Source organism: Desulfosporosinus burensis, assembly GCF_054657535.1.
This window is the reverse complement of sequence record NZ_BAAHYN010000007.1, coordinates 1-324,651: the sequence shown is the minus strand read 5'-3', so window position 1 is coordinate 324,651 and position 324,651 is coordinate 1. Positions and strand designations below refer to the sequence as shown.

291 protein-coding genes, 7 pseudogenes and 6 riboswitches are annotated in these 324,651 nt (G+C 43.1%); of the genes and pseudogenes, 229 read left to right on the top strand and 69 right to left on the bottom strand.

Going from position 1 to position 324,651, the window contains the following annotated elements:
* The first annotated feature begins 795 nt into the window (after positions 1-795).
* From ACYQ3Q_RS14850 to ACYQ3Q_RS14840, 3 genes are all read left to right on the top strand, one after another.
* Entirely contained in the window at positions 796-2,931 is a 2,136-nt protein-coding gene (locus ACYQ3Q_RS14850; RefSeq protein WP_459929308.1) for an ATP-binding protein, read from the top strand.
* A gap of 5 nt (positions 2,932-2,936) precedes the next feature.
* Complete coding sequence (locus ACYQ3Q_RS14845; protein ID WP_459929307.1) at positions 2,937-4,328, top strand: sigma-54-dependent transcriptional regulator; 1,392 nt, start codon at positions 2,937-2,939, stop codon at positions 4,326-4,328.
* A gap of 248 nt (positions 4,329-4,576) precedes the next feature.
* On the top strand, positions 4,577-5,929 hold the full coding sequence (locus ACYQ3Q_RS14840; protein ID WP_459929306.1) for a YeiH family protein: 1,353 nt from the start codon (positions 4,577-4,579) through the stop codon (positions 5,927-5,929).
* Positions 5,930-6,060: 131 nt separating this feature from the next.
* Here the strand turns inward: ACYQ3Q_RS14840 and ACYQ3Q_RS14835 are convergent, their stop codons facing one another.
* From ACYQ3Q_RS14835 to ACYQ3Q_RS14825, 3 genes are all read right to left on the bottom strand, one after another.
* Complete coding sequence (locus tag ACYQ3Q_RS14835; RefSeq protein ID WP_459929305.1) at positions 6,061-6,519, bottom strand: universal stress protein; 459 nt, start codon at positions 6,517-6,519, stop codon at positions 6,061-6,063.
* 177 nt (positions 6,520-6,696) lie between these two features.
* The gene (locus ACYQ3Q_RS14830; protein ID WP_459929324.1) at positions 6,697-7,806 is read right to left on the bottom strand and encodes a YeiH family protein; all 1,110 of its coding nucleotides are present in this window, start codon (positions 7,804-7,806) and stop codon (positions 6,697-6,699) included.
* A gap of 271 nt (positions 7,807-8,077) precedes the next feature.
* On the bottom strand, positions 8,078-8,245 hold the full coding sequence (locus ACYQ3Q_RS14825) for a hypothetical protein (RefSeq protein WP_459929304.1): 168 nt from the start codon (positions 8,243-8,245) through the stop codon (positions 8,078-8,080).
* Positions 8,246-8,430: 185 nt separating this feature from the next.
* Here ACYQ3Q_RS14825 and ACYQ3Q_RS14820 point away from each other — a divergent pair, with 185 nt between their 5' ends.
* Positions 8,431-8,799 (top strand): hypothetical protein, encoded by a 369-nt coding sequence (locus ACYQ3Q_RS14820; RefSeq protein WP_459929303.1) that lies wholly within the window; start codon positions 8,431-8,433, stop codon positions 8,797-8,799.
* 653 nt (positions 8,800-9,452) lie between these two features.
* Here ACYQ3Q_RS14820 and ACYQ3Q_RS14815 read toward each other — a convergent pair.
* Complete coding sequence (locus tag ACYQ3Q_RS14815) at positions 9,453-9,848, bottom strand: hypothetical protein (RefSeq protein ID WP_459929302.1); 396 nt, start codon at positions 9,846-9,848, stop codon at positions 9,453-9,455.
* A 15-nt stretch (positions 9,849-9,863) separates the two neighbouring features.
* Between ACYQ3Q_RS14815 and ACYQ3Q_RS14810 the strand changes: the two genes are divergently transcribed.
* From ACYQ3Q_RS14810 to ACYQ3Q_RS14715, 20 genes and pseudogenes are all read left to right on the top strand, one after another.
* A complete protein-coding gene (locus ACYQ3Q_RS14810) occupies positions 9,864-10,193 on the top strand; it encodes a hypothetical protein (protein ID WP_459929301.1) in 330 nt (109 codons plus the stop codon).
* A 129-nt stretch (positions 10,194-10,322) separates the two neighbouring features.
* Entirely contained in the window at positions 10,323-11,522 is a 1,200-nt protein-coding gene (locus tag ACYQ3Q_RS14805; protein WP_459929300.1) for a saccharopine dehydrogenase family protein, read from the top strand.
* An 8-nt stretch (positions 11,523-11,530) separates the two neighbouring features.
* Positions 11,531-12,670, top strand: a complete 1,140-nt coding sequence (gene nspC / locus ACYQ3Q_RS14800; RefSeq protein WP_459929299.1) for a carboxynorspermidine decarboxylase — start codon at positions 11,531-11,533, stop codon at positions 12,668-12,670.
* Complete coding sequence (locus ACYQ3Q_RS14795) at positions 12,642-12,977, top strand: hypothetical protein (protein WP_459929298.1); 336 nt, start codon at positions 12,642-12,644, stop codon at positions 12,975-12,977. Before nspC ends, ACYQ3Q_RS14795 begins: the two co-directional genes overlap by 29 nt.
* A gap of 236 nt (positions 12,978-13,213) precedes the next feature.
* Entirely contained in the window at positions 13,214-14,416 is a 1,203-nt protein-coding gene (locus ACYQ3Q_RS14790; protein WP_459929297.1) for a coiled-coil domain-containing protein, read from the top strand.
* Positions 14,417-14,431: 15 nt separating this feature from the next.
* Positions 14,432-15,100, top strand: a complete 669-nt coding sequence (locus ACYQ3Q_RS14785; protein WP_459929296.1) for a cell division ATP-binding protein FtsE — start codon at positions 14,432-14,434, stop codon at positions 15,098-15,100.
* Positions 15,101-15,107: 7 nt separating this feature from the next.
* A complete protein-coding gene (locus ACYQ3Q_RS14780; RefSeq protein WP_459929295.1) occupies positions 15,108-16,001 on the top strand; it encodes a cell division protein FtsX in 894 nt (297 codons plus the stop codon).
* A 361-nt stretch (positions 16,002-16,362) separates the two neighbouring features.
* A complete protein-coding gene (locus tag ACYQ3Q_RS14775) occupies positions 16,363-17,865 on the top strand; it encodes an alanine/glycine:cation symporter family protein (RefSeq protein ID WP_459929294.1) in 1,503 nt (500 codons plus the stop codon).
* A gap of 448 nt (positions 17,866-18,313) precedes the next feature.
* Positions 18,314-19,155: pseudogene (locus ACYQ3Q_RS14770) on the top strand (pentapeptide repeat-containing protein).
* A gap of 195 nt (positions 19,156-19,350) precedes the next feature.
* Positions 19,351-21,270, top strand: a complete 1,920-nt coding sequence (locus tag ACYQ3Q_RS14765) for a sigma 54-interacting transcriptional regulator (protein ID WP_459929293.1) — start codon at positions 19,351-19,353, stop codon at positions 21,268-21,270.
* A gap of 236 nt (positions 21,271-21,506) precedes the next feature.
* Positions 21,507-21,791, top strand: coding sequence for a 4Fe-4S binding protein (locus tag ACYQ3Q_RS14760; RefSeq protein WP_459929292.1), 285 nt, complete (start codon positions 21,507-21,509; stop codon positions 21,789-21,791).
* 12 nt (positions 21,792-21,803) lie between these two features.
* Positions 21,804-22,949 (top strand): transketolase C-terminal domain-containing protein, encoded by a 1,146-nt coding sequence (locus ACYQ3Q_RS14755; protein ID WP_459929291.1) that lies wholly within the window; start codon positions 21,804-21,806, stop codon positions 22,947-22,949.
* 12 nt (positions 22,950-22,961) lie between these two features.
* The gene (locus tag ACYQ3Q_RS14750; RefSeq protein WP_459929290.1) at positions 22,962-23,822 is read left to right on the top strand and encodes a thiamine pyrophosphate-dependent enzyme; all 861 of its coding nucleotides are present in this window, start codon (positions 22,962-22,964) and stop codon (positions 23,820-23,822) included.
* Between the two features lie 6 nt (positions 23,823-23,828).
* Positions 23,829-24,251: a 2-oxoacid:acceptor oxidoreductase family protein gene (locus ACYQ3Q_RS14745; RefSeq protein ID WP_459929289.1), complete on the top strand. Its 423-nt coding sequence runs from the start codon at positions 23,829-23,831 to the stop codon at positions 24,249-24,251.
* A 138-nt stretch (positions 24,252-24,389) separates the two neighbouring features.
* Positions 24,390-25,544 carry an aconitase family protein gene (locus tag ACYQ3Q_RS14740; RefSeq protein ID WP_459929323.1) on the top strand — a complete coding sequence of 385 codons (1,155 nt, stop codon included), beginning with the start codon at positions 24,390-24,392 and terminating at the stop codon, positions 25,542-25,544.
* Positions 25,545-25,614: 70 nt separating this feature from the next.
* The gene (locus tag ACYQ3Q_RS14735) at positions 25,615-27,027 is read left to right on the top strand and encodes an FAD-binding oxidoreductase (protein WP_459929288.1); all 1,413 of its coding nucleotides are present in this window, start codon (positions 25,615-25,617) and stop codon (positions 27,025-27,027) included.
* Positions 27,028-27,031: 4 nt separating this feature from the next.
* Entirely contained in the window at positions 27,032-28,309 is a 1,278-nt protein-coding gene (locus ACYQ3Q_RS14730; RefSeq protein ID WP_459929287.1) for a (Fe-S)-binding protein, read from the top strand.
* 627 nt (positions 28,310-28,936) lie between these two features.
* Positions 28,937-29,968, top strand: a complete 1,032-nt coding sequence (locus ACYQ3Q_RS14725) for a TRAP transporter substrate-binding protein (RefSeq protein ID WP_459929286.1) — start codon at positions 28,937-28,939, stop codon at positions 29,966-29,968.
* A gap of 127 nt (positions 29,969-30,095) precedes the next feature.
* The gene (locus tag ACYQ3Q_RS14720) at positions 30,096-30,578 is read left to right on the top strand and encodes a TRAP transporter small permease (RefSeq protein ID WP_459929285.1); all 483 of its coding nucleotides are present in this window, start codon (positions 30,096-30,098) and stop codon (positions 30,576-30,578) included.
* A complete protein-coding gene (locus ACYQ3Q_RS14715; RefSeq protein WP_459929284.1) occupies positions 30,575-31,846 on the top strand; it encodes a TRAP transporter large permease in 1,272 nt (423 codons plus the stop codon). The genes ACYQ3Q_RS14720 and ACYQ3Q_RS14715 overlap by 4 nt, the downstream gene beginning before the upstream one ends.
* A 161-nt stretch (positions 31,847-32,007) precedes the next feature.
* Here ACYQ3Q_RS14715 and ACYQ3Q_RS14710 read toward each other — a convergent pair whose 3' ends face one another.
* Complete coding sequence (locus ACYQ3Q_RS14710) at positions 32,008-32,709, bottom strand: response regulator (protein WP_459929283.1); 702 nt, start codon at positions 32,707-32,709, stop codon at positions 32,008-32,010.
* Positions 32,710-32,752: 43 nt separating this feature from the next.
* Entirely contained in the window at positions 32,753-34,324 is a 1,572-nt protein-coding gene (locus ACYQ3Q_RS14705) for an ATP-binding protein (RefSeq protein WP_459929282.1), read from the bottom strand.
* Positions 34,325-34,550: 226 nt separating this feature from the next.
* Between ACYQ3Q_RS14705 and ACYQ3Q_RS14700 the strand changes: the two genes are divergently transcribed.
* Genes ACYQ3Q_RS14700 through ACYQ3Q_RS14675 form a run of 6 tightly spaced genes read left to right on the top strand, consistent with a single transcriptional unit; the run spans position 34,551 to position 40,336 of the window.
* Positions 34,551-35,060, top strand: coding sequence for a 4Fe-4S dicluster domain-containing protein (locus ACYQ3Q_RS14700; RefSeq protein WP_459929281.1), 510 nt, complete (start codon positions 34,551-34,553; stop codon positions 35,058-35,060).
* A gap of 57 nt (positions 35,061-35,117) precedes the next feature.
* A complete protein-coding gene (locus ACYQ3Q_RS14695; RefSeq protein WP_459929280.1) occupies positions 35,118-36,662 on the top strand; it encodes an anaerobic carbon-monoxide dehydrogenase catalytic subunit in 1,545 nt (514 codons plus the stop codon).
* Positions 36,663-36,698: 36 nt separating this feature from the next.
* Positions 36,699-37,445, top strand: a complete 747-nt coding sequence (locus ACYQ3Q_RS14690) for a 4Fe-4S dicluster domain-containing protein (protein WP_459929279.1) — start codon at positions 36,699-36,701, stop codon at positions 37,443-37,445.
* A complete protein-coding gene (locus ACYQ3Q_RS14685) occupies positions 37,442-38,083 on the top strand; it encodes a hypothetical protein (protein WP_459929278.1) in 642 nt (213 codons plus the stop codon). Before ACYQ3Q_RS14690 ends, ACYQ3Q_RS14685 begins: the two co-directional genes overlap by 4 nt.
* A gap of 25 nt (positions 38,084-38,108) precedes the next feature.
* Entirely contained in the window at positions 38,109-39,317 is a 1,209-nt protein-coding gene (locus tag ACYQ3Q_RS14680) for an NAD(P)/FAD-dependent oxidoreductase (RefSeq protein WP_459929322.1), read from the top strand.
* Between the two features lie 32 nt (positions 39,318-39,349).
* Entirely contained in the window at positions 39,350-40,336 is a 987-nt protein-coding gene (locus ACYQ3Q_RS14675) for a zinc-dependent alcohol dehydrogenase (RefSeq protein ID WP_459929277.1), read from the top strand.
* A gap of 136 nt (positions 40,337-40,472) precedes the next feature.
* On the opposite strand, the gene ACYQ3Q_RS14670 is transcribed toward ACYQ3Q_RS14675, so the two are convergent.
* The gene (locus ACYQ3Q_RS14670) at positions 40,473-41,144 is read right to left on the bottom strand and encodes a DUF3786 domain-containing protein (protein ID WP_459929276.1); all 672 of its coding nucleotides are present in this window, start codon (positions 41,142-41,144) and stop codon (positions 40,473-40,475) included.
* A gap of 259 nt (positions 41,145-41,403) precedes the next feature.
* Here ACYQ3Q_RS14670 and ACYQ3Q_RS14665 point away from each other — a divergent pair, with 259 nt between their 5' ends.
* Positions 41,404-42,564 (top strand): metallophosphoesterase, encoded by a 1,161-nt coding sequence (locus tag ACYQ3Q_RS14665; RefSeq protein WP_459929275.1) that lies wholly within the window; start codon positions 41,404-41,406, stop codon positions 42,562-42,564.
* On the top strand, positions 42,561-42,893 hold the full coding sequence (locus tag ACYQ3Q_RS14660) for an HD-GYP domain-containing protein (protein WP_459929321.1): 333 nt from the start codon (positions 42,561-42,563) through the stop codon (positions 42,891-42,893). The genes ACYQ3Q_RS14665 and ACYQ3Q_RS14660 overlap by 4 nt, the downstream gene beginning before the upstream one ends.
* A gap of 104 nt (positions 42,894-42,997) precedes the next feature.
* On the opposite strand, the gene ACYQ3Q_RS14655 is transcribed toward ACYQ3Q_RS14660, so the two are convergent.
* The 5 genes from ACYQ3Q_RS14655 to ACYQ3Q_RS14635 all read right to left on the bottom strand — a co-directional run bounded on the left by ACYQ3Q_RS14655 (position 42,998) and on the right by ACYQ3Q_RS14635 (position 48,426).
* Positions 42,998-44,194, bottom strand: a complete 1,197-nt coding sequence (locus tag ACYQ3Q_RS14655) for an anaerobic nitric oxide reductase flavorubredoxin (RefSeq protein WP_459929274.1) — start codon at positions 44,192-44,194, stop codon at positions 42,998-43,000.
* 467 nt (positions 44,195-44,661) lie between these two features.
* Positions 44,662-45,783, bottom strand: a complete 1,122-nt coding sequence (locus ACYQ3Q_RS14650; protein ID WP_459929273.1) for an ethylbenzene dehydrogenase-related protein — start codon at positions 45,781-45,783, stop codon at positions 44,662-44,664.
* 14 nt (positions 45,784-45,797) lie between these two features.
* Positions 45,798-46,322, bottom strand: coding sequence for a cytochrome c3 family protein (locus ACYQ3Q_RS14645; protein ID WP_459929272.1), 525 nt, complete (start codon positions 46,320-46,322; stop codon positions 45,798-45,800).
* 165 nt (positions 46,323-46,487) lie between these two features.
* Complete coding sequence (locus ACYQ3Q_RS14640) at positions 46,488-47,132, bottom strand: response regulator (RefSeq protein WP_459929271.1); 645 nt, start codon at positions 47,130-47,132, stop codon at positions 46,488-46,490.
* Positions 47,116-48,426: a sensor histidine kinase gene (locus ACYQ3Q_RS14635; protein WP_459929270.1), complete on the bottom strand. Its 1,311-nt coding sequence runs from the start codon at positions 48,424-48,426 to the stop codon at positions 47,116-47,118. Before ACYQ3Q_RS14635 ends, ACYQ3Q_RS14640 begins: the two co-directional genes overlap by 17 nt.
* Before the next feature lie 545 nt (positions 48,427-48,971).
* Here ACYQ3Q_RS14635 and ACYQ3Q_RS14630 point away from each other — a divergent pair.
* From ACYQ3Q_RS14630 to ACYQ3Q_RS14570, 13 genes are all read left to right on the top strand, one after another.
* On the top strand, positions 48,972-50,096 hold the full coding sequence (locus ACYQ3Q_RS14630; protein WP_459929269.1) for a cache domain-containing protein: 1,125 nt from the start codon (positions 48,972-48,974) through the stop codon (positions 50,094-50,096).
* A 410-nt stretch (positions 50,097-50,506) separates the two neighbouring features.
* The gene (locus tag ACYQ3Q_RS14625; RefSeq protein ID WP_459929268.1) at positions 50,507-50,995 is read left to right on the top strand and encodes an NADH-quinone oxidoreductase subunit NuoE family protein; all 489 of its coding nucleotides are present in this window, start codon (positions 50,507-50,509) and stop codon (positions 50,993-50,995) included.
* An 87-nt stretch (positions 50,996-51,082) separates the two neighbouring features.
* Positions 51,083-52,969 carry an NADH-ubiquinone oxidoreductase-F iron-sulfur binding region domain-containing protein gene (locus ACYQ3Q_RS14620; protein ID WP_459929267.1) on the top strand — a complete coding sequence of 629 codons (1,887 nt, stop codon included), beginning with the start codon at positions 51,083-51,085 and terminating at the stop codon, positions 52,967-52,969.
* A 24-nt stretch (positions 52,970-52,993) separates the two neighbouring features.
* Positions 52,994-54,736, top strand: a complete 1,743-nt coding sequence (locus ACYQ3Q_RS14615; RefSeq protein WP_459929266.1) for an NADH-dependent [FeFe] hydrogenase, group A6 — start codon at positions 52,994-52,996, stop codon at positions 54,734-54,736.
* A gap of 554 nt (positions 54,737-55,290) precedes the next feature.
* Positions 55,291-55,545, top strand: a complete 255-nt coding sequence (locus ACYQ3Q_RS14610; RefSeq protein ID WP_459929265.1) for a TM1266 family iron-only hydrogenase system putative regulator — start codon at positions 55,291-55,293, stop codon at positions 55,543-55,545.
* A 2-nt stretch (positions 55,546-55,547) separates the two neighbouring features.
* The gene (gene hydG, locus ACYQ3Q_RS14605; protein ID WP_459929264.1) at positions 55,548-56,963 is read left to right on the top strand and encodes a [FeFe] hydrogenase H-cluster radical SAM maturase HydG; all 1,416 of its coding nucleotides are present in this window, start codon (positions 55,548-55,550) and stop codon (positions 56,961-56,963) included.
* Positions 56,964-57,041: 78 nt separating this feature from the next.
* The gene (locus tag ACYQ3Q_RS14600; protein WP_459929263.1) at positions 57,042-58,484 is read left to right on the top strand and encodes an aspartate ammonia-lyase; all 1,443 of its coding nucleotides are present in this window, start codon (positions 57,042-57,044) and stop codon (positions 58,482-58,484) included.
* An 18-nt stretch (positions 58,485-58,502) separates the two neighbouring features.
* Entirely contained in the window at positions 58,503-59,783 is a 1,281-nt protein-coding gene (gene hydF, locus ACYQ3Q_RS14595; RefSeq protein WP_459929262.1) for a [FeFe] hydrogenase H-cluster maturation GTPase HydF, read from the top strand.
* A 63-nt stretch (positions 59,784-59,846) separates the two neighbouring features.
* Positions 59,847-60,893 (top strand): [FeFe] hydrogenase H-cluster radical SAM maturase HydE, encoded by a 1,047-nt coding sequence (gene hydE, locus ACYQ3Q_RS14590; protein WP_459929320.1) that lies wholly within the window; start codon positions 59,847-59,849, stop codon positions 60,891-60,893.
* A 333-nt stretch (positions 60,894-61,226) separates the two neighbouring features.
* Positions 61,227-61,550 (top strand): hypothetical protein, encoded by a 324-nt coding sequence (locus tag ACYQ3Q_RS14585; protein ID WP_459929261.1) that lies wholly within the window; start codon positions 61,227-61,229, stop codon positions 61,548-61,550.
* 517 nt (positions 61,551-62,067) lie between these two features.
* Positions 62,068-62,910 (top strand): ATP-binding protein, encoded by an 843-nt coding sequence (locus ACYQ3Q_RS14580; protein WP_459929260.1) that lies wholly within the window; start codon positions 62,068-62,070, stop codon positions 62,908-62,910.
* Positions 62,911-62,965: 55 nt separating this feature from the next.
* Positions 62,966-63,604 (top strand): ABC transporter ATP-binding protein, encoded by a 639-nt coding sequence (locus tag ACYQ3Q_RS14575; RefSeq protein ID WP_459929259.1) that lies wholly within the window; start codon positions 62,966-62,968, stop codon positions 63,602-63,604.
* Between the two features lie 2 nt (positions 63,605-63,606).
* The gene (locus tag ACYQ3Q_RS14570) at positions 63,607-64,386 is read left to right on the top strand and encodes an ABC transporter permease (RefSeq protein ID WP_459929258.1); all 780 of its coding nucleotides are present in this window, start codon (positions 63,607-63,609) and stop codon (positions 64,384-64,386) included.
* 190 nt (positions 64,387-64,576) lie between these two features.
* Here the strand turns inward: ACYQ3Q_RS14570 and ACYQ3Q_RS14565 are convergent, their stop codons facing one another.
* Complete coding sequence (locus ACYQ3Q_RS14565) at positions 64,577-65,212, bottom strand: hypothetical protein (RefSeq protein WP_459929257.1); 636 nt, start codon at positions 65,210-65,212, stop codon at positions 64,577-64,579.
* A gap of 597 nt (positions 65,213-65,809) precedes the next feature.
* On the opposite strand from ACYQ3Q_RS14565, the gene ACYQ3Q_RS14560 reads away from it, so the two are divergent.
* The 20 genes from ACYQ3Q_RS14560 (at position 65,810) to ACYQ3Q_RS14465 (ending at position 91,631) form a co-directional block, all read left to right on the top strand.
* Positions 65,810-66,238: a cytochrome c3 family protein gene (locus tag ACYQ3Q_RS14560; RefSeq protein WP_459929256.1), complete on the top strand. Its 429-nt coding sequence runs from the start codon at positions 65,810-65,812 to the stop codon at positions 66,236-66,238.
* 19 nt (positions 66,239-66,257) lie between these two features.
* Complete coding sequence (locus ACYQ3Q_RS14555; protein WP_459929255.1) at positions 66,258-67,523, top strand: ammonia-forming cytochrome c nitrite reductase subunit c552; 1,266 nt, start codon at positions 66,258-66,260, stop codon at positions 67,521-67,523.
* A 553-nt stretch (positions 67,524-68,076) separates the two neighbouring features.
* Positions 68,077-69,783, top strand: coding sequence for a sigma 54-interacting transcriptional regulator (locus tag ACYQ3Q_RS14550; RefSeq protein ID WP_459929254.1), 1,707 nt, complete (start codon positions 68,077-68,079; stop codon positions 69,781-69,783).
* Between the two features lie 339 nt (positions 69,784-70,122).
* On the top strand, positions 70,123-71,703 hold the full coding sequence (locus ACYQ3Q_RS14545; RefSeq protein WP_459929253.1) for an acyl CoA:acetate/3-ketoacid CoA transferase: 1,581 nt from the start codon (positions 70,123-70,125) through the stop codon (positions 71,701-71,703).
* On the top strand, positions 71,700-72,446 hold the full coding sequence (gene fabG, locus ACYQ3Q_RS14540; RefSeq protein WP_459929252.1) for a 3-oxoacyl-ACP reductase FabG: 747 nt from the start codon (positions 71,700-71,702) through the stop codon (positions 72,444-72,446). Before ACYQ3Q_RS14545 ends, fabG begins: the two co-directional genes overlap by 4 nt.
* A 175-nt stretch (positions 72,447-72,621) precedes the next feature.
* A complete protein-coding gene (locus ACYQ3Q_RS14535; protein WP_459929251.1) occupies positions 72,622-74,019 on the top strand; it encodes a GntP family permease in 1,398 nt (465 codons plus the stop codon).
* Positions 74,020-74,308: 289 nt separating this feature from the next.
* Entirely contained in the window at positions 74,309-75,502 is a 1,194-nt protein-coding gene (locus ACYQ3Q_RS14530) for an acetyl-CoA C-acetyltransferase (protein WP_459929250.1), read from the top strand.
* Positions 75,503-75,507: 5 nt separating this feature from the next.
* The gene (locus tag ACYQ3Q_RS14525) at positions 75,508-76,137 is read left to right on the top strand and encodes an acetate uptake transporter (RefSeq protein WP_459929249.1); all 630 of its coding nucleotides are present in this window, start codon (positions 75,508-75,510) and stop codon (positions 76,135-76,137) included.
* Positions 76,138-76,562: 425 nt separating this feature from the next.
* On the top strand, positions 76,563-78,143 hold the full coding sequence (locus tag ACYQ3Q_RS14520) for an acyl CoA:acetate/3-ketoacid CoA transferase (RefSeq protein ID WP_459929248.1): 1,581 nt from the start codon (positions 76,563-76,565) through the stop codon (positions 78,141-78,143).
* A 323-nt stretch (positions 78,144-78,466) separates the two neighbouring features.
* Positions 78,467-79,864 carry a GntP family permease gene (locus ACYQ3Q_RS14515; protein ID WP_459929247.1) on the top strand — a complete coding sequence of 466 codons (1,398 nt, stop codon included), beginning with the start codon at positions 78,467-78,469 and terminating at the stop codon, positions 79,862-79,864.
* Positions 79,865-80,082: 218 nt separating this feature from the next.
* A complete protein-coding gene (locus ACYQ3Q_RS14510) occupies positions 80,083-80,484 on the top strand; it encodes a cobalamin B12-binding domain-containing protein (RefSeq protein WP_459929246.1) in 402 nt (133 codons plus the stop codon).
* 121 nt (positions 80,485-80,605) lie between these two features.
* The gene (locus ACYQ3Q_RS14505) at positions 80,606-81,235 is read left to right on the top strand and encodes a TetR/AcrR family transcriptional regulator (RefSeq protein WP_459929245.1); all 630 of its coding nucleotides are present in this window, start codon (positions 80,606-80,608) and stop codon (positions 81,233-81,235) included.
* A gap of 80 nt (positions 81,236-81,315) precedes the next feature.
* Positions 81,316-82,332: an HlyD family secretion protein gene (locus ACYQ3Q_RS14500; protein WP_459929244.1), complete on the top strand. Its 1,017-nt coding sequence runs from the start codon at positions 81,316-81,318 to the stop codon at positions 82,330-82,332.
* A 13-nt stretch (positions 82,333-82,345) separates the two neighbouring features.
* Complete coding sequence (locus ACYQ3Q_RS14495; RefSeq protein ID WP_459929243.1) at positions 82,346-83,119, top strand: ABC transporter ATP-binding protein; 774 nt, start codon at positions 82,346-82,348, stop codon at positions 83,117-83,119.
* Complete coding sequence (locus ACYQ3Q_RS14490) at positions 83,119-84,264, top strand: ABC transporter permease (protein ID WP_459929242.1); 1,146 nt, start codon at positions 83,119-83,121, stop codon at positions 84,262-84,264. The genes ACYQ3Q_RS14495 and ACYQ3Q_RS14490 overlap by 1 nt, the downstream gene beginning before the upstream one ends.
* Before the next feature lie 613 nt (positions 84,265-84,877).
* Positions 84,878-85,384, top strand: coding sequence for a peptidylprolyl isomerase (locus tag ACYQ3Q_RS14485; protein ID WP_459929319.1), 507 nt, complete (start codon positions 84,878-84,880; stop codon positions 85,382-85,384).
* Positions 85,384-86,565, top strand: a complete 1,182-nt coding sequence (locus tag ACYQ3Q_RS14480) for an aminotransferase class I/II-fold pyridoxal phosphate-dependent enzyme (RefSeq protein ID WP_459929241.1) — start codon at positions 85,384-85,386, stop codon at positions 86,563-86,565. Before ACYQ3Q_RS14485 ends, ACYQ3Q_RS14480 begins: the two co-directional genes overlap by 1 nt.
* Positions 86,566-86,896: 331 nt before the next feature.
* Complete coding sequence (locus ACYQ3Q_RS14475) at positions 86,897-88,258, top strand: MATE family efflux transporter (RefSeq protein ID WP_459929240.1); 1,362 nt, start codon at positions 86,897-86,899, stop codon at positions 88,256-88,258.
* 408 nt (positions 88,259-88,666) lie between these two features.
* Positions 88,667-89,362, top strand: coding sequence for a DUF2225 domain-containing protein (locus ACYQ3Q_RS14470; RefSeq protein ID WP_459929239.1), 696 nt, complete (start codon positions 88,667-88,669; stop codon positions 89,360-89,362).
* A gap of 100 nt (positions 89,363-89,462) precedes the next feature.
* Positions 89,463-91,631 carry a Tex family protein gene (locus ACYQ3Q_RS14465; protein ID WP_459929238.1) on the top strand — a complete coding sequence of 723 codons (2,169 nt, stop codon included), beginning with the start codon at positions 89,463-89,465 and terminating at the stop codon, positions 91,629-91,631.
* Positions 91,632-91,863: 232 nt separating this feature from the next.
* Here the strand turns inward: ACYQ3Q_RS14465 and ACYQ3Q_RS14460 are convergent, their stop codons facing one another.
* Together ACYQ3Q_RS14460 and ACYQ3Q_RS14455 are read right to left on the bottom strand one after the other, a co-directional pair.
* Positions 91,864-92,523, bottom strand: coding sequence for an HD-GYP domain-containing protein (locus ACYQ3Q_RS14460; RefSeq protein ID WP_459929237.1), 660 nt, complete (start codon positions 92,521-92,523; stop codon positions 91,864-91,866).
* A 26-nt stretch (positions 92,524-92,549) separates the two neighbouring features.
* Positions 92,550-92,909 carry a response regulator gene (locus ACYQ3Q_RS14455; protein WP_459929236.1) on the bottom strand — a complete coding sequence of 120 codons (360 nt, stop codon included), beginning with the start codon at positions 92,907-92,909 and terminating at the stop codon, positions 92,550-92,552.
* Between the two features lie 127 nt (positions 92,910-93,036).
* On the opposite strand from ACYQ3Q_RS14455, the gene ACYQ3Q_RS14450 reads away from it, so the two are divergent.
* The 11 genes from ACYQ3Q_RS14450 to fdhF all read left to right on the top strand — a co-directional run bounded on the left by ACYQ3Q_RS14450 (position 93,037) and on the right by fdhF (position 105,375).
* On the top strand, positions 93,037-93,396 hold the full coding sequence (locus ACYQ3Q_RS14450) for a helix-turn-helix domain-containing protein (RefSeq protein ID WP_459929235.1): 360 nt from the start codon (positions 93,037-93,039) through the stop codon (positions 93,394-93,396).
* 514 nt (positions 93,397-93,910) lie between these two features.
* On the top strand, positions 93,911-95,062 hold the full coding sequence (locus ACYQ3Q_RS14445; RefSeq protein ID WP_459929318.1) for an amidohydrolase: 1,152 nt from the start codon (positions 93,911-93,913) through the stop codon (positions 95,060-95,062).
* Positions 95,059-96,021 carry a DMT family transporter gene (locus ACYQ3Q_RS14440; RefSeq protein ID WP_459929234.1) on the top strand — a complete coding sequence of 321 codons (963 nt, stop codon included), beginning with the start codon at positions 95,059-95,061 and terminating at the stop codon, positions 96,019-96,021. Before ACYQ3Q_RS14445 ends, ACYQ3Q_RS14440 begins: the two co-directional genes overlap by 4 nt.
* A gap of 319 nt (positions 96,022-96,340) precedes the next feature.
* The gene (tsaE, locus tag ACYQ3Q_RS14435) at positions 96,341-96,826 is read left to right on the top strand and encodes a tRNA (adenosine(37)-N6)-threonylcarbamoyltransferase complex ATPase subunit type 1 TsaE (protein ID WP_459929233.1); all 486 of its coding nucleotides are present in this window, start codon (positions 96,341-96,343) and stop codon (positions 96,824-96,826) included.
* Between the two features lie 20 nt (positions 96,827-96,846).
* A complete protein-coding gene (tsaB, locus tag ACYQ3Q_RS14430; RefSeq protein WP_459929232.1) occupies positions 96,847-97,572 on the top strand; it encodes a tRNA (adenosine(37)-N6)-threonylcarbamoyltransferase complex dimerization subunit type 1 TsaB in 726 nt (241 codons plus the stop codon).
* The gene (rimI, locus tag ACYQ3Q_RS14425; RefSeq protein ID WP_459929231.1) at positions 97,565-98,032 is read left to right on the top strand and encodes a ribosomal protein S18-alanine N-acetyltransferase; all 468 of its coding nucleotides are present in this window, start codon (positions 97,565-97,567) and stop codon (positions 98,030-98,032) included. Before tsaB ends, rimI begins: the two co-directional genes overlap by 8 nt.
* A complete protein-coding gene (gene tsaD / locus ACYQ3Q_RS14420; protein ID WP_459929230.1) occupies positions 97,996-99,057 on the top strand; it encodes a tRNA (adenosine(37)-N6)-threonylcarbamoyltransferase complex transferase subunit TsaD in 1,062 nt (353 codons plus the stop codon). The genes rimI and tsaD overlap by 37 nt, the downstream gene beginning before the upstream one ends.
* Positions 99,058-99,738: 681 nt before the next feature.
* On the top strand, positions 99,739-100,320 hold the full coding sequence (locus ACYQ3Q_RS14415; RefSeq protein WP_459929229.1) for a 5-formyltetrahydrofolate cyclo-ligase: 582 nt from the start codon (positions 99,739-99,741) through the stop codon (positions 100,318-100,320).
* 30 nt (positions 100,321-100,350) lie between these two features.
* Entirely contained in the window at positions 100,351-100,833 is a 483-nt protein-coding gene (gene nuoE, locus ACYQ3Q_RS14410; RefSeq protein ID WP_459929228.1) for an NADH-quinone oxidoreductase subunit NuoE, read from the top strand.
* A gap of 12 nt (positions 100,834-100,845) precedes the next feature.
* On the top strand, positions 100,846-102,642 hold the full coding sequence (gene nuoF, locus ACYQ3Q_RS14405) for an NADH-quinone oxidoreductase subunit NuoF (protein WP_459929227.1): 1,797 nt from the start codon (positions 100,846-100,848) through the stop codon (positions 102,640-102,642).
* 51 nt (positions 102,643-102,693) lie between these two features.
* Positions 102,694-105,375, top strand: coding sequence for a formate dehydrogenase subunit alpha (gene fdhF / locus ACYQ3Q_RS14400; protein WP_459929317.1), 2,682 nt, complete (start codon positions 102,694-102,696; stop codon positions 105,373-105,375).
* A 119-nt stretch (positions 105,376-105,494) separates the two neighbouring features.
* On the opposite strand, the gene thiC (ACYQ3Q_RS14395) is transcribed toward fdhF, so the two are convergent.
* The 6 genes from thiC (ACYQ3Q_RS14395) to ACYQ3Q_RS14370 all read right to left on the bottom strand — a co-directional run bounded on the left by thiC (ACYQ3Q_RS14395) (position 105,495) and on the right by ACYQ3Q_RS14370 (position 110,363).
* Positions 105,495-106,772 carry a phosphomethylpyrimidine synthase ThiC gene (gene thiC, locus ACYQ3Q_RS14395; RefSeq protein WP_459929226.1) on the bottom strand — a complete coding sequence of 426 codons (1,278 nt, stop codon included), beginning with the start codon at positions 106,770-106,772 and terminating at the stop codon, positions 105,495-105,497.
* Between the two features lie 29 nt (positions 106,773-106,801).
* The gene (gene thiE, locus ACYQ3Q_RS14390) at positions 106,802-107,473 is read right to left on the bottom strand and encodes a thiamine phosphate synthase (protein WP_459929225.1); all 672 of its coding nucleotides are present in this window, start codon (positions 107,471-107,473) and stop codon (positions 106,802-106,804) included.
* The gene (gene thiH / locus ACYQ3Q_RS14385) at positions 107,470-108,600 is read right to left on the bottom strand and encodes a 2-iminoacetate synthase ThiH (RefSeq protein WP_459929224.1); all 1,131 of its coding nucleotides are present in this window, start codon (positions 108,598-108,600) and stop codon (positions 107,470-107,472) included. Before thiH ends, thiE begins: the two co-directional genes overlap by 4 nt.
* Positions 108,601-108,603: 3 nt before the next feature.
* The gene (locus tag ACYQ3Q_RS14380; RefSeq protein WP_459929223.1) at positions 108,604-109,407 is read right to left on the bottom strand and encodes a thiazole synthase; all 804 of its coding nucleotides are present in this window, start codon (positions 109,405-109,407) and stop codon (positions 108,604-108,606) included.
* A gap of 3 nt (positions 109,408-109,410) precedes the next feature.
* Positions 109,411-109,611 (bottom strand): sulfur carrier protein ThiS, encoded by a 201-nt coding sequence (gene thiS, locus ACYQ3Q_RS14375; RefSeq protein ID WP_459929222.1) that lies wholly within the window; start codon positions 109,609-109,611, stop codon positions 109,411-109,413.
* A gap of 132 nt (positions 109,612-109,743) precedes the next feature.
* Positions 109,744-109,844: riboswitch (TPP riboswitch) on the bottom strand.
* 210 nt (positions 109,845-110,054) lie between these two features.
* Positions 110,055-110,363: a DUF6506 family protein gene (locus ACYQ3Q_RS14370; protein WP_459929221.1), complete on the bottom strand. Its 309-nt coding sequence runs from the start codon at positions 110,361-110,363 to the stop codon at positions 110,055-110,057.
* A gap of 353 nt (positions 110,364-110,716) precedes the next feature.
* Between ACYQ3Q_RS14370 and ACYQ3Q_RS14365 the strand changes: the two genes are divergently transcribed.
* Both ACYQ3Q_RS14365 and ACYQ3Q_RS14360 read left to right on the top strand, forming a co-directional pair.
* On the top strand, positions 110,717-111,772 hold the full coding sequence (locus tag ACYQ3Q_RS14365) for a lipoate--protein ligase family protein (RefSeq protein WP_459929316.1): 1,056 nt from the start codon (positions 110,717-110,719) through the stop codon (positions 111,770-111,772).
* Positions 111,748-112,860 (top strand): geranylgeranyl reductase family protein, encoded by a 1,113-nt coding sequence (locus tag ACYQ3Q_RS14360; RefSeq protein ID WP_045572943.1) that lies wholly within the window; start codon positions 111,748-111,750, stop codon positions 112,858-112,860. Before ACYQ3Q_RS14365 ends, ACYQ3Q_RS14360 begins: the two co-directional genes overlap by 25 nt.
* Positions 112,861-112,893: 33 nt before the next feature.
* On the opposite strand, the gene ACYQ3Q_RS14355 is transcribed toward ACYQ3Q_RS14360, so the two are convergent.
* Positions 112,894-113,940: a lipoate--protein ligase family protein gene (locus ACYQ3Q_RS14355; RefSeq protein WP_459929220.1), complete on the bottom strand. Its 1,047-nt coding sequence runs from the start codon at positions 113,938-113,940 to the stop codon at positions 112,894-112,896.
* A 103-nt stretch (positions 113,941-114,043) separates the two neighbouring features.
* Between ACYQ3Q_RS14355 and ACYQ3Q_RS14350 the strand changes: the two genes are divergently transcribed.
* The 19 genes and pseudogenes from ACYQ3Q_RS14350 (at position 114,044) to mobA (ending at position 134,791) form a co-directional block, all read left to right on the top strand.
* On the top strand, positions 114,044-116,017 hold the full coding sequence (locus ACYQ3Q_RS14350) for a sigma-54-dependent Fis family transcriptional regulator (RefSeq protein WP_459929219.1): 1,974 nt from the start codon (positions 114,044-114,046) through the stop codon (positions 116,015-116,017).
* A 171-nt stretch (positions 116,018-116,188) separates the two neighbouring features.
* On the top strand, positions 116,189-118,063 hold the full coding sequence (locus ACYQ3Q_RS14345) for a sigma 54-interacting transcriptional regulator (protein WP_459929218.1): 1,875 nt from the start codon (positions 116,189-116,191) through the stop codon (positions 118,061-118,063).
* A gap of 317 nt (positions 118,064-118,380) precedes the next feature.
* Entirely contained in the window at positions 118,381-119,526 is a 1,146-nt protein-coding gene (locus tag ACYQ3Q_RS14340; protein ID WP_459929217.1) for a hypothetical protein, read from the top strand.
* A gap of 26 nt (positions 119,527-119,552) precedes the next feature.
* Entirely contained in the window at positions 119,553-120,611 is a 1,059-nt protein-coding gene (locus ACYQ3Q_RS14335) for a 2,3-butanediol dehydrogenase (protein ID WP_459929216.1), read from the top strand.
* A gap of 287 nt (positions 120,612-120,898) precedes the next feature.
* Entirely contained in the window at positions 120,899-121,075 is a 177-nt protein-coding gene (locus ACYQ3Q_RS14330) for a hypothetical protein (protein ID WP_459929215.1), read from the top strand.
* A gap of 1 nt (position 121,076) precedes the next feature.
* Positions 121,077-122,039: a pyruvate dehydrogenase (acetyl-transferring) E1 component subunit alpha gene (pdhA, locus tag ACYQ3Q_RS14325; RefSeq protein ID WP_459929214.1), complete on the top strand. Its 963-nt coding sequence runs from the start codon at positions 121,077-121,079 to the stop codon at positions 122,037-122,039.
* A gap of 26 nt (positions 122,040-122,065) precedes the next feature.
* Positions 122,066-123,037, top strand: coding sequence for an alpha-ketoacid dehydrogenase subunit beta (locus ACYQ3Q_RS14320; protein ID WP_459929213.1), 972 nt, complete (start codon positions 122,066-122,068; stop codon positions 123,035-123,037).
* A 10-nt stretch (positions 123,038-123,047) separates the two neighbouring features.
* Positions 123,048-124,145, top strand: coding sequence for an ATP-NAD kinase family protein (locus tag ACYQ3Q_RS14315; protein WP_459929212.1), 1,098 nt, complete (start codon positions 123,048-123,050; stop codon positions 124,143-124,145).
* Between the two features lie 53 nt (positions 124,146-124,198).
* Positions 124,199-125,791, top strand: coding sequence for a 2-oxo acid dehydrogenase subunit E2 (locus tag ACYQ3Q_RS14310; RefSeq protein ID WP_459929211.1), 1,593 nt, complete (start codon positions 124,199-124,201; stop codon positions 125,789-125,791).
* Between the two features lie 18 nt (positions 125,792-125,809).
* Positions 125,810-127,351, top strand: coding sequence for a lipoyl synthase (lipA, locus tag ACYQ3Q_RS14305; RefSeq protein WP_459929210.1), 1,542 nt, complete (start codon positions 125,810-125,812; stop codon positions 127,349-127,351).
* 14 nt (positions 127,352-127,365) lie between these two features.
* Positions 127,366-127,800, top strand: a complete 435-nt coding sequence (locus tag ACYQ3Q_RS14300; RefSeq protein ID WP_459929209.1) for a glycine cleavage system protein H — start codon at positions 127,366-127,368, stop codon at positions 127,798-127,800.
* Between the two features lie 2 nt (positions 127,801-127,802).
* Positions 127,803-129,311: an FAD-binding oxidoreductase gene (locus tag ACYQ3Q_RS14295; RefSeq protein WP_459929208.1), complete on the top strand. Its 1,509-nt coding sequence runs from the start codon at positions 127,803-127,805 to the stop codon at positions 129,309-129,311.
* Entirely contained in the window at positions 129,308-130,477 is a 1,170-nt protein-coding gene (locus ACYQ3Q_RS14290) for a (Fe-S)-binding protein (RefSeq protein ID WP_459929207.1), read from the top strand. Before ACYQ3Q_RS14295 ends, ACYQ3Q_RS14290 begins: the two co-directional genes overlap by 4 nt.
* 31 nt (positions 130,478-130,508) lie before the next feature.
* Positions 130,509-130,967: a glycine cleavage system protein H gene (locus tag ACYQ3Q_RS14285; protein ID WP_459929206.1), complete on the top strand. Its 459-nt coding sequence runs from the start codon at positions 130,509-130,511 to the stop codon at positions 130,965-130,967.
* Entirely contained in the window at positions 130,960-132,066 is a 1,107-nt protein-coding gene (locus tag ACYQ3Q_RS14280) for a radical SAM protein (RefSeq protein WP_459929205.1), read from the top strand. The genes ACYQ3Q_RS14285 and ACYQ3Q_RS14280 overlap by 8 nt, the downstream gene beginning before the upstream one ends.
* On the top strand, positions 132,063-133,079 hold the full coding sequence (locus ACYQ3Q_RS14275; protein ID WP_459929204.1) for a radical SAM protein: 1,017 nt from the start codon (positions 132,063-132,065) through the stop codon (positions 133,077-133,079). Before ACYQ3Q_RS14280 ends, ACYQ3Q_RS14275 begins: the two co-directional genes overlap by 4 nt.
* 38 nt (positions 133,080-133,117) lie before the next feature.
* Complete coding sequence (locus tag ACYQ3Q_RS14270) at positions 133,118-133,792, top strand: class I SAM-dependent DNA methyltransferase (RefSeq protein ID WP_459929203.1); 675 nt, start codon at positions 133,118-133,120, stop codon at positions 133,790-133,792.
* 203 nt (positions 133,793-133,995) lie between these two features.
* Positions 133,996-134,181: pseudogene (locus tag ACYQ3Q_RS14265) on the top strand (glutaredoxin family protein); the annotation flags it as partial.
* 34 nt (positions 134,182-134,215) lie between these two features.
* Positions 134,216-134,791, top strand: coding sequence for a molybdenum cofactor guanylyltransferase (mobA, locus tag ACYQ3Q_RS14260; RefSeq protein WP_459929202.1), 576 nt, complete (start codon positions 134,216-134,218; stop codon positions 134,789-134,791).
* Here the strand turns inward: mobA and fdhD are convergent.
* Positions 134,784-135,569, bottom strand: a complete 786-nt coding sequence (gene fdhD, locus ACYQ3Q_RS14255; RefSeq protein ID WP_459929201.1) for a formate dehydrogenase accessory sulfurtransferase FdhD — start codon at positions 135,567-135,569, stop codon at positions 134,784-134,786. The two genes, mobA and fdhD, sit on opposite strands and share 8 nt — an antisense overlap.
* A 156-nt stretch (positions 135,570-135,725) precedes the next feature.
* A riboswitch (molybdenum cofactor riboswitch) is annotated at positions 135,726-135,856 on the top strand.
* Positions 135,857-135,930: 74 nt separating this feature from the next.
* Here fdhD and moaA point away from each other — a divergent pair.
* From moaA to mog, 4 genes are all read left to right on the top strand, one after another.
* A complete protein-coding gene (gene moaA / locus ACYQ3Q_RS14250; RefSeq protein WP_459929200.1) occupies positions 135,931-136,902 on the top strand; it encodes a GTP 3',8-cyclase MoaA in 972 nt (323 codons plus the stop codon).
* Positions 136,903-136,905: 3 nt separating this feature from the next.
* Positions 136,906-137,376 (top strand): cyclic pyranopterin monophosphate synthase MoaC, encoded by a 471-nt coding sequence (moaC, locus tag ACYQ3Q_RS14245; RefSeq protein ID WP_459929199.1) that lies wholly within the window; start codon positions 136,906-136,908, stop codon positions 137,374-137,376.
* 165 nt (positions 137,377-137,541) lie between these two features.
* Positions 137,542-137,976, top strand: a complete 435-nt coding sequence (locus ACYQ3Q_RS14240) for an MOSC domain-containing protein (protein ID WP_459929198.1) — start codon at positions 137,542-137,544, stop codon at positions 137,974-137,976.
* Positions 137,976-138,479 (top strand): molybdopterin adenylyltransferase, encoded by a 504-nt coding sequence (gene mog / locus ACYQ3Q_RS14235; protein WP_459929197.1) that lies wholly within the window; start codon positions 137,976-137,978, stop codon positions 138,477-138,479. The genes ACYQ3Q_RS14240 and mog overlap by 1 nt, the downstream gene beginning before the upstream one ends.
* 120 nt (positions 138,480-138,599) lie before the next feature.
* On the opposite strand, the gene ACYQ3Q_RS14230 is transcribed toward mog, so the two are convergent.
* Positions 138,600-139,541 carry a DMT family transporter gene (locus tag ACYQ3Q_RS14230; RefSeq protein ID WP_459929196.1) on the bottom strand — a complete coding sequence of 314 codons (942 nt, stop codon included), beginning with the start codon at positions 139,539-139,541 and terminating at the stop codon, positions 138,600-138,602.
* A gap of 192 nt (positions 139,542-139,733) precedes the next feature.
* On the opposite strand from ACYQ3Q_RS14230, the gene ACYQ3Q_RS14225 reads away from it, so the two are divergent.
* The 8 genes and pseudogenes from ACYQ3Q_RS14225 to ACYQ3Q_RS14190 all read left to right on the top strand — a co-directional run bounded on the left by ACYQ3Q_RS14225 (position 139,734) and on the right by ACYQ3Q_RS14190 (position 147,666).
* Entirely contained in the window at positions 139,734-140,561 is an 828-nt protein-coding gene (locus ACYQ3Q_RS14225; protein ID WP_459929315.1) for an NYN domain-containing protein, read from the top strand.
* 280 nt (positions 140,562-140,841) lie between these two features.
* A complete protein-coding gene (gene groES, locus ACYQ3Q_RS14220; protein ID WP_034143625.1) occupies positions 140,842-141,126 on the top strand; it encodes a co-chaperone GroES in 285 nt (94 codons plus the stop codon).
* Between the two features lie 34 nt (positions 141,127-141,160).
* A complete protein-coding gene (gene groL, locus ACYQ3Q_RS14215; RefSeq protein WP_459929195.1) occupies positions 141,161-142,801 on the top strand; it encodes a chaperonin GroEL in 1,641 nt (546 codons plus the stop codon).
* An 882-nt stretch (positions 142,802-143,683) separates the two neighbouring features.
* A pseudogene (locus ACYQ3Q_RS14210) lies at positions 143,684-143,944 on the top strand (HD-GYP domain-containing protein); the annotation flags it as partial.
* Positions 143,945-144,154: 210 nt separating this feature from the next.
* The gene (locus ACYQ3Q_RS14205; protein WP_459929194.1) at positions 144,155-144,817 is read left to right on the top strand and encodes a LolA-like protein; all 663 of its coding nucleotides are present in this window, start codon (positions 144,155-144,157) and stop codon (positions 144,815-144,817) included.
* A 217-nt stretch (positions 144,818-145,034) separates the two neighbouring features.
* Positions 145,035-145,577 carry a hypoxanthine phosphoribosyltransferase gene (hpt, locus tag ACYQ3Q_RS14200; RefSeq protein WP_459929193.1) on the top strand — a complete coding sequence of 181 codons (543 nt, stop codon included), beginning with the start codon at positions 145,035-145,037 and terminating at the stop codon, positions 145,575-145,577.
* A 24-nt stretch (positions 145,578-145,601) separates the two neighbouring features.
* Positions 145,602-147,134 carry a glutamine-hydrolyzing GMP synthase gene (gene guaA / locus ACYQ3Q_RS14195; protein ID WP_459929192.1) on the top strand — a complete coding sequence of 511 codons (1,533 nt, stop codon included), beginning with the start codon at positions 145,602-145,604 and terminating at the stop codon, positions 147,132-147,134.
* Positions 147,135-147,375: 241 nt separating this feature from the next.
* Positions 147,376-147,666, top strand: a complete 291-nt coding sequence (locus tag ACYQ3Q_RS14190; RefSeq protein WP_459929191.1) for a DUF3846 domain-containing protein — start codon at positions 147,376-147,378, stop codon at positions 147,664-147,666.
* A gap of 18 nt (positions 147,667-147,684) precedes the next feature.
* Here the strand turns inward: ACYQ3Q_RS14190 and ACYQ3Q_RS14185 are convergent, their stop codons facing one another.
* The 4 genes from ACYQ3Q_RS14185 to ACYQ3Q_RS14170 are packed head-to-tail and all read right to left on the bottom strand — an operon-like array spanning position 147,685 to position 153,069.
* Positions 147,685-148,335 (bottom strand): potassium channel family protein, encoded by a 651-nt coding sequence (locus ACYQ3Q_RS14185; RefSeq protein ID WP_459929190.1) that lies wholly within the window; start codon positions 148,333-148,335, stop codon positions 147,685-147,687.
* A gap of 12 nt (positions 148,336-148,347) precedes the next feature.
* Positions 148,348-149,682, bottom strand: coding sequence for a TrkH family potassium uptake protein (locus ACYQ3Q_RS14180; RefSeq protein WP_459929189.1), 1,335 nt, complete (start codon positions 149,680-149,682; stop codon positions 148,348-148,350).
* A gap of 26 nt (positions 149,683-149,708) precedes the next feature.
* Positions 149,709-150,392: a response regulator gene (locus ACYQ3Q_RS14175; RefSeq protein WP_459929188.1), complete on the bottom strand. Its 684-nt coding sequence runs from the start codon at positions 150,390-150,392 to the stop codon at positions 149,709-149,711.
* 1 nt (position 150,393) lies between these two features.
* A complete protein-coding gene (locus ACYQ3Q_RS14170; protein ID WP_459929187.1) occupies positions 150,394-153,069 on the bottom strand; it encodes an ATP-binding protein in 2,676 nt (891 codons plus the stop codon).
* A gap of 830 nt (positions 153,070-153,899) precedes the next feature.
* Between ACYQ3Q_RS14170 and ACYQ3Q_RS14165 the strand changes: the two genes are divergently transcribed.
* A complete protein-coding gene (locus tag ACYQ3Q_RS14165; RefSeq protein ID WP_459929186.1) occupies positions 153,900-155,222 on the top strand; it encodes a two-component system sensor histidine kinase NtrB in 1,323 nt (440 codons plus the stop codon).
* A 167-nt stretch (positions 155,223-155,389) separates the two neighbouring features.
* Positions 155,390-155,560, top strand: a complete 171-nt coding sequence (locus ACYQ3Q_RS14160) for an aspartyl-phosphate phosphatase Spo0E family protein (RefSeq protein WP_459929185.1) — start codon at positions 155,390-155,392, stop codon at positions 155,558-155,560.
* Positions 155,561-155,681: 121 nt separating this feature from the next.
* Here ACYQ3Q_RS14160 and ACYQ3Q_RS14155 read toward each other — a convergent pair whose 3' ends face one another.
* A complete protein-coding gene (locus ACYQ3Q_RS14155) occupies positions 155,682-158,291 on the bottom strand; it encodes a calcium-translocating P-type ATPase, PMCA-type (RefSeq protein ID WP_459929184.1) in 2,610 nt (869 codons plus the stop codon).
* Between the two features lie 266 nt (positions 158,292-158,557).
* On the opposite strand from ACYQ3Q_RS14155, the gene ACYQ3Q_RS14150 reads away from it, so the two are divergent.
* The 23 genes from ACYQ3Q_RS14150 (at position 158,558) to ACYQ3Q_RS14040 (ending at position 186,617) form a co-directional block, all read left to right on the top strand.
* On the top strand, positions 158,558-159,382 hold the full coding sequence (locus ACYQ3Q_RS14150; protein WP_459929183.1) for a 3'-5' exonuclease: 825 nt from the start codon (positions 158,558-158,560) through the stop codon (positions 159,380-159,382).
* Positions 159,383-159,474: 92 nt separating this feature from the next.
* A riboswitch (cobalamin riboswitch) is annotated at positions 159,475-159,655 on the top strand.
* A gap of 146 nt (positions 159,656-159,801) precedes the next feature.
* A complete protein-coding gene (gene thiC / locus ACYQ3Q_RS14145; RefSeq protein WP_459929314.1) occupies positions 159,802-161,088 on the top strand; it encodes a phosphomethylpyrimidine synthase ThiC in 1,287 nt (428 codons plus the stop codon).
* Between the two features lie 211 nt (positions 161,089-161,299).
* Positions 161,300-162,598, top strand: a complete 1,299-nt coding sequence (gene bzaB, locus ACYQ3Q_RS14140) for a B12 lower ligand biosynthesis ThiC-like protein BzaB (protein ID WP_459929182.1) — start codon at positions 161,300-161,302, stop codon at positions 162,596-162,598.
* Positions 162,599-162,638: 40 nt separating this feature from the next.
* A complete protein-coding gene (purE, locus tag ACYQ3Q_RS14135) occupies positions 162,639-163,139 on the top strand; it encodes a 5-(carboxyamino)imidazole ribonucleotide mutase (protein ID WP_459929181.1) in 501 nt (166 codons plus the stop codon).
* Positions 163,140-163,174: 35 nt separating this feature from the next.
* Positions 163,175-164,542 (top strand): amidophosphoribosyltransferase, encoded by a 1,368-nt coding sequence (gene purF, locus ACYQ3Q_RS14130; RefSeq protein ID WP_459929180.1) that lies wholly within the window; start codon positions 163,175-163,177, stop codon positions 164,540-164,542.
* Between the two features lie 67 nt (positions 164,543-164,609).
* Positions 164,610-166,172, top strand: coding sequence for a DUF2284 domain-containing protein (locus ACYQ3Q_RS14125; RefSeq protein WP_459929179.1), 1,563 nt, complete (start codon positions 164,610-164,612; stop codon positions 166,170-166,172).
* Between the two features lie 6 nt (positions 166,173-166,178).
* Complete coding sequence (gene bzaD / locus ACYQ3Q_RS14120; RefSeq protein WP_459929178.1) at positions 166,179-167,513, top strand: B12 lower ligand biosynthesis radical SAM protein BzaD; 1,335 nt, start codon at positions 166,179-166,181, stop codon at positions 167,511-167,513.
* The gene (locus ACYQ3Q_RS14115) at positions 167,510-169,024 is read left to right on the top strand and encodes a B12-binding domain-containing radical SAM protein (protein WP_459929177.1); all 1,515 of its coding nucleotides are present in this window, start codon (positions 167,510-167,512) and stop codon (positions 169,022-169,024) included. Before bzaD ends, ACYQ3Q_RS14115 begins: the two co-directional genes overlap by 4 nt.
* A gap of 189 nt (positions 169,025-169,213) precedes the next feature.
* Complete coding sequence (locus tag ACYQ3Q_RS14110) at positions 169,214-170,047, top strand: IclR family transcriptional regulator (RefSeq protein ID WP_459929176.1); 834 nt, start codon at positions 169,214-169,216, stop codon at positions 170,045-170,047.
* 431 nt (positions 170,048-170,478) lie between these two features.
* Positions 170,479-171,492 (top strand): TAXI family TRAP transporter solute-binding subunit, encoded by a 1,014-nt coding sequence (locus ACYQ3Q_RS14105; RefSeq protein ID WP_459929175.1) that lies wholly within the window; start codon positions 170,479-170,481, stop codon positions 171,490-171,492.
* Positions 171,493-171,510: 18 nt separating this feature from the next.
* Entirely contained in the window at positions 171,511-173,514 is a 2,004-nt protein-coding gene (locus ACYQ3Q_RS14100) for a TRAP transporter permease (RefSeq protein WP_459929174.1), read from the top strand.
* Between the two features lie 125 nt (positions 173,515-173,639).
* Positions 173,640-173,993 carry a hypothetical protein gene (locus ACYQ3Q_RS14095; RefSeq protein WP_459929173.1) on the top strand — a complete coding sequence of 118 codons (354 nt, stop codon included), beginning with the start codon at positions 173,640-173,642 and terminating at the stop codon, positions 173,991-173,993.
* 105 nt (positions 173,994-174,098) lie between these two features.
* Positions 174,099-175,214: a CoA transferase subunit A gene (locus tag ACYQ3Q_RS14090; protein WP_459929172.1), complete on the top strand. Its 1,116-nt coding sequence runs from the start codon at positions 174,099-174,101 to the stop codon at positions 175,212-175,214.
* Between the two features lie 98 nt (positions 175,215-175,312).
* A complete protein-coding gene (locus ACYQ3Q_RS14085; protein WP_459929171.1) occupies positions 175,313-176,191 on the top strand; it encodes a CoA-transferase subunit beta in 879 nt (292 codons plus the stop codon).
* A 284-nt stretch (positions 176,192-176,475) separates the two neighbouring features.
* Positions 176,476-176,577, top strand: a riboswitch (purine riboswitch).
* A 289-nt stretch (positions 176,578-176,866) separates the two neighbouring features.
* Positions 176,867-177,376 (top strand): 5-(carboxyamino)imidazole ribonucleotide mutase, encoded by a 510-nt coding sequence (gene purE, locus ACYQ3Q_RS14080; protein ID WP_459929170.1) that lies wholly within the window; start codon positions 176,867-176,869, stop codon positions 177,374-177,376.
* Positions 177,373-178,668, top strand: a complete 1,296-nt coding sequence (purB, locus tag ACYQ3Q_RS14075) for an adenylosuccinate lyase (RefSeq protein WP_459929169.1) — start codon at positions 177,373-177,375, stop codon at positions 178,666-178,668. Before purE (ACYQ3Q_RS14080) ends, purB begins: the two co-directional genes overlap by 4 nt.
* 356 nt (positions 178,669-179,024) lie before the next feature.
* Positions 179,025-179,744: a phosphoribosylaminoimidazolesuccinocarboxamide synthase gene (purC, locus tag ACYQ3Q_RS14070; RefSeq protein ID WP_459929168.1), complete on the top strand. Its 720-nt coding sequence runs from the start codon at positions 179,025-179,027 to the stop codon at positions 179,742-179,744.
* Between the two features lie 81 nt (positions 179,745-179,825).
* A complete protein-coding gene (gene purF, locus ACYQ3Q_RS14065) occupies positions 179,826-181,244 on the top strand; it encodes an amidophosphoribosyltransferase (protein ID WP_459929167.1) in 1,419 nt (472 codons plus the stop codon).
* A gap of 140 nt (positions 181,245-181,384) precedes the next feature.
* The gene (gene purM / locus ACYQ3Q_RS14060; protein WP_459929166.1) at positions 181,385-182,398 is read left to right on the top strand and encodes a phosphoribosylformylglycinamidine cyclo-ligase; all 1,014 of its coding nucleotides are present in this window, start codon (positions 181,385-181,387) and stop codon (positions 182,396-182,398) included.
* Entirely contained in the window at positions 182,395-183,012 is a 618-nt protein-coding gene (gene purN / locus ACYQ3Q_RS14055) for a phosphoribosylglycinamide formyltransferase (RefSeq protein WP_459929165.1), read from the top strand. Before purM ends, purN begins: the two co-directional genes overlap by 4 nt.
* Complete coding sequence (gene purH / locus ACYQ3Q_RS14050) at positions 183,009-184,547, top strand: bifunctional phosphoribosylaminoimidazolecarboxamide formyltransferase/IMP cyclohydrolase (RefSeq protein WP_459929164.1); 1,539 nt, start codon at positions 183,009-183,011, stop codon at positions 184,545-184,547. Before purN ends, purH begins: the two co-directional genes overlap by 4 nt.
* A gap of 26 nt (positions 184,548-184,573) precedes the next feature.
* Entirely contained in the window at positions 184,574-185,845 is a 1,272-nt protein-coding gene (purD, locus tag ACYQ3Q_RS14045; protein ID WP_459929163.1) for a phosphoribosylamine--glycine ligase, read from the top strand.
* Positions 185,846-186,071: 226 nt separating this feature from the next.
* Positions 186,072-186,617 carry a manganese catalase family protein gene (locus ACYQ3Q_RS14040; protein WP_459929162.1) on the top strand — a complete coding sequence of 182 codons (546 nt, stop codon included), beginning with the start codon at positions 186,072-186,074 and terminating at the stop codon, positions 186,615-186,617.
* Positions 186,618-186,666: 49 nt separating this feature from the next.
* Here ACYQ3Q_RS14040 and ACYQ3Q_RS14035 read toward each other — a convergent pair whose 3' ends face one another.
* The gene (locus ACYQ3Q_RS14035; protein ID WP_034140596.1) at positions 186,667-186,981 is read right to left on the bottom strand and encodes a CC/Se motif family (seleno)protein; all 315 of its coding nucleotides are present in this window, start codon (positions 186,979-186,981) and stop codon (positions 186,667-186,669) included.
* 75 nt (positions 186,982-187,056) lie between these two features.
* Here ACYQ3Q_RS14035 and ACYQ3Q_RS14030 point away from each other — a divergent pair, with 75 nt between their 5' ends.
* From ACYQ3Q_RS14030 to ppnP, 4 genes are all read left to right on the top strand, one after another.
* Positions 187,057-188,256, top strand: coding sequence for a helix-turn-helix transcriptional regulator (locus ACYQ3Q_RS14030; RefSeq protein ID WP_459929161.1), 1,200 nt, complete (start codon positions 187,057-187,059; stop codon positions 188,254-188,256).
* Complete coding sequence (locus tag ACYQ3Q_RS14025; RefSeq protein WP_459929313.1) at positions 188,234-189,208, top strand: helix-turn-helix transcriptional regulator; 975 nt, start codon at positions 188,234-188,236, stop codon at positions 189,206-189,208. Before ACYQ3Q_RS14030 ends, ACYQ3Q_RS14025 begins: the two co-directional genes overlap by 23 nt.
* An 89-nt stretch (positions 189,209-189,297) precedes the next feature.
* Positions 189,298-190,227: a 3'-5' exoribonuclease YhaM family protein gene (locus tag ACYQ3Q_RS14020; protein WP_459929160.1), complete on the top strand. Its 930-nt coding sequence runs from the start codon at positions 189,298-189,300 to the stop codon at positions 190,225-190,227.
* A gap of 225 nt (positions 190,228-190,452) precedes the next feature.
* Positions 190,453-190,770 carry a pyrimidine/purine nucleoside phosphorylase gene (ppnP, locus tag ACYQ3Q_RS14015; protein ID WP_459929312.1) on the top strand — a complete coding sequence of 106 codons (318 nt, stop codon included), beginning with the start codon at positions 190,453-190,455 and terminating at the stop codon, positions 190,768-190,770.
* A 95-nt stretch (positions 190,771-190,865) separates the two neighbouring features.
* Here the strand turns inward: ppnP and ACYQ3Q_RS14010 are convergent, their stop codons facing one another.
* Positions 190,866-191,567, bottom strand: coding sequence for a hypothetical protein (locus ACYQ3Q_RS14010; RefSeq protein WP_459929159.1), 702 nt, complete (start codon positions 191,565-191,567; stop codon positions 190,866-190,868).
* Between the two features lie 410 nt (positions 191,568-191,977).
* On the opposite strand from ACYQ3Q_RS14010, the gene ACYQ3Q_RS14005 reads away from it, so the two are divergent.
* Complete coding sequence (locus tag ACYQ3Q_RS14005) at positions 191,978-192,409, top strand: metal-dependent transcriptional regulator (protein WP_459929158.1); 432 nt, start codon at positions 191,978-191,980, stop codon at positions 192,407-192,409.
* A 13-nt stretch (positions 192,410-192,422) separates the two neighbouring features.
* On the opposite strand, the gene ACYQ3Q_RS14000 is transcribed toward ACYQ3Q_RS14005, so the two are convergent.
* The 3 genes from ACYQ3Q_RS14000 to ACYQ3Q_RS13990 are packed head-to-tail and all read right to left on the bottom strand — an operon-like array spanning position 192,423 to position 194,862.
* The gene (locus ACYQ3Q_RS14000) at positions 192,423-193,823 is read right to left on the bottom strand and encodes a nucleoside recognition domain-containing protein (RefSeq protein ID WP_459929157.1); all 1,401 of its coding nucleotides are present in this window, start codon (positions 193,821-193,823) and stop codon (positions 192,423-192,425) included.
* Entirely contained in the window at positions 193,811-194,599 is a 789-nt protein-coding gene (locus ACYQ3Q_RS13995; protein WP_459929156.1) for a FeoB small GTPase domain-containing protein, read from the bottom strand. The genes ACYQ3Q_RS14000 and ACYQ3Q_RS13995 overlap by 13 nt, the downstream gene beginning before the upstream one ends.
* Complete coding sequence (locus tag ACYQ3Q_RS13990) at positions 194,596-194,862, bottom strand: FeoA family protein (protein WP_459929155.1); 267 nt, start codon at positions 194,860-194,862, stop codon at positions 194,596-194,598. The genes ACYQ3Q_RS13995 and ACYQ3Q_RS13990 overlap by 4 nt, the downstream gene beginning before the upstream one ends.
* Before the next feature lie 256 nt (positions 194,863-195,118).
* On the opposite strand from ACYQ3Q_RS13990, the gene ACYQ3Q_RS13985 reads away from it, so the two are divergent.
* From ACYQ3Q_RS13985 to hisIE, 15 genes are all read left to right on the top strand, one after another.
* Complete coding sequence (locus ACYQ3Q_RS13985) at positions 195,119-196,951, top strand: ABC transporter ATP-binding protein (protein WP_459929154.1); 1,833 nt, start codon at positions 195,119-195,121, stop codon at positions 196,949-196,951.
* A 51-nt stretch (positions 196,952-197,002) separates the two neighbouring features.
* Positions 197,003-197,458: a pyridoxamine 5'-phosphate oxidase family protein gene (locus ACYQ3Q_RS13980; protein WP_459929153.1), complete on the top strand. Its 456-nt coding sequence runs from the start codon at positions 197,003-197,005 to the stop codon at positions 197,456-197,458.
* A gap of 234 nt (positions 197,459-197,692) precedes the next feature.
* Positions 197,693-199,621 (top strand): ATP-binding protein, encoded by a 1,929-nt coding sequence (locus ACYQ3Q_RS13975; RefSeq protein WP_459929152.1) that lies wholly within the window; start codon positions 197,693-197,695, stop codon positions 199,619-199,621.
* Between the two features lie 188 nt (positions 199,622-199,809).
* Entirely contained in the window at positions 199,810-200,112 is a 303-nt protein-coding gene (locus ACYQ3Q_RS13970) for a YerC/YecD family TrpR-related protein (RefSeq protein WP_459929151.1), read from the top strand.
* 32 nt (positions 200,113-200,144) lie between these two features.
* The gene (hisZ, locus tag ACYQ3Q_RS13965; protein WP_459929150.1) at positions 200,145-201,296 is read left to right on the top strand and encodes an ATP phosphoribosyltransferase regulatory subunit; all 1,152 of its coding nucleotides are present in this window, start codon (positions 200,145-200,147) and stop codon (positions 201,294-201,296) included.
* A 338-nt stretch (positions 201,297-201,634) separates the two neighbouring features.
* Positions 201,635-202,714 carry a 6-phosphofructokinase gene (locus ACYQ3Q_RS13960; RefSeq protein WP_459929149.1) on the top strand — a complete coding sequence of 360 codons (1,080 nt, stop codon included), beginning with the start codon at positions 201,635-201,637 and terminating at the stop codon, positions 202,712-202,714.
* 24 nt (positions 202,715-202,738) lie between these two features.
* Positions 202,739-203,221: a type I restriction-modification system subunit M N-terminal domain-containing protein gene (locus ACYQ3Q_RS13955; RefSeq protein WP_459929148.1), complete on the top strand. Its 483-nt coding sequence runs from the start codon at positions 202,739-202,741 to the stop codon at positions 203,219-203,221.
* Between the two features lie 383 nt (positions 203,222-203,604).
* On the top strand, positions 203,605-204,285 hold the full coding sequence (gene hisG / locus ACYQ3Q_RS13950; protein WP_459929147.1) for an ATP phosphoribosyltransferase: 681 nt from the start codon (positions 203,605-203,607) through the stop codon (positions 204,283-204,285).
* Between the two features lie 82 nt (positions 204,286-204,367).
* Entirely contained in the window at positions 204,368-205,648 is a 1,281-nt protein-coding gene (hisD, locus tag ACYQ3Q_RS13945) for a histidinol dehydrogenase (protein WP_459929146.1), read from the top strand.
* Between the two features lie 91 nt (positions 205,649-205,739).
* Complete coding sequence (gene hisC / locus ACYQ3Q_RS13940; protein WP_459929311.1) at positions 205,740-206,813, top strand: histidinol-phosphate transaminase; 1,074 nt, start codon at positions 205,740-205,742, stop codon at positions 206,811-206,813.
* Between the two features lie 139 nt (positions 206,814-206,952).
* Positions 206,953-207,537 (top strand): imidazoleglycerol-phosphate dehydratase HisB, encoded by a 585-nt coding sequence (gene hisB / locus ACYQ3Q_RS13935; protein ID WP_459929145.1) that lies wholly within the window; start codon positions 206,953-206,955, stop codon positions 207,535-207,537.
* Position 207,538: 1 nt separating this feature from the next.
* Complete coding sequence (gene hisH, locus ACYQ3Q_RS13930; protein ID WP_459929144.1) at positions 207,539-208,168, top strand: imidazole glycerol phosphate synthase subunit HisH; 630 nt, start codon at positions 207,539-207,541, stop codon at positions 208,166-208,168.
* Entirely contained in the window at positions 208,146-208,925 is a 780-nt protein-coding gene (hisA, locus tag ACYQ3Q_RS13925; RefSeq protein WP_459929143.1) for a 1-(5-phosphoribosyl)-5-[(5-phosphoribosylamino)methylideneamino]imidazole-4-carboxamide isomerase, read from the top strand. Before hisH ends, hisA begins: the two co-directional genes overlap by 23 nt.
* On the top strand, positions 208,915-209,688 hold the full coding sequence (hisF, locus tag ACYQ3Q_RS13920) for an imidazole glycerol phosphate synthase subunit HisF (RefSeq protein ID WP_459929142.1): 774 nt from the start codon (positions 208,915-208,917) through the stop codon (positions 209,686-209,688). The genes hisA and hisF overlap by 11 nt, the downstream gene beginning before the upstream one ends.
* 80 nt (positions 209,689-209,768) lie before the next feature.
* Positions 209,769-210,440 (top strand): bifunctional phosphoribosyl-AMP cyclohydrolase/phosphoribosyl-ATP diphosphatase HisIE, encoded by a 672-nt coding sequence (gene hisIE / locus ACYQ3Q_RS13915; RefSeq protein ID WP_459929310.1) that lies wholly within the window; start codon positions 209,769-209,771, stop codon positions 210,438-210,440.
* A gap of 280 nt (positions 210,441-210,720) precedes the next feature.
* On the opposite strand, the gene ACYQ3Q_RS13910 is transcribed toward hisIE, so the two are convergent.
* The 3 genes from ACYQ3Q_RS13910 to ACYQ3Q_RS13900 form a co-directional block, all read right to left on the bottom strand.
* Entirely contained in the window at positions 210,721-211,323 is a 603-nt protein-coding gene (locus ACYQ3Q_RS13910; RefSeq protein WP_459929141.1) for a hypothetical protein, read from the bottom strand.
* 397 nt (positions 211,324-211,720) lie between these two features.
* Positions 211,721-212,206 (bottom strand): GNAT family N-acetyltransferase, encoded by a 486-nt coding sequence (locus ACYQ3Q_RS13905; RefSeq protein WP_459929140.1) that lies wholly within the window; start codon positions 212,204-212,206, stop codon positions 211,721-211,723.
* A 157-nt stretch (positions 212,207-212,363) separates the two neighbouring features.
* Positions 212,364-213,665 (bottom strand): aminotransferase class I/II-fold pyridoxal phosphate-dependent enzyme, encoded by a 1,302-nt coding sequence (locus ACYQ3Q_RS13900; protein ID WP_459929139.1) that lies wholly within the window; start codon positions 213,663-213,665, stop codon positions 212,364-212,366.
* A 235-nt stretch (positions 213,666-213,900) separates the two neighbouring features.
* On the opposite strand from ACYQ3Q_RS13900, the gene ACYQ3Q_RS13895 reads away from it, so the two are divergent.
* The 3 genes from ACYQ3Q_RS13895 to ACYQ3Q_RS13885 all read left to right on the top strand — a co-directional run bounded on the left by ACYQ3Q_RS13895 (position 213,901) and on the right by ACYQ3Q_RS13885 (position 215,786).
* Positions 213,901-214,566 carry an NUDIX hydrolase gene (locus tag ACYQ3Q_RS13895; RefSeq protein WP_459929138.1) on the top strand — a complete coding sequence of 222 codons (666 nt, stop codon included), beginning with the start codon at positions 213,901-213,903 and terminating at the stop codon, positions 214,564-214,566.
* A 483-nt stretch (positions 214,567-215,049) separates the two neighbouring features.
* Positions 215,050-215,304 (top strand): hypothetical protein, encoded by a 255-nt coding sequence (locus ACYQ3Q_RS13890; protein ID WP_459929137.1) that lies wholly within the window; start codon positions 215,050-215,052, stop codon positions 215,302-215,304.
* A 38-nt stretch (positions 215,305-215,342) separates the two neighbouring features.
* Positions 215,343-215,786 (top strand): acyl-CoA thioesterase, encoded by a 444-nt coding sequence (locus tag ACYQ3Q_RS13885; protein WP_459929136.1) that lies wholly within the window; start codon positions 215,343-215,345, stop codon positions 215,784-215,786.
* Here ACYQ3Q_RS13885 and ACYQ3Q_RS13880 read toward each other — a convergent pair.
* Positions 215,693-215,959, bottom strand: a complete 267-nt coding sequence (locus ACYQ3Q_RS13880) for a 4Fe-4S dicluster domain-containing protein (RefSeq protein WP_459929135.1) — start codon at positions 215,957-215,959, stop codon at positions 215,693-215,695. The genes ACYQ3Q_RS13885 and ACYQ3Q_RS13880 overlap by 94 nt on opposite strands.
* A 388-nt stretch (positions 215,960-216,347) precedes the next feature.
* Here ACYQ3Q_RS13880 and ACYQ3Q_RS13875 point away from each other — a divergent pair, with 388 nt between their 5' ends.
* The 9 genes and pseudogenes from ACYQ3Q_RS13875 (at position 216,348) to larAH10 (ending at position 225,643) form a co-directional block, all read left to right on the top strand.
* Positions 216,348-217,133 (top strand): enoyl-CoA hydratase/isomerase family protein, encoded by a 786-nt coding sequence (locus ACYQ3Q_RS13875; RefSeq protein ID WP_459929134.1) that lies wholly within the window; start codon positions 216,348-216,350, stop codon positions 217,131-217,133.
* Positions 217,134-217,461: 328 nt separating this feature from the next.
* Positions 217,462-217,986, top strand: a complete 525-nt coding sequence (gene lepB / locus ACYQ3Q_RS13870; protein ID WP_459929133.1) for a signal peptidase I — start codon at positions 217,462-217,464, stop codon at positions 217,984-217,986.
* Between the two features lie 24 nt (positions 217,987-218,010).
* Positions 218,011-218,352 (top strand): annotated as a pseudogene (locus tag ACYQ3Q_RS13865) (DNRLRE domain-containing protein); the annotation flags it as partial.
* Between the two features lie 32 nt (positions 218,353-218,384).
* A complete protein-coding gene (locus ACYQ3Q_RS13860; protein WP_459929132.1) occupies positions 218,385-220,115 on the top strand; it encodes a hypothetical protein in 1,731 nt (576 codons plus the stop codon).
* A gap of 30 nt (positions 220,116-220,145) precedes the next feature.
* The gene (locus tag ACYQ3Q_RS13855) at positions 220,146-221,111 is read left to right on the top strand and encodes an MBL fold metallo-hydrolase (protein ID WP_459929131.1); all 966 of its coding nucleotides are present in this window, start codon (positions 220,146-220,148) and stop codon (positions 221,109-221,111) included.
* 100 nt (positions 221,112-221,211) lie between these two features.
* Positions 221,212-221,439: pseudogene (locus ACYQ3Q_RS13850) on the top strand (HD-GYP domain-containing protein); the annotation flags it as partial.
* Between the two features lie 169 nt (positions 221,440-221,608).
* Entirely contained in the window at positions 221,609-223,000 is a 1,392-nt protein-coding gene (locus ACYQ3Q_RS13845) for an FAD-binding oxidoreductase (protein WP_459929130.1), read from the top strand.
* 4 nt (positions 223,001-223,004) lie between these two features.
* Positions 223,005-224,288 (top strand): (Fe-S)-binding protein, encoded by a 1,284-nt coding sequence (locus ACYQ3Q_RS13840; protein ID WP_459929129.1) that lies wholly within the window; start codon positions 223,005-223,007, stop codon positions 224,286-224,288.
* Between the two features lie 71 nt (positions 224,289-224,359).
* Entirely contained in the window at positions 224,360-225,643 is a 1,284-nt protein-coding gene (larAH10, locus tag ACYQ3Q_RS13835; protein ID WP_459929128.1) for an NPN-dependent 2-hydroxyacid racemase, LarAH10 family, read from the top strand.
* Positions 225,644-226,319: 676 nt separating this feature from the next.
* On the opposite strand, the gene ACYQ3Q_RS13830 is transcribed toward larAH10, so the two are convergent.
* The 5 genes from ACYQ3Q_RS13830 to ACYQ3Q_RS13810 all read right to left on the bottom strand — a co-directional run bounded on the left by ACYQ3Q_RS13830 (position 226,320) and on the right by ACYQ3Q_RS13810 (position 230,969).
* Positions 226,320-227,015, bottom strand: a complete 696-nt coding sequence (locus ACYQ3Q_RS13830; RefSeq protein WP_459929127.1) for an ABC transporter ATP-binding protein — start codon at positions 227,013-227,015, stop codon at positions 226,320-226,322.
* On the bottom strand, positions 227,012-227,749 hold the full coding sequence (locus ACYQ3Q_RS13825) for an ABC transporter ATP-binding protein (protein WP_459929126.1): 738 nt from the start codon (positions 227,747-227,749) through the stop codon (positions 227,012-227,014). Before ACYQ3Q_RS13825 ends, ACYQ3Q_RS13830 begins: the two co-directional genes overlap by 4 nt.
* 1 nt (position 227,750) lies before the next feature.
* Entirely contained in the window at positions 227,751-228,737 is a 987-nt protein-coding gene (locus ACYQ3Q_RS13820) for a branched-chain amino acid ABC transporter permease (protein WP_459929125.1), read from the bottom strand.
* A gap of 17 nt (positions 228,738-228,754) precedes the next feature.
* Positions 228,755-229,633 (bottom strand): branched-chain amino acid ABC transporter permease, encoded by an 879-nt coding sequence (locus ACYQ3Q_RS13815; protein WP_034140413.1) that lies wholly within the window; start codon positions 229,631-229,633, stop codon positions 228,755-228,757.
* 94 nt (positions 229,634-229,727) lie between these two features.
* Positions 229,728-230,969, bottom strand: coding sequence for an ABC transporter substrate-binding protein (locus ACYQ3Q_RS13810; RefSeq protein WP_459929124.1), 1,242 nt, complete (start codon positions 230,967-230,969; stop codon positions 229,728-229,730).
* A gap of 386 nt (positions 230,970-231,355) precedes the next feature.
* Between ACYQ3Q_RS13810 and ACYQ3Q_RS13805 the strand changes: the two genes are divergently transcribed.
* Entirely contained in the window at positions 231,356-231,583 is a 228-nt protein-coding gene (locus tag ACYQ3Q_RS13805; protein WP_291299598.1) for a glutaredoxin family protein, read from the top strand.
* Positions 231,584-231,664: 81 nt separating this feature from the next.
* Here ACYQ3Q_RS13805 and ACYQ3Q_RS13800 read toward each other — a convergent pair whose 3' ends face one another.
* Positions 231,665-232,840 carry a pyridoxal phosphate-dependent aminotransferase gene (locus ACYQ3Q_RS13800; RefSeq protein ID WP_459929123.1) on the bottom strand — a complete coding sequence of 392 codons (1,176 nt, stop codon included), beginning with the start codon at positions 232,838-232,840 and terminating at the stop codon, positions 231,665-231,667.
* 36 nt (positions 232,841-232,876) lie between these two features.
* Entirely contained in the window at positions 232,877-233,851 is a 975-nt protein-coding gene (locus ACYQ3Q_RS13795; protein WP_459929122.1) for a 2-hydroxyacid dehydrogenase, read from the bottom strand.
* Between the two features lie 227 nt (positions 233,852-234,078).
* Between ACYQ3Q_RS13795 and ACYQ3Q_RS13790 the strand changes: the two are divergent.
* Positions 234,079-234,261: pseudogene (locus ACYQ3Q_RS13790) on the top strand (hypothetical protein); the annotation flags it as partial.
* A 65-nt stretch (positions 234,262-234,326) separates the two neighbouring features.
* Here the strand turns inward: ACYQ3Q_RS13790 and ACYQ3Q_RS13785 are convergent.
* From ACYQ3Q_RS13785 to ACYQ3Q_RS13770, 4 genes are all read right to left on the bottom strand, one after another.
* Positions 234,327-235,580, bottom strand: coding sequence for an NAD(P)/FAD-dependent oxidoreductase (locus ACYQ3Q_RS13785; protein WP_459929121.1), 1,254 nt, complete (start codon positions 235,578-235,580; stop codon positions 234,327-234,329).
* A 15-nt stretch (positions 235,581-235,595) separates the two neighbouring features.
* Positions 235,596-237,503 carry an anaerobic carbon-monoxide dehydrogenase catalytic subunit gene (gene cooS, locus ACYQ3Q_RS13780; protein ID WP_459929120.1) on the bottom strand — a complete coding sequence of 636 codons (1,908 nt, stop codon included), beginning with the start codon at positions 237,501-237,503 and terminating at the stop codon, positions 235,596-235,598.
* A gap of 1 nt (position 237,504) precedes the next feature.
* Positions 237,505-237,999 (bottom strand): 4Fe-4S dicluster domain-containing protein, encoded by a 495-nt coding sequence (locus ACYQ3Q_RS13775; RefSeq protein ID WP_459929119.1) that lies wholly within the window; start codon positions 237,997-237,999, stop codon positions 237,505-237,507.
* A 198-nt stretch (positions 238,000-238,197) separates the two neighbouring features.
* Positions 238,198-238,845: a Crp/Fnr family transcriptional regulator gene (locus ACYQ3Q_RS13770; protein ID WP_459929118.1), complete on the bottom strand. Its 648-nt coding sequence runs from the start codon at positions 238,843-238,845 to the stop codon at positions 238,198-238,200.
* Between the two features lie 171 nt (positions 238,846-239,016).
* On the opposite strand from ACYQ3Q_RS13770, the gene ACYQ3Q_RS13765 reads away from it, so the two are divergent.
* Positions 239,017-239,283, top strand: coding sequence for a Fic family protein (locus ACYQ3Q_RS13765; RefSeq protein WP_459929117.1), 267 nt, complete (start codon positions 239,017-239,019; stop codon positions 239,281-239,283).
* 316 nt (positions 239,284-239,599) lie between these two features.
* On the top strand, positions 239,600-243,220 hold the full coding sequence (locus ACYQ3Q_RS13760; protein WP_459929116.1) for an EAL domain-containing protein: 3,621 nt from the start codon (positions 239,600-239,602) through the stop codon (positions 243,218-243,220).
* 59 nt (positions 243,221-243,279) lie between these two features.
* Here the strand turns inward: ACYQ3Q_RS13760 and ACYQ3Q_RS13755 are convergent, their stop codons facing one another.
* Complete coding sequence (locus ACYQ3Q_RS13755; protein ID WP_459929115.1) at positions 243,280-244,506, bottom strand: S1C family serine protease; 1,227 nt, start codon at positions 244,504-244,506, stop codon at positions 243,280-243,282.
* Positions 244,507-244,759: 253 nt separating this feature from the next.
* Here ACYQ3Q_RS13755 and ACYQ3Q_RS13750 point away from each other — a divergent pair, with 253 nt between their 5' ends.
* From ACYQ3Q_RS13750 to ACYQ3Q_RS13735, 4 genes are all read left to right on the top strand, one after another.
* Positions 244,760-245,449 carry an HAD family hydrolase gene (locus ACYQ3Q_RS13750; protein WP_459929114.1) on the top strand — a complete coding sequence of 230 codons (690 nt, stop codon included), beginning with the start codon at positions 244,760-244,762 and terminating at the stop codon, positions 245,447-245,449.
* A gap of 273 nt (positions 245,450-245,722) precedes the next feature.
* Positions 245,723-246,793, top strand: a complete 1,071-nt coding sequence (locus tag ACYQ3Q_RS13745) for a hypothetical protein (protein WP_459929113.1) — start codon at positions 245,723-245,725, stop codon at positions 246,791-246,793.
* Positions 246,794-247,284: 491 nt separating this feature from the next.
* Positions 247,285-247,974, top strand: a complete 690-nt coding sequence (locus tag ACYQ3Q_RS13740) for a TrmB family transcriptional regulator (protein WP_459929112.1) — start codon at positions 247,285-247,287, stop codon at positions 247,972-247,974.
* 123 nt (positions 247,975-248,097) lie between these two features.
* Positions 248,098-249,336 (top strand): diaminopimelate decarboxylase, encoded by a 1,239-nt coding sequence (locus tag ACYQ3Q_RS13735; RefSeq protein ID WP_459929111.1) that lies wholly within the window; start codon positions 248,098-248,100, stop codon positions 249,334-249,336.
* On the opposite strand, the gene ACYQ3Q_RS13730 is transcribed toward ACYQ3Q_RS13735, so the two are convergent.
* On the bottom strand, positions 249,326-249,526 hold the full coding sequence (locus ACYQ3Q_RS13730; protein WP_459929110.1) for a hypothetical protein: 201 nt from the start codon (positions 249,524-249,526) through the stop codon (positions 249,326-249,328). The two genes, ACYQ3Q_RS13735 and ACYQ3Q_RS13730, sit on opposite strands and share 11 nt — an antisense overlap.
* Positions 249,527-249,621: 95 nt before the next feature.
* Here ACYQ3Q_RS13730 and ACYQ3Q_RS13725 point away from each other — a divergent pair, with 95 nt between their 5' ends.
* The 5 genes from ACYQ3Q_RS13725 (at position 249,622) to ACYQ3Q_RS13705 (ending at position 254,621) form a co-directional block, all read left to right on the top strand.
* The gene (locus ACYQ3Q_RS13725) at positions 249,622-249,903 is read left to right on the top strand and encodes a hypothetical protein (protein ID WP_459929109.1); all 282 of its coding nucleotides are present in this window, start codon (positions 249,622-249,624) and stop codon (positions 249,901-249,903) included.
* A gap of 199 nt (positions 249,904-250,102) precedes the next feature.
* Positions 250,103-250,273 carry a DinB family protein gene (locus ACYQ3Q_RS13720; protein WP_459929108.1) on the top strand — a complete coding sequence of 57 codons (171 nt, stop codon included), beginning with the start codon at positions 250,103-250,105 and terminating at the stop codon, positions 250,271-250,273.
* 188 nt (positions 250,274-250,461) lie between these two features.
* Positions 250,462-251,781: a PstS family phosphate ABC transporter substrate-binding protein gene (locus tag ACYQ3Q_RS13715; protein ID WP_459929107.1), complete on the top strand. Its 1,320-nt coding sequence runs from the start codon at positions 250,462-250,464 to the stop codon at positions 251,779-251,781.
* Between the two features lie 84 nt (positions 251,782-251,865).
* On the top strand, positions 251,866-252,555 hold the full coding sequence (locus tag ACYQ3Q_RS13710) for a SanA/YdcF family protein (RefSeq protein WP_459929106.1): 690 nt from the start codon (positions 251,866-251,868) through the stop codon (positions 252,553-252,555).
* A 59-nt stretch (positions 252,556-252,614) separates the two neighbouring features.
* On the top strand, positions 252,615-254,621 hold the full coding sequence (locus tag ACYQ3Q_RS13705; protein ID WP_459929105.1) for a molybdopterin-dependent oxidoreductase: 2,007 nt from the start codon (positions 252,615-252,617) through the stop codon (positions 254,619-254,621).
* A 4-nt stretch (positions 254,622-254,625) separates the two neighbouring features.
* Here ACYQ3Q_RS13705 and ACYQ3Q_RS13700 read toward each other — a convergent pair whose 3' ends face one another.
* Positions 254,626-254,871, bottom strand: a complete 246-nt coding sequence (locus ACYQ3Q_RS13700; RefSeq protein WP_459929104.1) for a hypothetical protein — start codon at positions 254,869-254,871, stop codon at positions 254,626-254,628.
* Between the two features lie 120 nt (positions 254,872-254,991).
* On the opposite strand from ACYQ3Q_RS13700, the gene ACYQ3Q_RS13695 reads away from it, so the two are divergent.
* Entirely contained in the window at positions 254,992-256,275 is a 1,284-nt protein-coding gene (locus ACYQ3Q_RS13695) for a glycosyl hydrolase family 18 protein (RefSeq protein WP_459929103.1), read from the top strand.
* Positions 256,276-256,356: 81 nt separating this feature from the next.
* Here the strand turns inward: ACYQ3Q_RS13695 and ACYQ3Q_RS13690 are convergent, their stop codons facing one another.
* From ACYQ3Q_RS13690 to cax, 3 genes are all read right to left on the bottom strand, one after another.
* A complete protein-coding gene (locus ACYQ3Q_RS13690) occupies positions 256,357-257,709 on the bottom strand; it encodes an ammonia-forming cytochrome c nitrite reductase subunit c552 (RefSeq protein ID WP_459929102.1) in 1,353 nt (450 codons plus the stop codon).
* Positions 257,710-257,726: 17 nt separating this feature from the next.
* Positions 257,727-258,212, bottom strand: coding sequence for a cytochrome c3 family protein (locus tag ACYQ3Q_RS13685; protein ID WP_459929101.1), 486 nt, complete (start codon positions 258,210-258,212; stop codon positions 257,727-257,729).
* Between the two features lie 239 nt (positions 258,213-258,451).
* The gene (gene cax / locus ACYQ3Q_RS13680; protein WP_459929100.1) at positions 258,452-259,486 is read right to left on the bottom strand and encodes a calcium/proton exchanger; all 1,035 of its coding nucleotides are present in this window, start codon (positions 259,484-259,486) and stop codon (positions 258,452-258,454) included.
* Between the two features lie 169 nt (positions 259,487-259,655).
* On the opposite strand from cax, the gene ACYQ3Q_RS13675 reads away from it, so the two are divergent.
* A complete protein-coding gene (locus ACYQ3Q_RS13675; RefSeq protein ID WP_459929099.1) occupies positions 259,656-260,168 on the top strand; it encodes a GNAT family N-acetyltransferase in 513 nt (170 codons plus the stop codon).
* A gap of 129 nt (positions 260,169-260,297) precedes the next feature.
* Here the strand turns inward: ACYQ3Q_RS13675 and ACYQ3Q_RS13670 are convergent, their stop codons facing one another.
* Together ACYQ3Q_RS13670 and ACYQ3Q_RS13665 are read right to left on the bottom strand one after the other, a co-directional pair.
* Positions 260,298-261,218 carry a SufB/SufD family protein gene (locus tag ACYQ3Q_RS13670; RefSeq protein WP_459929098.1) on the bottom strand — a complete coding sequence of 307 codons (921 nt, stop codon included), beginning with the start codon at positions 261,216-261,218 and terminating at the stop codon, positions 260,298-260,300.
* On the bottom strand, positions 261,199-261,948 hold the full coding sequence (locus ACYQ3Q_RS13665; protein ID WP_459929097.1) for an ABC transporter ATP-binding protein: 750 nt from the start codon (positions 261,946-261,948) through the stop codon (positions 261,199-261,201). Before ACYQ3Q_RS13665 ends, ACYQ3Q_RS13670 begins: the two co-directional genes overlap by 20 nt.
* Before the next feature lie 485 nt (positions 261,949-262,433).
* Here ACYQ3Q_RS13665 and ACYQ3Q_RS13660 point away from each other — a divergent pair, with 485 nt between their 5' ends.
* Both ACYQ3Q_RS13660 and ACYQ3Q_RS13655 read left to right on the top strand, forming a co-directional pair.
* Positions 262,434-262,706 (top strand): hypothetical protein, encoded by a 273-nt coding sequence (locus tag ACYQ3Q_RS13660; protein WP_459929096.1) that lies wholly within the window; start codon positions 262,434-262,436, stop codon positions 262,704-262,706.
* A 221-nt stretch (positions 262,707-262,927) separates the two neighbouring features.
* A complete protein-coding gene (locus tag ACYQ3Q_RS13655; RefSeq protein WP_459929095.1) occupies positions 262,928-263,122 on the top strand; it encodes a hypothetical protein in 195 nt (64 codons plus the stop codon).
* 638 nt (positions 263,123-263,760) lie between these two features.
* Here the strand turns inward: ACYQ3Q_RS13655 and ACYQ3Q_RS13650 are convergent.
* The gene (locus ACYQ3Q_RS13650; protein WP_459929094.1) at positions 263,761-265,242 is read right to left on the bottom strand and encodes an ArsB/NhaD family transporter; all 1,482 of its coding nucleotides are present in this window, start codon (positions 265,240-265,242) and stop codon (positions 263,761-263,763) included.
* 730 nt (positions 265,243-265,972) lie between these two features.
* Positions 265,973-267,232: a saccharopine dehydrogenase family protein gene (locus tag ACYQ3Q_RS13645; protein ID WP_459929093.1), complete on the bottom strand. Its 1,260-nt coding sequence runs from the start codon at positions 267,230-267,232 to the stop codon at positions 265,973-265,975.
* A gap of 249 nt (positions 267,233-267,481) precedes the next feature.
* Here ACYQ3Q_RS13645 and ACYQ3Q_RS13640 point away from each other — a divergent pair, with 249 nt between their 5' ends.
* The 4 genes from ACYQ3Q_RS13640 (at position 267,482) to ACYQ3Q_RS13625 (ending at position 269,189) form a co-directional block, all read left to right on the top strand.
* Positions 267,482-267,715 carry a hypothetical protein gene (locus ACYQ3Q_RS13640; protein ID WP_459929092.1) on the top strand — a complete coding sequence of 78 codons (234 nt, stop codon included), beginning with the start codon at positions 267,482-267,484 and terminating at the stop codon, positions 267,713-267,715.
* A gap of 126 nt (positions 267,716-267,841) precedes the next feature.
* Positions 267,842-268,435, top strand: a complete 594-nt coding sequence (locus ACYQ3Q_RS13635) for an SET domain-containing protein (protein ID WP_459929091.1) — start codon at positions 267,842-267,844, stop codon at positions 268,433-268,435.
* A 139-nt stretch (positions 268,436-268,574) separates the two neighbouring features.
* The gene (locus ACYQ3Q_RS13630; RefSeq protein WP_459929090.1) at positions 268,575-268,721 is read left to right on the top strand and encodes a hypothetical protein; all 147 of its coding nucleotides are present in this window, start codon (positions 268,575-268,577) and stop codon (positions 268,719-268,721) included.
* A gap of 261 nt (positions 268,722-268,982) precedes the next feature.
* Positions 268,983-269,189, top strand: a complete 207-nt coding sequence (locus ACYQ3Q_RS13625; protein WP_459929089.1) for a hypothetical protein — start codon at positions 268,983-268,985, stop codon at positions 269,187-269,189.
* Between the two features lie 262 nt (positions 269,190-269,451).
* Here ACYQ3Q_RS13625 and ACYQ3Q_RS13620 read toward each other — a convergent pair whose 3' ends face one another.
* The 3 genes from ACYQ3Q_RS13620 to ACYQ3Q_RS13610 all read right to left on the bottom strand — a co-directional run bounded on the left by ACYQ3Q_RS13620 (position 269,452) and on the right by ACYQ3Q_RS13610 (position 272,173).
* Positions 269,452-270,228 carry a 4Fe-4S binding protein gene (locus ACYQ3Q_RS13620; protein WP_459929088.1) on the bottom strand — a complete coding sequence of 259 codons (777 nt, stop codon included), beginning with the start codon at positions 270,226-270,228 and terminating at the stop codon, positions 269,452-269,454.
* A 240-nt stretch (positions 270,229-270,468) separates the two neighbouring features.
* On the bottom strand, positions 270,469-272,037 hold the full coding sequence (locus ACYQ3Q_RS13615; protein WP_459929087.1) for a sodium:solute symporter family protein: 1,569 nt from the start codon (positions 272,035-272,037) through the stop codon (positions 270,469-270,471).
* Between the two features lie 31 nt (positions 272,038-272,068).
* Entirely contained in the window at positions 272,069-272,173 is a 105-nt protein-coding gene (locus ACYQ3Q_RS13610; protein WP_459929086.1) for a symporter small accessory protein, read from the bottom strand.
* Between the two features lie 572 nt (positions 272,174-272,745).
* On the opposite strand from ACYQ3Q_RS13610, the gene ACYQ3Q_RS13605 reads away from it, so the two are divergent.
* Positions 272,746-274,299 carry a L,D-transpeptidase gene (locus tag ACYQ3Q_RS13605; protein WP_459929085.1) on the top strand — a complete coding sequence of 518 codons (1,554 nt, stop codon included), beginning with the start codon at positions 272,746-272,748 and terminating at the stop codon, positions 274,297-274,299.
* Positions 274,300-274,761: 462 nt separating this feature from the next.
* Here ACYQ3Q_RS13605 and ACYQ3Q_RS13600 read toward each other — a convergent pair whose 3' ends face one another.
* Positions 274,762-275,850 carry an FUSC family protein gene (locus tag ACYQ3Q_RS13600; protein ID WP_459929084.1) on the bottom strand — a complete coding sequence of 363 codons (1,089 nt, stop codon included), beginning with the start codon at positions 275,848-275,850 and terminating at the stop codon, positions 274,762-274,764.
* 274 nt (positions 275,851-276,124) lie between these two features.
* Between ACYQ3Q_RS13600 and trkA the strand changes: the two genes are divergently transcribed.
* Complete coding sequence (trkA, locus tag ACYQ3Q_RS13595; protein ID WP_459929083.1) at positions 276,125-277,456, top strand: Trk system potassium transporter TrkA; 1,332 nt, start codon at positions 276,125-276,127, stop codon at positions 277,454-277,456.
* Between the two features lie 14 nt (positions 277,457-277,470).
* Positions 277,471-278,922 (top strand): TrkH family potassium uptake protein, encoded by a 1,452-nt coding sequence (locus tag ACYQ3Q_RS13590; protein WP_459929082.1) that lies wholly within the window; start codon positions 277,471-277,473, stop codon positions 278,920-278,922.
* Between the two features lie 379 nt (positions 278,923-279,301).
* Here the strand turns inward: ACYQ3Q_RS13590 and ACYQ3Q_RS13585 are convergent, their stop codons facing one another.
* Positions 279,302-279,826 (bottom strand): cytochrome c3 family protein, encoded by a 525-nt coding sequence (locus ACYQ3Q_RS13585; protein WP_459929081.1) that lies wholly within the window; start codon positions 279,824-279,826, stop codon positions 279,302-279,304.
* A 278-nt stretch (positions 279,827-280,104) separates the two neighbouring features.
* Between ACYQ3Q_RS13585 and ACYQ3Q_RS13580 the strand changes: the two genes are divergently transcribed.
* The 12 genes from ACYQ3Q_RS13580 (at position 280,105) to ACYQ3Q_RS13525 (ending at position 291,485) form a co-directional block, all read left to right on the top strand.
* Complete coding sequence (locus ACYQ3Q_RS13580) at positions 280,105-280,425, top strand: RidA family protein (RefSeq protein ID WP_459929080.1); 321 nt, start codon at positions 280,105-280,107, stop codon at positions 280,423-280,425.
* Positions 280,426-280,472: 47 nt separating this feature from the next.
* Positions 280,473-281,552 (top strand): SLAC1 family transporter, encoded by a 1,080-nt coding sequence (locus tag ACYQ3Q_RS13575; RefSeq protein WP_459929079.1) that lies wholly within the window; start codon positions 280,473-280,475, stop codon positions 281,550-281,552.
* Positions 281,553-281,642: 90 nt separating this feature from the next.
* Positions 281,643-282,275, top strand: coding sequence for a hypothetical protein (locus ACYQ3Q_RS13570; protein ID WP_459929078.1), 633 nt, complete (start codon positions 281,643-281,645; stop codon positions 282,273-282,275).
* 38 nt (positions 282,276-282,313) lie between these two features.
* Positions 282,314-282,904: a DsbA family oxidoreductase gene (locus ACYQ3Q_RS13565; RefSeq protein ID WP_459929077.1), complete on the top strand. Its 591-nt coding sequence runs from the start codon at positions 282,314-282,316 to the stop codon at positions 282,902-282,904.
* A 51-nt stretch (positions 282,905-282,955) separates the two neighbouring features.
* A complete protein-coding gene (locus ACYQ3Q_RS13560) occupies positions 282,956-283,660 on the top strand; it encodes a sulfite reductase subunit beta (hemoprotein) (RefSeq protein ID WP_459929076.1) in 705 nt (234 codons plus the stop codon).
* A gap of 91 nt (positions 283,661-283,751) precedes the next feature.
* A complete protein-coding gene (locus ACYQ3Q_RS13555; RefSeq protein WP_459929075.1) occupies positions 283,752-284,405 on the top strand; it encodes a futalosine hydrolase in 654 nt (217 codons plus the stop codon).
* Complete coding sequence (locus ACYQ3Q_RS13550; protein WP_459929074.1) at positions 284,402-285,244, top strand: 1,4-dihydroxy-6-naphtoate synthase; 843 nt, start codon at positions 284,402-284,404, stop codon at positions 285,242-285,244. The genes ACYQ3Q_RS13555 and ACYQ3Q_RS13550 overlap by 4 nt, the downstream gene beginning before the upstream one ends.
* An 83-nt stretch (positions 285,245-285,327) precedes the next feature.
* Positions 285,328-286,221, top strand: coding sequence for a uroporphyrinogen decarboxylase family protein (locus tag ACYQ3Q_RS13545; protein ID WP_459929073.1), 894 nt, complete (start codon positions 285,328-285,330; stop codon positions 286,219-286,221).
* Between the two features lie 293 nt (positions 286,222-286,514).
* Positions 286,515-287,819, top strand: a complete 1,305-nt coding sequence (locus tag ACYQ3Q_RS13540) for a phenylacetate--CoA ligase family protein (RefSeq protein ID WP_459929072.1) — start codon at positions 286,515-286,517, stop codon at positions 287,817-287,819.
* A gap of 189 nt (positions 287,820-288,008) precedes the next feature.
* On the top strand, positions 288,009-288,878 hold the full coding sequence (locus tag ACYQ3Q_RS13535; protein WP_459929071.1) for a GNAT family N-acetyltransferase: 870 nt from the start codon (positions 288,009-288,011) through the stop codon (positions 288,876-288,878).
* 78 nt (positions 288,879-288,956) lie between these two features.
* A complete protein-coding gene (locus tag ACYQ3Q_RS13530) occupies positions 288,957-289,796 on the top strand; it encodes an NRDE family protein (protein ID WP_459929070.1) in 840 nt (279 codons plus the stop codon).
* A gap of 114 nt (positions 289,797-289,910) precedes the next feature.
* Entirely contained in the window at positions 289,911-291,485 is a 1,575-nt protein-coding gene (locus tag ACYQ3Q_RS13525; protein ID WP_459929069.1) for an ASKHA domain-containing protein, read from the top strand.
* A 27-nt stretch (positions 291,486-291,512) separates the two neighbouring features.
* Here the strand turns inward: ACYQ3Q_RS13525 and ACYQ3Q_RS13520 are convergent.
* A pseudogene (locus ACYQ3Q_RS13520) lies at positions 291,513-292,304 on the bottom strand (cache domain-containing protein); the annotation flags it as partial.
* On the opposite strand from ACYQ3Q_RS13520, the gene ACYQ3Q_RS13515 reads away from it, so the two are divergent.
* On the top strand, positions 292,231-292,443 hold the full coding sequence (locus ACYQ3Q_RS13515) for a methyl-accepting chemotaxis protein (protein ID WP_459929068.1): 213 nt from the start codon (positions 292,231-292,233) through the stop codon (positions 292,441-292,443). The pseudogene ACYQ3Q_RS13520 and the gene ACYQ3Q_RS13515 overlap by 74 nt on opposite strands.
* A 169-nt stretch (positions 292,444-292,612) precedes the next feature.
* On the opposite strand, the gene ACYQ3Q_RS13510 is transcribed toward ACYQ3Q_RS13515, so the two are convergent.
* Complete coding sequence (locus ACYQ3Q_RS13510) at positions 292,613-293,020, bottom strand: hypothetical protein (protein WP_459929067.1); 408 nt, start codon at positions 293,018-293,020, stop codon at positions 292,613-292,615.
* 171 nt (positions 293,021-293,191) lie between these two features.
* Between ACYQ3Q_RS13510 and ACYQ3Q_RS13505 the strand changes: the two genes are divergently transcribed.
* The 22 genes from ACYQ3Q_RS13505 (at position 293,192) to galE (ending at position 316,407) form a co-directional block, all read left to right on the top strand.
* Positions 293,192-293,458 carry a hypothetical protein gene (locus tag ACYQ3Q_RS13505; RefSeq protein ID WP_459929066.1) on the top strand — a complete coding sequence of 89 codons (267 nt, stop codon included), beginning with the start codon at positions 293,192-293,194 and terminating at the stop codon, positions 293,456-293,458.
* A 473-nt stretch (positions 293,459-293,931) separates the two neighbouring features.
* Positions 293,932-294,897, top strand: a complete 966-nt coding sequence (locus tag ACYQ3Q_RS13500; protein ID WP_459929065.1) for an HlyD family secretion protein — start codon at positions 293,932-293,934, stop codon at positions 294,895-294,897.
* A 15-nt stretch (positions 294,898-294,912) separates the two neighbouring features.
* Positions 294,913-295,566 (top strand): HlyD family secretion protein, encoded by a 654-nt coding sequence (locus ACYQ3Q_RS13495; protein WP_459929064.1) that lies wholly within the window; start codon positions 294,913-294,915, stop codon positions 295,564-295,566.
* 15 nt (positions 295,567-295,581) lie between these two features.
* Positions 295,582-297,213 carry a DHA2 family efflux MFS transporter permease subunit gene (locus tag ACYQ3Q_RS13490; RefSeq protein WP_459929063.1) on the top strand — a complete coding sequence of 544 codons (1,632 nt, stop codon included), beginning with the start codon at positions 295,582-295,584 and terminating at the stop codon, positions 297,211-297,213.
* On the top strand, positions 297,176-297,637 hold the full coding sequence (locus tag ACYQ3Q_RS13485; RefSeq protein WP_459929062.1) for a MarR family winged helix-turn-helix transcriptional regulator: 462 nt from the start codon (positions 297,176-297,178) through the stop codon (positions 297,635-297,637). Before ACYQ3Q_RS13490 ends, ACYQ3Q_RS13485 begins: the two co-directional genes overlap by 38 nt.
* A 77-nt stretch (positions 297,638-297,714) precedes the next feature.
* Positions 297,715-297,816, top strand: a riboswitch (purine riboswitch).
* A 379-nt stretch (positions 297,817-298,195) separates the two neighbouring features.
* Positions 298,196-299,359, top strand: a complete 1,164-nt coding sequence (locus ACYQ3Q_RS13480) for a pyridoxal-phosphate-dependent aminotransferase family protein (protein WP_459929061.1) — start codon at positions 298,196-298,198, stop codon at positions 299,357-299,359.
* A 281-nt stretch (positions 299,360-299,640) separates the two neighbouring features.
* Positions 299,641-299,742, top strand: a riboswitch (purine riboswitch).
* A gap of 184 nt (positions 299,743-299,926) precedes the next feature.
* Complete coding sequence (locus ACYQ3Q_RS13475; protein WP_459929060.1) at positions 299,927-300,730, top strand: FAD binding domain-containing protein; 804 nt, start codon at positions 299,927-299,929, stop codon at positions 300,728-300,730.
* Positions 300,715-301,164 (top strand): (2Fe-2S)-binding protein, encoded by a 450-nt coding sequence (locus ACYQ3Q_RS13470; RefSeq protein WP_459929059.1) that lies wholly within the window; start codon positions 300,715-300,717, stop codon positions 301,162-301,164. The genes ACYQ3Q_RS13475 and ACYQ3Q_RS13470 overlap by 16 nt, the downstream gene beginning before the upstream one ends.
* Before the next feature lies 1 nt (position 301,165).
* Positions 301,166-303,445 carry a xanthine dehydrogenase family protein molybdopterin-binding subunit gene (locus ACYQ3Q_RS13465; protein WP_459929058.1) on the top strand — a complete coding sequence of 760 codons (2,280 nt, stop codon included), beginning with the start codon at positions 301,166-301,168 and terminating at the stop codon, positions 303,443-303,445.
* Between the two features lie 439 nt (positions 303,446-303,884).
* Positions 303,885-305,216: a HAMP domain-containing sensor histidine kinase gene (locus ACYQ3Q_RS13460; RefSeq protein WP_459929057.1), complete on the top strand. Its 1,332-nt coding sequence runs from the start codon at positions 303,885-303,887 to the stop codon at positions 305,214-305,216.
* Positions 305,213-305,839 carry a response regulator gene (locus tag ACYQ3Q_RS13455; RefSeq protein ID WP_459929056.1) on the top strand — a complete coding sequence of 209 codons (627 nt, stop codon included), beginning with the start codon at positions 305,213-305,215 and terminating at the stop codon, positions 305,837-305,839. The genes ACYQ3Q_RS13460 and ACYQ3Q_RS13455 overlap by 4 nt, the downstream gene beginning before the upstream one ends.
* 208 nt (positions 305,840-306,047) lie before the next feature.
* Positions 306,048-307,619, top strand: a complete 1,572-nt coding sequence (locus ACYQ3Q_RS13450) for an ABC transporter substrate-binding protein (protein WP_459929309.1) — start codon at positions 306,048-306,050, stop codon at positions 307,617-307,619.
* A gap of 170 nt (positions 307,620-307,789) precedes the next feature.
* On the top strand, positions 307,790-308,806 hold the full coding sequence (locus tag ACYQ3Q_RS13445) for an ABC transporter permease (RefSeq protein ID WP_459929055.1): 1,017 nt from the start codon (positions 307,790-307,792) through the stop codon (positions 308,804-308,806).
* 5 nt (positions 308,807-308,811) lie between these two features.
* A complete protein-coding gene (locus ACYQ3Q_RS13440) occupies positions 308,812-309,744 on the top strand; it encodes an ABC transporter permease (protein WP_459929054.1) in 933 nt (310 codons plus the stop codon).
* A gap of 14 nt (positions 309,745-309,758) precedes the next feature.
* On the top strand, positions 309,759-310,742 hold the full coding sequence (locus ACYQ3Q_RS13435) for an ABC transporter ATP-binding protein (protein WP_459929053.1): 984 nt from the start codon (positions 309,759-309,761) through the stop codon (positions 310,740-310,742).
* Positions 310,739-311,707, top strand: coding sequence for an ABC transporter ATP-binding protein (locus ACYQ3Q_RS13430; protein ID WP_459929052.1), 969 nt, complete (start codon positions 310,739-310,741; stop codon positions 311,705-311,707). Before ACYQ3Q_RS13435 ends, ACYQ3Q_RS13430 begins: the two co-directional genes overlap by 4 nt.
* Positions 311,708-311,918: 211 nt before the next feature.
* Positions 311,919-312,260 (top strand): MazG-like family protein, encoded by a 342-nt coding sequence (locus tag ACYQ3Q_RS13425; protein WP_459929051.1) that lies wholly within the window; start codon positions 311,919-311,921, stop codon positions 312,258-312,260.
* Between the two features lie 136 nt (positions 312,261-312,396).
* Positions 312,397-313,407: a uroporphyrinogen decarboxylase/cobalamine-independent methonine synthase family protein gene (locus ACYQ3Q_RS13420; protein ID WP_459929050.1), complete on the top strand. Its 1,011-nt coding sequence runs from the start codon at positions 312,397-312,399 to the stop codon at positions 313,405-313,407.
* Positions 313,408-313,505: 98 nt separating this feature from the next.
* The gene (locus tag ACYQ3Q_RS13415) at positions 313,506-313,667 is read left to right on the top strand and encodes a hypothetical protein (protein ID WP_459929049.1); all 162 of its coding nucleotides are present in this window, start codon (positions 313,506-313,508) and stop codon (positions 313,665-313,667) included.
* Positions 313,668-313,696: 29 nt separating this feature from the next.
* Complete coding sequence (locus ACYQ3Q_RS13410) at positions 313,697-313,870, top strand: hypothetical protein (protein WP_459929048.1); 174 nt, start codon at positions 313,697-313,699, stop codon at positions 313,868-313,870.
* Positions 313,871-314,145: 275 nt separating this feature from the next.
* Entirely contained in the window at positions 314,146-314,988 is an 843-nt protein-coding gene (locus tag ACYQ3Q_RS13405) for a DegV family protein (RefSeq protein WP_459929047.1), read from the top strand.
* A 432-nt stretch (positions 314,989-315,420) separates the two neighbouring features.
* Positions 315,421-316,407, top strand: a complete 987-nt coding sequence (gene galE, locus ACYQ3Q_RS13400) for a UDP-glucose 4-epimerase GalE (protein WP_459929046.1) — start codon at positions 315,421-315,423, stop codon at positions 316,405-316,407.
* A gap of 71 nt (positions 316,408-316,478) precedes the next feature.
* Here the strand turns inward: galE and ACYQ3Q_RS13395 are convergent, their stop codons facing one another.
* On the bottom strand, positions 316,479-318,182 hold the full coding sequence (locus ACYQ3Q_RS13395) for an acyl-CoA dehydrogenase family protein (protein ID WP_459929045.1): 1,704 nt from the start codon (positions 318,180-318,182) through the stop codon (positions 316,479-316,481).
* A 327-nt stretch (positions 318,183-318,509) separates the two neighbouring features.
* Here ACYQ3Q_RS13395 and msrB point away from each other — a divergent pair, with 327 nt between their 5' ends.
* The gene (msrB, locus tag ACYQ3Q_RS13390) at positions 318,510-319,544 is read left to right on the top strand and encodes a peptide-methionine (R)-S-oxide reductase MsrB (protein WP_459929044.1); all 1,035 of its coding nucleotides are present in this window, start codon (positions 318,510-318,512) and stop codon (positions 319,542-319,544) included.
* Positions 319,545-319,598: 54 nt separating this feature from the next.
* Here msrB and ACYQ3Q_RS13385 read toward each other — a convergent pair whose 3' ends face one another.
* Positions 319,599-319,910, bottom strand: a complete 312-nt coding sequence (locus tag ACYQ3Q_RS13385; protein ID WP_034140127.1) for a zinc-ribbon domain containing protein — start codon at positions 319,908-319,910, stop codon at positions 319,599-319,601.
* Positions 319,911-320,122: 212 nt separating this feature from the next.
* Positions 320,123-320,593, bottom strand: a complete 471-nt coding sequence (locus ACYQ3Q_RS13380; protein WP_459929043.1) for a hypothetical protein — start codon at positions 320,591-320,593, stop codon at positions 320,123-320,125.
* A gap of 456 nt (positions 320,594-321,049) precedes the next feature.
* Here ACYQ3Q_RS13380 and ACYQ3Q_RS13375 point away from each other — a divergent pair, with 456 nt between their 5' ends.
* From ACYQ3Q_RS13375 to ACYQ3Q_RS13365, 3 genes are all read left to right on the top strand, one after another.
* Positions 321,050-321,700 (top strand): potassium channel family protein, encoded by a 651-nt coding sequence (locus ACYQ3Q_RS13375; protein WP_459929042.1) that lies wholly within the window; start codon positions 321,050-321,052, stop codon positions 321,698-321,700.
* Positions 321,701-322,016: 316 nt separating this feature from the next.
* Positions 322,017-322,202, top strand: coding sequence for a hypothetical protein (locus ACYQ3Q_RS13370; RefSeq protein WP_034140125.1), 186 nt, complete (start codon positions 322,017-322,019; stop codon positions 322,200-322,202).
* Between the two features lie 310 nt (positions 322,203-322,512).
* Entirely contained in the window at positions 322,513-323,913 is a 1,401-nt protein-coding gene (locus ACYQ3Q_RS13365; protein WP_459929041.1) for a sigma-54 interaction domain-containing protein, read from the top strand.
* The last annotated feature ends 738 nt before the right edge of the window (positions 323,914-324,651 follow it).

Below are 324,651 nucleotides of genomic sequence, written 5' to 3'. Positions count from 1 at the left end.
TGTGCGTTACAAGTTGCAGTGTGACGAAAGGCTCCCCTTCGAAGTATTCCTTTGGGGTGGGTGGCTCGGCGATACTCTCCACCGGAGACTATCGTGCCTTTCGTTTCAGGGCCGATGATACTTGGGGCATAGCCCCTGGGAAAGTAGGATCCACACTGCTGGAGTTTGCGTTATAAGTTGCAGTGTGGCGATAGGCTCACCTTCGCCACGAAGTGTTCCTTTGGGGTGGGTGGCTCGGCGATACTCTCCACTGGAGACTATCGTGCTTATCGTATCTTCAGGTAAACAAGCAAGATGACTATCTCTGACGAGGTAGTCATCTTTGTGTTAGTTATACTGTGAAAACGAGGCACCGGGGTTCCACCTGTTCGGATCCACATTGCAGGAGTTTGCGTTACGAGTCGCAATGTGGCGAAAGTCTCATCCGACTTTCGTCACACTGCTGAAGCCTGCGTTATGAGTTGCAGTGTGGCGATAATCTCGTTCCGTCGCCACGAAGTGTTTCTTATGGGTAGGTGGCTCGGCGATACTCTCCACCTGAGACTATCGCGCCTAACGTATCTTAGGTAAACAAGCAAAGGCCTGTGAAAAAACAGCCTAAACCGAAAGTTTTAGGCCTTTTTGCCGTTTTTAGAAGAAATTATGGTAAAATATATGTAGAAAGAAAACGAAAAAGCAGGGCCATAGTGGTCGTCTTTCAGACGAATTTAAATCATGCAACACTATGAGAAACACAAGTAAACATATAGTTATTAAAGAATATAAAGATCAAGAACATCAGATGGGGGCCAAATGTTGGGAAAAAGCTCAATTCCTTGGTGGATGCGCCTTAAAGTTCATTTTCTTTTATTTGGAGTTACCATGTCTATTCTTCCCCTGTTCCTGCTTGGGAATTTAGGCTTTACATCGGTGCGACAAAATCTACAAAAGAATATTTTTGAACAAGACTTTGAGAAGGTAACAATAGTTGCTAGTGAAATACGGGACTTCGTCGCAAATGTTGAGAACAGTTTAATCCTTACGAAGACAACAAGTGCTAACGCGCTCGTCGGGAAAGATGCAACTTTACGTCAAATTATTTTAGAAGTACTTTTACAAAAAGAGTCCTTTATCGAAGAAATTAAGATTACAGATGCAAATTTTAACATCCTTGATCAAATCACTCGCCAAGAAGAAATTTCCCCTTCTATAACGGCAGCCAAAATTGAAAATCCAATATCCCCGGAAAAATCCTATGCTATGAGTGATGTGTTCTTCACGAGTGACCGGCGTGCGAAAATCTATTTGACTGTAAGGGTTCAAGACCCTATAACTAAAGATGGAATCGGATATCTACAAGCTAAAGTTGACTTACAGGGGATGATCAACCGATATGTTAATATACGGCTGGGTGAGGGAGAGTACGTATTTATAGTTGACCAAGCCGGAAACCTGATTGGGCATACCGACTCCAATCAGGTTTTGCAGCATATGGAAATTCGTCAAGATCCTGCAGTTCAAAGTTTTCTGGAAGGGGAGGATTATTCCTCCGGAAGTGAGTATAAAAATCTGGACGGTGTTTCCGTTATAGGGGCGTTTGCTTCCGTAGACACTCCGAATTGGGCAGTATTTATTGAACAGCCGGCCCGAGAAGCGAATAAACCAATTATAGAATTTGCTTTTCGACTTATCGTGATTGCCATCTTAATCATGGCGCTAGTCATGATTTTAAGTATTGCCTTTGGTTTAAAAGTGGTTCATCCAATTGAAAATCTTGAAGGTCAAGTTAGACGAATCATTTCAACTGGTGACTTAGAATCCCATATTCCAATTGAGAGTTGGGATGAAATCGGGAGATTAGTTAGATCCTTTAATCAGTTGTTAAATTCATTGGATCAAAAGAATGAAAACCTAAAGGATGAGAAGGAGCTGTTGACCACCGTCGTTGACGGGGTTGGCGCTGGAATGGTTCTTCTAAATCCGGATAAGAAGATTATTTGGTGGAATACGAAGTTTGCAGAATGGTTTGGACATCATTTAGAAAATCTCCCATGTGATCAAGTTGTTAAAGGAACAGGAATGGAGGACATTTATCACGAAAATAGCCGCAATATATGTTCTGTTTTTGTGAACGAGGAACGCCGACATTTCCGTCAGATGTTTTATGAATTGTCACCTGATAATCCAGAGAGTGCGGCTTACCTGTTACTACTCGACGATGTTACCCAAGAAGTGGAAATGGAAGCCCGTATGATTGAGACGGATAAAATGGCGGCCATTGGACTTTTGGCCTCGGGAGTGGCTCATGAAATTAACAATCCATTGGCTATCGTTGCCGCACACAGTGAAGACCTATTGGACCGCTTGACTGAGGAAGAGCTGGGGCCGACTCGAGGGGAAATCAAAACTGGCTTTAAGATTGTCTTGGGGCAAATTGTCAGATGTAAACAGATTACGAATCGTTTACTTGGTTATGCCCGTCAGCGCATCAATGGGAGTGACCTCATTGATATTGGTGTCGTCAGCTTGCAGACACTTGGACTTCTGGAACACAAGACGAAACAAAAGCAGATTCAGATTGAACTCCAACTGGAAAATAGTCTCTTTATCTTGGGTAATGAAAATGAATGGCAGCAAGTGTTACTCAATCTAATCAACAATGCGTTGGATGCTTCCACTGAAGGCAACGTGATCGAAGTAAAAGGATGCTGCGTAGGCGAAAAGATCCATTTTATGATTAAGGATTATGGGGAAGGAATTCCGCATATAAATCTGAAGAAGGCATTCGACCCGTTTTTTACAACGAAGTCCGTAGGGCAAGGAACCGGTTTGGGGTTATATGTAAGTTACGGAATTGTTCAGAAGATGCAAGGTGAGATGATCTTAGAAAGTACGGAAGGTCAAGGAACTTGTGTGAAGATAACCTTGCCTCTCCATAAGGGAGGAGATTAAAGCAGATGAAGCATTATCAAAGGATTCTAATCTTAGACGATGAGGAAGCCTTGCGCGCGATTATTGCGCAGCGTTTAAAGCGTAAAGGCTATGAGATAATGGAAGCCGGCACAGCTGAAGAAGGTTTATCCCTTCTCAAAGATACTTTAATCAATGCTGTCCTGTTGGATATCAAGCTACCGGACGGTGACGGGCTTATCCTTTTACCAAAGTTTAAACAATTACAACCTGATCTCCAAGTCGTTATGTTAACTGGAAATGGTACGATCGAGTCAGCCATAGAAGCCATGAAACTTGGAGCGTATGATTACTTGACCAAACCGTGTAACTTAGCTGAGCTCGAAATCACGATGCAAAAGGCCCTTGAAAAGCAGAGGTTATTGTTGGAAAATACGGGGCTCAGGCAGGTAGTGAACCGCCAAACCCCAGAACTGAAAATTATCGCCGAAAGTGCAGTCATGATAGCGCTCCTCGAGATGACCCGTAAGGTTGCCCAAACTGATGCATCGGTCCTCATACAAGGAGAGAGCGGCGTGGGTAAGGAGTTGATTGCCCAAGCAATCCATCAATGTAGCTCTCGGGTTAACCGCCCCTGGGTTCCTGTAAACGCGGGCGCGATACCAGAAACTTTAATAGAGAGTGAGCTTTTTGGACACGAAAAAGGAGCCTTCACTGGTGCCGGTTCTCAGAAAATTGGATTAGTAGAAATGGCCGATAATGGCACTCTCTTTCTCGATGAAATCGGTGAAATGCCCTTGTCTATTCAAGTCAAGCTTCTTCGGTTTTTGGAAAGCGGAGAATTTCGGCGCGTTGGAGATACCCGACTCCGGCAGGTAGATGTTCGGATTGTCGCAGCAACGAATAGAGATCTTCAGCAGGAAATAAATCTCGGAAGATTTCGTGAAGATTTGTTTTATCGCTTAAACGGCTTAACCTTAATTGTTCCCCCTCTACGCGAACGGCGAAATGATATCCTTCCTCTTATAAATCAATTCCTTGAACACCAGAACAAACAAAAATTGCTTCATCACGATTATATTTTATTACCAGAAACGAGGGAGCAATTGCTAAATTATGATTTTCCCGGTAATGTTCGTGAGCTCTTCCATCTCATTGAACGGGGACAAATCTTGTCTATCGATGGAAGTATCTCACCTAAAGATATTTGGGGAAACTCAGATCAAGTCCTGAAGACATTTCACTCTTTCGGTTCAGAAGAAGGATTCTTCGATATATTCCGTGGCAATCAATCTCCATCGTTAGAAGATGTTGAAAAACACTACATTCTAGCGACTCTTAATAGAGTGAAAGGCAATAAGACACAAGCTGCAAATGTATTAGGAATCAGCGTAAGGAATTTATATCGAAAGTTACAGAGTTATGGGGTGGTTGAATAAAGTTCTTATGTTTATAATTACTTCATAAAGTCCATTCATGTAGGAAAGATAGCGAGTATGTATTGAATGAATTAGCTAGAGAAAACCTACCCTTAATAACAAAATTTTTCGCTGGATTGCTGATTTGAATTTCAAAAAATGGCTCTTCTGTAGTGTGCTGAGGACTGGATATTCTAAGGACCCTGTATGACTTTGTCGAGTTGTACTTTCCGGGGTTATGGAGTCTTAAATAGAAGGGGGGTAAACCATTGGGCTATATATCCACCGAAAAGAAATCAACGTCTCCTACCGGGGGTTGGTCCGACCTTTGGAAACAGGAAGATTCTTGGGCAGTGTGGCTTGGCCTAACGATCGTACTTTTAGCAATCGTGTTTTGGAGTAATGGGAATAACTTTATGAATTGGATTGTACTGAAGATACCAAACTACAGTGCTTATGGCACTGCTATAAATTATCTTAGCAGCCATAAGCACACACTCTTAACACTCTATTTATTTTTTCTTATCTTATTTTCAATCGCGGTTAAAGCCCTGACTGGAGAAGTTAAACGCTTTTTAGTGGGATTCACGTTTCTTTTTTTAATGAGTGTTTTGGTTTCGGTATGGGGTTCTTGGGATGTCATGAAACGATATAACTTTGAAACCCCGCTTCTTGCGCTCGTAGTAGGACTTTTAATTAGTAACCTTTTTAAAATTCCGTATTGGCTAAGCACCGCACTCCAGACCCAATTTTACATTAAGCTAGGAATTGTGTTAATGGGTGCTTCCTTACCCTTTACTTTAATTGTCAAAGCCGGTACGACTGCTTTTGCCCAAGCAACAATTATTGCCCTCGCTACTTTCCTCACCATTTACTGGACAGGAACACGGGTTTTCGCGCTAGATAAGCGCTTTGCTGCTACACTGGCAGCCGGAGGTTCGATCTGCGGAGTTTCTGCTTCGATTGCCATTGGTGGTGCTGTTAAAGCAGAAAAGCAGCACGTGTCAATTGCAATTTCTCTGGTTATTCTTTGGTCTATCATCATGATTTTTATCCTCCCCTTAGCGATTAAAGCATTGCATATTCCACCCGGTCCAGCAGGTGCCTGGATTGGTACAGCAGAATTTGCTGATGCGCCTGGCATGGCCGCTGCGGCTGCTATCAATGAGCAAGCAATCAAAACGTTTACCCTGATGAAAGTCGTAGGTCGTGACATGTTCATTGGGATCTGGTGTTTTATTATGGCTTTTACTTCGGTTACACGATGGGATAAAAGGTATGCTGGCACCAAACCGAATGCTCTTGATGTCTGGATACGCTTTCCGAAATTCGTTATAGGGTTCTTTGTAGCCTCAATTATCATAACTTTCTTAGCTGCTTCACCGAATTTAGTGACTTCCAGAGCGCTCGATAAAAACATCATTAATCCAATTATAGAATTGAGAAATTGGGCCTTTATCTTTACCTTTCTCTCGATTGGTCTAACCAGTCGATTTAAGGAACTTGCTTCAGTCGGTTGGAAGCCGTTTGCAGCTTTTACTGCCGGTGTATTGGTAAATATTCCACTTGGATATCTGTTATCGGTTGTAATTATGGGTAACTATTGGATAACAGTTAAGTAAGCTTGTTTAGGTACACTCCATTCCATTAAGAAAACTTGGCTGGCACCAAGCCTTAGCGCAGGTGGCCGCCTCGTTCATGATAACTTTCAGACTAGTACAAGAAAAGCCACCTTTGCAGGTGGCTTTCAAAATTATTTCGGACCAATATATATGGGACATTTAACTTTTTTAGCTAAAGAATGAAGATTATACCTAAGACCAGCAGTAGCTGCCGGAGCGGTTGCATGTGGGTTCGGCAAAACCAGTATGGCGGTTTCATTCTCAACGGTGAGTTCCCCGATGAGTTTTTCCGTTTTACCGATTTTTATTTCGGTTTCCACTTGACCACCATTTCCCTTGACCTTTTCTGCAACCTCAGCTAGGATCTCTTCAGAGTGTTTATGAAGACCGTCTTCAAACCAGTGGAAGAATCGCATCCGAGTAGAGGAAGTGTTAATCCATTCATCCCCTAAAAAGTTCTTCCATCCTTCATCCAAAATGAAGACTGCCCTTAAAGGTAGCTTGAGTGCTAGAGACATCTCGGTTGCCATTTGACCGGCTGCATCCGCCGAAGGCGAACCGTCGGTAATAAATAGAATTTGACCGTTCATTTGGAACCTTCTTTCTGATGTTTAGAGAATCAAAATTATTATCATTACAAGAGCAGCACCAAAAATAGCAAATAGATCTTCATGTTTATCATTACTAAATAATGATAACTGCTTTTCTTCTTTTTTTTCAGACATAGATCGTTACCTCCTTAATATTACCCATCAATCAAACTTTTATTAAAATAACCATAGAACAACGATTAAGGAAAGTGCAGCCTTCATGAAACCTGCAACAGAGCCAATAATCAGAGGAGTTCCTCCGGCTTTTCTCATTTCAGCAAAGGAAATTTGCAAGCCTAAGCCAGTGAGACCAATAGAGAAGAACCAGCTATAAACATCACGGAATGCTTTTAAATCTGCAGAGACCGGAGAAGTAGGACCAAACGCACCGAAGGAAGTTAAAGTAACCGTTATGATGAAACCAAGTACGAATAAGGGAAATTTGCTGAAGAAATTTTTCCCCATGTTAGCGGTTGCATCTGAGGTTTTGTCATCAGACAAACGTGCATAAAGAACCGTGATCAATAGAACTACAAAAGGCAGGAAAACCACGCGAGTTAAGTTGTAGATCTCGCCCACTTTTAAGCTGATGGACGGTATTTCTTTGGTGCCGGGGTCAAAAGCAAGGGCTGCTGCTAATACTTGCCCTGAGTTTAGGATACCTGTACCAGCCCACATTCCAAACTGCTCAGGAGTCAATCCCATTAAATGCCCTAGAATAGGGAAGGTGAATAAGCAAACGATACCGAACGAAAGAATTGTAGCAATGGAGTAGGCAATGTCTTCCCCTTTGGCTTTAACAGCTGGAGCAACCGCAACGATGGCAGATACACCACATACACCAGCACCAGCGGCCAGACAAGCAGCAGACCCAGCATCCATCTTGTATTTCTTGGCTAACCAGAACACGAAGAAAATTGTTGCGAACATAAAAGAAGCAATCATGAGGATGGAAGTCGAACCCAACTTAGCCAGTTCAGCTAGGCTATAAAGTGACCCAAGTAATATTACACCCATTTTAATAAAAATTCGAGAAGTTTTTACACCCATCTGGGCCCAAGAAGGAATTCCAATCGTATTACGTATCACCATACCTATGATAATAACAATAATGACGTGATTGATTTTCAGTACGTCACCAAAAAATTTAGAGTTGGTTTTAATCCACCCCTCGATACCAGTCCACCCACCACCGATAGATTTTGTACCCATTGCTAGCATAGCAATAAAGACCATAAATAAAATTCCAGGTAATGCTTTAATCCATGTACTAGTTTTATCGTTCACATAAATACCTCCATTTTCCTTCATTCATTAAGTAACCACATTGTAATTTTTTTGAAGACCGACCAAGCTAACAAGAAAGTTTGTTAGATATTATCGATACCCTCTTGCCAAACCTTATATACACCCTCATTGCTCATCTCCTTTGTGAATTATTGTATTTAGACCATTATTTTGTTTCATAAATAATCATATAAGCAATAAGCATGCCAAGTCCCTGTACCTGTTAAAATTAGTGTAACTACAACGTTTACAGTCTTTAAAAGGGGTTTAATTATTTGAGAGACCATGACAATTTGTCTCGTATCTGACAAAACGTCATGACAATTTGTCTTGTATCTGACAATGTCTCGGTCATACGCAAGACAAGGCAAGACACTTGACCGTCTTGCTGTTCCCATGGAGGCGCCACTGGGCTTTGGGCAAAAACTATTTTCTGCATTGCAAGAAGCCTCCGCAAGTCCGGGAGTTTTTTAGTTTATGGTTGTATAAATTCTTGAGGCGTGTTACGATTTCCCCTAATCTGGAGATGTCACGATTGTTGGAAAAATAATGTTATGGCGGGAGCTAAAATACTGAGTGGGGTCTGAAATAGCAACATTGTTATCTTGAAAAGGAGACGTATCGATGGATCCGAATAATGAAACCTGTGTTCAGAGAGCGCGCTTTATCTTTAATTATTACGAAAAAAATGAGTGGTTGCCTGGCGAGAAACCTCCCCTGGTTGACATTATTAAGGTGAAGAATGTCCAGCCAGAAAATCTAAGATATTTCGCTACGTTTATCCATACTCGATTAAATCGTATAGCGGAAATGATGGACATTCTTTTAAAGGTACATGATGATTGGGCAATCACAGGATGGAAGGACCACATTCTAATGGAGACTGAGTCCTTTGATTTTAATGACTCGCTTAAGGCCTTGGAGGAACATGGTTACCATGATGATGAGTTTGTTTTGAAGGTGGAATATACGCGCAAATGGGGTGTGCTTTAATTACTTAGGGAACAAAATACCACAAACGAAGAAATGCCGAATTTAGTACAACATTTGGCTTAACAAAGTATTCTCAATAAAAAGCTGATTGTTTATCGGAAGGCAAGATATACGAAGTATTTGTAAAACAACTTAATTATTAAAGCGCTTTTTAAACTGAGTGCCGGCAAACGAATGATATAAACCAGAATTATCAAACTAACACAAATAGGGATCCAAGATAAAGACCCCATATATCCTTAAATCCAATCTGGTTAAGAGAATACGACAATGAAAATAAAATGCCCACAATGAGTCCAGATAGAATGAAATAACAAGGAAGGCTAGACTTGAGCTTTTTCCCCAAATAGATTGTTGGAATAACCGTTCCTAATGTGCTTAGGCAGAGGAAAGATTCAAAAAAAGCAAATATACTCACCAAATCAAAAATATAATTTAAAAGCAGGATTTAAAGAAAGGACAACGAATACTAATCACCGAGAGTAGACTGTCGACAAGGGTCGTTTAATTCTCTATATATTCTTTTCAAGCCCATATTTCCCTAAGTGTTGAATAATTGGGTATAGTAAGATAGTGATACTAATGTTGCTGGCGAGATGGAAACTGTGGTTTAAAGCAAGTGACTACCTCTGTGGTAGTCTTTTTTATTTGCCTTAACATTTACTGAATGTTAACTCGGTAGTAATTCTCCTCGAGCAACGTTTTGATTGTTTGTACGTGGGCCGCATCGGTGGTCTCCAACTCAATTCCACCTTAGCGTAACTAATCGGGATATCCAAGGTTTCCCGACGGTGTGAAACTGCCAGGACATTGGCCCCCCTGCTGGCTATCAACTGTAAAAGTTGCGCTAGAGCACCAGGTCGATCACTGATGACAGACGTAAGAAAACACTTTCGTCCATTTTTAACAAGTCCTTTGTCGATCGTGCGGGCAAGTAGGTTAACATCAACGTTTCCGCTGCTGAGTAGTGCGACCATTTTTCGATTTTTATAATTGCTTAGACTATGGACGATAGCGGCAGCCGGAGTTGCCCCTGAACCTTCCGCCACTATTCATGTGCTACTATGATTTTCTCAACGATTGCCAGCCCTAAGCCCGTTCCTCCTGTTTGTAATCCGCGGCTATCTTTATGGCTTGATGAAGGAATTGCTTCTTATCTATCAAATGGCAACCCACCCAGTAATCTGTACAACGATTATTATTCAGGCATTCCTACATTTAAGCAATTACAAACCAAAAGTCCAATTAAATTCAGTGATATGGGTGGCTATGATTTTGCATTTGCCTATATAGAATATCTCGATGTAACTTATGGCTGGACCAGCGTATTAACTTTGCTAAATACGTCAAACTATGAAAGAACCTTTGGGAAAAGCGCGAAACGATTTATCTAGAATGGGTTAAATTCTTGGAAACGAATTATAGTTAATTCTTTCAATTCATTTTTTGTCGTTTTAATTGATTATTTGGAGTGGTTTATGTATAATTTGCATTGTTGAAAAAGTCATTTAGGGGGTGCTGAAATGGGAAAAGCTTTGATTATCGGCGCAGGTGGAGTTGCCAGTGTTGCTATTCATAAATGTTGCCAGAATCCAGATGTATTTGAGGAGATTTGTATTGCCAGCAGAACGGTCGAAAAATGTGAAGCGATCAAGAATAAGTTAGCTGGAAGTCGCACGAAAATCCTTACGGCTCAGCTTGATGCGGATAATATAGACATGGTCATTGACTTGATTAAGAGCTATAAGCCCGATATTGTCATTAATCTTGCGCTCCCGTATCAGGACTTGACCATTATGGATGCCTGCCTCGCTACCGGGGTAGATTATCTGGATACTGCTAATTATGAACCACCTGATCTTGCGAAATTTGAGTACAAATGGCAGTGGGCGTATCAAGAAAAATTCGCTCAGGCCGGGTTGACGGCCTTGTTAGGAAGCGGCTTTGACCCTGGGGTTACCGGTGTTTTTTGTGCCTATGCCCAAAAACACTATTTTGATGAAATTCATTCTATTGATATAGTGGATGCCAATGCTGGGGATCATGGCTATCCCTTCGCTACAAATTTTAACCCTGAAATTAATATTCGCGAAATAACCGCGAATGGAAGGTACTTTGAAAACGGCTCTTGGGTCGAAACTGCCCCTCTCTCTGTGAAAAAAGTTTACGATCTTCCGGAGATAGGCCCCAAAAATATTTATCTTATGTACCATGAAGAATTAGAATCCTTAGCCATTCATATCAAGGGAATTAAGCGGATAAGATTTTGGATGACGTTCTCTGACAATTATCTTAATCATTTACGTGTCCTCGAAAATGTCGGCATGACCTCGATTGAGCCTATTGATTTTGAGGGGCAAAAGATCATTCCTTTGCAATTTTTAAAGGCTGTGCTTCCTGATCCAGCCTCCCTCGGGCCCAGAACTAAAGGAAAAACGAATATCGGATGTATTATGCAAGGAATTAAAGATGGCAAGCCCTTAACCTATTATGTTTACAACATTTGCGATCATCAAGAATGTTATGCAGAAGTCGGGTCGCAGGCTATTTCCTATACAACGGGAGTTCCGGCCATGATTGGAGCAATGTTAATGCTCAAAGGGCTTTGGAAAAAACCTGGTGTCTTCAATGTTGAAGAATTTGATCCGGATCCGTTTATGGAAGCTTTAAATAAATACGGACTACCTTGGCAGGAAACCTTCTCGCCAACTCTCCTTGATTGAGGTGTATAATGGACATTGATATCACTTCCCTGCCATCACCCTGCTATATTGTGGATGAAAGACTTCTTATAAGAAATCTTGAGCGACTAAATTCCGTACAAGATCGTACGGGATGCAGCATTCTGCTTGCTTTAAAAGGGTTTTCAATGCATTCGGCATTTCCTCTCGTGGGCAAGTATCTTAAAGGGGTCACCGCAAGCTCATTGTTTGAGGCTAGGCTGGGTTATGAAGAAATGGGAAAAGAAGTCCATATTTATGCGCCGGCTTACGTTGAGGGAGATTTCGATGAAATCCTCAGCATTTGTGACCATATTACCTTTAATTCGTTTGATCAATGGAATCGATACAAAGACAAAGTAAAAAAAATTAAAACTAAAAAGATAAGCTGTGGTATCCGTATCAATCCGGAATACTCGGAGATAGAGACGCCTATTTACGATCCCTGCTATCAATACTCAAGACTTGGCGTGACATTGTCCAATTTCCGACGGTCAGAGCTTGAGGGTATTGAAGGACTCCATTTTCATACAATGTGCGAACAGAATTCAGATACCCTGGAACGGACGATTCAAGTGGTTGATCAAAAGTTTGGTGAATTTATAAAACCTATGAAGTGGCTCAATTTAGGTGGGGGTCATCATATTACCAGACCGGATTATGATCTTGAAACCTTGGTTCGTTCCATAACGTTTTTACAGGACAAATATGGAGTAGATATTTACCTAGAACCTGGTGAAGCTGTGGCCCTGAACACTGGATTCCTAGTTGCTAGGGTGCTTGACATCGTTGATAATGGCATGAAAATTGCCATTTTGGATACTTCAGCAGCCTGTCATATGCCAGATGTGCTCGAAATGCCTTACAGACCTAATATAATCGATGCTGGAAAGCCCGGTGAGTTTCCTCATAACTACAGACTTGGTGGTCTTACTTGTCTTGCCGGAGATATCATTGGCGACTATTCGTTCAGACAGCCTTTAAAAGCTGGCGAAAGGCTTGTATTTTGTGACATGGCACACTATACTATGGTGAAGAACAATATGTTCAATGGTGTAAATCTTCCTTCTATAGCGCTTTACAACGAAGAGGAAGGCATTAAGATAGTCAGACAATTCGGTTATGGAGATTTCAAAACCCGTTTATCCTGAAAAATTGGTTGCTATGATAATATACAACCTGCTGGTGAGGAATTTTATGAATGATTTAGCGGATTATAAAAGAAAACATCATAAAAAAAAGTATGTTCAGGATTTGGTTTTTCCAGAAGGGATTTTAGATGTGATCGAGGCAGATTATCCGAGTCAATATTTTTTGATGTTAGAGGATCGAGCCCAGATAACAGCCTTGTTTTCCAATGAAGAGTGGATAGACATATTGACAAAGTCGAGAAATTCCTACAGATATCACATTCAACGAATGAATTTAAACAGAAAATATTCAGCTCTAGGAATTTGAACTGAAATCGCTTTTTTAAAGGTTGATGTATATTTTAGGGACAGGCGGTGCTCTTGCGCAGTCTGAACCTTCTTTATAATCAAATAACAAATCAAATAGATTTCAATCTCGCAAGTAGACAATACAATAATCACATAGATATATTAATTTAAAATGAAGGTACCCCACTTAACCAATATAGAAAAAGCCAGGCGTCAAAATGGTATGGGAGCATACCATTTTGACGCTCTGGCTTTTTGTTTGCTGAAGTTTTTATTAATTCAGGAGGAATAATTAGGAAACGTGTTGAATTATCAGAGAAGAATTTAAACTGGAGGTTGAGTTACATACATAAAACAATAACCTTAAGACTATTTTTAGTTTCCTGCTTGGTTATTGCTCTTGCAATAATACCGACGGGCATAGTAGTTGGACAAGAAGGACCCTTTGCTGGAATTAAAGAAAAAATGGCTAGTATTTCTGAAACCGAGCGGGAAAACCTTGAAAACCTATTTGTCCTTAGCCAACAGATTGAAGAAATGGAGAAAGAGGAAGAGCGGATTACTAGTGATATAGGAACAAAAAACCAGGAAATTGAGAGCTTGAGGGTATCTATTGCCCAGGAAGAAGTCGCCTATACAAAAAAAACGGAAGACCTTAAGCAGGTTCTCAAGAGTTATCAGAGGATGGGACCGGGGAGTTACTTAGAGATAATTCTGAATTCAGACAACTTGGCTATGCTTCTCAAGAGAATCAATACTTTGAGGGACCTCACCCGCAACACGGGAGAGCTAATGAAATTGCTAGAGGAAAGTAAAACAAGGCGGTTAACAGAAAAGGCAAACCTAGCTGAAAAAGTTAGGTTTACTGAAGAAAATCAAAAACAGTTACGAGAATCTCTAGCTAAGAAAAAGCAGTTAATAGAGGATCAAGAGCAATACATTGCATCATTGAAGGAAGAAAGGGAGTATTACCAGGATAATCTTAAAAATTTGCAGCAGAATTGGGACGAGCTTAAGACTTCTGTTCCTGTGATTATTAAAGAACTCTCTAGTATTATCGATGGAGGAAACATTCCGCCTGAAAAATTGAATATAGCTTATGATTTTATAAGTATTAAAGGATCAATAGATGAAGAAACCCTCAATCAAATAACCTCAGGACATCCGTTGCTCCCCAAGTTAGTATTTCGCTTTTTTACGAGCCACGTTGAAATCAGCATGCCTGACGAAAATCTTGTTTTAGCAGGGATCTTTGTTATTCAAGCGGAGCATACCTTGAAATTTCAGGTGAAAGAAGGTAGCTTCTATGGAATGCCACTTGATACTGGTGCAATAGAAGATTTATTCTTAAAAGGAGACTTGGTGTTTAATATTCAACTACCACTGAGCAGCTACACCATAAACTCTATCAATTCTACCGATGGATATTTGGAATTGAGGATTACACCAAACTACTGAGGAGGTAGCAACAGAATGATTGAAGCAAAAGGAGTTAGTTTGAAGTTTCCCAATGGGACAACGGCTCTAAAAGATATCGAACTGCAAGTGGAACCAGGTGATATGGTCTATATCACGGGGCCCAGCGGTTCTGGGAAAACCAGCCTCTTAAAGTTGTTCATGGGAATTGAGTATCCGACCGTTGGTTCGCTCAAGGTGCTGGGACAACCAATGACCAAAGGTCAGACAGCGGGAATCAGGCAACTGAGAAAGATAATCGGACCTGTTTTCCAGGAATTTAAACTTTTTGCAGGGAGAACTGTTATGGAAAATGTCATGCTGGGCATGCGTTTTCTAGATATACCTCCAGGTCAATTAAAAGATAATGCCAGTAATGCCTTGCTAAAAGTTGGGTTGGAGCACAAGGCACTTTCATTAGTGGAAAACTTGTCATGGGGGGAGAGCCAGAGGGTTGCCATTGCCCGGGCGGTGGCAAGGAAGCCAGTATTAATCCTGGCCGACGAACCCACGGGTAATTTAGACAAGGACAATGCCCTAAATATCTTAGAACTTTTAACGTCTTTCATTGATCAAAAAACTGCAGTAGTTATTACCACCCATGCAACCCATCTGATTAATGCAGAAAAAAATTCTAAGTATATCCGAATGGATAATGGAAGCTTGAGCTGGGAAAGGCTGGGATGAACTTAGAATGAAAACTGTTTTTTTAAATGCAGGTTATTTCCTAAAAGAAGTAAAAACGATGATCCGCTTAAGTTTAATTTCCAATATTTTAACAGTTTTAAGTACAGGCCTTATTTTCTTTATCCTCGCTATGATAATTTCCGGCTGGTGGGTAAGCAGTCATGTTGTCAATGTTGTCCAGGGGGAGGCAGAGATTAACGTTTATCTTGATGAAAGTGTTGTTAGCACTAACACGGATGTCATGCAACTGGTTGAAAGTATTAAAGGGTTAGAGGGCGCTCGTGCGGCGCGACTGGTTGATAAAGAGGAAGCCTACCGGAGGATGGTAGAAATTCTTGGCAAAGAAGCGAGTGTCTTGAAGAATTTTGAGGATAATCCATTTAGCTCCTTCGTGGAATTAAAAATTAATCTGGAAGAGATCGACCCGGTATTAGAAAGATTAAACCACATGGTGGGCGTTGAACACGTCAGGGACAACAGAGCAGTTTTGGATCGTCTGCGTAATATTGCCGGGTTATTAAGGCTTGTTGGGTTCCTAGTGGTAGTTGCTGTAGGTATATCTACCTTCGTTATTATATCTCATATTATTAGGCTTGAGATATCTAACAACAAGGAACAAATAAACACTCTAAGATTATTAGGCGCACCTGAAACCTTCATTGCATTCCCATTTATGCTCGAGGGATTGTTATTAACCCTAGGCGGAGGCATCTTGGCAGTGGCTCTAGCCGCGTTCTCGGTCTCCTACCTTTATGCTCGGACGGCAGGCCCCCTTCCCTTCATCCCTCTTCCGCCCCAGGATACACTTTTATCTGGTATAACCATAGTGGTTATGTTGCTGAGCGCAGTCCTAGGGATTGTGGGCAGCTTCCTTGGGCTATCGTCAGTCAATAAAAAGTAAGATAAAAATTCAATGGGAATAATTTCTAGTAATTTAATGATAGATTTATCTATCATTAATATTGGAATTATGAGATAATTCATTTATTAAAACTAGTCCATGATTGAAAGGGGAGTCCCTCCTAAGCGGATTATAACTCTTAACGAAGTTGTTCTTGATATAATTTGCTATTTGTTTATTTTTAATTTACTGTAAAATAAAAATTGACGTTAAATTCTTTCTATTGTAAAATCAAAAAACATAGCATGAAATATAAATTCAAATTTCACATATTTTGGTTTTTATGCAGTTTTGTGTAATCAAAACGGCCGTTTGACTAAACATGACTGCATATTAATAAAAAAATACGGGAGGTTGTTTTATGGACTTATTAAATCTATCAGCCAGTCTGGATAATTTTTTCTGGGGTAAAGTCATGATTTATTTATGCTTGGCAGCCGGTATTTATTTTTCAGTACTCATGAGATTTCCACAGGTACGCTTAATTAAAGACATGGTTAAACATCTTTTTGGAACTAAAAGTTCAGAAGAGGGCGTTTCATCCTTCCAGGGCTTTGCGATGGCTTTGGGCGGACGAGTTGGTACTGGTAACATTACAGGTGTTGCAAGTGCCATATTCTTTGGCGGTCCTGGTGCAGTTTTTTGGATGTGGGCCATAGCCTTCCTGGGTGCAGGTTCAGCTTATATAGAAGCCGCATTAGCCCAGGTGTGGAAACAAGAGATTCATGGTGAGTATCGCGGCGGTCCAGCTTACTACATTGAAAAAGGTTTAGGTAGTAGAGGCTTAGGTATGGCCTTTGCAGTTCTTACCCTGGTATCTTGCGGTATCCTTCTTCCAGGTATTCAATCCAATTCATTCGCTACTGCTGCAAAAGGGGCCTTTGGTATTGACCCGCTCATTGTAGCTGTTCTCTATGCAGGGTTACTCGGATATATCGTATTCGGCGGCGGCAAGAGAATCGCTAAAGTAGCAGGGTTGATTGTTCCATTCATGGCGGTTGCTTACATTGCTCTTGCATTAATTATTTTGATTATTAATTTTAGTACGGTTCCCTATGTTTTCGGCTTAATCTTTAGTAGTGCGTTTAACATGAACGCAGTATATGGTGCTGTCTTCGGATTAGCAATCAGTTGGGGTGTTAAGAGAGGCATATTCTCCAATGAAGCTGGTCAGGGTACAGGTGCACAGGCTGCAGGTGCTGCTGAAGTATCACACCCTGCAAAACAAGGGCTTGTTCAAGCCTTCTCAGTGTATGTTGATACATTGTTGGTATGTACTGCAACAGCAATCATGATACTTTCAACAAACACGTTCAATGTAGCTAACCCAGCGGGCGGTTTCATATCAGAATTTGTTCCGGGCTTGGAAAAAGGAAACTTTACACAAGCGGCTGTTGATTCATTTATACCTGGAATTGGCGGTGGTTTCGTAGCAATTGCCTTGGGCTTCTTTACCTTCACAACTGTGTTAGCTTATGCATTCTACACAGATTCTAATGTTGGCTATCTCTTTAGAAACAACAGTAACGGCAGCGGTTATAAAATGGCGATCACGGCTTCAAGAGTTGGTATTGTAGTTATGGTTTTCATCAGTACAATTATGTCGGCTGACGTCGTTTGGAACTTTGGCTCCGCAGGGGTTGGAGCAATGGCCTGGTTCAATGTTATCGTAATCATACTGCTGACCAAACCAGGGATTGCTACTCTAAGAGACTACGAAGCACAGAAGAAGCTGGGCTTAGATCCTGTATTCGTTCCAGAGAGAATTGGTATTAAAGGCGCTGAACTCTGGCATAAGATTGTTGCAAGATCCTATGCCAAAGAATTAGCGGCATTAAAGGAAAAAGACAAGACATTGAAATAAGACTACCATGTTTATAAAATAACCATCGACTATAATCTACCGAAACAAACAAGGAAGCTCTAAAGACCAGAAGGGACTTTAGTGATCTGCAGATCACAAGTCCCTCCTGGTCTTTCGTTTTATCCAGTTTTCAGGACCACAACTTCTGTATGTGGGGGTTAGTTCTTAGCATTTCTTTTGGGAATTCCTAAAATGCCTAAATACCTCGTCAAGTGATGCCGGAGAATACAAGGGTTGATGAAAGATTTGGAGCAGTTCTCACGGGTTAATTAGATTAGTGAGTTTTCGCCGACTGTATCGGGTAAGACTTCACTCGTGTATAATAGAAATGTAAAAACAGCAGTTGCTGTGTAAGGCAAAAATGAGGTGCATTTGAGATAAATGGTTATTGAAATATCCATATGAAAATAAGGGGAATAAGATAATGTCCGAGAATTAGGAATATTTAGTGCCTTTCCCTGATAAAAGTCGCCATAATCTGCGTGCTGACTGTGAAAACTGTTGCGGTTTGTGCTGTGTTGCACTGTACTTTTCAGCTTCAGAAGGCTTCCCAATCGACAAAAAGCTGGTCAGCCTTGCCTCAACCTACAACCGAATTTTCGCTGTTCTGTTCACAAAAGCCTCAAGGAACGGGGTCTTAAAGGCTGTATTGCTTTTGATTGCTTTGGCGCAGGGCAAAAGGTTTCTCGAGTCAGCTTCGGTAGTCGCGACTGGAGGAAAGTACCAGAATCCGCGCAGCAAATGTTCGAGGTGTTTCTAATCATGCGGCAACTCCATGAGTTACTCTGGTATCTGACAGAAGCACTGACAATACAACCAGCACGTTCTATCCATGCTGCGCTCAGCGCCATGCTCGACGAGAAAGAATGCCTCACTCACCTTAGCCCCGACTGTCTCTTGGAGCTGGACGTGGCAGAACATCGAGCAGATGTTAATACTTTGCTCCTAAAGACCAGTGAACTTGTACGAGCCGAAGCTCGTCGCGGGCAGAAAGCTTATTCGGGGCGTCAGAAGACCTTCGGTCGAGGAGCCTCCCTTATTGCTGCCGATCTCAGAAGAATTGACCTCAGTGGAGCCAACTTGAGAGGAGCTTGCCTTATTGCTGCTGACCTTAGAGGTGTCGACCTAAATGGGACTGATTTCATCGGGGCTGATTTCCGAGATGCTGACCTGAGAGGAGCAGACCTTAGCAAAAGTATCTTTCTCACCCAAGCCCAACTCAATGTAGCAAAGGGGGATACTAACACAAAGTTACCCTCGTCACTCACTTCCCCAATGCATTGGGATTAAAACTCCCCCTTTATTCAATAAAGACCTAGCGGTATCAGATAAGGGCGGATTCCCGAATAGGTTCGTAATATATTTCACTGTGGTTATGGTATGATTGTCAAATCCCGTTGAGTATTAAGTGCAGAAAAGATGTAAAATAACATAAAGAAGAAAATCATAGGGTTTTTATATATACGTAAACCGGGGGGCGTAAGAATGGCTGAAATCTTATTTATCACACCCTTACAGGAACTAGCCAGTCTGGTTAAAGAGGTTAGCCATCAGGACGGTGCACCGGAGATCGACATTAAGGTCGCTCGAATGGAGGATGGGGTTAGACTTGCCTTAGAAGCAGAAAAACAGGGGTATCACGTGCTTGTTAGCCGGGGAGTTACGGCTTGGATGATTAGAGAGTCTGGGGTTTCGCTCCCTGTCATCGATGTACGTATCGGTGGGTTAGACATATTAGAAGCTTATCTGCAGGCTAAAAGTCTCGGAAGCCCTATTGGTATTGTTGATGTGGATGAAATCATCCAAGAGATTGCAAGTTTCGAAGAGCTTATTGGAGAAAGTTTCGTGAAGTATACCTTGGCGGATCAGAAAGAGGACATCCTTAAAGGGGTAACTGCTCTGAAAGCTGCTAAGGTACAAGTAGTGATCGGTAAGATCGCTATGGCTAAAGAGGCCGAAAAGCTGGGCATGCAAGCAGTGGTCATTAGGTCTGGTCGAGAAGCAGTCCAACGTGCCCTAGCGGAGGCCAAGCGCGTTCTGGTAGTGCGTAAACTAGAAAAGCGTCGTGTTGAACAACTAAAAGCTATTTTGGATTTTACCTATGACGGTGTCATTGCCTTAGATGAGGATGGAAGGATTAGCGTATTTAATCCGGTAGTGGAGAAACTAACGGGTTGGACTGCGGAAAAGGCCATAGGACGTCTAGTTATTGACGTTCTGCCTAAATCCCACTTCCACAAGGTCTTAAAAACCGGTAAGGCAGAAGTTGGGGAGATTATGGAGATAGGTCCGGCTAAAGTTGTGGCTAACCATATCCCTATCAAAGTGGACAAAAAGGTAGAAGGAGTCGTCACTACCTTTCAATCTGTAGACCGGTTGCAAAGACTAGAGCATAAAGTGCGACGAACCCTGGCAGACAGGGGTCATGTTGCAAAACATAGTTTTAGCCATATCTTAGGGCATAGTCAAGCAATTAAAGATGCCGTCAAATGGGCTCGTGAATACGCCCAAGTAGATTCTACAGTTCTTTTGCATGGGAGGACTGGAACCGGTAAAGAATTGTTTGCTCAAGCAATTCATAATGCAAGCCCTCGGCGGTGTGAATCTTTCGTGGCCATAAACTGTGCAGCTTTACCTGAAAGTCTATTAGAAAGTGAATTTTTTGGTTATGTCGAGGGAGCTTTTACAGGGGCTCGAAAAGGTGGCAAGGCAGGGGTATTCGAGATCGCCCATGGTGGAACCTTATTTCTGGATGAGGTAGGGGAGATGGCACCCTCGCTGCAAGCTCGTTTACTCCGTGTTCTGGAAGAAGGTGAAATTATGAGATTAGGTGATAATACTATTTTGCCTGTGAACGTTCGTCTAGTGGCGGCTACACACCGTGATCTCAAGGAAATGGTTGAAAAGGCAAGTTTTCGTGAAGACCTGTTTTATCGCCTAAACGTTTTATCCTTAGTGGTTCCACAACTTGCTGAACGTGGAAATGATATTTTGCTAATTGCCCGTCATTTCTTGGATGAATTTAGTCGCAAGATGAACCGAAGTGCGGGTTGGTTTTCTGCAGAGGCTGAACAGATCCTCTTGGAGTATCCATGGCCAGGAAACATTCGTGAATTGCGTAATGCTATGGAGCGTTTGGTCATGTTGACTGGGGGGGTAGAGATTTCTGAGGATGATATAGTTCGGGCGCTTGGGCTGGACAGAAAACAGACTGTCTGTATTCCAGAAGTTCCGGAACGCAAAGAGAGATTACGAGGCGAAGTAGAGTTAGCAGAAATTCGTCTAATTAAGAAGGCTCTTAAAGAATGTGAGGGGAATAAAACCGAAACGGCACGTCGTTTGGGAATAAGTCGGACTACTCTTTGGAGGAAAATGCAAGAGGAGGATATTGATGCGTTCCAATAATGCAACGGTGTGTTTCTCTAATCGGTAATGCCGTTTCATCATTGATACTGTTGCGGAGAATTTGCTCAAATAACATAGAGTCACCTTTAAAGTTTTGATTTATGAATTTGCCACTATTGGCTTAATAAACAGAAAATTTTAGTTTTATTAAGAGCTTCGGCTCTTATTTTTTTTGTGGCATGCATATTGCATTATCTTATTAGCAGAGAAGATAAAAAGGAAAGGAGGCGAAGGTAGTGGTTAAAAATCTTCCAGTTGTCCCGACGGCTAAGGCCGGCAGCCTAGTTGAGACGCCAACGGGAATAACTTGGCGTATTCAATATCCGGTCATTTTAGAAACCTGCAATATGTGCTTAGACTGTACATTATTTTGCCCAGATGGGGCCTTAGTCCAGCAAGAGGGTAAAATCGTGCTCAAAGTAAGTTTGTGTAAAGGGTGCGGAATTTGTGCCAATGAATGTAAAGAGAATGCCATAGAAATGATCCCGGAGTATTCGGGGATTCAGGGCGTTTTCCGTTGAGGGGGGAAATGAATGAGTACAACATTGTTAACAGGTAGTGAGGCAGCCGCCTATGGGGCAAAGCTAGCCCGTATTGAAGTTTTAGCGTATTATCCGATTACACCGGCTTTTCCGGCAATGGAGAGGGTTAGTAAGTTCATCGATGATGGTGAGTTGAATACCCGTTTTGTACGAGTTGAGTCTGATCATAGTGCCTTAGCAGCGGCATTAGGAGCTAGTCTAGCGGGTAGTCGGACTTTTACAGTGACAAATTCTCAAGGATTGCTCTATATGACGGAAGTCGTTTATCATACGGCAGGGTTACGTCAACCGGTAGTAATGGCAGTAGCAAATAGAGCTCTTTCAGCACCGCATAGCCGTTTTCCTGAACAAGGGGATGCGATTTCCCAAGGGGCAAGCGGCTGGATTCAACTTTTTTGTGAAAATAATCAAGAAGTGCTTGATAATATGCTCCAGGCCTTTAAAATAGCCGAAACAGTCCGTCTGCCAGTAATGGTTAATTATGAGGGGTATATCCAATCTCATACCTTAGAGGAAGTAGGAATTCCTAATCAAGAGAAGATAGATCAATTCTTGCCTTTGAATCGAGTTCGAACTCTGGATGTCGAGAACCCACAAGCCGTAAATACTGTTGCTAGTCCTGAATTTTATATGGATTATAAGTTCCAACAAAATGAGGCTATGGAAAAAGCGCTTACAGTCATCAATAATGTTGCTTCAGAGTATGGCAAAGAATTTGGTCGGGATTGGTCTGGGTTAATCGATACTTATCAAATGGAAGATGCGGAACATGCATTTGTAGCCATGGGATCGATGGTCAGTGATGCTCGGATCGTAGTGGATGAACTACGCAAGCAAGGTCAAAAAGTTGGGTTAGTCAAGGTAAGGGCATGGCGTCCTTTCCCAGCGGAAGCACTCCGTGAGGCCCTTAAGAACGTTCAACTGATTACCGTATGTGACAAAAATATAGTCTTCGGTCTCGGAGGGGCGTTAGGAACTGAGCTAAAGGCGGCCTTATACGGGCAGGCTTGCCGCGTTAATAGTTATATTCTAGGGCTAGGGGGCCGGGATGTAACCACAGAAGAAATCAAGAAAGTACTTGAACTTTCGGAGAAAACTGAAAAACAGGCAACCGCTTCCGAGTGGTTCGGGTTATAAGGAGGGATCAACGTGGCTCAATCCATCGCAGATTTGTCGAAAGAGGACTTATTTGGTCAAGGAAATGCGGGTTGTGGGGGCTGTGGCGCAGCCATTGCAGGTAGACAAGCAATGAAGGCTTTAGGCTCCAGGACGATTATCACAATACCAGCATCATGTATGGCAACCATGGGTGGTTCAAACCTTAAGACCACCTGGCAAATTCCCTTTTACCATACCTTATTTGAAATAGCACCAGCAGTGTCTTCCGGAATCAGAGCAGCCCTAGAGGCGCAGGGAATTGAAGACGTTAATGTGGTTTCTTGGGCGGGGGATGCTGGAACTGCAGATATTGGCTTCCAATCCCTAACAGGTGCAGCGGAACGTAATGAACACATGCTGCACGTGTGTTATGACAATGAGATGTACATGAATACGGGCGGACAAACGGGGAGTCAGACCCCCATGTACGCGATTACTAGCAATATGGCAAAAGGAAAACAAGTTAAGAAGAAAAATATGCTGGCCATTATGGAGGCCCATGGAGTAGATTATGTGGCAAGTGCTTCGATCGCTTACCCATTGGATCTCATTGAAAAATTTAGAAAAGCTGCGGCTAAACCTGGATTTTCCTATATTCATCTTCTGTCACCCTGTCATCGCGGTTGGCAAATTCCACCGGAGAAAACGATTGAGTATGCTCGTCTGGCCGTGGAAAGTGGTCTTTTCGAGCTTTACGAAGTGGATGAAGGAGTTCGTACTCGGAATTTCGAGCCTACCTTTATTCCCGTTGAGGATTATCTGAGCGGTCAAGGGCGGTTTAAGAATTTGACTCCTGAAGCCATTCAAGGCATTCAAGCCGGGGTTAATAAGCACTATGGAAGAGGGGAGTGAAAAGGAATGACAGAGATTCGCTTTCATGGTCGCTTTGGTCAGCCTGTGGGTAAACTGGTTCGAGCCCTTGGCAAACATGCCTTGAGTCAAGGGAAAAATGTTCAGGTATTCGACTCTTTTGCTGCATTTCGCCCGGGTGCGCCCATGTATTCAATTTTAAGGATTTCGGATCAACCTATCCAAGTTAGATCTGCAAACAATACGCGACCGGATATGGTTGTTGTCTTAGATAATAGTCTCTTCGGAGTTGCGAATGTTACCAAAGGGTTGAAACCTTCTGGACAGGTTATGGCATTAGGGGTTGGCGAGGAAGTCCTGGGTAATCAAGCGAGTGATTTCCGTTTCGCTCCTTTGGATTCTCAATTCCAACAGATCGCCAATCTGGAAGATAACTTTATTGACTTACTCCAAAAACAAGATTTAGTTTAAAGATAACTAAAAACTATTCTATCTTCCCGAAAATCTGTAACCATAAAAGGACATTCTGTAAAATCAGCCTTCTTTCCTAGTCCTTGAGACAAGGATTATACATTCTGAACCAATTTGAGAAGGCGGTGTAGACTATTGATGGATTTTTTCTATAAAAATCTTGCTCGCAGTGCGGGAACGACGGAAATCCTTGCAGGACAGGAGATTGAGGTAGAAGTTAACTTAGTGCTGGCTCACGATGGAACTGGTCCTAAGTTGCTGAAACTATGGAATCCAGAAGAAAGAGTGCTTGATGGGCGGAACGTAGTTCTCACGGTTGATCATGCTTTTCCAGCTCCAACCCCCCAAGACCGTGCTTTTCAAAAAGAATTTGCAGCATTTTCAAAGGTTCAGGGCTGTGTACTCTTTAATCAGGGCGAAGGGGTTTTACATCAAGTTATAGCCGAAAGACTCTCTCTTTGGCCAGGTATGATTATTGCTGGGGCGGATGGTCATGTTGCAACGGCAGGAGCTTTTGGCGCCCTTGCCTTTGCATTAACCCCTGAAGAGCTGATTCCTGTTCTGAAGACTGGAGCGTTGAAACTGAAAGTACCTACTTTGCTCTCTATTCAATTAGATGGAGCATTGAATGAGGGAGTTTTACCACGAGATGTGGCTTTATATCTTAGTTGGAAACTGAGTGATCAGATTAAGGGAAAGGCAGTAGCCTTATCTGGTTCATTGGTTAATGGATTGAGCGATGCCGGGCGCATGACGATCTGTAACTTTCTGCCTGAAATAGGGGCGATCACAGCTTTCGTTGCTCCACTAGGAGAAGATGATCGACCTAACTTTACTCTCTATGCCCATGAAATAGAGGCGATGATCGCTGTCCCCCCGTCTCCCAATGAAGTTAGATTTGTCCGAGAACTCGAGGGTACGACGGTTACAATGGCTATCGCTGGTGGATGTTCGTCTGGAAGGTTAGAAGATATGGAAGTTATCGCTGAAGTATTAAAGGAACAATCAGTACACCCCGACGTTACCTTTGTGATTACTCCTGCCTCACGCGAAGTGGCCAAAGAGATGGATAACAAAGGATTAAGTGCACTAATTAGAGACCGAGGCGCAATCATCATGTCACCGGGATGTGGGCCATGCCCAGGTAAACATTTTGGAGTATTGACTGAGGGTGATGTTGCTATTACAACGACGATTAAGAATACACCTGGTCGAATTGGATCTTCTCAGGCTAATATCTACTTGGCCTCTCCTCGAACTGTAGCCCAAGCCGCAGTTAAAGGGGTAATCTGAGGGTATTTTCACGAAGAAGAGGTCCCTATTTGAGTGCGAATTGGGGGTACTAGGGAGAAGGAGTAAAAGTATGATGAAAAAAAATCAACTAGTTAACGATATGAAAGAGTTGCTAGGTCCGGAGAAAGTGCTTTCAAGTGAGCTTGAACGGTATACCTATACTTATGACAGTTCTTTCTTATCCCAGCTTAATGAATTTTATCCTGATGTTGTTGTCTGTCCCATAAACACTGAGGAAGTTCAAAAGGTAATGCGCTACGCTTTTAAACATGATATCCCTGTTACACCTAGGGGAGCGGGGTCCGGTCAGACAGGAGGGAGTGTAGCTGTAAAGGGAGGTATTGTACTAGATCTTTCGGGTTGGACTGATATTGTTGAAATCGATGAAAGAAACATGCAAGTCGTTGTACGACCGGGGATAGTACACGCTGACCTCAATGTTGCTCTATCGCCGTATGGGTTATTCTTCCCACCAGATCCAGGAAGCTCAAAAATGGCGACGATTGGGGGCATGGTTGGGAACAATGCCAGTGGGCTGCGGGCCGTAAAGTTTGGCAACACAGGTCAGTATGTCCTCGGTTTGGAAGTTGTCTTGCCAAATGGAGAGGTCATGAAGACCGGGGGATTACACTCCAGAGCCCTGAAAAGCGTTTCTGGGATCAATCTTACGAGCCTTTACGTTGGGTCTGAAGGTACTTTGGGGGTTATTACACAGGTTAGACTGAAAGTTCTACCAAAACCTCCGGTAAGAGGAATTCTGCTCACGCTGTTTTCCAGCTTAGATGATGCAGCAGCAACAGTTTTGGAAGTGTTTAAGAATGGGATTGTTCCTTCGGGTATTGAGATATTGGACGACTCTGGGATTAAAGCCGCTAATCAATTTCAACCGGATTTAAAGCTTCCGGAGGCAGAGGCTGCCTTATTCTTCGAAATTAATGGGAGCAAGGCAGCAGTCGACTTTGAGGGACAGCAAGTCAAAGAGATTGCAGAAAAGCGGGCAAGTGTCGTGGAATGGGCCACGGATGCCGAGCGTATGGGGAAACTTTGGCAAGGACGTGCTGTGATCGGTGCTGCTTCAGCTCGGGTTAAACCAGGAGCAACAAGAATTTTTTGCGGTGAGGATGTTTGTTTTCCAATGGCTAGGGTTCCTGAAGCTTTACGTAGGATTAAGGAAATTGGGGCAAAGCATAATACCCTCGTGGTCATTTATGGTCATATTGGGGACGGGAACATGCATACAGCACCGATTATTGATCCCTTAAAACCCGAAGAAGTCGCAGCAGCTCACCGCGTGGCAGACGATATTCATCAACTGGCTTTAGAATTGGAAGGCTCAACCACTGGGGAACATGGAGTGGGCTTTACTCGATCCCAATTTATGGAGGCGGAACATGGTAAGGCCTTGGAGATCATGAGAATTATCAAGGATGCCATAGACCCAAAAGGAATTATGAATCCTGGTAAGATATGGGCTGAGAGGTAAGCGTATGAAAACAACATATCGAGTTGATTTTGCCGAGGAACTTAAGAAATGCGTTCGCTGTGGTGAGTGTCGAGCGAATTGCCCTATCTTTTCCGAGTCAAAAAGAGAACCAGATTCACCACGCGGGAGACTATCCTTGGTAAAACTTCTTCAAGAAGGCAAGATCCCAGCCTCCGCAGAACTGTCTGAAAAGCTTTATGGGTGCCTGCTTTGCAAAACTTGTGCTGTCAATTGTCCGTCTGGGGTCATTACGGATGAGATTATAGTGGGAGTGAGAGATTACCTTGATGATGTTTTAGATAGAAATATCATCAAGAAGTTGGTGCTGCGGGGATTCTTGACTCGTCCAGCACTACTTCAAGCATCTTTTTCGCTCGTTAAGCTTTATCAAAAGACTGGGTTAAACAACGTTTTGACAAGATCGAAGTTAATTGAGCATTTGCCAGAAACAATGAGCGCGGGTGCCAAAATATTACCGGATGTCTCAAAACAACCAGCTCGTGGGCGGATTCCAGAAGTTGTCAAGCCCTATGGGGAAAAGCGTTTTCGAGTGGCGTACTTTTTAGGTTGTGCCACGAATTTGATATATCCTGATGTTGCGGTAAGCGGAGTGGATGTACTAGCTAGGCATGGTTGTGAAGTGGTTACCCCGGCAGTAAAGTGTTGTGGTATGCCACATTTAGCCTATGGGGATACGGATACAGTGGTACAACTAGCCAAAAACAATCTAAAGATTTTGCTATCGGCACAAGTGGACGCAGTTGTGACTGATTGTTCGTCATGTTCGGCTACTTTAGCGGAAAGCTATGAGAAGCTTTTTGAGCCTGGTACAGACGAATATAACCAAGCAAAAGAATTAGGGAGCAAGGTCTATGACCTTAATAAGTTTTTAGTAGAAAAGACGGGCATTCACCCAGGTCCTAATCCAGTTAATGTTGCGGTGACCTATCATGATCCGTGCCACTTAAAACGGGGACAAAACATCTTTAAACAACCAAGAGAGCTCTTAAAATCCATTCCTGGAGTAGAATTCCGTGAAATGAAAGAAGCGGATCGCTGCTGTGGGTCTGCGGGTAGCTTCAGTATTATGCATCACGATCTATCCATGAAAGTACTAGGTCGGAAGATGGGTAATATCGTAACTTCCAAGGCAGAGGTGGTGGCCACTAGTTGCCCAACCTGTACTATGCAGTTAACTTACGGGTTAAAGAGTCACGGTTTGGCAGGGCAAGTAGTACATCCAGTTCAGTTACTGGCTAAGACATATTTGAAAGGTAAGTAAGAATATCCACGGTTACTCGGTGGAACTTGTCGTCCGCGAAGGTCCAAAGCCTACGCGGAACGACATTTAAAGAACGCTTCATAAGCTTTCCAGTCACCAGTTGTTTTGCCGTTAATTCACTAAATATTCATAAAGATGTGAAAACAATGAAAACAATGAAAACAAATAGGACTGTTCAGAGCGGGGGTCGAATTACTCATTTATTAAAATATTTAGAATTCATTCTGTTTAAAAGTTTCATAGATGAAACGTTTTTAGACCATGAAACATATTAATGTTACAAATTAGAAACATATCGTAATGTGAGTTTTTTAGAAAATTAAATATGCTCAAAATATTTTATTTAATTTCAATTAATTAAGTGGGTGAAATATAAGCAGGGGTTAGACCTGGACAGTAATGTAATTTGCTATTAGTGCTTGAACGAAGTTTGTATTGGAAACTGGCATAGAAATTGCACTAATTAGGGTGATATCAATTTTTTTGGGGGAGAAGAACTATGTATCTCTCAAAATTAAGTGGAGTTAGATTTTCTGATTTAACAACTTTTATGGGAGGTGAAGTATAGATCATAGAACTGGTAGACTCTAAAAACCTATTCTAAAAAAAGAGAGGGGAATTATTTTAATGAAGAAAAATCGCTTTTTTAGTGCATTACTCGTAACGGTACTCTCTGTTGCACTCCTTGGGTGCGGAACGACTACAGCGGTTAAACCTGCTGATAAAGCCGCTGATACAGCTAAAAAGCCGAGTGTTACTGTTAAGCTATCCTCTACATCTAGTAAAGGTGGAGCTATGTATGAAGGGGCTGTGAAGTTTAAAGAGCTCGTCGAAGAACGCTCCAAAGGAGATATTGCGGTCCAAGTGTTTCCAGATGGACAATTAGCGAAAGACCTTGCAGCTATTGACGCCCATAAAACTGGAGCTATTCATATGTCGCTACCTTCAACAGCTATGGCTCAAATAGATCCAAAATTTGGAGTTTTCGATATCCCGTTCTTATTTAAAGATGCTGCTGCAGTGAGTAAATTTGCCCACGGAGAAATGTGGGCGAAAGAGTTCCAACCATTATTTGAAAAATATGGTATGTATGGCTTGGGCTTTTGGGAAAATGGTTTCCGTCACATCACAAATAACAAACGTCCTATTAACACTCCAGAAGATCTAAAAGGAATTAAACTTCGGGTACCAGAAAGCAAACTTCGGGTAGCCATGTTTAAAGAATTCGGTGCGAATCCTGCAACTTCAGATTTCAGTGAGGTGTTTACAGCTTTACAACAGGGAGTCTTTGATGGACAGGAAAATCCATTTGTTCAGATCGAAGCCGGACGCTTCGCAGAAGTTCAAAAATATCTGTCGCTTACAAATCATACCTATACACCTGCTTACCTAGTTGCTAGTAAGGTGTGGTTTGACAAATTAAAACCCGAGCAACAAGAAATCCTCAAAAAAGCAGCTGTCGACGCGGGCGACTATACGCGTGAATATGGAGCAAAAGTAGAGGGTGAGCTACTAGCCAAATTTAAGGCAGCAGGGATGCAAGTTAACAATGCAGATGTACCATCATTCCAAGCCAAAACAGGACCTGTCATTGATTTGCTTAAAGGATCTATTGATCCGACCTTTGTTGACAAAGTGGTGAAAGCTGCCAAGGAGTAATCAAAAATCCAAGGTAAGTACAGAAGCAACTCATGTCCCTTTATTCGTTTATTGTAGCTTTTTGATTTTTCACAGAATAAGGGGACATGAGTTTTAAATTGATAAAACTTAAAGGGGGCAGGATCAAATGCAGTTTCTAAGTCGACTTGATCGAATCATAACTGCCGGATTAAAATGGACCCTCGTCCTACTGATGATTGCGATTACGTTGAGTGTGGCTTGGGGAGTATTCACTCGGTTCATATTGCAAAATTCAGCAACTTGGACAGGCGAATTTTCGGGGTTTTCACTAGTTTGGATTACCTTTCTGGGATCGGCTTATGCCGTTTATGAAAAAACCCATATTCGTTTTGAATCATTGTTTGATATGCTTCCTCATTCAATACGTTTAGTTATTCAAACGATCTTCAATCTAGCTATGCTTGCTTTCTTTGCGATGATTGTAATTACCGGCTTTAATCTATCAATGGGTGCCATGAGTGCCGAGACTGTATCTCTGCCTATCACTAAAGGAGTCGCTTATTTAGTCCTTCCTGTAGGCAGTGCGATTATGATTCTGGGCTTTTTGTCAGATACCCTAAATTCGTTTAAAAGAGGTGATAGCAAATGATTGCAGCGGTACTAATTGGAGGGATTGTGGGGTTAGTTCTTTTGGGACTGCCGATCGGTTTTGCTTTAGCAGTCGTCGGGATAGCGTTATTTTTCATGACCGGAGCTCCTTTGGATATGTTGCCGATTATTTTATTCGATGGTACTAATAACTTCCCACTCCTGGCTATTCCGTTATTTATGGTGGTTGGAGAGTTAATGGGCGCGGTGAATTTATCTCAACGACTCGTTAATTTCGCAGGTAGTCTTGTTGGTTTTGCTCGCGGAGGATTGGCTCAAGTCACCGTGGTAACGTCCATGATTTTTGCCGAGATTTCAGGATCTGCTGTTGCCGGTGCTGCTGCACTAGGCGGTGTTTTGATACCGGAAATGAAGAAAAAAGGATACACGCAGGGTTTTGCTGCAGCCTTAGTGTCTGTAGCTGCAACCATGGCAATCATTCTACCCCCTAGCATTCCTATGATTCTGTATGGGGTTATGGCTGGGGTCAGTGTCTCGGATTTGTTTATTGCAGGTATTTTCCCAGGATTGATCGTCGGATTTGTATTGATGATCGTGAACCACTTTTTTGCTAAGAAAAACAATTGGGAAGCCGCTTCTACCTTTTCCTTACCGGAAGTTGGAAGGACCTTTAAAGAAGCATTTTGGGCACTGACTATACCGTTCATTATTCTTGGTGGAATCTGGGGCGGAATATTTACCCCGACCGAAGCTGCTGCTGTAGCATCTGTTGCCGCATTTTTAATCGGTATATTTGTCTACAAGGAACTAAAGCTGAAAGATTTACCTGATCTCTTACTCAGAGCAGCCAATCAGACTGCCGTGGTCATGATCATTATTTCCGCGTCAGCGGTTATTGGTTGGTTTTTAACGAGTGAGCAAATCCCTCAGAGTTTGGCCGCTTGGGTGACGACCATAACAAATAACCCGATTGCCGTTTTAGCGATCCTTAATGTCTTCTTCTTGATCGTAGGGATGTTCATGCATTCCGCAGCTGCGATCATTATGCTTATTCCGATCTTAATGCCATTGATTCGCGACTTGGGTATTGATCCGATTCACTTCGGTATCATTATAACCATTAACCTTGGGATTGGTCAGCAAACTCCACCCGTGGCATCTGTCCTTCTGACAGCGTGTTCAGTCGGAAATGTTCCTCTGGTTCAGACGTTTCCTTATCTAAAAATCTATATTGCCGTCATGCTGGGAATTCTAGCAGTGATAACTTATGTTCCGATCATTAGTACTTACTTGCCTTCGATAATGTAAGACACGAATATAAGTCCGCATCATTTCGGTTACAAAATAGATTGTATAATGGTTGTAAATAGAGTCTTAATCGGCAAAGAAAAAAAGCAACCAGTGTGCTTTGATAAATATCAGCGATCATTGGTTGCTTTATTACGTGGTAAAACGTGATTAGAGCATAATTAAGTAAGATTTATCCGATAACGTTTAGTCGGACGTCCGATAGTGCCGTATTCCAATTCAATGTGAACCTTACCTGTTTCCACCAGGTATTCCAAGTAACGCCAAACAGTAATCTTAGAAATGGAAAGTTCTGCTGCGATGTGTTGACAAGAGAGAGTTTGTTCCTGTTTATTCAAGAAACTCAAGATTTGATCTAGGGTCAATTGATGAAAACCCTTAGGCAGTGGAGTGGATTTACTAGGTGGGACGATTTCACTTATAGGTTCAACCGGAGTATTAAGCTTATCAAGATCATGCTGGCTTAAATCCGAGTTTTTCGACAACAGGTGTCGTTGCCTTAAATAGCTTTGCAGAGCCTGTTGGAGACGCTCCATATCAAAAGGTTTAATCAGATAGTCAACAGCACCGTAGCGTAAGGCCTCTTGGATGGTTGAACTATCCTTAGCGGCAGTCACTAATATGATATCCGTGGGGATTTTCTTTTGACGAATTTGTTTTAGAATGCTTAGACCGTTACCATGCGTTAAAAAGATATCCAATAAAACCAAATCGGGCTGGGATTCGATGATTTGTTGTAAAGAATCATTTTCATTATTGCTTATCCCAACGACTATGAAAGGAGCCATTTTTTCCGTAAATCGTTTATTAATACTAGCCACCATAGGATCGTCCTCGACAATAAACACTCTGATGGGTTCCAAATGAAACAACTCCTCTCGTAATAAAATCAGCTGGCATTAAGTGTTAGGCTAGTCTATACGGGATGACGACTCGGAAAGTCGTCCCGTGATCATTAGTGTCAAAGGTAATCGTTCCACCAGCCACGTCAACACGGTTCTTACAGTTTGGCAGACCAAAGCCTTGGCCATGTTCCTTAGAGGTAAAACCAGCCTCAAACACTCGGTGGCGGTATTCAAGAGGAATGCCCGTGCCGCTATCTGTCACCTCAATAAAAATATCTTGGGGGCTTTGTTTTATAAGCACTCGGATCAAGCGTTTTGGTTGGTGAGTGACTGAATCAAAGGCATTTTCAATCAAATTACCTAAAACCACAATCATAGCATGTTCATCAAAATACTCAGGGAGAGCTAGGAGTTGGCTTTCAAGGTCGATTTCCAGATTAATTTGTTTTTCCTGGGCTTCGCTAGCTTTACCAGTTAAGAGCCCAACGACAGCACTACACTGAATATTCACCATCAGAAAACTGACTAAGGACTGTTCTTTCAAGGTAACAGTCGAAATATAGCTTTTTGCCTCGTCATAAGCTTCCAGTTGAATGAGGCCAGAGATAACATGGAGTTTATTCAGAAATTCATGAGTACGTGCCCGGAGGGCCTCGACAATTTTCCTTACCCCGGTGAGTTCTTCAGCAATATGGCTAACTTCTGTTAAGGGGCGGAATGTGGCAATGGCACCCATGACCTTTTTTTTAATGACTAAGGGATGACGATTAGTTAGGACAATGTTGCCATTGATCAACAACTGCTCGTCTGCTAAGGGTTGTTGAGTATTCATGACCAGCGGAAGTTGGGAATCGGGGATCAGTTCAGAAATATGGCGACCTATGAATTCCGTGCCTGGTGGGAAAAGGTTCTGGGCTACTTGGTTAACGACAGTAACCTCACAATTCTGGTCAATGGCAATAATCCCTTCTTTAACGGATTGCAGCATACAGTCGCGCTCTTTGAGCAAGGTCGCAATTTCTAAGGGTTCCATGCCGAAGATTAAGTCTTTAATGTTATTAGCCAACATAATTGAAAAAAACAAAACTAAAAAAAAGCTGACTGGAATGACCACATAAAAGATTTTATAAATTTTTGAGAGTGTTAAGGAAATTCCTGGTTCAAAGTAGCCGACAGCTACAGCGCCAATCTGTTGAAAGTCCTTAAAGATGGGAGCAAAAGCTCTAATCGAGGGGCCAGATATCCCTACAGCTTTAGAGGTATAAGATTTACCCAGCAGAGCGGGTCCTTCATCCCCACCCGTGAAGGGTAGACCAATTAGTTCCTCGTTCGGATGGCTTTGGCGTTTACCATCTCTGTCCATAAAGACGACAAACGCAGCGTGCGTGTTTCGACGGATTTCTTCAGCGATCGTCTGTAGATCTTTGGCTGGTGTTTCAGAAAAATATCCTGCTTTGACATCCTCGCGTTGAGCGGCAAGTGTCGCAATATCCATGGCTTGATTAGCAATTTGCTGCTCAAAGCTATCAATAAAACTAAAATGCAAAATGCTTACAGCTAGGATTAATGGTATTAAACTACTAATTGCAGTGGTTATAAAGACTCGAACACGCAAAGGCAGTGGTTTTCCCATATTACCCTCCAAGTATGAATTACTACTTTGAATTAATGCTATAAATTCATACCCGTTTATACTACCAGATTGTTATATTTATTGCTATATGATTTATCTGAGAAGAGATAATTCAATAAATATTAAAACTATAGGTAATATTACCAAAACAATGAAAACAATGAAAACAAGTAGGAGTTCGAAAATGAAGCACGAATAATAATTCTATTGAAAGGGGGATAGCAAGATGGTGATGGAAAATCCCGCTTATAAGCGAATTTTTGTCGATCAAAGCCGTTGTTTGGGATGTAAGACCTGTGAATTAAGGTGTGCAGTACAACGTAGTTCTATCAGTAAATCTTTGACGGACGCTGTCCAGGAACAAATCTTGCCGCGGCCAAGGGTTTATGTCGAATGGGATGGGGTGAATTCAGTCCCTATTCAGTGCAGGCATTGCGAAGACGCCCCATGTTTGGAAATATGCTCAATCGGGGCAATGCAACGAGATGAGAAAAGTGGTTGTGTTTTTGTCGATGGAAACAAATGTATCTCGTGTTGGATGTGTGTTATGGTCTGCCCTTATGGAGTTATTGCTCCAGCTCATGAGAAACACTCTGCAGATAAATGTGATCAATGTTTCCAAATGCCGCAACCCTATTGTGTGGCGGCCTGCCCAACGGGAGCCTTACAGGAGATCTCCCCTAAGGACTATGAACTTAATCTAAAACAAAAAAGACAGTCCGGGTTACCTACTTGAGCAAAGATTTCTAAAGTTAAAGCCTTGTAGAGCTGAATATAGGAGGGATTTTGATTCATGCGTCAAGTTCGAAGAAAAACAATGGACACCGCCGCTAGGGACTATTTGTTGAAGGCTAAAAATGAAGGGCTTCAACTTTCTTGGAATAAATATGAGGGGATGTTACCCCAAGATGGATTTAGTCGAATAGGGCTGAGCTGTCATGAGTGTCTGCTGGGGCCTTGCCGGTTAAACCCGTTTCGCCCGGAGGAAGACAGTACGGTTTGCGGTTTAGGAAAAGATGAGCTTGTCTTAGGATGGTTGACCCGCCAAGCTAGTGAAAATCGTGAATTACTTGCTTCAGGCTCGCAACTCTTAGCAGAGCTTAGGCTTCAAGTCACAGCTGGCGAAGTTGCCCTGGACCTGCTTCAGTCCAAAGCAGCTAAATGGTCGGTCAGTGGGGAAGGCTTAGGCGACTTAGTGATGGGTTTAAGCTTAAAGTTTGCAGAGTTGGCATATCCTCAGGCCCAGTCTAAGAAGTGCATTAAACGTTATTTGAAGAGCTTAGGGTCTCAACAAATTAGCTTACTAGATTTTACCTCTGATCTGGTGGAGGTCCTCTATGGTCAGTGTGAAAGTCGGTCCCGTTTGGTTGGTTTAGCAGTAATTAAAGAAAAAGCCGTCAACATATGCTTAGACGGTGTGAGCCCTACGTTACTTGCTAGTGCCCAAGAGTTACGCACTGAACTTGAGGATGAAGCGATTCAACAAGGGGCCAGTGAGGGTCTGAACATCGTCTTAGCCGGGGATTTTTCCTCGAGCTTTGCCTTTAATACTGCCTGCAATCAGGGAACGATTGAATTTGCTATGTTAACCGGCCTCATAGATTTATATCTGATCGGAGATGGGCTTGGCAAAGCAAGGATTCCAGCCGCAGGTTATCATACGGTAGTTGCTGCCGCAGGTTCAAGCAAAGAGGCCCTTAGGGAGGTCTTTTTGCAGGGTATTGCAGCGTACGGTCAACGTGATTTAAACAAAGTAAGGGTTTCCAATCAAGTCGAAAAGGCTGAAGCAGTATGTAAGATCGATCCACAGCAGATTAAGGCGCTACTTGATCAAGGCATGGTCAAGGGGATCTGTGTTATCGGTGGAGGGTCAAACCTTAAGCTTACAGAAGATCAAGGCACTTTGGAACTTGCCGGCAGACTAAGTGCTGAGAAGATTCTCTGTCTAACCTATGGGAATTCAGCGGTAACACTTGCTAAATACGGCTTCTTAAATTTAGAGGATCTGGGAAACAGAGGCCTGGCTGGTGAGTTAGATGACGAGGTTGCACCACTGATCTATAGTATCGGTGGCGAAGGTGATGCAGCTAAGATCCTCGAAGCACTTAGGGTTGCCGGAGGGGAAAAAGCGGTAGCCGTTTTCCCTGAGCTAACGAGTGCAAGAGATTTACAAATGGCTTTAGCCATAGCCCAGACGGGGGCTAAGGTATTCACAGGTGTGCAATTACCTGTTGCAGGTAGTGTCAAGATTTCAGAGGAAATCGGTAAAGTCATTGAGTATTGTGGCCCTAAAGAATTAGCAGATACTGCGGTTAAATATTTTGCAATAAAAGAATAGCTTGACCCGAGAGTCAAGCTGAAAGGAGGGATAGCTTTGCAAATTGACGCTAATAAGTGCGTAGGATGTGGACAATGTAGGCCGTTTTGCACCATGGGTGTGATTAATTTTACTCGAAGTGGAAAAGGAACCAAAGTCCATTGCTATGTTGATGAGGATGAATGTGTAGATTGTGGAATATGCTACCGGGCCAAGGTATGCCCAGTGGAGGCCCTTCATCAACCACTGTACGGTTGGCCGCGTTCTATCAGAGGGACCTTTAGTAATCCGTTAGCTGAACATAAGGAAACTCGCGTGCCAGGCCGAGGTACTGAGGAAATGAAAACCAATGATATTACCAATCGCTTTAAACGAGGCTACGCCGGAATGGCCGCAGAGATGGGTCGTCCAGGTACGGGAGCTCGAATGCGCGAAGCAGAAAAGGTCTTTAAAGCCTTAGCCAAATTAGGGGTCGAGTTTGAACCTAATAATCCGTTGACCGGATTACTCAAAGATAAAGCAACTGGGGAGATGAACCCGGAGGTTCTCAATGAAAAGGTGCTTTCCGCGATTATCGAAATGATTATCCCCTTAGATAAGGTGATCCCTGTGCTGGAAACAATGGAAAGGGTGGCAGAGGAAATCAATACGGTTTTTTCAATCGACTTAGTGGCGAGGACAGATGAGGATTTTTCCATTCCCACGGCACGAATTATGAATGAAAATAATAAATGGTTTTCTATCAACGGAAAAATTAATCTAGGGTTAGGTCATATGAACGTCAAGGGAGCGGATGTTAAATGAGCCATACCCTTCATCGACGAGGAACCGAAGATAATTTACAGCAAGATTATATTGTTTTTTCTATGACTGCCAAAGGGTTTAATGAAGTTAATTCCAGGCATGCTTTACAGGAATTTTTACGAATCCTCGATAAATATGAACATGTCAATATGGGTGATATGAAAACCGGTGGGAAGTTTCTCGTCAATAAGGATCAAATCATCAATAATATCGCAGATACCTCGATCGTTCACGCTGTTTTTTCGGATCGCGGACAGCTCAGAGATGCTCTAAAAGAACTTAAAGAAGCAGAACTCGGAGTTTCGGTCATTGTTTCAGGAATCGTTGAGCATGTGGAACAGGCTTGTCAGGATGCTGGGATTGATCCTCACACGGTAGAATATTCAGTCGGTATTCGCGGTAAACTTACGAGGCTTCCTGAGGATGAGCTCCTTGAAATTACGACCATGTGTGGACATGGTATGGTTTCACAGCATTTAGTTCGGCAAATGCTGCTTGATCTCAAACGAGGCAAACGTACGGCTCAAGAGGCAGGGGAATATCTGGCCACTCCTTGTGTGTGTGGAGTCTTTAACCCCAAAAGGGCGCAGAGACTTCTTGAAGAATTGGCTGAAGTATGGTGCTTTGACGAAGTATAGACAGGGGGTTACACCATTGGTTTATGTGATTGTGGGTAATGGCCCTGCGGGGACAAATGCGATCGAACAGATTCGCAACATCGACCCAACGGGGAAAATTATCTTGATAGCTCAAGAGGCTAACCTTCCGTATAGCCGAATAACAACCCCGGAATATATGACAAATGAGCTTGAAGAACAAGATATTTATATTCGAAGTGCGGATTTCTATGAGAACTATGAACTAGAAACTCGCCTTGGGCACAGGGTGGAACAAGTCCTCGCGCAGGAAAACGTGGTTATCTTAGAGGATGGTGAGAAAATCTCCTATGATAAGCTTCTGCTTGCTACGGGTTCCCGGCCCTTCATTCCAAGCTGGATTGATCTGGAGGTTGAAGGGGTATTTTCCCTTTGGAATAAAGCAGATTCTGAGGGGATAAACTCATTTTTGCCCCAAGTTAAAAATGCTGTCATAATCGGTGGAGGTCTGGTGGGTTTACAGGCTGCCCGTGCTTTAAATGCCTATGGAATTAAGGTAAGTGTTGTGGAAATGGCGAACCGCCTAATGCCAGGTCAACTAGATCAAGCTGCCGGGGATATGCTATTAAAAGCCCTTGCCAACCATGGTGTACAGGTTTTCTTGGAGACAGAGGTTAAATCTTTAAAGGTTAAAGAAAACAAGGTTGAGGGAGTTCAAACAGTCGATCAACTCCTCGAAGCTGAGCTCGTGATCATAGCTGTGGGGGTAAGACCCAATCTACAGTTTTTGACTGAAAGTGGAGTTCAAATTGAAAAGGGGATTGTCGTCAACGAATTCATGCAATCAAGTGTCCCGACAATCTATGCCGCGGGGGATATCGCTCAAGCAACGAGTTTGCTTACGGGTGAATCAATGCTTAGGGCGTTGTGGCTTACAGCGGTTCAACAAGGTAAAATTGCCGGGGCTAGTATGGCCGGTTCAAGGACCTCTTATCCAGGGAGTCACGCCATGAACTCGATTCAACTTTTTGGGCTACCGATTATTTCCTTGGGGAGAATCGAAGGTGGACCTGGCGTGGAGGAAGTTATTCTCCGCCAGCCCGCCTCAGGGGTCTATCAAAAGCTTTTACTTGAAGATGGACGCTTAACAGGTCTGCTATTTGCGGGGGAAGTTCAGGAAGCCGGTGTTTTGTATCACAAATTGGGCCAGCAACTGAACCAAGGATATTGGGGTTCTTTAAGACTGCTCGATGTAGAGGATATGCTGGAGTCTTAACTAGATCAAATTTGCAAATAGGAGTGTATTTAATGGGAATAACAACTAAAGCAGCTTTACTTAATAAAGCGTACGACATTTTTCTTGTCGAACGTAAGTTAGAATGTGGGCCTGATGAGGTTATTGTAAAAAACCATTTGATTGGAATTTGTGGGTCGGATAAAACCTTTTACAGAGGACAGATGCCCCCCCAGACAGCTGAGTTTAGGCAAAAGCCTGAGTTCCCCTTCAGATTAGGGCACGAGAGCGGCGGTATCGTCGTAGAAGTGGGCTCAAAAGTCCGGGAATATAAGGTTGGGGACAAGGTAATCGCCTTTGGTTGGAATAATAACTTGGCGGAATATTTTAATGCCAAAGAATGGGAACTCCAACCGGTACCGGAAGGATTAGATATGGAGTTGGCGTCTTTAGGCGAGCCCACAGCCTGTGCGATGTATTCCGGCATGAACTCAGGTGTCCAATTAGGGGACACTGTTGTAGTCATGGGTGGCGGCTTTGCGGGTCAGATTATCGCTCAATGTGCCAAACAAAAGGGCGCGGAGAAAGTGATCGTTGTCGATGTGTTAGAGGGAAAATTAGCCCTAGCTAAAAAGCTTGGTGCGGATATTGTTATAAATTCCACACAACAAGATGCCGTCCAGATAGTTACCGAATTAACCAAAGGCCAAGGTGCCGATGTTGTGGTGGAGGCAGCGGGCAGCCAAGAATCAATTAATATGTGTACAAAGATGCTTCGACACAATGGAAAGTTTGTCTGGTATAGTTGGATTACCCAACCAGTTACATTAGATATCAGTCGCTGGCATGACGATGGTATAGAATTTATCAATACCTGCCTCGTTCATCATTCCTGGCGCGAACGATTTGTCTGGACTCCCAAAACCCTTCGGCCCGTCATTCAAGGGCTGATTGATATCAAATCCTTGATTACCCATGAGCTTAAGCTCGATCAGATTAAAGAAGCCTTTGAGTTAGTGGATAAAGATGATACAGCAATCAAGGTCATTTTGCGTCCTTAAAGACACTCCGCTCTGTAGTATAGGTATCCCTGACACCTGCGTCCTTGTAGGCTGGAAATGTTATTTGCAAATACTTTTAGATTAAAAGAAACCAGCGCTAGAACATTTTGTAATCGTTCTGGCGCTGGTTTTTTTACTAGTCATTTATATTAATCATTTTGTAGCCCCTTCGGGCTTCTTCCAATGCAAGCGTATATTGACTTAGGACTTGGTTTTTAATAATACCGCATAATGCGGCACTATCTTCAATATGCATTTGATCTCTGATAGTGCTATCAAAGAGAATTTGGCATGTTGATGGTATGTCCTCTTCGCCCTCCCAGAAGTGCAGAAGTATTGGGATTCTGGGAGCAAAGAAGCCCTTGGCAGCAATATCTGCTTTGCCTAGTAGCAAAGTGAACCCTGCTTCTATTAGACTATGACGCAAGATATCTTTATCACAGTTAGCAAAAAAACCACCTAAAGGATCAATCACATTCTTTTTAATGTTTGGGTAGAATACATTCCCGTGTGGCAAATCACGGTAAGAGACCCATTGGCCGGAGAAGGGAACGTTTTTAGCATAAGACAAATAATTAAGAAGCAGTAATCTTGCATCGAATGAGATATTCGGACCCTGACTGATGATCTGCCCTTCTGGATAGGATATTTCGATTGTCCGGCCAAAGCTTTCGATTGTAAAGCGGCCATTTGAGAAGTGGCATTGTGATCCTTCCGTAATTGATTGTGGCACCAATTTACACAGGTTTTCCCTGCTTTTCATAAATGCTGGGGCATATCCACCTTCATAATGGTTGTTGTTAGTCATACTTATTATCGACCTCCACTATTATTTCTGCCATTTTTCATAGTGTAAGTTTAATCCGATACTAGAACTAGAATTATTTCTTTATTCTTGTTTTCATCTGTGTATTCCTTTAATATGAAGTAAAAGTTTTGCGTAGCTGGTTATTAGTGATAAAATATCAAGCATGTATCGTAAACCGCGATAAGTTATATGGATACCCCTATACATAAAGTGAAGAAAATGCTAGCGAAACATTTATAGGTGGAGGTAGAACACTGAGATGATGAACCCTTTCTTTATTTTAGTTATTTGTGTAGTTTTCCTAATTTACGGTGGTCTCAATTACTACATCGGCCTGCGGGGGTGGCAGGCTGTCTTTAGCTATTTGCCTTTCTTAAGCCCTAGAGTATATTGGCCCATCTTTTCGCTGATTTCTATTTCCTATTTATTCAGTCGTTTAGCTGAGAAATATCTTCCGACGGTTTTATACGAAGGGTTGACAGTGTTAGGGGCTTATTGGCTGCCGGTTATGTTTTACTCATTATTGTTGATAACAACGCTCGATATCTTGCGCTTGCTAGATCGCTGGATTCGATTTGTCCCGATGGGCATAAAACAAAGTTTAAACCCCGCTTTGGGCTTAACTGTGTTGATTTTAGTTGTCGGTATCGTAAGTTATGGTGCTTGGAATGCCCGCCATCCGAGGGTTAACCATTACGATATGTCGATCGCTAAACAGGCTGGATCTCTTGAACAGTTGCATGTGGTCATGGTTTCCGACATCCATTTAGGGACGATCGTTCATAATGAACATCTGACGAAAATGGTTAATACAATTAATGAACTTAAACCTGACCTGATCTTATTTGCAGGAGATGTGTTCGATGAAAACATCGAGTCGTCTAATAAACAAGAAGTATCCGATACCTTTCGCCAATTAAGTGCTCCGTTCGGTGTTTTTGCGGTTCTGGGTAACCATGAGTATATTGGAGGAAATGCCGACGAAGCAATAAAATATTTGAATGAAGCAGGGGTCAAGGTATTGCGGGACAGTTTTCAGAAGATCAATGAAAGTTTTTACCTGATCGGCCGAGATGATCGATCGGGATCTCGTTTTAGCGGTGCCAAACGACAAGACCTCGTAACCTTAATGCAGGGCGTCAATCGTTCTCTTCCCGTCCTCTTAATGGACCATCAACCCTCACAACTAGCAGAGCCCGTGGAACAAGGGGTAGATTTACAAGTGTCCGGACATACCCATCGTGGACAAATGTTTCCCATTCAGTTTATTACAAGCCGAATTTTTGAAAATGACTGGGGATACCTGCGCAAGGGAGATTTCCAACTGATTGTTTCTTCAGGCTATGGTACTTGGGGTCCGCCAGTACGAATTGGCAACACTCCAGAGATTGTGGATATTACGATTAGGTTTAAGCAATAACGCCGCATAACATTTTTGCAAAATCCAAAGGTCTCTTAAAAATTGCGCGAATCGTACTGCATCATCATGAGCGATGGGATGGGAGAGAATATCCTCATTGCCTGAGGCAAGAACTTATTCCTTTAGGCTCAAGAATTATTGGGTTAGCAGATGCTGTTGATGCTATTACTTCGATAAGGCCTTATCGAAAGGCTATGTCCTGGGAAGAATGTTGGGATGAGGTACTCGCCAACAAAGGCACACAATTTGACCCTGCGGTGGTAGAAGCTTCAAAGAAATTTTGGAAACGATGGAAGATTAGATATCAAGTACCGCAGATATTATTGTGACAAATCTAAACCAGTCTTTAGAAAATCCCGTTTGTGAATTTGGAATGCAAAGAGGGAGCGTTATCTGACGCTCCCTCTTTGCATTCCAAAAAATCGCTCGTTATTTATTTAAGTGCTTCTCCAATACGCTGGCCGAATTCTTGGCAATTCGTTAGACCATCCTTATCGGGATTCCAGGTTACCCTTAGCCCTTCGTTGAGTAGCTCAAACTTGGCGTGTTCAAATTCGGTTGAAATAAGCTTAGTGTTTTCACCGCTCCAACCATAACTACCAAAGGCAGCACCTTTTTTATTTTTAAATCCTAAGCCTTTGATCATTTCCAGAATTCCGGCGACGGAGAATAGAATGCCTTTATTAATAGTCGGTGACCCTACAAGGATCGCCTTGGACTTAAAGACTTCAGTAATAATGTCATTTTTATCCGTATGGGTAGAATTGCAATTAAACAATTTAACAGTAACGTTCGTATCGCTTAATCGAATACCTGCAGCGATTTTCTCTGCCATTTTTTTGGTACTCTCCCACATGGTATCGTAAATGATGGTAATTTGATTTTCTTGGTAGTCCTTTGCCCATTCCATATACTTATTGACAATTTGCAGGGGATTATCACGCCAGATAACACCATGACTTGGGCAGATCATATCAACAGGAAGGTTAAAGCTTAAGATTTCATTGATTTTATTCTCTACAAATTTACTGAACGGAGTTAAGATATTAGCATAGTATTTAATAGCTTCTTGATATAACTCGGCTTGGTCGACTAAGTCATTGAACATATGCTCAGAGGCTAAATGTTGACCAAAACCGTCATTGCTAAAGAGAATATTATCCCCGGTCAAGTAGGTAAACATTGTATCAGGCCAATGAAGCATTCTTGCTTCAACAAAAATAAACTCTTTAGATCCAAGGCTTAGTTTATCCCCAGTTTTAACAGGTACAAAATTCCAATCCTGATGATACTGGCCTTTTAAGGATTTAATGGCATTAGCGGTACAATAAATAGGGGTGTTAGGGATTTCCTTCATTAATTCAGGTAAAGCTCCGCTGTGATCAGGTTCACCATGATTCGCAATGATATAATCGATCGAATTCAAATCAATTTCTTTCTTCAAATTTGCAACAAATTCTTTTGCGAAGGGTGTCCAAACACAATCGATTAGGGCTATCTTTTCGTCCCGGACAAGATAAGAATTATAACTAGAGCCTCGGTGTGTAGAGTATTCATCCCCGTGGAACTTTTTTAATTCCCAGTCTATTTTACCGACCCATTGTACACTCTTGTTAACTTCAAAACTCATACTAAAACCTCCTCGAATATTTACTTGGTGGCACTTTAACACTTTTTTCAGGTGCGGGTTACAAGTTAGGTAGTTAGGTAATTATTTTGTATCATACAGGTATACAAATATTGCTTAGATATAGTTTACACTAATTGAGTCCAGGCTGCAATTATAGAAATACTCATTTTGAAGTTACTCAAAATTATGATGTCTGGTCTGCAGAATTAGCATATCCCATAGCTACCCCTAGACTAATGGTTACGCTGGCTGTAATAAGTTGCCTAAGGGATTTATATTAATCTCTGATTTTATCTTCTGCGTTTTTCACCTTAATCCTGCATAAAAAAACAAATTACCCGCAAAGACCCTAAAATAAAAAGCAATCTAAGAAGGTTCTGATCAATTGAAGGTAATGCTTGCAACAACTAGAGAAAAGCCTTTGCTCGATATTCACCAAGCAAAGGCTTTGAAAACTTAGGATGGTTTTACTGTTTAAAGGCCAGTTTGTGTACTATATTCTCATAGGCATGACCGATTTGGGAATTGTCAAAGGCAGCAACTGCAAAGGCGTAAGTTTTTGCGAGATCGTCGAACTGAACATCTTTATCAGACGTTGTTTTCAATTTACGGGAAATCTCGATAGTCCATACACCGTTTTCCCATTTGCCTTTAGCTTTAATATCAGCAGGATCTCCGGTAATTTGTTTAGCAATTGGACCAGGGATGATGTCTCCCTCTTTCATTGTCTTAATATAGTCTGCTGTGAATGGCTTGGTCTTATCAAGACCCTCAACAATCACATAGGGATTTCCGTTTACCGGTGCTCCGTCAAAGACTAACATCGGTGCTGATTTGTCATCAGTCACATTGTCAGCATACTCTTTTTCGCCGGGGTCAGCGTGGCGACCTGCACCGCTCTTTTTGGCATCGGCTGGATCATACTTAACGCTATCCATATACTGGTCATGCATCAGACCAGGTTTATCTGGACCGAACAAGGAGTTCTGACGGACATACTTCCAGTGCCACATATCCAATACTTCATTCTCAGCGTTTGTCCAGTGTTTCATGACCACTTTTCCATCTTTATCGGTAGCCGTGTGGCAAGTTATTGTACAACCAGCATCATTAAAATCTTTTGTAGAGTCCTTGATATTCCAGTTAATGGCAAATTTATCCTCATAGTCTGTATTGTAAGGTTTTTTCACCAATTTGCCACCTTCTAAAACCCAAGGGCCCCGGGATTTGGAGTCAGTAGCGTCTTTGTATTGAAGCAACAAGTAAACGTTCTCGGCATCGTAGGCTGATTTCATAGTAACTTCCGTGTTGCCATTGTCAAATTTCCCACCTGTACCCCCTTGAAGAGCACCAGCATTCGATAAAGTCAACTTCATCTCTGGTGCATTACCCCAGAAAGCCTCAGAGGACTTGCCATCCAATGTTGGGGTTTCTGTCGTTTTAACGGATGTAAGAGTTTTTGCATCTGTCACGGGAGCTGGGGTTGGTGCTGGAGTTGGTGTCGGTGTTGTCTTGGTACCTGCGCACCCTGTTACGACCGCCAACGAAATCACTGTAAGTCCAATGATTTTTGCTAAATGCTTTTTCATAATTTTCCCCTTCCTTATGGTTGTGTTGTTTTACTATGACCCATATTCTGATGACAAGTCAGACACGAAGTGTTATTCTGCAACATCTCTTTATGCGGAAACATTGGCGCAAGCTCCCCGGAAGTTAGTAGAAGATTCTTCGCTAATGGATACTCGCTACTCCCGGAATGGCAAGAGATACAGGCTGCAGGGTTGACCTTCGCTTCTATTTTGTCAGGAATCTGGTTAGTAACTTGTAGATACACCTCATTCAGTCCAGCAACCTTGCGCTTGACATACCCAACTGTGCCAGGATCAGCATGACATTTTAGGCAAGTCACATCATTGTGTGGCCCAGCAGTCCAGGATACTACAGAAGGGCTAATCTGATGACAACTCGCACAAAAATTGGGTTGCGAGGTGTAATGCATTCCAACCACTGCGAAAATTCCTAGCAGAACTATGGTCAACGAGGTGAAAATAATAATTCTTTTGGTTTTTGTACTCGGCCCGCGCAATTCGCGATCAAGCATGTTTTCAGTTTCTTTGTCCGTGGCCAACGTTGTTCACTCCTACTAACAGCAACAAACTCAATTGATGTCAAGATTGTCACTTGATTTATAGTTCCCTCTTTACTCGAATTATATAATGGTAACGAAAAAAAAAAGAGGGTTAAATGTACTACTCTTCACTAGTACATTTGACCCTCCCCATTTGAGTAAGGCTTAATGATTTAGGCCCTTCTCAAAGACGTAACTTGCGAGCTGGACACGACTCGTCAAGTCCAATTTATTCAAGATACTGCTTACATAATTGCGGACGGTGTATTCGCTAAGGAAGAGATCTTGAGCAATTTTTCGGTTGCTTTTCCCTTTGGATACCTCAATGAGTACTTCACGTTCTTTGTTGGTTAAGGTAGTTAATTTATCACTCGCTTGAGTAGAATGGGTCAGTGCACGATTCATTAACTTCAAGGTTTGTATGGGATCGAAAATGATTTCGCCTTCGACAACCTTGAGAATAGCATCTCGTAAGGCCTGGCGACCAATCTCTTTGAGGACATACCCGGAAGCACCAGCTTCGATGGACTGTAAAACGGCCTCTTCATCCGCATAAGAGGTAAGCATGAGAACGCGAACCGTGGGTTGACGTAAAAGAATTTGACGACAAGCCTCTATTCCACTGCCATCGGGTAAACGAACATCCATTAAAATGACATCTGGGTTCGTTTGCATAGATTTCTCTATGGCCTCTGCAGCACTACCTGATTCGGATACAACTTCGAACTCTGAATCTTCAAGTAAGGCAGTCAATCCCATTCTAACTACGTCGTGGTCATCTACAATCATGATCCTAAAACGTTTCAACACTATGACAACTCCTCTCTACTTGCAACATGACTTGAGTGCCTTGGTCATACGTAATTTCGAGTCTGGAATGTAGATGTTTTGAACGTTGGTGCATACTATCGATCCCATGACCATGTAACCCTGAGACTGAAGATAGTTGGTTACAATTATTTCTTACAAATCCGATTCCTCTCCCGTTATCCTTAATGGTCATACTGAAGAGCAGTTCATCTCCGCAAATCTCTACAAAGATACTAGACCCTCCTGAATGTCGCGCCGCATTGGCCAAAGCTTCTTGCATAATAAAAAAAGTATGATCAACTGCATTGGGAATAAAAATGAACCATATTGGAATATTGAGGGAGGCCTCAAACTTGATGTTCGGAAACCCTTCACGATATTCATTAAACATCTGATTAAATCGCTGCTCAACAGCTGCTTGTCCATAATCATCTGATTTAAGTCCATGGATGTACCTTCTTAATGATTTAATCGTTTCGTTATAACGCTCAATAACTTTGCTTATTAACTCTTTGCTTCGGACGGGATCCTTGTCAATGAGTTCAGAGGCCCGATCTAAAAGCATCCCTGATCCGTAAATAGCTTGAATTGCCCCATCGTGGATATCATTAGCGATCCTTTGACGTTCAGAGCAAAGTGTTTCTAGCTTTTCCATTTTTTCAATGTTTTTCTCATACTCCAAGCGAAAAACGGAGAGAATTCTCAGAACATACCAACTTAAAAACATACTCGATACTGCACGAACGACCTGAACTGGGATATGGAACATGAGAAGAAAGTTTTGGTTATTTAAGATTCGGCTCGGAAAGACATCTCCAGCTGGAACGATTAGGCCTCCTAAGACGCTGTATATTAGAAGTGTGATTGAAGCATTACGAAGATTGTGACTGATTTTAACTCCCCAAACCATGAGCTCTTGCCTACGACGCCAAAGTCCCAGTCCGGACAAGATAGCACCAGGAAAGCCCAATAAATATCGTGCCCAGATCTCACTATTAACGTGCCAAATAGCTAGAGTCTGTTTATCAAAGTAAAAAATAAAGTTCACGTACCACACAACGAAAATTGCAGTCGGTACTAGCAAATAAATCTTCTTTTCGTAATATTGTGCCAGTCCAAAAGCAAGAAGAAAGGCAAAAGAAAGGGCCATAAAGGCAAGGTGAACCATCAATAAGATTAATAGATACTCTTCTCTGCCCGCTGTTTGAATTGGCACAAAAAGATAGCCCCATTCTGACATTGCATGGGTAAAGCCAAAAACAGCCAACAACCATAATGTTTTGGACAACTTCAACTGGCTTGGCTGAATAATTTGGATGGATATGGCCAGTCCCATGGTGAAAAAGGCTAAACCATAAACAAAATAGAGTACTTCATGTTGAATAACGATGTTCTGCCACCTCTTCAATAGTTACTTGATAATTAGGCAAAGTGACTAGTTTGTTAAGTTAAGGAGTCATTAAACTATTGTTAGTATAAATCTATTCGTACATAAAGTACAACAAAGGCCTGTAGTAAGATTTTGGCTTAGCAGAGTGAACTCATTTCAGCTAAAACTAAACATCGAGGCTTAGCTCACGAAAGCTTCTAGTGGAGGGTAAGGAAGTAGTTATCAGAAGGGTAAAACTATTGATGTAATTATAAAGATTAGTTACTATTTTAAATGATTTCTTTATAATGACTCAAAAAAGGTTTTTCAACCTTAACCGCGAAATTATCCCTAATTATACTAAAAAAAACCAAGTGAACTCATTCACTAACTCAAACATTGAACACTCACTTATTAAACTGAGGCTTAGACGTGGATTAGGGTATAAAGTCTTCGAAAGAGGTGAACTTGTGCGCTCGCTCAAACATCAAATTCTTATACTTCTCATAGGTTCGCTCGTCCTACTGGCAGCTAGCTTCCTACTGGTTCTTGGTTTTTATATGAAAGATCGAGTCGTGGCTGCAGCGATAATCAAAGCACAAACAGATTTGGCAACTTGTGGGGAAATAATCGATAAAACCTATCCCGGCTCGTGGCATGTGCAAGACGAGAGCCTATATAAAGGACCCGTAAAAATCAGTCTCAATAATGATTTAGTGGATCATTTATCCCAGCTTACCGGGGACACTGTGACCATATTTCTTGGAGACACGCGGGTAGCTACTACGGTACGTGGTTCCAATGGCGAACGAGCGATTGGTACCAAGGTTTCTGCTAATGTAGCACAGACAGTATTGAAAGATGGTCAGACTTATGTAGGAGAGGCTAATGTAGTTGGCCAGTGGTACCAAACCGGTTATGTTCCATTACGTGCAGAAAATGGCAACATAATTGGAATTTTTTATGTAGGTATTTCTCATGCCTATGAAAAGGAAATTATCACTCAATCTTTGATTACTATGGCGGAACTAGGTTTAGCCTTAACAATCTTGGTAGCACTTCTCACCTGGTTTTTCATTCAGAAAGTCATCATCTATCCCTTGCATACTATAGCATTAGGAACTCGGGATGTAACAACCGGACATCTTACTGAAAAGATTAAAGTTTCCGGCGCTAAGGAAATTGAGGAGCTTGAGGATGCCTTTAACCAAATGGTAGAGCAGATCCAATCTCTAACAGCGGAAATTAACCGGGTGACTAATACCAATCTCGGGAATGTCCCAACTGAAAGTGACATTAATACCGTTATAGAGCAGATTAAGGGTAATGAGGTAATATCCAGACTGGAAACTCCCTGGTGCAGTGGAGAAGAAGGGCTACCAAAGGGCTTAAATAAAGCCACTCTTGGCCAGATAGTTCAACTTTTGCAAGCAACTCGCCGTCCCATTTCTGTAGAGGAAGTCGCGGAAGGTGTTAAGATGACTCGAGTCACAGTACGCCGCTACCTTGAATTTCTAGAACTGCGCGGGGTATTAAAATCTGAACAGAAATACGGCAAAGTTGGTCGACCTGTTAAGTTATTTATCCCGATGTAAAAGGCCCCCTTGGGGGCTTTCTTTATACTAGTCAGAAAGTATAACTTATCGTTATATACTTTCTGGAAGCATAAGTGCAACTAAGGCGACCGCCGGCGACTGAAGTCTTGGCGCTAGCCAAGTTTCCTTTATATTTAAAATCCCTCTATGCCATTTTCTTAATTAGTCAAACTTTATAAAGTATTTTCTTTATTCACGAAACACTTTTTTTATGTTCATAAACATGACAGGCAGTACCAAGAACGATAAACTCATCCATGGATATCTAGCTTATTCTACTTCGAATTGTGAGCCGTTCTGTAGAGTAGGCTGAACGAGTAGAAGGGAGACGAATTTGTCCCCATAAAATAGTAATAAAAGGAGGTTGTAAACGTAGCCTAAATTTTTTACTTAACTAAAGGAGGATTTTCATGTGTGACACCGCTTCGCCCAATCAGTTTGTCCAAAAGCTAGATGACTATATCGACAGTCTGACCCACAAAAAGGAAAACCTTATTGGGGTCCTGCATTATGCTCAAGAAATATATGGGTACCTACCCGATAATGTACAGTGGCACATCGCGCAGAAACTTGATATACCTTCCGCCACAGTCTATGGCGTTGTGAGCTTTTATTCGTTTTTCACGATGATACCTAGGGGAGAACACGTTGTTAACGTATGCACCGGCACCGCCTGTTTTGTACGAGGGGCTGATAAATTAAAAGAAGAACTTGAAAACCAGCTTAAAATTAAAGCTGGAGAAACCACTCCAGATAACCTCTTTACCTTAGAAACTCTGCGCTGCGTTGGAGCCTGCGGCCTCGCTCCAGTTATGATCGTCAATGGCCAAGTCCATGGACGCATGCACACGGCACAGGAAATTCACGAGGTCCTGGTAAAGTACCGCCCGGAAAGTTAAGTCCCGGATATCAGCGAAGCACGATACGCGATATTCGAACCTCGAACCTCGACCAAAGAAGCGTCACCGAAGGAAAGGAAAAGCCATATGAAGCTTAAAAATCTTGATGCATTGAATGCCTTAAAAGTTCAAAACCGCAAAATTTTTGAAACACGACACGTAACTGACCCTGTCACAATTAAGGACGCTCAAGGCCTGCCACGGCACATTATGGTTTGCGGAGGAACTGGCTGTAGCTCCTCAGAAAGTCCCAAAATCGCTGAATGTCTTGAACAAGAACTTAATCGGCGCGGATTATCGGATCAGGTTAAAGTGTTCATGACAGGTTGTTTTGGTTTTTGTGAAAAGGGGCCGATGATTGAAATTCACCCCGATAATACCCTCTATGTTGAAGTTTCTACCAACGATGTCGTTGACATCGTCGAAGAACACTTTATTCAAGGGAAGCAAGTAGAACGCCTTCTCTATAAGGATCCGAACACGGAAAAGCGGTTTGCCTCCGATCTCCCCTTTTACCATAGTCAACTTCGTATTGCCCTACGCAACTGTAGCAAGATCACACCTGAGGACATTCACGAATATATCGCTGCAGACGGTTATCAGGCCTTGGCTAAAGTTCTGATCCATATGGATCCTATCTCGGTCATTGACGAGCTTAAAAAAAGCGGTCTCCGGGGACGTGGTGGCGGCGGGTTTCCTACTGGCTTAAAGTGGGAATTAACGCGTAAAAGCCAGGCCGATCAGCGATATATCATTTGCAATGCCGATGAAGGGGATCCGGGTGCCTTTATGGACCGCTCCATCTTGGAAGGGGACCCTCATAGTGTATTAGAAGCCATGATCATTGCGGGTTCTACGATCGGGGCAACCCAGGGCTACATCTATATTCGAGCAGAATATCCTTTAGCCATTCATCGTTTGCAAATTGCGATTGCGCAAGCCCGGGAATACGGTTTACTTGGCGAAGGGATTTTGGGCAGTGATTTTTGTTTTGACATTGAGCTTAAATACGGTGCAGGGGCCTTTGTTTGTGGGGAAGAAACAGCCTTGATTCATTCCATCGAAGGGACCCGCGGGGAACCTTCCGTTAAGCCTCCCTTTCCTGCCCAACAAGGGCTATGGGGCAAACCCACCTGTGTCAACAATGTGGAAACGTTGGCCATTATCCCCCCGATTATTTTACAGGGAGCCGATTGGTTTGCCGGGATCGGTACGGAAAAAAGCAAAGGGACGAAAGTGTTTGCCTTAGCAGGAAAAGTCAACAATGTCGGGCTTGTGGAAGTTCCCATGGGGACAACCCTCCGGCAAATTATCTTTGACATTGGCGGGGGGATTAAGCATCATAAAACGTTCAAAGCGGCACAAACCGGAGGTCCCTCTGGAGGATGTATTCCGACTAAGTATTTGGACTCCCCTATTGATTATGAATCCTTAGCCTCCATTGGTTCTATGATGGGTTCTGGAGGGCTCATTGTCTTGGATGAAAGTGATTGTATGGTCAATATCGCTAAGTTCTTCCTCGAATTCACAGTGGATGAATCCTGTGGTCGTTGTACCGCCTGTCGGGTCGGCACCAAACGGCTTCATGAAATCCTGACGAAAATTACGGAAGGCAAGGGGACGTTAGAGGACTTGGCTCAGTTGGAGAAACTGGGTAACATTATTAAGGACACAGCCCTTTGCGGACTGGGGCAAAGTGCTCCCAATCCTATTCTTTCCACCTTAAAGTATTTCCGAGATGAATATCTTGCCCATGTTGTCGACAAAACCTGTCCGGCGGGCGTATGTAAGAGTTTACTAAAGTATGAAATCACAGAGAAGTGCGTAGGGTGTACCCTTTGCGCAAAGAAATGCCCAGGCAATTGCATCACTGGCTCACTTAAGAAGCGCCACATCATCGACCAAGAACGCTGCCTGAAATGTGGGGCATGCATGGAACAATGCCGCGTCATCGGCGCCATCATCCGCCATTAAGGTACCCCTGAAGGAGGACTCCATATGGATATACAGCTAACCATTAATGATATACCCCTTAAAGTACCGGAAGGAATGTCCATCTTAGATGCCGCTCGAACCGTAAACATTGACATTCCCACTTTATGTCACCTCAATCTTCATGAAATGAGACTTAATAATCACATCGCTTCCTGTCGAGTTTGCGTGGTCGAAGTCGAGGGCCGACGTAATCTGGCCTCTGCCTGTTCAACTCCGGTGGCGGACGGCATGGTTGTTAAAACAGATTCGCTACGTGCCATCCAGGCAAGACGAGCCATGGTTGAACTCTTACTTTCTGACCATCCGAAATCGTGCCTAACCTGTGCTAAGAATCTGGACTGTGACCTTCAAGCCTTAGCCTCAGATTTGGGTGTGCGAACGATTTCTTATGAAGGGGAAGAAACTCAGTTTGCCATTGATAAATCTAGTTCAGCCATTGTTCGGAACCCTAATAAATGTATTCTTTGTCGCCGCTGTGAAACGATGTGCAATGATGTTCAGACCGTTGGCGTATACTCTGCAGTGGGGCGTGGTTTCGAGACGGTGGTTAAAACAGCCTTCGATTTACCTCTTAACCAAACCGCTTGCACGTTTTGCGGACAATGTCTGGCGATATGCCCTACTGGCGCTTTGACTGAACTGGATCAGGTCGACAAAGTTTGGCGAGCCCTCAACGATCCCAACCAATTTGTCGTCGTACAAACAGCACCGGCCGTACGGGTCGCTCTTGGGGAGGGATTCGGGTTAGAACCGGGGACGATTGTCACGGGCAAAATGGTGTCTGCTCTTCGACGACTTGGTTTTGACCGCGTCTTTGATACGGATTTTGCGGCTGACCTGACTATTATGGAGGAAGCAACAGAGCTCGTTCACCGCATAAAACATGGTGGGCGTCTGCCTCTGCTCACGAGCTGCTGCCCAGCTTGGGTCAAATTCTTTGAGCATCAATTTCCAGATCTCTTAGATATCCCATCAACCTGCAAATCCCCTCATCAAATGTTAGGGGTTTTAACCAAAAGCTATTATGCTAAAACGTTAGGCATTGATCCCAAATCCATTACCGTTGTTTCCGTGATGCCCTGCGTCGCCAAAAAATACGAAGCGGCTCGCCCAGAACTTGCGCAAAGTGCAGAGACCGCGGATGTAGACATCGTTATTACCACACGTGAACTGGCTCGCATGATCCGGGAAGCCAGCATTCATTTTGATCACCTCAAAGACGAAGAGTTTGATCAACCTCTTGGAGAATCGACTGGTGCCGCTGTGATTTTCGGAACGACAGGTGGAGTTCTCGAAGCGGCCCTGCGGACGGCCTATGAGGTTTTAACGGGTGAAACTCTGGAGAAAGTGGAATTTGAGGCTCTGCGGGGAATGGATGGGATTAAGGAAGCCGTTATCCCAATCTCTGGACGGGATTATCGGATTGCGGTCGTCCACGGTCTGGGTAATGCCCGCACTGTTTTGGAGAAGATCCAAGCTGGGGAAAGCAAATATGACGTGATCGAGATCATGGCTTGCCCGGGTGGGTGTATCGGGGGCGGCGGACAACCCTATCATCATGGCAACATGGAAATTCTTAAAGCTCGAGCTGCTGCCATTTACCGCGAAGATCGCTCCAAGCCCCGGCGCAAGTCGCACGAAAATCTGGCGATTAGAGGGCTGTATAAAGACTTTTTGGGCGAACCATACGGAAAAAAAGCACATCAATTGCTGCATACCAGCTATACGGGACGAAAGAAAATCTAGTCATTAAAAAAGGGACTCCGCAAAATCCTCTTTAGAAGCAAAGGATTATGTAAGGCGAAAATAGTATACTTAAATAAGGCATTGGAATAATGTATAACAGGCAATTTACTGGAAATCGCAAATCTAGTAAGGAACCACATGGTACAAGCATTATCCTTGTGGTTCCTAGATATCTAGGAAACTCACTTCAGATGTAATTTAGTGCACTTATCCAGAGACTTAACGCTACACAGTATCTGGCTATCCAAGGCCATAGTCCCTTCTCGCCATCCATGGCGGCGCTCTAATATCGAACGTCCTGTTCGAGTCTTGGCTACAGGGACATTCGACCATCCTTGACCAGCGCTCCAATCTTGAACATCCTTGTTCGAGTCATCGGATAAATTAATATATAATTGACGTATCTGTTGTGCTGGTTGTTTCGGGCATAGTGGATCAATCCAACTTTTACCTGATTGTTAGGATTTTTCTGAACAAACGGAGAAGGGTTAAAATCGCTGAGGAGCCTTCTTATTGTTTGTAGAAGGCTTTATTTATTTGGAGGATACAAACGTATGGAAAAGAGAATAGGGGTTATAGGCATAGTTATTGAAGAATTTGAAAGCGCTAGTAGGGTTAATGAGACGTTGCACGATTTAGCGGGCATTATAATTGGAAGAATGGGCATCCCACGTCCGGAAAGGGGCATATCAATTATTTCCTTGATCGTGGAGGGAACCTCGGATGAAATTAGTGCTATGACGGGTAAATTAGGGAAAATTCAAGGGGTAAATGTTAAATCCGCTTTAACTAAGAAATTGGAGGACTGACGATGAAAGAGTATTTGGCGAAGGACTTTATTATTGATGAAGAAATTCAGAGTTCTATGGAAGAAGGACAGGGTAAGGCCAAGGATAAAAACTGTGTAAACGCAATTCTTGAAAAGGCCAAGACTTGTCAAGGATTAACGCATAGAGAGGCAGCCGTGCTCTTAAATATAGAGGATAAAAACGTTCTGGCAGAAATGTTTAAGAGCGCCAAAGAGATTAAGGAGAAAATTTACGGCAAGAGAATTGTTATATTCGCCCCCCTTTATATTAGTAGTTATTGTATCAATAGCTGTGTCTATTGCGGATACCAAGCTTGTAATGAGAGTCTGAAGAGAAGTAAACTGACCATGGAACAATTGGAAGCGGAAGTGAAAATCTTAGAATCGCTAGGACACAAACGAATTGTCATAGAGGCGGGAGAAGACCCTGTTAATTGCTCCTTGGATTATGTGATTGAGTGCATTAGGAAGATATACTCCTTGAAGTTTGATAATGGAAGTATTAGACGAATAAATATCAACGTCGCGGCTACGACCGTAGAGGATTATCGACGCTTAAAAGAGGCAGATATCGGTACCTATACTTTATTTCAGGAGACGTATAATCAGGAAATTTATGAAAAAATGCATCCGACAGGTCCCAAACATAATTACAATTGGCATACTACGGCCATGGATAGAGCCATGGAAGCTGGAATTGGAGATGTCGGGATTGGCGTATTATATGGTTTATATGACTATCAATACGAAACCATAGCCCTGCTGATGCATGCTGAACATCTCGAGGAAGCCTTCGGCGTTGGGCCACATACCATTTCAGTTCCTAGATTGAGAGCCGCTGAGGGAGTGGATCTGAGTGATCTGCCTTATCTTGTTGAGGATGATGACTTTAAAAAGATAGTTGCTGTTTTGAGGTTGGCTGTTCCCTATACCGGAATGATTCTCTCGACAAGAGAAGGAGTTGGTTTTAGGGAAGAGGTGTTAGCCTTAGGGATTTCTCAGATTAGTGCGGGTTCTTGCACAGGAGTAGGCGCCTACTCGAAGGAACATGGAATCGATAAAACGGAAGAAAAACCTCAATTTGAAGTGGCAGATCATCGTTCACCGATGGAAGTCATTAAGAATTTATGTGTTAGTGGTTATGTACCAAGCTACTGTACCGCCTGCTATAGAGAAGGAAGAACCGGGGATCGGTTTATGGTTTTGGCTAAGGCGGGACAAATAGGTAATGTCTGTCAACCAAATGCCTTACTTACCTTTAGGGAATTTCTCCTAGATTACGCCGATGATGAGCTAAAAGAATTAGGCCATATGGTCATCGAAAAGGGGCTCCAGGATATTCCTAAAGAGGGGGCTAGAAAGGCAGCCCTTGAAAAACTTCAGAGAATCGAAGCTGGAGAGCGAGATTTAAGGTTCTAGCGGAGGTAACTCCTTCAGTTACTTTCATTACTTGGGAAAAAGGCTCAGAAATAACGGCAGTCTGGGTAGGGGGATAATATGAACTATAGACTTGAAAAGGATCTGATCGGGGAACGAAGAATCCCGGAAATAAACTATTATGGTATACACACAAAAAGGGCCCAAGAGAACTTTAATTTAGGGACCAAGAGGGTCAATCTGAAGCTAATCTATGAAATTACTTTGGTTAAAAAAGCGGCAGCCATGGTGAATAAAGAATTAAAGCAACTGACAGAGGATAAAGCAAATGCCATCATTCGAGCAAGTGAGGAAGTCATTGAAGGAAAGTTTAATCACGAATTTATCGTAAGTGCTTTTCAAGGGGGAGCAGGTACCTCCACGAATATGAATGTCAATGAGGTTATTGCAAATAGGGCTATTGAGATGTTAGGAGGAACAAAAGGGAACTATGATGTTGTACATCCATTGAACGATGTTAACATGTCGCAATCGACCAATGATGTTTATCCGACCGCACTGAGAATCACAGCAATTCACATGCTCAGGAAATTAAGTAATTCCCTTGCGCAACTTCAGGAAGCACTGCAGAAAAAGGAAAACGACTTTAGCGATGTGATTAAACTTGGCAGGACAGAGCTTATGGATGCCTTGCCTATGATGCTCGGACAAGAATTTGGTGCTTATGCCAAGGCCATAGAAAGAGACCGCTGGAGAGTTTACAAAGTAGAAGAACGATTAAGACAGATTAATCTGGGAGGGACTGCCATCGGCACGGGAGTTAATGCCTCTCAAAAATATATTTTTATGATTACGGATACCATTCAGGAGTTAACAGGATTAGGTTTAGCTAGGTCTGACTATCCTATGGATATAACCCAAAATAACGATGTTTTTGTAGAAGTTTCAGGACTCTTAAAAGCTTGCAGCACGAACCTTTTGAAAATATCCAATGATTTAAGATTATTATCATCCGGACCTAAGGGAGGGTTTGGTGAAATAGAACTTCCTCAGATGCAGGCTGGCTCGACCCTTATGCCGGGTAAGGTGAATCCGGTCATACCTGAGATGATCGGCCAAGTGGCTATGAGAGTCATGGCCAATGATTATGCTATCACGATGGCTGCCTCGTCAGGACAGCTCGAACTCAATGCCTTTATGCCCCTGATCGCAGATTGCTTGCTAGAATCACTAGAGCTTCTAGATAATGGAGTTACGATCTTTAGAGAGAAGTGTATAGAGGGAATTATCCCCAATAAAGATAAATGTCAAGCTACTCTTGAAAAGTCAGCGGTACTGGCTGCTGCTTTAGTTCATCATATGGGCTATGATCAAGCAGCCCGGATAGCCAGAAAAGCGCTAAGAGACGATAAGACAATTAGAGAGGTATTGAAAGAGGAGAGTACTTTGTCTGATTCCAGGATCGATGAGATATTGAATCCATTTGAAGTAACCAAACCAGGAATACCAGGCATACGAGGAATTAATAGTATGGCTGGTACTTCAGGAGAGCGAGAGAAGTGATTGCGCGGAGGGAAATACATGAGCTTAAATGAAACGCCCAGAGGGGTCAGAGTACATTTAGCGCTATTTGGCTTGAGGAACGCAGGGAAATCCAGCGTGATCAATGCCATTACAGGGCAGGAAACGGCTATAGTATCGGAAGTAAAAGGTACAACGACTGACCCGGTCTTTAAAACAATGGAGATATTGCCCATAGGACCATGTGTGATCATCGATACAGCTGGAATAGACGATCTAGGGGAATTAGGAGAGCTCAGGCTAAAGAAGACCTTAGAAGTTCTCGATATTACTGATGTGGCACTACTTATTGTAGATATCAAGGTGGGAATTAGTAACGAGGATCGGTTTATTATGGATAGATTTAAGGAAAAGAAGAAACCGCTGATTGTGGTTTTAAATAAGATGGATACTCTTGAGAACGAAAAAAGAAAAGAATACGAAAATGAAAATGAAGATGAAGATCGGGGAAAAATAGCAAGTAGTCTCCAAGAAGAACTAAACACCCCGGTCGTTGCTGTCTCAGCTCTTAAAAAGCAGGGAATTAAAGATTTGAAAAATGCAATTATCTCAGTTATTCCTGAGGATGAAGATAAATTTAAAATTGTAGGGGATTTAATAAACCCTGGTGATTTTGTGGTGCTTGTTACTCCGATTGATAAAGCGGCCCCCAAAGGAAGATTAATCCTTCCTCAACAACAAACGATTAGAGACATCCTAGAAAGCGATGCTATGGCGATCGTAACCAAAGAATACGAACTAAGAGAAACTTTGAATAATTTGGTCAATAAACCAAAGCTGGTTATCACGGATTCACAAGTTTTTTTAAAGGTTGCCGCCGATACACCTAAGGATGTTTTAATGACCTCATTTTCAATCTTATTTGCCAGACAAAAGGGTGATTTAACAGAATTTATTAAAGGAGCCAAGGCTATCGAAACGCTTAAGGATGGAGACAAGGTTTTAATCGCAGAAGGGTGTACCCATCACAAGCAATCGGATGATATTGGAAGTGTGAAGATACCCAGATGGATACGTCAGAGAACAGGAAAGCAGATCGAGTTTGAATTCTCTGCAGGTGCAACCTTTACGGAAGACGTCAAGAAATATGCACTTATAGTACATTGCGGAGCTTGTATGATGAACAGAACAGGGATGCTCAGCAGAGTAGAACGTGCCAAAGATCTGAAGGTACCCATTGTGAATTTCGGAATTCTTATAGCCTATATTCAGGGATTACTGCCAAGAGCTCTTGAACCTTTCCCACTGGCTAAGATGATCTTGGAAGAAGAGCTAGGCTAAAGGTCAAACATTGGGACAGGTTATATGAATTACACTGGAGGAGGGGGTGGTTTCGTGAGTATCATGCATAATCTATTAGAGAAAATCTATCTAACGAACGATCTCTCTAACGAGGAAATCACATACCTCTTAGAAAACATAACTCATGAGGATAGAGAGGTCCTCTATAACTACGCACTAAAGACGAAACAGACGTATTATGGGAATAAAGTTTACTTAAGAGGACTTATTGAGTTTTCAAATATTTGCCGTCAAGATTGCCTGTATTGCGGAATTCGAGCTTCCAATGCGAAGGTGAAACGTTACCGGTTAAACCCGGAAGAAATCTTAGGTTGCTGTGATCAAGGGTATGATCTAGGTTATCGGACCTTTGTTTTGCAAAGTGGTGAAGACCTTTGGTATACAGAGGAGATCCTCAGTTCTTTGATTCAAGAGATCAAAAGACGCTATCCAGAGGTAGCCATCACGCTATCGATCGGCGAACGGCGAGTGGGAACTTATCAAAGGCTCTTTACCGCCGGTGCAGATCGCTTTCTGATGCGCCATGAAACCGCTTCGAAAGAACTGTATGAAACATTTCATCCGACGATGCGCTTTGAGGAGCGCCGGACCTGTTTAAGTTCTTTAAAGAAGATTGGCTACCAAGTGGGAGCCGGATTTATGGTAGGACTTCCAGGACAAACGTTCGCTAATTTGGCAGAGGACTTGAGATATTTAATGGAACTCCGTCCAGACATGATCGGAATCGGGCCGTTTATCCCGCACAGTGAGACGCCTCTAGGGGCGGAAAAGGCTGGGACGATCGAGCATACGTTGGTGATGGTGGCACTGGCGCGGTTACTTATTCCGGAGAGCCTGATTCCTGCCACGACGGCACTTGGCACTCTGCATCCGCAAGGTAGGGAGCTAGCCTTGAAAGCGGGCGCTAATGTCGTTATGCCGATTATTACTCCAACGTCAGTCAGAAAACAATACGCACTTTACGAAAACAAGATTTGTGGGGACGATCATCCGGAAGATTGCCGATATTGCATAGAGCGGAGAATTCAGTCGGCGGGCTTTGAAGTGGATCTGGGTAGAGGGGATAGTTGGAGGTTTATTGAAGTGTAATCTTTTTAGTACATTAACGCTATAGAGAAAATTCGCCGATACCTGAAATGGAGATCCCTTACTCAAGGATTATAAAGGAATCCTCTCTCTCGCATTCTGCGCAATCTATTTTGTCTTAGCCAAGGGGGTTGAGAAGAAAATACCTAAACATGACGCTAACACTGTCTGGTTGTTCTATATCTCTTCGTTAACCTTCTCGTTTCTTATAATCCCTTTTCAATTCGGCTATGTATGGCTTAGTTTAGGGTGGGTGACCGAAAGTCTTATCCTTATCCTCTTTGCCCTAAAAATCAAAAGTAACCTACTTGAGCGGATGGGTTGATTACTTATCTTTTGGCGTACTGCAATTTCTTTATTAAACCCTTTTTTTATCAACAGTATTATCACATAACCTATTTGCTGATGGTGGCAAGTTCTGTTTTCTTACTATATTATTTCCTCGACTCGATCCGTGATGCAGCGACTTCCAAAGAAAAAGAAAGCTTTATTCAATCTGAAGAAGCCCCCTTTGTCATAACTCAGGTGAGAAACGATACAGTGATTACGATTGAGGTGAACCATCTTTTTGCCTTTCGCTTAGATTTAAACACTAACGACATGTTTGAACGGAATTACGCCCTTTATGGACTAAACGGTATCTCTTTCAACCCCACCTAAGACGCAACTACCGGAGAGTCCAACGAATTACAAACTGCTTTTTAACCTCACGATTTCCGCTTTAGCTTTGTTATTAATAATAGGCATTGGGTTAAGTTTAAGGAAAAAGAATCCTAAATAAGATAGAGCGAAGAATTCAGTTGGTTGGCAGTTTATCTCATGGAATAAAAGAATAATTTAACCTAAATAAGACCTCTTGGGCGTAACTGCGGGAGGCCTATCTTTTTTTAACAGGCTATTAGATACTATACGGCGCTATATTTTGAAGGATTTATCTATATTATGTAGAAGTATTTATGAAATAAATTCGGATATAGAAATAGTTGGAGGTGAAGTTTATTAGCTGATTAAGAATGTTTCTGCTTTGCCATGTGTTTTGATAGTAACACTAAATGGTCATTCTTCTTCAGAAGGAACTCAACCGTCAGATACTGAACTCAGTTAGACCCTGGTATCTGGCAAGAATTAACCACCTCGTGGTATAAGAGGATTGTATTGTGACGGAATGGAGTTTTGCATGATTACATTAAGATTCTATAGCATTGAAGATTGGGAAAGCTTTGTAAATATGAAAAGTGAATTGATAGAGTTAAAGGCACAACTACTTAACCTTCGAAGAATGGTTGATGAAAGAACAAAGGAAGTGAAGCAAGAGACTGAGAAAAGGGAACGAATTGAACATGAAGTAGCTAAACTAGAACGGCTTAACATCATCGGCCAATTGGCAGCTGGTCTTGGACACGAAGTTCGAAATCCAATAACTACAATAAGAGGCTTTCTCCAGATGCTCCAGAACAAAACTGATTTGCTTACATACAAGAGCTATTTCGACCTAATGATAGAGGAACTCGATAGAACCAACTCGATAATTACTGGTTTTTTATCTCTAGCCAAGAATAAACCAACAGAGTTGAAACGACAATGTTTAAACAAGTTGTTAGCTAACCTATTTCCATTACTACTAGCAGATGCCTATAGCCAAGGTAAGAAGTGTATCTTTGAACCAGGAGATTTAGCTGATCTGGATATTGACACAAATGAAATTACTCAACTGGTGTTAAACCTTGCCCGTAACGGTCTTGAAGCAATGCCCCCAGATGGGTGCCTTACTATTAGCACATTTATGGATGGACAAAACATAGTCTTAAGTGTTAGAGATGAAGGACCGGGTATCAATTCAGAACATATATCTAAACTTGGGACCCCATTTTTTACGACTAAAGAAAGTGGCACGGGTCTGGGCTTGCCGATGTGTTACAGTATTGCCGGTAGGCATAATGCACTAATAGAATTTGAATCTGGTCCAGACGGAACTACTTTTTTAGTCCGATTCTCTCAACCGATGGAAAAAACACAGTGAGAATTAAATATCAAAGAAATAGAAGAATAGTGACAGTAAGGAAGTGGTTGCGCGGATGTTTACGCTACGCGGAGTGAAATACAAGGATATTTTAGATATCAATGAACTGGATATTCCTGAGCAGAGGATCACCTGCATCGTAGGGGAAAGCGGAAGCGGCAAAACTAGCCTGTTAAGGCTATTAAATCATTTAATTAGCTGTGACGAAGGGGAAATCTGCTTTCAGAACACTCCACTATCTCTGTGGAATCCAATTGAATTAAGGCGGAAAGTCATGATGCTTTCTCAGTCTCCGGCAATTTTTGAGGGAACTGTAAGGGATAACTTGTTGATCGGATTTAAGTTTTGCGAAAAGCCGCCCGTAGAGGATGGTCAACTTCAGGACGTATTGGAAATCGTTCGATTTCATAAAGATCTATCACAAGACTCCAATTCATTATCTGGAGGGGAAAAACAACGCTTAGCTCTGGCTAGAGTACTGCTGCTGGAACCGCAAGTTTTTCTTTTGGATGAGCCCTCCTCCGCCCTAGATGAAGAAACAACCCAATTTGTGATGGAACAACTGGTCCACCATGTCAAGCGTTTAAAGAAAACCATGATCATGGTTACCCACTCTAAAGCTGTGGTTCAAGCCTTTGCCGAGCATGTCGTTAAAATCAAAAAAGGTAAAATTGTCATAACAAAGGGGGCCTAGCCATGCAAGGGAGCATCGACTTGTCGATTTGGCAATTGACTGCGGCCTATATTTTTATTCTTTTGCTCATTTTAATTGTTAGGCTCAAAGGGATTCCGAGAGAGAAAGAAATTCTGATTTCTTCCTTGCGGATGACGATTCAGCTGGTACTCGTAGGTTATATACTTGCTTATGTCTTCGAACATAGCCATCCCGTTTATGCTCTGGTGATTATCGCGATCATGCTCATCTTCGCCATCTATAACATCTTTAACCGGACCAAATCACCGTTGTCAACTGAGATAAAAAAGATCATCGCCCTTTCTATGACCGTGGGCATCCTTGCCAGTCTGATTTATTTCGTTCTTGTCGTGTTACAGGTGTCACCCTGGTACGAGCCAAGATATGTGATTCCGATCGCAGGCATGATTATTGGCAATTCAATGACGGGCATCTCCCTTGGCGTTAAAACGCTTGTAGAAGGAATGACGACGAATAAACAACTTGTGGAGGCCGCTTTGATTCTTGGAGCGACACCAAAAATGGCCTCCAAGCAGATCGTGAACAATGCGTTTGATGCCGCTATGCTGCCGACCATCAACTCCATGGTCGGGATGGGTATTGTCTTTTTACCGGGCATGATGACCGGTCAGATTCTTGGCGGGGCCTCGCCCGTTGTAGCGATCGAGTATCAAATCGCTGTGATGCTGGGGATTGTTGGCAGTGTTTCATTGACCGTACTACTTTTTGTACAGTTAGGCTACAAAACGTTTTTCAACTCCCGAAGCCAGATGAAGATTTGACAAAAGAATGTAATATGGATCGTCATAGTTAACATCAAATGGGAAAATCACTAAAAGAGATAATTACAAAGATGAGTGAGCCCTAAAACATTGTTCAAAAAACAGGGCAGGTAATGCATGAAATATGCATCACCCACCCCTTTGGTTAGTATAGTTGGTAACGTATAGTCTATTATATTGGAATAAAGAGTTATTTTGCTAGTTCTGGTAAGAGTTTCTCGATCAACTCTATGACAGTCGGATTCTTAATCTCGACAGGCTTTGTTGCTGGATCATCTTGAAGATCTTCATATTTTATGGCCCCGAAGCTGTGATCTTTTGTGAAATGTCCTTGGGGATCAGTTGGGTTCTTCCACATGAGTTTATCGAGGTCGAAGTTTATTCCAGCATGACATTTAGCGCAAATTTCTGTCGGCTTATCCGCCACAAGAGTAGCGCCGTTAGCATTGGCTTTATGGGCAGTAAAGTTACCTTGAGCGTCTTTGGCCGGATCGCTCTTATGACAATTCATGCATGAAGTTCTGGCGGTTTCACGGCTCAAAGTACCCTTCTTGTCAGTGGCACTTGCATGGTTTCCAGCGGGGCCATGACACGATTCGCAGGATATACTAAGATTGTCGGAAGAATTTTCAAGGCCTGGTGCATGACATTTTCCACACGCAAATTTTTCTGCAGTCCAGTCGGGCTTACCATCTTTGTCAATATCATTTTCTTTAGGAGCCTCGACCGTCCATTTGTCGTCGGTTTTCTTAAGCGCACCGACGCGATAAATTTTCTCCTTAAATCCGGCGGCGGCGGGTATTTCTGCAATAATGTATTTGTCCACCATGACTCCATAGACCTTCGCCTTGGATAAATCGAGCGTCGTGGAAGTCGGTTTTTCGGTGTTGACCGCATCAAATATTGTATATTGAAGTTAAGGGCTTGTCCAATGGATAATCAGATAGGGGTTTGAGCCGTTAATAATACAAGGGATATAATTGATACGAAGAGAGGATTCTTTGCGTTCATATCTCGACCTCCTTTTAATACTTCAGGGAAAACTAATTAATCATTATGTTGGTTTTGTGCTATTTGACCATCTCCCTAGTTAATAAATCACTTGACTCACTTTACGTTCTTAGTTTGCTTATAAGCTTATAGGAAAATGCTTAATCTACTAAAAAGAGCAACATAAATTAATGGCATTATTTGGAATATGGAGTTTTGGGAGTTGTTTCTAAGGAATGCTTAAATGGTTCGATTTCCTTCTGTCTTTTTCGACAAAATAGTCTGAATAGTTGTGATATGATTTTTAATATTCTAAGAACACAAGGAATTGTCAACTTCATCAGGAGTATACTTTTTAAGCGGGGGTTGAAAGGGTTTTGAGATCAAATGGCGGGTGGGATTCCCGCTTAGGACCGAAGAGAGGAGGGTGAACGTGGGCAAGTGGAAGTCTATAAAAGCACTTTTTCTATTGGGGGCAATAATTGTGATCATCCCCATAGCGGGTTGGGAGGCTATAGAATATACTTCGACTGATGATTTTTGTACCAAATGCCATGTCATGGAAGACTATCGTGAAACGGCTTCTCATACTGTACACCGGGCACCCCAGGTCAATTGTAAAGATTGCCACATTCCGCAGGATAATGTTGTCAGAATGATTGCCTATAAAGGGTATTCAGGCGCTAAGGATATCTACTCCAACGTGATGGGACCCCCAGATATTTTACATACAACAACCATGAGCAAAGGTATTATTCAGAAAAACTGTATTCGCTGCCATAGTGCTACGGTTGAAACTATTGCTACTACGGATGCTAAACGATGTTTCGAATGTCATAGAGCAATTCCCCATGGGAAATGATAACAGGGAGGTTCAATGAATGAAGAAGAATATTTGGATTTTTGCCGTCACAGTGGTGCTGGTCTTAGGTTTAGGTCTGATCATTGGATATGGTCTTAAACCGTCTGTTCCTGCTCCCAGTGTAGCAGTCAAAAGTATACCGGATGGATCCCTTGATCCAGCTGTCTGGGGAAAGTATTATCCAGATCAGTATGCAAGCTACCTCACCAACTCGGAAATGAAACAAGGAAACAGTAAATATGGTGGATCAGCGAAGTTTGATCGGTTGGAAAAAGATCCGCTGCTTAAAATCCTATTTGCGGGCTATGGATTTGGTATAGATTACACAAAACCACGTGGCCATAGTTTTTCCATTGAAGATGTTTTAGAGACGAAGCGGAAAAAACCGAGTGCCTCGTGCTGGACTTGTAAAGGGCCGGAAGTACCAGGATTAATCGCTGAAATGGGTGATAGCTATTATACGGCTTCTTTCGATTCGTTGAAGGATAAAATGCATTACTCTATCTCATGCGCGGATTGCCATAATCCGCAAACGATGGCCTTAACTATTACTCGTCCTGCCTTAGTTGAAGGGCTGAAAGCCTTGGGGAAGGATCCCAATAATCTCAGCCGTCAAGAGATGAGGAGTGCGGTTTGTGGGCAGTGTCATGTTAGCTATTATTTTGAAGAGAAAACAAACAAGGTTGTTTTCCCTTGGGAAAATGGGCTGAAGGTTGAACAGATGCTTAAGCATGAAAACGACGAGAAATTTTCAGATTGGACCATGCCCAATACGAAAACTCCGATGGCAAAAATTCGCCATCCAGAGTATGAAATGTTCTCCAGTAGTGTTCATGCAGCCAATGGAGTAGCTTGCGCCGACTGTCATATGCCATATCTCAAACAGGGACAGAGCAAGATTTCCTCTCACCATTGGGAAAGTCCGCTCAATTCACTTGCCCAGTCTTGCCAAACTTGCCACAAACAATCGGAAGATTATTTAAAAGACCAAATTATCGATCGACAGGACAAGGTGTATAATACTCAAATGCTGGCTGAAAAGGCGATTGTTGCCGCTATCGAGGTTTTGACCAGAGCGACTAATGATCCGAAGGCCGATCAAAAACTTCTGGAAGAGGCCCGTCAGTTGCACAGAGATGCTAATTACCGTTGGGATTTCGTCGCTTCAGAAAACAGTACTGGTTTCCATAATCCGACAGAGGCCTTGCGTGTACTTGGTGAGGCTATTGACTTGGGTCACCAGGCTGCACAAAAGGCGACCCAAGCTATGAATTCCGTTCAGTAGTCCTTTTCCGTCCTAAGAGGATGCCCCCAGTGTTGCATTCAATTTGGACAGGATTAAAGTAATCGTAAAGAACCAAACAATAACAATAAAGGATTGGTCTTTTTGTAATCTTTGTACAAGAGACCGATCCTTTTACATAAACCTTTATTTTGTAGCTTTTCATGCTTTGTTTGTTTCAGCAGTTTGTTGTACCTTAGAAGGAGTAACACTGATTGGAATTGTGCCATCAAAAAGACCACTATCTCCAAGTGTGGTTTATGATTACAGCAGTAGTAGCACCAAAGAGTGTATGTGAAACAAACTCAGTCAATACAGTCTTTGGGCCAAGAGGGCTTACTTTTGTTGCACCCATCGTCCCTAATACCCCATAGAGGAAAGTCCTTGAAAAATCCATTCGGTTTTAGATTTAGACAAACATGCTATACTTGAGTATAACAACTTTTTACAGGATCGGAAACATTATAATGATGACCGGACAATGCGGGGAAGGCGTTATTTGGCTTACGTTACTTGATTCGCGCCACACGATGACCGTAAATGGGAGGGAAAAGGCATGGAGTCTCATCAAATAATAAAATTGGATCAAATCTTTCAAGCAGTTAACGCTGGCATTATTGTGACAGATGATCAAGATGCAGTCTGTTATTGTAACCCCACTGCAGCTACATTCATTGGGTTAGATGTGGAAGGTATTATCGGTAAGAAAATAGTGGAAGTTATTCCGAATTCCAAACTTCATAGCGTGATCCAGGATGGAGAAGCCAACTCTGATCAACTGTTCATCGGGGAACGGATGTTTATTACGAACCGTTCTCCCATAAATCAAGATGGAGAAACGGTCGGTGCGGTTGCAGTTTTTCAGGATGGCAGTGAATTACAAAGGGTATTATCTCGTTTAGATCATACGCAAACTAGCCTTACAAGCTTGGAAAGTATTTTTGAGCAGGCCTATGATGGTGTTATGGTCGTAGATTCTAAAGGCATTATAACCCGGATAACGAAGAGCTACTGTCGGTTCCTTAATATTGAGCAAGAGGAGGCGATTGGTCGTCTTTGTACTGAGGTCCTACCGAATAGTCGCATGCATATTGTTGCCCAGACTGGAGTCGCCGAAATCGGAGAAGTTATGGATATTAACGGTAAGGAAGCGATGGTGATGCGCCTTCCTCGCAGAGAAGAGGGTAAACTCATTGGTGCTGTGGGCAAGGTTATGTTTCGGGATGTTCGAGACCTTCGTACTTTGGCAGAAAAGTTAGATTTGTTGGAGAACAAGCTAAAATTCTATGAGAAGGAATTAAAGCACTATCAGAAATTTCGCTACACATTTAGCAATATCGTTGGTAAAAGCCAATCCATGCTTCGGACGATGGAATTGGCAGAAAGGGCGGCGTTAGTGAAGTCAACGGTACTTTTGCGTGGGGAGAGTGGGACGGGTAAAGAGCTCTTTGCCCATGCTATTCATGCCGCCAGTAAGCGCCATGACCAACCGTTTGTACGAGTGAACTGTGGGGCAATTCCAGCGGAGCTTTTAGAGTCAGAACTTTTCGGATATGAAGAAGGTGCCTTTACCGGTGCCAAGAAAGGAGGTAAACCCGGAAAATTCGAGTTAGCCAATAAAGGTACTATCTTCTTAGACGAGATCGGTGATCTGCCACTTCCAATGCAAGCTAAAGTTTTGCGAATCTTACAAGAAAAGGAAATAGAGAGAGTAGGCAGTAATCGCTTGCAGCAACTTGACATACGGGTTATAGCTGCCACCCATCGGGACTTGGAAAAAATGATAGGAGAAGGGGAATTTCGGCGCGATCTTTATTATAGGCTCAATGTTTTTACGGTTACGATACCACCTTTACGAGAGCGGGAGGGGGATGTTTTACTTTTAAGTGAACATCTCTTGTCGAAATTCCAACACGAACTGGGATTATCCTTAAGAAAGCTTGATCGTTGGGTTATAGAACTCTTTCAGCTCTACGCGTGGCCAGGAAATGTCCGTGAGCTTCAGAATGCGATTGAAAGAGCGATTAATGTTGCGGAAGGGGGGATGATTCGGCTGATAGATCTTCCCTTATATCTTCAAGATTTAGAGGGACGGCGAAAAAACACAGCTCTTCAACCCTTAGCACTCGAACTTGCGGAGGCGGAGCGTAAGGCCATACTAAAGGCACTGAAGACAACGGGTGGAAATAAGGTTAAAACAGCGGAAATTTTAGGAATTCATCGAACGAATCTCTATCGAAAAATGGAGAAGTATGGTCTATAAAGTCGGACAATATACCTTTAGTCTTATAATGTTGTTATATCGCAACATGTAGCGAAGAAGAGACATTTAAGGCTGGGGCGGGTGGGCAAGAAGGATATTTTAGATAAACCAGGTAACATATGTTGCGTAATTGCTACATAGTGCTGCCTGATTCAATCTATAACTTTTCTATAGAACCGTGGGGGCTAAGGCTTTCAGGGTTCTATTTATTGTTGGCATGGATCTTGCTATAGATTAAGTTGCGCGTAAATTTGGACTCTTCTGCAAGCATGTAAGGGTTGAATGGAACGGCTAGGATCTTGCTACCATACCGTTATTAGATAGACAGGAGGAAAGTAGATGAAGAAGGCAGTCCTAACTGCAGATGAAGCGATCGCGCTGATTAAAGACGAAAGTATGGTGGCCATTGATGGATTTGTAAGCATTGGACACCCGGAAGAATTGACGACGGCTTTGGAAAAGAGATTTGTCGAGACGGGTACGCCCAGGAATTTGTCCTTGGTATATGCGGCCGGGCAGGGTGATTCTAAAGATCGCGGTATGAATCATTTGGCGCATGATGGTCTCATAAAACGAGTCGTTGGCGGGCACTGGAACCTTGCGCCTAAGTTAGGCAAGATGGCTGTTGAAAATAAGATAGAAGCCTACAATTTTCCCCAGGGGGTTATTACCCATCTCTTCCGAGATATTGCAGCAGGCAAGCCAGGGACGTTAACCCATATTGGTCTGGAGACCTTTGTTGATCCACGTCATGGCGGAGGAAAGTTAAATCAGGTCACCCAAGAGGATTTAGTAGAGCTAACCAGCATCAGGGGGAAAGAGTATCTTCTCTATCATACATTCCCGATTGACGTAGCCTTTTTAAGAGGAACATCTGCTGATGAATTCGGGAATATCTCGCTTGAAAGAGAAGCACTAACCCTAGAAGGTCTCTCCATTGCCCAAGCGGTTAAAAACAGTGGAGGTATCGTGATAGTACAAGTGGAGCGAGTGGTTCAAGCAGGAAGTATAAAGTCGAGGGATGTGAAAATTCCTGGTATTTTAGTGGATGCAGTGGTGATCTCGAGCAGGCCCGAATTTCATATGCAGTCCTTTGGTGAGCAGTATAACCCCTCTTACAGCGGCGAACTGCGATTTCCATTAACCGAACTTAAAACAATTCCGCTTGATGAACGAAAGATTATGGCCAGAAGGGCTTTCAAGGAAGTCAATCAGGGAACGGTCGTTAATTTAGGGATCGGAGTTCCTGAAGGGGTAGCGTCGGTTGCTGCGGAAGAAGGGGTTTTAGACCAATTCGTCTTGACGGTGGAATCAGGCCCGATTGGGGGAGTGCCTGCCGGAGGGGCAAGCTTTGGAGCAAGTTTCAATCCTGATTGTATTGTAGATCAGCCGTATCAATTTGATTTTTATGATGGTGGAGGACTGGATATAGCGGTCTTAGGGATGGCCCAGTTGGACAGACATGGTAATGTCAATGTCAGCAGGTTTGGGACACGCATTGCCGGGGCAGGCGGGTTTATCAATATTTCGCAAACTGCAAAAACCGTGATCTTTTGCGGAACCTTTACAGCCAATGGATTAAAGGTTGAGATTAAGGACGGCGAGCTCGTTATCCTCCAAGAAGGGAAAACTTCTAAGTTACTCCGAGAGGTTGAGCATATCACGTTCAGTGGCAACTATGCGCGAAAGAAAGGGCAGAAGGTGTTGTTTGTTACCGAAAGAGCCGTGTTTAGACTTGGAGAACAAGGTCTTGTTCTTGAAGAGATTGCCCCTGGCATTGATCTTCAAAGGGATATTTTGGACTTAATGAGTTTCAAACCTACTATTTCAGAATCCTTAAAAACAATGGAATCAATGCTTTTTTATCCAGAACTAATGAAAAAAAGCGATCAAATCAATGAAAGGTGTGCAGCAAAATGAAAATGAACGCTAGAGTTGCCTTAATTACCGGTAGTGGTCAAGGGATCGGCAAGGCCATTGCGGTTGCCTTCGCCAGAGAAGGAGCAAAGATCGCAGTCAATGATATTTCGTTTAATGAGCTTAAGGCCATGGAAACCGTGGAGGAACTCCGGAAACTAGGGGTGGAGGCTGAGCTTTTCCTCGCGGATGTCAGCAAGGAAGACGAAGTGAACAGGATGGTGGAAAAGGTTATCGAGCGGTTCGGAAGGGTTGATATTCTCGTTAATAACGCTGGAATTAATCGCGATGGACTACTTCATAAAGGCAATCTAGCCAACTGGGAGGCTGTCATGGCGGTCAATTTGACAGGACCGTTTATCTGCACGAAAGCAGTGCTTCCGTCAATGCGCGCCCAGGGATACGGACGAATTGTGAATCTCTCCTCGCTTACGGCCCGCATAGGGATCTTTGGAACTGGATATTATGCAACCTCAAAATCTGGGTTGATCGGATTAACAAAAGTAACGGCTGTTGAAAATGCAACCAAGGGAATTACCTGTAATGCCTTGGCGCCAGGCTATATCAATACGGACATGATGAATAAATACCCTGCAGAGCAGTTAAAGGCACTCATAGCAACCATTCCGGTTGGGCGTTTTGCTGAACCTGAAGAAGTAGCGGATGCAGCCCTTTTTTTAGCCTCAGACTCCTCGGCATACATCACAGGTGCTGTCCTGGATATTAATGGCGGAAGTTTCATCTAAATTACTTTAAGTGGGACCCTTGAGGTTAGGACAGACGTGGTAATTGTGAAGTCTCTGCCTCTTAGGACAGCAAAGCATTAGCCAGAGCTAGAGTTAGAGCACTTCATTTTAGGATAAATAAAACAGGTGTTCAGATTAGATCCAGAGGATAAAATAAGTTTGGAGGTGCATTTTATTGGCGGTTCTTGGAATTATCCTAAGCTTAGTTTTGCTAATGTACATGGCTTACCGCGGTTTTTCAGTCATCTTTTTTGCGCCGGTCTTTGCTCTATTAGCGGCAGTATTCTCAGGTATGGCTTTAATGCCAACCTATACGGAAGTATTCCTCCCCAATATGGCGAATTATCTTAAAGTCTATTTTCCATTCTTCCTGCTTGGTGCCGTTTTCGGTAAAGTCATGGAAGAATCCGGTGCAGCCGAGTCGATCGCTAAAGCAATTGTCAATAAACTCGGACCCAAGCAGGCTATATTAGCGGTTGTCTTATCAGCAGCAATTCTTACCTATGGTGGGGTTAGCCTTTTTGTTGTCGCCTTCGCTGTTTATCCCTTTGGAGCATCCCTGTTTAGAGAAGCAAATATCCCGAAGAGGCTTTTACCAGGAACGATCGCGTTAGGTGCCTTTACCTTCACCATGACAGCCATACCTGGTACTCCACAGATTCAAAACGCCATACCCATGAAGTTTTTCAATACGGATTTGTATGCTGCACCCGTGTTTGGTACCTTAGCCGCACTTATGATTTTTGGCGGTGGTATGTACTGGTTGGAATATCGTAAACGGCAAGCACAAGCTGCAGGGGAAGGATATGGTCAGCATACTCTACAAGAACCTGATCAAGTTGAAGGTAAAAACCTTCCTAGTCCCTATCTGTCTTTACTGCCTTTGCTTTCTGTCTTAGTAGTCACTCTAATTCTGCAAAAGTTTATTTTTCCTGCCTGGAATATTGCAGATTGGGTAACTCAAGCTCCCTATAATATCGCTAAAGCCGGAATCGTTGGAACCATGAATAACTGGGCCTTAATCATTGCGCTCGTAGTAGGGATAACGATCGCCGTCTTAATTAATCCTAAAACCATGAAAGGAAATCTCGCCAAAGCGATCAATGCTGGAGCAATCGGCTCTCTGCTAGCAGTGATGAATACGGCTTCTGAAGTCGGCTATGGAAATGTTATCAAAACTCTACCAGGATTTAAAACGATTGCTAATTTCCTACTGGGAATTGGTCAAGGCGGTAGTCCGCTTCCCTCAGAAGCAGCGACTGTAACTGCCCTGGCCGGGATTACAGGTTCTGCTTCTGGCGGCATGAGTATTGCCCTAGATACCTTTGGCAAACAGTATTTAGAATGGGCGACCAGGGTCAATGTAAATCCCGAACTTCTGCACAGAGTTGCTAGTGTGGCCTCCGGCGGGATGGATACGATGCCCCATAATGGTGCAGTTATCACGCTGTTAGGCATCGTTGGCCTTACTCATAAGGACTCTTATAAAGATATTTTCGTCACGTCCCTGGTAATACCCGTTGCCACAGTCTTTATCCTCATTTTCCTTCAGGGTATCATAGGGTTCCTATAAAAAAGTGAGGAACTGTCTCGATAATGGAAACTTAGAATGCGTTAATAGTTGAAAACTAAACACCAAGATCCGAAGTGTTATTGGAACTTTGGGTCTTGGTCATAATTTTTTTATACAACAAATCTTTTATAAGTGAAGATGAGAGAGCTATGGTAAAAAGAGAAGTAGGATAATGCTAGAGCCGCTGCTCCAGATAATGCCACTGGTGTTTGAAATAATATTTAGAAAAGGTTCCGTAGTGGTTTTTGATCGGGAGAACTATCGAAAATTTGACACAGGAGGTTGGGCAATGAAAGAAGTTGTGATTGTAAGTGCAGTTCGTACCCCTATCGGATCCTTTGGCGGAGCCTTAGGACAAATTTCGGCGGTCGAATTAGGAGCCTTGGTCATCAAAGAGGCCATTAGACGGGCAGGAGTAACACCCGAACAGGTCGATGAAGTGATCATGGGAAATGTCTTGCAAGCGGGCTTAGGGCAGAATCCTGCGCGTCAGGCCGCCATAAAGGCTGGTATTCCTCAGGAAGTGCCCTCGTGGACACTGAATAAACTCTGTGGATCTGGGCTTAAATCGGTTGAGAGTGCTGCTCAAGCTATTATGACAGGAGATGCAGAGATCATCGTTGCCGGTGGAATGGAAAGTATGTCGATGGCCCCGTATGTACTGGAAAAGGCTCGTACGGGTTATCGATTGGGAAATGGCACGATGATTGATACCATTCTTAAAGATGGATTAACGGATGCCTTCTACGACATTCACATGGGGATTACAGCAGAGAACATCGCTGAACAGTTTGGAATTTCCCGTGCAGAACAAGACACTTATTCAGTACTGAGCCAAAATCGAGCAGAAGCCGCCATTAAAGGAGGTCTTTTTGATGAGGAGATTGTTCCAGTTCTTATTCCGCAGCGTAAGGGGGAACCTGTAGTTTTCAATCAAGATGAATTTCCAAAGTACGCTACGACCTTAGACTCTCTGACTAAACTGCGTTCAGCCTTTAAAAAGGAGGGCACAGTGACTGCGGGAAATGCTTCGGGTATCAATGACGGCGCTGCCGCTGTGGTTGTTATGTCTAAGGAAAAGGCCCTCGAATTAGGGTTGCATCCGCTAGCTTCGATTGTATCGTTTGCTTCCGCGGGTGTGGATCCTAAAATTATGGGTACGGGTCCGATTCCAGCCAGCCGCAAAGCGCTGTCCAAAGCAGGGCTGACCATTGAGGATATCGATCTTGTAGAAGCGAATGAAGCCTTTGCTGCTCAAACGCTTGCAGTTGCCCGAGAACTTCAGCTTGAAACAGATAAAACTAATGTGAACGGCGGGGCGATCGCTTTAGGTCATCCGATTGGCGCCAGCGGGACACGAGTCCTCGTAACACTCTTGTACGAAATGAAGCGTAGGGAAGTTAAACGAGGTCTCGCCACGTTATGTATTGGAGGAGGGCAGGGTACTGCAATGGTTGTCGAACGATCAACAAAAGGAGAGTAACTAAAATGGCAGAGGTTATGGAGATTCGAGAAAGTTCAATTGCTGACCCTGGACCACTTGGTTTGGCAGCTTTTGCACTGACTACGTTTATTCTTAGTATGTCTAATGCTCATCTGGTGCCGAAAGAGTTCAGTGCGCTGTTTGTTCCTTTAGGCTTATTCTACGGTGGAATGTGCCAGGTCCTAGCCGGAATGTGGGAATTCAAAAAGAACAATGCGTTTGGCGCTACAGCCTTTACAACCTATGGGGCATTTTGGATTGCATTAGGCACTACGGTTCTTTTAGAGACCCTCAAAATCTTGAATTTCGGTGCTTTTGGGCATGAAGCCATAGGATTGTATCTGATCGCCTTTACGATCTTCAATACCTACATGTGGATCGGGACTTTTAGAATTAGTAACGCTTTGGTCGCAGTGGTTACGTGCTTAGAAATTACGTTCATACTCTTAGATTTAGCGGAATTTGGAATAATATCGAGTGTTCCAGGAGGCGTGTTCGGGTTAATCACTGCTGCTTGCGCATGGTATACCTCGGCGGCTGGTATTCTAAATCCACTCTACGGACGGGCACTTTTGCCGACCGGACCACGAGGAGTAACTGTCCAAAAGGAGACATCTGCAAAAGCGAACTATTAAGAAACTCATTAAGTTTCCTAAAAAAGAATACCAGGGCATAAGGCCTTGGATTCTTTTAAGGTGTTGGGGCACTATATCCCAAAAAAGGCATTAAACACTTGCTTAGTTGACAAGTGTAGCAATGGTGAGACATGTAGAGAGCTTGCTACATTGATGATGAATAGTAGGGAATAACAGGATTATGAAGGTTAAACGAGTAACCACATGTAGCTAAAATGCTACATGTGGTTACTCGTTTAATAACGTTTTTTCTTTACAACCCTTACGGATTAAGCCTCAAAGGGTTCTTTGCTGTTGGCATGAATCTTGCAATAATAAATTATAAATATATTCAGATTATTATGAAGATTGAGAGATGGAGAGTAATAGTTTTTCACAGAATCAGTAGGTCAATAGCTTTCAAGAGTTAGACAGGAGGGAAACTGATGAAGAAGTTGGTGCCGGTCTTAACTGCAGATGAATCGATGGCGTTGATTAAGGATGGAAGTATGGTGGCCATTGATGGATTTGTGGGCATTGGACATCCAGAAGAATTAACGACAGCCTTGGAAAAGAGATTTTTAGAGACGGGGGCACCGAGAGATTTATCCTTAGTTTATGCGGCCGGGCAGGGGGATTCTAAAGATCGTGGAATGAACCATTTGGCGCATGTTGGTCTTATCAAGCGGGTTGTAGGTGGACATTGGAACTTGGCGCCTAAGTTAGGGGAGATGGCTGTAGAAGATAAAATCGAAGCCTACAATTTTCCCCAGGGGGTCATTACCCATCTCTTCCGAGATATTGCAGCAGGTAAGCCAGGGACGTTAACTCATATTGGACTGGAGACGTTTGTAGATCCACGCTATGGCGGAGGAAAGTTAAACCAAATTACGTATCAGGATTTAGTCGAGTTAACGAGTTTTAGAGGTAAGGAATATCTCTTATATCATACATTTCCGATTGATGTAGCCCTCTTGAGAGGTACGTCGGCCGATGAAAACGGCAACATCTCGTATGAAAAAGAAGCTCTTACTCTGGAAGGTCTCTCTATAGCCCAAGCTGTGAAAAACAGCGGAGGAATTGTGATTGTTCAAGTGGAGCGAGTTGTTCAGTCCGGCAGCATTAGGGCAAGGGATGTCAAAATACCCTGGATATTAGTGGATGCAGTGGTGATCGCGAGCCGACCCGAATATCATATGCAATCGTTTGATCAGCAATACAATCCCTCTTACAGTGGCGAACTACGTCTACCTTTAACGGAATTGAAAGTGATGTCTCTTGATGAACGAAAAATTATTGCCAGAAGGGCCTTGATGGAAGTTAATCCAGAAGCCATCGTTAATTTAGGTATTGGTCTACCTGAAGGGGTTGCTTCTGTTGCTGCAGAAGAGGGCGTATTAGAGAGATTTGCTCTGACAGTGGAATCCGGTCCAATCGGGGGGGTACCTGCTGGAGGCTTGAGCTTTGGAGCAAGTTTTAATCCGGACTGCATTGTGGATCAACCATATCAGTTTGATTTTTATGATGGCGGTGGATTGGATATCACGGTTTTAGGAATGGCTCAGTTAGATAAGGCGGGAAATGTCAATGTCAGTCGCTTCGGTACGAGAATTGCTGGTGCAGGCGGATTTATAAATATTTCTCAAACCGCAAAAAAAGTTGTTTTCTGTGGGACCTTTACTGCTGATGGACTAGAGATCGAGGTTTCGGACGGTAAACTCCTAATTCAAAAGGAAGGTAAGGTTTCGAAGATAATTCAAGAGGTTGAGCATATCACCTTTAGTGGTAATTATGCTCGGAAAAAAGGGCAGAAGGTGGTTTTTATCACAGAAAGGGCGGTATTTAGCGTAGGAGAACGAGGGCTGGTCCTAGAAGAAATTGCGCCGGGGATCGATCTTCAAAAGAATATTTTAGATCTCATCAATTTTAAACCCGTTATTTCTGAATCTTTAAAGACAATGGATTGGAAAATCTTTTTTCCTGAACGTATGAACACGATCAGTGAACTGAAGGCGCACAACCCATAACGTATGCGATCGCGCTAAAGGATCGGTTTCGCCGAGTCGCTTATCACAATAGGAATGCTTCGTGGCGAAGGTGAAATTAGTCTCTTGAGATCGGGTCAGACGTGCTAATAGTAAAGCCTTTGCCTCGTAGGTTATCCGAAATATTGACCAGAGTCAGAGTGCTTTAGTTTAGGATAGAAATAACAGGGGTTCACATTGGAGCAGAGAGTCGTGACAAGTTTCTGACGTTGAAATTGAAGAAAGGGGTGAAGAGAAAGAAAAACAAGTTTTTACAATTCGGAACATGAAAGTAGCGACCATAATTAAATTGGAGGTGCATTTCATTGGCGGTTCTTGGAATTATCCTGAGTTTGGTCTTACTTATGTACATGGCTTACCGAGGTTTTTCAGTCATCTTTTTTGCGCCAGTCTTTGCTCTTTTGGCAGCGGTTTTGTCTGGCATGGCTTTAATGCCAACCTATACAGAAGTATTTCTCCCCAATATGGCGAATTATCTTAAGATTTATTTTCCATTTTTCCTGCTCGGTGCCGTTTTCGGCAAAGTGATGGAAGAATCCGGAGCTGCCGAGTCGATTGCGAAAGCAATTGTCAACAAAGTTGGAGCCAAGCAGGCTATTTTGGCGGTTGTCTTATCTGCAGCAATTCTTACCTATGGAGGGGTTAGCCTTTTTGTTGTAGCCTTTGCTGTTTATCCCTTTGGAGCTTCCCTATTCAGAGAAGCAAATATCCCCAAGCGACTTTTACCAGGAACGATCGCTTTAGGTGCCTTTACCTTCACCATGACATCAATACCCGGTACACCACAGATTCAAAACGCCATACCCATGAAGTTTTTTAATACTGACTTGTATGCTGCACCCGTATTCGGTACGTTAGCCGCTCTTATGATTTTTGGCGGCGGTATGTATTGGTTGGAATATCGTAAACGGCAAGCTCAAGCTGCAGGGGAAGGTTATGGTCAACATACCTTACAGGAACCTGATCAAGTCAAAGGTAAAAACCTGCCTAATCCCTATCTGTCGTTACTGCCCTTGCTCTCTGTCTTAGTAGTTACTTTAATCTTGCAAAAATTTATTTTTCCTACATGGGATATTGCAGGTTGGGTAACTCAAGCACCCTATAATATTGCTAAAGCTGGAATTACCGGAACGATGAATAACTGGGCCTTAATCATTGCACTTGTAGTAGGGATAACGATCGCAGTCTGTATCAATCCCAAGACCATGAAAGGAAATCTTGCCAAAGCGATCAATGCCGGAGCCATCGGCTCCTTGCTAGCGGTGATGAATACAGCTTCTGAAGTTGGCTATGGCAATGTTATCAAAACTCTGCCAGGTTTTAAAACGATCGCGAACTTTTTATTGGGCATTGGGCAAAACGGTAGTCCGCTTCCCTCAGAAGCTGTGACCGTTAACGTCTTAGCTGGTATTACAGGTTCTGCTTCAGGTGGTATGAGTATTGCCCTAGACACTTTCGGCAAACAATATTTAGAATGGGCTACAAGGGTCAATGTAAATCCCGAACTTCTGCACCGAGTTGCTAGCGTAGCTTCAGGCGGAATGGATACCATGCCCCATAATGGTGCAGTTATCACCCTCTTAGGTATCGTTGGCCTCACACATAAGGACTCTTATAAAGATATTTTCGTTACGTCCCTGCTTATACCAGTTGTATCAGTATTTATCCTTATTTTCCTGCAAAGTATCATAGGTTTCGTCTAAACTTGAGGGAGTCTTTCTCACATAAAGCATAGGATAGTGTGATAATTAAAAACTGACCATCAAGATCCGAAGTGGCATTGCAACTTTGGGTCTTGGTTTATTTTTTAGCTTACCCCTCAACATGCCGCTTAAGAATTGTTAATCAGATTGTCCTCAAAGAGGTCTTCGGGGAGTACCGAGAACGAGCCGTATTTTAGGACATTGTGGGAGGGAACGTTATGAAGAAGACTCGTATTCGTGTCTTGGTGGGTAAGCCAGGCTTAGACGGACATGACCGGGGTGCGAAAGTGATCGCCCGGGCCCTACGTGATGCCGGAATGGAAGTCATCTACTCAGGATTACATCAAACTCCGGAACAACTTATGGAAGCAGCGATCCAAGAAGATGTCGATTTAATAGGAATCAGTGTTCTATCCGGGGCACACATGACGATTTTCCCAAGAATTAAGGAACTGTTAAAAGAGCAGAACGCTGAAGACATCTTACTGATGGGCGGAGGGAGTCCTCTGTTACCCTTTTGGCTGTGCCAAGCCGAGTCATTAGATAAAGCATTACTAGTGTCATTATATCGACGAGCATTGAAAAGCACAAACATGGGGATTCTGAAAGTTAGTAAATGACAAAGCAGTCGGTTAAGAAAAATATAACGTTGAGGATTGACAGAAAACTTATAAGTGTTAAAATTAGTGAGTAATCACTCATGTTGACTCTGAGGGAGAATTCTAGATTTTGGAGGACCTTATGAAATCAAACTTAAAGACTAAACAACAGGAAATCCGTAGGAAGAAAACAGTTGAAGAGCGGCGTCAAGATATTCTTGAAGCAGCCCTCAAGGTTTTTACGATCAAAGGCTACAATGGTTCAACTACTGCTGAAATTGCCCGTGCCGCAGGTGTCGCTGAAGGGACCATTTTTCGGCATTTTGCCACAAAGAAGGAATTGCTGGTTGGGGTTCTGAAACCGAAATTCTTAGATGGGATCATCTATCTAGACAAGGAACACAAAGAAGCAACCCCTGAGGAATTTTTCCGGTCTTTTCTGAGGAATCGCTTGGAGCTTATCAATGAAAATGACGGCCTGTTTCGCTTTATGTTTGCTGAAGCACAGTATCACAGTGAAGTTAGAGAGGCCTTATTTAAAGGGATTTTAGATCAGGGTATAAGTATCGTCAAACCATGGTTTGACAAGGGAGTTGAACAGGGGGTGTTTAAACCCATTCCCTTTCTAGCCATGATGCGAAGTTTTATGGGAATGGTTCTGTTTTACGGGATATTCAATCACGTTTTCCCTGGGTTATCTCCAGAAAAAACGATCGAAGAAGCGGCGGATCACATGCTAGAACTCTTTTTACATGGGTTGCTCGTTAAGTAAAAACGTTAGAACTCAAAGCGAATCGTAGGATTTACAGAGGGAACACTAGAGTCAAAGTTCAAGGAGCGGGAGGAGAAAACATGAGAAAAAAAGCTGTAGTTGTAGTCATTGTTCTAATCCTTATTACCCTATCGGTCTTGGGGGAACGGTATCTTAATCGTTCAGCAGACTCAAACATGTATTCTGGGACGATTGAAGGAACTGAAATCCCGGTGCAAGCAGAGCTTGGCGGCAGAATCGTCGAGTTACTAGTGAGTGAAGGTCAGGTCATTAAAACAGGGGATATCATTGCTAAACTAGACGACAGTCAGGCTAAGATTTCCTTAGATGTCGCGAAGATCCAACAGACCCAGGCACAAGCTAAACTCAACGATCTTTTGGGAGGGGCGCGGGCGGAGGAAATCCGGCGGCTTGAGCACGTGGTAACTCAGGCGAAAGCCAATCTATCCGCACTAGAACCAAATCTTAAATTTGAAGAAGATAATCTTGCCAATAATCAAAAACTGTATGAGAGCGGTGCAATTAGTAAACAGATCGTGGATGCACAGGTAAATAAGCTTGCTACATTAAAGGCCCAATATCAGGGCGCTCAAGCGAGTGTAAATGCCGCCCAGGCCAGTCTAGACCAAGCTCATGCTGGTTATACTCAACCGACCATTCAGGCTCAGAAAGCGGCCGTTGATATTGCAGCTCAGTCCGTTAAAACGGCAGAACTAGGTTTAAGCAAACTAATTATTAAGAGTCCTGCCAGTGGTCAGGTGCTCTATCAGAATGTTGAATTAGGTCAAGTTGTCAATCCCGGCACAACACTAGCAACGATTCTGGATCCTAATGATTTATGGATTAAAATATATATCCCGGGAGCCAAGCTGAGTCAGATAAAAATGGGCGGGACGGTTTCTATAGCTGCGGATTCATACCCTGATAAGACGTTCAAAGGACAAATTCAATATATCAGTACTCAATCAGAGTTCACTCCGAAAAACGTCCAGACAAAGGAAGAACGAACAACCACGGTTTATGCTGTTAAAATAACTATTACTGAAGGTAAAGAACAGTTGAAAGCGGGTATGCCAGCAGATGTGACCCTGGAATAAAGGAGTGAGGAAAATGAATTTGGCGATTGATTGCCAGGGTTTGGTCAAACGGTTTGGCACGTATACGGCGGTTCAAGGGGTCAGCTTCCAACTTCCTGCCGGAGCAATTATGGGTTTCGTCGGGCCGAACGGCGCTGGAAAGACAACCCTCATCCGCATGCTATGTGGAGTTTTGGTTCCGACAGAGGGTCAGGCTACTGTGTTGGGTTATGACGTCTTGACACAACCTGAGGAAATCAAACAGCGTATTGGCTATATGTCCCAAAAGTTTAGTCTTTACGAAGATCTAACCGTGAGAGAGAATCTTGACTTCTATGCAGGGGTATACAGTCTACATGGAAAAGTAGCCCAAGAACAGAAAGCACGGGTCATTGAGCGGATCGGTTTGAGCGAGCGAACTACCCAGTTAGTTTCTTCTCTCTCGGGTGGATGGAAGCAAAGAGTAGCTTTAGCTTGTGCGTTACTTCATAATCCCCAATTGCTTATTCTTGATGAACCGACGGCTGGGGTGGACCCGGTTTCACGGCGTATTTTCTTAGATTTGATCCACCAGTTAGCGAAAGAAGGAATGACGATTTTAGTCAGCACCCACTACATGGATGAAGCAGCAACCTGTGATTACTTGGGTTTTGTTTTCTATGGACGGTTAATCGCCTTTGGTTCGCCGGACGATATGAAAAAAAGAGAGGCTAAGGATAATTTAGATGATCTCTTCATCTATTACGTGGAACATGAAGCCGCGGATGATCCTCGCAATCTCACCCTCAAGAAAGGGGGGCGAGGCTAATGGGAAGATTTTCTTGGGTGCGTTTTTTAGCAGTCTTGAGAAAGGAATTCCTCCATATCCGACGAGATCGGGCCAGCTTAATCATGGCGATTGTTATGCCGATCGGTATGCTCCTCCTATTTGGTTATGCCGTCAATACGGATGTAGACCACCTTCCTACCGTGGTTTGGGATCAATCTCAAACTACGGATAGTCGTGAGTTTATAACCTCAATACGTAACACCCAATATTTAGATCCCGATAATTATGTCCAAGGCTATCATCAGATCGAAGGCTATTTGGATAGCGGTAAGGCTCGGGTGGCAGTCATCATCCCGCCTAATTTTGGCAAGGAATTACAAAAAGATAATGGGCAGGGAGATGTACAGGTTTTAGTCGATGGATCTGATCCTACCATTGCTCGAGCGGCTATGTCCGCGGTTCAAATGCTGGGCCTTAATAAATCTTTGGAAATTCAGGGGGTACGCCTTACAGCTAGGGGTGCGGCAGCGGGTACGAACATGCCGCTCAATATCGAGACCAGAGTTTGGTACAACCCTGATATGAAGTCGATGGTCTTTAACATTCCGGCCTTGATCGGCCTAATCTTGCAAAATGTAATAGCTATGTTAACCTCGTTTTCAATTGTTCGAGAAAAGGAACGCGGTACAATGGAGCAAGTGGTCGTTACCCCTATTCGTTCACTTGAATTGCTGATGGGAAAACTACTTCCGTTTGTGTTTATCGGATTTGTCTCCCTAACCTTGATTCTGGCAACGGGGATTTTCTGGTTTGGAGTTATGCCGGCAGGAAGTATTCCCCTGCTAGTGCTTTTATCTACTATTTTTCTGTTTACGATTCTAGCCATCGGGCTTTTGATTTCCAGTGTCGCTAGGACTCAGCTTCAGGCCATGCAAATGACGTTCATCTTGATCTTACCTTCTATTTTATTGTCAGGCTTTATCTTTCCCCGTGAAACGATGCCGACTCTTTTAAAGATTCTAGGGGGGTTATTTCCCTTGACGTATTTTTTGAATATCGTGCGGGGAATCTTCCTTAAAGGGGTGGGGATGGAGTATCTTTGGCAGGATACACTCATCTTATGTGCGTTTGCCATTATCTTGATAGGAATCGCAGCTAAGAAGTTTAAGAAGAATTTAGATTAGTCGAGGGTGAGGGTGTGAAGTTGCTGCGCTCACCCACGGCGCCGTCGCTACCATACTTGATGACTCGGCGAGAACGGCAAACCTCTGGGCTATTCAGAATGTGAACCAGTGCCGTTCTGGCGCCGAGTCATCTAAGCATGGTTGACGCGACTTTGCCTAACGGGTTCGCTCCGCAAAATCACACCCTCTGGCTGGGGTCGACGTAGGTCTTAGAACAACGTAGGGCTTAGAACGACGGTGGTTGGAACGACGAGGGCGTGGAACGGTTGAATTGCTTCGCTCTCAACGCGCTGTTGGCGCTGAGGTTAGCAACCTAGTATGGGGATTGTATGCAAGTCAAGAACCTTCCCTGACTTGCATAACTTGTACTTGAAAAGATGGTATACTATTATGGGTAGATCGGAAGCTAGAGAATTATTGGAGGGAAAGAAGTATGAAAAAGCTTAAACTCGGGTTATTATTTTTTGCGTTTGTTTTAATCCTAGCAACCATTGGGTGCGGATCACAGACCCCTAATACTGTCAGTTCACCACCCCCGAATAAAGACGATACTCAAACTCAAAGTAAAGCGGAGACACCCACTGTCAAGAATAATCCAATTGTCACAATTACCATGGAGAGCGGAGAGCAGATAAAAGTGGAGCTTTATCCAAATGTCGCTCCTAATACTGTGAAAAGCTTCATATCCTTGGCTAAAAAGGGGTTTTATAACGGTTTGATCTTTCATCGAGTAATTCCCGGGTTTATGATTCAAGGCGGGGATCCCAACGGGACTGGTACTGGGGGACCGGGCTATAGCATTAAGGGAGAATTTACGAATAACGGTTTTGAAAATAATCTGAAGCATGAACGTGGCGTGATCTCGATGGGCAGAACACCGCAAAGTAAAGACTCAGCAGGCTCCCAATTTTTTATCATGGCAGCAACTTATCCGAGCTTAGACAAAGAATATGCCTCCTTTGGTAAAGTGATTAGTGGCATGGAGACTGTAGATAAAATCGTCAATACTCCGAGTGGTGAAAAGGCAAAGGATAAACCTAATCAAGAGCAGATCATGAAGAGTGTGACGGTCGACACCTTAGGTGTCAACTATGGTGAGCCGGAGGTAATTAAGAAATAATGTACAAACCAGCAAAACGTCTAGAAGGTTTAGGAGCTTCAGTTTTTACGGAAATGGATAATTTAAAAAAAGAACTTGAAAAAGAGGGTAAAGACTTAATTAATTTGAGTATTGGAAGTCCTGACCGAGCTCCAGCCATGGAAATTCGCCAGGTTCTTAGTCAGGCGGTGTTTGACGAAACACAATATGGGTATACCTTAACTCGTGGAACTGCAGAATTTCGTAAGGCTTGCGCAGCATGGTATCTCGAACGATTCGGAGTGGCGCTGAATCCCGAAACTGAAGTCCTGCCTCTAATGGGTTCTCAGGATGGACTGGCCCACATTTTCTTAGCATATATTGATCCCGGCGATTTAGCTCTAATTCCGGATCCGGGTTATCCGATTTATACCGCCGGTCTTATCCTAGCCGGTGGGGAAAAAGTTGCAATCCCACTCTTAGAGGAGAATGGCTATTTACCAGATCTTCAAAAGATTGACACAGACATAGCGCGAAAGGCAAAACTCATGCTCTTAAATTACCCGAATAACCCCACTGCAGCAGTGGCTAGTCTTTCGTTTTTTGAAAAGGTGGTGGAGTTCGCCAAGGAATACGATCTTCTCATCTGCCATGATGTCGCTTATTCTGAATTAGCGTTTGAAGGATATCAACCAGTGAGCTTTTTGCAAGCTAGGGGGGCAAAAGAGGTCGGAATCGAATTCCATTCTGTCTCAAAAACGTTCAATTTAGCTGGAGCGCGTTTAGGGTTTGTCGTTGGAAATGCGAATGTCATAGGTAATCTCTCTCAACTCAAATCGAATATTGACTATGGGGTTTTTGGTCCGGTATTAAAGGCGGGTGCGTTCGCCCTCAGTTCTAGTGCTGTGCAGGACTCAGTCGAAGAGAATCGGAATGCTTATCAAAAGCGAAGAGATATCTTGATCGAGGGCTGTAGGCAGGCAGGTTGGAACATACCCATTCCTATGGGCTCAATGTTCATTTGGGCACCCGTTCCTACCAAACAAGACTCGATATCCTTTGCTAGGGAATTGGCTCGTGAAGCAGGCGTGATCGTAGTTCCCGGACTGGCTTTTGGGGATCACGGTGAAGGATATGTGCGAATAGCCATGGTTCAAGATGAAAGCCTGCTTCAGGAAGCAATGCAGCGGATTCAAGTTTTTTTGAGAAAGAAGCATGCTTAATTTTTAAGCTCAGAGGAAGCTAACAAAGGGGGATGGTTTAGCCATCCCCCTTTGTAAAGGATATTCTATTAATTCGTGCTTTACTCTCAATAACCTTGCCTTCTGAATATTTATGGAAAAACCATTCACACAAAGATATTAGAACTGCATACTTGGGAAGATTCATTCATTTAACGGTTAGAAAAGTCGTAGATTTCCTTATAACGAGTTGTATCGACAAGTAGAAATAATTTGTCCATTATTAGGCAGGTCGTTCTTCAGGCTGTTTAAATAATAAGATTCTGGTATAATAACAAAGCACTATAAGAAGGAAAAGCTAAAGGAGATCACAATGAACCGCTCTCAACAACTTGGGGAAGAGAAGATCGGAAAGCTTCTCCTGAAGTTCTCCATACCAGCCATTATTGGAATGCTGGTTAATGGTCTTTATAATATCGTAGATCGAATCTTTGTGGGCCACGGAGTCGGCTCGTTGGCTCTTTCAGGGATTGCGATCAGCTTTCCCTTTGCGCTGGCCGTTATGGCTTTTGGGATGTTGATCGGAATTGGCGCAACCGCAGTGATCTCTATTCGCTTAGGCCAACAGAAAAATGAAGAAGCGGAACTAATTGTGGGTAACGCATTTGTCCTACTTGTGGCCATTTCTTTACTAATTACTCTTTTGGGTTATGTCTTTATGGATCCACTTTTACTCCTTTTTGGGGCGAGTAGCGACGTTTTCCCCTATGCTAAAGAATTCCTAACATTTCTCTTGTGGGGGACCGTTTTCCAGACTGTCGGTTTTGGCATGAACAATTTCATCCGTGCGGAGGGAAATCCCAGGGTTGCCATGTATACCATGATTTTAGGAGCGGTATTAAACACAATTCTTAATCCAATTTTCATCTTTGGATTACACCTTGGCATCGCGGGATCCGCTCTTGCTACGGTTATTTCACAGTTTATTACAGCAGTTTGGGTGCTGTCGTACTTCCTCGGAAATCGGGCGTTACTAAAACTTCGCCTTCGAAACCTTAGACTCAAATGGGTTATTGTTAAAGATATTCTGGCGATTGGGATTTCCCCATTTTCCATGCAGTTAGTGGGCAGTATAGTGACTATAATCTTAAATAAAACCTTGGTCAGCTACGGCGGGGATTTATCGATCGCTGCAATGGGCGTAATAAACAGTATCGCAATGCTCATATTTATGCCGATTTTCGGATTAGGACAGGGAGCGCAGCCGATTCTAGGTTACAATTATGGTGCGAGAAATTACGGTCGTGTAAAACACACCTTAAAGTTATCCATGATCGGTGCCACAGGTATCATGATTTTAGGGTTTCTACTAGTAGAGTTATTTCCGGTTGCCTTGATGGCCCTTTTTAGCCAGGACCTAGAACTTGTCCGTTTAGGGTCATTTGGACTAAGGATTTTTTTGATGATGCTGCCACTGATTGGTTTTCAAGTGATGGCGGTAAATTATTTTCAAGCTACAGGTAAACCTAGAAAGTCGTTATTTTTAAGTTTATCAAGACAATTGATTTTCTTAGTTCCAATGATTTTGATACTTCCTAAATTTTGGGGAGTAACGGGTGTCTGGTTTGCTGGGCCTGTTGCAGACTTAGCTTCTTTTGGTCTTACAGTGTTATGGTTGCGGAAGGATCTAAAGCAATTAGATCCGACTTTAAAAGAACACTCAGCCAAGGTTTAATATAAAGTATTCTTTATTAGCGATATGACGTTTGTTTGTTATCGCGCCTTCTTTATGTCAATGATCATGAAAGATTATGTTGAATCACAGATAAAAACTGAAAATTTAGCGTAAGCGTTTAATTTTTGAATTATTTTAAAGGAATAATGCTTTTTCTGTCGAATGACTAAAATAAAAACAATATTTAACAAATGTTCCATATTTTCAAGGCAGTGTAATAATGTTTAAACTATAGGAAGTTGTTCATATAATCATAGTTATAGCCTAGAAAAAGGTGTGAACTTATGGGTTCATGCCTTTTCTAGGTGTTATAATACTATAATGGTAGTTGAACTGGAGGGTGTAAATAAGCAATAGCCTGTTGTGGAATTCTGCGTTTAGACACGAACTTTAACTAGGAGGGCTCGTATGCAACCATTAGAAGCGTTTTATGAAAAGAAATTGACCTGTGTTTATTGTAGTAAGGCGTTTACTTCGCTGAGAGTGCGTTCTCGCTTTTCGGTACCTTATCAGGTCGACAGTGATTTTTGCCCTCACTACAGAGCGGGGAATTTCAATCCGCATTTTTATTATGTGAATGTTTGTCCAGAATGTGGTTTCGCTTTTTCAGAAGAGTTTTCAGATCAATTTCCTAAAGGTACAAAGGAAGTTATTAATGTTCAGATTACGGGTCAGTGGGCTAAAAGAGACTTTGGTAAAGTTAGGGATATCCAGCAAGCATTGGAATCCTATAAACTTGCAATCCTTGCAGGCTCACTCAAGCACGAGAAAAATGCTGTTCTAGCTGGACTTTGTCTGCGTTTAGCTTGGCTCTACCGGACTGATAATAATACTGATCAAGAAACACGTTTTATGGGTTTGGCGCTCAAAGCCTATGAAGAATCCTTTCTACACTCTGATTTTATGGGTACATCTATGTCAGAAATAAACGTTTTATTTATGCTCGGTGAGCTGAGTCGGCGTTTAGGGCAATATAAGAAGGCCAGTACTTATTTTGCTAAGGTCATTGAGCATAAAGAAGCCAAAGACGAACAAAAAATAATTACCAGAGCTAGAGAACAATGGAAAATCTGCGTTGAAGAAAATCGAAAGGGAACTATTTAAAAAGGCTCAAGTAATTTTGTTCATTTGGCTTAAAATGCTATAATCATTTAGGTGTAGTTTTAGTATCAACTAATGGATCTATCTAGGGAGGTAACAACAGTTGGAGTTTAATCAAGTCATTGCCAAAGAATTGGGGCTAAAGATATCCCAAGTAAACGAAGCCGTTAGCTTATTGGATGGGGGAAATACCATCCCTTTTATTGCTCGTTACCGCAAAGAAGTAACCGGGGAACTGGATGAAAATATGCTGCGCGATATCGTAGAACGGTTAGATTATTTACGACGTTTGGACCAGCGAAAGACCGAAGTAATTCGCCTTATCGGTGAACAGGGAAAGCTCACGGAAGAACTGTCTGCTCAAATCATGGCTGCAACTGTGCTTCAGGATGTCGAAGATCTCTATCGACCGTTTAAACAGAAACGCCGTACACGGGCAACGATTGCTAAGGAGAAGGGCCTTGAGCCGTTGGCGGAATGGTTGATGGTACAGTATTTCAGAGGAGATCCTCAAGCAGAGGCAGAGAAGTATCTCAATGCTGAACTAGAGGTTAATACTCTGGAGGAAGCCTTGGCAGGTGCGATGGATATCATCGCGGAGACGATTGCAGATGACGCGGCTCTTCGCAAACGGATCAGACAAGAAACCTTTCGCCTTGCTGATTTAGTAGCTGCCTCTATCGCGAAGAAAGCGAAAGAGCGGTCACCCTTTGAGATGTATTACGATTATAGAGAGCCTGTTCGAAAGATACCTCCGCATCGTGTCTTAGCACTTAATCGAGGGGAAAAGGAAGAGTTTCTCTCAGTCAAGATCGAAGCTCCTCCAGAAACCCTGCATAGACTGCTTGAACTTCGTTATGTTAAAACGGGGCCTTGTGCGCCGTGGGTTCAAAAAGCGGCACTTGATGCCTATAAACGATTGATCGAACCCTCTATTGAACGGGAAGTGCGGGCTGAACTTTCTGCTCAAGCGGAAGAGCAAGCGATTAAAGTATTTGCTGCAAATTTGCGTCAGTTATTACTCCAACCCCCAGTCCGTGGAAAAATGGTGCTAGGACTTGATCCGGGATTTATTTCAGGCTGCAAATGGGCGGTTGTAGATGAAACGGGGAAGCTCCTAAAAGTTGGCGTTATCTATCCACATCCTCCACAGAAAAAGCGACAAGACGCTAAAGCGATATTACGAAAGGCAATAGCAGAGTTTGATGCTAATCTTATTGCCATTGGAAATGGTACCGCGTCTAGAGAAACGGAAGAAGTCGTAGCAGAAATGATTCGAGAGGATGGGATCTCTGCAGAATTCATTTTAGTAAGCGAAGCTGGGGCATCTGTCTATTCCGCTTCTAAACTAGCAGGTGATGAATTTCCAGACTTCGATCTTTCCCTACGGAGTGCAGTGTCTATCGCTAGAAGGTTACAAGATCCTTTAGCTGAACTAGTAAAGATCGAACCGAAGGCGGTGGGAGTGGGCCAGTATCAACATGATGTTCAGCCCAAACGCTTAGAGGAATCCCTGCATGGAGTGGTAGAATCCTGTGTGAATGTTGTGGGCGTCGATTTAAATACCGCCTCCGCTTCATTGCTCCAATATGTAGCTGGGTTAAAGCCGGCGGTGGCTAAAAATGTAGTGGCCTGGCGGGATGAACATGGTAAGTTCAGCCGTCGTGATCAACTTAAAAAAATTCCACGCCTGGGAGCACAAACCTATATTCAGTGTGCAGGGTTTATCCGCCTTCCAGATGGGGTTAATCCCTTGGAAAATACGCCTGTCCATCCCGAATCCTATGAGCTTGCCGAAAATATCTTGAAAAAAATTGGGCACACTTCCGGGGATTTGCGAGAGCGGCTCATCGAAGTGCGCAAGAAGCTGGCCGTATTAGAAGTTCAAGAGTTGGCTCAGGAATTTGGTGCTGGGGTTCCGACGATTCGCGATATTTTAGACGCCTTGCAAAGACCTGGCAGAGACCCCCGAGAGGATTTACCACGACCGTTGCTGCGGCGAGATGTAACGCGTATGGAGGATCTTAGCGAAGGGATGGTTTTAGAGGGAACTGTTCGCAATGTTGTAGATTTCGGAGCATTTGTGGATATCGGCGTCAAGCACGATGGACTGGTTCATATTTCCCAGTTGTGTGATAAATTCATTAAACACCCGATGGAAGTGGTCGCTGTAGGGGATATTGTCAAGGTGCGTGTAATCGGAATAGATAAAGCGAGAGAACGAGTGAGTCTCTCCATGCGGGATAGTTCGACCACGATTAAGCCTGTATGAGCTGAACTTCGAGGCATTATGCTTCCAAATTTTATAAAGAAATAACCACGGCTTGATTAGTCGTGGTTATTTCTTGTTTTTAGATTCTCCAACATCACCGATAATTAGTGTAAGTGCGTCTAATAAATTAATTTTGGAAATTGGAAACTAGCTTAGAAAAATTAGCTTAGCTTATCATGATTTTGAGGTGTCTTTATAGTAAAAATAGACAGACTATTAATTATCCCCGAGTTTAGAATTGGCCTCTTTCTTTGATCATCTCGATAAAAGCTTGTCCTAAGTAAGGGTCGAACTGTCTCCCTAATTGTAGTTGTATTTCCTCAAAAGAGGTCTGAAGGGTCATAGCTCTTCGATAAGGCCTACCTGATGTCATGGCCTCGAAGGCATCAGCTAAGGAAACAATCCGTGCCGCAAGCGGGATCTCTTCTCCTCGCAGCCCACGTGGATAACCTTGTCCATCGTAGTGTTCATGATGATGAAGGGTAATGGGAATAATAGAGTCTAACGCTTTGGCTGGCTCTAAAATCTGAGCGCCTATCTCGGGATGTTTTTTAATCCTGTCATATTCATCTTCCGTCAATGTACTGGGTTTAAGCAAAATATCATCACTGATTCCGATTTTACCTATGTCGTGGAGCAAAGAACCTATACGAAGTTGTTTTATTTCTTCTTGAGAGAGGCCTAACCGAAGGCCCAACATGACAGCATATTTCGTCACCAGAACCGAGTGTTCCCAAGTTTCTAAGTTTCTTGCGGCAAGTGCCATAGCAAGAGTCTGCAAAAATCCGCTTAGAGATAGCGCTTTTGAACTTCCATGCGCAAGACTATCAATTTCAGGAAGGGATTTTTGAATCTGGTATGAATCTATTATGCTGATATTTAGTAAGCGCATGCGTCACCTCCAAAATGAGTTCAGGTTTATTTGTAAACCGTTCGAACTCTATCTATAAGTTCGTGAATATCAAATGGTTTCATCAACACACTTTGAGCTCCTTGCTTCTTTGCTTGTTCCTCTATCTCCTCTCCGCTAACCATAATCACCGGGATATCCTTTGCAAGCCCATCCTTCTTTAGCAGTTGTAATACATCTAAGCCAGAGATACCTGGCATGTTATTATCTAATAAAATAAGAGATGGTTTGTTTTCAGACAAAGCATACCCTAGACATTCGTCACCGCTGCCCACTTGTTTTGACTCATAGCCTGCGTTAGCAAGTACCTCAGCAAACAACCTGCGAATAAGCAGCTTATCATCTACTACTAATATGTACTCGACCACGACCATCTTCCTCCTCCACATATTACACATTCTATGACTAATAGTATATATTTTCAACATATTTTATTAACTATAAGTTTGTGAAAGAGTTGAATGCTGAGCTTTACAATGGTAGTGAGGTGATAATATGGAAAGTATCCGAAAAGTGGTAGGAAAAAACATACGGTTCTACCGTCTGTCTAAGGGTTTTACACAGGAATTGCTTGCAGAAAAACTTGACGTAAGTAGTACTTATATCGGTTATCTGGAGAGAGGGCAAAAATCCCCTTCGTTAGAGCTGATTTCTAGAATATCAAAAGCACTTGAAATTGAACCTGCTTTACTGCTAACCTCACCCGATAAGGGCGATGATGAAATGAAACGTTTAATATCCCTACTATCAGACAAAGCACCTTACTCTGTTGCCTTTGTCCATAATATTGCCACTGCTTACTTCAAATCCCTCGAAGACCATGACTGCCAAAAGGACCAGTTACCTCACCGATAACCAGTAAATTTTGAAAGGATCTCTCTTAACGTTGACAATATTTTTGTCTTCAGTAGTGAGCAAGAACTTGTCCACGTAATGCTTCTTGGCCGAAAATGGCACTATTTTTTACTCCCTGGCTGTGATAATAGCAATAGTCTGATATAATGATCAAATGGGCTCATCCTCGCTTTCGGAGATTGCGGGAAAGAGTGATCTTTGGCTTATTTACGCTACCTTTAACATTGTAGGGGAATTAGTATTAGCTAGTACCCCTTAGTGGCTATGTGCTTTACCTAATGGGTTTGTGCTATAGCGCTGCTTGTTATGAATGGAGACGTCATAAGTATTCCTTGGCAGAATGCTCAAACTTGGAAAATGTGCTGAGTATTGAGAGGCTCGGGGCTGATCAAGTGGCCATTCTCAAATAGGGAGTAAGTTTAGTTTTTAGGTTAATTTTTTTTATTAAACAGGAGGAGTAACGGTGAATAAAGAAGTGAAGAAGCTTTTTATCAAGAACGGTCAGATTAAAACGATGGCCGGGCGAGAATTTAGGGGTTATATTCTGGTTGAGGGATCTAAAATTGTAGCGCTCGGAGAAACCTTGGACGGGGACATTCCAGCGGATGCTGTAGTGATCGATGCTATGGACTGTCTCGTCATGCCAGGGATGATTGACGCTCATTGTCATGTAGGAATTGGCGAAGAGATTTACCGGTGGGAAGGGGAAGACTTCAATGAAATGACCGATCCTGTGACTCCGGACATGCGAGCGATTGATGGAATTAACCCAGAAGATGAGGGTTTTCGCGATGCTCGACTAGGTGGAGTGACGGCAGTATTTACTGTTCCAGGAAGTGCCAATGTGATTGGAGGAACAGGGGTCGTCATGAAGACGGTTGGTAAAATCGTGGATAAGATGATTGTGCGCGATCCAGCTGGTTTGAAGGTGGCATTTGGGGAAAATCCTAAGATGGTCTATGGTGAACAAAAGAAAATGCCCATGACCCGAATGGGGACTGCGGCACTTCTGCGTCAGGCCTTAGTGGATGCGCAGGTGTACCGAGATAAAATAATAGAAGGAAAAGAAGATTCGGATAAACTTCCGGAACGAGATTTGGGCCTAGAAACGCTTGTTAAAGTACTTAACCGCGAAATTCCACTGCGGGCGCATGCTCATCGTGCGGATGATATTATGACAGCAATTCGTATTGCCCGAGAATTCGGAGCCGATCTAGTGATTGAACATTGTACGGAAGGACACAAAATTGCCGAAGAACTTGCGGAGATGGGTTATCCGGCGGTGGTGGGTCCTCTGCTGACGAATCGTGCCAAAGTGGAACTTAAGGATAAGTCCTTTAAAACCCCAGGTATTTTAGCTAAAGCTGGGGTGAAAGTAGCAATTATGACGGATCACTCTGTCACACCGATTGAACAGCTTCCGCTCTGTGCGGCCTTAGCCTGCAAAGCAGGGATGGACATCGAGGATGCTTTACGCGCCATTACGATTAATCCGGCTGAGATTTTGGGTGTCTCCGATCGGATAGGGACGCTTGAGGTAGGGAAAGATGCTGATATAGTCATTTGGAGTGAGCACCCCTTGTTAATCACCGCCCGTCCGCTCTATGTGATTATTGACGGTAAGATCGTGAGTCCTGAACCGAGGGAAGGCGGATTAAACGAATGACTTCTAAATCATCTTCTGGACTCCCGATTGTTGCAGGCATCGGGATGTCTGTGATTTGGGGTTTCTCCTTTTTATTTACTAAGGAGACACTAGATCATACCTTTCCCCTCCAACTACTTGGCTTTCGCTTCGCAGCTGCTGCACTAGTACTGACCATATTGAAAGCGACGGGCTTAATTCGGATTAATCTGAAAGGGAAACCGATCTCATCCTTACTTCTACTCGCTCTCTTTCAGCCGGGTCTTTACTTCATAGGGGAAACTTGGGGTGTTAAGTGGACCTCGGCCTCTGAGGCGGGGATGGTGATCGCTTTGGTTCCCGTAGCCATTGCAACCATGGCCGCGATTTTTCTGAAGGAGAAACTCAATGCTAAGCAGGTACTTTCGATCGGGGCCTCTGTCGTCGGCGTGATGATCATCGTATCTGTTCAAGGGGGCCTTCAGTTTGGAGAACATCTCTGGGGAATTCTTGCTCTACTCGTTGCGGTATTGGCTGCAGGCGCGTACAGTATTTTGTCAAGACATTCTTCTCGGAGTTTCAATTCCTTGGAGATCACGTTTGTCATGATGTGGACGGGAACCGTGATCTTTAATGTGCTTGGTATCGGACAAAGTGTAATTCAAGGGGAATTGATGTCTTATCTAAAACCGCTTCAATTGACGGGTGTGCTATGGGCAATTTTTTACCTGAGCGCTATTTCGTCTGTGCTGGCTTTTTTTCTTTCAAACTATATGTTTAGTGCCTTGCCCGTTTCTCAGACTGCACCGATCTTTAACCTTATAACGGTCGTAGCGGTTTTTTCAGGAGTGTTTTTTCGCGGAGAGCAGTTTGGCTGGATTCATGCTATTGGGATCAGTCTGATTATTTTAGGAGTTTGGGGTACGAATGTTTTTGGAAGAACGAACGCAACACCCTGCTGCGAGGATCGAGGCGCGATGCGCGAGGTTCGAAATTTGTAAGTTTGTGGTTCGAAGTCTGAGCTCTGAGGTTCGTAGGATAAGATATCGGATATTGGCACAGGTTGCTGGATATGCTCTGTAAAACTTATAATGAGTTTGGATCTAGGGAACACTAATGCCAGGATCGAGGCACTTTGCGCGAGGTCGAAGTCTGTAGGAGCGGTGGACGGATATCGGGATTCATTGAGACAGGTAAGTTGATAAGCTTTGCTAAACTTGAGGTTGGATCTTAAAATAGAATTAATAAAAACTTGGAGAAGGAAAAAAATTTCATGAAAGGAAGAGGTTAGGTTTGTCCAAGTTTTCTTAATCAATTAATATGGACTATATAGTTAAGAGTACAACGGTTGAACAAACTCGGGAGTGGGGCAAACAGCTAGGATCTCGTTTGCGGGGTGGAGATGTCGTTGCCCTGATCGGGGATCTAGGTGCAGGGAAAACGGCCTTCGCTCAAGGGGTTGGTAAGTCATTAGGGATCACGGGTCAAATGACTAGCCCAACCTTCACATTTCAACAAGAGTATAGCGGCCAACTTTCTGGAACGGGGACAGGAACCAAGGTCCGGTTGATTCACATGGATCTCTATCGGCTCCAGCGTCCAGAAGAAGTGGAAGTAATCGGGGTTGAAGATGCATTTGTAGAGGATGTTGTGTGTCTGATTGAATGGCCTAAAATTGCCGAGGATTATTTACCGGAAAGTAGATTAGAGGTTGAAATCCTTGGAAGTGGAGAATCCCTGCGCGAAATAATCTTTCGTGCCCGAGGACGTGAGTGGGAGCAACGCTTAGTAGACCTGAATATTTGAGGAGAGGTTCGGAGGAGCCGATGAAGTACTTAACGATTGATACGACGACAAAAGTAACAGCAGTAGCTTTGGCTGAAGATGGAAGGCTGATCGGAGAAGGGTTTTTACATACCTCTAAGACGCAATCCGAGCGTATTATTCCAATGCTTGATCAATTGCTCACTGCCGCAGATTGGTCACAAGCGGATTTGGATATGGTCGGTGTAGTACGTGGGCCTGGTTCGTTTACTGGAATACGGATCGGAATAGCTACGGCACAAGGCTTAGCACAAGTGTTAAAGCTTCCGCTGGTTGCCGTAGTGTCCCTAGACACCCTTGCCTGGGCAGGTTTAGGTAGAACAGAAGACATTGTTCCCATCTTGGATGCGCGCAAGAATGAGTGGTATACGGCACGTTATCGTTGGACGCGAGGGAAAGAGAAGGCGGAGTGTATAACACCCCCTCAAGCGTTACCCAAGGATCAATGGTTAGAACAATTGAGGGAATTGGAGCGTCCGATTTGCTTCGTTGGAGATGCTGTGGTCAAAGCTAAGGATCAGATTGAGGCTGTGTTGGGGGAGCGAGCTTTGATTTTACCAGAGTATATTAATTTACCTCGGGGTGCTTATGCCGTCCAAGCGGTTTGGCAACGTTGGCAAGAAACGGGCAGAGGAGAACGAGTTGAACCTTACTACATCCGCTTTTCTGAAGCAGAGGTCAATTGGGCAAAGAAAGAGGAAGCGCGAAGGAGAGAGGGGCATGAATAATGGGATTGTACGTCCCATGACTATCAACGATCTCCCAGTCATTTTAGAAATCGAGGGTGATTCGTTTACCACCCCTTGGTCTATGCAGGCCTTTAAAGCAGAGCTCATCGATAATGAGTATGCGCGCTATTATTGTTTAGAGTTAGGCGGTCAAGTGATTGGGTACATGGGACTTTGGTATATCCTTGATGAGGGACATATAACGAATATTGCCATTACTCCTAGCTGCCGGGGGCAACATGGGGGGGAGTTCCTAATGCGTTATGTGATGAAGAAAATGGTGGAGGAGGGTATGGAACGAATGACTCTAGAAGTCCGCGCTTCGAACAGCTCTGCCCAGTCATTATATAGTCGATTAGGCTTTACCACGGCAGGAGTCCGTAAAAGGTATTATGCGGATACGGGAGAGGACGCCTTGATTATGTGGACGGAACTGAAAATGGAAGTGAATGTGACGTGACAGAGAGTCTGAAAAACGAGGTAATAATCTTAGGAATAGAAACGAGCTGCGATGAGACTTCTGCGGCTGTTTTAGTGAACGGGACAGAATTACGCAGTCATGTCATATCGTCCCAAATTACGACACATCAAAAGTATGGCGGAGTTGTACCGGAAATTGCCTCGCGCGAGCATAGCTTACATCTTCAACCCGTCGTACAGCAAGCCTTAGATGAGGCAAGGCTTACGTTTCAAGATTTGTCGGCGATCGCTGTGACCTATGGCCCTGGATTGGTCGGTTCCTTATTGGTCGGGGTTTCTGGTGCGAAGGCCATGGCCTATGCTGCTGGAATTCCACTGCTTGGCATTAATCACTTGGAGGCACATATCTATGCCAACTTTTTGCTGCATCAGGATATCGAATTCCCTCTCCTAGCCCTGCTAGTCTCAGGAGGGCATACACATCTTATTTACTTTGAAGCACATGGGCAGTATAAGGTTTTGGGGCATACACGAGACGATGCCGCAGGAGAAGCCTTAGATAAAGTGGCTAGAACCCTAGGTTTAGGTTATCCAGGAGGACCTCAGATTCAAAGAATTGCACAAGAGGGGAATGCGCAAGCCTTTAAGTTTCCTCGGGCTATGTTAGAGCCGGGTAGCTTGGATTTTAGCTTCAGTGGTATGAAATCGGCGGTTTTAAATACCTTGAATTCTGCCCGCATGAAGGAAGAGACACTCAGTGTTCCAGACATTGCCGCTTCCTTTCAGCAGGCAGTGGTCGATGTCTTAGTCCGAAAAACCTTGCTGGCCATCGAGGGAACCGGAGTAAAGACGCTGCTTCTTGCAGGTGGAGTAGCGGCTAACAGCTTGCTGCGCGAAACACTGAGCGAGACGTTGGGCGAGCGGAGTGTAAGGCTGGTGTATCCATCCCCCATCTTATGTACGGATAACGGAGCCATGATTGCGACGGCAGGGTATTATCATTATTTAGCTGGGGATTTCGCACCTTGGACACTAAACGCGGTTCCGGGACTGGGACTTGTGTAATTTGTACAAAAAAATCCCCGCGTCCAGGGATTTTTTTGCGCAATGTGTTTTCCGAATTGGCTCCTGCTATAAGGTAATACGTATAACGCGAGTTGCAAAATGAGGGTCATGGAAAAATTCCACAGTACTAGTTTAGAAGAAATGTTAAACAAATGAGCGAAGAATGCCGGATACGAGGGAAAAAACCTTTGTGTCCGGTGTTTTTTATTACCCTTATAGTATTTGCAAAAATAGTTCAAGGCGAGAAAGGGAAGCATATGTTCTGTGGATAAGGTAGACCTGTGGATAATGTGGATAAGTCTGTAGATAAGTCATTGGTGCGGCTTTGCAGTTTTGCCTATATTTCGTCCGTTTAGGATAACATTATCCACAGGTCCTGTGGATAATGTGGATAAGTCTGAGACAAGGCGGAAATACAAGTTTTGAAATGTGGATAATCTTGTGGGTTGAACTACGCCAAATTTAGAGATAAGCATGAATCATCTAGATAGTATGTTTGGAAAAGACTAGATTTCTGAGCCAGCAGCGGAAACCTCGAATTTTCGGGTTAAGACCTTATTGCTTCTTATAATCAGATAAATTACAAAATATTTAATTTATCTGATATTTGCAGAAGGAATTTACCTTTATTAATCGAATAATTCTTAATGCACGAGATTTTACCGAAAGGGAAGCTCTAACATGAATGAGGAAAAACAGTATTCCAAGCATGAAGTACGCAAATCGTGTTTAAAACAGCGGGCCGCTATGGGAGAGAAGGAGAGAAAAAGTAATAGTTTGCTGATTCAGCAAAAACTTGAGGATTTACCGGAATTCCAAAAAGCTCAAGCAGTGATGTTATTTCTTAACTTCCGCGATGAAGTAGAAACAACTGCCTTGGCGGAGGCCACGATTGCGTATAAGAAAAAGCTAATCTTACCTCGTTGTGCACCCCATGGGATACTTCTTCCACTTGAAGTACGCGATCTAGCTGTGGATCTTGAACCGGGAGTTTGGGGAATTCGCGAACCTAAGCTTTCAAATCAAGAAGTAGACCCTTCAGCAATCGATTTAATCATCGTGCCTGGGGCTGGTTTTGACCTACAAGGGAATCGTTTGGGGTATGGAGGCGGTTTTTATGATCGCTTCTTTATGTTGTTAAAACCCTTAACACCTAAGGTCGCTCTTAGTTTCGAATGCCAGGTTATTTCACAAGTACCCGTTGACCAACACGATGTCAAGATGAACATGTTGATCACAGAAAGAGCAGTCTATAATTTTTAGTACAATAGGAATTCAATAGGGGGAATTTATTTGAGCACCGCGTGTGAGGAGTTAGTAGACCCAAAACAACTACAGTTGGATGAAATTATTAAAAAATATCGACATGAGAATGGGCCTCTGATCCCAATTTTACAAGGAGCCCAAGAGGTTTATGGTTATTTGCCTGCCCATGTGATAAAACACATTAGTAAAGGGACACGTATCCCGTTGGCGAGAATTTACGGTGTGGTCACGTTCTATGCTCAGTTCCGTCTTACGCCTGTGGGACGAAATCTAATCAATGTCTGTTTAGGAACGGCTTGCCATGTTCGTGGAGGAGCTAAGGTCTTAGAAACTATAGAAAAAGAACTGAAGATTAAAGATGGCGCTACGACGGACGATGGACGGTTTACTTTAGAAATCGTGGCCTGTATCGGAGCCTGTGGTCTTGCCCCGGTTATATCTATTAATAATGAGGTTCATGGACGATTAGTACCGGAGAGCATTGCCGGGATATTTGCTAAATACGAGTAGGGGGATAAAGGGATGGCTGAGAACCAACGGATTCTAGTTTGTGCAGGGACGGGATGTGCCTCTTCGGGAGCACTGCCGATCATCGAAATCTTGAAAGAAGAAATCAAGCGGCAAGGACTTGAAGATACCGTAAGCGTTGTTGGTACCGGGTGTCAAGGTTTTTGTGAAAAGGGACCAACACTCGTTATTGAGCCCCACAATACGTTATATACCCGGGTCACTGGGGATGATGTGGCAGAAATTGTAGCTCAAGATATTGTGAAAGGGGAACGAGTTGAACGTCTTCTTCTAATAGACCAAACAACTCAAAAACCTGTAAGTTCGCTCTCCGAAATCAAATTTTTCGCAAAGCAACATCGAATTGTCCTTAGTAATTGCGGTGTGATTGATCCTCAGAAAATTGAAGAATACACGGCACGGGAAGGCTATAAAGGCATCCAAAAGGCGCTTGCGGAGATGTCGCCCGAAGCGGTCATGGAAGAAGTCAAGAAATCAGGGCTTCGTGGCCGTGGTGGGGCTGGGTTCCCGACGGGATTAAAGTGGGGTTTCTGCCGTCAAACACCAAGTGATAAAAAATATATTATTTGTAACGCTGACGAAGGGGATCCAGGGGCTTTCATGGATCGCAGTGTGCTGGAGGGGGATCCACATTCCGTCATTGAGGGAATGCTGATCGGAGCTTATGCCATCGGAGCAGACGAAGGATACGTATACTGTCGTGCAGAATATCCATTAGCTATTAAGCACTTGGAAATTGCGATTAAGCAAGCTCAGGAGGCTGGCTATTTAGGAGATAATATTCTGGGCTCAGGCTTTAATTTCCATCTGAAAGTCTTTGCTGGAGCTGGAGCTTTTGTCTGCGGTGAAGAAACTGCTTTAATGGCTTCCATCGAAGGTAAGCGCGGAATGCCGCGAGTTCGCCCACCATTTCCGGCTGTTAGCGGGCTATGGGGAAAACCAACCAATATTAACAACGTTGAAACCTGGTCCAATATTCCTCATATTCTGCGCAACGGGGCAGAGTGGTATGGCCAATTTGGGACTGAAAAAAGTAAAGGAACGAAGATCTTTGCTTTGACGGGTAAGGTTAACAATACTGGTTTGGTCGAAGTTCCAATGGGCACAACCCTAAGGGAGATTATCTTTGACATTGGGGATGGAATTCAAGGCGGTAAGAAGTTCAAAGCAGTGCAAATTGGAGGTCCATCGGGTGGATGTTTGCCTGAAGACATGCTTGATCTCGCTGTGGATTATGATACTTTGACGCAAGCAGGAGCAATGGTTGGCTCCGGCGGACTAGTCATTATGGATGAGACCACTTGTATGGTGGATATTGCCCGTTATTTCTTAAACTTTTCCAAGAAAGAATCTTGTGGTAAATGTACCCCTTGTCGAGAGGGAACTACGCGGATGTACGAGATTCTGGATAGAATCACCAAAGGAGAAGGAAAAGAGGAAGATCTTGATACGTTAGAGACCCTTGCCCTAACGATTAAAGAGACATCCCTTTGTGGATTGGGTCAGTTCGCACCTAGCCCCATTCTGGCAACCTTAAAATACTTTAGACATGAGTATGAAGCGCATATTCGTGACCATAAATGTCCCGCTCATAACTGCACAGCCTTGCTGAGTTATACCATTGATGTGGAGAAATGCAAAATGTGTAGTCTCTGTGCTAAAAACTGTCCGACGAATTGTATTACAGGGGATAAAAAGACTCAGACTCCGTATGTCATTAATGAAGAGAATTGCATCAAATGCGGAACCTGTATGGAAAAATGCAAGTTTGGTGCGGTTAGTCGAGCCTAAGGTAAGGGTCCTGGACGGACCCGAATGGACAAACTGAGAGGAGTGAATCACTTGGAGTGGCTTACATTAACAATTGATGGACGTGAAGTCAGCGTACCGAAAGGGACGACCGTTCTTGACGCCTGTCGAACGAATAATATCCCGATTCCTACCTTGTGTCATGCCCCGGAGCTTACCTCTGCGGGTGCCTGCCGTTTATGTGTTGTTCAAATCGAGGGGATGCGCAATCTTCCCCCAGCTTGCGTCACACAAGTAGCACAGGGCATGAAAGTAGAAACTCAAAACAAAAAAGTGCGAACAGCACGTAAAACGATCTTGGAATTAATAGTAGCGAATCACCCCTTAGATTGTATGACCTGCCAAAAAATGGGGGATTGTTCGTTAGCAGAGTATGCTTATGAATATGGGGTAACCGGTGAAGTTTACCAGGGGGAAAAACGTAACCTTCCGATTGATGATGGAAATTCTTTCATCTTACGGGATCCCAATAAATGCATCCTATGTGGAAAATGTATCAAGGCTTGCACTGAGATCCAAGGAAAAAGCATTTTAGACTTCTCATTTCGGGGCTTTGATACCCAAGTGGGTCCGGCCTTCAATTTACCCTATAACGAGTCGGATTGTGACTTCTGCGGTTCATGTGTCTCGGTCTGTCCAGTAGGGGCACTAGTAGAGAAGCAAATGGTTGGAAAGGGACGTCCTTGGGAAGTTTCTAAAGTCCAAACCACCTGCCCGTTCTGTGGGGTAGGATGTAACTTCGACCTCAATGTTAAAGATGGAAAGGTCATTGGGGTGACCTCGAATCCGGATGCGCCAGTTAATGGCAAGGCTTTATGTGTTAAAGGCCGCTTTGGGATGGACATGATTTATAGTGAAAACCGTGTAACCACTCCACTGATTAGAAAAGATGGGGTATTAGTCCCTGCAGAATGGGATGAGGCCTTAGATTTAATCGCTACGAAGTTAGGTGAGATCAAGAAGACCTATGGACCTAACTCTATCGCTGCCTTAAGTTCGGCTCATTGTACGAACGAGGAAAATTATCTCATGCAAAAATTCATGCGCGCGGTCATCGGTACGAATAATATCGATCACTGCGCAAGGACCTGACACGCTCCCACTGTGGCCGGTCTGGCCACTTCATTTGGATCCGGAGCGATGACTAACTCTATTAACGAAATTCCAAACGCCAAGGCGATGTTTGTAATTGGTTCAAACGCGACAGAGGCTCATCCTGTAATTGGGACAAAAATGAAGCAAGCCCTCGCTAAGGGTGCCAAACTGATCGTAGTTGATCCTCGACAAATTGATCTTGCTGACCATTCAGATGTTTGGTTAAGGCTTCGTCCGGGAACAGATATTGCCCTGATCAACGGAATTATGAACATTATTCTTGCCAACGGATGGGAAGATAAAGCATTCATCGAAGAACGTACCGAAGGCTTTGAAAAAGTACGTGAAGCCGTTCAAAAATACACTCCCGAAGTCGTGAGTCAAGTAACGGGAGTTCCGGTAGAACAGCTAGAAGAAGCTGCAAGAATTTATGCAACTGCCGAACGGGCTCAGATTTTTTACACCTTAGGGATTACTGAGCACACCTGTGGTACAGACAACGTCATGAGTCTGGCGAACCTAGCCATGCTGACAGGTAATCTTGGTAAAGAGAGTTCGGGTGTTAACCCAATGCGTGGACAAAATAATGTTCAGGGCGCTTGCGATATGGGGGCACTGCCGAACGTTTATCCTGGTTACCAACAAGTCATAAACCCTGAAGTACGGGCCAAATTCGAAGCCGCTTGGGGAGTTCCTCTCGACCCTAATCCCGGCTTTATGATTCCTGACATGTTTGATGCAGCAGTTAGTAAAAATCTGCGGGCATTGTATGTTTTGGGTGAAGATCCAGTGATTACAGATGCTGATGCGAACCATGTGCGCAAAGGCCTTAAGGCTCTTGACTTCCTAGTAGTCCAAGAAATCTTCTTGTCAGAAACAGCAAAATTGGCGGATGTCGTCTTACCTGGGGCTAGTTATGCTGAGAAGACAGGTACCTTCTCCAATACTGAGCGGCGAGTGCAAATGGTCAATCAAGCGATTAAACCGATCGGTAATGCTAAGACAGATGGAGAGATCATTTGTGCATTAGCAACTCGTATGGGTTACCCCTTCGAGTATCAATCTTCGGAAGAAGTTATGCAGGAAATTGCCAAACTTACTCCTCAATTTGCAGGGATTACCCATGAGCGTTTAGGAACGCAAGGCTTGCAATGGCCGGTGCCGCATGCTGAACATCCCGGAACTAAGTTCTTGCATGAAGGAAAATTCAACCGTGGCAAAGGACTCTTTGTGGCCATCGATAATCAGCTACCTGCTGAACTACCGGATGAGAAGTATCCATTCTTACTCAATACCGGGCGTAAACTTTCCCATTATAACGTTTTCACTCAACACTCTCCATCTCTCGAAACCTATTCGCCTGAAGAGTTAGCAGAGATTAATCCCTCAGATGCCAAACGGCTCAAACTGGAAGAGGGCGAAGTCGTCCAGATATCCTCCCGTCGTGGTGAACTGAAAACTAAAATCATGATCACGGAACGGGTGCCTGTGGGTATGGTCTTTATGACCCTTCACTACTTTGATTCTCCAACCAACGTACTCACCAATGGTGCGTATGATAAAGTCACTAAAACCTACGAGTATAAAGTGTGTGGCGTACAAATTTCAAAAATTAGTTAGTTGCCAAAAAAATGGGCCTTCAATACCGAAGGCCCATTTTTTGATACTTAGTTGGGGACATTCCTGTCCCGAAGAACAGCTTTTTACTTCAGCAGGTGTGTCCCCTTTCCGCAAATAATCTATTTGTCCATAATACGATTCATGAGGCGCATTGAACACATTTCCCCACACATGGTGCAGCTATCCTGATGCTCAGGGGAGGACTCTTTACGATAGCGCTCCGGTTTTTCACGGTCCAAGGCTAGACCAAACATTTTCTCCCAATCCAAATCTTGTCTGGCCTGGCTCATCTTCCTGTCCCATTCTGCGGCTCCAGGTATCCCTTTGGCGATATCCCCGGCATGTGCTGCGATCTTGACTGCAACGATTCCTTCGCGCACGTCGTCCAAAGTGGGCAAACGAAGGTGTTCGGCCGGCGTCACATAGCAGAGAAAATCTGCTCCTGCCGAGGCGGCTAAAGCTCCGCCGATCGCACTGGTGATGTGATCGTAACCGGGAGCAACGTCCGTGACTAACGGCCCCAAAATGTAGAAGGGCGCTCCGTGGCAGAGCTTTTTCGCCAACTGAACATTAGCTACAACTTCATGCAAGGGAACGTGGCCGGGTCCTTCAATCATGACTTGAACATTGCGTTTCCAAGCCCTTTGAGTCAATTCTCCCATCACGATCAATTCAGAAATTTGGGCTCCGTCTGTGGCATCGGCAATGCTTCCAGGTCGGCAAGCATCTCCTAAACTTATCGTCACGTCATATTTTGTGCAGATATCCAGGAGATCATCAAAATACTCGTAAAAAGGGTTTTCCTGCCCGGTCAATTCCATCCAGGCATACAGTAAAGACCCGCCCCGGGAAACGATGTTGGTAACTCGGGAGGTTTGACGGAAATGCTGGGCAGTTTCCCTGTTGATGCCAGCATGGATGGTAACAAAATCAACACCGTCTCGGGCGTGCTGTTCCACCACGGCTAAGAATTCCTGGGGTGTAATGTCTTCTAATTTCTTATCTAAATAGCCCAATGCATCATACATAGGAACGGAGCCGATCATAGCAGAGGACATTTCGATGAGCCGGTGGCGGAATTCAATGGTTTTACCGTAGTTGCTGAGGTCCATTATTGCTTCCGCTTTCATGTCCAAAGCCATGCGCACCTTTGCCAGCTCACTGTCGAGGTTGGCACACTCCGGAGAGATACCTAAATTGACATTAATCTTCGTCTTAAGCCCAAGACCGACGCCTTCCGGACTCAAAGATGTGTGATTGATGTTCGCGGGGATGACAATGCTGCCCGCCGCCACCCGGAGCCTAATTTTCTCAGCAGTAAGCCCCTCTTTGTCAGCGACCGTTTGCATTGCCGCCGTGATTACTCCATTTTTGGCCTGTTCCATTTGTGTACTCATTGAATCACACTCTTTCCAATAAATTTCTCTTATGTCTGTGTTTCCATAATGCGCTGTAAACGCTTAATCTTGCTCATAATATCCGGATTTCCCACAATCTCGGTGACTAAGGCGACAGTCCGGGCCCCCGCCTGGATCACTTCAGCCAGATTGTGCTCTTTGATTCCGCCGATCGCGACAAAGGGGATATCTAAATTCTTGACGACGTAATCTAAATAGTCCAGTCCCACTGGATCGCACACATCGATTTTCGTATTGGTGGCAAACAACGGTCCTACTCCGATGTAATCCGCGCCACTGCTTACCGCGGCCAATGCTTGGGCCGGCGAATGGGTAGAAACTCCAATCATGAGATCGGGGCCAACTAAATCGCGTACTTTTGACAACGGCAAGTCATCTTGTCCGATATGTACGCCATCTGCGCTCACCGCCAGAGCCAGATCTAAGTGGTCGTTGATAATTAACAAAGCGCCATATTGTTGGGTCATATCTCGCAACACCAGACACTCTTCATACATTTGCCTAACCTTCTTGGACTTCTCCCGGTACTGAAGGATCGGTACGCCGCTGGCCAAGATTTCACTGGACACCTCGATATTGCTCCGGCCTTGAGAGTGGAGCTCAGAGGTAAGGGCATAAATGCCTGCGGGAAGGGTACGCCTTTTTGAAATTCCATTTAGTCCATCTATTAATTGTTTCATTGTCCTACCGCATTCCTTTCCCGCATATTCACCCAGTCACAAAAAGCGGGTAGATAGCCTTTGGCCCGGATCATTTGTACTACTTCTGGAACGGATCGTTCGTCAGCAATTTCAAATTGGGCACTGCCTACGTTGTCTGTCCCACTATAACCACCGACGGAAGTGAGAGCACCGGCCGACATTCGAGTAATTCCGAGGGGAAGCAAATTCTCCCGCATTTGCGGGCTTTCCCGTGTGGACAAGGTAAGGCTCGCCCGGGGTAGAAATAATCTGTAAGCCAGAATAATTTGGACTAAGGCCGCATCCGTGACTGGATCAGCAGATGAGTTAAAACTGCCGGCATAGGGCCTGAGGCGAGGCACGGAGATAGCTACTTCGACCCCGGGGTAATTTCTTTGCAAGTAATCGGCATGGAGTGCCGAATAAAAGGCATCCCGCCGCCAGTCCGACAGACCTAAGAGCGCTCCGATGTTTATGGAGGAGATTCCAGCAGAGCAGGCTCGTTCTGGTGCCTCCAAGCGGTAGTGATAATCTCGCTTTGGTCCGGCAGGGTGTACCAGGGCATAGGTGCTTTCCTGGTAGGTTTCTTGAAAAAGAGTGACAGAATCAACCCCCGCCTCGTACAAACGTCGGTATTCCTCAGTGGATAGAGGATACACTTCAATACCTAGAGAGGCAAACTTGGGTCGTAAAGCACGAACGCATTGCTCGATGTAAGCGGGTCCGCTTTGGGAGCGAGATTCTCCTGTCAAGAGCAGCAAATGTTGCAGCCCAGTCGAGGAGATGGCTTCACCTTCCTTGATAGCTTGGTCGACGGTTAGCTTGCACCGTACAATTTCGTTTCCAGCGTGGAAACTACAATACAGGCAGCTATTACTACAAAAATTAGCCAGATATAAGGGAGTGAACAAACCAATCGTGCGGCCGAAATGGCGGATAGTTAAAGCCTGAGCTTTTTTGGCTATTGGCTCTAGGTAAGCTTGGGCAGCTGGGGATAGCAAGATTGCCAAATCTTGTGGGAGAAGAGTTTCACGGGCTAACACCCGCTCTACGTCCACTCCGCTGTAACTCGTCCAGCTCGATTCGGGGAGCCTTTGTTGCCATTCCGTCATTTGATCGTAGAACATCCGTTAACCCTCCTGCAAAAAGTCAGTCAAGGGGGAAGAAGCCTCGGCTGTTACTCGTCGTTCTCCTGGTCCAGCTAAATAGCCCAGCCGTCCGGCGGCTACTGCCAGGCGGAAGGCTTGGGCCATGAACACCGGATCTCCTGCTGTCGCGATTGCCGTATTCACAAGTACTGCGGCCGCTCCCATTTCCATGGCCTCTGCTGCCTCGGATGGTCGTCCGAGGCCAGCATCGACAATGATCGGTAGGGAAATTTCCTCGATCAGAATCCGGATGAGTTCTTTGGTTTGTAAGCCACGGTTGCTTCCAATTGGAGACCCTAGGGGCATGATGGCAGCCGCGCCAGCATCCTGCAGACGCTTGGCTGCCCCTAAATCCGGGCTCATGTAAGGAAGTACCACAAATCCCTCGTTCGCCAGTTGTTCTGTAGCCCGAATCGTCTCCCAATTATCCGGCAATAGGTAACGTTGATCCTGTACAACCTCGATCTTAACCCAGTTCCCGCAGCCGGCAGCCTGAGCCAAGCGAGCGATTCGTACGGCTTCATCAGCAGTGCGTGCACCGGAGGTATTCGGCAATAAAATGGTATTCTGAGGTAAGTAATTAAGAATATTCTCCTGGGGGTTTTTCCAGTCTACCCGGCGTAAAGCCATTGTTACCACTTGGGAGCCGCTAGCTTCCAGTACTCGGGGCACAATTTCATGAGACGAAAATTTACCGGTTCCTACGAACAGACGGCTGTGCAAATTGACTCCTCCGATGAGTAAACTGTCATCCGATAGATTTGCACCCTGTATGATATCGTTCACGCATTAGCCACCTCCCATAAAAATTAAAATCTCCAAACTGTCGCCAGCATTTATTACAGTACTTTGCCATAGCTCTTGTTTTAGGATTTTCCCATTGAGTTCAACAGCCGCAGCTTTTAGGGTCACAGCTTTGTCTTCGAGTAACTGGAATACGGTACATTCTTGTTTAAGCTCCTGCGCTTCACCGTTTAGAATAATCTGCAACAGACCATCCTCCTTTCGCCTGTTCTTCAGACCTTTTTGCCAGGATTCCTGTCTTACTACCAAGTCACCAGGGAGGGTATAAAACTATAAAAAAGAGAACTGCGGTAAGCAGTTCTCACTTATACTTCTATAAAGTATAACGATTAGCTTCCCTCCGCTGGTATTAACCAGATCAGGTTCAAAGGGATTGAGTTTCCTCATCTCAGCCCCGAAGGGCACCCCTAGCAAAAAGCCGTATTTAGTTGTGAGTGGGCATTACTTGTCTTGGTAGTATTACACCTGTACCCATTATATAACTAAAAGGGTATTGGTGCAAATATTTGAATACAATATATTGGAATATTTGGGTTTTCTCTCGGGGAAATTGATTCGCTATGATGTCAGGATTTCTAACGTGACAGAAAACGTTTAATGATTTATCCTTACAGTCCTTGGAGGTGTGCTTAAAATAAGAATAGATCATCCCCGCTTTTTCCGCTCAAACCAGGGTGGCTATCAAATCGCACTGTACCCACTGGAATTTTATGCTCTACAGCTTCAACGATTTTCGCCGTTCCAATGTTCCCAAATCCTCCGCATAATTCCAACGCCTGAACTCCTTCAGTAACCAGTTGTTGTGCAAGATTAACAGCTTCCTGATAATTTTGGACTCCCCGTATGAGTAGAGTAACCTGTGGGGTTTGAATCTCCGCCTGATGTTGTGAAGGATCGGCTTGAGGTGCAAGGAAAATAAAGGCGGCTTTTAATGACAATTAAATCACATCCTCTCCATACTTAAATTCATTTTGGGATTCACAGAGTAGAACAGAAAAAGACGCAGCGTACCTGTGATGACTATAATAAACATGCAATTCATATGCCAAGAAGTTTCATAGGGCTTGGCATATGAATTGCAATGATATTAAGAAAGATTAAGGATAAAAATTTAAAAAAGTAGATAATGCCGTCCTTCGTACTAAGTGAAGGCTAAAATTGGCTAAATTACTAACGTGTCTTAATAAAAAAAGGCACTATCCACTGTTCGATTTTCGTCCACTGTTCGAAAATCGAACAGTGGACATGATCAACAACATCTAAATCAAATTAAAGGAGGACTCTAGTGGTGATGAATTGGCGACTACTTGACAATAATCCATTAAATTCGGCTGACCACATGGCTTTAGACGAGGTCCTGCTTGCTTCCCGAAGCGCAGGAAAATGCCCGAATACATTGCGTTTTCTCCAATTTTCTCCCCGTTGTGCCCTATTGGGTTTGCATCAAGCAGTAGAGTTAGAAATTGATAAAGACTATTGTCGGAGAGAAAGTATTGAGATCAACCGTCGTATCACAGGAGGTGGAGCAATTTTTTGGGGACCGTCTGAACTAGGATGGGAAATTTATGCGGGTAAGGATTGGCTGGCGGGAAGAAATCTCGATGAGGTTTATAAGCTGTTGTGTGAGGTTATGGTCAAAGCATTGGCCGATCTTGGAGTAAAGGCAATGTTCCGTCCCCGTAACGATATTCAAGTTGGTAATCGTAAGATTTGCGGTACAGGGGGGGCCGAATTAGGCAATGCCTTTGTCTTCCAATGTTCTTTACTCGTTGATTTTGACGTTGAGAGCATGGTCAAGGTACTAAAAATTCCAATGGAAAAAATAAGTGATAAAAATATTATCGCGGTAGAGGACCGGGTAACGTGGCTTAAAAGAGAGCTTGGTCAGGTTCCGGATATGTCCAAGATTAAAGAGGCGATTTGTGCGGCATTTGCATCTGTTATGGATATGCAATTTATTAGAGACGAACTTAATCCATGGGAAGAGGCATTATTTCGAGAGAAGAGAATGTATTTTCATTCGCCTGAATGGATTTATAAAGTTCGTTTACCAACTGAGGCGGGAGAAATAAAGGAAGCTTGCCTTAAAACACAAGGCGGATTAATCCGGGTGGTTGCCAAGACGGAGTTAAAGACACGAGTTTTGAAGAGCGTATTACTTAGCGGGGATTTCTTTACACATAATCCGTCGGTCATCTTTGAGCTTGAGGCCCGCTTAAAGGATTGTCCTCTGGGAGGGGACAAAATTGAGGAGATAATCAGGTCTTATTTTAAGGATTACCCGGATCAAATTCCCGGTGTAAGTGCTCAGGACGTGGAGTCATGTGTGCGCAGAGCCTTAAGATGAACGCTGAGTTTGAAATTGACGAGCTTCCTATTTTGGCTAATGCAGATGTTGTAGTAATCGGAGCTGGCCCAGCAGGTAGCTCCGCAGCGGCTACAGCGGCTGCCGGTGGGGTTTCGGTGTTGATGTTAGACAAAAAAGAACAAATAGGTTTACCAGTTCAATGTGCAGAGTATGTACCATTGAGTTTAGCTGCAGAAGTACCTGTTCCAGCGGATTGCATAGCTCAAAGGGTGGAAGGTTTCGTTACCTATATTCATCGAGAACAAGTGGCTCAAACACGGGCACCTGGTTACATACTCAACAGGGATGTCTTTGATCGTTATTTAGCTGAGAGAGCGGTTCAATCTGGGGTTAAGTTATTTACTAAAGCACGGGCAGTAGCGGTTACGGATCAGGGTGTTTTAATCAATAAGCAAGGAAAATTATCCGTGGTTAAAGCGGGGATTATTATAGGTTCGGAAGGACCTAAATCCGTGGTAGCCCAGGCAATACACTGCCCACCTCAAATTTTGGCCTATGCTAAGCAAATCACGGTCAAGTTAAGGAAAAGGGCGCAATGGGCTCAAATTTACTTTAGTCCATCCATTCCCGGCGGATATGCTTGGCTCTTTCCTAAAAATGATCTGGCAAATGTCGGGGTTAGCATTGATTTAAGTTTAGGCGGCAGTGTAGCAACCGCTTTAGCAGAATTTCAACAATATTTATTCAAAGAAGGGGTGATTAGTGAAGAAGTGATACGAACGACTGGTGGAGCGATTCCTATCGGAGGACCCCGGTTAAGGATGCAACAGAAAAACATAATGTTAGTTGGGGATGCGGCAGGACATACTCATCCTATCAGTGGAGAGGGGATTTTCCCAGCAATAGTGGCTGGGAAAATCGCGGGTTCTTTAGCAGTTGACAGTATTCGAACGGGAGACATTAACGTGTTGACACAGTATCCTCGGCAGTATTTGATAAGATTTGGGGAATTTATACAAAGGGGTTTTAAAAGAAAAGTAGAATATAATACCAATTGGGAAAAGACAGATTTTTCTGTCTTAGTACGAAAAACTTGGTTTGCATTCCCAGAGTACTTTGAAACTTAGATTGGTAGTTTAACCGTCATACTGAAGGGATCATCACGCAGTTCCAGCAGCGTTTTTCCCGCTTAGGGTAAGGGCAAGATTTTTTGCCTGAAAGGGGTTTAAGACATGTGCTTCCATACAAGCTTCATTTAATGTATTAAAATCCATCTTTTTTCCGAGGAGGGAGTATTCCAACCGTCGCAAACGTAGGGGAGGGATTAAGCGATTGGAGTCACTCAAGGTTATATTGGTAATTCGTTGACCAGCGAGGACTAAACGGCATGTCAGGTCAGTACCATCAAGAGAGACTTGGTATTCTCTGATATAACAGTTTTCCGCTACTTTAATCTCCCGATAGAGGAGGCGACGCCCGGCTTCCATGAGCCATTCTTTGGATTGAAACATAGGGGTGAGTTTGCGGATTTGTTCAAGAACCTGATTGTCTAGTTGGGTTGAAGTAAGCGAGAAGGCTCCTGTGAAGTTAGTTTTGAGCCTTTCGATAACTTCCTCTTTACATACGGCTCTCCCCATTTCCGACTGCAATGTCGTGAGGTTTGCTTGCATTTGATGTAAATACTCCTGGCGGAAATCCTCTGATGGGACACGGATAATAGAAGACATAACCTCAAAATTGAAATCCATTAGAATATTCCCAACTAAGACATTACACTCTCCGATTTGACCTGCGCCATTGCCAGAAATCTTTTTGGAGTTAACAATTAAGTCACAAGGCGAGCGTATCTCCGCCGCTAAGTTGAAATCCCTAAGCGTTTGCACTACTGGTTCGAGGAGCTTCTTGTAAAATCGCTCCCGGTTGGTGGGGATGTCTGGATTTTTTCGGTGAAGAACAATTTGGAAAAAAATCTGCCTGTGATCTAAATAGACTAATCCGCCTCCAACTTCGCGACGAAATAGGGGGATCCCGAATTCTTTACAAGCTTTTAAATCGACTTCACTGGGTATATCCTGATGGAACCCTGCACAGACATAAGGTGTTGCCGGGGTACAGAGTATTAACGCCTCCCGGTTTAGGTGGGCAAGAGCGTGATATATAACCTGTGATTCAAACCAAGGAACGGTGCCAAGATTGTAAAATTCCATACTGAGAACTCCTAACTTCAAAGAGTTAAACCTTCATTTTTTTGATGCAAATCCTGTGCCAAAAATGATTTCGTGATTAAACGTTAAAGCTTTGGAGGTGCTTATGATGTACACCCAATCCGTGAAATATGTAAAAGATCCGCTTTGGGCGTGGAAAAATTTTGTCAAGAGGGGTATCACTGATGTAGTGGTTACACGTCCAGAGATCCTGGAATCTTGGCAGCGCTGTCGGGCACTTGGCGTAGATCCTTATGATGGCATAGGTAAAGATAGATCGGATCACAACGAACTACAACAACTTTTCATTTCTAACTCTCAATTAGTAGAGGTAGCCAAACCCTTCATGCATACCGTTTATCAAAGTGTTCAAGGTTCGGGATTCATGGTCGTGATTACTGACAAGGAAGGGCGGATTTTGCACACTTGTGGAGATTCTGAGATTCTGGATAAGGCTGCAAGTACAATTCGGTTTATAAAGGGTACAAACTGGTCGGAGCAGGCCGTGGGGACTAACGCGATCGGGACAGCGTTGGTCATCGATAAAGCTATTCAAATTTCTGGGCCCGAACACTTTTGCCAATCGCATCATTACTGGACGTGTTCTGGAGCCCCGATTCATAATTCTCTCGGGAAAATTATCGGATGCTTTGATATCTCTGGCCCCGCCGAATATGTGTATTTGCATACATATGGTATGGTTGTCGCGGCGGTAGAAGCCATAGAAAATCAATTGCGGAAGGAAGAAATCCAGGAGGAAAAGAAACGAGCATATGAACTATTGAGTGCAGCAACGGAGAGTGTGACTGAAGGATTGCTGGCTGTTGATAATGAAGGGAGGATTATTCATATTAATCCGGTTGCCCAAAAAATATTTGGCTTGGGCGATAAAATTGAGACAGGCCAACTTCTGAAATCGATCCTTGGCCCTAACGAGAAGTTCAGTGAAATGGCTAACCAGCTTCTCTGGAAAACGGATGTGGAAATTGTGCACGATCAAGGACGGGGTCGAATTCATTGTATATGTTCCGCCCGTCCATTTTATAAGAAGGATGGCTCAATTGCCGGTGTGATGTTTACCTTGCGGGAAATAAATAAGGTTCGCAGTTTAGTAAACAAGATGGTAGGAGCTACTGCCCGATTTTATTGTAAGGATATTATCGGGGAATCTAAAGTGATGAAAAATGCCTTGAAATTAATTTCTGTCGCCGCGAATTCCCGTTCAAACGTTCTTTTGACAGGAGAAAGCGGTACTGGGAAGGAATTGTTTGCCCAAGCGATTCATAATCATAGCGGTTGCTCGGAGGGTCCTTTTGTCGCAGTCAACTGTGCAGCTTTGCCACGAGAACTCATCCAAAGTGAACTTTTTGGTTATAATGAGGGAGCCTTTACTGGGGCTAAGCGGGGAGGAAATCCTGGTAAGTTCGAACTTGCCAATGAGGGGACCATCTTTCTGGATGAAATCGGGGATATGCCCATGGAACTCCAGGTTAACCTTTTGCGGGTATTACAAGAACGAAAAGTGACCAGGGTTGGAGGAGACAAAGAAATTCCGGTTGATGTGCGCATCATAGCTGCTACAAACAAGAATCTGCTCAAGAATATCGATGAGGGACGCTTTCGCCAGGATTTATTCTACCGTTTGAATGTATTTAGCATTCATATCCCTCCTTTAAGAGAAAGGGAAGAAGATATCGAACTCATGACCATGTATTTGATCAGAGTTTTTTCGGAGAGCCTGGGCAAACACATTAAAGGAGCAGAAACGGAATTTTTACAGGCAATCAGAAATTACTCTTGGCCTGGGAATGTCAGGGAATTGCAAAATGCCGTGGAGTTCGCCATTAATATAGCTGAAGAAGATTATCTTACCGTTAAAGAATTGCCTCGTACCGTTGTTAGCTATCCAAGGCTGGTAAGAACTGAAGGCAAAGTTATTTCTTTGTTGGAAATAGAACGGATTACCGTTGAATCCACTCTGAAGCAGTTTAACGGTAATATTACGAAAACTGCCAAAGCTTTAGGAATCGGACGCAATACTTTATATGACAAGCTAAAAAAATTAGGGGTCAGAGCTTAGACGATTAACAAGTGAATTAGTCCATACCATGGACTAATGGAGTGTAAGCTAGGTTTTTCAAATTAAAGACATTTAGAATAGTAAGTGATAATTCTGTTATAAAAAAATTCAGAATAGTCAAAAATCTAGCTTCTTTTACAGTGGGATTTTTTTACAAGGAGGAAAATATTAATGGATTTTAGCGGGGAGGAAATTAATTTACTGGATGTTATTGACTTAGAATTTTTGCAGCAGTTTCAGGACACCTTTGCTCGTGTTACGGGTGTTGCCGCTTTAACATTTGATAAGAATAACAACCCAGTGACTCAGCCGATAAATTTTATTGATATTTGTATGAAGTATAATCGAAGCTGCTCTGAAGGTTTGAAACGTTGTGAAATTAGTGATAAGAAAGGCGCTGAAGAATCAACCAGAATCGGAAAGCCTGCGGTGTACCACTGTGAAAATGGCATGGTTGATTTTGCCGCTCCTATTATGCTGAACGGTGTACGAATCGGAGCAATCCTGGGAGGACAGGTCTTATCAAAGCAACCGGAAAAGGAAAAGTTTATAAAACACGCCGAAGTGCTTGGAATAGATCCTAATGAGTATTTAGAAGCTTTAAATAAAGTCAAAATTATTCCGGAAGAAAAAATAAAGGAAGCGGCAGATTTACTTTATTTGGTTAGCTCTAAAATTTCAAAAATGATAGAAAATCAGTTACGCAAGGAAGAACTTCAAGAGGAAAAAAACCAGGCCTACGAATTGTTGTCCGCCGCGACCAGTAGCGTTACGGAGGGATTGATGGCCGTAGACAACGATGGAAAGATCATTCATATTAATCCAGCAGCTTTTGCCATTATGGAATTGTCTGACAAAGATGTCGTTGGCAAACCATTGAGTTTGATTCTTGGTCCTAACAATAAATTTAGTGAAATAGCCAAAAACTGCATCTGGAACACTGATGAAGAAATTGTCCTGGATCAAGGCGGGGAGCGCATTCATTGCACAAGTTCTTCCCGGCCGATTTTGAAGGAAAACGGTACTATCGCTGGCGTAGTGTTTACGTTGCGGGAAATAAGAAAGGTGCGCAGCTTAGTCAACAGAATGGTAGGGGCAACTGCCCGCTTTACCTGTGAAGATATTATCGGGGAAAGTGTGGGAATGAAGAAAGCATTTAAGCTGATCTCGGTTGCGGCTAATTCCCGTTCCAATGTATTACTTACAGGTGAAAGTGGAACTGGTAAAGAGCTGTTTGCCCAAGCAATCCACAATCATAGCGGTCGCTCGGAGGGGCCGTTTGTCGCAGTCAATTGTGCAGCTTTGCCACGAGAACTCATCCAAAGTGAACTTTTTGGTTATAATGAGGGAGCCTTTACTGGGGCTAAGCGGGGAGGAAATCCTGGTAAGTTCGAACTTGCCAATGAGGGGACCATCTTTCTGGATGAAATCGGGGATATGCCCATGGAATTGCAGGTAAACCTTTTGAGGGTTTTGCAGGAAAGGAAAGTAACGAGGGTTGGCGGAGAAAAAGTACTTCCAGTTAACGTCCGGATTATTGCAGCGACCAACAAGGATCTGATGAGGGCCGTCGAAGAAGGGCGTTTCCGAGAAGATTTGTATTACCGCTTAAATGTACTAAACATTCACATCCCACCCTTAAGGGAGAGAGGGAAAGATATTGAACTCTTAACCATTCATTTAATAAACATTTTCTCTGAACACTTGGGTAAAGAGATCGATGGAGCTGAGCTGGAGTTTTTAGAGGTCATTCGTAATTATTCTTGGCCTGGGAATGTAAGAGAATTACAAAACGCGGTGGAATATGCCATGAATGTGGCTGAGGGGGAATATCTCAGCGTTACGGATTTACCCCGCAGCATACACCGGCAACCGGACTTTTTGAAAGAAGTGGGGAAGGTCATCTCATTAACAGAAATAGAGCGGATTACTGTTGAGTCAACATTAAACCGATTTAATGGCAATATTACCAAAACGGCAAAAGCTTTAGGAATTGGACGCAATACGTTATATGACAAGTTGAGAAAGTTGGGGGTTAGAGCATAGACTGGATTTGACACAATTGACGTGAATGAAGTGCTCGGGAAGCGAACATACTGTTCAGTTCCCGAGCACTTCTTTTTAGAGATCGTATATAAAAAGCTGAACATTCCTTGATTAAGATAGTACTGTCTAGAGGGTTTCTTTAAAGATAGATAACATTGAAACGTTGGCATAATATTTGCAATATATTGAAAATTGGCTGGCCAAATTAATAATTAAGAGGTATCGAGAGTAAACATTAACCATGGGAGATTTTGTTTTGGAACAATTGTAAATGGAGAATTGGAAGAAAAGGCAATTTAATTGGGAGGTGTATGGGTATGGATGCTTCTACTAATGCAGCAGAGAAGGGTGGTGAGATTATTAGCACCAAGAAACAATTTGGTTTATCCGTTAATCCGATCACGTTTGCAATGGCACACCTAACAATAATTCTGGTGGTTAGTCTTGTGGTTTGGAATGTGTTTGCGGATCCAAAGCAAGGCATATGGAAACTGTACCCACAGCCCTTTGGTGCTGTCATGTTCTGGTTCATTTTAGAGGTCGTATTCCTAGCATTTAATGGTGAACTATGGCCCTTTCATCGGCTAAAGCAACCTCTATCAGGATTAGTAACATTTGTTACTGGCGCAGTTTTAGCTTTTCTAACAGTGGGAATACTTGTTTTCGGCATCGGAAGTTTTGAACCGGCTTTTAATCCAAGTGGAGCAGGTTGGACTGCAACCGGCATGATTGTCCTAGTGGGTTTTTATTTCTTCGGTATCTTAGCTACAAATATGGGGCATTGGCCATGGGTGGATTTAGGGCTAAAGCAGCCATGGGTTGGGATTATCGAGTTTTTTGAAGGGTTTTTCCTGGCGTTTTTGGGTTATCTGGTATTAATTTATCCGAGCGTAGCCAGTTGGTCCCAGAGCGGAAAAGTGATTCTTCCATTGGTCACAGCGGTTGGTTGGTTCTATTCAGTTATTGTCTCTTGGCTTACGACCGCCAATGCCTTAGATAACTGGCCGTGGAGCCAATTGGGTTCAAGAGCCAAAACTGCTCTGGCATCACTCCTTGGCAATTTTGTCATCGGTACAGGAATTTATTTCTTGTTCTTGGCTTTGCTTAAAAATTTTCTGATCCCTGTTGAGGCGCAGAAATCTCTTGGAGTTGCGATTACAATGTGGCCAGCTCAATTAGGTGTTTGTATCTTGTTTTGGGTCTTAACGTGGTCGATAGTGTTTGACAATCAACCTCTAAATACCGTCTCGAAAAAAGTTATTAGAGTAGTAATTACGTACGGCCTAGGGGTGATAACATTTTTGGTTTATACTCGGTGGTTTGCGATTTCGATACTGCATGAAGCTGAGATCAGCAAAGGGTTCGGTGGAGATCCATTAACGTGGATAGATTTAATGATTTTAGTCATGTTGATTTATGTCGTATATTTTGGTTCTTATGGCTTAATTAAAAAGAAGAAATAAGGTTTGGAATAAAGGAGAGATGATTAATGAAAGCAGCAGTGTGGTATGGAAGAAAAGATGTTCGCGTTGTAGATGTACCAGAGCCACCATCACCGGGTGAAGGGTGGGTAAAGGTTAAGGTGGAGTGGTGCGGGATCTGTGGTTCCGACCTCCATGAATACTTGGCAGGTCCGATTTTCATTCCGGTCGCTGAACCAGATGCCCTCACGGGAAGTATAGCACCAATTATTCTTGGACATGAATTTTCCGGAGAAGTGGTTGAAATTGGTCCAGGAGTTAAGAATGTTCAGGTGGGAGATCGGGTTGCACCAGATGCATGCCAAGTGTGTTGGGAATGTTATCATTGTAAACGCATGAATTATAGTATGTGTGAAAAGTTAGCGTTTACTGGGTTGATGACCGATGGTGCCTTTGCAGAATATGTCAATGTCCCAGCCTATACTATGTATAAAATTCCAGATGATATGTCCTACGAAGTAGCAGCTGTCATCGAGCCGATAGCAGTTGGAATCCATGCCGTTCGACAGGCACCAGTTATTGAAGGAGATAAAGTTGTTGTCCTAGGCGCTGGAACAATTGGGCTCGCGACTTTACAGGCTGCCAAGGCAGCTGGAGCAAGTAGAGTCTATGTGATTGAAATGGCTAAGGCTAGAAAAGAATATGCTCTAAATATGGGGGCGACGGCAGTCTTCGATCCGAGAGAAGTGGACGTTGTGGCCAAGATTAAGGAACTTACCAATGGATTAGGAGCAGATATTAGCTTCGAATGTGTCGGTAATGAGAAGACAGCACCACTGGCCATACAATTGGCCCGAAAAAGCGGTAAAGTTGTCATGGTGGGTATCTTTGAACGTGAAAGTTCGTTTAACTTTTTTGAGGTAACCGCTAATGAAAAACACATTATAGGATCCTTAGCCTATAATGGAGAGTTTGCTACAGCGATTGATTTGTTGAATGATGGGCGGCTTTCTGCAGAACCCATGATTACAGGAAAAATTAAACTCGAAGATATTATTGAAAGGGGATTTGAAGAGCTGGTAAACCGGAAAGAGGCAAATATTAAAATACTGGTCTCTCCGCGCTAGGTAATACAATTCGTCTGAAAAAACGCCTGGAATATCTAGGCGTTTCAATTTTAATAGTTATAGATTGTTGTTTGTTGTTCGAAGATCGAACGGGTGTTCAATTCGCGACCAACAGAAGGATACCGGGCAAAATCAAATATACAACTTTGATATCTTTAAATGAATTGTAAACATTGTTCCTTCAAGGAATTTTCGTATTATTCATAGTATTTTCTATACAAGTTTAGGCTGGCACAGGGTTTGCTTATATATCATTCAAGACGGGCATTCCAAGGAAAGGGATTTGTATGAATCTACATTCGTTCGGTAGAAAAGATATCAAGGAAGGGGGGATGGAAGTAGAGGTGATGTTAGCGCCGGGATTAGGCGATGGCGTTGATAGCATCCAAGTTGTTAATGTTTGTCTGACAGTCTATGTGGATTTGGACTGGAATCAAAGCTTATTCGGAAGAGGAGTGATTTAAAGTGGCGCTTAATAAAGAACAAATGCTTGACTTATATCGTCAAATGCGTACGATTCGTGAATTTGAAGAGACCGTGGCTAAATTTTTTTCACAAGGTCAAATTCCTGGTTTTGTTCACCTGTATATCGGTGAAGAGGCTGTGGCAACCGGAGTCTGTGCGAACTTAGAAAAACAGGATTATATCGCTAGTACTCATCGGGGGCATGGGCATGGGATTGCCCGAGGAGCATCGATTAACAAAATGATGGCTGAGATTTTCGGTAAGATCGACGGAGAATGTAAAGGAAAAGGCGGTTCCATGCATATTGCCGATGTAGAATTGGGATTTCTTGGCGCGAATGGGATTGTGGGTGCAGGTATGCCCTTAGCAACAGGGGCGGCTTTTGCCGCTAAATATATGAAGACCAATGGAGTCGCGATCTGCTTCTTCGGGGACGCAGCATCAAACCGGGGGACGTTCCATGAGTCGTTGAACATGGCGAGTATTCAGAAGTTGCCTGTGATTTTCGTCAACGAGAATAATATGTATGGTATTTCGATGAGCCAGGAAAGGCATCAGAACATTACAGACATTGCAGACCGTGCAGGGTCCTATGGAATGCCGAGTATGGTCGTTGATGGCAACGACGTTATGGCTGTCTATGAAGCAGCAGAAGAAGCTGTGAAGCGTGCTCGTGCTGGTGGAGGCCCCGTCTTAATTGAATGTAAAACATATCGACATCACGGCCATTTTGAAGGAGATCCCTGCGTATACCGATCCGATGAAGAAGTGAACGCCTGGAAAGCGAAGGATCCTTTGCCACGGTTCACGAACCGATTGCAAGAAATGAATATGGCTACAGAGGCGGAAATCAATCAAATCGATACTGAGATTAAAAAGGTTATTGCTGATGCGGTTGAGTTTGCTCAGAATAGTCCTGTGCCTACTCTTGATGAACTAACGAGTGATGTTTACTGCGACTAAGGAATTTGAAGGGGTGTGAGATTATTATGGCAGCAATGACATATTCCCAAGCGATTAATGAGGCCCTCGAGGAAGAAATGCGTAGGGATGAGAAAGTTTATATACTAGGAGAAGATGTTGGGGCATTCGGTGGGTGTTTTGGAGTAACAACAGGGCTTCTTGAAAAATTTGGCGGCGAAAGAGTGTTGGATTCTCCGATTTCTGAGACCGCTATTATGGGTTCAGCGGTAGGGGCTGCAGTCGCTGGCTTACGCCCAGTTCCAGAAATCATGTTTGCCGACTTTGTAGGTGTCTGTCTAGATGAGCTGATAAACCAAGCAGCCAAGATGCACTATATGTTTGGTGGAAAGGCTAAGGTACCGCTGACGTTAAGGATGGCCTGCGGGGCCGGATTGGGTGCAGCGGCCCAACACTCTCAAAGCTTAGAAGCAATGATGTGCCATGTTCCAGGGCTTAAAGTAGTTATGCCAGCGACTGCAGCGGATGCTAAAGGTTTGTTGAAGTCTGCCATTCGGGATGATAATCCGGTCGTATTCTTAGAGCATAAAGCCCTTTATGGGACAGTGGGGGAAGTCCCCGAAGGGGAGTATACTATCCCACTGGGAAAGGCGGATATCAAAAGGGAAGGGAAAGATGTCACAATCTTAGCTTATTCCATGATGCTTCATAAAGCGCTAGCGGCTGCGGAAACCTTAGCTCTAGAGGGGATCGAAGCAGAAGTGATTGATCCTCGGACCCTTGTACCGTTTGACAAGGATACGTTGTATAAATCTATAGAAAAAACCGGACGACTGGTTATTGTGCATGAAGCCGTCAAACAGGGAGGATTTGGGGGGGAAATCTCAGCATTGGTCGCGGAAGAATGTTTTGATTTTCTCGATGCTCCCATTAAAAGGGTAGCAGCACCCTTCACTCCTATTCCTTTTGCATCTAACCTGGAAGCGGCATTTATGCCGGATGAGGCAAAAATCATCGAAGCGGTGAAATCCTTTTTCTAGAATACTCCGTGTGTTAAATCGTTCTCCGAGAAGGGCGGCCGATCGTTCGGTTGCCCTTAGCACTTGGGTAGGAGGGGAAGAAATGATTGCAGGAATTATTGCAAATCCCGCTTCAGGAAAAGATATCAGACGTTTGGTGGCTCACGCTACTGTCTTCGATAATCAGGAAAAAGTGAATTTGATCCGGAGAATCTTGCTTGGGCTTCAAGCGGCAGGGGTTAAAAGCGTCTGGTTTATGCCGGACTATTTTGGTTTCTACGAGAGGGCTTTAGATGCCTTCAGCGGTGAGAATCAATTAACCATGGAGACAAAGCTCTTACCCATGCAGTGGAAGGCGAATCAAGAGGATTCGCAGTTGGCAGCAGCCAAAATGATAGAATTAGGCGCTAATTGCTTGATCACTCTGGGTGGCGACGGAACGAACCGGGTTGTAGCTAAAGGAGTTGGGGAGGTTCCGATCTTGCCTGTTTCCACAGGAACCAATAATGTTTTCTCGGTTATGGTGGAAGGAACAATAGCGGGATTGGCAGCTGGGTTAGTTGCCACAGGTGTGGTAGAACAAGAGTTTTCTCTGATTCGGACCAAAAAGCTAATTATCTATATCAACGGTAAAGCGGTGGATATAGCCTTAATAGATGCTGTTGTGCTAGCTGAGCAGTTCATCGGTTCGCGGGCCATTTGGGACATTGGTAAGATCCGGCAGATTGTGGCTACCTGCGGCGAGCCCTTTCATATTGGCATTGCGGCAATCGTCGGGGCGCTGCATCCCATTAATAAGCGGGAAGCCAAGGGGATCAACTTAATCATCGCAGAAAGTGGCGAGCAAACGCGAGATCCAACTCAAGGCTCCTCAATCCAGGTAAAAGCCGCAGTAGGACCTGGCCTGATTCGATCGGTTCCAGTTCGTTCATACGAATTAATGAGCCCCGGACAGAAAGTAGTAGTACGTCATGTCCCTTGTGTTATAGCTGTTGATGGAGAAAGGGAGATTTTGGTCGGCCCAGAAGATTGTGCCGAAGTAGAACTAGTGCAGACAGGACCGTATGTGGTCGATGTCAAAAGCACCTTAAAACGTGCTGCAGAAAAAGGCTTATTCATAAATCGTTAAATCTGCTAAAAGAGTTAAAGTTAATAAGTTGAAAAGTAGGAGGTAAAAGAAAAATGGCCAAAATTATGTTAATGCCCAAATTAGGCTTAACAATGAAAAAAGGAAAAATTGTTAGCTGGCTAAAAAACGAAGGGGAGACGGTTGCCCTGGGAGAAGCACTCTTAGAGGTGATGACGGAAAAAGTAAACATTAAAGTTGAGTCACCTTATAATGGCGTACTTTATAAGATTATTGGTGTTCAAGGTTCGAGTTACCCGATCTCTGTTCCGCTTGCTGTTTTGGCGGAAGAAGGGGAAGATGCCGCTGCATTAGAAGTCCCTCTGGATGAGGCGAAAAGTGTTTTACAAGCGGCACTAACAGGTGGGAGTGGCGACGCACAGAAGAAGAAAGAAGCAAAACCTGTTAAGCCTTTTGGGGTTTTTGCTGGTGCTGGCAAGGTATCTCCTCGTGCGGCTAAACTCGCCGATAAAGAAGGCGTTGATATTGGATTAATTAATGGTAGTGGTCCAAATGGCAAGGTTGTTGAAGAAGATGTATTAAATTACATCGTTCAGGTCAAGGGAGAGACAACTTCGGAACTGCGTCCAATTGATCCTCAGAGCATGCGGGGCGTCATAGCGGATCGAATGATTAAGAGTCGGAGAGAGGCTGCCCATGTCACGATTATGAAAGAAGTGGATATGACCTCGTTGAAAGATGTTCGGGAGCAATTAAATGCGTTGGGCGCGGACAAACGAGTAAAATTCTCCTTTACAGATTTCCTTGTTAAGTTTACGGGACAGGCTTTATCGGAATTCCCGCTTGTGAACTCGCGGAGCACCGATAAGGAAATTGAATTAGCCAAATCGATCAATGTTGGGGTAGCCGTCGCCTTGGAAGAGGGGCTTGTCGTTCCCAATCTGAAAAATGTTCCAATGCTTACCCTGGAACAGATTTCAGCCAAAATTAAAGACCTAGCAACGCGAGCACGCAATTCTGAACTCAATCCGGAGGAGATAGAACAAGGCACCTTCACGATTAGCAATCTGGGAGCATACGGAGTGGAAGGGTTTACCCCCATTATTAATCGACCGGAAACCGCCATTCTCGGTGTTGGAACGATAAAACAGAAACCAATAATGGTCGATAGTCGCTTAGAAAACCGCTTTTTTATGACACTTAGCCTTTCTCTGGATCATCGAATCATCGATGGTTCACTCGCTGCAGAGTTTTTAGGCCGTCTTATAGAAATGTTGGAGAATCCCTATCCTTGGTTCCAGTTACATCCGCAAGGCAATGACGATCTTCTCATCAAGACCGGAGGCAAAGAAACACCTCACGACCTGTTGGGGGCGTTTTCAGGTGGGTTGGAAGAATTGAAAGAAGAAGCCCCAGAATTAGCGATTGGCTTCGAAAGCCTCATGGCTCCAGTCTTTTGCGAAGGGGAACTGGGGATCATGGAAAAAGAATTAATGGCGGTGGCCATCGCCATTTATGGGAAATGTGAGTACTGCATTGCCGCTCATGTTTATAATGCCATGAATGCCGGAGCATCTGGTGATCAAGTGCTGGAGGCAGCCGGAGTCGCTGTCGCTTTTGGAGGCGGCCCTGCAATGGCTTATACCGTAACAAAAGTTCGCGAATGCATCAAAGCTTTTGGCGGTTAAAGAAAGCGGGGATAACCGATGGTTGGGTCTTTTCACCCCACGTATCTTCTTGACCTCGGGAAAGCGGACTATAAACCGGTTTGGCAACTTCAGAAAAACTTACAAAATCTCAGGATTAAGGGTCAGGTTGCGGATAGCTTAATCTTGGTCGAACACCCTCCCACAATCACGTTGGGGAAAGCCAGCAGCAGTGAACATATCTTGGTTAGTGAAGAATGGCTCGCTGCTCATGAATTCCAGGTTTTCCAGATCGAAAGGGGAGGAGATGTTACTTACCACGGTCCGGGCCAACTTGTCGGCTATCCGATCCTAGATCTCAATGAATACAATAAGGACATCCATTTATTGGTTTATAAATTAGAAGAAATGCTAATAAGAACGCTTTCTGCATTTGGAATTAAAGCGGCGCGACGTTTTGGGTTTCCCGGAGTGTGGGTTGGGGAGAAGAAAATTGCCAGCATTGGATTAGGGGTAAATCATTGGGTGACAATTCACGGTTTTGCTCTTAACGTTAACCCGGATTTGTCTCAATTTAAGACCATTGTCCCTTGCGGCTTGCCTGGTGTGCAAATGACTTCGCTTGCAGAAGAACTGAACCGCTCGATTAGTATCTCCGAGGTCAAAAATAGGGTCATTGAAGAAATGTGTGCGCTTTTTCAATGGGAAATTCGCTCTATATCCCAAGACGTGGAGAGATTGTTGGTTGTTGACGGCCTGAAAGCAAAGGTTTTTCGACCAAGTTGGTTAACGGTTCAGGCTCCTTCGTCGGGTGTGATGGAAGAAATGGAAGGGGTTTTAGCAAAGGGCCGCTTGCATACGGTTTGTGAGGGAGCACGTTGTCCCAACGCGGGCGAATGCTTTGCTCTAGGCACCGCCTCGTTTATGATTCTAGGTGACGTATGCACCAGGGGATGTCGTTTCTGCGCAGTAAGCAAAGGAATCCCCTGTTCTCCCGATTCGGCAGAAGCGGAAGCGGTGGCGGAAACCGTCAAAACCCTTCACCTTAAACACGCAGTGATCACCTCAGTGACTCGGGATGATTTACCAGACGGCGGAGCAGGGGAGTTTGCCCGAGTTGTGAGAGCCTTGCGCCAAAAGACTCCCCAAACAAGTATTGAACTGTTGATTCCAGATTTAGCGGGATCAGAACAAGCGCTGGAAACTATTGTTGCCGTTAAGCCAGAGGTCATCGGTCACAATATCGAAACGGTACCCGATCTTTATCCTCGCGTGCAGCCGGGGGCAAATTATGAGCGCTCGTTAAAAGTTCTATCAGATATTAAAAGACTGGATCCTGCGATCAAAACTAAAAGTGGTTTGATGGTTGGCCTTGGAGAGAAAACACAGGAAGTTTGTCGTGTTATGGAGGACTTGCGCAAGGCAGGGTGTGATTACCTGACCATCGGCCAATACTTACAGCCCACGCCGAAGCACCTGCCAATAATGGGATACATTTCTCCGACTATGTTTGCTTGGTACAGGGAACAGGCCCTGGAGCGTGGCTTTGAAAAAGTGGAATGTGGCCCATTAGTCCGCAGTTCCTATCATGCGCAACCATAATGGAGGTGGAAAGTATGGCAATTATTGAAGGATATAATTTACCGGATGACCTCTACTATACTGAAGACCATGCCTGGGTGAAAGTGGAGGGAAATTTAGTCAGAGTAGGAATGAATGATTTTGCCCAGAAATTGGCGGGAGATATCTCGTTTGTTAAACTACCCAAAGTCGGTAAAGACGTAACAATAGGTAAACTTCTCAGCTCTATGCAGTCGGGAAAGTGGGCGGGACGTATCGAGGTACCTGTAACCGGTAAGATCGTGGAGGTCAATAAAGAGTTACTGTATGAACCGCAAAAGATGAACCAGGATTGTTATGGAAATGGATGGATTGCGCTGATCGAGCCTAACAATTTCCAGGAGGACTTAGGCAAACTCATGGATGGTTCAAAAGCCGCAGAGTGGCTTAAGGGAGAAATTGCCCGGAATGTTCCGGGTAAGGAGGGATAGTCATGGAACATGCTTTGCAAAAAATATGTGGGAAAAGGGTCACCACCGACCCTTTTGAATGTGCCCCATATGCTAAAGATGTAGCCTATATCCCCGGTATTCTTGTCCATTTACTCACAAATCCCGTACCGAAAGCCGTGGTTCAGCCCATCTCGGCAGAAGAAATCTCGAGTTTGATCAAGTGGGCAAAGCAAGGCAAAATACCGGTCACCGTCCGGGGCGGAGGCTCTACCGCCTATTTCAATTCCGTTCCGATGCGAAGTGGTTTAGTAATTGATACGAATCGCCTCCAAGGGTTTTCCAAACTTGAGCTAAGCCAGGGGAGCAATAGAAAAATGGTCTGGGTCAAAGCAGGGATGACTTGGAAAGACCTGGATGACGGATTGCGACAGCAGGGGTGTGCGGTTTGCTCAAGCCCTAGCAGTGCCCCCTCCGCTACTATTGGAGGGTGGGTTTCCATGGGGGGGTTAGGAATCGGTTCTGTCCCTTACGGTTCAGTTCACGATCAGATTATGGCCATAAGGGGGGTGACGGCCACTGGGGAAATAGTGGAACTCTCACGACCTGACAAAGATCCTGCCAAGATACAGGGATCTGAGGAATTAGGCTTACAATTTAGTGATTTGATGGGCACTGAAGGAACCCGGGGAATTATTACGGAGATTAAGTTGTTGGTGCGTGACGTTCCAGAAAAAGAGGAACACCTGCTAGCGGTATTTAATAATGAAACGGATACTGGCTCGATGATGTCCTGGCTAGGGGGAGAAAATTTTACTTCTCTGTACAATGTTCATTTTAGTAGTCCGGAATTCATCATGACGCTCCAGGAAGCTGGATACGCTCATGAGATTCCTCTGGGAAAGTTCAGCCTGGAAATTGATCTTGAGGGCAAGCGTGACGAGGTGGATGAAGCGGTTGCTCACATCAGAAACCATGTGCAAGTCCTAGGCGGGACTTTATTGCCTGATGGGGTAGGAGCAGAGGAATGGGCCGATCGGTTTAAATCCCTCCGGCTTGAACAAACACTTCCTTCCCTACAAGCGGCAGAAATTACACTCCCTGTCAGCAATTTTGCGGCCTTTTATGAGGGGTTAAGTAAATTGGGCCAAAAGACAAAGACCCTGTGCGTTACCTATGCCCATCTCGTGTCTCCTGAAATGGCCTTGGTGATGGTTCTTTATCCCTCAGATGAACTTAACACGATCCGTTACATTGCCGATCTTAGTTTCATCAGCCAGATTTACAAGTTAGGACAAAGCTTTGGTGGTAAACCCTACGTCATTGGCCTTTGGAATACTCCTTATTTGGGAAAAGTATATGACCAGGGTGAGAGAGAACGTCGGCGCCAGCGCAAACGCGCTCTAGATCCCCAAGCTCTACTGAATCCCGGAAAGGGTTACAATCCCCCGTCAATTATTCTAAACAGCTATGTCTTTGGTTTTGGTATGATCATGATTGGTCTCTTTCGACCATTGGTCCTTAAAATCCTAAAAGGAGGAAAAGGACGATGAAAACTATCGAAGAACTTCGGAAGCAAATAGCCAAAACCAGTTATATCTGCGGAAGCTGCGGCAGTTGTCGAAGTGTCTGTCCCGTTTACCGAGAAATTGGTTGGGAATCCTCTGCACCCCGAGGGAAAATTGCTTTGGCCAAAGAGGTATTCCTGAAGAAAAAAGAGAAAAAAGCTACGGACCAATATGCCCAACGTTTGCAGGAGTGCACGCTGTGTGGTAAATGTGCGGAAATATGTGCAGCTGGGATTAATACACGTGAGCTCTGGTTGAATCTGCGGGAAGATTTAAGGGCTCGGGGAATGGAGCATCCCAACTTAACCCAGATGGCTCTGCAAATTAAAACTACTCACAATATCAGTACGTTCCCCAATGAAGATCGCCTTGACTGGGTGGACGATTTAGATGAGGTTGAGGTAGAAGTCTCAAAAGCCGGAAGTGAGGTCGCCTACTTTGTAGGATGTGTGTCTTCCTTCTATCCGATGTCGGTTGGAATTTCCCAAAGTATTGTAAGCTTATTGGACCGAGCCAACGTTAATTATACCGTTCTAGGTAGTGAGGAATGGTGCTGTGGATTCCCCCTCATCGCTTCGGGAAACACTCAACAAGTCACTGAATTAGCCAAACACAATGTGGAAAAGGTGCGCGCTCTCGGGGTCAAAACCTTAATAACGGGCTGCGCCTCCTGTTACCATACCTGGACACACGAATATCCGACGATCCTTGGGGGAAATCTTGGCTTTGAGGTGCTCCATGCTACACAGTATCTGGCTGGATTAATCCGTAAAAGACAATTAGTGCCTGGCAACTTAGATGAAACCGTCACTTATCATGACCCCTGTGATTTGGGTCGTAACAGTGGGATCTATGACGAGCCCCGAGAGCTTTTACAGGCTATAGAGGGGCTTAGCTTTGTAGAAATGCCTCATCGCCGGGAAATGGCCGATTGTTGCGGTGGTGGGGGGAATCTGGCTGCCGTAGATAAGGATTTAAGTCAAGCTATTGCTGTGAAACGGGTACGTGAGGCTGTAGCAACCGGGGCAACTATTTTTACCTCTGCGTGCCAGCAATGTGTACAGACTTTACAAATGGCGGCAAGACAGGAAAAATTTCCGCTTGAGGTCTTAGACGTTACTGAGTTGCTGTGGCGTTCCTTGGAAGAATAGTTTATGCACGTTCCTGAAATAGAATAGGATCTTGGCTACTTGCACGAACGAGAAAGAGGGTGAGGATATGAAGGTCGGAGAGTGGAATTTCCCAGAAGACTTACTCTATGATGAACACCATCAGTGGCTTAAAAGAGAAGGAGACACCATAACCATTGGCTTAACCGATTACGGGCAATACACCAGGGGGGATATTTTGTACTTGAGTTTGCCAGAATCCGGTACTCAGGTGAAGGCAAGAGAGGCGGTAGGTTCTCTGGAAACGGGAAAATGGGTTGGACGCTTTTATGCTCCCCAGACAGGGGAAATTTGTGCCGTGAACGCGGAGGTCCTGGGAAACACACGCTTGATTAATCAAGATCCCTATGGGCACGGTTGGCTCTTTAAAATAAAAGCGCATTCCTCTGAAGGGCCAATGCATATGACCGTAGAGCAACTCAAGGTGTGGTTAGAGCTGGAGTTAGAAAGGGAGAAGGCCTGTGATGTCTAACACTCACGCTTATCGTTCCCAAGGTGAACTTACCCAAGAGATCGAGGATATGGGCTTAGAAAGTCCGGAGGTTATCCAAACGAGTCTTGCGGCTGCGATGACACTCGGTTTAAAGGGCGGTATTTTTTATCGTAATGCCCAGCTAACCTGCTTAAACTTGCTCCTGACTTATCAAGAGGGCTGTCAGGGACGCTGCGGTTATTGCGGCTTGGAACAAAAACGTTCAGAAAAAACCAAAGGAACAACCTTCATCCGAGTTGCTTGGCCCACCTACTCCTTTGATCTCATTCTCGAACGGACGAAACAATATCAAAACTCTTTGAAACGAATTTGCCTATCCATGATTACCCATAAGAGAGCCTTTGAGGATTCGTTAAACCTTGTATCTCGTTTACACAATGAAGTCAATTTGCCGATTAGTATTCTTTGTACCCCGACGTTGATCCACAAGACGGAAGACCTGCAAAAACTCAAAGAGGCTGGTGCCGATCAACTTGGGGTGTCGATTGACACAGCTACCGCAGAAATCTTCCAAAAATACCGAGGAAAAGGTGTACGGGGACCTCATCGCTGGGATCATTACTGGGAGATTTTAAGAAAGGGTGTTGAGGTTTTTGGACAAGGCCAGGTCAGTGTTCATCTTATTGTCGGCCTAGGAGAAAGCGAACAAGAGATGGCCATGGCTTTGCAGCAAGTACACGATTCAGGCGCGGTGGGTCATTTGTTTTCGTTCTATCCCGAACCGGGGAGTGCTTTGGCTGAGAAAGCGGCACCCTCCATTGGTCAATACCGCCGTATGCAATTAGCCCGTTATGTAATTATGAATGATTTGGCGAGTGCCAAAACTATGTGCTTTAATAGTTCTGAACAAGTTTATGATTTTGGGATGGATGTCGAACCTTTTGTCGCTTCCGGCCAACCTTTTCGTACGTCCGGCTGTCCCGGGCAGGATGGAGAAACTGCCTGTAATCGGCCCTATGGCAATGAACGCCCAGGTATTACCCTAGCCAATTATCCTTTTATTCCCAATATACGAGATGTGGAGCAGATAAGGGGTGAACTCTACGCCGGGCTCATGGAGGGTGGTGAACAATTGTGAATTCGCTAAAGTGCTCCGAACTTCGCCAAAAGAATATGATAGGGAAGACTATTATCGAAGGTTGGACGGAATTTGATCAAAGTGCGAACTTACCTGATCTGCTAAAAGAAGCCTGGAACCTGCGCCGAAAAACCTTCCCTGATTTCATCCACTTTGCAGTTCCCGGCGGGAGGCATTATGATGGTAATAATTTTTGCAATTCAGGCCGATTCCTTATTGTGAGCATCACAGGAGTCTCTTGTGCTCTTCTATGTGACCATTGTCAGGGAAAAATGCTGAAGGGAATGATTCCAGCCCCAACACCGGAAAAACTACAGGAACTGGGAACCAAGCTGCGGAAAAAAGGAGTTACAGGGCTTCTTATAACTGGAGGATGTAATCATAAGGGCCAGGTCCCCCTTAAGCCTTTTTTGTCGGCTTTAACTTATCTAAAATCCCTGAATTTTACGATTCATGTGCATACCGGCTTAGCAGATAAGGAAACAGCAGTCGGGTTGAAACAGGCTGGGGTTGATAAAGTTTTTCTGGATATGATCGGTGATGCCGCTACAATTCGCCGGGTTTATCATCTGGACCGCAAGCCTAGTGCCTTTAGAGATGCTTTAGAAATTCTGCTAGCCGAGGAGTTAGATGTCGTCCCGCATGTGGTTCTCGGCTTAAACTACGGGGAAATCATGGGAGAAGAAAACCTTATTCAAACGTTAAGTGACTATCCCTTGGAAACGTTGGTATTGGTTGCTTTACGAGCCGTGCCGGGTACTCCGATGGGCGGAGTTATTGGACCGGATCCGGCTGAGATCATCAGGATCACCGCTCAAACTCGTCTCTTGAATCCTTCGCTTAAAATTAGTTTTGGTTGTGCTCGACCCTATACTCAAAAGGCTTGGTTGGAGAGAGGGCTCATAGCGGCGGGAATTAATACGTTGGCTTTTCCACTTGATGAAACCATAGACTTCGCTTTAGCGTGTGGGTTGAAACCTGTCATGAGTGAGATGTGCTGTGGTGGACTGTAGGGAAAAAGCAGAAAGAACTAAAGTAGGGAGTAATTATAATGCCGATTGAACTATTTGACCCGATAGCTGAAGATTATGACAACTGGTACGAAACAGAAATAGGACGAGTAGCCGATCAAGTAGAGCGGGACCTGGTTGTTCAGCTCTTTCAACCATCCGGTCCCAAGCTGTTAGAAATTGGGTGTGGAACCGGACAATACACCACTAAGCTAGCGGAACAGGGGTATCATATCACGGCTGTTGATATATCTGAAAAAATGATGGCACGAGCTCGAGAAAAAATTGCGAACTTAGGATATCAGGTTAAGTGGCTCAATGCGGATATCACTCAAATTATAGATCAGCTTGAGCAATATCATGGTATTCTTTCGATGAGTGCTTTCGAGTTTATTCCAAATCCGGAGGAAATTTTAGCTAGATTATTTGAGCATATAGAGCCCAAAGGGTGTCTGGTGATTGGAGTGATTGCGGGAGAATCTCCCTGGAGCGAGTTCTATGGTAGGAAAGCTAATGCGAAACCTGAATCCGTTTTTGCCCACGCCCGGTTTTACACGGAATCCGAAATTCGTCAATGGAAGGTAGGCGGACGGCTTGAAATTGGCAAAGCACTTTATTTTCCGCCTGAGGTGTCTTCGGTAGAACGAGCTTTAACAATGGAAAAGCAAAAAAATACGAACCCTAATTTTATAGTCGCCAAGTGGGTAAAAGAATGATCGTTGGATATCTGATAAAGGAGAGACGCAAATAATTTGCGGACTCTCTTTTATTGTAACGTGACAATAAAAGTCCTATATGGTACATTGAAGTCAGAACAGTAGTTTAATTTCAGATAGAAATCAAATAGGTTGAGGGGTGAAGACTTATAATACAACAAGAAGTGATTATGTATACTGTACCCCTTTGACCTCACTGTTTTCGCGCTAAGCGATTCCTTTCGGGTAAAGGGATTTTGTTTACAGAGAAAAATATTCTATTTCCTAAGCACTTAAAAGAATTGAGAAAAGTGACGGATGCGATCGGAGTACCCGTAACCATCGTGGGGAAACGGATTCTGACCCGCTTCTCGTCCGCTGAATACGAGGAGGTCTTCAAAAATTACTAAGCCGCTGCAGGACTTCGGAAACCAACTTCCCAAATTGCAAGCGACCGGGATTTTATTAGCCGGTGGGAAAAGCTCACGCATGAAAAAAAACAAGGCCTTCCTGGAACTGGAAGGAAAGCCCTTAGTAGAGCGGAGTCTAACTGTCTTACAAACAATATTTACAGAAGTTTTAATTAGCAGCAACAAGCCTGAATTGTATGCAGGTTATGAAGTACCTGTCATTCAAGACGAGATTCTTGAGCGGGGCCCTTTAGAAGGGCTCCATCAGGGCTTGAAATCGGCAACCAATGATTGGGTTTTCTTTGTGGCTTGTGATATGCCTTTTTTGAGAGCCGAGGTTATCCGTTTTCTGTTTACTCGGATTTCAAATTATGACGCCGTTGTTCCACAGCTACAGTCCGGCCTTCACCCTCTGCATGCCTATTATCATCGGCGTTGCCTTCCGTTTATCAAAAAAAATCTTGAGGCAGATCGCCTCAAGATCATAGATTTTTACTCGTCTTGTGCCGTGCGGTATGTGGAAGAAACGGAACTCGAGGGGTTTTCTGATTTGAGCAGAGTTTTTTGTAACGTGAATACACCAGACGATTGGTCGGCGATTCTTAATTAGTAATCCGATCATGACAGGTATATATATTTAGGCGGCGATCCCTTGCAAACCCCACGACAGTGATGTTCAAAGCGTTGGCCTGAGAAAGGGCCATATCCGTCGGCGCACCACGAGCGATAAGGATGGGCACTTTCATTTTGGCAACCTTAAGCAGGATTTCCGAGGAGACTCGGCCACTGAAGAAAATGACATGGTTTTCAAGACTAATACGAGAGCGAAAGGCACTTCCACTGAGTTTATCAAAGACATTATGTCTACCGATATCGTAGCTTGTCAGAACAATCTCACCTTGATTCCCGACTCCGCCGCTATGGATACCACCCGTCTCTTGAAAGAGTGGAAGATAAGATTCCAAGTACTTTGCATATTCATACGCTTCTTGGAGTAAGATGCTATAGGTTGACGTAATCGGTTTAACCATAAGTGCATCATTGGCATAACAGAATGAAGCCCTACTTTTACCGCAACAAGCGGAAACAAATCGTTTACTCATGAGTTCTTTTTGCAAAAGACAAGGTTTTCCTTCCACCCAAACCAAGTGGTCAACCGGATCGTGGCGAATTTCATAGACATCCTTAGGAACCTGTATAAAGCCTTCATTGATCAGAAAGCCAAGAGTAAGTTCTTCAGTTTGGGAGGGGGAGCATAAAAGAGTAGCGATCTCCTCACGGTTATAATGGATGGTTAAAGGGACTTCTCGGACCACAGTGTCTTGCAACCACTCAAGCTTTGGCCCATGGGCTTTAAGAATGGAATGGGTAACCGTTTCGTTTGGCATTGTTACCTCCTTGAAGCATTTCTTTCCTCTAGTGTACCTTAATTTAAGGTAAACCTGAATCATTTTTTAAAAAATAAGAAAAAATAAACGTATAAAAATAGATGTGGAAAAAAGGAATTCAACCATTAATCACGAACTATCTTTATAAGGTTAAATTGAATCGTCTCGCTCCGAAGCTGGAACCCCTAAAGCTTAGGCTATGGTGACCAGACTAGTGTCGAAAGACACTCGGGTATTATGGGAAACTGTAATATCTCCTGCTGGAAAGGAGTCTGTCGACAGGTGGATTAGATTCCCCGGTTGTTTACAGACCGCGGGTTTTTTTGTTTACCCAAATTTAGTCTTGAAAAGAGGAGTGGCAATGCAGGATCAATTTCTTAGGAAAATTGACTACCTTAGAATTTCAGTAACAGATCGATGCAATCTGCGCTGTAAATACTGTATGCCCGCAGATGGAGTTCAATGGATGCCTCATGAGTTGATTCTTTCTTTCGAAGAAATACTAAGGCTAATGAAGATAAGCACGCAACTAGGATTCCGTCGATTCCGTATCACAGGAGGAGAACCCTTAGTTCGTAAGGAGATTTTAGAATTTCTACGGGAAGCGGCTCAACTTCCAGGGGTTGAGGATCTTATGCTGACAACTAATGGTATGTTACTCCCGGAAATGGCCTTTGACCTAAAAGCGGCGGGTGTTCAGCGCGTTAATATTAGTTTGGATACCATGGATCCGAAGCGCTTTTCTGAAAATACTCGAGGTGGAGATGTTTCGAAAGTAATTCAAGGCATTTTCCGATCACTCGAAGCAGGTCTGAATCCGGTGAAAATCAATGTCGTGGTTGTCAGAGATTTTAATACGGAAGAGTTGCCTAATTTCCTGACCTTGGCTAAGGAATATCCATTGCATGTCCGATTCATTGAACTCATGCCGATTGGAGTCAGTTCAGATCATCGTACGGAGTTCGTCCCCATATCGGAAATGAAAGAACGTTTAGGGATCCATCAGGAGGTTCCTACCCAAGATATACTTGGAGGTGGACCGGCAGAGTATTTTCGACCGAAAGGATATAAAGGAAGTGTCGGATTTATCAGTGCCCTAAGCCGTCATTTTTGCGATTCGTGCAATCGGGTGCGTTTAACAGCGGATGGGAAACTACGTCCGTGTTTGCATAGTAAACATGAAGTTGATTTGCGTGAGACTTTGCGAAAGAATAGTTCGGACTCGGATATTATGAAGTTGTTTGCGCAAGCAGTTTGGCATAAACCCGCAGAACATCATATGAATAACGAAGCGTGGCAAGATAAGCGTGTCATGTCTCAGATCGGAGGGTAAGCAGTGGATTTAACACATTTTGATGAAGAAGGACGCGCCCGGATGGTGGATGTAAGTGACAAAGCAGAAACAGCAAGGGTTGCGGTTGCTCAGGGTAAAGTACTAATGAAGCCAGAGACACTGGAACGCATTCGTTCAGGCCTTATCGCCAAAGGAGATGTTTTGGCGGTCGCGCAAGTAGCGGGGATTATGGCAGCAAAACAAACCTCACAATTGATTCCCATGTGCCATCCGTTAGCAATCACTGGGGCAAAACTTAGTTTTAAATTAGGAGAACCGGGTGAAATTGATATCGAAGCTAGTGTCAAGGTCCATGGAAAGACTGGGGTGGAAATGGAGGCCCTCACCGCGGTTAGTGTTGCTGCCTTAACTATTTATGATATGTGTAAGGCTATCGATAAAACTATGACGATTAGGGATATTTATTTGGTCGAGAAGCTTGGGGGCAAAAGCGGACATTTCGTACGTGACTAACCGCCACTAAGCATTACAAGTTTAAAGTAAGTGGCGGTAAGTCCTGGATAAGTTCAACTAACGCTTCTGAAGCTGCGCTTCAGAAATGAAGTTTCCTAGATCGTAATTCAACATGGATGGTAAGAGAAGAGAAGGTAAGAAAAGGTGTGAAGGAGAGGCTATAATATGGGTAAAATTATCGCTGTTTGTACGAGTGAGAAAAAAGGTATGCGCAAGAAGAACGTAGGAGAAGGGATCTTGAAAGTTAATTTTGGTCTTGAAGGAGATGCACATGGTGGAGATTGGCATCGAATGGTGAGCTTACTTTCCATGGAGAGCATTAAGAAGATGACGGACAAAGGGTTGGACGTAGGACCAGGGGACTTTGCAGAAAACCTTACAACTGAAGGCTTGGAACTATTTACTCTTCCGATTGGAACTAAGCTTAAAATTGGAGAAACTAGTATAGGAGAGGTCACCCAAATCGGTAAAGAATGTCACACAAAATGTGCAATTTTCTATCAGGCGGGGGACTGTGTTATGCCAAAAGAAGGGATTTTTATCCGACTGCTTGAAGGCGGAATCGTTCGTGTAGGAGATAATATTGAGGTGATATCTTAATGATTCAAGTAGGGGTAATTACAGCTAGTGACAAAGGATCTCGAGGAGAGAGGGAAGATCTATCTGGGCCCACCCTCGCTAAGCTTGTTCAAGAGATCGGTGGACAGGTAGTGGAATATGTGGTGCTCCCTGACGACCAAGCGTTACTAGAGGAAACGATGCGCCTTTGGGCAGATGAACGCAGCTTGGACTTGATTTTAACGACGGGTGGAACTGGTTTTTCTATGCGGGACGTGACACCTGAGGCAACATTAGCCGTAGCAGACCGTATGGTTCCAGGCATTGCTGAAGTAATGCGCATGGAAAGCCTTAAAGTGACTCCTAAGGCGATGCTAAGCAGAGCGATCGCTGTCCTTAGAAAGCGAACTTTGATCATAAATATGCCGGGCAGTCCTAAAGCGGTGAGCGAATGCTTTGCAGCAATTGCCTCGGCAATTCCTCATGGAATTCAGATTCTCAAAGGGGAAGCCAGTGAATGCGCGTCAACGTTAAAGCAACCTTGATCATCGTTTAGTTGAGTATTTTTGTCAGGCGGTTCCATCACGGGTGACTTTCAAGGTTTAGTCTTATAATGCAAAAGAGATTGGCAATTATGCCAATCTCTTTTGCATTATAAGGATGAATCAAACATCCATTATTTCTGACGTCGATTTGATTCCCGCTCGATTTTCGGAAATCTGAATGAAGATAACGACCCCTAGGATTAGAAAGATACCGATAATATTACTGGGGTTCATAGTTTGATTAAAGACTATAAATCCTAAAATGCTAGCCACCACAGGGTCAAGAGAATACATAATTTGCACGTAGCTTGGTTCGATATACTTTAAACTTTTCATGTAGAGAGAATAACACCCTATTTGAGGAATCAGCCCAAAGCCTAAGATCACAAGTAACGCATAACCGTTTGTTTGACCACTTATTTCGATAATATTACTCATTACGGCTAAAGGGGAAGTGGATATTGACAAGATTAAAACTGCGATCAAGGCAACATACATCAAAATTGCGTTTCCATCGACTCCTTGTTCTAATAGATATTTCTCCAAAACCATCATTGATGACCAGGCAAGTATCGTGATAGCTATCCATATCAAGCCCTTAGAGTTATAGTGAAAACCTTGATTAAAAACATCCAAGACTAGGCAAACCCCAAAGATGGCAGTGATAGCTGCCCCAATCTTTTTTACGGTAATCTTGTTTTTAAATACAATTCTAGAAAGGATCATGATCACAAATACGTTACAAAAAATAAGTGTAGAAACGATGCCTACAGGAAAATAGCTGACAGACTTTACGAACGAAATATTAGTGACCGCTGAGGAAAGCCCGCCTATTAATAGGAAGGATAAAATTCTCCAGCCGACTTTAAACCCTGTTTTGTTAGTAACCAATAATAGAATTGAGAAAAAGACCAAGTTAAACGAGGGAGCTAGGATTGCGATACTTAATGTATCAAAACCAAGGTTGCCTAACAGAGTACAAAAGGTACCATTTGTACCCCAAAATATGGAAGAAAAAATGGCTAAAACAAATCCTATTCCTTTATTACTTAAGACAATCACCGATACTCCTCCTGAACCCAAGCTTAGTAAATTATATTTTATACAGTTCGTCAGCGTCTGATTTTTCTCCTGTAATTCGGGGATTATTCCGAACATATTGTAAGTTCAAGCACCTTTTATTGTTGAGCTTGTCACGTCTGTCCAAAGTATAGCGTAAACTATGGTAAATGAGTGGCTTGTGAGGTGAGCAATTTGAAAGCCATAGCGTTTGTCGATTACGAAAATATTTGGACCGGCTTATTAGAGCGAGGGTATGAATTATCTCCGGAACAGTTGGTGCAGTTTTTACAACTTTATGCAGAACGCAATACGATGGATTTATTAGCTATCTATCTTTACGCAAACTTCGACCGTGAAGAGTTTTGGCGGACACAAACGACGTTTGAGAAAACAAATGTCTTTACACGTCATGTCTTTGGAAAGAACAATTATTCAAGCACAGGACTTCGCCGTAATGCTGCAGATTTAGAGTTAATGCTCGAAGCCCAAGAAATCCTACTGACACGAGCAGCTACCTTTGACCTCTTTTTATTAATTACAGGGGACGGAGATTTCCTGTCCTTGCTTAGAAAGGTCCGTGCTTGGGGGAAAGATGTTAAGGTGATAGGAGTTGCCGGAAGTGTTCATCACGCTCTGCAACCTTATTGCGAGGAAGATGATCTTTTCCAGTGGGCAATCAATGAAAAACACGAAGTAGAGTATCGCCCAGAGCTTGATTTAGAACAAGGGATTCAAATCCTAGGAAATCTTCAGATACGCTTGCCTTATGTTGCGTCTACAAAAGCGAGGGCTGCCTTGACAGAATCTTTGGGGCGGTCAATCCCACAAGTTAAGGAGTTCATACGGTACACCTTAAAGCAAACTATCCTTTTTGAGAAGGAGCACCCGGATCATAATTTGAAGATTGGTAAAACCAAGATTTATCTGCTTAATCTAGAAAATAGTACAGTGAAAGAAGCTCTAGGTTCCATCTTGGAGGAAGTTTCTCAGCGGCAATTAAAATTAACTCAAGAGAATTAATCGTGCATAGAAGAGTTCAAAACTGGCAATTATAGTGTGTAGACGATATGGTGATGCGTATGGGAGGAGGCCTTAGGCATTTATTAAATATCTATTGCCTGAAAACGGGAGTAATAATTAGATTGATAAAGAAAATGCTAGTTAAATACCTGTTTTTGGAGTATTAGGGGGCTTGCTTTCCTGCGGCCCCTTGCATATTATTATAGATATATTGTTAGCACTCAATAGAGTCGAGTGCTAACAAATATTAAATAAAAAAACATAGGAGGGACTTTTCTTCATGAACATTAAACCTCTCGCAGATCGGGTGATCATTAAAGCACTCCCGATGGAAGAAAAAACTAAGAGCGGAATTATTATGCCGGATACCGCTAAGGAAAAACCACAAGAAGGCGAAATTGTCGCTGTAGGACCTGGTAAAATGGAAAAGGGTGTTCGCGTCGCTCTCGATGTTAAGGCAGGCGATCGTGTAATTTATTCCAAATATGCAGGGACCGAAGTGAAGTATGACGGTCAAGAATATCTTATCCTGAAAGAGTCAGATATTTTAGCCATTATGGGCTAGTTTAATAAGAATTATTTATAAGGAGTGAAATACGTTGGCAAAACAAATTATTTTTAATCAAGATGCACGTCACGCTTTAGAACGCGGAGTTAATGCTCTAGCTGAAGCTGTTCGTGTAACCCTAGGACCTAAGGGACGTAATGTCGTTCTCGATAAGAAGTTTGGATCTCCTCTGATCACGAATGACGGAGTAACAATTGCTCGTGACATCGAATTAGAGGATCCGTTTGAAAACATGGGAGCTCAACTTGTTAAAGAAGTTGCTACCAAAACTAACGATGTGGCTGGGGACGGTACCACTACGGCTACTGTTTTAGCACAAGCGATCATTCGCGAAGGGCTTAAGAACGTTGCAGCTGGTGCAAATCCTATGGGCATTAAACGTGGAATTGAGCAAGCTGTGGAAGTTGTGGTTGCAGACATTAAAGCTAATGCCAAACTCGTTGAGACGAGTGAAGCTATTGCCCAAGTCGCCTCCATCTCTGCTAGCGACAAGAACATCGGTGACCTTATTGCTCAAGCCATGGAGAAAGTTGGCAAAGACGGCGTCATCACAGTTGAAGAAGCTAAAGGCATGACCACCGAACTTGAAGTGGTTGAAGGAATGCAATTTGATCGCGGATATATTTCTGCATATATGATCACAGATACGGAGAAAATGGAAGCCGTACTTAATGATCCTTACATCCTGATTACTGACAAGAAGATCAGCGCCATTCAAGACGTTTTACCAGTCTTGGAAAAAGTAGTTCAAGCGGGTCGTCAACTGATGATTATTGCCGAAGACATTGATGGGGAAGCACTAGCTACCCTCGTCGTCAACAAGCTGCGCGGAACCTTCGTTTGTGTCGGAGTTAAAGCCCCTGGCTTTGGAGATCGTCGCAAAGCAATGCTCGAAGACATTGCCGTACTGACAGGCGGAACTGTGATCACAGAAGATCTAGGCTTAAAACTAGAAAACACCACGGTTGAAATGCTGGGCCGTGCCCGCCAAGTCCGTGTAACCAAAGAGGAAACCACGCTTGTTGAAGGTGCTGGTAACACTGACGATATTAAAAAACGTGTTGAAGCCCTTAAACGACAAATTGAAGAAACTACGTCTGACTTTGATCGTGAAAAACTCCAAGAGCGTTTAGCTAAATTAGCTGGCGGTGTTGCCGTAATTCAAGTCGGTGCAGCAACCGAAACTGAAATGAAGGAGAAGAAACTCCGCATTGAAGATGCTTTAGCTGCAACCCGTGCCGCTGTTGAAGAAGGAATCGTGTCTGGTGGAGGGACTACCCTGATTGATGCTATCCAGGCCTTAGATGCCCTTAATTTAGTCGGTGACGAGGCAACTGGTGTGAACATTATTCGCCGAGCTCTCGAAGAGCCACTTCGTCAGATCGCCAACAATGCTGGGCATGAAGGCTCCGTTGTCGTTGGCAAGGTTCGCGAGTCCGGCAAACGTGGAATTGGCTTCAATGCTGTAACTGAAGTCTATGAAGATATGATTGCTGCTGGTATTGTTGACCCAGCCAAAGTTACTCGTTCGGCTCTGCAAAACGCAGGTTCCATTGCTGCTATGCTTCTGACCACTGAATGCTTAGTCTCTGATCTGCCTGCCAAAGATGGCGGCGGAGCACCTGGCATGGGTGGCATGGGCGGTATGGGTGGAATGGGCGGCATGATGTAAGTCAAAGTCGTTAACCCTTGATACAAGCCACTTCCAGCGATTAAAAACCCCGAAAAATACCCTAGGGGTAACAAAAGGGTAACATTTTCTAATAAAAAAAATCATACCCCTAGGGGTATGATTAGATTAGAGGCTTTTCATGAGTTCACTGAACTTTTGGGAAGCCTCTTTTTTCATAGCTTTTGTAGTGTGCATGTAGACAATTCTTGTTGTTTCGTCATCTTTGTGCCCCAGCCGCTCCATGATCTCAGGGTGACTGACTCCAGCCTCTGCCAGAAGCGATGTGTGAGTGTGAGTCTTTGTAATACTAACAGTTCCTTCTTCGCAAAACCTTGTCGCGTTTCTGATCGGGCAACTGGGAAGGGATACGAGATATACTCAAGAGGATTTAGCTGGGAAAAAGATGCTCGAGGATTGTTATGGTTTAATAAATAGTGCTAGGGATATTGTTGGCGGAAGATTGATATTAATTGAATGTAAACCCATTGATGGATTATGCAATTATTATGAAAGCGAAGGTTTTATAGATATAACAGAAAATTCCGATGGCCTAAAACAGTACATAAGATTCTTCGAATAGGTGTAGGATTCGGGCGGAGAATGTTATTGAGGTTAGAGATAAATTGAAACAGTATGAAGTTCAAAAATTAATTACACGTAGTATGTTTTGGGATAGGATGGGGCCGTTACTTTGATAAAAGGTAGCGGCATTTTTTATGGAACGAACTATATACAAGGCCTTTAAGAACATTGAAGAACCCGATTTGTTAATTTACAAGCCTGATTATTCTCAAATCCGGTTCGCTGAATCAAAGAGGTTAGATTCACGTGATAAGCTACGAGAAAACCAAGTTCGTGGACTAGTTCTACTCTCTGTTCTACTGTGGAAAAATGGGACAAGCATTAAATTTATTGGAAGGAGAAATTCAAGAGCTGAAAACAGTTGGACTACTTCATGATATTGGGAAAATAGCTATCGATGAAACTATACTTAATAAGCCAGGCAAACTTACAGACGATGAATGGAAAGAAATTAAGCGCCATCCAGAAATAGGCTATAGAATTCTAAGTACGGTCAACGATATGTCTGACATGGCTAACTACGTATTATATCACCATAAAAGATGGGATGGGAAAGGATATTTAACTGAAAAAACAGACGTCTTTGGGGTTAGATCGAAGTGTTTATTGACATATCGAAGAAATATCGATTGCAAATTCACTGTGTAGATTTCAGGGAAATCAATCTTGCACTTTTTAGTATTGGAAATATTATGACCTTCTTGGATATATGGAATAGAGCAAGCCTAAAACACATATTGTAAGGTAAGAACTCCGCCAGGGAGGCATGATATGAAGAAAAGAGGATTATGGTTACTCATCGGTATCGGCATCGTGTTGATGGGGGGACTTCTAGGACGCTATTATTGGCAGCCAGACCCCACTTATTTAGTCACACACGGCTTAGAACGATTGAACACAGCGACCTCTTTTCGCTACAGTCTAACCCAACATCAATGGGTGGAGGGAAAAGATCGCGTACTCACTCAGATTCTAGGAGAAAAGGATGGTGGGAATACTCGAATCTTAGGACAGCTGGTCGGTAGCGAAGTGGAAATGATCAAAATTGGAGATTCTACCTACAGCAAAGATCCTTTCAGCAAGAAGTGGATACGGTTTGCTAATGCTCCAGCAGCTCAGGAAGTCTTTCTGGCGGAGCTCAACCCCCTATCTTCGCTTCAATTGAAAGAACTCGGTGAGGTGATGCTTAAAGGTCAAGAAAAGGTCAACGGTAGTAAGACTTGGGTTTTACAATTAAGACCTAGTGTACAGAATCAAATGATGGAGGTATTTTGGACCGAGTTCCAATACACGCTTTATATACGCAAATCTGATAAAATGCTTGTAAAAGCAACTATCGAAGCTAAGAATAAAGCTAAGTCCGACCCCATGACGATGACACTTGAGTTTAAAGATATTGGTAAGAAGATCGATATTCATGTTCCGGATATTTAAAGAGTTGTAGACACCGAGAGGCAGGAATAGACCACTATTAGTGGGGGATATTCTTGCCTCTTTTATTCATTTCGTCTATAAAAAATGTCTCTAAACGCAATAATAGTATAAGAAAATACAAAAATTAGTGTTGAAAACATAATGAGAGATAAAAGCGTTTGCACAATGGACTAGCCTCTGGTATAGTTTTGGCATAGTATAATGGAGGTGTCCTTGGATGGAAGAATATATTGCAAAAGTCTTGTTTTCTCGAGAGGAATTGGCCAAGCGCGTGGCCGAACTTGGGGCTGAAATTACTAGGGACTATGAAGGTAAGAATATTTTGGTCCTTGGAATTCTGAAAGGCGCTGTTCCATTTATGGCAGATCTCATTCGTGAGATCAAATTGCCTTTGGCGTATGACTTTATGGCGTTATCGAGTTATGGAGCGTCTACTCAGTCATCGGGTGTTGTACGGATCCTCAAGGATTTAGAACGTAGTGTGGAAGACGTTCATATACTAGTCACCGAAGATATCGTGGATACGGGCCTAACCTTAAAGTATTTGACCGAAAACTTGAGAGCTCGGAATCCGCTTAGTGTAAAAGTGGTTACTCTCCTTGACAAATCCGAACGTCGTAAAGTCAATGTTGTTCCTGATTACAATGGATTTTCGATCCCAGATGAATTTGTCGTGGGATATGGCTTAGACTTCAACGAAGAGTATCGTAATTTGCCCTATGTCGGAGTTTTAAAACAAGAGGCCTACGAAATTATATAATTAATAAGAATGGTGTGAATGATAGTGACTCAGGAAGTTGTCTTAGTTTTGGATTTTGGAGGACAATATAATCAACTTATTGCCCGCCGTGTACGTGAAGCTCATGTGTATTCTGAGATGATTTCCCACAAAACTTCAATTGAGGAAATCCGGGCTCGTCAACCGAAAGGGATTATCCTATCCGGTGGACCAGCAAGTGTCAATCAGCAGCATGCGCCCGAAGTTGATCCCGAAATTTATAACTTAGGGATTCCCATTCTGGGGATATGCTATGGGATGCAGCTCATGGCTGTACAACTAGGGGGTAAAGTAGAACATCCAGAAGCTAGTGAGTATGGCAAAGCAGTACTCACGGTTGATGCACCTACGGATTTATGGGAAGGCTTAGGTGGAGACCGTCCGTGTTGGATGAGTCATGGTGATTCTGTTATTTCATTGCCTGAGGGCTTTGTAGTCGCTGCTCATACTGGGCATACTCCGGTTGCGGCAATGATGAACGTAGAGCGACATTTTTATGGCGTTCAATTTCACCCGGAAGTAAAACATACTCCAGATGGTCAAGCGATGTTAGAAAAGTTTCTGTTCGAGGTTTGTAAGTGCAGTGGGGACTGGACGATGGAGTCCTTTATCGAGTTACAAGTCGCTGAAATCCGAGCTAAGGTCGGTACTGGGCATATCCTATGCGCATTAAGCGGTGGGGTGGATTCCTCTGTAGCAGCGGCATTAGTGCACAAGGCAGTAGGAGATCAATTGACCTGTGTCTTTGTGGATCATGGATTCATGCGTAAAAATGAGGCAGAACAGGTTAAAAAGATATTCATGGAGCAATTCCAACTTAATCTGGTCTTTGTCGATGTCCATGAACGGTTTATGGAAAAACTTGCTGGGGTATCCGATCCCGAAACGAAACGTAAAGCGATAGGGAATGAGTTTATCCGAGTTTTTGAAGTCGAGGCCTCGAAGCTCGGTCAGGTTGACTTTTTAGTCCAAGGAACTCTTTATCCAGATATTGTCGAGAGCGGGACGGAAACAGCGGAAACGATCAAGAGTCATCACAACGTTGGTGGTTTACCGGAAGATATGAAGTTTGAGCTGATCGAGCCGTTGCGGATGCTTTTTAAAGATGAAGTGCGTGAACTAGGTATCGAACTTGGGATGAGTGAAGAGATTGTTTGGCGCCAACCGTTCCCAGGACCAGGGCTGGCCATTCGAATACTCGGGGAAGTAACCCGTGAAAAACTAGATATTTTGCGGGAAGCGGATGCCATTATTTTGGAGGAGATTCGTCGCTCAGGCCTTTATCGAGAATTATGGCAAAGCTTTGCGGTACTTCCTTCCATCAAAAGCGTCGGCGTAATGGGTGATGGCCGCACATACGAGTACCCCATTATCCTGAGGGCAGTCACCAGCGAAGATGCCATGACTGCAGACTGGGCAAGGCTCCCGTATGAAGTCCTGCATAACATCTCTTCGAGGATTGTGAACGAGGTGCAAGGGGTCAACCGTGTTGTTTATGATATTACCTCGAAGCCTCCTGGGACGATTGAGTGGGAGTAGGGTTAAAGGGGCATATAGGAAGCTTACTGTGAAGTTTTAGTGGCGCTTAGTCACAGGATAAACTCTGTGTTTTCACAGGTTTAAGAGATATCTGAGTATTTGTTAGGTGGTTATGATTTCAGTCACTTTTTGACGTCATCATAACCACCTGGTTTTGTCTTTCTTAGCTTTAACATAAGGGTTCGCGAAAAACAAAGAGAAAGTTGCTCCAAAGCTGATATTAAAAGGGGAGAAGTAGACATTGGTTAAATGGATAACGGTTTTGGTAGTGGAGCCAGGGAAAGCTCCTGAAATACGTGAACTACCCAATAACCTTAAGGCCTTTGAATTAACGATTCAAGGTTTTATTGAAACGGTGGAAACCATCTGTCCTGGGTGCTTAATCGTCTACGATGGAAACTATCCCCTAACCCAAAAGCCTATCAAAAGGGCAGATATTCAAGGAACATTTATTATTATCCGAGTGGACAATACGGAGCCCGTATCACTTTGCAAGGCGGATATTGATAGTCTCTCAGAAGTCTATAAATAGGTTAGTGACTACCAACTGTTACTCTGGTAGCATCGCAAGAGCTTTTTTGTTGCAGACAATTACCAAAATATCTCTTTCTTCAACGACTGCGTTTGGCCCTGGCGCAATAACAATCTGATCTGCGCTTTTTTTGATCGCCACCACATTGATTTTATAAACCGCCCGCAGATTTAGTTTCCCTATTGATTTATTGACAAACTGGGATGGAGCAATTATTTCGAAAATGCTGTAATCTAAGGACAATTCTATAAAATCCATAACGTTTGTTCTAATCAGGTTGTTGGCTAAGCGAATCCCCATATCTTGTTCCGGATATACAATTTTATCTGCCCCAATCTTTTCCAATACTTTTCCGTGTTGGATCGATTGGGCCTTAGCGACAACATAGGGAATTCCCATTTCTTTAAGCATCAAAGTGATCAGGATATTTGCTTCAAGATCATCTCCGATCGCTACTATTGCTACATCTAAATTCCGCACCCCTAATGCCCGGAGTGTCACCTCCTCACGTGCATCGGCCTGTACTGCTTTGGTCACATCATTTATTATGTCATGAACGGCATGTTCGTTCTTATCCATTGCTAAAACATCATGGCCTAATGCACTGAGAGTTTTAGCCACACTGGTTCCGAATCGCCCTAAGCCAATAACCACAAATTGTTTGCGCACTAGGTTCTCCTCCTATCCAATCATGATTCGTTCATCCGGATATTTAATGTGGGCTGCTTGTTTATTTTTTTTCTGGGAAAGTACAAATGCCAAAGTTAAAGGCCCCAACCGCCCTATAAACATCGTTAAAATAATCGCCATTTTACCAACCACGGAAAGAGCGGGGGTGATTCCTAGAGAAAGGCCCACTGTCCCAAAAGCAGATGTTACTTCGAAAAGCACGGTCAGTAAATCTGAGTTTTCGGTGTGTGAAAGAATCGATAATATTAAGAAAATCAAAAATGCGGCTGAAGTTGTTACTGCCCAGGCTTTATGAATAACATCCTTAGGTAAAGTCCGCCCCTCCAAGACAACATGTGGATCACTGCGATAGGTACTCAAGACAGATAAAACAATAGATATAAACGTCGTTGTTTTAATCCCTCCGCCCGTTCCTCCAGGTGAAGCTCCAATAAACATGAGCACAATCATAGAGAGTAACGTTGTATCATACATACCTGCTATATTGATGGTGTTAAATCCTGCCGTCCGAGGAGAAACCGATTGAAAGAAGGCTGCCAGAACCTTTGTCCCTAAAGGGAGTGGCCCTAAGGTCTTTGGATTAGTAAATTCCATGATGAAGATAAATACTGCTCCTAATAAAATCAGGACTCCGGAAACCTGGAGGACTATTTTTGTATGAAGTCTAAACTTATTCCGGTGTGCCAGTAGTTCCGCCATAACAATAAAGCCCAAGCCTCCGAAAATAATCAAAAGCATGATCGTAATATTAACGACGGGATCTCCAACGTAGGCAGTGAGACTGGAAAAATTACCCATGAGATCAAAGCCCGCGTTATTAAACGCTGAAATAGAATGAAAGACACCATAATAAAGCGCTTTTCTAAAGCCAAAATCGGAATACCAGCGTAACGATAGAATGAGGGCACCAATTGCTTCAAAAGCAAAGGAAATCAGCAGGACAGACTTCGTTAATCGAACGACCCCTTCGAGTGAAACCTGGTTTAGCGCCTCTTGCAACAACAATCGTTCTTTAAGGGTAATTTTCTTTCCTAATATCATGGCAAACAGGGTAGCAAAGGTCATAAAACCTAGTCCACCCACTTGAATCAAGAATAGAATAACCCATTGGCCAAAGAGCGTAAACGTCGTCGCTGTATCCACTACCACTAACCCTGTAACACAAACTGCCGAGGTTGCTGTAAAGACGGCATTCAAAGTAGTTAATCCCAATCCATCCTGAGTTGCTTGAGGTAAGGTCAGTAATAACGCTCCAAACAGAATAAGAACAGCAAATCCCAAGACTAAAACTCGAGATGGTGTCATGATTTTCCCTAATCCGTTCAATCCCTTTTCCTCCAAGTGAGTCTGCATTACAATAAACGATATCCTACCCCTGGTTCGGTAATAATATGCCGTGGGCGGGATGGGTCACGTTCCAGTTTTCGCCTTATCTGACCAATATATACTCGTAAGTACTGTACTTCTTTCTCATAAGACGGTCCCCATACAGTACGAAGTAAATAACTGTGGGTCATAACTTTTCCTGCGTTAATCGCCAGATTTTTTACGATCTCATATTCCGTTAAGGTAAGCTTAATCTCGTGATCATCCCTTGTGACCCGGCGATGTAATAAATCAAGGGTCAAGTCTTCAAAATGCAAAACTGGCTCTTCCTCTACCCCGACAGTGTGACGCATTGCCGCTCGAATTCGAGCTAACAATTCCCCCATCCCAAAAGGTTTCGTCACGTAGTCATCCGCGCCAAAGTCCAAGGCCGTAATTTTATCACTCTCCTGTTCCTTGACCGAAAGAATGATAATAGGAACCTTAGTCCATTCTCGCAACTGACGCACTACATCTAGCCCATCGATATCGGGTAACCCTAAATCTAAGACGACTAGGTCCGGACTGAACATCGCTACTGTCTCAAGACCCTCGCTACCCGTCCTAGCATCTTTCACTACATAGCCGTGGCTGGTTAAGGCCACCCGCAAAAATCGCCGAATTTGTGTATCGTCATCAATAATCAAAATCCGCTGACCTTTGTTTTCCATCTTACTCTCCTTCATTCATCTCAGGCACAATCCCCAAAAACTGGTCGGTTAACGGCAAGGTAAAGGTAATTGTTACACCGCCAAGTTTATTATTTTCGGCCCAAATATCCCCGCCATGTGCTTCAATAAGTCCTTTACATATTGCCAGACCGAGCCCCGTTCCACTTACTTGTAAAGGGGAACTAAGTCGATAAAACTTATCAAAGACCTTGCTTAAATCCGCCTCAGGAATACCATGGCCCCGATTAGCGACCACGATCTCCAGTTGATTTCCTTGTTGCCGGATCGAGATCATGATTTTGCTAGCAGCTTCCGAGTACTTAAGTGCATTATCCAGCAAATTGATCAACACCTGCTCTATCAAAATCCCATCAGCTTGCACCAAGGGTAGGCCTTCCTGAATATCAATATCCAAAGGCCGTCGAGTTAAGGTGTCTCCAAGCCTATTGATCGCCACTCCAATGATATCTTGAAGATCGCACCATTCTTTATTTAATCTAAGCATACCGCTTTCTAGTCGTGCCATATCTAATAAGTTACTGATAAATCGATTCATTCGTTCAGCCCCATGGAGAATTGTTTTAAGCAACTCATTGCGGACCTCGGGACTATAGATGACATTTTTATCTTCTAGAAGCCCGGTAACGGCCCCAATTATGGAAGCCAGTGGTGTCCGCAAATCATGAGAAAGTGAATTAAAAAGAGCCGTGCGCAAGCGTTCAGACTCTACTAACGAAAGGGACTCTCTGGCTTGTTCCGCTAATTTCACTCGATTGATGGCTATGGCAGCCAATCCCGTAAAGGCTTCTAATAAGCGAATTCGCTCAGGGTCAAATTGCGCATTGCTTTCATTGATCTTAATCCCAAGAACTCCTTGTGTTCCCTGTTCTGTGCTTAGTGGCAAATATAGGGCCTTAGCAGTGCCTAAGGTCTCCGTTCCATGACCCGCTTTTAGTCCCCTTTCATAGACCCAGGTGGCAACTGAAAGTTCACATTTATCTAGGGAATTGTTAAGCACAGAATCCTTTCTCAGTACCAGTTGAGCCTTTTCATTAGGTAAAAGCAACATAACTTGCCCCTCTAACGTTTTGGAGACATTACTAACAATACAATCTAACACAGCATCTAGGTTATCGACTGCGGCGATATCTCGGCTTAGAGAATATAGCGCTGAAATGTTATTCTCCCGCTGCCGAGAATAATTCACCTGTTTTTTTAACCGATCCGATAGAGTTCCCGTAATCAACCCCACCAACATGAAAATAGCAAAGCTGATTAGATAACGGAGATCAGCAACGGTAAATTTAAAAAATGGAGGGACAAAAAAAAGATCAAAGGCCATTGTCCCCATTAAAGCAGTGACAATGGCGGGAAGGGTTCCCCAGAGTGCCGCACTTATAAGAATAGGCAGTAGATAGAGCAAAGAAATATTAACCAGCCCTAAATAGGGATGTACCCAGGTGAAAACTAAAGTCATCCCAATAATCATCAGACTAGATGCCAAATAAGGAACTATCTTCGGAGAATACCACAGCTGTGGTTTAGTACCTGCTTCTTCTCCATTCTTCACTGCCTTAAGCTGGGCTTTTCCTACCGCTTGTTGGCGTCCAGGGATAACATGAATACTAATGCCCTGACTTTGCCGAATCACTTTATCCACGACCGAGCCATGGATTATCTCCCAAAAGCGCGTATGCGCCGGTTTGCTAATAATTATCTGGGAAACATTGCGTTTCCTAGCCAACTCTAAAATAGCCTCCGCTACACTATTCCCGGTTAGACCAATCACTTCCGCGCCCAGTTCTTCAGCTAAGCGGAGGTTTTTGGCAATTGAATCTTTTTCAGCCTCACTACTGGGAAGTCGGCGCAGAGTTTCGACATGCACGGCAAATAATTGCCCTTGTACCTTCTCGGCCATTCTTTTAGCAATCCGAATCAACTGAGCTGAGAAGGGACTTGCACTTATACACACCAAAATCTTTTCTCCCGTCGGCCATGGCCCATTGATTCCATGGACTTGCCTATAGGATTCAAGCTGACGATCTACTCGTTGAGCTGTATAGAGAAGAGCCAACTCCCTTAGAGCGTTGATATTGCCAGGTCGAAAGAAATCTTTTAAACCCTCTGTTTCCTGATCCGAAACATAAACTTTACCATCCTTTAACCTTTGAATTAACTCTTCGGGTGGGATATCAATCAGTTGAATTTGCGACGCAGCTTCTAAGACTTGGTCGGGGACAGTCTCTCGGACGGCAACCCCGGTGATTTGGGTTACAATATCATTGAGTGTCTCTAAGTCTTGAATATTCAAGGTAGTGTAAACGTTAATCCCCGCTGACAATAATTCTTTGACATCCATGTAACGCTTTTTATGCCGCGATCCTTCCACGTTGGTGTGGGCCAGTTCATCGATCAAGACAAGCTGAGGGCGACGTGTCAGGACTGCATCCAAATCCATTTCGAAAAATATACGATCCACATATTCTTGAGATCTCCTGGGGATGACCGTTAAGCCGTTGAGCATCGCCTCGGTATCTGCTCTGCCATGAGTTTCTACTAGACCCACAACTACATCTACACCTTCGGACAATTTACCTAAAGCTGATTCTAACATTGCATAAGTTTTTCCGACCCCTGAAGCTGCCCCTAAGAAAATTGTAAGGTTTCCTTTTACCATTTATATCATCACCCTCGTTATTTCCGCGTACTTCATTATTGTCTAACAAAAGCAACCTTTCATACTGAATGCAGCCTTATTATAAATCAATTACCCATATAAAAGACGTAAAGATTATAGAGAAGAGCATAAAGAAACTATAAAGATTTTCAGTTTATCAAAGTGGAGTATTTATTAAGAAAAATGAAACAACATAATCAGAGGGCCTCAAGGTTACCTTGAATAAAAGAAATCCCTCAAAGCAGTTCATATCAGGGGTTCAAGGATTATAAAGTGACAGAATAGGGAAGTAGAAGTAGAAGTAGAAGTAGAAGTAGAAGTAGGTAAAGGCATATATAAAACTTGTCTCTATGGGAATAAATTACATACTGATTTTCAGAGATTAGGGCAACTTAAGTATAATTTGAAAAAGGAGGATGTAATTAATGGGATTTTTTTCAAACGTTATTTGGAAGTTAACTAAAGCTGGAAAGTGGCTTAAGTTAAGGTTTTTACTTCTTCGTGAAAGAATATAAACGTATGTGTAAAGGTGCTCAAATTCAAGCTAGGGTCAGATAAGAAAAATAACCTGACCCCAGCTTTTTGTTGCTATAAAAATTTAGTGAATAAATTATCTAGGTCATTTTGTAATAATACTTGTAATATGTTGGGCGTGTAGGGAGGAATATCCTTAAGTCTGCCGAAGTAAGTTCAAGGTAGTTTAAGAATAATTTTAAAAAAAGTAGTATTTTCCCATAATCCTTTTTACGATAAGAAAGTAGTAGATAGTTAGGCAATTCCCTTTTAATGTAGAAGATTACTTGAAAGACATTAGGGAGGGGAGGTTTTATATGGATCTTAGCAACATAAAACGCCGCTCTAACACAGTGAATACAACGCGGTTAATTATAGGGACTATATTACTAAGCCTTGCTATAGGGCTCACTTTAGGAATTCACGCCGGCGGCATATTGATTATAGTTGCTATCCCACTCATGGGGACTTGGTTGCTGGTTAGAGAGATTAAAAAGCAATTAACTTCATTTGCTGAGGCAATACTCCAAGATAACTTTGTTCAGATTGATACCGGATTTCTGCCAGAATTGACGCCGTTATTGTATGCAGTCAAAGCACATTCTCAGCAACTTCGAACCTTTGAAGCCATAGTAAAAAACTCCAATGATTCAATTACGACAGTTGATCTGGATTATAAAATAACGAGTATTAATCCAGCAGCGCAAAAGATGTATGGCTACACGGCTTCAGAAGCTTTAGGGCAAGAGATTACACTTTTGTCGGTGCCCGAGGATATTTTAGAATTCAAGCAAATTCTTGAGCGGGTAAAATTAGGTGAAGAAATTATCGGCTATGATATGAAGCGTCAGAAGAAAGATGGTAAGGTAATCGATGTCTCGTTGAGTATTTCACCAATTAGATATGATCGAAGTCTGATAACCGGTATCATGGGTATCCATCGTGATATTACAGAACGTAAAAAAATGGAAGCGGAGATGCAAAAGCTTGATGGTTTAAATCTAATCGGCCAGATGGCTGCGAGTATAGCCCATGAAATAAGGAATCCTATGACAACAGTCCACGGTTTTCTTCAGCTACTAGGAACGAAACCGGTGCTGCTAGAGTATAAGGATTATTTTCAACTCATGATCGAAGAATTGGATCGCTGCAATTCAATTATTACGGAGTTCCTTTCCTTAAGTCGAAACACTCCCCTAGATCTTAGAATGCAGAATCTTAATACTATCCTTAATAAACTACTACCGATGTTACAAGCTGATGCTCTAAGGAAAGAGCAAATTATTCTCGTTGAACTCGAAGAGATCCCTAACCTCGAATTAAATGAGCAAGAAATTCGACAAGTTATCTTAAACTTAGCCCGTAATGCCTTAGACTCTATGCTGGCAGGTGGGGTTCTGACAATAAGAACCTATCTAGAACAGGATTACATTGTATTAATGTTTCGCGATCAGGGATCTGGCATACCAAGGCGAGTTCTTGAAAATATGGGTAAACCTTTTTTGACCACGAAAGAAAACGGTACAGGTTTAGGATTGCCAGTGTCTTATAACATCGTGTATCGTCATGGAGGTGCGATATACGTCGAAACAGGAACCGCAGGTACTACATTTTTTATTAAACTCCCTGTTAAAAAGTAACATTTGGCTTAATAAATTATGGCCCCTTAATCAACTTGCAAAAAACATTTAAATATATCTGCCATATTACGACAAATAATTGTATATTAATGGATATTGTGTTCTTGCCATTTCCCTCAAAAAGAATTAAAATTCTTCTTGAGGATGTTAATTCAGGAGGAATCCACGTGGAAAAGAAACTTTTGAAAAGAATAGAGGAACTACGTAAGAGACTCAATAAATTCGCTCTAACTCGTAACCTCATTGATCACGAGGTTGTAGAGGTTAGTCAGCAGTTAGATCGCTTACTCAACCAATACCAAAGGATCAGTACTTATCAACAGTTAAGCTTTTGGTAATCATAGGAATAATAGTGATAAGAGACACCACAAGAAGACTTCTTGCGGTGTCTCTAACTTTTATAGTCAACTCGTTCTGGAAGCGTGGAAGTGTTGAATGTGGGAATTTTTAAGAATAGTGTTATTTTCTGCGAATTGCTTTCACAAGTTCATTGATCACTAACGGCATAATTGAGAGTACCAAAACGAATGCCCAGTCCATAAAAGTCAGAGGATAAACTTTAAATATTGACGCTAAGGCTGGCACTGTAATTACAATCACTTGGAGCAAAATCCCTAGTATTATGGAATAAATTAAGTTTTTATTTGTGAACAGTCCCAGTTGGAAAATCGATTTATCGGGATGTCTCATGTTTAAAGAATGAAACAGTTGAGAGATACTTAAGACTGCGAAGGCCATTGTTTGGGCATGCATTAAGGAATCAGGGTATATCTTGTTTCCTATGGCAAAGGCGATTAAGGTTAAAATTCCGATTAAAGAACCATTTAAGATCAGCCTTACACCAGCACCTTCTGCAAATAGGGTTGCTTTTGGATCACGGGGTTTTTTATCCATGACTGTCGGATCTCCAGAATCTACACCTAAGGAAAGAGCTGGAAGGGTATCAGTCACTAAATTGACCCATAAAATATGGATGGGTCTTAGTGGAGAAGCCCAGCCTAATAAGATCGCTAGGAAGAGAGCAATAACTTCTCCCAAATTACAAGATAATAAAAAGATGATCGACTTTTTTATATTGTTATAGATATTACGGCCTTCTTTAATCGCCGAAACAATCGTTGAAAAGTTGTCATCCGTTAAAACAATGTCGGCAGCACCCTTGGCAACATCTGTTCCTGTGATTCCCATGGCTACTCCAATATCAGCAGCTTTTAAAGAAGGTGCATCGTTCACTCCGTCCCCCGTCATAGAAACTATGTTTCCCTTGGATCGAATCGCTTTGACAATGGTTACCTTGTGCTCCGGAGAAACTCGTGCAAAGACAGATAAACGTTCGATTTTATCATTTAACTGATCTTGAGTTAGTTTATCCAGCTCAGAACCAGAGATAACTTCCTCGATATCATTAGAAATACCGAGTTCTTTAGCTATGGCGAAGGCAGTGTTTTTATGATCTCCCGTGATCATAATGGTTTTGATGCCAGCCTTTTTACAAAGGGCTATGGAGTCTTTGACTTCTAGTCGAGGAGGATCAATCATTCCGACAAGCCCAATAAACGTTAAGTTCTCTTCTATAATATCACCCTTTGAGGGAACAGTAGCGAGTGACTTATAAGCAGCACCTAGGACTCTTAGGGCACCATCGGACATTGTGTTCGAGGCTTCCAGAAGTTCGTTTTTAAGTTCTTCGGTTAACGTCACCGTTTCTCCATTTAGGTAAGCGGTCGTTGAAATTTTCAACAAACTGTCTAAGGCACCTTTGGTCATGACCATGAATCGATTTTCATGATTATGGATAGTGGTCATCAATTTTCGATCCGAATCAAACGGAATTTCTTGGACCCTTGGATGGGATTTCTCTAAAGCATCTTTAGAAATGTCAAACTTCGCTCCAGCCTCTACAAGGGCGATTTCAGTTGGATCTCCTGTGTTAGTCGTCTCTGAGTAGGTAGAATCGTTACATAAAACTAAATTTTCTAGAAGAAGTTTATGAGCATCTTTAGTCAAATCTAAGGATGCTATGTCCGCTAAAAAATTGTCAGCAAAGAAGTGGGTGACTGTCATTTTATTTTGGGTAAGTGTTCCGGTTTTGTCAGAGCAAATAATTGATACAGATCCTAAAGTTTCTACTGCAGGGAGTTTTCTGACGATCGCGTGTTCTTTGATCAGTCGTTGAACACCCATAGCAAGGACAATAGTAACAATAGCGGGTAATCCTTCAGGAATTGCTGCGACAGCCAAACTAAGAGCAATTAAAAACATTTCGTAAAGATCTCTATCTTGAAGAACTCCTACTAAAAACATAAGGGCACAAATACTTATGGCTGCGATGCCTAAGATTTTCCCTAACTCCTCAATTTTCTTTTGAAGAGGGGTTTGCTCGTCTACTGATTCTTCGAGCATGGTGGCAATTTTTCCAATTTGAGTATCCATTCCTGTAGCAACAGCGATGCCGACTCCACGACCATAGGTTGCCAAGGTGGACTTAAACGCCATATTTTTTTGATCCCCAAGAGGGGTATCCTCAGCTTCAATAAGTAAATTTGCCTGTTTATCTGAGGGAACGGATTCCCCGGTAAGTGCTGATTCCTCAATCTGAAGATTGGCTGTTTCTATAAGGCGGAGGTCACAAGGAATGTATCTTCCAGCATCGATTATCACGACATCCCCAGAGACTACTTCTTGAGAAGGAATTTCCTTTAATGTCCCATCTCTTTTCACTAATGCTTTAGGAGTCGAAAGCTTTTTCAAGGCATCGAGAGCTTTTTCGGCCTTAGATTCTTGGATGACCCCTACGATGGCATTAATAAGAATCACAATTCCAATAATAACAGCATCGCTTATTTCCCCAATAAATCCAGAAATAAGAGCAGCACCGATTAAAATATAGATCATGATATTGTTTAGTTGAGAGAGGAAAATCCTAAGTAAAGTTTTAGGCTTCTTAGTTACTAACTCATTTAAACCGTACTTTTCTCGTCGTTGAATTACTTCATTCTCAGATAAACCGGTGGTTGAGTTTACTTCCAATTCCTTTAGTACATATTCGGTATTTTTATTAAACCACATAATATCACCTCTTGATTAAGTATTCGCAGAAAAATAAAAAAAAGACTTATATAAACATTATTTTTATACCAACTTGTATAGCCTAGCAAACCTCCCTCTTCAAACGATTGATGCATCTAGCATGTCACGGATCCTCCTTGGATGATTATGGCACAATTTGTGCAACAATACCAAGACTATGCACTTTTAGAAGGGAATGATAAAACTAAGATGTGCGTTTATTCTTTGGAAGGATTATAATAAAACGAGTGACAGAGGAGGTAACAATGAACTATATAGTGTTTGATTTGGAATTCAATATGTTTTTTAAATTCAAAGAAGGGGATTATGCAAATCCAGCTTTGAAAAGTGAAATCATTCAAATCGGAGCGGTCAAACTCAACGAACGATTGGAGACCATTGGCGAGTTCAATTTAATCGTTAAGCCAGTGATTTATAAGAGAATAAACCCCTATGTTAAGAAGAAAACGACGATCAATACAAGGCAGGTTAGTCAAGGAACCCCTTTCAATCAAGCAATCAAGAGCTTTAGTTCATGGCTTGGAAAGGACTCTGTTTTATGCTCTTGGGGACATGATGATATTTTAGGTTTAAGAGATAATTGCCAGTTTTTTGGCTTTGGCTCACTATCCTTTGACAGATTTATTAATATTCAGCAAATCTATATGAATCATGGGGTTATAACAATGCAACCAAGTCTAGAAAATGCCGTGGAAGCCTTAGGGATTGAAAAAACTTTTCCCTTTCACGATGCATTAAGTGATGCTTTCTATACCTCAGAGATTTTCAAAAAGGTCTTTGATTTTTCTGAAGGGGCCATAATAAACTGGGAAAAGAACCAAATCGAAAATGAAATAAAAGTTAAAGAGTTGAAGGCTTTCCTTGACAAAGTGACTATATCATGTCCGCAATGTTCCAAACTTATAGAGAAAGATAAGGAAGTCACTAAAACAAAGAAATATTTTGCCTTTGGCTATTGTACAGAATGCAAGCACCAAATTCGACTTGTTTCTAGAATCGTGCACAGTAGTGGGGAGTACAGCATAATTTCCAAAAATTCTATCTATAAAACAGAAGAAGCATCAGAGTGAGGATGATAATAAGATAAGCTTGTAATGAAATCTTCAATAATTATCGACAAAAGACCTTGTCAACGATACGTTTATTGTTTATACTATGCTTAGAAAATTTAATTACTACAGGTGCCTCACTATGAGGAGAATAGGGAAGTCGGTGTAAGTCCGGCGCGGTCCCGCCACTGTAAACGGGGAGCAAGAAGTATATAACCACGGGGTAGTTCCCGGAAGGTGCTTCAGACGTGTTGATCCGTAAGCCAGGAGACCTGCCTGTAGTTAGTAAAGCCTACCTTGTCGAAGAACCAAGAGTAGCGTGAATGAGATTATGGAAAAGTCTCTAGTCACTGTGTGATTAGAGGCTTTTTTTGTTTTTTCACTCCAGAATGTTCTTTTCAAGGTAATGACTCCAAACATAGAAAGGAGAGTTTATGGTGTTGACGTTAATGGAAATGGCCCAAGAGGGTCGGGAAATCCCGTTGTTTACCTTGGTAGCACGAAGCGAACAAATGAATGTCCAACTACTTATGGAACGGGTTGCTACCGGACGGATTGTTATTCCCTATAACCGTCATCACAAGCCCCAAAGACCTCAAGGATTTGGGCTAGGCCTAAGTACCAAGGTTAGTGCCAGTATTGGCTTAGCTACAGACGAGGATAGTCTTACGGATGAACTATTTAAAGTGGATGAGGCCATCAGGGCAGGAACCAATGCTATCATGGATTTGAGTACAGCCGGCAATATGGACGAGGCAAGGCGGACAATTATAAAAAGAGTACCGTTGCCTTTAGGTACACTACCCGTTTATCAGGCTTTTGCTGAAGCTGTACATACTAAGGGTTCAGCCTTAGCACTTGAGCCAGATGATTTTTTCAAGGTTATGGAACGCCAAGCTGCCGATGGAGTGGATTTTATGGCTTTGCATAGCGCCCTTCACTCCGGATTATTTAAAACGGCTAAGGAAGACCAGCGGGTCCTAAATCTGGTCAGCCGAGGCGGGTCCTTGCTAATGGGCTGGATGCTTTATCATAACAAGGAAAACTTTTTGTTTACTATGTTTGACCGCATCCTGGAAATTGCCAAAAAGTATGAAGTGACCTTAAGTTTAGCAGATGCTATGCGACCAGGTGCAGGTGCCGATTCATTATGTCGTTCGCAGGCAGAAGAACTCGTTATTTTAGGCGAGTTGGTGAAGCGAAGCAGACAAGCAGGGGTTCAAATCATGATTAAGGGACCTGGTCACACTCCACCTAATCAAATCGCGACTACGGTTAAATTTGAAAAACAAGTATGTCAAGGTGCTCCGTATTTTGTCTTCGGTCCGGTATCGACGGATGTAGCCCCAGGATATGACGAAATAACAGCTGCTATTGGAGGAGCGATGGCTGGTGCTGCTGGAGCAGACATTCTCTGCTATGTCACACCCGCTGAACATATAGGTTATCCCAATGCGCAGGATGTCTATCGGGGAGTGGTGGCTTCGCGTATTGCTGCTCATGTAGCTGATCTAGCCAAAGGGTACCCAGGAGCAGAAAAATGGGACCTGAAAATGAGTCAAGCACGGCGGGCGCAGAATCTAGAGGCTCAGAAAACGTTAGCTTTAGATCGAGAAAGGCTTAAAGATTTTCACTCAAGCGAAAAACCTTTCTGCAAAAAATGCGAAAAGGGTTGTGCTATGGCTGTAGCGGGCGAGTTCTTTCAAGAACTGCCGTGGGAGTGCTGAGGCGAGGTTCGAGGTGCGTGGTTCGAAGTAGTGAACTCATTCAACTAAAGTTGAACATCGAGACTTCGGTGGGGGAGTCTCACGATTGGATGAATAACGATGATCGCAATCACATTTGTCCCTGGATAAGTTCAGCTAAGCTAAGCACTACATGAAGTTGGTAAAATTATTTTCATAAATGAAAAAATAGAATTTGAATGGAGAGATTAAAATGACACAACTTATTAAAGCAAGACAAGGTATTATTACGCCTGAGGTAGAGAGATTAGCTAAGGTAGAAGGGCTTACAGCGGATCAGTTATGTGAGAAGGTAGCTCAAGGTCGGGTCGTGATCTTAAAGAACAATCAACGCAAGAACTCGGTCGCGATTGCAGTAGGGGAAGGACTTCGCACCAAAGTGAATGCTAACGTCGGGACGTCACCGGACTGTGTAGACTTCGCGGATGAGATTCATAAAATAAAGGTTGCCGTTGCGGCTGGTGCGGATTCGATTATGGAATTAAGTATTGGCGGAGATGTTGATGCCTTCCACCGTCAAGTACTCGATAACTTCACATTACCTGTCGGTTCTGTTCCAAGCTATCAAGGTGGTATGGAGAGTATTGCTAAGCACGGAAGCGTTGTCGGTATGACTGCTGAGGATATGTTTGAAATGATTGAACGTCAGGCAAAGCGGGGCATCGATTTTATGGCTATTCATGCTGCTTTAAATATGTCTATTATTGAACGATTAAAAAATCAAGGACGAATTACAGATATAGTAAGTCGTGGAGGGGCCTTTTTAACTGGCTGGATGTTTCACAACGAGCAAGAGAATCCGCTCTATGCTCAATTTGATCGTGTGCTAGAGATTTGTAAAAAATACGATGTAACACTTAGTGTTGGAGATGCGATCCGACCTGGTTGTATCGAAGATTCTCTGGACCGTGCCCAAGTTCAAGGTTTGATTGTGGCTGGAGAATTGGTGCAACGAGCCTTAGAAGCGGGGGTTCAGGTGATGGTAGAAGGCCCGGGCCATGTCCCTGTAGATCAAATCCCAGCCACGATTTTGCTCCAAAAACAACTCTGTCATCATGTTCCGTACTATATACTTGGCAATTTAGTTACGGATATTGCGCCGGGTTATGACCATATCACAGGAGCCATTGGAGCTACAGCGGCTGCTATGGCAGGTGCAAACTTCATTTGCTATGTCACACCAGCCGAACATCTGCGCTTACCAACCGCTGAAGATGTGCATGCAGGGGTGATTGCTATTCGCATCGCCACTCATGCTGCCGATATAGTTAATGGTGTTAAGGGTGCACGGGAATGGGACTTAGCCATGGCTCATGCTCGTAAAGCATTAGATTGGGAAAAACAAATTGAACTGTCCATTGATCCTCCAACAGCTCGCCGGATCCGAGGAGAGCGTAACGAAGAGGGAGCGGAAGCTTGTTCTATGTGTGGAGGTTTCTGTGCCATGAAATTAGTTGGGGAACACCTTGGGAAAACTGGAGGAACTTGCTAACTGCGAGAAGAGGACATTATAGACAAGGAGGGTGAGGTAAATGAGCCAAATTGGGGTCATTATGGGAAGTGATTCAGATTATCTAGTTATGGAGGAAGCCCTGGAAGTTCTTCGTCAATTTGGAGTTCCTTTTGAAGTTATAATTTCTTCTGCCCAAAGAACCTTAAAACGAACAGTTGATTGGGTAAAAGGTTTTGAAGCCCAAGGTGGAAAACTCATTATCGCGGCGGCAGGTTTAGCGGCCCATTTGCCAGGGGTTGTTGCTGGTGCAACGATTTTACCTGTCATCGGTGTACCTATGAACAGTGGAGCCATGGAAGGAATCGACGCCCTTTACTCCATAGTACAAATGCCCCCGGGAATTCCTGTGGCGACCGTAGGCATCGGCGCTGCAAGGAATGCGGCGTTGCTTGCGGTACAGATTCTAGCGATCCAAGATAGTGCCTTGAGTATTAGGGTTAAAGACTATCGAACTCAGATGCAAAGGGATATCGAGGCGAAGGACGAAGCGTTGCAGAAGCGGTTAAGCGAAGAAATTTGAAGACTAAGCACTAAACTAAGGGGAGGGGGGCAAACGTGTTCGACTTTAGAGAGGATACACCGAAAGAGGAATGCGGAGTCTTTGGGATCTATGCCCCCACTCTGGAGGTTGCTCGTGTAACGTACTACGGGCTCTATGCTCTGCAACACCGAGGACAGGAGAGTGCTGGAATCGCTGTTTCAGATGGACGAAGCATTGATGTGCATAAAGGAATGGGCTTGGTATCGGAAGTGTTTTCAGACCATGTTGTGGATTGCTTGAAGGGGAAAATGGCAATCGGACATGTCAGATACTCCCCAAAGGGTTCAAAGCTGCTTGCGAATGCTCAGCCTTTGGTAGTACACTACCAAAAAGGCATGATGGCCTTGGCTCATAATGGAAGTTTAACCAATGCCTTAGAACTACGTGAAGAACTGGGGAAAAACGGGGCAGTTTTCCAAACAACGATTGATAGCGAAGTGATGATTAACCTCATTACTCGCTATCGCCGGGAGTCCTTGGAAGATGCGCTGCTTAAGACCATGATGGATCTACGTGGAGCGTATGCCGTGGTTATCTTGGCAGAGGATAAACTTATTGGACTCAGGGATCCCCATGGCGTTCGTCCCTTATGTATTGGGCGTATCGGCGATGGGTATTGCTTGGCCTCAGAAAGTTGTGCTCTCGATACCATTGGTGCAGAGTTTGTGAGGGATGTGGAGCCCGGTGAAATTGTGGTGATCGATGAAGAGGGACTCCGCTCACACCAGAGATTTTCTAAACTAGAACGCACGTCGTGTGCCTTTGAATATATCCATTTTGCCCGACCGGACAGTACAATTGATCAGCTGAGTGTCTCGGAAAGTAGACGTCAGATGGGCATTGAACTGGCCCGTGAATATCCAGTCGAGGCGGATCTTGTGATTGCGGTCCCAGACTCCGGGACTGCTTCTGCCTTGGGGTATGCCACAGCACTGGGGCTTTCCTTTGGAGAAGGGGTTATTAAAAACCGTTATGTCCATCGAAGCTATATTCAACCGACTCAACAAATGCGAGAAGTGGACGTTCGTCTGAAGCTCAATGCTAATGCAAGTGTCCTGAAAAATAAGCGCGTTGTTATGATTGATGATTCGATTATCCAAGGAACCACCAGTTCGAAACTAGTGGAAATGGCCAGAAAAGCAGGGGCCAAAGAAGTACATTTTCTAATCAGTTCTCCTCCGGTAGCCTATCCGTGCTTCTATGGGGTTGACACGGTAAAACGAGAAAAACTCATTGCCAATCAATTGGATATAAAGGGAATTCGGGAGTTTGTAGGAGCAGATTCGCTACACTATATCTCTGAGGAAGGCTTGCTTCGAGCACTTGGGACGGACTGTGTTTGCTTAGCCTGTTTTGATGGAGCGTATCCCATTCCGGTTTGAATTTAATGAGACTAAAAAAGTGACATTTAGTGGACGCAATTGGAGATCCTGAGGGGAGGTAATAAAGATGGGATCGACACCCTTTTTTCGGCATAATCCCCAGGGTGTAGGACCTCAGTATTTGGAAGACCTGGCAACAGGGTACTGGTTTTCTGAGGCACTGTTTACGGCTGTTGAACTGGAAGTCTTTACTTTTCTGGAGTCTGAAGGCATGACGACTGACGAAATTTCGGGAGTACTGGATATGCCTCCGCCTGGTCTGGAGCGTTTTCTTCAAACCCTTTGCTCTATAGGGCTCGTGGTTTGTGAGGGTAAATGTTATTATAATACCAAACTTGCCAGCGACTATCTTGTCCCTGGTAAGAGTGGGTATCAAGGAGATTCGATCCTTTGGCGTAAAGGCCTTAGGCTAGGATGGCAGGACCTTACCGAATGCCTTAAGGCTGGCGGCAGAGTGAATTTTCCAGTCGAAGAAGAGGGTCAAGAGCAGTTTGCCAAGCGGATCCGTAAGTATATCAATGCTATGGATAATATTGCTATAACTAAGGTGGCAGAGATTCTGCCCTTCTTCGAGGGGCTTGATCTGAAGGGGGCGATACTTGATATAGGGACCGGCTCTGGGGCGATTGCCGGCGGTTTTATGGAGAGTTTTCCTTCTTTATCGGCAACTTTAGTGGATATTCAGGAAGTCCTCAGCTATACACAGGAGTTGATGGACAAGAAGGGGTTGGGGAAACGGGTTTCCTACATACCGAGCAATATTTTGGAACCTTGGTCTGTTGCTAAGGAAGGGTTTGACTTGGTCATTCTCTCAAATATTATTCACGCCTATTCAGAAGAAGAGATTCCTCTAATCTTGGACCGTGCAGCAAATTGTCTCAAGTCGGAAGGGCTCCTAGTCATTCATGATTTCTTCCCTGAGCACTTCTCTGCTAAGGCTGCTCTGCTCGATCTAAATATGTTTATCAATACCTACAATGGCAGGATCTTTTCTGGAACATGGGTAAAAGAACAATTAGCCATGTCAAAATTGTATACAACCGAGCTCATCCCCTTAGCGACGGACACTGCGTTAATCTTCGCGGCTAAGGACAAAAAGAAACTGGCGAGTCTCCGTCTGGATGAGAAAACCCGTCTAATTGCTAGGGTTAAAGCGATGGGATTTAGAGAAGTTCTTCCTATCGATAGAGAAAGCATCCATGTTGCTGACTGGACGGATCTCCGCTGCCAGTTTGGCTGTGATCGGTACGGACATGCCCACTGCCCACCCAATAGTCCCTCACCTCAAAAAACGAGGGAGGTACTGCAAGACTTTTCACACGCTCTGCTTCTGGAGGGGGAACCTCCAGGAAACGTGTTTCAGAGCCGAGTCTTGGACGCTGAAAGAGAAGCCTTTTTAGCAGGATTTCATAAGGCGTTCGCTTATTGGGCCGGCCCATGCCTTCTTTGCGCAACTTGTGCTGTGGGCGCTACCGACGGGAAGTGTCGCAATACACGGGATGCTAGGCCTTCGATGGAGGGGGCGGGTATTGATGTCTACGAGACCGTTCGACGGGCGGGCCTTAATCTTCGAATTTTACGCGACAAGGGCGAGTTCGTCAGATATTTTGCCTTGTTGTTATTGGAGTGAATTAACGTGCGTGTTCTGATGATCCAAACCCCTTCAGTAGAAGACCTCTCTCAGGAAAGAGTCTATCCTATCGGGATTGTCCTTCTGGCTGGCCGCCTTCAAGGGTATGGTCATGAGGTGAGTATCTTGGACATGAACCTGGAAAGAGATCCTTATGGAGCGCTGAAGGAGAAGCTATTGACGTTTCAGCCTGAGGGGATTGGTTTATCCCTGCGTAATATTGATCCGCTGGGCAATAAAACCAGCTCGCTGATATCTCCCTTTATTGTTACGGTTCGGTTGATTGCCGCCGTTCTGCCCCATGCTTGGTTGATTGTGGGCGGCACCGGCTTTTCCCTTTTTCCAGAACGGCTGATGCTAGAGGTGCCTGAATTAGATTACGGAATTGTAGGAGAAGCAGAAGTAACCTTTCCTGCTCTGCTCCGCTCTATAGACAATCCACCGCCTTTGCCAGGGCTCTGTCGGCGAGAGGGCCTGAAGGTGAGCGTTTCACCGCCTGCCACTAATTTTGATATGGCGAACTATGTCCCAGCGAATCGACTTTTGCTGGACCCTGAGCTTTATAAAGGGATTAACAACTACGTTCCCACGATTGGAATTGAGGCCAAACGGGGCTGTGCGCTTAACTGTGCTTATTGTGTCTATCCGCAGCTTCAAGGGAGGAGATTGCGGTGCCGCCCGACTGCCGCGGTCGTGGATGAAATGGAACTCTTGCATAAGGACTATGGTATTCAGAGTTTTCATTTTACTGATCCTGTACTCAATGTTCCCCATGGTCACCTTGAGGGAATCTGTGAGGAGATACTGCACAGAAAGCTCAAGATTCGGTGGGACGGTTTTATGCGGGAAGACCAGCTTAATGAAAAGAATGTCGCTTTGTTTGAACGGGCCGGGTGTGAATGTTTTTCCTTCTCCCCCGACGGTCTGTGCCAGGAATCATTGGATGTCCTAGGCAAAAACCTTAGTGAGGCGCAAATTTTAAAAGCAGCAAGTCTCGTCGCTCAGACGGACGTTGTCAGTGTCTATCATTTTATGGTCAATGTGCCTGGAGAAACTGAAAAGACCTGTGAAAAAAGTATTCAGTTTGTCGAACAGCTTTATGAATTACACAGTAAGAAAAAGAATCTGGGAACCATTATACTGAATAATATTCGCATTCTACCAGGTACAGCAATCGAAAGAATGGCTAGGTCACAAGGGGTCATCGATGTAGAAACGGATCTGCTCTATCCTACCTATTACAACCCGAAGCCGTTTAATACCTTCAGATACAAGCTGGAAACACTTCAGCAGTGTAGAAACATATTCATGTGGCAGGAAGTGAGGAAGGAAATAAAGTGAAGATACTATTATTAGAGCACCCACGAACCGTCTGCCCGGAACGATGTAACGACATCGCTAATACTCCCCTTTCTTCATGTCTTCATTCTGGTTATGTAGCCGGTATGCTCATAAGTGAAGGGCATGAGGTCGAAATTATTGAAGGATTCCTGGATGGGCTCGACTACCAAGAAATAGAGCGTAGGGTAAAAGCTATACAACCGGACATGATAGGGGTTCATATGGTCTACCATTGGCAGACAGACACGGCCTTGTACGCTTTTCTCCATAAGGTTAAAGCGGAGCAACTCTCCTCGTATATTACGGCTTACGGGTATTATCCGACCACTGACCTTGAAGACATTTTACAGAAGTGCCCGGATATTGATTCAGTGATCCTAGGCGAACCGGAACTAACCTTTGCCATGGTAGTGGAAGCTTTAACAAAAGATTTTACAAAAACTTTAACTAACCAAGGTCTTAAAAATTTACCCGGTCTTGCTCAGAGGGACGACTCGGGTATGATTGTTTTCCAGCGGCGCGAACTGGTGGGTGATCTGAACGCTCTCCCTTTTCCCGTACGAACAGAAGCACTGTTCCGACTGCCCGAAGTAAACCTGCAGGGAAGTAGGGGCTGCTATGGGGGGTGTACTTTTTGCTACATCAACCCTTTTTATGGACAGGGATCTCAGTGGCGTGGGCGAACTCCGGAAAATATCATCGCGGAAATCGATGACTTAATTGCACAACATAAAATAAAGGATTTCTATTTTACCGATCCCAATTTCTTCGGTCCGGGTGAAAAAGGGCAACAACGAGCTTTGCGCTTGGCCACTCTCCTTAAATCCAGAAACATTAGGTTTGGCATCGAGGCCCGGGTTAATGATATTCATGAGGAAACAGTAAGTGCCTTGGCAGAAGCAGGTCTGCGCCATATTCTCATAGGACTGGAGAGCGGTAGTGACAGTTCGTTGAAGCGGATCAATAAGATGACGACGGTTGCCCAGAACGAGAGGGCGATCAGAATCCTCCGCCAATACGGGATCGAACCTAATATTGGGTTTATCATGTTTGAGCCGGATTCAACCTTGGCAGATATCCGGGTCAACTTTGAATTTTTAAAGCGCAATGACCTTATGAAGAATCTGGCGATTACGGCGAACATGCTTTATCACCACCTAATTGTTTTAAAAGGAACGAAGGCTCACCGAGATCTACAGGAGGCTGGGCGTCTGGAGGTCCAAGCATCAACGTATGAAAGTATTGTGACTCTTACTGATCCTAAGGTGACGTCTTTGGCCATGATTATGAGGAGAATTACTAACTTCCTCTTTGATCGTATGGCTGGGATATGGGGTGGGAAGGTTCTGGAACCTGAAAATGCCCAGGACCGATATACAAAGATAAATGGCTTGTTGGTCAACCTATTTGAGGATTCTTTAGTGACCTTGGAGTCTGGGGGAGAGTTTACAGAGGAGCAAGTAGAGACTTTGGTTAAGACAGCCGAAAAAGAGATAGATGGGATTTTGTGATAATCATAGTGTGTATCTCAATCAAAACCACCGCCCTTTCATTTTTGAAAGTCGGTGGTTTTGATGTCGTTTCGGGGCGCACAAGAGAACTAAGGCTTGGTGCATAACAAGCATTATTCCATACTAAAACAATCTATCTGAATTGCAATTAGATGTTCCGGGATATACAATATTATTACAAGTATAGGTATGCTGTATCAGAATGCGGAAATGAAGAATGGAAGTGCAGACATGCAAGGTGAGGGAGTACAAACGGTAGAAAGGGCTTTGGCAATACTAAATTGTTATTCCAACGAAGACGACATCTGGGGAGTCACAGAGTTAAGCAAGAAATTAGAGCTTTCGAAGAGTGTAGTACATAGGATATTGGTTACGTTGTACCGTAATGGATTTCTGGAAAAAGATTACTCTACTGATAAATACCGTCTTGGAATGAAAGTGATTGTATTAGGCAAAGTGGCTTCCAATCAGCTGGGCTTGCGTAAAATTGCACTGCCGATAATGCAAGAGATGGGCAAAGTGACCGGGGAGTCTGTACTCTTAACAAAGAAACAAGGCAAAACAGGTCTAGGATTAGAAATTGTTGAAGGGCCTTACTCAGTAGCGATTCGTGCTGCTTTGGGTATCGGTCTTCCTTTACATAGCGGTGCATCGAAAAAGGCATTGCTGGCCTTCCAAACGCAGGAATTTATAGATACTTATCTTCAAAATGAGAATTTAATTAAGTTCAGCGATAAGAGCCCAATTGATAAGGGTGTACTAAAGGATGAACTCACCCGGATTCGACGTGAAGGGGTTGCTGTATCTGTAGGAGACGTAGATCTTGGATCGTATGGAGTGGCTGCACCCATTTATGACGATAATGGAAATGTTTTCGCAAGTATTTCTGTATCAGGGCGGTCTTTTGGGTTCTTAGAGGAAAGGGCAGAGCAAATTTCGGTTCTGGTAAAAAAAGCGGCCCGCGAGATCTCGGTGAAACTGGGTTATCCTCATCATGGAATCAAGGGTGAGGATTTTGACTAAATGAAAACAAATAAAAGCCGACTCAGATCTTCCTACCTAAATGGTAGGATTTTTTTATTTGGAGAAAACTGGATCGAATTATTCCATTTAATCCTATCGGAATCCTGTGTGGCTAACTATAGTTGCACAGACCTATTCAACAACATTAGGTCAGGAGTTGGGTGGTTTCTATTAAGCAATAGAATAGTTACACTAAAATGAAAATTATGAAATTTCACATAAAGGTGTAGACGGAGAAAAGAGGGATATGTTATAATTATACATAGGAACAGTGTTCCTATTATCGGAATAGTTAACGCAAAATAAGGGAAATAATGCGCATTTCGGCGTTATCAAAGGTTAGGTAATGAACGGGAGGGAGGTCGAGAAAAACTGAGTTTTACCTATCCAAGTTTTTTGACGAAAAATTATAAGAGGAGGGCGAATCGAAAATGTTCAAAAAACTAGCTCTAATTATGGTTGCCATTGTAACTCTGGCTCTGACAGGTTGTGGAAGTCAAGGTGCCGGTGCCACTGGCGGTGCTACCCAAGCCGATACGGGAAAAATTCGAAAAGTGAACATTGCCACGGGGACTACTTCCGGTGCTTATTATCCGATAGGAAATGCCATGGCTAAAATATGGTCGGACAAGGTTCCAGGTGTTAAAGCTTCGGCCCAGTCAACCGAGGCAAGTGCAGCTAATATGAATTTCTTGCAGCAAAAGGAAGCGGACATTGCGTTTACTATGGCCAATGTTGCTGTGTACGCTTATGAAGGTCAGGATTCTTTTAATGGACGGGCCAACAAGGATCTGCGCGGTATGACTTTTCTGTATCCTAATGTGACGCAAATTGTAGTACGCAAGGATTCGGGAATCAACTCTCTCAAGGACCTTCAAGGAAAGAGATTTGCCCCAGGGGCCACTGGGAGCGGGACAGTAACAAACTCTAAAGAAGTCTTAGGAGTTTATGGACTAAATTTTTGGGAGAAGGATAAGAGTAATGTAAAAGCCGACTTCGTTGGATTTACTGAAGCGGCCGAATTGTTAAAAAATAAGCAGGCCGATGCCGCTAATTTCTCCGGTGCTATGCCTTTAGCGGCGATTATGGATGTCTCCAATTCTATTGACGTTAAGCTTATTTCTCTTGAGCCGGATATGATTAAGGAAATTATCACTAAGTATCCTTTTTATTATGAATATGTAGTACCCAAGGGCACCTATAAGGGGCAGGACGAAGATGTGCACACTGTCGCCTTAGCAAATCTATTACTTACACGGGCTGATCTCAGTGAGGATTTAATCTATAAACTAACTAAAGGCATTTATGAAAACATACCGGACTTGATGACTGCCCATGCCATAACCAAGAACATTAAAAAGGAAGATTCTAATAAAGGGATGGGTCCTCTGCCATTGCACCCTGGTGCAATTAAGTACTTCAAGGAAGTCGGTGTGATGAAGTAAAGAAGGTGGTTTAAATGCATGAGCGGCGAACAAGAAAAGACAGGCGAAAAAGCAGTCACTAGATTGTCAGCAGATGAGATTGCCTCCGAAGAAGTCGTTCAGGAAATGCTGGAAAAATACGACAAGGAATCTCAAGTTCGGAAGTTTGACACCAAATCAAAAATCGGGTTATTGGTCTCTGCCATAGCTGTTTCATTTTCCCTTTTTCATCTATGGGCAGCAGGTATTGGTACACTTGAGGCCATTAAGTTACGCTCTATTCACCTGACCTTTGTTATGGTGCTGATTTTCCTGCTTTATCCTGCTCGAAAGAAAGGCATGAAAGGCAAACCGGGTATTCTAGACTGGGTAATGATCGCTCTTAGTGTGGCAGCTGGTCTCTATATGGTCTTTGCCAACGAGCAATTAGCTTTGCGTGGTGGTCTGCCGATCACTCAGGATTACATCATGGGCGCGTTGGGTATCCTAGTTGTGCTCGAGGCGGGACGCCGGGCGTTAGGTAACGAGTTGCCGATCCTTGGCGTAATATTTCTCCTCTATGCCTACTTTGGAGAACACATGCCTGGTTCCTTTGGGCACAGCGGTTTCAGTCTTAAACGAATTATTGCCCATATGTACGTAGGTTCGGAAGGGATTTTTGGTGTCGCACTGGGTGTTTCGGCCACGTTTATTTTCCTATTTATATTATTCGGTGCTTTCCTAGGGGAAACGGGGATGGCTAAGCTGATTAATGATTCGTCAATGGCCATGGCCGGAACTTCACCGGGTGGACCAGCCAAGGTCGCCGTAGTTGCCAGCGGAATAATGGGGACGATCAGTGGTAGCGCAGTAGCTAACGTAGCTACAACTGGTGCATTTACTATCCCTTTGATGAAAAGCATTGGTTATAAGCCTCATTTTGCAGCAGCAGTGGAAGCAGTTGCCTCCACTGGAGGTCAGTTCATGCCTCCAATAATGGGAGCAGCGGCATTTATCATGGCGGAGTTTTTGAATATCCCCTATAAAAACATTATGATTGCCGCGTTGATACCTGCTTTTCTGTATTACTTAGCGGTATTTGCAATGGTGCACTTAGAGGCGCTTAAGACTGGATTAGAGGGCGTGCCGCGTGACAAATTACCGATCATGAAAGTAGTCTTAAAAGAGCGGGGACATCTCTTATTGCCCCTCGTGGCAATTGTTTATATGCTTATTCAAGGTGTAACTCCAACTTTTGCGGCTTTTTACGGAATTCTGGTTGCGATTGGGGCTAGCTTCTTACGCAAATCGACTCGGATGAGCTGGCGTGGGTTTTTAATGGCTTTGGAAATGGGGGCAAAAGGAAGCATTGGCGTAGCTATTGCCACGGCGGTCGTGGGTTTCATCGTGGGAGTATCCTCGTTGACCAGCCTGGGCATTACGCTTGGAGACAATATGCTTGCCTTTTCTCACGGCAACTTATTTGCCACCCTAGTGCTGACGATGATTACCGCCATAATCTTGGGTATGGGAATGCCTACCACGGCGGTCTACATTGTGGGGGCTACCATTGCCGCCCCTGCTCTGCTGAAACTGGGGATCGCACCTTTGGCAGCTCACATGTTCGTATTCTACTTTGGCAACATCTCTAATGTAACTCCACCAGTGGCCTTAGCTGCCTTCACAGGAGCAGGGATTGCCGGGGCTAGTCCAAGTAAAGTAGGGTGGACTGCAGCTCGCTTAGCCTCCGCTGGGTTTCTTATCCCCTACATTTGGATTTATTCCCCGGCCCTAATAGCACAGGGTAGTATAGGTGAGATTCTAGGGGCGCTCGTAACTGCTACTGTGGGGATTATTGCTTTAGCTTGCGCAGTACAGGGTTATATGCTAAAGACAACGAATATTTTACAGAGAATATTATTGTTTGTAGCTGCCTTTGGCCTGATTAAGCCCGGATTGATTACAGATACATTTGGTATTTTGGTATTAATAGTTGTGTTCCTCTGGCAACGGATTCAACGCAATTCAGAAAACACTGCTGGGTCAACGATCAGTTTAGATTAGAATGTCAAAGTCATAGTTTGCCCTATCGTTTTAAATAGGGACTGGTCAGGGAAACTTAACCGGTCTCTACTTTGTTTGAAAATATAATATAGCTATTTTTATTATCTTGATTTGGAGGCTTAATTATGGAACAGTTAAGAGACTTTTCAAAGGGCAGCGAAGATATGATTTCCAATCAAGATCTATATGTCACTATGATGCGTAAGGTATGGTTGGACAATGCCTTGAATATAGCGTGTCAGGAAGTTTGCCAATTGTTAAAAGAGATAACGAATGGTTCAGAAAGAGATCTAGGAAAACAAAAAATATTTTATAGAGAACCAAGCTTTAAAAAAGCATTAAAGCAAGAATGGAAGAATAAGGAGTTGGCTTTAGAACATTTAGCAAATGTTTTAGAAGTGGCCCGCCAACAGATTAGATTGGAAAGCCAGATAATTTGTGAGGAAGAATTATCGATTTCAAATGAGGAAATTGAATGATATACACTTCAGATGATTCTTTATATCCTGATGATTGTTACACATATCGAGCAATGGCTAGGTGACATAAAAACTCTTCCATATGGACAAGAAGGGTAGGTAACTATGTTGGATTTTAAAGAAAAGGTAATGTCCGCAGAAGAAGCTGTAAAACGTTATATTCCATCGGGTACTCACATTGCCTTTGGCGGATTTACTATTCTAAGGCGTCCGATGGCTATTGGTCGAGAAATCGTTCGCCAGGGGATAGGCGATTTATATGTTACCATGAATGGTGGAAGTGCAGTTGAAGAGATGCTAGCCGGTGCTGGCTTGATTAAATGGCTTGAAACGACCTACATTGGCCTAGAGGGCAGTATGCCTGTTGCGTACGCTATCCGAAAAGCCATTGAAACTGGAAAAATCGAACTCATTGAGGATTACTCGAACTGGAGTTTTGCTTTACGGACGGTGGCGGGGAAATATGGGTTGCCCTTTATGCCTTGTTTAGGGGATTTAGGGAGTGATCTCTTAGAATATGATTCTTTTGGTAAAGCCGGTTTACGGGGTAGAGACGATCAAGGTGAATGGATTCATCCCGGAATACCCCCTAAGAAGTATGAAGTGATCGATGATCCGTTTGAGGGTTGGGGACTCAGACCGCGCCGTTTCCGAAGCGGAGAAGATACCTGTAGTAATAAAACTAATTTATACCGAGATAAGAAGGATTGGCCGACTGCGTACACCGGAAAACCTGGTGTTAAAGTTGCGCTAGTCCCCCCCGTCTTGCCGGAAGTTTGTGTCGTTCATGCTCAAAGAGTAGCCTATGATGGTACGGTCCGGATGGAAGGCCTGATCGGTCCAGATATTGATCAGTCTTTATGCGGCCGTATACTCATTGTAGAATGTGAACGGATCTGTCACCCGGAAGAATTAAGGGAAAAACCAGAGCTTAATCAAATCCCTGCCCATGCAGTACATGCCATTGTCGAGCAGCCCTTTGGCTGTTATCCGACGGCTGTCCCCAATTATTATGATTATGATTATTCTTGGTTTAATAACTATATTAAGGCAGTGAATCACAAATCTGAAGCTGAGGTTAAGCAATTCTGGCAAGACCATGTCGCTTCTACCAAAAATGATTGGGATTATTTATTCCAAACCATTGGGATGGAAAAACTCTTTGCGTTAAGAACGGATCCACATTATCATTATAATCCTAACCTTGAGCGGTTTAAATAAAAATTTCGACACTGGGCTCTCAATGGTTCGGCTGCAGCCTAGTTGCACTTATGCACATAAACTTATACTTTCTGAGATGCGAAAAGAGGGGCGAGAATATGCCTAAACAAATGGATAACGTAAATAATGACGAAAATTCTTTTCTAAATACAGATGATCAAGCAGCGAGTGACTATACCCACGTAGAATTGTTAGCTGTTGCCACTGCTCGGGAAATAAATGACGGAGATTTTGCCTTCGTGGGGACGGGGTTACCCCTTTTAGCAGCTGGTTTAGCTCAACACACTAAAGCCCCTAATATGACAATCATTCTGGAGGCCGGTACAGTAGGACCAAGCATCAAACATCTACCGGTTTCAGTAGCTGACCCACGTGCGGGCTATATGGCCACGATCCTTTCCACGACTGCTGATGCCTTTGGGACGATCGCCAGCCGGGGTTATTGTTCGCTTGGGGTTCTTGGAGCAGCGGAATGTGACAAATATGGGAATCTTAACTCGACTGCCATAGGCGGCTATTGGCCAAATGGTGTAGAGTCGGGAACGAAGGGCTCTCGAACTCGTTTAACAGGTAGTGGTGGAGCCAATAGCATAGCAAATCTTGCAGATAAGGTGATCGTGATGATGGTTCACGAAAAACGCCGTTTCCCCGAAAAAGTTGAATATTTGACATCTCCTGCCGGAGCAAGGGGCCCAAAAGGAGAAGGGCGTCTTGACTATGGTATTTTTCGGGGAGGGGAGATGGTTGTGATTAGTGATTTAGGAATTCTGAGACCCAATCCCGAGAGTGGAATCCTAGAACTTGAACAATATTATCCCGGAGTTGACCCGCAATTTGTGCAAGAAAACACAGGCTGGCCTTTAGTCATCAATAATGCCCGAGAAATGGCAAGTCCTACGATCAAGGAAATAAACATTTTACGCACGTATGTAGACCCAGAGCGTCTCTATCTAGGGCGTAAAAGTAAGCGTTCTTAGTAAGTTCTCGAAGAGATTTAAGTACTGGATGCAGTAGCAAACAACTGCGTAATACCGGCGTGACATTTGACACTTTCTTTAACCCCCACTCGTGATCTTGTTTCACGAGTGGGGGTTAATAGGTCTCTTGAGGTAAGATAGCCCGGATAAGGCTAGAGGGGGATCTTGAAGTAAATCATTATAAAACTACCAGTCAATAGGGCTTATCGAACGTTTTTATAAAAATATACTTCAATGTTCGATTTTCTATTGACCTTAAGGATACCTTCTTGTAAAATGAACTTATCCAAAATTCATAAGGAGTTCATATAACCGCGGTGATATGGTCCGCAAGTTTCTACCAGGCTGCCGTAAATTGCCTGACTATGAGCGAAAGTGTACCTAGGGCAATTGATTATGTCCAAGTGGTACAGGTTTGATTAAGCAATCAAATCACACCGAAGGGATAAAAGCCCAGGCGGGTAGGTTTCACTCTGATAAAAGGGTGTAATCTGCTCTGGCCTGGGTTTTTGCTATGGTTAGGGGTAAGGAAAAGAGTAAAAGTAAGGAAAAGAGTAAAAGTAAGGAAAAGAGTAAAAGTAAGGAAAAGAGTAAAAGTAAGGAAAAGAGTAAAAGTAAGGAAAAGGGTAAGGATAAGGATAAACGTAAAATTAGGGAAAGAGGGGCGAAAATTAGATGAGCCAGATTGGGGTCATTATGGGCAGTGATTCAGACTACAAAATCATGGAGGACACACTGATCGTTCTCCGTCAGTTTGAACTTGATTATGAAGTCAAAATATCTTCCGCCCATAGAACATTGGAAAGAACCGTAGATTGGGTGAAAGCTTTTGAAGCTCAAGGAGGAAAACTCATCATTGCAGCGGCAGGGTTAGCTGCTCATTTGCCAGGGGTTGTGGCCGGGGCAACAATTCTACCTGTGATCGGTGTTCCCCTCAGTAGTGGTGCCATGGAAGGTATCGACGCGCTTTATTCCATTGTGCAAATGCCTCCAGGAATTCCTGTTGCCACCGTAGGCATTGGTGCAGCACGCAATGCTGCGTTGCTAGCGGTACAGATTCTAGCCATTCAGGATAAACCTTTGAGTATTAAGGTTTATAACTATCGAACCCAGATGCAGAAGGACATCGAAGCGAAGGACGAAGCGTTGCAAAAACGCTTAAGTGAAAAGGGGACTCAAGTATGATTGAACGGTATACGCTTCCTGAAATGGGGGGGATTTGGACAGACGAACATCGCCTCGCTCTCTGGTTGAAGATTGAAATTGCCGCCTGTGAAGGGTGGGCCAAACTAGGAAAGATTCCGAATGAGGCAGTGGAGGTCATCCGAGAGAAGGCTGCTTTTTCGTGGGAAAGGGTACAGGCTATTGAAGAAGTAACCCAACATGATGTGCTAGCATTCTTGACCAATGTTGCAGAGAATGTGGGAGATGAAGCAAAACACATTCATCTTGGCCTTACATCTTCAGATGTTCTGGATACAGCGTTATCCCTACAATTGGTAGAAGCGTCTGATATTTTGTTGTCTAAAATGGAGGGGTTGGAAGCGTCCTTACGCCGCAGGGCGATGGAACATCGAGATACCCTAATGATGGGGCGAACCCATGGAATTCACGCTGAGCCGATTACCCTGGGGTTGAAGTTTGCGCTCTGGTACGATGAAATTAGACGTCAAAAGAAGCGTTTAGATTTTGCCCGTGAGGAAATACGGGTAGGCAAGATTTCTGGAGCAGTGGGGACGTTTGCCAATGTAGATCCTCAAGTTGAAGCACATGTTTGCCAAGTACTTCACTTAGAGCCAGCTTTAATATCGACACAAATCCTACAACGCGATCGGCATGCCTTCTTCATGACGACGCTTGCGGGTATCGCAAGCTCGCTGGATAAAATGGCGACCGAGCTTCGTAACCTACAGCGGACCGATGTCCATGAAGTGGAAGAAGCCTTTGCCAAAGGACAGAAAGGCTCCTCAGCTATGCCTCACAAGAAGAATCCCATAACTCCAGAACGCATTTGCGGCATGGCCCGGGTTATTCGTGCCAATGCCCAAGTAGCCTTGGAAAATGTCGCCTTATGGCATGAACGAGATATTTCCCATTCCTCGGCGGAGCGGATGATTTTACCGGACAGCACCATTGCTCTCGACTATATGCTCCATAAGATGACCCAGCTTATAGAACGGTTGGAAGTATTTCCAAAGCAAATGAAGCTGAACATTGACAAGGGATTCGGCCTAATTTTTTCCCAACGGGTCATGCTGGCCTTAGTCGAAAAGGGTGCCAGTCGGGAGTCAGCATACGCTTTGGTACAACGCAATGCCATGGAAGCCTGGAATACTAAAGAGCAATTTCAGAACCTGATCAGTAGAGACTCTAGTATACGGGAATATGTAAATGAAGAAGAGATTAGCGACCTATTTGATTATGCCTACCATACTAAGCACGTAGCCGACATTTTTCAGCGCTTAGGCCTTGTTTAGTGTTAGACCCAGCCAGAGGATGTAGGGGCAATTCATGAATTGCCCTACGAGGGCACGGAGAGAAGAATCGGGTCAAGTGAATGCAAATCAAGAACCGTCCCCAACTTGCACAACTTGCACGGAATTCTCGGTCGTTCCAACCCCCGTGTGGGACCCAAGCTAGAGGAAGTTTCTTAGCTTAGGGAGCACGGAGAGAGGAATCGCGTAAATGAGCGCAGACGATAAGGCGTTAAGAAACGCAACGGTTAACATGCAGAAAGCCCAGAGGTTTTGCGTTTTAGCCTTAGCGTCAAGTGAATAGCGATGGAACGTGTGCGACCGTGCTAATAAACTGACGATTGAAAGGGGTAAGATTAATGGAAAAGTTAGAATTGCGTTATGAGGGAAAAGCAAAGAGAGTTTACGATACTAATCACAGTGACTATTTCTGGGTAGCCTATAAAGATGATGCTACAGCTTTTAATGGCGAGAAAAAAGGACAAATCGTGGATAAGGGAGAAGTCAATAATCAGTTATCAGCACTCTTCTTTGAAGAGATAGAAAAGGCGGGTATCCCAACCCACTATGTTAGATTGTTAAGCGAGCGGGATATGCTTGTGCGTCGCCTAGACATGATTCCTCTCGAGGTGGTTGTTCGTAACATTGTGGCCGGAAGCTTAGCGAAACGCCTTGGAGTCGAGGAGGGCTTTGTTCTCAGCCGACCGGTTGTGGAATTGTATTATAAAGATGATGCACTAGGAGATCCGATGGTCAATGAATCTCATGTCGCAGCGATGGGATGGGCTAGCGTAGATCATGCGAGAGAAATTCAAGCTTTAGGCTTCAGAATTAACGAAATATTAAAGAACATCTTAGTAAAAGCAGGGATCGACTTGATTGACTTTAAACTAGAGTTTGGGGTTGCGGATGGAAAAGTCTATCTGGGAGATGAGATATCTCCAGATACTTGCCGTTATTGGGATATCGAAACTCGTGAGAAGCTCGATAAGGATCGCTTCCGAAGGGATCTTGGCAGAGTGGAAGAGGCCTATCAGGAAGTCTATCGTCGGGTAAAAGACGCCCTTGCTCAGGCGTAGGGTAAAGCTGACTTTTTAGAGTTAAGGTAATTTGGATAGGAATTAATGATTTAATCACTGGGTGGGAGAGGGAGGCCGGGAATGATCGAATTTGGAGAAGATAAACCGAAAGAAGAATGTGGCGTCTTTGGAATTTATGCTCCCGATCAGGAGGTCGCACGTTTAACTTACTACGGGCTGTATGCATTACAACATAGAGGGCAAGAAAGTGCCGGTATCGCTACTTCAGATGGTCGAGGCATCACGCTGCATAAAGGAATGGGTTTAGTGTCAGAGGTGTTTTCTGACCGCGTTGTTGAAGGTCTCAAAGGAAAAATGGCAATCGGGCATGTTCGTTATTCCACGACGGGGTCAAGCTTGCTCGCTAATGCCCAGCCCTTGGTGGTACACTATCAAAAAGGTATGATGGCCTTGGCCCATAATGGAAATTTGACGAATGCCTTGGAACTACGGGAAGAACTGGGGAAAAACGGAGCAGTTTTCCAAACAACGATTGATAGCGAAGTCATCATTAACCTTATTACTCGCTATTGCCGAGATTCCTTAGAAGATGCCCTGGTCAAGACCATGATGGATCTACGAGGAGCGTATGCCTTGGTTATCCTTGCCGAGGATAAGCTGTTTGGAATGAGGGATCCCCATGGTGTTCGTCCATTATGTATTGGTCTAATGGGTGACCGCTATTGTCTTGCCTCAGAAAGTTGTGCGCTAGATACTGTTGGAGCAGAGTTTGTGAGGGATGTCGAACCCGGCGAAATTGTTGTTATCGATGATGACGGATTGCACTCGCGTCAAGGGCTTACCAAAACTGCGCAAACGTCTTGTGCCTTCGAATACATCTATTTTGCTCGACCGGATAGCACGATGGATCAGTTAAACGTTTCCGAGAGCAGACGTCAGATGGGCATTGAATTGGCCCGCGAATGTCCGATTGATGCGGATCTGGTAATCGCAGTCCCAGATTCAGGAACGGCTTCTGCTCTTGGATATGCCACGGCTTTGGGGATTCCCTTTGGTGAAGGACTTATTAAGAACCGTTACGTCGGACGCACCTTTATTCAACCGACTCAGGCTATGAGAGAAGTTGGGGTTCGCTTGAAACTTAACGCTAATACGAGCGTTCTCAAAGATAAGCGTGTAGTTATGATTGATGATTCCATCGTGCGAGGAACGACGAGTTCCAAGCTCGTAAAAATGGTCAAGAATGCAGGGGCCAAGGAAGTGCATTTCTTAATCAGTTCTCCACCAGTAGCCTACCCGTGCTATTACGGAATCGATACAGCAGAACGAGAGAAGCTTATTGCCAATCAATTAGACATTGAAGGAATTCGTAAGTTTGTAGGGGCAGATTCGTTGCATTATATTTCCGAGGAAGGACTGCTTCGGGCACTTGGCACGTCGGAGGTTTGTTTGGCTTGTTTTAACGGCGTTTATCCTATTCCACTCTCGAATTTAAACCAAAGCAAGAACAATTTTGAACAGAGGAATTCTTGCGGATAAGTTTTGCGAGGTTCGAGGCTCGAAGCTCGAGGTTCGAAGTACTTTCGAATATGGACCATGCACCTTATAAACTATTAGGTGAGATAGAGTAAATCTATAAAGAATATGCTGACGCATTGAAACTGTAAGGAGGAACAACGTTGGGATACTCATATCGAGACGCGGGCGTCGACATTCAGGCTGGAAATGAAGTGGTAGAACGCATCAAACCAGCAGTTGCTAGAACACTTCGTCCGGAAGTTCTCGGCGGTCTTGGCGGGTTTGGTGGACTTTTTAAGCTGGATTTGGCAAAATATCCGGATCCAGTCCTTGTTTCTGGAACGGATGGTGTGGGAACGAAGCTTCGGCTGGCTTTTCAGATGAATCGACATGATAGTATTGGGCAAGATGCGGTCGCTATGTGCGTCAATGATATTTTAGTCCAAGGTGCAGAGCCTTTGTTTTTTCTCGATTATCTGGCAGTTGGAAAGGTGGAGCCGAGCCGAGTTGCTGAGGTCGTCGGCGGGGTAGCAAAAGGGTGTGAAATAGCTGGTTGCGCATTGATCGGGGGAGAAACGGCAGAAATGCCTGGTTTCTATGCTGAAGATGAATATGATATTGCCGGATTCTCAGTGGGGGTTGTCAATCGTCAGCGGTTAATTGATGGAGCAAAGATTCAAGTGGGAGATGTCCTTATAGGCTTACCCTCAACAGGACTCCATAGCAATGGCTATTCCTTGGCCCGAAAAATTGTTGAGAAAATCTCCTTGGATGAAGTAATTCCTGAGCTAGGAGAAGCGCTTGGCGAGGCTTTACTTCGTCCGACGAAGATTTATGTTAAGTCCATATTGCCGCTTCTTGAGGGAGGGGAAATTTTAGGTATGGCTCATATCACGGGGGGAGGGTTAACGGAAAACGTCCCCCGGGTCTTGCCAGCGGGTTTAGGGGTGCGGATTGATTTAAACGCTTGGGAGCGTCCAGCAATCTTTACATTTCTTCAACGCCTTGGAGATGTAGCCTGGCCAGAAATGTATCGAACCTTCAATATGGGGATTGGTTTTGTGCTCGTTGTTAGTCAGGAAGATGAAAATTCCGTCCGTCAAAAACTCGCTGATTTAGGCGAGAACAGCTTTGCCATTGGCAGGGTTGTTGAGGGAGAAGGGGTGGGGTATTGAGGACGGCGATACTGGCTTCTGGTCGGGGGAGTAATCTCCAGGCCTTAATTGAGGCCTGTCAGAGTGGCTGTCTCCCCATCAAAATTGTGGCTGTGGGGTCAGATCAACCTGGGACTGGGGCACTGAAGCGATCTGAAGAGGCAGGAATTCCTACTCGTGTTTTCCCAATCATAAATTACCCCCATCGCCAAGCTCAGGAGGAAGATATCCTGATTTGGATGCGAGAAAACCGAGTGGAGCTATTACTCTTGGCCGGGTATATGCGAGTTTTAAGTCCACAGTTTATTCGTCAGGTTAAATTTCCAGTCCTGAATATTCATCCTTCCTTGCTTCCAGCCTTCCCGGGGCTCCATGCCCAGCTGCAAGCAGTAGAGTATGGGGTTAAGGTAAGCGGTTGTACGGTACACCTGGTGGATGAAGGCCTGGACAGCGGCCCAATTATTTTACAAGAAGCGGTCCCTGTTTTACCTGAGGACACTGAAGAGAGTTTAGCCCAGAGAATTTTAGAGGTGGAACATCGCCTCTATCCAGAGGCTGTGCGTTTGATGGTTTTAGGGAAAGTGCATCGTTCCGGGCGACGAGTACAGATTATACAACAGGAGGGATTAGAATGAAGCGAAGAGCTATTATTAGCGTTTCAGACAAAACGGGAATCGTTGCTTTAGCGCGTGAATTAGTAGATTTAGGCTTTGAATTGATTTCGACTGGAGGAACTTACAAAACTCTGGACGAAGCCAATATTCCAGTAAGCTATGTAAGTGAGGTTACTGGATTTCCTGAAGTTTTGGATGGTCGGGTGAAGACACTCCATCCTTTAATCCACGGCGGAATTTTAGCACGGGATTGTCTCGAACATATGGAGCAAATGGAGCAAAATGGAATTCGTTTTATTGATTTAGTGGTTGTGAATCTTTATCCGTTCCGAGAAACGATTGCCAAGCCAGGGGTGACTTTTGAAGAGGCGATCGAGAATATTGATGTAGGTGGACCGACTATGGTTCGCGCAGCGGCCAAAAACCATGGGCGGGTTATTATAGTGGTCAATCCAGAGTCCTATGAAGAAGTTATCAGCTTGCTGCGCGAGACGGGAACTGTTTCAGCAGGCATTCGCAAGCGCCTAGCAGCTGAAGCCTTTGCTCATACCGCGGAATATGATCGTCTAATTGCCGGGTATTTAGAGCGGCAACTTGAACCCACTGGCAGTTTCCCAGAAACCCTTCGTTTAACGGCTCAAAAAGTGCAAGAATTACGTTATGGTGAGAACCCGCAGCAGAAGGCTGCGTTCTATGTTAATTCAGAAGCTGGGGAAGGATCCTTGGCTAACGGAAGACAACTTCAAGGAAAGGAACTTTCCTACAATAATTGGAACGATATGGATGCAGCCTGGAAAATAGTACACGAGTTTGATTCGTGTGCAGCGGCGATTATTAAGCACTCTAATCCTTGTGGAGTTGCTTTGGGAAAGACCCCTCTAGAGGCCTATGAGAGTGCCTATGCTGCGGATCCTATCTCCGCTTTTGGTGGGATAGTTGCCTTTAACCGTGTGGTTGAAACGACCTGCGTTGAAGCACTTCAAGAGCGTTTTTATGAAGTGATTATTGCACCTGAATTCAGTCCTGAAGCTCGAGAGATTCTCAGTGCGAAGCAAAATCTTCGGCTCTTCGTAGTCGGACGAGGTGACTCCAATAAAACAAAAATTGGCCTTAAAAGCATCGATGGCGGATATCTTGTTCAAGAGATCGATCGAGGGACAACGGCGGTCACTGAATGGGATGTTGTGACAGACCATAAACCAACAGAAGAGGATCTCCAAGCGCTTGATTTTGCGTGGCGCGTTGTGAAGCATGTCAAGTCAAACGCCATCGTGGTCACAGATCATAGACGAACACTGGGTGTCGGAGCAGGGCAAATGAATCGTGTAGGTTCAGTCAAGATAGCCCTCGACCAGGCTGGAGATAACTCTAAAGGGGCTTATTTGGCCTCGGATGCTTTCTTTCCGTTCCCAGATTCTATTGAAGAGGCAGCTAGGGCAGGAATCCGGGCGATTGTCCAACCGGGAGGATCCCTTAAAGATGCTGCAGTGATCGAGGCGGCCAACCGTTTAAACATCATGATGGTTTTTACGCATCGTCGGCATTTTCAGCATTAATATCGATTGGAAGACGAGGTGAGATTATGGGTTACAGCAAACGGGTGTTAATTGTAGGCAACGGAGGACGCGAACATGCTCTGGCTTGGAAATTAGCGCAGAGCCCAGAACTTGAACAGCTATTTGTCTCGCCTGGGAATGCTGGGACTCTGTTATGGAATGTGGCAATACCAACTCACGATATTGCGGGCTTAGTCGAATTTGCGCTCCAAGAATCGATTGATTTAACCATAGTCGGGCCGGAAGACCCTTTGAGCTTAGGGATCGTAGATGCCTTTCAGGAAGCTGGTCTACGGATCTTTGGACCGAATCAGGCGGCAGCACTGTTGGAGGGGAGCAAATCCTTCGCTAAAACCATTATGGAAGAAGCGAAGATCCCTACAGCAGAGTGGCAGGTATTTGAGGATTCGGACCAAGCTAAAAACTATCTCAAAACCATTGGAGCCCCCTGCGTTTTAAAGGCAGATGGTCTAGCTGCGGGTAAGGGGGTCATTGTTGCACAAGATCTGGAAACCGCTCTCCAGGCAGTCGATGAAATTATGGACGGTGGATTTGGTTCTGCGGGTAAAAAGCTTGTGATTGAGGAATTTCTGGAAGGACAAGAAGTCAGCTTGCTTTGTTTTTCTGACGGAGAAACTGCGTTGCCAATGGTTCCCGTACAAGACCACAAGCGGGCCTTAGACGGTGATCAAGGGCTTAACACTGGCGGAATGGGAACCTATAGCCCTCCTCCGATTTGGTCGCCTGAGCTGGAAGCAAACGTCATGCGCGACCTTGTTGCTCCGACCTTGCGGGTTATGCAAGAGCGAGGGACACCCTTTAGGGGGGTACTTTTCCTAGGGTTGATGCTAACCCAGAAGGGGCCTAAACTTCTGGAATACAATGTTCGGTTTGGTGATCCTGAAACCCAAGTCGTGATGAAACGCCTGAAATCGGATCTTTTGCCGATTCTTTGGGCGTGTACAGAACGCCGTTTGTCTGAGGTTCAGTTGGAGTGGAAAGAAGAAGTTGCAGTCTGTGTCGTGATGGCCGCTGAAGGTTACCCATTAGCATACTCTAAGGGGATATCCATCCGATTACCTGAGGTAAGGGAGAATTCAGAGATATTCCATGCTGGGACGGAAATCGTTGAGGGACAACTTTTGAGTAGCGGGGGCAGGGTATTGGGGATAACCTCAGATGGGAAAACCCTCCAAGAGGCTCGGGAGAAGGCTTATGCTTTGGTGCAACAAATCGAGTTTCCCAACGCTCATTTTCGACGGGATATTGGAGTAAAAGGGCTGGAGGATAAAATTTAACAAATTCTTCACATAAAGTTCACGGAACAGAAACATTTAAGCGTTATAATCTAAACTATCCAATGATTACCTATTAGTTTGTTGGTTACTATAAATCCTTCTTCTTCTCATTTTTTCCCCTCTTCTTGCCCCTACTAGTGATAGTGGGGGTTTTTTCTTGTGTGACCATAGGAATCCTGTTTCCATATACTGTAGGCAGGATTGAAAAATTGGGGGAGGGATAAAAGTGTTCTATTATAAAAAACGTTTAATATATCCCGTACATGTTGAAGGGCCGGATCCGATCTTGGCTAAAGTTTTGTTCGAAGATTACCAGAGAGAATTAAGATCTTCTATACATTACTTAAACCGTCGATCTAATATATCAAACCGCTATGTTCGGGAACTGCTAGGGTTAATCGCCGCGGAAGAATTAGGGCACATGGAGATAATTTCGGTAGCGATTAATAAATTAGGTGGATCACCGCTAATCAGTGATAATTCTCAAAGTGCTTTGTGGGGAATGAACAATATTGACCAAACCCTGGATTCCATAGCTATGTTACAGCTCGATGTCGAGGCAGAAGCCCGTGCGAGCCAACGCTACCATCAACATATAGGATTTACGAATGATCTTCATATGAAGCGGCTGAATAAGTTTTTAGGCAACAGGGAAGAGGTACATAGACGTTTGTTGCAAAAAGCACAGACCTTAATCCATAAAATTGGTTCTCCAGATGAGTTCAACGAATTGATCTATGATTATAAAGTAAGTCTGCAGATCTTGGAATAATGTTAGGGTATGTTCTAATAACATAAAAAGTCGGCCTAAATGGCCGACTTTAATATTTAATAACCCAATCGGTAACGATTAACCCTTCTGAAAATCCCAGTATTTCAGTATCGATGGTTACTTCTGGCTTGGGAATCAGATTTCGGTCATAGTATACCGTGATTCCATTAACATTATACCTGTGAAAGTTTTCTGGTTTTCGAGGGCTTCCTTTGCGTACCTTAGGGGGAGTAGCTAGCGGAATACAACATTGTGTCAAGATCATAAGTTCAATGTAAAATTCATTTTTTTTAGCCTTGTGAAGGAATTCCATAGCTTTCTGTGTAATGTTAATCTTCATACTCGTTTTTAGGCTAGGATCCACGATGGGTTCACCTCCTTCGACATATCTTATTCTAACATTTTAGCTTCAGGTTGCAAGGGATGGGGGTAGGTAAGTTTGGATAAGTTAACGCGTCAACGAGCGATGGTCAAAGGCATTGCTACAGAACCATGGGTAAATACTTACTTAAGCTTGGCAAGGAAATTTGGGGTAAGCCAGGCAACTGTTCAAAGGGATTTCGAAGAAATGAAGGACAACGGTTTTCGATTTAAGCTGGATGGAAGGGGAACACTATATCTGATCTCGAGCGGTTGGAATGGGATTGTGCCGGTTAAGGCATCAACACTTCGACAAATGGAGATCTTGCGCATGCTTACATCCACCCCTCAAGGATTGAGCAGCCTGGAAATCTACAAGCGGTTTAATCGACGGGATGAGGAAGAAATCAGTAGTAAAACGGTGGAACGGGCTATGAAAGACTTAGAAAAGAAGAACCTTATTAAGCGCCGGGGGGATGAGTACGTAGTCTGTCTGGAGCAGGTGCTGCCTCCTATCCAGTTAGCATTGAGGGAAAAGACCCTTCTTTTAGAAGCGTTAAACGTGGCAGGTGCTCTGGCACCTATTTCAGATCAAATGAAATCCCTAGACGCCAAACTTAAACTATGGCTTGGTGAGAATAATTCATCACGAGAAACCATGTTTGTGCACGGGAGAACTCCGACTCAAGATGTACATCGCAGCCAATGTTGTTATGAACTTGAAGAGGCTGCTCGAAGTAAATGTCAAGTTGATATTCTCTATCGCAAAGAGGAAGAAGCAGCACGGTTACTTAGATTAAATCCACTAGGGATTGTTTATTACTGGGTTCTAGATAATTGGTATCTTATTGCTCAGGATGGGCGAGATCAAACGATTAAAACCTATTTAGTGAATCGTATTTTAGATGTCACCCGTTTTAAGGAGGCTTCATTTCCCCCAATTGAAGGATTTAATCTTAAGTCTTGGTATCGATATGCTTGGGGAGTTTATCGGGATCAAAAACCGGTAGAGGTTGTCATTCGTTTTCATAATCATTTTTCAACCCTTAACCGTGTAAAAGATGAACTTGCTAGCCGGACAACCTGTACCTTAATCGAGGAGGGAGAAGGTTTGTTAATGAGAGATAAGGTGGAAGGATTAGATGAACTAGCGGTTTGGTTACGTGGGTTTGGAGCGGGTGCTGAGGTTCTTGAACCTCCCACACTTAGAGAAAAGGTTAGGGAAGAATTCACACGCCTCCTGAAAATGTATGGAGGTGAATCCTTTGGAATCGATTGAGCGCATGGGGAAAATCATGGCCTTGCTTGAAGCCCATCCTGAGGGATTAAGCGGACGAACCTTGGCCGATGGATGCGGCGTTCCTTGGGGCACGATGAAACAGGATCTTAAAGTGCTAGCTTCTTCCATTGAAAATACAGTACCTTTATATACGGATCATGATGAAGGAAATGATGACGATGAGGAGGATCTTTTTCAACCGGAGGTCAAATGGTTTATGGCTGCGGCCGAAAAACGTTACACTCCGGTGCATCTGAATGTTCGTGAGGCAGTAGGGGTCTTAGGAACACTAGACTTTTTGCAGGAAGAGAATGCTCTCAAAGAGGGATTAAGACAAAAGATCTTGGCTGGGTTTGATTTAGAAGAGGAAGAGAGTTGTCGCTACATCAAAGGGGGACTTTCTCCCTTGGAGCCTATTCAAGGGAATACTTTCCCACTGATAGAGAATGCAATTTTGAAAAATAAGCGGGTGACCATCCAATTTAACGGCCGAGAGATAGCGGTGGACCCTTTGGGTATTGTCTATTATTCGCGTTTAAGGTGTTGGTATTTGGTTGCTCGACACGGGGAGTTGCTTAAGACCTATCATTTAAAGAATGTTCACGAGGTGAACGTAACCAACGAATCGTTTGTTTACCCAGCAGGTTTTTCTCTTAAGGATTGGTTCGGGCCACGTTGGGGAATGGAATATGGTGAGTTGGTCCGAGTCAAAGTACGCTTTCTCAATCGTTCGCAAACGGTTGCTAAGGTACGTAAAGATGTGGCGCATCGTTCAAGTCGACTAACTACCTTGGAGGATGGATCGATTCTTTTTGAAGATGACATCATTGGGGTTAATGAATTCATTACTTGGGTTTTAGGATTTGGATCTGCGGCCGAAATTCTAGAACCGGTGGAGTTTCGAGAACTTATTCTTAAGCGAGTTCGAGAAACTTTGGGGAATTATAGATAGCATGCAATTTCATTGATAACATAGAAAAGTCTCCCCACTCTGTTACAATATTATTATAAGGCCCTTAAGAGAAAGGAAGAGTTTATTATATGCTAAAAGATTGTAAAGCTGGGGAACGGTTTGAGGGAACTGTCCTAGTCAACGAATGGAAAGAAGTTCCCTTTCGTCAAAAACCTGGAGCATATCTCTCCTTGACGTGTCAAGACCGCTCGGGAATGATTCAAGGTAAAATGTGGAACTATGATCCGCAAGTCCTGGGATGGCTAAATGATCAAGACATTTTCCGTGTCAAAGGAGTTGCTTCTGAATACCGAGGTACACTTGATCTCACGATTGAAACAATACGGATGATTCCCCAGGAAGAGGTCGATTTATCCGACCTTTTGCCGAGTTCTCCAGTCACCGCGGAAGAATTGGAAAATCGCTTACAGTCCCTTTTAGCAAAGATTACACAACCAGAACTCAAAGCACTACTGGATCAGTTTTTAATTCACCCGGTATGGGGATCAGCCTATCGACAAGCCCCTGCCGCCCTGAAAATCCATCAAGCCTATTTGCGCGGGCTTTGGGAACATAGTATTAGAGTGGCTGAGATGGCAGCCGGGATTTCGGTGAATTACCTGAAAATGGACCGGGATTTAGTCATCACGGGTGCACTTTTGCATGACGTTGGTAAGATCGGGGAGTATTCTTACACTCGAGGGATTAAAGTAACAACAGAAGGGCGACTCCTGGGGCACATTATCTTAGGGATCGAACTTCTGAGCGAGGAGATCGCGAGAATCCCGAATTTTCCACGTGAGTTGCGATCCAAATTACTGCATATCCTTACAAGTCACCATGGTAAATATGAGTGGCAATCTCCAAAAAGGCCCAAGTTGATGGAGGCCTTGGTGGTCCATCATGCAGATGTCATGGATGCCGAACTTTTCCATTTTGAGCAAGCTAAAGAGAACCACCCTGAAGATGAATGGTCGCCGTATATTCCGAGCATGGAGCGGTGTATTTATTTGAAGTAGGGGAGGAAGTGTCTTAGCCTATTCGGTAGAGATATAAAATATTCCGAATACATTCCCAAGTACTAAAAGTGAATCAGTGAACTCGTCCAGCTAAAGCTGAACATCGAGTCTTCGGTGGAGGACTCTAACCCCACCGAAGCAGAGTACGGGGACCCACTCCCACTTGAAGAAGTGGGAGTCGTACGATTGGATAAAAAAAATAGAATAAGCTGTGGAGGTAAAGTCATGTATCAATTTGAAAAGGTAACTATAGTAAAGAAAGCAAATATTTATTTCGAAGGAAAAGTGACGAGTAGAACTGTATTATTCGAAAATGGTGAAAAGAAAACATTAGGAATTATGCTACCTGGAGAATATGAATTTGGGACCTCGGATAAGGAACTTATGGAGATCATCGAAGGAAATCTTGAAGTTCAATTACCTGAAAGTAGTGAATGGTGCACTTTTAAAGGTGGAGACTTATTTGAGGTGGCTGCAAATTCGAAATTTAAGCTGATTATAAAAGAAACGACCGATTATTGTTGTTCATATCTTGATGAGTAGAATATTTCTGATAACAAGCATCTGCTGAAGGTAGATGCTTTTAATATTATTGTGGTTTGGTGCATAAGGGGTATGGGTTAGCAACCGGGGATCCCTCATGCTTCTATGGCCTTCATTAATTCATAGTCCCAAAAGCGATTGGCGACGAGGCGAAGGCAAAAAGGATGTCGTCCCCAGATCTCGATGTTGTCGAGAGACAACATAAGGGCATAGGCTTTCTTGCAAGTGGGTAGTAGCGGGTAGTTCTTAGCTATATGCGCAAGGACTGATAGCGTAGCTTCACGTCGTTCAGCGTGGAATAAGTTGTGAATATAGCGGCGACTGTGAGGAGAGAGGCGGAAACGCTTTAAATCAGAGGTTAATGGAGCAATCTCATCAGATGAAAAGGCTACCACCTCTAATTCCGGTAGGTCTGCTAAGAGGTCAGATGTTTGTAAAAATTTTTCAAGGCACTCTTGAATTTCGATCGATGGAAAAGAGAACATTCCAGGGGTCGAGGCCAAGATTCGAATCCGCAAGAGGTTAGCTTGAATCATTTTCTCGTTTTTTATAAAACGGGGAGACGACTGCGCCATGTACTGGATGAGGGAGGCTATTACTACATTCCCTTCGCAGGCCTGTTGCTCCCAATAGGGTAAAAGGCAAAGTATATCATCAGCAAGAGGTGGACGGGGCTGATCAAAGAGTTGGTATTCAATAATCTTGCTTAAAGATTCTTGAGTTGGATTTGTCAGCAAAATACGACGCAATTGAGGGTGGACTGTTACTGAAGGATATTTTTTATCTGAGTGATCCATCGAAGGTGCCTCCTCCGTAGATTAATATCTTAAATCTGTCTGTGGTGTAGTTTATGTGATTTGAGGGGTTCTATCCAAAGAATTTAGCTCGTCCTAATAAATAAACAGAATAGTATAAAAACTATAGACTTAATTTAAACACTAAAAAAACACAAGACAACACAAGAACGCAAACTCAACACTCAATTAAAAAAATGAACAAATACAAAAAAACACAAAACCCAATAAAACCATGGACTTAGAGGTAACTAAGCCCATGGTTTTATTGGGTGCCAATTAGAACAAGGGATTAATGCGAACTGAACTTGGGTTGAAAATCTGAATAGTTGAGAATAGTTGGAAAGTCCGGATACGCTCTCGCATATGTATAAATTGAAATTGTACCAAAAGTTTTAAGTTAAGGAGTGGCGATGACAACTCTCACACCTAGTTTAGAAGATTATTTAGAAGAACTATATCGTTTTTCCCTATGTACAGATACTGTGAGGGTAACTGATCTCAGTGTCAAACTAGGTGTTTCTATGCCTTCTGTAACTAAAGCCTTGCACAAACTCAAAAATGGTCAGTATATTTCTTATGAACGCTACGGTGAAATCACTCTTACTGAAAAAGGGAACATTCTGGGAGACTTCTTAGTTAAACGCAATCAGCTATTAAAGGAATTCCTTATCCTGATTAAAACTAATTGTGATATTGAAGCAGAAGCCGAGGCAATGGAACATTATCTTTCTGAAGCTACCATTGGCTCAATCCAAGCCATTGTCACGTTCCTTAATAATAATCCCGAATGGTATAAGGTTTTACTGGAACACATTGTGTCTTCCAGTAAAACCGACACGTGAATTTTCTTTGGGGTTAGACTAAGCCTAAAAGTCTAACCACTTGAGTGAGGATAAAACAAACAGAAAATCCTATGAACGTGGGTATTATGAACGATAAGAATACCCATTTTTTACTGCCTGTTTCCTTATAGGTTGTCAATAACGTGGTTGCACATGGCCAATGTAACAAGGAAAACAACATCACGTTTACTGCCGTTAGCCAGGTCCATCCGTGATTTACCAAGACATTTCTCAGCTCTTCCAAACTAGCATAATCCTGTAGTGTACCAGTTGAGAGATAACTCATGATGAGAATCGGTAAGACGATCTCGTTTGCTGGCAGCCCCAGAATAAAAGCCATCAGAATAAACCCATCTAGGCCAATTAAGTGCCCCAGCGGATTTAGAGCATGAGCTACAGTGGAGAGAATGCTTAGTTCCCCAACATTGACGTTCGCTAGAGTCCAGATGACCCCACCGGCAGGAGCGGCTATTATGATTGCACGTCTTAAAACAAATAAGGTGCGATCAATCATGGAACGGTAGATCACTGCTCCGATCTTAGGTCGACGATAGGACGGCAATTCCAAGACAAGGGATGAAGGTTCACCTTTCAAAATTGTGATGGATAGGAGCCAAGATATTAACAAAGTAGCTGCGACACCCAACAAAATTATGACAGAAATGACCAAGGCATTGATTAATCCTGAAAAGGATGCAATAGAACCGCCAATAAAAATCGAGGTAATAGCTATCAAGGTTGGAAATCTGCCATTGCAAGGGACAAAATTATTGGTCAAAATCGCGATTAAGCGTTCGCGGGGAGAGTCGATAATTCTGCATGAAGTAACTCCGGCGGCATTACACCCGAACCCCATACACATCGTCAGACTCTGTTTGCCACAGGCTCTAGCTTTCTTGAAAATGTGATCCAGGTTAAAGGCAATTCGAGGGAGGTAGCCCGAATCTTCTAAGAGGGTAAATAGGGGAAAGAAGATAGCCATAGGAGGTAACATCACTGCGACAACCCAGGCTAAGGTACGATAAACTCCTAGGACAAGAAATCCATGTACCCAATCCGGTGCACCGATCCATTGGAACCAGAGAGTAAGTTGATCTTGGAAAGCAAAGAGCCCAGTGGCGAGGAACCCGGAAGGGATATTCGCCCCTTCTATCGTTATCCAAAAGACGCCGACCAATAAGAGTATCATGAGCGGATAACCTAACCACTTGGAGGTTACTAGATTATCAATCGTTTGATCGAAGCTAATTCGTTGGCTCCCTTTCTTAGAAAGCACTTGCGTTGTAATTTGTTCAGCATTTCCATAAATATCGGCAACAATCTGATCGCTGAACGACTTTAGATTAGATTTACGAACACATTCAGCTTCACAATAAACTTCACCTAGACTTCTCGAAGGAATCATTGCGCACATTTTGATTCCTCCCAACCCGGATGAAATGAAGTTTGGTCAATATCTAAATAATTGCTTAAACTATTGAGGAAACTTTGGTCTCCGTCCAACAGCCGTAAAGCAATCCAGCGGGGGGACAGAGTATGGCTTGCGATGTCTGCTACTAAAGGCAGCAAGTCTTTCAGGGCATTTTCGACTTCTGAGGAATAGATGATTTGACGGGGTCTTGGTTGCAAAGACCCTGTCGCGACTTGATATATTTTTTTACGAAGTTCTATAAGCCCCTCTCCTTGACGAGCGCTAGTAGCGATAACGGGAACACCCAACTCACGCTCTAAGGAAGGTACGTCAATGACCAAATCCTTCTTGTCAGCCTCATCCATAAGATTCAGACAGACAATGACTTTGGTAGTTATTTCAAAGACTTGCAGAGCTAGGTTAAGATTTCTCTCCAAGCATGTTGCGTCAAGGACAACCACCGTAACATCCGGATTCGCAAAACAAAGAAAGTCCCTCGCAATTTGTTCCTCAACAGTATGGGCTAATAAGGAATAAGTACCTGGCAAGTCAACAATCAAAAACGACTTTTGCTGATGATAGAAGCTTCCTTGGGCATTATCAACCGTCTTACCCGGCCAATTACCGGTATGTTGATGTAACCCCGTAAGTGCGTTAAAAATGGTGCTCTTTCCAACATTCGGATTACCAGCCAAAGCAACACTGAATTGGTCCTTGGTAACCGAAATACCGAAATGATCTTGCCAGAGTATTTTCTTTTTTTCGGCAGACAGAATCATACACATTCCTCTCCATTCGATAACCTTCTCACAAAAATTTGGGCCGCATCTTCTCTGCGCAACGCAATGAGTGTTTCTCTTACCAGATAAGCGGTCGGATCACCGGAAGGACCTCGTCGGATACAGCGGATTAACGTTCCAGGGACGATTCCTAAGTCGAGAATACGGCGCCGTAAAAGTCCACTTAATTCCAAAGAAATTATTTCACAGACCGAACCCGGAGATAAGTCTGCTAATGGATCGATTCTTTCTGTACCCTTCACATTATGTACCCCCTTTTCGTTGCCTTAGCTAACTTATTCTATTCTGAAGGTTAGCCACGGCTAACTTTTAGTTAAAGTGTAGTTTGAATAGATTATGTAGAGCAGTCGCTTTTGCTCCCCCATAAGCTAATACTTCTATAATAAAAAGTTTCCACAAGAAAAAAGAATTGGTAGCTTGAAAGAAAAATCGACTTATGGAAGGGTTGAAGAAGGGAATGCACAACTATGATATAATTAGGCTATAGGAGAGGATACTATGAAACAAGGGATCGGCAGGTTGAGATTTGCAGATGACTCGCTAGAAATGCCAAAGGTTACGAGGAAAATGCTCACTAGAATATTTAGCTATTTCATTCCCTATTGGATTCGGATGCTTATGGTGATTGGCACGATCATAGCGGCCTCAATATTGGGGCTTATACCCCCGATATTAATTAAGAATATTATCGACAAAGCATTGCCGGAAAAGGATCTAAAGCTGTTAAGTCTGTTAATAGCCGTTTCGATAGGGGTAACTATACTGCTGGGGTTGTTACAGGTTGCTCAGTCTTACTTGAGTATCTGGATTTCAAAACATATCATTTATGATATGAAAAATCAGATGTATTCCCACTTGCAGAGTATGTCTTTAAATTTCCATGCCACTGCCAAACCGGGAGAGATCATCACCAGATTAACAAGTGACATCGATGGAATCCAGGATATTTTCAACACGACGGTTGTGAATGCCTTAAGTAGTGCCGCAGTACTATTTACCACTGGCATTGTCTTAATATCGATGAACTGGAAACTAGCCATTGTCGGTATGATCATCCTACCAACCTTTATTATCCCCACCAGGAAAGTAGGGAAATTAAAATGGCAGATTGCTACTAAGAGTCAAGAAAGAATTAGTGAACTTAATCAGTTGATCCAGGAAACCATGAGCATTAGTGGAGCAATACTCACCAAAATATTTACCAAAGAACAAGATGAATATCAGAGATTTGCTAAAATTAATAAAGATGTTATAAGCCTGCAAATACGAGAATCAGTTGTTGGTCGTTGGTTTCGCATGACAATCACGACATTTATTGCCATGGGACCTTTGCTAATTTATTTTAGTGGGGGATATTTGTATATTCAAGGTGAAATATCAATCGGAGGTATCATTGCTTTTGTAGCTCTTTTAGGAAGGCTTTATTTGCCCGTTTCACAGCTCTCGAATATCCATATTGATATCACAAGATCGATGGCCTTATTTCAGCGAATTTTTGAATATTTCGATCAGAAATTAGAAATAGAAGATCAACCAGGTGCCCAAAAACTAGAGGTCATTAAAGGTAAGGTTGAGTTTGACAGGGTGTATTTTTCCTATAATCCTGAGGTTAGCGTTCTAGAAGATATTAGTTTTTCGGTAAATCCAGGTACGATGGTGGCTTTAGTAGGTTCCAGTGGAGCGGGAAAAACCACCATCACGAATTTAATCCCCAGATTATATGAAGTCATCAAAGGAAGTATCAAAATTGATGGTAGGAATATTCGCGAGGTAACCTTGGATTCGCTTAGAAATCAGATAGGAATCGTTATGCAAGAACCGTATCTTTTTAATGATACGATAGAAGCAAATTTAAGATATGCCAAACTTGACGCCACCGAGGAAGAACTAATCTCAGCCTGTAAAGCAGCCTATATTCATGATTTCATTATGACATTGCCGGATCACTATCAGACCGTGGTCGGAAATAGAGGGATAAAGCTCTCGGGGGGAGAAAAACAAAGAGTATCAATTGCCAGGGTAATTTTGAAAAATCCAAGGATTATTATTCTCGATGAAGCCACCTCCTCGTTAGATTCTGTTTCTGAGCTGTATATTCAAAAGGCTATGGTCCCCTTGCTGAAAGACAGAACTAGTTTTGTGATTGCTCATAGATTGTCTACGGTGCTTGCATCCGATCAGATTCTTGTGATCGAGAATGGAACGATTGCAGAAAGCGGAAATCATGAAGAATTAATCGAGCAGGACGGTCTGTATAGGCGAATTTATAATACTCAATTCATAATACAGACAAATCTCGATCAGGTGAGTGAGTATAGAAAGGAGTTATAATCCTCAAAGAAGTTAATAGTAGTCACTAAAAAATGAAAAGGGGCAAAAAATATGCGACGAAATGATAAGGAAATCACTCAACAGAACGAAATGGATGAGATTATGGAGAAAGCTCAGGTGTGTCGATTGGCCGTATCGTATCAAGATATGCCTTATATTATCCCTATGAATTTTGGTTACTCTAATCAAGTATTGTATTTTCATTCTGCAGGAGAAGGCTTAAAATTATCGATCCTTCGGGAGAATCCTCAGGCTAGCTTTGAAGTTGATGTAAATACTCAGATTGTTCCCAGTGAGCATGGCTGCAATTGGACGATGCGATACCAGAGTGTGATAGGTTTTGGCGAAGTAGAATTCATCGAGGAAATTGAAGCGAAGCGTGAGGGAATGACGATCATCATGCAGCACTATTCAGACGAGGTATCAGTGTTTGAAGATTCGGACTTAGCTGGGGTAACTCTTTTTAAGCTCAAGATTAACACGATGACAGGCAAAAAATCAGATTAAGAGTTATAATCATCCGCCGGAAGCTTTTGTCAGCGAAGACTCAGTGTTCGCTTTAGCTGAGCCAGTTTACTATTTAAAATAAATAATTTCACAAGAAGGTAATAAGGGGATATTTGTCGAATAAGATCACATTAGCATGTGTTTGTACTCACAAATTACATGAGCAGTTAGATTACTATTAGGTGTAATTCCATTCACTGGCAACAATTTTATGAAGAAAAGTGGTATTGAAAAATGACGACAAATAAAGTCATTGTCGAATTAGAGCAAATGCTTGCTAACCAAGAAGCAACTTTAGTACGAATTCGAGAAGACAACGAGATTTGGAATCAGATTTTCATAGAGAATAGCTGGGGTATGGTAGTGTGTGACGCTAATAGTGGTGAATTGCTCAAAGTAAACCCCCGATATGCCGAAATGCATGGATATTGTGTTACTGAGTTAATTGGCAAATCAATATATAAACTTTTATGTGCTCCAGGGCATGATCAGGACCTACTGCATAAAGGTCCAATACTATATAGTGGCCATTATGGATATAAATCTGTTCATATTAGAAAAGATGGGAGCCTTTTCCCTGTACACATCGAAAATTATGAAGTGACGGTTAACACTCAATGCTTAAGAGTTATCTCAATATGGGATGCTACCGAAATTGAGCTTAAAGAAAAGGAATTAAACCAGTATCGGGAAAGCTTAGAGGAATTAGTTAAATTTCGCACGGATGAATTGGAACACATAAACCAGCAACTCCGAAGTGAAATCATTCAAAAAGAGGCTGCTCAAAAAAAACTAGCTAGAGTTAATCAAGATATGATTGATACTCTGGACAGTATGGGTGACTACTTTATAGCCGTTAATCGTCAATGGATTATAACGTTTGCCAATAAAGCTATGAATTTAGCCCGCGAAAAAAATGGTATTTACGAACCGATTGTAGGGACTAATTATTGGGAAACTTACAAACTTGGAAATAAAGTAATTACAAGCGCTTGTCTGGACGTAATGAATAAAGGTCAACCTAAACGGATCGATGCGTATGCAAATTTCGTAGGGCATTGGGTGGAAGCTAGTATTTATCCGACCGAGAGTGGGATTTCAGTTTTTTTCCGCAACATAGACGAGCGAAGGAAAAACGAAAAGGCTATTGAGGAAGAGCATCATCGGTTATATTCATTATTTAACAACTTTCCGGGTTTGGTTTATGTGCAAGAGGAAAATTACAAGATACGATTTGCCAACGCGAGCTTTCAAGCTAAGTTCGGTCCTTGTATCGACCAACACTGCTTTGAGGTCATTGCGGGGTTGGCTCGGCCATGCCAGGATTGCATGACTCCTATGATTTATAGGAGCAATACAGCGATATGGAAAGAAATGGTTTTTGATAATCGAATCTATGAAGTTTACTCTCAACCATACATTGATGTGGATGGATCCAGATTGGTCTTCAAGGTGCTGATTGACATTACCGTTAGAAAGAGCGCCGATCGAGAATTAGCTCGTTTAGAAAGACTGAACATGATAGGTGAAATGGCGGCGGAAATTGCCCATGAGGTCAGAAATCCTCTTACAACTGTACGTGGTTTTCTACAACTTCTTACTACAAAGGACGAGGCTAATCAATATCATGAATTCTATCACTTAATGATTGGAGAACTAGATCGAGCTAATTTGATTATCACAGATTTTCTAAGCCTAGCTAAAGACAAGTCTTCTAATTTTAGTCCAATTAATATTACAGGAGTTGTTCAGACGCTTGCTCCTCTTTTATCTGCCGATGCAAACAATCAAGACAAAAAAATTGCCCTGGACCTTGTTGAGGTATCAGACACTCAGGGGAATGAAAATGAACTTAGACAGTTGATCCTTAACTTAGCTAGAAATGGCCTTGAAGCGATGCAAGGCGGAACAACGTTAACCATCCAAACATATCAACTAAATCAACGTATTATCCTTAAGGTTAGTGACCAAGGAGGGGGAGTTGACCCTGATATATTGGGTAAACTTGGTACTCCGTTCCTAACAACCAAAGAACAGGGGACTGGACTAGGGCTGGCGATTTGTCAGAGTATAGCAGCACGTCATAAGGCCTCAATTGACTTCGAATCCGATCTGACGGGTACAATAGTCACTGTGAAGTTTCTAGCAATCATTAATAATTAATCTATCTTATAGATAAGCAGAGTACATGCTTTGATAATCACTAAGTTAGTGAAGCCGTTGCCAATTACTTTAGGTTGGTAACGGCTTCTGTATTATTTATAGGTTTTTTAGAAATAAAAAACTTGACATTGGACCAACGCTTTAATAAATTAAAGGGAGACAGTGATATTGTCAAGGAGGGCTAACCGATGTCGAGCGATGAACGTTTACAAAACCCTTTAACAGATGCCTTATTTGAAGCAGTTTTGTTACTAAAAAGCAAAGAAGAGTGTTACCGGTTTTTTGAAGACATTGCAACGATTGCTGAAATTAAGGCTTTGGCTCAGCGTTTAGAGGTAGCTAAAATGTTGCAAAGGAATGAAACCTATACTGCGATAGGGGAAGTGACTGGGGTGAGCACAGCGACTATTAGTCGAGTGAAACGTTGTTTGAATTTCGGGGCGGATGGTTATCAACTGATATTGCAGCGTTTGCAAGAGCAGAACGATTAAGAAAAATTTGACATCAGTGAAGGAGAAACATCATGTTAAGAACAAATTTAGGGTTGCGCATACCAATGGGGATGCGAGATTTACTACCTGAGGAAGTATTGGTACAGGAGCGTTTAGAAGAACAGATTCTTACGCTTTTTCGACAGTGGTCTTATCAAAGGGTGTTAACTCCAACCTTGGAGTTTTCCGCTTGCGTCCAACCAGATGTTGAGCAAGATGATTCCTTATATAAATTTTTTGATCGTAATGGACATATTCTAACAATGCGTCCTGAACTGACCATACCGATTGCAAGGCTGGTCAGCACACGAATGCGCGGTGGAGAATTCCCCCTTCGTTTATGTTATGGTGCCGATGTCTATCGAAATACCACCGTCAGGCATAGAGAGTTTCGTCAAGTCGGAGTTGAACTCGTGGGCTCTGACCAAGAATTGGCGGATGCTGAAGTGATTGCACTTGCGGTAGAAGCTATTGCTGGGTTGGGTCTAAAAAACTATCAGTTTAACCTTGGGCATATGGGGATCTTTAAAGGGCTCATGTTGGAGGCCGGAGTCGAGGAGGGGATTCAAGCCAAGTTGGAAGAGGCTTTAGCACGCAAGGACATGGTAGGTGTGGAAAGTTTGGTCCGACAAAGTGGGTTGCCTGGACGGGTTCAAGAACTTTTGCTTCATTTGCCCCATTTTCATGGGGGAGAAGAAATACTTGATGAAGTCCTCGGTTGGAGCGAGCGCCCAGCGATTCGCCAGGCTGTCGAGAGCTTAAGACGTATATATCGGTATTTAAAGGACTTCGGAGTACAAGCAAATGTGTCGCTAGATTTAGGAATACTCCGCGGTTTTTCGTATTATACCGGAGCAGTTTTTGAAGGGTATGTTCCAGGAATGGGCTTTCCAGTGGTTGAGGGAGGACGTTATGATGCGTTATATGCTGATTTTGGGGTTCCCCAACCCGCAACTGGGTTTGCTATTCATCTCGGGAATTTATTGGAACAATTCCCGCTTCCGGCTGTAGAGGGCGCGGATGTCTTGGTTTATGGAGCGGATGCAGAGCAGATTATTCGCCAGTGCCAAGTTTTAAGGGCCAGTGGGAAACGAGTTGAAATGGCACTGGGAATTATGGGGAATGAGGCGGCACAATTGATGGCACGGCGAAAGAATATTAAGGAAATTTTGTGTGTTGAGTAGGAGTCAGTTTATTAGCCCGTTCGCACACGTTCCATTGCTATTCGCTTGATGCTATGGCTAAAACTCAAAACCTCTGGGCTTTCTGCATGTGAACCGTTGAGTTTCTTAACGCCATATCATCTGCGCTCATTGACGCAATTCCTCTCTCCGTGCTCTCTAAGCTAAGAAACTTCCTCTAGGCTGGGGTCAACGGGAGTTTAGAACGAATGGATAGCCGTGGCACTGTTTGCGTCTTTGACAATGCGCAGGGTGTGCTTTTGGGATTGCAGCATTCTTTTTGCACTGAAATATTATATAATATGGTAAAATGGTGTATATCTAGATTAAGGAGTGTAAGGATGCGTAAGATTGCTGTGCTCACTGGTGGAGGGGATTGTCCGGGGCTTAACGCTGTGATTCGGGCAATTGTCAAGAGTTCTGTTGGATATGGTCTTGAAGTGCTTGGCATCCGTGATGGATTTCGCGGAGCGGTAGAAGGGGATTTTATGCCCCTTACGTTGAAGGATGTCTCAGGTATTTTACCGCGTGGCGGAACGATCCTGGGTACGACGAACCGCGACAATCCGTTTGCATACAATACGAAAGTAAATGGGGTAACTCAAACGGTCGATCGATCAGATGATGTGATCCGAAATTTAAAAGAGCAGGGCGTAGATGCCTTACTAGCAATTGGTGGGGATGGAAGTTTAAATATCGCGCTTAAGTTAGCAGATAAAGGACTTTCTGTGATCGGAATTCCTAAGACGATTGACAATGATCTAATGGCTACCGATCAAACCTTTGGTTTTCAAACAGCGGTGGATACTGCCCAGGAAGCCTTAGACCGTTTGCATACCACCGCGGAATCTCATCATCGGGTTATGGTTTTGGAAGTGATGGGGCGTTACGCCGGCTGGATTGCTCTATATGCGGGTGTTGCGGGGGGAGCAGATGTCATTCTTATCCCGGAAATACCCTATAATATCAATCGTGTAGCCTTGTGCATCCAAAAGAGGGCAAAACTTGGCAAGAAATTCAGCATTATCGTGGCGGCTGAAGGTGCAAAGCCTCTTGGCGGGAAAATGGTGGTTGAACGTATGGTTTCGGGACGATTCGATCCCATCAAATTGGGGGGGATCGGTGCTAAAATTGGCAATGACCTCGAGGAACACTATGGGTTAGAAACGCGAGTGACGGTACTCGGTCATCTCCAACGGGGAGGTTCTCCAAATGCATATGATCGTGTGCTGTCCACTCGCTATGGTGTAGCAGCGGTTGATGCAGCGCTCGAGGAGGAATTTGGTATCATGGTTGCACTTAGAGGTAGAGATATTATACGAGTCCCACTTCATGAAGCGGTTGATCAGATAAAATATGTGCCATTAGATGATCCCGTGCTGTTAGCTGCCCGTACTTTTGGGATGGAGATGGGAGATTGATCAAATCAGATAGGAGTAGAAAAAATGGGTGAAAAATTATCTCTAGCTGAGTTTGAACGGCTTCTTAATGATACTTGCGAGTCTTTACGTGGAGATAGGGAGGCTGCAGAATTTAAAGAATATGTTATTGCGATCCTTTTTTTAAAGCGTTTAAACGACCGATTTAATCTAGAACGCCAAGTTAGGCGTAATAAACTTACAGCAAAGGGCTTATCTCAAAGCCTAATCGAAGAAGATTTAGAAAGAAGGGAATCCTATCGTTTATTTGTGCCCAAGATGGCACGTTGGGATTTATTAAAACAAGAAAAGCAAAACCTAGGTTCCTACTTAACGAAGGCTTTTGAAGAGATTGACGATAAGAATCGGGGTTGTCTAGGACTCTTGAATACTGTCGACTTTAATAAGACTTCTGAAACGGGTGAAAAGTACATTACTGATAATGATTATATTAAGTTAATTGAGGTCTTTGAGAAATTGAAGTTAACGGATGATCACTTAGCTTTTTAAATTTCTGGTTATTCCTAAATATCAAACTATCAAAACCTGAGTCTCGTCGTGAGATCTATCTTGAGGATATTTAAAAACCAGCTAACTCAGAATTCAAATAAGACTTTAGAATACTAAAGCAGAGAGATTGTCTCGTTGACAACTCTCTGTTTTTTCACGATATGTTCTAGAATCTGAATCACCTGTGTGGCTGAAGTTGCCCGTAGGATTTTCCCTGATTCACTATCAGAGGATTGGAATTTCTATGATTTTTTATGATAAGGGGTTGCCAGAGTTAAAGGACCTTGATATAATTAATATGTTAGCACTTTAACTAACTAAAGCATTAAATGGAATATCTATTATGCTCAAGTTTTTAGGGATATTGGAGAGGGGTTGCCTAGGTGGATAAAGATTTCTTGACGATTGCGTTACCCAAGGGAAAGTTACTAATTGATTCGATTCAATTGTTGAGTCGGATTGGGATAGAATGTAGCCATGTGAATGAAGACTCCAGGAAGCTCTTTTACGATCTCCCGGATAGTAAGGCTAAGATAATTATTTGTCGCCCGACGGATATTCCGACCTATGTGGAGTATGGGGCCGCAGACCTTGGCATGGTTGGAAAGGATACCTTACTGGAAGAAAATAAGGATGTGGCCGAATTACTGGACCTAAAATTTGGCTATTGTCGCTTTGTAGTTGCCATGCCAGAGGAGAGTGTCCCACCTAAACTTCCTAGTGGCGAGTATGATTTGAGCGTTCTGAATCATCAGCGGGTGGCCACGAAGTTTCCGCGGGTGACAGAGACCTTTTTTAGTGGGCTGGGGATGCAGGTAACTCCTATTAAATTACATGGGAATATGGAGCTGGCTCCGTGTGTCGATCTTGCTGAAATGATTGTCGATATTGTTTCCACGGGCAAAACACTTAAGGAGAATCATCTGCTTGAGGTTGCTCCAATCCTTGAAGCGACCACCCGTTTAATTGCTAACAGGGTTGCCTACCGCATGAAATCTGAGCGAATTCGGGATTTAGTCGAGCGTTTGCGTGGAGAACTTGTTGGAGAGGTATCGGCAAAGTAGTCATATCGAAGACCTTAGATTTAAAACAGGAGATGCCTACACTATACTAAGTTATTTGACAAAAAAGTGAGGGATAAACGTTATGAAGGTTGAGGATTTAAAGGAGATTGATTTAAGTCGTCTCACTCGGAAATCGTATGGAGATGATGAAACCTTAGATAAGCGTGTTACAGAGATCCTCAGGAGGGTTCGGGAAGATGGCGAAGAGGGGATCTTCCAAATGACGGAGGAATTTGATCAAGTTAATCTGCGTCAATCTGGTTTGAGAGCAACCGAAGAGGAAATTCAAGCTGCCTATCAAGTTGTGGAGGCAGATTTTTTAGAAGCTTTGCGAACGGCTAAACGAAATATTTTAAACTTCCATGAACGCCAGAAGCGAACTTCTTGGCTGGAGCCAGACACGGATGGGAGTATTCTCGGGCAACTACTTCTCCCACTTAAGCGCGTGGGGATCTATGTGCCGGGTGGAACGGCTTCTTACCCATCGTCAGTATTGATGAACGCTTTACCGGCCGTTGTAGCTGGAGTAAAAGAGATTGTGATGGTTAGCCCGCCTAGAGTGGATGGCACACTTCTACCAGAGGTTTTAGTAGCGGCGGCTGAAGCTGGTGTGACTGAAATTTACAAAGTCGGGGGGGCCCAAGGGATTGCCGCGTTAGCCTACGGGACAGAGTCCATTTCTCCGGTGGATAAAATAACAGGACCGGGAAATATCTATGTAACCTTAGCCAAAAAGCAAGTCTTCGGAACCGTAGACATTGATATGTTGGCTGGGCCGAGTGAGATCTTAATCTTGGCGGATAAGAGCGGGCGGCCAGAAGAGTTAGCCGCAGATCTGCTCTCTCAGGCTGAACATGATCGCTTGGCCTCAGCGATTATAGTCTCTCCTTCTCGTCAACTTCTCGAACAGACTATCGGCGAAGTGGAGCGACAATTGGAGAACTTACCTCGTGCCGAGATTGCTCGAGCCTCTTGGGAAACGTATGGGGCCGCCATTTTGGTGTCGGATCTTAACGAGGGAATGAATTTGGCAAACCAAATTGCCCCAGAGCATTTTGAACTGGTCGTTACGGATCCCTACTCTTGGTTAGGAAAAGTCCGAAATGTCGGTGCTATCTTTCTAGGGCGCTTTTCTCCAGAACCAGTCGGGGATTACTTTGCGGGACCAAATCACGTTTTACCGACAGGAGGGACGGCACGTTTTTACTCTCCCCTCAATGTCGATATTTTCATGAAGAAGGTAAGTGTGATCGGTTACTCGGAAGCAGCCTTGCAAAGGGATGCTAAGCAGATCGCCTTACTCGCCCGCAGCGAAGGATTGGAAGCGCATGCACGGGCTGTGGAAATACGATTTAGACCTTGAATTAACCTGGCTTGACGAATATCTCTTGCAAGTGTGTTCAATGCAGATATTAGTTGTTGCAAAGAAAAAAAGCATAAAGGAAGATGTAAAAATGGAAACCGAGTTAAGTAATCTTGAACGGTTCGTTCGCCCTGAAGTTCGTAAGCTTGTTCCTTATCAAACGAAACATATGCCTGAATGCATTAAACTAGATGCTAATGAAAACCCCTTTCCTTGGCCTGCGGGTATGCGGGAAGCGTTGTTCAGGCAGGAATTGGCCTTTAACCGCTATCCCGATGGCATGGGTACTGAACTTAAGACGTGTATTGCTAAGTATACGGGAATCTCGCCAGAAGGAATTCTGATAGGTAACGGATCGGATGAGTTGATTCAACTAATTTTGCTAACCTTTGGTGGTTTAGGTAAATCTATGATCATCCATCCTCCAACCTTCGGAATGTATCAGATTTATGCACGTTTGACAGAAACCACAGTCGTAGAAGTGCCCTTGTTAAATGGCCTAGACTTAGATACTGAGCAGATGTTAAAGGCAGCACAAGTTCCAGAGGCCCATGTGTGCATTGTCTGTAATCCCAATAATCCCACTGGATCGCTGTTTCCAAGAGAGGAGATTCTCCGACTCGTACGAGAAAGCGGCAAAATTGTCGTGGTGGATGAGGCCTACGCTGAGTTTGCAGAGGAAACTCTTATTCCTGAAATTGAAAACTATCCTAATTTGGTGATTCTCCGCACGTTTTCTAAGGCCTTTGGAATGGCAGGCCTCCGCTTAGGATATTTGCTTGGACAACCGCAAACTATTGCCTTAATCAACAGGGTTCGTCCACCGTTCAATGTAAACCTGTTTAGTCAGAAAGCTGGAATCCTATCCTTGGATTACTTAAGTGAGTACCAAGGGCAAATTGAGCAAATCAAGGCAGAAACGAAAAAATTACAAACTGCTTTAAAGCTAGTTCCGGACTTAACCGTTTATCCGACGCGGGCAAATTTTATTCTTTTTAAACCGCATGATCCCGATCGATGGGCTTCGGAATTTCTAAAACGGGGTTTTCTTGTTCGTAACATGGGTATGCTCACCTCGCTAGGCAAATGCCTGCGCATCAGCGCGGGGCTGCCCGAGGAAAATGAAAGGTTTATCCAAGCAGTTCGAGAGATCAGCTCACTATAAAAAGCAGTGGATTTGTATATTAAGATTAACGATTAAGTAAGCGAACGGTTGAGTAATCCTAACGGTTTAGTAAGTCAAAGCGTTAAGTAAAACCTAACGGAATTAAACGTATGAGTATAATTTAGAGAGGAAACGAATTATGCGAGAAGCTAATATTAAACGGAAAACTAAGGAAACGGAAATAAGTGTGCGCTTAAATCTAGATGGAACAGGAGAATCTCAAGTTAAGACCGGGATTGGTTTTTTTGATCATATGCTGACCGCGTTTAGCCGGTTTGCCTATCTTGATCTCATCATTGAGGCAAGTGGGGATTTAGAGGTGGATGCTCACCATACGATAGAAGACTGCGGGATCGTCTTGGGGCAAGCGCTGAGAGAGGCTTGTGGTGATAAGCGGGGAATTGAACGACTTGGCGAGGCCCTTTTACCTATGGATGAAGCCCTTGTTCAAGTGGCATTGGATCTTTCTAATCGGCCCTATCTGGTTTGGGATGTAAATTGTCAAGAGGGCATGGTAGGTGAGTTTCCCGTTGAAATGGCAGAGGAATTCTTTCGGGCTTTAGCGGTACAGAGTGGACTGACTCTACACGTAAGGCAACTTTCAGGGAAGAATCAACATCATATTATGGAAGCTGTCTTTAAAGGAGTGGGAAGAGCCTTAGGTCTAGCCCTTCGCCAGAACACTCGGTATAGTGGAATACTTTCAACTAAAGGAGTTTTATAAAGTGATAGGCATTGTAGATTATGGACGGGGAAACTTAAGAAGTGTCGAAAAAGCGTTGGAAAAGGTCGGTTTCGAGGCAAGAATTTTAACATCCCCTGAGGATCTGAAGGTCGTGAATGGACTCATACTTCCAGGAGTCGGGGCGTTTGCTGATGCGATGGAGGCTTTAAATCGTGGAGGATGGACTCAGCCTATCATCGAGTTTGCCCGTTCGGGTCGCCCTTTTCTGGGGATCTGTTTAGGAATGCAGATTCTCTTTGAGGTTGGAGAAGAACATGGCGAACACGCGGGCTTAGGACTCCTAGCGGGCAGAGTCGTTAAATTTCCGCCTGGCGCTAAGATTCCGCACATGGGCTGGAACAGCCTAAGACTCGAACAACCTTCTCGTTTATTAGAAGGGATTCCCAACGAATCCTATTTTTATTTTGTTCATTCGTATTTTGCGCAACCGAGGGAGACGCGTGATATTATAGCGAGTAGTGACTATGGGGTTGTCTTTCCTGCGATTGTTGGCAAAGACAATGTCTGGGGAGCACAGTTTCACCCGGAAAAATCAAGTCCCTGGGGACTCCAACTTCTTACTAACTTTGGAAAGTGGGTGAATGACAATGTTGCTCTTTCCAGCCATTGATCTAAAAGAGGGGAAAGCGGTACGCCTGTTACAGGGACGGATGGAGGATTCCACGGTTTACTCCAATAACCCCGTTGACTTGGCTAAAGACTTTGAGAGTCAAGGTGCAGAGTATTTACATATTGTTGATCTGAACGGAGCATTTACTGGCAAGCCAGTTAATGATGAGATCATTCGACAGATAGTCGGGAATGTTTCAATGAAGATCCAGGTAGGGGGCGGAATCCGCACAATGGAGCGGCTCACTGATCTTATCGAGTTAGGGGTAGAACGAGTTATTTTAGGGACGATAGCTGTCAAAGATCCGGAGTTGGTTGCCGAAGCAGCGCGTCGCTACGGAAAACGAGTCATTGTGGGCATCGACGCTAAAGAGGGCTTGGTTGCTGTTCAAGGCTGGGCGGAAACGACAGAAATGAGGGCCATAGACTTAGGGCTGGCCGTGAAAGGCATGGGAGTCGAGAGTGTGGTTTTCACAGATATTGCTCGGGATGGAATGCTTCAAGGACCAAATATTGAAAGTACTGTTCAGATGGCTCGGGAAACTGGCCTATCCGTGATTGCATCTGGCGGGATTTCAACCTTGGCAGATCTGCGAAACTTACAAGCCGAGGCCATTAAGGGAGTCTCTATTGAAGGGGTAATCACAGGAAAAGCACTCTATAGTGGGGCCTTTACCCTGAGAGAAGCATTGGAGGCCGCAAATTTTACACCGCTCGACGGGCTATTTGGGAACGGGGGGGAAGATCATGTTAAGTAAGCGGATCATTCCCTGTTTAGACGTCCATGACGGGCGAGTGGTCAAAGGGACCAATTTTGTGCAGTTGCGTGATGCTGGGGATCCCGTGGAACTTGCTGCCCTCTATGATAGGGAAGGTGCAGATGAGCTGATTTTTCTAGATATTACTGCTTCATCGGATAATCGTGAAACGATGGTTGACGTGGTACGCCGAACGGCCGAGCAAGTCTTTATTCCTTTTACGATCGGAGGTGGGCTACGGACTATCGAAGATATACGCCGTATGCTTAGAGCCGGAGCGGACAAAATTGCCCTCAACACCTCAGCAGTTCAGACTCCACGTCTTATTCAAGAAGGGGCCCATGCTTTCGGAAGCCAGTGCATTGTAGTCGCTATTGATGCGCGAAGCACTGCACCCGGTCAATGGGAAGTGTATATTCATGGGGGAAGAACAGCGACAGGCAAGGATGTCTTGGAATGGGCTGCAGAAGCAGAAGCACTAGGTGCAGGAGAGATTCTCTTAACCTCCATGGACCGCGATGGAACCAAGGTTGGTTATGAGTTAGAACTAACTAGAGCTGTGAGTAGAGCGGTTTCCCTGCCTGTTATTGCCAGTGGTGGGGTGGGAACGTTAGAGCATTTAGCAGAAGGGCTAACTCTTGGGGAAGCGGACGCCGTTTTAGCGGCATCGATCTTTCACTATAAGGAGTTCAGCATAGAGGAAGCCAAACGGTATTTAGCAGAGCGAGGAATACTGATTCGAAAAACTGGGGGACTTGTGTGACAACAGCCTTGTCTCTGGGGTCAACCATAAACCTCGACTTAGACGAACGATAGATGATGGTACTGAAAGGTAGAGATACAATGGATGCAAATCAAATAGAAACCTTCGATTTATCAGGGATTCGCTGGGACTCCCATGGGCTTGTTCCCGCGATTGTTCAGGATGTGGAGACTAAAGACGTTCTGATGCTCGCTTATATGAATGAAGAGTCCTTGCGCAGAACACTTCGTGAACGCAAGGCCTGTTATTATAGCAGAAGTCGGCAATCCTTGTGGCTGAAAGGAGAAACCTCCGGACATTTCCAGGAGATCATTGATATCAAGTTTGACTGTGATCAGGATGCTCTGCTCCTGACAGTGCAACAATCTGGCATGGCTTGCCATGAAAACCATTTCTCGTGTTTTCATTATGAATTGACGGGTGAGGGATTTGAAGTCACCGGGAAACCGGAAGTAAGACCCGAGCCAACGCTTGGCAGAGCCTTAGAGCTGTTGACAGATGTCATTCACTCTCGAAACTTGGAACGACCGGAAGGGGCTTATACGACTTATCTGTTTGAAAAGGGGATTGATAAGATCCTCAAAAAGGTCGGAGAGGAAAGCGCTGAAGTTATTATTGCGGCTAAGAACGCCGATCCTGAGGAGATCAAATCTGAAGTGTCGGATTTGTTCTATCATGTCTTGGTGATGATGGAAGAGCGTGGGGTTGGGGTTAAAGAGGTTGGTAAGGAGCTCCTAGCTAGACGTAAGTAAAGGGAGTTAGTTAATAAATAGCAAAAACAAGGCTTGAAGTATTATTATGCTTCCAGCCTTGTTTCTCATTTTTCGGCTCCGGTTGCCTTACCCATTGTCTTAATACTACTCTTTCAACAACTGATTGCGGCCATCGTTTCAAAGCTTATAATGAGTTTTAATCAGCAGGCTAGTAAAATAGGACCTAAAGACGGTAAAAACTAACCAACCTATGACCCACTAAGAGAGGGGGCAGTGTAGGAGAGGTTAGTAGGGAGCTACTGAGCGAGGGAAATAGGGTCTAGATTAAATACTTTACATCAATCTGTAGAGAATCTATGATCTGTTGTATTACATTTTCTAACTTTTCTGGAAAGTCGGCCGTGTCTGTTAAGATTGATACTCTAATGACTTCTTCAGTGTTGTTAATTTTTAACCAATACTCTGTTCCACTGATTAATTCTTCTCCAAATTCAGCAGTCCATTCAGTTATGAATCCATGATATTGACGTTTTTGAATATTACTAACTTTATAAGACCTAAAATCAAAAGGGCTTAAAGCTTTACTAATATTAAGAAAACGTTCTAAATCCTTAAGCTTCCATAACTGTATATACCCCCTGAAACCCCATTCACTATTATCTAAATAGGTACTAAATCGCAGTTCTTCTCCCTTGTCAGGGCTAACATATACTTCCGTAGCATCTGGAACTGAAAATTTTATAGTATAGTCCTTTGTATCATATTGCAGAGGAGTGCAATTAAGCATCGTAGTTTCATAACTCTGAATTGGGATAGAACTATGTTTAATAGTTCTTACCGGGCCTCTGAATAAAAGACTGAGAAATATTAGCACAGTAATAACAAGGGTTATAGCGATGATGACAAACATTTTTTTCCGCATCTAATTACCCTCCTTTTAATGCGTCTCACTTATACTCTATTAATATTCTTGTACAACTATTACCAAATGATTTATATGAGCCTCTTGAGCTTATCGAATCTCCATTCATGTAATATTTCATGATACAAAAATACCCTATAGGGTTGACTTTTGACTGTCTACTCTATAGGGTATTTGTTATTGTATCCGCATAGATTTTCTTTAACGGGGTGAAAGTGGCGGCTTTACCGTGGGAGGTTGGAACCCTAGTAAAACAAGTGCTGGCATAGAAGAGTGAACAATAAATTTAGTCTTCCTGGTGCCGAACGCCTGAAAATGATATAGAAATGATGTTGAGTATGAGTGGATTAGCGCAGAACTGGCGGCCACTTTCAGACGGAAATAGGAGCAGTTGGAATTAGAAGTAATTAGGGATTAAATCAATATTACAGTTGGATAGCTCATACCATACTTCATCTTTACAATAGGCCATACAAATACTCTTTTCATATCTTTGTAATTGCAGTGGTAATATTCTAAAGTTCAATTTTTCGTAGAAAGTTGGATTTATTTCTGAATACAAAAAAATAATATTATTTTCATCATATACAAGATTAACACATTTTCTTAATAATTCAGTAGCATAACCATTATTACTATGGTTTTGTGGTGTTAAAACAGAGCCTATACCAAAGGCTTTTTTCCCGTTAATTCGCTCTAATTTAAGTACTATTGTAGAACTTACAATCTCTCCGTTTTTCTCTATAACATATCTTGTACCAAATGCATCTTCTTTGCTATTGTCAATACAATATTGTTCGAAAGTTCTATTTTTACTCCATTCCCTATATCCTTGTTCAAAAAGTAAACTTATCTCTTCCTGATTAACTTGTCTGAAAATCAAAATATTAGTCTTCCTTTCTTTCGTTATGATCTTGCCGCTGGATGGTTCATCATAAGTTTCGTCTTCGAACCTAAGAATTTGATATAAGAATTGACACTAACAAGAAAAAAGGTTGAAAAAAATATCTCCAACCTTGACTAATTTGTATTCGTATTACTTAATCGTTTTTAGCCGACAAGTCTTGGAACCCTTGATAAATTAGGTCAAAGAGTTGTTTGACTTCTTGTTCCTCGACACACGAGAAGGTAACGCGCACATCGTCTTCCCCAAGTGAAATAACCCCTACTCCGTAATGGTCAAGTAGGTGTATTCGCAAGGTTTCGGAATTTACCCCTTTAAGTTTGAGACACATGAAATACCCTGAATTAAAGGGATAATAATCCCATGCATCGTTATATTCTCCATGCTCGAGGACCTCTTTGACTTTATCAGCACGTTTCTTAAGCAACTCAAATTTAGCTTGTTTTTGAGTTAGGAATTCACTCGATTTAAGGGCATTTATCACAAATGTCTGAGCTGGATGGGAGGAACTGGAAATTGTACCCCGAATAATCCCTAACGTCTTTTTTTCCAACGCATTTAGTACAGCCGGATGCTCAGATGCGTAGGTAATGAACCCGACACGAAATCCCCACATGTAGTCCTCTTTTGTAGCGCCATCCACCTTTATGGCTAATATTCTGGGGTGAATATTGGCGATCCGGGCAAACAGAGATTCCTTGATAGAGTTCTCATAAAACAAACCGTAATAAGCATCGTCAGTAATCACGACCAAGTTCATCCCTTGTTGGGCTACTTCCCTTAAGGCTTCAACGATCTCCGTTGCCTCTTCTTCATTCGGCGTATATCCTGTTGGGTTGTTAGGGAAATTAAGTAACAAAACTGCCTTACCTTGGTCTCGCTTGGAAAGCAAGGCTTCTTTCATGCCGGCCGTATTAAAGGCTCCTTCTTTAGTATAGAAAGGAAAGAGTGCATTTTTTGCTCCTCTACGAACCCCAAAGATGAAGTTATAATTACCCCATAATTTGTCGGGCAAAATCAAGGGGTCGTTTTCGTTAATAAAAAGATCGGCAACGATACTTAAACCATGGGTTAAAGCATTGGTTACGATGGGATTGCTGAAGGTTTTATCCTTTAAAGAAGGATTTTCCTGGAGCATCTTTTCTCGCCACAGTTGCCTTAGCTCGGATTTTCCAGCAGGGGGCGCATAGGGATATAGGTCTTTAGGACCATAATTGTTTAAGGTTTCCTGGATTAAGGGTAAGAACATCGGTTGGCCATTTTCAGTTGCAATTCCAATCGTAGCATTAAAGCGATAGGCCTTCTGGTTAGCCTCCGCAGTTTGGGTTAAAATCCCCTTAGGGTAATACAAATTCTTACCAAGTTCAGATAACAGTTCATAAACAAAGGGATTTTCTTGTTGTATCTGGTTATTTAAGTCTTGAGCAATCTCATTCATTATTTTTTCTCCCTTGCTGCAAAGTTATATTACTTGTTTTTATGTAGAGTTAGGCAACATAAATTTTACACTATATTGTATATTTACACCACCAGGTAATTGCATAGTATATTGTATTATTACAAAGATTTGCTTTTGGCCTTATTCTAGTATCACCAATTTTTTCTGGAAAGGAAGGGATAGTCTGGATTGTGGGCGAATTAACATACAGACAATTGATAAATGGAGTTGGGACATGAATAAATTGACGCTAGAAGGATTGAAAGAGAAGTTACCAGTAGTTCCAGGCATCAATGGAAAAGAAGAATATTTTAACTCTGCGGTTATTGTGTTGCTAATGCTGGTAGACGAAGACTATTATTTTGTGTTTGAAAAAAGGGCAGCTAGGATAAGACAAGCTGGAGAGATATGTTTTCCTGGCGGCAAATTTGATCCTGAACAAGACTCTGATTTTAGAGATACGGCACTAAGAGAAACGGCAGAAGAGCTAGGAATTTCCTCAGATAAGATAACTATTATGGGTTCACTAGATACGGTTGTTGGCGCAATGGGTACCACGGTGGACGCATTTTTAGGCGTAATTGATATATCCAGCTTGGATGATTTAAAACTATGCGTAGATGAAGTAGAAAAGATCTTTACAGTTCCAGTCTCTTTTTTTGTTAATACTGAACCAGAGCTATATAAAGTGAACCACAGAGCACAGCCTTCATACATCAATCAAGCTGGTGAAGAAGTTATCACGTTTCCAGCGAAAGAATTAGGACTTCCAGAGCGGTATACGAAGCCCTGGGGAGCTATGATGAGTAATGTTTTTGTTTATAAGGTTGCAGGAGAAACAATATGGGGAATTACCGCACGATTAATTAAGGACGTTACTGCCAAAATAAAAAGCTTATAGCAATGCAAGTCTCATATGCAAGTTGGGGACAGTTCCTGACTTGCATATGAGACTTGATTCACGCAAGCTGCACGCAAGTTGGGGACGGTTCCTAACTTGTAGGGTGAGACTTTTATTGCAGGCATTATTGGTGATTTTTGAACCGCACTTGGTTTAGCAAAGAAAAGAAGGCAAGAGGACAGTCCCCTTGCCTTCTCGCCTTGCTCCTTCCCGGAGCGGAAGCACAATCTGCTTTCGGCCTTGTTTAATCGAAATTATTTGTGGAAAGAGGATTATGTTCCGCTGTTGGAGAATTGTGAAGTGTTAAGGTTAAAAACGTCATCCCAAGCGTTTGTAAGGTTAAATATTGGGACATTAATATGGGGTGACTAGATAACGAATTCAGATAGTGGAGCTTAGCCGGATATTCAAGAATAGGATCAAAATGATAGGTAGGTATTTCTTATGTTAACCTTGTCAGCAAAAATAGAATTTGTAAAATTTATGAATGAAAAATTCTTGGGCAAAAATCTGGAAAGTATCGAGGTATCTAGTGTCATTGATTGTACTGTGGATTTTGGGGTTGTAGAGTATATTGACGTAGCAGATGATAAAGTTTCAGTATGGGGTCCGGAAAGTCGAGTATTTTGGATTAATTTGAACGATGTTCTTGTCGTAGACTACAACCCACGTGAAGAAGGGGTATGCGTGCTGATCGAAGCTAAGAATAATGTCGAAGTTCGGTTTAAAGTAGTGTGAGATAATCAAGAAATCAGGTACTTGGAGGAGATTGTGTTATGTTGGATTTAGAAGATTTTCCTGTCCATGTTAAAACACCGATTGCCTGGGGAGAAATGGATGCTTATGGTCATATTAATAACATTATTTATTTGAGATATTTTGAAAGCGCCCGGATCCAATACTTTGAAGAGATAGGGCTAAATGATCTAAAATCCAAGACGGGCGTCGGTCCAATATTGGCGCAAATGACTTGTAAGTATCTCAAGCCGCTGGTATATCCAGATCAAATCATCGTCGGTACGAAGGTAAAGTCAATGGGTCAATCGAGCTTTGTTATGGAGTACATAATTGTCAGTGAAAAATTAGGAGTAGCTGCTACTGGAGAAGGGGTAATCGTCATTTTCGATTATAATAATTCCAAAAAGGCGGAATTACCTTTGGCCACCAAGGAAGCTATCGAAATGATAGAAAAGGAAAAACCCGCTATTAACGCCAAGTGACCAGTGGGGCATTCCGCCACACAGTGACCGAAATCTAAACAATAGTCCTCGGCATTGTCTATAGTAGAGGGAAACCCATCTTTGTCCGTAAAACTAATAATCTTTGTTGGGCATTCTTTGGCACAAATACCGTCACGCTTGCATTTGTCCTGATCAATTTTAAATAGACTCATGTCTCTCATCCTTTCTCGTGTTATTCATACATAAAAGAGGATACCTACCAATCCAGAATAGAGTGGCACCTCGTTGTTGTCTGAATTATATGATTGGACATGTTGATAAATGTAAAGATGACAAAAAACTGAAACTTATCTCTTAGATAGTCTAGTTAGTTAAAAAGGACTCGCAGGATCAGCCCTATAATCATAGGAAACTGTATCTTTGTGGGTCCTTAGATACTACTACTCATTGAAAGACTCATCGAAATGAGTGGACATCACGGTGGTAGATCATCAAAAAACTTTCTTAATGTAAATAAAGGAATATTATTAAGTTTGGCGAATCTCGAATTATTAGCAATGAATTGAAATTCATTTTGGGAATTGAAAGGTGGATGGCTTTATGGATTGGAAAACAGTTAAGCTGGATATTATGGAGACTGGAGTAGCGGTGCTTACCTTTAATCGACCTGAAACCATGAATTCGGTCAATGATCAGATTTGTGCGGATGTTCAGGCTGCTTGCAAGGAGGCCGCTGAAAATGATGCTGTGAAAGTCATAGTCCTGACTGGAGCGGGTAAGGGGTGGTCTAGCGGGGGAGATATTTCTATGTTAGCTAAAATAAAAGACCCGATCAGCGCCAAGGAGACTTATGATGCCTCAGGTGAACTTGTAAAGGCGATCTATGAAATGAAAAAACCGGTCATAGCGGCACTTAATGGAGTAGTAGCAGGTGCTTCTGTGGCTGCCTGCCTAGCTTGCGACTTGATTATTGCCTCTGAAAAAGCACGTATGGGCTTTACCTTTATGCAATTAGCTTTTTGTCCGGATAGTGGGGCATCGCATTTTCTTATTCAAAAAGTGGGCTATCATAAGGCTCTGGAATTACTGTGGTTTGGTAAAATCATTAATGCTGAAGAAGCAGAGAAACTAGGACTGTTGAATAAAGTAGTTCCCCATGAGGAGTGCCTGCCTGAGGCAATAAGATGGGCAGAAAAGTTAGCTTTGCAGCCATTAATGACCGTTGGTCTCGATAAGAAACTATTGCGCGAGGCCTGGAAAAATGATTATTATCAACAGACTGAGCTGGAGGCCATGTATCAAGTACTGACCTGGTCTTCAGAGGATTTCAAAGAAGGCTGTGCGGCCTTTGCTGAGAAACGTAAACCCGTGTTTAAGAATAGATAAGAGATAACATAATCACTAGAAAACAAGGCTGGCTGGAAGAATTTAGAGCTTCGAGCCAGCCTTGTTTCTTTACTTTATTGGCAGGTAGGGGTATATTAGGTTTTAGCGGATGTGGAGTTTATCAAGGAGGTTCAGCGTGAAAGTTACGGATTTTACACACATTATTCATTCGGCTATGCCTGTTTTCAAGCAGATGGTTCACCAGTGCGAGCATTTTCTATAGAAGACGAGGATGGGTTCTTCTCTGGTTGACGAACGCTCGCATAGGCTTAATAAGTTCTGAGGGTGTCAGAAGTCTTGGATTTTATGATTTGAGGGGGATCAAGGTTTGAATTTGCGTTTCAAAAATCTATTAGAATGGTTAGGAATAATCGCATTTGCTTTTTTTCTATTTATCACAATAAGAACATTCCTTTTAGATACGAGGATTGTACCTACAGCGTCAATGTTACCAACAATTCAACTGCAGGATAGACTAATAGTAGATAAACTACTATTTAAATTTAGTTACATTGAACGTGGTGATGTTGTAGTTTTCCGTGCGCCTCCATCTTCAGGTGAGAAAGATGATCTCTTAAAGAGAGTTATTGGACTACCTGGAGAAGAAATTGAGGTTAAAGATGGCATAGTGCTGGTCAATGGAGATGCACTTGAAGAGAATTATCTTCAAGAAAAGCCTAATTACCAATACAATTCTGTTCGAGTTCCCCCTGATTCATATTTTGTCCTAGGCGACAATCGACGGAGTAGTAACGATAGTCATATGTGGGGATTTGTGCCTAAGCAAAATATTGAGGGAAAGGTATGGATACGTTATTGGCCACTTAATTCATTTGGAACGTTAAAAGGGTAATCTTCCTGTAATAATACCCAACCCACGATTAAGTCAACTCCGGAATCGACAATAACTAGTAATACTGCCAATGCCTACTGGCAGTGGGATATTACTCAGTTAGCCAAGGACTGGTACAGCGGTACTCAGGCCAATTACGGAGTCATGCTAAAACAACAAAATGAAGGCACCTCCCCCTATCGGTCTTTTAATACGGTGGAAGCTGGACCCACTAACAATACCCCGCGACTTACAATCAACTATACCGTCGATCCGATCGGGTTAGAGAATTTTTGGGGTTACACTAAGGACGGCGTTAATCCTGCCAATGGTAATCTGGTTTTACAAGAGACGGACCTTTCATTCCCGGTCGGGGTATTCCCGTAAGTGTCACCCGGACTAACAATAGTCGCAAGTCAATGACCGCAGGAATTTTTGGTTACAGCTGGTTCAGCAACCTCGAAACCCGCCTTGTCGATGCGGGAACCGGACCCATCACGTTAGTGGATGGTGACAATACCCGCCACATTTTCGGTGAAATTGCCGGGGGTGGCTATGTCGCTGCCGGTGGGATTTATTTAACCCTCGTGAAAAACGGAGACGCAACGTACACTATTACCCAAGCCGACGGGACAAAAGTAAATTACAACACCAGCGGCAAGGTTGCTTCCATTGTCGACACCACATCCTTTACCTACGACGGTAATGGAAAACTAACCACAATTCAAGATGCCTCCGGACGAACAACTTCCCTTGTCTATGGGACGAATGGATACGTCTCCAGCATTACGGACCCGGCTAACCGGACCGTAGCCTATGAGTACGATGTCAACGGAAACCTAACGAAGGTCACGGATACCGCCGGAAAATTCACAACCTATGGGTATGACGCCACCCATAACCTGACCGGCATAACCAATCCCCGGAACATCACGACCACCGTGGGATACGGTGCCTCAGACCGAGTGGCCAATGTGAATCGCCCCATTACCATAGATGGCGTATCCACAACCAGCACCACTAATTACGTCTTCGACATCACGAATAAGGTAACAACGGTCACCGACGGAGAAGGCCGCAGAGTAGACTACACCTATAATGCCAACGGCAACATTGTCCAGGTCACGGAAAACCCACTGGATGCCCAAAACAAGGCCATCACCACCTTCGACTATGACAACAACAATAACTTGACCCAGGTGAAAGACCCCAATACCAATAAAATCAGTGGAACAAGTGCCTATATTTACACCTATGACGCCAATGGCAATATCACAGAGGTCCAGCTCCCCGAGAACCAACGAGCTTCAAACACCTACGATACCAATAATAACCTTATCTCAGCCACGGATTATAACCGCAATACCAGTTCTTCAAGCTATGATACGAAAAACAACAAAACGGAAGCCACCGATCCTAATCTTCAGACTTCGGCCACTCGCTACGCTGCTAATGGAAACCTGCTTAATTACACCAACACCATGTCCGCAGCAGATAACCTAATTCCTAACTCCGGTTTTGAACTGGACAATGACGCCAACAACTGGCCAGATAACTGGACTAAATCGACAGAGCCGAACAAGACGGCGACCTATGCTTGGTCAACCACTGCCAAACTTGGTCAAAAATCGGTCAGTGTTTCCAACCCGACGGGTTGGGCTATCGTAGGGACAGACCTGTTCCCTTATACTGCAGGAGATAAGTATGTTATTAGTGGCTATGTTAAAACAGTGGCTACGACGAACACGGCTGTCGTCAAGCTAGCATTTTATGACGCGAATAACGTCTGGATTGACCAGCAAACAGCCTATCAGCTCAAAGGCACTAACGACTGGACAAGAGTCCAAGCCGTAATCGACAGCGTTCCAGCCAATACAGCCAAGATTCAACTTACTGTTGGCTTAAATGCCGGATCAGGGACAGCCTATTTTGACGGGATTCAGCTAGAAAAGGGAACCACTTTAAGCGCTTATAATCTGATCGATAACTCCAGCTTGGAACGGGATGCTAATGCGGATAATCTTCCCGATAACTGGACCACGAGCGGTAATCTATCTGTTAATGACAAAATGGATGAGAATGTTAATCCCGACGACGACAAAGTGATAATTGAAATCTGCGGCATTTTTCAGAGCAAGTGGTTTTGCTGATTGAGAAGTCGATTAATTTGGAGGCATTAGATGATTACTGAAGTTTACCCCAATATTTTCAAGAACGAGATACCTCTCCCTAAAAATCCTTTAAAAGCTATCAATAGTTATATCATCCTATCTGAAAGTAGAAATTTGATCATCGATACAGGATTTAACACAGCAGAATGCTTGACCGAGTTAATGAAGGGTCTAGAAGAGTTAAACATTGACATAAGCAAGACTGATCTCCTGATTACCCATATGCATAGTGATCACGCAGGTCTTGCTCCTGCCCTAAAAAGACAAGGAGTACATGGCATATATTTTAGTCAGATTGATGGAGAAATTTTAAATCAAACGTCCGAGAGGGATCTGTTTTTCGAATCCTTAAACCAACTATTAGGCTTTGAAAACGGTACTTCTATAAACTTTGGTAAAGAATTTGGGGCCAGACAGATCGAGCCTCTTGAATTTAGCCCATTGTGTGAAGGAAACAAAATTGTACTAGGGGATTATAGTTTCGAAGTCGTGGATCTTCCAGGGCATACGCCTGGGCAGATTGGCTTGTATGAGAAAACCCATCAGCTGTTTTTTTGTGGAGACCATATCCTAGATGAAATTACTCCGAATATTACATTTTGGGGATTTGAACAAGATATTTTGGCAACCTATTTCAAGAGCTTAAACAAGGTATATGAGTATGAAATTGATTACTTATTTACGGCTCATAGAAAAATCATCAGGGATCACAGAAAAAGAATTACTGAGCTTCTGAGTCATCATAAAGAACGTCTCCAAGAGATTTTAGGTATTTTAAAAGAAGGTAGCAAGACCCCAATTGCAATGGCTGCCTCAATGCACTGGGATCTAAGTCATAAAAGATGGGCTGACTTTCCATCTTCTCAAAAATGGTTTGCTTCAGGTGAAGCACTATCTCATTTAGAACATTTAGTCCATCTCGGACTTGTTGAGCGGATAAATAAGGATGGGGTGCTTCTTTATGAGCTTAAGTGATACGCTCAGTTAAAGCTGAACATCGAGCCTGCGGTGAGGATGCCGAAAGGCTATGACCGACCTCCTGGTTGATTTTAAAGTATAGTTGGAGCTATTAGTCAAAGGTTTAAAAGGTACAGAAATAACACTTCAGTCAAGAATTATTAGCATCGCAGATGCCTATGATGCTATGACTAGTGAAAGAAGTTATCGTAGTGCTTTACCAGAAAAAATTGCGAGGGAAGAACTTCAGATAAATTCTGGTACTCAGTTTGATCCAGACTTGCTAAGTGTATTTATTGAAAAGGTATTATTTAAGCATGGGGACGACTCATTGGCCCAAGCATGATGCTGCATGGGCCAATTTTTTATTGAGCAAGAGAAGGAAAGGCGTTTGCCGGCCTCTCTTTGTCGATTTTAAAGGATATTTAGAACAGACAGCGAAATAATATCTTGTTATATAGTTCAACGAAAATCTCATTTAAACAAAAGGATCCCACTGAAGGAGGTAACGAGTTTTGAAGCCAGAGATCATTCAGAAGCTTAGTGAAATTGTCGGCAAAGACAACTTATATACAACCTTAGAGGATCTATATTGTTATACCTATGACGCCTCTTTTGTTAAGGCAGATCTGAAGAAGGATTTAGCGGGAGTTGCTGTGTATCCGGGTAACACAGAAGAAGTAGCACAGATTCTTAAACTGGCTAATCAAGAGATGATTCCAGTCGTTCCACGCGGCGCAGGGTCCAATGTCAGCGGAGGAACTATTTCCGTTGGGGATTGTATCGTTCTGGTTCTCAAGAGAATGAACAAAATACTAGAACTTGATCGGAAGAATTTAATCGCTGTGGTGGAACCGGGCGTAATTACTGGCCAGTTGCAGAGTGAAGTTGAGCGAATGGGTTTGTTTTATCCTCCCGATCCCGCCAGCCTAGCTTTCTCAACGATGGGTGGAAATGTGGCGGAATGTGCAGGAGGACCACGTGGCGTTAAATATGGAGTGACTCGGGACTATGTTATCGGGCTTGAGGTTGTGCTGCCGACCGGGGAGGTTATTAATACCGGTGGAAAAACGATCAAGAACGTAACGGGTTACGATATGACGAAACTGTTTACGGGTTCAGAGGGAACGTTGTGTGTCATCACCAAAGTTATTGTCAAACTTATCCCGTTACCTGAAGCTAAGAGCACCATGATGGCGGTGTTTTCTGAGATCGAACAAGCGTGTGAGACGGTCTCTGAAATCATTGCTGGGGGATTGGTTCCTTGCTCACTCGAATTATTAGATAATATTTATATCAAAAATATCGAGGACTATGCCAAGGTGGGATTACCCACGGAGGCTGGTGCTGTGCTCTTAATCGAAGTTGATGGGGATTCTGAAATCTTAGCTAAGCAGATTGCGAAGATAGAACAAGTCTGCCAACGACTAGGGGCTGTCCAGATCCGGATTGCCAAGACGAAAGAAGAAGCAGAAGAATTATGGCGTGCTCGCCGCTCAGCTTTTGCCGCTGTATCGAGGGTAAAACCGACCATTATCGGTGAAGATGCGACCGTTCCACGGAGCAGCATTCCGATAGCTGTGAGGCGGATTCAGGAAATTGCAGCTAAGTATAACATTATTATTGCAATACTCGGACATGCCGGAGATGGCAATTTGCATGCCACGATCCTGACCGATGAAACGGATCTGGAGGAGGCGGCGCGGGTAGAAAAAGCCATCGATGAGATCTTTATAGCGACGGTGGAACTAGGCGGATCCTTAAGTGGTGAGCATGGTATCGGTCGGGCAAAATCCAAGTATATTACTCGACAGACTGGGGATGTTGGACTGGAAGTACAACACCGGATTAAACAAGCACTTGATCCTAACAACATATTAAACCCTGGCGTAATGTTTGGAGTGTGATGGGATGGAACGTTCATTTGAGTCATGGGAGAAAGAAGTCATCCGCTGTATTCGGTGTGGTGCCTGCCAAAATGTCTGTCCAGTCTTTAAAGAGTTACAAGCAGAATCCACGGTTGCCAGAGGACGAGTGAAGCTGATTCGTGGAGTTATTAATAATGATTTGGATTTCACTGAAGGTTTAATCGACAAGATGTCCTTGTGTTTGATGTGTAAGGCCTGCGTAGTTAACTGTCCGAGTGGTGTGAAAGTCGACAAGCTGGTGGAAGCAGCCCGCAAGGAAATCACCGCCAAGAAAGGGCTCTCACCGCTTAAGAACCTGATTTTCCGGTTGGTTTTAAAAAATCGTTGGGTGTTTAACACGGGAATGAGGACAGGACGAATTTTCCAAGGCCTATTCTTCCGTAAAGGACCTAATGGCCAAGGAATGTTACCGAGAATGTCCCTGGGGATAGATAAGAGAAGACTTCTCTCACCCCTCGCCCCAAAACCGTTTAAAATGCTGTACCCAGAAGTAGTCAAAGTTCCAGAGGCAACTATGAGGGTAGCCTTTTTTACGGGGTGTATGATCAACTACATTTATACGGATACCGGTCGGGCTGTGATCAACGTCCTAAAACAAAATGGAGTGGAGGTTGTCATTCCGGCTCTCCAAAACTGCTGTGGTACGCCAGTCAGGATTAATGGGGACTATCAAACGGCTAAAGAAATGGCTAGGGCAAATATCGATGTCTTCCTGAAGGAGGAGGTCGATGCCGTAATCGTGGCCTGTGGCACGTGCGGTTTAAGTCTTAAGGAAGAGTATGCTGAGTTACTTGAGGATGATCCGATCTATGCTGAGAAGGCGAAGAAGCTTGGGACTATGATCAAGGATTTCACAGAACTGGTGGTTTCCTTGGCGGGGTTCGAGGATAAAATGGGTTGTTTGCCAATCAAGGTTACCTACCATGATCCTTGTCACCTGGTTAGAGGATTAAAGGTCAAAGAGCAACCCAGACAGATCATCAGAAGTATCCCGGGGTTGACGTTTGAAGAAATGAATAAACCGGATACTTGCTGTGGTAGTGCAGGTTCCTTCAGCTTATACCACTACGAGCTTTCCACAAAAATCAATGACCATAAAGTTGAGACTATTAAGCAGACGAACGCAGAGGTGTTGGTGACAGGGTGTTCTGCTTGTCGAATGCACATCGCGGACGGTCTGCATCGCCAGGGAGTTTCTGTGCAGGTGATGCATACGGCACAACTTTTGGAAATGGCTTATGAAGCTAAGCAAAATAAGGGAAGCTAGGAAGAAAGAGAATAGAGAAAAGGGGAACCTCCTTTGAAAAACGCCATCAAGATAGAAAGGGAGAGTAAAGGATGAATAGTTTTAACCTTGCCTATGGTAAAGAGGCGTTGTCTTTTAGTCTTTCGTCTTCCGTGAAGGTTAAGGAAATTGAAGCAAAGGCCAGTCAGCCAATTTTGGATATAGAACAGGCGATTCTTCAGGCTCTGGACCATCCCCTTGGCACGGCACCACTTATCGAGGTGGTAAGGCCAGGAGATAAAGTAGTGATTATAGTTAGTGACCTTACTCGGCTATGGGTACGAACAGATGTTCTTTTGCCGGTATTGTTGGATGTTTTAAATGGGGCAGGAATACCAGATGAGGACATTTCTCTTGTAACGGCAACCGGGGACCACCGCTTGCTGACCTTAGAAGAACACAATGCAATTTGTGGGGCTAGAGTTTTGGAAAGGGTTCCGATCTTCGATCACGAGTGTCATGCCCAGGATTTGGTGGATTTGGGCAAATCCTCACGTGGAACACCTATTCTTGTAAACCGTCGGGTGTGGGAAGCGGACAAGGTGATTCTGACCGGTGGAATTGCGTATCATTTGCTGGCAGGATTTGGTGGTGGTCGTAAGTCTATTGCGCCTGGAGTTTGTGGTTACGAGATGATTCAGCAAAACCATGCTTTAGCACTTCAAGGAGGAGGGCCCTCAGGAATTAATCCAAACATAGAGACTGGAAAAATGGAGGGCAATCCGGTTGCTGAGGATATGTTAGAAATTGCGCGTCTAGTGGGCGTGGATTTCATACTGAACGTCGTTGTTAACGAGAAGAAGGAATTTGTCTATCTTGCAGCCGGTGAATTACATCAGGCTCATTTAGCAGGCTGCAGGGTTACCGAAGAAATCTTCGGAATTGAAATCGAAGCAAAAGCGGAGTTAGTGATCGTTTCGAGTGGTGGGTATCCCAAAGATACTCAGCTTTACCAATCAATCAAGGCCCTGGATAATGCTAGTTATGCGGTACAAGAAGGTGGAGTTATTATCTTGGTTAGTGAATGCTCAGAGGGAGTAGGTTCTCAACCTTTTCAGGAGTTTTTTAAGGATGACGCGGTGGAAGGAATGAATTCCAGACTTCATGCTGACTTTACCATGCCAGGCTATATAAGCTTGAAAACAGCGAGCATCTGTCAAAAGTCACCCGTGATTTTGATTAGTTCCTTACCAGATGAGTTGGTTAAACGTGTAAAGATGATTCCAGCTCATTCCCCGGCAGAAGCTTTGCAGTTAGCAAGTGAACTACTTGGACGTCAACCTGAATCCGTTTATATAATGCCTCACGGTGGAAACACTTTTCCGATCTTGATTTAATTATGATTGTCCTATACCATTTAACGGGTTTTTAGTCTTATAACAACTGAGTTGCTGCCTTAAATAGTAGTTTTTAGGCTTAGCTTTTCTTTTAGAAGGGGTATGTAGCTCATATTTTTAGTGAAGAGGTCTGCCTCCTGTCCGGAAAATGGATAGGGGGTTTTTATGTTTATTTTAAGTTCGTAATAAATTTGTACAGACACCTTAGGATCTGCTAATTTACAGGCAGGGTAAAAGAGTTCTTACTTTCTAATACTAGATCTTATTTGGCGCTTTTTAAATCAGGGCTTAAATATATGTCAGTAGCATGTCCAGTTTCCCTATGACAGTCTAGACATGATTGAGATTTTTTAATAGTTTCATAATGATTAACCTTAAGTGTGTTGGTTAGCTTTAGCGTTGGATATACTATATTATCCCCTAAATGATACTCGAGACAATTTTGTTCAAAGATAAGAGCTCTGGTTGGTATAGTATAATCACCACTAAAATGTTGGAATACATAATTTAAACCCCTTGCTTTAGCATGGATTTTACCTAATTCTCCATTAGGTTGATGGCAATAGCCTTAATTAGTTTCTCGTAAATAGGGTCATATTATCCTTCTCAATGAGTTGGGCATAAAAAAGGAGATACCTTCCGGTACCCCTAATACGACACTTGTAGTGTAGAGCTATTAAACTAATAAATATTTCGAGCGAACGTCCTCATTTTCGGCTAATTCCGAGACTGTTCCTTCAAAACGTACTTGTCCCCGTTCAAGGACATAACAGCGATTGGCCAATTTTAGAGCAGATTTGAGATTTTGTTCTGCTAAGAGAATTGATATCCCAGTTGAACAAAGCTGGAGAATTTGCTCTTCCAATTCTCGAACGATCAAAGGGGCGAGCCCCTCGGTGGGCTCATCCAAAATCAGAAGCTCGGGATTTCCAAGCAGAGCCCTAGCAATACTTAACATTTGCTGTTCTCCTCCGCTTAAGTTCCCACCTCGACGATTCTCTACTCTTTTCAGAACGGGAAATAAGTCGTGAACTTTAGCTAAATCCCAAGCACCCGGTTTAATTCCTGCAGCGATTTCGAGATTTTCACGTACAGACAAGTCTGCAAAGATCCGGCGGTTATCAGGGACAAAGCTAATTCCTAATTTAACCATGCGGTTGGTAGCAACCTTGGTAATTTCCTGACCTTTAAAAAAGATTTGTCCGGTTTTCGGCGGGGTAAGTCCAATAATGCTCTTAAGTGTCGTTGTCTTGCCTACCCCGTTACGACCAAGCAGGCAGACTACTTCTCCTTTACTTACCTGTAAGGATAAACCGAATAAGATATGACTTAACCCGTAATAGGTATGAATGTCTCTAACGTCTAACATCATTCCGCTTCCCCCAAATAGGCATTTTGCACAGATTTATCGTTTCGGATATCTTCCGGCAGACCCTGAGCAATGGTTTTACCCTGATGAAGAACCATTATTTTTTGGGCAACATCAAAAACTAATTCCATATCGTGCTCAGTGAGCAGAATGGTAAGGCCTTTTTCCTGGGATAAGCGCTTAATTAGATTGACAATTTTGCGGGTTTCTTCTGACGACATCCCAGCAGTTGGCTCATCTAAGAGTAAGAGCTCGGGTTTGCTGCCCAGAGCAATCGCAATTTCTAGGACTTTTTGATCCCCATAAGAGAGGGAACTACATGAACGATCTTTAAATTCAAACAGTCCGAAACTTTCTAAAACCTCCAATGACTCTTCAATAAGAAGTCTTTTAGAGGGTCTGAAAAATTTGCGATCCAAGCGATGTTTTGCGATGACAGAGGTTTGCACGTTTTCAAAAACTGTAAGACTCTGGAAGATATTGATTAACTGAAAGGACCTGGCCATACCTTTATGGCAAATGGTATAGGGTGCTAAGTTTGTAATATCCTGACCCTGGAATTTGATATGGCCGGAATCGGCCTGCAGGTGTCCGGTTATTAAGTTGAATAAGGTGGATTTCCCTGCGCCATTGGGACCTATGACGGCCACCACTTCTCCCTTCGGAACCGAGAGGTGAGCATCCGAGATGGCTTGAAATCCATCGAACGCTTTCCTAAGCTGTTCAACCTGAAGCATGCTAATTCTCTCCTCTCTTACTCCGGTTTTTGCCATAACTCTCCATTAAATAACCAAGTATACCTTGAGGCAAGAAGAGTACAAGGATCAGTAGTAACAGACCAAGGACAAGCAGCCAGTATTCTGTGTATAGACCAACGACCATCGACAAGAGGACTAAAATGCCAGCCCCTAACGTAGGGCCCATAAAAACAGTAAGGCCTCCCATTAAACACATGATCAGAATTTCTGCCGATTTGTTCCAAAATAACAGGGAGGGGGCTACAGAGCGTTCCACTAAGACAAAAAGAACACCCGCAATGCCTGCAAAGAATCCAGCAATTACAAAGGCTGTCAGACGGTGCCGTTTGACATTAATTCCGACACTTTCAGAGCGCACGGGGTTGTCACGAGTAGCAAGTAATATGAGACCAAATGGCGATTTGGTGATCAGATAGAGAATCGCGAGAGTGATGACTAGCACCGCAAGAGTCGTATAATAGACTGAATTTATGGAGGAAAAGAATTCCGGAACGGGTATGGCATGGATGCCGTTGTCTCCCTCAGTCAGTGCATTCCAGCGGTAAACAATGGCCCAGACCAACTGGCCTAGTGCTAGAGTAAGCATACCGAAATAGAGGCCCCTTAAACGTACGCAAAACCAGCCGATCACTAAAGCTATGAGTGCAGCAATCAGGGGGGCGAGCAAGACTGCGACAGCAAATGGCCAAGACGTTTTGGTCATCACGATCGCTACAGTATAGGCACCAACCCCGAAAAATACGCCGTGGTGTAAATGTAGCAGTCCTCCGTAACCGAGAACCAGGTTCAAACTGGAGGCTAATAAAGCGGTTGTAAAAACAGTCGCCAGCAAGTAGACATAATATTGACTGAGCATTGTAGGGATCATCAGAAGTATCAAGATTCCGGATACAGATAAACCTAGGCCTAGATAGGTGCTCAATTTTCTTTTCGGGTTCTCAATGGATTTCAAGTTATTCGTGGACATATCTGACGTTCCTTTCTCTACCAGGCAGATTTTAGTAAACCAGAGGGTCGTACAATCAAGAGAACACCCGCTATAATATAGGGAATAATAATGGCAATGCCAGGAATAAATAAAATTCCAAAGGCCTCTCCAACCCCCATAATAATAGAACTAATCAGTGCACCCCAGATGTTTCCTAGGCCACCTATTACCACGATCAAGAAAGCATAAATGATAATGCTAGCATCCATACCCATTGAAATGGTGGTCGTTGGCGCAATCAAAGCCCCTCCCAACCCGGCGAGCCAGCCACCCAAGGCGAAAACCATCGCAAACACACGGGTGCTGTTAATCCCTAAAACATCGACCATTTCACGGTCGGTAGCCGTTGCGCGGCAGATTTTGCCAAGCTGAGTTTTTGATAAGAATAACCATAAACCAAGGGCAACAATCGGCCCCATAACCAGAAGGAAAGCATTATACCAGGGAAGGGATGCCCCCCATAGATTGAAGGACCCCCTCAAAACTCCAGGGATATCCATCGATTTATATTCTGTTCCCCAAATTATCTTGACAAGATCTCCAGCAATCAGCACTAAGGAATATGTCAAGAGCATCTGAATCAAATGATCTCGGTTATAGATAAATCGAAGCAGCCCTCGCTCAATTACCAGACTGATGAGCATCACTGCGAGAGGAGCAACCAACAGGGCCAACCAAAAACCATAAGGACCTTGCCCAAATACAGTTGAGACTGAGTAAGCAATAAAGGCGCCTACCATATAAAGTGCACCGTGTGCAAAATTCGTAATTCTTAAGACTCCAAAGATGAGAGTGAGCCCTGCAGAGACGATAAAGAAAATCATCCCTCTGCTAAGACCAATAAAAAACTGGCTAGCGAGTGTGGCAAAATCCATGGGTAATCTCCCCCGTCATAATGATTGCGTAAAGGGCGGCACCAAGCAGCACCGCCCTTTTATTTTTTTCTAATTACTTATCACTTTCCAAAGACTATTTTGATCTAGCCTTGAGGATTGAGTCAATCGAAGGCATAATTTCTTCAGGACTCAGAGTTTGAAGATCTTTACCCGTAAAGGTACCATTGACTTTGGCGACGACACCATAGGACATGGGAATCGCGACCTGATGATCTTCTTTACGAAGGGTAGCCTTGCCGACAGGGGTATCTATAGTTAATCCTTCCATAGCGTCAATAATCTTTTCCTTGTCGGTACTTCCGGCCTTTTCAATCGCTTGACCTAGGAATTTACCTCCCATGTAACCATACAAGGCAAACGCGGCGGGTTCACGATCATATTCCTTCTTAAAGGCTTCTACAAAGGCTTTGTTTTCAGCTGTGTCTGGATAATTATGCAAATAAGGATTAGTACCCATGACGCCCTCCGGAGCCTGATCTCCTAAAGGTCTTAAAGTAGCGGGGTCGTAACTGGTATGTGCCCAAACGGGTAGTTCTTGAATCAACCCAGTTGCTTTGACTGCTTTCATGAAGGCGACCATGTCAGCTCCCCCAGTACCAACCACAAGAATATCAGGTTTAGCACTGCGAATAGCATTGATGTAAGGGGTGAAATCCGTTTCTCCGACACGCCACCAGGATTCTCCCATTTTCTCAACGCCTGGTTTAATGGCTGTCAGATTGGACCAGAGGTTATTTATCACAGAGTGACCATATTCATAATCACTGCCAGCTAACCAGATCTTTTGATGGGACGTCTTGGAGAGTTGGGCAGCACCTGCTTTACCGATGATCGCTGTATTTGGCAATGTGCTGAATACATAGCGATGACCTGCTTCCCCTGTGATTCTGTCACTCATTCCGCCCCAGACGATGAAAGGTACTTTACTTTCTTTAGCATATTGCGAAACAGCTAAAGAACCAGCACTATTCGTTGTTCCTGCCAGAAAATCGACTTGTTCACGCATTACGAGTTCTTTAGCCCAGCTCGTTGATTTGTCCGGTTTAAATTCGTCGTCACGAGTGACAAATTCGATTTTCGGACCCCCTTTATCCGTAAACTCTTTGACAGCCAGTTTGAAGCCATCTAAAGAGTCCTTTGCATACACCGCTGCACCGCCAGTATACGTATCTACAATTCCAACTTTAATTGGTTTTTGCTCTGTCTTGGGAGTTGCGCTACTTGCACACCCTGAAGCCATTAAGGCCGTAATCAAGAGCAGGGACCCTAATCGAATTAAATTGCGTGATTTCTTCTTACCTTCCATCCTAACCATACTATTTCCCCCTAAATCTTTAGTTTGTTTAAACTTAAATAGAGATCTTCTTATTCTCTTCACCGTTCCCAATCTATTGATCGTTTCTTTCCATCCTACCATACTTCCTTTCGAATTAATTAATTCTTTGCTCGATTTTTAATAAATCGTACCAGCCGAGGATACGGCTTCACTATAAAAGAATATGTTTGAATTATAACAGGTGTATGTAGAACAGACAATACTAATTTATGGTGTATTAAAACACTAATATTTGAAACATAGTAAAAGTTATTGTTGACTTTAGAAAAGGCTGTAAGTAATTTCTAGGGGATATAAATAGGAATGAAAACTTAAATTACTGCAATACTAACTACAGTGAAAAAGTAACAGGAGGAATCTGCAGAATGAAAAATGTAACTATGTTTACCAATAATAGCTGACCATATTGTACAGCGGCGAAGAAGTTTCTTTCGCAAAACAATATTCCTTTTGAAGAGAAAAATATAAGTACTGATGAGCACGCTTTATTGGAATTACAACGCAGAAACATTAATAGTGTGCCCACTTTCGTGGTGGGGGATGAAACGATAGTTGGTTTTAACAAAGATAAGATTCTCGCTCTCCTGCATTAAGTTTATTCATGCAGGAGTTGAATGACCGAATCAGTGGAAAAACAAGGCTGGATGCAATGAGAATGCACCCAGCCTTTATTGTTATTTCATTTTGCCTAATGCCGTTTCTATCCGCTCCAAAGCTTTTTGGATATTCGCTATCGAATTTGCATAGGAGAAACGCAGGTATCCTTCACCGTAAGAGCCAAAGGCAGTACCCCCTAAACAAGCGACTCCTGCATCATTCAAGAGGTAATCAGCTATCATTTTAGTGTCTTTGCCAAACGATTTTAGATTGGGAAAGACGTAAAATGACCCCTCAGGCAATAGGCAACTCACTCCAGGAATAGAGTTTAAGCCATTTACCATAATGTCGCGGCGTCTTTTAAACTCAGCCACCATATTCTCGACTTCGCTTTGTGGCCCTGTAAGTGCTTCCTTACCGGCCATTTGTGTAAATGCAGAGGTACAGGAATTAGAATTTACCATCAGTTGAGAAATTCGAGCAGCTATTTCCGGGTGCATAACCCCGTAACCCAACCGCCATCCGGTCATGGCATAGGTCTTTGAAAACCCGTCTAAGATTATGGTCCAATCTTTCATTCCAGGTAAAGAGGCAATGGAAAGGAGGGAGGTGTCACTATACACGATCCGATCGTATATTTCATCGGAAAGCACAAGTATTTCTTTTCCTCTTACTAAGTCCGCAATTGCCTTGATGTCGTCACTCGTGAGCACACCACCGGTAGGATTTCCCGGGGAATTAATAATCAGCATTTTAGTTTTGGGAGTAATTAACGTCGCAAGCTCATTGACATCTAATCTGAACTGGTTTTCTTCTCGTAAAGGGATTGGGACAGGTTTTCCGCCGACAAAGCGAATGACGGATTCATAAATTGGAAAACCGGGATTAGGGTAAATTACTTCATCACTAGGATTTACAGTTGCCATAATGGAGAAAAACATAATGGGCTTTCCGCCGGGGACGATAACCACATCCTCAGCAGAAGCATCGACATTTTTATGGGAGCGAATGTATCCAGCGATTGTTTCCCTGACTTCTGGAATACCAGGAGCGGGAGTATAGTGGGTATATCCGCTGGTTAGGGCAAGGCAAGCAGCATCAATAATATTCTTAGGGGTGTCAAAGTCCGGTTCGCCAATTTCTAGATGGACAATATCCTTTCCCTGAGCTTCCAATTTTTTTGCTTTGGCCAGTACTTCAAAAGCAGTTTCTGTGCCGAGTAAGGACATTCTATCCGCAAAGATCTTTTTCATCAAAACACCACTTCCCTGGCTAATTTAAGTTGGATACTATTTAAAAACCTCGGGGTTAAGACAATTAGGAGGCAGTTCTCCCCTCATCGCGGCTAAAATATTGGATACAGCGATTGTGCCCATTTTTGTGCGAGTCTCAAAAGTAGCACTGGCAATATGAGGACAGAGGATGGCATTGTCGAGTTCCATTAACCCTTCTGTAAATTCAGGTTCGTCTTCGTAGACATCAAGACCTGCTCCCCAGATTTCACCCGATTGCAAAGCCTTCACCAGTGCAACTTCGTCCACTACGGGCCCACGGGAAGTATTAATTAAGATCGCTGTTTTTTTCATAAGTTTAAACTCTTGTTCCCCCATCAAATGGAACGTTTCTGGGAGAAGTGGAGTATGGATTGAAACAAAATCTGATTCTTTGAGAAGAGTTTCTAGGCTGACAAATTGACCATCGGTTTCTTTTTCGAATTGAGGGTTAGCTGCTACGTCGGTGTAGAGTACCTTCATATCGAAAGCCTTTGCCCTCTTTGCAAACGACAAGCCTATTCTTCCGGCGCCTATTACTCCAACCGTTTTGTTCATAACGGACTGCCCCAGAAATAACATCGGTCCCCAGCCTTTATATTTGCCCATTCTTGTATACTTATCCGATTCTACGACTCTTCGCGCTGCAGAAAATAATAAAGCCCAGGCCATTTCTGCCGTTGTGTCTGTAAGCACACCGGGAGTGTTAGAAATCATAATGCCCCGTTCTGTTGCTGATGGGATATCTATGTTGTTGTAGCCGACAGCATAGTTTGCAAAGATTTTAGCTCCTTTAGCAGCATCCATCACTTCAGCATCTATTGGATCAGTAAGCAAACTCAACACGGCATCCCTGCCCTTAACCTTTTCCAAAAGTTGCGGTTTTGTAAGAACTTGGCCTGTACGATTAACTTCCATGTCACAATACTCTGCCAGCATGTCAAGAGCTGGTTTAGGAATTTCATTCGTAACATAAACATTCCATCTACTCATATTTAACCTCCTAAATTGTTTAGTTAAATCATATATAAGTATTAGTCCCAAATACAAGGAGTATTATTACTTAATTACCAAAGTTATATTGGTTAGATTTAACATCAAGCATTAATATATGTTTTATAGTAACTGTCCAAACAGTAGAAATTATATCATAAAAAAGTATATAATCAATATTAGTTGTGATTTGAGGTGAGAATATAGTTTGGGATAAAAGTAGCTTTGCTATGACCAGTGAAAGAAGTTATCGTAGTGCATTGCCAGAAGAAATCGCTATTCAAGAACTACAAAAAAACTCTGGTAGTCAGTTCGATCCTAAGATAGTAAGCTCATTTATTGAAATGCTTATTAATAGTGAAGGAAGAGTAGATATCGTAATTTGCGGTCGTGAAATTCTTAATCTTTGATAGGTAGTTCAATAGAAACAGGCTGGAAGCGATTGCATCCAGCCTTGTTTCTATTGATAAGGGATTTACCTCAACATTCCCACCGCCAGAGTTCCTCTACTTCCCATAGCCAAATTCCTTTGAACTTGGGTTAGGGGTCGACCTGCTTTAACCAAGGAGGTTAAGACACCGCATTGAGAAGTATCACCAACAAGTACAAATCCCTTTAGAATGTTTCCCTGCCATAGTAGATTGCGATAAGTGGGCATATCTCCGACCATTTTTAGGCTTTCTTCTTGCTCCCAATCCCCCTGGCCCTTTGGCTCTGGGATTTTCGTGATTCCAGCAGACATAGCAGAGAGGCCAAAAAAGTCCACAGAGTTTAAGCCGAGGGATCCCGGATAAATCTCTTGTCCACCGCACATATTTGCACCGGCAATTCTGCCTTGGGTTGTGGCATTTGGCCAAGTGGCATTCACGGTGAACTTCTTGCGAACAAGGTCCCAGGTCTCAGCAATATCCCCTGCCGCGTAAATACTGGGAAGATTCGTGGCTAAAGAAGAATCAACCTGAAGACCCATGCCAATATTAAAGCCAATATTTCTTAATTCCCCTAAATTTGGACGTACTCCTTTGCCCACGATGACTAAATCCGCGGCAAGTTCTGTATGGGGCGCTATCAACACACCCTGAACCTGCTCTTCTCCTGTGATTGCCTCAGCCTCCGTCTGTAAAAGAAATCTCAGTCCATTGGCTGCTAAGTGCCCTTGAATTATGCTGGCTGCTTTTTCATCAAGCATTTGGGAGAGGATCTGACCTGAAGAGACCAAAACGGTAACCTGAAGCCCACGTTTTTTCAAGGCATAAGCGCTCTTCAGACTGACCAAACCTCCTCCGATGACGACTGCCTTTTGTGCTCCTCGCTCCAAGACCTCATTAATTTCTAAAGCATCTTTCATGGTGCGTAGAGTAAAAACCTCTGGAAGGTTTCCCCCCTTGATCAAGAGTTTATTAGCTGAAGCGCCCATCGCGAGTAAAAGCTTGCTATACTCCCATTCCTGCCCATCGGTACTTCGAACAAGCCGGCGTACGGGATCGATCCAGTTAACTTCGACCCCATAAATTACCTTAAGTTTTAGTCGTTCTGCAAAACTTTCTTCACGTAAGTAAAGGCTGGAAGCCGGAATATCTCCTGCTAAGAAATAAGTGGTTAGACAACGAGAGTAACTTTGTTCTTGTTCTGCCGTGAGGACGATGATTTCTGACAGGGTGTCGTGCCTCCGGATTTCTTCAACCGCAAACAGCCCTGCTGCGCTATTGCCTATTACGATATAGCTCATAATTCCTTCCTTCCATTAATTAGAAAGTCCGAGCTTTTTCCGTTTCGCTCGGATATCCTCAAGAAGTCCAAGAGCAGCTTGCTGGGGATCTGTTTCAACATAGAATTTCCCCCCAATGACATCACTCAGTCCAACAGTAAGCAATTCTGTCACCGCCTTACTTCCCAGCACGGGCGGAACAACGCCTAGGTGAGTGGTGATCCCCATAGTTACTGCCCAAGTCCCGATACTCAAAGCCTTTTCATGCTGCAGTTCTGGAGCACTCGCCGCAACGGGCAATAATGCCGAATCCACATTTAAGTAATTTGCGATAGCTGTGACCAAATCGCCAATCCTTGAATTATCCACGCAACTTCCCATATGCAGGACAGGGGGAAGTGGGGCCGCAAGACCTGCAGCCTGACCAATCGCGGTCAAAACTGCTTTTAAACCTTCTCCGGCATAAGTTTCCGTTCCTTCTGAATTCATCAGTCCAGCCTTTGCTAAAGCATGTGCAGAACATCCTGTAGCGACCACCAAAACGTTATTTTTAAGGAGCTCCTTCACTAATTCCACATGAATATTATCTTGTGTTACTTTGACATTGTTGCAGCCTACTGTTGCCACTACCCCTAAGATATTACCATTAACAATATTATCAATAAGAGGCTTTAGGGGTTGTACAGGGTCTACTGTGGAAAGTGCTCCGATGATGGCCTCCACACTAAATCCAGCCATAATCTTTCGTTTGTAATTGGGAATTTGAACTTTTTTGTTGTCCCTCCGCCCATAAGCGGTAATCGCCTTTTGTACAATTTGCTGAGCTGCTTCATCCGCATTTTCTAAAGTAAACGGAACATGGGTGGCTCCTGGAAGTTTGACGATCGGCATTGTTGTAATGATCTCAGTATGGTAACAAGCAGCCACTTGAGCTAAGGAGGGCATAATACATTGTACGTCCACGACCATTGCATCAACCGCTCCGGTGACAATGGCCAGTTCTTGAGCTAAGAAGTTAGTAACCAGCGGGATCCCTTTGCGCATTAAGACCTCATTACCTGTACAACAGATTCCAGAGACTAAAATTCCCTTAGCTCCAGCAAGGCGTGCTTCAGCTTGGAGTTTGCCTGCCCAATAGACAATTTTTTCAGATAGTAAGGGAACATGACCATGTACGATTAGATTAACAGAGTCTTCCTGGAGAACCCCTAAATTAGCCTCCGTCACTACCGGGGTAGGTGTACCAAAAAGAATATCTTGCATGTCCGTTGCCAATTTTAGGCCAGAATAGCCATCTACCAGCCCTTGTTTAGCGGTCGATAAGATTAGATTCACCGGGTCAGCATCCATACCCATCGTGGTCTGATGCATCGCTTCACGGATTTCTCGATCAGGATTTCGAGGAAGAATACCAAGGCTCCCCCAAACGGCAATTCTCTCTTTAGGCGCGTTAGCCATCAACCATTGTACCGGCTTCTTACTATGGTTAGCTAGATCGGCATAAGCAACTTCGACAACCTCGATGGCGAGCTCCGCTTTGCTTTTGCCGGAGATCTCTAAACCTAATCCCCTGGCTACCTGATGCAATTTCTTTTCGTCTGCGATGTCATAATTAATTTTACCTTTAGCCGCCAACTCTAAAGCTTCAACAGCCTCGTAGGCATGGTCTACATGGGCTGCTGCACCGGCAGCCACTTGCCTGAGTAAATTTCTAGTAACGATGACATCTGCACTTGCGCCACAAATTCCAGCTTTCGGCCCGTTGCCAAAGGGATCAATCCGACAGGGTCCCTGAATACAATGTCGGCAACAGATTCCCAAGCTGCCAAAACCACATTGGGGTTGTTGAGCTTCATAGCGATCCCATACCGTTTCTACACCGTCTAAGGCCGCTTTAGGTAACAATTCTAACACGGCAGGATCAATTGATTTTTGAGGTTTCATTTTAGTTGACTCCCTTCATTTGGTCTAAGAAAGCTTGCCGTCCACTGCGGGCAAACTCTTGAACCTCAACAAATTCCAAAGCCTTTGTCGGACAGGATGCCACACAGGCCGGATCATAATCTAAGTCTTGGCAACGGTCACACTTGGTGACTCTATGGGTCGAAGAAATTTCAGCAATAACCCCAAACGGGCAAACCATAACGCACATCATGCACCCAACGCATTTTTGTTCATCAACTTGAATCAATCCAGTCTTCAAATCAAACTGCATAGCCCCACTCATACAGGCATGAACACAAGGAGCGTCTAAACATTGCCGACATTGTAGTGGGAAATTGAGATTCCCGTTGGACTCAACAAAGATTCGTTTCTGTGGCGGCTTGAGTTCTTCAATTGCCTCATTCAAGCTCTTACTGGTCGAGTGGGCAACTGCGCAAGCCAGCTCACAACTCTTACAGCCTAGGCAATATTCGCTTCTGGCCAGAATCTGTCTCAACTTTATCCCTCCTTAAACTTCTTTGAGATTACTTATCCATAACTTATCGGAATATTCTTTTTTATTCAATCGGCTTGCCGACATTGCATTAGAAATATTTTACGAAGAACCCTTACTTATAGAAGTGGGATTCTTGAAAAATGGATAAAAAAAGCGCGGTGTTATACCGCGCAAAATAGGTTATATAGTTTTCTCAAATCATAGTTTGTCGATAAGCATCTCCCAATTTAACACAGAAAGCTTACCCCGTTTCACGACCACAATTCCTTGTCGTTCCCAGCGTTTAAGAATCTCATTGACTGTTTGACGAGTTGTCCCGCTCAAAGCAGCAAACTGTTCGTGTGTAAAGTCCAGAAAATAAGGTAGATCGGATCCTTGGTAGGTTCTAGGTTGTCCTTCACGCAGGATAACATGAGCTAAGCGCACAGAGACTTCCCGAAAAGCTAAGTCAAGGATAACATCATTGGTCTCTTTTAAGATGTTTCCCAACAAACGGATCAAGCGTAAGCTGAGTTCCGGACATTCCCCGAGCATCGGTCGAAAATTGTCCATACCAAGATAATAAACGACTGAATTTTCTAGCGCTGTTGCAAAGGCTAAAGAGTGAACACTATAGACCTCTCCAGGGGATAGGCAGGCGACCGTAAATTCCTTACCATCTTCTGACAAGTACGAAATTTTAACGCGGCCCGTCCGGATAAAGTAGATTGGTTCCGAGCAGTCAGATGGAAAATCGAGGATTTGACGCTTAGTAAAGCTTCGCTCTCTAAAGTACCTCTCCCACTGAGTTAGAAGTTCTAGTGAAAGACCATGAAACAACGGAAATTGCTCCAGCGTAGATGACATCAACATCACTTTCCTTTTGAGATTGGTGGTCAGCACAAGTGGTCTTCGTTTTTGTTTTAAGGATACCATAATATGGGGGACACGTCACTTTCAATTTGTATTTAAAAAACTATTATTTTTTGGACTGTATCCACACGTCATTCCTTTTTAAATCCCCAGGTTCATTCGAATATGATGGAATATAATCCCACCGCACCGGAAGATATGAAACCAGTTTTAAATGACCTTGAAAAGTTTATAAAAGCTAAAAATCATGTTGATATACTCATAAAATCCGCACTCATTCATTATCAGTTCGAGACAATACACCCCTTTGAAAGCGGTAACGGCAGGGTTGGGCGAATACTTGCGATGCTGGTTTTATTGCAAAACAAAATACTATCGAAACCAGTAATATCTTTATCGTATACCCGTATTCGTTTTAGAGAAGTACCTTAAAGAGAAATTAGACATTACCTTTAATAAGCAAAGGAAACTGTCCTAAAAAGCAAATATTAATAAAAGACTAATAGCTTGGAGGATTGGGCTGAAATGTACCCAGAATGGTGGTTAAAGAAACAAGTGCGCGTGCCCGAGTAGGGCACGCTTTTTTTATGCAGATATTAAGATATATTTCATGGAGCGGGAGGGAGGGATATGTTAGATTTTGCCGAATGTTAGTATTTAGGCAAAAGGTGACACATCAATGACATTCTGTGAAAGGAGTAACTCCATGCTACCCTCGCACAAGTCTCTTTCTCCGGGGGAAATATGCTTGCTTTATGTTTTATTGAGCGGATCATGGATTTTATTTTCAGAATCGGTGATCCATTATTTGATTTGGGATCATGAATTGCTTCTACGCCTTTCAGCGTTTAAAGACTGGTTTTTGGTCTTATTTACGACCGTATTCTTTTACTATTTCATAGGCCTGACCTGGCGCGCTCTTGAAGCCACGCACCAAGAAATGATCGGGAAGGTAGAAAAGCGGCTCCAGCAATTCGATGCTGTTAAACGGCAAAAAGGATTTTACCTACGTATTTATGACAGTGTTGCCGAGGGCGTGATTCTACAACACATCTCCGGCCAGTTTTTCAATGCCAATTCTGCAGCATGTGCACTGCTCGGCACCTCTTTGTCCGACATGCAGAAAAGCGAATTTTTAACCCAAGTCACTTCATGGATGGATAATAAGGGAGAGTCTTTTAGCTGGGAAGCTCATGCCTCGAATGTGTTGGCTACAGCACAAGATAGCGAGGGGATAACAAACACGTTAAAACGTTTTGACCCTGAACAGTGTTGGCTACATCTCAACAGTGTTCTCCTACGCAATGATGAAGGTGAACCGAGCTGGGTGGTCACTACGTTGAGTGATATCAGTATGCGAAAATACAGTGAATTGCAAGAAACCGTTCTCTACGGTATCACGCAGCGTATCCTCGCGGAACAACCGTTGAACGTTATCTTCCAATTTCTCTGTGATGAATTGGTTGACAGTGTCGGTTATCCTGTTGCTGCAGTTGGGTTGAAAATGCCGGAAGGTTCTGTTGCCATTGTGGCTCAAGCTGGTGTGAGAGAAGAGTATGTAAGAACTCTCAATATTCGTTGGGACGACAGTCCTGAGGGACAGGGTGCAGTGGGTGAAGCTATCCGAAGTGGAAAACCACAAGTGCAGAACCTGATCGATAACCCTCAGTTTAAACCTTGGTGGGGTATTTTTGAAGCATTAAAACTACAGTCCATAGCCACTTTTCCTCTGTGGGCGCATGGCCAATGCTTAGGAGTAATCGGCTTGTACACTCATCTGCCGGATTATTTCAATTCAGTGCGCATTGAACGTCTGCAATCCTTGGCAGAACAGATCACCATGGCCTTTTTAGCTCATGAAGACCGAAGTCAGCTCCAAATTCAAGGCACAGCCCTTTCAGCCGCCGCCGATGCTATCGTTCTCGCGGATCAAACCGGTAAGCTCCTTTGGGCTAATCCTGCTTTCGCCCAGCTTACGGGTTATGCATTTGAAGAGGTTCGCGGTCAAAACCTACATTTTCTGCAATCCGGCTATCAGGATAGCTCCTTTTATAAAAAAATGTGGGATACGATTCTTGCTGGTAAAACATGGCGAGGTGAAATGATCAACCGCCACGCGAATGGCTCTCTTTACCGAGAAAAAATGACGCTCACACCTGTTCAGGCAAACGGGGTAGAGATCACCCATTTTATTGCAATTATTCAGGATGTAACCAAACAATTTGCGACTCACAAAGCGTTACGGGATAGCCAAGAACGCTATGAGGAGATGTTTGAAAACATGAGTAATGCGGTCGCTGTCTTTCAATTTTCGGAAGACGAAAAAGTCATTCGCTGTAAGGCCTTTAATAGGGCTGCTGAACAGATTGAAAAGCTACCACGTAGTCAAGTGTTAGGGCAACCTCTCGATCAATTCTTTTCCAACGATGAATCGTTAGGGATTATAAAGGTTTTCCTGCAAGTCTTCAAAACGGGAAAAGCCGCTCATTTCCCGGCTACTTACTACCAAAACGCATACGTCAGTGGTTGGCGGGAAGGCTTTATCTATAAGCTATCCACCCGTGAAGTGGTTGCGATTTACGAAGATGTGACGAGACGAAAACAAGACGAAGAAACTCTGTGGTTGGAAAAAGAGCGTGCTCAGGTCACACTAGCTTCCATAGGGGATGCTGTGATTACGACCGATGTACAAGCAAATATCACTTATCTTAATCCTGTTGCCGAAAGGTTGACTGGTTGGTCGAACAAGCACGCAGAGGGTCTTCCGCTTTTGAGTGTCTTTAATATTGTCAATGAAAATACGGGTCAGGCGATCGTTAACCCGGTCACACAATGCCTTCGAGAAAAGCGTATTGTAACGCTGGCTAATCACACGGTTCTGACCAATCGTGATGGAAAGACTATTTCCATTGAGGATTCAGCGGCACCGATCTGTGACAGGATAGGAGAGGTGATCGGTGCGGTGCTCGTTTTTCACGATGTCAGCGACAAGCGAGCCCTTCTGAACCAACTTTCCCACCAAGCCCATCATGATGCACTGACAGGCCTGCCGAATCGAATATTATTTAAGGATCGTGCTCAACAAGCTATTGCCCAAGCGCATCGTCATCAGACTCACGTTGCGTTGCTTTTTCTCGATCTGGATCGGTTTAAACTCATTAATGATACGCTCGGACATACTATAGGAGATCAGCTTTTGCAAGCTGCCGGAGAACGACTCAGTTCCTGTTTGCGGGAAGGGGATACCGTTTCTCGACAGGGGGGAGATGAATTCCTAATTTTGCTGCCCGAAATCCGTTCGGAAGACCAAGTAGCACAGGTGGCTCAAAAGCTCGTGAATGTCTTTACAATACCGTTTTATCTACATAAACAGGAGATCTATATCACGGCGAGTTTAGGCATTGTCCTCTTTCCTACAGACGGAGAGGATATCGAAACGTTGATCAAACATGCTGATACTGCCATGTACCAAGCCAAAGAGGAGGGACGCAATCGCTATCAATTTTATACCCTCGCTTTCAATCAGGCCCTTTCCGAGCGTCTGGGTTTACAAAATGATATGCGCCGTGCTTTGGCCTGTGATGAATTTCTGCTCTACTACCAGCCACAGTATCGAATCAGTGACGGTCAGATGTGTGGAATGGAAGCCTTAGTGCGCTGGCAACATCCGGAGAGGGGTTTTCTTCTCCCGAGAGAATTCATTTCAATTGCTGAAGAAAGCGGGCTTATTTTGCCGCTTGGGGAGTGGGTCTTGCGCAGTGCTTGTCTACAGAACAAACTTTGGCAAGATAAAGGTTATCCTCCCGTACGTATCGCTGTCAACTTATCCGCGCGTCAGTTTCGGCAAGCGAATCTGGTCAGTCAAATTGCCCAAATTCTAACGGAAACTGGGCTAGATCCTCAGTGGCTTGAGCTGGAAATCACGGAGAGTATCAGTATGGAAAACTCGTCCTTCACTTTGACCATGCTTAAAGAACTCAAAGGGATGGGAATCCATCTCTCAGTGGATGATTTTGGCAAAGGCTTTTCTTCACTTAGCTATTTGAGTCAGTTTCCCCTAGACACTTTGAAAATCGATCGCTCGTTTGTGAGTGCGCTCACCGCTCGGTCTGACGAAAGAGAGAGCGGGAATGAGATCGTGACGACCATTATTCAACTCGCTCATAATTTGGGTCTTCGAGTTATTGCTGAAGGGGTAGAAACTGAAGCCCAGTTAGATTTTCTCCGTTCTCAAGGGTGCTCTGAAGTGCAAGGATACTTATTAGCCAGACCGGTCGCGGCTGAAGATCTGGTTTTTTATCTAGTTGAGATTAGCCATCATTTAAAGGAAAAGCTCAGTAATATTGATGCAGAGAAAAACATTAGTTAGGACGAATTTTATAGTGAACTCGTCCTAACTAATGTTGAACGTCGATTATCATGATTAGATCATGTGGAGGTTATTTCTCCTAGCGTTGCCTCCACTTGCTTCGTTTGTCCATCCCGAATATAGGTTATGGTTACTTTGTCTCCAATCTTATTTTTATAGAGCTCACGAATAAGGTCTGAAGAATTTTGTACTTGACCATCGTTAATTTTGGTGATTACATCTCCCTGCACGATTCCGGCATTAGCGGCTGGACCGTTCTGTGTCACCCCTGAAATATAGACACCTTGGGGTTTACTGTTACTCTTGGCGTAAGTGTTATATTGATCGTCGGTGCTCACTAAAAGGGCCGGATGCTTGGCCACACCTGAAGTGATCAACTGATGTAGTGTAGGCAAGGCATCTGTAATCGGAATAGCGAAACCCATTCCTTCAAAGCCTGTTTGCGCGTATTTTACCGTGTTAATGCCAATGACCTGTCCTAGATAATTTACCAGCGGGCCGCCACTATTTCCGGGATTTATGGCTGCGTCCGTTTGTATTAGATTGTAACTGGCAACGCCTTGGAGTTTTAGGTTGCGATTGGTGGCAGAGATGACCCCTGTGGTTACGGATCGAGCAAATTCATTTCCACCAGGATTTCCAATAGCAACCACGGATTCACCGACTTCGATGTTTGAAGAATCTCCTAGCTTAACTGCCGTAAGGTTTGTGGTATCCGAAATTTGTAATACCGCAAGATCTGTGCGTGGATCCGTGCCAATCACTTTCGCATCAAGATTGCGACCATCACTCAAACTGACGGTAAGTTTCTCTGCGCCTTCGATTACGTGATGATTCGTTGCAATATAGCCTTTTTCTGCATCAATGATAAACCCAGACCCGCTGCCAGCTTCCTGGAGACCGGAGCTTCCGGAAAAACTTCGACTAGCTTGGAAATTTGAAACACCCACTACGGCTGGACCAACATTCTTAGCGATTTGCGCTACGGGGAAGATGCTTTCATGGGCAGTTAAATTGGCAACTTGTGTAAACGAGGAAGTAGTTGTTGGACTTGAGGAGGATGAGCTAGTTGGATAAACATAGGGGAGCGCGGCAACTGTAGTAAGACCACCGATAACTGCGCTAATTAAACAGAGGCTAGCGTAGGCAATGACCTTGCTCTTGGGTTGATGGTGGATGATAGGTTGAGGAGTAGTGGACATTAGTTCAACTTCCACTTTGTCATCGTCAGTGTTAGTGGAGGGATTGTTATTGTCATTGAGAGTAGAGCGAATTTCCTCTTCCATAAATTATGTCCTCCTTATTTCTGCCTGATCTAGTCACGATCCTTTGATCCTTAGAGATTTTGCATTGAAACCGATGGGCTACTTCCATAAGGATATCCGAAATATGTTAAGGGAAAAGGTGCAAATTGTGAAAGTTTAATGGGATCGAAGTCGAGATTCTGTGAAATGGAGAGGGGAATTGCCTCAGTAGAGGAACATGATGAAATTGAATGAGTAATGGTCAGTGAATAAACTATTCGGGAGGTTATGTGTGATGCGCCTGGTGATATTTGATTTTGATGGCACAATCCATCTTAAAGAAACCCCTCGCATCTTCTTGCGGGTCCTAAGCCAAGACAAAGGGATGCGTAAAAAGATCCGTAAGTTCTATATTTCGATGTCTTGGGTATACATATTGTATCGTTTGGGACTTTGCCGTCAATTAGCGATTAGGCGAGTTTTACAGGGTATCGTGAAGATGATGTCTGGGATGAATCAGACGCAAATAGAAGGTTTTTTTGGGCAATGTTTAGATTTGGCAAGAGGTAGTTTTAGTCCCGTATCTCTTAGTCGGGTAAAGGTTCATCTTGAGTCAAATGATCAAATTTTGCTTCTCTCCGGTGCCTTTTCACAGTTTGTTGCCTTGGTTGCCAGAAATCTAGGTATGAAATTTTGGCTTGGGACCGAGATCGAATTATTAGCTGGTGTTTGCACAGGACGCATAACCTCTATCATGAATGGACCCTCAAAGGTACAGGCCCTCAGAACGTTTCTGCAGGAACAAAAGGAGGTAGGGGTGGTTTTCGACATGGGCGAAGCTTATGCTTATGCTGATTCAATCCAAGATCTACCTCTGCTATCCCTCGTTGGACATCCAGTGGTTGTTAATCCGGACCAAGAGCTTCTAAAAGAGGCACAACTAAGAGGGTGGGAAATAATCAGAGATAGTTCATCTCTAGAATAGGGGTAAGAAAATAGAGATTAAGGAGAAAAACAACGCGCAAGTACAAAATAGCCGTATTACCCGGGGACGGAATTGGTATTGATGTAACAAGAGAAGCGATTAAGGTTCTAAGGGCAGTGGCTACTGTTGATGGCGAAATAACCTTTGAGATTGGTTTTACCATCTGGGTAGAACCTTCATGAATTATTTTCCAAAGAAATATGAGTAGGAGAAGGATATTCTTAAAATAACGTCGAATGGATAGGTTAGTATTATATCTTTTGGGGGGAATTTATGGGATCTGAACCTAATTTCATTAAGTCCCCTACACCAAGCCCTCCGTCCATTTGGGATTATATAATCAGATTTCCGCTATGGATTAAGAACACAGTTGCTAAAGTAATTAATCGTATCACTTTGCTTAGTTTGTTCATACTTATCTTTATTTCATTATATGAACATAATTTTGATTTTTACTCATTTCACAGTATTTTTATAGAAACGATAAAAGAAGTTGGTATAGCTTTATTTATCGTTGGAAGCGTTTCTATATTTTTAGAGGTAACAGATTATGGACGGGTTGTACTTAAAGCAGTAACTGATGCAATGGCCACCGATGATTTTATTGATAAACTTCCAACAGAGAGACTGAAAAAGATCAGAAACAAGGTTGAACAGAAATTGATTTTCGGCGAAAATCCACCCGATCAATATAGTTTTTATCATATGGTTCAAAATGAAGTTTTAAATTTGGTTAACGAATGTTACTATGAAGTATTCATTAATGATATTCAATGTAGAATAAAAGATAACAAAATTTATAAAACTATTATAAGAAAGATTATTATAGTAAATCCAAATTCTGAGCCTAAAAATAAAAATATTCCATTAGGCTCATACTTTAAGAGGGTTCCGGGAGAAGACGATAAGAATCTATATGAAATTACAAGTTTTCGAGTTATACAAGATGATATAGAATATGATTTAGTAGATAAGGTTAGATTAATATCTAAGGAGACCACAGGGAAATTAAAAAAACGCTATGACCTTGATATATCAGGTGAATATAAGTTAACAGTGAACAAAAGGTGTACCGTAGAACTCGAAACAAAGTCGATAGTACCAATTACCGATATCCATTATCATGTTAGCGTTTCATCCCCATGTAAAAGATATAGTAGTACATTTTTTCTTAGTTCTGAAAGTGGGTCTTACCGGTTAACTGCTTTTGGTATTGGTTTTATGGATGAACAAAAACTTAGTATAGCTCCGTTTGAAGACGCTAATGCAATTAAGGTTGAGTTTAGTGATTGGATATTACCGGGGGATGGATCTGTTTTTAATATTATCAAAAATGGGGTATAATAGTCTCAAGGACAAGCTACAGTAAAAGATCGCATATCATATTATGGAGTAGACCTTTTAGGAGGTAGATAATTATGTTAAATGAATCCGGCAGAGGGTAATCAATTGTCTCTTAAGTTAACGAAAAGGAGGCCATGAAAGTGGTCTTCTTTTCGTTTTTCTCATTTAAGTTCTTTTTGAACACAAGCAATTCCACAGAATCTTTGTCAATGAGTTCACCGCTTGGTACGATCCTGGCAAATTAACGGGCAAGACATTCTTAAAAAAGTTATTGCTATGCGCTTTATTATTAAATTCCAAACGGCAAAGCCGATTGATCAGTTTAACGTAGATCTTCAAAAAAGAACCTGTAAGATTTTTATTCAGGTGTTGAAAATAATTCATATGTGTTGTATAGTATCCCTATATAGGAACACTATACACGAAGGACAATAGAATAAGAATCGTAAATTTGTCTCAACATATGTTAGAAAAATTAGGAGTATAAACGAATGGAAATTATAGAATTGCTGATGAATTTCAATCTCACAAAGCAGGATGCAACAATTTATGTAACACTATTATCGGAGGGTGATCTTACAGGTTATGAAGTGGCAAAACTCACGGGAATTTCACGTTCAAATACCTACATCGCCCTTGCGGGTTTAGTTGAGAAGGGAGCCGCACATGTTATTGAGGGTAATGCAGCACGCTATACTCCCGTACCAGTTGATGAGTTTTGTGATAATAAAATCAGAAATTTGCAGGAGATAAGATTAAGTCTCATAAGAAATATGCCCAAACAACGAGAAGAAAACGAAGGTTACATTACTATAAAAGGGAACAGGAATATTATCAATAAAATAACCAATATGCTCATTGAAGCTGAGAAAAGGGTTTATATTTCGCTATCAGGTCAAACCTTAGATATAATTAAGCCACAATTAAATCAAGCAGTGTCAAGAGGTCTTAAAGTTGTAATACTTACAAATCCGCCTTTTGAACTTAACGGTGCGAGGATTTATCACGTAGAAAAAACTCAGCATCAGATAAGACTTATTGTCGACTCTGCAAATGTACTTACAGGAGATATTATTGATGATGATAGTGCAACTTGTCTTTATTCAAAAAAGCAAAACCTCATTGATTTGTTTAAGGAGTCGTTAACAAATGAAATAAGACTAATAGAACTAATGAAATGAGATTAAAAATAGTTTTGAATGATAATCCAAGTACTTCAAGCTGAATAAATATATGTACCATTTATGCTACTCAATGTAGTATTTATTTTCTGTGCACACTGTAGTAAAAACGGAGGTAACAAAATGAAGCAGACATTTGTAAATTTAGAGCAATTAAAGGAAATAGTAAAAAAATTTCCAACACCTTTCCATCTATATGATGAAAAAGGTATCCGAGAAAATGCTCGACGATTAAAACAGGCATTTTCATGGAACAAAGGTTTTAAGGAGTATTTTGCAGTTAAAGCCACGCCAAATTTAACAATCTTAAAGATCCTCAAAGAAGAGGGCTGTTATGTAGACTGTTCAACCTTAACTGAACTTCTGATGGCTGATACCGTGGGATTTAATGGAGATGAAATAATGTTTTCGGCAAACGTAACGCCTAAAGAGGATTTAGTGCTGGCACGCAAACTCAACGCCATAATTAACTTAGACGATCTTACGGATATTGATTTTTTAGAGAATGTCGCAGACATTCCGGATACAATCAGTTGCCGATATAATCCAGGTGGTACATTTGCTTATAACAACGTAATCATGGATACCCCTGGTGAAGCAAAATATGGTTTTACCTTCGAGCAATTAGTCGAAGGTTTTAGAAAACTCCAAAACAAAGGGGTAAAGCATTTCGGGTTGCACGCCTTTTTAGCAAGCAACACCGTCGATAATAACTATTATCCTGTACTTGCTAAAATGTTGTTTGAAACAGCGGTTGTTTTAAACCGAGAAACGGGAGTACATATTGCTTTTATTAATCTTTCGGGAGGCATTGGTATCCCATATCACCCAGAGCAGCAACCGGCTGATATTTTTGCAATCGGCGAGGGTGTTCGCAAGGCATATGAGGAGGTTCTTGTTCCTGCGGGAATGGGCGATGTTGCGATATACACTGAGCTTGGAAGGTTTATGTTGGGGCCCTACGGCTGTCTTGTTACAACTGTAATCCACGAAAAGCACATCTACAAGGAATATATTGGAGTCGACGCCTGTGCGGCAAACCTTATGCGTCCTGCAATGTACGGTGCCTATCATCATGTTACTGTTATGGGTAGAGAAAATGAGTCGTGCAGCTACAAATATGATATTACCGGCGGTCTGTGTGAGAATAACGACAAATTTGCCATTGACCGAATGCTGCCTAAAATCGAGCTTGGCGATTTAATTGTAATTCATGACACTGGAGCTCATGGCTTTGCGATGGGTTATAACTACAATGGTAAACTGCGGTCTGCTGAAGTTTTGTCAAAAGAGGACGGTTCAACTGAATTGATACGCCGCGCAGAAACACCGGCTGATTATTTTGCAACGTTTAAATTTTAGACTTATCCAGCAAGAATGTCGTAACTCTGTCGCCACTCTGTCGCCACTCGACAGCATGCTGTCCAACAATGAGCAAGAATTCACGAAGTGCAGGAGAAATCCACTTTTTTCTGTGATAGGCGATTTGGGTAGTTGCTACCATTAACTGCTTATACGGGTGCAACTTCTCGCCTTGCGTATGCCTTATCACGCAAGGGAGACGCTCCAGGCTGGATGGGGATTTTGTCTTCATGATATAGTACACCTATAGGGGGGATTGGTTTTCTTGCCTTGTGCTTTATTGCGGTGCTTTTCTTGTACGGCAGCGGGGCGATATCCCTAATAACTCTGCTTCAGATTCCTAACGCAACTTTTATTCTTACCTATCTTGGAGGCTGTGCAGCAGGAATCCGGCTGCTAAAAGGCAGTCCCTTAGGAGTGGGCATTAGCTGGCTGTCCTTTCTTTCAACTGCTGCGATTTTTCCGTTTGTCGGTTGGGCGGTTTTGTATCCACTGGTCATTATAGGTTTTTGGATAACCAGACAGGTGAGGGAGAAAAATACTTTGTTGTATAAGTTCCTTAATTGAGCAGGATTCAATCTTTATTGCCCTAGTAAATGAATGGTTAGATCGTGTGGAAGCGTAGGATTTGACAAGATGGGAATGGTCCTTATGGACCTAAGAAAGCCGGAGAATTTCTTTCATATAATGGAAGGAATCGGTTATATTTTACCGAATCTTGATAGGTAGAGTAAATGCTTGACGAAGAGGAAGGGAGAGCAGGTTCGTGGATGATTTGCGATTTCCGATTGGGGAGTTTAATTTCAAGGAAGAGGTAAGCGAAAATCAAATCAGTTCTTTAATTGACCAAATAGAAGCGTTACCTCTATTAGAATTACGTCAAAATAACTATTCGACACAATTAAGTATAAGGGTCAAAATTAAGAGGGCTAACTAACTAAATCTGCCATTGGTATAAGCTTTTGTATTGGTAATTGTGTATCAGTAAGAATGGGTCAGGCTGGAAGCGGATACTTCCAGCCTTGTTTCTATTTTTATTGAAGTACCCTTAAATACTAGGACACTGTAGGAGGACTCGACTAGCATAAGCCCAACTCGGCAAAGGAAAGGTATCTCATTGCCATTGTGCCTATTCTCTATGCGCTGGTCTTTGCAGTTCTTGCACTAGCACTTTCAAGCGGGAATTTTAATTCAGGCTGGTGGGGAGTGCATGCTCTCAAGAATCCTATGTTATTGATTTTTGGCTTAGGTCTTTCCTTATCAGGGTTACATTTTATCATACCTGTGGCAGAGCTTATGGGGTATATGGGGTTTCTAATTGGGATTGTTCTGTTTGAATGGACAGCGAAGACAACGGTAGATAGATCTCTATCGAGAAACCTTAAGGCCGTCATGCTCCTGCTTTGTATTTTTGTCATTGCTTTTTCTGGTATCACGACCAGGAAAGTTATTGATAATGGAATGACAGAACTGCTTTATGGGAAGTCAACTGTCGGGAGAGATTTAACGGAATATGATCTGATGGAAAAGGCCCCCTTTAAGGAGAAGAACGGACTCGCCAAGCTTGATAAAATTGCCAACTTACAATTTACAGAGTTTGATTCTATGCCGCGTCTAGATGGTGCGACGGCCGCCTATCCGGTTTATGCGGCGTTTGTAGAAGCTGTCTATAAAGGTCTTGGTGATTACTATCTAGCAAACAAGAACAACAACGATAAGGATATATATACCGCTTTTGTGGCAAGTGAGCAGTTTCCACTCGATTTAGTGAAGTGTACAAAAACTGGCACAGCCTACGAACGATTAATAGCGGGTGAGACCGATATAATCTTTGTTGCGGAGCCGTCGAAAGCTCATGTAGAGGAACTTAAAGCCAAGGGGGATGAGTTTGTCTTAACTCCCATTGGCAGTGAAGCGTTTGTCTTTTTCACAAACTCTAAGAATCCAGTAGAGAGTCTGACTATTACACAGATCCAGGATATTTACTCTGGTAAAATAACCGGCTGGAAAGAAGTCGGTGGACAATGGAATAAGATATTGCCTTATCAACGACCTGAAAACTCGGGTAGTCAAACGGTCATGCAAAATAAAGTCATGAAAGGCACTACGATGTTAGAGCAAACCAAGGAAACCTATGCAGGGGGGATGGGTGAAATCATTAGTCAGGTTGCCAGTTATAAAAATGCTAAGAACTCCATAGGGTATTCATTTATGTATTACTCAACCGAGATGATAAAAAACAATCAGATTAAGTATCTGGCGATTGATGGTATTAAACCGACCCCCGAAACGGTGCGAAATAAAACTTATCCCTTTACAGTTCCAGTTTATGCAGTCTCGCTAAAATCAAATAAAAAGGAAAATGTCAGTCGTTATCTTGACTGGATCTTGTCCGAGGAAGGACAAAGTCTAATCGAGAAAACCGGCTACGTTCCGGCAAAATAGGAACCATAATTGATTTGCTCGCCGGCTAAAATGTAGTATATTTAACACAGGGTTCGAAAATAAGAGTTATATGGAAGGTGTACTATGGGTAAGTTATTAACCGTTAAGGAGCGCCTGAAAAAGGCGATATTTTTCTCAGTTCTTTTGTTACTTCTTGCTTGTACCACTGTACTAATTATCAATCAGAACGTTGAGTCAGTTGGAGCAAACTACATTATAAACTCAAACGACGTTCCTAAGGCTGAGGCTATTCTCGTCTTAGGTGCTTATGTATTTCCAAACGGAACGGTGTCGACTATGTTGAACGACCGTTTAACTACAGGATACGAACTATATGAGCAAGGGAAGGCCCCTAAGCTGATCGTGAGCGGGGATCATGGACGGAAAGATTATGATGAAGTTAATTCTATGAAGAGCTTTTTAAAAGACAAAGGCGTACCCAATCAGGATGTTTTCATGGATCACGCTGGATTTAGCACGTATGAGAGTGTCTATCGAGCAAGGGACATTTTTAAAGTCCAAAAGGTAATCATCGTTACGCAGGAGTATCATCTTAAGAGAGCAGTTTATGTAGCTAGGGCGTTGGGCCTGGAAGCGTATGGAGTTGCTTCTGACCGACGTGATTATGGACAGGCTATGAAGATGTATAACCTTAGAGAAATTGCAGCAAGGAACAAAGACTTTTTGTGGACAAACGTTATTAAACCAAAGCCAACTTTTTTAGGAGATGCCATACCAGTTTTCGGTGACGGCAAGGCGACAGATGACAAATAAGCGTTGAATTTTCAAGATAGTAATTTATGCTTATCAAAAATAGAAAGAGGGAATTTAGCATGAATTCTGAACTAAAACGATCGGTGTGTCCTTATGATTGTCCAGATATGTGCGGACTTTTAGTTGAAGTTGTTGATAATCAAGCGGTAAAGGTAATGGGTGATCCGGAACATCCTTTTACTAAGGGAACGTTATGTCCGAAAATGGTGCATTATGAACGAACCGTTCATTCTCCGCAGAGGCTGACCCATCCTCTACTGCGCATTGGGGAAAAAGGTGCGGGCCAATATAGGCCCATTAGTTGGGAGGAAGGGATCCAAGTCATTACCGACCGTTGGAAGGGGATTCTGGCTAAATATGGCGCGGAAGCTATTTTGCCATATTCTTATGCGGGAACTATGGGTACAGTCCAACGCAATTGTGGGGAGGGGTTTTTCCACCGCTTGGGCGCTTCAAGATTGGACCGCACGATTTGTGCCGCCTCTAAGAGTCATGGTTGGGCTTCAGTCATGGGGGATACCCATTCGCCCCACCCGGATGAAGTGGAAAAAAGCGATTTTATACTCTTATGGGGTACCAATGCCTTAGCGACGAACATTCATCTCCTGAATAATGCTCGTGAGGCGAAAAAACGGGGTGCCACTGTTTGGTTGATTGATACCTATGAAAATCCTACAGCGCAGATGGTGGATCAGGTCGTAATAGTACGACCGGGGAGTGATGGCGCTTTGGCTCTCGGCATCATGCATATCTTGGTTCGTGAAGGCTGGATTGACCAACCGTTTCTAGGTAGTCAAGTTCAGGGTTTTGAACAACTCAGAAGGGAAGTTTTGCCCGATTACCCACCGGAGAAAGTAAGTCAAATCACGGGAATTGAAATTAGTTTGCTCGAAAAAATGGCGCAGCATTACGCCAGAGCCCGCGCACCTTTTATTGCTTTAGGATCGGGGCTCTGCCGCTATGGTAACGGAGCGATGACGGTACGCACTATTACCTGTCTTCCCGCGCTGGTCGGGGCTTGGGGCAAACCAGGAGGCGGGTTGCTCGCCAGTATTTCTACAGGTAAGGCTTTTCATGCGGATCGAGTGACGCGTGAGGATTTATTAGAAGAGCCAACCCGAGTGGTGAATATGAATCAGCTCGGCTTGGCTCTAACGGAATTATCAAAGCCACCGATCATGAGCCTGTATGTCTATCACTCCAATCCGGCCGTAGTAGCCCCTGACCAAACGATGATCATCAAGGGACTCAGGCGAGAGGACCTTTTTACTGTCGTTCATGAGCGATTTATGACAGATACCGCTCGTTTTGCTGATATCATCTTGCCGGCTACAAGCTCCTTAGAGCATGCAGACATGTACCGTTCCTATGGACATTATGGCATTCAGAGAGCGGCGGCGGTTATTCCTCCGATCGGCGAAGCCAAGTCTAACTGGGAGGTTTTCCAGTTGCTTGCTCAGGCTATGGGTTTTGCAGAGGAGTTCTTTCAGCAAACAACAGATGACCTGATTAATCAACTTATTGATCCACCGACAGCCTGGCTAGAAGGTGTTGACCTGACAAAACTCCGAGCAGGACTTCCTGTCGAACTTTCCCTACCCGAAGATTACAAAATCAATTTTCTGACTCCATCGGGTAAAATTGAGCTCTACAATCCTAAGGATCCCGAGCCATTGCCGCGCTATAATGAACCTTACGGTGATGATGCTACCTTTTATCTGATGAGTGCGCCTAGTTTGTACTCGCTGAATTCTTCGTTTAATGAGCGACCTGATTTACTGCGTAAGAAGGAAGCACCCTGCCTTCAAATGAACCCGGAAGATGCTGAAGCCAAGAATTTGCAAGACGGTCAAAGAGTGATCGCCTTTAATGTGCGAGGAGAGGTAGAGTTTATTCTTAAGTTAACGACAACAGTTCCCCCGGGAGTTGTCGTAACGGAAGGTCTGTTTTCGAGTGAAATGATGCTCGGAGAAAGTACCGTAAACGCCCTTACATCTCAACGCTTAACGGATAGAGCTGCGGGCAGCACCCTTTATGATGTCAAAGTGGATGTCCGATTATGCTGAGGATCTAACGTTTTTGGCGAAAAACCAAGTGTTCCATAATCAGCACGGCTATTACCCCGACCACAAAGCCGTTGCCTAACACTGGTTTTAGAATAGGGGGGAAGGTGTTAAGAACTGATGGGGGTAGGTAGGATATAATCACACCTAGGATCATAGGGAGTCCTATCACTAGCCCATATTCAAACTTATAGTTCTGGTTCAAAGCAACCTGTAGACCACCCGCGATCTGCGAGCACATGAGGTAAATCATGGAACTGCCAAGGGAACGTTAGTAAAACATTTGGGTCTTTTTTCTTTTCTGAGGCGCGAAAATAACTTTCTGAACATAAATTAACAAAAGAGATTTGCGCGTGCTTTGAGGAGGATATATATGCAGATTCACGTGGTAAGGTCAGGAGAAACTCTTACTAAAATTGCCCAAGCTTATGGTATCACTTTTCAGGAGATTGCAGAGGCCAATCAAGTTCCAGATCGCAATCGGTTGGTCGTGGGTCAAACGTTGGTTATACCAACTTATGGGCAGTACCACTGGGTTCAACCTGGAGAAAGTCTATGGATGATCAGTCGTCGCTATAGTATAACTGTCCGAGAACTCGTTAGAATTAATCAGATCCAAAATCCTAATAATGTTCCGGTTGGTCTACGCTTGTATTTACCTCAGAAACCAAGGCCAACCGTAGAAACAAACTCTTACATTGATCCTAGAATGACTAGAGCCCGATCCGCTGAAGCTGTTGATAAAGTGGGAGAGCAGCTTACTTACCTGGCCATTTTTAGCTATGCGGTCAATCGAGACGGAAATCTTACCCCGGTTGAAGATCAACCGTCGTTGAATGCAGCTTTCAAGGACAGGGCTTTACCGCTCTTGGTTTTAACCAACTTTGAAGAAGGGCAATTCAGTACAGAAATTGCTACCGCGATCTTGACGAATGAAGCTTTGCAGGATCGTGTGCTAAACCAAGTTCTTCGAATTATGGAAGAGAAAGGATACAGAGGTCTTGACTTTGACTTCGAGTATTTAGGAGCAGAGAACAGAGAGCAATATGTTCGCTTTTTACAGAAAGCACGGCAATTATTAAAAGCGCGAGGGTATTATATTTCCGCTGCGTTAGCACCAAAGAATCGGGCAGATCAACGTGGAGTACTTTATGAAGGGCATGATTATCAAGCAATTGGGCAAGTTGTCGATTTCATCTTTTTTATGACTTACGAATGGGGCTGGTCCGGAGGGAGACCAATGGCAGTATCCCCTCTACCCCAGATGAGAAGCGTTATGGAGTACGCGATATCTGTCGTACCGAAAGCAAAGATTATGATGGGGATGCCCCTATATGGCTATGACTGGACCCTTCCTTATGTAGCCGGCGGCAAATTTGCTAGGTCGATTAGTCCTCAAACAGCTTTGGAGCTCGCTATCCGCTACGGTGTAAGCATTAACTATGACAAAGTCTCTCAAGCTCCGTGGTTTAGATATACGGATGAACAGGGAAAACGGCATGAAGTTTGGTTCGAGGATGCCCGAAGCATGCAAGCTAAGTTTGATTTGGTCAAGGAACTTGGGATTCGGGGTTTCTACTATTGGGTATTGGGAAATGATTTTCCTCAGAATTGGCTTCTAATTGAAGATAACTTCGTGGTACGTAAATTAACCTAGGAGAACGTCAACAATGCAATCAAAAAGATGAGCAAGTAGTTCCTCGGCTCGGAACTGCTTGCTCTTTCAAATCTCATAGGCTTATTGTTTGGGTGTTGTTTCAGGACCAGCAGCTTCAGCAGCGGTTCCTGCTCCGGGAGTCTTTCCTGCATCTGGTCCAGGCGTACCTCCAAGGGTTGCCCCTACTCCCAAATTAGCTTTAAGTTGAGCTTGGCGGGCCAAATCTATCCCTTCACCGAGAATTCTTAAGGCCTCTTTGGGGCTGTGCCATCCCATACTGTTTTCGGCAGAGATGAAATCCCAACGCCATTGGGCTTTGCGATGCAAGGATCGAGCTTGGTTCATCATGTCTGCTTTGGCAGCAGGATTCTTGGCTGCGGTCGCAATGGCATCGATGGCGTCTGAGAGTGCAGTTTCTAATCGAACTTTCGTATTAAACACGGCGTCTTGTGTACCTATGACTTGATTTTTCAGGTAATCTTCGCTTTGTTTATGACATGTTTGACAGGATTGAGAGATGTGATTGAGGGGGCTTTGCAGATGGTGCGAGGATATTTTGGTTTGCCCTTGTTTTACATAGGGCATATGGCAATCCGCACAGGCGACACCGTTAGCTGCATGAACACCCGTTGAGAAGAGTTCATAATCTGGGTGTTGAGCTTTGAGCATAGGGGCCTGACTTTCTTTATGTTCCCAGTCTTTAAAACTAATCTCTTCGTATAACTTTTCTGCATCTTCCATTTTCAACCCGTATTTCCAGGGGAAGGTGACTTTCTTATTATCAGGTTTAAAAAAATACTCGACATGGCACTGAGCACATACCATGGTACGCATCTCTTGCCGACTGAATTTGGCGGGATCGATTCCTCTTGTTTTTAGAGCGTCGAGAAGGGGAACACTGGTGATGGCTAGGGCCATTGTTTTTGGGTCATGACAGTTTGCACAGGCAATGGGATGCTTAATTTGATCCTTTAACTGAGCAAAAGGTGTTGACCAGAAAGAGTCTCCCATTTTATCGACAAGCGGTTTCACGTTAGGGCTTTTACAGTTCCAGCAGGAGCTGATAGTTTTTGGTCCGATACGCAGCGTTCCGGTAACATCTTCCAAGGCCCAAATATGCCCTCGTTCTTCGTTATAATCTTCGGAAAAGGGATAGCCTGCAAACAGTTTAACTTGGGCAGGTGATTCTTTCAGATGTGATTCTGGGAGGGAACCGCCATATTTGGAATTACCTTTTGTTTGTTCCTTTTGCTTAAGATAGCTGGCATAGTGATCAGGGTATACTTTTCCCCATACGGCGGGATCGAGTTCTCCCTCAGGTATAGTGGCAGTAGTGGGTTGAGTAGGTGCTTTTTCATTACAACCAGCTATTAGCACTCCGCTCAGGGTAAGGATAAGACCAAGCAGCATGAGACTGCGCCAGATTTTCTGCATTTAATTTCTACCTCCATTTATTGTTTTAATGTATAGATGGATTGGCTACTGAATGGTTGAATGGGCGTATCATGAGGTTCTCCGCGATGGCACTCAAAACATCGTTTTCCATCACTGATATTAATTCGTGCGACTACCGTTGAGTGACATCGAAGGCAATTGCGTTGGAGAATCTTTTGACTCCATTCCTTGGTACGTAGTACATCAGGTTGGGCAAAGGTGTTTTTGTAATAATCTCTGGCACCTGAATACCCTTTGTAGGCGATTTGCTCAAGAATGTTATCATGAGGGATGTGACAATCCTTACACCCTACACCATTTGTCTCGCGGTGCGTGCTGTGAAAAGAGGTTTCGTAGACTGGCTTCATGATATGGCAGGTCGTTCCACAATAATGAGTGGTTGAGGTTCGTTCATATTGAGCGACAAGAAAGAACACACCAATTGCTAGTAACGGTAGGCCGATGAGAAGCGACTTTTTTGTCCTTGAAGATAAACTATTCATAAGAACCTCCTCCCTCTAGTTAGGTTTAGTATAAAAGTTTAGGAATGCTTTTATGTATGACTTCTCAAGTTTTAGAGCAGTGGGAACATCTAAACAAAAGAACCTGGCTGGAAGCAATATGCTTCAGCCAGGTTCTTCGTAAATTATATATCAATAAAGTACGGAATTTAAGGAGTATTATGTCATTTTGCCTGTAAGGAGTTTTATATAGCAACGATCGAATCTGTGGATTACAGGGACTACACAAAGAGAAAGGCTAAAGCCATAATGGCATAGGCTGCTAATAATTGGGCACCTTCTAACCAGTTGGAACGGCCGTCCATACTAATAATGGCGGTAATAACGGTGCCCATGATGATGACGATTAGTTCATAACTGGTGAATAATAAGTCCAGAGGTTGGCCCATAAAGAAACCGATAAATACTAGTAAGGGAGCAACAAAGAGCGCTATTTGAGTACTTGAGCCAATCGCAATTTCCAGGCTGATATCCATTTTGTTCTTGAGGGCCATAAGTATGCTGGTGGAATGTTCTGCAGCATTACCGATGATCGGAATAACAATGACACCAATGAAAAGTTCACTGATGCCCAAGGTTTTAACGACCGGATCGATGCCCTCAACCAGAAATTCACTCTCGATAACGACAAAAAACGTAGCAATAAGTAGAATAGCAATAGACTTAAATTTTGACCATTTGGGAGTGTCTGAACATTCTTGGCTAGGACGAAAGACATCCTTGTGTGTATGGAGAGAAAAGATTAAACTTAGTAAATAAACGATCATTAGAATAGTGGCTACTCCTAAACTTAGAGGTATCGCTGCGGGATTAGAGTGGGTATTAAGAAAGACTGCAGGAATGATTAAACCAGTTACGGCCATGAGGAGCATTGAGGTATGCATAACAGCCGCAGCTCTGTTGAATCTTTGAGTCTTGTACTTAAATCCACCAAGGAGCATACTAAGGCCTAATACCAAGAGAAGATTCCCGATGATAGATCCTGTTATGGATGCTTTTACTACCTCGAAAAGGCCTGCCTTGAGGGCAAAGATCGTAATGATAAGTTCTGCAGCATTACCAAAGGTGGCGTTTAACAAGCCTCCAACTCTTGGCCCAACGTAGATGGCGATTTCTTCCGTGGCTTTTCCCATGTAGCCTGAAAGAGGAATTATGCTTAAGCAAGCAGCGATAAAAATCAAGACAGGCGAGTTACCTGAAAGATGCAAGAAAATACTGACGGGAATGGCCAATAGTAATGGATTGAGATATTTCACTTATAATAACCTCCTCAATCTGAGTCCCTAACGAAGACTTGATGTTTAACTTTAGTTGACCGAGTTCACTCAACTTTATGTGTCCATTAACTGCATTAAAATCTTATGGCCAATCGCGACAGCACTTAAATTTAAGAATGATAGCACTATCAATTGGAAGGAGAGAGTTATGAAAAAATTAATAGACACGAGTTTAGATGATTTTAAATTGAGGTTTGCTGAAATAACAGACGTTCCCCTGATTTTAGGCTTTATCAGAGAATTGGCTGAGTATGAAAAAATGTTGCCTGAAGTTTTAGCAACCGAAGAGGTTCTACGAGAGTCTTTATTTGAAAGAAAAATCGCGGAGGTAATTATAGGCGAATATCAAAATAGCCCGGTGGGATTTGCCTTGTTTTTTCACAACTTTTCTACGTTCTTAGGGAGAACGGGTATTTATTTGGAAGATTTATATGTAAAACCTGACATGAGGGGAAAGGGTATTGGCAAAATTTTCCTAACTTTTTTAGCAAGGTTAGCGATTGATAGGAAGTGCGGTAGATTGGAATGGTGGTGTTTAGACTGGAACGAACCCTCAATTAAGTTCTACAAAAAAATGGGAGCTGTTCCGATGGAGGATTGGACGGTATATCGTGTATCTGATGAGGCTTTATATAAATTAGCAGCAGAGGGAAAGGGTTAATGGGGTCACAAATTGGCTTTCAGTTAATTGGCTAGTGAATTCGATAACATTAAGAAACAAGGCTGGAGGCGGTCAAGCTTCCAGCCTTGTTAGAAGAATTTAAGCTATTATGAATGTAGAGAATTCATCCTATTTAAGAAAACCGCTTAGGATGGCATCCTCGGCCTCGCTCTCCGAGAACCCCATAGACATTAATTTGATTAACTGTTCAGATTCTATTCGTCCTATGGCAGCCTCATGCACTAACTGTGCTTCACTATGATAGGCGGAAATTTTCGGAGTGGAAAGAACCTGAGCATTATGCATGATAATCGCATCACATTGGATATGACCACGTCCTTTATTTCGTGCAACGAGATCGAAGAAAAATTCTTGCTTGGAATCACCCTGAGCAACTGACCGGGATATTATTTGAGCGGAAGAATCGACCCCTAATAATTCTACGGTAATATTGGATATAGCCTCTTGATCCTTGTAAGTTAGAAGTCTTTCAGTGACGATAAGCTTTGCATTATCCATGAGTCGGACGACTGTATCCCGTTTTGTTTGGTCAATCCCTCTTATCTGAATAAGTTCAAGCTCGACAATAGCCCCTTCTTCTACGTCAATAATTGTCTGAGGATTCAGGACCCGCTGCCCCTTACCCTCACCTTGTCCATAGTGTTTCTCTACATACTTGAGTTTAGCCCCTTTTCGGACAAAAAAGTTGTGGATTCCGTCATGCTGTGATTTGCGGTCTCCCGAATTATGTACCCCACATCCTGCAACAATTAATACATCTGAGTATTCACCAATTTCAAAGGTATTATAAACTAGATCATTGATATTTTCTTCAGTCACAATAACTGGGATGTGGACGCTTTCCCCTTTAGTGTAGGGCTTAATGATCACATCAATCCCCGGCTTATCCAGCTTAGTGACGATATTGATATTAGCCGTCGTATTGCGCTGAACTCCCTCGCCATTTTTTCGGATATTATAAGCTCCTTGTGGTATTTCATGGAGATCGGCCACTTTCTCAAGCATCAGTTTATCTAATGCATTCAACACTTTGACCAACCCCTTTCACACAGTTTGTGCTACAGGCACAGTCTGAGTTTAAAATTCCTGCAAGAATGATGTCTCTTTCAGATTGCGCACTGATTGTCCCATTGGACATGATAATAATTTCATCCGCCAAACCCATAATTCGCTCTTGGTGAGAGATAATGATAATCGTTGTATCATATTTCTCGTGGATATTTGTAAACGTTTCTGCTAGCTTCTGAAAGCTCCATAAGTCAATTCCTGCTTCCGGTTCGTCAAACACCGCAATCTTAAGATTGCGCGCAAGTACGGTAGCAATTTCGATTCTTTTCATTTCTCCGCCAGAGAGACTACTATCAACATCTCTGTTGAGATAATCCTGGGCGCATAATCCGACGTCATAGAGAAGATCGCAAATGTTTATCTTTTCAGGATTTTGTGAGGCAGCCATATTTAGAAGTTCTTTAACAGTTACCCCTTTAAAGCGAGGAGGGTTCTGAAAAGCATAGCCGATACCCATACGAGCTCTGTCAGTAATAGAGGTTGTAGTGATATCTTGTCCGTCGAGTAAGATGGTTCCTTTAGTAGGATTGTACACACCCATGATCATTTTAGCGAGAGAGGACTTCCCCCCACCATTGGGTCCTGTAACGACGTATATCTTTTTCTCATAAAATTTAAGATTTATGTTCTTCAGAATCTCAAAGCCTTTGGATCCTTCAATTTCTAGAGATACATTTTGTAATTCAAGCATGATTCAGCCTCCTTTGTATGTCTATATTTAACAATAACATAATTCCACATTTTTTTGTAGCATGAAAGCTAAGATAATCACAAAGTATGGACACATTAATCATCTGTCGCAACCCTATTCATCATTTCGGGAACTAGCTGCTGCTTCTCTAATTACTCCGGGGAAACTTTTCGTTTTACTATAATTATAAAAGCACTTGCCCTGTCTTGATTTCCCCAACTTCCTTGTAACCCAGTAAACACCGATAACTTGGGAAATGCCAATAATAATACTTTGCTTTTTTGTCCATGATTGATAGCCACGCTTATCCATATTCAACATCTAAAGAAATAGTGGACAAACGGTAAAAAATTTATAAAAAATATTTTGTAACACTTTTTAGTACTTGTACATAACCTATATTAGAAATAATCATCAATGAAATCCCAAATTTCTATATCTTATATCGCCACTAGTGGCAGATTTAATAAAAGGGGATAAATCATATGATGCTATTCTTTCCTTATCCTATTGGTTCACGTTTATTAATAGGTGTCGATTCGAGTTTCTGGGTTGGCCGTTTTGCTGGAATACTAAATGGAGTTGCAATATTGAGCAACGCTCAACTGTTTGCTAACGTTGGGAAACCAATTGACGGAATCCGCCCGGTAGTCCGCATCCCAATTAGAATGATTACGTTTGTAGCCCTCAAAGATAACAAAGACAACAAGGATGACAAGGATGACAAGGACAATAAGGACAATAAAGGTGACAAATGATTATAGTTAAATGCTGGTCTTAATTAAGCAAGGGTAGGATTTTCCTACTCTTGTTATTATCTCTAACTACTACTCTAGGCAAACATGAACACTCACTGGATCTGTAACACTTTACGGAACTTGTACATATCTTATATCATCAATAATCACCAACGTATTTCTGGAATTTCTTATCTTATATCGCCACGTTTGTGGTAGATGAGCAAAAGGAGATCAACCATATGTTATCATTTGGATCAACTTCTGGAGTTCTCAAGCAGTATGTAATGGAAATAGAGTTGGCGATTATTATTGTCTTATTTTTAGCATTCACCCTCAATAGTAATCATAATAACAACGGTAGTAGTCCGAATACCAATAGTAATTCTAATACTATTACTATTAATGCTAGAGATAACGATAAGAAGTCATGGTAAAGCTAATCTCAAGAACGTTGGCCTAGGTATGTATGCCTAGGCCAACGCTCTTATTGATTCATTAATGCCATGAGGCCATTAAAAGAGAAAAAAAGCCATCAGGGGAAAAATAATTAACGTATAGAGGTTTGTGAAATCAAACATCCAGCCAGGCCCTCACTGTTTTGAGAAGGATCCCTAGGAAATGCGATTTCCTCTTGTAAGATAGAATTACTATAGGGAAACGTAGGTTTCAATAGCCAATATAACAAGCTAGCGCTGATGAACATAAAAGAGCCCATCAACATCTTTTTCCTCCCTCCTTTCAAGAGCGTACAGGAAACACAAGTAAATCTAATTAACACCACCTAAATGTCCATAATTCTCCCTAAATTACGGAATCCTTTTCTACTCTATAATATGTATTTGAGGACAACTCAGTGCATCACGGATGGCAGTAAAAAATAGTGGCTCATGAATTTCCAATTGTTGCTTGTACCAATCCTCCAACCAGAGCAGAAAGTATAACTGGCTGGTACAGCCAGTTATACTTTCTTGAAAATACCCAGTTTTTATTGATCAGTGGTGCCGCGCAGCGACATGAGAGCCTGCTAGTACGAAAAACCTAGGCAAAGATGTCTAGTTTTTCATGACCGTGGTTAGAAAAATAACCACTCTACCCAAAAATATAGGCTAAACAAACTAATCAAGAGCCCAATGGGAATTACCATGACAGTGACTTTCACAATATCTGCCCATTTAACCCTAATCCCATTTTTCCTGAGTAAAAACATCCATATTAGGGTAGCTAGGGTTCCCATCGGGGTAATCAATGAGCCGATATCGGCTCCCATGATACTTGCCATATAAGCAAGTTGTAACGTGGCGGTATCTAGCCCCATTTCCACCAGGGTGAAGGTCCCGATCATAACTGAGGGAAGATTATTAAATAAATTCGACATGACCGTAAGCAAACTGCCACTGATCAAACAGGCGCTCAAATGGTTGGCTGATATGGGTTCTCGGAGTAGTTCCACGATCATTCCGGTTAAGCCAATATTATGCAGTCCGTAGACAACGACATAGATACTAAAAGCGAATAGAATGATATGCCAAGGGGTTTTCTTGATAATATCTTTGACTCCGACTCCCATTCGGTACCAACGATAGCCAATGAGTAGCAATGCCCCGAAGATGCCAATCAGCTCTATAGGGATGTTAAGACCCGCGCCTATAAACAGTCCCGCTCTAATCAGAGCGACAATGGCGATGCAAACCTTGAACATAGACTTTTCAATCACAGGTGAGTGATGAGGATTCTCCGCTCTAAAGTGAGGAGCATGAACGTGCAGGAAATGTGGATGTGGATGCCGGCGTTGGTGTAGATGTTGGTTTTGGTGTGGATGCGAGTGTCGGTGCGGATGTGGGTGAGGGTGATCCTTCTTTGTTACTGGCTGATTAGGGAAAGACAGGGAATGATCTGAAACCTCTGATTTAGGAAGCACCATGATCTTTATCGGAATTTCCTTACGAAAATAATAAAACAGTAGTAAGGAAATGGCTGTGATCCCCACCATCGAGGGAACGAACATCATGGTCACATACGAATTTATATCCAATCCGACAATTTTCAAAGCAATCAGGTTTGCTAGGTTGCTGACAGCAATTGGTGCACTTGAGGCGGTAGCGATCAATGCCCCGGAAATAAGGTAAGGGAATTGTTGATAAGGCTTTAACTTTAACATAATGACAATATTAATTATGATAGGGGTTGTTATTAGGATGCTTCCGTCGTTGTTGAAAAACATGGTCATTAGGAAGCACAGCAACAAAATATACCAGTAAAGCAAAACTCCTGACCCTTTAGCACGGTTCACAAGGTTAATGGCCGCCCAGCGAAAAAAACCGATGCTGTCAAGGACAATGGACATCACGATCGTCGATAGAATAGTTAGGGAAGCCCCGCTGACAATTCCTAGTATTGTATTCAAATCGCTCAAAGGAACGATTCCCGCGAGGAAAATGAAGACTGCACTAATAGTTGGAGGAATGGATTCATTAATCCCATGAGGTCTCCAAAGGAGAAACAGCACCATTAAGGAAAAAAACGCTAACGTATAAAGGGTTGTGAAATCAAACATCCCGCCACGCCCTCACTGTTTAATGAAGGGTTTCTTAAAAATTCAAATTTTTTTTCTTGCAGAATAAAATTTTGAGGAATTGGAGGTCTTAACATCCAATATAGAAAGCAACTGCTAAGGATCAATAAAGAGCCCATGAACATTTTTCCTCCTCCTTCTCCGAAGGCTACCGGTAAGACTTAACTATCACCCTTTCTTCTAATAAACTACTGAATTCGGTTTTATCTAATTTATAGTATGTACACAAGGACAACTCTGTGCATTTAGGAGGTAGTCAAGCATGGTGACTAAAAAAATAATAAAAACTAAGGAGTAGGACAAATTCCCACTCCTTTTACGTACGAAAAAAACCATAGTTTGTAGCTGATGTTCCATGTTGGGAACAAGCCTATTAGTCCTGTTCCCCCATCCTGATCGGGTATTCCTAAGTACTAAGGCGGTTTCATTATTATTTTCTAGACATTTCTATGGGGCTATCATCTTGAAGATGGTAGCTTTTTTTCTTACACTTATTCGAGAAACTTCTGACATTGATTTGAAGACCTAGATCAGGTCAGGTTGATGAGCTCTTGCTTGGTCAAAGTCAATCCTCGATTCGTGTAAATTAGCATCAAAACGATGATATCATCGTTTTGATGCTAATTTCGGGTGAGGGCGATTTGACGCTTACAAAGAATAGACCCAGTACCTAGTGTACCAGGTCTATTCTTACGTGCGACAGGCAGTCCTTTCATTGACATATCCGCTGCAGCATACTTCCCTGAGAAGTATCGTTCTTTCCTTCCACGTAATCTGTCATATAATATCTCAGATATTTCCCATAATTAGTGTTAGTTTTTAATAATAGCTCGTCGACATAAAAAATTCCTTGGGGAATTTTATCTAACAGCAAGGACGAAATAGCAGCATAAATCCCACAGGCTACTTGAAAATAAGTGGCATTGACCTTAAATTTCTTAAAAACCTCTTGGTTACTTAACACATTATACATGAATATTTCATAGTCTTCATAGACAAGTAACACACCGACTAAATCCTCTCCGACCAGTTCTTCGCGCGAAGGGTCAAGGACTTCCTTATTCCACTGCCATAAATCGTCAACATGGTCAAGGTTTGCTCGGATTAATTCCGAAGTATGGTCGTTGATCTTATAGATAAAACCTGTTTCCATATCAAAAGCCTTACCCAGTGTTATAGCTTCTTCATGCGCCATAAGGCAACCGGAAAAACGTCGATCTCCCAAGGACACATTAAATTCATGATTGTACACATTATCATATAAAAAAAGCGGCATTCCATGTTTAAGGAACATCGGATAGCCAAGAATTGCTTCGTCAAGAAAGCATTCCGGCGACCAGGTGGTATAAATCGTTTGCTTATCAGCTAAAGACTTATCTGCGTAAAACGAAGTATCTTGTTCAACGATATAACACCCAAGGGGATTTTTATCCGGCCTTTTCTTGATCAGTTCCAAAGCCATCCACTGCACGACGCCCGGATTCATACCTGACCCTATGATTGCCGTTGATCGTTTAAAATCTTGTTTATTCTTTTCAAAGATATAATACCTTTCAATTAAACCGAAGCCATCAAAGGATTCCGTTTCATCAATCATGGTATTTTCAAAAGCAGTATTGATATAGTTAACACCTAATTCATCACAAATCCTAAGCGTTTCCAAAGTATCTGCTAATGAACAATCAAGGACTATACTTGTATGAGTCCTTTTAAGATGTTTTGTAAACTCAGTGGAATTCTTAAGGTCGAACTTGTAAACACTGAGGTTTTTTGCTAAATAAGGAAATAGATTTTTGTAGTAATCAATGTTCTTTTCTTGATTATCAACTAAATGCAATTTTAAGTTGATAACAAAAGAATGAATAGGGTCATTTTCATCTTCGGCAGTTTTATTTAAAATCGATAATAACGCCTTGGACACACCACCGGCGCTTCCGAGGACTGAATAATTCCACAAAGGTTTATCCGTCACCATCATCACTCCAATTATAGATTGCACTATAACCTATGACAAAGGCTCACTAATGTGAGGATAAGCCTATAATATATTCTCTTGATGACAGCATCCTAAAAAAGATCGTCTGCATATGCAACTTACTTGTCACGCTTTAACAAACTTGTACATAACATGAATTAGGAACAATCCCCCTAGACAATCTCGAATCTTCTCATCTTATGTCGCCATGATGAGTGGCAAATCAAAAGAAGGGGGCCCAATCCTATGCTATTTAGAAACACAAATTTCATTGGAGCTTTATTCGACAAATATCCAAAAGGTGAACGTTTAGGAATCGGGGTGGATGCAAGCTTTTGGGTTGGTCATTTTGGGGGCTTGCAAGATGGCGTTGCAATCTTAACCAACGCACAATTGTACGCCAACATGGGCAAACCAGTCGATGGAGTTCGGCCGCTCGTTCGCATCCCCATCAGTAAAATTACCTTTGTTTCAGAATAATCATTATACCGAAGAGGGTAGGATTTTTTCCTGCCCTTGTCTTTAACCCAAAGCATACGAGGCTTAGTCTGATGAGACAAGAGCTTGCCATAAGTTAGTATTCTATGAAGAAGGGGAACAAAAATCATGATGCATCCGGATACAGAACTTCGCTTTATAAGTGACGAGATAGGTCTCGGCGTATTTGCTACAAAATTCATCCCTAAAGGAACCATTGTGTGGATCTTAGATGATTTAGACTTGATCCTTGATGAGGATTACGTCGATTCCCTTGATGAAATCCGTCAGGAAATTATCTATAAGTACTCTTATCAAGATAACGATGATAACTATATCCTTTGTTGGGACCATGCGCGGTATATGAATCATAGTTTTCATTCAAATTGCGTCGATACAGCTTATGAGTTTGAATTAGCCGCAAGAGATATTTTTCCCGGTGAAGAGATGACCTGTGATTACGGTGCTATGGGCTATGATGAAGAATTTAAATGTCAATCTGAAGGCACGGCGCGTACGAGTGTGAACGCTGATGATTATTTGTTCTTCTATCAGGAGTGGGACGAAATAGCTAAGGACGCGTTTACAATGTTTAATAGTTGTGATCAACCGCTTAAACATTTAATCAGCAAGGATTTCGCCGACAAAGTAAGTGCAGTCGCGTGTGGACTTGAGCCATTAGACTCAATTCTCACTACTTTTATAGACGATGAGTCTGTATGAACATCCACTGACATGTAGAGTATATCGAATTAAAAAGTATACTGAATTACTAAGAAAGTGCTCACACAAGCCAGACAAGTTTCATAACCTGTACTAGGAAACCATTTCAAATATTTTTATTCAGAAGGAGGAATCAATTGTGATGGGAGAAAAACAATCTTTAATTGGTCCTATAGTTGTCATTGAATTAGGTATAATCATAGGGGTGCTAATCTTATTATTCCTTGAAATTCAAGAAGAAGATCATGGGAAAAAGCATAAGAAATTGAAAATGGCCACTGAATAAGCCGACTCATTTTCTGGGCACTATCAGAAAAGCCGCCCTAATCGGACGGCTTTATATATAGTAACTAACATCAACTACTGAGTAAGTGAAAACCGTGTTCAATTCTCCTACCACTCGCAAATTTTAGAACCTCTTTAAGATTGAGCATAATAAGAATTATAAATTCACACTCCTTCCATTAACATCCAATGGACATGTCTAATATGCTATACTAGCCCCCCTTATTCTTACAAATATCTTAATACAGAGGAGACGATTCAAATGAAAGAAGAAAACAGTCAAAGTTGCTGCCCGCTTGGATTAATCGAGACAGAGTTAGCTATCATTGTTATCTTATTGTCACTGCTTACTTTCAATTATTTTTTTGGGGATGACGAAGAGGATGAAAATTCTCAAAACAGCAACAGTAAAGATGGTAAAAACAACCAAGATAACAAGAGCCAAGATAACAAATCCAGCAGATGGTAATAAAAAATGGTCTAGGTGATTGTGTCTAGACCATCTACATAAGCATTTTCCACTTCCACTGACTCATCTGTCGCAATAATCAATGTCAGCTTCAGAGGAATGATCCTTGAGTTCCGAGTGGGCCTCCAACAAGGTGGCGCTCTTCGTGACTGTGCTCGGCTTGCGTCGTCTATGTCCCGTGAATTTCATTGCTTGATACTAAGATAAATTATCATATCGATGGGATAGAGCATATTTCAGGCGAGTTTTATTTAATATAAAGTTATATTAAGGCGCAGGGTCCTACTGAGCACTTACCGCAAATATCGCATAAACCCAAGTCCGGGAACTGTTTATCCACTTCTAGTAAATGAGCATAACATGTATGTTTATCCAGACCTTGCAGTGTTAAAGCACCGGTGGGGCAGTTGTTAACGCAAAACTGACATTTGGAATCTCTGATATAGAGACAGTTTTCGGTGGCTGGCCGAGGGGAGGGCGTAATTTCAGCGGAGATTACCATACTACCACAACGCCCTGCGCATCCAGCCGAGGTAATCAGAAGGTGGTTCAGTCCGAAGGTCCCTAACCCTGCAACATAGGCCATGCTTTTATTTGACCAACTTGCTGTTAAATCCTGTTCGTTAAAATTATGAGTAGCGGGTTGAGTCGCCACATTTATTCCCTGACTCGCTAATACTTGTTTAAGTTCTGAGCTAATGGTTGCGATAAGTTCGTTCGTTTCTATATAGGCTATGGCCCATTCTCTTGCTATCTGGGAATCCTTTCGATTAGCTGCTACTATGGTCTCAGTGAATGGTAAGAAAAAGGCTATAACCGTTTGAGCGTCGGGTAGAAGTTCGGTTGGGTGTAAATGATGGGGCCCAATGATCTCCTTCATTTGATTAAATAGGGGGTCATGGACTGAGGCGAACCCAATAAGTGGTTTGCGGTATTGAGTTAGTGTCTTGGCTTGGTCGACTTGGAAGTTGATCGAGTCGATTATTATTTTGGCTAGCTTAAGCAATGAGGTCATCTCCAATCTTGTTCTGATAATCATTAAAAAGGGGCTCCGTTATCCACTCAATTCAACGTTAGGATCTAAAACCCTTCTTATTTTTAGATATAACTCACTAGTAAAGAGTTCAGCCAATCGTGAGACGCTCACAACTACAAGTGGCAACTTGAGTTAAACGAGTCCTAGGGAAAGACGAATATAAGTCGTAGAAGCTGAAATCTGCCACTTTGCAAGATTGGCAAAGTGGCTGATTGTATCTCAATGCCTTAAATTCCAAGCAATTTAAGCGACAGGCTTGTATGGTTTGGTAACTAATGAGGCGATGATGAAGACAATAATACTGGCAGGAAGAGCGATTATTAAGGGATCGATATAGCTTAAGGGGCCAGTTCCAGCCAGCGAATTTTTGCCAAATAGAACTTTGGCTAAGCCAAAGATGGCAGATTCTTTAGTATAGACAAAGATGCACATAAAACTATAAACAAGGGTCCCAACCAGCATACTCCAAGTTGCGCCAGTTTTCGTGGCACGCGGCCACCAAAGGGCACCAGCGTATATTGGTAGGAAAGCTGCGGCACAGAGACCAAAGAAGATTGAGGTGGCCACTGCGATAATGTTACCCGGTAAGACGTTGGCTACCATAACAGTGGCAATGAACCCTACAATTAGCCCTACACGGGCGAGTAAGAGTGTTTTAGTCGGGTCATCCTTACTGGTTTTACCGAAAAGATCATAACTAATTGAGGTTGAGATAATGTGAAGTTGACCGCTCAAGGTAGACATAGCTGCTGCCAATAGACCAAGTAAGAAAAAGTAAACCAGCCAAGCAGGAAATGCTTCAGCTAAAAACAAGGGTATTACTTTATCTGTGTTAGGACCAATTCCACCGATGGCGGACGCTGTCATGGCAATAGTATTACTCGTTTCGTGGAAGTAGACATTGGAAAGGGCACCGACGGTAAAAGCAACCCCGGTCATAAATAGAATGAAAACTCCCCCGAAAACTAAGGCGCGGTTTAACTCTTTGCCGGATTTAACCGTCATATAACGAACTATAAGTTGTGGCTGAGCTAGCACTCCGATACCTACTCCGAGGACTAAGGTGGATATGACAAACCACCAATTTTGGCTTAAGAAGGTGGGCATTGAGGCAAAACCGGTCATTCCTTGTTGCGCTAAAGCTGCAGGAACTAGGCTTGTCATGGCGTTTAACTTAGCATGTGCCACTGAGATGCCGCCAAGTTTCATGTACGTGAAACTGAGTAGAAGAAACATCATAATGAACATCAAGGTGCCTTGGAAGGCATCAGTATAAACAACTCCTCTTAGGCCGCCAAAAAAGACGTACGCTAAAACTATCAGAGAGAGAACCCAGAGCGCTGTAGTGTAGTTCATTTGCAAGGTCTGTTCTAAAAATCTGGCTCCACCAATCATTACGGCCGCGGCGTAAAGTGGTAAGACAATACTCATGAGTGCCGCAGACCACTTGCGAATGAAGGTTGATTGATAGTGAGCTCCCAAGAGGTGGGGGAAGGTATAGGCTTTAAGTTTCTGTCCTAAGGTGCGTGTTTTCTTGCCAAAGAAAACAAAGGCGATGAAAATTCCCACGAAAATATTAGCAAAGGTTAACCATAACATACTCAGGCCATAAAAACCGGCAGCTCCTCCAAACCCAACAATGGCAGAGGTAGAGATAAAGGTTGCTCCATAAGCCATGCCCATGACATAAGGATGGATATTTCCACCTGCCACCATATAATCGGTTGAAGATTTTGTGTGCTTATAACCAAGGTATCCTAGAAAGGCTGTGATTAATATATAAATTGCTAAGACAACAATAAAAATACCCACTTACGACTCCACCCTTCAAAACTATGAAATTTCAGTCTTTATTCCAATTGATTAAACCATAAACTACACATAAGAGGGCACTGCCAATGGACAAGAGAAATGCGGCAATAACCCCCGGGTCAGTCAGCCCTAACATAAATCCACCCCGTTTCAATTTTGCTAGATAAATTCGAGATTATAACAATTCTTTTGGAATTAAGTGCTTAAATTATTTTCCCTACCATGCTAACATTCTGTAGCTTCCTCTAGCGACCCAGCCTTAGACACAATAATACAATTAATTGAAATTTCCGTACTACTATCCTTCCTTTTTATTTGCTTTTAAACGAATTATTAATAAATTTGCCGTAAAAATTACTTCGCTAAAAGGACATGCTGAAATTATAACAGTTGTGTTCTGAACAGACAATACTTTTTTCCGCCTGTATTAAAACACTTTCGAGCTAATAATACATTTTTTTCAGGGAGGGTAGAACAAATCAAACTTCGATATTATGAAATGTTAATGGACTAGAAATTACTTTTTGAATGCTTTTTCCCTAAAGGGAAAATAATTAAAACAAGTCTGTAAGCGAAAAAGCTTATAGACTTGTTTTAATTATTTTTTCTGAAAGAAGTCTTATAGTATCTAATTTTGAATAGTTTACATAGTAGCGTGAATTGATGCACCGCTTAATAACGCATGTGGATTTATCCAGCGAGGGGGATGTGGTTACTTTGGAGTCTACCAAACTAAAGGGAAATTTATTTAGTTTAGGAAATGGCTATTATCTTTCTAAAAATGATCCTTTATTTTGGAAAAAACTCTTGATTCAAAGACCTGAAGATAAGGAAGCTCTGTATTATGTTGGTTTAGAATATGAAATTGAAGCCAGAAACTATTTGGATAGGTACAATCTTACCAAGACCGATCAGTATTTGACTTTATATCATAAATTAATGAAACAATCATTTGAGTTGATCAATCGTTCTTTTAACAAAGGGTTTCTATCTGCAAGACTGGATGTTCTAAGAATGGAACGAGCCATGAAAATTACACAAAGTAAGGATCTTGCTAATCTTGAAAAGTTTGTCAGTAAAAATGGTAAAACTCGATTATTACTAACTTTAATTTTCGGATTAATTATGGCCTTAATTCTAGCCATGATTTTCTTACCTAGACTTCGAACTACGACCAATCATATAAACAATCATTATCTGTATATGTTGCCGTATGAGGTTATAGAGCAGAAACCCACCACTCTTATTACCTTTCCTGGCCTTAAAGATCCAGCTAAGGTAATCGTCGTTAAACGTGAGATAAGTAAAGAATTACTAGTTAATCAACTCGTTGCGGGACTAAAAGCTGACTACGAAATGAAGCCTGTTTCTGAGGCGAAACAGGTAGTGGCTATCGATGAAACGAATACAGAAAGAGGGATGGTCTTTTGGGCAGGCGGGGATAAAAATATTCAGGTATATATTTATCCACAGGAAAGTACAGCGTTTGACACCAGCCAAGAACGTCAATTATGGGAAACGACGACAGTTGTAAGAAGTGCTACATACCAATTTTCCAAAAAAAACGGTTATCTGCCAGAAGATCTTAAAACCCTTATTCAACCTTTCCCCAACAATTACTTAACGGAATTACCGAACGACCCTTTTGAGTTAAAGCATACTGTGACCTTATCCTCAACAGGAGAGGGCGGGTGGCTATATTCATTGATGGAGAATCCTGCTAATCAGGACTGGGTAGCTGTTGTAAAAGAGGCAATAAAGCCAAATATACCATACGTTAAAGAGATTCCATTTTCTCCAATAACTATTACTATAAATAAGGGCAACCATACCTTGCTGGTAATTTCCGGTGATCGAATAATAAGGAAATATTCTGTAGCACTTGGAAAAGAGGATTCAACTCCCGAGGGTGATTTTTTTATCTCTAAAAAAATCATGAATCCCGATAAATTTGTACCCCTTGACCAAAATGTATATGGGACAAGGGCCATGGAATTGTCAAATATCAATTTTGCTATTCATGGAACTAACCTGCCTTCGAGCATTGGGCAAGAAGTTTCTCAGGGCTGTATACGGCTAAATAACTCGGAAATGGAAGATTTATATGCCATAACCCCCTTGTATACTCCTGTTAAGATAGGAAAAAGTACTACACCTATCCAGGGCTTACCTCTACTTGATTCACCCAATATTTACCTGTATAATCGTACTGATAACAAAAAAGAAGAAGACAATCTTAGCGTATATCATTGGGCACACTAATTTAAGGCCAATGGTTATGCACAAGCACTAAACGCGAAAATTGATCCGGGCGATAGAGAGGCCAATGAATAGTTCCTGCCAGACTAGCAAATAATATCTTCATAAGGGTGCGTAATGGTCGAGCCGAACATATATGCCAATTTAGGTGTATATGGGTCGAGCAAGATCTTTGGGATGTTGAGTTTTTCATACTCAATCATAGATCGTGAGATATATGCATGTGTAAGAAATCTGGTTATAGGTAGCCGAGAGTTTATCTGTAGTCAGGTAGATATCCTTTAAGGTTGAACGAACCATCAATATGGTAGTGAACTGCTTTGTTATGGTCTTGAGATCATAGTTAGGTAACATGCTATGTGTATTGGTGCTAAGGTAGATCATTACGTGCTCTTACATTTTAAAATTATATGAGGCGACCTGCTTCAGGGGCAAGGTCGCCTTCTTGTTTATATTATCTAACGATTAGGCATGCCTATTTTTCTGCTTTAAGTTATACTGTTTATCAATCAGATTGAGCACCGTTTTGGTACGGCGCTCCGCCCAGCGCAGCTCTGTGGCAACAACCGATACTTCCATTAAGGCTCGTAAATAAAAAACTCCACTCACCTGCCGGTTCCATTCGTCAATAGCCTTATCAAATGATTCCCAGTAGGAAATGTCATCTGTATAGAATCCACTACGTTTCTTTTCAGTAAGGCTAAGGCGGAGAGCGTGAATCAGTTCAGTCAGTTTTCCGTGTCCAACCGACAAGACATCCATGATTCCTTGGAATTGTTCAGTGATTTCTTGGAGTTCAGCCTCGGAGTACGTCGTTTGTCTGCGTTCGACCCGTTGAGCCGTCATCTGAGTGATGCTTTGACCACGTTCAATAAAGCCTCGACAAATCTCCATGAGCCTCTCGATTATGGGAGGATTGTCTTCAATGGTTATCTCTTCACGAGCATGCTCGTATAGAATCGTTAGATCATCAAGTTGGATGATGAGTTCTTGGGGGTCAGATTTTTGGTAGGAGGTTAAGGATCCGGCTTGGATGAAGGTGTGAAGACTTTCTAAGAAAAACGCAGATGAGTTGAAGAGAAGTGATCGAAGGGCATCGAGGAGTTTGGTTTTATATCTGGGTGGAGCTAAAACCCGATTGATTAGCAAGGCTACCCCAAGTCCTACAAAGATACTAAGAGACCGGGAGAGGGCATGGATGAGGAAGGATTCCGGAGGAGAGTCAAGGATGAAAATGATTGAAACTATTCCTAAGACAATGCCGCCGGACCAACCGATCCAGTTACAGATAAGAATAAGGACAATGACAATAGCTCCGATGGATATTGGATTAGCGCCAATGAGAATGCCAATGAATAATGCCAAGGTTGCGGATAGCAGATGTACACCAATTTGTTGCCAGGCGTTATTCAGAGATTGACTGACAGAAGGTTGCATATTTACAACTGCAGTGATCGCAGCAAAGGAAGCAGGTTCGATGTGAAAAAGGTTACATATAAAGAGTGTGGTTGTTACAGCTATTCCTGTTTTGATGGTGCGTGCCCCAATAAACACTAAAATTCCTACTTTCAGACTTTCTTATACTAGGCAGAAATTTACTTTCTGAACTTAAAAGTGTCACTAAGAGTTTATCATAAAGTATGTTTTAATGTAATCCAAGCTATTCTTTGAACGGGACAAATCTGTAAAATAATATTATAATTTGACAAATATATGTATCAGACTTATAAAATAAAGGAATTACCCTAAAGATTGCCGAATAGCAGAATGTTATTCATGATAGAGTGGTCCCATTAGTCAATTGGTGGAAGGGAGAAAATAAAAGTCTATGCGTATCGTGATTGTAGGAGCTGGAAAAGTAGGATTTAGTTTGGCCCAGCGCTTATCCGAAGAGGGACATGAAATTACCGTGATTGAGCAGGATGAGGAGCGACGTCTCATCGTTCAAAATAGCTTGGATGTAATGACGATCAGCGGTAACGGTGCTAGTCCGCAATTTTTGGCAGATTTTGATTTGGTAAATGCTGATTTAATGGTTGCAGTGACGGATCGGGATGAAGTTAATATGATTGCCTGCATGGCCGCCAGACAAGCAGGAATACCTCGAACCATTGCTCGTGTAAGAAATCAGGAATATGCAGGGAAAAATCAGCTGGAATTTAATAAAGCCTTAGGCATTGATCTAACCATTAATCCGGAAATGGTAACAGCCATTGAAATTAGTCGTATTCTTCTCACACCAGCTGCTTTGGATGTTGAAGATTTCGGGGACGGGAAAGTGCGTTTATTGGAAGTTCGGATCAGAGCGCAGTCTCCCTTCGTCAATATTCAGCTTAAGAGATTAACATTGCCAGACCGAATACTTGTGGTAGGGATCCTGCGTCAGAACCGAATGATCATACCTAATGGTACGGATTGTTTACTACCTGAGGACAGTGTCTTCTTTGTCGGAGCACAGGAATCGATTGAAGAATTCAGCGAACAATTCGCTGAAAGGAAAACCAAGATTCAACGGGTGATGATCATTGGTGCAGGTCGCATCGGGAGACATCTGGCCAAGATTCTTGATGATGTTGGAATGTCAATTAAAGTTATCGAGAAAAGTCGAGAGCGTTGCAACGAATTGGCCAAGAGTATTGACAAAGGACTCGTGCTTTGTGGGGATGGTACAGATATTGACCTCCTAATCGAAGAGGGAGTTGGAGAAACGGATGCGGTAGTTTGTTTAACAAGTGACGATAAGTTGAATTTGTTGCTGGCCCTTTTAGCTAAGGATCTAGGAACTCAAAAGACGATTGTCCGAGTGGGTCGTGCCGAATATATGTCTCTCATGGGTAAGGTGGGAGTCGATGTTATACTTTCGCCGAGACTCTTAACTGCGGGAGTTATTCTGCGTCAAGTTCGCGCTGGTGAGGTTGTAGCAGTATCGCTGCTGGAAGGCGCTAAAGCAGAGGCGATGGAAATCGTGGTCTCTGCCAAGTCTTCGATTATCGGTCGTAAACTAAAAGATGCTAGGATTCCTAGCAATATGTTGATCGGTGCTTTATTGCGTGGAGATGAGTTAATTATTCCTAATGGATATACTATTCTCCAACCAGGCGACCGCGTCGTAATCTTTACTTTGCCAAGTTCCATTAAAAAAATTAGTAAAATCTTTTAAGGTAGGGCTCTGTAATGAACTATTCATTAGTCGAAGATATCCTTGGCCGTCTTATGCTTGCTTATGCAACTTTCATGGGCGCTCCATTATTAGTTTCATTGATCTGGAAGGAAGGAAGCGTGCCTGCGTTTCTCCTCTCCATCATCGTAACCCTGGTTTTAGGGATCAGCCTAGTGGCACATGGTAAGAAAGACGGACGAATGGGTTTAAGGGAAGGATTTGTCATTGTAGCCGGTGCTTGGATACTGACGGGCATAACAGGAGCTTTACCTTATGTTTTGAGTGGAGCTGTGCCTACCTATCTTGACGGCTTGTTTGAAACTGTTTCTGGTTTAACCACAACAGGGGCGAGTGTTATTGACAATGTTGAAATCCTCTCTAAGAGCATTCTCCTTTGGCGCAGTATGACCCAGTGGCTTGGGGGTATGGGGATTATAGTGTTGTTTATTGTCTTTCTGCCAAACATGACAGGCGCAGTTCATCTATTTAATGCAGAAGTTCCCGGGCCAATTTCCGAACGTGTTCTTCCCAGAATCCGCGATAATGCTCTAAAACTCTGGCAAATATACTTTGGTTTTACAGTTTTGCAAATCATTCTCCTAATACTTGTGGGTATGACTTGGTTTGATGCTATCAATCATTCCTTTACAACGATGGCGACTGGAGGCTTTTCTACGAAAGGTGCCAGTATTATGTACTATGATAATTTGGGGATTGAACTGATAGTCGTTATTTTTATGATTATTGCTGGAGGAAACTTTGGCCTTTATTACCTGGCTTGGCGCTCAGGGGTAAAAAAGATTCTTAAAGATGTGGAGTTTCAATTCTATCTGCTAATTATTGCAGTCTCAACGCTTACAATTACCTTGAGCTTGTGGTGGACGATGGGTACTGGGGTTGGCAATTCACTGCGGCAGGCGCTCTTTCAGGTTGCTTCGATTATGACCACAACGGGGTACGCTTCTGCTGACTTTAATCAGTGGCCTTCTGTAAGCAAGTTCATCCTATTATGCCTGATGTTTATCGGTGGAAGTGCAGGATCTACTGCTGGTGGAATAAAAGTTTCTCGAATTATCCTACTGTTTAAACTAGGTTGGGCTGAGTTGAAAAGGGCAATCCACCCAAAAGCAGTTATTAACGTACGCTTTGCGAAAAGGTCAGTTGATCCTCTTGTTTTAAATACCGTGGCTGTTTTCTTCTTTCTCTTTCTCAGTATTTTTGCCTTTGCAACTCTTCTTATTACTGCTACTGGCTTAGAACCATTTGATGCAATGAGTGCGGTGGTTACCACCTTGGGGAATGTAGGTCCAGGATTTGGGGTGGTTGGTCCGATGACCACGTTTTCTTCCATTAACGCCTTTGGAGAAAGCGTTCTTATTCTTTGCATGTTGCTTGGTCGATTGGAGCTCTTTACCTTGCTGGTACTCATTCAGCCAGAGTTCTGGCGTAGCCGCAAAGGGTGGTAGGGTGTGTTCCACTTATTAAGGTGTTAGAGTTTAGTGGGAGGAGGAAGAGAAGAATGATCGTGATCCGTAAAGCCGAAGAGTGATTTTGAACAAATATGGACTATTTTGCAAGAAATTTTTAAAAAGGGAGAGACTTATGCGTTACAAATCAAGTAGCAGTTGAATTATGGAAAAAATGTGGGTTCGAGATTGTTGGTACACTTCCCAAAGCATTTAATCACAAGGAGAAAGGACTAGTAGATGCGTTTGTGATGCATCAGTGGTTGAGTCAGTGATAAGGGGATGAGGATATTGGATTCTCTTTCAGTAATAAAGCCTTTGCTTGGATTAACCAAGTAAAGGCTAATAATTTTAGATGCTTAAGATCATCTTGCCAGTTTCACTGGTTTGTTGAGTCTTTACTATGCCCCACATTCTGATGACACGTAAGACACGAAGTTTTATTCTTTAAAATTTCGGCATGCGGAAACCTGGGCGCAAGAGCTCCGGAAGTTAGGAGAAGATTCTTGGCTTTGGGATACTCGCCACTGGTATGGCAAGAAATACAAGCTTCAGGATTTAACTTTGCCTCTAACTTGTTAGGAACTTGGTTCGTAACATGCAAATATACTTCCTTTAATCCGCCAACTTTACGCTTAACATAACCAATTGTGCCAGGATCGGCGTGACATCTTAAGCAAGTAACATCTTTATGTTTCCCCTGAGACCATGAGGTTACAGAAGGACTAATTTGATGACAACTTGCGCAAAAATTTGGTTGGGAGGTGTAGTGCATTCCTGCATAGGCTATTATCCCTAGCAGTACCACTGCCAAAGTTGAATAAATAACGACTTTTCTTATCTTTCTACTGGGCACGTCATGTTGTTCTTCACGGAATTTTTCAGCATCGTTAGAAGATGACAAAGCACTCAGCTCCTTATTCCCGTAATAATTTCTTAAATCTACACCAAATAAGTAGTTAACGAACTTATAGTTCCCTCATTCTTCGCAATATATAATCAAGATGGAAAATAATAAGAAGGAATTTAATTTTGCGAAGCTTAGAAGGATAAGATAGTCCTCTGTTGAATTCTGCTGAGTAGGGTATTTTTTGAAATAACAAAACAATTTATGCTAGAGATTTAAAGGAGGTAGCAAATAAATGCCACGAAACTCTTACAACGCTGACGGAGCAGTAGCGATTGGCCTCTATTCCCAATGCTGTCGAATCGGGTGATACGATATACCTTTCCGGACAAACCCCTATCGATTCCACGACCGGAAAACTGGTCACCGGGGATATAATCGCCCAAACTGAACAATGTTTTGAGAATTTATTCAATGTCCTGTCTGCAGCGGGGTTAACACCGGATAATGTGATAAAAGTTAATGTCTTTTTAACAGATATGAGTAATTTTAAGGCCATGAATTCAGTCTATGCAAAGCAATTTTTGTCCCCTTATCCCGCCCGTACCACAATTGGGGTAGCATCGTTGCCGCTAGTCGGCCCAAGTGGAAATTGAAATGATCGCTAAAAGAGGAGCCTCATAAGAGAAAGGAATATGACAGCATGGTTGAGCGACACGCCATCAAATATTTAGCACCAGGATGGTTTGCAGTGATCATGGGCACAGGAGGTCTTGCCAATATCTTAAATCAATGGCAAAAAGTCTTTCCTGCAGCACATCTTCTGAGTTTACTGTTTGCTACTTTGGCGGGTGCCCTTTATTTTCTGGTTCTTGGCCCTTGGATTATTCGCTGGATAGCGTTTTTTGAGTATGCACGTAGGGACCTCCACCATCCAGTGACTAGTAATTTTTTTGTGACAATGCCCGTGGCTACCATTATCCTCGGAACGAATATCTATACTATTTGGAGTGACTATTTGGGAGGTCTGCTCACCTTTCAGCTGACAACCTTTGCTTGGGTGATCGGAATTGTGGGGGTAACCTTTTTTTCGTTCTACACAACCTTCAGGATTATACAGGTAGAAGTGGCACCCCAGCCAGAAACTACAAATTTCTCTTGGATAATGGCCCCGATTGCTAATATGGCCACCTTGTTGTTAGGAAATCTTGTTTTAAATATGAGTTTTAACTTTGAGCCGACCTGGAGCATGTCTATTTTAATTGTGAACATTGTGATGTTTGGTATAGGCTTCTTTTTATTTCTATTTATCAGTGCAATAATTTTTGTTCGCTTAGCGCAATATCCTCTACCCCCAGCCGAATTGACCCCTTCTTTTGGAATCCTGTTGAGTGCAGTGGGGCTGGCTGTTATTGCTATTATCGATACTGCAAAAAGTGCACAAAACCTCGGAGTGGTGGACTACGTAGACCTGGCTTATCTAGGGGCAGCGATCATATGGGGTTTTGGTGTTTGGGTTATCGGAATCATAGGGATGATTTCTTTTTATCATTACCGAAGAGGAGGAATTCCATTTAGTTTAGGCTGGTGGGCATTTATCTTTCCCTTGGCCGCCTATACCATCGCGAGCCAAAAAGTTGCGACAATTTTCTCGACGCCATTAACCTATTGGTTCAGTGCAATTTTAACCTTACTTCTTATGTTTCTTTGGCTCTACGTATTTATTAATACAGTAAAAGGGGTATTAAGTGGTAAACTTTTCATAGGAAGTCCGATTTTTTGAACAAACAAAAAAAATAGCCAATTAGCGATTTAAATAAAAATACGATATGATTGTTACTATTAAAGCAGATCTCGAAAGGCGTGAATTATAATGGCAGTTAAGGCGCAGCGAATTTATGTCGAAGAGTGGAATCCATCAGAGGAACAAATCAATCGGATTTTCCCGATTGAAGACTTGAAATCAGAAATAGGCCGGGACCCAGGTATCAAGGTGTTTCGTGACGATGAAATAAGATTAGAATATCCCAGTCAATATAATATTTCTGTACAAGCAAGAGCACATAATTTATCACTTGTGCAATTATTACAAGAGTACTATACCACTCATCGTGATAGTCCCGAGTTAGCAGGTTTGTTAGGGATCCAAATACCACAGATCATGTGGGTCGACACCTTAGGATATGAAGAAAAGATTATCAGTCTGCATGTTTCTAAGCTGAACAAACAGGAGCTGTTCATCAATGATATCGTCTTAGTCAAAAATGAGGACTTTGATCTATTAAGTGACACTGTGATGGATACTGTTCTGAATAATTTGCGAGGATTTGCCAAGGAACAAGGGGCAAAGTACTTATCAGGGTATGCTGCTAATTACACGACTTTGAATCTCTTGAAAAGTAAGGGCTTTAAGGACGATATGCGAGAACATATGGGAAACGATTATTTATTTAGAATAGCCGCTATCAGTGGTGAACAGTGGCCCTTCTATGATGAATTGATCTAAGTAAGCATTCTTTACTTTCCGGCATTGGAGGAAAAGTTATGACAAATAAGATAACAATCTTTTCAGATTTTTTATGACCCTTTTGCATGATTGGGAAAGTCCCACTTGACCAGTTGGCCAAGGACAAAGCTATCTTGATTGAATGGAAATCCTTTGAGTTAAGGCCGGAGGGTCTGGAAATTCCTGAGAAGTCACCGAACTATCTGGCCCAAGCGAAATTAGGTGTGGAAGCGTTAGGCCGAAAGTATGGTCTGCAAATGACCTTCAATGAGAAAAGCAAACACTCTAGAATGGCCTTAGAAGGGGCTAAATTTGCGGAAGACCATGGGTGTGGCAATGAGTATCATGATGCAGTTTTTGCCGCTCAATTTCAAGAGCAAAAAAACATCAACGATCAGAATGTTCTGACTGAGATAGCGGTAAAGATCGGGCTAGATCAAGAAGAATTCAGGAAGGCACTCGTCTCTAAACAATATGAAAAGTCAGTTTTACAGGATATTTCCGAAGCACATGAATTAGGTATCCAAGGTGTTCCGTATTATATTGTGAACGGTCGCACAGCCTATGGGGTTCAGAGCTATGAGGCTTTAGAGAAACTCCTGGTGAGTGACGGTCTATCGCTGAAATAGACTCCCTAGAAAAGAGTAAAAAAGGAGTATGGGCAGAGGAGAGTTTGAGAGATGGAATTGACGGATGAACAGAAAAAATCTCTTTTAGGTCAGGGATATATTGCGTCTGAAGATGGGGTGTATTTTGCCTGTAGGGTTTTAGTCCCTGCAGGTAAAATGACTGCCCAAGCAGCGCGCAAGATTTCCGAAGTAAGTGAGAAATATGGCAGAGGTCACTTTAGTTTAACCCAAAGGCTTAACGTTGAAATTCCTTGGATACAGTATCGAGATTTGGATAATATTACAAGGGAACTCAATGAAGTAGGCCTAGCTATTGGAGGCACAGGTTTAAGGGTTAGACCAGTACTTACCTGTAAAGGGACAGTTTGTAAAAGAGGATTACTGGACACTGATGCACTAGCTCAAATGATCGATGAACGCTTCTATAATGGGTATTACAAAGTAATGCTACCTAATAAATTAAGAATTATTGTTAGTGGGTGTAGTAATAGCTGTTCAAAGCCTCAAATTGGATGCATTGGCTTGCAAGGCAGAAACCCAAATCAACTGGCGATTAGCTTGGGGGGAATGTTTGGCAAAGATCACGTTATGGGAAGAGAGTTACCAGGGCTTTATTCGAGCAATGATGCCCTTGCTATGATCGATAAAGCGATTGCATATTATCGAGACAACGGTCTTAAAGGGGAACGATTTGCCATGATGATCGAGCGAATTGGCTTTGAAGTCCTAGTGAACTTTCTATGTGGAAAACCCTGAGATTTGTGGCGTGGACAGGTCCCGTTGACGTGCTTATGCACTCTCTTTACAATAGGGCTTTAGCAGTGAAGTCATGAGGGGAGTATGATATATGTACTTTAATAAGCATGTTCTTGTGATAACCGCCGTCTCTGCTGAGAGGGATGCAGTGTTACGTGGTCTAAAAGGGGATACAAGATTTGTGGTCTTGGCAGCAGGTGTCGGTTCGGTCATTGCAGCAGTTAACACAGTCAAAGCGTTAGCTAGTGCAGAGTACGGTTTGGTTATTTGTGCAGGAATTGGGGGAGGCTTCTCTGGTAAAGCTGAGGTGGGTTCACTCGTGGTGGCGACTGAGATCATCGCAGCCGACTTGGGGGCTGAAACTTCAGAGGGATTTTGTAGTTTAGATGAGTTGGGATTCGGTTTCACACGTGTTCAAATTGAGGCTAACCTAGTAAACCGCCTTACCCGAGCTCTGCACGAAGCAAGATTATCCGTTAGTACAGGCCCGGTACTCACGGTATCAACCGTCACCGGTACTGCAGCGAGTAGCGCAGAACTGGCGGCTAGAGTGCCGGGAGCCGCTGCTGAAGCAATGGAGGGGTATGGTGTCGGACTGGCGGCCCAGGATCTAGGGTTGCCGGTTCTGGAGATTCGCGCGATCTCAAACATGGTAGGTCCGCGTGATCGCTCCGCTTGGCGAATTAAAGAGGCACTAGATGTGCTGGAAGCTGCGAGCGCAGTCTTGACGGAGGTACTAGTATGAAAATTGCATTCTCTCCTTGTCCCAATGACACGTTTGTTTTTCACGCCTGGGTACACGGACTAATACCTGGTGCACCTCAGCTTGATGTAACTTACGCGGATATCGACATCACGAATACTTTGGCAGCCGGTTCCGATGGACCAGATGTTGTTAAGATCTCCTATGCAGCATTACCGTGGGTCTTGTCCGAGTATGCACTTTTGCCCTGTGGAGGTGCCTTGGGTAAGGGCTGTGGACCGCTGGTGCTTACTTCAGACAAAATAGGTAGTAACAATGATCCGGCAAGGTTACGGAACACACGAGTGGCGGTTCCGAGTGAACGATCTACCGCATACTTACTTTTTCGGTTATGGGCAGCTCAACATGTGCCAGGGGGAGTGGGCGAAATAGTAATTTTGCCGTTTCACGAGATTATGCCGGCGGTACGTGACGGTTTGGTTGATGCTGGGCTTGTGATTCACGAGGCACGCTTTACCTATCCTTCATTTGGGCTAACCCTCTTAGCGGACTTAGGAAATTGGTGGGAGAAAGATACTAATCTACCAATTCCACTGGGCGCGATCATTGCTCGACGGTCGCTAGACCTATCGGCAATCTCTGGCTGGATTCAGGCATCGGTCAAGTATGCCTGGGCTAACCCAGATGAATCGAAAGAGTACATTCTCCGGCATAGCCAAGAGTTGTCCACTGAAGTGACAAAAGCACACATAAAACTTTACGTCAATGAATTCACCGAGAATATAGGTGAGACAGGGTATAACGCGGTATCAACCTTGTTAAACAGGGCTTCGCAAGAAGGGCTAGTGCCTAAAGTAAATTTGAAAGCACTATATTTGTAGATTAAACCGAAGAAACAGAAATTGCCATCTTGAAAAAGATGGCAATTTTCAAGTTACTTAAAAAGAAAAAAAGGAAGAGTACGATGACGAAAATCGAGAGAATACTGGCTGCTACACGCTTTGAGTGGGTGGATCGAATACCTAAAGGGGAGTTTTATCTTGAAGATGGATTTGTAAGCAAGTTATTAGGGCATAAGGAAAAGGTGAGGTTTGAAGACAGGGTGAAGGCTTGTGAAGTCTGTGGGCTAGATGCGTTAGCTTTTTCACCTTCCTCCTCGCAACCTGACAAAGCACTGGTTTGGGAAGATCTTAAACGATGGAGAAAAGAGACTGATTTTTTTATTTTTGCTATTATCGACGGTCCCTTTCAGGGTACTGCTAAGCTCTTCTCTTCCTTTACGGATTATCTGCTGGCAATTGCTCGTCACGACCCGGTAATTCCTGAGCTCGTGACTAAGGCAATTGCTGAGAATATTGCCCTGGGCTTAAATGCCCTAGTTTCTGGGGCAAATGGAATCATTATAGCGGACGATATAGCCTATCAGGGTGGTACGTTTATTTCCCCTACTGCTCTCCGCCAAGACTTTTTTCCTGGCCTTAAGGACCAGGTTGATGTGTTACGGGCTCAAAACGCTCCAGTTTTCTTCCATGCCGATGGGAATTTGCTCCCGGTCTTAAGCGATCTTGTTACTTCGGGTATTGACGGTATGCATTCCCTGGATTTTTCTTCCCTTGCCAATATAGCCAAGGCCAAAGTAATCACTGAAAAGAGCCTTTGTTTAATGGGCGGCTATGATCTAGGGTGGTTTGGCGAAGAAAAGCGGCAGGAAAGAGCGCAGGAATTATTAGCAGTGACTTCCAAGGGTGGAGGATATATCTTTGGCACTAGTGCAGGAATAATCGGGAGTGATCTCTCGGTAAAAGAGGTTTTGGATGTCTATCAATATGTACAGAGCTATGAGCTAAAAGAACTATAAAGAGAACGGGCAGAGAAGCCTAGACAAATTAACAATACTTCGTTAGAATAGAACATGTAGAATTGCCTGTGAGTTGTTTCACAGGCATGTAGTAAGGAAAAATGGGTAGCGTGGGTTTTTTTGAAGAAGTATGACCCACTAAAGTAGGAGTCTGACGATTGAATGAAGGATGGTAGAATATGAAACATTTAGCGGCTGTGCTAATGTAGCTATCCTTTTGTGGTAGCTATTTTTATTTTTTTAATGGTTATAGAGATATACCCCAATTTTCTGAAGAGAAAGGTTGGTTTAGCGTGATCTGGAATATTGAGCAAGAATGTATGAGCCGTAGCCGTTTAGAAGAAATACAACTAGAGCGTCTAAAGTGGACAGTCAATAGAGTGTACAACAAGGTACCTCATTATAGGGGTAAATTTGAGAAATTAGGGATTACCCCTGAGAAGATCAAATCTTTAGCTGACCTCAAGCAGTTACCATTTACGACTAAAGAAGATTTAAGGAGCAACTATCCTTTTGGTCTATTTGCTGCCCCTCAGAGAGAAATAGTGCGGGTGCATGCTTCATCAGGTACCACCGGTCGTCCCGTGGTTGTTGGCTATACGGCAAATGATCTCAATACCTGGACTGATCTTACTGCCCGGATGGTAACATTGGCTGGAGTGACCTCTGAAGATGTTGCTCAGATTGCCTTTAACTATGGTTTGTTCACTGGAGGATTTGGCCTCCATTATGGATTGGAAAGAGCCGGTGCCCTCGTGGTCCCCGTTTCAGGAGGGAATACCGAACGACAACTCATGTTAATGCAGGATTTTGGCACAACTGTGCTGATTTCAACGCCTAGCTATTCCTTGTATATAGCAGAAGTTGCGGAGAAGATGGGTATAGATATTTCCTCTTTGAAATTGAAGATCGGGCTGTTCGGTGGTGAACCTTGGACAGAGGAAATGCGTAGGGAGATCGAGTCAAGGCTTCACATTCTTGCCACGGATAATTACGGCCTAAGTGAAGTCATGGGGCCGGGCGTAGCCGGAGAATGCACCTACAAATGTGGTCATCACATTGCAGAGGACCATTTCATCATTGAGACGATTGATCCTGATACCGGTGAAGTGCTCGAACCAGGGCAAGAAGGGGAGTTAGTCTTTACTTCTTTGACCAAAGAAGCCTTTCCAGTAATTCGGTTTAGGACCAAGGATATTTCTTGTATTAACCAGGAACCCTGTCAATGTGGTCGGACTACTGCTCGAATGAGAAAAGTTGTCGGTCGCACGGATGACATGCTTATCATTCGTGGGGTCAATGTTTTTCCCTCTCAAATTGAAAGCGTCCTGATGACCATAGAAGGGATCAGTCCTTATTATGTGATCAATGTCCATAGGCGCAACTTCCTCGACGAATTGGAAGTCTTGGTGGAACTAAACCGCGAAGACCTACTCGAGCCTTATTCTAAACTGGAAGACTTCTCGGGATACATCCGTCAGAAGCTCCACAGTGTCCTTTCTATAAATGTGCGTTTGAAAATTGTCCAGCCAGGAACCTTGGAGCGAAGTGCTGGAAAAGCTAAACGGGTCTTTGATTATCGTGACCAACCAACGTAATGGTCAAGGGTCACTTGTATAAAAGTCCTTGTTCCTCAGGGGACAGGGCCTTTTTATGTACTAGTCAGAAAGTATAGCTTTTGGTTGTATACTTTCTTTCAATATCTTTTTCCAAGTAAACACTGTTCGATGACGCAAAAAAACTTTATACTACAGTTGGATGTAACTTTTTGGAGGCAATTGCAGAGCATGACGATAAAAGCTTACCACAGCCTAAGTGAGAGGGTTCTCAATGAGGTACTGAACCTAGAGAATGTTTGTCTTGATTATGATAATCTCAAAGGGAGTCTTTTTTTAGATCCTTCCTTAAACTTTGATCAGACTATTAATAGTTTTCACCTTTACTATAAAAAAGGTGAGTTGATAAGCATGATATCCATGTTCATCCCGACAAGGCAAGAGGCGGAGATTTCGGCTTATACTCTGCCTAAGTTTAGAGAAAATGGCTATTTCAAGGCGTTATTAGCGAATGCTGTGGAGGAATTAAGGAAATTTCAGATTCCGGACATCCTGTTTGTCTGTGAAAAACCCTCGATTTCGGGTAAAAAGGTCCTCGCAGCTCTCAATGCTGAGTATGAACATACTGAATATTTCATGAGATTCAATAAGTCGAGATATGCAGCAAGAGAGACGTATCGTTTGTTATGGCGAAAAGCAGAACTCAAGGACCTTGAAAAAACAATTACAACCAGCATGAGGATTTTCGATGATAGTTACGAAGATGCTAAGAGCTTGTTGGAAAAGTGTTTCGAATCGGAAACTCGCGAACAGCATCTAGTCTTCTTAAACGATGAGATCGTTGGGATTGGTTCAGCAAATATAGAAGGAGAAGACGTGTCGATATTTGGTCTGGGGCTGATCCCTGAATATCGGGGCCAGGGATACGGAAATGAGCTGCTCCACCTAATCATAGACGATTTATTGCAAAGAGGAAGAACAGATCTCACGATTGAGGTCAATAGTGAGAATGCAAATGCCTTAGGACTATACCAAAAAACAGGTTTTTATATCGAGGTTGCTTATGAGTATCACCGTAAAAAAGTTTGCGAAATAAGGTAACTCTTTGTCGAGAGGTTCCTTCCCATCGGAAAAATTTCGGAGCAAAATTTGTAACGCGATCACATATGTAGTGCTCAGATGATTGCAGGGAATCTCAAGAAAGAGAGTGAGGCATATTTTTGGGAGAGTGAAAGGGAACGTGGACTTATGTGTTTGATCATTTTTGCGTATGACTGCCACCCGCACTATCGCTTAATACTAGCAGCTAATAGGGATGAGTATTTTCATCGACCGACAGAGCCTGCTCAATTCTGGCAGTCTAACCCTCGTGTCTTAGCAGGTAGAGATTTAGAGATGCTGGGAACCTGGATGGGAATAACGCGTTCAGGCCGTTTTGCAGCACTGACAAACTTTCGAGATCCCTTAGCACAGATTACGAATGCGAAATCTAGAGGAACGTTAGTCAGTGGTTTCTTATGCATGAATGAATACCCAATCAGATACCTACAAGAAGTCGAACTTAGCCGAGATCTCTATAATCCGTTTAATCTCTTAGTGGGCGATTTATCGAATCTAATGTATTATTGTCATCAAACCTCGGAAGTTAAGGTACTCAAGCCTAAGATATATGGTCTTAGTAATCATCGTCTTGATACTCCTTGGCCTAAAGTCCAAAAAAGCAAACAAGCTTTAGCAAATTACATAGACAATAAAACCTTGATCGAATCTCAAGCACTCTTTGAAATCTTAGCAGATGATAAAATGGCTCAGGATCGCGAATTGCCGGATACTGGAATTAGTTATGAGTTCGAGAAACTGCTATCCTCAATCTTTATTCAAGGAACTGATTATGGAACTAGGTCTTCGACGGTTCTATTCATTGATCGCGACGATCGTGTGACCTTTAAAGAGAGAAGTTTTAATCAAAGTCCAAAAAACTTTGTTGAAGTTTGTTATGAGTTTGACTTACAAAAGTAAAACCAACTGAACTCCTTCGTATAGCCTTCATAACTTCAGATAGCTATTTCCTAAATAGCGGCAGTATGGAAATACGAAGGTCAAAGAACAAATAATTATAAAGAAGGTACTGCGATGTCAAACAAGAATCAGAAGCCTGTGATCCTAGCGGAGCAGGTTCAATCTTCTCTTGCTAATCTGGAGCCACTCTCTAGGAAAGTATTCTTGTCTCTTAAACCACCTAGCCCACAAGATAACCGAGCGGATGTCGACCAAGTGCGCCATACGCTGGAGCGAAGCTACGGCTTGGTCAGTGTGCCTCTAGCACTTATGCCAAGGATACCGGGCATATGCCGGAGCGCCAATTGGCAGATCACAGCCACCTTGGGAGATACTGGACAAGGTTGGACCTTAATTGATATAGAGCCTGGAGATACTACCCAAGAGCACTTCGGGCTGGCTATAGACATTGGAACGACAACTGTGGTTGTGTACTTAATTAATCTCTGTGATGGCACAGTTCTTAGGCATGCCGCAGACTATAATGACCAAATTGTTATGGGTGAGGATATTTTGACCCGCATTCGTCATGCCGCAGAACTTGACGGTTTAGCAAGGCTACAGAAAGCGGTTTTGGATACCTTAAATCGATTGATCAAGCGTCTTTACCCGCTTACTAGCAAAACAAGTAAAATTACCGCTGCAGCTATCGGGGCCAATACGACTATGATTCATCTCTTGCTAGGTCTGGACCCAGCTTCTATTTGCCGCGCTCCCTATACTCCAGTCGTTAACAGTCCAGGAATAATTTCGGCCAGAGAAATAGGACTTGAGATTCACCCCTCAGCCCCAGTCTATTGCCTGCCTAGTATCGGAAGTTATCTTGGTGGAGACGTCATAGGGGGAATATTAGTCAGTGGTATGCATCAACAGTCGGACATTTCCCTGTTTGTGGACATTGGCACGAATGGGGAGATCGTACTAGGGAATGAAGAGTGGCTTGTCGCTTGTGCCGGAGCAGCTGGGCCCGCTCTAGAAGGTGGGGTTACAACCTATGGAATGCGAGCAGAACCAGGAGCGGTAGATCATGTTTCCATAGATCCGAAGACTGGCTGGGTGGACTATTCGACCGTCGGCAAACTCCCTGCCCGAGGTATCTGTGGCTCGGGTTTGGTGGACACACTTGCCGAACTTTTCCTTAACGGCTTCATTAATCGATCTGCTCGTTTTCAGAACGGTCAGCAGGAATTTGTCGTCGTCCCTGCCCATAAAACTGCCTCAGGGGAGGACATTGTTATCTCCCAAGTCGATATTAACAATTTCATGGCTACGAAAGGGGCGGTCAACGCGGCTACGGATCTATTAATGGAAAATGTCGGCTGTGCTTGGCAAGAAATTAGCCATTTCTATGCAGCTGGAGCGTTTGGGCAGTATTTGCCCATCGAGTCAGCCGTTACCATCGGTCTCTACCCGGACCTTCCGCGTTCAGCGATCGTACGCCTAGGCAATAGTTCAGGTGAAGCAGCTCGCCAAGTGCTCCTATCTCGTACCAAGCGACTGGAAGCAGAAGGGATCGCAGGGAAGGTGACTTATTTCGAGCTGAATGCTAATTCCACATTCATGGACAAGTTCAGTGGCAGTAAATTTCTTCCTCATACCGACTTAGATCGTTATCCTAGTGTCAAAAGACGTTTGCAAACTCGAACCTAACCCTAGTAAATCCTCTTGCTTATCAAATCATAGGATCTCACTTACTATGGCAGACCAGTTTTTGCCTTTATAGGCATTATAGCCACGAGTATGAGCATAGCCGTAAATTTTAGCACCCGATGTATCCTTTTCAAATAGATATCCGTAGGTTTCTCCACTTATCGCAAGTTGGGCAGCCTTAAGATGCTTTAAATTCTCTGACAGAATACCCTTGCGGTTTCGGCAGGCAATCACCTAGCCAGAGTTGTTAATAATAAATATGTCCCCGTTCTTCCCAATGCGAGCGGAATCGATAATGTCGTAGATATAGTCCCAGTTGAATCGTGTAGAAAAATACCCCAATACTTGGCCTTCATCACTAAGGATAGGGCAGGTATAAGCGACAGTATGTGACGTACCAACCGTCGAATAGTATAGATCACTTACCGATATAGCGTTTTCAGCCTTGGCAATTATAAACCAGTTTCTATCCGCCATATTCTGACCAATGAGTTCCTTGTGTACACCAGCAGCAACGATTGTGCCTTCAGTATCCAGTACATAAAGATCATGATAGACTTCATAAATGTCAACCAATTTCTTTAAGAGCGTATTAGCTATCGAGGCGCGATCAGAAGCGGTTGTACTAAAGCAGTTCTTTACTTTATCAAAACCAGCCCAAGCTTGAGCGTCACAATTACGTTCAAATAGGTTCCGATCGATCTTATCAATCGTGTCATAGGCCACATCGGCCATTCGTACTGCCATGACTTCGTTTGCTTTGCTTTGGATGTTTTCGATAATTTTTGTACTTTCTTTAGTTGAAGCTAAGCTAATCCTGCTCAGTGAACTCAAAGATGCGAATCAAGAAATGGGTCAGGTCATTGAATCCATCCGACAAATAGCCCAGCACACAAACCTTCTGTCACTAAATTCAGCGATTGAGGCGGCTAGAGCAGGTGAAGCGGGTCGCGGATAATGGATGTATCGATAACTAGATTTTCTTTTGAGATGACGATTCACCTCTAAATCAAAAATGACCTACCTGAAATTCAGGTAGGCCTCGTTGCCAATTCTTTAATCATTATATGATAGACGTAGGGAATTGCAAGTGATTTCTTTTTAACTGGACAAGTATTTTTGCACGATTAATTCTGGTATTCCGAATCCGGTACTTCAAACGATAAATTGCTAAAGGTTAGTACATCGTTGAATTCGATAAAGTTGTAGTGGTTTGTTTGAGCTTTTTCCATAAGGAGAGATATGGGGGTCGTTGTTAGGATTACATCCTTAGGCTGCAGTAATTGTTCTATTAGACCGAAATGCTGAGGGTTAAAGCGGATAGCAATGTGAACTTCATTTTCCCAAGCTACTTGGAGGACATAGGCATCCTGTAGTTCCGTTGCAAACCAATGATAGGTATATCCTGAAAGACCGGACTGGTTGACAGCCCTGACTTGTTCACTAAATTCTTTAACGTATAAAATCAGCACATCACGGCCATTTTCAAGTTTGCCACAGGCAGATTGTTCAGGTGAATAAGCTTGAGTAAACATCGAACTCCCCCAATTCATCAATTCCGAGACTCCCACTCTTATCCCTTAGAGTCACTTGCCACTTCTAGCTAGTCAATCATGTTGTAATTATAGACCATTTGCCAAATAGAATAAAGTAAACTATAAAGGAAAAAACATCACTAAGCTGAAATGCGGAAAGAAGGAAAATTAATGGATAACCCTTGTGGAATGACGAAGGCTAATGTCTATGAGAACTCTGAAGTGAACGGGGTCCCTGTTTATTATGGTGCCGGAGTTAACCCCGTTAATTCCCCGGCTCAGTTTTTCGTAGCTTGGGGCAAGGGGGTTCTTGCCGATGGGTTGATCCATACCTTTAACAGTCAATCTGATGACCAAGGGGCATTATGGTTTATTGATGAGGATGAGGCTGAGGCCCAATATATCAGGATACAAAAGCTCTTAGCAGGCAGAGCATAGACAAACATCTGCGCTCGCAAGCGCAGATGCCAATAATGCCTGATTAATTTACCACCTACGACGTCGACGTCCCCACCGTGGAAATGGAACAATGACTAGCCAACCGGGAAATCTACGCCAAAAACGTCTACGACGCCTGCGATTCCATCCGTCCATATAAGTCGCTCCTCTCAAGAGAATAATACTATTTCAAAGTAATTTGAACGACATAAGCGATAACAAATCCTTAATTCCATTATATGGAATTAAGGATTTGTCTGGTTCCTACATTATTCTGTTGGGGCTCATTTAATATTTAAGGGGCGCTTTTTTTTAGCCCTCCTGTCGTTGTGAGGCACAATCAGTTAATAAAAATGGGGAAGAAAATAATTCGGATATAGGTATTGACATAGCTGCTAAATAGCAGTAAATTAAATCGTGCTCTAATGTACGTATGCGAACAATTCTTATACAAACATAAAAGGGGGATTGTAATGAAAAGAATGGTGGTAATTTTATTAGTTATGGGTGTTGCACTTACAGGCTGTAATAATGTGAGTCAAAAGATTGAAGCTGATAACGTTGTTCAGGTTAGTAAACCTGTGTTTGTTATGGCAGGAATCATCGACGCTAACGAAAAAGCTCAGATTACAACTAAACTATCTGCAAAAGTTGCTGAAATCCCAGTTGAAGTAGGAGCAGAAGTGAAAAAAGGCGATACGATAATTGTTTTAGACACAAAAGATATTGAAGCTCAAGTAGCACAGGCTCAGGCAAGTGTGAATATTACTCAGGCTAACTTAATTAAAATGCAGGCTGGAGCGCGACCAGAGCAGATAGCTCAGGCACAGTCAGTCTTGGATAGTGCTAAAGTTAATTATACTAATTCCAAAAATAGTTTTGATCGAAACCAACAACTTTTATCTGCTGGAGTAATATCCCAAGTTCAATTTGAAACAAGTCAGACACAGTTAGCAGCGGCACAGGCACAGTACAATTCGGCCCAAGACCAGCTAAATTTATTAATCAAGGGAGAAACACAAGAATCTCTGAATGTCTTGCAAGCACAAGTCGCCCAATCCCAAGCTGCTTTAGAGCTTGCCAAAACTCAGTTAGTTAATGGAACGATTGTATCTCCGGTCTCTGGAATAGTTAGTGTAAAAAATATCAATGTTGGAGAATTAGCCTCTCCGGGGGCCATCCTACTTTCTGTTGTGAATGTTGACTCGTCGTATATTAAAGCTTCTTTACCTAACGGACTTATGGGAGATGTCAAAATTGGTCAGGAAGTTGTTTGTAAGGTAGCAGATATTCGAGATCAAGAATTTAAGGGGAGAATTTTAGTGATTGATCCTGTTATAGACTCCCGTAGTAGTAGTAGCATAGTAAGAATTATAATAGATAATCCTGATTCGGTATTAAAACCTGGGATGCTGGCTCAAATCGGCATTATTAAATAAGGGCAGGTGGCGAATATGGCTGATAAACGGAAAAAAATAATTTCTATAATACTCACTATCATGGTTGTTGCATTGGCAAGTATTGGAAGCTATTATTGGTATAAAAATTCTTATTTCGTTATAACAGAGGACGCTAGAATTGTGGGTGATCTAGTGAGCGTGAGCCCACAGATTTCTGGGAAGCTTTTGGAGCTTAGTGTTGAAGAGGGAGACAAGGTTATTAAGGATCAGATTCTTGGCCGCCAGGGAATGAGTAATCTTCAGGAGACCAATATAGATCAATCAGTTTTTAGGGCACCTATCGATGGAATGGTTATCAAGAAGCAAGGAACAGTCGGGGAGTTTATTTCTCCAGGCCAGACCGTAGCGATAATTATCGATCCGAATAAGCTTTATATCACCGCTAACATTGAAGAGACAAAGCTGGCTAAGATTAAACAGGGTCAGAAGGTTGATATTACCATTGATCAATTTTCAAATAAGTCGTTTTCCGGGAGTGTAAAGTATGTCGGACAAGCTTCAAATTCTACCTTTGCCCTGCTTCCGTCATCAACGAGCGGGACTTTCACCAAAGTAATTCAAAAGGTCCCTGTAAAAATAGAATTTGATAAAAGCGATACTACATTACTGCCTGGTACGAATGCTGTTGTCAAGATTCATATAAAGTGATGGGGTGGATGGAGCATGACAGGACATGATATTCAGGAAAGTGCAGGTGACAGTTTATATAAGTGGTCTGCCTTGTTTGTTGTTGTTATAGGTACGTTTATGGTAATGTTGGACAGTAGTATTGTGAATATCGCGATTCCTAAAATGATGAATGTTTTTGGTTCTGATTTGGAAGCGATAAAGTGGATATTAACAGGTTACACCCTTACTATGGGTGCTGTAGTACCTATAACAGGCTTCATCAGTGATACGTTTGGGATCAAAAAACTCTTTATTGGGGCATTGGGTTGTTTTACCGTAGGATCTTTTTTATGCGGTTTTGCCTGGAGTACCAATACTATGATTGCTTTTCGAGTAATACAAGCGCTAGGCGGCGGGGCAATCATGCCCGTAGGGATGTCGTACATTATGCAGATATTTCCCATTCATGAACGTGGTAAGGCCTTGGGCTTTTGGGGCATCGCGTCAATGTCCGCACCTGCTATCGGACCTTCATTGGGTGGATATATTATTCAGTATATGGATTGGCGCTTTATTTTCTATGTCAATGTCCCAGTCGGTGTCATAGGCGTTATAGTTGCAACTTTATTACTAAGGGAGACAACCCTGAAACCATACAAGGGGAATTTTGATTATATTGGCTTTATTTCCTCTATTACTGGTATTGTCAGCCTTTTATATGTTTTCGGTGAAGGTAATTCGATTGACTGGGGAAATGTGAAATTTCCACTCATCCTGGCCTTTGGGCTATTCAGTCTTCTCATATTCGTGGTGAATGAATTGACTCATCCAGACCCATTGCTTGAATTACGGGTGTTTAAAATTTATAATTTTACCCTAAGTCAATTTATAACAGGTGCAACGACTTTGGCTTTGATGAGTGGAATGTATGTATTACCTCTATTTTTGCAAAATATAAGAGGGTATACTGCAATGGAAACAGGTTTAATATTATTCCCTTCAGCTATTGCTTCAGGCATGATGATGCCCATAAGTGGCGCGCTTTTTGACAAGTTTGGGGCAAAGGTCGTAACGATTCCAGGGCTTATTGTCGTTGCCTTAGCTACCTATGAAATGTCCATGTTTAACATGAATACCTCTATGGCAACGATTACCTTGATTGCTACTATAAGGGGAATTGGACTTGGCTTTGCAATGATGCCAGTCAATACGGCCGCTATGAATGACGTACCTAGACATCTCTTTGGGAAGGCAACTGCCTTGTCAACGACCATTCGAAGTATCATGAGTGCCTTAGCCATCACATTTATGACGACCATGATCTCTACTAAATCCAGCGATAATTATGCTCGACTTACCGAGCAGATTACCTCTTTTAATCCAGCTTCAAACTCATTATTAAAGGGTTTGCAAGGAATTTATATGAAAAACGGGTTATCTCAAGGGGATGCCCAAGGAACAGCATTGACGACTGTGGGGAGAATGATTTATGCACAGGCCTATCTGGATGCCATGAATTATGTGATTGGCATAACAGTTTTCGCTGTAGTTATTGCTATCATATTGGTTATAATGATGAGGAATAGGAAAAAGACTAAGACTAAGACGATGGAACCCGATAAAAGTCTTGTGAAGGGGGAGGGGTCGAATGGTACAGAAGCCCGAACTGCAACAATCATGGAGTAACCCTTCTGAAAGAGTGGTATTTTTATTTAAATCTATTCACAAAGTATATAGGGATCAACTCTACAAAAAATCAAGGGAATATGGTTTTACTGGACCTCAGATCGGTTTAATTATAGCTCTGCATAAACACCCTTTTTCAAACTTGAATGAGATGAGTGACTTCTTAGGACTATCTAAAAGTACCGTTTCCGGAATTGTGGATCGCTTGGTGGGACAGGGCGTAGTTATTAGAGAAATTCCTGAAAATAATCGGAGAATTGTGCGACTCTCATTATCGCCGGAATGGCAAAAAAATAATGTCTTGCATGAGCTAATGAACAAATATATTACCAACATCCTCAAGAATGCCAGTGAAGAGGAAATGAAAAAAATTATTACCGGATTGGAAATACTATATGCGCTAATCAGCGCAGAAGAAACTTAATTTCGAACGTTCTTTCAATTGCGATAGTAAACGTTCGAAAAAAGTTGACCTCCGTCTAGATTTCTAGTAAAATGTAAGCAGACAAGTGAATATTAGTTCATATAGTAGCAGAGATAAGGTCTGCAAGTTTCTACCGGTCTGCCGTAAATTGTCCGACTATGAGCGAAAATGTACCTAGGGCAACGAGTCCAAGTAACACAGATGGTTATGACTTATCCAGGAAGTCAATATCTGTATTGGGATTATTCCGTTGAGTTAATTGCGATCGGCAAACCCAGGCTGACAGGTTTCTCTCACTTAATCTGAGTAGAATCTGTTCGCTTGGGTTTTCTTTTTGTACACTTAAATCCAGCCTATTCGTTTTAACTGCAATCACTAGTGATAATTCTAGAACATACGGCCTACCAATGAAGGGAGGACATCGAAAGTCGTCGATAATCTAGAGTAAGATAGGCTTAGTCTTGTGAATTCATTGATGCACACTGATAATGAGTGATCAATTAGTGGGATATTGGAAATGCTTAAAATAATGCAATAGTAAATGGAGGAAGAACACTAATGCGTAATAAAGAAATGTTACTAGTCCCAGGGCCAACACCAGTTATAGATGAAATATATGATGCTTTATCCAGTGAGACAATGGGGCACACTGATCCTCGATTTGCCAAGATTTTCAAGAACAGCATAGAGTTAAGTAAGCAAATGTACAACACAGATGGAGAAGTTTTTATTATTGCGGGTTCAGGGACCTTGGCGATGGAAATGGCTATTATCAATACTGTTGCTCCAGGGGAGAAGTTGTTAGTCGTTAGCCATGGCTATTTTGGGGACCGCTTTATTCCATTGGCAAAAGTTTTCGGTATCCAAGTGGAGGCTCTTCAAGCGGAGTGGGGCCAGCAGATCAGCAAGGAATTAGTGGAAGGAAAATTGGCTGAGGGTGGTTTCAAGGCAGTAACCGTGACTCATGTTGACACGTCAACTGGAGTTATGGCAAATGTTGAAGATTTACTTCCGGTTGTTAAAAAAGCAGGTGCGCTCTTTATTCTTGATGGAGTATGTGCTTCTGCTGCCTTAGAAGAGGATATGCAAAAAACATACGGACACCCAGATTACAAGATAGATGTTGTGTTAACCGGCTCCCAGAAAGCGATTGGGGTTCCACCGGGACTTGGAATTGTGGCTTTTGGACCAAAAGCTTTGGCTGCACGTGAAGCGATGCCTTCAGTAATGGGGTATTATACAGATATTAAGAATTGGCTTCCAGTTATGAATGAGCCTGTCAAATACTTTGCTACGCCCCCGGTTAACATGATCTACGCTTTTAATAAGGGCATGGAGATGGTTATGGCCGAAGGACTTGATAGCCGTTATCGTCGCCATTTAGCTTTAGGACGAGCGGTGAGAGCCGGTCTTAAAGTCTATGGCATGAAGCCTCTAGCTGCTGAAGATGTGGCGGCTCCGACCTTAAGTTGTATAATCTATCCTGAGGGTTTAAATGATGCGGAGTTCCGTTCAAAGTTAGCTTCGAAAGGCGTGATCGTGGCTGGGGCTTTAGCTGCTTTAGCTGGTAAGGCTTTCCGAATCGGGCATATGGGCAATGCCACTGAAGAAATGTTTGTTAAAGCACTCGAGCTCGTTGGTAGGACTCTTCAAGAGATGGGGTATGAGGCCAACATCGAAGCTGCAGTCGACGAGTTTAAAGGAATTTATCACTCGTCCTAAAGGAACTTTATTACCACGACTTGAATAACATCAAGACCTTTCTCGTACTATTAGAAATTATCAATTAAGGCGACCGCCGGCGACTGATGTCTTGGCGTTCGCTATGTTTTCTTAAAGAAACAAGGCTGTAAGAATGAACTGGCAGCCTTGTTTTTAAATAATCATGCTAAAGTATAATGATTAGAGAATAAGTTTTTAGATCGAACGATCTACATAAAATAGTAATTAATGTTCGGAAAATGTCTTGACCTCTGTAATTATATCTTGTAGAATAAACTCAAGATCAACAAATGAATAGTGTTCATATAGTAGCAGAGATATGGTCTGCAAGTTTCTACCGGACCACCGTAAATGGTCCGACTATGAGCGAAAGATGTACTAGGGCGTAGTCCTTATATGTACAGATCCAAAGACTTTCTTAGGAAGTCTAACTTTGTTTTTGGATTACACCGCAGGGTCAGATCCCAAGCGGGCAGATTTCTCTCACCAATTTGAGTTGAAAGCTGACCGCTTGGGTTTGTTTTTTCCCGTAAATTACTAAAGTCACATGTAAGGAGGGGTAGGCGCGTGTTTACAATTTTTGATTTGGTTCAACCAGATAACCTAGCTGAAGCTTATCAGATCCTATCTGATAAACGAAATAATACCATTTTGGGAGGCTGTGCCTTTTTGAAAATGGGTAAAAAACGAATTAATACAGGAATAGATCTTACAAAGCTTAAGCTTAATTATATTCAGGAGAAAGATGGTTTTATAGAGATCGGGGCTATGACTAGCCTGAGAGAATTAGAAACTCATCCCCTCTTAAAAGAGCACTCTAACGGAGTGCTTCCTCAATCCGTTCGGAATATTATCGGTGTGCAATTTAGAAACGGTGTAACTGTTGGTGCCTCAGTTTATTCTAAGTATGGTTTTTCTGATTTGATCACGGCATTGTTGACCTTGGATACGGAGGTTGAGTTATTTAAGGCTGGAAGAATGCCCTTGGCGGATTTTCTAGCTAGGCCCAAGGAAAAGGACCTCCTCGTTAAATTATGGATCAAGCAAACTATGCGTCAGGCAGCCTACCTGAGTTTTAGGAATTCTGCCAGCGATTATTCGGTCTTAAATGCGGCAGTCTCCAAGCTGGATAATCACTGGACGATTGCAGTGGGTGCCAGGCCGAGTAAAGCTGCGATCGCGGTAGGTGCTTCTGCGATGTTATCTCAGGGAATCCCGACGTTAGAAACAATTGAAAAGGTTGCTCAGAGGGCATCGGAAGATTTAGCGTTTGGAACGAATCGGAGGGGGACTGCAACCTATCGGAAAGCCCTTTGCAAAGCGCTTGTCAAACGAGGAATAATGGAGGTATTGGCATGCAAATCGAACTAACGATTAATGATAAAGTGGTGAAATTGGATGTCGCGAACGATGAGTTTTTAGCGGATACTCTCAGATCCCATGGTTTTTTGAGTGTTAAAAAGGCTTGTGATACAAGCTGTTGTGGACTTTGTACTGTTTGGATGGATGGTAAATCGATGCTTTCCTGTTCGATTCTCGCTTTGCGGGCCCACGGTAAGAAAATCACAACTATCGAAGGGCTACCTAAGGAAGCGGAAGAATTTGCTCGAATACTCAGTGCAGAAGGGGCTGAACAATGCGGCTTTTGCAGCCCAGGGTTCATCATGAGTGTGCTTGCTATGAAAAATGAGCTGTTTAATCCTTCAGAGGAAGAAATTATTCACTATTTAACGGGCAATTTGTGCCGCTGCACAGGTTATATGGGACAGCTTAGAGCGATAAAGACCTATCTGGGGGTGGCTTAGGATGAAGAGTGTCGGGAAAAGCATTCGAAAGATTGATGGAATGGCCATCGCTACAGGTAAGCCCGTGTATACTGAAGATTTGGCTATGTCCAATGCCTTAGTGGTAAAAATCTTGAGAAGTCCACACGCTTATGCCAAGATAACCTCGATTGACATTTCCAAGGCGGAGACCTTAGAGGGTGTTGAATGCATCCTTACCTATAGAGATGTTCCAAACGAACGATTTACCCTAGCTGGGCAATCCTATCCTGAACCCTCGCCTTACGATCGTCTAATCCTCGATCAAATCCTTCGCTATGTAGGGGATGAAGTGGCGATCATAGCAGCGGTCGATGAAAAAACGGCGCTGTTGGCGATGAAAAGGATCAAGGTTGAGTATGAGGTAATGGAGCCTGTTTTAGATTTTGAGCAGGCTATCGGGCATTCCTCAGTCGTTCATCCTGAAGAGAACTTGAGCTGTAACTTTGAGATTGGATTGCAAAAGGAAAAAAATATTACGTCTACCTCTCATGAAGAAGTTGGAGATGTTGAAGAAGAATTTAAGCGTTGCGCCGTTGTGGTAGAGGATGTCTATTATCCACAAGCCCAGGCTCACACTATGATGGAAACCTATCGAGCCTTTAGCTATCTGGATCATGCTGGAAGGGTGATCGTGGTCAGCTCAACCCAAGTTCCCTTTCATGTTAGAAGACAGTTAGCAAGAGCGTTGCAGCTTCCCGCAAGTAAAATTAGGGTAATCAAGCCTAGAATTGGTGGTGGTTTTGGCGGAAAACAGACGGGAGCCGTCGATATCTTTACAGCCATCGTAACTCTAAAAACAGGAAAACCGTCGATCATCATTTATGACCGAAAAGAAACCTTTAGCTGTACGACAAGCCGTCATGCTATGAGATTAAACGTCAAATTGGGTGCCGACCAAGATGGAATTATCAGAGCAATCGATATGCAGGTTTTATCGGACACTGGAGCGTATGGAGAGCATGCGCCGACTGTTTTAAGCTGCGTAGGCCATTACACGCTTCCACTTTATAATAAAACTAGAGCAGTACGATTTGATGGGAAGGCCGTTTATACAAACAAAATGCCGGCAGGCGCTTTTAGGGGATATGGAGCAACTCAGGGTACGTTCGCCTTAGAATCAACCGTAAATATGTTAGCTGAACGATTAAACATGGATCCAACAGAAATTCGTTTAAAAAATATCAGTAAAGTGGGGGAAACTTTTCTTACGGGTCAGGGGGTTATGCTAGGCAGCTCGACTTTGGATCGATGTATAGAAAAGGGTAAAGAGCTGATTGGCTGGGAGAAAAAATTTCCGCGCCGTGAAGTCAGTCCCAATAAAGTAAGAGCAGTAGGTATGGCGATCACGATGCAGGGCTCCGGGATTGCCAATATCGGGACTGCCTCAGCAGAAATTCGCTTAAACGATGATGGAAACTTTACCCTTCTCACAGGAGCAACAGATATGGGAACAGGCTGCGATACGATTCTTAGCCAGATGGCCGCTGAGATTTTGGAGATTCCTATGGAGAAGATCATTGTGAACGCCGGAGATACGGATACTTCTCCCTATGATCCGGGGTCCTATGCTTCAAGTACGACCTATGTTGCAGGGACTGCCGTCGTTAAAGCAGCGGAAGATCTCAAAAAGAAGATTATTGAACAGGGAGCCAAGCTCTTAGGAGTTTCTCCAGAAAACGCTCAATTCGACGGCTTAGCGGTCCGAACAGATGACGAGGATCAAGAAATTAGTCTTAGAAAAATAGCAGAGCTTACCGTGCTGGGCGCAGGGAAACTTCAGCTCATTGGATATGCGACTCACGGAAGTGACGTTTCACCTCCACCCTATATAGCCGGTTTTGCGGAAGTAGAAGTGGATCGAGAAACGGGAAAAGTGGAGTTGATCGACTATGTTGCGGTCGTCGACTGCGGAACCATAATTAACCCTAATCTCGCTCGAATTCAAGCCGAAGGCGGCATTGCCCAAGGAATTGGAATGGCTCTCTATGAACAAGTAAGATATGACGAGATCGGAAAGATGGCCACCAATACCTTCATGCAATACAAAATCCCCACTCGTCAGGATGTCGGGAAAGTTCGGATAGCGTTTGAAGAGAGCTATGAACCCACGGGTCCATTCGGTGCAAAATCGATTGGGGAAGTGGTTGCAAATACTCCCCCGCCCGCTATTTCTCATGCGATTTATAATGCAGTCGGAGTTCGAGAAAACCATTTGCCAATTACCCCAGAAAAGGTCTTTTTAGGAATGCAGAAACTTTAAACACTTGGAGACTGGGTTGAAGCTGCTTATGCTTTTACCTAGTCTCCTTTTTGAGAAAAAATGAATGTGGCATTACCCATAAAATTTCCGCATGGAAAAGGTATACTTTTTTTTTGGACAAGAAAAGATATGCCTCCCTTTAGTAAAAGGTGAGTACACGGAAAAAATCTTACATAAAAGAACTCAGGCAATTAGCTTGAGTTCTTTTGATTGTACGCTACGCCCAGCATGGGAGTCATCGATTCCGGCAGTGTTTAGTAAGTCTTAAAAGATTAGTCATCCAGTCACTAAGTTGTCTTACTGGGGACAGCGTCAAACTCGTTGATGCTGGGGTATAGTTTTTCACATCTTTTGTCATGACTCTTTTTGCCTTAGCAAAAGAAATTATCCTGTTCTAATTTCATGTTATAATAGTATGAGAAGGAAAGGAGGTAATGCGGTGGGAAGAGTCGTTAGATCAAGAAAAATATGGATAGGAATTGGATTATTTTTGTTGGGGATTTTAATACCATATTGGTTAAAACCTCAACTTATAGGATTGGATCAATTACTCCAAACGATGAACCAAAAAACTGACGGCAGTGCGTTAATGGTTAATGCCTTTCTCGTTGTGTCAATTAATACCATTATTTCCATACCTCAGTTCCTCAGCGTGGTGATGTTGGGAGATGGAATGGCAGATGCTTTCAATCGTTCTGGATTTAAAATCATCATTCCCTTAACTGTAGTACCGCTCGCTTATGTGATCGTCAATCTGATCACTCCATTAAACTATAGTTTTGGGGCCACAGATATTTTCCTTTGGCTAATGATCGTGGTGATGCAGAAATTAAGCAAACAAAAATTAAATATGGGGATGAAACTTCTGGTTTTCTCCCAATTGATTTTTGGTGTTGCTTGGTTAAATCAAGTTCCTTTTCTTACTCCATATGGTTTCGGACAAGGTTCTTTATCAATAAAAATAAAACAGGCAGCGATTCAAATTGGATTTGGCCAGGTTCTCGAGCTTTATGCGAATGTGTTGTTTTTTATCTTCGTGGCTAGTGCAATCACTTTATGGATTTACTTGATTTTATATATGGAGAAATGGGCCATTTCTCAGGACCTACACCGTGCCCAACTTGAAGCCAATGAATCCCGTTCAGGACGCGAAGTTCTCCATCTTGTCCACGACCTTAAAACTCCGCTTGCTACAATCGAAGGACTGGTTTCATTGATGGAGCTACGATGGCCGGATCCTAAGATGCGAGAATACTGTCAAACTATCTATGGTTCTATAAATTCAATGAGCAAAATGGTTTCAGAAATTTTGTATGAGGATCGAAAGAACTGGTGTGAGCTTAAAGAACTAATCGATTATATTCGAGCTAGTCGTCTAAGCGGGACGAATTCAGCGGTGGATATTGAATTAGAGGGAGAACCTCAATCAAGTCTTTACATTAATAAAATTAGGTTGACTCGAGCAATCATAAATTTAATTGATAACGCGTTGGATGCCATTCAGGAGCGGGAGAACGGAAGGGTAGTTTTACGCGCCATAACATTAAAAAACGTAGTAGAACTAGAGGTAGAAGACAACGGATACGGTATTTCGGCAAATGATGTAAAAAGAATCTGGAAGACCGGATACAGCACGAAAAACCATCCTGGGGTTGGCTTAGCTTTTGTACGAAAAGTTGTAGAAGGACACGAAGGGTCCGTTAATATAAAAAGTGAAGTAGGGCAGGGGACGAAGGTCTGGATAACCCTGCCACTGGGAGAAAGCCAATGAGAATTATAATTATGGATGATGATCAGTCCCTGCGTTATACGTTAAGTGAAATATTCAAGTATATTGGTTGGGATCCCGTAGCCTATCCTAATGGGAAAGAGGGATTTAAGGGGTTCCTCAACCATGGAGCGGATATCATCTTAGTGGATTATCATATGCCTCAAATTGATGGCTTAGAAACGGTTCGCCTGATTCGGGAACAGAATCAGCAAATACCCATTCTTGTACTCACCGTAGACGAAAGGCAGGAAATTGCCGATCGTTTTCTGGATGCAGGAGCCACTGATTTCGCACTTAAACCTGTCAAAGCGCCGGATTTGATTGCTCGAGTTCAATTGCATAAGCGGTTGTTGGATATGACAAAGACTGTTCAAGTAACCTCAAAAATGCAATACGAAGTATTTGTAACCAAAGGAATTAGCGAAACGACCCTGTCCTATATTGAACGACATCTCTCGGCTTGTAATCAACCTTGCACAGTGGAGGAGATTTCGAAAGAATTATCGTTAGCCGTTCCTACAGTTTATAGATATCTTACGTATCTTGTTCAAAATGGCAAGGTGCGGTCAATTCCTAGTTATCAAAAAATAGGAAGACCAAAAAATCGATATTGTTGGATTTAATTTGAATCATCACCCCCTTAGGGAATCCCTAAGGGGGTTTTTCCTTAAGATTCGAAACCTTAATAATCTATTGTACTTTTTCTCTTTTTTATTTCTTTAGTTGGTCTAATCCTTTTGCTATAATTAGGCAATATAATTAAGGGTTGGTATTATAAATTGCAGAAAATATGCAATGTTTTCCAATCAAAGAAAAAATAGGAGGAAGAAAATGAGAAGAATGAAAAAATTTATGGCTCTTGCTCTGGTAGCGGCAGTCATCCTTACTGGATGCGGCACCAAGGCAAGTAGCGACACCCCACCCAAGGCCAGTGACACCAAACCACAAGCCAGCGATACCCTGATTTATGCACAAGGCGCAGAGCCTAGAGGGCTTGATCCAGCCCTGGTTGACGACGGTGAGTCTGCTAAGGTAATGATCAATATTTATGATGGGCTTTTAAAGTATAACAAGGATTCCACCAAGGTAGAGCCCTCCCTAGCTAAAAGTTGGGATGTGAGCCCGGACGGTCTTACATATACTTTCCACCTGCAAGAGGGCGTAAAGTTCCATGACGGCACTGATTTTGATGCGAACGCCGTGAAGGTTAACATCGACCGCCAGATACCTCCACAGGTGACGGCTGATATGGCCTACGGATCCTTTGTTTATGGTTCCGTGAAAGATGTCCAGGTTGTGGATAAAAAGACTGTTAAAGTCAATTTGACAGCACCTAGTACTCCTTTCCTCGCCAATCTGGCTATGGTCATGAGTGCGCCGATTGTAAGCCCCAAGGCTTTAACGGACAGTAAAAACAACGTGAACCAGGCACCAGTCGGTACAGGACCGTACAAGTTTGTAAAGTGGGCTAAGGACGAAAACATTGTTTTAGTCCGCAATGATGAATACTGGGGAACCAAGGCCCTCACTAAGAATGTTATCTTCAAATTCATTAAAGACAACTCTGCACGTGTAGTTGCCCTGAACAATGGCGAGGCTGATATGATCGATGGTATTGATGCGACTGTGGTCAAGCAAATCACGGATGCAGGCAACAAAATCTTTCAGGCCCCGGGTATGAACGTCAACTACATGGCATACAACACTTCCAGAAAACCTTTTAATGACGCTAAGGTCCGTGCGGCCGTTTCTCAGGCCATTAATGTTCCGGAATTGGTAAAGAGCCTGTATCAGGGTTACTCCGAACCTGCTACTTCCGTTTTGCCAACCTTTATGGAAGGTTATGACAAGAGCATCGCTCAAGTTGCCTATGATACTGAGGCTGCTGCCAAGGCCATCAAAGCTGCTGGATTGACAAAGGTACACATGATTGCTTATACCAATCCGAGACCGTATAATGCCGCTACCGGGCAGACCCTGGCCGAAGCCATTCAAGGCTACCTTTCTAAAGTAGGCGTTACCGCTACTATTGATTCCTTTGACTGGACAACTTATAAGGAAAAAATAAAAGCAGGTGATTATGATATCGCCTTCTACGGCTGGATTGGGGACAACGGAGATCCAGATAACTTTATGTATCTGTTATCTCACGAAGATCCTACCATGAACATTGCCCGCTACAAAAATGCCGAATTCAACAAATTAATTGCTAAGGGCTTGGAAACTCCTGCTGGAGCTGAGCGCAATGCAGTTTACACCCAAATGGAAAAGGTCGCCGCTGCCGACGCTGCATGGCTCCCAATTTCCCACGCTCAAACACTTTGTGCCTTCAGACCAAATATCTCGGATTTCTATTTCCATATGACCGGTATCACACCTTTAGCCGGTGTATCAAAGAAATAAACCTTTGGTAAGTATTCCTTAACTTTAGACTGCCGAGAACCGGTTAATACCGGTTCCCGGTTTTGTTTTTTTTGCTAGTCAAAGGAAAAATCCACCATACACAGATAATTGTGTAGCTAGGAGGAACTTCTCGCCGCTGCTAAGTACCTAACGTTGAAAGGTTGTTGCCGATGCTCAATTATATCCTTAAACGAATCTTAATGCTGATTCCCGTGCTAATTGGTGTTTCCATTATTGTCTTTCTGATTATGCGTGTCTTTTCCCCTGATCCGGCTCCAATTGTTTTGGGTCAGCATGCAACTCAGCAGGCCGTAGAGGCGTGGCGGCAGGTCAACGGACTAAACGATCCGGTTTATCTGCAATATTTCCATTTTATTACAGGAGCGCTAACCGGTGATCTTGGTACCTCCTACTATACCAAGATGCCTGTTACTAAAGAGATTTATGCCCGCTTTCCGGCCACGATTGAGCTGGCGGTGGTTGCCATTCTGCTCGCTTCGCTTTTTGGAATCCTGATTGGCGTCATTTCCGCGGTAAAAAAGAACTCCATTTTCGATAACGCCGGTATGCTGATCGCCCTGATCGGCGTTTCCATGCCGATCTTCTGGCTTGGTATTTTGCTAATTATTTTCTTTTCAGGCACGCTGCACTGGCTTCCCTCCAACGGAAGGATCGACCCGTTGCTGCAGCCTGCGGCTGTTACTGGTTTTTATCTGATCGATAGCTTGGTTGAAGGCAATATGGACGCTTTTAAAGATGCCTTGCAGCATTTAGTGTTGCCAGCCACTGCCCTGGCTATGTATTCGATGGCCATCATTACTAGGATGACTCGTTCCAGCATGCTGGATACTTTGCAGCAGGATTACATCCGTACCGCGAGGTCGAAAGGAATTTCGGAAGGCAAGGTGATCCGCAAACACGCGCTGCGCAATGGACTGATTCCCATTGTCACGGTCATTGGTTTGCAGCTGGGCAGCCTTCTCGGCGGCGCCGTGCTGACGGAAACGGTGTTCTCCTGGCCCGGGATCGGTGCCTATACCGTGGCCTGCATCCTAAAGTCCGACTTTCCTGTGGTGCAGGGTGTTGTTTTGCTGATCGCTTTCATATTTGTCATGGTAAATTTACTGGTTGATGTGATCTATGCGTTCCTGGATCCGCGTATTAAATATTCGAAAGCAAAGGGGTAGCTTGTATGGGGGAAAAATATAGTTCAAACACAGATGAAAATCTGATACAGGCTGCAGAATACGTGGAAAAACCGGAATCGCAGCTGAAAGAAATGTGGGAAACGCTCAGGCAGAATAAGGCCGCTGTCGTCGGTCTCTTTATCATCGGCTTTCTAGTGCTGATTGCCCTGTCCGTCTGGGTGAGCGGGCTGATGGGAAAACAGATTTTACCTTATGATCCCAATCACTCCGACATGACCAAAAGCTTTATCTGGCCGAACGCCGAGCATTGGTTTGGAACGGACCAATTGGGTAGGGACATATTCAGCAGAATCCTTGATGGGACAAAGATATCCCTGTTTGTGGGTGTTGCTGCGGTTGCTATCTCACTTTCCACTGGCGTTCTATTGGGGGCGCTCGCTGGGTACCGCGGTGGAAGGACGGATGCGATCATCATGCGAGTTATGGATATGATGCTAGCCATCCCGTCTATTTTATTGGCCATCGCCTTTATGGCAGCCTTGGGGAAGGGCATTGACAAAGCGGTCATCGCCATCGGTCTGGTGTCCATTCCAGAATATGCTCGTATCGTGCGCGCCAGTATTTTATCCGTCAAAGAAAATGATTACGTTCAAGCGGCTAAGGTCATCGGCAGCAGTGATAGCCGGATTATTATGAAGCATATTTTGCCGAATATTGTTTCCTTGATTGTCGTTAGAGCCACCCTGGGTATTTCCACCGCTGTTCTGGATACCGCGGCCCTTGGCTTTTTGGGTCTGGGTGTTCAGCCGCCCTTCGCCGAGTGGGGCGATATGCTGGGTAGAGCAAGGGGCTTTATTTTCAACGCACCCTACACCCTGATTTTTCCCGGGATTGCCATCACTACAACCGTGTTGGCCTTTAACCTGTTGGGCGACGGGCTGCGGGATGCGCTTGATCCCAAATCCAGAATAAAATAAGGGCGGTGAATAGGATGTTGCTGGAAGTGAAAAATTTAAGTACGGAATTTAAACTGAAACGTGGTACTGTTCGTGCAGTCGATGACATCAGTTTTACCATAGATAAGGGTGAAATTCTAGCTATTGTCGGCGAATCTGGCTCCGGAAAAAGCGTGACATCCCTTTCAATTATGGGACTTTTACAGAAACCCGGCAGGATTGCAGGGGGAGAAATTTTGTTCAACTCCCAGGATTTGAAAAAAATGAGCCAAAAGGAATTGCAACAGATCCGTGGCAACAAGATTTCTATGATTTTTCAGGAACCGATGACTTCGCTGAATCCAGTTTGGCGTATTAAAGACCAGATCATGGAAAGCCTGATGACCCATATGAAGGTTTCTAAGCAAGAAGCACTGGCACGCACCATTGAAATGCTGGATACGGTGGGCATACCCTCTCCAGCTGAACGGGCCAACGATTATCCCCACCAGATGAGCGGCGGCATGCGTCAGAGGGTCATGACCGCCATGGCGCTTTCCTGTGGGCCAGACCTGCTGATCGCCGACGAACCGACCACAGCACTGGACGTGACGATTCAGGCCCAGATTTTGGAACTGCTCTATCGGATGCGGGAAAAGTTCGGTATGGCGGTCCTGCTCATCACCCATGATTTGGGCGTCGTTTCTGAAGCGGCCGACCGCGTCATCGTAATGTACTGCGGTAAAATTGTGGAGGAAGCCGATGTGAAGAGCCTGTTTGCCAGTCCGATGCACCCTTACACCGTGGGCTTGCTACAATCTATACCTCAGATTGATGACGACAGCGATAAACGCTTATATATGATTAAGGGCATGGTGCCCAATCCCTTACGTATGCCGCATGGTTGTCCCTTTTCCGACCGCTGCGACCGCTGTCTAGAACGCTGCACCCTAGAAATGCCGAAATTGCAAGAGATTGACGGACATAAGGTGCGTTGCTTTTTATATGACGAAGTCAAGGAAGGAGCGAGCGCAAAATGAATGAAGTATTGATGGAAATACAAAACCTTTCCAAGCATTTTATCCTCGATACCAGTTTGTTTGGCAAGCCGATTTCCGTGTTAAAAGCGGTTGACAACGTTTCCTTTAGAATTGACAAAGGCGAAGCTTTTGGTCTGGTCGGCGAATCCGGTTGTGGAAAAACAACCCTGGGTAAAATCCTCGTCAATCTTCACAGTCCCACACACGGCAAACTATTTTTTGAGGGTAAAGAATTAACTGCACTGGATGATAAGCAGCGCCGTTCCTATTGCAAGGATATTCAGATGATTTTTCAGGATCCTTACGCCTCTTTAAACCCCAGAATGACGGTGGGAGACATCATTGCAGAACCAATCATCATCAATCAATTGCTTCCCGCCAATAAAGTGGAAGAACGCGTCATCTATCTTTTAAACTGTGTTGGTCTGGCACAGCACCAGCGCAACCGCTACCCGCACGAATTTTCCGGCGGTCAGAGGCAGCGTGTGGGGATTGCCCGTGCTCTTGCAGTGGAACCAAAATTAATCGTCTGTGATGAAGCGGTTTCCGCTCTGGATGTTTCCATTCAGGCCCAGGTCTTAAATCTACTGGTTGATTTAAAAGAGGAATTCGGGCTGACCTACCTGTTTATCGCCCACGGTTTGAACGTGGTCAAGCATATCAGCGATCGGGTAGGGGTGATGTATCTGGGCAAGATGGTAGAAATCACCTCGAAACGGGAGCTTTACGGCAACCCCTTGCACCCATACACCCAGGCGCTACTTTCCGCAATCCCGATTATCAATCCGGAGAAGAAAAAGGAACGCATTATTTTAAAGGGCGATGTGCCCAGCCCGATTAACCCGCCCGCTGGCTGTCGCTTCTGTTCCCGCTGCTTTAAGGAGCTGGACCAGTGCAAACTCCAGGAACCTGTACTCAAAGAAGTTTCGCCCAACCACTGGGTCGCTTGTCATTTATTTGAGTGATTCAAGCTGACGTTTCAAGATGTCGCTTAGAACAATTGAAGCCCTGATGAGGTACGAAGTACGAAGAAGGCCGTTTGCAAATAATGCAAACGGCCTTCTTGGGCATATAATGGTTGAATATTGTAATGGATACAGTTTACAATCAGACCATTTAAGCACTATAATAAGCTCCACATCATTTATTTTTGTAATAATTGGGAGGCAGTCGAATATGACCACAGATAGAACGTTAAGCGAAAAAGTAATGATTTCCAAAACTGTAACTCTTCCTCGCTTGAACCGCTTAAGTCCTTCTTTGGAAGGTACAGCCTTGAAGATCATGGAGGAATCCGGTGAGTTAGCTCAAGCAATCGGTAAATTTAGGGGACTTAGTGGAGAGCAGCAGCGCTTCGAAGAAGAAGAAGCCATGCAGATGGTGGCCCGAGAATTAGTCGACGTGGCTCAGACAGCTGTCACAATGATGTTTGTCCTCGAAGAACAATACGGTATAGATTTAGAAACTATTTTGAAGGAGCATATTACAAAATTACGACATAAGGGATATTGTGATTAGAATTGGTTGAGGATCAACAAACGCATTGATTTGTATTTTGTGTGCGCCAAATCACAAAAAGTTTGATTAGGGATTGGTATAATCAAAATAAGAAATATAAAACTATTCAGACTAGTAAGGGAGGAGGCTGTAATAAGTGCTTCCAGGTAAAGCTTTAACAACCGCCATGGGCATTTTGCCCCATACAAATTTACAAGAGGCTCAGAAATTAGCGCTTAGCTTAGATATTCCTTTTTGGCCTCAATTACCACGCTTTCGATTCAAAGAAGATATGTATGCTCAATTTGCCGAGCATTTCCCGGGGATCAAGGTTGATGAAGAAAAGCAAAGTCTTCATTTCTCTCACGAACGCTTTGCAGAGGAACTGGATGAGTACCTCGAGGCTAGCGTTATCCCTGATCACTTTGCCTTGTCTGAGGAATCTTCTGCAGCTTTTAGTGGATTTTTAGCGCAGGACTTGTCCGCATATAAAATGGTCCACGGACAGACGGTTGGTCCGATTAGTTTTGGTCTAAAAATATGCGATGAAGAACGAAAGCCAATGATTTATAATGATTTTGTTCGAGAAATTCTTTACGATTTTCTTGGTTATAAGATTAGTTGGCAATATCATCAATTAAAAAAGGTTCATCCTAACCCCTTTGTCTGGTTGGATGAACCAGGATTAGAAATGATCTTCAACTCTCTAAGTGCTTATACTTCTGAAGTCGCTCAAGTAGAGTATCGAGCTTTCTTGTCAAAACTGCCGGGACCTAAGGGTGTTCATTTATGTGGTAACCCTGACTGGGCCTTTCTTCTCAACGCGGATATTGATATCCTTTCAGTGGATGCTTTTAGCTGGGGTCACATTTTTGTGCGTTATATTGATGAAGTAAAAGAGTTTTTGAGACGGGGCAAAATAATATCGTGGGGAATTATTCCCACCTTAACCAGTGAATTAAATTCGGAGACAGCGGAATCTTTAACTGCTCGACTGCACGAATTATGGAAGTTTCTTAATCAGAATGGCCTGGATGACGATTTAATTTTCGACCGTGCTTGGTTAGCTCCCTCTCGCTGTTGTCTTATTAATGGTGATGGCACAACCAGTATCGACCAATCTTTTGCTTTATTAAAAACAATATCTTGTAATATTCAAAATATTTAAAAAAGTTAAAAAACTTAAGTAATTTCATGGCTTAAATAGAATAGTATATATAAGTCACTTGAGTCAAGACCAATTCAAAAGTCATAGGAGGTATGATCATGATTAAGAATGAGGACGTTTCTTGCACAGAATGCATTTATTGCGGCTCTACTGAGAATGTGTTCTCTTTCTGTAAGGTTCAGCATACTACGGAAGGAGAAAAAAACAAGTCTGTTACTGTACATGCCCGATTTGTGCTGATTATATCGAAAAAAACCTGACTCCTGAAGTTCCTTGCGAGACCTGTGAAATGTGTGGTAAAGAAACAGATGTTTTTGCTTTTTGTTCCTATGCTCCTACTGAGGATGGTCTATCTGAAAAGGTCTGTTATTGTGTCTGCCCAGATTGCGTCGGTACGTTACAAGAAAAAGTTTTCAATTATTATGATGAAACATTAGCACAAGAGTATGAACCAAAAGGCTAGTGTAAAATAAATCCTCGTAAGACTCAAGCACAAAGCTGGAAGTTAAACTTCCAGCTTTGTGTGTTTATTTATTTTATTTTACAAAAGGATTTTAAAAGCTTTCACCGAACTTCTATAATTATATCGAGGAGCCAACTTCGTAAACATGTCAATGTTTGAAGTTTAGCAAAATCCATCGGTATGACAACCGAAGTATATCAATGAGAAATGACCGTATAGAAGAAGGTCACTGAACTTCATAGAATTCTCAAATACTAATAAATCGGAGGGTTTAGATGAAAAGGATTGCCTTAGTAACTGATAGCACAGCGGACTTAACCCCAGAAATTATTGAAGAGTGTGATATTCATATAATCCCTCTGAAAGTAAGGTTCGGAGAGCGGGAGTATTCTGACGAAGAACTGACGAGTGAAGAATTCTATCGGCGTTTAAAAGAGGACACAATACTTCCCCAAACGTCACAGCCTACACCCGAGGAGTTCGGTACTCTATACAGTAAGTTGCTCGAAGAGTATTATGAAGTAATATCTATCCATATCTCATCGGCCCTTAGCGGTACGTTCAATGCAGCCTATCTGGCTAAAGAAAAGTTTAAAGAAAAGATCCATCTCGTCGACTCCAAAACCATTAGTTTAGGTGCGGGTTTGATGATCATGGAGGCCGCTAGGAATATTAAAGAGGGTCAGGACATGGTTGGGATTCTTAATAACCTTGTGAAGGTAAGAGAGAACATAGAAACCCTTTTCACTCTGAATACCTTGGAATACTTGCAAAAAGGAGGCCGAATTGGAAGGGTTCAAGGTTTTATGGGGTCGCTCTTGAATATTAAACCTATTATTAGGGTTGGAGACGATGGAGTATACCACAACTCGGGAAAAGCTCACAGCCAGAAGAAGGCCTTAGATAGTGTAGTCCAGGCTTTTCAGGATTTGACGAAGGGAAGAAAAGCAATTCGCTTGGCAGTGGCTCACGGCGCTGCACAACAGGCAGGAACATACTTAAAGGAAGCTTTAGAAAATGCCTTTCAGCTTCCAACGACAGTTTTTACTCAGGTGGGATCCGTGATTGGTGTTCATACTGGTCCAGGCACAGTGGGAGCAGCTATTCAGTTTGAGTAGTAATCTGAGCACCCTTGGGATAAAATCTCCCCAGGGTGTTTTTCGTCTATGATTTATTAAAGAGGATGATACTTTAACTATCAATGGCGTAGGATAGACATGAGAAAGTCTTTTAAGGCAGTTAATGATTAAGTGGACGGAGGGTGCGTGAATATGGGTTATTTGGTGTTAGTTATTGCCTTAGGAGTTGTATTGTTATTTGGTTATGGGTCAAGATATCAACGTCACAAGACACAAGGGAAACAGAAAACGAAAGCAGCTAAAGTATATCCTTTGTCGAAGGTAAAGAAACAAAGCAATTTACGAAGGGTAAAATAGTTGTGCTATTCTAATGTCAGAAGCAAGTAACGTTGAGACATCAATTAAATCAAGGTAAAGTGCGGTTTTATTAAGTTATTTGGGTGAGACCGGAAATGTTCAGGAGGTAGAATCATGGCGGTTTTGGTTACTGGGGGAGCAGGCTATATTGGCAGTCATACTGTGGCTGAATTTATGGCCAAGGGTGAAGAGGTCATTGTATTAGACAATCTGCAAAAAGGTCATCGTGAAGCAGTTCTCACTGAGACCTTTTACCAAGGGGATATTCGGGATACGGAGTTGCTCGAAAGGGTATTCATAAATCACGACATTGAGGCGGTCATCCATTTCGCGGCGGATTCTTTAGTTGGAGAGAGTGTACAAGAACCTCTTAAATACTACGATAACAATTTAATTACTGCTCAGAGATTGCTAGTGTGTATGGTGAAATATGGAGTGCGGAAGATTGTCTTTTCTTCAACAGCCGCAACCTATGGAGAACCAGAAAATATTCCTATTCGAGAGACGGATCGAAAAGAGCCGACCAATCCCTATGGTGAGACCAAACTCGCCATTGAAACAATGTTGAGATGGTGTGAACAAGCCTATGGAACACAGAGTGTCGCCTTGCGTTATTTTAATGCTGCAGGAGCACATATAGATGGGCATATTGGAGAAGATCATCGACCGGAAAGTCACTTGATCCCAATTATTCTGCAAGTGGCAGGAGGACAGAGGAAAGGTCTGGCGATATATGGCGATGATTATCCAACAGCTGATGGAACCTGTATTCGAGACTATATCCATGTAACAGATTTGGCAAATGCTCATTGGCTTGCTTGGCAAAAACTTAGGCAAACTGAGGGAAGTGCTGCTTATAACCTTGGCAACGGAGAGGGCTTTTCAGTGAGAGAGGTTTTAGAAAAGGCTAGGGAAATTACGGGACATCCGATCCCTATGCAAATAGCCCCTCGTCGTGTTGGAGATCCTGCGATTTTGGTTGCCTCTTCAATAAGGGCCCAGGAAGAGTTGGGGTGGAAGCCAGAGTTTAATAGTTTAGGTCAGATTATTCAATCTGCTTGGAATTGGCATAAGAAGCATCCCAACGGATTTGTAAAGTAAAGCAAAGCAAAGCACGCACCTTTGGAAGTAAATCCAAAGGTGCGTTAGAGGCCGCGATTATAGTGCTGGGGTTAAATGTTTTGATAGGTGCCTTGTAAAGGCTTCACTTCATTTTCCCAAAGGGACTGGACAGTTACAGGGTTCAGGATGGGCTTTTTCAGCATAGATTTTAGGAATTCTTCTTGTTGCTCAGAATTACTGTAATTGGAAAGTTGAGTTAAAGCAAATTGAGCGAAGTCCCGAACGAGGAAGTTAAAGATCTCATCGAGCAAAGCCGGAGAGATGGAATGGATTTTGGAATTCTCGAGAATCAGCTGGGCATATACGATCAAGGTAAACATTTCACCTAGCGCGAGCATATAATCAATATTCTTGAGTTGTTCAGGATTCGGACGGGCTTGTTCTATGAAGGAACGGAAGAGTTCGATTTGTTCTTTGAAGACTGCTACATTGGGGACTTGAAGACCTTCATAGGCTAGGCAATAGTCAGGGAACCGGACAGAGGCGAGTTTTCCGGCTTTCTGACGGAAAAGGTAACTATCGTCAGCAGGGTCATCTCGCTTAGGGATTACAGGGAACTCTGCGGGACTAAAGAAATAGTTGTGCATGAATTTAATGACGAGCGCAATATTAACATGGGTTGTTCCTTCCAAGCGGGGGATCATGCCTATGTCACGAATAGCGGTCTCGAAATATGTGTCCTGTTCAAACCCTTTGGCAGCAATAGCATCGAGAAGCATTTCGATAATTTTCATGCCTTGGGTTGTTACTTTCATTTTTTGAATGGGGTTAAAAAGTAAATAGCGCCGGTCATCGTCAGAAGCAGAACGGAAATAATCTAAACTTCTCAGAGCATACAGTTTCATGGCAATCAGTCGAGCATAGGATTCAGTAAAGATCTTCTGGATATGGGGAAAATCTGTGACTTTTTTACCATATAATTCTCGATTTGAAGCATGATTCAGAGCTTCGTAATAGGCATGAGTAGAAATTCCGATGGACGCAAAACCCAATTGAAATTTCCCTATGTTGATGGTGGAAAGAGCTGAATCCCAAGCTAAAGGGCCACTAGAAAGAATTTCGTCAGACGTTATGGGGTAATCAATAAGGTCATAATCTCCTACATAAGCTGAACGGACCCCAGAGGTGGAGATTTTTTTAATTAATTTATAGTTCCGATGTTGGCTGTCAACGACGAAAAAGACATAATCCTTGGTATCTTTATAACGTGCGAAGGTGGAAACTAGGGCGGCTACATTGGCGTTGCCGATATAGTATTTTCCGCCGTTAGCTAGGTAGTTGCCATCGTCGGTTGGGGATAACGCCATTTCATTGCTGTAAAGGTCAGCACCGTGGGCTTTTTCGGACAAACCAAAAGCAAAAATCCCCCCGTCGATCAACTTTTGGGCAGTTATGTGTTTGACCTTTTCATTATCTCCCATCCAAATAGGGCCAAGTCCGAGAACGCTAACCTGGTAGGCGTATTGATATGCTAAGGAATAAAAGGCGGTAATTTCATTAAATTCACAGACGCGGCTCAGATCAAACCTTGAGTCCGGGGCACCGTATCCAGAAGGGGTTAACAAGGTAGAAAAAATACGTTCTGCTTTGATGAATTTCAAGAAATCAGTATACCAGCGGTTTGCTTGATCATCTTCTTTGATGCTTGCCAGACCTTTGTCCTCGAAGAATTGGATGGTTTTTTCCATAACTTCACTAGATTGCCGATCTGCCTGTGGGCTGGCATAGTTTTGCGGATTGAATAATAGGGACATAACTCTCACACCTCTCTTTATAAATAGTAATATGAATCACCATTCACCAATTGTCTTAATTATCTCATAAATACTAAGAATGTAAAGTAAACATTTCCCACAGTGGCAGTATAATTAACTTTTATTTCAGACAATAATATATGGAGTCTATTTATGGTGTAATATATATATTATTAATAATAAAATGATCATGACGGAGCTTTTTCTAATAACAGATAATGGAGAAGAAAATTATCATGTAGGTACGTAGAACTTCATAAATCGGGTAAAAATTAGTGTTAGAGTAACTGCCATGAGTGCACTAAATCGAGAGAATGAGGGAAGAACGTGGATAATAACGGATACCAACTTGCTACCTTTGCGGGAGGCTGTTTCTGGTGTATGGTGAAACCGTTTGAGGAATTGCTTGGGGTTATTAAAGTGGTGTCAGGATATACTGGGGGAAATTTGGAGAATCCAACCTATGAGGATGTTTGCTCTAAAAAGACTGGACATTTTGAGGCAGTGGAGGTCACTTTTGATCCGGTTTTGGTTCCGTACACCGAACTGTTAGAAATTTACTGGCGTCAGATTGACCCGACAGACCCTGTTGGACAATTTTTAGATCAGGGTGAAGCTTACCAAACTGTAATTTTTTATCATAATGAGGAGCAGAGCCTACAAGCACTAAAATCTAAGGAGATCCTCGAAAAAAGCGCTAGATTTAAGGATCCTATTGTCACTAAAATATTACCCGCTGCAACGTTTTATCCTGCAGAGGAATACCATCAAAGATATCATAGTAAATTTCCTTTAAGATACGGTGCGTACCGTCAAGGATCAGGGCGGGATGATTTTCTTAAAGTATACTGGGATATGGAAAAAGAAGAAAGCGCTATTCAAAAGGACTATAATGAGAGCTATAACCGAAAAAAGAGAGAAAAAGAGAAAGAGAAAGAGCTTCTAAGGTCTAAATTGACTGAGATCCAATACCAAGTAACACAAGAACGAGGTACCGAACCAGCCTTTAAAAATGAGTATTGGGATAATGAAAGAGAAGGTATTTACGTCGATCTAATATCTGGAGAGCCTCTTTTCAGTTCACACGACAAATTCGATGCTGGTTGTGGATGGCCAAGTTTTTCAAAACCTCTTTTACCGGGAAATGTTCAAGAAAGGCATGATCGGAGTCATTTTATGAGTCGGACTGAAGTTGTTTGTACAAAGTCGGAGGCTCATCTCGGACATGTTTTTAAGGATGGTCCAATTCCTACTGGCTTGCGATACTGCATTAATTCTGCTGCGCTAAGGTTTATTCCTAAAGAAGAACTAGAACAAGAAGGTTATGGTGAATACCTCAACATTTTTTCCTGTGCTGAATAGAAAATAAAAACCCCCTCATCCATAAGATGGGGAGGTCGGTGTTTTAAGGGGGGGTTACCAATTATTTCGTGGAGCGGGTTGGAAGCAGTCCCGACAATAAACTGGTCTATCACCCGTTGGGCGGAAAGGTACGGTTGTTTCTACACCACATGTCGCGCATGTAGCGGGGAACATTTCGCGATCTTGACGGTTATTGTTATATCCGCCGCCAGAATTCCGAGTCTGTGCTTTTTTAGCAGCGCGGCATTCTGCGCACCTTCCAGGTTCGTTGGTAAATCCCTTTTCAGCGTAAAATTCTTGTTCAGACGCCGAAAAGACAAATTCCTGGCCGCAGTCCCTACATGTCAAAATCTTGTCATTAAACATTATTAACAACACCTCTTTAATTAATTGTTATGGATAATTGTATCTACAAAATAAAGTATAACCACTGTTTTGTCATTTTATCAGTACGTTTGTAATCCATTTTTTCTAAAAAGATGAAGACTAATGTTAACTTATCCTATTAAAGCAACCCTACTTTCAAGGTTTGAAGGTAGGGTTGTTTTATTTGCTAAACTTTTGGATGCTTAGTATTGCTATTCAGACTGCTTTTTTATTCTGTTCTGAAAATAAAGAAATAAGGGAAGGGGAATGACAATCCAGCCGAAGCTCTTAATTAAGCTATTAAGGGCTCGTTGTTGTGTTAATGATCGCTCATCACTTACTATCAGATCGTATTGAGCCTTTAGTTCTGCATCACTGAGAGTTTGTGTCTGATTAACAGGTGGCGTAGCATACTCTCCTTTATAATGTGGCTGTATCTTATATTGTTCGAAGCTCTGATAATAAGGAGGTGGAGCAACAATGTCTGCCACGGCCATAAAGGAAGCGACTGTTCCGCCAATTGTCATCATTAATGTGGCAAATAGTATTAAGTAAACATAGACAGTTTTAATCATTTCATTACCTCTTTCCAAAGATTCTTCGCTGCCTTTTTTGACTCCTATGGCACTTGCAATGATCAAAGCTATTAGAACTATAGGTACAATCCCGATAAGAATACTCATTGTATGTTGATCACCTCATTTCAATTGATTTCAAGAAGGGTTAAAGTTCAACTGAGTTTAACCTCTCTTGAAACCTGCACATTGATGCACTTCTTATTATAAGCTAGGTAAGCTCTGTTGTCATGTAGTCAATGGAGCAGAATAAGGAACACCCATTTTTTGAAGCGGGTGCCTTAGAATTGATTATGTAGGGAGATAAAATTAAGCGATTGTGGAAATAGATAGATTCGTCGATTACATATTTACCTTTGGATAAATAAATTAAGATTTGAACCAGCTTCTTTGTGTCATGTCCGGCATCGAGTTTATGATATAATAATCTAGTTTAGGCATGTCTGTTACTCCCCGTCTTTCCCTAGTCGGCAAAATAGCCATCATTTCAACGATTTTGTCGGGAGAGTGGGGCAGATTAAATATCCAGAAGAACGAATTATGATTGGATAGGGGGACAAATTAGTGCGCAAACAATTTGTGGTTATTGGTTTAGGGCGATTCGGAAAAAGTGTGGCTATAACCATCAGCGAGTTGGGTCATGATGTCTTAGCCATTGATAAAAACGAAAGTGCTGTTCATTCCGTCATGAATGATGTAACCCAGGCTGTTCAGGCCGATGCACGTGATGAGGAGACGCTCCGGGCTTTGGGAGTAAGGAATTTAGATGTAGCAGTTGTCGCTATGGGGGATGACCTTGAAGCGAATATACTGATCACCCTTATGCTTAAAGAAATGGGAATTCCCTATGTTGTCGCTAAAGCTCAGTCCTCTCAACACGGGAAGGTCTTAGAAAAAATCGGGGCAGACAAAGTTATTTATCCAGAACAGGATATGGGAATTCGCCTAGCCCACAACTTAGTAACCTCTAATGTCATGGATTATATCGAATTGTCACCGAAGTTTAGCATTTTTGAAATCGTTGCTTCTGCCCAATTTGTCAATAAATCACTCGGAGAATTAGACTTAAGAGCAGTTTATGGAATCAATGTGATAGCAATCAAAAGGAATGAGGACGATATTATTGTTGCTCCAGGGGCAAATACAGTGATTGAGGAACGGGATGTCTTGGTGATTGTTGGAAACAAAAAATTACTTGCGAAATTACCCGACTAAATAAACGAACGCTTTGTTATTATTAGTGTTTCCATGTTTATGGAACGGGTTGGACTTTTAACCTTGGCCTTTTTCCTTTCTCAGAAAGCTAAGATTTCTTCCGCTAAGATCAAATATCCGGATGAGCGAATCCTAATTGGGTAGTGACTATGTTATATATTATTTTCAGATGGGCAATGATATAGTGGATGTATTACGGTATGATCTGCCTGCGAATTTCAGTGCATAAGAAGGAATCGCTTAGTATTCATCGAATTGTACAGAGAGTATAAATCTTAAGCTAATCCAACTTTGAGTTAGATAAGGAGAATTTATTTTGGAAAGACCACAGAGCAATCCTAGTCGCATGGTTGTCATAGAAAATAAAATTAATGGTGAACGTTTTTTGGTAGACCTTCTCAGAGGTCAAACCTATGACAAGGAACAATATACGAAGATTACTTATGAAGTCCCGCTCAAGAAGGAGTTTTGGGATTTACCACGCTTAACCAAGTCCAAGTGAATCTAATGAAGACCAAAAGTGATTTATCCATTTTTCCTAAGAAGGGCCTATAATCCTAGGGGTTGTAACAAACTGGTAGAAGTTTTGTTACAACCCTTTTCGTTTTGGAAAAAGTCTGTATTAAAGAACCAATTCTGAAGGATTTTCATCCAATTAGGTTCAATGGACGGGGATTAAGAATGTTTGGATGGTAACTTTTTGACAAAAGTTTACTATTGTGAATTGTTAAAATATTATGGAATTTATCTTTACTTCAATGCCATAGACCCGTATAATGTTTACAAAAGATACAAAAAAATGAGGGATAAACATGAGTGCCGGATCTCACGCTGTCACAACTAGTATTATTCCACAATGGAATCGTGAACTCTTATTTGAGATCTTGGATAACATCCATGATGTTGTACTTGTTATCGATTCGGATACCACCATTGTCTATGCCAACGAGGCCTATGCAAGAATCTTAGGAGTACCCGTAGCCAAGGTTCTAGGCCGAAGGCTGGACATCATCGAACCTGATTCGGCGACAATTCGAATGCTCCATTCCGGAAAGCCTAGGCGAGGCAGAGATTATGTAGAATCTCTGAATATCAATGTAGTGGGTAGTTCTTTTCCGCTTTTAAATGGAAAAAACATCATCGGAGCAGTTTCAATCTTTAAAAATATTACAGAAGTCGTAGAACTAAATCGTGAGTTAGAGCAGACCAAGGGTGTAGCCGACTATTTGAAAGAGCAGCTAGAGCAATGGGAGCACCTTCCAAAGTCCTTCAAAGAATATGTGGGACAGAACAGTCGTTTAAAAGAAACTTTAGTGTTAGCAGCCAAAGTAGCGCGAACCGAGAGTACAGTGTTGATTCTTGGTGAAAGTGGTGTTGGCAAAGAAGTTTTGGCTAGAGCTGTTCATAATTGTAGCCGACGTAACGAGAAGCCCCTGATTAAGGTAAATTGTGCTGCCATACCAGAGGATCTGATAGAAAGTGAACTCTTTGGCTATGAAGAGGGAGCTTTTACGGGGGCTAAAAAAGGAGGAAAGCTTGGTAAGTTTGAATTGGCACATAGTGGGACAATTTTTCTGGATGAAATAGGGGATATGAGTCTTACAATGCAGGCTAAATTGTTGCGCGTCCTGCAAGAAAAGGAATTTGAACGGGTCGGTGGTACTAAGACTATCAAAGTTAATATCCGAGTGATTGCAGCCACTAACCGAGATTTAGAAAGCATGATCGAAAAAGGGACTTTCCGTCGTGACTTGTACTATCGGCTAAATATAGTTCCTCTCCAGCTGACCCCTCTTCGCGAACGTAAAGATGACATATTGGAGCTTGCCAAAACATTTCTAAAGCAATTCTCTCGAGAAGTAGGTCATGAACTAAATCTCTCACCCCAAGTAGTGAGGTTTCTCCAAGAATATGATTGGCCTGGTAATATCCGAGAATTGCAAAATGTGTTAGAACATGCCAGTATTGTGTGTAGCGGTACGACCATCGAAATTCGTCACTTGCCAGTGCACATAATTCCGACTCATGGCGGGAACTCAAGCGTTAAAGATAATCCATATGATGTTAAAGAGATTGTAGGGAGAATGGAAAAAGAACTGATTTTATCAGCCTTGACTACTTATAACAATAACCGTACCCAAGCCATGAAGGCATTAGGGATTTCTAGGCGGGCTTTTTACGACAAGTTACGAAAATATGGTATTGAAGAGTAAAGTTAGAGTAAGAAATTAGGGTTTAGTGATGAAGAACCCCTAGACATGGGGATCTTGATAATTGAATCAACGTTATGAAGGTGTGTCTTAAAGACGCACCTTTTTTTTGAATTTTCAGAGGCAGAAAGTATAAACTTGCGTTATATACTTTCTAAGCATAAGTGCAACTAAGGCGGCCGCCTCGCCAAGGCTGACAAAAAGACTAATACGTGCGAAGACAGTGTCTTCGGGCGCCAGCCAAGTTTTCTTTAGCCTTCGCGCTGTATCTTCAATACTCAAAGAAAGTAGGAAGGAATGTAAATGTCTAAGATTTATAAAGGAAAGAATTCTAGATAGTGTAGTATATTTGGCACGACTTTTGCATTATTCTAATAAGTATAATTATTCTGAAAATTGAAAAGGGGTGAGGTGAGGAGATTAAGGGATATACCCTTAGACGAGCATATTTCAAGAGTTTTGTTTTCCTTAATAAATGATATACAAAGTAAACAATCCCTTGAGCATAGTGTGTGTAAACTATACATTTTAAGTTTACGCCCAAGAAGCACTATCTATAAAAAAGTCTATTAGGAATTTGCGAATCGAGCAGTAATTCGGGTTTATAACTATTCTATCAAGAATATTGTTCATGCGATGGAGTTTTTTAAGGGAATGAAGGCAGTAACGCCCATTAAGGATGCAAGGAGTTCGCGGTTTGGATTTTCTTCGGGCAGCAGAAAGGATTAGAAGGAGTGGCTG

Coding starts and splice junctions, on each gene's coding strand:
- ACYQ3Q_RS14845 (WP_459929307.1), top strand. CDS start 2,937: ATGAAGCATTATCAAAGGATTCTAATCTTAGACGATGAGGAAGCCTTG.
- ACYQ3Q_RS14835 (WP_459929305.1), bottom strand. CDS start 6,519: ATGAACGGTCAAATTCTATTTATTACCGACGGTTCGCCTTCGGCGGAT.
- ACYQ3Q_RS14825 (WP_459929304.1), bottom strand. CDS start 8,245: ATGCAGAAAATAGTTTTTGCCCAAAGCCCAGTGGCGCCTCCATGGGAA.
- ACYQ3Q_RS14820 (WP_459929303.1), top strand. CDS start 8,431: ATGGATCCGAATAATGAAACCTGTGTTCAGAGAGCGCGCTTTATCTTT.
- ACYQ3Q_RS14810 (WP_459929301.1), top strand. CDS start 9,864: ATGATTTTCTCAACGATTGCCAGCCCTAAGCCCGTTCCTCCTGTTTGT.
- ACYQ3Q_RS14805 (WP_459929300.1), top strand. CDS start 10,323: ATGGGAAAAGCTTTGATTATCGGCGCAGGTGGAGTTGCCAGTGTTGCT.
- nspC (WP_459929299.1), top strand. CDS start 11,531: ATGGACATTGATATCACTTCCCTGCCATCACCCTGCTATATTGTGGAT.
- ACYQ3Q_RS14795 (WP_459929298.1), top strand. CDS start 12,642: ATGGAGATTTCAAAACCCGTTTATCCTGAAAAATTGGTTGCTATGATA.
- ACYQ3Q_RS14785 (WP_459929296.1), top strand. CDS start 14,432: ATGATTGAAGCAAAAGGAGTTAGTTTGAAGTTTCCCAATGGGACAACG.
- ACYQ3Q_RS14780 (WP_459929295.1), top strand. CDS start 15,108: ATGAAAACTGTTTTTTTAAATGCAGGTTATTTCCTAAAAGAAGTAAAA.
- ACYQ3Q_RS14775 (WP_459929294.1), top strand. CDS start 16,363: ATGGACTTATTAAATCTATCAGCCAGTCTGGATAATTTTTTCTGGGGT.
- ACYQ3Q_RS14765 (WP_459929293.1), top strand. CDS start 19,351: ATGGCTGAAATCTTATTTATCACACCCTTACAGGAACTAGCCAGTCTG.
- ACYQ3Q_RS14755 (WP_459929291.1), top strand. CDS start 21,804: ATGAGTACAACATTGTTAACAGGTAGTGAGGCAGCCGCCTATGGGGCA.
- ACYQ3Q_RS14745 (WP_459929289.1), top strand. CDS start 23,829: ATGACAGAGATTCGCTTTCATGGTCGCTTTGGTCAGCCTGTGGGTAAA.
- ACYQ3Q_RS14740 (WP_459929323.1), top strand. CDS start 24,390: ATGGATTTTTTCTATAAAAATCTTGCTCGCAGTGCGGGAACGACGGAA.
- ACYQ3Q_RS14735 (WP_459929288.1), top strand. CDS start 25,615: ATGATGAAAAAAAATCAACTAGTTAACGATATGAAAGAGTTGCTAGGT.
- ACYQ3Q_RS14730 (WP_459929287.1), top strand. CDS start 27,032: ATGAAAACAACATATCGAGTTGATTTTGCCGAGGAACTTAAGAAATGC.
- ACYQ3Q_RS14725 (WP_459929286.1), top strand. CDS start 28,937: ATGAAGAAAAATCGCTTTTTTAGTGCATTACTCGTAACGGTACTCTCT.
- ACYQ3Q_RS14720 (WP_459929285.1), top strand. CDS start 30,096: ATGCAGTTTCTAAGTCGACTTGATCGAATCATAACTGCCGGATTAAAA.
- ACYQ3Q_RS14715 (WP_459929284.1), top strand. CDS start 30,575: ATGATTGCAGCGGTACTAATTGGAGGGATTGTGGGGTTAGTTCTTTTG.
- ACYQ3Q_RS14705 (WP_459929282.1), bottom strand. CDS start 34,324: ATGGGAAAACCACTGCCTTTGCGTGTTCGAGTCTTTATAACCACTGCA.
- ACYQ3Q_RS14700 (WP_459929281.1), top strand. CDS start 34,551: ATGGTGATGGAAAATCCCGCTTATAAGCGAATTTTTGTCGATCAAAGC.
- ACYQ3Q_RS14695 (WP_459929280.1), top strand. CDS start 35,118: ATGCGTCAAGTTCGAAGAAAAACAATGGACACCGCCGCTAGGGACTAT.
- ACYQ3Q_RS14685 (WP_459929278.1), top strand. CDS start 37,442: ATGAGCCATACCCTTCATCGACGAGGAACCGAAGATAATTTACAGCAA.
- ACYQ3Q_RS14675 (WP_459929277.1), top strand. CDS start 39,350: ATGGGAATAACAACTAAAGCAGCTTTACTTAATAAAGCGTACGACATT.
- ACYQ3Q_RS14670 (WP_459929276.1), bottom strand. CDS start 41,144: ATGACTAACAACAACCATTATGAAGGTGGATATGCCCCAGCATTTATG.
- ACYQ3Q_RS14665 (WP_459929275.1), top strand. CDS start 41,404: ATGATGAACCCTTTCTTTATTTTAGTTATTTGTGTAGTTTTCCTAATT.
- ACYQ3Q_RS14655 (WP_459929274.1), bottom strand. CDS start 44,194: ATGAGTTTTGAAGTTAACAAGAGTGTACAATGGGTCGGTAAAATAGAC.
- ACYQ3Q_RS14650 (WP_459929273.1), bottom strand. CDS start 45,783: ATGAAAAAGCATTTAGCAAAAATCATTGGACTTACAGTGATTTCGTTG.
- ACYQ3Q_RS14625 (WP_459929268.1), top strand. CDS start 50,507: ATGTGTGACACCGCTTCGCCCAATCAGTTTGTCCAAAAGCTAGATGAC.
- ACYQ3Q_RS14620 (WP_459929267.1), top strand. CDS start 51,083: ATGAAGCTTAAAAATCTTGATGCATTGAATGCCTTAAAAGTTCAAAAC.
- ACYQ3Q_RS14615 (WP_459929266.1), top strand. CDS start 52,994: ATGGATATACAGCTAACCATTAATGATATACCCCTTAAAGTACCGGAA.
- ACYQ3Q_RS14610 (WP_459929265.1), top strand. CDS start 55,291: ATGGAAAAGAGAATAGGGGTTATAGGCATAGTTATTGAAGAATTTGAA.
- hydG (WP_459929264.1), top strand. CDS start 55,548: ATGAAAGAGTATTTGGCGAAGGACTTTATTATTGATGAAGAAATTCAG.
- ACYQ3Q_RS14600 (WP_459929263.1), top strand. CDS start 57,042: ATGAACTATAGACTTGAAAAGGATCTGATCGGGGAACGAAGAATCCCG.
- hydF (WP_459929262.1), top strand. CDS start 58,503: ATGAGCTTAAATGAAACGCCCAGAGGGGTCAGAGTACATTTAGCGCTA.
- hydE (WP_459929320.1), top strand. CDS start 59,847: ATGCATAATCTATTAGAGAAAATCTATCTAACGAACGATCTCTCTAAC.
- ACYQ3Q_RS14580 (WP_459929260.1), top strand. CDS start 62,068: ATGATTACATTAAGATTCTATAGCATTGAAGATTGGGAAAGCTTTGTA.
- ACYQ3Q_RS14575 (WP_459929259.1), top strand. CDS start 62,966: ATGTTTACGCTACGCGGAGTGAAATACAAGGATATTTTAGATATCAAT.
- ACYQ3Q_RS14570 (WP_459929258.1), top strand. CDS start 63,607: ATGCAAGGGAGCATCGACTTGTCGATTTGGCAATTGACTGCGGCCTAT.
- ACYQ3Q_RS14555 (WP_459929255.1), top strand. CDS start 66,258: ATGAAGAAGAATATTTGGATTTTTGCCGTCACAGTGGTGCTGGTCTTA.
- ACYQ3Q_RS14550 (WP_459929254.1), top strand. CDS start 68,077: ATGGAGTCTCATCAAATAATAAAATTGGATCAAATCTTTCAAGCAGTT.
- ACYQ3Q_RS14545 (WP_459929253.1), top strand. CDS start 70,123: ATGAAGAAGGCAGTCCTAACTGCAGATGAAGCGATCGCGCTGATTAAA.
- fabG (WP_459929252.1), top strand. CDS start 71,700: ATGAAAATGAACGCTAGAGTTGCCTTAATTACCGGTAGTGGTCAAGGG.
- ACYQ3Q_RS14530 (WP_459929250.1), top strand. CDS start 74,309: ATGAAAGAAGTTGTGATTGTAAGTGCAGTTCGTACCCCTATCGGATCC.
- ACYQ3Q_RS14525 (WP_459929249.1), top strand. CDS start 75,508: ATGGCAGAGGTTATGGAGATTCGAGAAAGTTCAATTGCTGACCCTGGA.
- ACYQ3Q_RS14520 (WP_459929248.1), top strand. CDS start 76,563: ATGAAGAAGTTGGTGCCGGTCTTAACTGCAGATGAATCGATGGCGTTG.
- ACYQ3Q_RS14510 (WP_459929246.1), top strand. CDS start 80,083: ATGAAGAAGACTCGTATTCGTGTCTTGGTGGGTAAGCCAGGCTTAGAC.
- ACYQ3Q_RS14505 (WP_459929245.1), top strand. CDS start 80,606: ATGAAATCAAACTTAAAGACTAAACAACAGGAAATCCGTAGGAAGAAA.
- ACYQ3Q_RS14500 (WP_459929244.1), top strand. CDS start 81,316: ATGAGAAAAAAAGCTGTAGTTGTAGTCATTGTTCTAATCCTTATTACC.
- ACYQ3Q_RS14495 (WP_459929243.1), top strand. CDS start 82,346: ATGAATTTGGCGATTGATTGCCAGGGTTTGGTCAAACGGTTTGGCACG.
- ACYQ3Q_RS14490 (WP_459929242.1), top strand. CDS start 83,119: ATGGGAAGATTTTCTTGGGTGCGTTTTTTAGCAGTCTTGAGAAAGGAA.
- ACYQ3Q_RS14485 (WP_459929319.1), top strand. CDS start 84,878: ATGGAGAGCGGAGAGCAGATAAAAGTGGAGCTTTATCCAAATGTCGCT.
- ACYQ3Q_RS14480 (WP_459929241.1), top strand. CDS start 85,384: ATGTACAAACCAGCAAAACGTCTAGAAGGTTTAGGAGCTTCAGTTTTT.
- ACYQ3Q_RS14475 (WP_459929240.1), top strand. CDS start 86,897: ATGAACCGCTCTCAACAACTTGGGGAAGAGAAGATCGGAAAGCTTCTC.
- ACYQ3Q_RS14470 (WP_459929239.1), top strand. CDS start 88,667: ATGCAACCATTAGAAGCGTTTTATGAAAAGAAATTGACCTGTGTTTAT.
- ACYQ3Q_RS14460 (WP_459929237.1), bottom strand. CDS start 92,523: ATGCGCTTACTAAATATCAGCATAATAGATTCATACCAGATTCAAAAA.
- ACYQ3Q_RS14450 (WP_459929235.1), top strand. CDS start 93,037: ATGGAAAGTATCCGAAAAGTGGTAGGAAAAAACATACGGTTCTACCGT.
- ACYQ3Q_RS14445 (WP_459929318.1), top strand. CDS start 93,911: ATGGCCGGGCGAGAATTTAGGGGTTATATTCTGGTTGAGGGATCTAAA.
- ACYQ3Q_RS14440 (WP_459929234.1), top strand. CDS start 95,059: ATGACTTCTAAATCATCTTCTGGACTCCCGATTGTTGCAGGCATCGGG.
- tsaE (WP_459929233.1), top strand. CDS start 96,341: ATGGACTATATAGTTAAGAGTACAACGGTTGAACAAACTCGGGAGTGG.
- tsaB (WP_459929232.1), top strand. CDS start 96,847: ATGAAGTACTTAACGATTGATACGACGACAAAAGTAACAGCAGTAGCT.
- rimI (WP_459929231.1), top strand. CDS start 97,565: ATGAATAATGGGATTGTACGTCCCATGACTATCAACGATCTCCCAGTC.
- ACYQ3Q_RS14415 (WP_459929229.1), top strand. CDS start 99,739: ATGAATGAGGAAAAACAGTATTCCAAGCATGAAGTACGCAAATCGTGT.
- nuoF (WP_459929227.1), top strand. CDS start 100,846: ATGGCTGAGAACCAACGGATTCTAGTTTGTGCAGGGACGGGATGTGCC.
- thiC (WP_459929226.1), bottom strand. CDS start 106,772: ATGAGTACACAAATGGAACAGGCCAAAAATGGAGTAATCACGGCGGCA.
- thiE (WP_459929225.1), bottom strand. CDS start 107,473: ATGAAACAATTAATAGATGGACTAAATGGAATTTCAAAAAGGCGTACC.
- thiH (WP_459929224.1), bottom strand. CDS start 108,600: ATGTTCTACGATCAAATGACGGAATGGCAACAAAGGCTCCCCGAATCG.
- ACYQ3Q_RS14365 (WP_459929316.1), top strand. CDS start 110,717: ATGAATTGGCGACTACTTGACAATAATCCATTAAATTCGGCTGACCAC.
- ACYQ3Q_RS14360 (WP_045572943.1), top strand. CDS start 111,748: ATGTGTGCGCAGAGCCTTAAGATGAACGCTGAGTTTGAAATTGACGAG.
- ACYQ3Q_RS14355 (WP_459929220.1), bottom strand. CDS start 113,940: ATGGAATTTTACAATCTTGGCACCGTTCCTTGGTTTGAATCACAGGTT.
- ACYQ3Q_RS14350 (WP_459929219.1), top strand. CDS start 114,044: ATGATGTACACCCAATCCGTGAAATATGTAAAAGATCCGCTTTGGGCG.
- ACYQ3Q_RS14345 (WP_459929218.1), top strand. CDS start 116,189: ATGGATTTTAGCGGGGAGGAAATTAATTTACTGGATGTTATTGACTTA.
- ACYQ3Q_RS14340 (WP_459929217.1), top strand. CDS start 118,381: ATGGATGCTTCTACTAATGCAGCAGAGAAGGGTGGTGAGATTATTAGC.
- ACYQ3Q_RS14335 (WP_459929216.1), top strand. CDS start 119,553: ATGAAAGCAGCAGTGTGGTATGGAAGAAAAGATGTTCGCGTTGTAGAT.
- ACYQ3Q_RS14330 (WP_459929215.1), top strand. CDS start 120,899: ATGAATCTACATTCGTTCGGTAGAAAAGATATCAAGGAAGGGGGGATG.
- ACYQ3Q_RS14320 (WP_459929213.1), top strand. CDS start 122,066: ATGGCAGCAATGACATATTCCCAAGCGATTAATGAGGCCCTCGAGGAA.
- ACYQ3Q_RS14310 (WP_459929211.1), top strand. CDS start 124,199: ATGGCCAAAATTATGTTAATGCCCAAATTAGGCTTAACAATGAAAAAA.
- lipA (WP_459929210.1), top strand. CDS start 125,810: ATGGTTGGGTCTTTTCACCCCACGTATCTTCTTGACCTCGGGAAAGCG.
- ACYQ3Q_RS14300 (WP_459929209.1), top strand. CDS start 127,366: ATGGCAATTATTGAAGGATATAATTTACCGGATGACCTCTACTATACT.
- ACYQ3Q_RS14295 (WP_459929208.1), top strand. CDS start 127,803: ATGGAACATGCTTTGCAAAAAATATGTGGGAAAAGGGTCACCACCGAC.
- ACYQ3Q_RS14290 (WP_459929207.1), top strand. CDS start 129,308: ATGAAAACTATCGAAGAACTTCGGAAGCAAATAGCCAAAACCAGTTAT.
- ACYQ3Q_RS14280 (WP_459929205.1), top strand. CDS start 130,960: ATGTCTAACACTCACGCTTATCGTTCCCAAGGTGAACTTACCCAAGAG.
- ACYQ3Q_RS14270 (WP_459929203.1), top strand. CDS start 133,118: ATGCCGATTGAACTATTTGACCCGATAGCTGAAGATTATGACAACTGG.
- fdhD (WP_459929201.1), bottom strand. CDS start 135,569: ATGCCAAACGAAACGGTTACCCATTCCATTCTTAAAGCCCATGGGCCA.
- moaA (WP_459929200.1), top strand. CDS start 135,931: ATGCAGGATCAATTTCTTAGGAAAATTGACTACCTTAGAATTTCAGTA.
- ACYQ3Q_RS14240 (WP_459929198.1), top strand. CDS start 137,542: ATGGGTAAAATTATCGCTGTTTGTACGAGTGAGAAAAAAGGTATGCGC.
- mog (WP_459929197.1), top strand. CDS start 137,976: ATGATTCAAGTAGGGGTAATTACAGCTAGTGACAAAGGATCTCGAGGA.
- groES (WP_034143625.1), top strand. CDS start 140,842: ATGAACATTAAACCTCTCGCAGATCGGGTGATCATTAAAGCACTCCCG.
- ACYQ3Q_RS14205 (WP_459929194.1), top strand. CDS start 144,155: ATGAAGAAAAGAGGATTATGGTTACTCATCGGTATCGGCATCGTGTTG.
- hpt (WP_459929193.1), top strand. CDS start 145,035: ATGGAAGAATATATTGCAAAAGTCTTGTTTTCTCGAGAGGAATTGGCC.
- ACYQ3Q_RS14175 (WP_459929188.1), bottom strand. CDS start 150,392: ATGGAAAACAAAGGTCAGCGGATTTTGATTATTGATGACGATACACAA.
- ACYQ3Q_RS14170 (WP_459929187.1), bottom strand. CDS start 153,069: ATGGTAAAAGGAAACCTTACAATTTTCTTAGGGGCAGCTTCAGGGGTC.
- ACYQ3Q_RS14165 (WP_459929186.1), top strand. CDS start 153,900: ATGGATCTTAGCAACATAAAACGCCGCTCTAACACAGTGAATACAACG.
- ACYQ3Q_RS14155 (WP_459929184.1), bottom strand. CDS start 158,291: ATGTGGTTTAATAAAAATACCGAATATGTACTAAAGGAATTGGAAGTA.
- ACYQ3Q_RS14150 (WP_459929183.1), top strand. CDS start 158,558: ATGAACTATATAGTGTTTGATTTGGAATTCAATATGTTTTTTAAATTC.
- bzaB (WP_459929182.1), top strand. CDS start 161,300: ATGACACAACTTATTAAAGCAAGACAAGGTATTATTACGCCTGAGGTA.
- purE (WP_459929181.1), top strand. CDS start 162,639: ATGAGCCAAATTGGGGTCATTATGGGAAGTGATTCAGATTATCTAGTT.
- ACYQ3Q_RS14125 (WP_459929179.1), top strand. CDS start 164,610: ATGGGATCGACACCCTTTTTTCGGCATAATCCCCAGGGTGTAGGACCT.
- ACYQ3Q_RS14110 (WP_459929176.1), top strand. CDS start 169,214: ATGCTGTATCAGAATGCGGAAATGAAGAATGGAAGTGCAGACATGCAA.
- ACYQ3Q_RS14105 (WP_459929175.1), top strand. CDS start 170,479: ATGTTCAAAAAACTAGCTCTAATTATGGTTGCCATTGTAACTCTGGCT.
- ACYQ3Q_RS14100 (WP_459929174.1), top strand. CDS start 171,511: ATGAGCGGCGAACAAGAAAAGACAGGCGAAAAAGCAGTCACTAGATTG.
- ACYQ3Q_RS14095 (WP_459929173.1), top strand. CDS start 173,640: ATGGAACAGTTAAGAGACTTTTCAAAGGGCAGCGAAGATATGATTTCC.
- ACYQ3Q_RS14090 (WP_459929172.1), top strand. CDS start 174,099: ATGTTGGATTTTAAAGAAAAGGTAATGTCCGCAGAAGAAGCTGTAAAA.
- ACYQ3Q_RS14085 (WP_459929171.1), top strand. CDS start 175,313: ATGCCTAAACAAATGGATAACGTAAATAATGACGAAAATTCTTTTCTA.
- purE (WP_459929170.1), top strand. CDS start 176,867: ATGAGCCAGATTGGGGTCATTATGGGCAGTGATTCAGACTACAAAATC.
- purB (WP_459929169.1), top strand. CDS start 177,373: ATGATTGAACGGTATACGCTTCCTGAAATGGGGGGGATTTGGACAGAC.
- purC (WP_459929168.1), top strand. CDS start 179,025: ATGGAAAAGTTAGAATTGCGTTATGAGGGAAAAGCAAAGAGAGTTTAC.
- purF (WP_459929167.1), top strand. CDS start 179,826: ATGATCGAATTTGGAGAAGATAAACCGAAAGAAGAATGTGGCGTCTTT.
- purH (WP_459929164.1), top strand. CDS start 183,009: ATGAAGCGAAGAGCTATTATTAGCGTTTCAGACAAAACGGGAATCGTT.
- purD (WP_459929163.1), top strand. CDS start 184,574: ATGGGTTACAGCAAACGGGTGTTAATTGTAGGCAACGGAGGACGCGAA.
- ACYQ3Q_RS14020 (WP_459929160.1), top strand. CDS start 189,298: ATGCTAAAAGATTGTAAAGCTGGGGAACGGTTTGAGGGAACTGTCCTA.
- ppnP (WP_459929312.1), top strand. CDS start 190,453: ATGTATCAATTTGAAAAGGTAACTATAGTAAAGAAAGCAAATATTTAT.
- ACYQ3Q_RS14010 (WP_459929159.1), bottom strand. CDS start 191,567: ATGGATCACTCAGATAAAAAATATCCTTCAGTAACAGTCCACCCTCAA.
- ACYQ3Q_RS14005 (WP_459929158.1), top strand. CDS start 191,978: ATGACAACTCTCACACCTAGTTTAGAAGATTATTTAGAAGAACTATAT.
- ACYQ3Q_RS14000 (WP_459929157.1), bottom strand. CDS start 193,823: ATGTGCGCAATGATTCCTTCGAGAAGTCTAGGTGAAGTTTATTGTGAA.
- ACYQ3Q_RS13995 (WP_459929156.1), bottom strand. CDS start 194,599: ATGATTCTGTCTGCCGAAAAAAAGAAAATACTCTGGCAAGATCATTTC.
- ACYQ3Q_RS13985 (WP_459929154.1), top strand. CDS start 195,119: ATGAAACAAGGGATCGGCAGGTTGAGATTTGCAGATGACTCGCTAGAA.
- ACYQ3Q_RS13980 (WP_459929153.1), top strand. CDS start 197,003: ATGCGACGAAATGATAAGGAAATCACTCAACAGAACGAAATGGATGAG.
- ACYQ3Q_RS13975 (WP_459929152.1), top strand. CDS start 197,693: ATGACGACAAATAAAGTCATTGTCGAATTAGAGCAAATGCTTGCTAAC.
- ACYQ3Q_RS13970 (WP_459929151.1), top strand. CDS start 199,810: ATGTCGAGCGATGAACGTTTACAAAACCCTTTAACAGATGCCTTATTT.
- hisZ (WP_459929150.1), top strand. CDS start 200,145: ATGTTAAGAACAAATTTAGGGTTGCGCATACCAATGGGGATGCGAGAT.
- ACYQ3Q_RS13960 (WP_459929149.1), top strand. CDS start 201,635: ATGCGTAAGATTGCTGTGCTCACTGGTGGAGGGGATTGTCCGGGGCTT.
- ACYQ3Q_RS13955 (WP_459929148.1), top strand. CDS start 202,739: ATGGGTGAAAAATTATCTCTAGCTGAGTTTGAACGGCTTCTTAATGAT.
- hisD (WP_459929146.1), top strand. CDS start 204,368: ATGAAGGTTGAGGATTTAAAGGAGATTGATTTAAGTCGTCTCACTCGG.
- hisC (WP_459929311.1), top strand. CDS start 205,740: ATGGAAACCGAGTTAAGTAATCTTGAACGGTTCGTTCGCCCTGAAGTT.
- hisB (WP_459929145.1), top strand. CDS start 206,953: ATGCGAGAAGCTAATATTAAACGGAAAACTAAGGAAACGGAAATAAGT.
- hisA (WP_459929143.1), top strand. CDS start 208,146: ATGTTGCTCTTTCCAGCCATTGATCTAAAAGAGGGGAAAGCGGTACGC.
- hisF (WP_459929142.1), top strand. CDS start 208,915: ATGTTAAGTAAGCGGATCATTCCCTGTTTAGACGTCCATGACGGGCGA.
- hisIE (WP_459929310.1), top strand. CDS start 209,769: ATGGATGCAAATCAAATAGAAACCTTCGATTTATCAGGGATTCGCTGG.
- ACYQ3Q_RS13910 (WP_459929141.1), bottom strand. CDS start 211,323: ATGCGGAAAAAAATGTTTGTCATCATCGCTATAACCCTTGTTATTACT.
- ACYQ3Q_RS13900 (WP_459929139.1), bottom strand. CDS start 213,665: ATGAATGAGATTGCTCAAGACTTAAATAACCAGATACAACAAGAAAAT.
- ACYQ3Q_RS13895 (WP_459929138.1), top strand. CDS start 213,901: ATGAATAAATTGACGCTAGAAGGATTGAAAGAGAAGTTACCAGTAGTT.
- ACYQ3Q_RS13890 (WP_459929137.1), top strand. CDS start 215,050: ATGAATGAAAAATTCTTGGGCAAAAATCTGGAAAGTATCGAGGTATCT.
- ACYQ3Q_RS13885 (WP_459929136.1), top strand. CDS start 215,343: ATGTTGGATTTAGAAGATTTTCCTGTCCATGTTAAAACACCGATTGCC.
- ACYQ3Q_RS13880 (WP_459929135.1), bottom strand. CDS start 215,959: ATGAGTCTATTTAAAATTGATCAGGACAAATGCAAGCGTGACGGTATT.
- ACYQ3Q_RS13875 (WP_459929134.1), top strand. CDS start 216,348: ATGGATTGGAAAACAGTTAAGCTGGATATTATGGAGACTGGAGTAGCG.
- ACYQ3Q_RS13860 (WP_459929132.1), top strand. CDS start 218,385: ATGACCGCAGGAATTTTTGGTTACAGCTGGTTCAGCAACCTCGAAACC.
- ACYQ3Q_RS13855 (WP_459929131.1), top strand. CDS start 220,146: ATGATTACTGAAGTTTACCCCAATATTTTCAAGAACGAGATACCTCTC.
- ACYQ3Q_RS13840 (WP_459929129.1), top strand. CDS start 223,005: ATGGAACGTTCATTTGAGTCATGGGAGAAAGAAGTCATCCGCTGTATT.
- larAH10 (WP_459929128.1), top strand. CDS start 224,360: ATGAATAGTTTTAACCTTGCCTATGGTAAAGAGGCGTTGTCTTTTAGT.
- ACYQ3Q_RS13830 (WP_459929127.1), bottom strand. CDS start 227,015: ATGATGTTAGACGTTAGAGACATTCATACCTATTACGGGTTAAGTCAT.
- ACYQ3Q_RS13825 (WP_459929126.1), bottom strand. CDS start 227,749: ATGCTTCAGGTTGAACAGCTTAGGAAAGCGTTCGATGGATTTCAAGCC.
- ACYQ3Q_RS13820 (WP_459929125.1), bottom strand. CDS start 228,737: ATGTCCACGAATAACTTGAAATCCATTGAGAACCCGAAAAGAAAATTG.
- ACYQ3Q_RS13815 (WP_034140413.1), bottom strand. CDS start 229,633: ATGGATTTTGCCACACTCGCTAGCCAGTTTTTTATTGGTCTTAGCAGA.
- ACYQ3Q_RS13810 (WP_459929124.1), bottom strand. CDS start 230,969: ATGGTTAGGATGGAAGGTAAGAAGAAATCACGCAATTTAATTCGATTA.
- ACYQ3Q_RS13800 (WP_459929123.1), bottom strand. CDS start 232,840: ATGAAAAAGATCTTTGCGGATAGAATGTCCTTACTCGGCACAGAAACT.
- ACYQ3Q_RS13795 (WP_459929122.1), bottom strand. CDS start 233,851: ATGAGTAGATGGAATGTTTATGTTACGAATGAAATTCCTAAACCAGCT.
- ACYQ3Q_RS13785 (WP_459929121.1), bottom strand. CDS start 235,580: ATGAGCTATATCGTAATAGGCAATAGCGCAGCAGGGCTGTTTGCGGTT.
- cooS (WP_459929120.1), bottom strand. CDS start 237,503: ATGAAACCTCAAAAATCAATTGATCCTGCCGTGTTAGAATTGTTACCT.
- ACYQ3Q_RS13770 (WP_459929118.1), bottom strand. CDS start 238,845: ATGTCATCTACGCTGGAGCAATTTCCGTTGTTTCATGGTCTTTCACTA.
- ACYQ3Q_RS13765 (WP_459929117.1), top strand. CDS start 239,017: ATGATGGAATATAATCCCACCGCACCGGAAGATATGAAACCAGTTTTA.
- ACYQ3Q_RS13755 (WP_459929115.1), bottom strand. CDS start 244,506: ATGGAAGAGGAAATTCGCTCTACTCTCAATGACAATAACAATCCCTCC.
- ACYQ3Q_RS13750 (WP_459929114.1), top strand. CDS start 244,760: ATGCGCCTGGTGATATTTGATTTTGATGGCACAATCCATCTTAAAGAA.
- ACYQ3Q_RS13745 (WP_459929113.1), top strand. CDS start 245,723: ATGGGATCTGAACCTAATTTCATTAAGTCCCCTACACCAAGCCCTCCG.
- ACYQ3Q_RS13740 (WP_459929112.1), top strand. CDS start 247,285: ATGGAAATTATAGAATTGCTGATGAATTTCAATCTCACAAAGCAGGAT.
- ACYQ3Q_RS13735 (WP_459929111.1), top strand. CDS start 248,098: ATGAAGCAGACATTTGTAAATTTAGAGCAATTAAAGGAAATAGTAAAA.
- ACYQ3Q_RS13710 (WP_459929106.1), top strand. CDS start 251,866: ATGGGTAAGTTATTAACCGTTAAGGAGCGCCTGAAAAAGGCGATATTT.
- ACYQ3Q_RS13705 (WP_459929105.1), top strand. CDS start 252,615: ATGAATTCTGAACTAAAACGATCGGTGTGTCCTTATGATTGTCCAGAT.
- ACYQ3Q_RS13700 (WP_459929104.1), bottom strand. CDS start 254,871: ATGATTTACCTCATGTGCTCGCAGATCGCGGGTGGTCTACAGGTTGCT.
- ACYQ3Q_RS13695 (WP_459929103.1), top strand. CDS start 254,992: ATGCAGATTCACGTGGTAAGGTCAGGAGAAACTCTTACTAAAATTGCC.
- ACYQ3Q_RS13690 (WP_459929102.1), bottom strand. CDS start 257,709: ATGCAGAAAATCTGGCGCAGTCTCATGCTGCTTGGTCTTATCCTTACC.
- ACYQ3Q_RS13685 (WP_459929101.1), bottom strand. CDS start 258,212: ATGAATAGTTTATCTTCAAGGACAAAAAAGTCGCTTCTCATCGGCCTA.
- ACYQ3Q_RS13675 (WP_459929099.1), top strand. CDS start 259,656: ATGAAAAAATTAATAGACACGAGTTTAGATGATTTTAAATTGAGGTTT.
- ACYQ3Q_RS13665 (WP_459929097.1), bottom strand. CDS start 261,948: ATGCTTGAATTACAAAATGTATCTCTAGAAATTGAAGGATCCAAAGGC.
- ACYQ3Q_RS13660 (WP_459929096.1), top strand. CDS start 262,434: ATGATGCTATTCTTTCCTTATCCTATTGGTTCACGTTTATTAATAGGT.
- ACYQ3Q_RS13655 (WP_459929095.1), top strand. CDS start 262,928: ATGTTATCATTTGGATCAACTTCTGGAGTTCTCAAGCAGTATGTAATG.
- ACYQ3Q_RS13650 (WP_459929094.1), bottom strand. CDS start 265,242: ATGTTTGATTTCACAACCCTTTATACGTTAGCGTTTTTTTCCTTAATG.
- ACYQ3Q_RS13640 (WP_459929092.1), top strand. CDS start 267,482: ATGCTATTTAGAAACACAAATTTCATTGGAGCTTTATTCGACAAATAT.
- ACYQ3Q_RS13635 (WP_459929091.1), top strand. CDS start 267,842: ATGATGCATCCGGATACAGAACTTCGCTTTATAAGTGACGAGATAGGT.
- ACYQ3Q_RS13625 (WP_459929089.1), top strand. CDS start 268,983: ATGAAAGAAGAAAACAGTCAAAGTTGCTGCCCGCTTGGATTAATCGAG.
- ACYQ3Q_RS13620 (WP_459929088.1), bottom strand. CDS start 270,228: ATGATTATCAGAACAAGATTGGAGATGACCTCATTGCTTAAGCTAGCC.
- ACYQ3Q_RS13610 (WP_459929086.1), bottom strand. CDS start 272,173: ATGTTAGGGCTGACTGACCCGGGGGTTATTGCCGCATTTCTCTTGTCC.
- trkA (WP_459929083.1), top strand. CDS start 276,125: ATGCGTATCGTGATTGTAGGAGCTGGAAAAGTAGGATTTAGTTTGGCC.
- ACYQ3Q_RS13590 (WP_459929082.1), top strand. CDS start 277,471: ATGAACTATTCATTAGTCGAAGATATCCTTGGCCGTCTTATGCTTGCT.
- ACYQ3Q_RS13575 (WP_459929079.1), top strand. CDS start 280,473: ATGGTTGAGCGACACGCCATCAAATATTTAGCACCAGGATGGTTTGCA.
- ACYQ3Q_RS13570 (WP_459929078.1), top strand. CDS start 281,643: ATGGCAGTTAAGGCGCAGCGAATTTATGTCGAAGAGTGGAATCCATCA.
- ACYQ3Q_RS13560 (WP_459929076.1), top strand. CDS start 282,956: ATGGAATTGACGGATGAACAGAAAAAATCTCTTTTAGGTCAGGGATAT.
- ACYQ3Q_RS13555 (WP_459929075.1), top strand. CDS start 283,752: ATGTACTTTAATAAGCATGTTCTTGTGATAACCGCCGTCTCTGCTGAG.
- ACYQ3Q_RS13550 (WP_459929074.1), top strand. CDS start 284,402: ATGAAAATTGCATTCTCTCCTTGTCCCAATGACACGTTTGTTTTTCAC.
- ACYQ3Q_RS13545 (WP_459929073.1), top strand. CDS start 285,328: ATGACGAAAATCGAGAGAATACTGGCTGCTACACGCTTTGAGTGGGTG.
- ACYQ3Q_RS13535 (WP_459929071.1), top strand. CDS start 288,009: ATGACGATAAAAGCTTACCACAGCCTAAGTGAGAGGGTTCTCAATGAG.
- ACYQ3Q_RS13530 (WP_459929070.1), top strand. CDS start 288,957: ATGATTGCAGGGAATCTCAAGAAAGAGAGTGAGGCATATTTTTGGGAG.
- ACYQ3Q_RS13525 (WP_459929069.1), top strand. CDS start 289,911: ATGTCAAACAAGAATCAGAAGCCTGTGATCCTAGCGGAGCAGGTTCAA.
- ACYQ3Q_RS13515 (WP_459929068.1), top strand. CDS start 292,231: ATGACTTCGTTTGCTTTGCTTTGGATGTTTTCGATAATTTTTGTACTT.
- ACYQ3Q_RS13510 (WP_459929067.1), bottom strand. CDS start 293,020: ATGTTTACTCAAGCTTATTCACCTGAACAATCTGCCTGTGGCAAACTT.
- ACYQ3Q_RS13505 (WP_459929066.1), top strand. CDS start 293,192: ATGGATAACCCTTGTGGAATGACGAAGGCTAATGTCTATGAGAACTCT.
- ACYQ3Q_RS13500 (WP_459929065.1), top strand. CDS start 293,932: ATGAAAAGAATGGTGGTAATTTTATTAGTTATGGGTGTTGCACTTACA.
- ACYQ3Q_RS13495 (WP_459929064.1), top strand. CDS start 294,913: ATGGCTGATAAACGGAAAAAAATAATTTCTATAATACTCACTATCATG.
- ACYQ3Q_RS13490 (WP_459929063.1), top strand. CDS start 295,582: ATGACAGGACATGATATTCAGGAAAGTGCAGGTGACAGTTTATATAAG.
- ACYQ3Q_RS13485 (WP_459929062.1), top strand. CDS start 297,176: ATGGTACAGAAGCCCGAACTGCAACAATCATGGAGTAACCCTTCTGAA.
- ACYQ3Q_RS13480 (WP_459929061.1), top strand. CDS start 298,196: ATGCGTAATAAAGAAATGTTACTAGTCCCAGGGCCAACACCAGTTATA.
- ACYQ3Q_RS13470 (WP_459929059.1), top strand. CDS start 300,715: ATGCAAATCGAACTAACGATTAATGATAAAGTGGTGAAATTGGATGTC.
- ACYQ3Q_RS13465 (WP_459929058.1), top strand. CDS start 301,166: ATGAAGAGTGTCGGGAAAAGCATTCGAAAGATTGATGGAATGGCCATC.
- ACYQ3Q_RS13455 (WP_459929056.1), top strand. CDS start 305,213: ATGAGAATTATAATTATGGATGATGATCAGTCCCTGCGTTATACGTTA.
- ACYQ3Q_RS13450 (WP_459929309.1), top strand. CDS start 306,048: ATGAGAAGAATGAAAAAATTTATGGCTCTTGCTCTGGTAGCGGCAGTC.
- ACYQ3Q_RS13445 (WP_459929055.1), top strand. CDS start 307,790: ATGCTCAATTATATCCTTAAACGAATCTTAATGCTGATTCCCGTGCTA.
- ACYQ3Q_RS13440 (WP_459929054.1), top strand. CDS start 308,812: ATGGGGGAAAAATATAGTTCAAACACAGATGAAAATCTGATACAGGCT.
- ACYQ3Q_RS13435 (WP_459929053.1), top strand. CDS start 309,759: ATGTTGCTGGAAGTGAAAAATTTAAGTACGGAATTTAAACTGAAACGT.
- ACYQ3Q_RS13430 (WP_459929052.1), top strand. CDS start 310,739: ATGAATGAAGTATTGATGGAAATACAAAACCTTTCCAAGCATTTTATC.
- ACYQ3Q_RS13425 (WP_459929051.1), top strand. CDS start 311,919: ATGACCACAGATAGAACGTTAAGCGAAAAAGTAATGATTTCCAAAACT.
- ACYQ3Q_RS13415 (WP_459929049.1), top strand. CDS start 313,506: ATGATTAAGAATGAGGACGTTTCTTGCACAGAATGCATTTATTGCGGC.
- ACYQ3Q_RS13410 (WP_459929048.1), top strand. CDS start 313,697: ATGTGTGGTAAAGAAACAGATGTTTTTGCTTTTTGTTCCTATGCTCCT.
- ACYQ3Q_RS13405 (WP_459929047.1), top strand. CDS start 314,146: ATGAAAAGGATTGCCTTAGTAACTGATAGCACAGCGGACTTAACCCCA.
- galE (WP_459929046.1), top strand. CDS start 315,421: ATGGCGGTTTTGGTTACTGGGGGAGCAGGCTATATTGGCAGTCATACT.
- ACYQ3Q_RS13395 (WP_459929045.1), bottom strand. CDS start 318,182: ATGTCCCTATTATTCAATCCGCAAAACTATGCCAGCCCACAGGCAGAT.
- ACYQ3Q_RS13385 (WP_034140127.1), bottom strand. CDS start 319,910: ATGTTTAATGACAAGATTTTGACATGTAGGGACTGCGGCCAGGAATTT.
- ACYQ3Q_RS13380 (WP_459929043.1), bottom strand. CDS start 320,593: ATGAGTATTCTTATCGGGATTGTACCTATAGTTCTAATAGCTTTGATC.
- ACYQ3Q_RS13365 (WP_459929041.1), top strand. CDS start 322,513: ATGAGTGCCGGATCTCACGCTGTCACAACTAGTATTATTCCACAATGG.